Source organism: Salirhabdus euzebyi, from assembly GCF_014207435.1.
GTDB lineage: Bacteria > Bacillota > Bacilli > Bacillales > Alkalibacillaceae > Salirhabdus > Salirhabdus euzebyi.
Map to the genome: position 1 here is coordinate 57,672 of NZ_JACHGH010000001.1, position 461,373 is coordinate 519,044.

476 protein-coding genes, 6 tRNA genes, 1 other RNA gene, 5 pseudogenes, 1 riboswitch and 7 other annotated features (2 of these 496 running past the window's edge) are annotated in these 461,373 nt (G+C 35.8%); of the genes and pseudogenes, 225 read left to right on the forward strand and 263 right to left on the reverse strand.

What is annotated here, in order from left to right:
- The 8 genes and pseudogenes from pglZ to HNQ94_RS00315 all read left to right on the forward strand — a co-directional run.
- Nucleotides 1-1,184, forward strand: partial view of a BREX-3 system phosphatase PglZ gene (pglZ, locus tag HNQ94_RS00280; RefSeq protein ID WP_174496252.1) — the 3' portion only. 763 nt of this gene lie to the left of the window's left edge; the window shows 1,184 of its 1,947 coding nt (coding positions 764-1,947); its start codon lies off the left edge, out of view; it ends in the stop codon at nt 1,182-1,184.
- 17 nt (nt 1,185-1,201) lie between these two features.
- On the forward strand, nt 1,202-1,912 hold the full coding sequence (locus tag HNQ94_RS00285; RefSeq protein ID WP_174496253.1) for a hypothetical protein: 711 nt from the start codon (nt 1,202-1,204) through the stop codon (nt 1,910-1,912).
- 58 nt (nt 1,913-1,970) lie between these two features.
- On the forward strand, nt 1,971-5,183 hold the full coding sequence (locus HNQ94_RS00290) for a DEAD/DEAH box helicase (RefSeq protein WP_174496254.1): 3,213 nt from the start codon (nt 1,971-1,973) through the stop codon (nt 5,181-5,183).
- 146 nt (nt 5,184-5,329) lie between these two features.
- A pseudogene (locus HNQ94_RS00295) lies at nt 5,330-7,259 on the forward strand (DNA/RNA helicase domain-containing protein).
- A gap of 126 nt (nt 7,260-7,385) precedes the next feature.
- Nucleotides 7,386-8,537 (forward strand): DUF885 family protein, encoded by a 1,152-nt coding sequence (locus HNQ94_RS00300; protein ID WP_174496255.1) that lies wholly within the window; start codon nt 7,386-7,388, stop codon nt 8,535-8,537.
- Nucleotides 8,531-9,610 (forward strand): hypothetical protein, encoded by a 1,080-nt coding sequence (locus HNQ94_RS00305; RefSeq protein WP_174496256.1) that lies wholly within the window; start codon nt 8,531-8,533, stop codon nt 9,608-9,610. The genes HNQ94_RS00300 and HNQ94_RS00305 overlap by 7 nt, the downstream gene beginning before the upstream one ends.
- A gap of 838 nt (nt 9,611-10,448) precedes the next feature.
- On the forward strand, nt 10,449-11,345 hold the full coding sequence (locus tag HNQ94_RS00310; RefSeq protein ID WP_174496257.1) for a fructose bisphosphate aldolase: 897 nt from the start codon (nt 10,449-10,451) through the stop codon (nt 11,343-11,345).
- Nucleotides 11,346-11,828: 483 nt separating this feature from the next.
- Complete coding sequence (locus HNQ94_RS00315) at nt 11,829-12,662, forward strand: DNA-methyltransferase (RefSeq protein WP_174496258.1); 834 nt, start codon at nt 11,829-11,831, stop codon at nt 12,660-12,662.
- Here HNQ94_RS00315 and HNQ94_RS00320 read toward each other — a convergent pair.
- Nucleotides 12,659-13,771: a hypothetical protein gene (locus tag HNQ94_RS00320; RefSeq protein ID WP_174496259.1), complete on the reverse strand. Its 1,113-nt coding sequence runs from the start codon at nt 13,769-13,771 to the stop codon at nt 12,659-12,661. The genes HNQ94_RS00315 and HNQ94_RS00320 overlap by 4 nt on opposite strands.
- A gap of 220 nt (nt 13,772-13,991) precedes the next feature.
- Between HNQ94_RS00320 and HNQ94_RS00325 the strand changes: the two genes are divergently transcribed.
- The 3 genes from HNQ94_RS00325 (at nt 13,992) to HNQ94_RS00330 (ending at nt 16,069) form a co-directional block, all read left to right on the forward strand.
- Complete coding sequence (locus HNQ94_RS00325; RefSeq protein ID WP_174496260.1) at nt 13,992-14,714, forward strand: YwaF family protein; 723 nt, start codon at nt 13,992-13,994, stop codon at nt 14,712-14,714.
- Nucleotides 14,715-14,866: 152 nt separating this feature from the next.
- Nucleotides 14,867-15,076 carry a hypothetical protein gene (locus HNQ94_RS19485; protein WP_246199990.1) on the forward strand — a complete coding sequence of 70 codons (210 nt, stop codon included), beginning with the start codon at nt 14,867-14,869 and terminating at the stop codon, nt 15,074-15,076.
- Nucleotides 15,077-15,454: 378 nt separating this feature from the next.
- A complete protein-coding gene (locus tag HNQ94_RS00330) occupies nt 15,455-16,069 on the forward strand; it encodes a hypothetical protein (protein ID WP_174496261.1) in 615 nt (204 codons plus the stop codon).
- A gap of 17 nt (nt 16,070-16,086) precedes the next feature.
- On the opposite strand, the gene HNQ94_RS00335 is transcribed toward HNQ94_RS00330, so the two are convergent.
- The 3 genes from HNQ94_RS00335 to HNQ94_RS00345 form a co-directional block, all read right to left on the reverse strand.
- On the reverse strand, nt 16,087-16,356 hold the full coding sequence (locus HNQ94_RS00335) for a DUF7669 domain-containing protein (RefSeq protein WP_174496262.1): 270 nt from the start codon (nt 16,354-16,356) through the stop codon (nt 16,087-16,089).
- Between the two features lie 161 nt (nt 16,357-16,517).
- Nucleotides 16,518-17,297, reverse strand: coding sequence for a YibE/F family protein (locus HNQ94_RS00340; RefSeq protein ID WP_174496263.1), 780 nt, complete (start codon nt 17,295-17,297; stop codon nt 16,518-16,520).
- Nucleotides 17,294-18,433 carry a YibE/F family protein gene (locus HNQ94_RS00345; protein WP_174496264.1) on the reverse strand — a complete coding sequence of 380 codons (1,140 nt, stop codon included), beginning with the start codon at nt 18,431-18,433 and terminating at the stop codon, nt 17,294-17,296. Before HNQ94_RS00345 ends, HNQ94_RS00340 begins: the two co-directional genes overlap by 4 nt.
- 173 nt (nt 18,434-18,606) lie before the next feature.
- Here HNQ94_RS00345 and HNQ94_RS00350 point away from each other — a divergent pair, with 173 nt between their 5' ends.
- The 4 genes from HNQ94_RS00350 (at nt 18,607) to HNQ94_RS19495 (ending at nt 21,115) form a co-directional block, all read left to right on the forward strand.
- Nucleotides 18,607-19,161 carry a YdhK family protein gene (locus tag HNQ94_RS00350; protein WP_246199991.1) on the forward strand — a complete coding sequence of 185 codons (555 nt, stop codon included), beginning with the start codon at nt 18,607-18,609 and terminating at the stop codon, nt 19,159-19,161.
- A gap of 75 nt (nt 19,162-19,236) precedes the next feature.
- Nucleotides 19,237-19,731, forward strand: a complete 495-nt coding sequence (locus HNQ94_RS00355; RefSeq protein ID WP_174496265.1) for a LysM peptidoglycan-binding domain-containing protein — start codon at nt 19,237-19,239, stop codon at nt 19,729-19,731.
- Nucleotides 19,732-19,953: 222 nt separating this feature from the next.
- The gene (locus HNQ94_RS19490) at nt 19,954-20,334 is read left to right on the forward strand and encodes an MFS transporter (RefSeq protein ID WP_246199992.1); all 381 of its coding nucleotides are present in this window, start codon (nt 19,954-19,956) and stop codon (nt 20,332-20,334) included.
- Between the two features lie 76 nt (nt 20,335-20,410).
- A complete protein-coding gene (locus HNQ94_RS19495; RefSeq protein ID WP_246199993.1) occupies nt 20,411-21,115 on the forward strand; it encodes an MFS transporter in 705 nt (234 codons plus the stop codon).
- Between the two features lie 55 nt (nt 21,116-21,170).
- Here HNQ94_RS19495 and HNQ94_RS00365 read toward each other — a convergent pair whose 3' ends face one another.
- From HNQ94_RS00365 to HNQ94_RS00390, 6 genes are all read right to left on the reverse strand, one after another.
- The gene (locus HNQ94_RS00365) at nt 21,171-21,869 is read right to left on the reverse strand and encodes a GNAT family N-acetyltransferase (RefSeq protein WP_174496266.1); all 699 of its coding nucleotides are present in this window, start codon (nt 21,867-21,869) and stop codon (nt 21,171-21,173) included.
- Between the two features lie 312 nt (nt 21,870-22,181).
- The gene (locus HNQ94_RS00370) at nt 22,182-22,679 is read right to left on the reverse strand and encodes a P-loop nucleotide/nucleoside kinase family protein (protein WP_174496267.1); all 498 of its coding nucleotides are present in this window, start codon (nt 22,677-22,679) and stop codon (nt 22,182-22,184) included.
- Between the two features lie 601 nt (nt 22,680-23,280).
- A complete protein-coding gene (locus tag HNQ94_RS19775) occupies nt 23,281-23,559 on the reverse strand; it encodes a YrhK family protein (protein WP_174496268.1) in 279 nt (92 codons plus the stop codon).
- Nucleotides 23,560-23,769: 210 nt separating this feature from the next.
- On the reverse strand, nt 23,770-24,765 hold the full coding sequence (locus HNQ94_RS00380) for an NAD(P)/FAD-dependent oxidoreductase (RefSeq protein WP_174496269.1): 996 nt from the start codon (nt 24,763-24,765) through the stop codon (nt 23,770-23,772).
- A 33-nt stretch (nt 24,766-24,798) separates the two neighbouring features.
- A complete protein-coding gene (locus tag HNQ94_RS00385) occupies nt 24,799-25,827 on the reverse strand; it encodes a FecCD family ABC transporter permease (protein WP_174496270.1) in 1,029 nt (342 codons plus the stop codon).
- On the reverse strand, nt 25,827-26,876 hold the full coding sequence (locus HNQ94_RS00390) for a FecCD family ABC transporter permease (protein ID WP_174496271.1): 1,050 nt from the start codon (nt 26,874-26,876) through the stop codon (nt 25,827-25,829). The genes HNQ94_RS00385 and HNQ94_RS00390 overlap by 1 nt, the downstream gene beginning before the upstream one ends.
- A 194-nt stretch (nt 26,877-27,070) precedes the next feature.
- Between HNQ94_RS00390 and HNQ94_RS00395 the strand changes: the two genes are divergently transcribed.
- Complete coding sequence (locus HNQ94_RS00395) at nt 27,071-28,045, forward strand: iron-hydroxamate ABC transporter substrate-binding protein (RefSeq protein WP_174496272.1); 975 nt, start codon at nt 27,071-27,073, stop codon at nt 28,043-28,045.
- Nucleotides 28,046-28,150: 105 nt separating this feature from the next.
- Here the strand turns inward: HNQ94_RS00395 and HNQ94_RS00400 are convergent, their stop codons facing one another.
- Together HNQ94_RS00400 and HNQ94_RS00405 are read right to left on the reverse strand one after the other, a co-directional pair.
- Nucleotides 28,151-28,588: a hypothetical protein gene (locus HNQ94_RS00400; protein ID WP_174496273.1), complete on the reverse strand. Its 438-nt coding sequence runs from the start codon at nt 28,586-28,588 to the stop codon at nt 28,151-28,153.
- Between the two features lie 162 nt (nt 28,589-28,750).
- On the reverse strand, nt 28,751-29,320 hold the full coding sequence (locus tag HNQ94_RS00405; protein ID WP_174496274.1) for a TetR/AcrR family transcriptional regulator: 570 nt from the start codon (nt 29,318-29,320) through the stop codon (nt 28,751-28,753).
- Between the two features lie 149 nt (nt 29,321-29,469).
- On the opposite strand from HNQ94_RS00405, the gene HNQ94_RS00410 reads away from it, so the two are divergent.
- The 22 genes from HNQ94_RS00410 (at nt 29,470) to HNQ94_RS00510 (ending at nt 44,045) form a co-directional block, all read left to right on the forward strand.
- Complete coding sequence (locus tag HNQ94_RS00410) at nt 29,470-31,551, forward strand: efflux RND transporter permease subunit (protein WP_174496275.1); 2,082 nt, start codon at nt 29,470-29,472, stop codon at nt 31,549-31,551.
- Between the two features lie 112 nt (nt 31,552-31,663).
- Nucleotides 31,664-33,481: a coiled-coil domain-containing protein gene (locus tag HNQ94_RS00415; protein WP_174496276.1), complete on the forward strand. Its 1,818-nt coding sequence runs from the start codon at nt 31,664-31,666 to the stop codon at nt 33,479-33,481.
- A 234-nt stretch (nt 33,482-33,715) separates the two neighbouring features.
- Nucleotides 33,716-34,258, forward strand: a complete 543-nt coding sequence (locus HNQ94_RS00420; protein ID WP_174496277.1) for a hypothetical protein — start codon at nt 33,716-33,718, stop codon at nt 34,256-34,258.
- 90 nt (nt 34,259-34,348) lie between these two features.
- A complete protein-coding gene (locus HNQ94_RS00425) occupies nt 34,349-34,516 on the forward strand; it encodes a hypothetical protein (protein ID WP_174496278.1) in 168 nt (55 codons plus the stop codon).
- 85 nt (nt 34,517-34,601) lie between these two features.
- On the forward strand, nt 34,602-34,871 hold the full coding sequence (locus tag HNQ94_RS00430; protein ID WP_174496279.1) for a hypothetical protein: 270 nt from the start codon (nt 34,602-34,604) through the stop codon (nt 34,869-34,871).
- Between the two features lie 127 nt (nt 34,872-34,998).
- Complete coding sequence (locus tag HNQ94_RS00435; protein WP_174496280.1) at nt 34,999-35,424, forward strand: hypothetical protein; 426 nt, start codon at nt 34,999-35,001, stop codon at nt 35,422-35,424.
- Nucleotides 35,425-35,539: 115 nt separating this feature from the next.
- Nucleotides 35,540-35,755 carry a hypothetical protein gene (locus HNQ94_RS00440; RefSeq protein WP_174496281.1) on the forward strand — a complete coding sequence of 72 codons (216 nt, stop codon included), beginning with the start codon at nt 35,540-35,542 and terminating at the stop codon, nt 35,753-35,755.
- A gap of 108 nt (nt 35,756-35,863) precedes the next feature.
- Entirely contained in the window at nt 35,864-36,088 is a 225-nt protein-coding gene (locus HNQ94_RS00445) for a hypothetical protein (RefSeq protein ID WP_174496282.1), read from the forward strand.
- A gap of 375 nt (nt 36,089-36,463) precedes the next feature.
- A complete protein-coding gene (locus tag HNQ94_RS00450) occupies nt 36,464-36,991 on the forward strand; it encodes a hypothetical protein (protein ID WP_174496283.1) in 528 nt (175 codons plus the stop codon).
- A 95-nt stretch (nt 36,992-37,086) separates the two neighbouring features.
- The gene (locus tag HNQ94_RS00455; protein ID WP_174496284.1) at nt 37,087-37,671 is read left to right on the forward strand and encodes a hypothetical protein; all 585 of its coding nucleotides are present in this window, start codon (nt 37,087-37,089) and stop codon (nt 37,669-37,671) included.
- A gap of 19 nt (nt 37,672-37,690) precedes the next feature.
- On the forward strand, nt 37,691-37,942 hold the full coding sequence (locus HNQ94_RS00460; protein WP_174496285.1) for a YxzC family protein: 252 nt from the start codon (nt 37,691-37,693) through the stop codon (nt 37,940-37,942).
- 9 nt (nt 37,943-37,951) lie between these two features.
- A complete protein-coding gene (locus tag HNQ94_RS00465) occupies nt 37,952-38,443 on the forward strand; it encodes a hypothetical protein (RefSeq protein ID WP_174496286.1) in 492 nt (163 codons plus the stop codon).
- A gap of 145 nt (nt 38,444-38,588) precedes the next feature.
- Nucleotides 38,589-39,293 carry a hypothetical protein gene (locus tag HNQ94_RS00470; RefSeq protein ID WP_174496287.1) on the forward strand — a complete coding sequence of 235 codons (705 nt, stop codon included), beginning with the start codon at nt 38,589-38,591 and terminating at the stop codon, nt 39,291-39,293.
- A 191-nt stretch (nt 39,294-39,484) separates the two neighbouring features.
- On the forward strand, nt 39,485-39,805 hold the full coding sequence (locus HNQ94_RS00475) for a hypothetical protein (RefSeq protein ID WP_174496288.1): 321 nt from the start codon (nt 39,485-39,487) through the stop codon (nt 39,803-39,805).
- A gap of 141 nt (nt 39,806-39,946) precedes the next feature.
- The gene (locus HNQ94_RS00480; protein ID WP_174496289.1) at nt 39,947-40,129 is read left to right on the forward strand and encodes a hypothetical protein; all 183 of its coding nucleotides are present in this window, start codon (nt 39,947-39,949) and stop codon (nt 40,127-40,129) included.
- A 334-nt stretch (nt 40,130-40,463) separates the two neighbouring features.
- Nucleotides 40,464-40,655, forward strand: a complete 192-nt coding sequence (locus tag HNQ94_RS00485; protein ID WP_174496290.1) for a hypothetical protein — start codon at nt 40,464-40,466, stop codon at nt 40,653-40,655.
- Nucleotides 40,656-40,845: 190 nt separating this feature from the next.
- The gene (locus HNQ94_RS19500; protein WP_260400873.1) at nt 40,846-40,977 is read left to right on the forward strand and encodes a hypothetical protein; all 132 of its coding nucleotides are present in this window, start codon (nt 40,846-40,848) and stop codon (nt 40,975-40,977) included.
- 150 nt (nt 40,978-41,127) lie between these two features.
- Nucleotides 41,128-41,209 (forward strand) — tRNA-Tyr (locus HNQ94_RS00490).
- Nucleotides 41,210-41,216: 7 nt separating this feature from the next.
- Nucleotides 41,217-41,291: transfer RNA gene (locus HNQ94_RS00495), tRNA-Gly, on the forward strand.
- 7 nt (nt 41,292-41,298) lie between these two features.
- Nucleotides 41,299-41,369: transfer RNA gene (locus HNQ94_RS00500), tRNA-Cys, on the forward strand.
- A gap of 422 nt (nt 41,370-41,791) precedes the next feature.
- A complete protein-coding gene (locus tag HNQ94_RS00505) occupies nt 41,792-42,895 on the forward strand; it encodes a hypothetical protein (protein WP_174496291.1) in 1,104 nt (367 codons plus the stop codon).
- A gap of 28 nt (nt 42,896-42,923) precedes the next feature.
- Complete coding sequence (locus HNQ94_RS00510) at nt 42,924-44,045, forward strand: hypothetical protein (RefSeq protein WP_174496292.1); 1,122 nt, start codon at nt 42,924-42,926, stop codon at nt 44,043-44,045.
- 113 nt (nt 44,046-44,158) lie between these two features.
- Here HNQ94_RS00510 and HNQ94_RS00515 read toward each other — a convergent pair whose 3' ends face one another.
- Entirely contained in the window at nt 44,159-45,112 is a 954-nt protein-coding gene (locus tag HNQ94_RS00515; RefSeq protein WP_174496293.1) for an aldolase catalytic domain-containing protein, read from the reverse strand.
- Between the two features lie 204 nt (nt 45,113-45,316).
- On the opposite strand from HNQ94_RS00515, the gene HNQ94_RS00520 reads away from it, so the two are divergent.
- Together HNQ94_RS00520 and HNQ94_RS00525 are read left to right on the forward strand one after the other, a co-directional pair.
- Complete coding sequence (locus HNQ94_RS00520) at nt 45,317-45,718, forward strand: sigma-70 family RNA polymerase sigma factor (protein WP_246199994.1); 402 nt, start codon at nt 45,317-45,319, stop codon at nt 45,716-45,718.
- A 115-nt stretch (nt 45,719-45,833) separates the two neighbouring features.
- Entirely contained in the window at nt 45,834-46,484 is a 651-nt protein-coding gene (locus HNQ94_RS00525; protein ID WP_174496294.1) for an SDR family oxidoreductase, read from the forward strand.
- Between the two features lie 52 nt (nt 46,485-46,536).
- Here HNQ94_RS00525 and vanT read toward each other — a convergent pair whose 3' ends face one another.
- The 5 genes from vanT to vanR all read right to left on the reverse strand — a co-directional run bounded on the left by vanT (nt 46,537) and on the right by vanR (nt 52,432).
- A complete protein-coding gene (gene vanT / locus HNQ94_RS00530; protein WP_174496295.1) occupies nt 46,537-48,672 on the reverse strand; it encodes a serine racemase VanT catalytic subunit in 2,136 nt (711 codons plus the stop codon).
- A 4-nt stretch (nt 48,673-48,676) separates the two neighbouring features.
- Entirely contained in the window at nt 48,677-49,432 is a 756-nt protein-coding gene (locus tag HNQ94_RS00535; RefSeq protein ID WP_174496296.1) for a M15 family metallopeptidase, read from the reverse strand.
- On the reverse strand, nt 49,429-50,484 hold the full coding sequence (gene vanG / locus HNQ94_RS00540; protein WP_174496297.1) for a D-alanine--D-serine ligase VanG: 1,056 nt from the start codon (nt 50,482-50,484) through the stop codon (nt 49,429-49,431). The genes HNQ94_RS00535 and vanG overlap by 4 nt, the downstream gene beginning before the upstream one ends.
- A gap of 147 nt (nt 50,485-50,631) precedes the next feature.
- Complete coding sequence (locus HNQ94_RS19780) at nt 50,632-51,735, reverse strand: sensor histidine kinase (RefSeq protein WP_376697718.1); 1,104 nt, start codon at nt 51,733-51,735, stop codon at nt 50,632-50,634.
- Nucleotides 51,728-52,432 carry a VanR-ABDEGLN family response regulator transcription factor gene (gene vanR, locus HNQ94_RS00550; protein ID WP_174496298.1) on the reverse strand — a complete coding sequence of 235 codons (705 nt, stop codon included), beginning with the start codon at nt 52,430-52,432 and terminating at the stop codon, nt 51,728-51,730. The genes HNQ94_RS19780 and vanR overlap by 8 nt, the downstream gene beginning before the upstream one ends.
- A 367-nt stretch (nt 52,433-52,799) precedes the next feature.
- On the opposite strand from vanR, the gene HNQ94_RS00555 reads away from it, so the two are divergent.
- The 5 genes from HNQ94_RS00555 to HNQ94_RS00575 all read left to right on the forward strand — a co-directional run bounded on the left by HNQ94_RS00555 (nt 52,800) and on the right by HNQ94_RS00575 (nt 57,124).
- The gene (locus tag HNQ94_RS00555) at nt 52,800-54,119 is read left to right on the forward strand and encodes an MDR family MFS transporter (RefSeq protein ID WP_174496299.1); all 1,320 of its coding nucleotides are present in this window, start codon (nt 52,800-52,802) and stop codon (nt 54,117-54,119) included.
- Nucleotides 54,120-54,143: 24 nt separating this feature from the next.
- Nucleotides 54,144-54,776: a class I SAM-dependent methyltransferase gene (locus HNQ94_RS00560; protein ID WP_174496300.1), complete on the forward strand. Its 633-nt coding sequence runs from the start codon at nt 54,144-54,146 to the stop codon at nt 54,774-54,776.
- 30 nt (nt 54,777-54,806) lie between these two features.
- The gene (locus HNQ94_RS00565; protein ID WP_174496301.1) at nt 54,807-55,493 is read left to right on the forward strand and encodes a hypothetical protein; all 687 of its coding nucleotides are present in this window, start codon (nt 54,807-54,809) and stop codon (nt 55,491-55,493) included.
- Nucleotides 55,494-55,641: 148 nt separating this feature from the next.
- Entirely contained in the window at nt 55,642-56,193 is a 552-nt protein-coding gene (locus HNQ94_RS00570; protein WP_174496302.1) for a helix-turn-helix domain-containing protein, read from the forward strand.
- On the forward strand, nt 56,180-57,124 hold the full coding sequence (locus tag HNQ94_RS00575; protein ID WP_174496303.1) for an alpha/beta hydrolase family protein: 945 nt from the start codon (nt 56,180-56,182) through the stop codon (nt 57,122-57,124). The genes HNQ94_RS00570 and HNQ94_RS00575 overlap by 14 nt, the downstream gene beginning before the upstream one ends.
- Before the next feature lie 193 nt (nt 57,125-57,317).
- Here the strand turns inward: HNQ94_RS00575 and HNQ94_RS00580 are convergent, their stop codons facing one another.
- Nucleotides 57,318-59,072 carry an ABC transporter substrate-binding protein gene (locus HNQ94_RS00580; RefSeq protein WP_174496304.1) on the reverse strand — a complete coding sequence of 585 codons (1,755 nt, stop codon included), beginning with the start codon at nt 59,070-59,072 and terminating at the stop codon, nt 57,318-57,320.
- A gap of 103 nt (nt 59,073-59,175) precedes the next feature.
- On the opposite strand from HNQ94_RS00580, the gene HNQ94_RS00585 reads away from it, so the two are divergent.
- Nucleotides 59,176-60,405 carry an MFS transporter gene (locus tag HNQ94_RS00585; RefSeq protein ID WP_174496305.1) on the forward strand — a complete coding sequence of 410 codons (1,230 nt, stop codon included), beginning with the start codon at nt 59,176-59,178 and terminating at the stop codon, nt 60,403-60,405.
- Nucleotides 60,406-60,750: 345 nt separating this feature from the next.
- Here the strand turns inward: HNQ94_RS00585 and HNQ94_RS00590 are convergent, their stop codons facing one another.
- A complete protein-coding gene (locus HNQ94_RS00590) occupies nt 60,751-62,262 on the reverse strand; it encodes a BCCT family transporter (RefSeq protein WP_282960571.1) in 1,512 nt (503 codons plus the stop codon).
- 443 nt (nt 62,263-62,705) lie between these two features.
- On the opposite strand from HNQ94_RS00590, the gene HNQ94_RS00595 reads away from it, so the two are divergent.
- From HNQ94_RS00595 to HNQ94_RS00640, 10 genes are all read left to right on the forward strand, one after another.
- Entirely contained in the window at nt 62,706-63,041 is a 336-nt protein-coding gene (locus HNQ94_RS00595) for a GNAT family N-acetyltransferase (protein ID WP_174496306.1), read from the forward strand.
- Nucleotides 63,042-63,345: 304 nt separating this feature from the next.
- A complete protein-coding gene (locus HNQ94_RS00600; RefSeq protein ID WP_174496307.1) occupies nt 63,346-63,783 on the forward strand; it encodes a hypothetical protein in 438 nt (145 codons plus the stop codon).
- Between the two features lie 372 nt (nt 63,784-64,155).
- Nucleotides 64,156-64,404, forward strand: coding sequence for a hypothetical protein (locus tag HNQ94_RS00605; protein ID WP_174496308.1), 249 nt, complete (start codon nt 64,156-64,158; stop codon nt 64,402-64,404).
- Nucleotides 64,405-64,523: 119 nt separating this feature from the next.
- Complete coding sequence (locus tag HNQ94_RS00610) at nt 64,524-64,739, forward strand: hypothetical protein (RefSeq protein WP_174496309.1); 216 nt, start codon at nt 64,524-64,526, stop codon at nt 64,737-64,739.
- 134 nt (nt 64,740-64,873) lie between these two features.
- A complete protein-coding gene (locus tag HNQ94_RS00615) occupies nt 64,874-65,317 on the forward strand; it encodes a hypothetical protein (RefSeq protein ID WP_174496310.1) in 444 nt (147 codons plus the stop codon).
- A 95-nt stretch (nt 65,318-65,412) separates the two neighbouring features.
- Nucleotides 65,413-65,589, forward strand: coding sequence for a hypothetical protein (locus tag HNQ94_RS00620; protein ID WP_174496311.1), 177 nt, complete (start codon nt 65,413-65,415; stop codon nt 65,587-65,589).
- Between the two features lie 127 nt (nt 65,590-65,716).
- Nucleotides 65,717-65,926 (forward strand): hypothetical protein, encoded by a 210-nt coding sequence (locus HNQ94_RS00625; protein WP_174496312.1) that lies wholly within the window; start codon nt 65,717-65,719, stop codon nt 65,924-65,926.
- 334 nt (nt 65,927-66,260) lie between these two features.
- The gene (locus HNQ94_RS00630; protein WP_174496313.1) at nt 66,261-66,788 is read left to right on the forward strand and encodes an RNA polymerase sigma factor; all 528 of its coding nucleotides are present in this window, start codon (nt 66,261-66,263) and stop codon (nt 66,786-66,788) included.
- A complete protein-coding gene (locus HNQ94_RS00635; RefSeq protein WP_174496314.1) occupies nt 66,775-67,782 on the forward strand; it encodes a hypothetical protein in 1,008 nt (335 codons plus the stop codon). The genes HNQ94_RS00630 and HNQ94_RS00635 overlap by 14 nt, the downstream gene beginning before the upstream one ends.
- Nucleotides 67,783-68,034: 252 nt before the next feature.
- Nucleotides 68,035-68,604 carry a nucleotidyltransferase domain-containing protein gene (locus tag HNQ94_RS00640; protein WP_174496315.1) on the forward strand — a complete coding sequence of 190 codons (570 nt, stop codon included), beginning with the start codon at nt 68,035-68,037 and terminating at the stop codon, nt 68,602-68,604.
- 227 nt (nt 68,605-68,831) lie between these two features.
- Here the strand turns inward: HNQ94_RS00640 and HNQ94_RS00645 are convergent, their stop codons facing one another.
- The gene (locus HNQ94_RS00645) at nt 68,832-69,377 is read right to left on the reverse strand and encodes a hypothetical protein (RefSeq protein ID WP_174496316.1); all 546 of its coding nucleotides are present in this window, start codon (nt 69,375-69,377) and stop codon (nt 68,832-68,834) included.
- Nucleotides 69,378-69,601: 224 nt separating this feature from the next.
- On the opposite strand from HNQ94_RS00645, the gene HNQ94_RS00650 reads away from it, so the two are divergent.
- The 28 genes from HNQ94_RS00650 to HNQ94_RS00785 all read left to right on the forward strand — a co-directional run bounded on the left by HNQ94_RS00650 (nt 69,602) and on the right by HNQ94_RS00785 (nt 96,208).
- Nucleotides 69,602-71,140 (forward strand): flavin-containing monooxygenase, encoded by a 1,539-nt coding sequence (locus tag HNQ94_RS00650; RefSeq protein ID WP_217423882.1) that lies wholly within the window; start codon nt 69,602-69,604, stop codon nt 71,138-71,140.
- A 25-nt stretch (nt 71,141-71,165) separates the two neighbouring features.
- A complete protein-coding gene (locus HNQ94_RS00655; protein WP_174496317.1) occupies nt 71,166-71,972 on the forward strand; it encodes an SDR family NAD(P)-dependent oxidoreductase in 807 nt (268 codons plus the stop codon).
- Between the two features lie 37 nt (nt 71,973-72,009).
- Complete coding sequence (locus HNQ94_RS00660) at nt 72,010-72,972, forward strand: alpha/beta hydrolase (protein ID WP_174496318.1); 963 nt, start codon at nt 72,010-72,012, stop codon at nt 72,970-72,972.
- Nucleotides 72,973-73,242: 270 nt separating this feature from the next.
- On the forward strand, nt 73,243-73,701 hold the full coding sequence (locus HNQ94_RS00665; RefSeq protein ID WP_174496319.1) for a hypothetical protein: 459 nt from the start codon (nt 73,243-73,245) through the stop codon (nt 73,699-73,701).
- A gap of 194 nt (nt 73,702-73,895) precedes the next feature.
- A complete protein-coding gene (locus HNQ94_RS00670; RefSeq protein WP_174496320.1) occupies nt 73,896-76,136 on the forward strand; it encodes an LPxTATN C-terminal sorting signal domain in 2,241 nt (746 codons plus the stop codon).
- Between the two features lie 161 nt (nt 76,137-76,297).
- Nucleotides 76,298-76,813 (forward strand): TetR/AcrR family transcriptional regulator, encoded by a 516-nt coding sequence (locus HNQ94_RS00675; RefSeq protein WP_174496321.1) that lies wholly within the window; start codon nt 76,298-76,300, stop codon nt 76,811-76,813.
- Nucleotides 76,814-76,914: 101 nt separating this feature from the next.
- Nucleotides 76,915-77,595 carry a response regulator transcription factor gene (locus HNQ94_RS00680; protein ID WP_174496322.1) on the forward strand — a complete coding sequence of 227 codons (681 nt, stop codon included), beginning with the start codon at nt 76,915-76,917 and terminating at the stop codon, nt 77,593-77,595.
- A gap of 197 nt (nt 77,596-77,792) precedes the next feature.
- Entirely contained in the window at nt 77,793-78,653 is an 861-nt protein-coding gene (locus HNQ94_RS00685; RefSeq protein ID WP_174496323.1) for an AraC family transcriptional regulator, read from the forward strand.
- A 181-nt stretch (nt 78,654-78,834) separates the two neighbouring features.
- The gene (locus HNQ94_RS00690) at nt 78,835-79,443 is read left to right on the forward strand and encodes a hypothetical protein (RefSeq protein ID WP_174496324.1); all 609 of its coding nucleotides are present in this window, start codon (nt 78,835-78,837) and stop codon (nt 79,441-79,443) included.
- A 22-nt stretch (nt 79,444-79,465) separates the two neighbouring features.
- Nucleotides 79,466-80,272 (forward strand): hypothetical protein, encoded by an 807-nt coding sequence (locus HNQ94_RS00695; RefSeq protein ID WP_174496325.1) that lies wholly within the window; start codon nt 79,466-79,468, stop codon nt 80,270-80,272.
- Nucleotides 80,273-80,675: 403 nt separating this feature from the next.
- Entirely contained in the window at nt 80,676-81,842 is a 1,167-nt protein-coding gene (locus tag HNQ94_RS00700) for an anhydro-N-acetylmuramic acid kinase (protein ID WP_246199996.1), read from the forward strand.
- 105 nt (nt 81,843-81,947) lie between these two features.
- On the forward strand, nt 81,948-82,856 hold the full coding sequence (murQ, locus tag HNQ94_RS00705) for an N-acetylmuramic acid 6-phosphate etherase (RefSeq protein WP_174496326.1): 909 nt from the start codon (nt 81,948-81,950) through the stop codon (nt 82,854-82,856).
- A 156-nt stretch (nt 82,857-83,012) separates the two neighbouring features.
- Nucleotides 83,013-84,077 (forward strand): serine hydrolase domain-containing protein, encoded by a 1,065-nt coding sequence (locus HNQ94_RS00710; protein WP_174496327.1) that lies wholly within the window; start codon nt 83,013-83,015, stop codon nt 84,075-84,077.
- A 35-nt stretch (nt 84,078-84,112) separates the two neighbouring features.
- Nucleotides 84,113-85,675: an ABC transporter substrate-binding protein gene (locus HNQ94_RS00715; RefSeq protein WP_174496328.1), complete on the forward strand. Its 1,563-nt coding sequence runs from the start codon at nt 84,113-84,115 to the stop codon at nt 85,673-85,675.
- 51 nt (nt 85,676-85,726) lie between these two features.
- On the forward strand, nt 85,727-86,671 hold the full coding sequence (locus HNQ94_RS00720) for an ABC transporter permease (RefSeq protein WP_174496329.1): 945 nt from the start codon (nt 85,727-85,729) through the stop codon (nt 86,669-86,671).
- Between the two features lie 28 nt (nt 86,672-86,699).
- Nucleotides 86,700-87,530, forward strand: a complete 831-nt coding sequence (locus HNQ94_RS00725; protein ID WP_174496330.1) for an ABC transporter permease — start codon at nt 86,700-86,702, stop codon at nt 87,528-87,530.
- Between the two features lie 57 nt (nt 87,531-87,587).
- A complete protein-coding gene (locus HNQ94_RS00730) occupies nt 87,588-88,586 on the forward strand; it encodes an ABC transporter ATP-binding protein (protein ID WP_246199997.1) in 999 nt (332 codons plus the stop codon).
- Nucleotides 88,576-89,571, forward strand: coding sequence for an ABC transporter ATP-binding protein (locus HNQ94_RS00735; RefSeq protein WP_174496331.1), 996 nt, complete (start codon nt 88,576-88,578; stop codon nt 89,569-89,571). The genes HNQ94_RS00730 and HNQ94_RS00735 overlap by 11 nt, the downstream gene beginning before the upstream one ends.
- Before the next feature lie 185 nt (nt 89,572-89,756).
- Nucleotides 89,757-90,638 (forward strand): MurR/RpiR family transcriptional regulator, encoded by an 882-nt coding sequence (locus HNQ94_RS00740; protein WP_174496332.1) that lies wholly within the window; start codon nt 89,757-89,759, stop codon nt 90,636-90,638.
- A 305-nt stretch (nt 90,639-90,943) separates the two neighbouring features.
- A complete protein-coding gene (locus HNQ94_RS00745) occupies nt 90,944-91,288 on the forward strand; it encodes a DUF4181 domain-containing protein (protein ID WP_174496333.1) in 345 nt (114 codons plus the stop codon).
- Nucleotides 91,289-91,578: 290 nt separating this feature from the next.
- Nucleotides 91,579-92,094 (forward strand): RNA polymerase sigma factor, encoded by a 516-nt coding sequence (locus HNQ94_RS00750; RefSeq protein WP_174496334.1) that lies wholly within the window; start codon nt 91,579-91,581, stop codon nt 92,092-92,094.
- On the forward strand, nt 92,087-93,100 hold the full coding sequence (locus HNQ94_RS00755) for a YhfM domain-containing protein (protein ID WP_174496335.1): 1,014 nt from the start codon (nt 92,087-92,089) through the stop codon (nt 93,098-93,100). The genes HNQ94_RS00750 and HNQ94_RS00755 overlap by 8 nt, the downstream gene beginning before the upstream one ends.
- Nucleotides 93,101-93,375: 275 nt before the next feature.
- Nucleotides 93,376-93,798, forward strand: coding sequence for a hypothetical protein (locus HNQ94_RS00760; RefSeq protein ID WP_174496336.1), 423 nt, complete (start codon nt 93,376-93,378; stop codon nt 93,796-93,798).
- Between the two features lie 137 nt (nt 93,799-93,935).
- Nucleotides 93,936-94,310 carry an Imm50 family immunity protein gene (locus HNQ94_RS00765; RefSeq protein WP_174496337.1) on the forward strand — a complete coding sequence of 125 codons (375 nt, stop codon included), beginning with the start codon at nt 93,936-93,938 and terminating at the stop codon, nt 94,308-94,310.
- Nucleotides 94,311-94,422: 112 nt separating this feature from the next.
- The gene (locus HNQ94_RS00770; protein ID WP_174496338.1) at nt 94,423-94,893 is read left to right on the forward strand and encodes a hypothetical protein; all 471 of its coding nucleotides are present in this window, start codon (nt 94,423-94,425) and stop codon (nt 94,891-94,893) included.
- A 220-nt stretch (nt 94,894-95,113) separates the two neighbouring features.
- On the forward strand, nt 95,114-95,473 hold the full coding sequence (locus tag HNQ94_RS00775) for a YhfM domain-containing protein (protein ID WP_174496339.1): 360 nt from the start codon (nt 95,114-95,116) through the stop codon (nt 95,471-95,473).
- A gap of 112 nt (nt 95,474-95,585) precedes the next feature.
- Nucleotides 95,586-95,834, forward strand: a complete 249-nt coding sequence (locus HNQ94_RS00780) for a hypothetical protein (RefSeq protein WP_174496340.1) — start codon at nt 95,586-95,588, stop codon at nt 95,832-95,834.
- Nucleotides 95,831-96,208, forward strand: coding sequence for a retropepsin-like aspartic protease (locus HNQ94_RS00785; protein ID WP_174496341.1), 378 nt, complete (start codon nt 95,831-95,833; stop codon nt 96,206-96,208). Before HNQ94_RS00780 ends, HNQ94_RS00785 begins: the two co-directional genes overlap by 4 nt.
- Nucleotides 96,209-96,568: 360 nt before the next feature.
- Here the strand turns inward: HNQ94_RS00785 and HNQ94_RS00790 are convergent, their stop codons facing one another.
- From HNQ94_RS00790 to glcD, 3 genes are read right to left on the reverse strand one after another with little or no spacing between them, the layout of a single operon-like run.
- Nucleotides 96,569-97,240: a class I SAM-dependent methyltransferase gene (locus HNQ94_RS00790; protein ID WP_174496342.1), complete on the reverse strand. Its 672-nt coding sequence runs from the start codon at nt 97,238-97,240 to the stop codon at nt 96,569-96,571.
- 14 nt (nt 97,241-97,254) lie between these two features.
- Nucleotides 97,255-98,565 (reverse strand): (Fe-S)-binding protein, encoded by a 1,311-nt coding sequence (locus tag HNQ94_RS00795; RefSeq protein ID WP_376697723.1) that lies wholly within the window; start codon nt 98,563-98,565, stop codon nt 97,255-97,257.
- Nucleotides 98,562-99,965, reverse strand: a complete 1,404-nt coding sequence (gene glcD / locus HNQ94_RS00800) for a glycolate oxidase subunit GlcD (protein WP_174496343.1) — start codon at nt 99,963-99,965, stop codon at nt 98,562-98,564. The genes HNQ94_RS00795 and glcD overlap by 4 nt, the downstream gene beginning before the upstream one ends.
- A 196-nt stretch (nt 99,966-100,161) precedes the next feature.
- On the opposite strand from glcD, the gene nagA reads away from it, so the two are divergent.
- From nagA to HNQ94_RS00815, 3 genes are read left to right on the forward strand one after another with little or no spacing between them, the layout of a single operon-like run.
- A complete protein-coding gene (gene nagA / locus HNQ94_RS00805) occupies nt 100,162-101,322 on the forward strand; it encodes an N-acetylglucosamine-6-phosphate deacetylase (RefSeq protein WP_174496344.1) in 1,161 nt (386 codons plus the stop codon).
- Nucleotides 101,309-102,043: a glucosamine-6-phosphate deaminase gene (gene nagB, locus HNQ94_RS00810; RefSeq protein ID WP_221452457.1), complete on the forward strand. Its 735-nt coding sequence runs from the start codon at nt 101,309-101,311 to the stop codon at nt 102,041-102,043. Before nagA ends, nagB begins: the two co-directional genes overlap by 14 nt.
- Before the next feature lie 21 nt (nt 102,044-102,064).
- A complete protein-coding gene (locus HNQ94_RS00815; protein ID WP_174496345.1) occupies nt 102,065-102,988 on the forward strand; it encodes a M14 family metallopeptidase in 924 nt (307 codons plus the stop codon).
- Between the two features lie 65 nt (nt 102,989-103,053).
- Here HNQ94_RS00815 and HNQ94_RS00820 read toward each other — a convergent pair whose 3' ends face one another.
- On the reverse strand, nt 103,054-103,536 hold the full coding sequence (locus HNQ94_RS00820) for a hypothetical protein (RefSeq protein WP_174496346.1): 483 nt from the start codon (nt 103,534-103,536) through the stop codon (nt 103,054-103,056).
- 279 nt (nt 103,537-103,815) lie between these two features.
- Between HNQ94_RS00820 and HNQ94_RS00825 the strand changes: the two genes are divergently transcribed.
- The 4 genes from HNQ94_RS00825 to HNQ94_RS00840 all read left to right on the forward strand — a co-directional run bounded on the left by HNQ94_RS00825 (nt 103,816) and on the right by HNQ94_RS00840 (nt 106,590).
- Entirely contained in the window at nt 103,816-104,331 is a 516-nt protein-coding gene (locus HNQ94_RS00825) for a DoxX family protein (RefSeq protein WP_174496347.1), read from the forward strand.
- Between the two features lie 252 nt (nt 104,332-104,583).
- Nucleotides 104,584-105,522, forward strand: coding sequence for an alpha/beta hydrolase (locus HNQ94_RS00830; protein WP_174496348.1), 939 nt, complete (start codon nt 104,584-104,586; stop codon nt 105,520-105,522).
- Nucleotides 105,523-105,548: 26 nt separating this feature from the next.
- Nucleotides 105,549-106,040, forward strand: coding sequence for a DinB family protein (locus HNQ94_RS00835; protein WP_174496349.1), 492 nt, complete (start codon nt 105,549-105,551; stop codon nt 106,038-106,040).
- A 151-nt stretch (nt 106,041-106,191) separates the two neighbouring features.
- The gene (locus HNQ94_RS00840; RefSeq protein WP_246199999.1) at nt 106,192-106,590 is read left to right on the forward strand and encodes a hypothetical protein; all 399 of its coding nucleotides are present in this window, start codon (nt 106,192-106,194) and stop codon (nt 106,588-106,590) included.
- Nucleotides 106,591-106,660: 70 nt separating this feature from the next.
- Here the strand turns inward: HNQ94_RS00840 and HNQ94_RS00845 are convergent, their stop codons facing one another.
- The 4 genes from HNQ94_RS00845 to HNQ94_RS00860 all read right to left on the reverse strand — a co-directional run bounded on the left by HNQ94_RS00845 (nt 106,661) and on the right by HNQ94_RS00860 (nt 110,154).
- Nucleotides 106,661-106,858, reverse strand: coding sequence for a DUF6199 family natural product biosynthesis protein (locus HNQ94_RS00845; protein ID WP_174496351.1), 198 nt, complete (start codon nt 106,856-106,858; stop codon nt 106,661-106,663).
- Nucleotides 106,859-106,926: 68 nt separating this feature from the next.
- Complete coding sequence (locus HNQ94_RS19695) at nt 106,927-107,856, reverse strand: polysaccharide deacetylase family protein (RefSeq protein WP_174496352.1); 930 nt, start codon at nt 107,854-107,856, stop codon at nt 106,927-106,929.
- A gap of 13 nt (nt 107,857-107,869) precedes the next feature.
- Nucleotides 107,870-109,243, reverse strand: a complete 1,374-nt coding sequence (locus tag HNQ94_RS00855; protein ID WP_174496353.1) for a glycosyltransferase family 2 protein — start codon at nt 109,241-109,243, stop codon at nt 107,870-107,872.
- Nucleotides 109,243-110,154 (reverse strand): glycoside hydrolase family 16 protein, encoded by a 912-nt coding sequence (locus tag HNQ94_RS00860; RefSeq protein ID WP_246200000.1) that lies wholly within the window; start codon nt 110,152-110,154, stop codon nt 109,243-109,245. The genes HNQ94_RS00855 and HNQ94_RS00860 overlap by 1 nt, the downstream gene beginning before the upstream one ends.
- Nucleotides 110,155-110,387: 233 nt before the next feature.
- Between HNQ94_RS00860 and HNQ94_RS00865 the strand changes: the two genes are divergently transcribed.
- Entirely contained in the window at nt 110,388-111,203 is an 816-nt protein-coding gene (locus HNQ94_RS00865; protein ID WP_174496354.1) for a histidinol-phosphatase HisJ family protein, read from the forward strand.
- A 470-nt stretch (nt 111,204-111,673) separates the two neighbouring features.
- Here HNQ94_RS00865 and HNQ94_RS00870 read toward each other — a convergent pair whose 3' ends face one another.
- The gene (locus tag HNQ94_RS00870) at nt 111,674-112,879 is read right to left on the reverse strand and encodes an MFS transporter (RefSeq protein ID WP_174496355.1); all 1,206 of its coding nucleotides are present in this window, start codon (nt 112,877-112,879) and stop codon (nt 111,674-111,676) included.
- 172 nt (nt 112,880-113,051) lie between these two features.
- On the opposite strand from HNQ94_RS00870, the gene HNQ94_RS00875 reads away from it, so the two are divergent.
- From HNQ94_RS00875 to HNQ94_RS00885, 3 genes are all read left to right on the forward strand, one after another.
- Nucleotides 113,052-113,495 carry an Lrp/AsnC family transcriptional regulator gene (locus HNQ94_RS00875; protein ID WP_174496356.1) on the forward strand — a complete coding sequence of 148 codons (444 nt, stop codon included), beginning with the start codon at nt 113,052-113,054 and terminating at the stop codon, nt 113,493-113,495.
- A 68-nt stretch (nt 113,496-113,563) separates the two neighbouring features.
- Complete coding sequence (locus HNQ94_RS00880; protein WP_174496357.1) at nt 113,564-114,352, forward strand: alpha/beta fold hydrolase; 789 nt, start codon at nt 113,564-113,566, stop codon at nt 114,350-114,352.
- A 332-nt stretch (nt 114,353-114,684) separates the two neighbouring features.
- Nucleotides 114,685-115,845 carry a PstS family phosphate ABC transporter substrate-binding protein gene (locus HNQ94_RS00885; protein WP_174496358.1) on the forward strand — a complete coding sequence of 387 codons (1,161 nt, stop codon included), beginning with the start codon at nt 114,685-114,687 and terminating at the stop codon, nt 115,843-115,845.
- Nucleotides 115,846-116,116: 271 nt separating this feature from the next.
- Here HNQ94_RS00885 and serA read toward each other — a convergent pair whose 3' ends face one another.
- Nucleotides 116,117-117,703 carry a phosphoglycerate dehydrogenase gene (gene serA, locus HNQ94_RS00890; RefSeq protein ID WP_174496359.1) on the reverse strand — a complete coding sequence of 529 codons (1,587 nt, stop codon included), beginning with the start codon at nt 117,701-117,703 and terminating at the stop codon, nt 116,117-116,119.
- The gene (locus HNQ94_RS00895; protein ID WP_174496360.1) at nt 117,693-118,862 is read right to left on the reverse strand and encodes a pyridoxal-phosphate-dependent aminotransferase family protein; all 1,170 of its coding nucleotides are present in this window, start codon (nt 118,860-118,862) and stop codon (nt 117,693-117,695) included. The genes serA and HNQ94_RS00895 overlap by 11 nt, the downstream gene beginning before the upstream one ends.
- A gap of 53 nt (nt 118,863-118,915) precedes the next feature.
- Nucleotides 118,916-119,145 (reverse strand) — a binding site (T-box leader).
- A 208-nt stretch (nt 119,146-119,353) separates the two neighbouring features.
- Here HNQ94_RS00895 and HNQ94_RS00900 point away from each other — a divergent pair.
- The 3 genes from HNQ94_RS00900 to HNQ94_RS00910 all read left to right on the forward strand — a co-directional run bounded on the left by HNQ94_RS00900 (nt 119,354) and on the right by HNQ94_RS00910 (nt 122,110).
- Nucleotides 119,354-119,836: a sigma-70 family RNA polymerase sigma factor gene (locus tag HNQ94_RS00900; RefSeq protein ID WP_282960574.1), complete on the forward strand. Its 483-nt coding sequence runs from the start codon at nt 119,354-119,356 to the stop codon at nt 119,834-119,836.
- Nucleotides 119,829-120,977 (forward strand): anti-sigma factor, encoded by a 1,149-nt coding sequence (locus HNQ94_RS00905; protein ID WP_174496361.1) that lies wholly within the window; start codon nt 119,829-119,831, stop codon nt 120,975-120,977. The genes HNQ94_RS00900 and HNQ94_RS00905 overlap by 8 nt, the downstream gene beginning before the upstream one ends.
- A gap of 122 nt (nt 120,978-121,099) precedes the next feature.
- Nucleotides 121,100-122,110 carry a DUF3231 family protein gene (locus HNQ94_RS00910; RefSeq protein ID WP_174496362.1) on the forward strand — a complete coding sequence of 337 codons (1,011 nt, stop codon included), beginning with the start codon at nt 121,100-121,102 and terminating at the stop codon, nt 122,108-122,110.
- Between the two features lie 84 nt (nt 122,111-122,194).
- Here the strand turns inward: HNQ94_RS00910 and HNQ94_RS00915 are convergent, their stop codons facing one another.
- The 7 genes from HNQ94_RS00915 to HNQ94_RS00945 all read right to left on the reverse strand — a co-directional run bounded on the left by HNQ94_RS00915 (nt 122,195) and on the right by HNQ94_RS00945 (nt 127,237).
- Nucleotides 122,195-122,869, reverse strand: a complete 675-nt coding sequence (locus HNQ94_RS00915) for a DUF1129 family protein (protein WP_221452458.1) — start codon at nt 122,867-122,869, stop codon at nt 122,195-122,197.
- Nucleotides 122,869-123,198 carry a PadR family transcriptional regulator gene (locus tag HNQ94_RS00920; protein WP_174496474.1) on the reverse strand — a complete coding sequence of 110 codons (330 nt, stop codon included), beginning with the start codon at nt 123,196-123,198 and terminating at the stop codon, nt 122,869-122,871. The genes HNQ94_RS00915 and HNQ94_RS00920 overlap by 1 nt, the downstream gene beginning before the upstream one ends.
- A gap of 176 nt (nt 123,199-123,374) precedes the next feature.
- Nucleotides 123,375-124,250 (reverse strand): metal ABC transporter permease, encoded by an 876-nt coding sequence (locus HNQ94_RS00925; RefSeq protein WP_174496364.1) that lies wholly within the window; start codon nt 124,248-124,250, stop codon nt 123,375-123,377.
- On the reverse strand, nt 124,247-125,113 hold the full coding sequence (locus HNQ94_RS00930) for a metal ABC transporter permease (RefSeq protein ID WP_174496365.1): 867 nt from the start codon (nt 125,111-125,113) through the stop codon (nt 124,247-124,249). Before HNQ94_RS00930 ends, HNQ94_RS00925 begins: the two co-directional genes overlap by 4 nt.
- A 1-nt stretch (nt 125,114) precedes the next feature.
- The gene (locus HNQ94_RS00935; protein ID WP_174496366.1) at nt 125,115-125,867 is read right to left on the reverse strand and encodes a metal ABC transporter ATP-binding protein; all 753 of its coding nucleotides are present in this window, start codon (nt 125,865-125,867) and stop codon (nt 125,115-125,117) included.
- Nucleotides 125,868-125,879: 12 nt separating this feature from the next.
- A complete protein-coding gene (locus HNQ94_RS00940) occupies nt 125,880-126,806 on the reverse strand; it encodes a metal ABC transporter solute-binding protein, Zn/Mn family (RefSeq protein ID WP_174496367.1) in 927 nt (308 codons plus the stop codon).
- A gap of 275 nt (nt 126,807-127,081) precedes the next feature.
- Nucleotides 127,082-127,237, reverse strand: a complete 156-nt coding sequence (locus HNQ94_RS00945; RefSeq protein ID WP_174496368.1) for a DUF1540 domain-containing protein — start codon at nt 127,235-127,237, stop codon at nt 127,082-127,084.
- A gap of 244 nt (nt 127,238-127,481) precedes the next feature.
- On the opposite strand from HNQ94_RS00945, the gene HNQ94_RS00950 reads away from it, so the two are divergent.
- The 7 genes from HNQ94_RS00950 (at nt 127,482) to HNQ94_RS00980 (ending at nt 134,342) form a co-directional block, all read left to right on the forward strand.
- Nucleotides 127,482-127,555 (forward strand) — tRNA-Gly (locus HNQ94_RS00950).
- Between the two features lie 133 nt (nt 127,556-127,688).
- Nucleotides 127,689-129,395 carry an ABC-ATPase domain-containing protein gene (locus HNQ94_RS00955; protein WP_174496369.1) on the forward strand — a complete coding sequence of 569 codons (1,707 nt, stop codon included), beginning with the start codon at nt 127,689-127,691 and terminating at the stop codon, nt 129,393-129,395.
- A 35-nt stretch (nt 129,396-129,430) separates the two neighbouring features.
- Nucleotides 129,431-130,570, forward strand: coding sequence for a tRNA epoxyqueuosine(34) reductase QueG (queG, locus tag HNQ94_RS00960; protein WP_174496370.1), 1,140 nt, complete (start codon nt 129,431-129,433; stop codon nt 130,568-130,570).
- A gap of 171 nt (nt 130,571-130,741) precedes the next feature.
- Entirely contained in the window at nt 130,742-131,272 is a 531-nt protein-coding gene (locus tag HNQ94_RS00965) for a methylated-DNA--[protein]-cysteine S-methyltransferase (protein WP_174496371.1), read from the forward strand.
- A gap of 348 nt (nt 131,273-131,620) precedes the next feature.
- The gene (locus HNQ94_RS00970) at nt 131,621-132,490 is read left to right on the forward strand and encodes an amidase domain-containing protein (RefSeq protein WP_246200002.1); all 870 of its coding nucleotides are present in this window, start codon (nt 131,621-131,623) and stop codon (nt 132,488-132,490) included.
- Nucleotides 132,491-132,541: 51 nt separating this feature from the next.
- Complete coding sequence (gene trmL / locus HNQ94_RS00975) at nt 132,542-133,015, forward strand: tRNA (uridine(34)/cytosine(34)/5-carboxymethylaminomethyluridine(34)-2'-O)-methyltransferase TrmL (RefSeq protein ID WP_174496372.1); 474 nt, start codon at nt 132,542-132,544, stop codon at nt 133,013-133,015.
- A gap of 406 nt (nt 133,016-133,421) precedes the next feature.
- Nucleotides 133,422-134,342, forward strand: a complete 921-nt coding sequence (locus tag HNQ94_RS00980; RefSeq protein WP_174496373.1) for a ketopantoate reductase family protein — start codon at nt 133,422-133,424, stop codon at nt 134,340-134,342.
- Between the two features lie 25 nt (nt 134,343-134,367).
- Here HNQ94_RS00980 and HNQ94_RS00985 read toward each other — a convergent pair whose 3' ends face one another.
- Together HNQ94_RS00985 and HNQ94_RS00990 are read right to left on the reverse strand one after the other, a co-directional pair.
- On the reverse strand, nt 134,368-134,784 hold the full coding sequence (locus HNQ94_RS00985; RefSeq protein WP_174496374.1) for a universal stress protein: 417 nt from the start codon (nt 134,782-134,784) through the stop codon (nt 134,368-134,370).
- A gap of 13 nt (nt 134,785-134,797) precedes the next feature.
- Nucleotides 134,798-136,252, reverse strand: a complete 1,455-nt coding sequence (locus HNQ94_RS00990) for a SulP family inorganic anion transporter (RefSeq protein ID WP_174496375.1) — start codon at nt 136,250-136,252, stop codon at nt 134,798-134,800.
- A gap of 209 nt (nt 136,253-136,461) precedes the next feature.
- On the opposite strand from HNQ94_RS00990, the gene HNQ94_RS00995 reads away from it, so the two are divergent.
- The 5 genes and pseudogenes from HNQ94_RS00995 to HNQ94_RS01015 all read left to right on the forward strand — a co-directional run bounded on the left by HNQ94_RS00995 (nt 136,462) and on the right by HNQ94_RS01015 (nt 140,967).
- Nucleotides 136,462-136,893: a cell wall hydrolase gene (locus HNQ94_RS00995; protein WP_174496376.1), complete on the forward strand. Its 432-nt coding sequence runs from the start codon at nt 136,462-136,464 to the stop codon at nt 136,891-136,893.
- 138 nt (nt 136,894-137,031) lie between these two features.
- Nucleotides 137,032-137,475, forward strand: coding sequence for a MarR family winged helix-turn-helix transcriptional regulator (locus tag HNQ94_RS01000; protein WP_174496377.1), 444 nt, complete (start codon nt 137,032-137,034; stop codon nt 137,473-137,475).
- A gap of 182 nt (nt 137,476-137,657) precedes the next feature.
- A complete protein-coding gene (gene wrbA / locus HNQ94_RS01005) occupies nt 137,658-138,263 on the forward strand; it encodes an NAD(P)H:quinone oxidoreductase (protein WP_174496378.1) in 606 nt (201 codons plus the stop codon).
- A 347-nt stretch (nt 138,264-138,610) separates the two neighbouring features.
- Nucleotides 138,611-139,501: pseudogene (gene prkA, locus HNQ94_RS01010) on the forward strand (ATP-dependent protease PrkA); the annotation flags it as partial.
- A 530-nt stretch (nt 139,502-140,031) separates the two neighbouring features.
- On the forward strand, nt 140,032-140,967 hold the full coding sequence (locus tag HNQ94_RS01015; RefSeq protein WP_174496379.1) for a hypothetical protein: 936 nt from the start codon (nt 140,032-140,034) through the stop codon (nt 140,965-140,967).
- A 218-nt stretch (nt 140,968-141,185) separates the two neighbouring features.
- Here the strand turns inward: HNQ94_RS01015 and HNQ94_RS01020 are convergent, their stop codons facing one another.
- On the reverse strand, nt 141,186-142,769 hold the full coding sequence (locus HNQ94_RS01020; RefSeq protein ID WP_174496380.1) for a recombinase family protein: 1,584 nt from the start codon (nt 142,767-142,769) through the stop codon (nt 141,186-141,188).
- A 448-nt stretch (nt 142,770-143,217) separates the two neighbouring features.
- On the opposite strand from HNQ94_RS01020, the gene HNQ94_RS01025 reads away from it, so the two are divergent.
- Nucleotides 143,218-143,541, forward strand: coding sequence for a MerR family transcriptional regulator (locus tag HNQ94_RS01025; protein ID WP_246200003.1), 324 nt, complete (start codon nt 143,218-143,220; stop codon nt 143,539-143,541).
- A gap of 484 nt (nt 143,542-144,025) precedes the next feature.
- Entirely contained in the window at nt 144,026-144,277 is a 252-nt protein-coding gene (locus tag HNQ94_RS01030; protein ID WP_174496381.1) for a hypothetical protein, read from the forward strand.
- A gap of 386 nt (nt 144,278-144,663) precedes the next feature.
- Here the strand turns inward: HNQ94_RS01030 and HNQ94_RS01035 are convergent, their stop codons facing one another.
- Both HNQ94_RS01035 and HNQ94_RS01040 read right to left on the reverse strand, forming a co-directional pair.
- Entirely contained in the window at nt 144,664-145,617 is a 954-nt protein-coding gene (locus HNQ94_RS01035) for an arsenic resistance protein (RefSeq protein WP_174496382.1), read from the reverse strand.
- A gap of 29 nt (nt 145,618-145,646) precedes the next feature.
- The gene (locus tag HNQ94_RS01040; protein WP_174496383.1) at nt 145,647-146,537 is read right to left on the reverse strand and encodes a LysR family transcriptional regulator; all 891 of its coding nucleotides are present in this window, start codon (nt 146,535-146,537) and stop codon (nt 145,647-145,649) included.
- 129 nt (nt 146,538-146,666) lie between these two features.
- On the opposite strand from HNQ94_RS01040, the pseudogene selD reads away from it, so the two are divergent.
- From selD to HNQ94_RS01060, 4 genes and pseudogenes are all read left to right on the forward strand, one after another.
- Nucleotides 146,667-147,650: pseudogene (selD, locus tag HNQ94_RS01045) on the forward strand (selenide, water dikinase SelD); the annotation flags it as partial.
- 151 nt (nt 147,651-147,801) lie between these two features.
- Nucleotides 147,802-148,122, forward strand: coding sequence for a DsrE/DsrF/TusD sulfur relay family protein (locus tag HNQ94_RS01050; protein WP_174496385.1), 321 nt, complete (start codon nt 147,802-147,804; stop codon nt 148,120-148,122).
- A gap of 35 nt (nt 148,123-148,157) precedes the next feature.
- Nucleotides 148,158-149,420: an MFS transporter gene (locus tag HNQ94_RS01055; protein WP_174496386.1), complete on the forward strand. Its 1,263-nt coding sequence runs from the start codon at nt 148,158-148,160 to the stop codon at nt 149,418-149,420.
- A 210-nt stretch (nt 149,421-149,630) separates the two neighbouring features.
- Nucleotides 149,631-149,795, forward strand: a complete 165-nt coding sequence (locus HNQ94_RS01060) for a hypothetical protein (protein ID WP_174496387.1) — start codon at nt 149,631-149,633, stop codon at nt 149,793-149,795.
- 109 nt (nt 149,796-149,904) lie between these two features.
- Here HNQ94_RS01060 and HNQ94_RS01065 read toward each other — a convergent pair whose 3' ends face one another.
- Complete coding sequence (locus HNQ94_RS01065; RefSeq protein ID WP_174496388.1) at nt 149,905-151,419, reverse strand: restriction endonuclease; 1,515 nt, start codon at nt 151,417-151,419, stop codon at nt 149,905-149,907.
- 156 nt (nt 151,420-151,575) lie between these two features.
- On the opposite strand from HNQ94_RS01065, the gene HNQ94_RS01070 reads away from it, so the two are divergent.
- The 6 genes and pseudogenes from HNQ94_RS01070 to HNQ94_RS01090 all read left to right on the forward strand — a co-directional run bounded on the left by HNQ94_RS01070 (nt 151,576) and on the right by HNQ94_RS01090 (nt 155,963).
- A complete protein-coding gene (locus HNQ94_RS01070) occupies nt 151,576-152,526 on the forward strand; it encodes a DUF3895 domain-containing protein (RefSeq protein WP_174496389.1) in 951 nt (316 codons plus the stop codon).
- Entirely contained in the window at nt 152,527-153,303 is a 777-nt protein-coding gene (locus tag HNQ94_RS01075; protein WP_174496390.1) for a hypothetical protein, read from the forward strand.
- Nucleotides 153,304-153,823: 520 nt separating this feature from the next.
- Nucleotides 153,824-153,955, forward strand: a complete 132-nt coding sequence (locus HNQ94_RS19510) for a hypothetical protein (RefSeq protein WP_260400877.1) — start codon at nt 153,824-153,826, stop codon at nt 153,953-153,955.
- A gap of 50 nt (nt 153,956-154,005) precedes the next feature.
- Nucleotides 154,006-155,049: pseudogene (gene prkA, locus HNQ94_RS01080) on the forward strand (ATP-dependent protease PrkA); the annotation flags it as partial.
- Nucleotides 155,050-155,208: 159 nt separating this feature from the next.
- Complete coding sequence (locus HNQ94_RS01085) at nt 155,209-155,457, forward strand: YppG family protein (protein ID WP_174496391.1); 249 nt, start codon at nt 155,209-155,211, stop codon at nt 155,455-155,457.
- Nucleotides 155,458-155,585: 128 nt separating this feature from the next.
- Entirely contained in the window at nt 155,586-155,963 is a 378-nt protein-coding gene (locus HNQ94_RS01090) for a DUF421 domain-containing protein (protein ID WP_246200004.1), read from the forward strand.
- Nucleotides 155,964-156,066: 103 nt separating this feature from the next.
- Here HNQ94_RS01090 and HNQ94_RS01095 read toward each other — a convergent pair whose 3' ends face one another.
- From HNQ94_RS01095 to HNQ94_RS01105, 3 genes are all read right to left on the reverse strand, one after another.
- Nucleotides 156,067-156,786 carry a LytR/AlgR family response regulator transcription factor gene (locus HNQ94_RS01095; RefSeq protein WP_174496392.1) on the reverse strand — a complete coding sequence of 240 codons (720 nt, stop codon included), beginning with the start codon at nt 156,784-156,786 and terminating at the stop codon, nt 156,067-156,069.
- Between the two features lie 252 nt (nt 156,787-157,038).
- Nucleotides 157,039-157,260, reverse strand: a complete 222-nt coding sequence (gene sda, locus HNQ94_RS01100; RefSeq protein WP_174496393.1) for a sporulation histidine kinase inhibitor Sda — start codon at nt 157,258-157,260, stop codon at nt 157,039-157,041.
- Between the two features lie 228 nt (nt 157,261-157,488).
- Entirely contained in the window at nt 157,489-158,034 is a 546-nt protein-coding gene (locus tag HNQ94_RS01105) for a TVP38/TMEM64 family protein (RefSeq protein WP_174496394.1), read from the reverse strand.
- A gap of 196 nt (nt 158,035-158,230) precedes the next feature.
- Between HNQ94_RS01105 and HNQ94_RS01110 the strand changes: the two genes are divergently transcribed.
- From HNQ94_RS01110 to HNQ94_RS01125, 4 genes are all read left to right on the forward strand, one after another.
- A complete protein-coding gene (locus HNQ94_RS01110) occupies nt 158,231-158,539 on the forward strand; it encodes a PadR family transcriptional regulator (protein WP_174496395.1) in 309 nt (102 codons plus the stop codon).
- A gap of 12 nt (nt 158,540-158,551) precedes the next feature.
- The gene (locus HNQ94_RS01115) at nt 158,552-159,748 is read left to right on the forward strand and encodes a chromate transporter (RefSeq protein ID WP_174496396.1); all 1,197 of its coding nucleotides are present in this window, start codon (nt 158,552-158,554) and stop codon (nt 159,746-159,748) included.
- A 147-nt stretch (nt 159,749-159,895) separates the two neighbouring features.
- A complete protein-coding gene (locus tag HNQ94_RS01120) occupies nt 159,896-161,065 on the forward strand; it encodes a DUF6612 family protein (protein WP_246200007.1) in 1,170 nt (389 codons plus the stop codon).
- Nucleotides 161,066-161,263: 198 nt separating this feature from the next.
- Nucleotides 161,264-162,739 carry a potassium/proton antiporter gene (locus tag HNQ94_RS01125; protein WP_174496398.1) on the forward strand — a complete coding sequence of 492 codons (1,476 nt, stop codon included), beginning with the start codon at nt 161,264-161,266 and terminating at the stop codon, nt 162,737-162,739.
- A 9-nt stretch (nt 162,740-162,748) separates the two neighbouring features.
- Here the strand turns inward: HNQ94_RS01125 and HNQ94_RS01130 are convergent, their stop codons facing one another.
- Nucleotides 162,749-164,764, reverse strand: a complete 2,016-nt coding sequence (locus HNQ94_RS01130) for an ABC transporter permease subunit (protein WP_174496399.1) — start codon at nt 164,762-164,764, stop codon at nt 162,749-162,751.
- Nucleotides 164,765-165,082: 318 nt separating this feature from the next.
- On the opposite strand from HNQ94_RS01130, the gene HNQ94_RS01135 reads away from it, so the two are divergent.
- From HNQ94_RS01135 to arsC, 8 genes are all read left to right on the forward strand, one after another.
- On the forward strand, nt 165,083-165,448 hold the full coding sequence (locus HNQ94_RS01135; protein ID WP_174496400.1) for a Na-translocating system protein MpsC family protein: 366 nt from the start codon (nt 165,083-165,085) through the stop codon (nt 165,446-165,448).
- A gap of 118 nt (nt 165,449-165,566) precedes the next feature.
- Complete coding sequence (locus HNQ94_RS01140) at nt 165,567-166,856, forward strand: methyl-accepting chemotaxis protein (RefSeq protein WP_174496401.1); 1,290 nt, start codon at nt 165,567-165,569, stop codon at nt 166,854-166,856.
- A gap of 50 nt (nt 166,857-166,906) precedes the next feature.
- Entirely contained in the window at nt 166,907-168,724 is a 1,818-nt protein-coding gene (locus HNQ94_RS01145; protein WP_174496402.1) for a sensor domain-containing protein, read from the forward strand.
- A gap of 174 nt (nt 168,725-168,898) precedes the next feature.
- A complete protein-coding gene (locus HNQ94_RS01150; protein ID WP_174496403.1) occupies nt 168,899-169,681 on the forward strand; it encodes a FixH family protein in 783 nt (260 codons plus the stop codon).
- A 136-nt stretch (nt 169,682-169,817) separates the two neighbouring features.
- Nucleotides 169,818-170,432 carry a YfgM family protein gene (locus HNQ94_RS01155; RefSeq protein WP_174496404.1) on the forward strand — a complete coding sequence of 205 codons (615 nt, stop codon included), beginning with the start codon at nt 169,818-169,820 and terminating at the stop codon, nt 170,430-170,432.
- A gap of 166 nt (nt 170,433-170,598) precedes the next feature.
- Entirely contained in the window at nt 170,599-170,943 is a 345-nt protein-coding gene (locus HNQ94_RS01160) for an ArsR/SmtB family transcription factor (RefSeq protein ID WP_174496405.1), read from the forward strand.
- Nucleotides 170,944-171,011: 68 nt separating this feature from the next.
- The gene (locus tag HNQ94_RS01165) at nt 171,012-172,301 is read left to right on the forward strand and encodes an arsenic transporter (RefSeq protein ID WP_260400878.1); all 1,290 of its coding nucleotides are present in this window, start codon (nt 171,012-171,014) and stop codon (nt 172,299-172,301) included.
- Nucleotides 172,302-172,863: 562 nt separating this feature from the next.
- Complete coding sequence (gene arsC, locus HNQ94_RS01170) at nt 172,864-173,283, forward strand: arsenate reductase (thioredoxin) (RefSeq protein WP_174496406.1); 420 nt, start codon at nt 172,864-172,866, stop codon at nt 173,281-173,283.
- Between the two features lie 56 nt (nt 173,284-173,339).
- Here arsC and mgtE read toward each other — a convergent pair whose 3' ends face one another.
- Complete coding sequence (gene mgtE / locus HNQ94_RS01175) at nt 173,340-174,695, reverse strand: magnesium transporter (RefSeq protein WP_174496407.1); 1,356 nt, start codon at nt 174,693-174,695, stop codon at nt 173,340-173,342.
- A 603-nt stretch (nt 174,696-175,298) separates the two neighbouring features.
- On the opposite strand from mgtE, the gene HNQ94_RS01180 reads away from it, so the two are divergent.
- The 4 genes from HNQ94_RS01180 to HNQ94_RS01195 all read left to right on the forward strand — a co-directional run bounded on the left by HNQ94_RS01180 (nt 175,299) and on the right by HNQ94_RS01195 (nt 183,877).
- A complete protein-coding gene (locus HNQ94_RS01180; RefSeq protein WP_376697724.1) occupies nt 175,299-178,160 on the forward strand; it encodes a 2-oxoglutarate dehydrogenase E1 component in 2,862 nt (953 codons plus the stop codon).
- The gene (odhB, locus tag HNQ94_RS01185; protein WP_174496409.1) at nt 178,147-179,421 is read left to right on the forward strand and encodes a 2-oxoglutarate dehydrogenase complex dihydrolipoyllysine-residue succinyltransferase; all 1,275 of its coding nucleotides are present in this window, start codon (nt 178,147-178,149) and stop codon (nt 179,419-179,421) included. Before HNQ94_RS01180 ends, odhB begins: the two co-directional genes overlap by 14 nt.
- A 453-nt stretch (nt 179,422-179,874) precedes the next feature.
- Nucleotides 179,875-181,020, forward strand: coding sequence for a sporulation protein YhbH (yhbH, locus tag HNQ94_RS01190; RefSeq protein ID WP_174496410.1), 1,146 nt, complete (start codon nt 179,875-179,877; stop codon nt 181,018-181,020).
- 259 nt (nt 181,021-181,279) lie between these two features.
- Nucleotides 181,280-183,877, forward strand: a complete 2,598-nt coding sequence (locus HNQ94_RS01195; RefSeq protein ID WP_174496411.1) for a calcium-translocating P-type ATPase, PMCA-type — start codon at nt 181,280-181,282, stop codon at nt 183,875-183,877.
- Between the two features lie 390 nt (nt 183,878-184,267).
- Here the strand turns inward: HNQ94_RS01195 and HNQ94_RS01200 are convergent, their stop codons facing one another.
- Nucleotides 184,268-184,693 carry a universal stress protein gene (locus tag HNQ94_RS01200; RefSeq protein ID WP_174496412.1) on the reverse strand — a complete coding sequence of 142 codons (426 nt, stop codon included), beginning with the start codon at nt 184,691-184,693 and terminating at the stop codon, nt 184,268-184,270.
- Nucleotides 184,694-184,919: 226 nt separating this feature from the next.
- On the opposite strand from HNQ94_RS01200, the gene HNQ94_RS01205 reads away from it, so the two are divergent.
- The 5 genes from HNQ94_RS01205 to asnB all read left to right on the forward strand — a co-directional run bounded on the left by HNQ94_RS01205 (nt 184,920) and on the right by asnB (nt 190,276).
- On the forward strand, nt 184,920-185,456 hold the full coding sequence (locus HNQ94_RS01205; RefSeq protein WP_376697719.1) for a histidine phosphatase family protein: 537 nt from the start codon (nt 184,920-184,922) through the stop codon (nt 185,454-185,456).
- Between the two features lie 32 nt (nt 185,457-185,488).
- A complete protein-coding gene (locus tag HNQ94_RS01210) occupies nt 185,489-186,229 on the forward strand; it encodes a metallophosphoesterase family protein (protein ID WP_174496413.1) in 741 nt (246 codons plus the stop codon).
- Between the two features lie 129 nt (nt 186,230-186,358).
- On the forward strand, nt 186,359-186,979 hold the full coding sequence (gene safA, locus HNQ94_RS01215; protein ID WP_174496414.1) for a SafA/ExsA family spore coat assembly protein: 621 nt from the start codon (nt 186,359-186,361) through the stop codon (nt 186,977-186,979).
- 111 nt (nt 186,980-187,090) lie between these two features.
- Nucleotides 187,091-188,281 carry a NupC/NupG family nucleoside CNT transporter gene (locus HNQ94_RS01220; RefSeq protein WP_174496415.1) on the forward strand — a complete coding sequence of 397 codons (1,191 nt, stop codon included), beginning with the start codon at nt 187,091-187,093 and terminating at the stop codon, nt 188,279-188,281.
- 147 nt (nt 188,282-188,428) lie between these two features.
- Nucleotides 188,429-190,276 (forward strand): asparagine synthase (glutamine-hydrolyzing), encoded by a 1,848-nt coding sequence (asnB, locus tag HNQ94_RS01225; RefSeq protein ID WP_174496416.1) that lies wholly within the window; start codon nt 188,429-188,431, stop codon nt 190,274-190,276.
- 67 nt (nt 190,277-190,343) lie between these two features.
- Here the strand turns inward: asnB and HNQ94_RS01230 are convergent, their stop codons facing one another.
- Together HNQ94_RS01230 and HNQ94_RS01235 are read right to left on the reverse strand one after the other, a co-directional pair.
- Complete coding sequence (locus tag HNQ94_RS01230) at nt 190,344-191,141, reverse strand: formate/nitrite transporter family protein (protein ID WP_174496417.1); 798 nt, start codon at nt 191,139-191,141, stop codon at nt 190,344-190,346.
- 358 nt (nt 191,142-191,499) lie between these two features.
- Entirely contained in the window at nt 191,500-192,864 is a 1,365-nt protein-coding gene (locus HNQ94_RS01235; protein WP_174496418.1) for an MATE family efflux transporter, read from the reverse strand.
- A gap of 125 nt (nt 192,865-192,989) precedes the next feature.
- Here HNQ94_RS01235 and murG point away from each other — a divergent pair, with 125 nt between their 5' ends.
- The 3 genes from murG to HNQ94_RS01250 all read left to right on the forward strand — a co-directional run bounded on the left by murG (nt 192,990) and on the right by HNQ94_RS01250 (nt 195,431).
- Nucleotides 192,990-194,060, forward strand: a complete 1,071-nt coding sequence (gene murG / locus HNQ94_RS01240; protein WP_174496419.1) for an undecaprenyldiphospho-muramoylpentapeptide beta-N-acetylglucosaminyltransferase — start codon at nt 192,990-192,992, stop codon at nt 194,058-194,060.
- Between the two features lie 20 nt (nt 194,061-194,080).
- Nucleotides 194,081-194,443, forward strand: coding sequence for a hypothetical protein (locus tag HNQ94_RS01245; protein WP_174496420.1), 363 nt, complete (start codon nt 194,081-194,083; stop codon nt 194,441-194,443).
- A 157-nt stretch (nt 194,444-194,600) separates the two neighbouring features.
- The gene (locus tag HNQ94_RS01250; protein ID WP_174496421.1) at nt 194,601-195,431 is read left to right on the forward strand and encodes an aldo/keto reductase; all 831 of its coding nucleotides are present in this window, start codon (nt 194,601-194,603) and stop codon (nt 195,429-195,431) included.
- Nucleotides 195,432-195,532: 101 nt separating this feature from the next.
- Here HNQ94_RS01250 and HNQ94_RS01255 read toward each other — a convergent pair whose 3' ends face one another.
- Nucleotides 195,533-196,099 (reverse strand): beta-class carbonic anhydrase, encoded by a 567-nt coding sequence (locus HNQ94_RS01255; protein WP_221452460.1) that lies wholly within the window; start codon nt 196,097-196,099, stop codon nt 195,533-195,535.
- Between the two features lie 355 nt (nt 196,100-196,454).
- Between HNQ94_RS01255 and HNQ94_RS01260 the strand changes: the two genes are divergently transcribed.
- The 13 genes from HNQ94_RS01260 (at nt 196,455) to HNQ94_RS01320 (ending at nt 213,555) form a co-directional block, all read left to right on the forward strand.
- The gene (locus tag HNQ94_RS01260; RefSeq protein WP_174496423.1) at nt 196,455-197,474 is read left to right on the forward strand and encodes a TIGR00341 family protein; all 1,020 of its coding nucleotides are present in this window, start codon (nt 196,455-196,457) and stop codon (nt 197,472-197,474) included.
- Nucleotides 197,475-198,015: 541 nt separating this feature from the next.
- Nucleotides 198,016-199,761 carry an ABC transporter ATP-binding protein gene (locus HNQ94_RS01265; RefSeq protein ID WP_174496424.1) on the forward strand — a complete coding sequence of 582 codons (1,746 nt, stop codon included), beginning with the start codon at nt 198,016-198,018 and terminating at the stop codon, nt 199,759-199,761.
- Nucleotides 199,761-201,794 (forward strand): ABC transporter ATP-binding protein, encoded by a 2,034-nt coding sequence (locus HNQ94_RS01270; protein WP_174496425.1) that lies wholly within the window; start codon nt 199,761-199,763, stop codon nt 201,792-201,794. The genes HNQ94_RS01265 and HNQ94_RS01270 overlap by 1 nt, the downstream gene beginning before the upstream one ends.
- 28 nt (nt 201,795-201,822) lie before the next feature.
- Nucleotides 201,823-202,659 (forward strand): S1C family serine protease, encoded by an 837-nt coding sequence (locus HNQ94_RS01275; RefSeq protein ID WP_174496426.1) that lies wholly within the window; start codon nt 201,823-201,825, stop codon nt 202,657-202,659.
- Between the two features lie 147 nt (nt 202,660-202,806).
- A complete protein-coding gene (gene sigI, locus HNQ94_RS01280) occupies nt 202,807-203,547 on the forward strand; it encodes an RNA polymerase sigma-I factor (protein WP_246200006.1) in 741 nt (246 codons plus the stop codon).
- Nucleotides 203,544-204,692, forward strand: a complete 1,149-nt coding sequence (locus HNQ94_RS01285; RefSeq protein ID WP_174496427.1) for an anti-sigma-I factor RsgI family protein — start codon at nt 203,544-203,546, stop codon at nt 204,690-204,692. Before sigI ends, HNQ94_RS01285 begins: the two co-directional genes overlap by 4 nt.
- Nucleotides 204,693-204,938: 246 nt before the next feature.
- On the forward strand, nt 204,939-206,507 hold the full coding sequence (locus tag HNQ94_RS01290; RefSeq protein ID WP_174496428.1) for a DUF6583 family protein: 1,569 nt from the start codon (nt 204,939-204,941) through the stop codon (nt 206,505-206,507).
- A 32-nt stretch (nt 206,508-206,539) separates the two neighbouring features.
- On the forward strand, nt 206,540-207,760 hold the full coding sequence (locus HNQ94_RS01295; RefSeq protein WP_174496429.1) for an ABC transporter permease: 1,221 nt from the start codon (nt 206,540-206,542) through the stop codon (nt 207,758-207,760).
- Nucleotides 207,732-208,784 carry an ABC transporter permease gene (locus tag HNQ94_RS01300; RefSeq protein WP_174496430.1) on the forward strand — a complete coding sequence of 351 codons (1,053 nt, stop codon included), beginning with the start codon at nt 207,732-207,734 and terminating at the stop codon, nt 208,782-208,784. Before HNQ94_RS01295 ends, HNQ94_RS01300 begins: the two co-directional genes overlap by 29 nt.
- Before the next feature lie 16 nt (nt 208,785-208,800).
- Nucleotides 208,801-209,529: an ABC transporter ATP-binding protein gene (locus HNQ94_RS01305; RefSeq protein WP_174496431.1), complete on the forward strand. Its 729-nt coding sequence runs from the start codon at nt 208,801-208,803 to the stop codon at nt 209,527-209,529.
- Between the two features lie 179 nt (nt 209,530-209,708).
- On the forward strand, nt 209,709-211,259 hold the full coding sequence (locus HNQ94_RS01310) for a bifunctional GNAT family N-acetyltransferase/carbon-nitrogen hydrolase family protein (protein WP_174496432.1): 1,551 nt from the start codon (nt 209,709-209,711) through the stop codon (nt 211,257-211,259).
- 179 nt (nt 211,260-211,438) lie between these two features.
- A complete protein-coding gene (locus tag HNQ94_RS01315; RefSeq protein WP_174496433.1) occupies nt 211,439-212,884 on the forward strand; it encodes a GAF domain-containing sensor histidine kinase in 1,446 nt (481 codons plus the stop codon).
- A gap of 23 nt (nt 212,885-212,907) precedes the next feature.
- Nucleotides 212,908-213,555: a response regulator gene (locus HNQ94_RS01320; RefSeq protein WP_221452461.1), complete on the forward strand. Its 648-nt coding sequence runs from the start codon at nt 212,908-212,910 to the stop codon at nt 213,553-213,555.
- Between the two features lie 35 nt (nt 213,556-213,590).
- Here HNQ94_RS01320 and HNQ94_RS01325 read toward each other — a convergent pair whose 3' ends face one another.
- Together HNQ94_RS01325 and HNQ94_RS01330 are read right to left on the reverse strand one after the other, a co-directional pair.
- On the reverse strand, nt 213,591-213,824 hold the full coding sequence (locus tag HNQ94_RS01325) for a YhdB family protein (protein ID WP_174496434.1): 234 nt from the start codon (nt 213,822-213,824) through the stop codon (nt 213,591-213,593).
- A gap of 98 nt (nt 213,825-213,922) precedes the next feature.
- Complete coding sequence (locus HNQ94_RS01330) at nt 213,923-214,699, reverse strand: 3-hydroxybutyrate dehydrogenase (protein WP_174496435.1); 777 nt, start codon at nt 214,697-214,699, stop codon at nt 213,923-213,925.
- Nucleotides 214,700-214,882: 183 nt separating this feature from the next.
- Between HNQ94_RS01330 and HNQ94_RS01335 the strand changes: the two genes are divergently transcribed.
- From HNQ94_RS01335 to HNQ94_RS01355, 5 genes are all read left to right on the forward strand, one after another.
- Nucleotides 214,883-215,623: a YhcN/YlaJ family sporulation lipoprotein gene (locus tag HNQ94_RS01335; protein WP_174496436.1), complete on the forward strand. Its 741-nt coding sequence runs from the start codon at nt 214,883-214,885 to the stop codon at nt 215,621-215,623.
- Nucleotides 215,624-215,680: 57 nt separating this feature from the next.
- Complete coding sequence (locus tag HNQ94_RS01340) at nt 215,681-216,643, forward strand: L-lactate dehydrogenase (RefSeq protein WP_174496437.1); 963 nt, start codon at nt 215,681-215,683, stop codon at nt 216,641-216,643.
- A 91-nt stretch (nt 216,644-216,734) separates the two neighbouring features.
- On the forward strand, nt 216,735-217,226 hold the full coding sequence (gene mscL / locus HNQ94_RS01345; protein ID WP_174496481.1) for a large conductance mechanosensitive channel protein MscL: 492 nt from the start codon (nt 216,735-216,737) through the stop codon (nt 217,224-217,226).
- A gap of 86 nt (nt 217,227-217,312) precedes the next feature.
- On the forward strand, nt 217,313-217,771 hold the full coding sequence (locus HNQ94_RS01350) for a hypothetical protein (protein WP_174496438.1): 459 nt from the start codon (nt 217,313-217,315) through the stop codon (nt 217,769-217,771).
- Between the two features lie 16 nt (nt 217,772-217,787).
- Entirely contained in the window at nt 217,788-218,309 is a 522-nt protein-coding gene (locus tag HNQ94_RS01355) for a hypothetical protein (RefSeq protein WP_174496439.1), read from the forward strand.
- A 30-nt stretch (nt 218,310-218,339) separates the two neighbouring features.
- On the opposite strand, the gene HNQ94_RS01360 is transcribed toward HNQ94_RS01355, so the two are convergent.
- A complete protein-coding gene (locus HNQ94_RS01360) occupies nt 218,340-218,744 on the reverse strand; it encodes an Hsp20/alpha crystallin family protein (protein WP_174496440.1) in 405 nt (134 codons plus the stop codon).
- A gap of 165 nt (nt 218,745-218,909) precedes the next feature.
- On the opposite strand from HNQ94_RS01360, the gene HNQ94_RS01365 reads away from it, so the two are divergent.
- Entirely contained in the window at nt 218,910-220,307 is a 1,398-nt protein-coding gene (locus tag HNQ94_RS01365) for a SpoVR family protein (protein WP_376697725.1), read from the forward strand.
- A gap of 186 nt (nt 220,308-220,493) precedes the next feature.
- A complete protein-coding gene (locus HNQ94_RS01370; protein ID WP_376697720.1) occupies nt 220,494-222,509 on the forward strand; it encodes a heavy metal translocating P-type ATPase in 2,016 nt (671 codons plus the stop codon).
- Between the two features lie 127 nt (nt 222,510-222,636).
- Here HNQ94_RS01370 and HNQ94_RS19870 read toward each other — a convergent pair whose 3' ends face one another.
- On the reverse strand, nt 222,637-222,876 hold the full coding sequence (locus HNQ94_RS19870; RefSeq protein ID WP_487247691.1) for a four-helix bundle copper-binding protein: 240 nt from the start codon (nt 222,874-222,876) through the stop codon (nt 222,637-222,639).
- Entirely contained in the window at nt 222,866-222,997 is a 132-nt protein-coding gene (locus HNQ94_RS19515) for a hypothetical protein (protein ID WP_260400880.1), read from the reverse strand. Before HNQ94_RS19515 ends, HNQ94_RS19870 begins: the two co-directional genes overlap by 11 nt.
- A gap of 173 nt (nt 222,998-223,170) precedes the next feature.
- Here HNQ94_RS19515 and HNQ94_RS01380 point away from each other — a divergent pair, with 173 nt between their 5' ends.
- The 9 genes from HNQ94_RS01380 to HNQ94_RS01420 all read left to right on the forward strand — a co-directional run bounded on the left by HNQ94_RS01380 (nt 223,171) and on the right by HNQ94_RS01420 (nt 231,362).
- Nucleotides 223,171-223,734 carry a hypothetical protein gene (locus HNQ94_RS01380; RefSeq protein ID WP_174496441.1) on the forward strand — a complete coding sequence of 188 codons (564 nt, stop codon included), beginning with the start codon at nt 223,171-223,173 and terminating at the stop codon, nt 223,732-223,734.
- A gap of 47 nt (nt 223,735-223,781) precedes the next feature.
- On the forward strand, nt 223,782-225,098 hold the full coding sequence (locus HNQ94_RS01385; protein WP_174496442.1) for an MFS transporter: 1,317 nt from the start codon (nt 223,782-223,784) through the stop codon (nt 225,096-225,098).
- A gap of 17 nt (nt 225,099-225,115) precedes the next feature.
- Entirely contained in the window at nt 225,116-225,829 is a 714-nt protein-coding gene (locus HNQ94_RS01390) for a DUF8832 domain-containing protein (protein ID WP_174496443.1), read from the forward strand.
- Nucleotides 225,830-226,159: 330 nt separating this feature from the next.
- A complete protein-coding gene (locus tag HNQ94_RS01395; protein ID WP_174496444.1) occupies nt 226,160-226,747 on the forward strand; it encodes a YitT family protein in 588 nt (195 codons plus the stop codon).
- 211 nt (nt 226,748-226,958) lie between these two features.
- On the forward strand, nt 226,959-227,561 hold the full coding sequence (locus HNQ94_RS01400) for a DUF5317 domain-containing protein (RefSeq protein WP_174496445.1): 603 nt from the start codon (nt 226,959-226,961) through the stop codon (nt 227,559-227,561).
- 175 nt (nt 227,562-227,736) lie between these two features.
- Nucleotides 227,737-229,581, forward strand: a complete 1,845-nt coding sequence (locus tag HNQ94_RS01405) for a diguanylate cyclase (RefSeq protein ID WP_174496446.1) — start codon at nt 227,737-227,739, stop codon at nt 229,579-229,581.
- Between the two features lie 267 nt (nt 229,582-229,848).
- The gene (locus tag HNQ94_RS01410; RefSeq protein WP_174496447.1) at nt 229,849-230,784 is read left to right on the forward strand and encodes a cation diffusion facilitator family transporter; all 936 of its coding nucleotides are present in this window, start codon (nt 229,849-229,851) and stop codon (nt 230,782-230,784) included.
- 22 nt (nt 230,785-230,806) lie between these two features.
- A complete protein-coding gene (locus tag HNQ94_RS01415) occupies nt 230,807-231,139 on the forward strand; it encodes an ArsR/SmtB family transcription factor (protein ID WP_282960572.1) in 333 nt (110 codons plus the stop codon).
- A gap of 64 nt (nt 231,140-231,203) precedes the next feature.
- Nucleotides 231,204-231,362 (forward strand): hypothetical protein, encoded by a 159-nt coding sequence (locus HNQ94_RS01420; RefSeq protein ID WP_174496448.1) that lies wholly within the window; start codon nt 231,204-231,206, stop codon nt 231,360-231,362.
- Between the two features lie 100 nt (nt 231,363-231,462).
- Here the strand turns inward: HNQ94_RS01420 and HNQ94_RS01425 are convergent, their stop codons facing one another.
- Both HNQ94_RS01425 and HNQ94_RS01430 read right to left on the reverse strand, forming a co-directional pair.
- Nucleotides 231,463-232,470 carry a sodium-dependent bicarbonate transport family permease gene (locus tag HNQ94_RS01425; RefSeq protein ID WP_174496449.1) on the reverse strand — a complete coding sequence of 336 codons (1,008 nt, stop codon included), beginning with the start codon at nt 232,468-232,470 and terminating at the stop codon, nt 231,463-231,465.
- A gap of 104 nt (nt 232,471-232,574) precedes the next feature.
- Complete coding sequence (locus HNQ94_RS01430) at nt 232,575-232,946, reverse strand: Na-translocating system protein MpsC family protein (protein WP_174496450.1); 372 nt, start codon at nt 232,944-232,946, stop codon at nt 232,575-232,577.
- A gap of 251 nt (nt 232,947-233,197) precedes the next feature.
- Here HNQ94_RS01430 and HNQ94_RS01435 point away from each other — a divergent pair, with 251 nt between their 5' ends.
- The 13 genes from HNQ94_RS01435 to HNQ94_RS01495 all read left to right on the forward strand — a co-directional run bounded on the left by HNQ94_RS01435 (nt 233,198) and on the right by HNQ94_RS01495 (nt 242,753).
- Complete coding sequence (locus HNQ94_RS01435) at nt 233,198-234,226, forward strand: FUSC family protein (RefSeq protein WP_174496451.1); 1,029 nt, start codon at nt 233,198-233,200, stop codon at nt 234,224-234,226.
- A gap of 122 nt (nt 234,227-234,348) precedes the next feature.
- Nucleotides 234,349-235,173, forward strand: a complete 825-nt coding sequence (locus tag HNQ94_RS01440) for a CAP domain-containing protein (RefSeq protein ID WP_174496452.1) — start codon at nt 234,349-234,351, stop codon at nt 235,171-235,173.
- 145 nt (nt 235,174-235,318) lie between these two features.
- Nucleotides 235,319-236,590, forward strand: a complete 1,272-nt coding sequence (locus tag HNQ94_RS01445; protein WP_174496453.1) for an ATP-binding protein — start codon at nt 235,319-235,321, stop codon at nt 236,588-236,590.
- A gap of 111 nt (nt 236,591-236,701) precedes the next feature.
- Nucleotides 236,702-237,748: an ATP synthase beta subunit C-terminal domain-containing protein gene (locus tag HNQ94_RS01450; RefSeq protein ID WP_174496454.1), complete on the forward strand. Its 1,047-nt coding sequence runs from the start codon at nt 236,702-236,704 to the stop codon at nt 237,746-237,748.
- A 110-nt stretch (nt 237,749-237,858) separates the two neighbouring features.
- Nucleotides 237,859-238,059, forward strand: a complete 201-nt coding sequence (locus HNQ94_RS01455) for a hypothetical protein (RefSeq protein ID WP_174496455.1) — start codon at nt 237,859-237,861, stop codon at nt 238,057-238,059.
- 118 nt (nt 238,060-238,177) lie between these two features.
- Nucleotides 238,178-239,407 (forward strand): hemolysin family protein, encoded by a 1,230-nt coding sequence (locus HNQ94_RS01460; protein WP_174496456.1) that lies wholly within the window; start codon nt 238,178-238,180, stop codon nt 239,405-239,407.
- Between the two features lie 97 nt (nt 239,408-239,504).
- Nucleotides 239,505-239,831: an SCP2 sterol-binding domain-containing protein gene (locus HNQ94_RS01465; RefSeq protein WP_174496457.1), complete on the forward strand. Its 327-nt coding sequence runs from the start codon at nt 239,505-239,507 to the stop codon at nt 239,829-239,831.
- A gap of 362 nt (nt 239,832-240,193) precedes the next feature.
- Nucleotides 240,194-240,433, forward strand: coding sequence for a GIY-YIG nuclease family protein (locus HNQ94_RS01470; protein ID WP_174496458.1), 240 nt, complete (start codon nt 240,194-240,196; stop codon nt 240,431-240,433).
- Nucleotides 240,434-240,453: 20 nt separating this feature from the next.
- Nucleotides 240,454-240,657, forward strand: coding sequence for a YwbE family protein (locus HNQ94_RS01475; RefSeq protein ID WP_174496485.1), 204 nt, complete (start codon nt 240,454-240,456; stop codon nt 240,655-240,657).
- Between the two features lie 35 nt (nt 240,658-240,692).
- Nucleotides 240,693-241,034 carry a DMT family transporter gene (locus HNQ94_RS01480; RefSeq protein WP_174496459.1) on the forward strand — a complete coding sequence of 114 codons (342 nt, stop codon included), beginning with the start codon at nt 240,693-240,695 and terminating at the stop codon, nt 241,032-241,034.
- Entirely contained in the window at nt 241,034-241,348 is a 315-nt protein-coding gene (locus HNQ94_RS01485) for a DMT family transporter (RefSeq protein WP_174496486.1), read from the forward strand. The genes HNQ94_RS01480 and HNQ94_RS01485 overlap by 1 nt, the downstream gene beginning before the upstream one ends.
- 434 nt (nt 241,349-241,782) lie before the next feature.
- The gene (locus HNQ94_RS01490) at nt 241,783-242,295 is read left to right on the forward strand and encodes a DUF3231 family protein (protein WP_174496460.1); all 513 of its coding nucleotides are present in this window, start codon (nt 241,783-241,785) and stop codon (nt 242,293-242,295) included.
- A 146-nt stretch (nt 242,296-242,441) separates the two neighbouring features.
- Entirely contained in the window at nt 242,442-242,753 is a 312-nt protein-coding gene (locus HNQ94_RS01495; RefSeq protein WP_174496461.1) for a hypothetical protein, read from the forward strand.
- A gap of 563 nt (nt 242,754-243,316) precedes the next feature.
- Here the strand turns inward: HNQ94_RS01495 and cymR are convergent.
- Together cymR and HNQ94_RS01505 are read right to left on the reverse strand one after the other, a co-directional pair.
- On the reverse strand, nt 243,317-243,739 hold the full coding sequence (gene cymR, locus HNQ94_RS01500; protein ID WP_174494564.1) for a cysteine metabolism transcriptional regulator CymR: 423 nt from the start codon (nt 243,737-243,739) through the stop codon (nt 243,317-243,319).
- Complete coding sequence (locus HNQ94_RS01505; RefSeq protein ID WP_174494563.1) at nt 243,669-244,385, reverse strand: YczE/YyaS/YitT family protein; 717 nt, start codon at nt 244,383-244,385, stop codon at nt 243,669-243,671. Before HNQ94_RS01505 ends, cymR begins: the two co-directional genes overlap by 71 nt.
- Before the next feature lie 168 nt (nt 244,386-244,553).
- Between HNQ94_RS01505 and HNQ94_RS01510 the strand changes: the two genes are divergently transcribed.
- The 7 genes from HNQ94_RS01510 to argF all read left to right on the forward strand — a co-directional run bounded on the left by HNQ94_RS01510 (nt 244,554) and on the right by argF (nt 254,836).
- Nucleotides 244,554-245,837: a replication-associated recombination protein A gene (locus HNQ94_RS01510; protein WP_174494562.1), complete on the forward strand. Its 1,284-nt coding sequence runs from the start codon at nt 244,554-244,556 to the stop codon at nt 245,835-245,837.
- 84 nt (nt 245,838-245,921) lie between these two features.
- Complete coding sequence (locus HNQ94_RS01515) at nt 245,922-246,587, forward strand: RsfA family transcriptional regulator (RefSeq protein ID WP_174494561.1); 666 nt, start codon at nt 245,922-245,924, stop codon at nt 246,585-246,587.
- Nucleotides 246,588-246,851: 264 nt separating this feature from the next.
- Entirely contained in the window at nt 246,852-248,111 is a 1,260-nt protein-coding gene (locus HNQ94_RS01520; protein ID WP_174494560.1) for an argininosuccinate synthase, read from the forward strand.
- Nucleotides 248,108-249,529, forward strand: coding sequence for an argininosuccinate lyase (gene argH, locus HNQ94_RS01525; RefSeq protein WP_174494559.1), 1,422 nt, complete (start codon nt 248,108-248,110; stop codon nt 249,527-249,529). Before HNQ94_RS01520 ends, argH begins: the two co-directional genes overlap by 4 nt.
- A gap of 27 nt (nt 249,530-249,556) precedes the next feature.
- Nucleotides 249,557-250,654, forward strand: coding sequence for a carbamoyl phosphate synthase small subunit (locus tag HNQ94_RS01530; RefSeq protein WP_174494558.1), 1,098 nt, complete (start codon nt 249,557-249,559; stop codon nt 250,652-250,654).
- A complete protein-coding gene (gene carB, locus HNQ94_RS01535; RefSeq protein ID WP_174494557.1) occupies nt 250,647-253,883 on the forward strand; it encodes a carbamoyl-phosphate synthase (glutamine-hydrolyzing) large subunit in 3,237 nt (1,078 codons plus the stop codon). Before HNQ94_RS01530 ends, carB begins: the two co-directional genes overlap by 8 nt.
- Entirely contained in the window at nt 253,883-254,836 is a 954-nt protein-coding gene (gene argF / locus HNQ94_RS01540; RefSeq protein ID WP_174494556.1) for an ornithine carbamoyltransferase, read from the forward strand. Before carB ends, argF begins: the two co-directional genes overlap by 1 nt.
- A 66-nt stretch (nt 254,837-254,902) precedes the next feature.
- Here argF and ssrS read toward each other — a convergent pair.
- From ssrS to HNQ94_RS01560, 4 genes are all read right to left on the reverse strand, one after another.
- Nucleotides 254,903-255,088, reverse strand: a non-coding RNA gene (ssrS, locus tag HNQ94_RS01545) — 6S RNA.
- Nucleotides 255,089-255,338: 250 nt separating this feature from the next.
- Nucleotides 255,339-257,105, reverse strand: a complete 1,767-nt coding sequence (aspS, locus tag HNQ94_RS01550; RefSeq protein ID WP_174494555.1) for an aspartate--tRNA ligase — start codon at nt 257,103-257,105, stop codon at nt 255,339-255,341.
- Nucleotides 257,098-258,384, reverse strand: coding sequence for a histidine--tRNA ligase (hisS, locus tag HNQ94_RS01555; protein ID WP_221452462.1), 1,287 nt, complete (start codon nt 258,382-258,384; stop codon nt 257,098-257,100). The genes aspS and hisS overlap by 8 nt, the downstream gene beginning before the upstream one ends.
- Before the next feature lie 162 nt (nt 258,385-258,546).
- Nucleotides 258,547-258,774 (reverse strand) — a binding site (T-box leader).
- 117 nt (nt 258,775-258,891) lie between these two features.
- Nucleotides 258,892-259,068: an RNA polymerase subunit sigma-70 gene (locus HNQ94_RS01560; protein ID WP_246199911.1), complete on the reverse strand. Its 177-nt coding sequence runs from the start codon at nt 259,066-259,068 to the stop codon at nt 258,892-258,894.
- A gap of 120 nt (nt 259,069-259,188) precedes the next feature.
- Between HNQ94_RS01560 and HNQ94_RS01565 the strand changes: the two genes are divergently transcribed.
- Nucleotides 259,189-260,439, forward strand: a complete 1,251-nt coding sequence (locus HNQ94_RS01565; RefSeq protein ID WP_174494553.1) for an N-acetylmuramoyl-L-alanine amidase family protein — start codon at nt 259,189-259,191, stop codon at nt 260,437-260,439.
- 81 nt (nt 260,440-260,520) lie between these two features.
- On the opposite strand, the gene dtd is transcribed toward HNQ94_RS01565, so the two are convergent.
- From dtd to HNQ94_RS01600, 7 genes are all read right to left on the reverse strand, one after another.
- Nucleotides 260,521-260,973, reverse strand: coding sequence for a D-aminoacyl-tRNA deacylase (dtd, locus tag HNQ94_RS01570; protein ID WP_174494552.1), 453 nt, complete (start codon nt 260,971-260,973; stop codon nt 260,521-260,523).
- Nucleotides 260,974-260,985: 12 nt separating this feature from the next.
- The gene (locus HNQ94_RS01575; RefSeq protein ID WP_174494551.1) at nt 260,986-263,181 is read right to left on the reverse strand and encodes a RelA/SpoT family protein; all 2,196 of its coding nucleotides are present in this window, start codon (nt 263,179-263,181) and stop codon (nt 260,986-260,988) included.
- Nucleotides 263,182-263,489: 308 nt separating this feature from the next.
- A complete protein-coding gene (locus tag HNQ94_RS01580; RefSeq protein WP_174494550.1) occupies nt 263,490-264,002 on the reverse strand; it encodes an adenine phosphoribosyltransferase in 513 nt (170 codons plus the stop codon).
- A complete protein-coding gene (gene recJ / locus HNQ94_RS01585; protein ID WP_174494549.1) occupies nt 263,992-266,343 on the reverse strand; it encodes a single-stranded-DNA-specific exonuclease RecJ in 2,352 nt (783 codons plus the stop codon). The genes HNQ94_RS01580 and recJ overlap by 11 nt, the downstream gene beginning before the upstream one ends.
- 69 nt (nt 266,344-266,412) lie before the next feature.
- The gene (locus HNQ94_RS01590) at nt 266,413-266,742 is read right to left on the reverse strand and encodes a LapA family protein (RefSeq protein WP_174494548.1); all 330 of its coding nucleotides are present in this window, start codon (nt 266,740-266,742) and stop codon (nt 266,413-266,415) included.
- A 125-nt stretch (nt 266,743-266,867) separates the two neighbouring features.
- Nucleotides 266,868-269,141, reverse strand: a complete 2,274-nt coding sequence (gene secDF / locus HNQ94_RS01595; protein ID WP_174494547.1) for a protein translocase subunit SecDF — start codon at nt 269,139-269,141, stop codon at nt 266,868-266,870.
- A 52-nt stretch (nt 269,142-269,193) separates the two neighbouring features.
- A complete protein-coding gene (locus tag HNQ94_RS01600) occupies nt 269,194-269,493 on the reverse strand; it encodes a post-transcriptional regulator (RefSeq protein WP_174494546.1) in 300 nt (99 codons plus the stop codon).
- A gap of 173 nt (nt 269,494-269,666) precedes the next feature.
- Between HNQ94_RS01600 and spoVB the strand changes: the two genes are divergently transcribed.
- Nucleotides 269,667-271,211 carry a stage V sporulation protein B gene (gene spoVB / locus HNQ94_RS01605; RefSeq protein WP_174494545.1) on the forward strand — a complete coding sequence of 515 codons (1,545 nt, stop codon included), beginning with the start codon at nt 269,667-269,669 and terminating at the stop codon, nt 271,209-271,211.
- A gap of 46 nt (nt 271,212-271,257) precedes the next feature.
- Here spoVB and HNQ94_RS01610 read toward each other — a convergent pair whose 3' ends face one another.
- Together HNQ94_RS01610 and HNQ94_RS01615 are read right to left on the reverse strand one after the other, a co-directional pair.
- The gene (locus HNQ94_RS01610) at nt 271,258-271,917 is read right to left on the reverse strand and encodes a DUF421 domain-containing protein (RefSeq protein ID WP_174494544.1); all 660 of its coding nucleotides are present in this window, start codon (nt 271,915-271,917) and stop codon (nt 271,258-271,260) included.
- A 77-nt stretch (nt 271,918-271,994) separates the two neighbouring features.
- Entirely contained in the window at nt 271,995-273,299 is a 1,305-nt protein-coding gene (locus tag HNQ94_RS01615; protein WP_174494543.1) for an ArsB/NhaD family transporter, read from the reverse strand.
- Nucleotides 273,300-273,426: 127 nt separating this feature from the next.
- On the opposite strand from HNQ94_RS01615, the gene HNQ94_RS01620 reads away from it, so the two are divergent.
- Nucleotides 273,427-273,810 (forward strand): TIGR04086 family membrane protein, encoded by a 384-nt coding sequence (locus tag HNQ94_RS01620; protein ID WP_174494542.1) that lies wholly within the window; start codon nt 273,427-273,429, stop codon nt 273,808-273,810.
- Nucleotides 273,811-274,040: 230 nt separating this feature from the next.
- Here the strand turns inward: HNQ94_RS01620 and yajC are convergent, their stop codons facing one another.
- The 34 genes and pseudogenes from yajC to HNQ94_RS01785 form a co-directional block, all read right to left on the reverse strand.
- The gene (yajC, locus tag HNQ94_RS01625) at nt 274,041-274,304 is read right to left on the reverse strand and encodes a preprotein translocase subunit YajC (RefSeq protein WP_174494541.1); all 264 of its coding nucleotides are present in this window, start codon (nt 274,302-274,304) and stop codon (nt 274,041-274,043) included.
- 24 nt (nt 274,305-274,328) lie between these two features.
- A complete protein-coding gene (gene tgt / locus HNQ94_RS01630; RefSeq protein WP_174494540.1) occupies nt 274,329-275,465 on the reverse strand; it encodes a tRNA guanosine(34) transglycosylase Tgt in 1,137 nt (378 codons plus the stop codon).
- 19 nt (nt 275,466-275,484) lie between these two features.
- On the reverse strand, nt 275,485-276,513 hold the full coding sequence (queA, locus tag HNQ94_RS01635; protein ID WP_174494539.1) for a tRNA preQ1(34) S-adenosylmethionine ribosyltransferase-isomerase QueA: 1,029 nt from the start codon (nt 276,511-276,513) through the stop codon (nt 275,485-275,487).
- Nucleotides 276,514-276,531: 18 nt separating this feature from the next.
- Nucleotides 276,532-276,732 carry a DUF2905 domain-containing protein gene (locus HNQ94_RS01640; RefSeq protein ID WP_174494538.1) on the reverse strand — a complete coding sequence of 67 codons (201 nt, stop codon included), beginning with the start codon at nt 276,730-276,732 and terminating at the stop codon, nt 276,532-276,534.
- Complete coding sequence (ruvB, locus tag HNQ94_RS01645; protein WP_174494537.1) at nt 276,729-277,730, reverse strand: Holliday junction branch migration DNA helicase RuvB; 1,002 nt, start codon at nt 277,728-277,730, stop codon at nt 276,729-276,731. Before ruvB ends, HNQ94_RS01640 begins: the two co-directional genes overlap by 4 nt.
- A gap of 18 nt (nt 277,731-277,748) precedes the next feature.
- On the reverse strand, nt 277,749-278,375 hold the full coding sequence (gene ruvA, locus HNQ94_RS01650; RefSeq protein WP_174494536.1) for a Holliday junction branch migration protein RuvA: 627 nt from the start codon (nt 278,373-278,375) through the stop codon (nt 277,749-277,751).
- A 148-nt stretch (nt 278,376-278,523) separates the two neighbouring features.
- Nucleotides 278,524-279,111, reverse strand: a complete 588-nt coding sequence (locus HNQ94_RS01655) for a BofC C-terminal domain-containing protein (protein WP_174494535.1) — start codon at nt 279,109-279,111, stop codon at nt 278,524-278,526.
- Between the two features lie 108 nt (nt 279,112-279,219).
- Nucleotides 279,220-279,942: a YebC/PmpR family DNA-binding transcriptional regulator gene (locus HNQ94_RS01660; protein ID WP_174494534.1), complete on the reverse strand. Its 723-nt coding sequence runs from the start codon at nt 279,940-279,942 to the stop codon at nt 279,220-279,222.
- 86 nt (nt 279,943-280,028) lie between these two features.
- The gene (locus HNQ94_RS01665) at nt 280,029-280,781 is read right to left on the reverse strand and encodes a (S)-benzoin forming benzil reductase (protein ID WP_174494533.1); all 753 of its coding nucleotides are present in this window, start codon (nt 280,779-280,781) and stop codon (nt 280,029-280,031) included.
- A 62-nt stretch (nt 280,782-280,843) separates the two neighbouring features.
- Nucleotides 280,844-281,368 carry a YhcN/YlaJ family sporulation lipoprotein gene (locus HNQ94_RS01670; protein WP_174494532.1) on the reverse strand — a complete coding sequence of 175 codons (525 nt, stop codon included), beginning with the start codon at nt 281,366-281,368 and terminating at the stop codon, nt 280,844-280,846.
- Between the two features lie 73 nt (nt 281,369-281,441).
- On the reverse strand, nt 281,442-282,182 hold the full coding sequence (gene nadE, locus HNQ94_RS19520; protein WP_246199916.1) for an NAD(+) synthase: 741 nt from the start codon (nt 282,180-282,182) through the stop codon (nt 281,442-281,444).
- A gap of 267 nt (nt 282,183-282,449) precedes the next feature.
- Nucleotides 282,450-283,172 (reverse strand): annotated as a pseudogene (locus tag HNQ94_RS19785) (phosphotransferase); the annotation flags it as partial.
- The gene (gene safA / locus HNQ94_RS19700) at nt 283,169-284,329 is read right to left on the reverse strand and encodes a SafA/ExsA family spore coat assembly protein (protein WP_174494530.1); all 1,161 of its coding nucleotides are present in this window, start codon (nt 284,327-284,329) and stop codon (nt 283,169-283,171) included. The pseudogene HNQ94_RS19785 and the gene safA (HNQ94_RS19700), both read right to left, overlap by 4 nt.
- Before the next feature lie 187 nt (nt 284,330-284,516).
- Nucleotides 284,517-285,395: a prephenate dehydratase gene (pheA, locus tag HNQ94_RS01685; protein WP_174494529.1), complete on the reverse strand. Its 879-nt coding sequence runs from the start codon at nt 285,393-285,395 to the stop codon at nt 284,517-284,519.
- Nucleotides 285,396-285,412: 17 nt separating this feature from the next.
- Nucleotides 285,413-285,853: a transcriptional regulator ThrR gene (thrR, locus tag HNQ94_RS01690; RefSeq protein ID WP_174494745.1), complete on the reverse strand. Its 441-nt coding sequence runs from the start codon at nt 285,851-285,853 to the stop codon at nt 285,413-285,415.
- 35 nt (nt 285,854-285,888) lie between these two features.
- The gene (obgE, locus tag HNQ94_RS01695) at nt 285,889-287,169 is read right to left on the reverse strand and encodes a GTPase ObgE (protein WP_174494528.1); all 1,281 of its coding nucleotides are present in this window, start codon (nt 287,167-287,169) and stop codon (nt 285,889-285,891) included.
- 16 nt (nt 287,170-287,185) lie between these two features.
- On the reverse strand, nt 287,186-287,701 hold the full coding sequence (locus tag HNQ94_RS01700) for a Spo0B domain-containing protein (RefSeq protein WP_174494527.1): 516 nt from the start codon (nt 287,699-287,701) through the stop codon (nt 287,186-287,188).
- Nucleotides 287,702-287,972: 271 nt separating this feature from the next.
- Nucleotides 287,973-288,263 (reverse strand): 50S ribosomal protein L27, encoded by a 291-nt coding sequence (gene rpmA, locus HNQ94_RS01705; protein WP_174494526.1) that lies wholly within the window; start codon nt 288,261-288,263, stop codon nt 287,973-287,975.
- Nucleotides 288,264-288,277: 14 nt separating this feature from the next.
- The gene (locus HNQ94_RS01710; protein WP_174494525.1) at nt 288,278-288,610 is read right to left on the reverse strand and encodes a ribosomal-processing cysteine protease Prp; all 333 of its coding nucleotides are present in this window, start codon (nt 288,608-288,610) and stop codon (nt 288,278-288,280) included.
- Nucleotides 288,611-288,621: 11 nt separating this feature from the next.
- On the reverse strand, nt 288,622-288,930 hold the full coding sequence (gene rplU / locus HNQ94_RS01715; protein ID WP_174494524.1) for a 50S ribosomal protein L21: 309 nt from the start codon (nt 288,928-288,930) through the stop codon (nt 288,622-288,624).
- A gap of 13 nt (nt 288,931-288,943) precedes the next feature.
- Nucleotides 288,944-289,051: a sequence feature (ribosomal protein L21 leader region), on the reverse strand.
- A gap of 31 nt (nt 289,052-289,082) precedes the next feature.
- Entirely contained in the window at nt 289,083-290,540 is a 1,458-nt protein-coding gene (locus tag HNQ94_RS01720) for an Rne/Rng family ribonuclease (protein ID WP_174494523.1), read from the reverse strand.
- Nucleotides 290,541-290,554: 14 nt separating this feature from the next.
- On the reverse strand, nt 290,555-291,424 hold the full coding sequence (locus HNQ94_RS01725; protein ID WP_174494522.1) for a site-2 protease family protein: 870 nt from the start codon (nt 291,422-291,424) through the stop codon (nt 290,555-290,557).
- On the reverse strand, nt 291,411-292,202 hold the full coding sequence (locus HNQ94_RS01730) for a M23 family metallopeptidase (protein ID WP_174494521.1): 792 nt from the start codon (nt 292,200-292,202) through the stop codon (nt 291,411-291,413). The genes HNQ94_RS01725 and HNQ94_RS01730 overlap by 14 nt, the downstream gene beginning before the upstream one ends.
- A gap of 167 nt (nt 292,203-292,369) precedes the next feature.
- Nucleotides 292,370-293,170 carry a septum site-determining protein MinD gene (gene minD, locus HNQ94_RS01735; protein ID WP_174494520.1) on the reverse strand — a complete coding sequence of 267 codons (801 nt, stop codon included), beginning with the start codon at nt 293,168-293,170 and terminating at the stop codon, nt 292,370-292,372.
- Nucleotides 293,163-293,849, reverse strand: a complete 687-nt coding sequence (gene minC / locus HNQ94_RS01740; RefSeq protein WP_174494519.1) for a septum site-determining protein MinC — start codon at nt 293,847-293,849, stop codon at nt 293,163-293,165. The genes minD and minC overlap by 8 nt, the downstream gene beginning before the upstream one ends.
- A 57-nt stretch (nt 293,850-293,906) precedes the next feature.
- Complete coding sequence (gene mreD / locus HNQ94_RS01745; RefSeq protein WP_174494518.1) at nt 293,907-294,440, reverse strand: rod shape-determining protein MreD; 534 nt, start codon at nt 294,438-294,440, stop codon at nt 293,907-293,909.
- Nucleotides 294,440-295,327: a rod shape-determining protein MreC gene (gene mreC / locus HNQ94_RS01750; protein WP_174494517.1), complete on the reverse strand. Its 888-nt coding sequence runs from the start codon at nt 295,325-295,327 to the stop codon at nt 294,440-294,442. Before mreC ends, mreD begins: the two co-directional genes overlap by 1 nt.
- A gap of 19 nt (nt 295,328-295,346) precedes the next feature.
- The gene (locus HNQ94_RS01755; protein WP_174494516.1) at nt 295,347-296,387 is read right to left on the reverse strand and encodes a rod shape-determining protein; all 1,041 of its coding nucleotides are present in this window, start codon (nt 296,385-296,387) and stop codon (nt 295,347-295,349) included.
- 254 nt (nt 296,388-296,641) lie between these two features.
- Entirely contained in the window at nt 296,642-297,331 is a 690-nt protein-coding gene (gene radC, locus HNQ94_RS01760; RefSeq protein ID WP_174494515.1) for a RadC family protein, read from the reverse strand.
- A 31-nt stretch (nt 297,332-297,362) separates the two neighbouring features.
- A complete protein-coding gene (locus tag HNQ94_RS01765; RefSeq protein ID WP_174494514.1) occupies nt 297,363-297,929 on the reverse strand; it encodes a Maf family protein in 567 nt (188 codons plus the stop codon).
- Nucleotides 297,930-298,290: 361 nt separating this feature from the next.
- Nucleotides 298,291-299,268, reverse strand: coding sequence for an SPOR domain-containing protein (locus HNQ94_RS01770; protein WP_174494513.1), 978 nt, complete (start codon nt 299,266-299,268; stop codon nt 298,291-298,293).
- 286 nt (nt 299,269-299,554) lie between these two features.
- Complete coding sequence (locus HNQ94_RS01775) at nt 299,555-301,288, reverse strand: sensor domain-containing diguanylate cyclase (protein ID WP_174494512.1); 1,734 nt, start codon at nt 301,286-301,288, stop codon at nt 299,555-299,557.
- Nucleotides 301,289-301,375: 87 nt separating this feature from the next.
- Nucleotides 301,376-302,686, reverse strand: a complete 1,311-nt coding sequence (locus HNQ94_RS01780; RefSeq protein WP_174494511.1) for a bifunctional folylpolyglutamate synthase/dihydrofolate synthase — start codon at nt 302,684-302,686, stop codon at nt 301,376-301,378.
- Between the two features lie 117 nt (nt 302,687-302,803).
- Nucleotides 302,804-305,446 carry a valine--tRNA ligase gene (locus HNQ94_RS01785; protein WP_174494510.1) on the reverse strand — a complete coding sequence of 881 codons (2,643 nt, stop codon included), beginning with the start codon at nt 305,444-305,446 and terminating at the stop codon, nt 302,804-302,806.
- 105 nt (nt 305,447-305,551) lie between these two features.
- Nucleotides 305,552-305,783: a binding site (T-box leader), on the reverse strand.
- 120 nt (nt 305,784-305,903) lie between these two features.
- On the opposite strand from HNQ94_RS01785, the gene HNQ94_RS01790 reads away from it, so the two are divergent.
- A complete protein-coding gene (locus HNQ94_RS01790) occupies nt 305,904-306,092 on the forward strand; it encodes a YszA family small membrane protein (RefSeq protein ID WP_174494509.1) in 189 nt (62 codons plus the stop codon).
- Here HNQ94_RS01790 and HNQ94_RS01795 read toward each other — a convergent pair.
- The 8 genes from HNQ94_RS01795 to hemA all read right to left on the reverse strand — a co-directional run bounded on the left by HNQ94_RS01795 (nt 306,089) and on the right by hemA (nt 314,766).
- Nucleotides 306,089-307,102, reverse strand: coding sequence for a phosphotransferase (locus tag HNQ94_RS01795; RefSeq protein ID WP_174494508.1), 1,014 nt, complete (start codon nt 307,100-307,102; stop codon nt 306,089-306,091). The two genes, HNQ94_RS01790 and HNQ94_RS01795, sit on opposite strands and share 4 nt — an antisense overlap.
- Nucleotides 307,103-307,213: 111 nt before the next feature.
- Complete coding sequence (gene spoVID, locus HNQ94_RS01800) at nt 307,214-308,305, reverse strand: stage VI sporulation protein D (RefSeq protein WP_174494507.1); 1,092 nt, start codon at nt 308,303-308,305, stop codon at nt 307,214-307,216.
- A 233-nt stretch (nt 308,306-308,538) separates the two neighbouring features.
- Nucleotides 308,539-309,831, reverse strand: a complete 1,293-nt coding sequence (gene hemL, locus HNQ94_RS01805) for a glutamate-1-semialdehyde 2,1-aminomutase (protein WP_174494506.1) — start codon at nt 309,829-309,831, stop codon at nt 308,539-308,541.
- A gap of 16 nt (nt 309,832-309,847) precedes the next feature.
- The gene (hemB, locus tag HNQ94_RS01810) at nt 309,848-310,828 is read right to left on the reverse strand and encodes a porphobilinogen synthase (protein WP_174494505.1); all 981 of its coding nucleotides are present in this window, start codon (nt 310,826-310,828) and stop codon (nt 309,848-309,850) included.
- The gene (locus HNQ94_RS01815; protein WP_174494504.1) at nt 310,821-311,597 is read right to left on the reverse strand and encodes a uroporphyrinogen-III synthase; all 777 of its coding nucleotides are present in this window, start codon (nt 311,595-311,597) and stop codon (nt 310,821-310,823) included. The genes hemB and HNQ94_RS01815 overlap by 8 nt, the downstream gene beginning before the upstream one ends.
- Nucleotides 311,594-312,529 (reverse strand): hydroxymethylbilane synthase, encoded by a 936-nt coding sequence (hemC, locus tag HNQ94_RS01820; protein ID WP_174494503.1) that lies wholly within the window; start codon nt 312,527-312,529, stop codon nt 311,594-311,596. Before hemC ends, HNQ94_RS01815 begins: the two co-directional genes overlap by 4 nt.
- Nucleotides 312,530-312,541: 12 nt before the next feature.
- Nucleotides 312,542-313,369: a cytochrome C assembly family protein gene (locus tag HNQ94_RS01825; protein WP_174494502.1), complete on the reverse strand. Its 828-nt coding sequence runs from the start codon at nt 313,367-313,369 to the stop codon at nt 312,542-312,544.
- 20 nt (nt 313,370-313,389) lie between these two features.
- A complete protein-coding gene (gene hemA / locus HNQ94_RS01830; protein WP_174494501.1) occupies nt 313,390-314,766 on the reverse strand; it encodes a glutamyl-tRNA reductase in 1,377 nt (458 codons plus the stop codon).
- A gap of 295 nt (nt 314,767-315,061) precedes the next feature.
- Here hemA and HNQ94_RS01835 point away from each other — a divergent pair, with 295 nt between their 5' ends.
- Nucleotides 315,062-315,547 (forward strand): LiaI-LiaF-like domain-containing protein, encoded by a 486-nt coding sequence (locus HNQ94_RS01835; protein ID WP_174494500.1) that lies wholly within the window; start codon nt 315,062-315,064, stop codon nt 315,545-315,547.
- 90 nt (nt 315,548-315,637) lie between these two features.
- Here the strand turns inward: HNQ94_RS01835 and yihA are convergent, their stop codons facing one another.
- From yihA to HNQ94_RS01865, 6 genes are all read right to left on the reverse strand, one after another.
- Entirely contained in the window at nt 315,638-316,225 is a 588-nt protein-coding gene (gene yihA / locus HNQ94_RS01840; protein WP_174494499.1) for a ribosome biogenesis GTP-binding protein YihA/YsxC, read from the reverse strand.
- A complete protein-coding gene (gene lon, locus HNQ94_RS01845) occupies nt 316,222-318,552 on the reverse strand; it encodes an endopeptidase La (protein ID WP_174494498.1) in 2,331 nt (776 codons plus the stop codon). The genes yihA and lon overlap by 4 nt, the downstream gene beginning before the upstream one ends.
- Nucleotides 318,553-318,641: 89 nt before the next feature.
- Entirely contained in the window at nt 318,642-320,312 is a 1,671-nt protein-coding gene (gene lonB / locus HNQ94_RS01850; RefSeq protein ID WP_174494497.1) for an ATP-dependent protease LonB, read from the reverse strand.
- Nucleotides 320,313-320,512: 200 nt separating this feature from the next.
- Nucleotides 320,513-321,787, reverse strand: a complete 1,275-nt coding sequence (gene clpX / locus HNQ94_RS01855) for an ATP-dependent protease ATP-binding subunit ClpX (RefSeq protein ID WP_174494496.1) — start codon at nt 321,785-321,787, stop codon at nt 320,513-320,515.
- Nucleotides 321,788-322,197: 410 nt separating this feature from the next.
- Entirely contained in the window at nt 322,198-323,484 is a 1,287-nt protein-coding gene (tig, locus tag HNQ94_RS01860; RefSeq protein ID WP_174494495.1) for a trigger factor, read from the reverse strand.
- Between the two features lie 142 nt (nt 323,485-323,626).
- A complete protein-coding gene (locus HNQ94_RS01865; protein ID WP_174494494.1) occupies nt 323,627-324,616 on the reverse strand; it encodes a DUF3196 family protein in 990 nt (329 codons plus the stop codon).
- A 294-nt stretch (nt 324,617-324,910) separates the two neighbouring features.
- Here HNQ94_RS01865 and HNQ94_RS01870 point away from each other — a divergent pair, with 294 nt between their 5' ends.
- Both HNQ94_RS01870 and sda (HNQ94_RS01875) read left to right on the forward strand, forming a co-directional pair.
- Nucleotides 324,911-325,399 carry a MarR family winged helix-turn-helix transcriptional regulator gene (locus tag HNQ94_RS01870; protein ID WP_174494493.1) on the forward strand — a complete coding sequence of 163 codons (489 nt, stop codon included), beginning with the start codon at nt 324,911-324,913 and terminating at the stop codon, nt 325,397-325,399.
- Nucleotides 325,400-325,516: 117 nt separating this feature from the next.
- Nucleotides 325,517-325,711, forward strand: coding sequence for a sporulation histidine kinase inhibitor Sda (sda, locus tag HNQ94_RS01875; protein ID WP_174494492.1), 195 nt, complete (start codon nt 325,517-325,519; stop codon nt 325,709-325,711).
- A gap of 719 nt (nt 325,712-326,430) precedes the next feature.
- On the opposite strand, the gene HNQ94_RS01880 is transcribed toward sda (HNQ94_RS01875), so the two are convergent.
- On the reverse strand, nt 326,431-327,606 hold the full coding sequence (locus tag HNQ94_RS01880; RefSeq protein ID WP_174494491.1) for a pyridoxal phosphate-dependent aminotransferase: 1,176 nt from the start codon (nt 327,604-327,606) through the stop codon (nt 326,431-326,433).
- A gap of 251 nt (nt 327,607-327,857) precedes the next feature.
- Nucleotides 327,858-327,962: riboswitch (SAM riboswitch) on the forward strand.
- Between the two features lie 77 nt (nt 327,963-328,039).
- On the opposite strand from HNQ94_RS01880, the gene HNQ94_RS01885 reads away from it, so the two are divergent.
- The 7 genes from HNQ94_RS01885 to HNQ94_RS01915 all read left to right on the forward strand — a co-directional run bounded on the left by HNQ94_RS01885 (nt 328,040) and on the right by HNQ94_RS01915 (nt 333,823).
- Nucleotides 328,040-329,152 carry an iron-containing alcohol dehydrogenase family protein gene (locus HNQ94_RS01885; protein WP_174494490.1) on the forward strand — a complete coding sequence of 371 codons (1,113 nt, stop codon included), beginning with the start codon at nt 328,040-328,042 and terminating at the stop codon, nt 329,150-329,152.
- The gene (locus HNQ94_RS01890) at nt 329,149-329,937 is read left to right on the forward strand and encodes a carbon-nitrogen family hydrolase (protein WP_174494489.1); all 789 of its coding nucleotides are present in this window, start codon (nt 329,149-329,151) and stop codon (nt 329,935-329,937) included. The genes HNQ94_RS01885 and HNQ94_RS01890 overlap by 4 nt, the downstream gene beginning before the upstream one ends.
- Before the next feature lie 263 nt (nt 329,938-330,200).
- The gene (locus tag HNQ94_RS01895) at nt 330,201-330,362 is read left to right on the forward strand and encodes a hypothetical protein (RefSeq protein WP_174494488.1); all 162 of its coding nucleotides are present in this window, start codon (nt 330,201-330,203) and stop codon (nt 330,360-330,362) included.
- A 203-nt stretch (nt 330,363-330,565) separates the two neighbouring features.
- Complete coding sequence (locus HNQ94_RS01900) at nt 330,566-331,363, forward strand: nitrilase-related carbon-nitrogen hydrolase (RefSeq protein WP_174494487.1); 798 nt, start codon at nt 330,566-330,568, stop codon at nt 331,361-331,363.
- Nucleotides 331,364-331,558: 195 nt separating this feature from the next.
- The gene (locus tag HNQ94_RS01905) at nt 331,559-332,338 is read left to right on the forward strand and encodes a transporter substrate-binding domain-containing protein (protein WP_174494486.1); all 780 of its coding nucleotides are present in this window, start codon (nt 331,559-331,561) and stop codon (nt 332,336-332,338) included.
- 98 nt (nt 332,339-332,436) lie between these two features.
- Nucleotides 332,437-333,099: an amino acid ABC transporter permease gene (locus HNQ94_RS01910; RefSeq protein ID WP_174494485.1), complete on the forward strand. Its 663-nt coding sequence runs from the start codon at nt 332,437-332,439 to the stop codon at nt 333,097-333,099.
- Nucleotide 333,100: 1 nt separating this feature from the next.
- On the forward strand, nt 333,101-333,823 hold the full coding sequence (locus HNQ94_RS01915; RefSeq protein WP_174494484.1) for an amino acid ABC transporter ATP-binding protein: 723 nt from the start codon (nt 333,101-333,103) through the stop codon (nt 333,821-333,823).
- 86 nt (nt 333,824-333,909) lie between these two features.
- Here the strand turns inward: HNQ94_RS01915 and HNQ94_RS01920 are convergent, their stop codons facing one another.
- Nucleotides 333,910-334,578, reverse strand: coding sequence for an abortive infection system antitoxin AbiGi family protein (locus tag HNQ94_RS01920; RefSeq protein WP_174494483.1), 669 nt, complete (start codon nt 334,576-334,578; stop codon nt 333,910-333,912).
- A 115-nt stretch (nt 334,579-334,693) separates the two neighbouring features.
- Between HNQ94_RS01920 and HNQ94_RS01925 the strand changes: the two genes are divergently transcribed.
- Together HNQ94_RS01925 and HNQ94_RS01930 are read left to right on the forward strand one after the other, a co-directional pair.
- Nucleotides 334,694-334,855 (forward strand): YjzC family protein, encoded by a 162-nt coding sequence (locus HNQ94_RS01925; protein ID WP_174494482.1) that lies wholly within the window; start codon nt 334,694-334,696, stop codon nt 334,853-334,855.
- Between the two features lie 137 nt (nt 334,856-334,992).
- Complete coding sequence (locus HNQ94_RS01930; RefSeq protein ID WP_174494286.1) at nt 334,993-335,187, forward strand: spore coat protein; 195 nt, start codon at nt 334,993-334,995, stop codon at nt 335,185-335,187.
- A gap of 398 nt (nt 335,188-335,585) precedes the next feature.
- Here HNQ94_RS01930 and HNQ94_RS01935 read toward each other — a convergent pair whose 3' ends face one another.
- The 7 genes from HNQ94_RS01935 to HNQ94_RS01965 form a co-directional block, all read right to left on the reverse strand.
- Entirely contained in the window at nt 335,586-335,918 is a 333-nt protein-coding gene (locus HNQ94_RS01935; RefSeq protein ID WP_174494481.1) for a hypothetical protein, read from the reverse strand.
- Between the two features lie 64 nt (nt 335,919-335,982).
- Nucleotides 335,983-338,394 carry a type IV secretory system conjugative DNA transfer family protein gene (locus tag HNQ94_RS01940; RefSeq protein ID WP_174494480.1) on the reverse strand — a complete coding sequence of 804 codons (2,412 nt, stop codon included), beginning with the start codon at nt 338,392-338,394 and terminating at the stop codon, nt 335,983-335,985.
- 219 nt (nt 338,395-338,613) lie between these two features.
- Nucleotides 338,614-338,949 (reverse strand): hypothetical protein, encoded by a 336-nt coding sequence (locus tag HNQ94_RS01945; protein WP_174494479.1) that lies wholly within the window; start codon nt 338,947-338,949, stop codon nt 338,614-338,616.
- Entirely contained in the window at nt 338,949-339,347 is a 399-nt protein-coding gene (locus HNQ94_RS01950) for a hypothetical protein (RefSeq protein ID WP_174494478.1), read from the reverse strand. Before HNQ94_RS01950 ends, HNQ94_RS01945 begins: the two co-directional genes overlap by 1 nt.
- Nucleotides 339,348-339,358: 11 nt before the next feature.
- The gene (locus HNQ94_RS01955; RefSeq protein ID WP_174494477.1) at nt 339,359-339,580 is read right to left on the reverse strand and encodes a hypothetical protein; all 222 of its coding nucleotides are present in this window, start codon (nt 339,578-339,580) and stop codon (nt 339,359-339,361) included.
- A 247-nt stretch (nt 339,581-339,827) separates the two neighbouring features.
- Nucleotides 339,828-340,031, reverse strand: coding sequence for a hypothetical protein (locus tag HNQ94_RS01960; RefSeq protein WP_174494476.1), 204 nt, complete (start codon nt 340,029-340,031; stop codon nt 339,828-339,830).
- On the reverse strand, nt 340,015-340,854 hold the full coding sequence (locus HNQ94_RS01965) for a ParM/StbA family protein (protein WP_174494475.1): 840 nt from the start codon (nt 340,852-340,854) through the stop codon (nt 340,015-340,017). The genes HNQ94_RS01960 and HNQ94_RS01965 overlap by 17 nt, the downstream gene beginning before the upstream one ends.
- Before the next feature lie 171 nt (nt 340,855-341,025).
- Between HNQ94_RS01965 and HNQ94_RS01970 the strand changes: the two genes are divergently transcribed.
- On the forward strand, nt 341,026-341,262 hold the full coding sequence (locus HNQ94_RS01970) for a helix-turn-helix domain-containing protein (protein WP_174494474.1): 237 nt from the start codon (nt 341,026-341,028) through the stop codon (nt 341,260-341,262).
- Between the two features lie 59 nt (nt 341,263-341,321).
- Here HNQ94_RS01970 and HNQ94_RS01975 read toward each other — a convergent pair whose 3' ends face one another.
- The 53 genes from HNQ94_RS01975 to HNQ94_RS02240 form a co-directional block, all read right to left on the reverse strand.
- The gene (locus HNQ94_RS01975) at nt 341,322-342,179 is read right to left on the reverse strand and encodes a peptidoglycan DD-metalloendopeptidase family protein (protein WP_174494473.1); all 858 of its coding nucleotides are present in this window, start codon (nt 342,177-342,179) and stop codon (nt 341,322-341,324) included.
- Entirely contained in the window at nt 342,180-342,407 is a 228-nt protein-coding gene (locus HNQ94_RS01980; protein ID WP_174494472.1) for a hypothetical protein, read from the reverse strand.
- Nucleotides 342,407-342,661: a holin gene (locus HNQ94_RS01985; RefSeq protein WP_174494471.1), complete on the reverse strand. Its 255-nt coding sequence runs from the start codon at nt 342,659-342,661 to the stop codon at nt 342,407-342,409. Before HNQ94_RS01985 ends, HNQ94_RS01980 begins: the two co-directional genes overlap by 1 nt.
- A gap of 2 nt (nt 342,662-342,663) precedes the next feature.
- On the reverse strand, nt 342,664-342,969 hold the full coding sequence (locus tag HNQ94_RS01990) for a hypothetical protein (protein WP_174494470.1): 306 nt from the start codon (nt 342,967-342,969) through the stop codon (nt 342,664-342,666).
- 49 nt (nt 342,970-343,018) lie between these two features.
- A complete protein-coding gene (locus HNQ94_RS01995) occupies nt 343,019-343,171 on the reverse strand; it encodes a hypothetical protein (RefSeq protein WP_174494469.1) in 153 nt (50 codons plus the stop codon).
- Nucleotides 343,158-343,385: a hypothetical protein gene (locus HNQ94_RS02000; protein WP_174494468.1), complete on the reverse strand. Its 228-nt coding sequence runs from the start codon at nt 343,383-343,385 to the stop codon at nt 343,158-343,160. Before HNQ94_RS02000 ends, HNQ94_RS01995 begins: the two co-directional genes overlap by 14 nt.
- Nucleotides 343,327-344,409, reverse strand: coding sequence for an RNA-directed DNA polymerase (locus HNQ94_RS02005; RefSeq protein WP_174494467.1), 1,083 nt, complete (start codon nt 344,407-344,409; stop codon nt 343,327-343,329). The genes HNQ94_RS02000 and HNQ94_RS02005 overlap by 59 nt, the downstream gene beginning before the upstream one ends.
- 284 nt (nt 344,410-344,693) lie before the next feature.
- On the reverse strand, nt 344,694-346,292 hold the full coding sequence (locus tag HNQ94_RS02010; RefSeq protein ID WP_174494466.1) for a hypothetical protein: 1,599 nt from the start codon (nt 346,290-346,292) through the stop codon (nt 344,694-344,696).
- Nucleotides 346,289-346,588: a BppU family phage baseplate upper protein gene (locus tag HNQ94_RS02015; protein ID WP_174494465.1), complete on the reverse strand. Its 300-nt coding sequence runs from the start codon at nt 346,586-346,588 to the stop codon at nt 346,289-346,291. The genes HNQ94_RS02010 and HNQ94_RS02015 overlap by 4 nt, the downstream gene beginning before the upstream one ends.
- The gene (locus HNQ94_RS02020) at nt 346,585-346,761 is read right to left on the reverse strand and encodes a hypothetical protein (protein WP_174494464.1); all 177 of its coding nucleotides are present in this window, start codon (nt 346,759-346,761) and stop codon (nt 346,585-346,587) included. Before HNQ94_RS02020 ends, HNQ94_RS02015 begins: the two co-directional genes overlap by 4 nt.
- Nucleotides 346,758-346,988, reverse strand: coding sequence for a hypothetical protein (locus HNQ94_RS02025; RefSeq protein WP_246199910.1), 231 nt, complete (start codon nt 346,986-346,988; stop codon nt 346,758-346,760). The genes HNQ94_RS02020 and HNQ94_RS02025 overlap by 4 nt, the downstream gene beginning before the upstream one ends.
- Nucleotides 346,985-348,181 carry a hypothetical protein gene (locus HNQ94_RS02030; protein ID WP_174494463.1) on the reverse strand — a complete coding sequence of 399 codons (1,197 nt, stop codon included), beginning with the start codon at nt 348,179-348,181 and terminating at the stop codon, nt 346,985-346,987. Before HNQ94_RS02030 ends, HNQ94_RS02025 begins: the two co-directional genes overlap by 4 nt.
- The gene (locus tag HNQ94_RS02035; RefSeq protein ID WP_174494462.1) at nt 348,181-350,403 is read right to left on the reverse strand and encodes a glycoside hydrolase family 78 protein; all 2,223 of its coding nucleotides are present in this window, start codon (nt 350,401-350,403) and stop codon (nt 348,181-348,183) included. The genes HNQ94_RS02030 and HNQ94_RS02035 overlap by 1 nt, the downstream gene beginning before the upstream one ends.
- Nucleotides 350,404-350,435: 32 nt before the next feature.
- Nucleotides 350,436-350,708: a hypothetical protein gene (locus HNQ94_RS02040; protein ID WP_174494461.1), complete on the reverse strand. Its 273-nt coding sequence runs from the start codon at nt 350,706-350,708 to the stop codon at nt 350,436-350,438.
- 14 nt (nt 350,709-350,722) lie between these two features.
- A complete protein-coding gene (locus HNQ94_RS02045; protein WP_174494460.1) occupies nt 350,723-354,034 on the reverse strand; it encodes a phage tail tape measure protein in 3,312 nt (1,103 codons plus the stop codon).
- Nucleotides 354,035-354,045: 11 nt separating this feature from the next.
- The gene (locus HNQ94_RS02050) at nt 354,046-354,234 is read right to left on the reverse strand and encodes a hypothetical protein (protein WP_174494459.1); all 189 of its coding nucleotides are present in this window, start codon (nt 354,232-354,234) and stop codon (nt 354,046-354,048) included.
- Nucleotides 354,231-354,551 carry a phage tail assembly chaperone G gene (gpG, locus tag HNQ94_RS02055; protein ID WP_174494458.1) on the reverse strand — a complete coding sequence of 107 codons (321 nt, stop codon included), beginning with the start codon at nt 354,549-354,551 and terminating at the stop codon, nt 354,231-354,233. The genes HNQ94_RS02050 and gpG overlap by 4 nt, the downstream gene beginning before the upstream one ends.
- 11 nt (nt 354,552-354,562) lie before the next feature.
- On the reverse strand, nt 354,563-355,138 hold the full coding sequence (locus HNQ94_RS02060; RefSeq protein WP_174494457.1) for a major tail protein: 576 nt from the start codon (nt 355,136-355,138) through the stop codon (nt 354,563-354,565).
- Nucleotides 355,139-355,179: 41 nt separating this feature from the next.
- Nucleotides 355,180-355,509 (reverse strand): hypothetical protein, encoded by a 330-nt coding sequence (locus tag HNQ94_RS02065; protein WP_174494456.1) that lies wholly within the window; start codon nt 355,507-355,509, stop codon nt 355,180-355,182.
- Nucleotides 355,506-355,910, reverse strand: coding sequence for an HK97-gp10 family putative phage morphogenesis protein (locus tag HNQ94_RS02070; protein WP_174494455.1), 405 nt, complete (start codon nt 355,908-355,910; stop codon nt 355,506-355,508). Before HNQ94_RS02070 ends, HNQ94_RS02065 begins: the two co-directional genes overlap by 4 nt.
- Nucleotides 355,900-356,214: a phage head closure protein gene (locus tag HNQ94_RS02075; protein WP_174494454.1), complete on the reverse strand. Its 315-nt coding sequence runs from the start codon at nt 356,212-356,214 to the stop codon at nt 355,900-355,902. Before HNQ94_RS02075 ends, HNQ94_RS02070 begins: the two co-directional genes overlap by 11 nt.
- Complete coding sequence (locus tag HNQ94_RS02080; protein ID WP_217423872.1) at nt 356,201-356,488, reverse strand: hypothetical protein; 288 nt, start codon at nt 356,486-356,488, stop codon at nt 356,201-356,203. Before HNQ94_RS02080 ends, HNQ94_RS02075 begins: the two co-directional genes overlap by 14 nt.
- 3 nt (nt 356,489-356,491) lie before the next feature.
- A complete protein-coding gene (locus HNQ94_RS02085) occupies nt 356,492-356,779 on the reverse strand; it encodes a hypothetical protein (RefSeq protein WP_174494285.1) in 288 nt (95 codons plus the stop codon).
- Nucleotides 356,780-356,796: 17 nt separating this feature from the next.
- Entirely contained in the window at nt 356,797-358,074 is a 1,278-nt protein-coding gene (locus HNQ94_RS02090) for a phage major capsid protein (RefSeq protein ID WP_174494453.1), read from the reverse strand.
- Nucleotides 358,037-358,648, reverse strand: a complete 612-nt coding sequence (locus tag HNQ94_RS02095) for an HK97 family phage prohead protease (protein WP_217423871.1) — start codon at nt 358,646-358,648, stop codon at nt 358,037-358,039. Before HNQ94_RS02095 ends, HNQ94_RS02090 begins: the two co-directional genes overlap by 38 nt.
- On the reverse strand, nt 358,638-359,825 hold the full coding sequence (locus HNQ94_RS02100) for a phage portal protein (protein WP_221452464.1): 1,188 nt from the start codon (nt 359,823-359,825) through the stop codon (nt 358,638-358,640). Before HNQ94_RS02100 ends, HNQ94_RS02095 begins: the two co-directional genes overlap by 11 nt.
- 193 nt (nt 359,826-360,018) lie before the next feature.
- Nucleotides 360,019-361,728, reverse strand: coding sequence for a terminase large subunit (locus HNQ94_RS02105; RefSeq protein ID WP_217423873.1), 1,710 nt, complete (start codon nt 361,726-361,728; stop codon nt 360,019-360,021).
- A gap of 22 nt (nt 361,729-361,750) precedes the next feature.
- The gene (locus tag HNQ94_RS02110) at nt 361,751-362,104 is read right to left on the reverse strand and encodes a P27 family phage terminase small subunit (RefSeq protein ID WP_174494450.1); all 354 of its coding nucleotides are present in this window, start codon (nt 362,102-362,104) and stop codon (nt 361,751-361,753) included.
- A gap of 78 nt (nt 362,105-362,182) precedes the next feature.
- The gene (locus HNQ94_RS02115) at nt 362,183-362,509 is read right to left on the reverse strand and encodes an HNH endonuclease (RefSeq protein ID WP_174494449.1); all 327 of its coding nucleotides are present in this window, start codon (nt 362,507-362,509) and stop codon (nt 362,183-362,185) included.
- Nucleotides 362,510-362,808: 299 nt separating this feature from the next.
- Complete coding sequence (locus HNQ94_RS02120) at nt 362,809-363,060, reverse strand: eL43 family ribosomal protein (protein WP_174494448.1); 252 nt, start codon at nt 363,058-363,060, stop codon at nt 362,809-362,811.
- Nucleotides 363,061-363,178: 118 nt separating this feature from the next.
- Nucleotides 363,179-363,637, reverse strand: coding sequence for a helix-turn-helix domain-containing protein (locus HNQ94_RS02125; RefSeq protein WP_174494447.1), 459 nt, complete (start codon nt 363,635-363,637; stop codon nt 363,179-363,181).
- Nucleotides 363,618-363,785, reverse strand: coding sequence for a hypothetical protein (locus HNQ94_RS02130; protein ID WP_174494446.1), 168 nt, complete (start codon nt 363,783-363,785; stop codon nt 363,618-363,620). The genes HNQ94_RS02125 and HNQ94_RS02130 overlap by 20 nt, the downstream gene beginning before the upstream one ends.
- A 65-nt stretch (nt 363,786-363,850) precedes the next feature.
- Complete coding sequence (locus HNQ94_RS02135; RefSeq protein WP_174494445.1) at nt 363,851-364,090, reverse strand: ImmA/IrrE family metallo-endopeptidase; 240 nt, start codon at nt 364,088-364,090, stop codon at nt 363,851-363,853.
- A 219-nt stretch (nt 364,091-364,309) separates the two neighbouring features.
- Nucleotides 364,310-364,819: a 3D domain-containing protein gene (locus HNQ94_RS19705; protein ID WP_217423870.1), complete on the reverse strand. Its 510-nt coding sequence runs from the start codon at nt 364,817-364,819 to the stop codon at nt 364,310-364,312.
- Nucleotides 364,820-364,874: 55 nt separating this feature from the next.
- Nucleotides 364,875-365,582: a hypothetical protein gene (locus HNQ94_RS02145; protein WP_174494444.1), complete on the reverse strand. Its 708-nt coding sequence runs from the start codon at nt 365,580-365,582 to the stop codon at nt 364,875-364,877.
- Complete coding sequence (locus tag HNQ94_RS02150) at nt 365,575-365,970, reverse strand: replication terminator protein (RefSeq protein WP_246199909.1); 396 nt, start codon at nt 365,968-365,970, stop codon at nt 365,575-365,577. Before HNQ94_RS02150 ends, HNQ94_RS02145 begins: the two co-directional genes overlap by 8 nt.
- 34 nt (nt 365,971-366,004) lie before the next feature.
- Nucleotides 366,005-366,241 (reverse strand): hypothetical protein, encoded by a 237-nt coding sequence (locus tag HNQ94_RS02155; protein WP_174494443.1) that lies wholly within the window; start codon nt 366,239-366,241, stop codon nt 366,005-366,007.
- Nucleotides 366,242-366,763 (reverse strand): Holliday junction resolvase RecU, encoded by a 522-nt coding sequence (locus HNQ94_RS02160; RefSeq protein ID WP_174494442.1) that lies wholly within the window; start codon nt 366,761-366,763, stop codon nt 366,242-366,244.
- Nucleotides 366,760-366,933 carry a hypothetical protein gene (locus tag HNQ94_RS02165; protein WP_174494441.1) on the reverse strand — a complete coding sequence of 58 codons (174 nt, stop codon included), beginning with the start codon at nt 366,931-366,933 and terminating at the stop codon, nt 366,760-366,762. The genes HNQ94_RS02160 and HNQ94_RS02165 overlap by 4 nt, the downstream gene beginning before the upstream one ends.
- Entirely contained in the window at nt 366,933-367,478 is a 546-nt protein-coding gene (locus HNQ94_RS19540) for a helix-turn-helix domain-containing protein (RefSeq protein WP_246199908.1), read from the reverse strand. The genes HNQ94_RS02165 and HNQ94_RS19540 overlap by 1 nt, the downstream gene beginning before the upstream one ends.
- Before the next feature lie 11 nt (nt 367,479-367,489).
- Nucleotides 367,490-367,663, reverse strand: a complete 174-nt coding sequence (locus HNQ94_RS02180) for a hypothetical protein (RefSeq protein ID WP_174494440.1) — start codon at nt 367,661-367,663, stop codon at nt 367,490-367,492.
- An 11-nt stretch (nt 367,664-367,674) separates the two neighbouring features.
- A complete protein-coding gene (locus HNQ94_RS02185; RefSeq protein ID WP_174494439.1) occupies nt 367,675-367,905 on the reverse strand; it encodes a hypothetical protein in 231 nt (76 codons plus the stop codon).
- Nucleotides 367,883-368,080 (reverse strand): hypothetical protein, encoded by a 198-nt coding sequence (locus HNQ94_RS02190; RefSeq protein ID WP_174494438.1) that lies wholly within the window; start codon nt 368,078-368,080, stop codon nt 367,883-367,885. The genes HNQ94_RS02185 and HNQ94_RS02190 overlap by 23 nt, the downstream gene beginning before the upstream one ends.
- A 23-nt stretch (nt 368,081-368,103) precedes the next feature.
- Nucleotides 368,104-368,241 (reverse strand): hypothetical protein, encoded by a 138-nt coding sequence (locus tag HNQ94_RS02195; protein WP_174494437.1) that lies wholly within the window; start codon nt 368,239-368,241, stop codon nt 368,104-368,106.
- A 13-nt stretch (nt 368,242-368,254) separates the two neighbouring features.
- The gene (locus HNQ94_RS02200) at nt 368,255-369,265 is read right to left on the reverse strand and encodes a DnaD domain-containing protein (RefSeq protein ID WP_217423869.1); all 1,011 of its coding nucleotides are present in this window, start codon (nt 369,263-369,265) and stop codon (nt 368,255-368,257) included.
- 155 nt (nt 369,266-369,420) lie between these two features.
- Nucleotides 369,421-369,687, reverse strand: coding sequence for an AbrB/MazE/SpoVT family DNA-binding domain-containing protein (locus HNQ94_RS02205; protein WP_174494436.1), 267 nt, complete (start codon nt 369,685-369,687; stop codon nt 369,421-369,423).
- A 24-nt stretch (nt 369,688-369,711) separates the two neighbouring features.
- Nucleotides 369,712-369,966: a DNA-entry nuclease gene (locus HNQ94_RS02210; RefSeq protein ID WP_174494435.1), complete on the reverse strand. Its 255-nt coding sequence runs from the start codon at nt 369,964-369,966 to the stop codon at nt 369,712-369,714.
- A gap of 76 nt (nt 369,967-370,042) precedes the next feature.
- Nucleotides 370,043-370,330 carry a hypothetical protein gene (locus HNQ94_RS02215; RefSeq protein ID WP_174494434.1) on the reverse strand — a complete coding sequence of 96 codons (288 nt, stop codon included), beginning with the start codon at nt 370,328-370,330 and terminating at the stop codon, nt 370,043-370,045.
- 320 nt (nt 370,331-370,650) lie between these two features.
- Nucleotides 370,651-370,923: a hypothetical protein gene (locus HNQ94_RS02220; RefSeq protein ID WP_174494433.1), complete on the reverse strand. Its 273-nt coding sequence runs from the start codon at nt 370,921-370,923 to the stop codon at nt 370,651-370,653.
- Nucleotides 370,913-371,683 carry an antA/AntB antirepressor family protein gene (locus HNQ94_RS02225; protein ID WP_174494432.1) on the reverse strand — a complete coding sequence of 257 codons (771 nt, stop codon included), beginning with the start codon at nt 371,681-371,683 and terminating at the stop codon, nt 370,913-370,915. The genes HNQ94_RS02220 and HNQ94_RS02225 overlap by 11 nt, the downstream gene beginning before the upstream one ends.
- Before the next feature lie 23 nt (nt 371,684-371,706).
- Nucleotides 371,707-372,072, reverse strand: a complete 366-nt coding sequence (locus HNQ94_RS02230; protein ID WP_174494431.1) for a hypothetical protein — start codon at nt 372,070-372,072, stop codon at nt 371,707-371,709.
- 13 nt (nt 372,073-372,085) lie between these two features.
- Nucleotides 372,086-372,403 carry a DUF771 domain-containing protein gene (locus HNQ94_RS02235; RefSeq protein ID WP_174494430.1) on the reverse strand — a complete coding sequence of 106 codons (318 nt, stop codon included), beginning with the start codon at nt 372,401-372,403 and terminating at the stop codon, nt 372,086-372,088.
- Nucleotides 372,363-372,632: a helix-turn-helix transcriptional regulator gene (locus HNQ94_RS02240; protein ID WP_174494429.1), complete on the reverse strand. Its 270-nt coding sequence runs from the start codon at nt 372,630-372,632 to the stop codon at nt 372,363-372,365. The genes HNQ94_RS02235 and HNQ94_RS02240 overlap by 41 nt, the downstream gene beginning before the upstream one ends.
- Before the next feature lie 161 nt (nt 372,633-372,793).
- On the opposite strand from HNQ94_RS02240, the gene HNQ94_RS02245 reads away from it, so the two are divergent.
- The 3 genes from HNQ94_RS02245 to HNQ94_RS02255 all read left to right on the forward strand — a co-directional run bounded on the left by HNQ94_RS02245 (nt 372,794) and on the right by HNQ94_RS02255 (nt 374,884).
- On the forward strand, nt 372,794-373,195 hold the full coding sequence (locus HNQ94_RS02245) for a helix-turn-helix domain-containing protein (RefSeq protein WP_174494428.1): 402 nt from the start codon (nt 372,794-372,796) through the stop codon (nt 373,193-373,195).
- Nucleotides 373,196-373,376: 181 nt separating this feature from the next.
- Nucleotides 373,377-373,607, forward strand: coding sequence for a helix-turn-helix transcriptional regulator (locus tag HNQ94_RS02250; RefSeq protein ID WP_174494427.1), 231 nt, complete (start codon nt 373,377-373,379; stop codon nt 373,605-373,607).
- A gap of 182 nt (nt 373,608-373,789) precedes the next feature.
- Entirely contained in the window at nt 373,790-374,884 is a 1,095-nt protein-coding gene (locus HNQ94_RS02255) for a site-specific integrase (protein ID WP_174494426.1), read from the forward strand.
- Nucleotides 374,885-375,023: 139 nt separating this feature from the next.
- On the opposite strand, the gene HNQ94_RS02260 is transcribed toward HNQ94_RS02255, so the two are convergent.
- The 13 genes from HNQ94_RS02260 to HNQ94_RS02320 form a co-directional block, all read right to left on the reverse strand.
- Nucleotides 375,024-375,097: transfer RNA gene (locus HNQ94_RS02260), tRNA-Arg, on the reverse strand.
- A 16-nt stretch (nt 375,098-375,113) separates the two neighbouring features.
- Nucleotides 375,114-375,187, reverse strand: a tRNA-Gly gene (locus HNQ94_RS02265).
- A 74-nt stretch (nt 375,188-375,261) separates the two neighbouring features.
- A complete protein-coding gene (locus tag HNQ94_RS02270; RefSeq protein ID WP_174494425.1) occupies nt 375,262-375,786 on the reverse strand; it encodes a metallophosphoesterase in 525 nt (174 codons plus the stop codon).
- A 1-nt stretch (nt 375,787) separates the two neighbouring features.
- Complete coding sequence (locus HNQ94_RS02275) at nt 375,788-376,399, reverse strand: XTP/dITP diphosphatase (RefSeq protein ID WP_174494424.1); 612 nt, start codon at nt 376,397-376,399, stop codon at nt 375,788-375,790.
- Nucleotides 376,368-377,171, reverse strand: coding sequence for a ribonuclease PH (gene rph, locus HNQ94_RS02280; protein WP_174494423.1), 804 nt, complete (start codon nt 377,169-377,171; stop codon nt 376,368-376,370). Before rph ends, HNQ94_RS02275 begins: the two co-directional genes overlap by 32 nt.
- Nucleotides 377,172-377,398: 227 nt before the next feature.
- Complete coding sequence (locus HNQ94_RS02285) at nt 377,399-378,496, reverse strand: GerMN domain-containing protein (protein ID WP_174494422.1); 1,098 nt, start codon at nt 378,494-378,496, stop codon at nt 377,399-377,401.
- A 279-nt stretch (nt 378,497-378,775) separates the two neighbouring features.
- Nucleotides 378,776-379,579 carry a glutamate racemase gene (gene racE, locus HNQ94_RS02290; protein ID WP_174494421.1) on the reverse strand — a complete coding sequence of 268 codons (804 nt, stop codon included), beginning with the start codon at nt 379,577-379,579 and terminating at the stop codon, nt 378,776-378,778.
- An 18-nt stretch (nt 379,580-379,597) separates the two neighbouring features.
- Entirely contained in the window at nt 379,598-380,056 is a 459-nt protein-coding gene (locus HNQ94_RS02295; RefSeq protein ID WP_174494737.1) for a MarR family winged helix-turn-helix transcriptional regulator, read from the reverse strand.
- Between the two features lie 302 nt (nt 380,057-380,358).
- Nucleotides 380,359-380,583: a helix-turn-helix domain-containing protein gene (locus HNQ94_RS02300; RefSeq protein WP_174494420.1), complete on the reverse strand. Its 225-nt coding sequence runs from the start codon at nt 380,581-380,583 to the stop codon at nt 380,359-380,361.
- Between the two features lie 120 nt (nt 380,584-380,703).
- Nucleotides 380,704-381,156 carry an acyl-CoA thioesterase gene (locus HNQ94_RS02305; protein ID WP_174494419.1) on the reverse strand — a complete coding sequence of 151 codons (453 nt, stop codon included), beginning with the start codon at nt 381,154-381,156 and terminating at the stop codon, nt 380,704-380,706.
- A 112-nt stretch (nt 381,157-381,268) separates the two neighbouring features.
- Nucleotides 381,269-382,033 (reverse strand): succinate dehydrogenase iron-sulfur subunit, encoded by a 765-nt coding sequence (gene sdhB, locus HNQ94_RS02310; protein ID WP_174494418.1) that lies wholly within the window; start codon nt 382,031-382,033, stop codon nt 381,269-381,271.
- 2 nt (nt 382,034-382,035) lie between these two features.
- The gene (sdhA, locus tag HNQ94_RS02315) at nt 382,036-383,796 is read right to left on the reverse strand and encodes a succinate dehydrogenase flavoprotein subunit (protein WP_174494417.1); all 1,761 of its coding nucleotides are present in this window, start codon (nt 383,794-383,796) and stop codon (nt 382,036-382,038) included.
- Nucleotides 383,797-383,840: 44 nt separating this feature from the next.
- On the reverse strand, nt 383,841-384,455 hold the full coding sequence (locus HNQ94_RS02320) for a succinate dehydrogenase cytochrome b558 subunit (RefSeq protein WP_174494416.1): 615 nt from the start codon (nt 384,453-384,455) through the stop codon (nt 383,841-383,843).
- A 294-nt stretch (nt 384,456-384,749) separates the two neighbouring features.
- Between HNQ94_RS02320 and HNQ94_RS02325 the strand changes: the two genes are divergently transcribed.
- Nucleotides 384,750-385,187: a DUF2507 domain-containing protein gene (locus HNQ94_RS02325; protein ID WP_174494415.1), complete on the forward strand. Its 438-nt coding sequence runs from the start codon at nt 384,750-384,752 to the stop codon at nt 385,185-385,187.
- A 69-nt stretch (nt 385,188-385,256) separates the two neighbouring features.
- Here HNQ94_RS02325 and uvrC read toward each other — a convergent pair whose 3' ends face one another.
- The 12 genes from uvrC to zapA all read right to left on the reverse strand — a co-directional run bounded on the left by uvrC (nt 385,257) and on the right by zapA (nt 399,099).
- Nucleotides 385,257-387,050, reverse strand: a complete 1,794-nt coding sequence (gene uvrC / locus HNQ94_RS02330; protein ID WP_174494414.1) for an excinuclease ABC subunit UvrC — start codon at nt 387,048-387,050, stop codon at nt 385,257-385,259.
- Between the two features lie 125 nt (nt 387,051-387,175).
- Entirely contained in the window at nt 387,176-387,490 is a 315-nt protein-coding gene (trxA, locus tag HNQ94_RS02335; protein WP_174494413.1) for a thioredoxin, read from the reverse strand.
- Between the two features lie 752 nt (nt 387,491-388,242).
- On the reverse strand, nt 388,243-389,223 hold the full coding sequence (locus HNQ94_RS02340) for an electron transfer flavoprotein subunit alpha/FixB family protein (RefSeq protein ID WP_174494412.1): 981 nt from the start codon (nt 389,221-389,223) through the stop codon (nt 388,243-388,245).
- A gap of 29 nt (nt 389,224-389,252) precedes the next feature.
- Nucleotides 389,253-390,026, reverse strand: coding sequence for an electron transfer flavoprotein subunit beta/FixA family protein (locus HNQ94_RS02345; RefSeq protein WP_174494411.1), 774 nt, complete (start codon nt 390,024-390,026; stop codon nt 389,253-389,255).
- A gap of 18 nt (nt 390,027-390,044) precedes the next feature.
- Nucleotides 390,045-390,818 (reverse strand): enoyl-CoA hydratase, encoded by a 774-nt coding sequence (locus tag HNQ94_RS02350; RefSeq protein WP_174494410.1) that lies wholly within the window; start codon nt 390,816-390,818, stop codon nt 390,045-390,047.
- 39 nt (nt 390,819-390,857) lie between these two features.
- The gene (gene fadR / locus HNQ94_RS02355; protein ID WP_174494409.1) at nt 390,858-391,439 is read right to left on the reverse strand and encodes a fatty acid metabolism transcriptional regulator FadR; all 582 of its coding nucleotides are present in this window, start codon (nt 391,437-391,439) and stop codon (nt 390,858-390,860) included.
- A gap of 232 nt (nt 391,440-391,671) precedes the next feature.
- Entirely contained in the window at nt 391,672-393,372 is a 1,701-nt protein-coding gene (locus HNQ94_RS02360; RefSeq protein ID WP_174494408.1) for a long-chain-fatty-acid--CoA ligase, read from the reverse strand.
- Nucleotides 393,373-393,652: 280 nt separating this feature from the next.
- On the reverse strand, nt 393,653-394,063 hold the full coding sequence (locus HNQ94_RS02365) for a DUF350 domain-containing protein (RefSeq protein WP_174494407.1): 411 nt from the start codon (nt 394,061-394,063) through the stop codon (nt 393,653-393,655).
- A gap of 25 nt (nt 394,064-394,088) precedes the next feature.
- Complete coding sequence (locus tag HNQ94_RS02370) at nt 394,089-396,440, reverse strand: endonuclease MutS2 (protein WP_174494406.1); 2,352 nt, start codon at nt 396,438-396,440, stop codon at nt 394,089-394,091.
- A gap of 23 nt (nt 396,441-396,463) precedes the next feature.
- Nucleotides 396,464-398,179, reverse strand: coding sequence for a DNA polymerase/3'-5' exonuclease PolX (gene polX / locus HNQ94_RS02375; RefSeq protein ID WP_174494405.1), 1,716 nt, complete (start codon nt 398,177-398,179; stop codon nt 396,464-396,466).
- Nucleotides 398,180-398,276: 97 nt separating this feature from the next.
- Nucleotides 398,277-398,834 carry a CvpA family protein gene (locus HNQ94_RS02380; protein ID WP_174494404.1) on the reverse strand — a complete coding sequence of 186 codons (558 nt, stop codon included), beginning with the start codon at nt 398,832-398,834 and terminating at the stop codon, nt 398,277-398,279.
- The gene (gene zapA, locus HNQ94_RS02385; RefSeq protein ID WP_174494403.1) at nt 398,827-399,099 is read right to left on the reverse strand and encodes a cell division protein ZapA; all 273 of its coding nucleotides are present in this window, start codon (nt 399,097-399,099) and stop codon (nt 398,827-398,829) included. The genes HNQ94_RS02380 and zapA overlap by 8 nt, the downstream gene beginning before the upstream one ends.
- Nucleotides 399,100-399,237: 138 nt before the next feature.
- Between zapA and rnhC the strand changes: the two genes are divergently transcribed.
- On the forward strand, nt 399,238-400,164 hold the full coding sequence (gene rnhC / locus HNQ94_RS02390; protein ID WP_174494402.1) for a ribonuclease HIII: 927 nt from the start codon (nt 399,238-399,240) through the stop codon (nt 400,162-400,164).
- A gap of 62 nt (nt 400,165-400,226) precedes the next feature.
- Here rnhC and HNQ94_RS02395 read toward each other — a convergent pair whose 3' ends face one another.
- The 5 genes from HNQ94_RS02395 to HNQ94_RS02415 all read right to left on the reverse strand — a co-directional run bounded on the left by HNQ94_RS02395 (nt 400,227) and on the right by HNQ94_RS02415 (nt 407,795).
- A complete protein-coding gene (locus HNQ94_RS02395) occupies nt 400,227-402,434 on the reverse strand; it encodes a PAS domain-containing protein (RefSeq protein WP_174494401.1) in 2,208 nt (735 codons plus the stop codon).
- Nucleotides 402,407-402,913 (reverse strand): GNAT family N-acetyltransferase, encoded by a 507-nt coding sequence (locus tag HNQ94_RS02400; protein ID WP_174494400.1) that lies wholly within the window; start codon nt 402,911-402,913, stop codon nt 402,407-402,409. Before HNQ94_RS02400 ends, HNQ94_RS02395 begins: the two co-directional genes overlap by 28 nt.
- A gap of 295 nt (nt 402,914-403,208) precedes the next feature.
- Nucleotides 403,209-405,638, reverse strand: a complete 2,430-nt coding sequence (gene pheT / locus HNQ94_RS02405; protein WP_174494399.1) for a phenylalanine--tRNA ligase subunit beta — start codon at nt 405,636-405,638, stop codon at nt 403,209-403,211.
- A gap of 15 nt (nt 405,639-405,653) precedes the next feature.
- A complete protein-coding gene (pheS, locus tag HNQ94_RS02410; protein WP_174494398.1) occupies nt 405,654-406,688 on the reverse strand; it encodes a phenylalanine--tRNA ligase subunit alpha in 1,035 nt (344 codons plus the stop codon).
- Between the two features lie 67 nt (nt 406,689-406,755).
- Nucleotides 406,756-407,002: a binding site (T-box leader), on the reverse strand.
- A 49-nt stretch (nt 407,003-407,051) separates the two neighbouring features.
- Nucleotides 407,052-407,795, reverse strand: coding sequence for a TrmH family RNA methyltransferase (locus tag HNQ94_RS02415; RefSeq protein ID WP_174494397.1), 744 nt, complete (start codon nt 407,793-407,795; stop codon nt 407,052-407,054).
- A gap of 108 nt (nt 407,796-407,903) precedes the next feature.
- Here HNQ94_RS02415 and sspI point away from each other — a divergent pair, with 108 nt between their 5' ends.
- Complete coding sequence (sspI, locus tag HNQ94_RS02420) at nt 407,904-408,113, forward strand: small acid-soluble spore protein SspI (RefSeq protein ID WP_174494396.1); 210 nt, start codon at nt 407,904-407,906, stop codon at nt 408,111-408,113.
- A 48-nt stretch (nt 408,114-408,161) separates the two neighbouring features.
- Here the strand turns inward: sspI and HNQ94_RS02425 are convergent, their stop codons facing one another.
- The 4 genes from HNQ94_RS02425 to HNQ94_RS02440 all read right to left on the reverse strand — a co-directional run bounded on the left by HNQ94_RS02425 (nt 408,162) and on the right by HNQ94_RS02440 (nt 411,589).
- Nucleotides 408,162-408,617: a hypothetical protein gene (locus HNQ94_RS02425; protein ID WP_174494395.1), complete on the reverse strand. Its 456-nt coding sequence runs from the start codon at nt 408,615-408,617 to the stop codon at nt 408,162-408,164.
- Nucleotides 408,618-408,688: 71 nt separating this feature from the next.
- On the reverse strand, nt 408,689-409,747 hold the full coding sequence (locus HNQ94_RS02430) for an alpha/beta fold hydrolase (RefSeq protein ID WP_376697721.1): 1,059 nt from the start codon (nt 409,745-409,747) through the stop codon (nt 408,689-408,691).
- 172 nt (nt 409,748-409,919) lie between these two features.
- Nucleotides 409,920-411,005, reverse strand: a complete 1,086-nt coding sequence (locus HNQ94_RS02435; RefSeq protein ID WP_174494394.1) for a M42 family metallopeptidase — start codon at nt 411,003-411,005, stop codon at nt 409,920-409,922.
- Between the two features lie 92 nt (nt 411,006-411,097).
- Nucleotides 411,098-411,589 carry a dUTP diphosphatase gene (locus tag HNQ94_RS02440; RefSeq protein WP_174494393.1) on the reverse strand — a complete coding sequence of 164 codons (492 nt, stop codon included), beginning with the start codon at nt 411,587-411,589 and terminating at the stop codon, nt 411,098-411,100.
- 116 nt (nt 411,590-411,705) lie between these two features.
- On the opposite strand from HNQ94_RS02440, the gene HNQ94_RS02445 reads away from it, so the two are divergent.
- Nucleotides 411,706-412,083: a sigma-w pathway protein ysdB gene (locus HNQ94_RS02445; protein WP_174494392.1), complete on the forward strand. Its 378-nt coding sequence runs from the start codon at nt 411,706-411,708 to the stop codon at nt 412,081-412,083.
- Nucleotides 412,084-412,150: 67 nt separating this feature from the next.
- Here HNQ94_RS02445 and HNQ94_RS02450 read toward each other — a convergent pair whose 3' ends face one another.
- The 26 genes from HNQ94_RS02450 to HNQ94_RS02575 all read right to left on the reverse strand — a co-directional run bounded on the left by HNQ94_RS02450 (nt 412,151) and on the right by HNQ94_RS02575 (nt 438,810).
- Entirely contained in the window at nt 412,151-412,762 is a 612-nt protein-coding gene (locus tag HNQ94_RS02450) for a TVP38/TMEM64 family protein (RefSeq protein WP_174494391.1), read from the reverse strand.
- 58 nt (nt 412,763-412,820) lie between these two features.
- Nucleotides 412,821-413,090 (reverse strand): DUF1294 domain-containing protein, encoded by a 270-nt coding sequence (locus HNQ94_RS02455; RefSeq protein ID WP_174494390.1) that lies wholly within the window; start codon nt 413,088-413,090, stop codon nt 412,821-412,823.
- A gap of 73 nt (nt 413,091-413,163) precedes the next feature.
- Nucleotides 413,164-414,120: a nuclease-related domain-containing protein gene (locus HNQ94_RS02460; protein WP_174494389.1), complete on the reverse strand. Its 957-nt coding sequence runs from the start codon at nt 414,118-414,120 to the stop codon at nt 413,164-413,166.
- 286 nt (nt 414,121-414,406) lie between these two features.
- Nucleotides 414,407-414,763, reverse strand: coding sequence for a 50S ribosomal protein L20 (gene rplT, locus HNQ94_RS02465; protein WP_174494388.1), 357 nt, complete (start codon nt 414,761-414,763; stop codon nt 414,407-414,409).
- 41 nt (nt 414,764-414,804) lie between these two features.
- Complete coding sequence (gene rpmI / locus HNQ94_RS02470) at nt 414,805-415,002, reverse strand: 50S ribosomal protein L35 (protein ID WP_174494387.1); 198 nt, start codon at nt 415,000-415,002, stop codon at nt 414,805-414,807.
- Nucleotides 415,003-415,050: 48 nt separating this feature from the next.
- Complete coding sequence (gene infC, locus HNQ94_RS02475; protein ID WP_174494386.1) at nt 415,051-415,587, reverse strand: translation initiation factor IF-3; 537 nt, start codon at nt 415,585-415,587, stop codon at nt 415,051-415,053.
- 89 nt (nt 415,588-415,676) lie between these two features.
- Nucleotides 415,677-415,814: a sequence feature (ribosomal protein L20 leader region), on the reverse strand.
- A gap of 218 nt (nt 415,815-416,032) precedes the next feature.
- Nucleotides 416,033-417,976, reverse strand: a complete 1,944-nt coding sequence (thrS, locus tag HNQ94_RS02480) for a threonine--tRNA ligase (protein ID WP_174494385.1) — start codon at nt 417,974-417,976, stop codon at nt 416,033-416,035.
- A 57-nt stretch (nt 417,977-418,033) separates the two neighbouring features.
- Nucleotides 418,034-418,250: a binding site (T-box leader), on the reverse strand.
- A 51-nt stretch (nt 418,251-418,301) separates the two neighbouring features.
- The gene (gene ytxC / locus HNQ94_RS02485; protein WP_174494384.1) at nt 418,302-419,150 is read right to left on the reverse strand and encodes a sporulation protein YtxC; all 849 of its coding nucleotides are present in this window, start codon (nt 419,148-419,150) and stop codon (nt 418,302-418,304) included.
- A 131-nt stretch (nt 419,151-419,281) separates the two neighbouring features.
- The gene (locus tag HNQ94_RS02490) at nt 419,282-420,148 is read right to left on the reverse strand and encodes a DinB family protein (RefSeq protein ID WP_174494383.1); all 867 of its coding nucleotides are present in this window, start codon (nt 420,146-420,148) and stop codon (nt 419,282-419,284) included.
- Between the two features lie 18 nt (nt 420,149-420,166).
- Entirely contained in the window at nt 420,167-421,102 is a 936-nt protein-coding gene (locus HNQ94_RS02495) for a sigma-70 family RNA polymerase sigma factor (RefSeq protein WP_174494382.1), read from the reverse strand.
- A 125-nt stretch (nt 421,103-421,227) separates the two neighbouring features.
- Nucleotides 421,228-422,157, reverse strand: coding sequence for a primosomal protein DnaI (gene dnaI / locus HNQ94_RS02500; RefSeq protein WP_174494381.1), 930 nt, complete (start codon nt 422,155-422,157; stop codon nt 421,228-421,230).
- Nucleotides 422,158-422,168: 11 nt separating this feature from the next.
- Nucleotides 422,169-423,527 carry a replication initiation and membrane attachment family protein gene (locus HNQ94_RS02505; RefSeq protein ID WP_174494380.1) on the reverse strand — a complete coding sequence of 453 codons (1,359 nt, stop codon included), beginning with the start codon at nt 423,525-423,527 and terminating at the stop codon, nt 422,169-422,171.
- Between the two features lie 38 nt (nt 423,528-423,565).
- The gene (nrdR, locus tag HNQ94_RS02510; protein WP_174494379.1) at nt 423,566-424,027 is read right to left on the reverse strand and encodes a transcriptional regulator NrdR; all 462 of its coding nucleotides are present in this window, start codon (nt 424,025-424,027) and stop codon (nt 423,566-423,568) included.
- A 199-nt stretch (nt 424,028-424,226) separates the two neighbouring features.
- The gene (speD, locus tag HNQ94_RS02515) at nt 424,227-424,604 is read right to left on the reverse strand and encodes an adenosylmethionine decarboxylase (protein ID WP_174494378.1); all 378 of its coding nucleotides are present in this window, start codon (nt 424,602-424,604) and stop codon (nt 424,227-424,229) included.
- A 452-nt stretch (nt 424,605-425,056) separates the two neighbouring features.
- Nucleotides 425,057-426,091, reverse strand: a complete 1,035-nt coding sequence (locus HNQ94_RS02520; protein WP_174494377.1) for a glyceraldehyde-3-phosphate dehydrogenase — start codon at nt 426,089-426,091, stop codon at nt 425,057-425,059.
- A 169-nt stretch (nt 426,092-426,260) separates the two neighbouring features.
- Complete coding sequence (gene coaE / locus HNQ94_RS02525; protein ID WP_174494376.1) at nt 426,261-426,860, reverse strand: dephospho-CoA kinase; 600 nt, start codon at nt 426,858-426,860, stop codon at nt 426,261-426,263.
- A gap of 14 nt (nt 426,861-426,874) precedes the next feature.
- On the reverse strand, nt 426,875-427,516 hold the full coding sequence (ytaF, locus tag HNQ94_RS02530; RefSeq protein WP_174494375.1) for a sporulation membrane protein YtaF: 642 nt from the start codon (nt 427,514-427,516) through the stop codon (nt 426,875-426,877).
- A gap of 89 nt (nt 427,517-427,605) precedes the next feature.
- Complete coding sequence (mutM, locus tag HNQ94_RS02535; RefSeq protein ID WP_174494374.1) at nt 427,606-428,433, reverse strand: DNA-formamidopyrimidine glycosylase; 828 nt, start codon at nt 428,431-428,433, stop codon at nt 427,606-427,608.
- Between the two features lie 18 nt (nt 428,434-428,451).
- Nucleotides 428,452-431,088 carry a DNA polymerase I gene (gene polA / locus HNQ94_RS02540; protein ID WP_174494373.1) on the reverse strand — a complete coding sequence of 879 codons (2,637 nt, stop codon included), beginning with the start codon at nt 431,086-431,088 and terminating at the stop codon, nt 428,452-428,454.
- A gap of 309 nt (nt 431,089-431,397) precedes the next feature.
- A complete protein-coding gene (gene pnpS / locus HNQ94_RS02545) occupies nt 431,398-433,146 on the reverse strand; it encodes a two-component system histidine kinase PnpS (protein WP_174494372.1) in 1,749 nt (582 codons plus the stop codon).
- Entirely contained in the window at nt 433,147-433,839 is a 693-nt protein-coding gene (locus HNQ94_RS02550; RefSeq protein WP_174494371.1) for a response regulator transcription factor, read from the reverse strand.
- Nucleotides 433,840-434,011: 172 nt separating this feature from the next.
- Nucleotides 434,012-434,488, reverse strand: coding sequence for a MaoC family dehydratase (locus HNQ94_RS02555; RefSeq protein ID WP_174494370.1), 477 nt, complete (start codon nt 434,486-434,488; stop codon nt 434,012-434,014).
- A gap of 135 nt (nt 434,489-434,623) precedes the next feature.
- Nucleotides 434,624-435,562 carry a malate dehydrogenase gene (mdh, locus tag HNQ94_RS02560; protein WP_174494369.1) on the reverse strand — a complete coding sequence of 313 codons (939 nt, stop codon included), beginning with the start codon at nt 435,560-435,562 and terminating at the stop codon, nt 434,624-434,626.
- Nucleotides 435,563-435,597: 35 nt separating this feature from the next.
- Nucleotides 435,598-436,869: an NADP-dependent isocitrate dehydrogenase gene (gene icd / locus HNQ94_RS02565; RefSeq protein WP_174494368.1), complete on the reverse strand. Its 1,272-nt coding sequence runs from the start codon at nt 436,867-436,869 to the stop codon at nt 435,598-435,600.
- Between the two features lie 128 nt (nt 436,870-436,997).
- On the reverse strand, nt 436,998-438,113 hold the full coding sequence (gene citZ, locus HNQ94_RS02570) for a citrate synthase (RefSeq protein ID WP_174494367.1): 1,116 nt from the start codon (nt 438,111-438,113) through the stop codon (nt 436,998-437,000).
- A gap of 223 nt (nt 438,114-438,336) precedes the next feature.
- A complete protein-coding gene (locus HNQ94_RS02575; RefSeq protein ID WP_174494366.1) occupies nt 438,337-438,810 on the reverse strand; it encodes a DUF441 domain-containing protein in 474 nt (157 codons plus the stop codon).
- A gap of 149 nt (nt 438,811-438,959) precedes the next feature.
- On the opposite strand from HNQ94_RS02575, the gene ytvI reads away from it, so the two are divergent.
- Complete coding sequence (gene ytvI / locus HNQ94_RS02580) at nt 438,960-440,075, forward strand: sporulation integral membrane protein YtvI (protein ID WP_174494365.1); 1,116 nt, start codon at nt 438,960-438,962, stop codon at nt 440,073-440,075.
- A 66-nt stretch (nt 440,076-440,141) separates the two neighbouring features.
- On the opposite strand, the gene HNQ94_RS02585 is transcribed toward ytvI, so the two are convergent.
- From HNQ94_RS02585 to dnaE, 8 genes are all read right to left on the reverse strand, one after another.
- On the reverse strand, nt 440,142-440,540 hold the full coding sequence (locus tag HNQ94_RS02585; RefSeq protein ID WP_174494364.1) for an FxsA family protein: 399 nt from the start codon (nt 440,538-440,540) through the stop codon (nt 440,142-440,144).
- A gap of 220 nt (nt 440,541-440,760) precedes the next feature.
- Nucleotides 440,761-442,521 (reverse strand): pyruvate kinase, encoded by a 1,761-nt coding sequence (gene pyk, locus HNQ94_RS02590; RefSeq protein ID WP_174494363.1) that lies wholly within the window; start codon nt 442,519-442,521, stop codon nt 440,761-440,763.
- Nucleotides 442,522-442,556: 35 nt separating this feature from the next.
- Nucleotides 442,557-443,516 carry a 6-phosphofructokinase gene (gene pfkA / locus HNQ94_RS02595; protein ID WP_174494362.1) on the reverse strand — a complete coding sequence of 320 codons (960 nt, stop codon included), beginning with the start codon at nt 443,514-443,516 and terminating at the stop codon, nt 442,557-442,559.
- A 321-nt stretch (nt 443,517-443,837) separates the two neighbouring features.
- Nucleotides 443,838-444,803, reverse strand: a complete 966-nt coding sequence (gene accA / locus HNQ94_RS02600) for an acetyl-CoA carboxylase carboxyl transferase subunit alpha (RefSeq protein ID WP_174494361.1) — start codon at nt 444,801-444,803, stop codon at nt 443,838-443,840.
- Nucleotides 444,800-445,660 carry an acetyl-CoA carboxylase, carboxyltransferase subunit beta gene (gene accD / locus HNQ94_RS02605; RefSeq protein ID WP_174494360.1) on the reverse strand — a complete coding sequence of 287 codons (861 nt, stop codon included), beginning with the start codon at nt 445,658-445,660 and terminating at the stop codon, nt 444,800-444,802. The genes accA and accD overlap by 4 nt, the downstream gene beginning before the upstream one ends.
- A gap of 107 nt (nt 445,661-445,767) precedes the next feature.
- Nucleotides 445,768-446,406 carry a FadR/GntR family transcriptional regulator gene (locus HNQ94_RS02610; RefSeq protein ID WP_174494359.1) on the reverse strand — a complete coding sequence of 213 codons (639 nt, stop codon included), beginning with the start codon at nt 446,404-446,406 and terminating at the stop codon, nt 445,768-445,770.
- Nucleotides 446,407-446,456: 50 nt separating this feature from the next.
- Entirely contained in the window at nt 446,457-447,671 is a 1,215-nt protein-coding gene (gene ystJ, locus HNQ94_RS02615; RefSeq protein ID WP_174494735.1) for an NADP-dependent malic enzyme, read from the reverse strand.
- 267 nt (nt 447,672-447,938) lie between these two features.
- Nucleotides 447,939-451,322 (reverse strand): DNA polymerase III subunit alpha, encoded by a 3,384-nt coding sequence (dnaE, locus tag HNQ94_RS02620; RefSeq protein ID WP_174494358.1) that lies wholly within the window; start codon nt 451,320-451,322, stop codon nt 447,939-447,941.
- A 149-nt stretch (nt 451,323-451,471) separates the two neighbouring features.
- Here dnaE and ytrH point away from each other — a divergent pair, with 149 nt between their 5' ends.
- The 3 genes from ytrH (at nt 451,472) to HNQ94_RS02635 (ending at nt 452,607) form a co-directional block, all read left to right on the forward strand.
- Nucleotides 451,472-451,804, forward strand: coding sequence for a sporulation membrane protein YtrH (gene ytrH / locus HNQ94_RS02625; RefSeq protein WP_174494357.1), 333 nt, complete (start codon nt 451,472-451,474; stop codon nt 451,802-451,804).
- Entirely contained in the window at nt 451,804-452,310 is a 507-nt protein-coding gene (gene ytrI / locus HNQ94_RS02630) for a sporulation membrane protein YtrI (RefSeq protein ID WP_174494356.1), read from the forward strand. The genes ytrH and ytrI overlap by 1 nt, the downstream gene beginning before the upstream one ends.
- A 114-nt stretch (nt 452,311-452,424) precedes the next feature.
- Nucleotides 452,425-452,607, forward strand: coding sequence for a YtzJ family protein (locus HNQ94_RS02635; RefSeq protein ID WP_174494355.1), 183 nt, complete (start codon nt 452,425-452,427; stop codon nt 452,605-452,607).
- A gap of 40 nt (nt 452,608-452,647) precedes the next feature.
- Here the strand turns inward: HNQ94_RS02635 and HNQ94_RS02640 are convergent, their stop codons facing one another.
- Nucleotides 452,648-453,607, reverse strand: a complete 960-nt coding sequence (locus HNQ94_RS02640) for a DHH family phosphoesterase (protein WP_376697722.1) — start codon at nt 453,605-453,607, stop codon at nt 452,648-452,650.
- Nucleotides 453,608-453,754: 147 nt separating this feature from the next.
- On the opposite strand from HNQ94_RS02640, the gene HNQ94_RS02645 reads away from it, so the two are divergent.
- The gene (locus HNQ94_RS02645; RefSeq protein ID WP_174494354.1) at nt 453,755-454,051 is read left to right on the forward strand and encodes a YtpI family protein; all 297 of its coding nucleotides are present in this window, start codon (nt 453,755-453,757) and stop codon (nt 454,049-454,051) included.
- 102 nt (nt 454,052-454,153) lie between these two features.
- On the opposite strand, the gene HNQ94_RS02650 is transcribed toward HNQ94_RS02645, so the two are convergent.
- The 8 genes from HNQ94_RS02650 to HNQ94_RS02685 all read right to left on the reverse strand — a co-directional run bounded on the left by HNQ94_RS02650 (nt 454,154) and on the right by HNQ94_RS02685 (nt 460,787).
- A complete protein-coding gene (locus tag HNQ94_RS02650; RefSeq protein ID WP_174494353.1) occupies nt 454,154-455,464 on the reverse strand; it encodes a DRTGG domain-containing protein in 1,311 nt (436 codons plus the stop codon).
- Between the two features lie 105 nt (nt 455,465-455,569).
- Nucleotides 455,570-455,815: a hypothetical protein gene (locus HNQ94_RS02655; protein ID WP_174494352.1), complete on the reverse strand. Its 246-nt coding sequence runs from the start codon at nt 455,813-455,815 to the stop codon at nt 455,570-455,572.
- Between the two features lie 189 nt (nt 455,816-456,004).
- On the reverse strand, nt 456,005-456,685 hold the full coding sequence (locus HNQ94_RS02660; RefSeq protein WP_174494351.1) for a metal-dependent hydrolase: 681 nt from the start codon (nt 456,683-456,685) through the stop codon (nt 456,005-456,007).
- 73 nt (nt 456,686-456,758) lie between these two features.
- Nucleotides 456,759-458,309, reverse strand: coding sequence for a polyamine aminopropyltransferase (locus HNQ94_RS02665; protein WP_174494733.1), 1,551 nt, complete (start codon nt 458,307-458,309; stop codon nt 456,759-456,761).
- 153 nt (nt 458,310-458,462) lie between these two features.
- On the reverse strand, nt 458,463-458,858 hold the full coding sequence (locus tag HNQ94_RS02670; RefSeq protein WP_174494350.1) for a DUF350 domain-containing protein: 396 nt from the start codon (nt 458,856-458,858) through the stop codon (nt 458,463-458,465).
- Nucleotides 458,859-458,873: 15 nt separating this feature from the next.
- Nucleotides 458,874-459,512 carry a DUF4247 domain-containing protein gene (locus tag HNQ94_RS02675; RefSeq protein ID WP_174494349.1) on the reverse strand — a complete coding sequence of 213 codons (639 nt, stop codon included), beginning with the start codon at nt 459,510-459,512 and terminating at the stop codon, nt 458,874-458,876.
- A 74-nt stretch (nt 459,513-459,586) separates the two neighbouring features.
- On the reverse strand, nt 459,587-460,258 hold the full coding sequence (locus HNQ94_RS02680) for a PspA/IM30 family protein (protein ID WP_174494348.1): 672 nt from the start codon (nt 460,256-460,258) through the stop codon (nt 459,587-459,589).
- A 13-nt stretch (nt 460,259-460,271) separates the two neighbouring features.
- On the reverse strand, nt 460,272-460,787 hold the full coding sequence (locus HNQ94_RS02685) for a DUF4178 domain-containing protein (protein WP_174494347.1): 516 nt from the start codon (nt 460,785-460,787) through the stop codon (nt 460,272-460,274).
- 170 nt (nt 460,788-460,957) lie between these two features.
- Between HNQ94_RS02685 and HNQ94_RS02690 the strand changes: the two genes are divergently transcribed.
- A protein-coding gene (locus tag HNQ94_RS02690) for a M24 family metallopeptidase (RefSeq protein ID WP_174494346.1) crosses the window boundary here: on the forward strand, nt 460,958-461,373 show its start. 682 nt of this gene lie beyond the right edge of the window; 416 of the gene's 1,098 nt are visible here — the first part of the coding sequence; it begins with the start codon at nt 460,958-460,960; its stop codon lies off the right edge, out of view.

Consider the following 461,373-nt stretch of genomic DNA (forward strand, 5'->3'; position numbering starts at 1 on the left):
ATCTATTCATAGAGAAAGAGCTACAACCGATTGAAGGGTTAGATAAGAATAACCTTCCGACTTGGGTTCATCCTGGTATCATCAACAAAGAGAATGCTGCTGAGATTGAATTGTTTAAAAGCCTACTTGGGAAGATACGTTTGAGAGCAGTCAATGTAGAATCTTATAAGGATTGGGTAAATATTAGTAAATTAATTGGTGAATTATCTTACTTGTCCCATAAGATAGAGTCAAGTACTGATGCAGAGCTGTTTGATGACTATCAAAAATCTTTATCTAACTTAAATACAAACTTCGAGTCGTGGATGCTAGAAGGATACGCTAGCATATACAATTCTCCTATACTACCAAATCCTACAATGGTTCATCAAATCCCTAACTATTTAGAGTTGATGAATCAAGATAAAGTTGCTTTATTAGTTTTGGATGGAATGAGCTTTGTTCAGTGGAGCCAAATAAGACAAGCCCTAAACCAATACGATATTCGGACTGAAGTTAACGGTGTATTCGCGTGGGTGCCTACATTGACATCAATCTCACGCCAAGCTATTTTTTCAGGGAAAATGCCAATGATGTATGCTGATAGTATCTATACAACAAACAAAGAAGAACTGTTGTGGAAGACATTTTGGGAAAATAACGGAGTATTAAAACAAAATGTGTCTTACCAGAGAGCATTAGGAAATGAAGAATACCGTAAAGATAACATTGAAGCCCTTAGAAAGCACAACATCCAAGTTTCAGGGTTAGTTATAGATACGATTGATAAACTGATGCATGGAGCAATTCAAGGACAGTTAGGAATTTATGCTGAATTGGATATATGGTTAAAGAGTGGTTATCTTCAAAATTTAATTAAAGATTTACAAGATACAGGTTATACCATATACATTACATCTGATCATGGGAATACAGAATGTACTGGTGTTGGAAGGATAAACGATGGCGTTCTTGCTCATTCAAAAGGAGAACGTGTTAGAATATATAATAACGAGGACTTATGCAAAGAAAGAGCAAATGAGTACAGTGTAATAACTTGGCCAAATATAGGATTACCAAAAGATTTTAACGTGCTCTTAGCCGACCAGAATAAAGCATTTATTAGCAAAGGGAAGAAAGCTGTAAGTCATGGAGGTATTAGCTTGCAAGAGGTTGTCGTCCCTTTTGTGAAAGTAAAAAATTAATAAAAGAGGAAGATAGAATGACAAAACCAGTAGGATTCGACCAAAAGATACTTTTACATCATTTAGACTATACTGCAACTGAGGCAAATCGAACCGAAAGAAAAGAAATGTATGAAAAATTAGAGGATTATTTATTTACAGAGATTAAAGGAGCAGCCTCTAGAAGATGCGCAAAAGCAATGTTAATGAAAATTTGGTTTTTAGTCGAAGATGAACACAAACATCTACAAGAAGAAGCTTTTAAGCTACTACCTGATCTCTCTAAAGCGGAAAGAATACTACTCCATTATGGGATGACTGTCTTAGCCTATCCGTTTTTTGGCGATCTTGTTAGAGAGATGGGCAAGTTGTTTAAGTTACAAGAAGAGGTCTTGAGTCAACAGATTGGGAGGATAATGAAAAATTTATATGGAGAAAGAAGAAGAGTTGAAGTTGCGACTAGTGCTACTCTAACTAGCTTAAAAGCATGGGGAATTATTACTCCTGGTGAAAAGAGATACAGTTATATTCAATCTAAGAAGTTTTCAATTACTTCAAATGAATTATTACAGTGGCTTGCAGAAGCTATCATTAGGAACTCTGAAGGTGATTCATTGTCTTTAGATATTATTAATTCCCATCCAACGTTTTTTCCATTTTCTTATCAAATTGGTACATCAGATTTAAGAGATAGTGGCTTCCAAGTAAATCGACAAGGATTAGATATGATTATTGTGCAGGTTGTATAGTCCCTTATTCTTTACAGAGTAAGGGTTTTTCTTTAATTTGAAGGGAGTGTGTAGATATATGTTTCCAGTAGGAACTATAGTAAAGGGGCCACAATTTCCCGAAACTGTAGAAATAAAAAAATGTGACAAAATAGATGATACTTTTTACATTATTGAAGCTATTGGACGTGAAACAAATCAGTTTTTTGAACTGATGTTAGAGACACAAGAATTTGAACAGTTAGAGAAAATTAATCAAGAAGAAGAGCCTATAAGCTTGTCGCCATCTGAAATTCAGCATTTCCTGCAATATTATGCAATAAAAAACGAATATCAATATGCTCAATCTCGAGCACTTGGTAGTAAGAATCTAATTCCTCTTCCTCATCAAATACAAGCTGTTTATGGTAGGATGTTGCAATCACCTCGTGTAAAGTTTTTACTTGCAGATGATCCAGGAGCGGGTAAAACCATTATGAGCGGTATGTTAATAAAGGAACTAAAGGCAAGACTCAGTACTGAGAGAATATTAATCCTAGTACCTCCATTAGTCTTAAAACAATGGCAAGAAGAATTAGATGAGAAGTTCGGTGAACACTTCCACATCATAAATAGAGCCACTATAAAAGAATATGGAGGCAAAAACCCTTTCGTATCTAACAACCTTTGTTTAGCTTCTATGTATTGGGCAGCAAGGGATGAAGTAAAAAGCCTTATTAATGAAGCCGATTTCGACTTAATTATTGTTGATGAGGCTCATAAAATGGCAGCTTATACATTTGGCGTACATAAGAAGAAAACAAAAAGAACTAGACTATATCAGCTTGGAGAATTATTGTTACATAAGGCAGAGCATACTATCCTTTTGACAGCAACACCACATAAAGGTGATGTTGAAAACTTTCGTCATTTGATGAGATTACTAGATGATGACATATTTTCATCCATATCAGCTAACGAGAGTTTAAAGGAGAAAAGTAATCCGTTTATAATAAGGCGCTTAAAAGAAAGTATGACAAACTTTGACGGAACTCCATTGTTTCCTAAAAGAACTACAAAAACAATTAAATACAATCTCTCTAGCAAAGAACTTGATTTATATAATAGTGTTACTGAGTACGTTAGAGAACACTTTAATCGAGCTATGAGTTCTGGAAGTAATAGTACAGCTTTTGCCATGATGTTGCTTCAAAGACGTTTGAGTTCATCCATTGAAGCTATTCACTTATCATTAAAACGGCGGAAAAAAAGATTAGAACCCTTATTAGAAAGGACATTAAAAGAAAGAAAAAGTTATTTAAACAAACTGAAAAAATTAGATTTAACATACTATAATGAAGAATCATCAGATGTTCAAGAAGAAATTGAAAAGAGATTGTTGTACTCGATAGACGAAATAGATCCAGATGAGCTAACGAAAGAAATTGAAGAGTTATCTAAGTTGATTGAAAAAACCACACATATAAAACTTAATGTAGTTGAGAGAAAGTATAAGGAATTAGAAGAAACGTTGTTTGGACTTGATGGGTTTCTTAACCAGGGAGAGAAAATTTTAATCTTTACAGAATCTAAAGACACATTAACTTTTTTAGAAAAACAACTCCTAAAAAGAGTACCTGCTATAGCAAAAATCATTGGGGACTTTTCAATGGACGAGCGAAGAAGGCAAGTTGAGCTATTTCGGAATGAAACCCAGATTATGCTCGCAACAGATGCTGGTGGAGAATCAATCAATTTACAATTCTGTAATCAAATGATTAACTATGACATCCCTTGGAATCCTAACAGACTAGAGCAAAGAATGGGAAGAATACATCGAATCGGTCAAAAGAATGAAGTTTTTGTCTTCAACCTTGTTGCCCAAAACACTAGAGAAGGCGACGTTATGATTCGTCTAATAGAAAAGTTAGAGCGAATGAGAGAAGACCTTGGTACAGATTTAGTGTATGACTTTATCGGTGATGTACTAGAGGACAATTACGATAATCTAGCTAGCATTATGCAAGAGGCAATCATAAATCGGGAGAAACTAGATGAAATTATAGCAAATATGGACAAAACGTTATCAGAAGAGCATGAAAAACTAATTAAGATGGTCCGAGAGGAAAGGTTAGATGATGAGTCTATTGATTTACCTGATTTAAAACGCGAGCAAAGTAATATAGCTATTCAGAGTATACCAAATCGCATTTATTCTGACTATGTTGAGCATATATTAACAAAACGAAAAGTCAGAGTATATAAATCTAATGATGGGTTTGTTAAACGGATAGAAAGATTTCCAAAGTTTATTAGAGATTTTGCACTCACACAAAATCTTAACATTGATGTAGGTGATTCCATCCGTTTTACAGGTTTTAATGAATACGAAGGTAATGAAGTCGAACTTTTAAATGTAGATTCATCTATTGTTAAATTAAGTATGGTGTTAACGCAAAAAGAGCTCGATAAAATTTCACTCGAACGATACATGGTATCATACCCTATAAGTGAAACACTGTCTGTTGAAGGTTATATAATGGGGATAACTGATGGAACTGGACAAATGTTAAAGCGAGAGTTAGTCTTTTTTGCTAAAAGAGAAGATGGAACAACCCTTCAATTTGATCCTTATTGGCTCTTTCAGAGTAATTTCAGCGGTGAAGGTATTAAGTTAAACGAAACAAATAATACTACTTTGAAATCTGAAGCACTAAAACGTTCAATAACCACTCGAGATGAAGTTAGAAATAAAAGAGAGTATCAGCTTGATAAAATGAGAAAGTTTTTAGAGAATACATTTAAAGCACAATACGAGGAGACTCTGAAAAAGTTAGAGAAATATCAGAATGAAAATGTTGATAACAAAAACAGTGCTCTTATTAACCAGATGAATGCCAATTTAATTGATATCGAGAACAAGAAGGAAGAACGATTAAACTTAATAGATAGACAAGTTAATATTGGAATGAAACCACCCAAACGCGTTATCCAGCTAGAGTTGACTCCAAATGGAAGAAGTTCAAGATTAATTTCAACTGATTACAATGAAATAGTAGAGAAATATGAGAGAGATAATGGACGAAGGAATGTTAAGATGATGGTCCCGTTAGCTTTGGTAGATTTTTATAGTGAAAGATTTAATGGAGAAGAACGATATATAATCCTTACTAATCAGAGTGATTATTTCCCTACCGAGGAATACCTTGAAGACTTACGCGATATTTTAAGCAAGGTGTACATTTACACAATTAATAATGGGGTCATCGTTGATGAGAGAGCAATGGCTGATGAGGTAATTACTATTAACTAAGAAGTATCTAATACTAAACAACGAAGCCTGAACTTAAGGTTAATTGAAGTTAGCAAGGCTTATGAAGATGGTGGATGAACTAAAGTGGAGAAGTCATGGTATCACAATAGTAAAAGCTAAATGATTAATCAATAGGGGGGTTAATTATGATTGTATACGAAGCAAGTAAACGAGAATTTCTAAACCATGTCGATCAAGATGTCCTTGTAAATCATATACTAAGTAAATTTGAAGTGAAACTGGGTCGTATAGGGAATCAGAAGTCCGTTCATGGGATAACTCTATGCTACATATGTACCGTGTATTAAACGACCAATCAATTCCAGATGATGCAGGGGTCGCCATTGAATATAAAATACCATACACTTCAAAAAGAGTAGACTTTCTTCTCTCAGGTCATGACGGCGATGTGGATTCAGTAGTTATAGTTGAACTAAAACAATGGTCTGAAGTTGAAAAGGTGGAGGGAAAAGAAGCTATTGTAAAGACAGCTTTAAACCGTGGTATACATGAAGTTGCCCACCCTTCTTATCAAGCCTGGTCGTATGCAGCTTTAATTGAAGATTATAATGAAAATGTTCAAGAGCAATTAATTAAACTAAAGCCATGTGCATATTTACATAACTATAGAAAACTGCAAAATTATCCTTTGACAGATAGTTATTATGACTATTACTTGAGCTTGGCACCAGTTTATGCGAAGGGTGATGTTGAAAACCTTCGTACCTTTATAAAGAAATATATTAAATATGGCGATAACAAGGATATTCTCTATCAAATAGAACAAGGCAGAATCAGGCCATCGAAGTCATTACAAGATTCTTTAGGTAGCATGTTAAAAGGAAATCAAGAATTTGTTATGATTGATGAACAAAAGGTAATTTTTGAAACTGCTCTACAACTTGCTAAAAGAGCCATAAAAACTGGAACGGAACAAGTAATGATAGTTGAAGGAGGACCTGGAACTGGTAAGTCCGTATTAGCTATTAATTCACTTGTTGCTCTAACAAATAAATCTATGACATGTCAGTATGTTACTAAAAATTCTGCACCAAGAAATGTTTATTCTACTAAATTAAAAGGTGATTTTAGAAAAACCAGAATAGTAACTCATTTAAGGAATCTGGAAGTTACACAGAATCTGAACTTGATGAACTAGATGTACTTATTGTTGATGAAGCGCATCGCCTAAATGAAAAATCAGGCATGTTTCAAAACTTAGGTGAAAATCAGGTGAAAGAAATAATTCATGCAGCTAGTATGTCTATTTTCTTTATCGGCGAAAATCAACGGGTTACTTTAAAGGATATAGGTAGCGTTGATATGATAAGAAAATATGCAGGTGAATATGGTGCAGAAATAACATCAGGGGTATTAGCTTCCCAATTTAGATGTGATGGATCAGATGGATATATTGCTTGGCTTGATGATGTACTTCAGATTCGTGAAACAGCCAATGCTAACGATATGGGAATTGATTATGACTTCCGAGTGTTTTCTAACCCTCATGAAATGAAAAGAGAGATTGAGGAGAAAAACAAAAAGAATAATAAAGCAAGAATTGTTGCCGGATATTGTTGGGAATGGCCAAAGAAAAACCGTACCAAATCTAACTTTCATGATATTAGAATTGAGGAGCATGATTTTGGAATGAGTTGGAACCTAGATAACACACTAACCTGGGCAATAGATGAAAAATCTTTTCACGAAGCAGGCTGTATCCATACTTGCCAAGGGTTAGAGTTTGATTATGTGGGCGTAATTATTGGTGATGACTTACGATTTGAAGATGGAAAAGTTGTTACTGATCATTCTAAGCGAGCCAAAACAGATCAGTCTTTAAAAGGGATAAAAAAGCTGATGAAGGAAAATCCAACTGAGGGAGAGGAAATTGCAGATAAAATTATTAGAAATACTTATCGTACATTAATGACTAGAGGGCAGAAGGGATGTTATGTGTATTGTACGGATAAGAACTTGGAGTATTATTTAATGTCACGATTAAAACGAGAAAGTTTGTATCGTGAATACAGGAATGGAAATATGAAGGTTGCTGAGAGTAATAAAGTAGATTAAAAGGAGAATGTCTTATCTAATTTTAAGGTAAATAAAACCACTTAAAACCTTCATATCGGAATGTTACTTTGATAAAATATAATTACTAAAAATTAAATAATTATTATAAACAAAAAGGGTGTTTGAATGTCAGCGATTAATTTATGGAATTGGAGATACGAGATTAGTTTATACCCAGAAATGAAAAGGCAAGTTGAAAATGAGGTATATAAGCTACAGCCTGAATATAAAAATCTGTATATAAACTTAATAAATTATTACTATTCTTTTATATCGTTTGATATTATTCTCAATGCATTAGAACCTTCTACAACTAAGAATTTTAATGAACTAGGGTTTGATGAGCTATCTATTTTACGCAAAAAAATTAAATATATTCCAACGCTTATACGCAAAAATCAAAAAAGAAGAATGGAATATGTATGTGAAATTAATCCTCAATTCAGTGAAATCTTAAATGACCTATTTAAACAAGGGTGTAGACAAACAAAGAATTTAGATTATAGTTATCCATTTAAAATAATGTTTGGAAAATACTTTAATGAGATTCTATCATATACGCAACAGCTTGAAAAACTTCAGAAGAATGAAAAACAAGAGAAAATTCATTCAAGTAAGTTAATGGAATTTATTAATAGTACCATAAAAAAGGCCACTAATGATCTAAATTTACACAAACGATTTGGGGAATATTCCAATTTAGAATATAAAATAGAAATTACCGAGAGAAATGGTGGTTATGCCGAATGGTGGGCCCGTGAGCTTTCTGATGAGGATAAGGATAAGCTTGTAATAATAAAGAATCAAAATACGTTAAATAAAGATGATTTGGAATTAACTCTTTATCATGAAGTTTATCCGGGGCACGGACACTTTTATGATGCTGCAAGAAGACAAAGGAAACATCCCTTTTTTGATCACGGTGCTCTTTGCCTTATAGAAGGATGGGCAACATACTGTGAATGGAACACAGTTAACAGTGATTATGCTTCTTACCTTAGGAGTAATGCGGGGGCTTATTTCAAGTTGTTAGATAGAGGGAAAGATATTGATGAATTATTATATGAATTATTCAAAAAGCAACTAAAACATAATACTGAAAAACAAGCATTATATGCAATAACATATTTTTCAGAGTACCCAGGGTTTAACGAATCATATTTTATGGGTGCATACTGGCTCGATTATAAAATTAATATTGGTGACTTCAGTAATCCGGTTGACTTTCTGGAATTTCTAAGTGTAAAACCTTGGGGGGACTTTTTTGCATTATGGTGAAAAATGTAAAGTATTTCCTTGTTAATGCAGTAGGTTTAGGGAGTAAAACTATTGACTTATTTCCAGAGAAGCGGGAGAATCTTGTGGAAATTCCTCGAATTATGCAATATGAAAATATTCATCTAGGTAATGATAATAGCCAAATCTATGTAAATTCTCTTAACTCATATTTAATAATTGATTTTGTTGGTGAGTATAAAAACCAAGAGAAAGCTATTGAAGCATACAACCAGAATTTTAACACTGATTATAAAAAGTCTTTAAATCTATTTAACAAAACGATAGAAGTTATAAGTGATTTTGACACGTCAATGCAACTTTTAGTAATCGAAGATAGTTCAGTTAATGAAGTAAATATTAAAGTAGAGTATGGAAGAGTGAAATTATATACAAATTCAAATATAAAAGGGTTATTACATCTAGATAAGGAACTAAAAATGTACTATAGGACGTTTTTAGATGCTTGTTTAATATATCTAACTTGTGAAAAATTAGATAAGTTTTTAAAAAACTTGACTACTACTAAAAATATTAATAACGAAATACAAAATTTATTAGCAATTTATTCACAAGAATTATTTAAGCTTTCTAAACCACAATTTTATCTTACATACCAGCCAGAAATAAGGATTATGGAGCTTTTTTATAAGTCATGGAAAATCGAGGGATATATTAATAAAGTAAAAAGTAACTTTAATCAGTCGGTATCTAACTATTCTTTTCTCTGGAATTATCGGAACCAGGTGTCCCAAAAAAGAATGAATACATATTTACTTTGTCTCACAGTATTAACTGCTTATACTCCAATAATGGAGATTCTAAAACAATTTGGTTTAACATCACTAACCACAGAGGTAACTATACTTATACTGGTTACAATTATTTTAATAATTTTCAAGCCATTATTTGTTTTTATTACATTAATGATAAAAACTCTCTACTTTAAACTATCATTTTTTTATATAAATAATTTATTTCATTCTGCTAAACATAGAAAAATATATAAGGTCAAACTATGGCGAAAGATTATAAATTCATTAGGCTCTAAAAAGAATAATAAGATTGAAATGTAAAAATATAGTTCGTTAAGGTATTACCGTTTCAGACAGGGGACAGTTTCAAAATCCTTGTCTTCTTTTATAAATCAAAAAATATTTGGAGGGTTACCATTAAATACTTATGCGAGCGAGGATAAAGGTGTGACTACCAACTATGTTAATTGATAAGAACAGCATCAAAGCTTATAGTTAAAATTGGAATAAATGGATATGCTATTATTTAGTTTAAAGATTTTTTCTCAATGGAGAGAGCTGTATGCTTTTGCTGATATAGAAATGGCAACAATTTTTCCATATGGCTACGCTGTTTTTAAATGATTAATCATGATTTGTAGAATAAAAAGGAAACAACGATGATGACATAATCTCAACGAGACCAATAGAAATAAATGTCTGATGTCTTGAAATCAAATCTTCTAAAATATCCCTCACCACATGTTTGTTCATCGTTAAAATCAGCAGCATGAAAGTAAAACCCAAAATGGTACCTACAATAAACAACTCGGAAAGTAGAAAGGTTCAAATAATTTTCGAAAATTTTATTGGCTATTTTATTGGGGTTTCTTGTCTCTGCACATCCTTTTCGTTGCTGTTCCACCAGTGTAAAAGACATTCCTCTCATTTAAAATCTCACATTAAAATTCCAGTTTGGTAATAAGCATATAGGTTTCATAGAAAGAAGTATGTCGTATGTCAAACCGCTTTTTTAGGTGATATAGAAAGTTTTAATAACCAGCAAATAGGTAATGGTGAAAGAAGAATGGCACTTAACTTTCCTAAAATTCTAAAAATGGTCATACATTGTTATGAAGTGATGTATTGAATTCTAACTACTTGTATAGGAGTGAAATGAATGCAGGGAAAATACTTAGACATAATGAGGAACGGAAAAGGTTTTATCGCAGCACTTGACCAAAGTGGTGGGAGTACACCAAAGGCGCTTGCTGCTTATGGGATAGCTGAAAACGAATATTCCACTGACAAAGAAATGTTTGATCTTGTGCATGATATGAGAACTCGAATTATTACTTCTCCAGCATTTGATTCGGAGCATATTCTTGGGGCTATTTTATTTGAACAAACGATGGATCGTGAAATCGAAGGCAAATATACTGGGGATTATTTGAAAGAGGAAAAAGGCATTGTTCCATTTCTTAAAGTGGATAAAGGACTTGCGGAGCTTTCTAATGGTGTTCAGTTGATGAAACCAATCAAAAATCTGGATGAACTACTGGAGAGAGCTAATGACCGTGGTATGTTCGGAACAAAAATGCGTTCGGTGATTAAAGAAGCGAATGAAGATGGAATTAAAGAAGTGGTTAGTCAGCAGTTCGAAATTGGTAAAAAGATTATTAGTTCTGGACTTGTACCAATCATTGAGCCAGAAGTAGATATTCATAGTGCCGATAAAGAACAGTCGGAAAATATATTAAAGCAGGAAATCAAAAAACACCTGGATCAATTAGAAAAGAATGAATTTGTGATGTTGAAGCTTACGATTCCTACGATGGTAAATCACTATAAGGAGCTTGTTGAACATTCTCAAGTTGTTCGTGTAGTAGCTTTATCAGGTGGATATTCTAGAGAGGAAGCAAATGCAAAACTAAAAGATAATGAAGGGTTGATTGCTAGTTTTTCTAGAGCATTGACGGAAGATTTGAGTGTGAAGCAGTCTGATGAAGAATTTAATGCAGCATTAAGGAAGTCAGTTGAATCTATTTATGATGCGTCTGTTAATAAGGATAGATAATAAATAACATTTTGAGCTTTTATAATCCTTCTATCGTTGTAATTTCAAATGTATGGAGTAGGATTGGGATTACCTTATTTTTAATATAAATCTTGGAAATGGTTTTACAAACTTTGTGTGATATAAAGGTCGGAGCCTCTTGTGGACAAATGTCCATAAATGGGTCTGACTTTTTTTGTACTATAGGAAAGTATAAATTTTAACAATGAGATGGGTCTCGACGTAAATCAAAATTTTAAGTCTATAGTATAAGTGTAACTAGGGAATTACGCTTCGGTTGAAGTCTTGGTGATTTTGGCCAATGAAATTTATCCCAATGCTATATAATTTACCACACTGTGACAAAGCTGCTTAGATCAAAATGCAATGTAATTAACAAAATTGAGTTATTGATTTCTTGTCCTGGATTATAATCTCTGAGTAATAGGACAAGCAGAACTCTTCATAAGATAATTTATGATTGTTTTATGGGGGGACAACCAATTGGATATAACTGTTTATAACAAAGATGTCACTAAGGGAATGGAAGAAATTGATACTGGGTCAGTTGACTTAATCATTACAAGCCCGCCTTATTGGAATTTAAAAGATTATAAGCATCCTAAGCAATTAGGTTTGAATTTAACTTATAAACATTATCTGGTAGTGTTAGAGAAAGTTTTATTAGAGTGTATGAGGGTAATTAGGCATGATGCTTTTATATGTATTAATGTAGGAGATGTTAGAGAAAAAGCAAAGGAAAGTATAACTCAAAGACCCAGGCTGTACTCTATTCAAGCATCCATAATAAACTACTTTTTAACCATGGATTTTGACTTATTTCAACACTTCATTTGGGAAAAACATAGTGTGAAAAAAGATAACCTAATTCATGGTTCTACGTGTAATGGTAAATACAAAGATTTTGCTGTTCCACCATTCTTATATTCAGATCTAAATACAGAACATATTTTAGTGTTTAGAAAACCTGGTATAAGGAAGCGTCCTACTTTAGAAGAACGCCAAAGTAGTGAACATAATTTAATAAAGAAAATTACACTACAGGATTGGCTTCATCCTGTCTGGAAGATAAATTCCCCGAGAAAGGGGCAGCATAAGGGGACTTTTCCTAAAGAAATTCCACATAGGCTTATTAAAATATTTAGCTTAAAAGGAGAAACAGTATTAGATCCATTTGCGGGAACTGGTACAACGCTTGTTAGTGCAATCGAGAATCAAAGAAATGCCATTGGATATGAACTGAATAGTGATTTCATTCAACCATTCATTGATGAATATGAACTAACTAAGAGAAGTTATGAGTTTGTTAAAGACTAGTTTGAAATCTGAGGTGGATCATTTTCATTATTATTAATTAAATGGGGCAATGCCACTTCTTCTTCATATGTAGTTAACCATTCTAACAAGCTGATGTATTGAGCATCAGAAATCTCAATAGCATTTTGTTGAATAAAAAGATTAAATAAAATTGGATAAACAAAACTATTCAGGTCCTCATGTGCCTTAGCTAAAAATATGTCTTTCTCTAACACTTTGTTAATTTTGAAGCCAAATACTTGTGGCCAGTACTTCGGTTTTCCATCTGTGATAGCCTTTACTTCATCTAACCATAAAGGGTCTGTAAGTTTTTTGTCGAATCTTTGACAGTATTGTTCACGGCTTACTAAAGGAATAGTTACAGTTCCTATCCATATCTCTTTAATGATCCAATCAGGGTGAATTTGCTTATTTTCTTCCCAATAGCTCCTAACTGCAACTTGAGTACTTTGTGGTCCGGAAAATCTTATAAATATAACTTTATCATTTTCGGCAAGTTCATTAGGGTCAGTTAAATTTTTAGGGCACCATATTCCAGATTTCATTGCAGGGAGTACATTGATTCCATTTAAACGTTGTACTCTTTCACTATAGAAGTTTTTCTTAGTAGCACTAAAAAGCCATGTTTTGTGAGCTATACCGCTTCTCCCCTTGATCTGTTTATGTAAAAATCTATCATGATTTTCCTTTACAAAATTGTCAAAATCATCATAATCAAGCTCATAAATATCAATGGGATATTTTTCGAGCAGTCCCTTTGGAGGGGTGTTGTTTCTTAAAACAATTATACAACCTCTGTTTTTAAGGAAGTTCTTAAAAGCTGTTGAATAATTTGGGTCCTTATGATAATTGAATTCGGAAGTGAGAAATTTAACTTCTGCTGGTCGCCCGTCCTTGTGAAAAGAATCATTTTTAAAAATAATGTTATCAACATCAGGAAAGTTTCCATTATAAATACTAATGTCATTTACAATACTATTCTTGGATTTGTATTGAATATTCCCCTCTTTAACAACCAATTTAAGAACAAGTTTACTGTAGGTTACTCTTTGGTACATATATTCATATAGTACCCTTTCTTGTAAGTATGATCTTCCTCCAATTGTCATGTAAACAAGCACTCCTTTGCAGTATTATTTACATGAAGATAGAAGAAGATACATTCCAAGTATAAATTCAATATGTCTTTTAATCCCCACTGTTTTTGAGGTAGGTAATATGAAATTATGTGATAAGTACAATACTACATTAGAACATTCTCAACATATAAAAAGATATTTCTACTCATCCTATGCTTAAGTATTAGTTTAAGAGCTAAGGAGCATAACGATGAGGGATTTGTTCTTGAAAGAAGGCAGTGAGCCGTTTGTTTTATTTTCTGTCACTCATATATTAACTTTGGTCGTTATCATAGCTATCTGTGTAGGCATGTACCTTTTTAGAAAAAGATTACGATTAGGCTATACAAATAGATTGGTTAGATATGGCCTGGCAGCAACCTTGCTTATTTCTGAAGTGAGCTTACAGTGGTGGCTTTATTATATTGGCGATTGGTCATTCCGATATTCGTTACCACTACATTTAAGTAGCCTCTCGCTGTTCTTATCAAGTATTTTACTAATGACAAGAAGCTATAGACTTTTTGAGTTCACTTATTTTGTTGGGCTAGGAAGTGCGCTTCAAGCGATGATTACACCAGATATTCAAGCCTACACGTTTCCTCATTTTCGATATGTGCACTTCTTTATTTCCCATGGAGGAATTGCCATAGCGAATATGTTTATGGTGCTAGTAGAAGGATTTCGTCCATCTTTTCATTCTGTCTTTAGAGCATTTCTATATGTAAATGCTTATACGTTATTTATTTTTCTCGTGAATGTAATGATAGACGGTAATTACATGTACATTATGAGAAAGCCTGCAAACCCATCCATCTTTGACTACTTAGGACCATGGCCATTTTATATTATTCCTTTGGAAATCATTGCATTAGTCACATTTTTCATATTGTATCTACCTTTTTATATACTAAAAAAATTAAGAGAAGAATAGGTAAGAATAGGTGAAGACACCGTTTTCTTAAAATTATGGTTGTGTAACTTTAGTTCATTTCCGCTATAATATATTGAATAACTTAAAAGCTTACAAGTTGCTCATGGATGCCTACAAGCTTCCGCCGAGTGATAAAATATGGGGGTAAGAAAATGAATAAACGATGGACGATTGATAAAATTAAAGAATTTGTACAGAAAAATTCGGACAGTAAGTTACTGACGACGGAATATCACGGTTTTTCACAGAAGTTACTGTTTAAATGTTCGTGCGGAAATAATTTTGAAAAAACACTTACGAAGTTCAAGAATAACAACCAACGTAAATGTGATGTGTGCCAACCACCAAAAGAATCACGGTAATCCAATAGAAAAGGAAGACAAGGGAACCTGGGGGAAATCCTAATGGGTTCCTTTTTTGTGTAGAACTTACGAGGAATTAATAGTCAGCCGGTCAAAAAGTAAATGTTTTGGTATTTTCTCTTGAGCTCAGAGGGTCGGACCCAACATATGACTTTCATATTCGTGCTTAAATTGGTTGCTTTATTACATTGGTAGTAATTCCGATACTCGCTATCAATTAATTTATTACCCTTTTTGTAGTCTGAAAAAAATGGTAATAAATATCTTATAAATAATATTTTAAACAATAAATAATTAACAAAAAATATTAATTATTTATTGTTTTTATGATTATTTTGTTGTAAAATTAGAACAACAAAAATAATGGGGGCGTTCTTTATGGGAAATAACGTGGACTATATTAAAAGTTTGACGAAACAAAAGAAAAAGTCTGTAACCATTACGATTGATGAAAAGGTATTAGATGATGTGACGATGATTGCTGAGGAACTTAATATCTCGAGAAACCAAATCATTAGTGATACAACAGCTAATTTTGTAGAGGACTATAAAAAATGGCAAAATCCAAAGTATTATATTATTAACTCGAATTACACCTATATGCCTGATGGACATTTGCATATGCTATTGGGGAATCGAGCATCTGCATGGGGTGATACAAAAACTGCTATTGATAACATGGAACCAGGCAGTTATGTATTTATTTATTTAAATGAACATGGTATCGTTGGTGCTGGAACAATAGAGAGTACTTATCAAGTCAACGACTATTGTTTGGTAAAATATCATGATAAGTTTGGAGTTGCGGATGAACATTTTGTGAAAGTAGCATTTGATAAAACCTCATTAAATGCTGACAATACTATTAACGATTCTTCCGTTGTAACGGCAAAAATGTTTAAAGAGCATGTTTCCAATAAAGTTCTTAATCGTACTAAAGTGGAATTGTCAACTCAAGAGGGAGAAAAATTAAAAAAGTTATATGTGGGATAAGAAAAGAAGGACACTAATTAAATAGTGTCCTTTTGTGTTATGTCTGCTAATTTGTATTTGCCATATTCTATCCGTTCGAAGTCATTATATACCGTACCATGGTGGTTTGAGGCGTTTGAACAACATCTAGAGTTGATATGAGTTCTAATTGTACCTTCAGCATAAATAGTGTCCCTTTGTTTCATCAGTTTAATTACTTCACTAATCGTAAATTCATTTTTATTTCTTTCTTTGACAATGGAATGTACAACTTGAAGTATTTCTTCTCTACAGGTTCTCTTTACCATTTCATCGCATCCTTTTTCTCTAGAATAGCAGGTAAAGGCTAATCTGAATAGTAATTGAAGAGTGTGATGTGATGTGTGCCAACCACCAAAAGAATCACGGTAGTCCACTTGGAAGTAGAAAATCCTCACAAATGTTGCCGAACAGCATTTGTGAGGATTTTTTACGTTTTTAAATCTTCCTTTTTTTCTCGATTTCTCACCAAATAAAAGGCTGTGATCCAGGAGGTAATGGGAATGACTAGTGTTACACCGATCCCAGCACATAAAATAGTGATCATTTCTGCACTAAATATTTTTGAATTAACAATTTCTCCTAAAGAATAGGATAATTCTTTAAACCAAATCAATAAGGTTAAATAGCCTCCAAAGAAGGCAAAGAACAACGTATTCGTACTTGTTCCTAAAATATCCCTTCCAATGCTCATTCCAGATGCAAACAAATCTTTCCTACTTATCGTGGGATGATGGGTATATATTTCCCGCATGGGCGATGTAATGGAAATAGCAATATCAATAATAGCTCCTATTGTACTCATAATAATGACGGAAGTAGCGACTTTTACAAAATCGACCCCAATGTAAAGCGTATATAAGGGAACTTCTTCTATTTCTTCTCGCCCAAAACCGTGAATCATGGCATTTTTCACGATTACAAAAATAAAAAGTAGTAGGATACTTGTTGAAATAACGGTTGCAGCTAATGCTGTTTTCGTTTTAATGTTTACTTCATTAACATAAAAAAGGTTAATACAGCTAATGACAGCACATGCTACCAGCGTTAAGATAATTGGATTGACTTGTGGGTCCAACATAAAAAGGATGGTCAGAAAGAGTACACTAAAGTTTAAAAATATGGCAATAAAAGAACGAGCACCCTTTTTTCCTCCAACTAAAATCATCAATATAAATAAAATGACTGCTAAGACAAATAATGCATTCATAAGCGCGCCCTCTTTTTATTAATGAAATAGATTGCAGCGTAAAGTCCTAATGGTATGGTTAACACGATGCCAATACCACCAGCTAGTGCTCGCGCCATTTCTATTGATAAATGGAAGGAAAGGGTAGGGCCCAATGGGGAATTATTTTTAAAATACAAAAGAAGCATAGGGATAGAACCACTTATATAAACAAAAAATAAAATGTTTGTCATTGTCCCCATAATATCTCTGCCGATTGCCAAACCGGATTCCTTAAGGGCTTTGATAGAAATAGCAGGATTCTTCTCATATAAGCTAAAGATAGAGGAAGACATGGTAATAGCTACATCCATTACTGCTCCTAAGGATCCGACTAGTATTCCTGCCAAAAACAACATTTGAGGATGCTCTGTGAGAAAAGGCATTCCTTCATAGCGAAGCCCGTTTTCTGACGTGATCACCATAACAAAGTAGGTAATCAATAATGATAGAAACGTTCCAAGTAAGGTTGCAACTATAGCAGCATATGTTTTTTCATTAAATCCATTAACGAATAATAAGGAAATCACCGTAAATAAAATGGCACTTATACTGCATATCAATAGCAGGCTTATGTTGGAGGTGTGTAGATAAATATCCAATGCATAAGATAACAATACGGCATTAATAACCAAGGTGATGATGGAAGTAAATCCTTGTTTTTTACCAACTATAAGTAAGATAAAAATAAAAACCCATGCTGTAAATACTACGTACATATCTCGCTTGACGTCATCTATTGTTCCGGTTAAATATGTATGTTCTTGCGTGTCTGTATTAATAGAAACAAATAATTTATTTCCAACTTTGTATGCTTGATCATAAGCTCCAGAAGAAGAATATTGATTCTTTAGGTGAATAAGCTGTCCTTTGTCTTCTCCATTTTTTAAGGTAGCTATTATGTGCTGTGTGAATAAGTAATCTTGATTATTATATATATCATTCTTTTCGGTTTGATCCACGATGTTCGTTTCGATAACTTCCGCTATGGGATGATCATAAAAAGAATAATTGTGGTTCACAAAAATAATGGAGGCAGTAAAACATAGTAGTAAACTAGTGTACAATATGTACTGTTTCAAAGATACCTTTTTCCATATGTGTTTTAATCCGTTCAACGACACTACCTCCAAGCACTCGACAATGGACTTAGAATAGCAGGAATGCTTACTACCGTCAACAGAATAAAGGGTATGATTTATGGTGGTAATGGAATGAAATCCCCCTTTTCCCACCTAGAAAAATAGCTCCATCTATAAAAAGGAGAAATTGCTAAAAATAACGCAAAACTTTGCTTTTAACACGAAGGAGATTAGAAAGAAGGATTATTGTAATTACCGTTCTAGTAATTGTTTTATCAGCTTGTACCCCTCATGAGGAACATTCTCATGATCATGACCATCATCATATAGTTATGGAAGGCTCTCCTGAAGTGCCGGAGGATTTAAAGGTAGCAGAGAATCCAACGTATCCGGTTGGGAGTAAAGCTATCAGTAAGGCTGATCATTTGGGTGAAATGATGATGGGAGTGGAAGTGGAGATTGTTGGGGCTTATGTAACAACGGCATACATAACCTCCTATGATCCGTCAGATGACCATCCAAGAGTGGAGAATCATAAATGGGTTGTTCATGAAGAGTTTGTCAATGTTGGAGAGGAAACTTTGGAGCCTGGAGCGGAAGTGGAAACAACCGCGAATCATATGTATGGGATGGAAGGGACTGTTCAGGAGATTGATTCTTCTGTAGAAACGACGGTTTACATGGTTAATTTTACGACAACGGATGGGCATGAAGTTACGAATCACAAATGGGTAACGGAAGAGGAGTTAGAGCCTTTGGAATAGGATTGTATCCTTTTATTCACTATTTCCTAAGTAGGCGAATATCATATATATAAACTGAACTTAGGAGTGAGTGTGTTGCCAATTGTTGATGGTACTTCTTTTGTTTATACCGTTAAACAAGGAGATACATTGTATTCTATTGCATCGAACATAGGAGGAACGGTTCCTCTCCTTGTAGAAGCAAATGCAATCTACCCGCCTGTTACAGATCCGTATCTCATTTTTCCTGGTCAACTATTAGTGGTTTCGAAACCTGGTAAGAGACAGGTGAATCACATCGTTAGCCCGGGAGAAACATTAACCGATATTGCTGAACGGTATGGAACAAGTGTGAATATCCTCCAGGAAATGAATCAAATTGATAACCCTAACTTCATCTTTCAAAATCAAGTTCTTCAAGTCCCTGCACTCATTTACTTGATCGAACAAGGGGACACGTTAAGTGAAATCGCACAACGCTTCGATGTTTCCTTATCCGCTTTACTAAAAGCCAATCGCCAACGTCCTGGTATTTCAACGGATGTTATTTTTCCTGGCTATCAACTTATTATTCCTTCTCAACATACGTAGCTGGGTTGTTTTTGGATAAAATTGGAATCGGAGGCAGGTTTATTAATAATACCTGTCTCTGTTCGTTTCTATAAAAGAAAAGCTATTTTTATACTCCCCTGACTCATTTTTAAGCTTTAGTCCCCAATGAAGAACCCTCAATTGACTCATCAGCAACCCCTATTTTGTAAGCGTAATTTTGCGCGCGGCTTAAAAAAAGTTAAATTTTTGGGAGGCACTCGAATGTTTCAAACAGGTAGAGTACGTTTGGCTATCGGCTGGTTTACATTGCTTATTATGGGAACTGATCTTTTTGTCATTTCTCCATTATTACCATTTATTTCTCAAGAGTATGGGATATCCCCTGCTATGGCGGGATGGATGGTAACAGTTTTTGCATTAACATATGCAATTTCTGCTCCTTTTTTTGGATGGCTATCCGACAAAAAGGGAAAGGGAATCCTTATCACCGCTGGCTTATTTCTTTTTGCTTTTTCAAACCTATTGACTGGTCTAGCTCCTTCCTATTCGTGGTTAATTATCAGTCGTGTTTTAGCTGGATTATCTGTTGCCTCTATTACACCCTTAATTTATGCAATTATTGGAGACATAGCACCTTCCTAACCGACGTGGAATTTGGCTTTCTATTGTCGTTTCCGGACATTTAATGGCTCTATGGGTTGGAGCACCTTTAGGAACATTGTTAGAGTATCTTGTTGGTTGGCGTTCCGTATTTTTTATTATGGCAGCAATCGGTGCAGTTTTAGCGGTTGTCAATTTTAAAACATGGAGATCGATTCACCAAAATCATTTAAGTAGGAATCCCATTCAAAGGAAATTATTTAGAATACTAGGTTCTGTGAGTGTAACAACGATCTGGGCGATTTCGATGTATGCACTTTATGTATATATCGGGGCTGCACTTTATTCCGAAAACAAATTTTCGTCATCTGAAATCGCATTGGCTGTTACCTTTTATGGTGTAGGTGCCGTTTTAGGGAGTCTTATAAGTGGACACTTAACAAGTAAATTTGGAGAAAATATTGTTTCAAAGGTAACACTTATTATTCTAACGGTAACTTTAATTGCGATAGGTATTTTCTTTTCATCAGGCGAGTGGGTCTACTTTTTCCTTTTTATTTGGGCATTGGTTGAATATGCTGGATTCACATCATACCAGGCTCGGCTTGCGGCTGAGTATCCAGAGGAGAGGGGAATTGTGATGGCATGGAACAATACTGCTCTTTATATTGGAATAACACTAGGATCCATGATTGGAGGATATATCATTACAAATTGGGGATATTCCATGCTCCCCTTTGGTTGTGCAGGTTTGGCCGCTTTAAGTTTGATTCTTAGCACTCAAAAGGTAAAAGAGGAAAAGGCTAAGGAGGTATCCGGTTAGTAGCTCAAAAGGCGCTCTTATATGGAATAGAGCGCCTTTTGCTTTCCATTATTACTTATTTAAATGATTCTAGTCGTTGAACTTGAACTCCTTTGTCATCAAAGTTCTCCTCTGCCAACCAGCGTGTTAATGCTTGTTTATGTAGAGGCCATTCTTCTATTAGCATGGAAAACCAGCTAGTGTTTCGTGAGCGGTTTTTATAGATAACCGCATTTCTGAAGGTACCTTCATAGGTAAATCCTAAACGTTTTGCTGTCTGAATGGAGGGAGCATTCAGCGAATCACATTTCCATTCATAGCGGCGGTATTGGAGTTCTTCGAATACATACGTGGCTAATAAATAGTGTGCTTCGGTAGACATTCTTGTTCTTTTTAATGCATCGGAAAAATTAACATTTCCTACTTCGATTACTCCATTTGCCTGATCTATCCTCATTAAACTAAAGTACCCAAGCGGTTTGTTTGTCTCTTTATTTAACACGGCATAATAGATGTATGAACTGCTTTCTATTTTTTCTAGTAATGTCTGTTCAAATGCTTCATAGTTATGAGGTGGTTCGTCCGGTAAGTAGGTCCAATTGCTAGGGTGAGAATTTCTAAAGGCGTTATAGAGGTCATTAGTATGAGCAGGAGATAATCTAGTGACAATGGTATATTTTCCGACATAATACATATCAGAAGGGAATTTTCTTTTCTCCCAATTGTACAACTCCTCACCGATTGGCTGGTTATATTTGTTTACTCTTTGGTCCATTTAATTTTTCTCTCCCTTTTTCTTACGAGTGGGGTCAGACCCTTTTTCTGCTTATATTAGCTTTTGCTATGTAGAGTTAATAGAAGTTTAGAAGGATAATATACCGATGTCAATCGTTTTATGAAGACCGGAAATAGATGTTGGTACAGAATAGGTTACCGAACTCAATCTAGCCAATCAAGCTGCATAATAAAACTCTAACTTTTTGGGGTAACCATCACATCGATTTGAAACTTTTCTTGCTCACCTATCATATAGAGTACCTCTAAGAAACAGAAGGTACTCTATACACATGAATCATTGAACTAATTGTTAGTCTTTTCCGCTAAACTCTAAAATATTTAAACCCTCGGATGCTTCTGGTGCTTCAAAAAATTTCGTAATATGATTAAACACTTCTTCCGTGTCAAAAGCTGCTCTTTCGGGTTGTTCTTTACGCCTTTGTGCAATTTGACGTAAGCATTGCTCGTTATTTAGGTTAAGGAAAATTAGTTGATGGTTTGCATTGACCTCTAACGCCATATCCAAAAACCACTTTCGCAGTTTTTGCGTATTAGCTGGAAAATCCATCACTACATCTGTACCTACACTTAATATGTTTTGAACATGCTTTTTAACCAATGGCTTCAGCTGTGTTGAGAATTTTATATAGTCCTCAAATGATGCAATCTGATTGGGATAAAGAGAGGAAAGCCATTCATCCTCAGACAATAGTACCGCATGTTTATCTATCGCCAATTGTTTTGATTTAGTTGATTTTCCTGCGCCCATTTTTCCACAGAAAAAGTATAGCGTTCCTAATTTTTTCATATTTTTCAACTCCACGCTTATTTTAGTTATTTTAACATAAACCCCCAATAAACCTTTCCGCAACAAGAATATCTCATTAGTAGCATCGAAAATTAATATAAAATAATTTTAACACTCGTATTAGCAACATAATTTCACGCTGTACATAAATCTATGTGCGTTTGTTAAAAAGGTTGCTAATTGGAAAAACAGTATATTTTCAAACATAAAGATGCTTAATTTATGATAATTATGAGAATAGCACCCTTACTAAATTCGCTTTTTTAACCGAATATCTCGATACAAACTGGTTAATCTAATAATGCTATGTAGTAGGGAATTATTTTGATTTAGTTCCCATTAAAGGAATAACCATTTTTCTAAATAAGCAATGCAGGAGGGACTAGCTTGGTTAAAGATTCTTACGCACCAAAAGAAAAAAGAAACGGCGAAGGTAAAAAACCAGATGAGCAAAGAAGAGGAAAAGGGAAATCTGGTGCACGCGGAAATCCGAGGTAAGTATGTGAAAATTAATAGGTAGAATAAAGGTGAGAAAATGGTGATGGATCGTGCATAACCTCATTATTCTCACCTTTTTGTATGTTTTCTTATTTCCATTTTATCAGAACCGTTTTTTTCGAACGTTTTTTAAATGGAACCTTTTGATGAATTGGATCAAAGGTCTTAGTAAAAATAGTGCACTTCCCACGATAAACATCCATATAGCATATATTTCAAGGGAGTCCCAAAGAAAGAGTATACTCCCTATGAGAAAAAAGAGAGCGATAAAAACATCATTGAGGTTATAAATAAATTCATAGCGTTCATCGATAATAATTTCGTGTTGGCCAATTTTGATATCCATGTAATCTGGCTTCTTTTCAATATTGAATTTGTTCATCGTTTTCACCTCACTAAAGTTATTTTTCCCGATATGAGGTACGTAAAAACATTGGTTGGTTGAATAAGAGAGAGAATAAACAATTGGAAACCTTAATAAGAACAATAAGGAAATGAGGATGATCTATCAATCTCTAGTACAAAAAATTTAAAGGTGCGAGAGTACGTAAATGGAAGTCCATCTAACGTCTCTCGCACCTTTAATATGTCACTATTTACGGTAAATCACAGTACTATATACTTGTGCAGGGGCTTTCGGATTGATGTATTTCTTCGCACTGTTTACAGCTGTCAATCCTTCCGTATAACAAGATGCAATAAGCATGGTTTTACCTGGATATGCTGTGGCATCTCCTGCTGCAAAAATACCTTCCACGTTTGTATTCATCTGTTGATCAACAGCTACTCTTCCGCTATCCGTCTTTAATCCCCAGTTTTCGAATGGAGCGGGAACCATTTTTAGTCCGTTGTAAGTAAGTAGGTGATCAGCTTTGATTTGTTCATCGCCATTCTCCGACTTTATCGATACTTGACCTAGCCAACCATTTTCCCCATGAAGTGCTTGAACATCACTGTTTAATTTTACGATAACGGATGATTCCTCCAGACGCTGGAGTTCCTCATCTGCTGCATGCTGAAAGCTAGCTTTATTATTTACTAGGTAAACTTTTGCGGCGATGCTTTCTAAAGTTAGTGCCCAATCCAAGCCAACTCGATTGTTTGATGATATCATCACTTGTTTTCCTGCAAATTGCTGCGGGTTGCTTATCGTATAATGAAGGCTTTTTCCTTCAAAAGTTTCCCTATCGTCTAACGCGGGTTTTGCCGGATCAAATTTGCCGTTCCCAGTTGCTAGTATGACGGTTTTAGCCTGATGCCTTGTACCGTCTGTCGAAGCCAACGTAAACGTTCCATCGTCGTTTTTCGTAATCGTTTCAACCCATTGATTATAAACGATAGTGGGCTCATGCTTAGCTGCTTGATCTTTCATTTGTTTTACTAGATCGTCTCCAGTGATTTGTGGAATTCCTCCGATATCATAAATGAGTTTTTCCGGGAGAAATTGTGTTACTTTACCACCGAGCTCTGAGCCAGATTCAATCAATTTTGTCGTTAACTCACGCATTCCACAATAGAAAGCTGTGAATAACCCTGTCGTTCCGCCGCCGATGATGATCACATCGTATAACTCTATGTTTTCTTCCATAATATTCTCCCTTACACATATTTTCCTTTACACTTAGCTCTTCATTAACAAATATACAAAATACGATCCACCAACCAAGGAGACAATTAAGCCAACTGGTATTTCTGATGGGGATAATATATTTCGCCCAATCGTATCAGAAAGTAACAGTAGTAATGCTCCCATTAAAGCTGTGATTGGGAGAAACAATTCATGCACGGGACCGACTATCTTTTTAGCTAAGTGCGGGGTAACGAGGCCGACAAAGGCAATGCCCCCACCTACTGATACACTTGCACCTGCTAGGGCAACTGCGATAAAAAGTAAGCCTAGTCTATTTCGTTCCACACGTGCACCGAGACTTTTGGCAACGTCATCCCCTAATTGTAAGGTGTTTAACATGTTGGATAAGCTGATGGCTAACGGAACAAGAATCAATACCCACGGTAGAAGGGCGAGCACATACGTCCAGTCTGCTCCTGCAATGTTCCCAGACAGCCAAACAGTTGCTCGTGTAAAGTCATTCGGGTCCATTCTTAGCTGAAACATAATGATTAAGGCAGCGAATGCACTGTTGATCCCAATACCTACTAAAATTAACCGAATTGGTGAGATGCCTTTTTTCCATGAAATCAAATAGATTAAAATGGCAGCAACCATCGCTCCTGTTAAAGCAGTGAGTGGTAAAAGGAATGTCGAGATTGATGACACTTCTGCCATGCTGTTTTGAAATAAATAGATGTATAAAACAACAGCAAAACCTGCACCAGCATTAATCCCGATAATCCCTGGATCCGCTAACTCATTATTCGTAATGCTTTGTAAAATCGCTCCAGATATGGCCATTGCTGCCCCGATTAAAAGGGCTATGACAATCCGAGGAAGTCGGAAATGAAACAGGACCATACTGTTGTATTCGTCTCCGAGACCGAGAAAAGTTTTCACGACCTCTAGAGGTGGAATAGATATGACACCTAAGTTTAAGTTGACTAAAATAGTCCCAATAATCGCAAGGAATAAAATAATACCAACGAGCCATGCCTTTTTCGTATGTTTTGCGCCTAATTCTTTCAATGGTTTCATTACATCTTCCCCCCTTCACGACGTGCCAAGTAGAGGAAGAAAGGAACACCGATTAATGCGGTCACCGTTCCTACTGGTGTTTCAAAAGGTGGATTAATCATTCGGGATGCCGTGTCTGCAATGACTAGTAGTAAGGCACCTAATACGGCGGAACAAGGAATAATCCACCTGTAATCGACCCCGACAAGGAATCGAGTAATATGGGGGATAACTAATCCAATGAAGCCAATTGTGCCAGCAACCGATACAGCTGCACCAGTAAGTAATAAAACAACAATTATACCTAATGCTTTAATCAAAAGTGTCTGTTGTCCTAAGCCTTTTGCTACATCGTCTCCTAGATTTAAAACCGTAATCGATTTGGCTAGGAAAAAGGCCATAATGAGGCCGATTAAGGCAACGGGTGCAAGGAGCTGGACATGGATCCATTGGACACTTGATACGCCGCCTGCATACCAAAAACTAATATCCTTCGCTACATTGAAATGGATAGCAATTGCGGAAGATAAGGAAGTTAGAATGGCAGTTATAGCTGTACCAGCAAGGGCAAGCTTAACGGTGGTCAAGCCTGTTTTGGAAATAGATCCTACACCGAATACGATTCCAACACCGAGACCTGCTCCGGCAAACGCCCAAAGCATCATGACAAAGTTAGAAGCTCCTGGCATGACAACAAGAGCTATAGCCATCATAAAAGTAGCCCCAGCTGTCACACCCATGATGGATGGGGAAGCGAGGGGATTACGGGTCATTCCTTGCATGAGTGCACCGGATATCGCTAGGGCCGCACCAATTAAGGCTGCAGCGAGTGCGCGAGGGATGCGTAGTCCTCTAATAATTTGATGGGATGTAGATGCTGGATCAAAATTGGTGAGGCTTTGCCAAATGGTATGATAACGAATATCGACAGCACCGTATAAAATCGATATGCCAATAGAAAGGATAAGAAGACCTATTCCTCCAAATAATATAAACGTTGCAAAGATTGGTCGCGAACTAGATTTCGAGAACAATTTGGAACGTAATTTTCCTGACGCACTGTTAGCCATAAAATATTTCTCCTAATTTCTTGATAGAGTTTGCGTTTTTGTTGTTGAGAATCATTATCATTATAGTATATACACATTCAAAGAGCAAAGAGATGGAGGCTAAAGGGAAAAATTAGCTGTTGCAATTGATAATGATAATTGTTATCATTTGGGTTATCATAATAGAAAATAACAGAATGAAGGAGATTTGTAAGATGAAAAATAACAAGCTCTACATATTAATGACTTTACTCGTATTTGTACTGCTGCTAGCAGCGTGTGGAAATGACGATGAAAATAATAATGAGCAAACGGAGCAAAATGAGAAAACGGCTGATCAAGCGGAAGAAAAAACAGAGCGCACGTTGACTGACGCAATGGGGAATGAAGTAACGATTCCTGCAGAACCAAAAAGTGTTATTGCTTCTTATTTAGAAGACTACTTAGTAGCATTAGGAATTACTCCAGTAGCACAATGGTCTGTAAGTAACGGTATCCAAGATTATTTACAAGGTTCTTTAGAAGGTGTTCCAACGATTCCTTACGATCTACCTTTAGAATCGGTAGCTAGCTTTAAACCTGATTTAATTATTATGGATTCAGCAGGTATGGTAGAAGGTAATAAATACGATCAGTATAATAAAATCGCACCGACATATGTTATCGGTTCGGAACAAAATAATGACTGGCGCGATGAGTTATTAGAAATCGGTAAAGTATTTGGTGAAGAAGAAAAAGCGGAGCAAGTACTAGCTGATTATGAAGAAAAAGCAGCAGCGGCTAAAGAAGAAATTCAAGCAGCTATCGGTGATGAATCAGCAGCTGCATTATGGTTAGTAAGCAACACGTTTTACATTGTAAGTGAAAATTTATCTAGTGGTGACGTTATGTATGGTGACTTAGGATTAACAGCGCCTAACGTAGTACAAGAAATTTCTGCTAATACAGAAGCGAACTGGTCTGAAATTTCTTTAGAAAAACTAGCAGAATTAGATGCGGATCATATTTTCTTAGTGAACAGTGATAAAGGAACTGGCGCTGAAATGCTACAGGATGATATTTGGCAAAACATCCCTGCAGTGAAGAATGGAAATATTTACGAATATGAATCCACTTCTAGCTGGTTATACACTGGCCCAATTGCTAGCACACAAATGATTGATAATATCCTTAATGATTTAGTGAAATAATGCATTTTTAAAAACCTCCCAAATGTTGTGATTCCAGTATTTGGGAGGTTTTTCTATTATGTCCGATTATTTGGTTGAACATTACCTTTAATTCCGAAAAACCTTTTATGCTGGACTTTCTAATTTAGTTAATGCATTCAATAGCTTATTATTTAGCTCTTCCACACCACCAACATAAAATAACAATACGTTATTTATTCCGAACGCTTTATGTTCCTGCAACTTTGCTGTTGCTGTTGACTCCATAAACTGCTCTATTCCCTTACCTCTGTCAGTAGCCGTTGGAAAAACATAAATGGATAGCGGAGTACCTTCTAATAAATAATCTTCGGGAGAAACACCATTTAATACACTGACAAAAACATTATTGGCCGGTAATTCCGTGTCCATTAGATCTAATCCCTCTTCTTTTATAACATTCTCCACTTCTTCAAAAGTTACAGGCGAATCTTGGCTATAATTTATTTTTGGAGCAACCTCTTGTTGACTACAAGCACCAAGAAGAATGGAAATTAGTAACACAATTAAAGGTCTGACAAACATAAAAAGCCCCCTAAGTATAGGTTTGAACCTAGTCTGAAATTAATCGGTAAAAACATTATTCTCTTTTACTTCCATAAAAAAAGGCTATTCTCCTTCTGGAAGAATAGCCCCCGTTCAACAGCTTGTGAAACAAGATTTTTCGGGGAGTGACAGGCACCTCAATCACTTTACTCCTTCAAGCCCCTTGTTAATGAGCTTGTTTACGATTTCTGCCATTTCCTTCGTTGATTTGTCTATGCCATTGTTTAGCCAGTTTTTCATTACATGAATACTTCCACTAATGATGAAGGTGCTCACATATTCTGTAAGGTCCTCATCAAATTGGGTCATGGTCATCCAATTTTTCTTGAAAAAGTCTTGGGCGAAAGCCATTACTTTTTTCTGGAAGGTAGTGTCTATTTTTTCGTTAAGGAGGGTTTGGCACTCCTCCTGCTTGGACGCAAAGTATTCTAGTAACTTTTCGATTATTTGGAGGGAGTATTCTTCTGTCGGATAAGTGAATTGGTTTAAGTGCTCTGACAAATCCTCAATTATTTCGTCTTCTATGCTATCGAGAAGGTCAAATTGATCGGCATAATGGGAATAAAAGGTAGAGCGGTTGATATCAGCTTCCTGGCATATTTCTTTTACCGTAACGGAAGAAATTTGTTTCTCCCTTAATAGCTTCATCAGACTGTCCTTTAAGACCATTCTTGTATACTTTTTTCGTCTATCTAATTTAGATGTACTCATATAGATCCCCTTACTTTTTCAACGTTTTCCAACACATATTAAGATTATGTTGCCAAAATTACATATGTAATTAAACTGTTTGTTGATTAGCCAACACGGTGTCCAATATAATGATAAAGTGTACCTGGAAAATTGGCAAGAGAGGGTGAATGAAGATCAACATTGCAGCACGGATTATTAAACATAAAAAAGCAATTGCCATTATTTTTATGCTTCTGACGGTCATCAGTGCCTTGGCCTCGTTAACGGTATCGGTGAATTACGATATGAAGGATTACCTCCCAGAAGAGGCGCAATCAACAATCGCAATGGAAGTAATGGAAGAGGAATTTGAGGGCAATGTCCCGACAAACAGAGTCATGATCAATGACGTGACGATTCAGGAAGCTCTGGCATTTAAAGAAAAGCTAGCTGCCATCGACGGTGTGTCAGATGTCACTTGGCTGGACGATGCCATTGATATAAAAGCTCCACTTGAAATGGCGAATGAAGAGGATGTGGAATCCTATTATAAAGATGGGAAAGCATTATTTTCATTCAGTATCCGTGAGGGAGAGGAAGTAGAAATTACGGATGCCATCTATGACCTAATTGGTGAAGAGAATGCCATGGCAGGGGAGTCGCTTAATACGGCTACACAGCAAAAGATGGCTGGAACAGAGTCGATGTATGCAGCCGCTTTATTAGTGCCAATTATCATTTTAATTTTAGTTTTATCGACGAATTCTTGGATAGAGCCAGTGTTTTTCTTAACGGCTATTGGTGTTTCGGTCTTAATTAATATGGGATCTAATGCTTTTCTTGGGGAAGTGTCCTTTGTGACACAATCTGTTGCACCAATCCTGCAGCTTGCCGTTTCCCTCGATTATGCGATCTTCCTTTTGCATAGTTTTGCTTATTATCGAAAACAAGTGGCAGATCCGCATGAAGCGATGGAGCTTGCGATGAAAAAATCATTCTCGGCTATCGCGGCTAGTGCGTCTACGACCTTTTTTGGCTTTATCGCCTTATCGTTTATGAATTTTGAAATTGGTTCTGATTTAGGAATCAATCTAGTAAAAGGGATTTTGTTTAGCTTTATTAGTGTGATGGTCTTTTTACCTGCACTGACGCTTATGTTTTATAAATGGATTGATAAAACACAGCACAAACCATTCGTTCCTGACTTTAAGAAAGTGGGAAGCAGAGTGGTGAAGTTTAGAATACCTAGCTTGCTTCTTGTCTTGCTTCTGATTGTGCCAGCATTTCTTGCGCAAAGTCAGACGGATTTCACTTATGGAATTGGTGACCAGCCGGAGAATACAAGAGCAGGTAGTGACATAATGAAAATTAGAGAACATTTTGGGGAGAGCACCCCAATGGTTGTCCTTGTTCCAAGAGGGGATATTGCTAAAGAAGAGGAGTTAGTACAAGACTTAGCGAGTATCGATCATGTGTCTAGTGTTCTTGCCTATGTGAACACAGTCGGTGCCGCCATTCCTCCAGAATATTTGGATTCTTCCATAACGGAGCAATTTTATTCCGAAAACTATAGCCGAATCATCCTGCAAACTAACACGAAAACAGAGGGTGAAAAGGCGTTTGCATTAATCGAACAGGTCCAACAAACGGCTGGAAACTATTATAGTGACGATGTCTATTACGTTGGGGAAAGCGTGACGTTGTATGATATTAAAAATACCGTTCAAAAGGATAATTCGTTCGTTAATATGTTGACGATTATTACGGTTGCATTCGTACTGTTCGTGACATTTAGATCTATTTCCATACCTCTAGTGCTGCTTCTGACGATTCAGTCAGCTGTATGGATTAATCTATCTGTACCATACTTTACGGATACATCGTTAGTGTATGTTGGCTATTTACTGATTAGCATTATTCAGCTTGCGGCGACGGTAGATTATGCTATTCTGCTGACCGATGCGTATAAAGATTATCGCAAGGAAATGGGTGTATTCCAAGCGGTGAAGAAGACGGTTGATGAGAAGATCTTTGCTATTGCTATTTCTGCATCGATTTTATCAAGTGTAGGGTTCATTTTATGGATTACATCGTCTAATCCAATTGTTTCATCTATCGGGTTATTACTAGGAAGAGGTGCACTACTTTCCTTTATTATGGTCGTTTTCTTCCTACCAGCGCTGTTACTAGTTTTTGATAAATGGATTAGGAAAACAACTTGGAAAGCTAATTTTTATCGAGGGGCTTCAAAATCTAGGGATACCGAGTAATCGAAAATTTGGGTTAGTGTTGCTACCAACTCGATAAGTTTCACTGCCAATCAGGGGTGGATGATGAAAATCCTCCACTGATGGAAGTCTCATTTAATAAGGAGAAATGATAATGAGGAGAATACGAAAGATTCTACTTGTCTTTGCAGCCGTGATCTTAATGATTCCATCCTTTGTTACGGCGACTTCCAATGACAACAAGTCTGGGTCAGAGGAAGATGTGCCCCAAACAGACGGGGAAGTTTCTTCAAAGGATGAAGTTGTCTATGCAAAGCTAAGTGCTACTGGTGAAAGACAGGAAATTTATGTTGTAAACATTTTAGATATAGCTAAAGCGGGGAAGATTACGGATTATGGTCCGTATACTAGTTTGAAAAATTTAACCGACTTAACGGAATTAGAACAACAAGACAATATAGTGGAATTTGCTGCTCCAGAGGGGAAATTTTACTATCAAGGGAATATGAATGAGGAAGCTTTACCATGGGATATTTCCATTTCTTATTTGTTAGATGGAAAAGAAATTGTCCCTGAAGAGTTAGCGGGAAAAGATGGGCATGTTCAGATTAAAATTGCTACGTCAGCTAATGAAAATATAGATTCCGTGTTTTATGAGAACTACTTGTTGCAAATCTCTCTTTCTCTTAATCTAGATAACTATAGCAACATCCAGGCTCCTGACGGGATGCTTGCGAATGCAGGCAAAAACAAACAAGTAACGTTTACAGTGATGCCGGAGAAAGAGGAAGAGCTGGTTGTTGAAGCGGATGTAGTAAATTTTGAGCTGGATGGCATCGATATTTCAGCAGTTCCATCCTCCATGCCGATTGAAGATCCAAATGTAGGCGATATGACAGGGGATATGGAGTCCTTAACTGACGCTATTGAAGAAATCAATAATGGAGTTGGCGACTTAAAAGATGGAGTTACAGAATTAAACAATGGAGTACAGGATCTACGAGGGGGTTCCAAGGAGTATCATGATGGGATTTCCGCAATCAGCGATTCTTCTTCAGAACTGGTTAACGCCTCAATCGATATTGATGAGGCGCTTGAAACAATGAGTAATTCTTTAAGTGCAGAAGAAATAAGCCTCGGAGATGTTGGAAAGCTTGAAGAAGGACTCACTCAAATGGCAGATGGCCTAAGAGGAACGTCCGATGGCTTGTTGACGTTAAAAGGTAATTTTGCCAATGCATACAGTACACTAAACGAAGCAATGGAAGCTATACCTGCATACGAAATTTCCGATGAAGAAATTCAACAGCTACAAGATAGTGATGCAGATCAAGCGGTAATTGGTAAGTTGCTAGAAACCTATACTACTGCCCAAACGGCAAAAGGAACATATGCAGGTGTAAAAGATGGCTTTGATGCAGTAGGGGTAACATTGGAACAATTAAGTGGTTCCATAATAGAAATGGCTGACAGTCTAGATACAATGGCAGAGGAGCTTTCTTCCTCTCTAGAAAATATGGATATTGCTGATTCCATTACGCAATTACAGGAAGGGCTGAGTGCTCTGTCGTCAAATTATGGAGCATTCCATTCTGGTTTAGTGGATTACACAGGCGGAGTAAGCCAATTATCTGGTGCATATGGTGAAATGCACAACGGGATTGTGGATTTAGCAGAAGGAACAGGTGAGTTACAAAATGGAGCAAGTCAACTGCATGACGGTACGACCGAACTCTATGAATCAACTAGTGATTTACCGGAACAAATGAAAGAAGAAGTCGATCAGATGATGGCAGAGTATGATAAATCTGATTTTCAACCGGTATCCTTTGTTTCACCGAAAAATGAAAAAATTAATTCCGTACAATTCGTTTTCAAAACAGAAAGTATTAAAGTAGAAGAGCCAGAAGAGACAGAAGAACCTGTCGTAGAAGAAAAAGGGTTCTGGGCTCGTTTGAAGGCTTTGTTTTAAGAAAATAGTTGTGATTAGGTGCTAGTCTCCAATGTATGGGGCTAGCACCTTTTTGTTTGGAATTTTTAAAAAGTCAATTGGAATTATATGTTAAAATGGAGATGTAAAGTTTTGCTAACGAAAGTGATGATAAGAACATCTAATAGCAAACGGAAAATTAGGGACTAATATCTTGAATTGTAGATGTATAGCAATAAGGTAGCTATCTTATAACAAAATTTAAAGAGGGGTACCATGAAAAATAATCTGAGTAGTGTTATGTGCTTTATCTTATTTATAGTTCTAACTGGATGTGCAAATAAGGAATTTAGTGAAATATTACGAGATGATCAGATAGAAACGATAGTTCATAAAGAAGTAGTGGATAATGGAGTGGTTATTTTTTATGTGCCCAATAGAGAAGGGGAGGACTCCGCAAAAGTAGATTTTGAAGCAAGGTTTATACAAAAGAACCTGTTTGGTTGGAAAGCAACTTACGACAGGGGAGGAACAACTGCAACATTAGATACTAATCTATATAGTCAATATCTAATGAAAAATAGTGATAAATCACCTTTTCCTTTGTTATTTGGAGAAATAACAACCCCTAAAATAACAACAGTCAAGATTGAATATGGAAACGAAACAAAAATCAAAGAAGCCAAAATAGTCGAAAATAAAGGTAAGAAATTTTGGTTTGCTTTTATAGAAGAACCTAAAGAAAAAATTAAATACACCATTAAGGGATATTCAAAATCTGGACAGGTGATAGAGAAAGCTGAGCAGGAAGCAGGTTGAATGATCTAATTGTTACATAAGAACTATTGCAATTTATGTTAACTACACAGAAGAGTTGAAGGGGAAAATAGCAAAGGAGTGTTTGGACCTATGGAAATAATCATTGGTTATATTATTGGTTTTATTGTATTAGTTTTATTTTTTGTTTCAATATTTAAGTCAGTATCTAGCAGGATCAAAAGTGAAAAAAGAGATATGAATCAGCAAATAACAGATTTAAAAAAGCGTTTAGACAATATAGAAGAAAAAAGCCAATAACGATTGCAGCTCCTACTAAATGCGTCGTTATTTATCCTATCGAAGAGTTGAATAAAAGTTTATTTATAATAGGGGGAGAGTTAAAGTGAATAAATTAATCATAGTGATCTTCTTATCCCTTTCATCTGTTTTATTCTCTTGTAGCAGCATTGAATCTGTACTCTCCGAAGAAGAAGCAAAATCAATTGTTGTAGAACACCGTACTGCGGAGTTTGGTGTTGTTGAAATAAAATCAGTCACTACTAAATTTAACAAATATATAATTGAGTGGGAAAACAAAGAGAATTGTGAGCACGGGACAGATATCGTTAATAAAAATGGAGAAGTGAAAACGGAAGAGTATAACATCTGTTAATCTTTACTTTTCAACTAGCGTGGGACCATGAGTTGATCAATAAGCTCTTCGAATTTAAAGTTACTTAAAAGAAACTTGTGCGAACGCGGGCTGATTAATGAATAAGTAAGACGTGGGGGAGTTTTTAGTGAAGATAAAGGTGTTAGTTTTTGCTTGTATATCCTTAGTTTTTATTTTGTGTACGATGCTAGCTTTATCTGGGAACTTTCCTTCAAGTAATTATGGTAGTGTAGGAAATCCAACCGCAAAGGAGATTTTAAAGGGTAATCCTGATGCTGATATTCTCAAACTAGATGGATTAATTTATTATAACGTGTCTGATGCTGAATGGTTTAATGAGGAAGTGTATAAAAAAGGAGAAAAAATCGGTAAAGTTCAGAAAAAAACAACTAACACTTGGTGGTATCTAAACCTTTATTCTTCAAAACTCCCAAAAGGAACAGCAGTCTTTGCATCTAACGGAACTGATTATAACAAAGGTGACGCCCCAACATTTGTTTTGGTAGAGTTTAGAAATGAATTGTTAGTCTATCACGCAGCAAGAGAAGGATAAGTATATTCAACAAGCTGGGGAATACTGGAATGCTTAACAATCGCATGAGCTATTCATTGTTGAAGTTAAGAAGCAGCAACCTTTAATAAGTTATAGTTTATTTGGAGGAGAATTGATGAAAAGGTTAAAAATATTAAATTATATTTGTTGTTTTATCGTCGGCTTAGGGTTTATGTCATTACCACTACTTGGTGATTCAATGGGTTTGGATTATAACAATATGACTGCTATTTTAAATTGGATATTATTTTATGTCGGATATATTTTGGTTATTGTCTTTGGTATAACAGTTATCATTACAGCTATAAAAAATGAAAATGAAAATAATTAAACATTATTCTATTATCGGTGGCTAGATTTAAAGATTTAGGAGTTTCCCTGGGATCTGCTTTCTTAAAGGAACTGTATAAATACTGTAAGTCTAAGTGAGGTGATACAGATGGATAATCGTTACATCAAACTTTTTATTGCATTTATTGTTAGTGCTTTACTCGTTTTTTTCACTCGTGAAATGAATGGTTATTATGTGTTGTTTATAGACAACTTACCCTACATTGGTTACTACTTACCCGAAATATTATTTGATATATTACATTTAATAGCTATCATATTTTTTTTCAAATTCAGTTATATTTGGATAAAAGAATTATGGAAGTTAAAGTAAAAGCTAACAGGTTCAAGAGTGAGACATGAGGATCGTCAAAAATACGATCTTTTTCTTTTGTTTTTTTAAAAAAAGGATAAATGGAATTATATGTTAAAATTATATTATATATAATTAGATAAATATTAAACTAATCATTAGAAAAAGTAGTCTTTTATTTTATTGATAAGAATGAGATTAGTAAAAGATGATATAACTTTTAGCAATAAAGCCATACAAGAGGAGCTTGAAAAATATAAAGATGTAAATTGATTTTTCCTCTTCAATTAATGGGAGGGCAGTTGTTCAACAGGAAATTCTAATATGTATAGGTTTTATTAAAGAGTCGTGGAGGGGAATTATATTAAAAGGATTTTGTTTGGAACTATGTTTCTTATGATATTAGTAAGTTTTTACTTTTTTGAACAAAATCACCAGCAACTACCTGAAGCTAAAGATGTATTAAAAGGTGTTGAAGATTGGTCTAAACCTGTTAATATTTTGACCATTGAAAAGATTGATGGAGAATGGATAACTTTTTTTAGGGATAGTGGACAGTTGTATGTAGGGTTCTTAAAGCAAAACTGGTTAGGTCAATGGAGCCTTAATGAAAGAGGTGAAACAGGAGGAATAATTGGTGAAGTGTCATTTCAACACAATCCCGAAGAAAAAAATGGTATCGTTTGGGGAGTTTCTAGTCTAACAAAAGGAAATGAACCACTCTTTAGTATTTATTACGGGATGATTTCTAACTCGGTAGTAGATAAGATTACTTTATCAGTTGACAACGAAGAACCTAAAAACGTTCCGCTTATCGAATCTAATGGAGAACGTTTCTTCTTTATAAAAAAGTATGGTGGGGTAACAGCTCCATATAAGTTTCAAGCGTTCTCTGAAGGAAAGCTCATTGCTCATGAAAATTAGCTTTTGTTATTTTTATTGCAGCAACGGGGTTGTTGAATAATTATAAAAATAGACAAAATTAGCAATAGAAACACTCTAATCGGAGGACCAACTTTATGACTAATAACTTCTTTCAAAAAATTATTACAAACACTGAAATTGTCAATACACTTTCAGAATACTATGATTTTGAAATAGTCGACCATACTACAAATACGAATGATTACTTTTTTAAAGCTGATCAGGAAATTAATGTAATAGCAAAAGATGCTTCAGGTGGTGTTTTTGCTTTGATTCACTCTGGATATTCTGATATATTCCCTGTTGTATATATTAGTTCCGAAGGCCAAGCTGGGAAAGTTGGGAGAAGCTTAGAGGAATTCCTTACAATAATGATGGTCTGTCCTTATTGGAGAGATTTACTGAAGTTCTCTGATGAAGGGCAATTGTCTGAAATGATAAAGGCTCAACCATTTTTAATAGAAGACACCTTAGAAGATTTCCCAGAAATCATGAGCGTTAAAGAATATGTTTTATCAATACTATCTTTAAATGAGGTGAATAACCCTGTTGAATTGCTACACAAATCAATGGTTTCGGAACCTCATGTTAGCATTTATTCGCTTGAAGATGAAAAATTTGAGTCTCTATTTAATTCTTTTGTTGTCACAGATAATCCATTATGGAAAAGCAAAATGTAATATGCTAGGCGGTGTGTGAATGAATGAACCAAATATGTCCGAAATCATTAAGAGGTTGGAAAAAGTTCTTTCGGGTGAATTAAAAAGAGAAGATATATCAGATTGGGCTTCTCTTTACGTAATGGATGATGAACCGAATGTTGATGACGAAAATGTTTGGGAAATGTTAAAGATAATGAGTGGTATAGATATTTTAGATTCACCTACAACCTATCTTTATAACCAAGAAGATATAAAGCAATGGATAGAAAAAGCAAAGGATTCGTTGTGAAGTTAAAGGGTGGCTGATATTGATTCAGGTAGTTGTCGATCGTTCGTGGTTGGGACTATCATCGTATTTTTGGGGGGATTTGTTGAGAACTTTTTTTTATTATTGACACTAATTTTGCTTACTGTATCTGGGTGTTCAAATGCCAATACAGGTTCTTCTGAATGGAGAATAGTCCATATGCAATCAGGAATGGGGTCTATAAATGATACAGCTTCAAATGATAAGCAGAAATTTAGTTATGACATTACAATAAGTGGTAAAGAGGCTACGGAAATTCAAATGGAAACAATGGAAATTGTTCTTACTGACTGGATCAAGCATAGACAACTGAAAAGCGAAATTACAAATTTAACTTTTGACAGTGAAAGTTTTATGGTTAAAGGTTGTGTCAATTTCGATACCAAAGGGTTGTCCAAAAAGGAAATTGCTGAACAGTTGCCATTCATTAAGGGTGTATACTTAGTAACGGAAACGGGAGATGAAATTTTTATAAGAACCTGAGTGCTACAGTTGAAAAAAGTTTATTAGATTATCAAACTAATGCTCTTTTTTGTTGAAGATTGTACTAAAGAAGCAGGAGTGTGAAAGAAGAAAATAAATAACTGTTCATATTGCAATGTTTGTTCGGTAGAGAGGAGGAAACTACTTGCAACAAAGAATTTCATTATTAGTCATTTTTCTAATTACTTTATTATTTATATCTGCGTGCGGTAAAAACACGGGGGACAATGGAGAATATCCATACGGACACTATAAAGATGATGAAATGATAGGAACTGTATGGGAAGTTAATAAAAACGAAAACAGTATTGTTGTTGACATTTCTGAATGGGAAAAGAGAGATAGAAAGGGTCCTGATATGACAGATGAAGGATACACCTATACTGCTAAATTAACAAAAGAAACCCTTATTGAACGAGAAGATGGAACATTAGCATCTATCGATGAAATAAAAAAGGGGCAAAAAGTGTTGGTCAACCCACCAAGAGGTAATGATTTCAAAGGGATAGCCAATGAAATTATCTTGTTAGAAATGTCTTACGAAGAAAAATATGCTCGCCTTCTTTCGCATATAGATGGGTTTAATATTGTCGTCATGTATAAGGATGGGAAGACATTACCTACGGAGATACAAGAATCGGTCTATGAAAATGTAATGAATATATTGGAGGGTACAGAACATAGAGCCGTAGCTGCATGGGTACCATATGATGAAAATTATGTTTTAGATTACAAAGAAGCATTAGATATCGAACAATTCCCAGTAGTGCTTGTGTTTAATCAGGAAGAACTTCTTTTTAAAGCCTACAATGTTGATGATTTATATGATTTCTTTAAAAACTTTAATTGAAAAATGTCTTCAATTAAAGGGGAATATAGTGATACAAGGGGATCGTCAAAAAGACGGTCTTTTTATTTTGTTTTTTTCACAAGGATAATTGGAATTATATGTTAAAATAGTTACTATCAATTGTAGCTATTATACTATCGAAGCAGGTTTGTTGTTTAAGGAAAAGAGAAAAAAACAAAGGGGTATAATAAATGTTTGATGTCGTTTGGCTTAACATTGGTAGTCTCGCTCTTGGACTGATTGCTTGGATACTTCCTGTTATTAACCTCATAAGTGGTAATAAGCAGGAAAATAAGATATGGATAACTCTTTTATTTATTAGCCTAAGTGCTTGTGCTAGTTCAATATTTTTTCAAATCTTTTATCATTATCATTTAGTAAAGATTGAGGATTGGTCTGCTCTTATGGACACAATTGGTTCGGTCACGTTCGTTTCAGCAGTTCTTCTTATCGTTACAATTATATTAAATGTAATTACTTTAGTAGTATATCATCGGAAAGCGGTAAGATAGGATGTCCGCTAATAGAAGCACTTTCCTCTTATTGCGTTAACGGGAGCCTATTTTGAATAGGGTATTGCATCCCTTGTTCTACTAATGAAGCAAATTAGTTCAACAACGAATGTAGTCAATTTTCCTATTTTAGGGGGGATTTTGTATACATTAAAAATTTTACTAAATTGGATTTTGGGTTTAATAGTTACAGCAATAATAATGGCTTCTTTGTCTGATGAAAAAGTAGATTGGGAACTTGTTGTTACTTTGAGTATAGCAGGTTTTATAGGTGTGTTTATTTCATCAGTTATAAAGAAAGCTTTGAGAAAAGAAGAAGATTAATAATAAACAATAGTAATTGTTTTACATAGGAGTAAGGGAACAAGGTTCTGTATACCGTCAATAAAGGAGGTTTAAAGAAATAATGGGATAAAGCAAATAGTACGCCTTTGGATGTTCATTATGCTGGGTATGGTGTGCTTTGAATTTTTAATGTTTATTTGGCAAGGTGAAGCCATTGCGTGGCTAGATATTTTCAAAAGAAGCATATTTATTTCAATAGCTGTATTGCTTGGTGTGAGTATTAATTATATTCAAAAAAGGAATAACCACTGAATGCTAGAAGAGTTGAAGAAGATTTTTTAATGACAGCATTTATATTTTAGGGGTGAAGAAGGTGTCTAAAGATAAATTGACAGGTTTATATATTTTATGGATTTTAGTCTTAATTATTGAACTAGGATGGCTATTAGCTGTAGCAACAAGCACATATGATACAGGTATCCTAGCTTTTATCATAACTTTAATTGCAGTGACGATTGCAATTGGGGCAGCTGGTCTAATTTTATTAAGTAAATATATCGATTAACTAGAATAGTATTAAGCTAGCGAAAGCATTAGTTTAAGAAGCCGAAAATACTAAAGTGAAATTTCCATAAAATTGTATGCGTTAAATATCAACATTAAACTTTTCAGAGCCAATAAAAGTAAGCACATATTTTCACCTTCCTGCATATATAAGTCTTTGGTGAGAAAAAAATGAGGAAGGAAGATGAACAGTGAATTACATCGAGATGAATACAACAAACAGTAATGAGGACAATGTGGTGAAGGAAAATAAAATTCTTGAAGTAAACTTATCCGCGCAAACAGATCATTTATATGCAGTTGTTACTCCTGTTAAAAAATAACGTAAAACTCCATATAGTTTATAAAACCACCTCTGTAAACTTACATACAAGAGGTGGTTTGTTAATTATAAGAATCCAGGTTAATTAACTTTATTGAAAGATTCACAATCATGTTTTTAGCTGCATAGGGTAAGATTGTAAGGCATTATTGGAGGGATAGCGAAGTGGTCAAACGCGGCGGACTGTAAATCCGTTCCCTTTGGGTTCGAAGGTTCGAATCCTTCTCCCTCCATTTATCTGCGGAAGTAGTTCAGTGGTAGAACACCACCTTGCCAAGGTGGGGGTCGCGGGTTCGAATCCCGTCTTCCGCTCCATACATATGGCGGCATAGCCAAGTGGTAAGGCAGAGGTCTGCAAAACCTTTATCACCGGTTCGAATCCGGTTGCCGCCTTACATATATTTTTTTGTGAGAAATGTTGTACAAGCACGACTAAAGTGGTCGTGAAGAACTATTGGGTTTGTCTCAACTATAAATAATACCAACATAATTTTTTAAGCTAAAAATAATAAAGACTCATAAACGTTAAATATTAATGTTTATGAGTCTTTTATTTTACAGGATATGAAAAAAAGTAATTTTAAACTCAATTTTACTGACAATTTCTTTATGGAAGTTTTAATCTAATGCATTTTGGAATTTCGATGATATTGTTCCACTTTTCTAATGTAAGTTATGTTAGAATAGCATTAATTGTCAAATTAACCCAACGTTTAGCTGGGATATAGGGGGATTGGTTGAAAAGGATATTCCAAATCTATATAAAACATTAAGTGACTCAATTTTAATGAGAATAATATGGTTGGAGGAGAAAGATGCGCAAAAATAAAAAAATACGAAGATCCTTTATTTTAATATGGATGATGGTATCAATAATCTTATCTGGTTGTGCGAATAGTTCAACCCAGGAAGAAGTCGAAAAAAATAATAATGGAAAAGAACCTGAACAGGTTGATGATAATGCACTTGATAATAAGGAAAACAATAGTAATGAAGTTGAACAAACACAAGAAGATACAGAACCTGACCCTACATTAATACATGTTGGTACATATGAACGTATGGGAGATAAACCGATTCCATTTAAAGATTTTTCCATTTCACAAACTAGTAAAGATGTCTATGTTTATGATTTAGAAGATTCCCAGTCATACGCTGTTATCGTTGATAAACAAACTTTTTCAGATCCTATCCAAAATAAAGCGTTAGGTCAGTTAGTAGAAAATAAGTCTATTAAAACGGAAGAAGGCGAGTTAACTTTACTCTCGTTAAGTGCTTCTGGCATAGAAAAGGAAGAGGCCTTTGATATTCCTAATCATGATGACAAAAATATAAAGACTGAAAATACATATTCCTCAGACGGAATCTCTAGATTATATATGAAAGATGAAGGAAAAGAGGGTATTGAAATAGTAAGCTTACTATCTCCTGCTGACAAGATCACAGTACCTGGAAAAGGTTATGAGATAAGTAAATTTAATGGCTTTTATAATACTTATAAAATGAAATATGTTGATTTAGTAAATAAACGTATCGTTTCCTATTGGCAAGAAACCAAATCAGGAAATACGACTGCTTTCATTCAATTGTTTGATTTAGATACTGGAGAGCCAGTGTGGGATGTAGAAGGAAAGCGGTTGACAGTATCTTTAAAAGATCTATACGACCCAGTTTTCCACGTTGACGAAAATGGAACGTTAACGGCAGCTGGCATGGGGCAATATTCAAAAGACACGCTTAGTGTTATCCAGTTAGATAAAGATTTAAATCAAGTATTTTATGATAAAACGTCATTAGATATTAAAGAAGCTGATGAAATTCAATTTAGTAAGGATGGAACCATAAATATTTACTATTCACCACTTTATAAAGAAAAAGAGTATTTGAGTTTAGTTCAAATGAAAATAGGATTACCTTAAGGCTAATCTAACTTACAGGGGGTATTTGGTGAAAAAAATTAATTTACTTTTTTTTCTTATTATGTTTATTCTTCTTGCTGCTTGTAGTGAGAAGGCGGAAGGAACAATTGAAAATCAAGAGAAAAAAGAAGACTATACACAAAGTGAAGAAAATTTAGAAGACGATGCTTCTGCTGAACAAGAAGCTGAAACAAACGATAACGAAGCACCGAAAGAAGAAGAGAATCAAGAAGAGAAGGAAGAAAATAATACTATTTCCTTTGAAGATATAGACTTAAAAAATGGTGTGGAATTAAAGAATGCAATCATAGAAGGTAGTACTTCCATTATACTAGGAGCTAGTGAAAATCATATTTTACTTCAAACAATGGCAGAGGGTTTGTACTTATATAATATAAAAGAAGAGAAAACGATTCCTATTGCTAACGGAGTGAAACATGCAACGATTACTGAAGATGATCAATACGTATTTTATGTGAAAGAAAATGTGGCGGATGACATTGTTCATTATTATGATATCCAACTAAACTTAGATCAAGGACCTTTAACAGAGCCGCACTCTGACGGAGGAATTATTCGAAATGTAACGTATTTAAATGGGGCTTTTTACTATTCTTATCCTTTACTAGAAAACGATACGCATGTAAGTGAGTTAAAAGTTTTGAAAAAATATACATCGACCTTTGTCATTAAACCAGAGGATGAGAAAATTTCAGAAACAAGTAGGGCTTTTGCTGCTAATGATCATGCTTTTTATTATTATTCACCACAGAATAAAAGTATAAATAAAGTTCATTTAAGTGGTGACAATCAAGAATTAGGAAAAGTTGAAGCGGAGTTTGATGATGCAGAGGTATTAGCTGTTAATAATAAAGAGGAGTGGGTGATTTTAGACTTTATTCCTCCTGAATCAAAACTAGTAACCTCTTATGGGGAAATTGAGGATGTTACCTGGGTTCGAGATGTACAATGGATATATGATAATTACTTATTGGTCATATCATCAGGTTTAGATGATAAGCTAATTTTAATAGATCCCGAAACACAAGAGCATAAAATATTAAGCAAAAATTTTTCTAGCTTTGCAGCTATAGGAGATTCCATTTATGTACAAGGTGGATCGAAAGTTTTTAAATATTCATTAAAATAATTAGTAGTGCAAATCTAGTCTAAATCACGCTCCAAAACAATAAAACACGTGGATTCAATAATGAATTCACGTGTTTTTCTTCATGGTAATTAATTCGATATACTATTATGGTTTTACTTAATATCTTCATGCGTTTCAACAGATGATAATTTATCGTAGAATCCTAAAAAGTTGTTTTTGGCATTACTTTTTCGTATTGCAATTGCACTTCTTGGATGTTCATTGAAAAGTCCTGTTATCGCGTAAGCTGTGTTATATCCCCACTCCAATTTTTCTCTTAGTGGCAATAATCGGTTTTCTATTACACGAAGGATGGGTCTAACATCATACTTAGTGGAGTTCAAATATCCTAAAATAAGTTCGGTAGGGCAGTTTCCAGCTCCTCTTCCCATTCCAAAAATAGAAGTATCTAAAAACTCCACACCTTGTTCATAACTAAAAATTGTGTTGGAAAAAGCCATTTGTAAATTATTGTGAGTATGAATACCGAGTTTTTTGTTCGGAGCATACTTTTTAAAGGTTTCAATCAAATATTGAATATCTTTGTTGTACAGACTCCCATATGAATCAACGATATATGCCATATCGACAGGGCTTTCGTTCACTTTCTTTAAAGCCTCATTTAACCCCAATCCTAAAGAATTAGACACAGCCATAATGTTTATACTTGTTTCATATCCTAATTTGTTAAATGCCTCCACTAGATCAATAGCTTTATCGATATCTTTCAAATAGCAAGCAACTCTGATTAAATCAATTGAACTTTCCTCACAAGGTAAAATGTCATCGACTTCCACCCTACCTATATCAACAATTGCTGAGAGTTTGGTGTTTTTCTTCTCGGGGATTACCTCCCTTATAAAATCATCTTCACAAAATCGCCATGGCCCAACACCTTCTGTATCTACTAGTTTAGGTGAATTTTTATAGCCTATTTCCATGTAGTCAACACCTGCAGCATTTAGTGAGTCGTACAGATCTCTTACAAAATCCACATCGAAGTCCCAGTTATTTACTAATCCTCCGTCACGAATGGTACAATCGAGAACTTTTACATTCGTTTTCATATTTTCCTCTCAAATCCTTTCTTGAATTAACGCTTTTATCCGTTAAAGCAGTCTATAAAATGATTGTAACATAAAACGGAGTAAAATGGGTGTTAAAAAGAAAGCTTTAGATAACTATAATTTTGATTCACATAGAAATTGTTGGTTTGAATCCTAGTATCCCGCTTTATCGTCTTATAGATAACTAAAAAAGGAGGGGAAATTTTGAGTGATAAACAAGAAGGTAGAGCAACTCCTCATTCTGACATTGCCTTTTTATCCAATAATAAAGAAGATGTTATCGAAATGTTAATGAAACAGTATGGTGAAGAACTCAAACGTATCATTTTTATGTATGTGAAAAATTGGTCACAGGCAGATGATCTCATTCAAGATGTTTTTGTGACGATTTTCATAAAGCTAGATACATATAAGGGAAAATCTTCTCTTAAAAATTGGATTTATTCCATTGCTATTAATAAATGTAAGGATTACTTAAGAAGCTGGCAATATAAGAAAATGATGTTTGCTGATGTCGCTCCATCGATTAAGGTAGATGATTTTGCGATTAACTACGTGGACAAAAATACTTTGGATTCGGCGGACTTTTTGTCAGTCGTTAAGTAACTATTTTGTTCCTCTTATTTAAAACTAATCGCATATACATATAATCTGATTATTGGACATCGACTCTCCATTCCGTTTAGGATAAATATATAGCTAAAAAGAAAGGGTGGCAGTATTGAAAACTCTCGTTGTTGGAGCAAATGGACAAATCGGAAAACATTTAGTCAAATTTATTCAGAATAGTGGAAGTCATACTGCAAAAGCGATGATTCGTAGTAAAGAGCAAGCAGGCTATTTTGAAGAGTTAGGTGCAGAAACAGCAGTCGTTGATTTAGAGGGCGAAATAGAGGACATTGCAAAAGCGGCTGAAGGAGTCGATGCTATTGTTTTCACTGCCGGCTCTGGACCACACACTGGAAAAGATAAAACGATTATGGTTGATTTGGACGGAGCTGTAAAAACGATTGAAGCTGCTAAGATAGCAAATGTGAAGCGATTTATCATGGTAAGTTCATTCGATACTAGTCGTCAAGCTATTCAGTCCGCACCACCTGGCTTTGCACCTTATGTAGTAGCGAAGCACTATGCGGATGAATGGTTAAGAAGAACGGATTTAGAGTATACAATTGTTCATCCAGGTGCACTAACCAATGATGCAGGAACAGGACAAGTGGAAGCTGCAGTAGAAGTAGAAAGAGGATCGGTTCCTCGGGAGGATGTAGCAAACGTCATTTTTGGTTGTATAGGGAGTGCCACGACCATCGGGAAAGAATTCCAAGTGGTGTCAGGTCCGACTTCTATTAGGGAAGCGTTGCAAAAGATATAAGATAAGTAAATGTATGTGAGGCGCATGAATAATTCATGCGCCTACTTTATTTCTAATGTAAATATACGTAATCTAGACGTGGTCCCAATCCACTAAGAATATCATTCGTAATTGTTCCACATTGGCGTGCAATGTCTTCACAGCGTATTTGTTCGGTTCCATCTACACCTATAATCGTTACAACATCATTGTTTTTCACTTCATGAATATGGGAAACATCAATCATTAATTGGTCCATACATATTCGACCGATTATTGGGGCTGTTTTCGAATGCAATATGACGTAAGCATTGTTTTCGTAAAGGCGTCTTGGAATCCCATCTGCATAGCCAATTGTAACAGTAGCTATTTTCATTTTCGATTTAGCTGTAAATTGTCTCCCATAACTAATGACTTCTCCCGGCTGGATTTCTTTGATTAAGGCAATTCTTGCTTTTAGTGCTAACACGGGTTTTAAATGAACGTTAGCCCGTACTTTGTCATCGGCACTTAATACTCCATATAATGCGATTCCAGCACGTGCATAGTCACAAGCTAAATCAGGATAATTTAATATCCCATAACTGGCTTGGATATGTAATTTTCCTGTATCATATCCTTTTGCTTTAAGTGAATCAATCATTTGATAAAATTGCTGAATTTGTTTTTGGGTGAATTCAACATCTTCCTCTACCAAACTATCTGAAACAGATAAATGAGAGAACATCCCCTCCACTTTTAGGTTTTTACATTCGAATACTTTTTCGATTTCAGCTAGATTTTCTACATTGACGCCAAGTCTATGCATCCCAGTATCAATTTTTATATGAACTCTAACCTTTTTAGGGTATTCATTCAGAGTCCGTGCATAAGGAAAATCTACTACGGTCTGTATGAGGTTGTATTTTTCTAAACTGGCTAGTTCTTTTGGATTTGTATACCCAAGAATAAGAATATCTCCTTTAATTCCATATTGACGTAGACGTACACCTTCTGCTAGCGTAGCAATCGCGAACATTTTCAATCCAGCGCGCATTAATTCCCGTGCAATGGCTACATCCCCATGCCCGTAAGCATTCGCTTTTACAACGGGCATTAATTGACAGTGGTTAGGAAGTATTCGCTGCAGTTCCTTCGCATTATGCCTGAGTGCTGCCAGGTCAATTTCCACCCATGCTCTATTGTCTGGTGATAAATCAATCTTTCTTTTTCTCCCTTTAGGCAAAAAATACGTAACAATCCATGCAGCTAAAAAGGAGAGAAAGCTAACGGTCAAATAATGAATGAAGTTGTTGTTAATGAATAACTGTTCCTGATGAATGACCTTAGCAAAGCCACGAACGAGCACAATCATCCAGGGATGAATCAGATAGATGATTAAGGAAAGGTTGCGTAGTGTCTTGGTATTTTTCCCAGGTAATTGTAGTAAAAACAGGAATAAAAAATACATACAGGGCACAAGTAGGATGTACATACTATCGTGTCTTTGCCAAGAAAGACTATTTAGTAAAAGCCCTTCAATAAGTAGAAATACACTGGACACAACTAAACCAATGACAATGTGCTTGGTGGAAATCCTTTTATTAGATTTCGAAATCACCATTCCTAAAAGGAGATAGATAGGGACAAAAAATAGCCCGTTTCTAGTATAGTCAAACAAAGTAAAGATAACATCGTAAAAGGTAGTTAGGATATGGGTTTGTTGCACAAGTCCATAATAACTGTCCCCGAGTAGTCCCATGCCATACAATAGGATAGCTACAAGGAAAGACATAGTAAAACCAAACCTTTGAATCCCCGAGGTAACAAGTAGAACACCAAGGATCATCGCTGGTAAATACCATAGGTGATAAAACGTACCATCAAAAAGAATGTCCTTGATTAGATTTCCCCACAATAAATTTTCTTCCATATAACCTGAATAGAAATTGATAGGTAAAAAAAGGATCATGGAAATCAAGTAGATGGCACCAATTTTTAGAACAAAGCCTTTTATGTAAGCTTTGTCCCTTCTTGCAATAGATGTATATAGAAAATATCCTGTTACCATAATGAAGAATGGGACGGCAATACGACCAATAATACGAGTGAGAACAAAATCAGCTGTTTCATTCATGGTATACAATGGGGAAGTGTGAATAGCTACGACAAGAAATGCTGCTATTACACGAAATATATCTAGTGCTCCGGTATTTTTTAATTGTCCCATAAAATCACCCCCAAATTGTGAGGATAAAGCCATCAACGTTATTTCCAGATATTTGATAGTAAAGTTCATCAGGTATTTGGAGTATGATTGGATTAGCTTCTGCCTTGATGTAGCAAATTTCTATTTTTTTATTATCCGCCTGGAAACAATAGTGCTTCTCCCCGTATTTATAGTCCTTAATAAATGTGACATATTCTTCTAAACAAAGATGATGATCTTGCATGATTTGTGCATGAGGGTAGCCTACGTACCGGAAATGCCACGGTTCATGGGAGATGCCAGTAAGTGCTTCCTTGTTCTTTTGATAGCGTTCAATAAAACCATATTTTGCAGCTTGCTTTCGGAAATCTTCAGCAATACCCGAATAAGGGAAGTGGGGTCTAATGAAATCTATTTGCTCTACTTGTTCGCCTAAATCAATTGCCAAGCCTGTTTGATGTTCACTGCAATTTGGTAATGCCACATATTTTTCTGTAAATAGCTTTCCGTTTTCTAGTAAAGAAGACTGATAGATTTCTTCTTGCTCTTTTAGACTCCGGTACCCACTAACGAGCGCTATTTTATTTTTAGCAGCAATGGAATCAAGTAGCTGGCCTAAAAGGTTTGCGGTATTTTTTTCTAACAATGTTTCATTGGACCTTAATCCAATCGGTAATAAATGTTTAGTAAAATGAGAATGATTTTTAATAGCGTTGTTCTTGTTAACGAGTATTTGATAGCCTTGATGGATTCCTTCTTTAGACAAAGTTACTACACTCATTTTTCGAGACCTAATTGAATGAGCTTGTCTACAAGTGCTCCAAACTCCAATCCAATGCCTTTCATCATCGTTGGGAATCGGCTATGTTCCGTAAAGCCAGGGAAGGTGTTTACTTCATTAAACACAATTTCATTTTCTGGAGTTAGGAACATATCTACCCGTGCCAGTCCACTGCATCCTAATGCACGGTATATAGTGATTGCTGTCTCCTTCACTTTCCTCGTAAGTTCTTGATTTATTCGAGCTGGGACGTGAATTTTAGAAGTTTCTAACGTGTATTTTTCTTTATAATCGAAAAATTCCGTTGTCAATTCAATCTCATCTATTTCACCGACTGTTAAGGTTTCGTTCCCTAAAATAGCACATCCAACTTCGAAGCCCTCAATATTTTCCTCTACAATCACTTGGTCATCATAGAGAAAAGCTTCATCGACAGCGCCTTGTAGCTCTTCCTTCTGATAAACCTTTGTGATACCGTGGGATGACCCCGCTTTTACCGGCTTTACAAACAAAGGATAGGTAAGATGGTTTGTTCTCTCGACGACTTCTGATGATAGATACTTTCTAGAAAATACAACTGAAGAGGGTATTCGAATGCCAGCTAAAGATACTAATTGATGAGCTTTGTCCTTATCCATACACAATGCGGATGAGAGTGTATGACATCCTACAATCGGTATGCCAGCAAGATTAGCCATACCTTGAACAGTGCCATCCTCGCCGTATTTTCCATGTAAGATTGGAAAAATAACATCGATGATTTCTGTGTGAATGGTTCCATCCTCTTTAAATTCCATCAGTTTATTTGCATATCTGTCTGGAGAAATGACGACAGAACAACAATTTTCATAATCCTCAAACCATGTATTGGAGCGAATTTGATTGACCTCGCCATCATAACGAAGCCATTTCCCATCCTCCGTAATTCCAATCATTATTGGATCATATTTTTTCTTATCTAAGTTGGTAATAATGGCGTGAGCGGATTGTAGCGACACCTCGTATTCACTAGAATAACCACCGAATAAAATAGCAACTTTTATCTTTTCCATTTGATTTTCTCCTTGTTATTCAATTTGTGATACAAATAAAAAACACTTCCTGTTTGATACATCAATCGTACCAAGCAAGAAAGTGTTATTCTTTCGTATTACATGAAGAAAATCTCATTATTTTCTATTTAATTTCTTACAAAATTCTTACGATGGTGTTGGAAGATAAATGTTGAATTCGATATTGTCGTCAGAGCTAGAAACGGAAATGGTTCCCTTATGTATTTCCACAATTTCCTTGGCAATAGCTAGTCCTACTCCTGCTCCACCAGTATTGGTGCTTCGAGAGCTATCTAGACGGTAAAACCGCTCGAAAATACGGGTTAATTTTTCTTCTGGAATGGTGTTTCCCTTATTAGAAAATCGAATGGTTACACCTTGTTTTTCTTCGGTAATTTTAATGCTGATTGTACTGTCAGGAAAACTATAACTGACAGCATTTCGAATAATATTATCAAATACTCGCTCCATTTTGCTTACATCACATTTCATGTCAATATGGATAGGGGAGTCTAACTGGAATGTTAGATTCTTTTCTTCCATCAATGGTTGGAATTCAAATGTTATTTGTTCAAGCATTCGGGTTAAGTTCACTTGACTCGTCTCTAAGGTTAATTGACTTAAATTAAAACGAGTAATTTCAAAAAACTCATTGATTAAGTCTTCCAAACGAACAGCTTTATCTAACGAAATAGAGGTGTACTTTTGACGGAGTTCTTTTGATATGTCCAGTTCATCTCTAAGTAAGGTTAAATAGCCAATTACGGATGTAAGGGGTGTCTTTAGATCATGAGCAAGATAAACGATCAAATCATTCTTTCGTTGTTCGGCTTCCCTTGCTATTCGCTCATTTCGAATCGCTTCCTGCTTGATTTGATTCATTTGATCTTCCACTTGTTTTAACTCTCTCGGTAGTCGAATAAGCTCATCATTTTTAGACACTAAATCATTACTTGCTTCCACAATAGTATCAAAATAACGAATGATTCTTTTCCAACTAATTACTAGAATAACGATAAATCCAAGAAGCCAACATACAGAAAGAAACAAAATGGGGTGATTATTGATTGGTCGAAGCAGTAATTCATAGAAGAAATCACCGGCATACCAGGTGAATCTTGATAAAATCAAAGCAGAGATAAAAAAGGTGAAAATTAATCCAACAGTGAAAATAATGACCATAACAACGCACCTGAAAAATATGGCTCTTGTTAGGTCCTTTCCTAAATAACTTGCCTTACGATTACTCAATGGTATAGCCAACCCCCCATACCGTTTTAATAAACTTCGGATTTCTTGATTTTTCGTTCATCTTTTCCCGTAAACGACCAATATGGGCCATCACTGTGTTGTTGTTATCTATGTATTTTTCACCCCAAACAGCTTCAAAAAGCTCTTCAGATGAAACGACCTTCCCTTTGTTCTCACATAAATACCATAAGATAGAGAATTCCAGCGGTGTAAGAGGTAGTTGTTTGTTATAAAGGATACATTTGTGATTATCTTTATTGATATATAGTCCTGCAAAATCATATGTCTTAGGATCTACGTCGATGTTTTCGGTTGATTCCGTTGGATTATAGCGCTTATAACGTCTTAGTTGGGCCTTTACTCGTGCAACCATTTCTAGGGGGTTAAAAGGCTTGGTAATGTAGTCATCCGCACCAAGCGTAAGTCCGGTAATTTTATCTATATCTTCTATTTTTGCTGTTAACATAATAATAGGATAATGATATTTTTCCCTAATTCGCTGACATAAGGTAAAGCCATCTACATCTGGTAACATAATATCTAGTATGGCTAAATCAAATGTTGTAGATTGAATACAATCTAATGCTTCCTTTCCGTTAGATAATCTATGAACCGTATACCCTTCATTCGTAAGATATACCTCGATTAAACTAGCAATTTCTGTTTCATCTTCAACAATTAAAACTTTCGTACTCATTTCTTCACCTTCATTGTTAAGAGATAATTGCTACATTCTACTAAACTTCAATTGGATTATATCATAGTTTTTCTGACAAGAAATGATATTCATAAGAGACTGGTTAGTAGGCTTCTACCAAGAAGATCTACCGAATTCCTGAGGTGCTTTTTGCTGACTTTCCCGAAAAAGGTAATCGATTGACAAGCTTCATTCATCTCATTCCAAAGACTGAGTCCCAATCCTCCCATTGCACGAAGTAATATCCTGAAAAAAATTATATGATAGTAACCGACATATCAATCGGTAAGGCAACATGTTGAGAAAATTAGAAGTACTAGTTATAGCATTTGCTTTGACCCAGGATAGCGAGATGGGGGGATTTAGTGTGAAATTTAAAGATTTTCACCCAAATATTAAATTAAGAATTATATTTGGATTTTTTAGTGAAATTATTGGAAGTATGATTTTTCCGTTTATGGCGATTTATTTTGCGATACATTTCGGAGCAAAACTAACAGGAATATTATTGATTGTAAATATTATTATCGGTTCCTTAGTTGGGATTTATGGTGGTTATTTATCGGACATTATGGGCCGTAAAAAGTTAATGGTGACAGCGGAAGTAATTAGGGCAGTGTCATTAGTTGTGATGACGTTGGCGAACTCTCCCTGGTTTGAATCACCTACGATAACATTTTTAATGTTCTTGGTTGGTAGTATTTGTTGGGGAATTGAAGGTCCTGCAATGGATGCGATGTTAATTGATGTTAGTAAGCCTGAGCAACGGAAACTGATGTATGCGATCATGTATTGGTCAGCGAATCTTTCTATTGCAATAGGTGGAGCAGTTGGAGCATTCTTATTTAAAGATTACTTATTCGAATTATTTATTGGGATGACAGTGATGTCCATCATTGTTGCCGTTGTACTTATTTTGTTCATTGAAGAAAGCTATGTTCCAAAACAAACGATTAAAGAAAAGAAGATTCCATCAAGATTTCAAGCGTTTAAGGATATTGGGCAAAGCTATAAAACGGTTATGAAGGATAGGGTATTTATCCTGTTCGTTATTGCGGGGCTATTTATCCAATCCCTTGAATTTCAGCTAACAAACTACATTGCAGTTAAACTTCATGAGCACATGCCAGAACAAAATTTGTTCCAGTGGTCGATTGATGGTATCCAAATGACAGGAATTTTGAGGACAGAAAACACAGTCCTTGTTGTTCTTTTTGCAGCCATTGTGATGAAGTTAATCATGAAGTATAAAGATAAGCATGTCTATTTGACTTCTATTGTCTTGTTTACGATTGGTTATACGGCCATCAGTTATTTTGATAACATGTGGATATTACTCGTAGCGATGCTGATTGCAACGATTGGAGAACTAATGCGGGTTCCTGTCCAGCAAAGCTATCTGGCTGCTATTCCACCAGATGACAAAAGAAGTAGTTATATGGCCGTTAACGCCTTTACTTATCAAGGCTCTATGATTCTAGCTTCTCTATTTGTCACATTAGGGGCAATTCTTTCTAAGGAAATGATGAGTACGTTGCTGTTGATTACAGGAGTGATTGGTTTTGTGATCATTAATAAAATTATTCCTAGTTTAGAACAACGGGTACGAAATCAAGAAGGAGTTAAGGAAGCTGTTGAAGAAACGAAAAGTGAAAAAGGCTATGTGTTAAAAGAGCAAGTGGAGTAGATTTGAATCATTGGGGGAGTTAAGGTGGAACTAAAAGAAAGAGTAAACAAAAACAATCAATATTACGATGCCTTCTATGAAAATGTGAAAAGCAGGACCGAGTCTCGCGATTATTCTTACTTGTTTCAACGTTTTACCCATAATCTAGCTGTTGACGGAGTTATTCTAGATATCGGGTGTGGTACAGGCGAGCACATGAAGTACTTTGACTCCGTAGGTTACCAAACACTTGGGATTGAGCCAAGTGAAAAAAGTAGGCAGTATTGTATAGAACAAGGACTACATGTAATCGATGGAACGTTTGAAACATTAAAAGACAGCCTTGCTGCTAATCAATATAAAATTAATGGAATATGGTGTGCGGCTTCTCTTTTACATGTACCAGTGAATGAATTTGAGGATACTATTCAAACAATGCATAGTATTTTAGAGGAAAATGGGAAACTATTTTTCACCCTCCGGTTAGGTGAAGGAAGCAAGTGGGATAAATACGATAATGAAAATGCTGATGCGGAACGGTTTATCCAGCTTTATGAGGAAAGGTTCCTAGAGGATGTTTTAGCTAAGGTTGGATTTAGAACGTCTTTGAAAATTATAGAAGATTCCTATTGGGGAAGACCTACCAAGTGGATTTCGATGATTCTTGAGAAAAAATAAGTATTTATAGTTCAAGAAAAGAGGAAAAAAATGAATCGTACAACGGATGTTTTCTATCGACTCGGCTATTGGGGTGCCGTTCTCTTTACAATTACGGGAATATTATATGGCGTAAGTATGGGAGTACTGTTAAGTAAGTACCCAATTCCAAAGTATATTGATCTTGAACAGTATCTAATGGAAGTAGATAATAAGTTTATCGATTTATATTCCTTCTCTCAAGGGTTTGCTTTTGTTTCTACCTTGTTATTTGTGTTCTTTTTATGTACTGTTCATCTATGTGTCCAACAAACGAAGAAGTTTATAAGTTTATTAAGTATTTGTTTTGGATCAGCCTTTATGATACTAGCTTGTATAAATTATTTTGTGCAGTTCAGTATCGTAAGACAAAGTATACACCTTGGAGTAACTCAAAACTTGGAGAACTTGGTTCAATTTAATCCTAATTCTTTAATGAATGCGATCAATATGCTGGCATGGACACTATTTTTAGGTCTAACGTGTCTTTTACTAGGGTTCCTTTTTAAAGGGGTAGGAATAAAGTTATACACTAACCTATCATTCTTTGTTACTAGCTTGTTCTGTTTGATAGGGTTTTTCGGTTTCGTTTTTAATGAACAATTCTTACTGCTTATCTTTCAATTAGGTATGACTGCAGGACTTACTGTTTCGGCCATATTTGTAGCAATCGTCTTTTACAAAAGAATCCCTATTTAATTTTCATATACATTTTCATGAAGTCGAGATTCCTGAGTTTAATGGGATTTCGACTTTTTTATTGTTAAAAATCAAAAATCAGATTGTCTTTTATTATCAATAATGATAATATTACATTAATTAATAATGAAAGAGAGTCGGTGACAAGTTGAAAAAAATAGAAACCATCCTTCATCCCGTTCGTTTTCGAATCATTCAAAGATTTCTTGATGGTCAGGTCAAAACGGCTAAAGAGTTAGCGAAGGAGGTAAAAGATATCCCCCAAGCAACGCTTTACCGTCAGTTAGACGCACTTGTGAAGGCAGAGGTTTTAGTCATAACGGAAGAAAACCAAATTCGTGGGACAGTGGAAAAAGTCTATGCATTAAACAATTCTTCCGCAACCATGACAAAGGAAGATGTAAAGGACCTCACGAAAGAGGAACATCTCCAATACTTTTTATTTTTTACAGCTCAATTAGCCAAAGATTTTGATGCTTACTTGAGTCAAGATGATATTGATTTTGAAAGAGACGGTGTTGGATACAGACAGGTGGGACTTCATCTAACGGATGATGAGTTTATGGACTTTGTGAAGGATATGGGGAAAGTGGTTGAAAAGTATATACACAATCAACCTAATCCTAATCGAACGAAGAGAATTGTGTCTACTGTTGTTATACCGGAAAATAAGGGAGGAATAGAGAATGATGAAAAGTAAAGAAGTGACAATACCATCTGCATTTCCATTGGGTGGTACATTAACCATTCCTAGCGATGAGAGAAGTTCATATCCAGCAGTACTCATTATCATGGGTTCAGGAAAAGGCGATCGAGATGGAAATCTGAAAAAAATGACGTTTAACATTTATAGAGATTTAGCGGAGTTTCTTTCTTCAAAAGGGTTTATTACGCTTCGATATGATAAAAGGGGAACACACAAAAGTGAAGGAAACTTTCTTGCGACTGGATTGACTGATCTAATCGATGATGCTGTTGCTGGAGTGAATTTTTTAAAGAATCATTCTCAGGTAGATAAGGAGAAAGTACTCATTTTAGGTCATAGTGAGGGTGCCTTAATTGCGCCAGCTGTTCATGAGAAATCTCCTGTTTCCGGCCTGATTTTACTTGCAGGTGCAGCAGATGCTTCCAAAGATATGTTACCTAAACAAAACGAATTGGCCTTTGCTGAAATAAAGGCGACCAAAGGTTTTAAAGGTTGGTTATTCAGAAAGTTAAACGTTGTAGAAAAGTCCAAGAAGCAAAATAAAGCTATTTTTAAGAAGGTAACAGAATCAGATAAGGATGTTTTTAGAATAAAAGGTGTACGAGTGAATGCGAAATGGTTGAGAGAAACGTTAGCATATGATGTCCGTGATTATTTGAAAGAGGTAACTGTTCCTGTGTTAGCTATTACAGGGGAAAAAGATGTGCAAGTGCCACCAGAGGATGTGAAACGGATCGCCGAGTTGGTGAACGGGGAAGCAGAGTGGCATATCATACCTAATATGAACCATTTGTTTAGAAAATATGAGGGTCAGCATACGATGTTAGGTTTGCTGAAAGAGTATAAGACACTAGTTAATAAGGAAATGGATAAGGATATGTTAGAAAAGATGGATTCCTGGTTACGAAAATATTACTTGCTATAAATAAAATGCATTATGAAGATGTTGGATTCAAAAATATGTAAAGCTACTATCCAAAACAAGAAGTAAGAGGAGCCGTCTCCACTTACTTCTTGTTTTATTTTTGAGGACACTATAATTTTTTTTGCTTGTGGAAAAATGAAAATATCAAGTATAGCTACGTCCATTTCCAGCACTTAGCTATTTTGTACATAGGTCAAGATGACTTTAATGGATCAACCCACATATTTTTAAAATCAACCCATCCACTAGAATTTAATTCTATTCCGTCAATAAATTCGTTGTAAGAAATTACATTCTCAACATGATACGTAAATAATATAAATAAGTTTTCTCTTAAATAACCTTCTATCATTTGTAATATTTGTTTTCTTTTTTCCTTGTTCCTAGTAAGATGAAATGCTTCTAGAAAATGATCTATAATCCCTTTTTGTTCATCGTTTAAGCAGGGGCGTAAAAATCCAAACTCTGCTTTGAAATAGGAATAAAGGCTGTATTCCTCATCACTAAAGATAACAGAAAATAATATCATATCTGCTGTTTTCATTAAATGCTGATCATGTATAGCATGAATCGGTATAGTATGAAACATCAGGTTTAGTCCTATTTTTTTACTTTGTTTTTGTATCCAGTTAGCTAGTTCATGTGCCTCTACCATATCAAAATAATATACGTGGAGTTGTTCCCCCTTATAACCACTTTCTTGTAGTAGGATCTTGGCTTTATCCAAAGGCGACTGATTAAATTGATAGCTTTGACTATTCGTATAAAGAAAACTATTAGAAGGTAAAGTTTGGACCGTTTCCATATCATTGACGAGCTGCTTCCTATCTAGTAATAATCTTAAAGCTTCACGGAAACGAATGTGGTGGTGGTATCCACTTTTACGAAAATTAAAACCAACGTATCGACTGCCATATTGAATGTTATGAGCTTTCTTAGGCTTGACCGTTTTAGTAGAAAGCTGGTAGTCTACTAAATCTTTAGAAAAAGGCAAAATCCTCAGTTCAATCTTATCAAGTAAGGCTTTTTCTTTAAAGTAATCAGCAAAAGCCTCTAATTTTACAACGTCCTCTTTTAATTCTTTCACAAAGAAGGGGCCAGTGCCAATTAGATTGTTAGATGAAAAACCTTCAGGAACAATTGCACAGTAGAGAGAGCTTATATGATGAAGAAAATAATAACTCGGTTTTCTAAGGTGAAATGTAACAATCCAGTCGTTATAAACCTCTAATTCTACGATGTCTTCTAATAAAGAGTGTGCAAAAGACTTTAGTGAGGGGTCCATTACCCTCTGAAAGGTATATTTTATATCTTTTGTTGTAAGGATTTGTCCATCATGAAAGTGTACGTGTTTTCGTAAATAAAAAGTCCAACTTGCACCATTATTAGACTCTTTCCAGGTAAAGGCTAGATTCGGTTCAAAAACATCTTTCCTATGGTTATAGATTATTAGTGTATCGAAAATTTGACGTGTTAAATGTCCCTCTGTTTTGTGATTAACCGTAGCTGGATCCAAAGCTTGTAACTTGGTTGTAATGGGTATCTTGATTATACTTTGTGCATTTTCTTGATCATCTTCCATCTTTAATCCGAATTCCAGACGGACAATTTCAAGCATTTTTTCTTTCGTTTTCCATGAAAGGGAGGTGTTTTGAATGAAATCGAGAGTATACGTATAGCGATCCTCTTTTATTAAAGAGTGAATATAACTTTTCGCTACTTCTTCAAGAGGTAGCAAAAATCGTAAAGTAGAAAGCCTTCCTCTTCCTCTACCCGGATTCCAAACAATATATTTTTCTGTATGTAGCTTATTTAAAATAAGGTTTAGATTTCGATTGGTGCACTTGTATAGAGGTAGTAAGTCCTTTTTGCTAATTGGTAGGTCTATGTTTGTTTGAACTGTATGGTAATGGTCCCTTAATAAAATAAAGTGTTCAATGACCTTCATGCCTCACACTCCCCTAAAAGGTGAAAAGTTTTTATGTATTTTACACTTTTTATAGATATACTTCCACTTTTATACTTGAGAAAAGGCGGAGAGGGGCTTCTTGATGTTAAGTTTATTTTTAGATAAAACGTATATGAGGTATTGGTTAGCGGTTGTTATTTCGCATATAGGAGACGGAATTACAAGAACGGTTATTATTTTCTTAATTGCCAAACTAACAAGCGACCCCCTTATGATTAGTATTGCCTTATTTGCTCAGCTTGCTCCAACTGCTATTTTAGCTTTATTCACAGGAGCTTTAGCAGATCGTTTTTCTAGAAGAATGTTAATGATTTATGCTGATCTATTTCGTTTTATCGTTGTTTTATTGATGGTTTTTGTACAAGATAGTATTGTATTTCTTTTATTTCTAGTCGTGTTAATTGGAATTGGAACTGCCGTGTTTGAGCCTGCAAGAATTGCATCGGTTCCAACAATAGTAGGTGGGGATAGAATTCCCCAAGCTATTGCTTTATTTCAAGGAACTTTGTCAGCTGTTTATTTTATCGCACCCTCATTAGCAGGGATTCTTATCGCAATGAACAATATTTCCATAACCTTTATATTAGACGCCATCACTTATTTGTGTTCTGCAATTCTCTTTTATAGTTTATTTATTTTAAAAGAGGAGAAAAATGAAGGGCGGACGCAATCAAATTATTTACAGTCTGTTAAAGAGGGAGTCGTCCAATTTTTTTCCCAGCCGGTTTTAAAAAGGCTACTTTTATTTTTAGTGCCTGTTATGATTGTGCTTGGTATTTTTGTCTCTGGTTACAAAACATTATTGCTTGAACATTTTCAAGTGAGAGCATTACACTTTGGATTATTAGAAGGTGTTTTTGGAGGAGGCGCAATTGTAGGGGCGTTATTTGGGCCGAAAATTATGAAAAGGTTATCACCTATGAGAATGGTTCTTGTGGCATCCATTGTTTTGGGCGTGCTAATGGTGGGCGTTCTCCTTTTAGACATAATTGCAGTTTCTTTTATATTAGTGCCGCTTTACATATGGTGTACATTTGTAGGGATTATGTATGCATTGATTAATTTTCCTTTGGCCAATTTGTTTTTAACTTTAGCACCAAAGCATTTACTAGGTAGGGGGCTGAGCATTTTTCAAGCAACCATTACAACGTGTACGGTAATCGGAACGCTTTTAGGTGGATGGATGGGATCCAAACTTGGTATTCCCTCTAGTTTAATTATAGGCGGGATATTTATTATTTTTGTCTGTCTTATTATTACCGTAAAAAGTGTATACCGAATTAGTAAAGCAAGTGTCAAAAGCGTAACATAAATCGTTTTAGCTAATAATGAAAATAATGAAGGTGTATAGTGATAAGATAAACATGTCTTTTGGTAAGTTAGCTGTTCGTCTTTATAGAAAAATTCACGCAGCTGCTTAACCTTTCTGCATACATTATGCTTTGGTGAGACATATTCAGAAAGGACGAGTGACACGGTTAAAAAATGATAAATCAAAGGAATGAAAGATGAAACCACCTCTCAAGATATACATACATGAGGTGGTTTCATATTTTTTAAACCTAAAGGATTTATGGGACCCACATTCTCTGACTCGGGAACAATTTATCCTTGCTTAATATGATTTTCCATTAAAAAGAGATTAGCATTAAGGCCCTCAAATTTTCTTTTTTCGATCTTTCCTATTAACTTTTGCCACTTCATAATTTGCCGCTTTATAAAACGAGCCTCCCATCAGCAACATAATAACGGAAAACGGTAGAGCTGCAATGATGAGCATATTTTGCAGTCCTTGCGTTCCTCCAAAATAGACAATGATCGCTGCCATTGCTGACATAGTAAGTCCCCAAGTGATTTTAACGGAATTCGCAGGGTTAATGGACCCTGATGTACTTAACATACCAAGGACAAATGTAGCAGAATCCGCTGACGTGATGAAAAAGATGGCGATAACGACAATGGTTATGAGTGACATTATGGTGCCTAAAGGATAATGCTGAAGTACACCAAATGTTGTAGTTTCAATGGAATAGGTGGAAATCGAATCTAGAGCATTTTGCTCAATATTTAATGCAGATACACCAAATACGGCAAAAAAGATAAAGCACACAATGGCGGGTACAAATAAAACGCCCATCATAAACTCTTTAACTGTACGTCCTTTTGAAATTCTTGCGATAAATATTCCGACAAATGGTGCCCAAGAAATCCACCATGCCCAGTAGAAAATGGTCCAATTATTAATCCATGTTTGGCGTACTTCATTTAATGGAGATAAGCGAAAACTCATATCAAAGAAATTTGCGATGTATGCCCCAAATGTTGTGACAAGCATATTTAAAATATATAGTGTTGGACCTACAATAAATAGTAGAAGCAAAAGGAAAATGGCAAGTCCCATGTTGGCATTACTTAAGTATTTAATTCCCTTTCCGATTCCTGACCATGCGGAAAGAATGAATAAAACAGTGGCCACAACGATGATTAATAATTGCATGCTAAAGTTGTTTGGTGTGCCAAAAAGATACGCTAGTCCCCCGTTTATTTGCGAGGAACCAAATCCTAGGGTGGAGGCTACACCAACTATTGTCGCGAAAATAGCTAGGGTATCGACTAAAGTTCCAGGAATACCTTTCATACTTTTTTCACCGAAAATGGGTACGAGTGTTGCGCTAATTAATCCAGGATAACCCTTTCGAAATTTAAAGTAAGCTAAAACTAGTGCTACGACTGCGTACACTGCCCAAGCGTGGATCCCCCAATGGAAAAAAGAATATTGGAGTGATTCTCTAATCGCTTCATTAGATCCCACTTCTGACTCTGGTGGACTAATAAATGCATGGGAGATTGGCTCCGCTGTCGTCCAAAAAACTAGTCCAATACCCATTCCTGCACTAAATAACATCGCAAACCAAGTTGCTAACTTAAAATCAGGTTTATCCTCGTCTTTACCTAATTTAATTTTGCCGAAACGGGAAAAAATCAAATAAATACAGAAAATTAATAACAGCATAACGATTAATAAATAGTACCAGCCGAATGCTTCCGTTATCACACCTGTTACTTCAGCTGTTACGTTTTGTAAATGCTTTGGAGCAAAGCCTCCCCAAACGACAATCACTACACAAATAGCGAGTGCGTACCAAAAAACTGAACTTACATTCTTCACGATTTCACCTCATGTATCATATTTCTTATAGTCCTTAACATTCCTCACAATGTGGATATTTATTAGGTGAATCGGGAGTTAGGCTAAAGTCCTAACTAATGCGTTTTTATATTTTCAATCAAATTAGATTTTTGATAAATGCAAAAGTTGTCAACGTACATTGCTATGTTTAATTGGTATGCTATTTCCTATGCTTACTTTTATAGACCGAGTAGGTACTTGTATTTTTATGTGCTTGCCTTTTATGATATAAATGATTAAATTAATCTACTAATTATAAATAAAAGATTGTCATATAGAATGGGGAGATTAAAATGATTAAGTTAAGTAAAGTTGATGAACTAGAATTTAACAGGTACTTAGAATTTATGATTCCTGATTAAGCTAAAAAAATCACTGAAAATTTCAATTTAACTGAGGAGCAAGCCATAGAAGAATCTGAAATGATGATAAATGATATGTTCAAGGATGGATTAGCTACTAAGGGACAATATCTGCACAATATTATACTTGCCAATTCAAATGTACAAGTGGGAATCCTTTGGTACAGCATAATGCCAGAAATTAATACAGCATACTTGAACCATATCCTAATAGACGAACATCATAGAGGAAAAGGGTTTGGTACTACTACTCTTGAAATGCTTCAGGATATGCTTCAAGATTGTGGTGTCAAATCAATTGGATTAAGTGTTTTTGGGAAAAATGATGGTGCTTATCGCTTATACAAGAAACTTGGATATTTAGAAACGAGAATATCAATGGAGAAAATCTTATAAGTCTTCATCTTTTTCCAGTAACGGGAGCGAAAGTTACAATGAATACAGTTGGGATTTGACTAGGCTGAAATTTGAAATTGAAATCACTACCTAATGGAGGCTCTTGACTTATTCAAATAAACCCTAATAAAAGTTAATTCTTTTTCAGTTAATGGGGGCAAGTGCCGAACAAAGGATCGTCAGTGAGACGGTCTTTTTCTTTTGGCTTTTTACAAGGATAACTGGAATTATATGTTAAAATTAAACGTGAGAACTTAGTAATATGGAAGTAATGCAAGTTTGTGGAAGAAAAGAGGAGAAGGATTTGAGAAAGTTATTAATTAGTATCGCAATCGCACCTATACTTTTCATTGTATTTTTAATATATAACCACAAACAAATCCCGACAAAAGATGATGTATTTAAGATCACAGAAAATTGGTCCCCAGTAACAGAGAAAGTCTATATAGTGAGAAAAGTAGATGGGGAATGGATATCTATTTTTAGAAATACTCATACCATTTTTTTTGCTCGATTAGAACAAAACGTATTGGGATTTTGGGAAATGAAAGATGAGGTAGGAACAGAAAGTCCATTGGTTTCAACTCATTATCCACCTAAGCAAGATGAAGAACTTACTTGGGGTGCGTCAGGTAGAGGGGTGGAAGATTCAGCATACTACTTTGGTCAAATTATCAACCCCAATATAAAAGAAATAAAAGTGGAAACACAGAAAAACAGCTTGGAAGATCTTATTATTTAATTTAGGAGAAGCGCGTTTTTTCTATGTAAGATCAGAGGGAGAGGTAATTTTGCCTGTAAACATTAGAGGATATTCTGAAATTGGAAAATTAATATATTGGTAAAGCCCCTTTAGTTTAATAAGCTCTGAAACTTTTTTAATAAATTGCATTTCAACAAATAAAATGAGGTGAAAATATGCTTAAAAGGTTTTGGTTCGCTTTGAGTTATTTTAATTCTTTTCATAGCAGTAGGATGTTCCAGCGAAACTAGAGAATATCCTCCAGAAGCAGCAATACACATCAATGGAGAAATAATAGATGCCAAGAGAGGTACTTTCGATTGGGAAAAGAATGGGTCATTCTATTACGCAGATGGTTTTGCACCTTATCAAATGCCAGAAGCATTCAATCTAGACACTACAATCATTGAACCTAATTCAGTTGCTGATGTGAAATTTAGTGATAGTTCAAATCCATATATTAGTGGTTATTTATGGGAAAATGAAAAAAGAGGTAAGAAATTAGTCTCTAAAAAACAAAATTTAACGTTACCCTCTGAAAATGGTAAACACATTATAGAAATTGAGGCTGAATGGGAAAATGGTAATTCTTCGTATGTCTTTATTGTAGAAGTACGTTAACAAAATGCGCTATTGAACAAACGGGGGCAAATATTCAATAAGGAGATGTGTGGCAACTCCTTATTGTGTTAAAGAACATTATGGTTCAACAAGAAGTTTTAAAAAAAGGGGGTAACATAATGATAAGGTTTTTATCATTGGTTATTTTAGCTTTATCTACTCAAATTATTGGAATTATTATGTGGGGAGAATACGTCTGGTTATATAAGTTTGCAAGTGGTGGTGTAGGAGGAACTCCGTTAGAACATATTCAACCTATTTTATGGGTGATTATTGTTATTGAGGTTATTACATTTGCCTTATTAACGGTATTTCTAAAAAAGAAAGAAGACTAATTCACTTATTCCATTAACGGGGGCTAGAGTGTAACAAGAGATCATCTAATGATGGTCTTTTATTTTTCTAAAGCATAATTGGGATATTATGTTAAAATTTTATGCATAAGGATCTTGTAATAACGAGCAGAAGAGTGGAAGAAGAATGTAACAAATTCAATTATGTGAGGGAGTGGTTTCATATTTTAAAAAAGATATTTTTTGGAGTCATTATTATAGTTGGGGTCAGTTACTTAATTACCATATTAGGTAAATGTTATTTTGAACTTCAGGGGCTTTACCAAAGAGGAGAATTAGAGTTTGCACCTTCATTAAAGGTTTCATTAGTTGGATTTGCTATTGGAGTATTGTTTGAATTTAATGGCTTATGGAAAGTTATTAATGGTTTTATAAAAATTAACTGGTTGATAGTGCCTGGAATAATATTGCTGATAATAGCTTTTCTACCTTCGTATTACACTATGCAATTTCCTATTATAGAAACAAGGGATATTCGCTTCCTAAGTTATACTGAAATTCACGTTGCTATCGATATATTGGCAGGAATTTTGCTTGTGCGTTCTCTTGCTAAAAACTAAATCTTCAAGTAACGGGTGCGAATATTGAACAAGCATTCGGATTTTTAAGGGTTCGATTGACAGAATATTGGGCGAAATCGAAGGGGGAACAGTCTTTGGGGATATTTCTATTTTGGGGTGCAATTCTTAGTGCATTCTTATTATTTATAGTATCAGGAAAGCTAATTAAAGAACTAATTAACAAAAATTACGATATTGCACATCTATACATAGCTGGAGGAATACTGTCGGGATTTATTATGTACGTAATACTTGTCTTATGTGGAAGATAATTTTTCACTATTGGGGGCTAATGTTGAGTAAGGAATTATCGATATGGTAGCTCCTATTGTGCTATATAAGTAGGAATGTGAGATTAAAAAATTGACAAAGTATGTCTTTGGGGAGGAGGAAGATGAAATGTTCAAATCGTTCTTGTGGTTTCTAATAATTTTTATTCCTACTATTTTAATTCATATATGGATAGAGCCTAAGATTAACCCTTATGAAGGTGAAGATTCTATGTTTAATTTTTTATTTGATTTCGGAATTTTCTTGATGATATCCTCTATAATTGCTGTTTTTATTTATTTAACTATTATAAGAAACAAAAAGCAAAAAACGGAATAAAGTTATTGCACAAACAGGTGACTTTAACACAACAAGAGGAACGCCAATTTTAAGGTGGCGTTCCTCTTCCTTTTAGAAAATACAGGTAAAATATGGAGTTTTATGATAGGGTCATATTAGGGAAGTGCCTTTCTTCGTCTTAAGTAAAAAAGCTGCTAATAAAGTAAGCAAGTAGATCACCTGGAAGGTGATCTTTTTGTATTTCAGAAAATTTAGTAATAAAGTTTTATTTTAAGTGAAACTTTATGGTAATCATTCCGTCTTTAGGATAAGTCAGGAAGAAATAACAAGCACTTAAAATTAAATTATTCAACCGAAAAGCGAGGTGTATGCTTTGGAAGATGAAATTAAAAAACAGAAAATACAATCGTGGTACCAAGATCATAGCAATGGCATTTATCGATATATATTCATGATGATAGGGGACCATGAACAAGCGAAAGATTTAACACAGGATACATTTTTAAAGGCATATAATCATTTGGATTACTTCCAAGAAAAGTCAAGCGATAAGAATTGGTTATATCGTATTGCAAGAAATGTCACTATTGATTTTATGCGTAAAAGAAAACCTATTCGATATATGTTAGATTCGTTCAGTGCTGTTCCATCACGAGACCTTTCCCCAGAAAAAATATTGGAGTTGGGAGAGAAAGAAAAGCAGTTGTACCGTGCTTTAGGTCAATTAAAAAGATCCTATCGAGAAGTCATTATCTTGAGGAAAATCAAAGAACTGTCTATACGAGAAACTGCTGAAGTGTTGGAGTGGAAAGAAAGCAAAGTGAAAACTACCCTTTTAAGGGCTTTGAATGCATTAAGAACGAAGTTGTTAGAGGAGGGATATAAACATGAAACAATATGATGAACGAACGGAATTTGATCAAACATTTCAATCTTTTGAATCTATTCAGTTTGACGAAAGGGATAAAAAGGAGGTGTACACAAATATCATGAACAAGATAGAAAATAAGCCAAGTAAAAACAGATTTTCCAAATGGTCCAAACACATCCTCACAACTGCTGTTGTAGCTATTTTCTTCATTGTCGGTGGATATCTATTAACTGACAAATTCATCATGGATCAAGCAAACCCTACTCCACTGGATGAGAATAAAAAAACCATTCAAACATATTTGGAAAAGGAGTTCACAGGACCCAATGAAGAGTTAAGTAATATTCTTGATAACGGTATAATATCACCTGAATTTAATGCATATCGAGAAGAGACCTATGGCGATTTAGTAGCAAATTTCAAAAATATGGTTAACTTAAACCATATATTAGTATTTTTAATAGATGCACACATGAATGGGTATCAATTAAATCCCAAAACTATTGACATACAAGAAATAGAGGATACTCAAAATAACGTCTATAATTACAAAGTCGAAGTTGAATACAGCAAAGGAAATCAAGTCAATACGGCTACTGTTACTGGAATAATCAATCTTGATGAAAATGGCAAGATTTCGATGATTCGAAAAATGGATGGTCGTGAATTGTTAGAGAAGATAAACCAAAGTATTCATACCACTTTAAAAGAGGTAGAAACAGCGATAACTGAACAAGGATTAGAATTAGAAGAACCAGATTTACCAAGTGGAAATGCTTTTATCCAAGAATTAAACGATGTGTCACCAAAAGCATACTTCATAGATGAAAGGACACTGTCTATTTACGAATTTCCAACAGTTCAGGCACGCGAAAAAGGAATGGAAGATTTTGAAGAAAAAACTGCAACAATGAGGTTAGTACCCCATGAAACTTACACGAATAAAAACATATTGGTGTTCTATGTAGAGGGAAATGAAGAAACGAATAATAAAATAAAAACAGCAATAACTGAATTGGAATAAAACGAAAAAAGGAATGCAGGATGTAATTACTTTACTTGAAGTAACGGGTGCTTATCTGGAACAAGAGGATCGTCACGTAGACGGTCTTTTTATTTTTTGTGGTTTTAAAAGGACAGCTGGAATTATATGTTAAAATATTTATATAAACGTACATATTGTACTAACGAGAAGGTTAGTTAAAGAAGAAAAAGGTAATTCGAATATTGAAAAGGAATAGATATTAGATAAATTTTTCTTGCGGGGGGGAATAATATGTCATTTGAACAATGCCTGAGTATTACTTCACTAATGGCAGGATTTAATAAAACGTGGTTCTTTGCTGGTGGATGGGCGATTGATCTTTTTATTGGTAAAGAAACAAGGGAACATAAAGATATAGAGTTTGCTGTTTTTCGAAAAGACCAACTATATCTAAAAGATTATCTCAAAGAGTGGGAGTTCAAAAAAGTCATTAAAGGTGAATTCCATACTTGGGAAAATGAATTTTTAGAGTTACCAATTCACGAAATACACGCTTCAAATATGTTAAACGGAGACAAAATAGAAATTCTTCTTAATGAAACAAAAGAAAATGACTGGATATTCAGAAGAGATTTAAGGATTTCCTATCCACTCAATTCCGTTTGGAGTATTACTAAAACAGGTATTCCATATCTAAATCCAGAAATTGTACTTTTATATAAGTCGAAAAACACAAGGGAAAAAGACCATCAAGACTTTATTACCATTATGGATTATCTCGATAATGAGAAGAAAAAATGGCTTCGAAAGGCACTAGAATTACACGATCCAGAACATAAGTGGCTTCAATTTTTGTTCTAATGTTTGTTCAACTAACAGGAGCTTTAGTTCAACAAAGAATTGGATATTTAAAATCCAAGCATTTTTAGCGTTATATATGGTGCTAAACATAGTGTGTTTTAATATACTTATTAGTTATTTTTTGAGCTGTTTATCTATTGTGAAAAACAACAGTTTACTAGAAAACAGCCTAAAAAAAGAAAAAGACCGTCTCCTTGACAATCCTCTTGTTCAATTTTGCTTTCGTTTTACTGCATGATATATTCAAAATCTTCATGTGTAGGTTCTTCTTCTGTATATGAAATCCAATACGTATATTGTTTGGAGAAATCCTCTGTTAAATCTTCCACGTATGTGACTGCTTTTGCTGATTCGTCTAATACTTTTATATCTTTAATTTTAGAGCCACTTGGGTTTTCCCCTGGAAGAATTAAGGAAACCGAAGGCCCCTTATCCATTCCAAATATCATAACATCTGCTTCCAAATGCCCCACAGACATGGTTCGCTCATTTGGACCTGCTATCCATTTTAATTCACCATCTTGATTCTCTAATACAACTAAATCAGGGTAATGACCATTGCTATATTCATTTTTTTGCTTAAAAATAACGTAAATAAAATTCTTCTTCATATCGTAATCAATAATTTCTTTATCTTTCAATTCATGTTCAGACATAATATTCGTTATTTGCTCTTCTAATGAGAGAGTTTTTGCACCATTTGTTTCCTTATCTTCATTAGAACAGCCAAACAATATGAAAGTTAGCATTACGAGCAAACATAATTTTTTCAAAAAACCACCTCTCCTTCATTTACATACGATTAACACTTGGAAAAGTTTCAGTACTATTTCCCCTGATAAAATATAAGATCTAGTTGTTTGGAGGTTTCGGGCCTTCACTTGTTTATTTTTCTTCATTAATAAGATTAAATATTGATCAACAGGTAGATATGGTAAAATTATTTTAATATTTTAAAAATGGAAGCCCTTACAATGGGGAAGAAGGGGGATTCGGGATGAATAACATGACATTGGATACTCCTGTTTATAGGAGGACCAACATAATCATTATTGGAAGTGGTTTTGCTGGAATTGCTGCAGCTGTTCGGTTGAAACAAGCAGGGGAAGATGACTTTCTCATCTTGGAGAGGGATAGCGATGTAGGCGGAGTATGGCGTGATAACAGTTATCCGGGCTGTGCGTGTGATGTTGAATCTCATCTTTATTCTCTTTCTTTTGCTCCTAATCCGAACTGGAGTCGTAAATTTTCAAGCCAGCAAGAAATTTATGCTTACTTACGGGATTGCGCAAGAAAGTTTGGGCTCATAGACCATTTACACTTTCAGCATGAAGTAAAGGGAATGGAGTGGCGCGAAGAATCTGGAGAATGGATAGTGGCAACGAGCCAGGGTGATTTTAAGGCGCAAATGGTTATTGGTGCTTTTGGTGCTCTTAGTGATCCAGCTATTCCAAAACTAAAAGGTCTCGATGAATTCCATGGGGAGGCGTTTCATTCTTCTACTTGGCCCAAAGACTTTGACCCCAAGGGGAAGCGTGTTGCAGTTGTGGGGACTGGTGCTTCCGCAATCCAGTTTATCCCGGCTATTCAGCCAGACGTTGATTCTATGACGGTATTTCAGCGTACCCCAGCCTGGGTGGTACCTAGGCTTGATGATGATATTAGTCCTGCCAAACAAAAGTGGTACCGTAGAGTTCCGTTTCTTCAAAAACTTACCCGTTTGGGGATTTATATGAGACGGGAGTTATATGGTATTCCTTTTAGAAACCCTAAGTATATGAAGATTGTTAAAAAGGCAGCAATCGATAATATACATAGAGCAGTAAAGGATCCAGTTCTAAGGGAGAAGCTCACTCCTAGTTATACAATTGGCTGTAAAAGAATCCTACAATCCAATACATATTATCGAGCAATGGCTGCATCCAATGTGAATGTTGTGACCTCGGGTGTCGTTGAGGTGAACGGTGATTCCATTATTGCAGCTGACGGAACTGAGGTAAAGGTTGATGCAATTATTTTTGGCACAGGATTCCAAATAACGAACATTCCATTTGCCGAATATATCCTAGGAAAAGATGGTAGGTCCATGGCGGATGTTTGGGATGGTAGTCCAGAAGCCTATCTTGGAACGACTGTGGCTGGCTTTCCAAATCTATTTATTATACAAGGCCCTAACACGGGACTTGGGCATTCGTCTGTGATATACATGATGGAATCTCAAATGAAACATATTATGAAAGTTTTAAAGTATATGAGAAAGAAAAAGCTTGATGTAATGGAGCCACACTTAAGTGCTCAAAAACGTTTTGTAGCGGAAACAGAAAAGTCCATGAAAGGTACTGTGTGGACTTCTGGAGGATGTCAAAGCTGGTATTTAGACAAAACTGGACGTAACTCAACGCTATGGCCAGGTTCTACCTTTGCATTTCGTAGATTAGTAGCCAAACTAAAAAAGAAAGATTACGAGGTACGACGTGTTGCTGCTATTACTGCTGACAATAGACCAACACTCCATAATGTAAGTAATTTAGACTAAACGTAGATAGAGAAGGAGCAAACTGATGGGAAATAAGAGTAAGAATGGGAAACTGAATGGAAAAAGGATCTTAATAACAGGAGCTGCTGGAGGAATTGCAACAGAGGCTATCCGGTTATTTAAAAAAGAAGGAGCACAGGTTATTGGTATTGATCTAAGTGCTGATGAGGATATCATTCAAGCGGATATCCGAGATGTTGAAGCGGTTAAAAGAGCAGTAGCTGAAGCGGAGAGCAGGATGGGAGGTATTGATGTTTTAATTAACAATGCGGGAATTGGAAGTCCACAGGATAGCGGAGAATTCCCTAGTGAGAAGGCACGCCTCGTAATGGATGTAAATCTTTTTGGTACATGGAACATGACTGCTGCAGCCTTGCCGGCTCTCATCAAAAGTCGTGGTCATGTGATTAATGTGGCGTCAGGCTTAGCTTTGGCCAACGTTGCATACAATGCGGTTTACTCCGCAAGTAAACGGGCCATTACTTCCTACTCAGACGTGCTAAGGCAGGAATATAAAAGTCGAATTCATGTGACCACTCTTTATCCTGCGTTTATGAGAACGAATATAACGAAAAAATCATCAATAGGAGACACGGTAAGAGTCGAAACGGTTCAGCATGCTGCCAATGCTCTCCTTAAAGCAATTATTCAGAAACCACGTGACCTCACAACTAGTCGTAGGTCAGGATTTGAAATGTTTATGGCTCGCCATTTTAGAAGAACGGTTGATAGAATTCTTTTGAATAGATCAAAGAAAATAGAGCTAAAGCGAGGTAAGCCTTCCTTTGTTAAGGACTTCACCGAACAGACAGTTCCAGACGAAATAAACTAATCGTAGAAACGTTAATAGCATAAGGGGAGAGACGTAGATGAAAAAGAAACTCATTATTATTTCAACAATTTTGATAGTCCTTTTAGTAATTGCCTATGGTGGCGTTGGAACCTACTTTTACAACTTTGCTTTGAACGCAAATGATGAAAAAGAGTTTTTAGAGGGAAATCCACATTTAGAAGAAAGTAAAGCGGTAATGGGGCATGTGGCAGAGGCTTTAGAGCAGGCTGATGACAAATTTAAGCAGGAGTATCCACCTTTTGCAATGTCGATTATTTCCAATGATAAGCTAGAGTTGAAGCTTCATGCGGATGTTTATAAAAATGATGAAGGAAATTCGAAATGGGCAATTGTTGCACACGGCTATACAAGTAGTGCAGAAGGAATGACTAGATGGGTGCGCAATTTCCATGAGCAAGGTTATAACGTATTAGCTCCTGATCTACGTGGACATGGGAATAGTGAAGGTGACTATATAGGAATGGGGTGGCATGACCGATTAGATATGCTGCAATGGATTGATGAAATAATTAAGTTAGATCCGGATGCAGAAATTGTATTGTTTGGTATTTCCATGGGTGGTGCCACTGTGATGATGACATCTGGTGAAGAACTACCATCTAATGTAAAGGTGATTGTAGAGGACTGTGGTTACGCTTCTGTTAGCGATGTATTCATCTATCAGTTGGATGATTTATTCGGTTTGCCAGAGTTCCCGGTCATTAACGCTGCCAATACAGTTACGAAAATACGTGCAGGATATGACTTGTATGAAGCATCTGCAGTTAATCAAGTTGCCAAGAGCAAAACACCAATTCTATTTATTCATGGGGATGCAGATACGTTTGTACCATATGAAATGCTAGATGAAGTGTATGAAGAAGCACCTGTTGAGAAGGACAGGCTTGTGATAGAAGGGGCTGGACATGGGGAAGCGGAGAAGGTGAATCCAGCGCTTTACTGGAATACAATATGGAGCTTTATTGGGAAATATATGTAAGAATTAGTATTGCCAGTTTGACTAATTGGTATGATAACTTGAAGTTAGAGGGCTTACTAACGGTTATAGTAAATTTTTAAAACATACACAACAACTAAAACTAAAATAGAGCATTTACCAAAATCGTTGAGAGTTCTATTTTTTGAATTTATACTGTTTAAAAAGCTCACTATACTTTAGTATAATTTTTTCACAATATATTGTAGGACAGGCAAGAAAGTAAATGACTCCGAATAAGTAGTATAGACTATTTATTCGAGGAGGAAATGTGTGAAAAGATTAGTTAGCTTATTAATTGGTTTGGTTGTTCTGGTTGTCATGTCTACGGGTGTTGGGGCTGAAGGTAAATCCGAACTTGCAGAAGCGCGTAAGGGTACAGCTAAATACCACAATGTGCAAAAAGCAATAGATGACGGCTATTTACCTACGGATGAGTTTGTTTCAGTCCCAGGATTAGGAGTGATGGGGTACCATTACGTCAACCCAGGATTAGTTGATGGGGAAGTAGATGCATCTTCTCCTGAAGTTTTATTATACGTACCTATGAAAAATGGTGATGTCCAATTAGTTGGGGTTGAATATTTATCAACTTCAGAAGATTCATCATTGTTTGGTCAACAATTTGATCCGCCTGGCGCCGTTGAAGAGTATTCACTGCACGTATGGATTTGGAAACATAATCCGAATGGCATGTTCGCCCATTTTAATCCTAGTATTAAGGTTTATTAAAGAAAAGTTTAATATGGACTCAAACCAATGCTTGAAGAAAAAAAGTGTTGGTTTTTTTCTTTGCTTGACGGAATCACTATAGGTCACATTTTCCCCCAAAAGGTCACATTCACTGCTACTTATATTTACTATTAAAATCTTTAAACTAAAATTATTTATATTGGAAAATTTTAGTTAAAGGAGTAGTGAATGATTTGAAAAAAGTTTGGAGAAATATTTCGGTGTTTTTCTCCTTCGTCATTCTGGTTTGGGCGGTTTCTTCTTTTACAGTAAATGCATCTGATCATGTTATTTATGTAAATCATGCAGCCGGAGGAACTGGAACAGGAGAGAGTTGGGAGAATGCTTTTACGAACCTTCAGGATGCAATAGATATTGCGGAGGATGGGGATGAAATTTGGGTTGCAGAAGGTACATATTATCCTAGTGCACCTGTTAACCCAGAAGATGATAACGAACTGTTTAAGTCATTTTTATTAAAAAGCAATATTGACATTTATGGTGGATTTGCTGGTAGTGAGATGGACAGGTCAGCGCGCAATATTTCAGCAAATGAAACCATTCTAAATGGTGTGATTAGTGCAGAATCCAATGTATTCCATGTCGTTTATGGAGAAGAAATTTCGAATACAGTTTTAGACGGTTTTTTGATTACGGGCGGAAAAGCACTTACTAATTCAATTTATGAGAGCTATGGTGGTGGAATACATTTAAGTCATAGTGAGGGTGTTACTCTTCAGAATTTAATTATTGTAGACAATGAGGCACATTATGGTGGAGGAGTTTACTTGGAGGAAACGATGGCTGACTTCATTAACGTCACTATTAGAAGTAATAGTGTTACGAATGATGGAGGCGGAATTGCTATTAGAGAAAGTATGGCAAACTTTTTGAATTCAAGAATATTGAGTAACTCTGCTGATAATGGTGGTGGTATATTTTCTTTTTATGCGAGTCTTTCTATGAACAATTCTTTAATTTCGAATAACTATGCTGAATATGAGGGTGCAGGAATTTATGAAATTTACTACTCCATGTTAGCAACATCGGAAGATCAAGCAATGGAAGTAGACAATCAATTTTATCCGGGTATTAACTTAAGTAATGTTACAGTCACTGATAATCAACTTGGTGAAGAAGGAACGGTTGGAGCCGGAATAAGTGTTACTCCAATTATAGGTCAAAGTAAATATAATCTTTTCAATAGTATTGTTTGGGGAAATGGGGATAACTCATTAGATGATAATATTTTTGTACAACTTGAGTTGTATACTGTTACACAAGAGAATCAAATACAATCAACTTTACCACTAGATCAACATGGATTTTCTACTAGTATTGTTGGTGGTATTAGTGGTTCAGATTATTATCCGTATTTTGCTCCATTTGGTATTATCGATGCTGATCCATTGTTTAATGGTAATTACCAACTACTGAACGGCTCACCAGCAATTGACCAAGGAAAGAATGAGTTCGTTATAGGTGGCTACGACTTAGCTGGTAATACTAGAATTCAAAATGGAACGGTTGATATGGGTGCATTTGAATCACAATCTCAACCAGATCCTATAACGATAGAATCTGTACAAGATGCAGTAGTGGAAGTACCATTCAGCACTACCTATGATAATATTACACTTCCAGATAAAGTCTTGGCCACGTTGTCAAACGGGGAAACTGTGGAAATAGCTGTGGATTGGGAAAGCTTTGCTGATGAGTATGATCCAACAGCCCTCAGTCCTTACTATAGTGATGGAATCCTTCAGTTGTCAGAAGGAATTACTAATCCTAATGAAGTCGAGCCCAACCTAGAAGTGATTATTATCGATAATTATATTATTCAGGTGGGTGTCGAAAGAGAGGTAAGTGGTGGCGCGACATATATAATTGAGGGAACGAAAAGTATTATTAAGATGCCAAGCAATTTAAAGAGTGGTACGAGAATACTCGTTGATGCTGTAGATGTTGATTCGTTGAATAAAGGGAAATTAGTTCAAGCTGGTGATGTTTTTAAGATTACAGTGAACGAACCAATTATGGTTGCTGGAACTATGTCCGTTTCGAACGAAGAGGACTTCATTTTGACGTTAGGATATGATGAAGAAGTAGATCCAGATTCCATTCAAATTTACTATTATAACGAGAAGACAAACAGCCTAGAGGGTAAAGGTGGAACAGTTGATAAAACTAATAAAACGATAGCTATACCTGTTACACACTTCTCTATTTATGGTGTTTTTCATGAACCTGTTGAAGAGGAACCAGTAGTGGAAGAACCTAAGGAGGAAGAGCCAAAGGTAGATAAAGGTGAGGATGGTAAGAAATTACCAGACACTGCAACAGGCTTCTTTAATTGGCTCGCTATCGGAATTGGCTTAATTGTGTTGGGAGGTATTACCTTCCTGCTAAATAAAAGACGGGAAGCGAAAGAGTAAGTTGGTAAATCGGTCACTCACTATAGGGTGACCGATTTTTTTGTCAAAATTTATAGAAAATATATCCTTTTCCTTTTTATAACGATTGTTATAATTAAACTATGCCAAAACTTATTAATCATAAAAAATATAGAAAAGAATTGCTGCACGGGTGTTATCTTTTGTTTGCAGAAAAGGGTTACACTTCATTATCGATGCGCAAAATTGCGAAAGAGTTAGGTGTAACAACTGGAACCTTGTACCATTATTTTAACAGTAAGGAGGATATATTTAGACAGTTAACAGAACAAATTAGTCAGGAGAATATAGAGGCTTCTTCCAAAATGACTAGTCCTTCACTTACTTTTGAAGAAAGACTCGATAGCTTTTTGCATTTTATAAAGGGCTATGAAGGTCGTTGGATGCAGACAATGTTAATACTAATGGAAGTTATTCGTAGTGAGTCATTTGAAAATAAAGAGTGTTATACGAGTTACAATCGGGAAGTGGAGCGACATATTGATTGGACAGCTAATTATCTACAAGTAGAGGATAAGGAGTCTGTACGGTATTTATTGCTTCTGCTTCAAGGAATTATTTTTCATCGTTATTTGGGTGGAAGTGCTGTTTCTATTGATAAACAGTTAGAAATCGTAAAGGGAATTTTTACTGGTTACATAAAACAAAAAAGCAGTTAACTTAATGAAAGTCAGCTTGTTTCGAATTTACTACACAATAGTTTATAGAAAAATGGAGTTGTCTAGAAGTAGACAAAAAAGGATTAAGGTGAGGTAATAGGATGGATACAATAAAAGTCGTTATTGTTGATGATCATCCAGGTGTCATAGAGTTGCTTCAAAACTGTATAGATTTTCATGCTGATATCGAAATAATCGGTACAGCTAGTAATGGGTTGGAGGCGACCCTTTTGGCAGAATGTAAGCCAGATATTATGCTAATGGATTGCCAAATGCCATTATTAAATGGAAAGGAAGCAACAAAACAAATTAAAAGAGCAAACCCAGAAATATCTATATTAATGATAACTGCAGAAGCAAATGGAGACGATGTTATGGAAGCAATAGCATATGGTGCAAGTGGATTTCTCCTGAAAGAGTGGGGAAGTGAAAAAATTATTCTTGCAGTAAAAGAGGCTATGCAAAATCGAGTCATTATTCCTTCTCATGCAACTGCAAGTATCTCTAAATTATTTAAGCAATCTCAATTAAATTGGGATAAGCTTTTGAATTCCCCGTCCCTGTTAGAAAAGTTTCCTATCCCGCTCACGGAACGGGAGATGGAGATTGCTTTTCTTTTATTAAAAAAATATTCGAACTCCAAAATAGCTGCAGAGCTTTATTTGTCACTTGGAACAGTAAAAAACTATCTTACTAGCTTATATAAAAAATTAGGGGTGTGCACGAGGAAAGAGGCTGTTCAATTTTTGGAAAGTTTGTTTGAGTTGAAAACGGTGGTATAGGCTTCTTTTAGGAGCTGTACGAGAAGTAAGGAAATGTGAGATAGTCCCATCTCAGAATAGAGGGTGGGATTTTTTTATTTTATAGAAGGTAATGACGATAGTTTTGTTGAATCTAATGCTGTCCATAACAAGCACGGATGAACAGGAAAGACGTAAACGACACTGATAGACTTAAGCTTGAGAGGAGAGGTTTTCACATGGAGGGACTGCAAAGAATGCTGGAGAGCATTGAGTATATAGAGCGTAATTTAGCTGACGATCTTTCTATAGAAGACATTGCAGGGATTGCTTGTATGTCGAAGTTTCATTTTCAACGAATGTTTAACATGCTTACTTCGTATACCGTGAGTGAATATATTCGAAATCGACGAATTACGGTAGCTGCACAAGAACTAGTACATTCCAATTTGAAAGTGATAGATGTGGCAATTAAGTATGGATATGATAGCCCAGAAGCATTTACAAAAGCATTTCGCAGAATTCATGGTATAAGTCCCTCGGCCGCAAAGAAGAATAGTCAATCTTTGAAGGCCTATCCAAAACTCTCTTTTCAAATTCGGATAAAGGGTGATGTAGAAATGGATTACAAGATTGTAGAAAAGGACGGTTTTACTGTAGTTGGGAAGAGTATTCGTACAACTGCTGAAGGTGGATTGAACCATATCGAAATACCTGCCTTTTGGAATGAATCTATTCAAAATGGATTTACGGAGGAGCTTGTAAAAAATGCTGGTTCACTCGGTGTGGTCGGAATTTGCATGAATTTTGATAAGGAACAACAAAATTTCTCTTACCTCATCGGAGCAGAAAAAAGTAACGAATCCTTGCCACCTGATTGGGAAGAAAGCCAAATTCCTAGTGCTACTTGGGCTGTTTTTCCGGTCCACGGAGCAATGCCCCAGGCGATGCACAAAGTATGGGAACGAATCTTTTCCGAATGGTTCCCGTCAACGGGTTATGAGCATGCTGGTGGTCCGGAAATGGAGGTTTACGTTAGTGATACGGATCCATTCTCAGAGAATTATTATAGTGAAGTTTGGATTCCGATTAAAAAGTAGTATTCAGTAAGCAGATGACAACTTAACCTTGTTCATCTGCTTTTTTCTATAATGAATATTTCGTTTATCCACACCTCAGTACAAGATACCAACTATATTAAATAAATTTAGAATAATTATCCATTTTCATACGGAATTATTGTTATCATAAATGTAAGACTATATTTTTGAGGTGTTAGGAATGAAGAAATGGCAAATAACAGCTATTATCATTGTATTTTTTATTTTGTTTGTCCTTATATATTTTGAAGATACGAATAAAAGTTTTTTCAATCAAACACAATTAGATGAAGTAAGTAGCTGGGAGGAAGTAAAGGAGTATCAATATGAAAACACCCCTGGATTAAAGAGGGCAGAAAAGTTAGGGCTGGCCAAAACCTTTGATTATCTTACATATGAAATACCTGGTACTGAGAAAGAAATCTCTATAGATGAGGTTTGGTATAGTGATCAACAAGTTTACTTGTTTTATAGCTATGACATTGATGAAAGTATGATAGAAGATATGGAGTCAAATCAGGAAAGGCAATCCCAAACTGTTCAGTTTGCTCCAACTATTTCAGAAAGTAATGATGTTATAAATCATGGTATTTATACTGGGAATTGGCCTAATGATACGGGTGTTATATATGATGGAAAACTATATCAGCGTCTAATATTTAGTCCTTTTTTTGATAACTCAGTGGAACATCATTTGGTTGAACGAATACCAGAATTCGTATTGAAAAATTTCCGCATACATATAGAAGGTGAAACGCGTGGAATTGGTGATATAACGTATTCCTATTGACTATAGTGTTGAAGATGCAATTGTGAAAGAAATAAAAATTAATGAATCAGTAAATTTTTTAGATGATACCATTGCTTTCGATTATATAGAAGTTGGCACAACAGAGAACCGATTATTTTTTAGATATGAGCCAAAAAAAGATAAATTGGCAGATATGATGAATGTAACGATTAGAACAGATAAGGAAAAAGGCTGGGAAAGGGACTTTGTTATTGAGCAGGCGGAGGAAGGGACATATTTTATTACGACCCCACCTTTTCATGAATGGCCTAGTAAACTAAATATCCAATTAAATAGTGTGAGATTAGTAGGAGAAAATGACTTTTCATTTACAATTGATGCAAGTAAATATGATGAGGTAGTAAATGGCGAGGATGCGGGACATACAGAAAAACCAGAAGAGAAGTTAGCAACTATTAAAAACACAGATGTTTATTTAGACGAGTTAGTATATGACGAATCGGGTATATATTTTATGATTCGTTACGAGCTTCCACAAAACGAGAAAAGACCATACGTTCAGCTAGCTAGTCGAAGCCCAGAAATTTATGAAATCTACAAAGAAATTATAGAAGAAACCGATAGAGATCCACATGAAAAAGGAATGTTAGAGCGGCATTTTGGAAATCTCGTCCAAGCGGTTAATGAAAAAGGAGAAGAGGGGAGTTATGGATCCCGGGGAGGAGGACCAGGTTCTCGGTATGGACTCTTGTTAGAACGCGAATTTGTTGAAGACTCTGAAGAGATTAATGTGACTATACATAAACTATTTTATGAAGTAGTCCTTCATTGGGAGAAGACAATCGACGTTCATGAAAGCGAGCATTAATATTCTCTTTTCGCTACTACCACTGCTGATTGCAGTGGTAGTAGCTTTTTTAAAAGGTTAAATCCTATGATGACAGGCATTCAACATTTTCAATCAAACGTTTGTTTTATAAACTGATAATTCAAACTAATGATGAAAGCTACAAATCTGCGGGTGGAATTAAAAGCTAAGGTGATAAATTTCTTAGTTTGGGTGATAAAAGTCGTCGTTTGGGTGATATTTATTCATGCTAAGGTGATATAGGCTCAATTTAGAGTTCAGCAACTTCATCAACAGCAAGTACTGAAAAAATATTTCAGAAAATACATAAAAATATTGATATATTATTTTGTTTCTAATACAATATAGCTATAGCGCTTACATTTTTTTGAATGGTTGATTTCAGAGGAAAGGTTGTGGAGGTTTGCAGATTCCAAAAATGACGGTTATAGGCTTAATGTCAGGAACCTCACTAGATGGAATGGATGTTGCTATCGTTGATTTGGAGAAAAAGAGAGAAGAAGTAGACTTCGAACTTCGATATTTTACAACGATTCCGTATGAAAAAGGATTGAAGGACCGATTAGAGAAGGTAGTTGTACCTGACACGCAGTCGCCTGAAATTTCATCCATGAATATGCTGCTAGGAGAAGTGTTTGCAGATGGTGTTTTACATGCCATCAAAGAAGCGGGTATGAAGGCTTCCGATATTGATTTGATTAGCTCTCACGGCCAAACAGTTTTCCATGATCCTGTTTTCAAAGAAAATGACCAATACTATAGACCGAACACGCTTCAGTTAGGTGACATTAGTGTTATTGCAGAGCGTACCGGGATTACGACCATTGGTGATTTCAGGACACGGGATATAGCTGTTGGTGGGCAAGGAGCACCATTAGTACCATTTTTAGATTACAGCCTGTTTCAATCAGAAGAAGTTGGAAGGGTTCTTGTGAATATTGGTGGAATTGCCAATATTACAGTGATTCCCAAGGCTGCTCCTAGTGAAAAGGTAATCGCCTATGATACTGGGCCTGGCAACATGATTGTAGATTCGTTTGTCTATTGGTATACAAATGGCGAGCAAAGCTACGACAACAATGGTCATTTTGCTAATAAAGGTAAGGTTCATCAAGAATGGTTAAACGATCTACTTAGTCACAGTTACTACGGGGAAGCTCCTCCAAAAAGTACAGGTAGAGAACTATTTGGAGTAGACTATGCGAAAAAGCTATGGGAACAAGCAGAAAAAATGAATATTTCAGAATTAGACAGAATTGCAACGGTAACGGCATTAACTGCTCATTCCCTTGGTCTAGCGTTAGAAAATCACATACAAGAGGACCAAGTAAGCGAAATATATGTTAGTGGCGGTGGCTGGCATAACGGATTCATGATGAAAGGCCTAAAGGATTATTTACCGAAACACGTTACTTTACAATCATCTCAAGAACTCGGAATAAATAGCGATGCAAAAGAGGCTATATCCTTTGCCTTGTTTGGGTATTTAGGTTTTAACAAGCAACCGAATAACTTACCAGCAGCAACAGGTGCTGGAAAAAGTGTCATGATGGGTAAAATTGCTTGGTGATTTGTAGATAGCGTTTAGTTTTTTAATAGATAAATAGATAAAGAGAATGTTTATTATTGGTATGAGAAATAAAAGCATAGAAAATTATTATAGGATGGTAACGCGATGGATAAACTGACAAAATTAACGACAGAAATGTATAATCCTAAATCTTCCAATCTAGATCAAATGCCAATTCGCGACATATTAGCATTGATGAACGAAGAAGATTTTTCCATACCTAAAGCAATTCAACAAGTACTGCCCCAAATAGAAAAGACAGTGGAAGCCGTTTGTGAATCCTTTCAAAATGGTGGCCGATTGTTTTATGTTGGAGCGGGAACGAGTGGACGAATTGGTTTATTAGATGCAGCGGAATGTCCACCAACATTCAGTACTCCACAACATCTTGTTCAAGCTATTCTTGCTGGAGGAGAAAATGCTTTAATGGTTGCTGTTGAGGGAGCGGAAGATGATCAACAGTTAGGGGAAAATGACCTAAAGGAAAGAGAACTATCCGCAAATGATATTGTTATTGGGATAGCTGCAAGTGGACGCACACCATATGTAAAAGCTGCTCTCCGATACACAAAGTCAATAGGAGCAACTGCCGTTAGTTTAGCAAGTAATAAAGATGCTGAAATAAGTGAACATGCTGATATTGCTATTGAGGTTGTAACAGGACCTGAAATTTTAACAGGATCAACACGTTTAAAAGCTGCTACATCCCATAAAATGATTCTCAATATGATATCGACTGCATCAATGGTAAAAATGGGGAAAGTATATCAAAACCTAATGGTAGATATGAATGCTTCCAACTATAAGTTACGTGAACGTTCAAAGAAAATTGTTTGCGAGGCAACAGGTTTTGATTATGAAGTGGCAACTAAAGTACTAGAAGAAACAGACTATGCGGTGAAGCCAGCAATCGTCATGCTTTTGACTGATGTGTCTTATCAAGAAGCACTGTCATTATTAGATAATTCAAATGGGTTTGTAAGAGACGCTGTTAAACAAAAGGAACGAAGCTAACCTATTTTTTTGTTCCTTTTAAAATATTTTTTTATAAAAATTGTTGTTTTTACGGTATTAAATTTTATATAATAGTTTTAAGAATTGTCAGAAAAAATAGCAATAAAAAGGTAAGCGCTTCCGTAGGCAATGGAAAATGTTAAAAGGAGAATTCGTATGAATTCGATGGAAGAAAAAATCGATTATCTTTTCGACAAATATTTACAAGAGAAATGTTTTGCAGGTGGCGTCTGTTTCATTAAACATAAAGATAAAAATGTTTTCGTGAAAGCGTATGGAAAGAGAAATCGTGTTACAAACGAAGATGTGAACGTAGATACGATTTTTGATTTAGCTAGTGTAACAAAGATATTTACGTCGACAGTTATTTTAAAAATGGTTAGCGACGAAAAGCTCACATTGGAAACAACATTAGGTGAATGTTTACCACGAGTGGCTGGGCATAACGTGTTAGCTCCTATTACGATCAAACAATTGCTGACACATTCTTCCGGCTTGCAGGCGTGGTTTCCATTTTATACCTATTTATCTGATGATCTATTCTCTCTATTGAAGAAGTTAGACTTAGTCCATCAAGAACAAAATGAAGTTGTTTATAGCGATTTAAATTACATTTTGTTGGGTGAAGTCATTAAACATCACTATAATGCTAGTTTGCAAGATGTCTTACAGCAAGAAATGGTTACTCCATTAAAAATGAAGCAGGTAACCTATGGGTCAATATCAAGTCTAAATGTTGCTGCGACAGAGTTTGGTAACCAAATCGAAATGCAAATGTGTCATAGTCGAAATCGTGATTTTCCCGATTGGCGTAATACAAACGAGCCAATCGTTGGGGAAGTAAATGATGGGAACACCTATTACTTTTTCAAGGGACAATCAGGGCATGCTGGTATTTTTGGAACAGCAGAAGACTTAAGTAAATTAGTAGATGTTTATTCGAAGGGGGGAATGTCGGAGAATAAACGATTTATAACTACTAATCTAGTTCAACAATCCATGCAGAATGTTGTAGAGGATAGGGGATTAGGTTGGCATAGCTCGGAACCTTTTCCAGAAGGCTTTGGACATACCGGGTTTACCGGGACAGCTATATGGATCGTTCCTGAGAAAGACTTACAAGTCATTTTGTTAACGAACCGTTTACATGTTGATCAACCGAAGAATATTAATCCATTTAGAAAAGAGCTTTATGAAGAAGTGTTAAACTATTTTTCTTAAATACATTTTTCACAATTAAAGGGAGGAACACGAGGATGAATAAAAAAGGTTTTATATTAGCTTTCCTATTTGCTAGTGTCATGGCATTGTTAATCGCTTGTTCAGACAATAGCAATACGGATGAACCAGGTAACGATAACGATTCAAACAATGATGGAGAACAAGCAGAGCAAGTATTAAAAATTGCGAACGACCAAGAGCCAGCAGGTTTAGATCCACATAAGACACCTGCACATTCTTCTGTTAGAATTTACTCTCAAGTTTATAGTGGCTTAGTACAGTTTGACGCTGACATGAATGTTGTTGGTGACTTAGCAGTTGATTGGGATCAACCAGACGATCAAACGTATGTGTTTAATCTTCGTGAAGGTGTGAAGTTCCACAACGATCGTGAAATGACTGCTGAAGATGTGAAGTACAGCTTTGAACGTATTTTAGATGAAGAAACAGCTTCTCACATTGCTTCTTATTTCAGTAATGTAGATAGCATTGAAGTTTTAGGAGATTATCAAATTCAGTTTAACTTGAAGTCTGCTGATGCTACATTCTTATCTAACTTAACAAATGCTAGTGCTGCAGTAGTTGCAAAAGAAGTAGTAGAAGAAAATGGTGACCTACAACAGGTTGCAGTTGGTACTGGTCCTTTCGTATTTGAAGAGTGGGTTCCAGATAACCGCGTTGTTTTATTGAAAAATGAAAACTACTATGATGAAAACTTACCGAAACTTGATCAAGTAATTTACTATACGATGAAAGATGAAGCAGCAAGAATGTCAGCTATCCGTACTGGAGAAGTTGATTTAACAACAGTAAGTGCACAGTCTGCTGATTTAATAAAAGATCAAGAAGGATTAGAAGTAAAAGACTATCAATCTTTAGAATATAGCTACGTAGGATTTAACAACGAACATGAAATTTTAAGCAATGAAAAAGTACGCCAAGCATTAAGCTTAGCGACTAACCGTGAAAGTGTTGCAGATATTGTTTGGGGTGGAGACGCTGTTGTTTCTGGTCCAGTAGCACCTTCAATGGGAGATTGGGCAATCGATGTAACAGAGCATGAACTATACTCTAACAATCTTGAAAAAGCAAAAGAACTTCTAGCTGAGGCTGGATATGAAAATGGATTCGATATTACGATTACAACTGCATCAACGTATGCTGATATGGTTGACACGGCACAAATCCTTCAACAACAATGGGCTGAAATCGGCGTTAACGCTGAAATCAAGCAAATTGAGTGGGGCGAGTACATTGACACTTGGGTTAACAAAACAGCTGATATTTTAGTTGGACGTAACGGATCTGGTACTGACCCAGATAGAGCATTAAACTATTTCTTCCATACAGAAGGATCTGCTAACGTATGGAACTTCTCAAATGCTGATTATGATGAACTTGTTACAAAAGGTAAGACGACAGTTGATTTAGCAGAACGTAAAGCAATTTATGACCAAGCACAAAATGATTTATTGACTCTATCACCAAACTTATTCCTAGTATCACCAATGAAATATGTTGCAGTAAGAGATTCTGTAGAAGGCTTTACTCCATATCCACATGATGGAGAATACATTCTTGAAGTAACAAAAAAATAACACAGTAAAGGCTGCTTCGGCAGCCTTAAACTCTTATTAAGGGTGAGTTCGATGTATGCATACATTCTAAGAAGATTATTCATGTTGATTCCTGTTTTATTCGGAGTATCGATCGTTATCTTTTTTACATTAAGAATTATACCAGGTGATGTTGCCGCTACTATTTTAGGAACGGATGCTACTCCTCAAGCGCTAGCACAGCTGCGAGAAGATTTTGGTTTAGATCAGCCACTCTATCAGCAATATTTTAGTTGGATGGGTGGAGTGCTTACAGGAGATTTTGGAGAATCTATGCGTACTGGTCAAGAGGTTCTACCAGATATTATGAGCCGTTTCGCTATTACGTTTGAATTAACGATTTTATCGGCTTTCATTTCATGGATTATTGCCATTCCGTTAGGCATCATTGCAGGGATTAAGAGAAATTCAAAAACGGACTTTGGTGTTAGAATTATTTCCTTACTAGGGGTTTCCGTGCCAAACTTTGCTTTAGCAACGGTATTAATTTTAGTTCTTTCATTATCTTTTTCATACAGTCCTCCAGTTGGGTATGTTGGATTTTTTGAGGATCCAATCACGAACCTACAAATCTTACTTCTCCCAGCTATCGTTTTAGGAACATCAATGGCAGGTGCAGTAATGAGAATGACTCGTTCTTCTATTTTAGAAATTTTAAGACAAGATTTTATTCGTACAATTCGTGCAAAAGGTGCGAAGGAACGTGTTGTTATTTTTAATCACGCACTTCGAAATGCGATGATTCCGATCCTTACAATCATCGGAATGCAAATTGGTGTTTTATTAGGTGGGACAGTAATTATCGAGCAAATTTTTTCGCTACCAGGATTAGGACAGCTAGTGTTGACAGGTATTAATCAACGCGATGTCATTGTTGTTCAAGGGGCTGTCTTATTTATCGCATTTGTTTTTGTCATTATTAACTTGATTGTAGATATTTTATATTCTTATTTGGATCCAAGAATAACGTACAAATAAGCTAAGAAAATAAGGAAGTGTGATCTTCATGAGAGAATTCGTACAACGACTGATTGATGACAAAATCGGTTTAATAGGTTTTATTGGAATTCTAGTCGTTATAATAATAGCAATATTTGCTCCTCTTATTGCTCCATATGCACCGGATAAAATGTTTACAGAACATGTCTTAGAAGGACCTAGTGGTGAGTTTTTATTTGGAACGGATCAGTTTGGTCGAGACATTTTTAGTAGAATCGTATATGGCGCGCAAGTATCCTTAAAGGTAGGTTTAATTGCAGTAGGGATAGGGGCAACTGCCGGACTAATATTTGGATTAATTGCTGGTTACTTTCAAGGGAAAGTGGATCAAGTCATTATGCGTGTAATGGATGTCTTCTTTGCATTTCCTGATATTTTATTAGCATTGACGATAGTGGCTGTTTTGGGTCCAAGTTTAACAAATACGATGATTGCAATCGGTGTTGTATTTACCCCTGTTTTTACAAGGCTTGTAAGGTCTGCCGTTATGTCTGTGAAGGAAAATGAGTATTTAACGAGTGCAGTTGCAATTGGTGTACATCCAGTAAAAATCATTGCCAAGCACATTACACCAAATATTATGGCACCTTTTATTGTACAAATTACCCTAGCTTTGTCTGGAGCTATCTTAACAGAAGCAGCGTTAAGCTTCCTTGGACTAGGCGTTCAACCACCAGATCCGTCATGGGGAGTTATGTTAAACGCAAGTAGAACGTACATGGAATTTGCTCCATGGACAATCATTTTTCCAGTAACAGCAATTGTATTTACGATTTTCTGTTTCAATTTACTAGGTGATAGTTTACGAGACATATTAGATCCTAAATTAAAGCGTTAATGGAAGCATTTCATCTTACTGTATAGGCTAATTGTGAATTACAAGGGGAGAGTTAACGTGAATTCTGTATTAGAAATTAAAGACCTATCGATAGACGTAATGACAAAAAAGACTAGATATAATGTTATTAAAGATATTAACTTAAATATTGGAAAGAAAATGAAGTATGGGATTGTTGGGGAATCAGGAAGTGGAAAAAGTTTAACTTCCCTAGCTATTATGAATTTACTTTCTGATGTTCTTCATGTCAGTGAAGGAAGTATTAACCTTCATACGGAAAAGACGAAAGATCTGACAAAACTATCCAAAAAGGAAATGCGTCAAGTAAGAGGAAATGAAATCTCAATGATTTTCCAAGAGCCGATGACTGCATTAGATCCCTTATATACGATTGAACATCAGCTATTGGAAGTATTAAAGTTTCACACGGACTATAGTAAAAAAGAAATGCGTGAAATGGGTATTGATATGTTAACGAAAGTTGGGATATCACGCGCAAAAGAAATTTTTAAAAGCTATCCGCACCAGCTTTCAGGTGGGATGCGCCAACGTGTCATGATTGCAATGGCATTAATTTGTCAACCTAAATTACTGATTGCAGATGAACCAACTACTGCCCTAGATGTTACTATTCAAGCCCAAATACTAGATTTGATGAATGAGCTTTCCGAAGCCCATGACACATCTATCCTAATGATTACCCATGATTTAGGTGTTATTTTGGAAACGTGTGAAAGAGTTGCCGTTATGTATGCTGGCCAAATTGTAGAAGAAACAACCGTGGAGAGACTTTTCAAAAATCCTTCCCATCCATATACGCAAGGACTACTAAAGTCTATTCAATCTCTAGGGGATCGCAAGGAAAAGTTATACTCTATTCCTGGAAATGTACCAACTCCACAACAATATCAACATATGGGATGTAGGTTTGCGACTCGCTGTCCTCATGCGATGGAAATTTGTAAAACAAAAGAGCCTACTATGTTCTCTGTAGAAGATGATCATACGAGCAAGTGTTGGTTGCATGATGAGGAGGTTGAAGCGGATGGAAGGTAATACGTACGTTTTAGAAGTTAACAATTTAAAAAAGTATTTCCCTATAAAAGGGGGATTACTAAAGAAAACAGTCGGCCATGTAAAAGCGGTAGATGACATTAGTTTCCACGTCGAAAAAAACGAAACCCTTTCATTAGTAGGGGAAAGTGGATGTGGGAAATCAACGACTGGTAGAACGATTTTACGTTTATATGAATCGACATCCGGAGAAGTGTTCTTTAACGGAGAAAATATTATGGACATTCCAAAGGGAAAATTCCGTGGAATGCGTAAAGATATTCAAATGATTTTTCAAGATCCTTTTAGTTCCTTAAACCCTAGGATGAATGTAAAGCAATTATTAATGGAACCAATCTTAACGCATAAATTAGTTTCCAGAAAAGAAGCCAATGATTTAGTTGTGGAAATGATTGAAAAAGTGGGACTATCAAAAGAACAATTAAACAGGTATCCCCATGAGTTTAGTGGTGGACAAAGACAACGAATTAGTATTGCTAGAGCATTAATTGTAAAGCCAAAATTAGTTATTTTAGATGAAGCTGTTTCTGCATTGGATGTTTCGATTCAATCACAAATTTTAAATTTATTAATCCAGCTTCAAGATGAGTTTGAATTAACGTACATCTTTATATCCCACGATTTAAATGTGGTGAAACACGTGAGTGATCGTGTGGCAGTCATGTATTTAGGTCAGATGATGGAACTAGCAGAAACGAAGGATTTGTATGAAAATCCCCTACATCCGTATACGAAAGCATTATTGTCTGCAATCCCTTCGCTTGACCCGGATAAAAAGAAAGATAGAATAATATTGCAGGGGGATGTACCAGATCCATCAGATCCGCCTAGTGGATGCCCGTTTCGTTTACGATGCCCAATGGCATTTGATCGTTGCGCGGAAGAAAAACCGGAATTTTTGGAAAGAGAAAAAAATCATTGGGTTGCATGTCATTTATTTGACGAACAAGAGGAAGCCGATGCTTAAATAAATGTTTTTTAGAAATGATAATGTATGGATAAAAAGATATAGAATGTCCTGTGCAGTTGAAAGACCAAACAGCCGGCCTTTGTGAGAATCTTGTTTTAATTAGGTTTAGAGTCACAAGGAAAGCGATTGTTTTTCAACTGTGGGCTTATAATAAGACTATTTTAATTGAAAGTTGGTACCATATGACAAGAACAAATGCGGGCATTTTTATGTTAAAGGAAATGAAGGACAAGCTTCCACCGTCTGAACGTAAAATTGCTGAGTTCATATTAAACCAACCAGAGAAGGCTATTAGCATGACTGCGGCAGAACTTGGTAAGGCAACGACAACTAGTAGTGCGGCGGTTATCCGTATGTGTAAGTCTTTAAATATTAAAGGTATACAGGAACTGAAGCTAAGAATTGCTGGTGATTTGCAGCGAAATACGAAAGAGGTAGACCTACGAGATATTGAGCCAAATGAATCTTGTATTTCTACCATCGAAAAAATGACCTCCCATAGTATTCAAACAATCCAAGAAACAGCGGATTTGTTAGATACAGGTGAATTAGCAAGAGCGGTAGAGGTTCTGTTAAGTAGTGAGAAAATTCATTTCTTCGGTGTAGGTGCTTCTAGTATTACGGCGCTCGATGCCCAGCAAAAGTTTTTGAGGATTAATAAGGCTGCAAGTTCTTTTACTGATTTGCATATGGGTGCCACGGCTGTGGCCAATGCTACAGAGAAGGATGTTGTGATGGGCATATCTTTTTCTGGGGAAACATATGAAGTAGCAAAAATTTTACAACTGGCAAAAGATAGAGGAGCAACGACCATTAGCTTAACAAAGTATGGCAGCTCTATTGTGACGGAATACGCAGATATACGTTTATATACATCAACTTCTAAAGAAGCAACCTTCCGAAGCGGTGCAACATCTTCACGACTAGCCCAGCTTCATGCACTGGATATTTTATTCATGTGCGTTGCTTCCCAAGCTTATGACGAAGCAGTAACCTATTTAGATTCCACACGAGATGCGATATCGTCTTTACATGATGATTCGGTTAAAAAGAAGAAAAAGTAACAAAGGATTTTTAAACGAAGAAAACCCTTCAGGAACCGGATCTTATACCTATAATTAAAAATGACTACTCAATTGTATCCAAATTGGTAGTCATTTTTTTATTGTTATTAAGCTATTTGCTTATTCTTGTGATAAAAAATCGCAAACTCATTAGGTTACAATAGCTAGCGTATGTCTGTTATTTGAGAGTGAATTCGTGTACAAATTAGTATTTATAAATTAATAATAAAATGGATATAGAACTTTTGAAGAGATGTAATGGATAGGTTAAACTAATAAGAATTAGATTTGAGGGGGATTTTATAGTGGGTATTTCAACTCCGATTTTAGCAGTATTTATCGCTATTTCCTACAACCTTTTAAGGAAATTACTTATTGGGGAAGAAAAGAAAAATATATTGGAAACGACTGGTAAGAATATTTACCGATTGGGGATGGGCATATTAGGGCTAGTTGGCATTCTTACCGTTATTTTTGCTTTGGATTTGTCAGATGATAATTCTATGAAATGGTTTTGGTCAATCTTTATAACTCTTACACTTGGTTTTCAGTCTTTTATGGATTGGAAGTTTCAAAAAAACTCAAAGGAATATATCGTTCCACTTATTATACTTGTGCTAGGGATAGTTTATATTTTCATTTTTATATAAGGATTTACTCTTAAATGTGAGGGAGTATACTTATCATATTGGGGGCGAAGAGAAATAAGTAGATCATCTAATGATGGTCTTTTGTTTTGATCAAGATATATTGCAGTATTATGTTCATGCTTAATTATATAATCTTCAGCTAACGAATCAGATAAGTTATTTAAATTGATATAATCAAAGAGCCTAACAGGAAATTGTTAGGCTCTTATAAATTTTTTTAATTAAATAGGTGTCATAAGTAAGAAAGTTAATCGTCTATTAAATGAGTAATATAAATGGAGGCAACTTTCATGTCAAGAGAAAGCACTATTTCAGATTGGTTTAATGAATATGGCAATGATGTATATCGCTTTTTAGTATTCTATACTGGCACCTTAGATGTAGAGGATTTGGTCCAAGAGGTGTTTATAAAAGCCATTAAGAATTTACATACCTTTAAAAATAAATCAAGTCCTAAAACTTGGCTTTTCATTATTGCTAGAAATCTAGCAATTGATGAAATGAGAAGTAATAAAAAAAGTATGTGGAAAAAGTTGATAACAATAGAGGATGCAGGTGATCTGCTATCACCTAGCGAGCAGAATCCTGAGACGATATTTCTGAATAAACAGTATGAAAATGAACTAAATGGTGTAATTCAATTATTAAACAAAAATTACAGGGAAGTAATCATATTAAGAAGTGTTAATCAGCTGTCCGTATCCGAAACTGCTGCTGTATTAAATTGGTCCAATGAAAAGGTGAGAACTAATTATTACAGAGCAATAAAAGCAATACGAAAACAATGGAGGGATAATAGTGAATGAAAAGGACGATTTGAAGGATATAGAGCAAAAAATAGAAAGATATTCTAAAATAAATATGAGTGATAAGGACTTTAAGAACATACATCAAAATCTAATGAATGTTGCTAATAGTTATGATGAAAAAGAAAGAAGAGGAAAGTTTATTGGAAAAATCCCTTTCTTATTTGCTAGTGTTGCATCAGTTTTCATAATAGGGCTACTGTTTTTTTCAATGGATGGTAGTACCGATACTGATGATACAGGTCAGGCAATTAAAGGAAATCTATCCGAAGATCTAACAGAACAACAAAAGGTTTTAAATACTGACGGTACAATTTCTTTCAATGAAGTTGAAACATCTATAAAAGAACAAGAGTTAGAACTTAAAGGGATTGAATTACCAGAGCAGAATTTTTTTATTCAAGAATTAAATGGAATTTCACCTGAAGTATATTCATTGGAAAGTAATACATTATCAATATATGTATTCCCTACGGCTATTGAAAGAGAGAAAGGAATGAAAGCATTTGAAGAATTAACCGCAACGGTAAAATTGGTACCTTTTAAAGCCTATAGTGTGAAAAATGTAATTGTATTCCATTCTGAAGGAGACGTGGAAACAGACAACAAACTGAGTACCGCAATAAACGAGTTACTAGAAAAAAAGAATGATAACAAGAATGAACTTGTTAAATTAGACGGAAAAATGGTTGTAGGTACTAATGTTTCAAGAGTTGGCGAAAACATGAATCATATTAAGGAACCGCATGTATCTTTTACTCAACAAAACTCAACTGAACTTCAAACTTTTGTTGATGCTATTCAAAAAGCAAAAAAAGTAGATGGTGTAGTTGATATGCTAAAGGCTGACTATGTTCTTACATTAATTTTTGAAGACAAAACTAATTCCACTTACTCCTTATGGTTAGGAACTGATGGAGGTTCCATTATGGATGAGAATAATACTCACACAGTGTACATATTGCCAGCAGAATTGGTTGATGATTTAAACGAGTATGTCAGATAAAATAATAAACAACTCCATTACATACGTTTGATTCTTAACGAACTGTGAAGTGTTGAACTTAAAATAACGGGTGTAAGAGTGAAACAAGTAGATCATCTAATGATGATCTTTTCTTTTTTATCAGGAGTTATTGTAATATCATGTTAAAATTTAATCACGGGATCTTGTGCTAACGGGGGGAGTAAAGTGAAAAAATCTTTATAACTGGATTAATAATCATTTCGCTTCTAGTTGGTTGTCAAGAAAAGTCTGATAAAGAGGTTGTCGTTAAAAGCTTGAAAACGGACTTATTTGAACTTACTGTTGAAGTTCCTACTATTGTAAAAAAGGGAGAATCTTATAAAATACGAGAATCATTGAAATATATCGGCTTTAAAAAAGAATTTGGACGCGGAGCACAATTTATATACTCCCGAATATATGATGATGCTGGTGAATATGTTCCCAACATCGGTCCCTCGGAGGATGAAAATGCAATATGGAACTACACAGAAATATTTCCATACGATGAATTTAATGAGGAATATGAACTTACCTTTCAAGAAGAAGGGATTTATACATTAGTAGTTTCCTCAAGTGAATTTCTAGTAAGTGATGATTTTTTTAAAGAAGAGGATGTAACAGGAAAGTTTTTAGAGGAAGGAAAAATAATTATGGAACCCATAGCAATGAACCCTATTATAATCAAAGTAGAGTAACTTAAACTTTATGTACTTAGCTAACAGGAGCTTTTCTACAAGGATCAGTTTTTTTATTGAATTAAAGAGCAGGAATGTTTAAGAAGAAATAATTGAAAATAGCGTTTTAACAACTGTAAGGAAGAGGTTGAAAAGTAATGTGGCATGAACATTTAACAGATAACAAATTTATATCAATGATATACACCAGTGTACCACCTCTAAATGATGTTCGTATTGAAAGGATAGCAATTTCACATGAGGGAGACCATGTACGAATTGGTTTCGATATGCCCTTTTACGCTGATAAACCACCAAGGAAATGGGTTGAAAGAGGTTATACGACTACCTTTATAGAGATAGATTTCTCTGATATTAAGGAAGTTGGTTTGAAATCAAATAATAATACATATAGAGGTAACATTGATATAAAAACTGATAGTAAAGGTGATTTTATCGTCAATATAACAGGTGAAGTTGAAGCCCAAATAAAAGCTGGTGCGGGTTTAATTCAAACAGTAAGTGGTTATTAACCTTATTCAAGTAACGGGGGCGAATGTTTAACTAGAGTATTCGCTTTTCCTTGTTAAAGTAAGAAGCAGCTTTAGTTCAAAGTTCAAATGATGGTAGTGAGGAGGGGAGTAATTGAGAAAGAGGATTTTTTGGATTCTTGTAATCACATTCATTGTTCTTATAGGAAGTCTTTGGATTATTGAAGTAAGGGATAAACATGCCCTTGAATTAGCTCAAACAGAGGCTTTTGCAACAGAAGCATTATTTGAGCAAGCAAATAACACATATGAGTTATTAATGTCTTATAACGGTGACGAAATTCAAGAAAAGGTTAAAATGTTTGGGGTTCGTTCTTTAAAAACAGCTGATACTTTATATTTGACAACTATGGGTGGTGTTAATGCAATAAATGAAAATTACATTGCTAGGGCAGCTTTTGATGGTATAAGAGGAGTTCAAAATACTCTTTCTAAAGAGACCCTAACCTCTGAGGATTATAATATTATGCTTTCATATTTATCCCAGATAGAAGGTGCTGTTGAGATGACGGCTAAGAAACTTAAAACATTGGAAAAGAAAATCAATAACTATTGGTGGAAATAAGTGAATTTAATTATATTAGATGTTTATAGTGTTATTTTGCTATTCAACAAACGGGTAGCTTAAACACAACAATAGAAACAACAATTTTTAAGGCGTTCCTCTTCAAATATCGAACAGCATAGTTAACAAGCCTTAGATTTGGATAAATCAATAATATAAGTAACTAACATAGGAAATTATTTCGTCTAAATTAAAAAGGTAGTTAAGGGAGGTTACATCTATGAAAAAAATAAGTTTTGTCTTATCATTATTTCTATTATCAATTGGTTTATTTGGTTGCCAGCAGAATAGTAAAAGTATAGAAAAGATAACTATTGATTCAATGGAGAGCAATACCGAAACAATAGTTATAGAGGATACAAAAACAATTGAAAAAATTAAAGAAGTATTTGAAAAAGCAGAAAAACAACCAGGAATCGTCAATATGGCAGACCCTGAATATAAAGTTGAAGTTGGAGAGGAAACGTATTTCCTTTGGATTGAGGAAAAGTCTGGAACAATTATGAATACTGAGGATTCACATACGATATACTCTCTATCCTATAATTCAATCAAACAAATGGATGAGTTCTTGAACTAACGGGATGCTTTAGCACAATACGCTCTATTTTAAAAGACAGTCGCTATAACATATGATAGTTGTATAAAACGGTGATATAATAATGGTAAAGAGTAAAAGGGCGGTATATATTATGAAATGGCCAGAGGTTAGAAGAATGTACCCAAATCAATATGTGAAACTTAACATCATTGACTTTTATCTAGAAGGCGATAAAAAGATTGTAACTGATGTTGCGTTAATTAATGTTGTTGAAGATCCTAAATTAGCTACTAAAGAGTTACTTAAGTCTAAGGGCGATACAATTGTTTATCATACAGGTGCTGAAGAAATCGTAATTGAGATGAGAAAAGCAATAGGTTTAAGAAGTATGAGATTATGAAGTTAGAATTTGTAAATCATTTACTAGAAGTTGAAATGACTATTTCCTACAAAGACAAAAAGAAAACAATAGATAAGCTTGTTATTGATACAGGTGCAGCTCATACTCTTATTTCGTCTGATGTTGTTGATGAGATAGGCATATACTTTGAAAATGGAGATCGTCTTGTAAGCTCTTATGGAATTGGCGGTGAGGATTATTCTTTCCGTAAACCAGTTGATTTTATCAAGCTAGGCAATTATGAAATTCCAGATATGAAGTTAGACTTTGGTAATTTAGATGATTGGGGAATCAATGGGTTAATAGGACTAGATATATTAATGAATGGACACTTTATCATTGATTTAGGAAAATTAGAATTAATACAAAATTAATAATGCAGATAAATCTATTGAAACTACGGCTACACAGTGCTAGAAATATTGACGATTAACATCATGGCTTTGGAAAAATGCTATGATGTTATTTTTTATTTTAAACACTGATGTTTGTGAGGTAGTGTACTTAAAGTAAAGGGTAGCTTTAGTGGAAGAAGGATTTAAATATAAATATTAGTTACGACTCAGTTCTTATTGAACTGTGTTATTTTTTCCAAACAAAAGCGCTGCCAAACGCAACGCTTTTTCATATACATCTTCACTATAAAATTTTGAAATAGGATTTTGCGGTAGAAAACGGAACCTATTACCTCCGCAAGCATCTTTTTATTTAAGTGCGCTTGTTCTTGTGGTCTGTTAAGGCTTAGCAATTAAAATAAGAGAAAGCGGATTTCCTTTTTCAGGATGAATAGGCTCCTGAAGATCAACTAACTGTAGCTCAGAATTACGGAGCTCCTGAACCCAAGATGCAAGGGTTCGATAATACCAAGGCATACTTGCTGAATAGCCTTCACCCATTCCATCAAATGATTCTATTTTCCAGCCATTTTCATAACGCTCGTTTTGGATAATTGCTACGGGATGCAATGTTTGAATAATAATGACACCTGTTTTACTTAATACTTTTGCACTGGCACGAATGACGGATTGGATGTTCTCTGATAAAAGAGCAAAATTGAAAACGACGACATCAAAATCAGTTCCAACACTAGCTGGATTTTTAGAAAACTGATCATAATTCAACCAATGATATTCACAGTTCCCTAGCTTTTTCGCTTCTTCAATTAAAGATTCACTTCCATCAATCCCGACTACGTCTATGTTTTCTTTAGCCAGTTCCCTAGCTAGCCAGCCTTCCCCACAACCGACGTCTAAAACTCGAGTCGGCTTGTGGGATAGTATAGCTTGCTTAATGGCCGGATTTGTCACTATATTTCTACTTTCAATTTTTTCCTCGCGAATCGATTGTGTCCATGCTTTGCTGTTTTCTTCCCAACTACTTTTCAACTGCTTTTCAAATGAGTTCAACGGATTTCCTCCTATCATTTTTCCTGTAAAGCCTCGATTAAATAGTCTGCTAGATGAACTGCCCGAATCGTATCCTGAAGACCTTCCTTTTGTATGCCTAATTTCATCTGTAAAAGGCACCCTGGATTGGTTGTGACGATTGTGTGTGCTTTTGTTCCTTTTACGTCTTCCATTTTGTGATCTAGTATTTGGTTGGACATTTCTGGTTGTACAATATTATAAATCCCAGCTGAACCACAGCATTGATCTGCTCTCGGCAACTCTTGATAGGTCACGTTTGAGATGCTTTTAATTAGCTTTCTAGGAGCATCTTTTACTCCCATCACATTTCGCAAATGGCACGAATCCTGATACGTCGCAATTTCTTCTGTTAGTTGTAAGGTATTTTGTTCATGAAACTTCATATCTACTAAAATACTTGTGAAATCGGTAATCTTGCTTGCAAATACTTCAGCCCGTTCTTTCCATTCTGGCTCATCTCGTAATAAATGATCATAATCATGGAGGAAAGCTCCACACCCACCAGCGTTCGTTATAATGTAATCTGCTTCACATTCTTCAAATGCTTCGATATTTTTTTTGGCTAGCTGTCTAGCACCTTCTAATTCTCCACTATGACCATGCAAAGCACCACAACAGTTCTGTGTTTGCGGGATATGGACGTTACATCCGGCAAGCTGAAGTAGTTTAATTGTGGACTGATTAGTCTCAAAAAACATCGTATCCATTAAGCAACCAGTAAAGAAAGCAACCGTTTTTTCGTTCGTTTTATTGACCGGGAAATAATTGCTTTCCCGTTTTATTCCTTTTGGCACTTTTGGTAGTGCCTTTTCCATTTCCGCTAGATGTTTTGGGAAAAGCCTCATAAAACCAATTTTTCTCGTTACTTTTTGCAAACCAGATCGTTGGTAAAAGGACAACAGTCCAGTAGCTTGCTTCATTCTTTTTTGGTTCGGGAATAATTGGTCAAATACCACTTTTCTAGTAGCTTTTTCTTTGAAGGATTTCTTTTTCTGCTCCTGAAAAATAGCACGTGCTTCCTCTAGCATGCTCCCGTAGTTTACTCCGGCAGGACAAGCTGGCTCACATGCTCGGCACCCTAGGCACACATTTAAGGAGTGCTCCACTTCCTCGTACTCGGTAATGAGACCATCGCGGACAGCTTTCATTAAGGCGATGCGTCCACGAGGGGAGTGTACTTCATCCTGTGTTTCCACATAGGTCGGACAGGCAGGAAGACAAAAACCACACCTCATACAATTCAGTAGCTCTTCGTCTGGTATTCTATCTGTAAATTGCTCTTGAATCGTTGTACTCACGGTTATATCACCACACGTTTTCTAGTTTCTTTCGCAAAAATTTTTCCTGGATTCATAATATTATGAGGATCAAAAGCTAGCTTTATCTGCCTCATCAGTTCGACTCCTGGCTCCCCGATCTTCCATGCTAAATATGGGGATTTCATTTCACCGACACCATGTTCTCCTGTAATGGTCCCACCTAGATTAATAGCTTCCGAGAATATATCTTCAAATGCGGCTTCGACTCTTTCCATTTCGTCCTTATTACGTAAATCTGTCGTACAGGTTGGGTGTAAGTTTCCATCACCCGCATGCCCAAATGTAGCAATGTGTACGTTATGTTTTTTGGCGATGTCGTTAATTTTCCGAACCATTTTGGCAATTTCAGAACGAGGAACGGTAGCATCCTCTAAAATAGTAGTCGGACTTAAGCGTGCTAAAGCAGACAGAGCTGTTCGTCTCGCTTGACGCAATCCTTCAGCCTCTTCTTCTGTATTGGCTAAGCTAACATCTATCGCATCATTTTCTAGACAAATATCTTTCATTTTTAACATATCGGCTTCGACAGATTGGTAGTCTCCGTCCTGTTCAATGAGTAATATTGCTTCCACATCTATTGGTAAGCCGACATTCGCATATGCCTCAACGGCTCTAATTGTAGGCTGGTCCATAAATTCTAAAGTAGCTGGAATGATGCGGTTTTCAATAATACTGGAAACAGTTTCCGCAGCATCCTCCATTTTTTTGTATAGGGCTAGCATGGTCTTTTTCGCTTTGGGCTTTGGTAGTAGCTTTAGCGTTGCTTCGGTAATAATAGCTAAGGTACCCTCTGAACCTACGAGCAGCTTTGTTAAATCATAGCCAGCAACATCCTTAGCTAGCTTACCGCCAGTACGAATAATTTCCCCATTAGCTAGAACAGCTTCTAGACCAATAACATAATCCTTTGTTACACCGTATTTTAGCCCGCGAAGACCGCCTGAATTTTCGTTGATGTTCCCACCAATTGTCGATATTTTCATGGAGCTTGGATCGGGAGGATAAAATAAATTCTTCCCTTCAACTGCATCACAAATGTCTTTCGTAATGACACCAGGCTGAACGGTTATCGTTAAATTTTTCTCATCAATTTCTAGGATGTTGTTTAAATAGGTAAATAACAATACGACTCCACCTTGGGTTGGACAAGTTCCTGCTGCTAAGTTTGTGCCAGAGCCACGAGGAACGATTGGAATTTTTTCCTTGTTACATAGTTTCACAATCTTTGCAATTTCCTCTGTTGATCTAGGGGTGATAATGCAATCCGGAAGTGCTTGAAAGTTCGGTGTTGCATCGTAGGAATACGCTAGTTTATCCGCAACGCCTGTTTTCACGTTTTCTTTTCCTATTATTTCAATCAGTTGATCAATGACTGCTTGTTCCATATTGTTCAAACCTCCTTTATGGATTATCTGAATATGTAAAGGTTAGTAAAGTTTATGAAAAGTACCACAATTTAAGATGAAAACACTTTCAACTTACTCCTATTTATTATAATATGAAAGGGAAGTGAATGAAATAATATTACACAAAAAATTATATTTTTTTAAAATATAAATACAAAACAAAGGGGGAGGCGCAATGAATATGATTATTCAAAATGTACACCTTTATTTACCCGACAAAACAATAAAAGGCTCCATTTTAATAGAAAAAGGAAAAATTAAAGCAATTGGGGAGGCTTTACCTACCGACCATACACAAGTAATGGACGGGAAAGGACTACACCTGATCCCTGGTTTTATCGATGCCCATATTCATGGAGCGAACGGGGCCGATATGATGGACGGTACAATGGATGCGTTGGATACGATGTCACGAATTTTACCAGCCGAGGGGACGACTGCTTATTTACCAACAACGATAACGAACCCTCTATCAGCTATCGAACAATCCCTTGAGACAGTTAGTGAATATGTAGAGCAAGGTTTCAACAAGCCAGGGCAAGCAGAAATTGTTGGGGTTCATTTAGAAGGCCCTTTTATTGAAAAAACGAAAGCAGGAGCACAGCCTAAGGAAGACATTGTGCAACCGAATATCGAGACATTTAAACAATTACAGCAAAAGGCTTCTGGCCTTATTAAAACAGTAACGTTGGCACCAGAACTGGATGCAAACGGGAAATTAATGACGTACTTAAAAGAAAATGGTGTTACTGTTTCGGCAGGACATACGAATGCTACTTACGAAGATATACAATTTGCTTATGATAAAGGTCTAACTCAATTAACACATTTATGTAACGCGATGACAGGCCTACATCACCGAGAAGTAGGTGTTGTGGGAGCTGCTATGCTAATCGAAGGATTAAGGAGTGAGTTAATTGTAGATGGTATACATGTGAATAAAAACATGGTACGTATACTATTTCAACAGCTGGGCCCGGAAAGAATAATGCTTATTACGGATGCGATGCGTGCTAAATGTCTCGATAATGGTCACTACACGTTAGGTGGCCAATCTGTTCGGGTCAAAGATCAGATGGCGACATTAGGAGACGGAACATTAGCTGGTAGTGTGTTACGGATGATTGATGGCGCTCAACATATGATGGGATTTGCAGGTGCTACGATCCGTGATGTCATAAAAATGGCATCTGAAAATCCAGCAAATCAAATAGGGATTTATGATCGAAAGGGTAGTATTGAAATCAATAAAGATGCGGATTTATTGCTAGTCGATGAGAATTTGAATTTATTTTCAACTTGGTGTAGAGGTGAACTAAGCTATGTTAAGGAATAGCGTCGAATCGAACATAGATATAGAAAAAGTATCTAGTTATGAAGAGTTGAGTAAAAAAGCAGCAAACATTTTGGTCGAATTGTTGCGAGAAAAACCAGCTGCCAACTTGGGACTTGCTACAGGGAGTACGCCTGTTGGGATGTATGAACAGCTAATTAAGGCCTATCAAGAAGGCAACGTCTCTTTTCAGGATACACACACGTATAATTTAGACGAATACATTGGATTAGAGAGGTCTGATCCAAATAGCTATCACTATTTTATGAAAAAGACACTTTTTGATCATATTGATATTAACCCAGACCATACTCACATTCCTTCAGGGATTGCAGAAGACTTGGAAGAAGAGTGTGTAAGCTATGAGAGATTGATTAAGGCGAATGGTGGGATTGATATTCAGATTTTGGGCTTAGGGTTAAATGGTCATATCGGATTTAATGAGCCTGGAACAGATTTTGCGTCACGTACACATATCGTAAAGCTGGCAGAGTCTACTCGAACGGCGAATGCTAGATTTTTTTCAAAAAAAGAAGATGTGCCTAAACAAGCAATTACGATGGGGATTCAATCCATTATGGAGGCGAAGAAAATTGTTCTACTTGCTTTCGGAAAAAAGAAAATGGATCCTCTTCAGCGTTTAATGAAAGGTGTAGTACATCCAGATTTCCCTGCATCCATTTTACGTTTACATCCTAATATTACGATTATTTATGGTGAATAACTTTTAAAGAGGGGGAGTTTGATGTTCGTTCAAACAGATAAAACGTACACGTATGATGTCATGGAAAAAGATTTGGAGCACCTGCAGCAAGCGTATCCTGATTTAGTTGAAGTGAAATCAATTGGTAAGACAGTATGGGGTAGGCACATATATTTAGTTAAACTAGGCTTCGGAGGGAAGAACGTATTTTTTAGTGGCTCTCACCATGCAAGAGAATGGCTAACGACGATGGTAAACATGAAAATGATCGAAGAATATGCCAATGCCTTTACAACGGGGATGAAAATAGGTGCTTTCGATGTGAAAACGATTTTATCAAATGTAACTATTTATTTCGTGCCGATGGTGAATCCTGATGGGGTAACGTTACAGCAAAAAGGATTACAAGCATTTCCGTCTGACTATCACGAACAGCTTATTGAAATGAATGAAGGCAGTACAGATTTTACTAGCTGGAAGGCAAATGCAGAAGGAATTGACTTAAATCGTCAGTACCCGGCAAAATGGGATGATATTACACAATCCCCCTTGAAGCCTGCTTCTAAAAACTACAAGGGAGAATTCCCGTTACAGGCTGTCGAGGCAAAGGTGTTATACGATTTAACGTATGAGTTAAAACCTTCTCTAGTTGCCGCTTATCATACAGCTGGCAGGGAGTTATTTTGGCATTTTCATAATAAAGAGGAACACTTAGACAGGGATTATGAAATAGCCCGCATGTTCTGTGCCTTAACAGGGTATGAACTCAATGAACCAACACCGAATCCAAGTGGTGGGGGCTATAAGGACTGGTTTGTCCAAGAATTTGCCAAACCTGGATTAACGCCTGAGTTGGCAATCTATCCAGGGGAACGACACGTTGATATTGACCAATTTGACGAGGAATGGAAACGGAATAAAGAAGCGGGACTATACTTGGCAGAAGTCGTAAGGAAGAAATTTTAATTGGCGTATACAAACGAAAAGCCAGAATCCAGATTTGGGGTTCTGGCTTTGATTTTTCGCATCTATCAATAAGACTGATTTCCCCCATTCTGCTGATTACTTTCAGTAGTAAATGAAATTCCCATCGATCGCACAGTATCCTTCGCCTGACTTAAATAAGCTTCCTTTTGGTTTTGCCATTTGATAATAAGGTCAATAAAAGGCTTGTATTCTTGACTTGCATTTTCCAGCATTGTACTTAATCCAACCCGTACCTTTTTGTTTTGATCTTGAGCATTATTTATGCAGGCTACTAATGTATCTATAATGGATTGCCGATCTTCTCCATTTATTAGTCTTTGAGCGGAACCAGTTGCCGTTAAAAGGTGATAGGAAGCAGGTACTAGGTGATCATGCATTTGCCTGTTGCCCTCTAAATCTTTGGTTGCTGGAATGTGGAAAAGCTCACTACTCATTGCGCACACCATTTTTTCAGCGAACAAACTTTGTTGTAACAGATTTAATACATCCCCCCAGTTGCTGACTCGGTAGTAATAATACGGATACATACAATCATCTCCTTTTTAAAATACGTTTTCATTATAGATATGATTATGTAGGCGCCTTAGTGTAACTAAATTATTCAGCTTAATTAATGTCGAAAGTCACAACTCCGCCATAACTTTATTACTAAATTGTGAACTGTTTCACAAACTTATTTCAAATAAAAAAAATCATGATATAGTAAGAGTGTAGTAAGAAACAAACACACAAGAATTCTTGAAAATGCATTTGTGAAATGGTGAGCAAACTAAACTAAAAATAATAAGAAAAAGGGGTTGAATGTCATGTTTGTTGATGTTCTTCGTAATAACAAAATCGTAGCAGGAGTTTTAGCATTCATCCGAATATATATTGGTTATCAATGGTTCACAGCGGGTATTGGAAAAGTAGCAGGTGGATTTGATGCAAGTGGATTTCTACAAGGAGCCATTGGCAAAGCAACGGGAGATCACCCAGCAGTGCAAGGCTGGTGGGCAGCATTCCTTGAAAGTGTAGCACTACCAAATGCAAACTTCTTTAGCTTCTTAGTAGCGTGGGGTGAAGTTCTAGTAGGCTTAGCATTGATCGTAGGTATCTTTACAAATTTTGCAGCTTTAATGGGAATCACCATGAACTTCGCATTCCTATTCAGTGGAACAGTGAGCACGAATCCACAAATGGTATTACTAACAGTATTTTTACTAGTAGCAGGCTTCAACGCAGGTCGCTACGGCCTAGACAGATGGGTTATACCTTTCCTTCGCGAGCATAACCCAACTAACAGAAATCGCAAAATCAAAAATAAGGTTGCAGCTGCTTAATAAATGATATTACAGCGGGAACTCTTGATAATCTAAAGCCAACTATCGACTTTATGCGAGGAACTCTTGATAACGCACTCAGAACATTTAATATTTTAGCAGCAACTCATTAATAAATGTAATGTCACTAATAATAAAGAAGCTGTTCCAAATTTTTGGAACAGCTTTCTTCATTATTGTAGGTAAAAAGGAAAACCTTAACAATATGGAGAATTACATATGAAAGCGTTTTAGAGACAGGGAGTGTGGAAAATGGTTAAAGAAATTACATTTTCGTATACAGTAGACGATGGTGATAAAATTTTTGCGAGGAAGTGGATTGAAGAGGATCTTGAAACTCCGAAGGCCATTGTTCAAATTGCTCATGGTATGGCTGAGCATATAAAAAGATACGATGATTTTGCTGAGGAACTAGTAGCAAATCAGCTGTTTGTATTCGGGAATGATCACCGTGGACACGGAATGACAGGACAAACAAATAACAATTTAGGATTTCTTGCGGAAAAAGATGGTTTTGAAACAGTAGTAACAGATATGTATGCATTAACAAAACAAATCAAGGAGCAGTACCCAAATGTACCTATTATATTATTTGGTCACAGCATGGGATCCTTTTTATCAAGAAGGTACATACAAATGCACGGCGAGGAATTAGATGGGGTTATTTTATCAGGTACAAATGGGGATCCAGGATTTGCAGTGAAATTAGGTAAAATGATAGCCAAAAGAGAAGTCAAGAAAATTGGCGCCATAACGGCAAGCCCAACATTAAACAAATTAACAATTGGGTCCTATAACAAACGTTTCCAACCAGCTCGCACGGACGCAGATTGGCTGACGAGAGATCAAAATGAAGTAGATAAATATATAGACGACCCATTATGTGGTCGCATCATGTCCGCACAATTTTACTATGACTTGCTCGATGGAATAGAAACCATCAATAAAAAGGCTAATGTCGCATCTATTCCAAAGCATTTACCTGTATTTTTTATTGCAGGTGACCAAGATCCTGTTGGACAGTTCGGTAAAGGTGTGACGAAAACATATCAAGCATTCAAAAGTGCGGGAATAAAAGATGTTACCTGTAAACTATATCCTGGTGCTCGTCACGAAATACTAAACGAAACAAATCGAAAAGAAGTTTATGAGGACGTCTTAAACTGGCTTGATGAACATATAAAGAAATAAAAGAAAACGGTGAGGGAGAGGAAACTATGCAAGAAAATGAAAAAATTAGAGCGGAGTTATTGCAGTTAGTTGAAGATTTATCAGATGATGAGTTGAATGAACGGGTAGAAGAAAATAGCTGGACGATTATGCAAGTTTTGCAGCATTTACACTTGCTCGAAAAGGTTGTCGCAAAATCAATTTCTAAGTCTTTATTGACTGATCATGTAAATCCAACATCGGAAAAGCCCATACATTTAACAACTGACCGGAGAAAAAAGATAGATGCCCCTCCGTTTGTATCACCTACTGAGGAATATATTACGTTAGCTGAGATGAAAATTATGCTGGAGGAGTCTAGGAGCCAATTTATTCATGCACTTAGTGGCATTCCAGAAGAGCTATTAGAAAATAAATCGTTTCCTCATCCTGTTTTTAACGACCTTAGCATAAAACAGTGGATTCCGTTTATAGGATTGCATGAAAAAAGACATATGAAACAAATTGAGGAGTTAAAAGGGAAATTATCAAAAGTGTGACCAACATGAATGAAGGCACTGCTATTTAGCGGTGCCTCTTCTATTGTAGCTAACGGCAATCAGGAAAAAATTACACTAACTTTAATAATGTTCTCCCTTTTTACCAACCCTAGATTTGAACTATTTCATTCTGATGAAAGAAGTGATTGAAATGAAATATGTACATAAGGATTTCGATGAAGAGCTAAAGGCTAGGATTCAACAGATCGAATCGGCATTAAAAGAACTTAGTGAAATAATATTAAAAGAAAATAAATCCCGTTTTGCTGAGAAAAATGTAGATATCGATGCAGATTTTGAACAAGAAGGTAATGACCCTTTCCAACCTGGATATAGTTCTTCTATATCAGTAGGAATTGCTGATCGAGATGGAGAGCTTATTGATATACATATAGTTAGAATATGGGAATGCTATCGTTCACTTTTAGGCATACCAATATCCATTAACATTCCTGTAAGTAAAATTGTTGGTGAATTGCTCGATGAAACGCTCGTTGAAGTTAATGAAGAATTAAAGGAATATGTGGAGGAAGCATTAAGAGATTTGTAAATAATAGGAGAAATATTTAAAACAGAAGTAAAAGCTCAGCTCATGGAACGAAGCTTTTACTTCTGTTTCATTAAACCAATACGACAACCATCACACCAATTCCTGAAATGATAAACATAACCCCACCAAAACGCGTTGACCAATTATATAAGTCAGATGGTCCGCTTGCGTCATTTGTTTTCCAACTTTCTGTAATTAACCAAACTATGGAAGGTTTTATAACCATTATTAGCCCTATAACTAGTAAAAATATACTAAGTAAAATCATTACAGATACCCCTCTTAAATTTCCTGTTTTGAATAATACGTTTTAGCCTTTGATAGGTTTCATTTCTTTTACTTCATGTTAATTTTATGCTTAAAATCCTCCACTGTATCTTCAGGAAATACTTCTTTTCGAGGAATTTCATACATATTCATACCAGGCTTGGCGTCTTTATACTCGGTCGTAAAAGCCATCTTAAAACCTAGTTTTTGTAGTGATTGAATCGTTTGTTGATTGTATTCGCCAAATGGATAGGCAAAGGATAGATTGTTTTGATCGAGATTTACTAAACTGATAGATATGTCTTCCTCAATATCTTGTTGAGGTTTATAAACTAAATAAGCTTCTTCTTTTTCATTTTCTTTATGATAATTGTACGTGTGACTTTGGAAGGAAAATACATCACAGCTTTTTTCAATTTCATTAACACTTAAGTATTGATGTTTTTCGGGATTGTAGGACTGTTTCTTTTCTGTAATTGCTTCGGTAATGACAAAATTTAATGCTTTAAAACCGTGCTTCTTCAAAATTGGATATACTTCTACAACGTTATCTTTGTATCCATCATCAAAGGTTAATAGAATACTTTTTTTCGGTATATCTAACTTGCCTTCCATAAACAACAGAAATTCCTTCGGTGTTAATGTTGTATAGTGAGCATCTTTTAATGCTTGCATTTGTTTTTCAAAGGCAGATTTACGTATGATTGTCTTTTTTAATAATCCATTGTTATCGAGATGTTCTTCGGAAATGTGATTATCCTCAATAACACGATGATACATTAGTACTGATATTTGATCTGCTTTATCCTGACCATTTACGTGAAAATCCCGTACGTCCTCTGACCATCTTTGGCATGCAGAAATGTTTAATCTTTTATCTTTCGGAAAAAAATCGGGTGAGAACGCCTCCACAAAATCGTCGGCAAACAAATTGGCAACCGTAAAAAAGAGCAGAAGAAAGGATAGAACAAACATTATATTTATGAAAACTTTTTTCACTCATTTCCCTCCTTTATACTGCTTGATTATGTTCGTAAGTCTTATCATCCACGAAAGAGGAATTTGTCCCAATTCGTTTCGACACATACCAGGAATCTTTATTTTTAAAATAACCGACTGTGCCATTAATGACAAAAAGAATACCAAGTAATCGATAAGTAATGACTTCAAATGGGATGAAAAGGGCAATTTTTATATAGTTGGAAAGAGAGTAGGTAATACCATATCGATTACTTACAATAACTGTTGCGATGCTCTGGTAGCTAGATAAGAGGACAGTAATGGTGAATAAAGCAACAGCAATCATATAGTGATCTTGATTAAATAGGAACATGATCGGAATTAAAATAAGAAAAAACGCATTGATGGTTCCTAACAAAAGCGATTCTAGTAAAAAGAAAGTGGACACTCGAACACCTAGTTTTTTTATAAAAGATTTTTTATAGTAAAGTACACAATCTATGAATGCCTTTTGCCATCTAATTCGTTGGTTATAAAGATCTTTAAATGATTCAGGGCATTCGGTGTAGCATAAAGCATAAGGAACAAATATTAGTTTCATATGCTGATATTTTTTGGTTGTTTTAATGAGTTGGTGGAGTCTAAGCGTAATATCCATGTCCTCCCCGACCGTCTTGCGATAACCGTCTACAGCAAGTAAAGCTTCTTTTCTAAACGCACCAAAAGCGCCTGCTATAACGATAATTGACTTCATTTTTGTCTGTGTGAGCTTATGCAAATAAAAGGATGTCAAATACTGTAGAACCTGATATTTAATGATTCCTGACTTTTTGAAAGTTGGGGTAGGTTTTAAATAGTTTCCTTCGAAGCCTTGTCCGATTTGAACCATGCCCCCAGCAGCTAACACCCTTTCATCCTCAAAAGCACTGTTTAATGCTTGCAATGCTTTCGGATCTAGGACGCTGTCTGCATCTAGCGTAACGATGAACTTTTTGACACTGTATTCTGTTCCAGCATTAAGTGAATCTGCTTTTCCGCCATTGTGTTTATCAATCACGAATATTTTTGGAAATAGTTTAGAACGGTACACTTCATTTACTCGTTGATGAGGTATTTTAATAGCGGGTAATTTTCTTTTTGTAGGCTCAAGTTGGAGGTGAGAAGTAAGAAGTTCAAGTGTCTCATCAGTAGAGCCATCATTTACGAAAATAGCTTCATAGTTTTGATACTGTAAGTTAACCATGCCTTTTATGCAATCCAATATTATTTTCTGCTCATTAAAAGCAGGAATAATAATAGAAAATCCCTTTTCCTCTTCTAACTTTTCAAATCCTTTTCCGGGTTTAGCGAAAAGTAGAGGGAAAAATATATATAGTAACTGAAAAATAATAAAGATTGTAAACAAAACTAAAGTAAAAGCGAGCATTATATTTCCGCCCCATTCTGTTGATAAACTCGTACGTAATCAACTTCAAAATATTGAGGGAATGTTGTTGTTTCATCTGGAGTTCCTGGCCAATTTCCGCCTATCGCAGTATTGAGATATAAGTACATGTCCTCGGTCGGGATATAGGTAGTTGTTTCAAAGCGCTTCACACCATCGATAAACCAACTAACCTTTTCTGGTGTCCATTCGATTCCGAATGTATGGAAGCCGTCCGCAAAGTTTTCACCGATGTAGGATTGGGATACCGTACTTAATTCACCTTTTTCATCTAGCCAATGTAAAACCATCCAGCTTTCATTCGGCTTATGCCCAAGCATTTCCATAATATCTATTTCCGGGAGCCATCTATCATTCACATCTGGCATCATCCAAAATGCTGGGAAAATCCCTTGGCCTTTTGGTAGTTTGGCCCTCATTTCCACCTTTCCGTATAGAAAACTGAATTTTTCCTTTGAATGTATAGCGCCTGAAGTGTATTCTCGATCATCATACATTTCTTTTTTGCTAATTAATTTTAAAAAACCATCATCTACTGTCACATTTTCAGGTCGATAGAATTGTAGCTCGTTATTTTTTTCGGCAGCCCAATTCTCTTTTTGCCATTTACTTCGATGAAGCTGAACGCTATCAAATTCATCTGACCAAATTAGTACCCATTGTTTGTCTTGTTCGTTATAATAAGTAACTTCATTTAGTAGATTGGTAGAAGATAGAGATTTTTTCGTAAGGTTGTCTTCATTTATTGAGAGTGCGGTATCTTTCCTGGGCTCGTCCATTATCGAAACACTTTTACTAGATTTCCATGATCCTTCACTCAGTTGGATAATAAAAAGACCAGCAAAGAAGAGACTGATTATTCCGATCATCATAATAAAGGAAATTTTTTTCATATTTTCACATCCATGTTACTTATTGTTTCTTTATAAAGAACGTTTTATGCAAAAAAATTTGAAAGTTTAAAAGAAATATAGAGTTGTATAAAAGATATGAGGGCTTGGAGGTAATTATGAATGGATGAAAATATAAATTAATTGTGGTAAATAACAAGGAATTGAGCATAGAGTATGGAATAAATTTATATAACAGTTGTATAAAAATTCATAGTGGATACTGAGGTGATTTTTTGCTAACGGATTATCATGTACATATGATTGAGACAGGAGAATTTTCGGTAACGTATTTAAAGGAGTATTTGCGGGCTGCAAAGGAAAAAGGGATTGAAGAATTAGGCATTTCGGAACACGCCTATTTCTTTTGGGAAACGAAAGATATTATTTCAAATCCTTGGATTGATAACAGACGGGGACTACACTTTAAAGATTATTTTGCATTGTTTGAGGAAGCGGAAAAACATGATTTGAAAGTAAAAATGGGAATCGAAATGGACTATACGCCTGGAAAAGAAAAAGAAATGGAAGCCTTTATTAATCGCTATCCATTTGACTATGTTATTGGCTCTGTTCACTGGATTGGGGATTGGGGAATTGATCTTCAAATTTATCGGGATGAGTATGAAAAAAGGGATATTTACGAGGCATATGAACAATATTTTGATCAAATCGTTACGTTAGCAGAATCTAAATTATTTGATTTCGTTGGACATATCGACTTAATTAAAATATTTTCCTACAAACCTGATGACCAAAGCTTTGTGGAAAAGCAATATGATCGAGCGGTAGAAGCTTTGGCCAAATCAGGAACCTCTATTGAGATAAGTACAGCAGGACTACGAAAGCCTGTTGGAGAAATGTATCCAGATCCGGTTTTACTTCAAAAGTGCTATGATGCTGGCGTGGGAATTGTATTATGCTCAGATGCTCATGCACCAAAGCACATTGGTTATGCGTATGATCAATCACTAGCATTTGCGAAATCTGTAGGCTATAAAGAAATTCAAACCTTTACAAAACGGGAAAGAAAAGCACTGCCAATAGGCTAGTAGAAAAAGCATGTGGGTAAAGTTAAACGGACCAAGTTGCATATGACTAAACATAGAAAAATGGCGTGGAAATTGTCCACGCCATTTTTCTATTGTGACAGTTTGTTATTAATTTATCGACAGACTGATTTTCGATGGTTTTAATACCTTAGTAGACCTATATTTTAGATAACTGTGAAAGAATATAGTAAAAGCAAATGAGAAGGTTGCTTAATATATAACTGATTAATTAAAGGTAAGTTTTTATTATGTACTAATATTTCAATGGCTAGTGATAGATAAGGAAATGATAGACTTTCTTCTGAATATGTAGAATCTCTGTTTGTGAATGACCGATGGATAATGCAGAATGGCAAGAAAAAGGTGCAGAATTATTCTCTGCACCTTTTTCAAGAAGAAATGAGTTAATATCTTAAAAATGACATCCACTATAGTTAAGAAAGATGCTCTATTATAGTAAAAAAGGATAATTATGCCAAACTCCCACGTCTAATTTTTATGCGAAGTTGGCTAATGGCAAATATCACTCCACCTAGACCAGTGACTAGACCACATATAATACCGATGAGATGAAATCCGAAAGTATGATAGAAAATACCCATTGTGAACGAACCACACGCAACAGCAAGGTTTGTGGCGAGACTGTATAAAGACATAATTCTACCTCTTAATTCAGAGGATTGGTCAGTTAATAAAGAACTTATGCTCGTCAAGACAATACTTTGTAACGCTCCCCATATCACGAATAGAATGCAAAGAAGCAGCAGTGATAACTTTATAGTTCCAATTACAACAAGTATTAAGCATAAGCTAAACATCGCGGAAGTTAACGAAACTTTTTTACCAAAACGATCAACGATGAGACCAGTTAGTGGGCTTAGGGCAATTCCAAAACCATAAAATAAGATGATGCCTCCAGACTCACTAATATTGACTTCATAGGATTTTTGTATGTAGGTTCCTATAAACGTATAGATTCCATAAAAGCCAAACATATTACAAAAGGTAGTGAAGATTAGAATGCCAACTTGTTTTTCTTTTAGTGCTAGTAATAAATGTTTAAAGAACCCTTCTATCTGTATTATAGCCTGCTGTTCTTTTAATTTTGTTTTTACAGACGAAAACGTAAGGAAAGAAACAGCAACACTTATAATACCTATTAATATAAATATCCACCTCCAATGCAAAACCTCCCCAATAAAGGCTCCGAGTGGAATTCCAACAATTAAGGCGAGTGACCATCCTGACAAAACAATTCCCATAACTCTTCCACGGTATTGATAGGGAACATGATCTCCAACATAGGCATAAGCTGATGGAATATAAATACCAGCAAAAAGACCAGACAAAAACCTCGTAACTAATAGAAACATTATGGTGGGAGAAGAAGCGCATAGAAGAGTAGTAATAGCAAAACCAAGTAAACTAAGCCCCATTAAACGTCCCCGAGGTATTCGATCAATGTAAGGAGCAATAAAGGGTACAACTAAGCCAATAGATAGTCCGTATAAACTAACGGATAGAGAGGCAAGTGAAAAAGTTGTCTTAAAGTCGTGAACTAATTCTGGCAACAAAGGGGACAGGATTAATTCATCAGAGCCCACTAAAAAGATTCCAGAGATTAGTAAGAAGGTAATGTAATAAGGGAATTTTTCTTTTTTGTGTTTTGGACTCAAAATCCAACACCGACTTTCATTTAGTATTTTCTTTATTATAGCTAATGAGATTAACTAATGTTATGATTTTATTGAATGACATTAATATTCCGAATGGTGTTCGGATATTTATTGATTGAAGATATAAAGGTGAGGCATTTCGCTGAATTTTTTTAAGAAGGTAGGAGTAAAAATGGATCAGGTTGATAGAAAATTACTTAGTTTGTTAAAAAATGATGCAAAAATTAAATATGCAGAACTTGGACAAGAGGTTCACTTGTCCGCTCCAGCTGTACATGAAAGAATAAAGAAACTAGAAAAGAATGAAATTGTTCAAGGCTACACGATTGTAACGAATCCAAAGAAATTAGGATTACCACTATGTGCCTTCATTAGTGTTACTTTATCGAACATTACACTTTGTAAAGATGCGGTCCTACATATTGAAAAAATGAAAGAAGTAGAAGAATGCTTTAGCACGGCAGGAGAGGAAAGTCTTTTCTTAAAAATAAGAACAAGAGATACTGATGCATTAGAACAACTATTAGTAAGGTTAAGAAGCATTAAAGGAGTAGAAAAGACGTTAACTCGAATTGTGCTCACTACACATTTTGAAAGAACTGCACTAGGGGAGTGAGTAACATCGTCAATCTTTTTTTATTAAAATAAAAACTCTTTATATTTATCAAAGATGGAGGGGCTCAAATGAAAAGAGGTTATTTTAAATCAAATAATTTATGTTTGTCTTACATTGATTATAGTAAAGGTGAAAGTGAAAAGATTTTACTTGCATTACATGGTCATTTTGGGAATGCTAGAATGTTCTCTAGTCTGGCATCCTCTTTAGATGATTGGAAGGTTTTTGCGTTAGATCAGAGGGGGCATGGCTGGAGTGAGCATCCAGTCAATCGGGATTACTCTCGTGAAACATACATCGAAGATATCAAACACTTTATAACCACTGTATTAAATAATAAATCGGTCGTTTTACTAGGGCATTCGTTAGGTGGAGCAAATGCCTATCAATTTGCATCGAAATATCCGGAACTTGTAAAAGCCATGATTATTGAAGATATTGGGGCGGAGATTGAAGGGGACGCATCCTATGCCACTCTATTTCCTCATAGAGTAGCTTCCTTAAAAGAGCTTAAAGATGTGGTCGAGAGTAGATGGAAAGGAAGCTTTCGATACTTTGGTGAAAGTGCCTTTGAAGATGAGCATGGGTGGGGATTTAGATTTGATTCAAAAGGGATGATGGTTTCACAACAAAATTTGAACGGTAGTTGGTGGAGTGATTGGACAAACACAGATTGTCCAACACTACTAATACATGGTACAAATAGCGATGTGGTTAACCTTAGTCAAGTCAAAAAAATGAAACAAGCAAGAAAAAATACTACAATAAAAGCTTTTGAAGGGTGTGGACATACTATCCATGATGATGATCCCCTTGGTTTCAATAATACTGTAAAAAACTTTCTTGAATCACTTTAATCTATTAAAACTTTTGCTGCACAGTACAACGATATTGTGTATTAAACAACATCTATTTGTACAAATTTTATCAAAATCTACTTATAGTAAAGAGAGCTTGAATTAAAAAGACTTTTTAAATTAAAGGTGTCCTAAACTCAATCAAAAAGGGAAATGGTGTGCAAAATCTGCTGTCAGTTGCACGCCATTTTTTAATACTATTTAATGATATGTACTCGAAACGGTACGATTTAGATAAATGTCCCCACATGCTTTTTCTATTATTTTACAGATTTTCACGGTTCAGTTTGATAAGATAAAGAAAAAGAATGGATTTATCAGGGGGATTAATCATGAATTTTGGAGCGAAACTAGCACTTTTTATTGCAGCTTGTGTACCAATTCTTTTTCTTGGCTTTATCGGTGTTATAATTACAGGTTTTTCCGGTTTGATTAAGTTTTATCTTCCATTAGTTATTGTTATAACAGTAGGTGTACTCTTTTTCGTTTGTAATGGGATATTTAAATTTTTAAAGCCCAAAGCTTTAAAGGTTACCTTTATTGGTTTTTTTTCTTTATGTATAGTGGCGATTATTGTGCATGAATCTATTAATGTATATGTAAATAGTTTAGGTTCGTTAGAGGATGCGGAGGTTGATTTAACAGAATACGAGCCATTTGGTGACGAGTCAAAGGTCGTATCATTAGATGAGGAATCGACTTTAAAGCTTGAAGATAACCTACCGAGGTTAGATGGCGCAACAGCTCTTTACCCGGTTTACTCTGCTTTCGCGCAAGCCACTTATCCGGAAGGCATTTACAATGTGTACAAAGGAAAAGTTATCGCTACGAAAACTCCTCATGCTTATGAGAATTTAATTAACGGCGATGTCGACATGATCTTTGTTGCTGGACCCTCTGAAAGACAATTACGATATGCAGAGCAAAAAGGTGTCGAACTGAAATTAACTCCTATCGGTAGGGAAGCATTTGTGTTTTTTGTGAATGCTAAAAATCCAGTTGATTCGTTAACTGTAGACCAAATCAAAGATATTTATTCTGGGAAAATTACCAATTGGTCAGATGTAGGTGGAAAGAATGATAGAATAAGAGCTTTTCAACGCCCTGAAGATAGTGGAAGCCAAACAGCTCTCCAAAACTTTATGGGAACTACACCAATCATGGATCCTCCTAAGGAAGACGTAGCTTCAGGAATGGGTGGCATTATTGAACAAACGGCCAATTACACAAACTACAAAAATGCTATTGGCTATTCCTTCCGCTACTTTTCAATGGATATGGTGCGAAATGATAAGATTAAACACGTAGCCATAAACGGGATATATCCAACGAAGGAAACGATTCGAAACGGAGAATATCCAATAGCCGATCAGTTTTATGTTGTAACGGCTGGAACGGATAATCCGAATGTGGACAGGTTTATTGAATGGATTTTGTCTGAGCAGGGGCAGTCTTTAGTTGAAAAGACAGGTTATGTGCCTGTTTCGGAGTGAGAAGATTGTGTGGGAGGCTTATTTTGCTGAATAGGCAGTGGAAATCGGAGTGAAGGTGGAGTTTTTCAGGGAGTTTCGGCTTGAATTGTTGACTTTAGCGTCATATTTCTTGACTGAAGGCACAGAATTAAAGGTTCACTTATGATTATTCTTTACTCAATGCAGACTATTCTTAACTTAGCCCAAATAATTGCAGGTTCAGTCCATTTATTTGCAGCTTCGACCATAAAAATGCACACGCAGCGATTTTGCTGGTGTGCATTTTTACATATTATAAATCGATCGTCATTAGATCATGGATATCATGAACTTCTTTAAGCTGCTTCAAAACCTTTTCTTCAATTTGGCGGTCAACGGTCAGCATCATAATCGCATCTCCGCCGATGTCCGATCTTCCTACTTGCATCGTTGCAATGTTGACGTCGAACTGGGCTAATAGGGTACCAACTCGACCGATTGCTCCTGGTTGGTCCTTATGTCGAACGAGGACAAGGTGACCAGTTGGGACAACGTCGACACTGTATGCATCAACCTTTACAATACGAGTGCCAAGTCCGTTTAAAAGTGTACCTGAGACTCTAGAAGAACCTGATTTTGTCTTCACTTCCACGGTTAAAAGGTTAGTGAATCCTTTGCTAGAAGTAGTTTTTTGCTCGTTGATTGTAATGCCTTTTTTATTGGCAAAATACGTTGCGTTTACATCATTTACGTGATCACCTAGATAACGTTTCAGTAATCCTTTTACGGTATTTCGTGTTAGGGGTGAAACGTCTAGTTTTGTTAAATCTCCTGAGTAAAAAATACTCACTTCCTCAATGACCTCTTTCGTCGTATGAGCGATAAATGTACCGAGCTTTTCTGATAAGTTAAAGTATGGCTCGATTCGCTTCATTACTTCTGCTGGTAGGGAAGGTAGGTTTACCGGATTTTTTGCTACTCCACCGTTTAATATATTGATGACATCATGGCTTACATCAATTGCTACATTTTCCTGTGCTTCAACGGTGCTTGCTCCAAGGTGAGGGGTTGCAATTACTTCTGGTAGCTCGATTAGTTTAAAGTTTTTAATTGGTTCCTCTTCAAAAACATCCAGTGCAGCACCTGCTACTTTTTTCTGCACAATCGCGTCATAGAGTGCTTCTTCATCAATGATACCGCCACGAGCACAGTTAATAATCTGTACACCGGTTTTCATTTTAGCGAAGGCTTCTTTATTAATTAAATGCTTCGTTTGTTTTAAAAGAGGAGTATGAACCGTAATAAAGTCGGCTTTTTCCAAAACTTCATCTAATGTTGCGTACTGAATACCCATTTTTTCTGCTTTCTCTTCTGTTAAATAAGGATCAAACGCAATGACGTTTAAACGTTGACCTTTTGCGCGATAAGCAACTTCTGCACCAATTCTACCTAAGCCGATAATGCCGAACGTTTTTCCTTTAAGCTCCACCCCAACATAGGATTTGCGGTCCCAGCGATGCTGTTTTATGGCGTAATGTGCTTGCGGTATATTACGTGCTAGAGACATTAACATGGCAATCGTGTGCTCGGCAGCTGAATTCGTATTCCCATCAGGAGCGTTAACAACGATGACCCCGTGCTCTGTGGCGGCATCTAAATCTATATTGTCGACACCTACACCAGCACGACCGACTACTTTTAAACGGGTTCCTTTTTCCAACACTTCTTTTGTTACTTGCGTTTGGCTGCGGACGAGTAATGCATCATATTGGTCGATACAATCTAGAAGCTCTTCAGGAGTCAGCTTCGTTTCAACTGTAATAGAGACATTTTCTGCATCGCGTAAAGGTTTAATACCTTCTTCGCTTAATGGATCACTGATTAAAATATTAAAGGTCATTTGTTTCCACCTCTCTATCCAAGTAAACTGCTTGAGCTGCAGCTACTCCTTTTCCAAGATCTATTTTCTTGCCAACAAGAATTAATCCTAATTCAATTAAGCTAATATATTGGAAAACATCCGCTGGAGAGCAGTAGCCCATGTGGCCGATTCGAAATATTTTTCCTTTTAAATGCTGTTGTCCACCTGCTAGTGTTAAACCAAACTTCTTTTTTACGACTTTTCGAAATTGCTCTGGATCAAAATCAGTCGGTTGAACAGCCGTTACCGTTGGTGAAGCGGCTTGATCAGATGTTAATAGTGGTAAATCAAGGGCTTTACAAGCAGCTCTCGTCATTTCCATCATGAGTTGATGGCGTTCATACACTTGTTCTAACCCTTCCTCGTTGAACAATTCTAAAACTTGCTCCAACCCGTACAATAAGGAAACAGCTGGTGTATATGGTGTGGAGCTATTATCTAAATTTTTCTTATAGGCTTTTAAATCTAAATAGAAGCGGGGTTGGCTATTAGAATCAATTACGTCCCAAGCACGCTTACTAGCGGAAACAAAGGTTAAGCCAGCCGGTAGCATAAAGGCTTTTTGAGAACCTGTTACGAGTACGTCAATTCCCCATTCGTCCATTTTTGTTTCAACACCTGCTACACAAGATACCCCATCCACAATAAATAGCGCATTAGAGGATTGGTGAACCACCTCTGCTATTTCTTTTACTGGATTAAGGACAGCTGTCGAAGTTTCACAGTACGTTGCAAAAACAGCTTTAATAGATGGGTGCTGTTCCAAGTAATTTTTCACTTCTTTTACATCGACTGCTTCTCCGTAGGTTACTTCTAAACGATGCGTTTTTCGTTCAAACGCATCACATATTTTGGCAAATCGATCACCGAAAGCTCCTGTAACAATAACGAGTACTTCGTCACCGGGCTGGGTTGCGTTCACAACAGCCGTTTCTAATCCGGCTGTTCCACTTCCTGCAATAATAAATACATCTTGTTTCGTTCCAAATACAGCTTGAAGGCCAGGTTGAAGCTTTTGAATAAGATCTTTACATTCTTGCCCTCTGTGACCAATCATCGGTTGAATCATTGCGCGCTCTACACTAGGAGGTATTGGTGTTGGTCCAGGAATTCGTAATAACTGTTGGTCGACTAACATGAAAAATTCTCCTTTCTTTTTTAAGCAAATAAAAAAACTTTCCATCCCTTGGTATAAGGGGCGAAAAGTTTGTATTCACGCGGTACCACCCTTTTTCGCTACTCATCATATGAGCAGCCTTCATTGGTCCCATGCATAACGGGCATGCTTCCGAACAGATCTACTAAAAAATTCAATCTGCCTACTCCGAAGTGCTATCGATTGCGCCGAACACTGGTTTCCACCAACCACCAGCTCTCTGTCGTTCTAAACACAAAAGACTTATCTTCTTCACCGTATTTAAGTGTTAAAGTGTTGTAATTTTTATCTATCATAACAGACTCAAAACAATTGTCAATGTTTTTAGAAAACTTTTTCTGAAATGTGCTAATGTATCCGTTTTCAATAATCTTTTGAAAAAATATTGAAAAAAAACTGTAACAATTCGCAATAGTTGTACGTAGTTAGGGTGAGGGGAAGGGGGAGCGAAAGTCATTAAAAAGATAGATCACATATATGAAGCATATGTAAAAGACGTACATCGTTATTTGCTCTCTCTGAGTCGGGACCCTTATTTAGCAGAGGATTTAGTACAAGAGACTTTTTTTCGGGCTTATTTATATATGGAGCAATTAAATGAGGAAAAGGTGAAGATGTGGCTATTTCGTGTAGCTTATCACGCATTTATTGATCATAAACGAAAACAGAAAAGAAGTGTCATTAAGGATAATGACTTTTTTGCACAGCTAAAAGAGGAACAATCAACAGAGGCTCAAGCCGTGTTAAATGACCAAATAAGGGAGCTAAAGGTCTGGATAGATAAACTTCCAGAAAAACAAAAGAATGCTGTTTTATTAGTTGATTTTCATGATTTATCGTATAGTGATGCCTCAGCCATTATGGAAGTGTCTGTTGCACACGTTAAAATTCTTTTGTTTAGGGGAAGGCAATTTTTACGTCAACAAAAGGTAGAGAGGGTGGAATCCGATGAGTGAAGACTTTAAAGAAAAACTGAAAAAATATGCTGAAGGAACATTATCTGAAGAAGAACAGATAGAAATAGAGAAAGAACTAGAAAAAATGGAATTATATCATTCGTTCATGGATGAGCAACTTGGTGAAGATAAATACGATTCTGATTCTATTGATATGCAGAAAAAAGTAGTTCGAAAAGGGAAATGGAGAGCGAGATTCCATAATGCTTTTACCGTAATTGGCATTCTTTTTCTCCTGGGGTTTATTAGTACGCTTGCTACGAATGTTTATTATTCTTTAGGGGAACCGAGCCGCTCTGAAGTATTTCGGGATGTTATTCAATCCACCATCGCTGTTACGGAACCAAACTTGCAAATAAGAGGTAGTAGTACTTCAATCAATTGGTTAAATATGGATTACACAGGAAATCTGGAAAAGAAAATTGGTGGTAGCTATGAAAAGTTTGGGGATTTTGAAATGGACTTTTTGTTTGGTTTGCCTTCTATTCCCGATGTAGAGCTTGAAAAGGAAGAAACCCCTAACTTTTTCTATCCACCTTATGCTGAACAATTTAATGATGACGCAGAGTGGGCAATACTAGAAAATATACCTGAAGGAACGGTGGCAGAAGCTTTTGTTTCTTTAAATAAGCTTTATCCAACTGCTGAAGCGTTAAAGCTTTTTGAAAATAAAAATGTTGATGCTGTTTGGTTTGCTGTTGATACTGGTGTAGAAGGGGAGCAAGAGCATGGTTTCGGTCCAACTGATCCAATTGGTTTTCCGGAATACCCTATCTGGCATCCACAGGATTTAAAAATCACCTCACGTACAAAAGATAAGGCCGGTCTATTTGAATCCGTTGAAACAAGAAGCGGCTCCTACCCAACAATCGAAGAGTTCGGAAGTGCGGAAATAAGAGATGAAAACTTTCTTGTTACGTTAGAACTAATAGCGCAATATGAATCGATTTCAAATATGGTGTACCGATTTTCTCCACTAAATTTAGAGTCAAGAATAAAATATATACAAGAAAATGGTGTTCACGTTTATGGAATTGTTGTAACAGGCCCATCGAAAGAACTATTACACTTGCAGCAAGAAGAATGGGTAGAAACAATAACCATCGGGGAAGTTAGGCTTTGGAATTGGTATGATAAATAAACTCTAATACATGTACATGGATATATAAATTCACAAGGAAATAAAAGTATTATTTGAGTATATTAAAAAGTGAATAATTAGTCCCGTTTCAACAAATGGTAAGCAAAAAAGAGGAGTTTAATATGGATCATAATCCTGATTTAACTTCAAGTGAATTAGCTGCTATTTGGTCATCATATATGGGGGATAGTCTTAATGTTTGTGTCATGAAACACTTCCTTAAAACAGTAGCAGATGAGGAAATAAAAGAAGTCATTCAATTTTCAAAAAGTCTCTCTGAAAAACATCTAGATACTTTAAGGTCCATTTTTGAAAAGGAAAACATACCTATTCCCCAAGGGTATTCTGACTCTGATGTAAACGAGTTAGCCCCAAAGTTATTTTCAGATATATTTTATTTGCGATATTTACAAATGATGGGTAGAAATGGAGCTCAACTAAATGGAACGGTATTGGGCACAACGTATCGGGATGATATAAGGGAGTTTTATACAGGGACAACGAGTGAAAGTGTGCAGTTATATAACAAAGTTGTTGATTTAATGAAGGCTAAGGGGGTACTTATCCGGTCTCCTTATATTGCCTATAACAGCGAAAGAAAATTCGTTGATGATCCTACGTTTTTTGTTGGTCATTTTATGAAAAAAAAGAGACCTTTACTTGCAGTGGAAATAACACATCTTGCTAATAACATTGAAATGAATTATGTAGGTAGAACACTTGTTGACGGGTTTGCTCAAGTAGTTCATTCTAAAGAAATTAGGGAACACATGCAAGAAGGATATATTCTAGCTAATGAAATAATTAATACATTGGAAAAATTTCTTAAGATGGAACACATTTCAACACCTGTATCTCCTGACTCAAACTTATCCAATAGTACCGTAGCCCCTTTTTCAGAAAAATTGATGTTGGGAGTAAATACTATGTTATCTGCCATATCAATAGGAAGTTTAGGACTAGGGGTTGGAGCAAGTGTGAGAAGTGATTTGATTACGGAATATGCTCAGTTAATTGTTCGGGTCGGTAGATTTAGTGTTGATACCGGTAATATTGCTATTAAACATCGATGGCTAGAAAAACCTCCGCAATTAGTGGATAGAGAGAAACTCCAGAATACAGACAAAAAATAAAGATGACCTAGTTGAGCTAAGCAAAACGTGATGTTAAACCAAAGGGCTGGATAATAAGTAGTTTTATCCTGTTCCTTTGGTTTTTTAATAAACCTTTTTATTTATTCGTTCCATCCATTTGGAAAGCACGATCAATATAATCCCCACAATTAAAAAGATATATCCATTTATTGTAATAGCGTAACCAAATGTAGGGATAAAGCTCATGAGAACAAGACTTCCGGTCATAACTAGTGCAATGAGAAATCCTATAAGGAAATTTTTTGGTTTTGATGTTTTTTTATAAATGGAAGAACGAATCCAAAAGAAAAAGAGTAGTAAAGTAGCAAATAGCATAGTTATGGTAAATGCAGTAATAAGGAGACTAGAACCTAAATAAAACGAATTATCTATTTCCATAAATAAACCGAAAATAATGTCTACAGATCCTCTACCTATAGCCATCCAACCTAAAAGCTGTAAAAAAATAAAGCCAGTAAAAATAATGGCATTTTTCTTGGATTCCTTTGGTAAATGCTTTATCAGCTCATCACAATACCCTTTTGGATCGTTACCAAATACTTCTTTGGCACTTTTCCCTTGCAATTGGGCATAAAAAAGGTGATCTAACAGTTCGATTAATAGTTCTTCAGTTTTTTGTTCAGATAATGTTAGATGGGAACGAATGTATACGACTATGTCCGTATAGTACATTTCATTCTCTTCGGTTAGTTGTTCACGCTTTTCGTTATTCTGCTTTATTAATTCTTGTACATTCATCATTTAGACCTCCTTTGAATTATTTTCTCTACAGGAAATTGAATACTTTGCCATTCCGAATAAAATTCGTTCAAGGCAGTAATACCATTTTGAGTAAGCTTATAATATTTCCGTTTAGGGCCAGAGGGAGAGGGGCGCATTTCCCCTTCAATAAGTTTTTCTTTTTGAAGTCTGAGTAATATAGGATATATAGAACCCTCACTTACATCATTCAAACCAAATTGCTGGAGCTTAATAGATAATTTATAGCCATAAACAGCTTCCTGATCAATGATTGATAATATACAGCCTTCTAAGATTCCTTTAAGTAATTGGCTTCGCAAGGACAGATGGTGTCACCCCAATCTTTATCTTGTTATACAAGGTAATCATTCGAGAAAATGCTACCTTGTTAAACAAGATAGCTAACTTCATTTTAAAGTCATTGGAAAAAATGCAATAAAAATAAAAACTAGCCTGAGGCAATGACGACTCAGACTAGTAAAGTAAAGGGGATACCTTGCTATCAAGTTTTTAACATTTTATTTCTTAACTTTTTTGTAAGAAAACCATACTTAGGACTTAGAAACAAAGCAAAGAAAAACAGAACCCCAGTAGCACAAGCCATTGCTCCGGCTATGGAAACATTGAATAGTACGGCGGAAAAGTACCCTAGTACAGCAGACAATACCCCTATGAATCCACTTAGAAGTAACATGACAATAAATCGGTCCGTTAAGAGATACGCTGTTGCCCCTGGAACGATTAGCATCGCAACAACTAAAATTGCACCAACTGCATCAAAAGAAGCAACAGTTGAAAGGGAAACCATTCCCATTAGCAAGTAGTGAATAAACATGATTGGTATCCCGATTAAAGCAGCATATTGTGGGTCGAATGTTGTGAGTTTAATTTCCTTGTAGAACAACATGATCAAGGCTACATTGATAAATAAAACAGCTCCAAGTAACCATACGGCTTTTGGTCCCATATTCATCCCGTTTAATTCAAATGTTTCCCATGGGATAAAAGCAATTTCTCCCATTAATGCGTGTTGTACATCTAAGTGTACGGAATCACCGACAAAGGATATGAGGACGACACCTAATGCAAATAGCGAAGTGAAAACAACGCCGATTGCTGCATCTGATTGCACGCCTGAGGAATCTAGTAGCTGTACGAATAAAGCAGTTAATAAACCAACAACGGCAGCACCAATTAACATAGGTAAACCGTTTAATGATTGGGTTACAAAGAATGCACCAACAATCCCTAGTAAAACTGTGTGGCTAATTGCGTCGGCTAACATCGCCATCTTACGGAGTACTAATATGGCTCCTGTAATTCCACAGGTTATACCAACCAAACATCCTGTCAATAAAATCCAAGCACCATAGCTCATACAGTTGCCACCACCTTTTTCACCAAGCCTTTCTTACTTCCGAATATAAGAGAAAGTAAGAAAATAACAGAGGCACATAACACAATTACTGGTCCTGTTGGTAACCCCTCACCCAAAGTACTGATAAACGTACCGATTAATCCTGAAATGGCTCCGAAGATACCGGATAACATCGCCATTAAACCAAGTTGTTCTGTCCAGTACCTCGCAGCTAGTGGGGGAGTAATGAGTAATGCAGCAATTAATACTACACCTACCATTTGAATGCCAATAACCACAACGCCTACTACTAGAGCAAGTAAAACAGCATTAAAAAAAGTAACCGGAAGTCCTAGCCCTTTTGCATATAGAGGGTCGAAAATGCTTATCTTAAATTCTTTGAAAAATAGAGTGGAAAGAATAATAATGACTAGGGAACCAACGGCAATCATTTGTAGATCACTAGATACGAGTGCTGCTGCCTGCCCAAATATAAAATCATCTAAACCACTTTGATTTCCAGATAAGTTTTTAGAAATAAATGTTAGGAGCACGATTCCTAATGCAAAAAACACCGATAAAGTAATACCTATTGCTGCATCTGTTTTGATCCGTGAATGTTTGACGATAAATTGAATCGAATAGGTTGCTAGTAATCCTGTGATCGTTGCACCTATTAAAAATAATGGAATTGATTTTACTTGAAAAATCATATACACAAGACAGACACCAGGTAAGGTAGCATGAGCCATTGCATCGCTTATTAGGCTCTGCTTTTTTAATAGAACAAAACTACCAATTACACCACTTGCAAATCCCAACAAAATGGACCCAAATAAAACCCACTGGGCATTAGCTTTCGTGAATAGTTCAAATATCTCCAATTTACCCACGCTCCTGAATGACTTGCGCTGACTTTCCTATAAAGGAAATCGCTCCACCATAGGTTCGTTCCAAATTTTCCATTGTAAAAACTTGCTGGGTTGGCCCGTAAGATACTGGTGTTTTATTTAATAATAAGACGTGGTCAAAATAATCCTCTACCGTTTGTAAATCATGATGGACAACGAGCACGGTTTTGCCTTCGTATTTCCATTGCTGCATGAGGTTCATAATTGCTTTCTCTGTTGCGGCATCTACACCAGCAAATGGTTCATCCATAAAATAAATTTGTGCATCTTGGACGAGGGCACGAGCTAGAAATACGCGTTGCTGTTGCCCCCCAGATAATTGGCTAATTTGACGGTTCGCATAATCTTCCATACCCACTTTTTTAAGTGCTTCCTTTGCTAAAGAAATCTCTTTTTTCTTTGGGCGTCTAAACAACCCAATGTGCCCGTATCTCCCCATTAAAACAATATCTAAAGCGTTTGTTGGAAAATCCCAATCTACCTCACTACGTTGCGGTACATAACCAATTAAATTACGTTGTTCTTTATAAGGTTTTCCGTACACTTTAATATCACCAGTTAATCGTGGGATTAAATGCAAGACGGATTTTAATAAGGTCGATTTTCCGGCACCATTTGGACCAATAATTCCTGTTAGTGATCCCTCGGGAATTTCAAACCCGACTCTTTGCAGAACCGGGCTTTTATCATATGTGACAGAGAGATTATCTACCGTTAAAGCGTTCATGATAACTCCTCCTTATTTTAATGAACTTACAATCGTATCGATGTTGTGTTTAAACATTCCAATATACGTCCCTTCCTCTGTATCTTTTGGACCCATTGCATCGGAAAATAATTCACCACCTATGGAAACTTCATGGTTCTGTTCTTTAGCTCCTTCAATAACAGAATTAATCGAACGTTCGGACACACTGCTTTCCACGAATACAGCTTTAATATTTCGATTAACAAGAACATCTATAATTCGTTGTACATCATTGAGGCTAAACTCTGTTTCCGTACTTAAGCCTTGTAATCCCATAACGTCAAATCCAAATGCCTCTCCAAAATAACCAAATGCGTCGTGGGCTGTAACAAGCACTTTTGATTCGTTTGGAATTTGTTCGAATTGTTCCACAGCATAAGTTTTTAAATCATCCAACTCTTTCATATAATCTTCCGCGTTTTGGGTAAAATCTTTTTCGTTGTCAGGGTCAATTTCAATTAAGCCATCACGGACTGCCTCTACTGTATATTTCCATAGGTCAATATCAAACCACACGTGCGGGTCTGGTATATCTGGGTTTTCAGGGTCTGCAATTAATTCAGAATTTGGGACCGTTTCTGCTACTGCAATGGTAGGCTTAGATTTGCGCATTTCTGAAAACATTTCATTCATATTCCCTTCTAAATGATGACCATTATAAAAAATGATATCCGCCTCTTCCATCGCTTCAACATCACTGTGTGCTGCTTTGTATAAATGGGGATCTGTTCCTGGCCCCATTAAGCTTTTGACATCAACATGGTCACCACCAACATTACTGACAACATCCCCAATTTGGGCAATAGTTGTAACGACCTCCACTTTCCCATCTACATTTGCGTTTGCATCATCAGTAGAACAACCTGTAAAAATAAGTAATAAAACAGCACTCATAAACAAAACAACAAACTTCTTCATGTTCATCCTCTCCTTTACCTTTGTTAAAAATTTTTCCCTAGGTCAACTTTTAGGTTAAAAAAATTTGATTTTATTTCTAAAAGTTAAATTATGATGAAAGTGAAAATGTGTGCAATTAATTAAAAAAGTTTATATAAACTATAAAAGTTTACCTAATGCAAATTATATTCCTTGAGCTAAAAAAGTCAAGAAAAATATTCCATTTTTTATGTAAAGTTTTTTCCTCTATTAAAAAAGCCTGAGCACAGGGCTCAGGCTATCTTACAGCGAGGTCATTAAAATTCTGGCTCGAATGTCTTACAATCCGTTTCGGTGGAAGTAGATGCTTCTTTTCCTTTATGACTTACTACATAAATGGAATCAGCAGCACATTTGTTACCATTTGCCCAAAATTTACAGTTTTTCACTTCACATAAAACGTCTTGAGCCATGCTTTTCACCCCCTGTAGTTATAAGGTTTCCACGACCGAAGGATAAAATTCTCCAAATAAAAGAATATTTGTACACATGTATTTGTAGGTTTTGCATATAGATTAAATGGGACATAATAGTAACCATCGCGAGCACGATTCCTGTTCAAAAGCATAGGGTAATAAAAAAAATCCCTTTTAAGGTTGAACTGTTGTCCAAACGTTGTTATAATATCAACTATCACTTAAATATTCGACAACAAACGCGGGTGTAGTTAAATGGTATAACCTCAGCCTTCCAAGCTGATGTCGTGGGTTCGATTCCCATCACCCGCTCCAATTATGTTACCAACGCAGTGTTTCGTCTGGCTTGCCACGAAGCATTGCGTTTTTTAATGTTTTTTGCGAGACTTGAAAGTTTACACCTTACCATAGTATTCTTGGGAAAGAATATGGAAGAAGAGGTGTTTCGATGGAAAGACTTAAAGCGTCTTTACAGAAAATAGATGGAAAAGGATATAAGGCCTATAAATCAATCCAAGGTACTTATTCTTTCCAACAATTCAACATTTGCATTGATTATGTGCAAGGGGACCCTTTTGCTTCTCCTTCTAAAATCCGTATTATTATTCCAACAAAGGAATTTACTATAAAGTCTGAGTGGTTAGATAGCAAGCAACGAAAAATATATGCACAGGATACCATTACAAGATCTGTAGCAAATGCGATTAACAAGGTTAGTACTTTTGCGAAAGGATCTGGGAAAAGTGGTTTAATAGCGATTGACGCTCCTGGTCAAGAAATTTTAGAAAGAACAGCTGTAACGATAACGGAAGAAAGCACGACTATTTGCTTATCAATAGGCTTGCCTGCAAATGGGAGACGTATTAATGGGAAGGAAGCGGAAACGTTATTTTTCCGGATTATTCCAGACATTTTAACGGCGTCCATTTTTTCTATGAGGCAAGTAGAAATTGACGAATCGACCTATTTAGCTGACCAACATATCGAAATTCGGAAAGTTATGAAAAAGAATGATTGGATTGCTTTTATTGCAGATGGATCATTTTTACCTCGTGAAAGTGGTATTAGTAATAAACCCTTAACGCATGCCGTTCCATTTAAAAGTCCTGAAATGAATCGAGTATCTTTTTCTATTCCTCATCAATCGGAACAACTATCCGGTATGGCAATTAAAAAGGGAATAACCTTAATTGTCGGTGGAGGATATCATGGGAAAAGTACGCTATTAACGGCGATAGAACGTGGGGTTTACCATCATATTAAAGGGGATGGCCGTGAGTATGTGCTAACGGACCCTGCTGCGGTTAAGGTTAGAGCAGAGGATGGAAGAAGGGTTAGTAACGTAAATATTTCCCCTTTCATTAATGATCTGCCACATGGTCAGGCGACGCATCAGTTTAGTACGGAAAATGCTAGTGGAAGTACTTCTCAAGCAACGAATGTGATGGAAGCACTAGAGACTGGTGCTACTTCCATTCTTATTGATGAGGATACGAGTGCGACTAACTTTATGATTCGTGATAAGCGTATGCAAGAGCTGGTCGTAAAGGAAAAAGAACCGATTACACCTTTTATTGATAAAATTGCGCAGCTTCGCGATGATTTGGGCGTATCGACTATTTTAGTAATGGGTGGATCCGGAGACTATTTTGATGTTGCAGACGATGTTATTATGATGGATGAATATGTTCCATTTAACGTAACAGAAGATGCAAAAAGGATTGCAATGAAATACCCTAATCGTCGTGAAGAGGGAAAAAGTGCCTTTGGTAGTATAGCGAAAAGAAGTTTTCTTCCTGACAGCTTAAATAGCAAAAAAGGAAAAAAATCAAAAGTTCAAGAAAAAGGCCTTTCTACTATTCTGATGGGGAGAACTGAAATCGACTTACAGCAGGTTGAGCAGCTTGTGGATCGTTCCCAAACTAGGATGATCGCAGCTATATTATCTCATTTGGAGCATAAAGAATGGCTAAAAGAAAAGATGTCTTTATCCGAATTACTCGATAAAATAGAGCAACAAATGAATCAAGATGGATTAGCTTCCTTTACACCACGACCGAAAGAGCATCCAGGTGAGCTTGCGAGACCAAGACGATTTGAAATTGCTGCAACACTCAATCGATTACGTACGGCAAAAGTTCAAGCTATAAGATAATTGAGGACAGTCCCATTAGAAAGGAGGGGTTAAGGATGAATCAAGCGTTTAAGGATGAAGTAATTCAACATAGTAAACAGATTGGCATTGATAAAATAGGTTTTGCAGCAGTGGATGTGTTTTCTACTTTAAAGGAACGGCTCAAAACGCAACAGGAGCTAAATTTTCAGTCAGGCTTTGAAAAAGGGGACGTGGAAGAAAGAACAAATCCACAAAAGTTAATGCCCGGTGCTCAATCGATCATTTCTATCGCGCTAGCTTATCCGTCCAAAATGAAGGACGCCCCTCGTAGTAAGAAAGATGAGCGAAGAGGGATATTTTGCCGAGCTTCCTGGGGCAAGGATTATCATCACATTTTACGTGATCGCCTGCAAAAGCTGGCTGACTTTCTAAAGGAAAAACATCCTGATGCTCAATTTAAAATAATGGTTGATACAGGTGAATTATCCGACCGTGCCGTTGCGGAAAGAGCGGGTATTGGTTTTAGTGGCAAAAACTGTGCCATCATTACACCGGAATTCGGCTCTTATGTTTACTTAGGAGAAATGATTACAAACATTCCTTTCCCTCCTGATAAGCCAGTGGAAGACGACTGCGGTGACTGTAACCTTTGTGTAGATGTTTGTCCGACCGGAGCCCTCATTCAAGGTGGTCAATTAAATGCTCAAAAATGTATAGCGTTCCTAACACAAACAAAAGGATTTTTACCAGATGAGTTTCGAAGTGAAATAGGGAACAGATTATATGGCTGCGACACGTGTCAAGTTGTCTGTCCGAAAAATAAAGGGAAAGACTTTCATTTGCATGACGAAATGGAACCAGACCCTGAAATCGTCAAGCCACTCCTTCGACCTTTATTGACGATATCCAACCGAGAGTTTAAAGAAAAATTCGGTTTTATTTCTGGTTCATGGAGAGGGAAAAAGCCAATTCAGCGTAATGCGATTATTGCATTAGCAAACTACAAAGATAAATCGGCAGTCGAAGATTTAATTGCGGTGATGAAAAATGATCCTCGCCCAGTAATGAGAGGAACAGCAGCTTGGGCTTTAGGGAAAATAGGCGATGAAAAAGCAATAGAGGCAATTGAAGAAGCGAAGAAAAAAGAACAGGATGAACAAGTGTTAGAGGAAATGGAAAAGGGCCTTGCTTTCTTTACCTCCACAACAATTTAGGCGAACAAAAATTTTTGCTAACGATTATGATAATGTTGAATATACTAAATAAAATTCAGTCGAATGATTTATTGTGATTTCGACTGTTTTTAATGAGAGTTACATTTGCTATTTTAAAGTCATCTACATTCTAGTAAAATAGTAAATAAAACTGGTAGGGAAGGGGTTATTATGAATAAACATTCCCTTTTATATATTTCAGAAATTGAGACGCCTGTAGGAACCATGACATTAATCGGAAATGACATGGGGATTTGCCAAATAGACTTTGGCACGAAGGAAGAACAGGAAACAAAGCTAAAAAATTGGGCAAAAAAGCACTTTTTGTGTGCCAACTTTGAGACGAATTCTGAAAAACTAGTAGAGTTAGAAAAGCAGCTTCAAGAATATTTTGCTGGTGAAAGGAAGGAATTTAATGTTCCGTATCAGTTTTATGGAACACCCTTTCAGAAAAAAGTTTGGAATGCTTTATTAAATATTCCTTACGGAGAAACCCGTTCCTACAAAGATATTGCTCATGAAATCAAAAGCCCAAAAGCCGTCAGAGCAGTTGGGGGAGCAGTGAATAAAAACCCACTGTCCGTTATTGTTCCTTGCCATCGTGTGATAGGTAGTAACGGAGCACTTGTAGGCTATAATGGCGGATTAGATAAAAAAGAATTTTTATTAAAACATGAAAATATACCAATTTCCCAATTATAACAAGCGGATAACCCGCTTGTTTTTATTTTACTTTAAGAAAGTTTAACTTTGTTAAAGGATTAAAGTATAAGAAAAACTTGGCGGCAAGCCAAGTTTTTCTAATGTGCAAATAAAAGCGTAAAGGGTGCAAAAAAATGGTTGAACTCATTAAAAATTCTTTCTCAACCTTTAATTATAGGCTCAAACTGCTCAATTTAAAGTGATCAACTCATTAAAAAAATATTTTTTACGTACATAAGTACCTTTCTTTTAATCAGTTTTCTTATTCCATTTTTATTAAAATTCCTAATTGTTTTCATTTAATCAACCCTCTTCGTCATACACTTTTAGGTGAGAGGAGGTAGCATCATGAGTAAACATATTCTTCAGCAGGAATGGGAAAACATGATCTTCGGAAGATCAGGTCGTTCCCAGTGGTGGAAAAAGAAAAAAGCGGATTATGATAAACGAGGCGTTAAGGTGTTGCAGGTTGCGGGTGATGGGCAGCCATTCCATCGACTAAAAGCAGAAAGATCAGAAGATGAGGTTTTTTATCTCGTTCATTTAACAATGCTACTGAAGCAAGAGGACGAAATGTTTTTGGAAGAATTGATTTTCCCGTTTAAAGTGAAATTGGATGGGGATAAAATCATTTCTCATGAGATGATGAGTTCACCAATTCAAGAAAATGCTGCCGTTGATAATATTGATTATTCGATTGGACCAGAAGAATACTTACGGGAAGGCAAACGTTCTTTCTCCTATGATCGGCGAAAAGCTGTTCAATATGCGGAACGCTGGTGGAACGACTATAATCCGGATTATCATAAATTTGATGTTGATTGTACGAATTATATTTCTCAATGTCTTCATGCCGGGGGAGCAGCAATGTGGGGAGAACCGAATAGATCAAAAGGTTGGTGGTACAATGGTACGAACTGGAGCTATAGTTGGTCAGTGGCAAATGCGATGCGGTGGTATTTAAGTGGGGCACACCAAGGGCTGACAGCAATAGAGAAGGAACATGCAACTGATTTAATGCCGGGCGATGTCATTTGCTATGATTTTGAAGGGGATGGAAAATGGAATCACACGACAATAGTGGTCGCGAAGGATGGGAATGGAGAGCCTCTGGTGAACGCTCATACAGAAAATAGTCGTCATCGTTATTGGAAGTATGAAGATTCCACTGCCTGGACTCCTGACATTCAGTATAAGTTTTTCCATATTGGCGGATAACTTATGTTATAATGTTCAAGTTAAAAAAGAGGCAAAGCTCGAGGTGATGATATGGGAATACATGTCGTTTTATACCAACCAGAAATTCCAGCGAATACAGGTAATATTGCTCGTACATGTTTGGGTACAGATGTGACGCTTCATTTAATTCGCCCATTAGGGTTTTCGACAGACGATAAAATGCTTCGTCGTGCTGGTTTAGATTACTGGCATGAGGTGGATATTCGTTACTATGATTCGATAGAAGATTTGTATCAAACTTTTCCAAACGGATCTTTTTATTATATTGAAAACTTTGGAACGAAGCACTACACAGATTATGATTATAGTGACCAAAACGAGGATATCTTTTTCGTGTTTGGTAGAGAAACAGATGGAATACCAAGAGAATTATTAGTTGGGAAAGAAGATCAATGCTTGCGTGTTCACATGACGGATAAAATTCGTTCTTTGAATTTATCGAACACAGCAGCAATTATTATTTATGAAGCACTTCGTCAACAAGGATTTCCAAACGTTCATTAACTACAATATGTTTATCATAGTGAAAGTAAAAAAACGCCATCATTTGAAATGATGGCGTTTTGTATTTCTTAGTTTTTACCTGGTTTAGAGTCGTAACCAGCTGTGAAGATGGAAATAATAAAAGTGACACTAACTGCTAGAATTAAGAATAACTTCACGAAAATGGCCTCCTTTAGTCCATACTTTCCTCGTATGTAACTGTTGCTTACTTGCTATTATACCAAAAAACTTCATTTTTTGAATACTCCTAGACAAATGTTCAATGTTTCTTCAAACTAATCTCTATTAGCATAAGAAAAAAAGAGATAACTTATACAAAACGATAATAGCTAGTTCATGAAAAATAGCAAACCATCATATATTGATATCAGTATAAGTATGTCCAATTAAGGTTTGGAGGTAATGTATGAATATTGTCGTCTTTGGTGCAGGTGCAGTCGGTGGGTATTTTGGTGGGAAATTAGCGTTAAAAGGGTATCCCGTCAACTTCTTAGTTAGAGAGAAAAGATATGAGCAATTAAAAGCGAGAGGATTAAAGGTGGAGAGCTTCTATGGTGATTTTACCATTGAACCGAGGGTTGTTTTACATACAGAAGAAATTGAAAGCCCTGACCTCGTAATTGTTGCTTTGAAAAATTATCATGTTGATCAGGCAATGCCGCAATTGGAGGAGCTAGTAAACAAAGGGGCAAAGCTTTTGCCTTTACTTAATGGGATGGAGCATTTAGATTTATTTGTTTCAAAATTTGGGAAAGAGAACGTGCTTGGGGGAATTTGTTATGTTGCCTCCACCTTAAATGAACATGGGGATGTCGTTCAAACGAGTCAAATGCAAGATATTTATTTTGGACCTCTATCCAATGCCGTTGATCAAACATTTCTTGCAGAAATAAAAGCTATCATGAAGGAATCCTCTATCCATGTGACATTAACGGACTCTATCATCGCAGAAATGTGGAAGAAATATATTTTCTTAACGTCCTTAAGCGGAATCACCACGGCAACTAGACAGCCAATTGGGATAGCCATACAGGATGAAGTAACGTACAGCTTTTTATATGACTTATTAACTGAAATTTATGAGGTTGCGAAGGCTAAAGATGTACCTTTAGCAGTAAACACGGTGGATACAATAGCTAGCAAACTCCAAAATCTACCGACGGATATGACTTCCTCCATGCACCGCGATTTACAAAAAGGACTACGAATGGAACTAGATAGTCTACATGGATATTTGTTAAAGGAAGCACAAAAACACCAATTGAATACACCATGTCTTCGAGCTATTTATGCATTATTACATCCATATAAAAATGGGAACATTTAAGAAACAGGGGGTTGTCCCCTGTTTTTTATTTAATAATCAAAACAGGACAATTCGCTCTTTTGGCTACTTTATGACTTACACTACCTAAAACCATTTCCTGTAGTGCATTCAAGCCCCTGCTGCCTATAAGCACAATGTCAAAGTCATTTTTGTTCGCATAATCAACAAGTGTTGGGCCAGGATCGCCACTTAAAAACGTAAGCTCATAGGAAATCCCTGCTTCTGTTAGCTTTTGTTCAACTGTAGCAAACTTATCTCGTTGTAAGTCTGTAATACCGACTTTATTCCAATTGTGTAAGGTGTCAGATTTTACTTTCGCACTATCCTTTACATATACGACTTCAACAGTAGAACCAAACGCTTTCGATAAGCTTATGGCGTGCTCTGTTGTGCGATGTGAATGTTCAGAACCATCTGATGCTAGTAAGATTTTTTTATACAATGTTGTTTCCTCCCTAATGTGAACTCAATTTTCTGCTCAATTTCGCTTTTAATTCTGAGCTTGCTTGGTTTAATCCAGTCAAATAAACGTTAATTCCTTCTCGTTCAAAGGTTAATACAATTTTATCGAAGGCAGCAACTGCTGAATCATCCCATAAACGGGCCCCGCTTAAATCAAATATGACCTCTTTTGCTTCTCGGATATTATAGTCAAAATCCTCTAGGAGCTCTGTAACAGAAGCAAAAAAGATTTCCCCTCTAAAGAAGTATACCATTCGACTATGTTTCATTGTTTTCGTAACTTCAACCTTTGATATTTTTGAAACGAAAAATATCGTACTCAATAAAATACCGGCCAAAACCCCAATGGCTAAGTTATGGGTAAATATCACAGTCAACACAGTAACAATCATCACTAAATTATCGGTCAATGGAACAATTCTTAATAGCCGAATAGATCCCCAGTCAAAGGTTCCAATAGCTACCATGATCATGACGCCCACTAACGCTGCGATAGGAATTTGGGATACAATATCCCCCATAAATACAATAAGAAAAATGAGGAAAAGTCCTGCCACTAATGACGAAAGTCTTCCTCTACCACCAGATTTTACGTTAATAACAGATTGTCCAATCATCGCACATCCAGCCATTCCACCAAAAAAACCCGTAATAATATTGGCGATACCTTGTCCATTTGATTCCACGTTTTTATTACTAGGAGTTCCAGTAAATTCATCAATGATACTAGCCGTTAATAGGGATTCGACTAGCCCGACAACTGCAAGGGCAAGGGAATACGGAAAAATGATAGCTAATGTTTCAAAGCTGAATGGAACAGGTGGGATTAGGAATGCTGGAAATGCTTTCGTGATTTGTCCTAATTCACCTACTGTTGTCACATTCATATTTGCAGTAATGGCAATGACAGTGATTGCAACAATTGCGATAAGTGGTGAGGGAATTGCCCTGGTTATATAGGGGAATAAGTAAATAATTGCTAAAGTCCCTATAACCATTGCATACATAATCCAGCCCACATTCTCAAAATGCTCTAATTGAGAAGTGAAGATTAGAATCGCTAAGGCGTTTACAAACCCAACCATCACGGATCTAGGAATAAACTTCATTAACCTTGCTAGTTTACTTACCCCAAATATTATTTGTAGAATACCAGTTAAAACAGTCGCGGCTAATAAATATTCAAGGCCATAGTCGGCAACTAAATCAATCATAACAAGGGCCATGGCACCAGTGGCTGCAGATATCATACCTGGACGACCACCTACAAAGGCAATAACGACTGAAATGATGAACGATGCATAAAGGCCTACCATTGGATCCACCCCAGCTATTATCGAAAATGCTATTGCTTCTGGAATTAAAGCGAGAGCAACAACAATACCAGATAGGATATCACCTTTGATATTACCAAACCACGATTCTTTATAGGATAACGTTTTCTGCATAGGAAAATCTCCTTTATTTCCAAGAATTCAATTGTAATTATTTTTCCCTAAACAGTAAAAGTATGTGAGTTTTTTCACTTCCTGTTTTCAAAGGAGGGGCAGTGCTGAGGCAAATAGTCCATATATAGATATCAACCTAATTTGGACAATTTCATTTTCTCTCTCTTTTGAATATACATAAATGAGTGCTTATTAATGGAGGGATTTTCATGGCTGTTGTAAAGGCTACAGAAGCTGATGTGAAACTTTTAGCGAGGCTAATGCGAGCAGAGGCCGAGGGCGACGGCAAATTAGGAATGCTAATGGTTGGAAATGTCGGCGTCAACCGCACAAGGGCAGGCTGTCTTGATTTTAAAGAAATAACAGATATACGAAGAATGGTTTATCAAAGGCCAGGTGGGTTTGAGGCAACGATAAAAGGTTACTTTTATCAAGGCGCTAGGGACATAGATATCGAGCTAGCGCGTAAAGTAATCAAAGGAGAAAGACATCATCCAGCTAGTAATGCTTTATGGTTTTTCAGGCCGGAAGGAAATTGTCCTGCTCAGTGGTATAACCAGTGGAATACGGGGCGACATAAGTCACATTGCTTTTATTCACCAACAGAATCGGATTGTCCAGAAGTTTATGGTACGTTTTAATCGTTCCGTTTCATTACATTCATACTAAAATCCCTCGAAATTACTTTGGGGGATTTTGGTTTTGATGAAGTTGACAAAGACAAAATCTATCATATATAATTTATTTCGAATTCGAGATAATGAAAAGGGCTGATACTAATGGGAGCAGATAACGAAAAAGAATTGTCTTTAAAATTGTTCGTTGTACTAACAAGAGCGCTGGATTCCATCACTAGTAAAATTAAAGATGATATAAGAGGGTATGGGTTAAATCCTACAGAATTTGCTGTTCTTGAATTACTGTACCATAAAGGGGAACAACCAATTCAAAAGATTGGGGATAAAGTATTATTAGCAAGCAGCAGTATTACGTACGTTGTTGATAAGCTCGAAAAAAAGGGATACATCAAAAGAAAACCATGCCCGACAGATAGACGAGTTACGTATGCGGTAATCACAGAACTAGGACAAACTTTAATGGATGAAATTTTTCCTAAGCATATGGATGCGATCAATGACATTTGCGCTGGACTAAATGTGGATGAGAAAAAGTTACTCATTGAAATGTTAAAAAAGCTTGGGTTATTTGCTAAGAGCATCTAAAGCTTTTTTTACCTATATATCTCTAATTCATAATAAATTAAATGGAAATAATAGGCTGTTGATCATTACACAAAGCAAAATCTTTGTATTATATATCTCGAATTGATAATATATGAAACTGTACTATGTGATGAAGGTTTTCTTCACAACATAAAAATCTACAAAAAAGGAGACGAAAACTTATGTCAAATGTAAATTTAGCAGTCGTTTATTACAGCTCAACAGGTACCAACTATGAACTAGCAAAATGGGCAGAAGCTGCCGGGAAAGAAGCAGGTGCCAATGTAAAAGTAGTAAAGGTTCCTGAGCTTGCACCTGAAGCAGCAATTGAATCAAATCCTGCATGGAAAGCGCATCTAGAAGCAACAAAAGAAGTTCCAGAAGCAACTTCTGATGATATTGAATGGGCTGATGCAATTATTTTTAGTACGCCAACAAGATTTGGTAGTGCAGCAGCACAAATGAAACAATTCCTTGATACACAAGGTGGCCTATGGGCAAATGGTAAAACAATTAATAAAGTAGTCAGTGGAATGTCATCGGCATCTAACCTACACGGTGGTCAAGAAGCTACTATTCTTTCTCTATACACAACGATGATGCACTGGGGTGCAATCATTGCGGCACCTGGTTACTCTGACCCTGTATTATTCGGTGCTGGCGGAAACCCTTACGGAACAAGTGTAACAGTAGGTCAAGACGGAAAAATGGTAGAAGATGTTGAAGGGGCAGTAAAACATCAAGCAAAACGTACTATTGAAATAGCGGAAAAAGTTAAGAACGGATAAGCAAGTTAAGAAGAGTTAGCCTGTTAAAGGTTAACTCTTTTTTTCCTTTAAAAGCTTATTATTCTACTGTAAGTCTGCAAAAAAAGCTCTGAACCTAGCATAAGTCTCAGCCAAACCTTCAATAATAGTTCTTCACGTGCAATTAATTTGGTCTACTCTTTAAAAAAATAATTTTCACGTGCATAAACTACTAGACCGCCTCGAAAACATACTAACAAGTCAATTTTAATGAGCTTAAATAAAATGTATTTCTTCAATATAACTCATCATTAGCTCGTCCTCGACATATATTGTACAAATCGTACAAATTATCGTGAATGAAACAACATATATGGGGAGGGCGATGAATGGATATTTTAGGTAAAATTGAGAGCCATCGAAAAGAGGAGGAAGAACTCCGTTGGGAAGGCACCTTTAGGGAGTATTTAGAGCTACTTAAAGAAAAGCCTCATTTAGCACAATCCGCACATTCACGAATTTATCAAATGATTAAAGAAGCTGGTGTCGAAGAAAAAGACGGCCACAAAGAATATACGTTTTTCAGTCACGAATTATACGGTTTAGAAGAAGCGTTAGAAAGATTAGTGGAAGAATACTTTCATCCAGCAGCCGAAAGATTAGACGTACGAAAACGTATCCTGTTGTTAATGGGACCTGTTAGTGGAGGGAAATCCACTATTGTATCTATGTTAAAACGAGGATTAGAGCAATTTTCTTATACAGACTTTGGTGCCGTTTATGCAATCAAAGGCTGTCCGATGCATGAAGATCCTCTCCACTTAATTCCACAACATTTACGAGATGATTTCTACCAAGAATATGGTATTCGTATTGAAGGGAATTTATCACCTTTAAACATGATGAGGCTTGAACAGGAGTACGATGGAAGAATTGAAGATGTTATAGTTGAACGTGTTTTCCTTTCAGAAAATAAACGGAAAGGTATTGGGACATTTAGTCCATCTGATCCAAAGTCACAAGATATCGCCGACTTAACCGGTTCCATTGACTTTTCCACTATTGCAGAATACGGTTCAGAATCAGATCCAAGAGCTTACCGTTTTGATGGGGAATTGAACGTTGCCAACCGGGGATTAATGGAATTCCAAGAAATTTTAAAATGTGATGAAAAGTTTTTATGGCATTTGCTCTCTTTAACGCAGGAAGGGAATTTTAAGGCTGGTCGCTTTGCGTTGATAAGTGCTGATGAGTTGATGGTGGAGGATAAGACTAAATACATAATAAGGAACCCTGTTTTTCCTTTTAAATTAGATTCGTCACTTACTAAGTATAAATAATAATAGAAAGATCTCTTAGAAATTAAAAAAGAGCCTATATCATAAAGATTTAGGCTAAAATTTAAATTAATCTATAAAATTTCGACAAAACTATTGACAAAACGCAAAATACCCCTTACGCTAAATAAGATGGGGGTTTAGGCATGTATTCTATTAAATCTCTATTTCATTAGGTCTGATGTGAGCGCATCAGATTTGGTATTTCATCTAAAAGTTACTAACTACTAACTACTAACTAATAACAAGTTACGGTTACCATCTTACATCAAAACGAATGTAGAAATCAAGTTATATTTTAAGGAAATAAAAATTTTCACATTTTGTTCTGTGTTTGTTCGGTTATCCTTTTTCTTGTCTTTAGATTGGAATTACCCTCTAATGAACTAGTAACAAGGAGGGTTGGAAACAGCAAAACTTATAGAATACTACCTACTCCGTTCATTAATACACAGGAAAAAGGAGTATGGTTTATGTTAATTAACAAAAAACGAATCAGGAATTGCAAGAACTATTTGTCCCATATCGATGAAGGGGCAACAATTTATATTGGATTACCAATTACCGAAGATGTATCTAATAAGCTGAAGTACATTGGATTCGAAAATTTAACAACTGGAGAATCTCTTGTACCTTCCCCAAAGTTAGGTCCAGTGTCAAAGTTTAATGCTAACGGAAAAGGTATACCACAAAAAGACCAACCTATGGAAACAGCCTATCGCCAACAATATCATGAATGGGAAGACTGGGGTGGCAATAGTCATTCTCGTATTGTTGATATTCCGTATAAGCGTTATCCAAGAAAGTGGATTCCTTCTCCATGGGTGGAATTAGTGATTGTCTCAACTGAAGATCAACATTTTGTTGTGGCGGGATCACCTATTATTAAAGGTGAAACGGAAGAAGAAGTCATAGTCCACCAAATCAACCTTATGCTTGAGATTTTTAAGCGGGCAGAAATTCTGCATGAAAATTTGGAACGATATGAAGTTCCAGAGGTAAGAAGGCTTGGCTGGGATGTCCTTCCGACAGGAGACTTGCCTTGGAGTAAATTTCAAGAACATCTTACTCCCGTATTGGAGAAGAAATCTAGAAATAAAAAAGTCGTTATTTTTGACAGAATTGAAACCATATCTCAATATAAGCCAGACTTCCATGCCATCGGAACTCATGGTTACCGAGGATATATTATTTTCGGTTTTACACAATTAAATCTCTACATCTTTGAAAGTGCAGAATATGGTAATGCTACCTATGTTTTTGAAGGTAACTGGGTGGAGCTTTCAAAAATGTCCAAAGCTGAAATTATTAACGGTAATTTGCATAAGCACCGTTTTATACACTTAGACGGATGGAAAAGACAAATAGCAGAACTCTTCCCAAAATACAAAGGTAAAAAAATATCTTAAACTATCAACACATGGTTGCTTAGGCAGCCATGTTTTTACTTAACTTAAATATGGGTTTCATTAACTATTATACCTTTTAAGCATATAAATGGGGATGTGGCAGTCTTTTAATCATACTGTTATTTTAATCAAGTGGGTAGGAGTAAAAGGTATAAGTTGAAAATGTTCATTCTTATAACTATCTAATCATGACTAGACATATCAACAAAAGCAAAGAATCAAAAGGAAAGTAATGGTTTTACAGTTAATTTAAATTTTGCTGGTCTTCTCCCTCGTCCTTTTTCTATTATCTCAATCTCAGCATACTCAATAACCTCCCTCAGGAGGTTATTTTTTTCTTCATTCGATCGAAGCAGTTGAAACACATCCAACACATTTTGGATCCGTTCCTTTATTACAGTTCCAATGGTGACATCTTCTTCTGCTCTATTTTCCTGTTTGCATTTTACAATTTCCTGCTCCACCTTCTTAAGTTCCTCATTTAACTCTGCCTCTTTCTCCTCATATAAATCAGGGATATGACCCTTCATCGCTACTTTTAGCTTCATATCTATAATCAACTTCAAGCTATCTTCTATATCCTTCTTCCTTGAAAGGAGATGGCTATCTTCCTCTTCATTCGATTCCTCTCTCTTCATCTTTTGTTCAATTAATTTAGCATACTGTTTTTTTATACTGTCCTCATCTAAGTTGACAAGTGTTTTTAAAAATTCTAATATAGCTTCCACCACATGATCATATTTGGCATACACACCACAAGGAATACAAGCAATAAATTCTTTTCTAAAATGGCTTATCGTGCCGTCCTTTTTCTTATATTTCTGGCTGGATGTATTCTTAAGCATCTTCCGCCCACAATGCGGACAAGTAATCAGTCCTGCCAAAATACCAGGAGCGAAATCTGTTCGAACTGGGTGGGTATTTTTCATGTGTGCTAATTTCACTTGTGCTTTCTGAAACAGTTCTTTATCAATAATGGCTGCATGAGCATCTTCCACCACAATATGTTGGTCCTCTGGCTTTTTTACTGCCTTATTATCCACTCTTTTTGTCTTTCCGAACTCAACAGTACCGATATAAACTTTATTACTTAGAATCCGTTTCACTACGACTTGATGCCAATCTTTCTTACCACTTGGACTTGGAATGTTCTTTCTCTTTAACCTAGTACAAATGGTTTGAAGTCCAATTTCCTCTTCACTGACGTACCAATCATAAATCCTTTGCACGACTTTCGATTCTTCAGGGTTAGGAGTTAGCTTCTGGGAAACTTCATCGTATTCATACCCAAATGGTATCCCACCACCACCAGTCATCCATTTACCTTCACGGGCATAATTCTTCCTAGCATTATTTAAACGTTTCTTGATCATTTCAAATTCTTCTCGGTACAGAAACATTTCAAAACGCATTTGTTGAAGGTCGCTATCATTGTGAGGATTGTAGATTTTATTTGGGGTGATAATCAGAATACTGTGTTTCATGATAAGCTCATACAACTCACCTGAATCTTTCATATTCCCACGTCCTAAACGAGAGAAGTCTTTCACAATTAAGGCATCGATCTTTCCTTGACGTATTTCACTTACTATTTTAGAGAAAACAGGACGATTAGCAATGGTGTCCCCTGAGCCAATCTCTTGTCTGATTTCATAATGGAAATCATATTTCTTCAATTCGTTGGTCATGAGTAATCTTTGTTCGTGAAGGGTATCCACACCATGCTTTTTTTCACGCGATTCATCTTGCCTAGAACGCCTTAGATAGCATAGCCCATATTTCACTTTTCTTGGTAGTTCCATCTCATCACCTTCTCCAGTCAACAAGCATCTGCTTACTTCAATATATGGACAAACAATCGATTTCATGAGGAAACAAATTATTGAATTGTCCCATAAAAAAGAAGCCTAACTTTTATAAGTTAGACTTTTGATGTTCATAATTATAAATAAAAATTTCATTATCCCAGCACTACCCCCTTGCCGTACAGAAAATAAATTTTAGGGGCTTGTCCTAGTGGCATCATAGGGTTTGTGAGAATTGGTATGGCGTATTCTTTATTTTGGACAACTTTAGTTCGGTAAAGAGGTAGTACCTTCTTAAAAATTTTCGGTAAATAGGTGATACTCCTGTAACTTTACTTATGTAAAGTTTAATAGAATTAGAGTTTTGTATGATAAAAACTTAAAAAGGTTTGTCCATTTTATTCTTAAATCAGTCACACCTCATATAAATGATATTAAAAAGGTCTTGTATTGGAAGGGAAGTGAAAATGAGAGAATACAATGTTCACCAGGCATTAAAATATTAGGAGAATATTACATTACAGATTCTATTCAAATGGTTACGCGTTGGATAAGACAAGGTAGAATTAAAGCGATTAGATCTGAGAACAGGAAAGAAGGATATTTAATAAATCATGAGGATTTGTTTGACTACATAGATGAAATAAGACCAGGTCTACCAATTATGAAAGCTGTTTATGATTCATACATTGAAAATCTACCTTTAGATGAAGAGATTAATGAATATATGTCAACTAATAATGTTTATAAAATTTCCAAGACACAATAAATGTAATCGATGCAAAGGTAATAGAGCTAAATAAATTATTTGAACAATTGACGGAAGATGTTGATGAGATTAGGAAAAGTGCCAAGACAGAAAAAGATATACAGAAAGAAAAAAGGAACAAAAAGAATCGGAATTTTACTTCGGTTTATAGTTTTACAGCTTTTAAAAAGTTGTCAGAAAGTATTGGGGAAAAATTAAAAATTCCTGAATACCTTGATTTTGATGAAATTGTAAAAGAAGTTTATAACAAATTTTTTGATGAAAATCAGGACTTAAGGGAAATTGTCTACCATGGAAATGGATACATATGCCCAATTACAGAAAAAACCTATACTAGTTTTAGACCCATGATTAAAAAACGCTTACCGAAAGAAAATAGGCGAAATAAAATAATACATCCCCTTTTTAACATGTGAGTAGATTATTTCCAATGTATGTATTTCCATAAACTGGGTATATTCAAAATATACAAGGAGTGATCTACTTGAAAGTTACCTTAAATAAAATCTTTCAAACAGATATAGGTAAAGGAAAAAGCCTATTAAGATTAAAGCGTGATCTTATCAAATTCAAAAATAAAGGTGAAATTTTCATTAGAGAACCTATTGCTGAACTGCAACAAAATCAAACTTTTAAATTGTATTATTTTGCAACACCTAATCCTAAAAGTATGAAAGAGATCCATTTCCTATTCCACCAGATATTTATAGAGAAAATATTGAACAGAAGAAACTGATTTTTCAACAGCAGTATGAAAGATATTATGGAGAAAAAATGCCAATGGATTACTTCTTAAATAATTCATTTAAGTTATTCTTTGCTGATGAGTATATTTGGGTGTATAGATGTTTGTAGTTTCAATTATGGTGACGTAGGATGTTTAAAGGTATCTGACGTAGGGCAGATGCTTTTTTTGTGCTAATAAATGGAAATGTTATGAAAAAATAAAATAAGGAGTAAAACTTTGTGAAGAATTACACTTAAAGTAACACGTGCGTATATACAACAAGAATTACGATTAGTAACAGAGCTGATCTTTTTGTTTTTTTAAAAGAACGAGCAGGGTGATGCAATATGAAAAGACACATCATTAAATAAAATTGATGTGTGCTTTTGAGTTGTTTATGTACTTTTATTTTTTGAAATAAATAATAAAAGTTGTGTAATGATAGCTAGAATAGGTAATTCCAATAATGGTCCAATAACTAATGTTAAAGCTATTAAAGGTTGGTCTGGAAATGCAGTCATAGCAATTGCTAAAGCGATTGGCGAATTTCTTGCTAAAGTCGTTAAGCTTAAACTTGTTCTGTCGGAGTTCGGAAACTTCATAAGCTGTCCAATTTTCTGACCAACGAAGAAATTTACAATAAAGTATAAAAGAATAGGGATAGTAATCTGCCACATTAAATCTAAATTATCTAGTAGTAATTGACCTTGTGAAGCAAACATAGCAACAATTGCAAGACTGAGAAAAATTATCGGCATCACGCTAAGATTAGATATAAGGTTTTCTTTTAACTGCTGCCTGCTTCTTAAGAACACTTTTGTTAGAAGAGCTAAAACCAATGGTATGAATAGTACAATTAAGATACTTTCCACTAGAAAAGAAAGCTCTATAACCCCTGTTGTTCCGCCAAATACAAGAAGATAAATAGGTAGCAAAATGACTTGTAAGATTAAGTTTAAAGGTAAGATTGCCGTTGACAACGCAACATTTCCTTTTGCGATTCCTGTAAAAATTAAGTACCAGTCCGTACATGGTGTAACCATAAGCATGATAAAACCAATATACAACGCTGGAGTATCAACTAAAAACACTATTGCTAGCAGCCATGCTAGGAGAGGTGTCCAGACAAAATTTATCGTGACTGAAGTGTATGTAAACTTGATATTTTTAAACGCTTTTTTTATTTCTTCCATAGGAATTTGTATAAAAGTAATATATAGCATGGCTACTAATAAAGGGATAATAAAGCTTTCTGCGTTTGATCTTATTACTTCTATTTGTCCTATACTTAAGCCAATAATGACTGCTAATAAAATAATAAAAGTATATAACTTTTCGAATAGGGACATTGGTTTCACAACCTTTATGTAATTATCTTCTAAGAGAATTTGCGTATGTTTTTCGTTAAAAAAGAACTAAATATCAGCATAATTGGAGATGTGTATTTCCCTTTTGGCGAAATAACGGAAAATTCTCTTTGACACTTTTCTTGAAGAGGAATCTCATATAATAAATGGTGTTTTAACTCTATATGAACGGTTGTTGAGGAAAGAAACCCTATACCGTTACTATTTAAGATTGCTTGTTTTATTGCTTCATTTGTACTTAACTCAACTATGTTATTTTTCGAGTAATCAATATTATTTAGCTGTTTTTCTACACATTCTCTCGTATGAGATCCGATTTCTCTAAGTAATATAGTCTCCGCATTCAACTCTGTTACAGATGTTAGATTTTTATATTTCTCTTTTTGTTCAACTGAACAATAGGCATTGATTTTATCTTGAAATAGAGGCTGGTAATTGAATTTTGAATCATCAAATCTTTTAGCAATGATGGCAAGATCAATTTTATTATTCTCTAATTTATCAATGATGTTGGAAGTGTTGTCAATGATGAGTTTTACTTTTATGCTGGGATGCTTTTTCTGAAAGTCTATAACTAGGTTAGTAATAACATAAGTACCAATTGTCGTACCACACCCCACAATTAGTTCACCACTTTCTAAATTAGAAAGTGAGGTTAAAGCTTTATCAGCTTGATCTGCCATTGAGATAATTTGAACTGCATATTTTAGAAGTTGTCTTCCTGCATCTGTTAACTCCACTTTCTTTTTAGTACGATAAAATAAGGGGACTTCATAATAATTTTCTAATGCATCTATTTGCCTTGATACAGCAGGTTGACTTAAGGACAGTTCTTCTGCTGCCTTGGTAAAATTAAGATGTGTGGCAACAGAATAAAAAGTTTTTAGCTGATTAAATTCCAATTTATTCACCTCATACAATAAAAATGATAAACTATTTGATAGTCAGAGGATAAAGGAGGGTTATAGATGAAACCCCGTATCTCATTAACTTCATACTCAACAGGTTCAGGCTGAGCAAGTAAAGTTAGGTCACTAGACCTTACGCAAGTTTTGCGTAATATACCCGTATCACAAGATAAGCAATTAATAGCTGGAATTGGAGAAGATTCCATTGGCTACTTATGGCAGAATGAGGTCATGGTACAGTCTGTTGATATAATAACGCCAATTGTAGATGATCCATATCAATTTGGTGCGATAGCATGTGCAAATGCATTAAGTGATATCTATGCAAAGGGCGCAGATCCGTTATTTGCTTTAAATATTATTGGATTCCCTACATCTACCCTTCCATTGTCTTATCTGGAAGAAATGATAAAAGGTAGTGTAGATAAGTTAAAAGAAGCAGGTGCCAATATTGTTGGTGGACATACCATTGATGATACAAGTCCCAAATACGGGCTTGCCGTTACTGGTAAAATTCCTAACGGACAGCGCTTTATAGAGAAAAAAGGTGCCCGTGTTGGTGATGCTGTCATTTTAACAAAGCCGATTGGGATTGGTGTTTATACAACTGCAATAGATCAAAAAATAGCATCTAATGAACAGCAAGATATTGTAATTAGTGAGATGTTAAGCTTAAACAAAGAAGCTTCCTCAGCGATGAGACAGGTTGAAACACACGCATGTACCGATGTGACAGGTTTCGGTTTGATAGGTCATCTTTGTGAAATTGCTGAAAATAGTAATGTATCCATAGAACTTGAATTGAAAAAAATCCCTTATTTGTCTGATGTATTTGCCTTGCTAAATAATGGTGCAACATCAGAAGGTTTATTTAATAATCTTTCTACCTACAAAACAAAAGTTCAGTATACAGAAAACATCACATCGCAGGAAGAATTATTACTCCATGACCCACAAACCTCGGGGGGATTATTAATAGTTGTTCCCCAAATACAAGTAGATGAACTTCAAAAGAAGTTATCAGAAAAGGGCATTGTTGGTCATGTAATTGGTAAAGTAATGGATAAAAGAAAAACTCCTATATTGACGAAACAAACTATCTTATAAAGCAACCAATCTATTTGGTTGCTTTTATTTTTGATTCTAATAATACGCAATTTGCATTATAAATATAAGAATAATGCATTTCACTTATTAAATAAACCCTTATACAATAAACCTATACATTTTAAAAATTATTGTTAAGGGCGTGTTAATAGTGAGGATCGGAATAATTATTGAAACAAAAGAAGCTGAGAAAGCTTGGAATGCCTTTCGATTCGCTAACGCTTGTGTGGAGCGAGGTTTATATGTGAAGGTTTTTTTGATGGGTGAGGCAGTAGAATGCGATCAAGTTAATCATGAGCAATATAATGTTCCGAAGGAAATGGAAAAATTCATTGAGGCGAAAGGTATTTTATTTGCTTGTGGCACCTGCATCCAATCACGAAAACTAGAGAATCAAACAATTTGTCCAATTTCAACGATGAATGATTGTGTAGACATACTTGAATGGGCTGATAAGATGGTCACTTTTTAAAACTTGAGACAACATTTTGGAAGGAGGGTATTATCATGTCTCATGAAATTGACTTGGCACAAAGTTATATAGATTCTCCAGAAAAACAAAAACGATTGTATAAACGTACATTAATAATCGTTAGTATTTCTCAAATTTTTGGAGGCGCAGGGCTTGCAGCGGGAATTACAGTAGGTGCACTACTTGCTCAAGAGATGATGGGAACAGATGCATTTGCTGGTCTCCCAGCTGCATTATTTACTTTAGGGTCGGCTTTAGCGGCATTTTTTGTAGGAAGACTCTCTCAAAGATATGGACGTAGAATAGGACTTACAACAGGTTTCCTAGTTGGAGGACTTGGGGCAATTGGGGTAGTGATTGCAGCTATTATAAGTAATATTTTTCTTTTATTTATTTCTCTTTTTGTATACGGTGCTGGCACAGCAACAAATCTCCAAACTCGCTATGCAGGTACAGACTTAGCACATAAAAACCAGCGTGCTACTGCTGTTAGTATTGCAATGGTTTTTACAACTTTTGGTGCGTTTGCTGGTCCAAACTTAGTGGATGTAATGGGCGATTTTGCTGTCTCAATTAACATTCCTGCACTAGCAGGTGCTTTTATTTTATCGGGAACAGCATTTCTCATAGCAGGACTTATCATTTTTTTATTGCTACGTCCTGACCCATTTTTAATTGTAAAGAGAATGAATGGTTATCATCAGCAGCAAGGTAGATCCATAGAGGAGGAAGAACAGGTCCAAAATAAAAGAGGTATTACAGTGGGTGCAATTATTATGGTTCTTTCTCAGATGGTGATGTTAGCTATTATGACAATGACGCCCGTACACATGGAACACCATGGTCATGGATTAAGTGCAATTGGACTTGTTATTGGTGTCCATATAGGTTCTATGTATCTTCCATCACTTATTACTGGTGTTCTTGTCGATAAATTTGGTCGAACTATTATGGCAATAGCTTCTGGAATTATATTACTCCTCTCTGGAATAATAGCAGCATTCGCTCCTGGTGAATCTATGATTTACCTTGTCATTGCTTTGTCTTTACTTGGAATTGGATGGAATTTTGGTTTGATAAGCGGTACAGCACTTATTGTGGACTCAACAGAATCATCAACTCGCGCAAAAACCCAAGGTACAGTAGATGTTTTTATTGCGTTAGCAGGTGCATCAGGTGGAGCCTTGTCTGGAATGGTTGTTGCTGGTTCAAGTTATACAGTCTTATCATTGGCAGGGGGATTCTTGTCCTTAATACTAATTCCTGTGGTTTTATGGACTGGAATTCGGAAACGATAGAAAATCTTATACTTTTAAGCGTTAATCATATTAGATTAACGCTTTTTTTGATTAAACTGGCTATTATAATGATTAATAGTTGAACAAATACATACTTATTAGTCTGTACAAATATGATTATTCTAGTTGATAAGGTGAGCCAGATAATAGTTATAAAAGCACCCTCGTATTCATAAAGTGTTGTAAAAGCTTGTGGGGGGACGAAATACGGTGGATAAAAGTGAGAAACTCTCTAATGATATTCAGCGGATTGAAGTACCTAATGGATATGTAGAAATTATTCCACCAAATAAAAAGAATAGAGATGAAAGAATAAAATTGTTTCACAAAGAAGTAGCTAATATTTTAGTAAGAGACAGATTAAAAAATGAATAAGAAAAATTGCAATCCCTTTTACGATTTGATGTAAAAGGGATTGTTTTCCGTCTGTTTCATAGAAAGTTGCTTCCATATCTACCCATATCAATAGTTATAATGATTGTTATCAGTTAACCTCTTTTTTTTGTTTTGTTATTTTTTTCTTAATATCGATACGTACGTTATATCCAAATTCATTGAATAGGTGTAATAACCTAGGACCATCAATTAATTCAATGTGAGTGTCTTTTATAAAGTTCCAGGAATCCTTTCCAAAATAACTAGTTGTAACTAAAATGCCTTTAATCGCTTTTTCGTGATTCATAATACCATTTAACTCCCGAACATGTGCAACTGGAACAACTTTGTTATATCGTTTTGCTTGTATGATAATTTTTCCACCTCTAATTGGATCAGGATCGAATCCTATCGCATCTACACCACCCTCTCTAGATGCTCTTGTTACTTTTACTTCGCCCCCAAATCTTTCAAAATATAATCTGAATAATCCCGAAACTAAGTGTTCAAAATCTTCCCAGGGCATTTGTGCTAAGTTAGGTATGGAATTTGCTTCAGTCAACATTTCTTTTGAATCTACAAAACGCTTATCTTCTTTATTGATAGACTGGATCGGTTTCACTGGGGCTATTTGGTGTAAAGGTCCTGCTGATAATCCTTTAAGTTTTTGGAAACAGTCCTTTGGTACGATTCTTTCTAAATTTAACTTCATAAACTCCTCTTTATCTACGTGTAAACTTAAAATACACGAAGTAAATTCATTACCTGTTGAGGTATCTATACCATTAATTAGTCCATTAAAGATAATAGTTTCTATATGATGTACGTAGTCAGCAGAGATACATTCATATATTGTTCGAAGGGTAATTTGATACAGAACATCATCGTAATATTGTTGAAAGTCCTTGTCCTTCATTATTTTTTCATCAACTTCTTTACGGGTCTGAACGTATTTGTATTCAATAACCCGAGGTATTCGTTCAGGATGGGGTAAGAAGTATTCAACAATTAAAGAACGAGAATTACCATCATATTGAAGATCAAAGTCTTTGGTAAAGGCACTTGGATAAGGTGAATTAGATAATACTTTTTTAATGTATTTTTCAATTGTTTCACTTTCGCCTTTATGTAATGAGCTTTTAAAGTTCTCTACTTTTTGATTTTTTTCCTTTTGCATATTGATAAATGAATTTTTCTCATATTGATATTCGGTAAATGCCTTGTAGTAAAGCTTTTTTGCCTCTCTTTCTTTGTCGATACGTTTTTTCTTCAAGGAAGAAAACAGGGTTTCTAAAAATAAATTCTCAGATGGAACCCCTATCTGGTCTATATATGTATCTAGTAATGGTTCACTTTTGGAAAAAGGAGAATAACTCATTAATTTATCCCAATCAATAATATGGTTATAAGAAAGTGATGATGTTAGTAATGAACGGTATTCCTCGACTAAAGATAAAGCTCTACGAGTATTTTCAAAAGCAGCATCTTTCATTTTTTGAATTTCTTCTTTTTTCTTCCACTGATGTTTTTGTATTTTTACCTTTTGTTCTAATTCAAGTTCACTTTTTGCTCTAATCACCTTTGATTCCTTTAAATATCGATTGGAAATTTGTTTCTCCAACATCCAAACACCTCCGATATCCTTCTAATACGAATCTTACCCATAAACAGGTTAAAAATTACATTTTATGACAAAAAAGAAAAGGTGATTTTTAGAGTGCTAGAGAATGTTTATATATAAAATGTCGAGAAAAGGAATTAATTGAACTGGAGGGGAAATATGAAGGATATTTTGAGTGTACAAGAAAGAGGCAGCATATTAAAACAGCTTTCTAATGATCAACGGGAGTTTCTTTTATATAAGGCTAAGAGGGGAAAGAAAACGGTTTTTGCAAATGTTATGGCAAAGGACAAAGGCTTATCATCGTTTAGTGAGCATCTGACAGATGAACAGTTAGAGGGTCTGCTAGAGGACTGGGTTTTAGAAGATGTAATTGACGGAGGCGATAATTGGAGAGTAAAAGAGTTATATTGTGAATGTGGAAAACAATTACGTTACCAATATATTATCCGACATGTGAAGACTAATGAAATAAGAAAGTTTGGAATTGTTCATTTCGAAGAGCATTCAGGTTTGCCTTCTGAAATAGTCAAAGAGGTAATTAAAGGATTCCAAAAGATTGATTATGAATTAGATGAACTTCTAGTTAAAATTTCAAGTGGATGGCATTTACCTTTTATTTTGCCTGAGGATTTACAAATACCTTCTGATATTGAGGAACACCTTAATCTACATTTACCTCTTCTAGACAGACAGATTCAGAGGTTAGGAAATCTGATAAGTGAGCACGAAGAGAAAATACATAGACAAAGAATTTCCACTAAACCTCCCAGTGTCACACCTCAGAAAGAGGCAAATAATCATAAATATGACTATCACATGGAGTTGGAGCTTTTTGAGCGTGAAGATAAACCCTCATGGGAAATATCTGAACTTTCTCATGTGCAAATGGATGCGATTTCAGATTATCTTCGAGAAGGAGTTACAAGTGCAAGGCTAATGTGTGAACTTCTAATTAAAGATAATAAAGCTCCAAATAAACGGTATTCAACTGCTAAGCCCAAAATTTACCCATATGTTTGTTTGTTTTTGAAATCCTTAGCGGATGTTGGAGACATTAGTGTTGAACAAAACAACATCACTGATCTTATCGTAAAAGGAAGAATGTAATTGAAGATATATTTAAATGAATTAAAAAGTTATAAATCATCCTTGCAAAATGGAACTATGACCTATCAGGAAGTAAGTAACATAGTATTTAGCTCAGGTACAAAACCATGGCAACGAAAAGAATGGAGAAATCAACGAAAAGATTTTATTAAGGAACAATGTGAACAATGCGGTAGCAAACAACAACCCTTAGTGTTGCAACATTTTTGGCATCCAAAGAGTTATAAAAAACATATTAGAGAAATTTATCCTATTTATTATCAAAAAGTTGATGGGGTATATAATGAAAATGAAATCTCAGATAAGGAAATTCAAGATGTACTAAAGTTGTTCACTGAAACACGAGATGCTTGTCCTAGTTGCCAAAAGATTAGCATTAATGAACGTAAAACAATGACACCAAAGTATCGTTGTGGAAGGTGCAAGATAGAATTTGATAAACCAATTAAACTGAAGTTTTCCACACAACATGGTGTTGCTCCTCATCCTGATGAATTAAGAAAAAAATTAGTTAGGGAAAAAACACAATTATTAGCTTGGGAAAAGTATGAGGTGGAGATTAAAACAGAAGCTGTTATACGTTCTATTGACGATAGCATTCGTTATTTAACCAATTGGGAAGAAGATACAAAAACATTCTGTAAAAGATGTGCTTTCTTATGGGATAAATATAGAAAAAAACCTTGCAAAGTATGTGGGGAGAAGTTGGTATCCACGCTAATGCACGCATGCTATAAATGTCAACAAGAAGGGCATCCTGGTGTTTTGATAGAGTAATTAAAAAATATTAAGGGGTGCTCTTTCTTGTTAGTTTTATTCTTTGTAGAAGTTGTGGTCATTGGGCTTGCAATTTATTATTTTGATTTTATCAATAGTTGGCTAACTTCTTCGAGTAGGGTAATTCAATGGATAGGATTATCTTTACTTCTAATTTTTTCGTTACACTTCTCCATACAATCGTCTCAAGTTATTGCAGGAGGGTTAGAGAAAACTTTTGAATTATCTAATGAATCATACTCTTCCATTTTTCTAATTTCAACAGTGATAATTTTATTATTGTTATTAATTGTTTCTAATAATCGTATTAATAAATAAGCTCTACCATTAATTGAGTTCATATCCTATGGGTTTTTAAAAAAGATAAGTTTACATGTTATTGTTATTCCAGTACAGGTATGTTCTTTGGGCAATTTTTCTTATGTTGGAGGGAAAACCATCATAATTACAAGGTTTTAGCAATTGTAATTTATAAATGCTAACATTCGTTAATAAGTTAGTGCAAAAGGAGGTTTTTAACATGGTAATTGATTTTAACGAACTGATTAAATCGTATGAATCCCGAACACTATCTGAAGAAGAAGCTAGTTTTTTGATTATGCGATTGGAGTCAATTTTAAATGATTTAAAAGAAGAATATCCACACTTATAAAAAGGAATTATATTTTTTTCCATGGGTTGATTGTTTTAGTCTTATCCTCTACTGCTGATGAGTTAATCATTGCTCATACGAATGAATCGGAATATCGTTCATTTATTGCCAACAAGAAAAACGAAGCACTACATTCCCGGATGATTGTCATGCCTGTTCCTTATAATTTGAAAGTAAGTGAAGAGGAACGGATTTATCAAAAGATGATTCGAGAAAGTAATATGAAGGATGTACACATAGCCCCTCACACATTAAAAATCACCGCCATTTTTACGATCCTCACGAGATTAAAAGAGTCAAAACGTCAAGACATTGATTTATTAAAAAAGCTACGTCTTTATGATGGAGATAATGTGGAAGGCTTCAGTGACGTAGACGTAGAAAAGTTTAAAAATGAATTTCCTGAAGAGGGTATGGATGGAATTGATCCACGCTTTATTATGAATCGAATATCAAGTGCCATTATTAAAAAAGATACAAAATCCATTAATGCATTAGATGTACTCCGGTCCCTAAAGGAAGGCCTCGACCATCACCCATCTATTTCTAAAGATGACCGGGAACGGTATCTCACCTTTATTTCTGTGGCCCGAAAAGAGTATGATGTGGTTGCGAAAAAAGAAGTTCAAAAAGCTTTTGTTTATTCCTATGAGGAGTCAGCTAAAACGTTAATGGATAATTACTTGGATAACGTAGAGGCATATTGTAATAAGTCGAAGTTAAAAGATCCACTTACTGGGGATGAAATGTCTCCAGATGAAAAACTTATGCGTTCCATTGAGGAGCAAATAGGTGTCTCTGAAAACGCGAAAAAGGCTTTCCGTGAAGAAATATTAATTCGTATCTCGGCTTATGCACGAAAAGGGAAAAGATTTGACTATCATTCCCATGAAAGATTAAGAGAAGCAATACAGAAGAAGTTATTTGCTGATTTGAAAGATATCGTGAAAATAACGACAAGCACGAAAACACCTGATGAGCAGCAATTGAAGAAAATGAATGAGGTCATCGCAACATTAATTGATGAATATGGGTATGATACGACCTCTGCGAATGAATTGTTAAGATATGTTGGGAGTTTGTTGAATAGGTAATATATTAAAAAGGTATTCGGTTAACGAATGCCTTTTTTCCTTTTTCTATTCCCTTTTAACCGCTCATTCAAAATCATATAAGATGGTAAAGGGACAAAAACCTTTCCAAAAAGTTTATTACATCATATACATAATAAAAAAAGGAAAGGGGGGTTAATCATGTACCCAATGAGACCTAGACAGCAACCTATGCCTCCAAGAATTCCACCTCATGTTAGGCCCCAACAGAAAACTCCTGGAGGGATATCTAGTTTATTAACTACATTTCGTACTCCAGAAGGCAATCTAGATATAGAAAAAATTCAAGTAACAGCGCAACAAGCAAAAAGTATTTATAGTCAAGTAAGCCCACTTGTTACAAAGTTTATAAAAAATAAACGAGCTCCCTACAAAAACCTGTTTTCTTAAAAGAAAACAGGTTTTTGATTTTAGTTTGAACACAACGAAGTAAAAGGGGAGGTGAAATCAGTGATAAATAAAAAACTACAGGTGACCCAATAGTTGTTATCAAAGAAGGAAAAATTGTTGAAAATGCATTGAAAAAAAGTCGCTTGGATATAGATTCACTAAATGCGATGTTAAGGCAAAAAAATGTATTCTCAATGACTGATGTTGATTATGCTATCTTTGAAACAAACGGTAAAATATCAGTGATGAAAAAGGAACCAAAACAATCAGTCACAAAAAATGATATGAACATTAGCAGTAAAAAGAAACTATTCCCAATTTCAACAGAAGTAATATCAGATGGTAAAGTTCTGAAGAAAAATTTATCAAAATTAAAATTGGATACAGATTGGTTGGAAAAACAACTTAAACAATCTGGAATAAATTCAGTATCCAATGTTTTTTACGCCGAAGTTCAACAAGATGGTACTCTATTTGTAGATAGTAAGCAAAACTTTTCTAAATAATATCTTTCAATCACATGATTTTGTTCTATCAAAACTGATGATATTGCATCATTTCAATACAAAAATGAACCCTAAGGGCCTATTACAGTACCTTAGGGTTTGTTTAGTTTTCGGATATTGCTTTTATTAGTTGGTTTTTTTGAAGCTTAGATAGATGAGCATGGTTTGGATAGTTTCTGAAGTGAACAAAATAGGTTTCCCCTTCTAGAGTGATATGGGAAATTAAAGTTGTATTTGCTATAAAAGAACGGTGTGTTCGGTAAAAACGACTGTCTAATTTTTGAAAGATATAATCTAATGAATCATTCGTTTCATATTGCTGGTCAAATGTGTGAATAATTGTTTTTCGGTCAGCTTTCTCTATAAATATAATGTTAAAAAAGTGAATGAAATAAGAAGTTCTGTCCATTTTAATGGTTAAGATTGGGTTGTTTACTAGTTGATTGGTATTAACTAACAAATTCTTTGCCCTTTCTAAGGCAACATATAATCGTTCTTTCTTGAGGGGTTTTAACATGTAATCAACAGCATTTAGATCAAAAGCCTTAACTGCATGCTCTTTGCTAGCTGAAGTAAAGATAAACTTCAACGTAGGATTTATTTCTAAACATGAACGGATTACATCAATCCCGTTTTGTTGTGACATATTAATGTCGGCAATGATTAAATCAGGTTTTATGTTGGCAGTTAACTCTAGTAATTTTTCCGCATGATTAACCACACCAACAAGTTCAAATCGATCAAGGGGTTCGATAAAGCTCATCAGTATTTCTTGAGCAGCAGTATTGTCTTCAGCTATTACTACTTTAATTTTCTGATTCAAACAAATTACCTCCAATTCTACGTAGATGACTAAAAGCATCAATTTCATGAGGCGAACTGTTTGATAAAAGAAAATGGTTTCAAGAAATGATGGGTTATACATACTCATTGTATCATTATGAAGACTTATATCTAATTGGCAAATATAAGGAGAGTCTATGTTTTTTATAGATAAGAAAATTTTTACATATTAAAAGTCGTTGATTTGTTTGCGGACATTTAGGTGGTTAGTGTTTTTCATGAGGAAAGTTGGCTAAGCAAGTAGGTTTATAAGTCTTGTATGTACCCTTTTTGCATTAATAGGATCATCAGTCGGGACCCCGTTAGTCCATTTTCGTCTTATCTTAAAATTTGTACTTCTTCGCTTCATTTCTTGCTTTAACATGTTTAAGAAATCTTCTTCTAAATTCAATGTTCGTGCAACCTCATAGGATTTGCTGAGTTGTTTAAAACTTAAGTGATGAATAAATAACAACCCCCTTAGAAAAATAAATTAAAAATATTATATGAGTATATTCACTATTTTACATAGTTTTAAACTTTTTCTAATAACTCTCCCTTTTAATAGAATCAAATTGTTAGGTATTTCAATTACTATATTGTCTAATTCGTATCCTAAAATCGACATATTAGGCTTTTTTATAATATTTGTTGGAAAATATTAGCGAAAAAAATCGGAAGTGCATGAGTTCATTTCCGATTTCTATGTTCTTTTTCTAAAAAAATAATAAAAGGTTCCTACTAAAAGGGTTAAAAGGAGGAGGATAGCTTTTTCTTCTACACTAGACTGTAGTACATGGTTTACAGAATATGCTTCGAGCAAAAGAGCAGGTATTTTGCCTAAGGAACTTGCCCAGAAAAACAGCCATGTTTTTATACTGCTAAGGGAAGCAGCAACATTTACTAATCCGGAAGGGACAAAGGGGACAAGTCTTAGTAAAAAAATCAACACGAAAGCATCAAAACCCCTTTTTGATTCTAGTCTTAGTAATAGCCGGTTTTTTATGGAGTACTTTGTCTTTAATAAATTTATCCCTTTTCTATATAGAATAAAGCTAATAAGGGCACCAATACTTTCACCGATAAGTGATAAAAGCATTCCTTCGGTAAAACCGAAAACGGTAATATTTGCAGCAGTAATAAAGAAACTTGGAATAATAGCAAATACACTAACAATAATATTTGCACAAATACTAACTAGATAAGCTAATGGTCCACTTTCCGTTAATAATCCTACGATGAAATCCATTTTATATGATGCTCCTACATGTAAGTTTTTGTAATTATAGCATTTTTTGAAAGTATGAAGCTTTAATTTCTTTAGCATTGTTAAGACTTTGTAAATTTTTCACGTCTAGCTTTGAAAAGAGTAAATGTATGATGTTATAATACCGATATTGAATTTCGATATTGAAAGTCTATATTAGTGAACGGAGATGAATCCTGTGGAAGATAAAGTATTGCGAAAGCTTTTTCTAGGGTTTATTCAAATCCATATTTTACATCATGCCAAGGACCATCCGATTTTTGGGGTATGGATGCTCGAGGAACTAAAGGAGCATGGTTATACGATTAGCTCTGGTACGTTGTATCCGATTTTACATTCAATGGAAGCAGATGGGCTTTTGGATAAAGAGGAAAAGAATGTAGACGGGAAAATAAGAAAGTACTACACAACGACGGAAAAAGGGAATTTAGTTCTACAAGAAGCAAGAAAAAAAGCGTATGAGCTTTTTAAAGAAATTAAAAATTGAGAGGTGATCTATTTGAGCCGAGACAACAAAGATAATAGCTTGAAAACTTTATGGGAGTTATTGCTCATATCGACTAGACTTGGATTCACATCATTTGGTGGTCCTGTCGCCCACTTAGGCTACTTTCACACTGAATATATTCGTAGAAGGAAATGGATGGATGAGAAGAGTTATGCAGATCTAGTTGCATTGTGTCAGTTTTTACCTGGTCCAGCAAGTAGCCAAGTAGGAATAGGCATTGGTGTCATGAGGGCTGGAGCAATTGGTGGCATTGTTTCCTTTATAGGATTTACACTGCCTTCTGTCATTGCACTTATAGCTTTTGCACTTATTCTTCAAGGATTTGATGTGGGTAACGCAGGGTGGATACATGGATTGAAAATAGTTGCCGTAGCTGTTGTTGCTCACGCCATAATAGGAATGGCACAAAAGCTCACTCCTGACTTGAAAAGAAAAACTCTTGCTTTATTTGCTTTAGTTGTCGCTTTGCTTTGGCAAACAGCTTATAGTCAAATTGGTATTATATTGATTGCTGCTATATTAGGGTATTTTCTTTATAAACATCAACAGGAAAGTGGCGAAGAGGCAACTGTTAATTTTCCTATTTCTCGGAAATTTGCTGTCATCTGTTTAACGTTATTTTTTGGTTTGTTAGTACTTTTACCTATTTTGAGAGAAATAACATCGGTTGATTGGATTGCTATGTTCGATAGCTTTTATCGTTCAGGTTCTTTAGTTTTTGGTGGGGGACATGTTGTTTTACCATTATTAGAAAGAGAATTCGTTCCTACAGGTTGGCTAAGTGAAGAGGCCTTTTTGGCGGGTTACGGTGCTGCACAGGCTGTTCCGGGTCCTTTATTCACCTTTGCTGCTTACTTAGGAGCTGTGATGAATGGTTGGCAAGGTGGTTTGTTAGCAACAGCAGCTATATTTTTACCTGCATTTTTATTAATATACGGAACGTTGCCCTTTTGGGACACGTTAAGACGAAATGCAAAAGTAAAAGGTGCATTAATGGGAGTAAATGCTGCGGTCGTTGGGATTTTAATTGCAGCCTTTTATCAACCAATCTGGACGAGTTCCATCTTAGCTCCAGTTGATTTCGCTTTTGCAGCTATCCTTTTTAGCATGCTCGTATATTGGAAGCTACCACCATGGATAATTGTGGTGACAGGTGCAATTGGAGGTACGTTAATAGCTCTCCTATAAATACAGTAAAGGCCGTCTCAATAGAGGCGGTCTTTTTTTACATTTTTTTCTGAAGTTCATCTTTGTCACTTTTGAATGGACAAAGGTTGGCTGGATAAGATAAGGACAAATCCTTTTTACTAATGAAATAAGGAGAGAAAACTTGTGATGAAAAAATATGCTGTATTAGTTTTGCTCTTATTTACTGTGATTTTGTCAGCCTGTGGCGGCGGAGCTGAAAAATTAGATGCAAAGGAAGTTTTAACGCAATCAGCTGAAGCGGTTGATACACTTGATAGTTATTCCATCAATATGGTGATGAACATGGATATGATGGACATGGAAAATACGATGGATATTAGTGGGGACATCACGCATAGTCCTGATACGATGTATTTAATGATGTCCATGGGGATGTTAGGGATGTCCATGGATTTTGAAACATATGTAAACCAGGATGAAGCATATATGAGTATGTTTGGTGAATGGTTCATCATGGATAAGGAAGAATTGGGAATTGAAAGCTTTGATCAATTAAATAAAGAGGAAGCAGAAAAATTAATCCCATTTAGTGATCAATTTGAAATGACGGAAGACGGGAATATGTATGTATTAAGTTTGTCAGGTGAGGGCGAGGAATATAGTGAATTAGTAGAGGAACTCGTTCAATCCTCAATGGGGGAGCTACCAACGGATCCAGCAATGGAACCTATGATTCAGTCCATAAATGTAAACAGCTTAGATCTAGAAGTTCGAATAGATAAAGATACCTTCATTCAAATGTCTCAACAAATAAGTGCTGACTTAGAGATAGTGGAGGAAGAAACAACAACTCCTATGCAGCTAGAGGCGCAGTTTGATATATCCAATGTGAATAGTGTAGAACCAATTGTTATACCAGATGAAGTGAAGGATACGGCTGTAGAAGACTTCATGGGTGATGCTGATTCCTTAGGTTTCCCTGAAGAAATGACAATAGAAGAAATACAAGAAATGGTCGACTACACCATTCCTCAGGTGAGAAATCTTCCAGAAGATTACTCCCTAATTGAAAGCTTATATGATGAAACAATGGACATGGTAATGTTGAGTTATGAAAAGGATTATGAAAATGGGTTTATGTTAAGTACTTATCGATCTGAGGATGAGTACGAACCTTTCGATGAAACGATGGAAGGGGAACCCGTTACCATTCAAGGAACGGAAGGATTACTTTATGATATGGAAGGGTTTTATGTTTTAACCTGGGAGCATAACGGATTGTTTTTAGAGTTAATGGGTGGAGGTCCTGAAATCACGAGGGATCAATTTGTTGAATTTGCTCAAAGTGTAGAATAAGAAGAACACAAAGGCCGGGAAAAGATCCTGGTCTTTTGTGTGGTTCGTTAAAGTTTTCTATTAGTTAAATACTAATATCTTATGATAAAATTATAAAGATTAATATACAATGTCCCATCACCACTTTTACCCCCAATTTCCTCAAAAAATTAAACACTTTAATCTTTTTTTATACTATAAAACATACGGGAGGGTCTTATGCTCCAGCATTTTAATACCGACTATTTTATACTGCTTTTTTCCTTATTATTGCTCCTGGGCGTAATTACAACCAAATTTTCTACAAGAATAGGTGTACCTGCTCTTGTGTTATTTATTGTGCTAGGTATGATCATGGGTAGTGATGTTTTAAATATCATATACTTTGATAATGCGAATCTTGCTCAATTGATAGGTGTACTAGCTTTAGTTATTATTTTATTTGAAGGTGGACTACAAACGAAATGGGGTTCTGTCAAAAAAGTAGCAGGACCATCACTTTCCCTAGCTACAATCGGAGTATTGATAACAGCTACGGTTGTTGCAGTTAGTGCTAAGTTCATCCTAGGTATTGGATGGTTCGAAGCGTTTTTAATTGGATCCATTGTAGGTTCAACCGACGCAGCAGCCGTATTCTCTGTATTATCCGGGCAAAATGTAAAGGAAAAACTTTCTTCTACATTAGAGGCCGAATCAGGTACGAATGATCCAATGGCTGTATTTTTAACATTATCTGTTATTCAGCTAATAACGATAGAATCTGTTAATGTTTTTATTTTGACTCTGTCGTTTTTCTGGCAAATGGGTGTTGGTTTATTGCTCGGGTATCTGTTTGGAATTATTGGCTCCAAATCAATAAACCATATAAATCTAGATTCAAGTGGTCTATACCCAGTACTTGCGATAGCCTTTGCTATTTTAACTTATAGTATTACGGCTATGGTAAATGCAAGTGGTTTATTAGCTGTATATGTTGCTGCTTTAGTTATTGGTAATAGGGACTTAACATACAGGCACTCTATTCTCAGGTTTAACGAAGGCTTTGCTTGGATGATGCAAATAGTGATGTTTATTATTTTAGGGTTACTCGTATTTCCTTCACAATTAATGAATTGGGATTTAATTTGGAAAGGATTACTTCTTTCTTTTATATTAATTTTCATTGCGCGCCCGATAGCGGTCTTTGCATCTATCCCTTATTTCAAATTTAATGTAAGAGAAATGACATTCATTTCTTGGGCAGGTTTGCGAGGAGCTGTCCCTATTGTTTTAGCTACATTTCCATTAATTATGGGAATTGACGATAGTCAACTTATCTTTAATATTGTTTTCTTCGTTGTTTTAACATCTGCACTTATTCAAGGCACTTCTATTCCTTGGATTGCACAATACCTTGGTTTAAACGGTGAAGCGAAGCCGAAAGCTCCTCATACGTTGGAGCTTGTTTCCATTGGTAAAGCTAATGTGGAAATTATAGAGGTTCAAGTTGGTGCTGGTCATAATTTTATAAACCAATCATTAAAGGATGTTTATTTACCGGAAAATGTAGTGATAAATGCGATTATCAGAGCTAATCAGCTTATACCTCCTAGAGGAGATACGAAGGTTTTAGAGAACGATATTATGTACATTTTAGCTGAAAAGGACAGTATAAAAGAAATAAAAAAGATGTTTCATTCGGATAATGAGACATAAAAAAACAGCTTACAATAGCTGTTTTTTTCTTTTATCTGTATTAATAAATGTAAAATCTTGTGTAGAAGGTTCTTTATAAGGAAAACCTATTTCTCTTTTCCTTCTTTTTCTATTATCCGTACCGTAATGAACTCCGATTTTCCGTTGTTGTTCCTCAATGATAGCCCTCACAATAGCCTGAATCGAATAGATGAGTAAAATATATAAAAATAGTGGAGGTAGGATAATCCAAAATTGTCCAGTTACAATTGATTCTCGCAAATAGACAAATAAGGAAGTCCACTCATTAGTAAAGGACCTTGGTGGAAAACTCTCCCGTAATGTTCCGCCTAAAAAGATTTGAAATACACTTAAATGGATAAAAATTTGTAACACTTGCATCATTTGTTGTCCAAATAAGAAAGCCATTTTAGGCAATAAATGTGGTGTGATATGTTTAAAGAAAATACTACTTCGGCTTGATCCGGTCACAATCGCTGCTTGGACATATTCACTATTTATTAATTGGTTCGACTCACTTCCAATCGTATTCAAAAGGACAGGAATGACAACCACAGTCAAAATGATTACTTCCACAACTAAGTTTTGGAAAATAAACGTCTGCCCAACTGTTCTTTCACTAAATCCAATAATGGGAAGTAGTAGAACGTAAGCTAACAAGCTTAATGGTAAAAATTGCATGCCATCAGCAATTTTATTGATAGCTTTTTTGGAACGTTCACCTAGCCAGAACATGTATGGAATCGTTAATACATAACCAAACAAAACCCGTAATAAGGCAATGAGTGCCGAAAGTAGAATTGTATATTTTGCACCGACAATTAACATATCTAAAATCGAATAGCCATAAGAGTCAGAACCTAGTGGTAGCATCTGGGATGGTGAAAAGGATGGCCCGTGTAATTTGCCATCTTCATCTTCTAATATTTTCATCCTTTTAATAGGTTCATCTTTAAATGTACTGTATAAAATACTAAATACGCTTAGGCCAAATATAAATAAAAATCCGAGTAAGAACTTTATGTTCTTACACAATGTTAAAAAGCTCCTAATCCATTTTTTCATGACTCCTAGGGTTTTCTTGAATATAGACGTAGGTGTACTTTTGGAAAATTGAAAGGAAAACAGTCTAATTTGTCTGAATGATTGTGCATTATCGACTATTCGGTCCTGGCTATCTAGTTTAAACAGATAATTTAATAGATGATATAGGATAAAAAAAGGTGTAAAAATTAAGATTAATGTAAAGGCAATAATAAATGGTCTCGTATCAAAAAATACAAATCGAATAATTCCATAAAAGTTATGTAAGTATTCCACTACTAACAAACTAGATAAAGTAGCCCACACAATCGGTTTTGACTGGATATACAACTTCGTTTTTATGTTGCGTAAACAGTGATGAAATAATATATATCCCTTTGAAAATCCTTTGCTTTTTGCTAATGGTACATATTCTTTGCTCCATTCCTCTTCTAAAAGCAATAATATTACTTTGTAGAATAGTACGGTTGGAAGAATGGATAAGGATAGGATCGGTGATAAGTACACTTTCTCGCTTCCCAACGTAACAAACTGGAAAAGCAAGTATCCCCACTGTTTATAAAACCATATGACAAGTAACTGTAGTAAAAAGATAAATAATATGTCGGGCAATGCCTCTAAGGAGTTTAATAGGCGGTGAATAAAACTTTTCCATTTAACCGGAAGTATGGATGTGAAAAAAGCAAGTGCTCCACCTACAAACAACGCAATAAGTAAGGAGGAGAATAATATTGTCATAGAGTATGTGTAATTATCGGCTACATAGGAAATAATTGGTGTATCCACAAGTTGATAGCCTATTAATTTTTGAAAATACCAATCACTTGGGTTAAGGAGGCTCTGAAAGACAGATAATATATTTTTAAAATAGTCACCTATATTAAAGTTCATTCCATTTTCAAAAAATACGATAACGCAGCTAACAAAGACAATGCCGATAATTCCTAATAAGTAGTGTGTTAATAATTTTAATGGTTTCATTGCTTCACTCTCCAAAACACGTGATATAGTGTTTACGCTTTTTTGTTTAAAATGGTTTCGGATTTTCCAATAAGTTAAAATGATCAAGTCAAATTGCTTGCTTAATTAAATGGGAATAATTATAATAATTGAGTTTGTGAAAATATTATGATAATTATTGACAAAAAGTGACTTTTTACCTATTCTTTTAGATGAGCAGACTTATAACATCAATTCATTTGAAGGTTAAAAGGGGCTCATGGGTATATAGTTGTTAGTTGTTCCGTACGTTCATTTTTTCCTTCTGAGGCTAGCAAGTCATAATACAGGGGGGTAAAAATGGAAAAATTAGATATTGAGCAATCCATTACGAACATATTGTCCAAATATCGTAAAGAACTCAGTGGAAGAGGACCTATTGATGTAAACGCAAAAATCTTAGGTCACACCATATATGTGAAAATGAATTTAGCATTTTCGCGCATGGAAAAATCGATGTACAGATTTATTATGGAGAATAATGGGCTTGATAAATTTAATAGGGAACATCTTACAGAAGGAAAAAAATTAATAGATCAAACCTTAGAAGGCAAAGGCCTTAATTCTTATACCGAAAAAATTATATTAAATCCTGATTTGGATAAAGGTTTTTTATATATTATTATTGTACTTAATAATAATATTGAAAAACAGTTAATTAAATAGTAGTTGATTATAACTTAAATAGGTATAGTCAAGGCTATGAAAAAGTATGCTTCTTTTATTTACTTTTCATAGCCTTTTTATTTTGAAAAATTTACTTTAACAATGTGATTATTGGGGGTTGAACATAATAAAAAAGATCTTTCCGTTCAAATTAAATTTACAGGTCAAACTAACAACAACAATTGTCCTATTACTTTTTATCATAATTACACTTCGAACTACTTTTTTAAGTATTGCACAACAATACATACCAAATCTACTACTACTAAACATTACATCAGCAGTAGTAGCGATATTACTAGGGGCTTTAGGTGCATTTGTAATTATTCGTTTTTTTATAAAAAAACCGTTACAGAATTTAACAGATTTAGCTGTTGGATTATCTAATAATGACTTTACAAAACAAGCTAAGATACATACTGGTGATGAATTTGAGCAACTCGGCGATTCTTTTAATCTTATGGCTGATAAAGTAAGGGGATTAATAAAAGAAATACAAGAATCTAGCGAACTTCTCGGAGTAAGTAGTAAGGAGTTAAAAAATGCTTCTCTAGAGGCCCAAATGGTTTCCGAAAATGTAGCTGGTAGTACCCAGCAGATAGCTAGCGGAAATGAGCAAATTGGAAATGATATACATTCAATTGTTGAAACAGCTAGTGAGACCTCGGCTGCTAGTCAGCAAATAGCTACAAGTATAGAAATTGTAGATCAATCAGCAACTAAAGTAAATGAACTAGTAGAGTTTGGTGAAAATGCAGTCACAACATCTATGGAAAAAGTGAACGTAGTTAAAAAAAGGTTAGACAAAACAAAGGATAACATGACTGAATTAACGAAAAAGTCAGATGAAATAGGAACGATTATTGATATTATTAATGGTGTTTCGGAACAAACGAATTTACTTGCACTCAATGCTGCCATTGAAGCAGCAAGGGCTGGAGAAGCGGGAAAAGGGTTTGCGGTTGTTGCTAATGAGGTAAGGAAGTTAGCAGATCAATCAAAAGGATCAACAGAGAAAATTCAGCATCTAGTGTATGACGTCCAAAAGAGTATATTTAAAATTGTGGAAGATATAACGCTCAGTGATGGTGAAATGAATGAAATGGTAAGTTCCGTAAACCAAACGGAAAAATCCATAGTAGAAATTAATCACGCTACGAAGAACATAAAAAATAGAATAGAAGAAGTAAGTGCAGCAATTGAAGAATTAGTAGCTGGGAATGAACAAATTGTTGACTTAACAACTAACACAGCTAGTGTGGTGGAAGAATCAAAAGCAGGATCACAAGAGGTTGCATCCTCCACCCAACAACTTAATGGTACTTCTCACTTATTAGCAGAAATGTGTAATTCCTTGGATGAATTAACAGATACATTAAATGGTTTAATTCGTAAGTTTAAAGTTTAAGAAGTTGTTGTTTATCAGTTCTGTCTATGACATGGATTAGGGGTTTTGCTATGAACTATCTTGGTAGAATACTATGTCCAATGATTGTGTTGTTAATCAATGGTTCAGCCTATTATTACATTGACCATTTATCCATATTTCATCTTTTTGTACTACTGTTTAATTTGTTAATTGGATGGTTAATTGGTTTGGTGATTGATAAATTTAGAAATTCCCAAAAGACAGTGACAAATTATAAGCATCATATAAGCGAATATAGACAAGGTCTCCAATCTACAATGGATGGGATTGGAATTACGAATAGTGAGGGAAAATTTGAATTTATAAATGAAGCTCACAACAAACTTTATGGATACGAAGAAGGGGAATTAAAGCATTGGCATAACTGTTTTGATGAAACAACTTTGTTATGGATGAAAAAACATGTCAATCCTGAAATAAATAAGACTGGTCACTGGCGCGGAGAGGCTAAGGGTCTTAGGAAGAATGGTACTTACTTTCCACACGAATTATCCATATCCAAAATTCAGGGTACTAATAAAGTGATTTGTGTTGTTCGAGATCTCACGGATAAAAAAAGAAATGAAGATTTAATCCAACACATGGCTTTTCATAATGATTTAACGAATTTACCTAACCGCCGAACACTGTTAAATGAGTTAAGAAAAAGTATAGACAACAACCAAAAAATTTTTCTTTTATTTATTAATCTGGACCGTTTTAAATTTATTAATGATTCACTCGGCCATAGCGTTGGTGATTTGTTACTTAAAAATGTTGGTCAAAGGTTATCCACTTTAAAGTCTGATTCCGTTTTTGCCTTTCACATAGGTGGAGATGAGTTTATTCTTATTATGAAAACGGATGATGTCCAATGTGTAAAAGACCTTGCGAGTAAAATTATTAATAAAATTGCAACACCGTTTAAGATTGAAAATTATAGTCTTGTCGTAACATCTAGTATTGGGATTAGCGAATCTCCGAAAGACTCAACTGAGTTAGAAGAACTAATCAAGTATGCTGATTTAACAATGCATGAAGCAAAAAAACATAGGGATAAAAACTATTATCTGTTTTACGATGAAAAAATTAAGTTACTTACGAATAAAAAGATCTTAATGGAAAACGAATTAAAAAAGGCTATTGGTGAAAATGAATTGTCCTTAAATTATCAACCTAAATATGACCTGCATACGAACAAGATTATTGGAATGGAAGCACTACTAAGATGGAATAATAAAAAATTAGGTCAAGTATCACCAGCAGAATTTATACCAATTGCAGAGCAGTCTAATTTAATAATTGATATTGGAAATTGGGTAATAAAAGAAACATTAAGACAATTAAAGCAGTGGGAGGACAAAAGGCACCCACTAGTAAAGGTTTCTATCAATATTTCAAACATTCAACTTCAGCAAGAAGATTTTTTAAAAACCTTAAAAAATTTATTAGATCAATACAATGTTCATCCTAACTATTTGGAATTAGAAATTACGGAAAGTGTAACATCTGTCCCTAAACTAATAATTCCGCTGCTGCATGCAATTAAAGACCTAGGTATTGGTATTTCTATTGATGATTTTGGAACAGGATATTCTTCGTTAAGTGTTTTAAATCATTTACCGATAGATACGCTAAAAGTAGACCGATCTTTTGTTCAAGACTTAGCCTCCAAAACATATGGCAAGCATATGATAAAAAGTATTATTGATATAGGAAGGAACTTAGGGTTGCTTGTAGTAGTTGAAGGAATAGAGACGGAAGAGGAGTTAGACGTTCTTAAAGATTTGGGTTGTCCTGTTGCGCAAGGTTATTACTTTAGTAAACCGGTAGATGCAGATGAAATTGAAAAGAAAATATTAGTATGAATTTAATGAGGAGTGGCAATGACTACTCCTTTTTTCTTTGGTTAATAATGTAATAGTGCCTTTTTTGTCACACATTTATTAGGTTGTGTATTGAGTATTTCATTCATTTGCTTCAATATATACTTGATGAGTAATCAATCGAAAATAAATATTTTAGATATAAGGAGAAATACAATGAAATTACGTCTAATAATGATTTTAAGTTTTTGTTTTATTATTCTTGTCGCCTGTAGCAAAGAGGATAGTACTCAGGATACTTCTGATAAGGAAACACCAGAGTTGCCAGAAATGATTGATGTAGAAATACTGACGGAACCGGGTTTAGATAATCTTCAACCTAACGAAACTATTGCGATACAAGCAAAAGTAACGCAAGGTGATGAGTTGGTAAATGATGCGGATGAAGTACAGTTTGAATTTTGGAAAAAAGATCAAGAGGAAGAGCATGAAATGATAGACGGGGAATTTCAAGGAGAAGGAATATACTCTATAGAAAAAACTGTAGAGGAGCATGGAATCTATTATGTAATTGCCCATGTAACTGCAAGACAAATGCACAATATGCCTAAACTTGAGTTAACTATTGGTGATGCTGATGTATCTTCAACTGAGGAAGAAAAAGATGATGATCATCATGAACATGCTCACGGTGATCACCATGATGCGACTGGAATTGTCATGCATATACAAGTCGATTCTACTGTTCAGAAAGACAGGGAAATTTCTCTAATCTCCCATATAAAACAAAATGGTGAAGCTTTAACGGATGCAGAAGTAGAGTTTGAAGTTTGGCAGGAGGGTCAAGAAAAGCACGAATATGTGGAGGCAACAGAATCTGTAGATGGTGAGTATGTCACTCCATATACATTTTCTAATAGTGGAGAATACCACATCAAACTTCATTTTGTAAAAGGTGATTTGCATGACCATACACAAACAACGATAACAGTTGAATAAAGGATAATGAAACGCCACTCTATTTGGGTGGTGTTTTTTAATGTAGAAAACAGTTTGAAACGAAAGCAAATATAGTAAAATGTTAGTATGATACTTATTCCATTTGAAATGGGTACAAAAAGTAGGAGGAAACGTAGTGAACAACATTGTTTTTTATGTCACATTATTTGCGCAAGGTTTAGTTTTAGCAATGCTAGATGTCGAATTTGTTCCTGCAATGATTATTATCCTGTTAGTAGTAGGTGTATTATCATATTTTCGTATGTTCTATCCATTGTATGGTACAAAGGATATAGAGAAAACAGAGAAGTTTTTATTAATGAACAAAAAGAATCCATTTTTTCATTTTGTTTATGCAGTTGCAAATGATCAAAAGGATGAAGTAGAGCATTCTTTCGAAAAGGTTATGGCAAAGTATAAAGCTCCAGCAAGGCAAGCTTTACATACGATTATATATGCCCTTTATAAGAAAGATGCCGAACAAGCTAGGGAGCAACTTCCTCATATTCAACCAGCAAAATACCAATCTTATTATGAAGCACTTGTTTTGGTAGAAGAAGGGAAGATGGATGAAGCACAAGCTGTTGCGGACAACCAGTTAACGGGATGGATGAAAGAAACAGTTCGAGCGGAGATACTTCTAAAAGCAGGAGATAAGGATGAAGCAAAAGGTATACTAGAACAAGCAATGTTAGAAACAAAAGGGTTACAATGTTATCTCATGTATAAAAATTTACATCAACATGATTAAGCGTAGAGGACATTCCTATGGGAGTGTCCTTTTTTACAGAAATAAAAGTATTAAAAGTGGAATAATTGACTAGAATAAATAAGCGTTTTATTATATAAGCAATTGGTTATATATTTTTTAAAAAATATAAGTTACCCTTATTTGATTATGAGTTGGAGGTGGATACATGCTAAAGCAGACTATAGAAATGGAATCGGCGGCAACTATATTAAAATTATTAGGGGATAAAACACGCCTAACTATGGTGAAAATACTAGAACATAACGACTGTTGTGTTTGTGAGTTTGTTGCGTTATTTCAAATGAGTCAACCCGCTATAAGTCAGCACCTTCGTAAACTGAAGGATGTTGGTTTAGTGAAAGAGGCAAGGAAAGGTCAATGGATAATCTATTCTTTAAATCAAAATAGTGAGGTTTATCCCTTTGTAAAGCACTTATTAGAACAAATTCAAAATCAAAATGATAAACTTTATGACTTAGAAAAAAAAGGGTTAAGAGTTTCTTGTACGTAATCTAAATTCTATTTTTATGGAATTGACGATGAGTCGAGTTTTTCTAATGATTAATTGGAGGGTGAAGATTGGTATTATTAGCATCTATGATATTTCTCGTAACACTAATATTAGTAATTTGGCAACCAAAGGGATTATCTATCGGTTGGTCAGCCTGTGGGGGTGCGATTGTTGCATTGTTAGTTGGCGTCGTTAATTTTGATGACGTTGTGGACGTTACATCCATTGTATGGAATGCTACATTAGCCTTTGTTGCCATCATCATTATTTCTCTTATTTTAGATGAAATCGGTTTCTTTGAATGGGCTGCCTTACATATGGCAAAGGCTGCAAAAGGAAACGGGGTACGCATGTTTGTTTATGTAGCGATTCTTGGGTCGTTAGTAGCTGCATTTTTTGCAAATGATGGAGCAGCATTAATTTTAACGCCTATCGTCTTAGCAATGGTACGTAACTTAAATTTTAGTGAAAAAATGATTTTTCCATTTATTATCGCGAGTGGATTTATAGCAGATACAACATCTTTACCGTTAGTTGTCAGTAATTTAGTAAACATTGTGTCCGCTGATTTTTTTGGAATAGGGTTCATTGAGTATGCTACTCGGATGATCGTTCCAAACTTATTTTCTTTATTGGCTAGTATATTGGTTCTGTATTTGTATTTCAAAAAGAGTATTCCGAAAAACTATCAATTAACTGATTTAAAAAATCCAAACGAAGCAATACGGGATCATGGGATGTTCAAAATGTCTTGGTACGTATTAGCTATTTTACTCGTTGGGTATTTGATTAGTGAATTTTTCCACATACCTGTGTCTATTGTTGCAGGTGTTATTGCCATTTTCTTTTTAATGATGGCGAGAAAAAGTCCAGCAGTTAAGACGAGTGAAGTGCTGAAGGGCGCACCATGGGCTATCGTGTTTTTCTCTATTGGAATGTATGTCGTTGTATACGGTCTTCGAAATGCAGGTTTAACGTCCGTTTTAGCAGATTTAATACAAGCAGCGGCTGATCAAGGTTTGTTTGTGGCAACGGTTGGAATGGGCTTCATTGCAGCTATCCTTTCTTCCGTAATGAACAATATGCCAACAGTTATGATTGATGCGCTTGCTATTGCAGAAACTAATGCAACCGGGATTACAAAAGAAGCCCTTATTTATGCCAACATTATTGGTTCTGACTTAGGACCAAAAATTACGCCAATTGGTTCACTAGCTACATTACTGTGGCTCCATGTACTTGCATTAAAAGGAGTTAAAATCTCGTGGGGTACTTATTTTAAAACCGGGATCATATTAACGATTCCAACTTTGTTTATTACACTAGTTGGACTATATTTATGGTTATTAGTTTTATAAAAATGCTCTTTTCGTAAAGATTGTTGTTGTTATATCGTTGATTACTTAAACTACGACATAACTATAGCTTTGCATTTTGATGAGTGCATACGACCGCTTCGGCAGAATACTTCGCTTTCCACGGGCACGGCCTCAGCCTCCTCGCGGAAGACCACCGCTGCGGGGTCTTCAGACACGTGCTATCCCGTAGGAGTCTGCGTATTCTGCCTACGCTAAGATTGACTTTCTAATTCAAGGATAGTGGTAATATAGGCATGTTAGATAATTCTTCCCTATCTATATGACTATATTTTTAACTTTCTTTTTCCCAATTCATCCGTACATTAAAGATAAGCACATGCTTAGCGAAGGAAATACACGTAGACTCCTGCGGGACAGCGAAGACGTTGAGACCCCACAGCGAGCGATCTTTGCGAGTGAGGAGGCTCAGCGCGAGCCCGTGGAAAGCGTAGTGTATTTCCGTAGCGGTTGGATTTGCACACATAAAGTTACGTAGCAGTTTCTATCTAATGTATCAAACAACAATATATTGGAAAACAACCTATAAAAGGAGAATGACAAGATGGACAAAAAAACAATTTACTTTTTATGTACAGGAAATTCTTGCAGAAGTCAGATGGCAGAGGGATGGGCTAAAAAACATTTAGGTAATGAGTGGATCGTTAAAAGTGCTGGAATCGAAGCACATGGACTAAACCCAAACGCAGTTAATGCCATGCATGAAATTGGGATTGATATTTCAGGACAAACGTCCGATATTATTGACACGGAAATATTAAACAATGCAGATTTCGTGGTGACTTTATGTGGGGATGCTGCCGATAAATGTCCAATGACTCCTTCACACGTAAACCGGGATCATTGGGGATTTGATGATCCAGCAAAAGCGGAAGGTACTGAGGAAGAGAAATGGGCATTCTTCCAACGAGTTCGTGACGAAATTGGTGATAGAATTCAACGGTTTGCTGAGACAGGGAAATAGTGAGCATATAAAATCAAGCCCCCGGCCTTCCTGGTAGGGGGCTTACCTGTTCCGTCTTACATCAACTGATTAATAAATAATGTCGCCATCCCAAAATAAATAAATAAGGAAACAATATCGTTCAACGTTGTAATTAGTGGACCTGATGCAATTGCAGGGTCAACATTAAGTCGATATAGTATTAATGGGATAATCGTGCCAGCTAATGTTCCGATAACTAGTGTCATAATTAAAGAGCTTCCGACGACTAAACCTAGTACAGCACTTCCTTGCCATACGAGTGCGATGAGTGCAATAAGAATCCCACAAATAAAGCCGATTATTAAACCAACTTTTAATTCTCGGAAAATTAATTGGGCAGCAGTTTTTCTATCGACTTCTCGTGTAATTAACCCTCTTACAACAACTGCTAGTGATTGGGTACCTGTATTCCCAGTCATGCCAGCAATCATTGGCATGAAAAATGCTAATGCTACTACTGTTGATAAGGTTTCCTCAAACTGACTTATAATCGTCCCTGATACGATACCTATAAACAGTAATAAAATCAGCCAAGGTAGTCGGCGGTATGCTGCTACATATGCCTTTGTATCAAAATCTATCGCTTTACCAGATGCAGAAAGCTTCTCGATATCCTCTGTTGCCTCACTGATGACGACGTCAATTATGTCATCTACTGTTACAATTCCAACAAGAACACCATTATCTACTACAGGAATAGCTAAAAAATCGTAACGTTCAATTAACCGCGCAACCTCTTCCTGATCGGTATCAGCTGTTACAGAAATAACTCGGCTATACATTATGTCCTGAATTTTTTCATTTTCATTTGCAAGGATGATATCTCGGTAAGATACAACTCCTACTAGATGCTTGTTCTGGTCAATAACATATAAGTAATTGATTGTCTCGGAATATTCTGCGAACGTTTTTAATTTCTCAACCGTTTCTCTTATGGTGTAGTGATCTTTAATCCAGACGAATCGATTCGTCATTAACCTTCCAGCCGTTTCAGGTGGATAATTCATAATATCTTGAACGATTTTCGATTCCTCTTTTTTCATTCCGGAAAGGAGTTCTTCCATTTTATCTTTTGATAAATGTTCCAGTAAAGAGGCTAAATCATCGTTATCCATTAAATCCATTACTTGCCCAGACTTCTCAATGCCAAGCTTTGTGAGCGCTTCAAACTGTAAATCTTTTTCGAGCTCCTGGATGAGATCAGCAATTTGTTCAACATTTATAAAAAGTAAAAAACGTGTCCTGTGTTTTGCAGGAATACTTGAGTAGATCTTAGCAATGTCATACGGTTGAAGCTCGTCTATCGTCTTTTGAAAATGATTCTTTTTTCCCTCTTTCAATTGCTTTATGATGTGGAGGGTTAACTGGCTTTCTGTCATGCCTTCTATCATATGTAAACCTCCTAAAATACGAGAATACAAATTATATTACCTCAATTTATAGGAACAAAACAGTGAAATTCATATTAATAACAGCAAAATGCAGAATATGAAAGGATATGCTTGTAATTTTATCAATGCATTTAACCGTTTCGTTCATTCATTAAAAAGGACTATTAATAATGGGAAATTGAACTTTTTACGTATTGTCAAGTATAAATGAAAAGTCATATAGTAATATTGTTTGTTAGAGGTAAATGTAGTCAAGTAATGCCGTCAACTTTCCATTTAAAGAAAAAGGGATAAGAATTCTTTAATTTTTCTTGCAAAAAGTTGAATTTTCTTTACCTACAGACTTTTCTGTCATGCGTTTTTTTTATATACTTACTTAGTATGGTATAAATGTAGTGAAATTTCTTGTACTTTGTAGTATTTACCAACTTTTTGTACACTATTTGACTTATTTGTCGAGTAGAATGGTAGGATAAAGAATAAGAATATCTTTTCGGTAACAAATTTTATTAAATCGAAGGAAATAATTTGAGACCTTGGTAGTTAAAAACTATAATAAGAATTGGTTTGAATACGTTTACGAAATTCTAATGGGGGTAGTGTATAGTGTCAAACAAAGGGTCAAACGGAAGCGTTTGGGAACAGTTTCACGGCCCAAATATGGGTTATATAGAAGAACAATATGAAAGATTTTTGGAAGACCCTAATTCGGTTGATTCGTCTTTACAGGAAATCTTCCAGGAGTATGGTGCTCCAGAATGGATGACAAAAGGCGGAACAACTCAAAAAGAATCACAAGCAGTATCGGACTTAGATGTTAAAAAAATTACAGCTGCAATGAAGCTTGTAGAAGCTATTCGACGTCATGGTCATCTAGAAGCAGATATATATGCTGTCGGAAATAAAAAAGGCCGTTATTCTGCGTTAGTTGATCCGAAGACTTATGGCTTAAGTGATGCTGATTTAAAGTCAATCCCTTCCCATTGGTTATGGCAAAATGCTCCTAGCCATGTGAAAACTGGATATGATGTTGTCAATAATTTAAAAGCTAAATACTCTGGTAAAATTGCTTTCGAATTCTATCATGTACATGATGATGATGAGCGTGAGTGGTTACAGCATAAAGTGGAATCAGGTGAGTTTGAAGTTGCTCTCACACCTGAAGAGAAGAAGGAATTATTAGGTCGTCTTGCTGAAGTGGAAGGATTTGAACATTTCCTAGCTAAAACTTTTGTTGGGCAAAAAAGATTCTCTATCGAAGGCTTAGATATAATGGTTCCAATGCTGGATCGTGTTGTCAAGGATGCAGCGAATGATTCGATTAAGCACATCATGATGGGAATGGCGCATAGAGGACGTTTAAATGTGTTGGCCAATGTTCTTGGTAAACCTTACGATAAAATTTTCTCTGAATTTCATCATTCTCCTGATAAGGAATTGGTTCCATCAGAAGGTTCAACTGGGATTAACTACGGTTGGACTGGTGATGTTAAATATCATTTTGGTGCTGATAGAGAAGTACTTGGTGAAGGAAAATCTAGCACAAGAGTTACACTAGCTCACAATCCTTCTCATCTTGAGTATGTGAACCCTGTTGTTGGAGGTTACACACGGGCTGCACAAGATGATCGCACTGCTCGCGGCTATTCAAATCATGAATCAGATAAAGCCTTTAGTATTTTAATTCATGGAGATGCTGCGTTCATTGGTGAAGGTGTAGTAGCAGAAAGCTTAAACATGTCCCAATTAAAAGGGTATAAAATTGGCGGAACTATCCATATCATTGCTAACAATATGGTTGGTTTCACAACGAATAATACAGAAAGTCGTTCAACAACGTATGCGAGTGACTTAGCAAAAGGTTTTGAAATTCCTGTTGTTCACGTAAATGCGGATGATCCAGAGGCTTGTATGACAGCGGTTGCTTTCATATATGAATATCGTAAAAAGTTCAATAAAGACGTCTTAATTGACTTAGTTGGTTATCGTCGTTATGGTCATAATGAAATGGATGAACCACGTTCGACACAGCCTCACCTTTATAAAGAGATAGATCAGCATGAAACAGTATTCCATTTATATGGAAAGCAACTACAACAACAGAATATTATTTCTGAGGAAGAATTTACAAACATAAAAGATGAAGTCGCTCAAAGACTGAAATCTATATACGATAGCATGAAAGAAGATAAATACGAACCAAAAATTTCAGTAGAAGTTCCTGAGGCAGTGGCAAACGGACTAGATAAAATTGATACGTCTGTACCATTGGAAACGTTAGAGGCCCTTAATGAAGGTATGCTTAAACGTCCAGAAGGATTTAACGTATTTAAAAAGTTAGAACGTATTCTTCAAAAGAGAGCAAAAGGCTTTGAGGAAGATAAAATAGACTGGTCTTTAGGAGAGGCATTAGCTTTTGCTTCTATTCTAAAGGATGGAACACCAATCCGTCTTACAGGTCAGGACAGTGAGCGTGGAACATTTGCTCATCGTCATATCGTTTTACATGATGTAGAAACAGAAGAATCCTATAGTCCTCTACACGGTTTAGATGGAGTGAATGCTTCATTTGATATTCACAATAGTCCACTTTCTGAGGCTGGCGTGTTAGGATTTGAATATGGTTACAGTGTGCAAGCACCTGAAACGTTAGTAATTTGGGAAGCTCAGTTTGGGGATTTTGCTAACGCAGGCCAAGTAATTATTGATCAATTCATTGCTGCAGGTCGTGCTAAGTGGGGACAAAAATCAAATATGGTTATGTTATTGCCTCACGGATATGAAGGGCAAGGACCAGAGCATTCTAGCGCTCGATTAGAACGTTTCCTACAGTTATCTGCAGAAAATAACTGGACAGTAGCGAACGTAACATCATCCGCGCAAATTTTCCACTTGCTGCGCAGGCAAGCGGCAATTGGTGGAAAAGATTCATCCCGTCCACTTATTGTGATGACACCAAAGAGCTTGCTTCGTAACGCTAGAGTCGCAGCTAAGAGAGAGGAATTCACGGACGGTAAATTTAAACCAGTTGTCGAGCAAGCAGGTTTAGGTAGCAAAAAGACAAAGGTGAAAAGACTAGTGCTTGGAAGCGGAAAAGTAATGGTTGATTTAGAAGAAGCAATTGACAATGCGAAGGACCAAGATTTTGATTGGTTACACATTGCACGTGTGGAACAAATTTATCCATTCCCTAAAAAGCAAGTCCAAGAAATTTTAGATCATTACGGAAATATTGAAGAGGTTGCTTGGATTCAAGAGGAACCTAAAAATGCTGGTGGCTGGGATTTTGTGAAAAGAAAATTAAACACGATGTTAAAAGGAAAACAAAAGTTAAGTTATATTGGTCGTCCACGCCGTTCGTCACCAGCAGTTGGTGAGCCAAATGTACACAAAACAGAGCAAAGCCGTATCGTAAATGAGGCACTGAAGTTGTCTAAAGGAGGAGATTCTCGTGAAAGAAATTAAAGTTCCTGAGCTTGCCGAATCCATTACAGAAGGTACAATAGCTGAATGGCTTGTAAAAGTAGGCGATAAAGTAGAAAAAGGTGACCCAGTTCTTGAACTGGAAACAGATAAAGTAAACGTAGAGGTAAACTCTGATTATTCAGGTGTTATTGCTGAAATCGTTGTTGGCGAAGGGGAAGACGTTGAAGTTGGGGACGTTATCGCTAAGGTCGATGAGAGTGGAAGTGCTCAAGCTGCTCCGAGTGGTGGAGAAGAAGCACCTAAAGAAGAAAAAACAGAAGCTAAAGCAGAAACAAAAGAAGAGTCTACTCCAGAACCACAAGAAGTAGCAAAAGAAGAATCTAATAATCAAGGAACTCCAGTTGCTTCTCCAGCTACTAGAAAGAGAGCGCGTGAGCTTGGGATTAATTTAGGGGATCTCTATCCGAAAGACCCACTTGGTCGAATCAGAATGGAAGATGTAGAGCAAGCGGCTAAAGAAAAAGTAGAGAGCAGTAAAAAAGCGAAAGACACTAGTAGTAAAGGCGAAACAAAAAAATCAGCTAAAACAGAATTTGCTAAACCAGTAGAACGTATTAAAATGTCTCGTCGCCGTCAAACAATTGCGAAGCGTTTAGTAGAAGCACAGCAAACAGCTGCTATGCTTACAACGTTTAATGAAGTTGACATGACTGCTGTGATGAAGCTACGTAACGAACGTAAAGATGAATTCTTTGAAAAATTCGGTGTTAAGCTAGGCTTTATGTCATTCTTTACAAAAGCTGTAGTTGGTGCATTAAAAGATTACCCATTAGTAAATGCTGAAATCCAAGATGACGAAATCGTCATGAAACAATTCTATGATATCGGTATGGCGGTATCTACAGATGACGGACTTGTTGTACCAGTAGTACGCGATGCAGACCGTTTAAGCTTTGCAGGTATCGAGAAGGAAATCGGTAACCTAGCGAAAAAAGCAAGAAATAACGAATTAGGATTAGCTGATCTACAAGGTGGTTCATTCACTATAACAAATGGTGGTATTTTTGGTTCTTTAATTTCAACACCTATCTTAAACACACCTCAGGTTGGTATTTTAGGTATGCATAAGATCCAAAAACGCCCTATTGTTATGCCAGATGATTCTATCGAAGTTCGTCCAATGATGTATCTTGCATTATCTTATGACCACCGCATTATCGACGGAAAAGAAGCTGTTCAATTCTTAGTTCGTGTGAAAGAATTATTGGAAGATCCATACGATTTATTACTACAAGGTTAATTTTTATAAAGTAGAAAAAGGTGTCCCTTTAATGGGACACCTTTTTTGAGTTTCTGGACCAATAATTGCAGTTGTTTGGTGAAAGTTGAAGGTATAACGGGAAAGATTGCGATATTTAGGGCGAGGATTTAAAGAAAAAGTGCTGGAAACTCCTATTTATGGTCAATCTGGATTAAAACTGCACGCATCTAGAACATGAAAAAATACTAAAAGGCAGAGGGATATCCTCTGCCTTTTAGTGATCTAGACAAATCATGATCAATCTACATAAAAATTAGGGGAGCAATAAAGACTGGCTTTATCACTTTATGTTCTGGGTTAGGGCAAACCCTTCATTAATATAGACGTACAAGGTATGTTAAATGTTTCATATTTAAGAAAAATTTTTTATATAGTGAAAAGAAGTCCAAATGCTGCATATGATAGAGTAACTCATGATAAGGAGGGAATGGAATGGATAATCATAAAAGTTTTATTATTTCGGAAGAAGATTGGTCCCTCCACCAAAAAGGCCATGATGACCAAAAACGGCATCAGCAAAAAGTGAAGGAAGCAATGAAACAAAAATTACCTGACCTTATTACAGAAGAAAACATCATTATGTCTAAAGGAAAAGATGTAGTTAAAATTCCTGTACGTTCCTTAAATGAATATAAAATTAAATATAACTACGACAAAAACCAGCATGTTGGTCAAGGGAAGGGAGACAGCAAAGTAGGCGATGTCGTTGCGAAAGATGGTAACGCCCAACAAAAGGGGACTGGAAGTAAACCAGGTGATCAACCAGGAGAAGACTATTACGAAACAGAGGTTTCTTTTGAAGAATTAGAGGAGGAATTTTTTCAACAGCTAGAATTACCGAATCTACAAGAAAAAGAAAAGGATCAAATTATTCATACCGATACGGAATTCAGAGACCTCCGTAAGACAGGGCTAACTGGTAATATTGATAAGAAGAGAACCTTGAAAGAAGCATTGAAGAGAAATGCTCAAGAAGGAAAAGCTTCCTTTCTACCTATTTATCCGGACGATCTTCGTTATAAAACATGGGAGGATATTGAGAAACCAGATTCACGTGCAGTCGTTTTAGCCATCATGGACACTTCAGGGTCTATGGGGATGTGGGAAAAATATATGGCTCGTAGCTTTTTCTTCTGGACTACTCGCTTTTTAAGAAAAAATTACGATACAGTAGAAATTGAATTTATTGCTCACCATACCGAAGCAAAAGTTGTCAATGAGGATGAGTTTTTCTCAAAAGGTGAGAGTGGAGGGACAATTTGCTCCTCTGCTTATCGAAAAGCACTCGAACTAATCGACCAAAAATATGATCCAGCTCGGTATAACATCTATCCAATTCATTTTTCGGATGGGGATAATTTAACTTCTGACAATAAGAATTGTGTAGCATTGGTGAATGAATTAATGAAAAAATCTAGTTTGTTTGGATATGGTGAAGTGAATCAATATAATCGACATTCAACTTTAATGTCTGCTTATCATTCCATTAAGGATGAAAAATTTAAATACTATGTATTAAAGAAAAAATCGGATGTTTTTTACGCTATGAAAGAGTTTTTTAAGAAGCAGGAAGTTTAATGAAAGACACAACTAAAACCAGGACATCTTTAATCAGGCTGTCCTGGTTTTTAGTTGTGTCTTTTTTGTTACCAAAATTATGAAATTATTATGGCTTTTATGAAAGTATATATCTTCCTAACAATTTTATTTTATAAAATAGAATGTAAATAGTGGAGAATGAGAAAAACAAGTATATAAACAATTAGGCAAAACGATAGGGATGGATAAACATACCAATTATGAATGTGGACCCATTCCTGAAGGGGGTAACTTTTCAATGAGTCAATTTTTCATGAAAACATCAAGAGAAGTACTAGACGAACTAGAAGCTACAGATAGAGGATTGGTATCTGAAGACATAGAGAAACGTCGTGAACAATACGGCTATAACGAATTAGCAGAAGGAAAAAGAAAAACAGCATTTGAAGTGTTTTTCGAACAGTTTAAGGACTTTTTGGTCATTATTTTAATTGCAGCTGCAGTCATCTCTGCTTTTTTAGGGAAATTTGAAAGTACGATAGTCATCTTAGTTGTCATTATACTGAATGCCATTCTGGGAACGGTACAACATCTTAAAGCGGAACAAAGTTTAAATAGTTTAAAAGCCCTTTCTTCACCAACTGCAAAGGTTGTAAGAAATGGTCAGAAGGTTGAAATTCCCTCAAGGGAACTTGTAGTTGGTGATATTCTTTATCTTGATGCAGGTGATTTTGTCAGTGCAGATGGACGAATAATTGAAAATCATAGCCTGCAAATAAATGAAAGCTCGTTAACAGGTGAGTCATTAAGTGTTGAAAAAGATATAGAACCAATAGCAGAACAGGACGTACCGATTGGTGATAAAAAGAATATGGTTTTTTCCGGTAGTTTCGTAACATATGGACGTGGTGTAGTTGTGGTGACAAACATCGGTATGAATACCGAAATTGGCAAGATTGCAAACTTATTAGAATCAGCCAAGGAGAAAAAGACACCGCTTCAGGCAAATCTCGACCAATTTGGTAAGAAGCTAGCAGGTATTATTATTGCCATTGCCATTCTAATTTTTGCAGTAGATATTATAAGAGGAAATGAAATTGCAGATTCATTCATGTTTGCCGTAGCACTTGCTGTTGCAGCTATTCCTGAGGCATTAAGCTCCATTGTTACCATTGTATTAGCCTTTGGAACCCAGAAGATGGCAAAGGAGAATGCCATTGTTCGCAAGCTCCATGCTGTAGAAAGTTTAGGAAGTATATCCGTGATTTGTTCTGATAAAACAGGTACATTAACTCAAAACAAGATGACAGTTCAAAAAGTTTATGTCAATCAACAAGTGACGGAACATAATCAGTTAAATTTGGGGGATCCAATTGAAAAAAGAATTCTTCTCATGTCTTTACTGTGTAATGATTCCGTGACAATTGATAAAAAGGAAATTGGGGATCCGACGGAAATAGCACTGGTGGATTTAGGTGAAGACTACAGATTAGATGAACTAGTCATTAGAGAAAAGTACCCGAGGATTGGGGAATTGCCATTTGACTCCGATCGAAAAATGATGAGTACAGTTAACCAATACGAAGGCAAGAATTTGATGCTCACAAAAGGGGCGCTGGACGTCCTTTTATCAAGAGTAGCAAAGATTGAAACGTCTAATGGAATTATAGAATTTACTGATAAACATAGACAAGAAATAGAGAATGTAAATAGGGACTTTTCGATGAGTGGTCTTCGGGTGCTTGGGTTTGCCTATAAAGAAGTGGTTGAAGGTAAAATTGATTTTGAGGATGAGAATGACTTAACCTTTGTTGGGTTAATTTCCATGATGGATCCTCCAAGAGAGGAATCAGCAGGAGCTGTTTCTTCTTGTATTGAGGCAGGTATTAAGCCTGTGATGATTACCGGAGACCATAAGATTACAGCATCTGCAATCGCAAAACAAATCGGTATTCTTAAAGAAGATGCAGAAGCTGTAGAAGGAACAGAAATTGAAAAATGGAGTGACCAGGAACTGAAAGAAAAAGTCGAGAATATTTCCGTTTATGCAAGGGTTTCCCCCGAACATAAGATTAGGATTGTAAAAGCTTGGCAGGAAAAAGGGAATGTTGTTGCGATGACTGGAGACGGTGTTAATGACGGACCTGCTCTCAAACAGGCTGACATTGGAATTGCAATGGGAATTACGGGAACAGAGGTTGCGAAAGAAGCATCGTCTATGGTTCTAACAGATGATAATTTTTCCACTATTGTAAAAGCCATTTCGAACGGGAGAAGCATCTATGCAAACATCCAGAATTCTATTAAGTTTTTATTAGCGGGGAATATGGGTGGAGTTCTGTCTGTTTTATATGCATCCTTGCTAGCTTTACCAGTCCCGTTTGCTGCTGTACATTTACTATTTATCAATCTTCTAACGGACAGTTTACCTGCTATAGCAATTGGTCTTGAACCACATAATAAAAAATTAATGAAAGAAAAGCCGAGAGATATCAATATTCCTCTCTTGAATAAATCCTTTGCGAGAAGAGTATCGGTTGAGGGTGTCATTATCGCTATTTCAACCTTAATGGCATTTCATATTGGCTTATCAACGGGAGACGCGATGGTTGCTAGTACAATGGCCTTTTCTACGCTGTGTTTAGCAAGATTATTTCATGGTTTTAACTCTAGAAGTAGGCATTCATTATTTAAGACAGGTTTCTTTTCCAATAAATATCTGTGGTACGCTGTCATTATCGGAGTTGTACTGTTACATTTAGTATTATTTTTACCACCACTTATGGGTGTATTTGAAATTGCTGTTTTGAATGCTACACAATTTGGAACTATTTATATTTTGTCTTTAGTTCCACTCGTGGTTATTCAGTTGTATAGATTGTTTCTTGGGAAGTAGATTAGTGTGATGATGTAATTGTAGATGGTGGGTATAGCAAGGCAATAAACAATTGGCTCTTTTCTTATAAATTGTTGTTAGTGATAGTTGATGGAAAATGCGACGTAACTTATATATATGAATCACAGCCGCTACGAAAATACACAGACTCCTACGGGATAGCACGTGTCTGAAGACCCCGCAGCAGTGGTTTTCTGCGAGGAGGCTGAGGCCGTGCCCGTGGAAAGCGAAGTATTCTGCCGAAGCGGTCGTATAGCACTGATCAAAATACAAGATATAGTTACTCCGCAGTTTAACGAAAAGCAATTAATAATAAAAAACTAGACCTTATCCGAAAAGGAAAAGGGTCTAGTTTTTGTTTTTGAGGATTCATCGTTGAAGAACTGGAGATTAAGGAACAATTGTTACTGGACACGTCGCATTATGTAGAACGCTGTAGCTTACACTTCCTAAAACCGCTCTTTTAATTGGACCTAGTCCTCTATTACCCATAATAATCAATGTCGCGTTTATTTCTTTTGCTTCCTTGCAAATTTCTGTTCCTGGATCCCCAAGTCTCACTTTCTTACTTAGATGGACATCATCAGCTAGGTTCGCGTCAGAAAGTATGATGTCAAAAGCTTCTTGGCTAAGTTCCTCTTGGTATTCACGAATCTGTTGTAGATTTACAAAACGTTTTACATTTGGTGAATGGTAGGTTGGTTGCACATTGAGAAGAACAAGTTCTACGTTCTGACCCTTGGTCATTGAAAGGGCTAATTGGAATGCCTTTTTGGAATGCTCGGAACCGTCAATAGCTACTAATAGTTTTTTCATGGTATTCACTCCCTAGTTTCTCGTGTTTTTCATTGTATTTATACTTTCATTATAAATTGGTAAGCAGCTTTTTTTATGGTATAAAATGGTATATTTTGTGACACTATTTTCCTCGATAATGTACAGGTATAATGGACTCGTACAAACAAAGTAATTATTTAACCTATTAGCTTGGTAGTTTAGAATTTTTGGAGGAGGGATTTCCCTGTTAACAACTCTTTATTTTGTGCGACATGCGCATTCCACTTATACACCAGATGAATTAGGGAGGCCGTTATCAGAAAGAGGCTTTTTAGATGCTCATGAAGTAACTGGATTACTACAAAACGAAAATATTGACCATATTGTATCTAGTCCATATAAAAGAGCTATTCAAACCGTGGAAGGGCTTGCGAAATACGTAGATAAGAAAATAGAAATAGTAGACGGATATAAGGAAAGAAAGCTAGCTGAAGGGGCTGTTGAAAATTTTGATTTGGCTATAAAAAAGGTATGGAACGATTTTGACTTTGCGTGGGAGGGTGGAGAATCGAACCATACGGCTCAAAAGAGGGGCGTCGATGCAATTGTACAACTCATAGATCAGTTTAATGGACAAAATATAGTTATAAGTACACATGGAAATATTATGGTGTTGATTATGAATTATTTTGATCCTCGTTATGATTTTTCATTTTGGGAACAACTAACAATGCCGGATATTTATAAGCTAACTTTTGATAGCACACAATTGATAGATGTTAGTCGAATATGGTCACCTTAACATTTGAATATTTCGCAAAAGGGGAAAAACAAATGAGAAAAATAGCCATTATGACAGATATTCATGGAAATAGCGCTGCTCTTAAAGCGGTTTTAGCTGAAATTGAGCAGGACCCTGACATTGAACATACATATTGTTTAGGAGATCTAATTGGAATTGGGCATGAAACAAATGAAGTATTAGAAATATTGTTTTCAAAAAAGCATCTATCTTTTGTAAGGGGAAATCATGATGAGGCTATTTTGGCTATCAAAAATGGTCTTGAACCACTAAGTAAAGGGGAAGAAAAGAAGCATCATGAATGGATTGCCTCACACATTAATCCAGATTATTTAACGAAATTATCACATATGCCACTGTCTCTTCGGTCTAATATAAATGGAGTCGAGTTTCTTTTTGTACATTATCATATAAATGAGTCCAAAGAATTTCTTCCTATAGATCAATATCCATCTACGGAAAAACTAGATAAGCTTTATCAACATTCTCGTGCAAGCGTTATTTGTTTTGGACATCATCATGTTATTCATCATTTTAAGTCAAATCACAAGTTATATCTAAATCCAAGCTCACTAGGATGTTCACATAAACCACTCGCGCCATACTGCGTGATTGAAGTGGGAGAAGAAGGGGGCATTCATGTCTCCTTTAAAGAGGTGCCATATGATAACAAAAATTTCTTCCTTTCGTTTTTACAAGCCAATGTGCCTGCCAAGCAATTTATTCTGGAGAATTTCTATGGTAATCAGCATCTGAAGTATATAAACGAATAAACGGGGACAAAGAGTTACTCATAGAAGTGACTCTTTTTTTGTAATAACGGAATGAAAAAAATAGTTATTTTTTGGTTATTTAGTATCTTTTTACACATACTAAGTGTGATTTCAGAAAGGAGAGATAAAATGAAGAAACTGGTTGTTACATTTGGAACGGTTATTTTAATGTTGACACTGTTATTTCAAGTGAAAACTTCCGCGCAGACAGATACATACACGGTTCAGCCTGGAGATTCTTTGTGGAAGATTTCTGTACGTTATCAAATTGGTTTGTCGGAAATTATTAGTGCTAACCCTCAATTTAAGAACCCGAATTTAATTTATCCGGGGGATAAGGTCACGATTCCTCTTACCCAAGGAACACAATCAGTGGAGGAGCAGGTTGCGAAAATAACCAATAATTATCGAGCACAAAATGGGTTGCCTGCTTTAACGTTTGATTGGCAGTTAGCCCGTGTGGCCCGTTATAAATCAGTTGATATGAGGGATCAAGGCTACTTTGCCCATGACTCTCCAACGTACGGTTCACCATTTACAATGATTAAAAACTTTGGCATTTCCTACACACGTGCATCCGAAAATATTGCAGCTGGACAACGAACTCCAGATGAAGTGGTTCGTTCTTGGATGAACAGCCCTGGACATAAGAAAAATATCCTTGATCCGAATGTAACACACATTGGTGTAGGGTATGCAAAAGGTGGAAGCTATGGCCATTATTGGACACAAATGTTTATTAAAAAGTAAGTAAATTATTCGGTCCTTGTTTTAAAAACAAGGGCCATTATTTTGTTTTTTGGATGATTTAGTCAATAAAGTGAAAACTAAAAAACAAAATAATGGTAGGGGTGTGATCGTATGGATATTATTTTAGGGTTACTCGCTATTGGGGTTGTTTTAGGGATTGCTTTTTTTATGTCTAATGATAAAAAAAATATAAACTACATGGGAATCATGATAATGGTAGTTTTGCAACTAATCATTACCGCTTTTATGTTTAACACAGATGTTGGTAGGTTTATTATTAACAAAATTTCAGCAGGATTTAACAAGTTAATTGCATTTGGAGCAGAAGGTGTTTATTTCATTGTTGGGGGAGTTGCGCGTAATGAAGGGGAAGGCATTTTCTTTTTTGACGTACTACTGTTAATCATTTTCTTTTCGACTATTTTGTCTGTATTGACCTACTTGCGAATTTTACCAATTATTATTAAATATGTCGGAGGATGGTTATCTAAAATTACTGGATTACCGAGAGTGGAATCCTTTAATGCAGTTAATAGTATATTTTTTGGTCAATCCGAGGCACTAATAGCAATCAAAACACAGTTTCACTATTTGGATAGAAATCGTTTATATATTGTAAGTGCTTCCGCAATGGGATCTGTATCGGCTTCAATTGTTGGAGCTTATATGCAAATGATTCCTCCACAGTTTGTATTAGTTGCACTTCCATTAAATATGTTTAGTGCCCTTATCATTGCTTCTATTATTGCCCCAGTAAGAGTGAAAAAGGAAGAAGACCGAGTGGATGTAAAAAATGTGGCGAATGCAAGAAGTGTGTTTGAAGCGATGGGAAATGGGGCGTTAGATGGGGGGAAAATTGCTTTAATTGTAGCTACTATGCTAGTTGCTTTTATTGCTTCCTTAGCATTAGTAAACTGGATGATTCAGTTAGTGTTCGCAGGGACAACATTACAGCAAATTCTCGGGTTTATCCTTGCACCAATTGGGATCTTAATGGGAATTGCTCCGAATGAAGTGATGGAAGCGGGAAGTATTATGGGTACCAAAATTGTAACAAACGAATTCGTGGCAATGCTAGATTTTCAAGATCTAATTCCAAATTTAAGTGAGAAAACGGTAGGGATTGTATCCGTATTTTTAACAAGCTTTGCTAATTTTTCATCTATTGGAATTATCGCAGGTACGGTGCAAGCGATTGATAATGAAAAAGGAAAGGCCGTTTCGCAATTTGGCATGAAGCTATTAATAGGTGCAACACTAGCCTCCATTTTATCTGCTACTATAGCGGGATTATTTCTGTAAACTTTTCAGCTTTGGCCTGACATAATATGAAAGCGTTGTACATATATTAATATGTTATTTGTACAGGAATATTTAGGGAAAGCGTGCATAGAATGACCACATAGATTGTTTTTCAACATTGTATTTACAAGGAGAGGATGAAGCTTTTTGTGTGGTATTACTGGTTTAGTTAATTGGAAAAAAGACTTAGAAACAGAGAGAGAATTTCTTCAAAAAATGACAGATACATTAACAAAAAGAGGCCCCGATGATACACAGATTTGGGTTAATAGACATATTGGATTTGGTCATAAAAGATTAGCTGTTGTCGATCTAGAAGGTGGCATTCAGCCGATGAGTCGAGAGAAAAATGGGTATACTTACACAATTGCTTATAATGGTGAACTATACAACACAGATGAAATCCGACAAGAGCTTCTGAAAAGAGGATATCGATTTACAACCACTTCTGATACCGAGGTGTTACTCGTTTCCTACATGGAATGGGGAGAAAACTGTGTAGACCATTTAAATGGGATATATGCTTTTGGGGTGTGGGATGAAAAAAAGGAACAGCTTTTTATGTCCAGGGATCGATTAGGAGTCAAGCCACTTTTTTATATGAGCGACAACGAAAAATTTGTTTTCGGCTCTGAGTTGAAAGCAATATTAGCACATCCAGATAGTAAGGCAGAGGTTGATCGTGACGGTTTATCTGAAATATTTGGATTGGGTCCTTCTAGGACACCAGGTCATGGAATTTTTAAAGGATGTAAAGAGTTAAGAGCAGGGCACTCCCTTACTTTTTCAAGGGATGGATTAAAGGTATGGCGCTACTGGAATGTAGAAAGTAATGTTCATACTGACTCTGTCGATGAAACAGCAGAGAACGTAAGAGAATTGTTTTTAGATGCTGTTCAGCGCCAGCTTGTAGCCGATGTACCTTTATCTACGTTTCTATCTGGAGGTCTTGATTCAAGTGGGATTACAGCAATTGCTGCCAATCATTACAAAGAAACAGGTAAAGGGGCATTAACGACATTCTCCATTGACTATGAAGGTAATGATAAACATTTTGAGGCGAGTAAATTTCAACCATCCAGTGATGGACCTTGGATTGAGAAAATGGCCAATCATTTTTCCACCAATCATCATAATGAAATTATTTCTGGTTTTGAACTGGCTGATACATTAAAAGAAGCGGTCGTTTTAAGGGATCAACCAGGAATGGCTGACATTGATTCTTCCCTGCTTTGGTTTTGCCGACGAATTAAACAACATACTACTGTGAGTTTATCGGGTGAGTGTGCCGACGAAATATTTGGTGGGTACCCTTGGTTCCATCAACCAAATGAATCTTCTAATGTAGGATTTCCTTGGATGAGGTCACTTGATTCTCGTAATGATTTACTTCATCCAGAATGGGAAAAGAAATTAAACCTAAAAGAATACGTCTATAATCGCTATAAAGAAACAATTGAGGAAACGCCAAGATTGGAAGGAGAAAGGGAGGAAGATGCACGGCGTAGGGAATTGTTTTATTTGAATATGCATTGGTTTATGGCCCAATTACTAGACCGAAAAGATCGTATGAGTATGGGTGCTAGTATAGAAGTGAGGGTCCCTTTTGCAGATCATAGATTAGTAGAATATGTGTGGAATATTCCTTGGGAAATGAAAAATTTACAAGGTAGGGAAAAAGGTATTTTAAGAAAAGCTCTAGAGGGTATTTTGCCTGATGATGTACTTTATCGTAAAAAGAATCCGTATCCAAAAACCTTTCAACCTGAGTACACAAAGCAGGTTGTCGATTGGATGAACGAAATAGTAGCTGATTCTAACTCTCCTTTATTTGATTTTATGGATAGGAAAAAAATAAAAGCTATTGTAGATTCAGAGGGTAAAGAATTTAAAGATCCTTGGTATGGTCAGTTAATGAAAGGCCCTCAGTTGATAGCTCACCTTTGTCAAATTGATTATTGGTTGAGGACGTATAACGTTAAAGTCAGTGAATAAGGCAAAGCTTTATAGCCATTCCAATGAGGCGAAGAACGTAAAAATAATACAAAAAGCAGTCAAAATGTTAATGGTTTTGACTGCTTTTTTCCTTTATATAAGACTTATTAGCATAAAAATACATCCAGGCCATAAACCCTCCACCACCAATGAGATTTCCGATTGTAACGGGTATTAAATTGTGTATGATCCCGCTTAATGTTACCGAATCCGGATGATTGATGACAAAAGAAATAGCGAAAGTACACATGTTTGCAATACTGTGTTCGTATCCAGAAATAAAAAAACAAAATACTAAAAAAATCATAATAAATATTTTCGTTCCATCTCCTTGAAGTCCCACAGGAAGAAAAAAAGCAAGACAAACAAGCCAATTACAAAGAATACCTCTAAAAAATAATTCGGTTGTTGATATTTGGGTTTTGTTCTGAGCAATTGTTAATAAAAACCTATTAACAGATTCATCTTGAAATAATCCTGTGAAGTAAATTAATACGGCAAAGAATATGGCACCAATTATATTACCTATGTAACTGTATGCCCACATTTGTCCAACAACAGCCCACTCCATCCTTTTGCGCAAGGCCGCATATGTATAGTAGAATGTATCCCCGGTAAATAAATCTCCACCACCATAAGCTATTAAGATAATAGCTACACCAAAGGTTATTGCTGCAATCGGATAGGTAAAAGGTGAGTGATCCATATAAAAGAAATTCCCGGTGCGAAAAGCAACAATTACGCCAAAACCGATAAACATACTAGCTAATATTGCTCTTAATAAATAAATAATCGAACTACTTTGAAATGTATCACGACGGGACAAAGCTAATTTCTCAATTTTCGAGAGTGATTCAGCTTCCATTGTTCAATCACCACACCTAAGTTAATTGATTCAGAGTACCTCATAGAAACATAAAATCAATAAAATCACTATTGCTAATTTCGTACAAAAATTTCATGAACAGCTTTTCCTCCTCTAACTGTATATTGTGTTCTGACATTCTTAAGTTATTCTTTCGATAAAAGCCATCTTATTTAATATGATTATCAATTGAGTAGATACACTAACGACATTTCACAATATTGTCTTCGAGAAAGTAGTTTAAAGCTTCGTTTATTTAGTGCGGTGAAATAATCATGCAAGTAAAAGTGTGTAGGGACGACAAAAATAGGTGGTTCTTAGAATGCCTAGTATTTTAGCATTCTTGAACCACCTATTTTTAAAGGGTTTGCGCAACTTCTATTCTGTTTTTTCGTTGAATAAATAATAGACGGAACAGTAATGTTGTTGCACCTGCAGCCAATCCTACAATTAATCCAATCCAATATCCGAAAGGACCAAAGGCTGTATAGTTGGCTAAAATGTATCCACTTGGTAATCCAATGACCCAGAAGGAGACAAAAGCCATAATGGTCGTTACATTCACATCTTTATAGCCACGTAATGCTCCTTGTATAGGTGCCCCAAACGCATCAGATAATTGAAAAAATATAGCGTAAATTATAAATTGGGATCCTAAATGAATAACCTGTTCGTTTTCCGTATAAAGTTTGATAATTTCCTGATCAAATATATACATAAAAGTCCCACCGAATACAGCCATCGTTAAAGCAGTAGAAATACCGATAATACTGTACTGCTTTGCGTGATTAAACCTTTTTGCACCGACTTCATACCCAACTGCTATCGTTAGTGCCATCGCTATGCTTAAAGGCCCCATATAGAGTAATGCTTGGAAGTTCATTGCTGCTTGGTGAGCTGCTATAGTTTCTGTGTCGTATTGACTCATAAATAACGTAACTGCTGCAAAGATACTCGTTTCAAAAAAGATAGCAAAACCAATCGGAATTCCAATTTTTAATTGCTCCCACCATGCTGATAAGGATGGTGGGGAATATTTTTGAAAAATAGAATATCCAGAAAATGGCCTAATTTTCAAAATGACGATTAGTGAAATAATCATACATATTAAATACGTTAATGATGATGCGACTCCAGCTCCTATACCACCTAAAGTGGGTGCACCGAATTTACCGAAAATAAACATATAATTAAATAAAATGTTAATTGGTAGGGAAAGGAGAATAATAAACATAGAAACCCTTGTTTGACCAAGAGCATCAATAAAACAACGAATGACATTGAACATAAATAAAGGAATAATACCGAGACCAAGTGCAACTAAATAATATTTTGCTACATGCCGTACTTCTGTTTCTAGACTCATTGTGTTTAATATAGGGTTTAATGTAAAAATCCCGATGACGAAAACAATAATGGCTAGAGCAATCGATAAATAAATTCCTTGTTTTACTGCATCCGCTATCTTTTCCTTTTTTTCAGCCCCAATTAATTGTGCAACGATTGGGGATAAGGCGAGTAAAATGCCATTTATGCCTGTGAAAACAGGTAGCCAAATACTCGATCCGATAGCTACTCCTGCCAAGTCAGCTGCACCAGCTCTACCAGACATAATCGTATCGAAAAAATTCATCGAATATAAACCTATTTGTGTAATGAATATGGGGAAGGAAATGATGAGAAATAATTTGCATTTTTCCATTAATGTGTTTGTAGGATACATAAAAGACTTCCTTTTCTCTTCAATTTCTTTTACGATGATAGAAGGTGTTTGATTACAATCTAAAAGTTTTAGTAAAAGTGTTTATACTTTTTTAATTTTTTGTCTAAAGAAAGGACGACTGTGCAGTGAAAAAGAATAAAACAATCGTTTTTACAGGTGGCGGTACAGCAGGTCATGTCGTCGTCAATTTAGCTTTAATACCAGAATTCATAAAAGATGGATGGGACGTACATTATATCGGCTCCCATGCAGGCATTGAGAAAGATTTAATAACGCCATTAGAAAAAGTAACCTATCATAGTATATCAACCGGAAAATTACGCCGGTATTTTGATAAAGAAAACTTTAAAGATCCTTTCCGCGTTTTAAAAGGAACATGGCAATCACTTCGACTTTTAAGAAAAATAAAACCGAATGTTATTTTTTCCAAAGGGGGATTCGTTGCTGTTCCTGTTGTAACTGCTGCGAAACTAAAAGGTATCCCTGCTTATGTTCATGAGTCCGATTATACTCCTGGGCTTGCTAATAAGCTAGCTTTTCCATTTGCAAAAAAGGTTCTTGCTACTTTTCCTGAAACGATGAAATTTCTTCCGGAAAAAAAAGCAGAATGGATTGGTGCTATTATAAGGGAAGAGCTTTTCCAAGGTAAAAAGGAAAAGGGTCTACAAATTTGTGATTTTGTTAGTGGAAAACCAGTTATTTTAATTATGGGGGGTAGCACGGGCTCCCAAAAGCTAAATGATATTATTAGAGATAATCTCGATCAATTGCTTAAAAATTTCCAAATTATTCATATATGTGGAAAAGGAAAAGTGGACGAAACGATCAAGAAGTTTGGTTACATACAGTTTGAGTATGTAAAGGATGAGCTTAAGGATTTACTTGCAGCAACAGATTTAGTTGTCTCAAGAGCCGGTTCCAATTCAATCTATGAGTTTTTAGCTTTGCATAAGCCAATGCTGCTTATTCCATTATCTAAACAGGCAAGTCGTGGTGATCAAATTTTAAATGCAAATTCATTCAAAAAACAAGGATTTGCCAGTGTGATTGAAGAAGAACAATTAACCGAAGAAAGCTTCCTAAACGAGCTAACTAATTTATGGGATGAAAAAGATACCATTATAGACAAGATGCAAGAATACAAAAGCGATAAAACAAAAGAAAAGGTAATAGAGATGTTAAAACATTTAAACTAGATAGAACAGGAGGGGAAACAATGTCGTCATTTTTTTGCCACTATTGTAAGAAAAATATTCGCGATCAAGATGAACTTATTACAGCTTCTAGATGGTTTAGTATAAAACCTTTTCATTATCAATGCTTTAAGCAGTTAGAGGAGGAAACGACATCCCAGCGTAATTTATATATCCCAGTTAATGGACCATCTGGTATGGTAACTGTTGTCATCATGCTTTTATTATCTGGGTGGATGCTCTTTACAAATACGTTAAACGCTATAGGGGATATGATAGGAATTATTGCTCTTTATCCAGTACTATTAAGGATCATTTCATACTTTACTATCGAATCAAAACTACCTAAATACATCGAAAATAAACCACCTATAGATAGGGAATAATACTTGGGAAAGACTCTTAGCAACTAATCTGCTAAGAGTCTTTTTTGATAATTCTTTTGTTTGTATCAAAATGTGGGTGGAACGTATTGCAAATAATTTGCGATTCTCTTGTGATCAATTTATGATCAAAGTATAAAATACGGAAGGAGCTGTTTTCGTGCATCTATCTAGTACAACAACATTACATAATGGCGTGAAAATTCCTTGGCTTGGTCTAGGTGTTTACAAAGTGGAGGATGGATCAGAAATTGTCAGTACCGTTAAATCCGCTTTAGAATTAGGGTACCGAAGTATAGATACAGCAGCCTTATATGATAATGAAGAGGGTGTAGGGCAAGCAATCCATGAGAGTGGTATTAAACGTGAAGACATTTTTGTTACGACGAAGGTTTGGAATAGTGATCAAGGATACGAAAACACTTTAAAGGCTTTTGATGAAAGTTTAAAAAAGCTTGGTTTAGATTATGTAGACTTATATCTTATTCATTGGCCTGTTCCTGGAAAATATAAAGACACGTGGAAGGCTTTAGAGGAAATTTACACACAAGGAAAAGCAAGAGCAATCGGTGTTAGTAACTTCATGACCCATCACCTAGAGGATGTGTTAAAGGATGCGAAAGTGAAACCAATGGTAAACCAGGTAGAGTTTCATCCTAAGCTGTATCAAAAAGAATTGCTAGATTACTGTCGATCAAATAATATTCAATTAGAAGCTTGGTCACCTTTAGCGAGGGGTCGTTATCTAGATGATCCAATACTAACAGAAATTGCCACAAAGTATAATAAATCCGTTGCTCAAGTTATGATTCGCTGGGATTATCAACATGGTATTGTTACCATTCCAAAGTCGACAAAAAAACATCGACAAAAAGAAAATGCCGATATATTTGATTTTGAATTGACCTTTGAGGATATGGAAAAAATCAATAATCTTAACGAAGATTTTCGAACCGGAAAACATCCAGACGAATTTGACTATGGCGTTTAAGCGATAAATAAATAGGACGGACAGCAAAATAATATGCTGTCCGTCCTATTTACTTTGTAAATATTAGCGATTTGTGTTGAAAGGAATTTCCCAGGAAATAATTATGTGGAATATTCGTAACCGTTGTCGATTAATTGAAGTTTTCCTGTACTTGGATTAATGACAAGACCGTGTATTGGCGTGCTTTTCGGAAAAAGGGGGTGAGTTCTTAATTTATCAACACTTCTCTTTACGCTTTCTTCTACATTATCAAATCCTGTTAACCATTTTTGTAAATTAATATCCTCCTGCTCTACCTGTTTAAAAGCTTCTTCTGTTACCCCATGCTCCTGCATTTTTTGAATGATACTGTTTGGATCAATATTTGCCATACCGCAATTATGATGTCCAACAATCATCACTTCTTCCGCTCTTAATTCGTATAAAGAGATCAGTATACTTCTAACCACACTGCCGTAAGGGCTAGAAATAATCGCTCCTGCATTTTTAATGATTTTCACATCCCCATTTCTTACATTCATTGCTTTTGGCAATAACTCCACTAATCTAGTGTCCATACAGCTAAGAATAACCAGCTTCTTATTAGGATATCGCTCCGTTTGGTATGGTTCATACTCCTTGTTTTCGACAAATGATGTATTAAAAGTTAAAATTTCATCTAATAACAATAGGGGTGCCCCCTTTCTAGTTACAAATTTATGTCGAGAAAACGTCCGTAAGACCCCCACTTCATAGTTGGAGAAGGGATGAAGTTGTCTTCACGGCATAACGAACGTTAGAACCCCGATACGTTTCGCTACCAATTAGCGGGATGAAGAAAACCCCCACTAATGAAATTTTCCTTTACGCATTTTCAATCCGATCTAATTGTTCTATTTTTATGATAGCGAATCTACACATGTGAGTGAAGTGAATTGTACTAAATTATATCATCACCTATAACAAGAAAAAATCTTAGGTTTTACGAAACGGAAGGAAAGGAAAGTATAATGAATAAACAAAAAAAAGGAAGATAAATTAGGTATGCAATTAATTGAAGCGTATATACCAAATAAACACTATGAGAAAACGGCTGAAAAACTGTTTGCTTTCCCGCATAAATCCCATTGGGTATCGGAGGAGTCAGCGGACATTAAATTAGTACGTATGATTGTAGAGCACAAACAAGTGGAAGAAATATTGAATTACTTAGAGGGTGTTGCAAATGTAGTGGATGGGTTTCAAACAATTCTTTTTCCAGTACAAACATATATTTCAAGAGAGACGTTGAATGAAGATATGCAAAAGGAAAAGGAGAAAGAAACTACAGAAAGTGAAAATTCCAAACTACAGAGAGCAAGTCGTCAAGAATTAATCCAAACAATCGAAAAAAATAGTTTTATTACGACAAACTATACGTTACTTATTATTTTATCTGCTGTTGTTGCTACAGTGGGTTTCATAAAAAATAGTGAGGCAGTTGTCATTGGTGCAATGGTTATTGCCCCCATGCTTGGACCTGTCATATCAATAGCATTTTCTGCTATTTTAGGTGATTATAAAAAAATTGTAAAAGCAATGGTTACTTTTTTATTCGGTTTCATCATTGTAATTATCATATCAATCTTTTTTAGTTATATATTTAAGATGGGAACTGATACGGATCAGTTTATTGCGCGAACGGAAGTAACGCTTTCTGATTTTATACTTGCATTAGCTTCTGGTGCAGCAGGTGCGTTAGCCATATTGAATAGAATGTCAGGAAATTTAGTTGGTGTGATGGTCGCAGTTGCATTACTGCCGCCAACAGTAGCATTCGGGCTCTCTATAGGCCAAGGGCTGTGGGATATGGCATATGGTTCTTTCATGCTCATTATTGTTAATACGACTTGTATTTTATTGTCGGCAATTACTATATTTTCGATTAGTGGAATACGTCCCGTTCGCTGGTTAGAAGTGAAAAAAGCAAACGTATCAAGAATTAGAGCTACTATTTTTATCGGATCCATAGTTGGATTGTTAATATTAGTTATACTTATAAGTCAGGGTGTAAAGTTTGAGTAAATAAATGAATGATGTTTGTTATTTTAGTAAATAGGAAAAATTTTCTTAAAAAACCATTGACGTTTAATTTTGGAAAATATATAATTTATGAGCAATTAATAAAAATTCGAAAAGGAGGTCACGAAAATGGAAAACAAAAAAATTGTAACTTTGGTATCTGCTAACTTAACATCTTATCTCGTGATCTCCGAGCGTCGTTTAAAGGCTAGCTTTGGTTTTTAGGTATTGCTATGCTTGTTTTAAGCGTACGTTTAAAACTAAACGTTTTATTTAATTAGTTATGGAGAGGTCACGAATTGTTCGTGACCTTTTTTTAATGCGTATACGTCACGGGCGTATGCGCATTTTTTATATTCAAAATAAGAAATTGTTCACTGAGGGGAGTGACAGGAATGTTTAAATCATTTCATTTTAATGTATTTATTAAAAAAGAAGGAGGGAAATTTATGCTGCAAATATCTTTCAATTGGTTAGGTAAACAAAAACGTAGGATAGATGGCGGATAGATATTCTCAACTTAAAAAAGGAAGGAGAGAATGGAATGTTTACTGTTTTTCGGAAATTAGCTTGGTTTTTTAAAGAACAATGGTTGCGTTATAGTTTAGCAATCTTTGCACTTATAGTAGTAAGTTTTATCGATCTTATTCCACCAAAATTAATCGGGATGGCTATAGATGACATTCAGTACAATCAATTAACACCAGAGAGGCTTTCAGAAATTCTACTCATGTTTGGAGCACTAATAGTCGCTAGTTATAGTATTACCTTTTTCTGGGACTATACTTTATTTGGGCGAGCAATTTTATTAGAAAGAAAAATGCGTACAAAACTAATGGGACATTTTTTCAAAATGACACCGAGATTTTTTGGCCGATATCGAACGGGAGATTTAATGGCCCGTTCTACTAATGATTTGAAAGCGATCATGATGACTTCCGGTTTTGGAATTTTAACCTTAGTTGATTCAACTGTATTTATGACGATGATTATTTTATTAATGGTGTTCACCATTAACTGGCAACTGACGCTAGCAGCTCTCATACCACTACCTATTATGGCTTATCTTATTCATAAATATGGGAAAGCAATCCATGAAAGGTTTATGAAGGCACAATCTTCGTTTAGTGATTTAAATAATTACACATTAGAATCTATCAGAGGTGTACGGGTCATTCGTGCTTTTGTTCAAGAAAGGCAGGATCAAAGTGAGTTTGCTCATTTAACGGAGGATGTTTTCCAAAAGAACGTAGATGTGGCTAGAATGGATGCTTTCTTTGAACCAACGATAAAAGTACTTGTTGGTTTAGCGTATACAATTGGCTTAGGCTACGGTGCCATTATGGTATTTGAAAACAAAATTTCGTTAGGGGAACTTGTAACGTTTAACGTTTATCTTGGTATGTTGATTTGGCCAATGTTTGCTATTGGAGAACTGATAAATGTGATGCAAAGAGGGAATGCCTCGCTGGATCGAGTGGATGAAATATTAAATCAAGAACCAGATGTTTCGGATCCAGACACGGCAAAAACGATTGAAATACCAGAAACAGTTCAATTTTTAGATGTCTCCTTTCGTTACCCGGAAGCAGAGGGATTACAACTATCCAACATAAACTTGTCGATAAAACGTGGTCATACTGTTGGTATTGTTGGAAAAACAGGTGCTGGGAAATCAACACTGTTTAGACAGTTGCTACGGGAATATAAACCACCAGGTGGGAAAGTGTTCATAAATGGTATCCCTATCCAGGAATTTACATTAGATGAGACTCGAGGGTGGATTGGATATGTTCCACAAGATCACGTGTTATTTTCTAAAACAGTCAAAGAAAACCTTTTATTTGGATGTGAGAAACGTTCCGATGAAGATATTAACCGGATATTAAAGTCTGCATCTTTAAAAGAGGATATAGATAATTTGCCTAATGGAATAGAAACAATTGTTGGGGAAAGTGGCGTTACTCTATCTGGTGGTCAAAAGCAGCGTGTTTCTCTAGCAAGGGCTTTACTGATGGATCCAGAAATTTTAATTCTTGATGACTCATTATCTGCTGTAGATGGGAAAACAGAAGCAAAAATTATTGCACATTTAAAACAGGAGAGAAAAGAGCGCACGACCCTTATTTCTGCACATCGATTGTCAGCTGTAAAACATGCGGATGAAATCATTGTGTTAGAGGATGGAAAAATAGTGGAGCGAGGTACTCATAATCAGCTTATGAATAATAATGGCTGGTATAAAACCCAGTATGATATTCAGCAAATGGAAGGGGAGGTGGATAACTAATGAGTAAAAGGACAACAGAAAGACAATTATTCGATTATGCCATGACTAGTAAAAAATCTATTAGTTTAGGACTTTGTTGTTTAATTATTGCGGTAGCTTTGGAATTAACAGGTCCTTTTATAGCAAAGCATGTGATTGATAATCATATTGTCGGCATTCAAGCTCACTGGGCAGAAGTAACGGAAAATGATGATAAATATACCGTTTCGTTTCAAGGCAATTATTTGAAAAGGCAAGACCGCTTAACGAATTCCGATGAAGTTATCCATACTAACACCCTTTTGCAAAGTGGAAGAGATTATTATTTTGTCAATGATAATGTACCTATAAACGGAAATGTGTCGGTTATAAATGAGAACACCTTAAAAATTGAAACACCTGACAACATCGAGGAAGTGGAGGCTACTTCTTTATCCGTTACAGATTTATATGCTTTTTTTAAGCCGGAAATTAGACCGATATTCACGTTACTATTTATTTATATAGGTTTAATTATGATTGCCTCTGTCTTCCAATATTTAAAAACGTACTTATTACAAGTATCATCAAATAAAGTCATTCAAACGATGAGGAATGATGTGTTTGAACACATCCACCGTTTACCTGTTCGGTACTTTGTTAACAGACCAGCAGGAAAAATTGTCGCAAGAGTAACGAATGATACAGAAGCGATTAGAGAGCTATATGTAAAAGTATTAGAAACCTTTGTGAATGGCTTTATTTACATGACTGGTATTTTTATCGCTTTGTTTTTGTTAAACGTAAAGTTAGCTTTTATCTGTCTCCTTTTGTTACCAATTATGGTTGTATGGATGAAATTATATAAAAACTATGCTGGTAATTTTAATCGGATCATTCGTTCGACGATTAGTGAAATTAATGGAAAAATTAATGAATCTATTCAGGGGATGCCAATTATCCAAGCTTTTAGAAGAACAAAAGCAACCCAAGAAGAATTTGAAGAAATGAATTATCGTCACTTTCATTATCAAATGAAATTGAATAAACTAAATGCTTTCACATCTTTTAATCTAGTTAATGTATTAAGGAATTTAGCTTTTGTAGCTTTCATTTGGTATTTTGGGGGAGCTTCTTTGTCTACAGGAGGATTAATTTCTGCAGGTGTTCTTTATGCATTTGTTGACTATTTAACAAGGCTATTCGAGCCAGTTAATCAAATTGTTAATCAATTACCTCATTTAGAACAGGCCCGTGTAGCAGGGGCAAGAGTGTTTGAGTTATTGGATGAGTCTGGTGAAGATGTTGATAATAAACCAATTACGAAATATAAAGGTGACGTCCGTTTTCGAAATGTTTGGTTTGCTTATGAGGAAGACGATTTTATTATAAAAGATATGTCTTTCTGTGTGAAGGCAGGGCAAACTGCTGCTTTTGTCGGGCATACAGGATCTGGTAAAAGCTCTATTATGAATCTTCTTTTTCGCTTTTATGACCCGCAAAAAGGTGTCATTGAAATAGATGGGCTGGATACGAAGCAGCTTTCCAGGCAGCAAGTTCGCAGTCATATCGGAATTGTATTGCAGGATCCCTTTATTTTTACAGGGACCATTTTATCAAATATTACGCTAAATAATCCTGCTATTTCGAGAGAGAAGGCTGTTGCCGCTTTACAGGCAGTAGGGGCAGACCAGTTTATTAAAAAACTACCGAAACAATATGATCAACCAGTTAGAGAAAGTGGTACACAATTTTCGACTGGACAACGTCAGCTACTATCGTTTGCACGGGCTTTGGCATATGACCCAGCTATTCTCATACTTGATGAAGCAACTGCAAATATTGATACGGAAACAGAAGGGTTAATTCAAGATGCAATGGCTGTTTTGAAACGAGGACGTACAACATTAGTAATTGCGCATCGACTTTCAACCATTCAACAAGCAGACCAAATTTTTGTACTAGAACGTGGTAAAATAATAGAAAAAGGTACACATGTAGAATTGCTTCAACAAAATGGAAACTATTTGCAAATGTACGAAATGCAACAAGGGAAATTATCTATTACCACATAAACGTAACTAGTTCAAAGGGGAGTCCGAAATGGATGACGAAAAAAAAATACCAGAGACCATAGATGAAACAGATTTGTACGAGGATATTGAAGAAGAGGAAATGTACGATATTATTCAAGAAGAAAGAAAAAAGATTCGTCATAAAGTTCAGGACGAAGAAAAGCCGAAACGCCCCTTTCCGAAGTGGGTGTTTTGGCTAATTGCGATTTTTATGTTATTAAACGTTGTTTCCATGTTACCAAGCTCCTTTTCGTTGCCTGTTATTGATTTTTTGAAAACATCAGCTAAACTGTCTGCGCTCGAGGAAATTGATGATTATCAGGAATCTGTCGTAGTAGTGGAAACAGGGGACGGCAAAGGAACAGGCTTTTCCATTTCACCTGATGGATATATTTTAACGAATCATCATGTGATCGATAGTGGTACGTATTTGGGTGTAGCTTTTCCAGACCATGGATTATTTGAAGCAGAGAAAATAGCGGAGTATCCAGAGCTTGATCTTGCCTTATTAAAGGTAGAGGGAGAAGATTTGCCGTATTTATCATTGGCACCTTCTACTTCCTTTGAACCGAATGAGCATATTTATTTTATTGGTAATCCATTAAATTTTAATGGTATTGCTAATGAAGGGGAAGTGTTAGGTTACACAAATTCTTCAGGGATTGAAGGAGATGTATTAATGCTTAAGGCTCCTGTTTATAGAGGGAATAGTGGTAGTCCTGTCATCAATAGTGACGGTGAAGTGATTGCTGTAGTCTATGCTACGGGGAGACGAGATGGCGTTGGGAAAGTGGGCCTTGCCATACCAATTTCTTATTTTCATGAGAAGGAAGAATCTATGCTTATTGAAATTAGTAAGGAGTAGGGAAGATTTACTATAGATTGTGTGGACTATGTATTGTATTATTTTTAAAACGTCGCAATCACCATTTTGAGCAAAATTTTTATTTTAATGACCCCCAGTTTTGGATGTGATCATACGAATAATATTATTGTTTGGAGGTGATAAAGGTTGATCGAACGTCTCATGAGAAAAAAGCAAAAACTATCCTTAGAAGATCAAGTTTTATTAGCTCAAAATGGTGACAGCGGAATGAGAAATCAATTATTGAAACAATATCAACCTTTTATTGCCAAAAGCGTTTCGGAGGTTTGCAAAAAATTTATTGACCCGAAACAAGATGATGAATTTAGTATTGGATTAATTGCTTTTAATCGTGCAATTGATTCCTATTCTGATGAAAAAGGTAGCTCGTTTTTGTCCTTTGCTAAATTAGTAGTAAAACGCAAAGTGATTGATTATTTGCGGAGTGAAAATAATAAAGGGATTCACATCTCGATTAATCAAACGAATGAAGATGATGATCAATTAGAGAATCCTCAAGAAGTGAAAATAGCAAAGGAAAAATATGAACAATCAACCGAAGAATGGCTTAGAAAAGAAGAGATTATAGAATACAGTAAGCAATTAATTGATTATAAGATTACGTTTCAAGAATTAACAAAGGTTTCTCCAAAGCATGTTGATGCGAGGGAATCGGCTATTTTAGTTGCTAAAACAATTTATAAAGAGGCGGAACTTCGGGCTTATGTGGAGGAGAAGAAACGTCTTCCGATGAAAGAACTTGTTCAATATGTAGATGTTAGTAGAAAGACATTGGAGCGGAACAGAAAATACATTTTAGCTATTTTTATTATTTTATGCGGAGATTATGTTTTTTTAAAAGAGTATATTAAGGGGGTGGATCTGTGAGAAAAGGGATAGTAATGGAAACAAATGCAAGCAAAGTTATTGTTATGGATAAAGATGGATCATTTCATAACGCTAAACGCGAGAAAAACAAAAGCTATGCGTTAGGACAGGAAATAGAATTTATCCCCGCGCGTTCGGGCAGTTTTTCACAGATCTTTTCTTTTCTAAATATACGTATTGTCGCTCCAGTTTTAGCAATGCTGCTGCTTGTATTTGTTCCTTTCGTGCTTAATCAATCTAATACAGCTTTTGCCTATGTGAATGTTGATATTAATCCAAGCTTGCAATTAGTTGTCAATAAAGACTTAGAGGTAATAAAAATTACTGCACTTAATGATGACGGAGAAAAAGTGAAACAAGATTTAACAGGCTGGAAAAAAGAATCCGTTGATAAAGTAATGAAATTAATTTTGGAAGAAACAGCACAAGCTGGTTATATGAATGATACGGAAGACGTCTTAGTAGGCGTTAGTTATGTAAAAGAATCGGAAAAGAATATGGAAATAACAAATAAAATAGATGCATCATTGAAAAACGAAGAAGAAGAAAAGCTCTCTATTACCACTTTTGAAGTTCCGGAAGAAATAAGAGAAAAAGCCGAACAAGAGAAAGTATCGATGAACTTTTTATATGCACAAGATGTGGTCGAACAAGTGTTAGAAGCACATCCTGATGGAGATAATGAAAACAACGAAACAAATTCTGTTCATGAGGCAATTTTAGAAAAGTTTCTTTTGGATGAGAATAAAAAAGGAAAAGCCCTTCCACCTGGACTTCAAAAGAAATTAGAAGAAAAGCAGAAAAATGAAAATGAAAATGATGTTCCACCTGGACATGAAAATAAAGATAAAGATGAAGGAAAAGGAAATGGTAATAACGGAAATAATGGTAATAGCGATAATAATGCAGATAACGGAAATAAGGGTAATAATGGTAACAAAGGAAACAACGGAAATAATGGGAATGGGAACGAAGATCAAGGAAAAGGGAACAATGATGACTTTGTTCCACCAGGACAACAGAAAGATGGCCCACCAGGATCGGGAAAAGGGAAAAATGATGAAGCTCAAACAGAACATTTCCCAACAGAGACTGTTAACCGTGTTTTGAAAAATTTGTTGCCTACATTAGCATTTTCTAATTAGACAATAACATATAAAGAGCACATCCCTAGTAGAATTACTATGGGGTGTGTTTTTGTTTTACTTTAAGAAAGTTTAACTTTGTTAAAGGATTAAAGTATAAGAAAAACTAAGGCTTTCGCCATAAGGACTTGGCGACAAGCCAAGTTTTTCTAATACATAAATTTTAAGTTTTCTAAAATTACCCTTACCGAAAAGAGTTAACAGATATATAATAGGTAAGTAGTAAAAAGATAAGGGGAGTGCGAGATGGATCAAAATCAAAGAGGAAACAAAAAAGGGTTAATCTGGATAGTCTCGATTATACTCGTATTTGGTATTGGGGCAATTGGCGTTTTTGCATATAACCAATTAGTTACAAAGAATCCAATGGTTCAATATGTTAATGCTGAGAAAAATACATTTGAAGAAGCTTGGGACTATTATGATGAGTATTATGGTGATTCTAAAGTACTAAGTGAAAGACTACTGAAAGAAGCTTATGAGTCATCATCAACATTTACTGCTGACACACAATTACCTGCACAACTAGGGCAATCAGACCCTATGATAGGAATGGTACAAGGTATCGTTTCTTCTATTAGTTTGAACACAGAAACGAAAGTAAAGCCATCGACAAAGGAATTCTATGCTGGGGTGGATTTATCTTTACAAGGAAGTAGTTTGTTAGATGGAAATGTATATCAAAATGAAGAAATTACTAGTTTTCAAGTACCAGCGTTGTATGACAAATATTTTGTCTTAGAAAATAACGGATTAGGAGATTACTTGCGTCAAGCTGGAGCATATGAAGTTCCGTTTGAAGAAATTCCTAATATTATTGAACTTCAACAAGAAACGTTGACTGCTGAGCAATTAAAGGAAATGGTTAGAGAATATTTAACTTTCTTGAAGGACTATGTTTCTGAGGAGAAAGTAAATGTAGAAGACAATGTGAAATATGAAGGAGAAAGTTTTACAAAGCTTTCTGTAAATTTCACAGAAGCTGAAGCACAGCAACTAATTAAAGATTTGTTAACAAAAATTAGAGATGACGAGCGTTTCCAGTCTCAATTTGGGGATACAGAGCTTCAAAAGGAAGAAATTAATTATTTGATTGATAATGTCAATTTACTTAAATTGCCTAATGGGATTACGTATGAAGCGTATATGGATGGTGACTATGTTTCATATAGAACGTTAAGCTTTGACATAACAGATGAAATGGAACAAGATTCCGTGACATTCAGCTTAAATATTAACACGCTTATTCAATCTGGTGATAAGTATACGTTTGATTTAGCGTTACACGTTGTTCCTCAGACAGAAGAAGGAGAACTTTCCATCTCCTATAGTGAAAATGGAGCTCCTAACAGTGGTGCGTATAACGTGAAGCAAAGTCTTGGCTTCTTATATTTTGACGAGTGGAGTGATGTGGACTTTGCTGTCAATGCGGATACGAACTATAAGGATAATACGTTAGAAAGCACATTTGACGTTGTTATTAATTCTCCTTATACACAGGACATACCTGAAATTAGCGGATTTATCAAATCTAACGTCAGCAATGGTAGTAGCAGTGCGGAAAAAGGTTTTGAGTTCGGTATAGATTTAGCGATGATGGATCCAATGATGGGAGACATGAACTTTAATTTCACTATCTATGGTGATACAGCAATAAACTTTGCGGATAACCTAGAATTCCCAGCAGTAGCTGAAAATAATTCTGTATATGTATTTGATTTAACTCCACAGGAATTAGAGCAAATTATGTATGAAATTGAAATGAATGCCATGACTTATTACCAGTCATTCTTTGGCGGCTTTGGTGGTTTTTAAGATTTAAATGATAGGAAAGGGAGTAGGTTGTTATGATCAGAACATTGTTTTTTTACAAATGGAAATCGATCATAAAACAACCTGCTCTCTTTTTTGTTATGCTTTTTTTCCCTATCGTTTTGTTAGGTTCCTTTGCGTATGTTGTATTACAAATGGTGGAGCAAGAGTCTGTAGATAAAATCCAAGTTGCCTATGTAGACTATGACCAAACATTTGAGACAAAGACCCTCGTTAATCAACTTCAAAATGAAGAAGCGCTTCAAAAAGCAATCGCTATTGTTGATATGTCTGAACAAGAAGCAAAGGCACAATTAGAACAAAATAAAGTTGCAGCAATTATTGAAGTTCCTAAGGGGTTTACTGGCGATTTACGAACTGGTACGAACACACCAATAAAGGTCATTACGAATGGTCAACAGCCATACCACTCCAAAATGGTTGAAATACTATTAAGTAGCGGTGCCGCTTATATATCAGCAGCGCAAAGTGGAATAAATACCGTTTATGATCTTTACATAAGAGACTTAGAAACAAACCGTTCTGAATTTTTACAGCAATTAATCGTTCAATATACGTTGTTCGCTTTAGATCGTAATGATTTGTTTTCAACAGAGGAAGTGAAGGCGGGGACAACAATTGGTTGGGTACAGCATGGAATAATTAGCTTTATTTTAACTAGTTGTTTGTTATCAGCCATACTTTTTCAAACGTTTGGGAATAGGCAAGAGGAGCATAGTTTGTTGGATCGACTTCGTGCAATGAATGGTACAAGTTTTTCAATCGTCATAAGTCAATTCTTTACGTATATGTTGTTTTTGTTTATCCAATTGACAGTATTAAGTGCACTTTTATCTTTGGTATTTGACATAGAGTGGCTTCTAACTATACAGACATTAATAACATGGTTAATAGCTAGCATCTTGATAGCATCTATTTTAAGTGTATTAGACAGTATTATTGCTTCTAAGTCCAGTCGTACAGGTCTGTTTACGTTACTAATGATGGTTGGTTTTTTTATAAGTGGTATCTGGCTTCCTTTACTGTATTTACCAAATTGGATTCAGGAGTTGGCTACTTTTATCCCATTTCATCATCTGTATGCAAGCCTCAAATTTTATATATTGTCGGGTGAAGTACCTTTTTCACACTGGTCTATTATCATTTTATTTATTGTTATTGGTCTCGCTGCTATTATCGTTAGGTCATGGATAAAGGAGGGGAAAGATGGGTACTTATCTTTTTCTTCTAAATAAGCTCCTCTTTCAAAATAAGTGGAAACTAGCATTTACTATTTTGTTCCCTTTATTCTTACTGACTGTCGTTTTTCCGTTTGCTACATCAACTGTGGAGGAAAGTAGCATTCCTATTGCTTGGGTTGATCAAGAGAAAGAGGGCTTTGCCGAAACAATCGGATTTAGAATAAATGAAGATCCCCGGATTCAACTTCTACATGTAAATTCAAAAGAGGAAGCTATTGTAGCTGTGAGAACTGGAAAAGTAGAAGCAGCATTCATTTTGGATGAACAATTTAATCAACATATTAAATCTGGTGATATTCGGAAGCAAATGGAATGGATCCGAACGAGTAGGTCATTTTTAGATACATTCGTAAAAGAAAAAGTTGCAGCAGAAGTTATGAGATTTGCTTTAAATAGTAAAGCGGCGAACGACCTACAGCAGTTAAAAAGAAATGAAGAGGATTTTAACTGGGAAGTAGCATTTCAGCATGCTGATCAATACTGGGAGCCAGAACCATTGTTCCAAATGGATTTTGTTCCTTCTAACAGTGGGGATTTGGAACAAGAAGAAGCTATTGATAACCTAACTATAGGGTTATTGGGTTTCTGGATGTGGTATACTTGGATCATTTTTGCTGGTGGACTATTACCTATTTACCAATGGAAGGAAAAGGGATTATTAGACCGTATTCGTCTTAGAAGCGGAAGTATAAGAGCATTTATATCAAGCTTTTATTTAGTACAGACGTTATTTTATAGTTTATTATTTTTCCTTCTTATTACGTTAACGTTGACATCATTAAAAGTGGAAATGAATGCGGTGAATATATATATACCAGCTTTTATCGGTTTCATTTCTATGCTTCTATTAACGATGATAGTAAATCTATTCATTAAAAAGCAAAGTGTATATTTAATGCTTATAATCATATATTCGATGTTGTCATTCGTATTTTCTTTTCTGGCGATTTCTTCTGGATTTGAAAAATGGTGGAGCTATATATTACCTCACTATTGGTTTTATCAACTCATGTTGTAGAGGGGGGGGAAATTCCTTGTTGCAGTTTGAAAATGTTGAGAAAATAATGAAGAAAAAGCGGATCATTAAAAATGTATCTGTTCAAATAAATAAAGGGGAGTCCATTGGCATAGTAGGTCCAAATGGTGCTGGAAAATCTACCTTTTTAAAAATATTGGCATCCGTTTTAAAACCAGATAGCGGAACAGTTTTTTATAATGGTGTACCCTATTCCAAAAATGTCCAAGACTTAAGAAAACAGATTGGGTATATCCCCCAAGAAATTGCCTTGTTTGAGGAGCTTACGGTTAAAGATCAAATTCATTTTTGGAAAAAAGCAGCAAAAAATATGGGTTCCCCTACATATATTTTAGAAATGCTTCACGCCCTTGGCTTGCATCATGTTTACCACCAAAAAGTAAAAGCTTTATCAGGTGGCTGGAAGAGAAAATTAAATGTTTGTGCAGGGATGCTACACAATCCTGACATCATTTTATTGGATGAGCCCACTGCAGGAGTAGATTTAGCAGCCAAAGATGATTTGTTAACATGGCTAAAATCACTACATAAGAGTGGTAAAACCATCATTCTTATTAGTCACGAATGGGACGTCATCAACTATTTAAGCGATTCTATTTTTGTTTTACAAAATGGAGAAATTTTATTTGAAGGCCCTAGTGAACAGCTCGATCAATTCGAAAAGGATCAGTTAGATTTAGAGGAAAATCAGGAGCTCATAAAAATTTTACGACAACGGAAAAGATAACTATTCATTAATAGGTCCGATTCATAGTCATAAACCGGACCTATTAGTTTTTAAGGACTCTTATCGCATAGATTGTTGTTATTGGTTGAACTCTAAATCCATCCAATTGTAACATTTGCTTTTCAAGCTAGAAATTTTGTATGCTATTTTTGTATCCTATTGTAGAAAGGAACATGCACATGTCTAAATTAGATTTGTCTCAGTTTGAGAAAAAAATTGAAGTAAGAAACATAAAACATCAAGACATTGATAATATATTGAAGCTTCAAAAAGCTTGTTTTCCTGGAATGGACCCGTGGAAAAGAGAACATTTAGAAAGCCATCTCACTATATTTCCTGAAGGTCAATTTTGCGTGGAGTTTGAAGGTGAAATTATTGGTAGCTGTTCGAGTTTAATCGTGAATTTTGACGAATATGATGATAAACATACGTGGGACGACATTACAGATAGTGGTTATATTACGAATCATGATCCTGAAGGGTACAATTTATACGGGATAGAAGTAATGGTCCATCCAGAATTTAGAGGGATGAAAATTGGTGGACGATTGTATGAGGCTAGAAAGGAACTAGCAGCAAAATTTAATTTGAAGAGTATTATTATTGGTGGACGAATTCCCAATTATCATAAATATTCGGATGAGCTAACTCCTCGTCAATATGTCGATCAAGTGCGTAACCAAAGCATATTTGATCCAGTGTTAACGTTTCAAATTATGAATGGGTTTAATGTTATGCGTATTAATCCTAATTATTTACCGGATGATAAGGCATCTAACCAATATGCAACATTAATGGAATGGCATAATATTGATTATCGACCGACAAGTAAAAGACACTTCAAAACAGCCTTTCCTGTTAGGATTACTGTTGTCCAGTATATGATGAAAAACATTAATTCATTTGAAGAGTTTGCTCGTCAAGTTGAGTATTATGCGGATGTTGCATATGATTTTGGTTCCGATTTTGTTGTTTTTCCGGAAATTTTTACTACTCAGTTAATGTCCTTTTTAGAGGAGAAGGTCCCTTCAAAAGCGGTACGAAAGCTTGCTGAATTCACAGAGGATTATATTGAGTTATTTACAGATTTAGCGGTTAAATATAATGTGAACATTGTTGGTGGATCTCATTTTGTCGAGGAAGACGATAAAATATTTAACATTGCTTACTTGTTTAGAAGAGATGGGACAATTGAGAAGCAATACAAAATACACGTAACCCCTAATGAAAGAAGATGGTGGGGCGTTCAAGCAGGGGATAAAGTAAGAGTATTTGATACGGATTGTGGAAAAATTGCTATTCAAATTTGCTATGATATTGAATTCCCTGAGTTAGCAAGGTATGCTGTGGACCAAGGTGCTAACATTATCTTTGTTCCATTTTGTACAGATGATCGTGCAGGCTATTTGCGTGTTCGCTATTGTGCGCAAGCAAGAGCTGTTGAAAACCAAGTTTACACGGTTATTGCGGGTACAGTTGGTAATTTAACACAAGTAGAAAATATGGATATTCAATATGCTCAGTCTGGTATTTTTACTCCATCGGATTTTGAATTTGCACCTGATGGAATTGTTGGAGAATGTAATCCAAATATTGAAACAGTCGTTGTAGGAGATGTTGACTTAGAAATTTTAAGAAGACAGCGTAAGACGGGAACTGTTAGACAGCTTGTGGATCGTCGAAAGGATTTATTTGAAGTTACCTATAAGAAGGCAGACGATAAAATATAAGGAAAAAGAGCTAAGGGATCTAATTCTTTTAGCTCTTTTTCTTTTTGCTCCTTATACCTGCCTTAGGCTGAGCAAGGTGCTTGCGCTTTTATTCTTTTCTGAACAAGAAAAACAGTAGGCTCAATTGGATTTTCACTGGTATAATAAGTGTATATATTCAGAAGGTTGTGATGTTCCTTATGCTAGATGAAAAAAGAAAATTGCAAGCTTTGAAGACGATAGCGGAAACACTTAACGAATGCCAAAACAAACAGGAGATGCTTCAATCTGTTTTAAAACAGCTCATTGAAATTACTCATTTTAGAACCGGCTGGATATTTATTGAGCATGGAAATATGCAGTTAGGTGCTGACGAAGGATTACCGGAAGCATTATCTATTCATGAAAAGGCCCCACTATGTGGAGAAGACTGCTACTGTATATCGAAGTATAAAACCGGCAAATTAACGAAAGCAACGAACATCATTGAATGTAAGCGACTTAACCTTGCGATTCAACAGAATAAATACGATACAGAAGGTCTGTCTCATCATGCAACGGTACCATTAAAAACACCGGAAAAAAGCTATGGGTTGCTGAATGTTGCTGCACCTAATCGTAGCGAATACATAGAAGAAGAATTAAATTTATTAGAATCTGTTGCTTATCAAATAGGAACAGCTCTTCGTCGGATTGAACAATATGAGCAGGAAGAGGAAAGGGTCCGTTTATTAGAAAAGTTGAATGACTTTGTCCAACATTTAAGAAAAATACGCAGGATTCAACCGTTTATAACGTTCGTCAGTAAATACGTCAAAGACATGTTTTCTTTTAGTGGTATTCAACTTACGATCCAACAGTATGATACAAAACTTGGGGATATGGAGAATGAAAATTTAGAGTTTATTCCTTTTCCTGAAATAGATGGACAGTTGTTGTACGCCACACCGTATTTGTTATCACCAATTGAAGAAGAAATTCTCCAGTTGATTATTAACCATACAGAATTAACATATCGGGATTTAGTTCTTCAAGAAAAAGAGACCTCCATGGCAAGAGTACAGGAGCGGGCTAGGCTAGCACAAGATCTTCATGATTCTGTAAGTCAACTGTTATTCTCCATTGTGCTTACTTCAAGAGCGGCGAAACACCTTTTTCCAGGAACGAATGAGGATAATCCTATTCAAGATATTTACGATTTATCAACGCAGGCTCTTCAAGAAATGCGGTCCTTGATTGCGGGTCAAAAACCTACTGCATTAGAAAAAGGATTGCTAACTGGTTTGGTTGAATATGCAGAAAAAGTAAAGTTGAAGCCAAATATACATGCTGAAGGTAGTAATACAATCCCGTATTCCATAGAGGAAGCGCTGTACCGTATAGGACAAGAAGCAATTCATAATGTAAAAAAGCACGCAAAAACAGAAGAAATTTTTATCACATTAAAAAGAACTTCGGATAGCTTTACCCTTGTCATTGAAGATAATGGGATTGGTTTTGATCAAGAAAGAATGGCTGAATTTCAGTCATATGGTTTAAAGGGAATGCAGGAGAGAGCATCAGCTTTTGAAGGGAAAGTGACAATAAACAGTACCCGTAAAATAGGGACTACGATACATGTCTACATCCCTAATCCTGCAAAATAGAAAGGTTTACCGGGGGGAAATAAATGGGAATTCGCGTTTTAATTGTCGATGATCATCAAGTAGTTCGTAAAGGTTTGGTTTATTTTTTTAATACGCTCGATGATATTGAAATAGCTGGGGAAGCAGCAAATGGGGAAGAAGCTATTCAATTTTTACAACAAGAAAATGAAGTTGATGTTGTTTTATTAGATGTTCAAATGCCTGTGATGGATGGAGTAGAGGCTGCTCAACAAATTCGTAGCCTGTTTCCGAAAACGAAAATATTAATGTTAACAAGCTTTTCTGATTATAATTCCGTTATTCCAGCAATTAAAGCTGGAGCAAGTGGATATCAATTAAAAGATGCAGACCCAGAAATATTAGCAAATGCCATTCGCAAAGTAGCCGATGGTGAAAAAATGATTGATCATAAAGCAGCATCTCATTTGTTTCAGCACGTTTCTGGGAATGAAGAGGAAGAGAAAAAAGCTAAACTGGCTCAGTTAACTAATCGTGAGTTAGATGTTCTTCAAGAGATGATGAATGGTAAAAGTAATAAGGAAATTGCGAACGATTTATACATTACAGAAAAAACGGTTAAAACACATGTTTCTAATATTTTATCGAAGTTAGAAGTGCATGATAGAACCCAAGCTGCGCTATTTGGGGTGAAATATTTAGCATCTCATTAATAAGGGTATCCCAGATGTTTGGGATACCCTTTAGGTTAAACATAGTAAACAGGTGTGTCCTGTGTGATAGCGTGTTCGATGTAGTGAATTAAGTTATGGTGGGAACTAATGACGGTTTGTTCATCATATCCGTAGTGATAAGCATGTAAAAACGATTCGATTCTTTTGGATAATAAATCGTCCTGCGTTCGAACCATTAATACGAGCAAATCATCCCATTGCCCCCATAAAGTAAAATACATCGCTTTATCATAGTCGACCATATTCATTTCCATTCCCCCTTTATCAGGGTTAGGCTTAGTATGGCTCCATTCAGATTATATGTTACATGGCCATTTTTGGTTTTTAAACCAACAATTTTAGCGTATTACTGGGTAGTATAACCACCATCAATGACCACAGCTTGCCCTGTGATCCCTTTTGCTTGTTCACTCACAAGGAAGGCAGCATAGTTAGAAATTTCCTCAATTTGAAGAAGTCTTTTTTGCGGAACTAGTGGATAAATAACATCTTCCATTACTTTCTCTTTTGTTACACCTCTTGTTTTTGCTAAATCAGTTAACTGATTTCTAACTAGTGGTGTATCAACGTATCCGGGACATAAAGCATTAACTGTAATTCCTGCTTCTGCTCCTTCTAAAGCAGCCACCTTTGTTAGTCCAATTACTCCATGTTTTGCACTGTTATAAGCTGCTTTTCCGGCAAAACCAATCAGACCATTAATGGATGCCATATTTAAAATTCTTCCATACTTTTGTTTTTTCATGTGTGGAAATGTATGTTTAATGGCATAAAAAGGTGCGATTTGCATGATCTTAATCATGAGTTCAAATTTATCGGATGGAAAATCTTCAATGGAAGATACATGTTGAATACCTGCGTTATTTATTAAAATATCAATGGAACCAAATGTCTTCACTGTTTCGGCAACCACTTTTTCTATCTGTTCTTCCTTTGTCACATCGCATTTTATTCCTTTTATATGTGGATAGTCCTTTTGAAGTTCTACCACTTCTTTCGACAGTTTTTCTTCGTTTAAATCCGTTGCAAGCACATTTGCACCATGTTGTAATAACTCCTTCACAATACCAAGTCCAATACCTTGTGCTGCTCCTGTAACTAATGCTGTTTTCCCCATCAACATTCAATCTCCTCCTATCTTCATAACTCAACTGACTTTATCTTGTTTTCACATCTTTAAAAATACATTCGGTTAGCCATTGGAAAAACCCTTTAAACGATATCCATTATTGGAAATGTCTTTTCGAATATTTGTTTCTCATCCAAAACATAATAAAAAGGAACCATCCTAAAAAGGGGGATACCAATGAATAAATTAACTGTAATTGGAGCTACTTTTATCACGGCAATTACTCTTGCAGGTTGTCAGGGTGGAGATGATACAGGTCTTGGTGATCATAACCAAGGTAATCTAGGGGTTGAGCCTACTCGATATAATGAAAATATCGATATTGCTCCTAACCGAGATCGTATAGATATGGATGAGGAGTTTGGTCCAGATTATTATCAAAACGGTACATTACGTAATGATGAAGGGGATTTACGTAATGATAACTATCGATATAACCGAGAAGATAATGGCAATGGTTATGCTGGAACAAACTATAATGCAAGATACAACGATGATGCCAATAATAATGGTATAACTGGTAATAATACTCGTAACAACAATACGGGTAACAATGCCGGCAATACAGGTAACAACCATAACCAATTTGAAGTTGCGGACAGAGCTGCAGATAGAATCACAAGTGAAGTGGAAGAAGTGGAACGTGCATATGTCTTTACGGGACCTGAAAATGCATATGTTGCAGCAGTACTTGATGGAAATCAAAATATTACAGACGATATTGAACAACGCATAAGACAAGCTGTAAAGGCAACCGATGAGGATATTGATGACGTATTCGTTTCAACGAATCCAGACTTCATCAACCAAGCAGGTGACTATACAGATCAAGTGGAAGCAGGAGAACCAATTGAAGGTTTCTTTGATGAAATGGGAGACATGTTTAGACGTGTATTCCCAACAAACGACCGTTCTTAATGAAAACGAGGGCATAGCCCCTCGTTTTCTTAACATTGTGAAAGGGAGTCATACATAGTGGCAAATTCAAATAGACGAATTGTTATAATTGGAACAGGATTTGTAGGGGCGAGTTATGCTTTTTCCTTAGTTAATCAAGGAATAGGAGAAGAAATTGTATTGATTGATGTAAATGAAGACAAAGCAGAGGGTGAAGCAATGGATTTGAGTCATGGTTTAGCTTTTTCCCCTTCTCCTGCTCGTATATGGTATGGAAGTTATCAAGATTGTAAACAAGCAGATATTGTTGTTATTACAGCAGGTGCAAACCAAGCACCAGGTGAATCCAGACTTCATTTAGTGGAAAGAAATACAACCATCTTTAAAGGAATTGTAGAAAACGTGAAGAATGGAGGATTTAATGGTATTTTTATTGTCGCCACTAATCCTGTTGACGTTTTAACATATGCTACGTGGAAATTTTCTGGTCTGCCTTCTGAACGTATAATTGGATCCGGGACAATATTAGATACAGCTAGACTTCGATTTTTGTTAAGTGATTATTTCCAAATAGATACGAGAAATGTTCATGCCTATATTATAGGAGAACATGGTGACTCAGAACTCCCCGTTTGGAGTCATGCTAATATTGGTAGTATTCCTATCCTTAATATGTTTACAGTTAGTGAAGAGGATGAGGATACATTTAAGCAGGATTTAGACGATATATTCGTTCAGGTAAGGGATGCGGCTTACGACATTATTAAACGTAAAAATGCGACTTACTACGGGATTGCAATGGGACTAGCTCGTTTAACAAAGGCAATACTATATAACCAAAATTCTATTTTAACGGTGTCTGCCTATTTGGAAGGGAAATACAATCATAATGATGTGTTTATAGGTGTACCGGCCATTATTGGACGAACAGGAATTAAAAATGTTATGGAAATACAATTAAACGAAAGTGAGAAGAAGAAATTTGCATCTTCTGTGGAACTAATAAAATCCTTTAATCAAACCGTCAACAAATATCTATAGTATTTGTTTGCCTTGACTAATAAGAATAGGAAAAGTTTTCACACATAGGTTTTAAGTAACAGACTTTTTGAGGGAGGACCTATGTGTGAAAATTGTAGAAGAGTTTAAAGAATTTGCAATGCGTGGGAACGTTATTGATATGAGTATTGGGGTTATTATTGGAACTGCCTTCGGAAAAATTGTTGACTCATTAGTAACAGATATTATGATGCCTCCACTTGGGGTACTAATGGGAAATGTTAATATGTCCAATTTATTTATTAATTTATCCAATGAAGAATATAAAACGTTGGCTGAAGCAGAAGCGCATGGTGCTGCCACAATTAATTATGGAGAGTTCCTTGATAGTATTTTCCATTTTGCGATCATTTCCTTTGCGACCTTTGTAACCATTAAACAAATGAACAAACTTCGAAAACTTCCTTCTGACGCAATTTCAAAGAAATCATGTCCCTACTGTACAACGGATATTCCTAACAGAGCAACACGTTGTCCACAATGCACCTCCATTCTAGAGGGTGTAGAAGATATAGATGAATCTTCAAGATTAGCGACACCAAAAATTACAATTAAAGCAGGTTAATCCAATTAAAATAGTATGTTTTTATTAGCTAATTTTAGTTAAAGATAGAGATAGGAATAAAGAAAAATGATTCGAGGAGCTACACTGTGGAATTTTTGATTTATCTTATTCTTAGTTGGATTTCAATAACGATATATGCTTTACTTCCAAAAAAGTTGAAAGTGGTTGAAGTCATTTTTGTGTTTTTCGTAGGTTCTATTTTAGTTATGAACCTTTTTACCATTGTGGAGTACAACTTTGAACTCATTACCTTAACAACAGAAACAGATAAGTATTTTTCTTTGCTTTTATATAGGAGTGTCATTTTACCTGTGGTTCTTTTAACTTTTATCACTATTTTACAAACTGTGGAAAGTAATGTTCATAAATGGGGTAGTAGCCTATTTTTATACGGATTCATTCTACTCGTGGAATATTTAGGTATAAAATTTGCTATATATTTCTATACGAAATGGAGTTTTCTTTTATCTAGTATAGATATACTTTTGGTTTTTGGGCTTTGTTTATTTATATTCCGTTTATATAAAAGGCAAGAAGGAAAATAGGGAGCAGTAGATAGACATGACAATTTACGATAATCACTTTAATTCTAATGAATGGTTTTTAATTTGTTTATTAATTGCAGTTTATGTAATCTTTTTTTTGTTACCAAAGAGATTTCCCCGACAAGTTACCATTGTCTTCTTGCTGTATGGTATTTTTGTTTCATACTTTTTTGATTTAACAATCGGTTTAAAGCCAATAGACTTTTATGACGTTAATGATACATCAAAATACAGTATATTTGATTTTATAACATATGTAATGTTTGCACCTGTAAGCTATTTATTCTTCTACATTTACGATCGAATGAAAATTCATAAAAGATTTACTCCTTTGTATATATTGATGTGGGCATGTGTCGCCATGTTTATGGAATGGGTAAGTAAATATCTTGGTGTTTATCATTATCGACTTGCTTACGAGATTTATTATTCTTTCGGTATCTATTTAGCCGTTTTATCAGTCGGAATAATTTTGTATCATCGCATACAAAATAGCCTAGAAACAGAAAAACATTCTCAGGTATCCTTTAAAGAATAAAATCCACCTCCAAAATAGGGGTGGATTTTTTTATTGATCTATTACCTTTCTCTTGGGGATATGAACAGTTAATATACCGTGTTCATACGTTGCTTCTGCATGATCATCAACAACCTTATGTGGAAGTGGAATACTTTTATGAAAGTGTTGGAAATAACTTTCTTTTCTGTACATGTTATTTTGGTTTATTTCCATTGCTTGTTGGATAGTGGCTCTAACTGTCAATGTATCCTCCTCAATGTCTATAATCACATCCTTTTCCCTTCTAATGCCAGGAATGTTACATTTTACAATTATTTCATTTTCTGTTTCTTTAATTGTATGCCTAAAAGGCACTGAATCCATTTGTAGTTGGTTTGTCAGGTTGGATAACATATTGTTTAAATTATGTTTTATTTTTGATAATTCACGTAATGGATCAAGCATATCATTCATATCTTTTCAAACCTCCTAACCTTTTTTCTTTATTATATTTTAGAAGGGTTGAAAAGAGTGGGCGAGTGCCCTTTATTAGAAACCCTAAAATTTCAGGAAATAGTTCTCCTTTTAAATCATATAATGTATGTAAAACAAATGAAGGGGGAGAAGGATTTGTTGAAAATGGACCAGCAAAAGCTAGAGCGCTCCATTGATGAAATAACTGAAATTGCGAAAAGTTTTGGGCTCGATTTTTATTCTATGCGCTATGAAATTTGTCCATCTGATATTATCTATACGTTTGGAGCATATGGAATGCCCACACGTTTTTCGCACTGGAGCTTTGGTAAACAGTTTCATAAAATGAAGTTACAGGAAGAACTTGGTTTAAGTAAAATTTATGAATTAGTGATTAATTCCGACCCCTGTTATGCATTTTTATTAAACTCTAATAGCTTAATTGAAAATAAATTAATAGTAGCCCATGTTTTAGCCCATAGTGACTTTTTTAAAAATAACATACGTTTTCAAAACACTGGTGGGGATATGGTGGAAAGCATGGCTGCAACAGCTGATCGTATTCAAAGCTATGAAAAGCAATACGGTCAAAAAGAGGTCGAATCATTTATTGACGCTATTCTAGCAATACAAGAGCATATAGATCCCTCCTTATTTAAAACTACCGAGCAAACTTCTGACACATCTCTTACCGTAAATACATCCCGAACGCAAAGTGAGTACGATGATTTATTGCAACTCGATTCTGAATATAAACGCAAGGAAATACAGCCTACAAAGAAAAAAGTTCCCGAAAAGCCAGAGAAGGACCTACTTCTTTTTATTGAGCAACATAGTAGGGAGTTAGAAGATTGGCAACGTGACATATTAACGATGATGCGAGAAGAAATGCTATATTTTTGGCCACAGCTTGAGACGAAAATCATGAACGAAGGCTGGGCTTCGTTCTGGCATTCTAGGATTCTCAGAGAGATGGATTTAACGAGCGATGAGTCTGTTGATTTCGCAAAGCTTCATTCCAGTGTTATTCAGCCATCCAAGACGTCGATAAACCCATATAGATTAGGTATTAAAATATTTGAAGATATTGAGGAACGCTACAATAAGCCAAATGACGAGATGAAACGAAATGGTGTGCAAACAGGATCTGGCCTAGAGAAAATTTTTGAGGTGAGAGAAATAGAATCCGATATTTCTTTTATCCGTAATTATTTAACAAAAGATATTGTGGAAGAAGAAGATTTATATTTATTTCAAAAGCAAGGGCAAGAATATAAAGTTGTAGAAAAGGATTGGAAGCAAGTAAGAGAGCAACTAACGAAAATGCGTGTCAATGGCGGATATCCGTATATGACTGTTCAAGATGGAGATTTTTTACGGAATGGGGAGCTATATTTAAAGCATCATTTTGAGGATTTAGAACTGGATATTAATTATTTAGAAAAGACGCTCCCGTATATTTATCAACTTTGGGGAAGAGTAGTCCATATTGAAACGATTGTAGAAGGTCAACCAGTAGCTTATTACTATAATGGAGAAAAGGTGAAGAAGCGGTTTGTTTAAAACGTAAATTCTACTATGAATTAAAAGGAAGTGAGGTGCGAAAAACCTTACTTCCTTTTTTGTTTAAGAGATAACGATTTGGGAAATGGTTTGGTATAAGAAAAAAAGCATCATTTCTCTAACTTTAAAGGTATAGAGAGTGATAGAAAAAATGATTTGTTTTTATCTTTTATAGAGGTGATTTTTTTGAATAAACATGAGCATCATAAAAACCATCAAGCATCTCATAATAACCATCGAAAACATAACAACCAGCATGAACATCATGGTCATATGTTAGAAGAATTCAAGAGACGGTTTATTGTTTCTTTTCTTGTTACTATACCAATCTTAATTTTGTCACCCATGATCCAATCATTCATAGGAGTGAATTGGCGTTTTACTGGTGACCTGTATGTATTGTTTATTTTATCAACATTTCTTTTCTTTTATGGTGGAATGCCTTTTCTAAAAGGTTCTGTTGCTGAGCTTCAGAACAAAAATCCTGGAATGATGACATTGATTGCATTAGCGATTATCGTGGCATATGGATATAGTTCTTTTACTGTTTTCGGGCTATCAGGGATGAATTTCTTTTGGGAACTTGCCACATTAATTGATGTTATGTTACTCGGTCACTGGATCGAAATGCGTTCGGTGAAGGGAGCGTCTAATTCACTGGAAGAACTGGTGAAAATGATGCCATCAGAAGCTCATCTAGTAAATGAAGAAGGTGAAACAACGAATATACCAATTTCAAATCTGGAACAAGGGGACAGTGTACTAATCAAGCCTGGAGAAAAAGTTCCTGTCGATGGCAAGATTACAAAAGGACAATCTGCAATAGATGAATCAATGTTAACAGGTGAATCTGTACCAGTAGAAAAACAGGTAGATGATCAAGTAATAGGTGGTTCTATCAACGGAGAGGGTTCCTTAACTGTTACAGTGATCAAAACAGGTGAAGAAAGCTACTTATCACAAGTTGTACAGATGGTAAAAGAGGCACAAGAGTCTAAGTCGAGGACACAAGATTTATCAAATCGAGCTGCAAAGTGGTTGTTTTATATTGCTTTACTGGCTGGTATTTCCACTTTATTCATTTGGTTAGTGTTAGGGTATGACTTCAGCTACGCCTTAGAAAGAATGGTTACAGTGATGGTCATTGCATGTCCACACGCACTAGGGTTAGCCGCCCCGCTGGTAGTGGCAAGATCAACCGCGTTAGCTGCTAAAAATGGATTACTTATTCGTAGGAGAGCCAGTTTTGAAGGAGCAAGGAAACTTCAATCAGTTGTTTTTGATAAAACAGGGACCTTAACAGAAGGTAAATTTGGAATTACAGATATTGTATTAGAAAAAGGATTTAAAGAAGAGGACGTATTACGATTAGTAGGTTCGTTAGAGTCGCAATCCGAGCATCCAATTGCAAGAGGCATTGTAGAAAATGCAACAGAAAGAGGAATTAACCTCAAGTCTCCAGATGAATTTGATTCCATCACAGGGAAGGGATTAAAAGGAACAGTCGAAGGAGAAGACATAAAGGTAGTAAGCCCTGGTTACATGCAGGAGCAGGACATATCCTATCAAAGTGAAAAATTCGAAAAACTTTCTAAACAAGGAAAGACAGTAGTATTTGTTTTAATAGATAATAAGCTTTCCGCTATGATTGCACTCGCTGATAAAATTCGAGAAAGTGCAAAACGAGCCATACATGAACTGAAGCAAATGAACGTACAACCCATGATGCTAACGGGAGACAATAAGCAAGTAGCAAACTGGGTCGCAAGCCAATTGATGCTGAAAAATGTGTATGCAGAAGTATTGCCACATGAGAAGGCAGACAAGATAAAAGAGATAAAACAAAATGGATTAAAGGTTGCCATGACAGGAGATGGAGTGAATGATGCTCCTGCTCTAGCAAATGCAGATTTAGGAATTGCGATAGGAGCTGGAACGGACGTTGCGATGGAGTCGGCAGATGTGGTGCTAGTTAAGAGTAACCCGAATGATGTTGTATCTATCATTGCCCTTTCTAAATCTACTTACAGAAAAATGATTCAAAACCTTTGGTGGGCTACTGGGTATAATATTGTTACAATCCCATTAGCAGCAGGTGTTCTCGCACCAATGGGCATTGTACTAAGTCCAGCTGTCGGTGCTGTGTTAATGTCGCTTAGTACAGTTATTGTTGCAATTAATGCAAGGCTACTAAAGGAATAAATGAACAGTAAAAGAGGATTTCTTTTGTATGGGAAGTCCTCTTTTACTTTAACTATTTAAGAAGATAGTTGGTTCCATGTAAGTCTTTAAAGCGGAAAACTTGTTATAAAGGGAGTTTCTACTTGTTTTAGTACCCAACAGCAAACTCCTTACAATCTTTCGCGCATCCTAAACAAATGTGACCACATTTTTGTGATTCCTGATCAGGGAATTGCAAGCAGGTATTCCCACAAGCCTCACAAATATAGGCGCAAACTTGCGCTAATGTTTTAGAAAATTCACTTGATCTTGCTAAATATTTGACCATAAGTGCACATATGTCCGCACAGTCCCTTAGCCTACTTAACTGAACTCCTCTACTTGCTATGTTTCCGCTTTTGTGTCATATGTTCACATGTAGTAGCACAATCTTGCACAGTGTTTAAAAGCCCTAAATGGTGATGTTGAGCCATATGGGTCATGTGATGACCATAACTTACTTGATGCATATTTTTGTTCCTCCCGCTTTATTAATTTTCTTAACATTTATTATAGTATGAATACCTATTTTTTATGGGAGTAGGCTTTTGAATTATTTTGTATGCCTAATCCCTTTTCTAATAAATTTGTTATGGTTGGGCATATTAAACTTAGAGTAAATTTACAAGGAGGATTTCTATAAATGATCAAAACCGTTGACGTAGGATTAATGGCTAACCACTTATCGGCACATAAACCAGTGATAAAGCGTTTAGAATTATATAAAAGTATGACACAAAATCAACAGATTTTAACGATTTTAGATAAACAAATCACCATTATGAAAAACCATGTACAGGCAATGAATCAATTGTTAGACCCTAATCAATCACAAGTAACCCTTCCACCTGTACCAGCAAGTACCTTTGTACAAGCATCCAATCAAGGGTCAGTTCCAAATTCAAATATGAGTGATAAAGATATAGCAATGGACGCTCATTTTACTGCAACCTCCATGGCAAAGGAAAACTTTAATTCTTCTGAAAATATGAAGACCCCACAAGTGAAAAAATCACATCAAGAAATGGCCCTACAACAGTCTTCTATAGCGGGCATGTATGAACAACTAATGAAGGAGATGGGATTGTCCAAACAACCTAATGCAACGATTGAGGAACAGACATCTGTTATTACTCCTTTAGAAGCAATGCCAAATAATCTCATGCAAAATGGTAATCAGCAAATGAATCAAAATCCTATGAATTAAGAAACCTTGGTCTTCCAAGGTTTTCTTTCATAAGAGGAGGTAGTAAGATGCAAAGCCTAAGGTCAATTGAGAAACCAATGATTGTCCTTTTGATCGGTGTATTGTTATCTCATTTGGGCACCTATATGGTTATTCCTATTTTACCCATTATGCTAAATGAAACTATTGGGCTTAGTTTTGCAACTGTTGGCTTAGTTTTAGCAACTTACGCCATTGCCTTTCAATTTGGGAGTTTATTTGGTGGTTTTCTCGCTGATCGAATAGGTCGTCGCCAAATTATCGGGCTAGGAGCTTTAGTAGGTGCAGTCGGCTTTTTTGGTCTTGGTATGTTTTCTATATATATGCCTGTTTTAATCGCTACTGTTATTGCGGGTTTAGGAAACGGGCTAAATGCCCCATCTACAAAAGCAGCAATAGCTGCTCTTGCATCAAAAGGCAATGAGACCACTGCATTTTCCCTGCGAGGAATTTCTGCAAACATTGGAACAGCGATTGCTGGTTTAGTTGTTTTTTTCCTTGTCAGTGGATCACCAACGGCTATTTTTTGGATTGCAGGTGGAATCTATGTTGTCATCGCGATTAAAAGTTGGTTGCTTTTACCCAAAAAGTGTGGGGATGCACCTTGCCCAGTGATTCCGGCAGGTGCTTATAAAGACGTATTTAAAAATAAACCCTTTGTTGTCTTTGGGTTACTGAGCATTTTTATATGGGCACTATATGCCCAACTTGGGATAGCATTGCCACTTGTTGCAACGGAGGTTTTAGCAGAGCCGAGTAATGTTGCTCTCATTTGGACTATTAAAAGTGTAACGGTTATTTTATTGCAAACTTGGATTACAAAAAAAATAATTAGTCGCATGCACCCTTTACTATCACTTTCAATTGGTTTACTGTTGATAGGATTCGGAGTTGGGTCACTTTTTTGGGCCAATTCATTCTTTTTTTTAATCATTAGTGGAACAATTTTTGTGTTCGGAGAAATGTTAATTTTACCAACTATGGATAGTACAATATCACAGTTGTCCCAAGCTGGTTTAATTGGGCTGTTTTTTGGTTTGGCTAATATTTTGTCTGGTTTAGGTGAAGCTGCTGGAAACTTTATAGGTGGACGGTTACTAGAAATTGGTACTGAAATAAATTATCTACCTTGGCTTGTTTTTGCAATTGCAGGAATTGTCCTTAGTGCAATAGTTGTTGGTTTAATCAAGTGGAATCCATTGCAAACCTCACTTGAAAAGGCAGCGGAACAAGAGGATAAACCCCAAAATGCACCACACGTCAATCCTGGTCCCACAACTAATTTGACCCAACCGTTTCATGGCTGGGAAGAGGATGTATTTTTCCGTAAGAAAACGACCACTTAGATATAAGGAGGAGTGTTATGGAACAACACCATCATCAACATGCTCATATGGATCATCAAAATCATGTATCTAAAAATGAAGTAGATGTTTCTGTATCAAATGTTAAGAATAACTTATCGATTTATATAGAAGATAAAGACAAAAGAGCAGTAAAACTCGTTAAAAATCATGAGAAATTGATGCATCTCATTATTGTAAGTAGTGATTTGCAGGAGTTCTATCATCTTCATCCAACCCAGGTAGATGAAAAAACTTTTCATGCACAAATACAACTAAAAGATAATAAAGCTTATCAAGCCTTTGTAGATGTCATGGTAGAAGGCAAAAGTTATCTTATCAGACCAATTCGCATCGCTAATTCAAAAGAAAATCATGAGGATTACAAATCTTCATTGGAGTTAGATTCCAGCAATAGCAAAGACATTCAGGGAGTTAATATTGAACTTGAAAGTAGCCCTTTTGTAGTGGGTAAGAAAGTGGAGTTGAACTTTAAAATTGCAGATCGAATACCTGATCCTTACTTAGGTGCCTTAGGGCACGTTGTCATAACCAATGAAGACGTGGACAAGTTTATCCATGTTCACCCTAAGTCCAATTCCGAAACAAAATTTGAAGCACATTTTGAAGAAGGTGGAAAGTATAAACTGTGGGCTGAATTTAAGTTTGGCAATGATGTCATTGCCTTTCCATATGTTTTTAAAGTAGAAGAGGAGGCAAATCACCTCCATTAAAGTTTAGATTTTAGATGAACAATGTAAAAGTATAAGTGTACTCCATGAAACGTAAAAGGGAGTACACTTTTATGTTGTTTGTAAAGACTTGACTGTTCAAGAGGGTTACTTTTTATGGAGAGTTATTTTTAAAATTTGAAAGCTATAGGGAAAGAAGAGCTTTTGTTTAATCCAAAAGTATTCTCACAGAAACTTTAGCTTCAGTTCAAAGTTTTTTTTATGCTTACTTTATACCAATTTTGCTGTTTAACATATACCAAAAGTACAATTGTTTAAAATCCATACATATAGTAAAACATGTCCAAATAATTACTGAGGATGATTAAGGATATGTTTATTATCAAAAAAATAACTACTATTCTTTTTGGTAGTTTATTATTATCTATCGGCGTCAATTTTTTCTTAATTCCATTTCAATTACTTGATGGTGGTATGATTGGCATGGGTTTAATTATTAAATATTTAACAGGTTTTCAAACAGGCTTAGCAATTATCCTATTAAGTGTTCCAATCTTTACATTGGCTTGGATTTATAATCGAAGTTATTTTTATAATAGTCTACATGGTATGTTGTTTTCTTCCCTTGCTATCGATTACTTATCTCCACTTCATTATCCTTTTATTGCAAAATTTCAACTTCCGGCAATTATAAGCTCTATTGTTGGAGGTGTTTTTATAGGACTAGGAATTGGCATGATGCTTCGTTATAAGACAAGTACAGGTGGAACGGACTTATTAGCTCAACTTTTATCTAAAGTTATTAAAGTAAATCTAGGGATTATCATTTTTGTTATTGATGCCATCGTAATTGTAATAGGTGGAATCCTTATATCAACAGAAACATTGATTCTATCCATAATAACTATAATATTCGTCGGTTTATTTACGACAATCTGTACTTGGAATCTTCAGTATTAAACAAGTAACATAACCCAAAAATCCTACAAATGAAGGATGAAGTCGAAAAAACTTCATCCTTTATGCTTGTTTTCCTTACATATTTTGATAATTCTTCATACGAAATTACCATTTTTACACAATCTATGTACAAAATTAGTAGTATATAGTACTATAGTTATAGACTTAATTTTCTAAATTTTTACAATAAAATAAGAGTAGTAGGTGCGATATGGTATTTGATGGCATTGTTTTTTCACTACTTGTTGGGTTTATTAGACGAGGGACGTTAAAGGGAATTGTTGATTTGCATCTGAAATTTGGTTGGATATTTCCTATTCTACTTCTCGTTCAGTTTATCATCTATGCTTATCAAGAAAAATCTCCGTTTCTGGGTGCTATAAGTGGATATTTATTTATCCTCATTTACATATTAGGATTAGTTTTTTTGTATTTAAATCGTAGTCAAAAAGGATTATGGCTAATTTTTATCGGTGTCTTTTTAAATTTCATTGTTATGGCTTTAAACGGTGGAAGGATGCCAGTTTCTCTAGAAGCATCAGCTATTTTGGATCCTATGTATGCCGAGGCACTTGTTAATGGTTTGTATGCGAAACATGCAGCACTAACAGAGTCTACTATATTTGGTTTTCTTGGTGATGTTATTCCAATAACCGATCCCTATCCGAGAGACCAAGTGATAAGCATCGGGGATATTATTATGAATGTAGGCATCTTCATTTTTATTCAACAACTAATGTTAAAACATAGACGAGCATTCTTTGTCTCAAGGAAACTATTTAAAGGAGGTGAAGGAAATGAAAAAATTAGCTGAAAATAAATATGGGATTAAGGTAACGAAAGCACTAATCAATATTGCTATCATTAGTTCCCTTCTTGTTGGATTAACATCCGGTTTCAAAGTTCATTAATAGTGTACATAGAGAAGTGGGTATTCCACTTCTCTTTCCATTTTTTCCCTAAAATTTACAATAACGAGAGTGATTGAATTGAATTTATCTTTAAACAACAAATTTAAAATTTACTTACTAGTAACTGCTTTGGTAGGGTGTGGATTGTTTTTTGTACAAGGAGATTTTCTATTTCATTTATCTAGAAATGAATGGATTGTTCTTTTTGTTTTAGTTTGTGCTGTTGTTTTATTAAATGAATATATGATTAAGCTACCTCCAAAAGGAAATTCTTTATCGATGGACTCCGCTATATATGTTGCTGTCATTTTTGTATTTGGCTTAGAAACGTCGCTTTATGTGTTAGCTGCAAGTAGTGTGGTGTTCTCTTTATACCATCGAAAAATAGTATGGTGGAAGCATCTCTTTAACTTTTCTATTTATTCCTTAATGATTACAGGCGCATACTACACCTTTATTTACCTTGGTGGTGAGGTAGGTTCATTCAATGTAAACAATATTTCACCTTATTTATTAACGATGGGATCCTATTTTTTAATTAATATCGTTTTAATTGGCTTATATTTTATGTTATATACAACAGAGAATCTTTTCAAAGGCATAATTAAAGATGCGCTTTCTAGCTATTTTATTACACTTTCATTAGCATTTATTTTAGCTGTTCTATTAGATACTTATCCGCTATTCGGATTAGTTATTTTTTCAACCGTAACAATATTACTGTCCTTAGTATTTAGGCATTATTTTAATTTATATGAGGATGTATCCAATAAGGCTAATATTGATGATCTAACTGGATTATCTAATCATGGTTATTTTAAAGAGGTCTTGAGTAGCTATTTTAAAGATGAGACGAAACAGCCTCTTAGCCTGTGTATGTTAGATATTGATGATTTTAAAAAGTATAATGACTATCATGGCCACCTTAAAGGTGATGAATTACTGAAATATATTGGCCAACTTTTAAAGGATGGTTGTGAAGAAAAAAATTACCTTGTAGCAAGATATGGTGGAGAAGAATTTGTTATCTTAATGCCTAACACAAAAAAAGAAGATGCATTTCTATTTATCAATAACCTAAGAAAGACAATGAATGATTCTTATTTTGATGGTGTTGATATTCTACCGCAGGGGTGCCTCTCGTTTTCAGGAGGAGTTATAGAGCATGAGAAACCAATCTATACCACTTCTGAACTTTTAGGTAAGGCTGACCAAGCGATGTATTATGCAAAAGCACAAGGTAAAAATATGATTTACTTATTTAATGAAAATGATGAAATTCAACATATGCTAGATGTAAAAAAGGAAACCGAACTGTTAGAGCAAAAATTAAGTATCTTTTTATACAAGGATATTTATACGTATAAACATAGTAAACGGGTATATCAATATGCGATTAGTTTTGCTGATAGATTGGATTTAACCGAAAGAGAGAAAAAACTCCTTATTATGGGAGCTTTAATTCATGATATTGGGAAATTAGAAATCCCCAGAGATATTATTAATAAAAAAGGAAAATTGGATCCACATGAATGGGAAATAATTAAAAAACACGTAACATGGGGTAAAGAAATTATTTCTATTAATAAGGAATGGGAGGATTTAATCCCTCTCGTGGAACTACATCATGAAAGATACGATGGTAAAGGTTATCCATATGGATTAGCTGGGAAAAGCATTCCGAAATTAGCTCGTATCCTGTGTATTATTGATTCATTTGATGCGATGACTACTGAAAGACCTTATCAAAAAACAAAATCATTTGATGAAGGGATAGAGGAGTTATTGCTTTGTGCGGATAAACAGTTTGATGGCCAATTTATTCAACCTTTTATTCGAATGATTAAAGAAGAATATCCATTACGAGTTAATCAACAACCTAAAGGAACATTAGTAAATCTGGAAGTACGTAAAGGCAGCTAAACATGTTTAGCTGTCTTTTTTTGTACTTTAAAGAAAGTGTAACTTTGTTAAAGGATTAAAGTATAAGATAAACGAAGGCTTTTGCCCATAAGGATTTGGCGACAAGCCAAATTTTTCTAATAACCATAAGTTACCTACATTAGCATAAGATGAATTCACATTTGCACTTATAAGTGGGTAAGCTACTAACAAGAAATTTTTATTGTTTTTTATTCCACTAATTGCTAATATATGAATATATAATCATATATATAAAGGAGGTCCGTAATGGGACATTCACATTCTCATGATCACGGTCATGGCCATGCCCATGGACATAGTCATAACGCGAATAAAAAGGCATTAATGGTAAGTTTTATTTTCATTTTTACTTTTATGATTGTTGAAGTAATCGGAGGCATTATGACAAATAGCTTAGCATTACTGTCTGACGCAGGACATATGTTAAGTGATGCTGCTGCTTTAGGTTTAAGTTTATTTGCTTTTAAAATTGGAGAAAAAACTGCAAATCATAGTAAAACTTATGGTTATAAACGATTTGAAATATTAGCTGCTTTTATTAATGGTATTACTTTACTTGCGATATCCCTTTATATTTTTTGGGAGGCGTATCATCGCTTTTTTGAGCCACCAAATGTTAGCGGATCTATGATAATCATTGCATTTGTTGGTTTAATCGTAAATATTGTTGTTGCATGGATTTTAATGCGGGGCGATACTAGTGATAATTTAAATATGCGAAGTGCTTTCTTACATGTATTAGGTGATTTGTTAGGGTCTGTTGGAGCGATTGTAGCAGGATTGCTTATTATTTTCTTTGGCTGGAACATTGCGGATCCGATTGCAAGTGTATTCGTAGCGTTTTTAATATTAATTAGTGGATGGCGGGTAACAAAGGATTCCATTCACGTGTTGATGGAGGGAAAACCAGCACACATTGATATAAAGAAAATCGAAAATAATCTTTTAGCTATAGCTGGAGTAAAGGGTATTCATGATTTACACGTTTGGGCAATTACTTCTAATTTTCCTACCTTAACATGCCATGTTACAGTTGAAGAAAACGTTGATCGGGATCAAATATTAAAGCAGGCATCAAAAATATTACACGACAATTTTGAACTGACTCACACAACGATCCAAGTGGAAGGTGAAAAATCTGCTCTGCATGATAAACACAATGACTGTAATCCTTGTAATTAAAGGAGCATTAGGAGGAATAAAAATGGAAAAAAAAGAAGAAGGAATGAATGAAGAACAAGTGTGGAAAGAGCTGGACGAGGAAACGCTTTTTATCGTGTCCCAAACGTTCAAGGCCTTATCTGATCCAACCCGGATTCGTATACTTCATTTGCTTTTTGACAAGGAGTATTCCGTAAATCAAATAGCTGACCAATTGGAGCTACGTCAATCAACAGTATCGCATCAGCTTCGTTTTTTGAAAAACTTAAGGCTTGTGAAGTTTCGTCGAGATGGTACGACTATTTATTATTCCCAGGATGATGAACACGTGATGACCATGTTAAATCAAACGATAAAGCATGCTCTGCATCATTAAGAAAATGTGTAAAATATGTTTCATCTGGGCAATCTAAATGTACGCTTTTTAGGAGGTTTTTTACATGGTAAACCAAAATTTCAAACGTTTCGTAAAAGCCCAGGAAAAAGAAGAAAGCATTTATTTGCGTGGTGCTAAAAGAGCAAAAAACTTAGATCCGAAAGCAAATAGTCGTGGAAACACGGACAAAAGTGTTGGGGCTAGCGGACGGGATATTGATTAGCAAATAGATGAAGGAGTCCCCATAGTTTTCATACTTGAGGGACTCCTTCTTTGAAATTGAAATTCAGTAAAGCATAGGGAATCCAAGAAACAAGTAAGTGCTAGTGGATCCAAGCTGCAATATTATAGTAAAGGGATATTCCAAGTAAAAGGTTAAACGGAAAGGTAATGCCTAAAGCTAGGCCTAAATAGATAGATGGGTTAGCATCCGGAATAGAAGTTCTAAGAGCGGCTGGAGCTGCAATATAAGATGCACTTCCTGCTAGAACCCCCATTAAAGTCATACCACCAATAGAGAGGCCAACTATTTCTCCAACGAAAACACCTATGGTACCACAAATAATAGGCATAACAATCCCGAAGATGATTAATTTATATCCATGTTTCGACACTTCAGGGAGGCGTTGTCCAGCCATGATTCCCATATTTAATAAAAATAAGATAAGGGCACTATGATATAAATCGAAAAATAATGGTTTAACAGTAGGAATGGCACGCTCACCGACTAATAGTCCTATCAATAAACTCCCGACAAGGAGTAAGATGCTTTTTCCGAATAAACTTTCCTTGATCACCGAGGTATCGATTAATTGTAAGGAACTTGGGATAATACCAGTTCGAGCAGAAGATGTTTGTAAAACATCTTTGTTTTTCTCCATTATATGAAATAGTAGTATGGATACAATGATTGCGGGACTCTCCAGTAAAACAACTAATGCATTCATGTATGGTTCATAGGATGTGTTTATTTTTTCAAGAAAGGTAATAGCAGCTGCATACGTGACAATACTAACGGAACCATATGTGGCAGCAAGTCCAATTGAGTTTTTGAAATCAAGACCCATGAATTTTAAAAATACTAACGCTAATATCGGAATAATGATTCCTAGAAATAATGTTCCCATCATTGGATATAAAACATCTTGTAAAGAGTAATGGGAGAGTTCGATACCTCCCTTAAGACCAATTGCAATTAGTAAATAGATGCTAAGCCCCTCACTCAAACCTTTTGGGAAAATTAAATCTGACTTCACAAGGGCTGCGATAATACCTAATATAAAAAACAAGACGACTGGTGATAACAAGTTTTGTATCATAATCTCACTCATATATGTTCCTCCTTCAAAGAAATAAAAAAACCGACAGCTCTTCTCGAAAGAAAGCTGTCGGTTTTTCTTCAACGACCAAATGGTATTTAAAGAACTCCCGAAAATTATTTAATGATTAAACGTTCTTCTAAGTTGTCTTCCATTTTGAAAATCATGACTCTTTCCCCCGTACGGGTACTCAAGTCGGTATGAAAACTAATGATAGCTATTTCTGTAATAGTAAAAATTAGTTGCTTGAGCTCATCAATTCCTGATTCTACTAAGTCTGATCTAGTTCGTTTAACGGTTAAAAATTGATCTTGTTTATTGCAAAGAACATATTCTGCAGGTGTTAATATTCCTTGTAGAGTAACGATTACCATATTTCTTAAAATGTCTGTCTTAACAGAAACAGATCCACGTCCTAAGTAATCTTTCTCCCATTGTGTAATGGCTTTGCTTATTTCGGCTTCTATAGAACCTTTTGTTTTACTCAAGAAGGTTACCTCCTCAATCAAGACAATGGGCTCATCATATTTTCTTTTTTCAGATAACCAATTAGCGATTGGAAAATCTGCTCAAAGATCCACATGATGTTTAAAAGATTTTACTGTATGAAATTTTAGCTCTTTGTCTAGAAAGTGTCAAGATATATTGTATAAATGACTAGGTTATAGTTCCATACTAAGTATTTAACGTGGTATTATGTGGGATATATGGTAGTTAGTATAAGTTTGGGGGTTATATATTGGTTACCCTTGGTCCTAGAGTATTAAAAACAGGTATCGCGGTAACAGTGGCATTATATATTTGTTCCTTTTTAAATCTAGAACAAGCTATATTTGCTGGGGTTGCTGCTATTTTTACACTTCAACCATCTATTTATCAGACGTGGAAACAGTTGTTAGATCAGGTCGTAACAAATACATTAGGTGCATTAATCGCATTGTTTTGTTTGTATTATTTTGGTAACTCGCCAATTGTTATTGGTTCCGTCTTGATATTTGTTATCTCCATTACCCTAAAACTGAAAATGGAAGCCAATGTTATTTCTCTTACGTTAGTAACTGTAATAGCCATCATGAGTGCTCCAGGTGATGTAGATTGGATATTTGCCTTTAATCGTTTCCTGACAATTTTAATTGGTATTGTCTCTGCGTTACTCGTAAATATTATTTTATTTCCACCGAAGTTTAAAGGGAATTACTATGGAAAGGTTAAGGAATCCTTTAACAAGTTATCCCTACTTTTAAGAACGGCTATATCAAATGAATTAAAAGAGAAGACCTTTAAAGAAGATTGGGAAAGTCTTCAAAGTGATATTAAGAAATTAGAGGAATTATATAAAATTTTAAATGAAGAACGAAAAAAAATGTCTCGCGTAAATCCTTTAGATGTAAAAGAAATAGTTGTGTTTAGGCAAATGTTAAAAGCATTACAGCATGGGGAAAAAGTTATCTCCCTAATAGAGGAACACTTCTTTCAAGGGGATGCTGATCAAGAAGATAGTCACATGTTTGATGAGCATTTAGAACATTTAATAAAATACCATGAATATTATTTATTAAAATATGAAGGCAAAGTAAAGGACGAAGATGATATTTATCACATTGAGGAAGAAACGAGTGTTTTTTTAAAAACGTTGTTAAATGAATATGATGATGATGTCGATAAAAAATTTCGAATTTTAGCTGTTGGCTTTTCCATATTTGAATATGCTTTCCAACTACAAAGGCTAGATGAATTAGTTAGTAAATATAAAAGAGTGAAGGCGTAATTTCCAACTTTATACAAAATGCTGCTTGAGAGTTCACATCCACTTTTTCTGAATTTTTCCATAGATATTTTCGCAGTTAGAAGAAAAACTAAGGAAGAATATAAAAGAAAGGAGGATGAAGAATGACTAGAAGAAGTTTACTATTACTTTTTTCTGTTGCTCTTTTGTTCTTACTAGCAGCTTGTAATGGTGCAGCCAACAACGATACGAATACGAATAATGAGGAAGATACAATTTCAAGCCTAAGTACGAATGCAGATAGTCAGAAATATCCTCATACAAAGCCGGTAAAAATACAGGAAGCAAAATATAAATTTGTTCGCATAGATCAAGCACAAGGAAACCAGCACTTTACTCACCAACAAAATATTACTAATCAAACACAACAACAAAACCAACAAAAGCAGACACATCAAAGGAAACAGCAGCAAACTCAGCAGAATCAGCAACAGCAAAACGGTGCCACACCTGATCAAGGACAAGCGCAGGCACAGCAACAAGCACCAAATGAACAACAGCAAAATCAACAACAAACAGAGCAAAAAAATCAGGCTCAAGCTACTGAAGGAATTAGTGAGATAGAAAGAAGAGTAATTGAACTGACGAACGAACAAAGAAGAGAAAATGGGCTACCCGATTTACAAGCGGATACGTCCTTAAGTAATGTGGCGAGAGAAAAGTCCAAGGACATGAGAGTTAACAATTATTTTTCACATACTAGTCCAACATATGGTTCACCATTCGATATGATGAGGGATTTTGGAATTACTTATCAATCAGCAGGTGAAAACATTGCACAAGGACAACGTACAGCAGATGAAGTAGTTCAAGCTTGGATGAATAGTGAAGGTCACAGGAAAAATATCCTAAGTGATAAATTTACGCATATTGGCGTTGGATATGATGAAAATGGCCATCACTGGACTCAGATGTTTATTCAAAAATAAAAACAAGAGGTATAACGGCGATAGAACGTTATACCTCTTGTTTTTTTAAGCTAAATACTAGGGATTTCCTCCTATTTAGAGTAAAATAAGTAATAACAAAACGGACTGTTGCGTAACAACAAACATTAATAGAGAGGAGGATAATATGTCCTTAAAAGATGTATCCATTCCTTTTAGTCATCACAACCTGTCAAATGGTGGTCATATTATTTATACATACAGTGATGAGAAAAAATATCTAGATAATGTAACGAACTTCATTATGGAAGGAGTTACAAAAAGAGAAGGAATCGTTATTGTTGAAAAGAACCATTACATCATTCAGATTAAAAACAGGTTAATAAACAATGGGATTTCACAAGATGATATTAATCAGATTGTATTTGTCGATACAGGTATTTTTTATCAAGAGAAGGTAGAAGAGGTCATAGATCATCTTGCTTCTATCGTAGATCCATTTATTCAAAAGGCCCAACCTCTACGCACATGGGGAAATGTAAAAATAAAAAGTTTGTTATCTAATCTATATATATATGAGTGTAGCTGTGACCAATTTGTGTGCAATCATCAAACTATTTCAGTTTGTGCCTATGATGGTCGAGAGCTTTCAGCTTCAAATTTGGCGGATTTATTAAAGGTTCATCAATATTACATGACAGATGAAAGTATCATTCCTTCTGGGTTATATAAAAGGGATTCCCATCCTATTCCTTCCATTACCGAGCAAATCAAATTGGAAAGGGAGTTTGATGAATCCTTAATTCGATCGGAGCAATTAACCACAGCTGGTCAATTAGCAGCTGGAATTTGCCATGAAATTAGAAATCCTCTAACAACGATCAAGGGATTCTTTCAATTGTTAAAGTATGAAACAAGTCGGTCAAATTATATACAAGTAATTGAAGGTGAGTTAGACAGAATTGAAAAAATCACCTCAGAGCTACTATTACTTGCTAAACCACATGCGGAATTGTTGGAAGGTCATAATTTAATTGAGTTAGTAGAGGATGTCGCTTTACTGCTTCGAAGTCAAGCTACGATAAAGAATATTTTAATCCAGACAAATTATGAAGCAACTGAAATTATGGTTTTTTGTGAACATAGTAAAATTAAGCAAGTTTTAATAAACATATTAAAAAATGCAATGGAAGTAATGGAAAACGGAAAAATTGAAATTGAAGTATCGATTAAGCAAAGACAAGCAGTTTTAACGATTAAAGATGAGGGCCCAGGGATTAGCGAGGAAAATCTGAGAAGAATCGGTGAACCTTTTTTTACAACAAAAGAAGGTGGGACAGGTTTAGGACTTTTAATTTGCTTTAATATTATTAAAAATCATAACGGCACCATTAAAGTCGAAAGTGAAGAGGGGAAAGGAACAACTTTTATGATACAAATGCCAATCTTAACAGATTAAACATTAAAAGGAGTCCCCTTTTTAATGTTTTTTTATTAGAAAACAGCAGAAATTCATTATTGTTTTTAAGGGTAAACTAAGTTACTATTGAAAGTAATAGGAGGTGCTCGTTTGGAAAATTTAAGATTAAATGTTGCGTTACTTAGAAGAAAGGTTCCTAATTTAACAAGTGCTGCACGATCGGTCGGTTTACGCCCAGCAACTGTTTCAAATCTATGCACAGGAAAGATTCCTGTTGGTAGAGCAGAGGTGAAAACACTAGTAGCACTCGCCTCTTTAGCGGAGTGTAGTTTGGATGAGTTAATTATTCGAGGAGAAGTTAATGAAATGGTGGAGACAGGCATTAAAACGGTTGATTTATTTGCACCTTTAGCTAAAGGTGGAACTATTGGCTTAATAGCACGTCCAGGAATGGGACAATTAGTTTTATTAGCGGAAACGTTCCACCGATTGAGAAAGCAAGGTTTTGTTACTATGCTTTTAATGCCGGAGGGAGAACCTTCTGAAATCCAAGACTTGCTAGATCAATATGACATTATCGCTTACACCATTAAGGAAGCTTACGAACAAATAGAAAAAATAGGCAAGAAAGAAAGCATAGCCTTTGCTGCTGATCGTTCTCACGTTGTAACCGGTGAAATCATTCATCTACAGGAGAAACTACTAGTGAAAGATCTTAAGCCAGTAACAACATTTTTAGTCGACTTAAAGGGTGAAGCAGTAGATGAAGACTTACCGTATGGTCCACTAGAAACAGTATGGCAATTTGATGCAGATTTAACAGCGAGACACTTATTTCCTGCTGTTAATCCTTTATATTCGACGTCCACTGTCTTAGAGGGTGCACACCTAGATCAAAATCATCTTTCTATACAGCAAAGGGCTAAAAAATTACTAAGGCGATATCGGGAACTCCGATCTCTTGTGGCCATAAGGGGTTTAGAAAATCTACCTTCTACTGAACAACATACATTTAAAAGAGGGGAACGATTAGAAGCTTACTTAACACAACCTTTTTATGTAGCGGAAGAATACACTGGGAAAAAAGGCGAAAACGTCAACCTTCAGGAAACCATATTTGATGTAAGAAAAATTCTAGATGGAACTACTGACTCTTTAGATAAGGAACAATTAACCTATATTGGGAACCTAACGTAATTATCTAAAAAAAGTTAACAAAATAGTCAAAAAATTATTAGAAAATTCACACTTTTACTGGTAAAATAATATAATAAGGTAAACTTTTTCGAGAGGAGTAAGCCTAGTTTATGGATGTTGAGGATAAAAAGGTTTCCAAGATGTACCGTAAAATCTTAACCTCTAATGAAGTAATTGGGTTAATGGCCTATCAAAACATGGATGGGGCCATGCAAGAAAAGGTTAGACAGAAAATGTTACAAAACGGTTCTGTGTCTGCCAGAACAATACTTAACAAAATAAATCAATGGAATCAAGCTCAAGGAGACTGACTATACGTCATTCTCCTTTTTGTTTTGATTCCATTTTCTAAATAGGGTTTTTTATTAATGGAATAGGGGAAATTGTCCAATACTAAAAAATACAAATCACTATTTCGGAGGATTTCATATGCTTATCGCTATTTTGATTTTTATGATTTTATCTTTCTTTTTATCCGGAAGTGAGACTGCTTTAACTGCAGTAAATAAAATGAAAATAAAAACTAGAGCAGAAAATAATGATCGGAAGTCCGAAAAATTACTTAAACTTATTTCTAAACCAGATGAATTACTAACAGCAATCCTAATTGGGAACAACATTTCCAATATAATGCTGCCTACTCTAGTTACAATAGTGGCAATTCAATACGATTATAATGTCGGTATGGCAACTGGAATTTTGACAGTTGTCTTAATCATTTTCGCAGAAGTTTTACCGAAGTCAATAGCAGCTACCTTTGCTGATAAAATAGCTTATTTTGTAGCACCTTTTATTCGGATATTGGTCATGATTTTAAAACCATTTACTTTTTTTCTTTCTAGATTTACACGATTTATTATCCGAATTCTTTCAAAAGGAGCTGAAAAAGAGGCTTCTTTTTCAAAAGAAGAGCTGATGACTATGATGGACATTGCCTCAAATGAAGGAACATTTGAAAATGAAGAATCAACGAGAATTAAAGGTGTCATCGATTTTTACAGTAAAGATGTACGGGATGCCTTAAAAACTCCAAGAATAGATATCGTCGGTATTCCTTCTGATTATGATTTCGAACAAACGCAGGACATTGTCTTAAATAATAACTACACAAGATATCCCGTTTATAAAGAAAATATGGATAATATCGTAGGGGTTTTTCATTCCAAGCTTTTGTTGAAGTGGTCATTTTCCAAAAAGAAACCATTAAGTGAATACACGGATAACAATCCATTATTTGTAGTGGAGTCAACCTCTATTGAAAAAGTGTTTAAAATGATGTTAAAGGAAAAGAAACACTTAGCTATTGTCATTGATGAGTATGGTGGAACAACAGGTATCATTAGTCATGAGGATATAATTGAGGCTATGATTGGGCAAGAAATAGAAGATGAAACAGATGATAGTGGAGATGTACTAATAGATGAATTAACCGAATCCCATATAATTTGCCATGGCAAACTAGCTATAAGACGCATTAATGAAGTTTTCAAAACGCGAATTCCGGAAGAGGAAGACATTTTAGCCGGATTTTTATTTAAAGAATTTGGAGATATTCCGAACGAAGGAGAAACAATTGAGTATCAACACTTACACTTTACGGTAACGGAAATGGAAGATAATAAGATACAAAAGGTTAAAATAACAAAAAGTGCACATTGAATTCCGCATAGGAAATGTAGGGAAGAAAAATAATTACTTAATTAAACTCCACATTATGGTAAAATTTTTTTAGTAATAAAAAATGGGGAGTGCTTATATGACTGTCAAAGCTGAGTTGAATGAATTAGTAATGAAAATGAATGCCAATCCAGACCACATTAAAAATGAAAAAGATCGAGTATTTCAGGTTAATCTTGAAGAAAGTGGATCATTACAGATTGTACTTCAAGATGGCAAGGTGGAAGTAAAGGAAGGTAACCCTTTAGAGCCCGAGGTAACTTTAATACTATCTGAAAAAAACTTTTCAAAGTTACTAAAGGATGATTTAAATACGACGATGGCATTTATGACTGGTGGATTAAAAGTAGAAGGCAAATTAGGACTAGCCTTAAAACTTCAAGAAATTTTAAAACTATATCAATAATATTAAAAAACCACCAAACTATTTAGTATTTGGTGGTTTTTTAATAAGGAATTCTTAGTAAATTAAATATAAAAAACCTTGAGTATTCGGAATCCCCGTCTACACGGGGACTTGATTTTATGGCTATACTCCCATGAAGAACCTAAACAGCTAAGGACCTTTGATATTATCTAATAAAGCTCAATTAATGAATGAAACGAGCAATTATTTCTGCTGAATCTGCACTAGATGGACGAAACGAGCAAATATATTTGAACTGTATTCTCCATAACACCAATCTTTAAGAAAAAGTGCCTTTAATTAATTTAAACAATCATTTCTGCTATGATAAAGAATGAATTCATAATTTGGAGTGATGGAACGTGTATTACACGTATGTACTTCGTTGTAAAGATAACTCTTTATATACAGGCTATACGAACAGATTAGAGCATCGCATAAAAATGCATCAGGAGGGGAAAGGTGCAAAGTATACAAGAGGAAGAGGACCAATAGAGTTAGTGTATCATGAGGCATTTGATACAAAAACGGAAGCGATGAAGCGGGAGAATGAAATAAAGAAACTTTCAAAAGATGAAAAGGAAGCTTTAATACGACTATAGTAGGTGGAGTTGACATGAATATGGATGGGCGTTATCGAAGTAACATTACCTCAGGACTAGAGGTAGATATTATATTGAAAAAAGACCAAAGAACTGGGGTAAGTACCCGGGGATTTGTAAAGGATATTCTTACTAACTCTAACTTTCATCCACATGGTATAAAAGTTAGATTAATGGATGGTCGTGTAGGCAGAGTAAAGGAGATTTTTTCAAACAACAAGTAGAGACATAGGTGTTTCAACAAGTGGGAGGTACATATATGTCTGTTAGCTGGATAAAAGTGTTTATTGCAGGGATGTTTGAAATATTATGGGTAATTGGTCTAAAACATGCACATGATTTTTGGACTTGGACAGGGACAGTAATTGCAATAGCTATTTGTTTTTATTTGTTAGTGATGGCAGGGGAAGATCTTCCTGTTGGGACTGTTTATGCGGTTTTTGTAGGAATTGGTACGACAGGGACAGTACTATCTGAAATTATATTCTTTAATGAACCTTTTAAGGTAATAAAAATCTTCCTAATATTTGTTTTACTTATTGGAATAATGGGGCTTAAGTTAGTGACGGAAGATAAGGAACATGAAGGAGCAAACTCATGATGGCTTGGACATATTTAGTTTTTGCAGGCTTTTTTGAAATGATTGGTGTCACGATGATTAACGTGTTACATAAAAAACGTAATGTCTTTTCATTGATTGGGCTTTTGTTGGGTTTTGGGATGAGTTTTTTATTCCTTTCCCTTGCTATGAAGACACTCGCTATGGGAACTGCTTACGCCGTGTGGACTGGAATTGGAGCAACAGGAGCGACTATATTGGGGATGGTCTTTTACGGAGAACCTGTAGAAAAGAAGAGGGTTTTTTTCATATTTCTCATTATTGCAGCAACTGTTGGACTTAAAATTTATGAATAAAAAAGAATAGTAAAAAGGGGTCCCTATAATCTGGGACACCCTCTAAGTGGATGAATCAATATATGAATGTTCTGCTATAAAAACAACATTTAAATGTTTTACCATATTGCCGCGGTAAATATCTGCGCTTCTCCTTAAATAATGAAAGCCCTACCTCTCTTTCATCCTTACGATTCCGAGATCGCGCCAGTACAAATAAGAAATTCTTTTATATCACAGACGCCAGACGTCTATATATTTTCAATCAGTAAAATGGAACATAGGTATTGATTCACTACACAATTAATATATTATACATAACTAAACAAAAAAAGTCAAATTCATATTCGTATTTCCTTCTAGAAAGTTCGAATAATTGTGAAACATAAGAGTCATTCTATAGTTGTGCAATAAAGAAAGGGGCACAAAAAATGAATGTCTTTAGGAGGATTAGTATGGGTATATTAAGTGGTAATCCAACGGAAGAGCCAATGCATTATGGTGAAGTATTTGCTATTTGGTCATTTGATTTGGCAGCTAAACAAATGGTTGCCGGCTATGAGACAATGCATAATCACGCTGGAGATGAAGACTTAAAGAAAATTATTTTGGAAGCAAAAGAACTGTGCAAACAAAATTTGAAGCAAGTGGAACAGTTATTAAAGGAAAATGGAGTAGGACTTCCTCCAGCACCACCTGAAAGACCTAATGCTTGCTTGGATGATATTCCTGTTGGGGCTCGTTTTCAAGACCCTGAAATTGCTGCTGCCATTTCAGCTGATATAGCAGCAGGTTTAGTGGCATGTAGTCAAGTTATGGGACAAGCAATAAGAGAAGATATAGCGATGTTATTCGGTCAAATCCATACGCAGAAGGCTACTCTAGGGGCTAAGGTTCTTCGACTTAATAAAGAAAAAGGTTGGTTAATCCCACCACCACTTCATAAAAATAAAGCAGAGAACTGTTAATTGGATAGGGATCTTACCACTTAAATGGGTAGGATCTTTTTTTTTGTGAAAAAAACAGATAATACTTAACAAAAGACAAAACAAAGCAAACATATGCATAGTATTTATGAGGGGGTTTCAATGTTTTCGTAAAGGAGTTGTTTCTCATGAAGAGAAACTTTTTTGTTAGTATACTTCAATTTGCATTAGGAGCTATTCAAGCTATTTTATGTTTGCGATTTATGTTTAAAATATTTAGTCCAGTAGCAGAATCATTTTTGGCTCAATGGCTTTACTTACTTAGTGATCCATTAATCTATCCATTTGATGCTGCTTTTCCAAGTTCCTATATAAGTGGCATGTTTTTCATAGAGAAGGCAACCTTTATTGCACTAATTATTTATACGTTAGTTGGGATTTTAGTGATTAATTTTGTTAACAATCTCATTTATGAATCACAGAGAAAAAGAAGTAAATAATTTTTGACTATTTAATCTCTTCCGCCTATCATTAAAAGGATGTTGAACATTTAGAGAAGGTTATTGATGTAAAGATTGTTGTTATTTTTCGCATTTGATAGAAAATACGACGTAACCATTGAACTTTAATTCCAGCTGCTACGGAAATACACAACGCTTTCCACGGGCTCGCGCTGAGCCTCCTCACTCGCACAGAACGCTCGCTGTGGGGTCTCAACGTCTTCGCTGTCCCGTAGGAGTCTACGTGTATTTCCTTCGCTAAGCATGTGCTTATCTTTAATGTACGGATGAGCTGGGAAAAGGAAAGTTAATAATATAGTCGTATTGATAAAGAATCTAACATGCCTATATGGTTTACCACTATCCTTGAATTAGAAAATCAATCTTAGCGTAGGCAGAATACGCAGACTCCTACGGGATAGCACGTGTCTGAAGACCCCGCAGCGGTGGTTTTCCGCGAGGAGGCTGAGGCCGTGCCCGTGGAAAGCGAAGTATTCTGCCGAAGCGGTCGTATAGCACTGACCAAATTACAAAGTTACTTCGCAGTTTAAATAAAAACAGCTTTAAATATAAAACATATACCCGTCTTGACGATCGTTTTCTTCAAATTTTGCTAAATCATCTAGCGTGGTAGTGTCTAAAACTTCTTTTACGGCATCTCGAATACGCATCCAGAGCTCTTTCTTTGCTGGTTCTTCATCTTCAATACCTTCTACCGGACTAATCGGACCCTCTAACACCCGAATGATGTCACCAGCAGTGATTTCTTCCGGCATTTTCGTTAATAAATAACCACCATGTGCTCCTCTAACACTTTTGACGAGCCTGGCATTTCGTAGTGGCGGAATTAATTGCTCCAAATAATGTTCTGATAAATCGTGTTCTCTTGCAATTGCTTTTAAAGACAATGGTGTATTATCTCCGTAACTTTTCGCTAGCGCAATCATGATGGTTAATCCGTATCTGCCCTTTGTAGAAATCTTCACCTTTTTTCCCCCTTTTAATCATAAAGTCCATCAATTTTTTTGAATGTGGAAAGGTATACCCTAAAATAGTTCCTAATGTTAACGATGCAATGACTGTTCCTACTCCTACAGGACCACCTAGTAACCAGCCAATGAGCAACACAATTACATCTAAACAATTTCTTACCCACTGCACTTTCCATCCCGTTTTTTCGGTTATATACAACATTAAACTATCTCGAGGTCCAGCACCTAAATTCGCTGCAACATAAAGGCCAATTCCATATGCAAATATAATAACTCCACTTATTAAAACAATGATATCCATCCAAATTGGTCCTGGATCAGGTAAGATCAGTAAAAATAAATCAATAAAGATGCCAATTAAAACCATATTTAAAATGGTTCCTATTTTTGGCCACTGCCTTAATGCGATACAAGAAAAAGCTACAATTATAACCCCGACAATAATGCTCCAGCTTCCAATCGTTAATCCAAACTGTTTATATAAACCATAATGTAGTACATCCCACGGACTAATTCCTAAATCCTTTGCAGTTATTGTCAACGAAATACCAAATGCAAGGATAATGATACCTATTATGTAAAATCCCCATCGTAAAAGCAGATGCCTACTCTTCGTGATGTCTTTTTGCTTTTCTGTCATTTTTAATAATCCTCTCTAGGTTCCCGCATTCAGCTTCTGGAAATATTAATTCCCTTTCCAGTTTTCAATGTAAACAATAGCTATTATAGCAGAACATCATGGCTCTTGCATTTTATATAAATCAGGATTACCCTAAATAAAGATACTGGTTTTAAAGGAGTAATGGAAATGAATACAAAACCATTGGCATACCGAATGAGGCCACAAAATATAGACGAAATTATTGGACAAACCCACTTAGTAGGTGAAGGGAAAATGATTAGAAGAATGGTCGAAGCAGAACGGTTATCTTCTATGATTTTGTTTGGACCTCCTGGTACAGGAAAGACGAGTATGGCGATGGCTATTGCCAAAAATTTAAAAATGCCGTTCAAACTGCTCAACGCAGTAATAGATAAAAAGAAAGAGATGGAAATTGCTGTTGAAGAGGCTAAGTTTTCAGGCCACCTTATTTTAATACTGGATGAAGTACATCGGTTGGATAAAGGAAAACAAGATTTTCTCCTTCCCCATCTTGAAAACAATCTTATTACTTTAATAGGCTGCACCACAAGTAACCCCTATCATTCCATTAATCCTGCAATTAGAAGTCGCTGTCATCTTTTTGAACTACAAAAACTCGATGAAAAAGATATAAAACAAGGACTTTTACACACGTTAACGGATAACAAGCTTGGTATTGGAAATATTAAAGTAGATATTACGGAGGAAGCTTTAAGCCATTTTGCTTTTGCTGCTAATGGGGACTTACGCTCGGCTTTAAATGGGTTAGAGCTAGCCGTTACTTCTACTAAACCGAATAGTGATGATTCCATATATATAGATATAACTGTTGCGGAAGAGTGTATGCAGAAAAAAAGTTTCTCCCATGATAAAGACGGGGATGGTCACTATGATGTTCTATCAGCCTTTCAAAAATCTATTCGAGGTAGTGATGTAAACGCCGCCTTACATTATTTGGGTCGTTTAATAGAAGCTGGGGACCTAGATAGTATTGCTAGAAGAATGCTTATTTGTGCCTATGAGGATATTGGTTTAGCAAGTCCACAGGCAGGCCCACGCACTTTAGCTGCTATTGAGGCCGCAGAAAGAGTAGGTTTTCCTGAAGCTCGCATTCCTTTGTCTGTTGCCATTGTGGAGCTTTGTCTATCCCCTAAGTCTAATTCCGCCTATAAAGCTTTAGACGCTGCCTTGGCTGATATTCGAGCTGGAAAGAGTGGCGACATTCCTGCTCATTTAAAAGATGCCCATTATCAAGGAGCAAAGAAATTAGGTAGAGGAATAGATTATAAGTATCCTCACAACTATGAGCAAGGCTGGGTCGAACAACAATATCTACCAAATTCTATTAAAAACAAAATATATTATGAGCCAAAAACAACGGGAAAATTTGAAACATCTATTAAGCAAGTTTACGATAAAATACAAAGTCAAAATAAAAATAGAAAATAGAGTATAAACTCCTCTTTTATTGAACAGAATAGTTATAAACATTAACAAACTATTAAAAAACTTCATGTAAGAGGAGTGAAATAAATGGCAAAAGTAAGACAGGATGCTTGGTCTCACGAAGATGATCTTCTACTAGCAGAGACTGTATTAAGACATATTCGTGAAGGAAGCACACAATTAAGAGCTTTTGAAGAAGTAGGTGACAAATTAAATAGAACGGCTGCAGCTTGTGGTTTTCGTTGGAATGCAGAAGTTAGAAGAAGATATGATAAGGCTATTGAAATAGCAAAAAGACAACGAAAAGAGAAGAAACGAGCTATAGCCCAGCAACAAAAATTAAACAACACACCTACTGTTCCAACCTATAATCTCGTTAATAGGGAAAAGAAAACGATACCTACTGAAACAAGACATCAACAACCGGTAAGCTCTCGTAATGTTTCTTCCATTGATGATATTATTGCATCTTTAAAACAATTTAAATCAGAATACGAAACTACTTATAAGTCCCATTCTATGATGAATCAGATAGAACAAGAAAATGAATCATTAAAAGAAGAAAACGAAAGACTCGAAAAGAAACTAGCAAGAGTAGAAAAACAGTACGAAACAATGCAAGAAGACTACCACGTATTGATGAATATTATGGATCGAGCAAGAAAAATGGTTGTTTTGGATGATGAAGAGCAAATGTCTGCAAAAGCCTTTCGAATGGAGAAAAACGGCAATTTACAGCAAGTCGCAAGATAAAAACTATTTAAATTAAAATAAGGAAGTGCCCAAAAACTTTTACAGTTGACGGGCACTTTTTTTCGTTAAAAACATAAGGTTTACATAACGGTAAATTTCACCATTAACATGCAATTATGTATAAAAGAAACATTACTACTTTTTAATAAGCCAATAAAATAAACAAAAAAATAAAAAAATATTAAAATTTATTGAATTAATATTCTAAATATTGCATAATAATTCATACATGTTCATTTAAATGTAAGGAAGGGAGTAATTTTTATGGGGAAAGAAAAGATTGTTTTAGCGTACTCTGGGGGATTAGACACTTCTGTTGCCGTAAAATGGCTTCAGGACAAATATAATTTTGATGTAATTGCAGTCGCTCTGGATGTAGGGGAAGGAAAGGATCTAGAATTTGTTAAGAATAAAGCTTTAGATGTAGGAGCTATTAAATCCTATGTCGTCGATGCAAAAGAACTTTTTGCTAATGAATACGTGTTACCTGCATTAAAAGCCAATCTACTTTATGAAGGGAAATATCCACTCGTCTCCGCACTATCAAGACCTCTTATTGCAAAGGTTTTAGTTGATATCGCTAAGGAAGAAGGTGCGGTTGCCGTTGCCCATGGATGTACGGGGAAAGGGAACGACCAAGTTCGTTTTGACGTTGCCTTCACCGCATTAGATCCAAACTTAAAAATTGTGGCACCCGTACGTGAGTGGGCGATGTCCCGTGATGAGGAAATTGCTTATGCAAAGGAACATGGTATACCTATTCCAGTTGATTTAGATAATCCATATAGTGTTGATCAAAACTTATGGGGGCGTAGTAACGAGTGCGGTATTTTAGAAGATCCTTGGGTAGAGGCACCAAAGGATGCTTATGAATTAACAACTGACCCAGTTGACGCACCAGATGAACCAGAAGTTATAGAAATCACATTTGAACAAGGAAAGCCTGTTGCATTAAACAAGGAATATGATCAGTTAGATCAACTTGTTTTGAAATTAAATAAAATAGCAGGAAAACATGGTGTAGGGCGTATTGACCATGTTGAAAATAGGCTTGTTGGTATAAAATCTCGAGAAATTTATGAGTGTCCTGCTGCATTAACTTTAATTGCTGCTCATCAAGAGCTAGAAGCATTAACACTACCAAGAGAAGTCTCTCAATTTAAACCAACTATCGAACACAAACTTGCCCAAACAATTTATGATGGCCTTTGGTATTCTCCAATAACAAATGCCCTCCATGCATTTATAGAAGAAACGCAGCAGTTCGTCTCTGGAAATGTCAAGGTGAAGCTATTTAAAGGTAGCGCACAGGTTATTGGACGTGAATCTGCACACTCCTTATATGACTTTGATCTTGCTACGTATAAATCAGAGGATTCATTTGATCATGAATCAGCACTTGGTTTTATTAAGCTTTGGGGGCTACCGACTAAAGTGTACTCTTCTGTCACGAAGTCCATCACAACTAAACACAACTATAGTAAACAAATCGTAGTGGATGTGAAAGAGGCGATAAAGCAATGAAATTATGGGGTGGGAGATTTACCAAATCAACAAATGAACTAGTAGATGAATATACCGCTTCTATTACCTTTGATCAAAAACTTGCTCTTTATGATATTCAAGGTAGCTTAGCACATGTAGAGATGCTCCGTGTCTGTCAAATTATTAACAATCAAGACGCCCATGCTATTCAGGAAGGTTTACTAAAAGTTTTGGAAAAGATTAAATCTGGGGAAGCACATTTGAGTGAAGAACATGAAGATATTCACATGAATGTAGAAAAACTCCTTATCGATGAAATTGGCTCTGTCGGTGGTAAATTGCACACCGGCAGAAGCCGTAATGACCAAGTTGCATTAGATATGCGCTTATATTTAAGGGATGCATTAATAAGAATAAGTACCCTCTTAGTAAATGTAGAAAAAGCTTTATTAAATCAAGCAAAGCAAAACATAGATACTATTCTACCGGGTTATACCCATTTACAACGTGCACAGCCAGTTCGATTAGCTCATCATTTATTAGCCTATACATTTATGTTTCAAAGAGACATTGAACGAGTTTGTGATAGTTGGAAACGTGTGAATCTTTCTCCATTAGGAGCTGGAGCACTAGCTGGTACAACATTTCCAATTGATCGAAATTATGTTGCACAGAAACTAAACTTTGATGGTATTTGTCCTAATAGTTTGGATGCAGTAAGTGATCGTGATTTTGTAGTGGAGTTTTTGTCAAACGCCTCCCTCATTTCCATGCATTTGTCGCGTCTATGTGAAGAGCTAATTCAATGGTCAAGTGCTGAATTTAACTTCATCGAACTAGACGATGCCTTTTGCACAGGAAGTAGTATGATGCCGCAAAAGAAAAACCCTGATGTTGCAGAGTTAGTTAGAGGAAAAACAGGTCGAGTATATGGTAATCTTATGAGTTTATTAACAACCTTAAAAGGCCTGCCACTAGCCTACAACAAAGATATGCAAGAGGACAAAGAAGGAATGTTCGATACAGTCGAAACTTTAGAGGGTGCCCTTGCTTTGTTTGCACCAATGATCGATACGATGGAAGTGAAAAAAGAAAACATGTATGAGGCTGTCGTCAAGGATTACTCGAATGCTACTGATTTAGCTGATTATTTAGTAGGAAAAGATATTCCATTTCGTGAGGCCCATGCTATTGTTGGTCAAATTGTCTTATCATGTATCCAACAAAAGAAGTACTTACTTGATTTAACGTTAGAACAATACCAAGAGTACTGTCCACATATAGAAAAAGATATATATCAAGTTTTGGACCCGAAAGCCGTAGTTGATGCTCGTGACGTTGATGGAGGACCTGCGAAAAATCGTGTGCTTGACCAAATGGACATCGCAGAAGATTTGATTCAAACAAATCTAGGATGGATAAAGGAAAAGAAAAAACAAGTAGAGGTCCTTTTTTAGCTAAATTGTTAGGAAGGAAGTGATGAAATGGAGGAGAATATTTGCTATCTCCATTTAAGCACAGGGGATAGACTACAAGGAAAATGGCTTCATCAAGTAGAAGGAACAGAAGGAGAAATGGTATTTAATACAGCAATGACTGGTTACCAAGAAGTGATGACTGATCCTTCCTATGCAGGACAAATCGTTACAATGACTTATCCGCTTATTGGTAATTATGGTTTTAATGACATAGATCAAGAAAGCATTAGACCTTTTCTTTCTGGTTTGATTATCGCGCATCCATGTAAAGCGCCTGATCCCAGTCATTCTCAATATACCCTGTACGAAATGGCTACAAAGTACAATATTCCTGTGATGTATGATATCGATACACGTGCCTTAACAACAATTATTCGAAAGCATGGAGAAGTCTATGGGAAAATGACTACTAACAAGGATGAGACAACCTGTATACAAGTTAAAGATAAAAATCTAGTAGAAAAAGTATCGGTAACAAAGCGTATATTTTATTCAACCGATGCTAATTTTAATCATCTTATACCCAATGAAAAACACATAGTTGTCCTTGATTTTGGTTATAAGCATTCCATTGTAAAAACATTATTAGAATTAGGTTGTCATGTTACGGTACTCCCCTATCAATCTTCCATTCAAACAGTCAAAAGTTTAAAGCCTGATGGTGTCGTATTATCAAACGGACCTGGGGACCCTAAAGACCTTGATTATTTACTTGAAAATATAAATCAAATAACTAATTATTATCCGAGTTTAGGTATTTGCTTAGGTCATCAACTAATCGCTTTGGCTCACGGGGGAAAAACAGACCGTTTACCTTTCGGACATCGGGGCAGTAATCACCCTGTAAAGGATTTAAAAACGGGGAAAGTTTGGATTACTTCCCAAAATCATGGCTATGTCATTGAATCAATTGATGAGAAAAATTGGGAAATTACACATAAAAATGTCAATGATCAATCTATAGAAGGCATTGCTCATCGCAGTAAACCAATTTTGTCTGTACAATTTCACCCAGAAGCACATCCAGGCCCAGCAGATGCCTCTTCTATTTTTTTAAACTTTATAAACTTGTTAACGAACAAGGGAGAGAAGCAGCATGCCTAAGTTAGAACATATCACTAAAGTGCTTGTAATTGGATCTGGACCAATCATAATCGGGCAAGCAGCCGAGTTTGACTATGCTGGAACACAGGCCTGTTTAGCTCTTAAGGAAGAAGGATTACATGTTGTTTTGGTAAATAACAATCCGGCAACCATTATGACAGATCGTAATATTGCAGATACTGTGTATTTAGAACCATTAACAGTTGAATCTTTATCAAAAATTATAGAGAAAGAAAAACCAGATGGATTATTACCCACACTTGGTGGTCAGACAGGATTAAATTTAGCCGTTTCCTTATCGGAAGCAGGTGTGTTAGAAAAATATAACGTTGAGTTATTAGGAACTCCTCTTGATACGATTCAAAAAGGCGAAGACCGAAATATATTTAAATCCATGATGAAATCCATTAATGAACCTGTGCCTAAGAGTGTGTCCATCAATACAGTAGAGCAAGCTATTCAATTCGCAACTACTGTCGGTTATCCGATCATTGTTAGGCCTGCCTTTACTTTAGGCGGTTCAGGTGGAGGAATTGCTTATAACGAATTAGAGCTCAAAACTATTGTCAAAAACGGCATATATGCTAGTCCGATTTCTCAGGTGTTAGTTGAACAAAGTGTAAAAGGCTGGAAAGAAATCGAATATGAAGTTATGCGCGATGAAAATGACACATGTATCATTGTTTGTAATATGGAAAATATTGATCCCGTAGGTGTACACACAGGAGATAGTATCGTTGTAGCCCCATCTCAAACATTGAGCGATCGCCAATATCAAATGCTTCGCAGTACGTCAATAAAAGTAATTCGGGCACTAGGGGTTATAGGAGGGTGTAATATTCAATTTGCCCTTCATCCAGATAAAGATGAATATGTCATCATTGAAGTCAATCCTCGTGTTAGCCGTTCTAGTGCCCTTGCCTCCAAAGCGACAGGTTATCCCATTGCCAGAATAGCAGCAAAGCTTGCATTAGGCTATCATCTGGATGAAGTCATCAATCCTATTACGGGTCATACTTTTGCTAGCTTTGAGCCTGCAATCGATTATGTTGCAGTCAAAATCCCTCGATGGCCTTTCGATAAATTTTCTCATGCTAATCGATCTTTAGGGACCCAAATGAAGGCCACTGGGGAAGTGATGGCTTTAGGTAGAAATTTCCCCTCTGCTCTTCAAAAGGCTATTCGCTCTCTTGAAATTAGCGAACAATACAACTACACTACCTTTTCCCATCTCGGGCAAAGCGATTTGGAACAAGCATTAAAAGATCCAACTGACCAGCGTCTATTTGTTTTATTTGAAGCATTACGTAGAGGATATTCATTAGAAAAAATGAATGCATTAACTGAAATCAATTTTTACTTCTTACATGAGTTTAATCATTTAGTCGAACTAGAAAAAAACCTTATTGAAAAAGGCTGGCATGCTCTTGACATTAATGATTTAAAGAAAGCGAAAGCTCTTGGGTTTTCCAATCACCACCTAGCCTTTTTGCTAGGAGTTGAGGAAAATATCATCGAAGCAAAGTTAGTCCAGTCAGCTCTTTCTCCATCCTACAAAATGGTAGACACATGTGCCGGTGAATTTTCTGCTGAAACACCTTATTTTTATAGTTCCTGGAACGAAATCGATGAAGTAGAAACACTAAATGGGCCTAAAAAAATAGTGGTGTTAGGCTCGGGGCCTATTCGAATTGGGCAAGGGGTAGAATTTGACTATTGCTCTGTTCATGCTGCCATGTCCTTAAGGGAGCAAAACATCAAAGCAATTGTCATTAATAACAATCCCGAAACAGTAAGTACAGACTATAGTACTGCCGATCATCTCTATTTCGAGCCTTTAACAAAAGAAGATGTTTTACATGTTGTTCAAAAAGAAAAAGCGCAAGGTGTATGTATCCAGTTTGGAGGGCAAACGGCTATCAATTTAGGTGAAGGCCTTGAAAGATCTGGTGTGAAAATTATGGGAACAAGTATAAAAGCAATCGATATTACAGAGGACCGTAAACAGTTTTATCAATTGCTGAAGCAATTAAACATTCCCCACATACCAGGAGAAACCGTTGACAGCATTGATCAAATAAGGCAAGTAGTAACAGAAATAGGCTATCCCGTTCTTATCAGACCCTCTTATGTTATTGGGGGCCAAGGGATGCATATCATTTCAAGCAACTCCGAATTAGAACAGTATGTGACATGGTTACAATCACAATCTTCCCTTACTAACGTTTTTCCGTTACTAATAGATCAATTTATTAAGGGAACGGAAGTAGAAATAGATGTAGTGTGTGACGGTAAAGATGTGATTATTCCAGGGATTTTTGAGCACATTGAAAAGGCGGGTGTCCATTCCGGCGATAGTATGGCTGTCTTTCCGGCCCCTACTTTATCCGAAAAACAAAAACAGACAATAGCATATTTTGCCAAACAGATTTCAGAACAGCTTCATATGAAGGGCATCATGAACATTCAGTTCGTCATTGATGATCAGACTGCTGAAATATATTGTTTAGAAGTAAATCCCCGCGCTTCACGAACTGTACCTATAGTAAGTAAAGTGACAGGGGTGCCTATGATCGATTTAGCAACAAGGGTTCAAATGGGAGAAAAATTAACAAATAAAGAATGGAAACTTGGGCTACATCACGCCCCACCATTCTTTGTCGTAAAAATCCCAGTCTTTTCGAACAACAAGCTTCCTAACGTAGATCCTGCTATAGGTCCTGATATGAAATCAACAGGTGAAGCGATTGGCATAGGTAAAACCGTTCAATCTGCTTTAACCAAAGCTTTTGGTTGGAAAAATAAAGTGCTCCCTTTTACACCAACAGATAAGTTATTTATAGCTTTATCAGAAGATGAAATAGATGAGCCGTTCCTTACGAATCTAAAAAAAATAAATGTAGTCAAGTACGCTTCTCCATCAACCGCTAAACTACTAAAAGATAAAGGGGTAGAATCCATCCAAGATATTTCTTTACATGACGCTTATGTGATGTGCTTAGATCAACAATTTCAGCTTATTTTTAGCAGCAATCAAGACAAAAGTATGGAACAAATTACATTAAGAGAACACGTGCTAAAAACAGATACTCCCTTTTTCACATCAAAAGAAACCCTTCTAGCATACTTAAAAACAGTAAATTGCCCGATAGAAGAACCATTTACGATGGAAGAGCTTTGGGAATCGAATAGAAAGGTCAATAAAAAGAAAGAAGGTGTGCTAGAGTGATGGAAAATGCAAAAACAGTAAATCAAGAACATAGTTTAAGCAGGCGGAATCTACTAACATTAGAAGATTTTTCAAAAGAGGAAATTTATTCTTTATTGGAGCTTGCTGATTATTTAAAACAACAACGAAAATTAGGGAAACAAATACAGCCACTTAAAGGAAAGGTTTTAGGGTTAATCTTTGAAAAAGCTTCTACTAGAACGAGAGTCTCCTTTGAATCAGGAATGTACCAACTAGGCGGTACTGCTTTATTTTTATCAAAAAATGATTTGCAAATGGGAAGAGGCGAACCAATTTCTGACACAGCAAAGGTACTATCTGGTTATCTAGATGGTATCATGATTAGGACTTTCTCCCACTCTACCGTAGAAGAACTCGCGAAACATGCAACAATACCGATAATAAACGGTTTAACCGACTTATATCATCCTTGTCAAGTGCTTGCAGACTTACAAACAATCCGAGAAAAGAAAGGTACTCTTCAAAACTTGAAAGTTGCTTATATCGGTGACGGTAACAACATGGCCCACTCCCTTTTAATAGGTTGTGCAAAAATGGGTATGAACATTTCAATTGCGACTCCTGTTGGATATGAACCAAATCAAATGATTACTGACAAAGCAAAAGAAATCGGAAAACAACAAGAAATTATCTTAACGAATAACCCATATGAAGCGGTTAAGGATGCAGACATTATTTATACAGACGTATGGGCAAGTATGGGGCAAGAAGAAGAGCAATGGAAAAGAGAAAAAGATTTTCAACTGTTCCAAGTAGATGAAAAACTTTTAAAATCAGGAAAAAGTACTACTCTCTTCATGCATTGTCTGCCAGCTCATAGAGGTGAGGAAGTAGCTGCGAATGTAATAGATGGCCCACACTCTATCGTATATCAACAAGCAGAAAATAGACTACATGTACAAAAGGCATTGTTAACAGCTATTTTAGGGTAAAAGTGAATGAATGAATGAGAAAAACCTTAAGGAATTTACTCCTTAAGGTTTTTAATGTTATGTATGACCAATCCCAATCGTGCCGTCACCTTGAACGTTTTGAACCCGCTCCCAGCAGGTGGGTGCCCTGTTCTATGTTTTGTACTTCCACTCTATAATTGGAGGCTTGCACGCCACACAGAAACGCTAGGCTCCCGTTTACGTTGTTGTTCGGTCAAAACTGAATGGTTATGACGAACACATCAGGATTGGTATCAACTTTTTACTGTAATTGAATGATATCATATAAAACATGTGAGTATCAAGGTCTAATTCAATGGTTAATTTACATCTTTTTTACAATTTTACATGCCCATTAAAATAGAATGTCAATTATCCTTTTCATGCATAATTTTATTGTACTCCTAATATATAGTAGCTTCCATAGATTATAGTCGATCAACAAACTAATGCACCTGAGGTAATAAAAAGCTTGGCAGTCAGCCAAGCTTTTCTCTATTCCTTATTTTTTTAAGTGGAGTTTTAAACTTAACTCCTCTAGTTGAGCATCACTAACTGTCGAAGGTGCTTCCGTTAATAAACAAGAAGCAGATGCTGTTTTCGGAAATAAAATGGTGTCTCTTAAATTCTTTCTTCCCGCTAACAACATAATGAAGCGGTCAAACCCTAATGCAATACCACCATGTGGTGGCGCTCCAAATTCAAGTGCTTCCATTAAGAAGCCAAATTGTTCATTAGCTTCTTCCTGTGAAAAACCTAAAGCCTTAAACATTTTTTCCTGCATTTCTTTTTGATAAATACGTAAAGACCCTCCACCTAACTCATATCCATTTAGCACTAAATCATATGCTTCTGCCTTCGCTTCACCAGGAGCAGTATCTAATTTATCAAGATCACCATCAGCAGGCATTGTAAATGGATGATGTGCAGCAAAATAACGGTCTGATTCTTCGTCATACTCTAATAGAGGCCAATCTGTAACCCATAGGAAATTAAATTTAGATTCATCGATCATATTTAATTCTTTACCTAGTTTTAATCGAAGGGCACCTAAGCTTTCGTATACGACTGTTGTTTTGTCGGCAACGAATAATAGTAAGTCGCCATCTTCAACTGACATGGAAGTTTTAAGCTGCTGAACCTCTTCTTCATTAAAGAATTTTGCGATAGGGCCAGATAACTCGTTGTTCTCCGCTTTCAACCAGGCTAACCCTTTTGCACCATAAATTTTCACATAATCTGTTAACTTATCAATATCTTTACGAGAAAAATGACTAGCACTACCTTTTACATTTAAACCACTGACTTTACCTCCTGATTCAACAGCACTACTAAACACTTTAAAACCAGAGTCCTTTACTACTTCTGATACATTCACTATTTCTAATTCGAAACGTGTATCCGGTTTATCCGACCCATAACGTTCCATCGCTTCATCATAACTTATTTGTGGAAATGGAGTTTGAATATCAAGGTTTTTTACTTCTTTCATTACCTTTTTCATCATACGTTCCATCATTTCCATAATGTCTTCTTTTGTCATAAAGGAAGTTTCGATATCAATTTGTGTAAACTCTGGTTGACGGTCCGCTCGTAAATCCTCATCACGAAAACATCTTGCTATTTGATAATACTTTTCAAAACCAGAAACCATTAGTAGTTGTTTAAACAGCTGTGGTGATTGTGGTAAAGCGTAAAATTCTCCAGGGTGTACTCGGCTTGGAACTAAATAGTCTCTCGCCCCTTCTGGTGTACTCTTCGTTAACATTGGCGTTTCCATTTCTAAGAACTCTTCTTCGTTTAAAAAGTTTCGAATGACTTGTGTTGTTTTGTGACGTAATTTAAACGTTTCTTGTAAAGGTGTTCTTCTTAAATCCAAATAACGATACTTTAATCTCGTTTCCTCTGCAGTGTCTAAATCATCTTGAATCGCAAAAGGCGGCGTTTCTGATTTATTTAAGATGATTATATTGCTTACTTCTACCTCTAAATGCCCTGTGGCTAAGTTATTATTAATCGTACTTTCATCTCTAGCTACAACTTTTCCGCTAATTTCTAAAACATATTCACTTCTAACATTTTCTGCTTGTTTTAACGCCTCTTCATTTAGAGCTGGATTAAAAACAATTTGAACGATTCCAGAACGGTCCCGTAAGTCAATAAATATTAAACCACCTAAATCACGTCGTTTTTGTACCCAACCTTTTAACGTAACTTCTTGCCCAATGTGTTCAGATGTTAGTTTCCCACAGTAAAACCTTTTACTCATCTGCATTTCCTCCTCGCAAAGATTCCTTCACATATGGGATTGCTTCTTCTAATGATTTTTCAATTTGTGTTCCCGTTTCCATATGCTTAATACTAATTTGGTTGTTTTTCAATTCATCTTCACCTAAAACGAAAACAATTTTTGCTTGTAGTCGATCGGCTGTTTTGAATTGGGCCTTCATCTTTTTATCCATGTAATCTAAATCTACTTTTACTCCTGACTTACGTAAGTCAAATGCCAATTTAACTGCTTCTCTTTTCGCTTCTGTTCCAAGTGCAACAATATAAACATCCAAGGAATCCTCTACCGGTAATAAAATGTTTTCTGCTTCTAAAGCAAGTAATAAACGTTCAATACTTAAAGCGAAACCAATACCAGGTGTTTCAGGTCCTCCAAGCTCTTGGACAAGTCCGTTGTATCTCCCACCACCTGATAAAGTGGTAATAGCACCAAAACCTTCTGCATCGCTCATTATTTCAAATGCTGTATGATTGTAATAGTCTAGGCCACGAACAAGATTAGGATCTTCTTCGTATGGAATATCCATTTTTTCTAAGTATGTTTTTACCTCTTCAAAATACGTACGTGAATAGTCATTTAAATAATCAAAAATAGAAGGAGCCGTTTTCATAGCTGGATGTTCCCTATCCTTCTTACAATCCAATACGCGTAACGGATTTTTCTCTAATCTATTTTGACAATCTCCACAAAGCTCATTCTTATGTGGTGAAAAGTGATCTACTAAAGCATTGCGGTGATTCGTTCTACTTTCCGCATCCCCTAAGCTATTAACAACAAGTCTAAGAGACTTTAACCCTAACGTTTTATAACACTCTAACGCAAAAGCCATTACCTCAGCATCTATTGCCGGATCTGCACTTCCGAGAACTTCAATCCCAAATTGGACAAATTGTCTTGTACGACCTTTCTGAGGGCGTTCATAGCGGAACATTGGGCCAAAGTAAAATAGCTTTGTCGGTTGTTGTGGTAAACCAAACATTTTATGTTGAACATAAGCCCGGACTACAGATGCTGTCCCCTCAGGCCGCAATGTTAAACTTCTTCCACCACGATCTTCAAACGTATACATTTCCTTTTGTACAATATCTGTTGTGTCTCCTACTCCACGTTGGAATAATTCCGTACTTTCAAAAAGTGGAGTACGAATTTCTTCATAATTAAATCTTTTAGAAAGGTCATTTAACCTTTTCTCAACATATTGCCATTTTTTAGACTGACTAGGTAAAATATCTTCCGTACCTCTTGGAACATTAATCATGATAGCTCCCCCTTAACTAAAATTAAATATTGGTTACAGCTTTTTATAATAAAAATTCTTGCTACATCTTAACGATTAGGATTCACACAAACGTAGTTACGTCGTAGCTTGGACAATCATTAGAAAAGCAGCCTAAATATAAAAAAATCCCGTCCCCTATAAAAAAGGGACGAGATTTTACCCGCGTTGCCACCCTAAGTTGAAGCCAATTTAATGAACTTCCACTCTATACAATAACGCTTGCTTGCGTCCAACATCTACTAAGTATCCCGTTCGATGAGGAACCTCCAGAACGTCTTTCATTAAGATCGTGTGAAGAAATGTTTTCAGCCTAGACATTTCCTCTCTGTTCACCGTATGCTTAACTACTTTTTCCTTCATAGGCTTTCCTATATGTTTTAATGATAAATTGATCGGGACAACTATGCCCTTTCATTATTAGAAAACTTACCAGTCAACGACTTTTCTTTAGATTGATTCTTATCATAAAGATGTAAAATCAAAATGTCAAGAACGATCCAGCTTTTCTTTTAATTTTTTTACTTCTCCTAGCGATAATCCAAACTCTTGTGCAGTTTCAAGAGCAGTTTGCTCTTTTGCTGATTCAAGGAAATGATGAAAATCAATATTGAATATATCTTGCTCACTTGGTACTAAGGCATGTCTTTTTCCACTTATTCTCACAGCGAACCCTCCCATTTTAAATTATTTTGTTCAAAAAAGAAGGTTTTCTTACATAAAAAAATGAATTTTTGATAAAATTGTTGAATGTAGATGTAAAACAACATTGAGGGAGGAATCATTTTGGACAAGAAAAAGTTCTTCTTGTCATTAGCACTGTCTTTCTTTTATCTCCTATTGGTCACCTATGAAGTAAGTGCAAAGCAAGGAACAATAGCTGTTGATAACCTAAACATAAGAAGTGGTCCTGGTTTAGATCACAATGTTATTGGACAAGCCAATCAAGATACACAGGTAGAAATACTAGAAGAATCGGGTGAATGGACCAAAATCAAAACAAATCAACTGGAAGGTTGGGTTGCATCCGAATATCTCCATCAGTCTAATGGTGAAATAAATAGTACTGGGTTTGTATCCATAGATCCAGGGGTATCAGCTATCAGTGTTAGAGACCAACCAACTTATAGTGGAAATATTATTGATCAAATTAAAGATGGACAAACGTATCCAGTTTTAAATCAAGAAAAAGGATGGATTCAAATTGAACTTCCTTCCGGACAATCAGGTTGGGTAGCAAAATGGTTGGTGAAATATAATAAGGCAAGTACCGATTCAGATACAATTACCGTTCTTTTCGACCAAACCCACTTTCGTAGTGGACCCTCGGTTGATCATGAAATTGTTGGAAAAAGTGATAGTGGAAAAAGTTATCAGGTCATAAGTAAACAAGGTAATTGGTACGAATTCCAACACGAGAATCAAAGTATGTATGTGGCTGAATGGTTAGTCGATGCCACACAACAAGGAAATACTTATCCAAATGGACTAAGTGTGTTGAAAAATAAAGTTATTGTGATTGATGCGGGGCATGGTGGATACGATACTGGTACAATCGGTGTAAGTGGTAAATATGAAAAAGACTTAACGGAAAGAACAGGTAATTTACTTGCAAAGAAATTAGCAGCTTTGGGGGCAAAGCCATTATTAACACGCTCTAATGACATTTATTTGCCCTTAAACACGAGAGTAGCTTATTCAAACGCAAATAATGCAGACGCTTTTATAAGCATCCATTATAACAGCTCTATGGAATTCCCAGAGGTTCATGGTATAGGTAGCTTTTATTATGATGAGCAACATCTACCTTTAGCGACTGAAATACAAAAAGAACTCGTTCAAGCGACAGGGTTTAGAGACAGGAATGTGAAATTTGGGAACTTTCTTGTCATACGTGAGAACACGCAGCCATCTGTATTATTAGAACTGGGATTTCTATCCAATAATCAAGAAGAGAGAACAATAAATACAGAACACTTTCAACAACAAGCTACTAATGCGATTGTTCGAGGGTTAATCAATCACTATCAAAAATAAATAAGAAATAGAGAAAAAGGACATTCTAAAAAAATTAGAATGTCCTTTTACATTTATTTCTATTTTATATAGGAGCAAAGATTATTTCTTCCTATCAGCACTATCTAGCATTAATGTTACAGGACCATTATTGGTCAAAGATACGCTCATCATTTCCCCAAAAATGCCTGTTTCCAAAGGAATCCCTTTATTGGCGATGAGTTTATTAAAGGTTTTATACAATTCGTTTGCCGGTTCAGGTTTTGCTGCATTCATAAAGTTTGGCCGTCTTCCTTTTCGACAATCACCGTACAGTGTAAATTGTGAAATGGACAATATAGACCCTTTAACATCTTTCAAAGATAAGTTCATCTTCCCTTGTTCATCTTCAAAAATACGCAAATTTACTATTTTGTCCACCAAATATTCTGCATCTTCTACATCATCATCATGAGTTACCCCAAGAAGTACAACTATACCTTCTTGAATTTTACCCACTTCGCTATGATTGACGACAACACTAGCCTGACTAACTTTTTGAATAACTGCTCTCATTACTTAAACCCCTTACTGAACCTTTCTTTTTACTGTATATACATCAGAAATTTGTTTAATACGGTCAACTATTTTCCGTAAATGACTAATATTTTGGATTAATATAGTAACGTGAATAGTTGCCATATGGCTTTTATCTGACTTACCAGTAACAGCCGTAATACTTGTTTTTGTTTCATTAATTGCTTGTAATACTTCATTTAAAAGGCCATGACGATCATAACCAGATATCTCTAAATCAACATTGAATTGTTTTCCTTCTCCATCGCTTTCCCATTCAACTTCCAGTAATCTACCTGATACTTCATCTGTTTGTACATTTGAACAGTCAGCACGGTGAACAGAAACCCCTCTACCCTTCGTAATATAGCCGATGATTTCATCACCAGGTACTGGGTTACAGCATTTTGATAAGCGAATGAGTAGATTATCTGCACCACTTACTTTAACACCTGACTCGGTCTTCTTTTTATGTCTAGATATCACATCTTGCTTGACTTCTTCAAGTGATTTCTCAAAATCTAATTCCTTCGTTTTTTTCCTTACCTTATCAGCAAGGCGGTTTGCAATTTGTGCAGCAGTAATACCTTGGTATCCAACCGCTGCAAACATATCTTCTTCATTATGAAAATTGAATTTTTCTCCAACTTTTCGTAAGTTATCAGCTGTTAAAACTTCTTTTATGTTTATATTTAAATTAACAAGCTCTTTTTCAACTAATTCTCTACCTTTAGTAATGTTTTCATCTCTTCTTTGCTTTTTGAAGAATTGTTTAATTTTGTTCTTCGCTTGAGATGTCTGGGTTATTTTTAACCAGTCTTGAGAAGGTCCATAAGAATGTTTAGACGTCATTATTTCTAAAATGTCACCCGTTTTTAGCTTATAATCAAGCGGCTCCATTTTACCATTAATTTTGGCACCAATTGTTTGATTGCCAATTTCCGTATGAATTCGATAAGCAAAATCAATTGGCACAGAACCCGATGGTAGCTCTACAACGTCTCCTTTTGGTGTAAAAACATAAACCATATCGGAGAACAGGTCTACTTTAAGGGATTCCATAAATTCTTCCGCATCATGGGTGTCATTTTGCCATTCTAAAATTTCTCTAAACCAAGTAAGTTTATCTTGAACAGATTTCTTACTTTTAACAGATTTACCTTCTTCTTTATAGGCCCAGTGAGCAGCAATTCCGTATTCAGCAATTTCATGCATTTCTTGTGTTCTTATTTGGACTTCTAAAGGGTCACCCTTAGGACCAATAACTGTTGTGTGAAGCGATTGGTATAGATTTGGTTTTGGCATTGCTATATAGTCTTTAAACCTACCTGGCATAGGTTTCCAGCAAGTATGAATAATACCTAAGACTGCATAACAATCCTTAATACTATTAACAACAACACGAACTGCTAATAAATCATATATTTCATTAAACTGTTTATTTTGCATAACCATTTTGTGATAAATACTATAAAGGTGCTTAGGTCTACCAGAAATATGCGCTTCTATTTGCACGTCATCCAGCTGTCTATTTATTTCGTCAATAACATCGTGAACATAATGCTCTCGTTCAGCACGTTTTTGCTTCATTAAGTTAACGATTCGATAATATTGTTGTGGGTTTAAATAACGAAGAGCTGTATCTTCTAGCTCCCATTTAATTGTAGAAATACCTAATCGGTGTGCTAAGGGTGCAAATATTTCCAAGGTTTCATTTGCAATTCTACGTTGTTTTTCTATCGGTAAATGCTTAAGAGTACGCATGTTGTGGAGACGATCAGCAAGCTTGATTAAAATAACTCGTATGTCCTTGGCCATCGCAACAAACATTTTTCGGTGATTTTCAGCCTGTTGCTCCTCTTTAGACTTATATTTAATTTTCCCTAGCTTCGTTACTCCATCTACAAGCATAGCGACTTCTTCACTAAACTGTTTTTTTAAGTCCTCTAGTGTTACTTCTGTGTCCTCGACAACATCGTGTAAAAAACCACAAGCAACAGTTGCAGGGTCCATTTCTAACTCCGCTAAAATTCCTGCTACTTGTATTGGGTGTAAGATGTAAGGTTCCCCTGATTTACGGTACTGATCCCTATGTGCATGCTGTGCATATTCATATGCACGCTTAATAAAATCAGTATCTTTCTCAGAAAGATACTTACCCGCTACTTCAAATACGTCTTCAGCTGTTACTATTTTTTCTCTAGACATGAAATCACCTTAAATCTATCCATTCTATATATATAGTGAGACTACAATCTGTGTGTTTTACCAACTAATTGTAGCAAAACTTATTAAATGCTAGCGTCCTTTATCCCCATTTAGACTTCCAATGATCATTCTAAGTCTTAAAGTGGGAGCAATTGCTCCGGCATAAAGGTTGGATGTTTTTTTCATTATTATAAAAATGTAACATAAATGCAAAGAAAATAGTATATTTAATGACAATTTATATCAAGAAAACAGAATTCTATATAATGGAAATAAAGAGTACTCCATAGCGAGAGTACTCTTTTTCTTTAATATTGCATTAATGTTAAGACATCATAACCGTTTAGCTTATCTCTACCGTTTAAGTAAGTTAGTTCGATAAGGAATGCACACCCTGCAACAACACCACCCAGCTCTTCTACAAGCTTAATGGTTGCTTCGATTGTCCCTCCTGTTGCAAGTAAATCGTCGGTAATTAGAACACGTTGACCGGGCCTAATAGCGTCCTTATGAATGGTCAACACATCTTTCCCGTATTCTAAACCATAATCAACTTTTATTACTTCACGTGGAAGTTTTCCTTCTTTACGAACCGGTGCAAAGCCGATTTCAAGTGCATAAGAAACCGGACATCCAATAATAAAGCCGCGAGCTTCAGGTCCTACAACAATATCTATTTCTAATTTTTTTGCATACTCAACAATATCATTAATTGCTGACTTGTAAGCTGTCCCGTTATCCATTAAAGTCGTTATATCTTTAAATCGAATTCCTTCTTTAGGCCAATCCTCAACAACAGTAATATATTTTTTATAGTCCATGAACGACTTCCTCCTTCAAATTGCTTATACCTAACTGTTTAGAAAACCAATTTTTTAATTCTGTGTAAGAAGAATAATATAGCGTTTTTTCTACTTCCACTTGATTCAGTTTTAGTTGATACGTAGCCGAGTCCGTTAAATCCTTTTTTGTTGGTTTCGGGTTATAGTATAAAACTCCATTTTCTATTTTAACAAATTGAAGCTCTAAAAACACTTTAATTATAAAGTCCAAAAATTCGTTAGACCAACCATTTTTGTTAGCATATGCCGTTCTTTCCTTTTTCAAGTCAAGCAAACCCCGTTTCATTATCATTCCATAAAATGTTTTAAAATGATCCCTAGTAGGAGTTTGGCTAAAGTAGTTTTGTTCATCGGTTTTAAAATAAACATGAATAAATTTGGGCTTTACGGATTTCAAAATAACCGTTAAATCTTCTAATTTCGGTGGTAGGTCATAAAGTAATAATTCCTCTACGTTGCCATTAGAGGTTTTCTGTTGACTGCTCCACTCCTCAGCCTGAATACAAAGAAACTTTTCTTTTAACCATAAGTCATTCGTAGAAATGTCGCTATAATGCAAACAAACTTTAGATTTTCCCGAGTCTAAATGACTCATTTGTTTCGAAAGGTGTCTCGTACCTCTATAGTCAAACATCTGCCATTCTTGGACTTTTAAATCCTTTAACATCATTTGCATTTTCTTTCTTCCGTTCCACTCATTGATGCCCAACTCTCCAACAATAGCTATTTTTGAGTGTGGAGATATTTTTGGGTATAAGTCTCCCATACTAAAGCCAATAACATCTAAGTTTGTTTGCTCATACTGAAAACTCATTTTCAAATGGTTTAGTTTAGACCCAATTTGCCTAATCTCAGAAGGAAGCTGCGATTTAATTTCAAAAAGTGGTTTAGGATTACCCATACCAAAAGGAGATAATTGACCTATTTCGTGAATTGTATCTAATGAAAGCTCTGATAAATGAACAGCAAAATCAACAGATAAAATAGGTGAAAAATCTTTCTCGGTAAGTTTTTCTTGAGCTAAAGCATTTAATTCTTTCCGAAGTTTGTCCACATTCTCTAGTGTCAACGTCATACCAGCAGCTTGTGAGTGGCCCCCAAAACTAATAAATAAACTTTTTAACTCCATACAATTTTCAAACAAATTAAAAGCCTCAATACTTCTTGCTGAGCCTTTCGCTTCTCCTCTTTCCTCGTCTATGGCTAATACAATAGCTGGTTTATTATATTCATTTACTAGACGGGAAGCGACTATTCCTAGAACTCCTGGATTCCATCCTTCTTTTGCAACAACAAAAACGGAATCCTCCTTATCATTACTTTCTTGGATTATTGTCATCGCTTCTTGGGTGATTTCTGCAACAATTTGCTGACGTTGTTGATTTAAAGATTGAATTTCATCTGCTATGTGTTTGGCTTGATCGATGTCTTCCTCTAAAAGTAACTCTACTGCTAATGAAGCGTCTTGCAGCCTGCCGACAGCATTAAGACGAGGGCCTATAGCAAAACCAATATGCTCCTCTGTTACATCGCCTTCAATACTTGCTATTTCTTTTAGCATTTTTATACCAGGTCTATTCGTACTGGTTAATGCTTGCAATCCATAATATACAATAACTCTATTTTCGTCCTGTAAAGTAACAAGGTCAGCCACAGTTCCAATTGCTGCTAGTTCAATTAAGTGAAGTGGAACAGAACCAAGAATTGCTTGAGCCAATTTAAAAGAAACCCCAACCCCTGCTAGTTCACCAAAAGGATAGCCTTCAGGAATTTTCGGATGAATAATAGCTAGAGCTTCCGGTAGCTCTTCTTGTGGTTCATGGTGGTCCGTGATAATTAAATCCATTCCAAGTTCTTTGGCTATTCGCGCTTCTTCTACAGCAGCTATCCCAGTATCTACAGTAATAATGAGAGAGACCCCAGCCTCATATGCCTGTCTAAAAGCATTTTCATTAGGCCCATAGCCTTCTGTAAACCTGTTTGGTATGTAGAAGTCCACCATAGCATCTTTTTCCCGTAACGCTTCTACTAACAAAGCCGTAGACGTTACCCCATCTGCATCATAATCCCCAAATACTAATATCATTTCACCATTTACAATTGCCTCTTCTATTCTACTAACCGCTTTTTTCATATCTGGAAATAAAAAGGGATCATAAAGATCCTCTAAATTTGGTGATAGAAACTTTTTCGCTTTTTCTGTATTTCGAATACCTCTTTTAACTAAAAGTTTTTTAGTCAAATTAGATATTGGAAGTTGAATATCATCATTTAACTCTTCATCTATTTGCATGCGCCATATCGCTTTACCTTCTAACATAATTTCACCCCTGACGGAACCATTATACTAGAGGTTTTCAGGGGTGGCAAACAGGTAATGTATATTATTCTAGGGTTGCTTCAGATCTTCTTCTTTGTTTATGGATGAAGTTTCCTGATCATCAAAATTTTCCGATTCGTTTCTGTTCTCTTTTTGTAGCTGTTCTTTTTCTAATCGAAGTCTTTTCACTTCCTTTTGTAAAGTAAATATCTTTACTAATCCAAAAGAACCTGTAATGATACTTCCCATAAATACAGAAAATAAAATCACTAGAATCAATGGTGCTTCACTAGTAGTAAATAAGAAATTAACTGGAACAGCATCAACATTAATGACTGCAAAGACAGCAACAATGATTGCAAAAATGATGGCCAAAATAATAGACGTTTGTCCCCTCACAGCTTTCACTCCTTTTCTATTTGTACATATGTATTCGTTATTTTATTTGTCAGTTCCTTTCTATGTTTTTCCCTTGATAGAAAAAAATAAACCCTTGTCACTTTTGAAAGCGACAAGGGTTTTTATTAGACTTGTGGACCACCTGTAGATTTTCTTTCGCCAAATTCTAATGGCTTCTCTTTTAACATTTTCCCTCTCCATACAAGCCATAACTGGGCTGCGATAAATAAGGAAGAATACATACCTGCTACTAGACCTACAAGTAAAGCAAAAGAGAAATTCGTAATGGGAGCCGCACCGAATATTAGTAACATTAATGCTGCGAAAACTACTGTAATTACTGTGTTAATACTTCGACCTAATGTTTGCATTAAACTCTTGTTTATGATGATCGCAAGCTCAGCAAAAGATTTAACACGTTTCTTTACTTTTAGATTTTCTCTTATCCGGTCAAAGGTTACTATTGTATCGTTTATGGAGTAACCGACAATTGTAAGGATTGCAGCAATAATGGTTATGTCAAACTCTAATTGCGTAATACTGAATAGCGCTATAATGAAAAACGCATCATGTAATAACGCAATAATTGCCGTAAGGGCAAAGAAAAATTCAAATCGGAATGTTACGTAAATGATAATCCCGATTGATGCATAAATTACGGCTAAAGCCGCATTTTTAGCTAGTTCTTTTCCTACTTCAGGAGAAACAGTACTTACACTAGGTTCGTTTCCAAACTTCTCCGTAAAGTGGGCTTTCAAGGTTGAAATCGTATCCTCGGATAATACTCGATCAAATCGAATCATCGCAATTTCATTGAGGTCCCCTGCTCTTGTTATTTCAACTGGATTTAAATCTATCTCCTCAAGATCTTGTTCTATTTCTTCCATCGAGATTGTTTCATTTGCTAGTACCTGCACACGAGATCCGCTAGTAAAATCAATCCCAAGGTTTAAGCGGAGGACAAGAACCGATACAATCCCTATCAATACTAAAGCGATGGATGCAATAAAGAATTTTTTGCGATGGGCTACGAAATCAAATGTTTTTCCAAATACTTTTGGTTCAACTTCTTCCCCTTTTGCTATATCTAGAACTTCACTTTTCTTTACGCCAAACCAACTAATTCTCTTATTTAAAAATTTACTCTTTACCCAAAAGCCAAGTAGTAATCTAGATCCATAAACAGCAGTTATAAAGCTAACTAATATACTTACAATTAACATCGTTGCAAAGCCTTTTACAGAGCTTGTCCCAAACATAAATAATACGGCTGCTGCAATTAACGTGGTGACATTTGCATCCATAATAGTACTTATGGATTGCGTGTTCCCAGCACGAAAAGCAGATAATGTCGTTTTGCCAGCCTTCAGCTCTTCTCGTATTCTTTCATACGTGATAATGTTAGCATCAACCGCCATCCCAACCCCTAATACGAGGGCCGCAATACCTGGGAGGGTGAGAACACCATTCATTAAGTTAAACACTAACAAAATTAAGTAAATATATACACTTAAGGTTATAACAGCAATAAGACCTGGGAAACGATAGTACGCAATCATAAAGATAAAGATTAACGCAACACCAATCATACTAGCAAAAACTGTCTTATTTAATGCCTGTTCCCCAAACTGTGCACCAACGGAAACAGAGTAAAGTTCTTCTAAATTAACTGGTAATGATCCAGCATTTAAAATATCAGCAAGGCGCTGAGCTTCTTCTACTGTAAACGTTCCCTCAATAATTACGTCTCTTCCATTTATTGGTTCGCTAACAGCAGGTGCCGAAACATATTTAGGATCTTCTTTTTGTGACTCTGCTGCAAACGAATCGCCTTCATTATAGTCCATCCAAATTACTAACAGATTATTATCCGGACCATCTATTGTTGGGTCATTCATTGCTGCAATATCACTCGTTACTTCATAAAATCTTTCAGCACTTTTCAATTTCAAGGAAACAATTGGTCGATTATTATCTGGATGGAAATCCTGTGTAGCACTTCCTTCCACAATATCATTACCATTTAAATATTCTTTGTCATTAATATCCCTAAAGGATAATCGTGCCTCTGTAGATAAAAGTTCACGTGCTTCTGTTTGATCTTGAACACCAGCAAGCTGAACTCTTATCCGATTGTCACCTTCAATATCAATGTTTGTTTCACTAATACCTAATACATCTACACGTTCTCTTAAACTTTGAACCGTTGCATCTAACAACCGCTTATTTACTTCTTGCGTTTCATCTATTGGTTCAACCTCATATAAAATTTCAAATCCACCTTGTAAATCTAAACCAAGTGTTATGTCTTTCGTTATACCAGATGTCGTTGAACCTATTACTCCTGCAAATAAAACAACAAGCAGAAAAAAAGCAACGATTCGGCCTCTTTTTACCATGATGTCTAGTTCCTCCTTTATTCACTTACCTACCCAAAATGTTTTGTTACTTTTATGCTTCTTCTTTGCTAAACCCACGCAACGCTTCAATTTGGGACATTAAATCATCATTCCGATAGATTTCCATCGTTAAAAAGTTCATATATGTACCCGCATCTAAATGTAATATATCTTGTACAACCTGATGTAGTCTTATTTCATGGTCCTTTTTCCAAACCTTCTTCATTAAACAATTCCATACGTCCTCAATCGTTGCCTTATCATACCCAAAAATATGTAGCTCTTCTACTTTACTCGTTAAAGCAGGTAATACAAAAGGCTTCCAGACAGAAATTAGCCTCATCTCTACCATAACATGCCCCCCCTTTTTATAAAGTTGCTACCAAAATGAAGAATGTTACATGTATTTCCTTATCAGTCTAAAATTTCTAAAAGTAAAAAAGGGCTTGTCATGCTTGCCCAACCTTCTTGCATATACATTCATTGTATATGATTTTTAATATTTTGAGAAGGCAGGGCGGATTCATGGCAAAACAAACTTTTATACAAGGCACATTAATTTTGATCATTGCCGGACTAATTACTCGATTTCTCGGTTTCATTAACCGAATTGTAGTAGCGCGCATCATGGGGGAAGAAGGTGTTGGTCTATACATGATGGCTTTGCCTACGCTATTTTTGGTCATTACACTCACCCATTTTGGACTTCCAGTTGCCATTTCCAAAAGAGTTGCCGAAGCTGACGCAAATGGAGATCGTTTAAAAATAAAAAGAATTCTAGTTATTTCTTTTACGATAACTTTAGTGCTTAGCACCATATTCACTATAGCCTTTATTTTTATTTCTCCTTATGTAGCCAACTACTTGCTAACAGATAGTCGGACGTTATATCCATTATTAGCAATAAGTCCTATTATACCAATAGTTGCAATATCTGCAGTTTTAAGAGGATATTTTCAAGGGTTACAAAACATGAAGCCTCAAGCTGTATCTCAAGTAATTGAACAAATTGTACGTATCACTCTAGTTGCCTTACTAACGAAAATGCTACTTCCATATGGAATTGAGTATGCTGCTAGTGGAGCAATGATTTCTGTTGTCATTGGTGAGTTCTGTTCGTTAATGTATATCATTCACCAATTTAAAAACAAGAAAATAATTAAAGTAAGATCAAAAATTAAAAAATCCTTTCAAAAAGGAAGAGAAACGCTTTCCAACCTTTTATCTATCGCTCTTCCAACAACAGGTAGCCGCCTAGTTGGGAACGTGACACATTTTCTAGAGCCCATACTTGTTTCCCAAGCATTGGCAATTGCCGGCTTCACGGTAACACAAAGTACAAAACTATATGGAGAACTGACAGGATTTGTTTTACCACTATTATTTCTACCTACTTTTATTACAAGTTCACTATCAACAGCTCTTGTTCCATCTATAAGTGAAGCAGAAGCAAAAAAACAAAAGAAACTCATCCATTTTCGAATACATCAATCCATTCGTCTATCTTTTGCATCTGGAGCATTGGCGACAATTGTACTATTTATTTTTGCAAAGCCAATTTTGCTGTTTGTGTATAACGATGCAGACGCAAGTTATTTTCTTAGTTTAATGGCACCGTTTTTTATCTTACTATACTTTCAAGCACCATTACAGGCAGCTCTTCAAGCATTAGACTTGGCGAAACAAGCAATGTACAACAGCGTAATAGGATCAATTGTGAAGCTTGCAACCCTATTAATTTTAGCATCCCAACCGCAATTCGGGATAACAGGGGTTGTTTTATCTATTATCATCGGAATCATTTTAGTAACCCTACTACACTTTGCAGTACTTGCTAAACATATAGGCTTTCGTTTACCATTCATTGATATTATCAAAATGGGTAGTCTGTTGATTATTACGTATTTTATTGGGCAGTTTTTGTATCGAATCTTCCCTCAAGCAGATCACCAATTACTATCATTATTAATAATTTTCGTACTATTAACCGGTGTTTACATCATTTTGTTATTTGTGTTTCGCTTTATTACGAAAGATGAATTATCTCAGCTCCCATTCTTCAAAAAGTAATCGAAAAAAACTACGGTCTCCCAAAAGGGCCGTAGTTTTTTTGTGCTTATTTCTCCTTATTGGTTTCGTCCACATGTAAACTCCCGTCTTTATTCATGGAGCAATAGGAAATTTGTTCATTATCCTCATATCCTAATTTCCCTAATTCCTTTTTCAACCATTTTTCATCTTTATTCATTATTTCAAGTACTTTATGTTGGATTTTGCCATCTAAAATTAACGGCTCATAAAATTTTACTGGATTATCTTTTTTCTCAAAAACAGATAACCTACCATTCGGCTCTAAAATAGCAAGTTCTACTTCTTGTATTAGTTGAATTCCCTTATCGTGCAATTGAATGAGTAAATCATCAATATTATAGCGTTGTTCACTCATTTCCTTTTCATCTAATTTTCCTTCTCGTATAATAACAGCAGGTCTACCGTCCATCCACCGTCTAGCTTTTTGACTGTTTAAAGAAACACGAGCAGTTATTCTTTGAATAATCAAGAGAATAACCATAGGTGTAATGGAAAACAAAAAACTCTTATCTACGCTTTCTATCGATATAACAGCCATCTCGGCTAACATAATGAAAATAACGAGGTCTAGGATACCTATCTCTCCTATCTCTCTTTTTCCCATGATTCTCAGTATCCCAAATACAACTATATAGGCGCCAAAAGTTCTTAAAACAATGATAAAAAGATCAAATGCTAGTTCCATGTCTACTCTTCTACTTTCTATTAAGTTATTCCCACTATTTATTAACCTAATAGAAAGTATTTATACATGGCGCTACACTACTGTACAGAAGCTTGCATAAACGGAATTAAGTATCTAAAGAAAATATAAACGGTACATATGATAAGTGAGAAAATAACGATTGGAAAACCATACTTCATAAATCGCAAAAAGGAAATCCCTTTACCATATGTAGCTGCGATACCCGCTACGACCACATTTGCAGAAGCACCGACTAATGTTCCATTTCCGCCTAAACATGCTCCTAATGCAAGTGCCCACCACAATGGATCTAAGTTCATCATGCCATAGTCTTTAAATTCTTGAATGATTGGTATCATAGCCGCAACAAACGGAATGTTGTCAACGATTCCAGAAAAGATTCCAGAAATCCATAAAATGATCAATGCCGTTTTAGGCAAGTCCCCTTCCGTTGCAAAAATAATGCCTTTCGCTACTTCGTCAATTACACCAGTTGCTTGTAAACCACCTACTAAAATGAATAGTCCGATAAAGAAAAATAAAGTAAGCCATTCCACTTCTTGAAATATTTTTTCAGCCTGTACATCTTTTTCTGATAAGAGAAGTAAAAGTAATGCACCACAAACAGCTACAGTTGTTAGTTCCACATGTAAAATTGGATGAAGTAAAAATCCTACGATTGTTAGACCTAACACACCTAGTGATTTATATAATAACGGTGTTTTTTTTAAATAATCTTCAGGTTTTAATTGTTTTATCTTTTCTGGATCCAATTTAACTTTTTTTAACGATTTTCTAAAGAGGAAATACAATAAAAACATCGTACAAATAAAAATAATGAATACAACAGGTGCCATATTCTTCAAAAATGAAGTGAACGTTAAATGTTCTACTGCTTGGCCAATCATAATGTTTGGTGGGTCACCTATTAATGTCGCAGCTCCACCTATATTAGAACTGAAAATAATAGAAATTAAATAAGGAAATGCGGGTAACTGCAATATAGATGTTAAATTTAATAAAACAGGAACAAACAATAAAACAGTCGTTACATTGTCTAAGAGAGCTGATCCTAAAGCAGTTAAACAAGAAATAACAATTAATAAGCGAACTGGCTCTCCTTTTACTTTTTGGGCCAATAACAATGCTATGTATTCAAAAAATCCGGTTTTCTGTGTGATGGAAACTAAAACCATCATCGAGAACAGAAGGGTTATCGTGTGCCAATCTATATAAGAATAAAAGGCATCATTCCAATCATAAATACCAATACATAACATTAATACGCCACCTGTTAATGCTACTAACGCCCTATTCACTTTTTCCATAATGATAAAAATATAACTTACTAAAAATATCGCAATTGAAAACGCTGCCTCCATAAAAGTTCTCCTTTTTTTCTTTATTTTTACTATGTATATTCATGTCCCCCTCGAAAATATTTGCTTCTATTTTTTTTATTTGTGAATAGAATGATTTTAAACATGGACAAACAAGGGGGATAGTTTTATGGCGACAAAGCGATTAACTGCCTTACTTTATGGATGGGTAACGATATTTTTATTTATGCTAATTAGTAGTTTTATCTTGGCACTTTTCATTCGCTACACGGAATTATCGAGTAGTACACTGGCATGGTTAACATTAGGTTTAGGGTTGTTATATTTATTTGCTGGAGGGTTCTTAGCAGGTGTCAAAGGAAAGGATAAAGGATGGCTTCTTGGGGGTATAACAGGTATTGGATATAGTTTATTTATTTTCTTATATCAGTATCTAGCGCATGATCAAATCTTTCAAGGAGATCAATGGTTATACCATGGGCTATTCTTAGTTGCGGCTATTTTTGGTGGAATTATTGGAGTGAACATGAGTAATTCGGAGGCTAATAAATAGTTATAGGAACAAAAGCGCAAGGATCTTGCTCAGCCTAAGGCAGGCATAAGACAAGACCTGCCGTGGAGGTATTGTCACAGAAGGGATTGACTTATGTCCCGATGGGGTAGGTGCTGGAGCTAGACGTGGCTCCCCCGTGCAACTAACTTATCCACAAGTCCGAAATTTTATAATTTCCTAAGCAGCAAGAAAAAAGCGTTTTCTCTTATGAGAAAACGCTTTTTTTAGCATTAGTCATTACTTACTACTTCACGAACAGCAGAACGATCGTATGTAAGCTTTGTGCCATCTTCAACACGGATTACAATTGTCCCTTCATCTAAAGCATGAACGGTACCATGTAGGCCTCCAATTGTAACAATCTTGTCATCCTTCTTTAATTCGCTTTGCATGTTTTGTACAGCTTTTTGACGCTTTTGCTGAGGACGAATTAAAATGAAATAGAAAATAACAAAAAACAATAAAATTGGTGCTAATTGAATCAATACATCCATTATATTTTCCCCTCCTTTCACTAATTAGAAGTTTTTCGCATTTGGTTTATTAAAACCATATTGTTCAAAAAATTCTTCTCGAAAGTCCCCTAAGCAATCGTTTTTAATCGCTTCACGAACTTGTCCCATCAATTTTACCAAAAAATATAGATTATGATAAGTCGTAAGTCTAAATCCGAAAGTTTCATTTGCTTTAACTAGGTGTCGAATATATGCACGCGTATAATTTTTACACGTGTAACAGTCACAATGTTCATCAATTGGTCTGTAATCACGAGCATATTTGGCGTTTCGAACGACTAATCTACCTATAGATGTCATACACGTTCCGTTCCGAGCGATACGTGTAGGAAGTACACAGTCAAACATATCGATACCTCGAATAGCACCATCTATTAAGGAGTCCGGAGAGCCAACACCCATTAAGTATCTCGGTTTATTTTTAGGTAATAACGGAGCTGTAAAATCTAATACTCTGTTCATCACATCTTTAGGTTCACCAACTGATAGTCCACCAATTGCATAACCAGGGAAATCAAGGGAAATTAAATCTTTCGCACTTTGCTTTCGTAAATCTTCAAATTCCCCACCTTGAACGATACCAAATAAACCTTGATCATTTGGACGTGTATGTGCCTGTAAACATCTTTCCGCCCATCGACTTGTTCTTTCAACTGATTTTTTCATATATTCATGTTCAGCTGGATATGGTGGACATTCATCAAAAGCCATCATGATATCAGAACCTAAAGAATTTTGGATATTCGTCGCTTTTTCTGGTGATAAAAATAACTTTTCTCCACTTAAATGATGACGGAAATGGACACCCTCTTCTGTGATTTCTCGCATATCACTTAAGCTAAAAACTTGAAAACCACCAGAATCAGTTAAAATGGATCCATCCCAATTCATGAATTTATGTAATCCACCCGCTTCCTCAATAATATCTTCCCCTGGTCTCAACCAGAGATGATACGTATTGGAAAGAATTATATTTGCTCCTAATTCCTTTATTTCTTCCGGACTCATTGTTTTGACTGTTGCTAGCGTCCCTACTGGCATAAAAACAGGTGTATCGAAAGAACCATGAGGAGTATGTACTTTTCCTAATCTAGCTCCTGTTTGTTTACATTCTTTAATAAATTCATATGTTATCGCCATATACTAACACTCTCCTGAACTACTTGATTAACATTGCATCTCCAAAGCTAAAAAAACGATATTCCTTTTCCACTGCTTCCTTATAGGCTTTCAGAATAAAGTCTTTTCCTGCTAATGCACTTACTAACATAATTAAGGTTGATTTTGGCAAATGAAAGTTTGTAATTAGCCCATCAATTGCTTTGAAATGATATGGAGGATAGATAAAAATATCTGTCCATCCACTAGCCTCTACAAACCGACCCTCATTATCCCTTGCGATTGTCTCAAGTGTTCGTGTAGAGGTAGTCCCAACTGTAATGATTTTTCCACCTTGATTTTTAACATCATTTAGCAATTGTGCAGTTTCCTTGTCCATCCGGTAAAATTCTGCATGCATTTCATGAGTTTCAATATCGTCTACATTCACAGGTCGGAAAGTACCTAATCCAACATGTAACGTAATATAGGCAATATGAACCCCCATATGTTCTATTTCTTCCAGTAATTCCTTTGTGAAATGTAAACCTGCTGTTGGAGCTGCTGCGGATCCTTCTTCCTTCGCATAAACTGTTTGGTAGCGATCCTTGTCTTCCAACTGTTCCTTTATATATGGCGGAAGAGGCATTTCACCTAGTTGATCTAAGATTTCGTAAAAGATACCTTCATAGTCAAACCGTAATATCCTTCCACCATGTTCTTTTTCATGTGTACACTCAGCAGATAGTATTCCACTACCAAATTCAATTACAGCACCCTTTTTCACTTTTTTTGCAGGCTTAATAAGCACTTCCCATTCATCTTGATCCATTTGATGAAGAAGGAGAACTTCTATTTTAGCTCCCGTATCTTTTTTAACTCCAAATAAACGGGCAGGTAAAACCTTTGTATTGTTTAAAACTAAACAATCTCCTGCTTTTACATATTCTTTAATGGAACTAAACGTTGTGTGAGCAATCGTTTTCTCTTCTTTATCCAATACCATTAATCTAGAAGCAGTACGATCCACTAATGGCGTTTGGGCAATTAATTTATCTGGTAAATTAAAATCGAAGTCTTCTACTTTCATGTTTATCTCCTGACTCTTTTATCGTATTTTTCCGAAGATGTAAAATAAAAGGGATAGAATAATGCTTACAACTATAGATGTCATTATTGGAAAAAAGACCGTAACATTACCTTTCTTAAAGGAAAAATCACCTGGTAATTTTCCAATTACACTCCATATAATGCCAATGATAATAAAAATAATACCTATAACAACAAAGATCTTCCCAAAATCAGTCAATCCTTTGGTACCTCCCGATTAAAATGTTCATAAGCAAGCGGTGTTACTATTCTTCCCCTAGGTGTACGTTGAATAAAACCAATTTGAAGTAAAAACGGTTCATAAACGTCCTCAATCGTTTGTGATTCTTCTCCTATCGTTGCGGAAATAGTATCTAAACCAACTGGACCACCTCTAAACCTATCCATCATACCAATCAAGTATTTATGATCAATGTGATCTAAGCCTTGGGCGTCAACCTGCAACATTTTTAACGCTTTTTGTGTTGTGTGGATTGAAATAACGTTCTCTCCATCAACTTGCGCAATGTCTCTTACCCTTTTTAATAATCTATTTGCAATTCGAGGAGTTCCTCTAGATCTCCTTGCCACTTCTAAAGCAGCGTCCTCTTTAATTCCAACGTGGAAAATATCTGCTGTTCGACTAACAATATCACACAGATCTTTCGTTTCATAATATTCTAACCTACATAAAACACCAAATCTATCTCGTAAAGGAGCCGATAGAAGTCCCGCCCTCGTCGTTGCACCAACTAAAGTGAAAGGAGGTAAGTCTAACCGAACGGACCGTGCACTAGAACCTGTACCTATAACAATATCTAAACAGAAATCCTCCATCGCAGGATAAAGTACTTCTTCAACCGAACGTGGAAGACGGTGTATTTCGTCAATAAAAAGGACATCACCTGGTTCAAGAGAGGATAAAATGGCTGCTAAATCACCAGCTCTTTCTATTGCAGGTCCAGAAGTAGTTCGAAATTGGACACCCATTTCGTTAGCTATGATCGATGCTAATGTAGTTTTACCTAATCCAGGAGGTCCATATAATAATACGTGATCTAATGGTTCATTTCTCATTTTTGCTGCTTCGATAAAAATACGTAAATTTTCTTTCGTTTTTGTTTGACCGATATACTGATTTAATGATTCCGGTCTAAGACTATATTCTACGGATGTGTCTTCTTCATGTAGCTCACCAGATACCATTCTTTCATCCATTCCTAATGTCCCCTCCTACTATCTTTGTTCCATCATTAGTGAAAGACCTTTTCTAATATAATCATCCACTGATTCGAAATTTTCTTTCTTTAACATAGGAATGATACGTTGTACTTCGCGCTCGGAATAGCCTAAAGATTTCAATGCTTCCATCGCTTCATTTAATTGTTCTAAGCGTTCCTTTAGACCACCTTGATTTTGAGGATTATCCGTATCACTATTACTGCCTTTATCTATTCCTATCCAATCGGACACTTTACCTTTCAAATCCAAAATCATTTGTCTAGCTGTTTTTTTTCCTACTCCCGGAAATTGGGTTAGATACTTTTCGTCTTCTTGCTCTATCGCATTTGCTATTTCTGTTACACCAGAAGTAGCAACAATGCTCAGGGCGCTTTTCGGACCTATGCCAGATACGTTTAGCAGTTTAGCGAATAAATGCTTTTCTTCCTTCTTTTTAAAACCGTATAATAACTGTTGATCTTCTCTTACATAGTGATATGTATAAACTCTAATTTTTTCATCTATATTATGTTGAAACTGATATGGATTGGCACAAACAATTTCATAACCAATTCCATTTACAACAATTACGACATTATTTATATCAACTGAATCCACTTGTCCTTCTATAAATGCAAACATGAAATTTAGGTCCTTTCTACATTAGCCTTTCATCCTTTCTATTTTAACATATTTTCGTAATAAATCTCGTTCCTACACGTTTATATCTCATGAAGGAACAAAAAGGAGAAGTAATTTTCGAAAAAATTACTTCTCCTCAGCTTAGGCTTTAGCTTTCATCCAAAACAGGTTCACTACTTGCATAATCTCTATAGGTCTTCATTACATCTTCAAATGTAGACCTTTTTTCAATCTTAATGCCTGCCTTCAATTGATCCATTCGATGACTTTCAAGCTTACCTACATCAATTTCATAGAAAGCCTTAATTACTTTATTCTGTTGCGGCTTCCCATTAAAAATAGATAGTACATTATCTTCATCTAGACCAAAATAACCATTTTGTTTCACAGATGGCGACAAATCATCTACTTTTTTCTGAAAAACGACCTTACCTTCTGATTGCTCTACTAAATTCCAGGATTCATATCCAGCCCAAAAATCTTGTAATGACCAAACAGTCTCCTGTCTTACTTCCTCTTCTACACTTCCATCTAGGTATTTAGTTTGTAGAACGACCTCTAACTCTAAAGGTTCACGTTCCCACGCTTTTTTCTCTTCCTCTTTTTCTACTTTTTGCTCTCTTTCTTTTACAACTGCTTTATTAGGTTCATTCGTTCCTTCCGCGAATACTTGGAAGGAAGTGATAATAAGCAAAAGTAGCGCAACCATAGGGAATATGGAAGTCTTTTTGTTCATTTCCATCACCCTTCATTTTTATAGAATTTAATGAAAAAAAAGTTCTATTTCCAGTTTTCCCAGAAATAGAACTTTTACTCAAAAATACTATAGAAAGTGATAAATTTTTTATGCCATGTTGTGATGGATATCTTGAACATCATCACTATCTTCTAACATATCCATTAACTTTAACATTTTCTCTTCTAACTCAGGTGATAGTTGTGTTGTTGTTTGTGGAATCATTGTTAGTTCTGCCGTTTCAAATTGGTAACCTTTTTCTAGTAATGCATCTCTTACTCCGGTAAAAGATTCAGGATCTGTGTAAATTTCAAAGACTTCCTCAGAAGTTTCTATTTCATCTGCCCCAGCATCAATAACATCCATCATTAGCTCATCTTCATCTATGTTATGTTCTCTTCTATCGATGACAAAATATCCTTTTCGATCAAACATAAATGCCACACAGCCATTTTCCCCTAAATTACCACCATTTTTAGAAAATGCATGGCGTACTTCAGAAGCAGTTCGGTTACGATTATCAGTTAGTACATTTACCATAACAGCAACACCACCAGGACCATACCCTTCGTAAGTCGTCTCCTCATAATTGACTCCATCCAGACCACCAGTGGCTTTTTTTATGGCTCTTTCTATATTATCATTCGGCATGTTATTAGATTTTGCCTTGTCTACTGCTAAACGAAGTGCAGAGTTTGTATCGGTGTCTGGCCCACCTTCTTTTGCAGCAATATAAATCTCTTTAGCAAGCTTCATAAATATTTTACCTTTTTTTGCATCTTGAGCATTTTTTCGATGTTGTATATTTTTCCACTTGGAATGACCAGCCATAGCTAATCTCACCTCTCCATTTTATTCCCTTTTACTATATCATACCTTAGGAAATGGACAACGCTTTTACCTACTATTCTTATTACTTAATCTAAAAGTTCTGAAACGTGATAAATTTTCCCGTTTTCTAGCTCTTCTTTAACGAGCATATTCACAAAAGCTGTCGCAACTACATTCGGATCACGTAACAGTCCTTTTTCTTTATAGTCTTTAAATTTGTCAATGTCATCAAAAGCTTCTTTGGAAGCAGAACGAATTTCGCCTTGCATATCCGTGTCCATTATACTTGGACTATATGCAATAACTTTGTGAATGGATTTAACATTATTCAATTCTAATGCTGTTGTTTCCGTAAACATGTTTAAAGCAGCTTTTGAACTACAGTATGTACTCCATCCGTGTACAGCTTTACTCCCAGCGCCAGATGAAATATTAATAATTACAGTTGGAATTAGATTATCTTTTCTTACAAACAGATTTGTAATAAAAATAGGTGCTAGAACATTAAGTGAAAAATGCTTTTTAACTATATCCTGTTGTAATTTTCCAACCGTTTCAATTGGGTCAACAATTCCAGCATTGTTCACAACAAATAGTTGGTCTACTGTTTTATTTTTAAGATAAGCTGAAATCTGCTCAAAAGTTTCTTGCCTATCATCCTCAGATGATAAATCACAATTATAGTGCAAATAGCCGACATTACAGACTTCTGCCAGCTCCTTTAATTCAGTATTCTCTGTTCTTGAGACACTAACAACACTAATTTCCTTATTCAAAAACTGTTTAGCTAAACCAAAGCCTAAACCTTTTGATGCACCCGTAATAACAGCATACTTCATCAAAATCCCTCACTTTATGTTTTTAAAACAGGTGTAGAGTGTCAACCCCTACACCTGTTTCCTTAATAATTTAAAGGCCTGGCGTTTAAATTTTTTATTCGATCAAAATAAGCAGCATCTGTATAAATAGCCACATCATTTCGATTTGTTAAACGCTCCACCGCTTCTCTAACTTTATTTTGAACCTCTGGATCCATTCTTTCGTGCTCATTGACCTTGAGTGCTACTAGAACTCTAAAAGGGGTAACAACTGTCTGGACTTCTACTACTCCACTTATTCCTTCTACTTCTTCTGTAATTTTATCGGCAATTCCTGCCAATTCTTCGTCAGCATAAGAGGTCTGTCCTTCTTTTTGATTTGGTGATCTTCTGTTCAATTCTTGTTGATACGCCTTTGATTTATTTGCAGAATGTTCAGGTGTATAATTGTTGTTATTTTGTTGTTCATCCATCCTATATTCTATAGGCTGAGTCAAATAGTCATTATTCGTCTCTGTTTGATTATTATTTAACTGATTTGCTTCATTACCACAGCCTGCAAGTGTTATCCCTAAAACAGTTGTCACAATGATAAGATTTTTTTTCAACAAAAAACACCTCCCTTTCACTTTTATTTTGTAAAAAGGAGGTAATAATTAACCCCGTTACATTTAGGAAATATTAAAATGCAGGTGGTGATTTAGGCATTTCACGCTTATGTGCCGTTACTTTATGCATCCGATCAATAATTTCCTTGTCTTTAGCTGGAATTTCTTCGCCTTTTAAGTATTTATCGATCATATCGTATGTTGTACCCATTTCATTTTCATCCGTTTGACCCTCCCAAAGACCTGCACTAGGAGGTTTTTCAATAATTTCATTAGGTACGCCCAACTCTTTAGCTAGTTCACGCACCTCACCTTTCGTAAAATGAATTAGCGGAACAAGGTCTACACCACCATCCCCAAATTTGGTAAAGTAACCCGTATACCACTCATCTGCATTATCTGTTCCAACAACTAAATAACGATAATTGGTTGCAATTGTATAAAGTGTACTCATTCTCAACCTAGCTCTTAAATTCCCATCAGCAAGCTTTTCTTTATCTTCTTGCCAATCCTTCAGTGCTGAAACTTCATTTTTTACAGCATGAAATAATGAATCGTGGCTTGCTGATAAATCAACCTTTATATTTTGTAGATCGGCACTTTCTACTACCATCCTTGCATATTTTTCATCATCAGGATTACTCTTACAAGGCATAATAACACCTAAAGAGTTATCTGGAAACGCTCTTTTAATTAAGTGGGCAACAACTGCTGAGTCAATTCCACCGCTCACACCAACAACTAAACCATCAAGACCAGCGTCATTTACTTGTTGCTGCAACCAACTCGTTAATTGTTCGATTTGTTTCTTCATGGATTGCTTCCCCTTTTCTGTATTATGATATTTCATGTTACCATAATCTACAGATTTTCCACAAATATTCCGGCGCCTTTTCCACTGTTTTTCAAATTTATCCAAAAAGGTTATTAGTTCTTGTCGGGAAGGGTTTTTCTTTAAAAAATGGAGCCACTCCCTAAGAAGGTCACTTGGAAACATCACCCCATAGTGAAAGAATTTATTTTTTTCGTATTCCTTAAAAATATCATATTGAAATAAATCATTAAATTCTTCGACGCTTTCATATAAAAACCGTTGAGCCAACTGTATCCATTCGTATTCGTAAGGTGCATTTTGAACGAGATCAAAATCAATTACTGAAGTTTGTTTACCCTGCTTAATAAAATTATGGGAGGCACAATCACCGTGAATAAAGCAACCTTTCTGATATGCTCTCCACTCAAGTTTTTCCCAGTCAAGCTTTTCCAACTTTCGAAGCATCTTATCTAAATCAGAAATCATATTTTTATAAATGATTAAACGTCCTAATTGTACAAAAATATCTTTTGTTTGTTTAAAGCGTTTATACCGATCCTTCAATTTTTGAAGGTATGTTTTTGTTTTTTTTATTTTTACTGGTAGCCCTTCTGTCTGTTGATGAAAATTAATTAATTGGTCAATAGCCGCTATTCGATCTTCCTGTTTGACATAAGATAACTTATCACCTTCCACAAATGGCATTAAAACCCACTTTTGCTTATGAGAGTCTTCAATCCACTTCCGTTCATTTGGAAAGGGAACAAATGTAACAAAATTTGAAGAAGTAGGTAATTGGGAAAATAATGACCACAGCTTTCCGATGTTTCCGTAATAACATTTCACAACCCACCATTTATGTTGAGCAAAAACTTTGTAGACATTCTTCTTAATTGGGATGATCTGTTCCGTATGAAAATCACCTTTTTGCTTTAGAAAATAGTGGAGACGATTCAAAAATGAATCGTCTCGCCATCGTCTTTCACTCACTCTTCATCCTGATCCCTTGTAGGATATGGGGGTTGCTGATATTGCGGAACATTTTGCTGATACCCATACTGTTGGGCCATCCCTAATTGCGGGTGAAAACCGTATTGCGGATGATACATTGGGACTCCTGCTTGAGGATAGCCCATGTACCCTTGCTGCTGCTGATACTGTGGAACCCCTTGCTGTGGGTATCCCGCATAAGCTTGTTGTTGTGGATAGCCTTGAGTACCTGTTTGAGGATATCCAACCCATGGTTGAACTGGTACTTGGTTAGTTGTTTGAGTTAAAGGTTGTTGATTAGTCATTCCTTGCATATTTGTAGGCCAGTTGTTTTGCCCATCATGGACATTCATGTGATCAGGCATTTCTGGAATTTCTAAAGAAGAAGACTCTTCATCCAATTCCATTTCTGGATAATGACCAGTGTGATGAGTATTTACAGCTGGTGTTGGCATTTGGTGATACCCAGGATAAGCTTGATGCTGCGCACCTGCAACATGACCATGGTGATGAGTAGCAGGATAAACAGGCATATGATAAGTTGGCGTTCCTCCACATCCACAAGGATTGTAAGATGGTACTTGGTAATAATGAACTGGAGCATGATAAGGTACATGATATTGAGGCATAGCTGCGTGATGCTGTACCTGATGATGCATATGGTGCATCTCATCGGAACTACTGGACTCCTCTTCGTTCACATGTACATGAATATCCTGTTCATACTCCATTTTTGGAATCTTCGGCATGGATGGGATATCCATTTTCTTCGTTTGTTGAGGCATTTTTGCCTTACCACTAAATGGTAGCATCGCCTTATCCACATCCAAGCTAAAGTCATTATCATCTTCTTTTACTACTGGATACATTTCAGGGGATTTATCTTTATAAGGGTGCTCTGCTTGTGGTGCGGTTTCTTTAGGTTGCTCTTTTTGCACCTCTTTCTTTTTTTCTTTCTTTGTCCCTTGTTGTACTCCTTGTTGCTGCTCTTTCTTAACAGGCTTTGATTGAGTAGGTACTTTGATTTTCATGCCCGGCATGATGTTTTCTGGATTTGAGAGGTGTGTATTCATTTCTTTTAACTTGTTGAAATCGACATTGTATTTCTGAGCAATCTTCCACAGCGTCTCTCCTTTTTGCACGATATGAATTTTCACTGACATTGCTCCTTTCTTCATTTGCGATTACATATCAATACCAACATATGCTCAGATTCCAAAATGTTGAGACATTCGTCTAATTTTTCTTTAAAAATCTTATTTGAACATAAAAAAAGATAAGTACCCTCTCTTCATACAGGCACTTATCTTTCATTAGTAAAAATTCTTTTTAAAATACGGTTCTTTACTTATTTTCTACAGTATTAATATCTTCACTTAGCAAATAGGTTGGGTAGGACCCAAGTATGTTCATCTGACAGCCTAGTGCTTCTAGTTCTGCCTGAACGCCAGGAAATAGAACATGGTCATATTCTTGTTCAACATCGATAATAAAAAAGTAATTTCCTAGCCCTGTTTTCATCGGTCTAGATTCAATTCTTGATAAGTTCATCCTTCTCCATGAGAATGCTGATAACACCTGATGCAAAGCACCTGCATAATCCCGTGGTAACGTTACTAATACTGTTGTTTTATATCCTTGATTTTCAACATTTTTTATTTGAATCGGGGTTTCCTCTCGCTGTAAAACAGCAAAACGAGTATGGTTGTTCTCGTAATCATGAATTTCCCTTTTCCATATTTTCAGTCCATACTCTTTAGCTGCAAGTTCGTTTCCAATTGCAGCTATCGTTCCGCCATCTAGTTCAACCTGTTGAGCAGCTTGGCCGGTCGAGGAAGTATAATGTATTTCAGCACCGAAAAGATTCTTGTGAATGAATTGATGACATTGAGCGATAGCGTGACTATGTGAATGCACTGATGTAATGTCTTTGAGTTCCCCATCAAAAGAAGGATGAACGAGTAGATGCTGTTTAATTGGGACAATTGCTTCCGCCACAATTGGCAAACGAACTTGATGAATCAAATAATCTAACGTTAAATGCACTGATCCTTCAATTGCATTTTCTAACGGAACAACTCCTAAGTCAATTTTTCCATCGTTTACGGCATCAATACATGCAGGTATAGTCGCAAAGCCTTCTGCATTCACATTATCAAATAGACCATCAACCGCCATTTTTGTAAAAGTCCCTTTTGGTCCTAAATATCCAACTGTATACAATTTTTCTTCCCCCTGATTTATGCACCTGAACTTAGTATTTCGACTCTAATTACAAATTCAAGCCGTTTTAATTGTTGTAGCAACTCCTCAATATCTATATTCATTAACGCTGTGTTGATTGAAAGAGTAACGTTGGCCTTACCTTGTAACGGGATTGTTTGGTGAATAGTTAATACGTTACAACCAGCTGTTGCTACAACGGTTAGTAAATTTGATAAAGTTCCAGTTCGATCTTCTAAGTGGAAAAATAACGTGATCATTTTTTCTTTAACCATCGCTTGAAATGGAAAGACAGCGTCCCTGTATTTATAAAAAGCACTTCGACTCAAGTCAACCTTCTTCACTGCCTCGTTAATAGAAGACACTTTGCCTCTTTCCAAAAGCTCTTTGACTTCTAACGTCTTTTGCATGGATTCAGGTAAAACATCACTACGAACTAAATAAAACTTTTCATCGATTTCTCCCACACTATTTCCCCTCTTTACAACGTTAATTACTCCACAAACTCAAATTCATAATCTAACAAACGAACGGTGTCTCCATCCTTCGCTCCTCTTTCTCGTAACGCTTCATCCACACCGAAACCTCTCATCTGTCTAGCAAAACGTCTAACTGATTCATCTCGAGTAAAATCCGTCATTTTAAACAGTCGTTCGATTTTGTCACCAGATATTACATAAGCGCCATCTGGGTCCCGGGTAACTTTGAATGGTTCCTCTTGTTGAGTATGACGATAAACAACCCGTTCTTCCACTTCTTCTTCAACAAATTGGTTTTTAGGTATTTTATCCAGTAAATCTGCAATAGCGAATAACAAGTCTTTTAGACCTTCTCTTGTGAATGCTGAAATTGGATAGATAGGGACATCTTCGTCCATCTGTTCTTTGAATTTTTCAAGGTTTTCTTTCGATTCAGGCATGTCCATTTTATTTGCAACGACAATTTGAGGGCGATCTTCTAGCTTATGATCATATTGCCTTAATTCTTCATTGATGGCTACATAATCTGAATAAGGATCACGACCCTCCATTGCAGACATATCAACAACATGGACAATAACCCTCGTTCTTTCAACATGGCGTAAAAACTGGTGTCCAAGCCCAATACCTTGGTGAGCACCCTCGATTAATCCTGGAAGATCCGCCATTACAAAACTTCGTTGATCGGCTGTTTCAACCATTCCTAAGTTCGGGGCTAAGGTTGTAAAGTGATAATCCGCTATCTTTGGTTTAGCTGCTGTTACAACAGATAACAGAGTAGACTTTCCTACACTAGGAAAACCAACTAAACCTACATCTGCAATTACTTTTAATTCAATTTGAACATCAAGCTCTTGTCCTGGTTCCCCATTTTCTGCAATTTCTGGAGCACGGTTTCGGGCAGAAGCAAATTTAATATTCCCTCTTCCTCCTCGTCCGCCATGAGCAATTACGGCTTGTTGCTTATGTTCAACCAAATCAGCGATTAATTCACCTGTTTCTGCATTTTTCACAGTTGTTCCTGGTGGTACAGATATTACTAATGGTTCAGCATTTTTTCCATGCTGACCTTTACCCATTCCATTTTGTCCTCTGTCGGCTTTAAAATGACGTTGGTATCTAAAATCCATTAATGTGTTAAGTCCTTCATCTACTTCAAAAACAACATTACCACCGTTTCCGCCGTCACCACCTGCAGGTCCACCTTTTGGTTCGTAAATTTCACGACGAAAAGCAACGGAACCATTTCCGCCATCTCCCGCTTTTATATACACCTTGACTTGATCGACAAACATGCTTTCACCTCTTCATTTATAAAGCAATTGTTATTTTACAGGATTCCTCATTTAGATCTACTTCTTTAATAAATGATATTTTCAATAAATGTGCCTTTAAGTCCATGATCTTATAAATAGGTCCTTGAAAAGTATACGTCAAAAATGGCATACCTTCCTCTTCTCCAATAAGAAGCTCTCCATTATATATTCGGTCTTTCGAAATATGTTTATGTAACAAATCCATCATTTCTTCACTTGTCGTATAAATAGACAAATCACTGGAAGTAAGGCTGCTCATACCCATTTCTACCTGATACGTCAATTTAAATTGGTTGTATTTTGTATGAAAAGTTAACACCCATATCATAAAATGAGGACAATTTAAGTTGGTTAACAATCTTTCTTGATTAAAATGGTCAATAACATTTTTGACTTTTTCCTTTATTTTATCTAAGTTCCCCATGGAGGCATAACCATGAATTAATTGAATGTCATTTAGTAAATCATGACGATAATGACTCAATAAATGCATTACTTCCTCTTCTTTCATCTTTCCCGCTCCCTTATGAATACACAAAACCTGCGTAACGTCCTTATATTTTATATGTAGTAAGGCAAATTATAGCAAACTTTAGGTGGAAAAGAAAATGGAGGTCACATCTGATTAGCTTTATCAGCTAATAATTACATTTATCAGCCAAAATAGGATTATTTCAGCCAAAAATGAAATTTATCAACCAAAATAAAACTTTATCAACCAATCATGCAAAGTCAATTAAAAAAAGCGCTCACCCGCAAGAGGTGAACGCTTTTTATCCGTCTTATGCTTCTTGAGCTACCGGGTAAACACTTACCTTTTTACGGTCACGACCGTAACGCTCAAATTTAACTACACCGTCAATTTTAGCGAAAAGCGTATCATCGCCACCGCGACCTACGTTTTCACCTGGATAGATTTTTGTTCCACGTTGACGATATAGGATAGAACCACCAGAAACGAATTGACCATCAGCACGCTTTGCACCAAGACGTTTTGATTCAGAGTCACGTCCGTTTTTTGTACTACCTACACCTTTTTTCGTTGCGAAAAATTGAATATCTAAACGTAGCATTTTCTTGCACCTCCTTATTTTTTAGAGATGGTAATATATTGACTATAGTCACGTTCGATTGTCTCGAGGGAGACGACCATACCTTCAAGTATGTGTTGGGCTTTTTGAAAAACTTCCTGATCCATGTTCAGCGGAAGTTCCATCCGTAAGTAGCCACCTTCACTTCCTTGATCGATTAGTGGATCGATTTGGCATAGTTTTATCACTGCATTCACCGCTCCAAAGGATACAGCTGATGCAGCTGCGCAGACTAAATCGTGGCCTTTAGGACCACTCTCCGCATGACCTTCGAGCTCAAACGATAAAATTTCTCTTTTTTTATTTCGAGAAATACGTACTTGGATCATATAAACAATCCTTACGCGTTAATTTTTTCAATCGTCACTTTAGTATAAGGTTGACGATGACCTTGTTTACGCTTGTAGTTCTTCTTTGGCTTATATTTGAAAACCGTAATTTTTTTCGCACGGCCTTCTTTCTCGACTTTTGCAGTAACCGTTGCACCATCAACATATGGAGCACCGATTTTCGTGTCGTCGCCACCAACAACAAGAACTTTATCAAATGTTACTGTTTCACCAGCTTCAACACCTAATTTTTCGATGAATACTTCTTGTCCTTCTTCTACTCTTAGTTGTTTTCCGCCTGTTTCGATAATTGCGTACATTCCTGCACCTCCTCTTTGCACTCAGACTCGCCATACAGGTAACTCGAAAAGCTAACACTTTGAATCCAAGCGTATGCTATTCTCCGTTTTCAAAACCTGTTCTGCGCGGTTGTAGCACGTGGTGCTACGACAAATACAACATATGAATATTATCAGAGTTGGATTCGTTTGTCAATAGCTCCAGACGTACCATCGTTGCTGTGTAACCATTTAAGGTCACCAATAAACTTTATCACAAATCCTCTTTGTCCGACAGTCTTTTTTTCCATATAGATAGGTGTTTTCATATTTTCCTTAAGTGCGGCTATATCGATGGTTTTTACAAATACATCAAATACACGTTCATCAACTTCCACTAAAAATGCTTCATAATCTTTCTTTCGATTTAATAACAGCTCTCTTTCTAGCTCATAAGCGTAATATAAAGGGGATAATTGATATCCAATAGGTTCGCAAAAAAGAGAGAAACTATCTACACCTTCTCTTTTTCTAGTGAGCTCCAATATTCCTAAGCTTGTAAAACCGTGTACTTCACAATAAGTTGGATCATCACTACAAAGCTTTTTCATTTCTTTGATGACGTGATTTTTATTTTTTTCGTCTTTCATATCAATAAAATCAATTAATATAATACCTGCAAGATTTCGAAGTCTTAGTTGTTTAGCTATTTCTTTGGCCGCTTCTACATTAGCATGTAAAATAGTCTGTTCCTTATTTAATTTCCCAACATAGCTACTAGTATTAATATCGATAGTAGTAAAAGCTTCCGTTTTTTCAATAATTAACTCAACCCCTGAAGATAGTTTAACTACCCTAGAAGTTATTTTCTCGATTAAATGTGAAAAATTAATTGGTAGCTCTTTTGAAAAGCGGTCTGTCCACCTGATTTTGTTAGCTAAATGAGGGAATTCGTCTTTCATTCTCTCAGAAACTTTGACTTCATCAAAAATAATTTTATCCATTGAGGAAAGAGCATATTTTCTTAAAAAACGATCTGGTACTTCCTGATCTTCGAAAAGACAGCTCGGAATTTTAAGCTGCCTGGAGGACTGCTCTATTTGTTCCCATTTTTGTTGAAGCCTTTTCCATTCCTCCATTAATAAGGATTCCTCTACATGAATCGCAGAGGTTCGTATAATTGCACCCTCATTATGTTGTTTCCAAGTATTTACTAGGTTCAGAAGATGGTTTCTTTTGTCGCCATCCATTTTTTTAGAGGCAGCAATATAGTTACCGTATGGCATAAAAATAAAATAGTGGCCTGGTATTGTCACATTTGCAGTAACTTTTGGACCTTTATTATCATAAGCATCCTTAACAACTTGGACTAACATAGCCATTCCTTCATGGATTATCTTTTCAATAGGTTCTTTCGGATTTTTTCGAGACATCGGAATTTCCTTTTTCGATAAAAATGCTAGTTTTTTATCGCCAATATCCACAAATGCAGATTGCAATCCATGATCAATTCTTCTTATCCTACCTATATACAAGTTGCCAACCTGTGATTTTTGAGAGGTCCGGTTAACCGCAAACTGTTTTACTTCATTATTTTCCATTAGTAATGCTACTTTTTCACTCGTCATTGTTTGGATAAAAATAGATTTCAATTTAATCGCTCCATTTATGTGTGCACCATTTCTGCTAATTTACCCATCTTTACGTATGGTTTTTTTAAATCAAAAAAGGCATGTAAGCATTGACTTTCATCAATGATGACAGATTTGCCTCCGTCCAAAGGGACATTAATATGATAATACGGCCCCTTTTGAAACTTCTGCATGATTGCATACACGGATGTAGAGGGTGTAGCATTGATTTTTTTAATTACTGATAAAGGCTGTCCTTTATGTTGATAACGTGCCATCAAATGCCGCAAGAAAAAAAACTGTCTTCTCTTCCATTCTAGACGATTTTCTAGAAGAAGAAAACAAGCTAACGACAATGTATGAAACGTATTCCATTCCATTGCATACGTAAACGAAAAACAAACAACAATAAATACGGTTGAAAGAAGAATTGTATAGGTTATTACATGCTTAAACGGTAATTTGTAGGACAATAATAAAAGCAAAATTTTCCCACCATCTAGTGGGTATATCGGCAATAAATTAAATAAAAATAATTTTATATTATAGCTTAAAGCATATTGAATCAAATATTCTGGTAAAACATCTATTTGAAAAAGTAATAGAAGAACACCGTGTATCCATACATGTTGCAATGGCCCTGCTAATACAACAAGAAACTCCTCTTTATAAGGCCGATTAAAATATTCATCCGTTTCCATTACACCACCAAATGGCCAAAACATTATTTTTCTAATACGCCAGCGAAAAAAAAGAGCCATACCAATATGGCCCATTTCATGTATAAAAATCAAAATAAAAATAATGGTTATTTCCACAAAGGAACCGGTTAATACCCCTAAAAACAGAAGTAACCAAAGTAGTGGATGAATATGTAAGGATAATAGTACTCTAAGTTTGTTCATCAACTCGCATCACCTTTACTGGATCTATATATTTTTTCTTTTCTTGAACAGCAAAATAAAGACTAGCTTCTACCTCCCCAGAATTCGGTTTGAGGTTGCCTATAATTTGATTTTTAGAAACAAATTGATATTGAAATACCTCAATATCGCTTAAATTTCCATAAATAGAGTTCGTCCCATCTTCATGCTGAATGATAATGGTTTTACCTAAATTCTTTTTATTGCCTGCAAAAACAATGGTTCCAGCTTTCATAGCTGTTACGTTCATATTTTCAGGAGAGCTTACTTCAATTAAGACGCCTTCCCCATTTTGTTGAAAGGATTGGGATATTACGCCATTCACTGGTAATACCATACCATTTTGACTGTCAACTTTTTCTACTTCATTATTATTATTTAAAAATTCAAATGGCGTCCCTAAATTAGCGCGATACCACCCTTGTACCTTTGCGAAAGGAAATTCTTCTGTCATGACAGTTAACACAAGTTCTTTTGGCTTTTGAAAGGTTTCCCCCTCCACTCGTATCAACAAAGCCGTGGCAAAGAAAATAATGCCAGATAGCAAAGCTTTAAATAAGAAAGCCTGTACCCCTTTATTGTTTCCGTCATCGGAAGAACGATCACCAGACGCAAATGGAAAATAACCATGTTTTTCCTCTTCCTCTAAACCTTGAAAAGTAGATTTACGAGTCTTTAGCGAGGTGGAGACTTTTTCTCTTTTATTCTCTTTTCTTCTAGCAATACTTTTACGAATTTCATTAATGTTTTTGTTTCCCAAGGTTCCTCATCCCTTAATAAAAGTGTTTGTACAAGTCTATTCAGCCCCTCTTAAAATATGTCAGTAATTATAGAAAACTCGTTTTCTTAACTAACAATAAAAAAAGTCGATCATCATTATAATCATGAGATCGACTTTTTATTGTATTCCATATACATATATAGAAGTTAGGATTTTATACCAAAAAACTTTTTAACCTTTGACATCATACCTTTTTCATCCTCTAAAGACATAAGTGGTACGGACTCTCCTAATATTCTTCTTGCAATATTACGATAAGATATAGAGGCTTTCGTATCAGGTTGGAATGCCACAGGCTCTCCGTGATGTGAAGCTTTTATTACTTCGTCATCATCTGCTATAATTCCCAACAAATCTACGGCCAAAACAGTAACAATATCATTGATATCTAGCATATCCCCTGTTTTAACCATATGGTTTCGGATTCGATTAACAATTAAATGCGGAGAACCTATGCTTTCCTCTTTTTCTAGCAATCCGATTATTCTGTCTGCATCTCGAACACTAGATTTTTCAGGGGTTGTAACAACAATTGCTTTATCAGCACCAGCAATCGCATTTTTGTACCCTTGCTCTATTCCTGCAGGACAATCAATTAATATGTAATCATAATCTTGCTTCAATTCTAATATAACTTTTTTCATTCCCTCAGGCGTTACGTCGTCTTTATCACTTGTTTGTGAAGCGGGTAAAAGATGTAAACAATCAAAACGTTTATCCTTTACAAGCGCTTGTTTTGGTTTACAACGGTTTTGTACCACATCAACTATGTCATACACGATTCGATTTTCTAATCCCATCACAACATCTAAATTACGGAGTCCGATGTCTGTATCAATCAAACATACTCTTTTACCTAATAAAGCAAGTGCTGTTCCAATATTTGCAGTAGTTGTTGTTTTACCTACCCCGCCTTTTCCAGAAGTAATAACTATTGCCTCACCCATTGCTCATTCTCCTCTCAATAGAATTCATATTAGGTCGAATGTTAGATAACCTTTGAAGGCGATCGATAATAATCTTCTCTTCTTTGTTATCTATATAAGCACATTCCATAAATAAACCTTCTGTTTCAAAATCAGGAGCTCTACTCATGAAGTCTGCTATTCGTAACTGTGTAGGATTCATGTAAGCTGCTGCTATAACGGCTTGTCTATTCCCTTCAACACCGGCATGGGCAATTCCGGTCAGTTTCCCTAAAACGTAGATGTTTCCGGTAGCTGTAATTCTGCCTCCTGGATTGACGTCACCAATTAACAATAAATCGCCTTTTACATGAATGACCTGCCCTGAGCGTATCATTCTCGTAATAGTAGTAACATCTAAATCCTGTTGTATCTTACGTGCTTCTTTTTTTGTCATAACATCAGAAATCACATCGTTAATAATTAAGTTCTTTTTACTTCGAACTATGTTAATGATTTGATCCTTCATTTCTTGTGAAACATATCGATTACCAACATAAACATTAACTTTTATCATCGGATGTTCCTTTTCAACTAGAGAAGAGGAAAGTTTCTGTTCTAATTCTATAAGGACATGATCGAATGAACAGGATTCATCTATAATAAACGTTAATCCTTCTTTTGTGCCTTTTATTGTAACTGCTTGTTTTTTGTTGTTCACAGAGGTTCACCTCAATAATACATTTTCGATAGGTAGTATGAAAAATCCTCTTTCCAATTACTTCTTCTCCGAGAGCTGTTCCTCCGACCAAATTTGTAGTCGCTTTTGAAAGATTGGATAGATGATCAAGAAGAATAGTATGTTGCCTAATAGAGTTGGAATGAGTCGATCTGATGTGTAGTCGATCCATGTTAAATCAGTTTTTCCAATCATAAAATACATTACATAAATAATATGATCTGCTAAAGCAAGTCCAAGAAAAACAAGTAATAAACCAACAACAAAATTTGGATGTAGCATTTGTTTTAAACCATGAATAATATAGACAACTAGTCCATACGTAAACATATAAACCCCAAGTATATTTGTGTAAGTCAAATCAATTAAGAAACCGAAAATAACAGCATAGATTACACAATAAAAAGTATGATCACGATCATAAAATACTGCTATCATAATAGTTAAAACTAACGTCCAGTGAGGTATAGGAAAGACCCCTGCGGCTATCCACTCCTTAGGGAGAAGGTCAGCGGCTGTACTTTCTAATACTAATAAAATTAATAAAAAAAGAGGAAGAAATAATCGTTTCATTACTCCTCCCCCTCTATACCAAGATCTTCTTCAGGGGTTGGCATAACTCGGTCTACCACTAAAACATGATCAATTTCATAAAGATCTGCTGCGGGATTGACATATGCAATCTTCGTTAAACCATAGGCATCCATTTCTACTGCTTCAATTTCTCCAATTGATAGTCCTGCTGGAAATACACCACCCATACCAGAACTAAATACTCGTTCACCTTCAACAATATCTACATCTGTAGATTTAACTGTTAACAATAATGCTTTTCTTTTATCGTCATATCCTTCAATCAAGCCGAACACTGGCTCTTTTTCCTCTTCACCTTGAATTAGAACAGAAATTCGGTTATTTAAATCAAAACCACTTAGAAGCTGAACAGTAGATGTGAATTGATAAGCCGTTTTAATTTTGCCAATCATGCCTTCTGAAGTAATAACAGCCATATTCGGTCCAACTCCGTGTTGTTTCCCTTTATTAATCGTAAGCTGTTGAAACCATAATTCGGGACTTCGGCCATTTACAGTTGCTTGAATAGGATTGAATTTACGGATATTATCCGTTTCCTTCAGATCCAACATAGCGCGTAATTCTTGATTGTCTTTCTCAAGGGCTTGTACCTCATAAAGTAAATCTTTATATTCAGATAACCTTGCTTTTAAAACTCTATTTTGCTCATACGTTTCTTTTAAATCATCTACATCCGTAAAAAAGTTTGTCACAATATTTATTGGAACTTGAAAAACTCCTTGTACCCAACCAATTGTGTCCTTTAAAAATTCCTCAGGTAAGGATACTTGATCTCTGTCTCTAATTGTAAAACCTATTAAAGTTACTAAAAGAATAATGCTTACTAAAATGATGATTAATATTCGTCTCCTAAAAAAGGACCACATGAACCACACCTACTTCTACTTATTCAATGGTTGAACGGCCCGCAACGTTAGGATTGGAACGGAAGTGATGAATATATTCCAATGCTTTACCAGTTCCGATTGCTACACAATCTAATGGATCTTCAGCAACGAAGACAGGCATCTTTGTTTCCTCACTAATTAATTGATCTAGATTTTTTAATAAAGCTCCTCCACCAGTTAAAACAATACCTTTTTCCATAATATCTGCTGCAAGTTCAGGAGGAGTTTTCTCCAACGTACTCTTCACAGCGTCTATCATCGAATAAACCGTATCTTTTAAGGCCTTTTCCACTTCTTCATTGTTAATTGTAATGGTTTTAGGAAGACCTGATACTAAATCACGACCTCTAATATCCATCTCCTCCACACCATCTATAATTTTAGCAGTACCAATTTCCATTTTCACTATTTCTGCTGTATGTTCCCCAATCATGAGGTTATATTTTTTACGAATATATTGAATGATAGCATCGTCCATTTCATCTCCGGCAATTCTAACTGATTGGCTCGTCACAATTCCACCTAAAGAAATAACGGCTACTTCCGTTGTACCTCCACCAATATCTACAACCATGCTTCCCGTTGGTTCCCAAACAGGCAATCCAGCTCCAATAGCAGCTGCAAATGGTTCCGCAATTGGGTAGGCGTCCTTTGCCCCTGCTTGCTTTGTCGCATCCACAACAGCTCGTTCTTCTACCATTGTAATACCAGAAGGAACACAAACCATCACATTTGGCTTCCTAGCGAAAACAGAACGCTTTTTTTGTGCTTTATTAATATAGTATTTCATCATCATTGCTGTTGTATCATAATCAGCAATAACCCCGTCCTTCATTGGTCTAATAACAGAAATATTTCCTGGAGTACGACCAATCATCATCTTAGCACTACTTCCCACAGCCTCTACTTCACCTGTTGTTAAATTTTTTGCGACAACAGAAGGTTCTCTTAAAACGACACCTTTCCCTTTCACAAAAACTAACGTATTTGCTGTACCTAAATCTATTCCAAGGTCTTGTGAAAAACCAAATCCTGCCATTATGTATCTTCCTTTCCCTAGTCTCTTTATAATGTTTTTATTTTTTCACAAACCAAAATATACATGATAAGAAAAAGTTGTCATCTATATAAGCCGAAGCTAAATGAATAGTTTACTGTCACCTTATCTCTATATTTCATTGTATTACAAAAAAAGAAAGATAATAAGCGCCAATTCAGGAAATAACCTGAAAAATGGCGCCTTTTTTTACTGTCTTATCATATTATACGAGAAAATAAATGAAATAGATAGTCCTATAAATACCCTTTTTCCTTCATCGAAACGTATTTACGATCTCCTATAACGATATGATCTAAAAGCTCAATTCCTATCATTTTTCCACATTCAGCAAGTCTTCTCGTTACGTGAATATCTTCTTGTGAGGGGGAAGGATCACCTGAGGGGTGATTGTGTGCACAAATAAAGGAGGCAGCTGACCTTTTGACAGCTTCGCGGAATATTTCTCGTGGATGAACGATTGACGCGTTCAAACTTCCAATAAAAACAGTTTGTTGATGCATCACTTGGTTCTTTGTATTAAGGAACAAGCATACGAAATGTTCTTGTTTAAGGTGTCTTAATTCTTCCATTAAAAAATCAGCGCCATCTTCTGGGCTTCGAATAACAAACCTTTCCGTCGGTCGAAAAGCATGGATTCTTTTACCGAGTTCAAAGGCGGCAATGAGTAAAACCGCTTTTGCATTACCAATACCCTTAATTGCCGTTAATTCTTCGACAGTAGCATCCTTCAGTAACGGTAACCCTTCAAAGTGTATAAGTAATCGTTGTGCAATCGAAGTAACGGATTCATTCTTTGATCCACTTCCTAAAACAATTGCCAATAGCTCCTGATTGGAAAGATGATTAGCTCCTAGATGTATGAGTCTTTCTCGAGGTCTGTCATCCTTTGGAACATCTTTAATAAGAATTGATTGATTTCCCAAAAAAATTCTCCTCTCCCTGCCTTTGTTATGTTCATTTCGGATATATTGAATATTTTTTCAGTTCTCTTACTAGTCTCCCTATAGGTAAGCCAACAACATTAAAATAATCCCCTATAATTCTTTTAACTAACAAAGCCCCTCGGCTCTGAATACCATAACTTCCTGCTTTATCAAAAGGATCACGAGTGGAAATGTAGTCCATTATTTCTTGCTCGTTTAGATCCCAAAATTCCACCTCTGTTTTTTCTATAAATACCGTTTTATTATTTTCGCTTCTAATCATTACCCCTGTATAAACCTCATGTATATTCCCACTCAGTTTTGTTAACATGTCAAACGCATCATCTTTATTTTGTGGTTTTCCGAAGATACTTCCTTGAAAAGACACCACTGTGTCTGCTGTCAGTATCACTTCATTGTCATGCAAAGAAACGCTTTCCCCTTTTAACACAGCTAACTGTTTTACAGCCTCTGTTGGATTTTGCGTTGTGATAATAGATTCGTCTACATCTTGTTTTCTTAATATAAAGGGAATATTTACTTGTTTTAATAAAGACTGTCTTCTTGGTGATGATGATGCCAATACTAATTGTCCCATGATTTTCCTCCTGAAAAGCTTTTATGTTATATCTATCTTATATAAGACTTAGATGTATTCGCAAATATACAATTTTATATATTTTAGGTATATTGTGTGACTATTTTTGAAATCTATCTAAACAAAATTAATATTTACATTAACATTATATTTATAGTTTGACAGGTCAAAGAAGGTTAGAGGAAATAAAAAAATGCTAGACCTTCCGGGAGGTGTAACCAAATACAGTTGTCGCCGTTTTGCCACGGATAAACTTGACTTACTAGCAGTTCTAGTATGACTTCTTTGAATTCATACTTTCTTATCTTTGATCAAAAAAACCCTTTGTCTTTTATGTGAAGACAAAGGGTTTTGATAAAATCTATTCGGATAGGAAGTTCTCAAAAGTATATAGAATGCTAATTAAGCTATTTTGTTTAGACCATTTGTTACTATTCGAAGTAAGCGTTTCTAAATACTGATCCATATTATTTGCCAATTCCTGACCTTCTGAAGATAAGGAAGCTGGTTTAGCATCATACCAGGCTGTTAATTTTTCTATAGCTTGAGCTTCATTTGTTGAAAAGCTAGGCACAACTTCCTTCCATGTATCCAAGCCGTTTTTCACCCAAGTTCCTTCTTCGTCAACTAAGTTTTTTTCTTTACCTAGTATTGGCCATTCCTTCACAAATGCATCCTCTGGCGTAAATCCAGCATTTTCAATATCTAATTCTAGCTGTTTGGCAGCATCTTTTGATAAACCAATACCTGCAAATAAAATGAATTCTCCATTACTTTCCCATATAAACGGATCAATACCTTTATCTAAAAACTTACCTTCCCATTCCTCAGCTTTTTCTTTGGTTGTAAATCTTCCTACTTGAACGATATATGGAGTAAATCCATCCACGGTAATAGGGACTAAATCAACATTATCTTCACTCGGATTTCCGGTAGTTTCATCATCTTCATTAGACCCAACATTTGCAGTCCCTTCTCCACCGTTATTATTTGCTGGTTGAACTGTTTCTTCTGTCCCAACACCTGATAATAGTTTTAACATAACAAATCCCATAATAATACCAACAAAAGTTGCTGAAAGACCTGCAATCAGCAAGTGTTTTATACTAGGAATTTTGGAAAATAGTGATTTTTTATTTTTGTAAGGCCGTTGGAGGATTTTCACCTCTGGAATATCATCAAGGTTTTTATCATTTTCCTTTTCCTTGTCAGAAAAAGATTCACTTCTTCTATCTAACGCTGCTGCGACTTCTTCTCTTGCACTCTCTTTTTCTCTTTCATGATGATTATATTTTTCTCCATTAACACGTATCGAAAGCTGCTGCTGTTTCTTGTCCACTTTTTCTACCTCACTTTAGCTGCTTTTAATATGACGATATCACGTATAAGAGAAAAAAGTAGGCGAGTTTTGTCAACAGATACCCTTTATTCTTCTCAAACTTTCGTGGTGTTTCGTCTTAACAAGTAAAGAAAGGAGCTTTATTTCGTTAAAATAGTATTTTATTGTCGTAATAAACCTTTTTTCAAATGAGAAAAACTTGGCTTGTCGCCAAGTCCTTATGGAGAAAGCCTTCGTTTTTCTTATACTAAAGTACAAAAAAAGAGAATGGAAAATTCCAATTCTCTTATGCTTCACTAACTTTTTCATAGGTTGCCACTCTATTTCTACCTCTCCGTTTTGCTCCAACATACATAGCTCGGTCGGCATGTCTAATTAATTCCGAAGGCTCCTCGCAATCATCTGGGAAGCTTGCAACACCAATACTAGCAGTAATTTTAACTTCAATCGGATCAGAAGTTTGCATAATATGTTGTGTTAACGTAAATGGTTTATCACTAATTACTCTTCGAAGTTTTTCGGCTTCAAATTGCGCTTCGCCCTTTGATTTATCTTTTAGGAAAATAACAAATTCTTCTCCACCATATCTAGCAACCACGTTTCCGTCTCCAACAAACTCCTCTAAACGTCTAGCAAGTTCTCGTAGAACCTCATTTCCGCTCTCATGGCCATATGAATCATTTACTTTTTTGAAATGATCTAAATCAAGTAAAATCATGGAATGGTTTTCTTGTACACCTTTTGCTTTCATATCTTCAAATACAGTCGCTAAATATGTTTCTAAGTAACGCAAATTATATAGTTTTGTTAATGGACAACGTTCACTTTTCCTTTTTGTGGAATCATAGTGTCGTGCATTTTCTATAGCAACAGCTAAATAGTTGGCTAAAATTTCTACTAGCATATAATGATATTTTTCATATGTTCGTTTGTTTTTAGAAACAATTGTAATGATACCAACAATTTTCTCGTTTCTACGTATAGGTACGGAAATAACACTTTCCGCATCATCTGTTAATGTACTGTCTTGTACTTTCTTCTCCCACTTTATTCTGTTTGAATAATAGACCCCTTCACCTTCACCATAAACCGTACCACTAATTCCATCGAATTTTTTTAGCGTAACACTCTCTAAAGGAGTTTCATTATCGGCATCTACAAACCGAATTAATGTTAATGTTTCCGTACTATTCGTCACATCAAATATGTACGTATAATCTACTTCTAGTAATTCACTGATTTCATTGACGAATATATCTAATACTTCTTTTACGTTTAACTGTCCTGTTAATTTATGCCCAATTTCACTAGTCTTTTGCAAATAATGATTGATTTTATTAGTAGCATAATAGTTCATAATAACAACGGAAATAATAATAAAAGGTATACCTACAAAGTAGATTGCTTTTGCACCTAACTCAATATATAAGAGGTATAAAACAAAACCAACTGGTAGGGTAACGATAGATGTAATGACATCCCATAATAAGCTACGCGAGAAAAAGTTCTCTGTCTTTCCAGTCATAAACATTCTTAGCAAATGCAATAAAATTTGATTCGCAACAATTATTGCTAATGCATAAGAAATAATGGGAAGTACTTGCTCAAAGGAGAAAGTTTCAATTTCTCCATTTGTTCCGCCTAGCAAATAAAATATAGCTGCACCCATAATAGATATGAGTAGAAACATCGTTAAGTTTACTGGTACTCTATGTAAATCTTCTTTTCCGGTTCGTAGCTTTAACATAAGGACGATGACCGCTATTTGTGTTAAAACAATTTCAACAAATAAGCCAAAGTATAAGAATACAGCAAAACTTATTCCTTGTATGAAGAAAATAGGTGTTTCCCCAACAATTATCGGGAAAAAGGCAACGATACACATCAAAATGGCAAACGAAATAACATCAAACCACTTTCCATCGATTGATGGCTCTAAGACGTTATATAGGTAAAACAGAAGTGTTGGCCAAACGATTAACCACACTAACCATATCGTTAATTTCTTTTGTTGGGTCATTTTTAGCATCTCCCGCAAAATACTTGCATGATTATGTTATTTTCAAAATGAGATTTTAGTAATTTCTAAGTTTTCCGACATTTATTTCTATTTTATCATATCCTTGTTCATTTCATCAAAATAATATCTAATTGTAGAAATAAAATATAAGGATCCAGAAAATATAATTATCTCTTTATTAAAGTCAATTGTTGATTTCACTTGATTGAAAGCGTCTAACCAATCAGGTATTACTTGTTTATTCGGGTGTGAACTAAGCTGATTTATATCGTTAGGATTTGCTACTCTTTCAAAATCAAAGCTAGTAAATACAACGTGGTCTACCACTTTATCAAGTATATCAACCATTTCTTGTAACGGTTTATCCTTCATTGCAGAGAAAATGAGATGTTTCCTTTTATTTGGGTAAAAACGCTCTAACGTATTGGTAAGTGTTTTTAGTCCAGGTACGTTGTGGGCACCATCTAGTATGACAAGAGGGTTTTTATTTATAATTTCAAATCTTCCTGGCCATGATGTTTTTTGTAAACCTTCTCTAACAAACTGTTCTATCACATCAAATTCTTCCATAGACGCCAACATTATAAATGCTTGAAGAGCTAACGACGCATTCGATATTTGATGGATTCCTTTCATTTGAATGTCTACAGATAAAATGTTAAAAAGAACTGAATAAAACGAAAATACTTCCTTACCTTCTACGAAATCATTTATTTCACTTTTAAAATCCACTCCGTACTCTAACATAGGAGCATTCATTTCCATTGCCTTATTCTTTATTACCATTAATGCCTCTGGACGATCAACAGCCGTTATGACAGGGATGTTTGCTTTTATGATTCCTGCTTTTTCGAAAGCAATTTGCTCGTACGTGTCCCCCAAAATATTCATATGGTCAAACCCAATATTCGTAATAATCGTCAAAAGAGGTTTTGCGATGTTTGTAGAATCTAATCTACCACCTAATCCAGTTTCAAAAAGAACATAGTCGACCTTCACATTTGCAAAGTACTCAAAAGCCATCGCTGTAATAATTTCGAACTCAGTAGGCGCACCTAATTCTGTTTGCTCTAGTTCCTCAGCAAGAGGCTTTATTTTTTCAACTAAGGACACTATTTCACTGTCATGAATTGGCTCACCATTCATACTAATTCTTTCATTGAATCGCACAATATAAGGTGATGTAAAAGTACCAACTGTTTTCCCATGGGCTTGTAATAAATGTCTTAGGAACGATAACGTTGACCCCTTACCATTCGTTCCAGCTATATGTATGGCCTTAATTTTTCTTTCTGGATGGTCGAGCTTGTCCATAAACCATTCCATTCTTTTAATTCCAGGCTTGATCCCAAATGTTAAACGACTGTGTATCCAGTTAACTGCTTCTTGGTAGTTCATCTTAGACCCTCGCTTTTTTACATATATTCTCTTTTCAACATTGTTTTCTTCACATTACAATGGAAAAGACTGATTCGTAGTAAAGATAAACACCTACGGATCAGCCATCTCCAATTTTTAAGCTTTCATTTCTTTTATTCTTGCTTCAACTTTTGCCCGTTTATCTAAATAGTCTTTTTCTTTTTCCTTTTCTTGTTCAACTATTTTAGCAGGAGCATTATTAACAAATTTCTCATTGGAAAGTTTCTTCTGAACTAATTCAACTTCAGCGTTCCATTTTTGCCATTCTTTTTCAAGTCGCTTTAGCTCCTCTTCTACGTTAATAAGCCCTTCTAACGGAAGATATATTTCAACTCCTGTAATAACTGCACTCATCGCTTTTTCTGGTGCGGTAAGTTCTGTATCTATTGTTAAATCACTCGGGTTACAAAAACGATCTAAATAATGACGATTCTTTTCTAATGCTGCCTTTAGCTTATCATTACCCGCTTTTACAAGCATCTTTATTGGTTTAGACATCGGTGTTTCTACTTCTGCTCTAATATTTCGAACAGCCCGAATAATTTCTACCAATGTTTTCATTTCAGTGGCGGCTTCCGTATTGGTAAACTCAGCTTGAATTTCGGGCCACTTAGCAATCGTTATCGACTCACCATCATGAGGTAGATGCTGCCAAATTTCTTCTGTAATAAACGGCATAAACGGATGAAGCATACGCATTGTGTGATCTAGTACATACACAAGGACTGATCTAGTTGTATTTTTCGCTTGCTCATCTTCACCATATAGCGGCAATTTTGCCATTTCAATATACCAATCACACAAATCATCCCAAATGAAGTTGTACAAGTGGCGGCCAGCTTCACCGAATTCATATTTTTCTATATTTCTTGTTACGCTATCAATGGTTTCATTTAATCGAGTCAAAATCCATTGATCTGCTACTGACTTTTCACCCGAAAGATTAATGTCTTTGTGTTCCATACCGTTTACATTCATTAATACGAAACGAGAAGCATTCCATATCTTATTAGCAAAATTCCAAGTAGATTCAATTTTCTCCCATTGGAAACGCAAGTCCTGTCCGGGAGCTGATCCAGTAGATAAGAAATAACGAAGAGAATCTGCCCCGTATTTCTCAACAACATCCATTGGATCCACACCATTTCCTAATGACTTACTCATTTTTCTACCGTCTGCATCTCGAACCAATCCATGAATTAATACATCCTTGAAAGGTCTTTGATCCGTGAATTCAAGGGATTGAAAAATCATTCTAGAAACCCAGAAGAAAATGATGTCATAGCCAGTAACTAGAACATTAGTCGGGAAATAGCGTTGGAAATCTTTACTTGATTCATCCGGCCATCCCATCGTAGAAAACGGCCATAAAGCAGAAGAGAACCATGTATCTAATACATCTGTGTCCTGTTCCCAATTTTCTTCATCATCTGGTGCATCAAGTCCAACATAAGTTTCACCTGTTTCTTTATGGTACCAAGCAGGTATACGATGTCCCCACCAAAGTTGTCTAGAAATACACCAATCTCGAATGTTTTCCATCCAGTTTAAATACGTTTTTTCAAAACGATCCGGAATAAACGTTACTTTATCTTTTGTATTTTGTAGATCAACAGCAGCCTTTGCAAGTGGTTGCATGTCAACAAACCATTGAGTAGATAAATAAGGTTCAACAACCGCATCGCTTCTCTCTGAGTGCCCAACGGAATGAACATGTTCTTCTATGTTAAATAGAATGCCTCCCTCTTGTAAATCTTTCACTAGCTGCTTTCGACATTCAAATCTATCTAGCCCGTTGTACTTTTCAGCATTTTCATTCATTGTACCGTCTTCATTCATCACTAGAATGCGCTCCAAGTTATGACGGTTTCCTAATTCAAAATCATTTGGATCATGTGCTGGTGTAATTTTAACTGCACCGGAACCAAACTCCATATCAACATAGTCATCCGCTACAATAGGGATTTCTCTTCCTGTAATCGGTAAAATAACTGTTTTACCAATTAAGTGCTTATACCGATCATCTTCTGGATGAACGGCAACAGCAGTATCCCCTAGCATGGTTTCTGGTCGAGTTGTAGCAACTTCAATATGACCTGAACCATCTTTTAATGGGTACTTCATATGGTAAAAAGCACCCTTCACTTCTTTATAAATTACTTCTATATCAGACAATGCCGTTTTCGTAGCTGGATCCCAGTTTATAATATATTCACCACGGTAGATTAAACCTTTTTCATACAGGTTTATAAAGACTTTTTTTACAGCATCAGATAAACCTTCATCAAGCGTAAAACGTTCTCTGGAGTAATCTAATCCGAGTCCGATTTTTTCCCATTGCTTTCGAATAAAAGAAGCATATTCTTCTTTCCATTCCCAAGCCTTCTCTATAAACTTTTCTCTCCCAAGGTCATATCGACTTTGGCCTTGCTCTTTTAACTTTGCTTCAACTTTCGCTTGTGTCGCAATACCAGCATGATCCATACCAGGTAACCACAACACATCATAACCTTGCATTCTTCTAAAACGGGTCATAATATCTTGCAGCGTTGTATCCCAAGCATGCCCTAAGTGTAATTTACCTGTTACGTTTGGGGGTGGAATAACAATTGTAAACGGCTCTTTCGATTCATCGTTTTTAGCTTCAAAAAACTTACCCTTAAGCCAAAAATTATAACGACCTTCTTCCACTTGATTAGGATCGTATTTTGGCGGCATAGAAACTTCTTTATTTCCCATGATAACCCTCCTCATTTTTAACTGTTACTTGTTCGCATTTAAATACAGTGGAGTATTTAAAATACGCTAACTTCTTCGCGAGCAAAATAAAAAACCTTTCCATCCAAAAAGGACGAAAAGGTTTATTTCGCGGTACCACCTTCATTCACAAACGAGAATAGACTCGTTTGTGCACTCATGTCGTTAACGGTTTTTATCCGGCTTCTTCTACTCATATTTTTTCAAAGAAGCTGCATCCAGGGCGACCTTCCAAGACTAACTTTCCTAGGAAGCTTTCAGCAATTACTTCCCTCTCTGTAGGACTTGATCTTGTACTCTTCCCTATCACTGCATTTTGCTATTTCTATTGTATTCATTATTTTATCCATTTCCACATAGAAAAGTCAATGTTCTTTATACACTTTTTCCAAAAATTCTTCATAATATACTATCACAATAATGAATAAGGAGGGGTATTATGGGAAAATTTTATCGTTTCAAACTTCCGCCATGGCTTAGACATTGGATTTTTGTCATTGAAAGATGTACATTACCCATTATGATATACCAATGTGCACGAACACTTTTTATACCTACAACACTTGATGTATTCCTATTAGGATTGCTTGTTGGGTTATTCTTCGCCTTTTATTTAGGCTGGATTTAATACTCCGATTCCATTTCTTCATCATCCACTAAATAGCTTCGAAGCTGTTGTTGGATGTAAAGAGCATGCTTATAATAAAAATGGAATTGTTGGAATTGACGTACCCATTCCGTTTCAGCATACGCATTTTTATTTTTTATATATTGAGCGATTTTTTTCATTAACCGATCCGTATTAAGTAAATGCAAGGCAAAAAGAGCATAGTCACTTTTATAGAAAGGGTATATAGAGTGATAATGATCTAGGGCTTCCATCATTTCGTTGATAGGTGCATCATGAAAACGACAAACATGATAAAAAAATCGAGATATATCCTTTGCTGGGTGACCATAAAACGCATTTTCCCAATTGATGAACACCATTCCGTTTTCTGTATGAATGAAATGGGATGGTGCTAAATTGCCATGGCATAAAACAATACGCATTTTCTCTTCTTTGCTAATATGGTCACGCCATTCCCCAAACCAATACTCAAGGTTATAGCATAGCTCTCTCATATCACGATAAAGGTGGCATAAGAGTAATTCGGTAGGTGACATAAAATGTTTCGCTTCGAATAAGGCGATCCACTTTTCGAAGCGATAAAATGTATTTTTCACTTTACTTTTTTGTGCATCCGTCCAATTATTTATGTTATCTAAATCCACACTTTTCTCTGCGATGGTTTTTTGATGAATATAACCTAACTCCTTAAAAAATAGGTGATAAGAAGAGGTCATTGATTCGTTCATTTTTGCTTTAAACCAAGGCATCACATAATAATTATGGTTTTTCCCCTTAATAATAGGGGTGTTATCCTTCGAAATATATAGTGGAGCTACTGTCGCTAACTGCTTTTCATTTGCTGTTTGATAAACCATACGGAATGTGTCTTCTAATCCACTATTTTTCGATTGTTTGATAACCACATATTGATTACCGGTATATACTTTTAATGCATTAGGTGAAAGCTTTTCTCCTTGATAAGATTGCATACCGTACTGTTTTAATATATTTTGTAATTTACTCAATTCTCTCATCCTTATCCATTTGAAAAACTTGGCTTTTCGCCAGTTTAAATTGGCGAAAGCCTTCGTTTTTAAACTTCAATCCAGAAAGAGTTAACACCCCGAATAGCACAATTAGGACGGATCTTTTTGAGGTTTTTGTTGAGGAATGTATAAAATTTCCCCCGCATTTAAAACTTCACTTTCTAAATTGTTGTATCGAACAAGAGACATTTTTGGTATCGAATACCTCTTTGCAATTGTATCAAGCGTATCAGAATCTTGAACGATACACATACGAATACGCGAATACGTATCTTCTTCTCGATCAAACATATTGACTAAATATACCGCATTTTCACGACTATCTGGGCTAGGTGATTCATCATTCCCCTCCATGTGATACTCCACTTCTAAAGTTGGACTTTCCACATTAGAGCTTTCATAGGAACTATCAAATGGACTTTCAAATGGGCTATCCTCTAGTTCTTCTTCTACTTCTTCTTTATTTCCAAAAAACTCTCCAAAGCTTTGGGACTTTTTCTTAAACCATAAATCTCTTCCCTTTTCCTTCTCTTTTTGTTCCACAGGTTCTTCCTCGTCCCTACTTTCTTCGACTAGAAGCTCCTCTATTGGACTATCCTCTTCCAAAATACTAGATGACTCCTCATCCTCTTCGAACTTCATGTCAAATGAAAAAGGTTGACTTACCTCATCCCAGGTATTATCTGTAGCTTCTTCTTGTACTTCCTCTTCTGTCCTAGGTGAATAGGCCTGATCTTGTTCAATACCGGAGATTACTACTTGTGCCTGAAGCTTTAGGTGTGAAGTATCAGGAATTTCATAGTCAAAATAGTCTATTTCTACTAGTACGTCGTCTAATGAAGATACACGATACTTTGGAATCGTAATTTCTACTGGAATATTATAATGAAATTCATTTAAACCATCGTCAAAGCTTCTTATATCTCGAATAAAATTTTTCGTACTGTGGTCTTGAAAAGAAACTACTTGATCTTCATACTTTTCTCCCTGCTCTGAAATAGTAGGCATGTACTCACCGGTAAGCTCAATAACCCCCCTAACAGAAACGTAATCTTCATTTTCATTAATCGTTATATCGGGCTCCAGTGCAATGCCGATAAGTTCCTGTACTTCCTGTCCTTTTTCAAACCATAAAAGCTCATTTAAATCAAACGTAAACACATTTCGGTGATCTTGAGTCAAACGAACTCCTCCTCCCCATATGATTGTTGCTATTTACCAATCTCTACACTTATATGTGAGGGGAAGGGAAATTATTACGGACATTGGAAATGGAACAGTTTTTTTATAAAAACGTCTATTCTTTTATGTTTTCATCAACCAAAGTTTGGCTATATCAACCATTCTTTGTTTATCCTTTCAGTTAATTAAACACAAAAACCTTGTCATCAACTAATGACAAGGTTTTAATATTTTTATTTTTTTGTAATGTTAGCAAATGTCTTTCTAGCCGCTTCAATCGTTTTTTCAATATCTTCATCCGTATGGGCAGTAGATAAAAATAAGCCCTCAAATTGGGATGGTGGAAGAAAGATTCCTTCTTCTGCCATAGAACGATAATATTGAGCAAAAATATCAAGGTCAGCTGATTTTGCTGATTCAAAGTTCACAACATCCTCATTTGTGAAGAAGATGCCAACCATGGATCCAGCACGATTAATCGTATGTGGAATATTGTGCTCTGTCGCTGCAGCTCCTAGTCCTTCTACTAGACGATCAACCTTCTTGTTTAATTCAACATACGTAGTTTCAGTCAATGCATTCAACGTTTCAAAACCAGCTGTCATCGCTAATGGGTTACCTGATAAAGTCCCAGCTTGATAGATAGGACCAGCTGGAGCAATATTTTCCATTATTTCTCGTTTTCCGCCGTACGCACCTACTGGAAGACCTCCACCAATAACTTTACCTAAACACGTTAAATCAGGCGTTACATCGAAGTGACCTTGCGCACTGTGATAGCCTACTCTAAAACCAGTCATTACTTCATCAAAAATAAGAAGTGTTCCATTCTTTTCGGTAATATCTCTTAATTTTTGCAGGAAGCTATTAACTGGAGGAACAACTCCCATGTTTCCAGATACAGGTTCTACAATAACAGCTGCAATGTCGTCACCAAACTCCTGGAATGCATATTCGACACTCTCCATGTCATTATAAGGTACCGTAATCGTATTTTTCGCGATTGATTCAGGAACGCCAGGGCTATCTGGTAAACCTAGTGTTGCTACACCAGACCCCGCTTTAATTAAAAGAGAGTCACCATGTCCGTGATAATTTCCCTCGAACTTTAAAATTTTGTCCCGACCAGTGTAACCTCTTGCAAGGCGCAAAGCACTCATCGTCGCTTCTGTTCCAGAGTTAACCATACGTACCATTTCGATAGAAGGGACCCTTTCGATAACAAGTTTAGCTAATTTATTTTCTATTTCTGTTGGGGCACCGAAGCTTGTTCCACCTTCCACAACCTTCTTCAATGCTTCTACAACTGTTTCATGGGCATGTCCTAAAATAAGTGGACCCCAGCTTAAAACATAATCAATATACTCGTTGCCATCAACATCGTAAATTTTTGATCCTTTTCCTCTTTCCATGAAAATAGGGTCCATTTTTACTGATTTAAATGCACGAACAGGGGAGTTAACACCACCAGGTAATAAATCAACCGCCTCTTTAAAAGCTTCAATAGATTTGCTATAACTTCTCACTCTATTCACCCTTTCCTTATTCACTTAACCATTTCGCAACGTCTTTGGAGAAATACGTAATAATTAAATCCGCGCCCGCACGTTTCATGGACGTAAGCTTTTCTAAAACGATTTCTTTTTCATTTACCCAACCATTTTGAGCTGCTGCTTTAACAAGGGAATACTCTCCGCTTACATTGTAAGCAACAACAGGAACAGGATGACGATTTTTAATTTCTCTCATAATATCTAAGTAGGAGAGTGCTGGTTTCACAATTAAGAAATCTGCACCTTCCTCAATATCCGAATCAGCCTCACGAATTGCTTCTAAGCGATTGGCTGGATCCATTTGATATGCTTTTCGATCCCCAAACTGTGGACTACTATGTGCTGCATCACGAAACGGTCCATAAAAGGACGAAGCATATTTTACGGCATAGGACATAATTGGTGTATTTACAAAGCCTGCTACATCTAATCCTTGTCGAATTGCTGCAACAAAGCCATCCATCATATTAGAAGGAGCGATAATATCTGCACCTGCCTTCGCTTGACTCACAGCTGTTTCGGCAAGCAACTTTAATGACTCGTCATTAAGCACTTCTCCATCCTTAATAACTCCACAGTGTCCATGTGAAGTGTATTGACATAAACAAGTATCCGCAATAATGGTCAAAGAAGGAACATCTTTTTTAATTTGTCTAATTGCTTTTTGTACAATCCCGGTTTCACAATACGCTTGGGTTCCTACTTCATCCTTTTCCTTTGGAACACCAAAGACAATAACCGACTTAATCCCTAACGATTCTACCTCTTTCATTTCTTCTGTTAAATAATCAAGAGAAAGATGGAAAACTCCAGGCATTGATTTTACTTCATTTCTTACGCCTTCACCTTCAACAACAAATATAGGGTAGATTAAGTCCTCTTTATGTAGGTGTGTCTCTCTAACTAATGCTCTCAAATTATCAGATGCACGAAGACGACGGTGTCGCTTAAAGCTTAGTTCCTTACTCATTTTCATCCAGCTCCTTTTGGCAATATTGAACTAATGTATGTATCATATCCGGAATAGTAAAATTACTAGGGGTTAATACATGTGTAAACCCCTTTTTTTGAGCTTCTTTTTCGGTTGTAGTTCCTATGCATATTGATACTGTTTCCTTGTACTTATTTGCAGAATCTCCACCAAGTGCAAAAAATGCATCCACACACGATGGACTAGTAAATGTAAGAACGTCTAGGTGCTGGTCTGTTAAAACTTTCTGAAGTAGCTCTTTTGCACTATCATTGTATTTAGTTGTATAAACAGTGACAGTGGAGAAAGGGATACAATGCTCGATAAGGGCATTCTCTAAGACATTTCTTGATAAACTTCCTTGTACGAGTAGAACATTTTTGGCATGGAAATTTTCTGTGAATACCCGGCCCATTTCTGCTGCTGAATATTCATCAGGTATAAAAGTAGCTGTTAGTCCATATTGTGAAAGGATCTCATCAGACTTCTTGCCGACAACTCCAATTTTTGCAGAAGGAATAGCAAGGTCATATCGTTTCAAACTCTCATAGAAATAGTGAATGCCATTTGCACTCGTAAAAAAAATCCAATCAAATTTCTCAAGATCAGCCATGATTCGTTTGGTATTCTCACTTAACACTAAATCAAAAGTGATTAAAGGCACCTCTATTGGTTCTCCACCATACTTTTTTATTAAACGTGACATCGAATTTGATTGTTTTTTCCCTCTTGTAACTAAAATCCTTTTTCCCTGTAAAGGGAGTGTCATGACTGATCAAGCTCTCTTTTTGCTTCGTCTATCATGTCTTTTCCACCTTGTGCAAAAACTCGCTCTGCAGCTTCTTTACCAACTTCAACTGGATCTTTCCCTCTTACGATCTCATGGACAACCTTTGAACCATCAGATTTTGAAACCAATGCACTTAATACGACTTCCTCGCCATCAAGGTAGGCATAACCCGCTATTGGTACTTGGCATCCACCTTCTAATAAATGTAGAAAAGTTCTTTCTGCTGTAACAGTACGAGTCGTTTCAGCATCGTTAATTTTTGCCAATAGTTCTCTCACTTCTTTATCTTCTTCTCTACATTCAATAGCTAAAGCACCTTGTCCAACCGCAGGAACACAAACATCTGGTGCAAGAAATTCCGTTACGATTTCAGATGACCAACCCATACGTTGTAAACCTGCTGCAGCTAAAATAATTGCATCATAGTCTTCTTCTTTTAATTTACGTAACCTTGTCTCGATATTTCCTCTTACAGACTTAATTTTCAAGTCAGGACGTTGTACTAATACTTGAGCACCTCTTCTTAAACTACTAGTTCCAACGATTGCACCTTCAGGTAAATCCATTAATCCTGTTTTACCATCCTTAGAAATAAACGCATCACGATGATCCTCACGTTCAGGAATAGAGGCAATGATTAGACCCTCTGGAAGCTCTGAAGGCATGTCTTTCATACTATGGACAGCAAAGTCAATTTCTTTGTCAAACATTGCTTGTTCAATTTCCTTCACAAATAAGCCTTTTCCACCAACTTTAGATAAAGTAACATCTAGTATTTTGTCACCCTTCGTCATAATTTTCTTCACTTCAAACGTATAAGGTAGGTTTAATTTTTCTAATTGCTTAATGACCCAATTCGTTTGTGTTAAGGCAAGATTACTTTTTCTAGAACCGATAACAATTTTACGCATATTTATTTCCTCCTAAAAATGAAAGTTAGATAATGTACTAAATAAAAAATAATTTACAAGTAAAAACAAAAACGCATATACGTTATATGAAGCTAGTTTTCGCCCTTGAAAGCCCCGTGCAACACGTAAAAACAATAATATCATATATACAATAATGACAATTAAAGAACCTACTGTTTTCGCATCATACCAATAAAAAGCTTCTCCAGAAGTATACCCCCAAATGACGCCTAAAATAAGAGCGATTAAAAGGGTAGGAACACCTAACAAAATAGTAATAAAAGTGAAAAAATCCAACTGACCTAGATCGCCTAATCTTTTCAATCTACGAGTCCACTTTTTTTGTTTGAGTAATCTGTACTGAAGTAAATACATTAACGAGAAAATAAAAGAAAAGGTAAAGAATCCATACGATATTAGTGCTAGTGTAATATGTGTTACGAGCATTTCACCAACAAAGTCTATACTCCTCGTATCCGTTGTATTTTGTGCTCTCGTAAAAATATGCATGACCATTAGGAAGAATCCGACTACATTTGTAAAAAAAACAAAAAAATCTACACGAAATAGGCGGTTTATAATGAGCGAAAAGGTAACTAATATCCAAGCATAAAAATAAAGACCATCATAGATGGTTAAGAACGGAAAGGCTTCCTTATTTAATATTTTACTAAATAAAAAAAAGGTTTGCAGGAGCCAAACCAATGAAAGTAACCAGAAGGCAAAACGATTGACCTTCCGGTTATGTTGTATAAAGTCTATAAAATACCCAACAATGGTAAGTGCATAAATAAATATAATAAGTTCATAAACCAACTTCAAATCAAAATCTACCGTCATAAGATCGTTATCCCTTCTTTTTACGAATGAATAGACGACTTTCTAATAGTCGGAAAAGATAATTTCCCTTTCGCATCAGAAGGTAAAGTATGCTGACTTTTTTCGGATTGCTTATCAAGCTCCTGCTTCACTTCTTCTTCAATCCCAAATATTTTCATAAATAAATCTAGTGTTTCATCAGCGTTTTTCTGACCAGCCAGTTCTTTTGCTTGTAATATAGGCTCTTTCAGTAATTGATTAATGATACTTTTCGTATGCTTACTTAATACTTTTCTTTCTCTATCTGACAAATCAGGCATCTTTCTTTCAATTGACTCCATTGTATCTTGCTGAATCAAAAGTGCTTTTTGTCGTAAAGCTGAAATGACAGGAACAACCCCTAGGGTACGCACCCATTCAGCAAAATCAGCCATTTCTATTGCAATCATACTTTCAATCTCTTGCGCAATTTCTTTTCTAGATTCTAGATTTGCATCGACAATTCCTTGTAAATCATCAATATCATATAAGAATACACTATCAAGATCGTTTATAGACGGATCCAAATCCCTTGGAACCGCAATATCCATTAAAAACAAAGGACGACCTTTTCTAGCTTTTAATGTTTTTTCAATAGATGACTTCGATAATACATAGCCCTCCGCTCCAGTAGAACTAATTAAAATATCAACGGTACTTAACACATGTTCAAGTTCATCCATGGAATAAGCTTGCCCGTGTATTTTGCTCGCAACCTCTTCAGCTTTTGATCGTGTACGATTAATAACCGAAATATTTTGTACCCCAGAACCATGCAAGTTTTTGACGGCTAACTCACCCATCTTACCTGCACCTAAAATTGCTACACGTTTATTCGACAAATCACCAAATATCTTTTTAGATAACTCAACAGCAGCATAGCTTACAGAAACTGCATTTTCCCCAATTTCTGTTTCCTTATGGGAACGCTTTGCAACTGTAATAGCTTGTTTAAACAATTGATTAAATATAGTGCCAGAAACCTGTTGTTCCTGAGCTACTAAAAACGCCTGCTTAACCTGTCCTAAAATTTGGGTTTCTCCTAAGACCATAGACTCTAATCCACAAGTAACTCGGAATAGGTGCATGATAGCCTTTTCCTCTTCATGAATCGAAACATAAGATGCTACTTCTTCTAAGTCCATAGAGAACCAGTTTGCTAAAAAACTTTTTATATAATAACGGCCTGTGTGTAACTGATCCACAACAGCATAAATCTCAGTTCGGTTACATGTGGAAACAATTACATTTTCCAGTACACTTTTCTGCTGATTTAACATCTTCATAGCATCAGCTAACTTTTCTTCAGAAAATGCAAGCTTTTCACGAATTTCCACAGGGGCTGTCTGATAATTTACACTGACTACTATTACTCGCATAATTTTCACCCCTTCTACATGTTTCACAATCATTAGTATTGTTTCATATGGATAGTCAATCAACAAATATTATAACATCTTCCCCTTCCTAATTAAGAAGGAAAAAGTGAACATATTTTGAATTATTATGATACGATTAGAAAAGCTTGGCTTATCGCAAAGGTTAACTAATCAAAAGGAAAAATACGAATGATACCCTTTAGTAACTTAACATACTTGGATTACACAAGCAAGAAAATCGTTTATTGCTTGGTTAAAACAGTAAAAATATCTCGTACAACTAGGAGGCTTCGCTATGAAAAAACAATATTTATTTACAAGTTCCTTCATGATTGGTGTTGGGTTATATTTTTTTATCACGCAATATAATATTACTTTTTTGCATTCCTACCAAACTTGGCCAACACTTCTTATTATTATAGGTGTTGCCTTTCTCATTCAAGGATTTTTTGGAAAAGTTCATGAAAGTTTATTTCCAGGAATTATTATTTTAGGTTTTGGCATTCATTTTCACGGTCTTCTCCATTACTCCTTTTGGATTGATCATTGGGGAGTTTATTTATTAGTAATTAGTATTGCCTTTTTTATCCAATATCAAAAGACAAAAAATGGATTAATTATTGGAGTTATATTATTAGTCATTTCCTTGTTCGCTATTCTTTCATCTAAAAAACCAGGTTGGTTAGAAACATTACATTTAATACCTAGTAATAGTGATGGGTCATTTTTGCCTTTTATTTTAGTTGGTGTTGGCATTTACTTAATTGTTACAAAAAGATAAAAGTAAAGTTTCAAGGCTGTACATAATATTTCCGTGGAAATAGATAACTGGAAAGGTCCGTACTCTGTTATAGTAGTACGGACCTTTTCCTTACTTGTTTATAATCGATCGGATGGCTCCCCATGCATCGTCTTTTCCTTCACCAGTCTCAGATGAAAATAGGACAATTTGGTCTTCTGGATCGATATTTAATTGATTTTTTATTACTTTCAAATGCTGAGGTCTTTTTGTTTTTGGCACTTTATCCATCTTGGTTGCGATGACAAGTACAGGTTTTTCGTAATGCTTTAAAAAGTTATACATTAAAACATCATCTTGTGTTGGTTTATGTCTTAAATCAACAATTAAAACAGCAAGCTTTAATTCTTCACGGTTCGTAAAATACTCTTCCATCATACGACCCCAAGCTTCTCGTTCCTTCTTAGAAACTCTTGCGTAACCGTATCCCGGAACATCCACAAAATAAAGCTGCTCATTAATGAGGTAAAAATTTAAAGTTTGTGTTTTCCCTGGTTTTGATGATGTTCTAGCCATACTTTTTCTCTGTATCATCCTGTTAATAAAGGATGACTTACCTACATTTGAACGACCCGCCAAAGCTATTTCAGGCATTGGATCATTCGGATACTGGTCACGTTTTACTGCACTGATAACCAGTTCTACACTATTTACTTTCATTTTCCCGGCTCCTCCAGTAATGCATGCTTCAATACCTCATCTAAATGAGATACTTGTAAAAATGTTAAATCATTTCGAATACTTTCAGGTATATCTTCTAAATCTTTTTCATTTTCTTTCGGTATAATAATTTTCTTTAGTCCTGCACGGTGAGCACTTAATGATTTTTCCTTCAATCCACCGATAGGAAGTACTCGACCTCTTAACGTAATTTCCCCAGTCATTCCGACTTCTTTACGAACAGCGCGTTTTGTTAATGCAGAAACTAAAGCTGTTGCTATAGTTATACCAGCTGATGGACCATCTTTAGGTGTTGCTCCCTCTGGCACATGTATATGAATATCGTTTTTCTCATGGAAGTTAGGATCAATGTTTAATTCTTCTGCTCTTGAACGAATATAACTAAAGGCAGCTTGCGCTGACTCTTGCATAACATCTCCTAATTTACCTGTTAAGGTAAGCTTTCCTTTACCTGGGTATAAGGACACTTCAATGGACAAAGTGTCACCACCTGCAGCTGTATAAGCTAAGCCAGTTGCTGCACCTATTTGATCTTTCTCCTCTGCTTGTCCATAACGAAACCTAGGCTTACCTAACATTTCCTCAAGCATTTTTTCCGTAACAACAACCTTTTTCTTTTCGTTTGCTACAATCATTTTTGCACCTTTTCGACAAATAGAAGCTAATTGTCTTTCTAAATTACGCACACCAGCTTCTCTCGTATACATACGGATCAGCTTAAGTAATGCTTCTTCTTTAACTTGGAAGGTTCCTTTAGAAAGCCCATTTTCTTTAATTTGCTTTTGTAAAAGGTGTTCCTTTGCAATGTGTAGTTTTTCAACCTCTGTATATCCAGCTATTGTAATAACTTCCATACGATCCAATAATGGACCTGGGATAGTACCTAGGTTATTGGCTGTTGCTATAAACATAACGTTAGATAAATCATAGCTTTCTTCAATAAAATGATCACTAAATGTACTATTTTGCTCAGGATCTAACACTTCTAGCATTGCAGAAGAAGGGTCCCCCCTGAAATCACTTGCCATCTTATCAATTTCATCCAACAAAAATACCGGATTAATGGTGCCTGCCTTTTTCATTCCTTGAATAATACGCCCAGGCATCGCACCGACATATGTTCTTCTATGTCCGCGAATTTCAGCTTCATCCCTTACGCCACCAAGTGAAGCTCTTATAAAATGACGATTAATGGACTTTGCAATAGACTTTGCAAGAGAGGTTTTCCCAACCCCTGGCGGACCAACTAAACAGAGAATAGGCCCTTTTATAGAATTAGTTAGTTTTTGAACAGCTAAATATTCTAAGATTCTCTCCTTTACCTTTTCCAACCCGTAATGATCTTCATTTAACGTTTTTTCCGCACGGTTTATATCCAAAACGTCTTCTGTTTCTTTCGTCCAAGGTAATGAAATTAACCATTCTATATAATTGCGAATGACAGAGCTCTCCGCTGAATTGTTCGGTACTCTTTCATAGCGATCCAACTCTTTAAAAGCCACTTTTTCAATTCTTTCTGGCATCTTTGCTTCTTCAATTTTCTCTCTTAATTGAGCAACTTCACTTGTTTTACCGTCTTTATCACCGAGCTCCTTTTGAATAGCTTTCATTTGCTCGCGTAAATAATATTCTTTTTGTGTACGCTCCATAGACTTTTTCACACGTTGCCCAATTTGTTTTTCCAAATGTAAAACTTCTTTTTCATTGTGAATCAGTTCAATCAGATGATTTAATCGCTCTTTCACATTTGTAATTTCTAAAACCTTTTGTTTATCTTTCATTTTCAAGGAAAGATGGGAAGCGATTATATCAGCAAGTCGACCTGGATCATCAATATCAGCAACTGTAGCTAATGTTTCTTGACTGATTTTTTTAGAGGCTTTTATGTACTGTTCGAAATATTCCAACAGTGTACGCATAAGGGCTTCTTCTTCCAATTTATCCCCATGATCCTCACTTATTTCTTCCACTTCTACTAAAAAGAATTCTTCTTCATCCTCTTTATACTGTATAAGCTCAGCTCGATCTAAACCTTCAACTAATACACGTATTGTACCATTTGGGAGCTTTAACATTTGCTTTACCGTAGCAATTGTACCCATTCGGTATATATCTTCTTTTCGAGGTTCATCAATATTTACTTCCTTTTGTGATGCTAAAAATATTTTATTGTCTTCCACCATTGATTTCTCCAGCGCCTTGACTGATTTATCACGACCTACATCTAAGTGTAGAACCATAGAAGGGTATACAATTAAACCGCGTAAAGGCAGGAGGGGAAGTTGTTTAATAATATCATCCGCCATATTCTAGACACCTCCGTTACTTCCGTTTCGTAATATCATCATAAAGAAAACCACTAAGTTTGTAAACAAATTAGGTTTTTTCTAAAGCCTTATATCGATTTTCTTTGTTTGATGGAATAGCTATCTGTTTTAATAATAGTTTGGTATTCCGATGTTAGGATATAATCTAAAACCTCTTCAAAACGTTTCACTGGTATGACTTCAATTAAATCAATTTGATTTATACCTGATTGACGATTATCGTAAGGAATCAGTACTTTAGTAGCACCCGCTTTTTTCGCTGATTTTATTTTTGGTATAATACCGCCTACAGGCTTAACCAATCCATGTAAACTTACTTCACCGGTAAGCGCAACATCATTTCGGACTGGAATTTTATGAATAGCGGAAAAAATTCCAGCAGCCATAGCTATTCCTGCAGATGGTCCATCAACAGGAATTCCACCCGGATAATTAATGTGTAAATCGTATTGGTGAACAGGTACTCCCATCGATTTTAACATCGTCAACACATTCGTAACCGAATGGTTTGCCATACTTTTACGACGAATTGTTTTTGCACCTTGGTTTATTTCTTCTTCATCAACAATCCCAGAAATTTTTACAGTTCCTTCATACGCATGGGAAGTTGGCAATGCAGATACTTCAATTTCTAACAGAGAACCGGAGTTCGGCCCAAAAACTGCTAACCCATTCACAACACCAACTTGGGGCTTATCGGGAACTTTAGGGGTAAGTTTTGGAACTAACTGACTAGATTCTGCTACCCATTCTATATCTTTTATCTCAATTTCATTTTTATTTTGTTTTTTGATAATTCCTACACAAATTTGTACTACATTCACTGCTTCACGGCCGTTCCTTGTATAAGAAGCAATTCTTTCTAACGCCTCTTCCTTTATTTCTACTTTTACTTTTTCAGCCGCTCTTTTTGCTACTTCCTTTAGGTGGTCAGTTTCTAAATCCTTAAAGAAAATTTCCAAACATCTTGAACGAATTGCTGGAGGGATTTCCTCGGGTTTTCTAGTAGTTGCACCAATCAAACGAAAATCGGCAGGTAAACCTTGTTGAAAGATTTCGTGAATGTGAAGGGGAATCTTCTCATTTTCTTCACTATAATAAGCACTTTCAAAAAACACTTTACGATCCTCTAATACTTTAAGGAGCTTATTCATCTGTAATGGGTGAAGTTCTCCTATTTCATCTAAAAATAAAACCCCACCATGTGCGTTTGACACAGCACCCCTTTTGGGCTGAGGGATTCCAGCTTGTCCCATTGCTCCTGCACCTTGGTAAATAGGATCATGGACAGATCCTATTAACGGATCGGCTATACTTCTTTCATCAAAACGAGCAGTAGTAGCATCCATTTCAACAAATACTGCATTTTGTTTAAATGGTGTTTCAAACATTTTCTTCGCTTCTTCAAGTACAAGACGTGCAGCTGCTGTTTTACCTACCCCGGGAGGGCCATATATAATAACATGCTGTGGATTTGCACTACACAAAGCTGCTCTTAACGACTCCACTCCATCCTCTTGTCCAATAACATCTTCCATCTTTTTTGGACGAACCATTTCAGAGAGTGGTTCAGACAGTGCTATTGATCTCATTTTTCTTAACTCTTCTAGTTCTTTTTTGGATTCCTTTTCAATGGTCACTTTATTATTTCTGTTGTTTTTAAGCATATTCCAAAAATAGAGACCAACAATTATTCCTACTAGTAATTGAATAAATATAGCGACACCAACAAAACTCATCTTTTTTCCTCCCATTTGTTGTACATTATTTGCTAGTATCCCCCGATTAAAATGTGAATAAACGCTATTAAAAATGAAAAAAGGAGTTTTTCCCTTTTTGGAAAAACTCCCTGTTTCATTTTGTTTATGACTAGGAAAACTTATTCAGTCAACGATTTATTGTAAAAAAATAACCCCCATTATTGGGGGTTATTTCTCATTTATGCACTTTCTTTCGGCTCTTCATTTTCATCCAAAACAGTACCATCTTTAAGTACTAGCTTTGGTCTGCCATCCTCAATTACTACAGTATCTTTTGTAATAATACATTTTTCAATGTCTTCACGTGAAGGTAATTCAAACATTACATCTAACATGATACCTTCAATAATTGATCTAAGTCCACGAGCCCCTGTCTTTCTTTCAATAGCCTTCTTCGCTATCTCCATAAGAGCTTCCTCTTCAATCTCTAGTTCGACACCATCAATTTCAAATAACTTCTGATATTGTTTTACTAAAGCATTTTTAGGTTCTGTTAAGATTTGAATTAACGCATCTTCATCTAATGGCTCTAAGCTACCAATAACAGGTAAACGACCAATAAATTCTGGAATTAGACCGAAACGTAGAAGATCTTCAGGTAATACTTTTGAAAGTAATTCCCCTTTATCTAATTCTTCCCCTAAATTATCTGCTCCGAATCCGATTACTCTTTTACCGAGTCGTCGTTTAATAATCTGTTCAATACCATCAAAAGCCCCACCAACAATGAATAGAACATTTGTCGTATCAATTTGAATAAATTCTTGATGTGGGTGCTTACGGCCACCTTGAGGTGGAACGCTCGCAACTGTTCCTTCTAGAATTTTTAATAAAGCTTGCTGAACACCTTCACCAGAAACATCTCGTGTAATGGATGGATTTTCTGATTTCCTAGCAACTTTATCAATTTCATCGATGTATATAATTCCTTTTTCCGCTTTTTCTACATCATAATCCGCTGCTTGAATAAGCTTTAAAAGAATGTTCTCCACATCTTCCCCAACATAACCAGCTTCTGTTAAAGAAGTCGCGTCTGCGATAGCGAAAGGCACATTTAAAATACGTGCCAACGTCTGAGCTAAAAGTGTTTTACCACTACCAGTAGGACCCATTAACACAATATTACTCTTCGATAGTTCAATGTCATCTGAGTTCTGATTAGAATTAATACGTTTATAATGATTATATACTGCTACAGATAAAGAACGCTTTGCTTTATCCTGACCTATAACATAGTCGCTTAATATATCACAAATTTCCTTCGGTTTAGGTACGTCTTTAAATTCTACTTCTTCTTCATTACCTAATTCTTCTTCCACAATTTCCGTACATAGCTCTATACATTCGTCGCATATATAAACCCCTGGGCCCGCAACTAATTTACGAACCTGCTCTTGCGTTTTTCCACAAAAAGAGCATTTGAGTCGTCCCTTTTCATCGTTAAACTTAAGCATTTAATCACCTCACCAATATATATCTGTATCTGATCTTTTCTTTAAATGTTTCTTAGTTGTAGTCTTTAGCACATCATATCAAATATGTGCCTGTGGAAGAAAGTAATACCCTTAAACCATTGAATTTTTTTTACGAAGGCGGGATATGTAATCATTATGTACGTCACTTTTTAATAAGTCAACGAGAACACTTTAACTTATATGTATGCAAAGAAAAGCAAAGATGTGTACTTCTTCTATTCTTTCTTTAAATACAACATCTATACTTAGAACACCTGCGAAAACTTTGTCGTATATAGTCATACGAATAAAATTATGTTCTTATAAGGTAAAACAAGGCACGAAATTTCGCACCTTGTTTCTAATTTTATTCCAGTTGATCCTTAGAAGATCACTTGTAAGGAAGTTACTTATACAGTTTTGCTTTGCTCTGCTAAGAAATCAATTGCTTTTCTAACCTTTAGGTCACCTTTTAAAGCATCAGCATTTCCACCTAGCATCTGCTTGATTTGAGCAGCTTCCATTTGGTACATGTCAGCCATTGTTTGAACCTCTTTATCAACATCTTCATCTGTCACTTCAATATTTTCTGCTTCTGCTATTGCTTCCAGTGTTAAATTTGTTTTAACACGCTTTTCTGCATCATTTTTCATTTGTTCTCTTAGTGCATCTTTATCTTGGCCAGAGAACTGTTGATACATGTCTAACGTCATCCCTTGCATTTGCAAACGTTGCTCAAACTCTTGTAGCATACGGTCTAATTCTGTCTCAACCATTGCCTCAGGAATTTCAACTTCTGCATTTTCAGAAGCTTTTTCGATTAGCGTTTCACGTTTACTGTTTTCAGCATCTTGATTCTTTTGATCCTGAAGACGTTTTTTCGTTTTCTCTTTTAATTCTGCTAGAGTTTCCACTTCATCATCAACGTCTTTTGCAAGTTCATCGTCGAGTTCAGGAACTTCTTTTGTTTTAATGTCGTGGATCTTCACTTTAAATGTAGCTGGTTTTCCAGCTAGTTCTTCTGCATGGTATTCTTCAGGAAAATTCACTTCGATTTCTAATTCTGCTCCTGCTTCTTTTCCTATTAATTGCTCTTCAAATCCTGGAATAAATTGACCAGATCCAATTTCTAAAGAATGATTTTCAGCTTTTCCGCCTTCGAAGGCTTCTCCGTCCATAAATCCTTCAAAGTCGAGTACTACTGTATCTCCCTCTTCAATTGTTCCTGCTTCTTTTACAACCAGCTCCGCTTGACGCTCCTGTAATTGCTTTAACTCGTTATCAACATCTTCATCTGTAACTTCTGTATCTTGTGCTTCTACTTCAAGACCTTTATACTCACCAAGCTTCACTTCAGGTTTAACCGTTACTTTCGCTGTAAAAATAAGGTTTTTACCTTTCTCGATTTGTTCCACATCCACTTCTGGACGATCAACAGGGTCAATTCCTGCTTCCTCAACAGCGCTCATGTATGCCTCAGGAAGAATAATATCTAATGCATCTTGATACAAAGATTCTACACCAAAACGTTTTTCGAACATTCCACGTGGCATTTTACCTTTACGGAATCCTGGAACCTGTACTGTTTTTACAACCTTTTTAAACGCTTGATCTAATGCAGCATTAAATTGCTCTGCATCAACCTCAACCGTTAAAACACCTTCATTTCCTTCTAACTTTTCCCATTTTGCTGACATAAATTTCCCTCCAACATCTATTATTCAATTAATTCCCTATTTTTCTAGTCATTATGTCAAATTCTATCGTCTGAACGCATAATGCAACCACTATATTATACACATAGTATTTCAACACTTCAACAATCACCTATTACAAGCATTATTGTTCAATTTGGGAGAAATATTTCATTTCCATATGTTTAATCTCTTCCATCCACTTTCCTCTCGCTTCATTATCATACTCAAGCATGGATGTTTCTTGGTCAAGTTGCAAGTATTCTAATGCTAAAGCTAATACCGCTTCAGCTATAGATTGTATCGCTTCTTCAGATGGAGTAAATGGATAATAGACATATAAATAGCGAAACAAAATTTGTCGAGTAAATTCAAATAACGTTGGATCATTTTGTTCAATTTCTTCTAATAATAGTAGGATTTTTTTTGCTTCAGGAGTTTCCATGACATCATCTAGATGAATAGGATTTATCATACTCGTCTGATTAAACTTTTCTACTTCCATTTCCTGATCTACTTTTTGCTCATACATCCATTGTAAAATTCCTGTTTTAATAACCGGATTTAATTCCGCATCACTTAGATGTGGGATAATTTCATCTATATAGTGACTTACTGACTTTTTTCTCAATATAGATAGTAACCTCCATTGTTCCTGAAAACTACCACCCTCTAAATTATGTATAAATTGCTTCCACTCTTTATCATCCTGTGTTAATTCTTGATCCTGATAAAACTTTTGACTTAAATCATAAATTTGCCAAAATTGCTCGCGATATGTATGTGGAATTTTTTCACTTTGAAAAATTTCATCTAATAAGCTAAGTATTTCCCCATATTGGCTTGTTTGAAATAAAATAGTTACGTATATATGTAAGTATTTATAATAATTCGGGTCATCTTCCTTCATTAATTTTCTGCATAAACCAATTGCCTCATCATACCTCCCTAATTCAATAAAGCAAATAACCTTTCCTGTTAAAATCTCGTAGCTAGCAGCCTCGTACTGTTCTAATTGTAATATGTGTGTCAATGCATCTTCATAACGTTTCTCCTTTAAAGCTTCTAACCCTTCTTTTTCTAATTGTTTTCTCCAGCCAGGAAAAATGACAATATCTGGATGCTCTTTTTTCATATACACCTTCCTGTTCTAATAAAGTATTCCTGCTTTTTCCAGGCAAAAAAAGAAAGGAATACCAATCCATTTGTATAACTTTATTCATACCCTATTTTGCGGATTTAAAAACTAATAATGGAAACCTTCCTTATATAATCTATTCTATAATACTTTTACCTATCACATTCTCTCTATAAAAAAGAAAAGGAAGATTGTGTTTCCTTTTGAATTTATTCTATTGTAAAATATAAAGAGAGACGCATATACAATTTATTCCATTTTACTATGAATCGAAATAAAGGGGAATTTTATATGAAAATAAATGAAGTACACGAGCTAATAAACTATTACCGAGGTATGTATAAAGTGCTTGAGCAAGATTGGCAAAAATCAGCACAAGATCAAGGAATTACAAGTGCAGAACAACACATTCTATGGATTTTGCATTTTGAAAAGGAAGCTACAATGTCTAGAATTGCACAACTGGGTTTATGGGAAATAAGTACAGTCATGCAAGTAATTAAAAGATTAACGAAAAAAGGATTAGTAGATGTGCAAAAAAATAAAAAAGATCTCCGGATTTCCTATGTTACTTTAACAGACGAAGGAAAAAAAGTAAGAGAAGAAACTCAAAACTATACTTATAAAATAACCGAGTATTTACATGATTTCGCAGGTAGAAATGAAGAAAATCGAAAACTAATCGATCAAATGAAGGAATTTTTACTAGATTTTAATAAGCATTTTCATGGGGAAGAATTTAGCAAATGGGTCAAACATACTTCTAAGAGCTCAGACTAATTACAAGAAGGGTACTGAAAAGAATACGTTTAATACAAGCTATAACGGGTATGGTTAACTAACAACAAAAAGAAAAAACACTATCACGGAATGAAAATATATAACTGGAGTGATTAAATGAGGTTCCCTTCTTTAACAGATTATCAGTTAATAGAAGCTTACCAAAATGCTTTAGACCTTCAACTAGAAAAAAAGTTTATTTCTATTCTAAAAAAAGAAATGAAAAAGCGAAAAATCACAGAAGATATTTTCAACCTTAACAGGAATCCATACCAAGTAAATGTATTAAACCAAAAACAAGTTATCTCTTAAAAAGCTTTTTTCTAATAGATTGTTGTTTCTCTAAGTAGATGGATACTGCGACGTAACTTTAATTTAATTTACTCTTTGCAGCTGCAGGGTGTTATCAGACCGCTTCGGCAGAATACTTCGCTTTCCACGGGTTCCCACTGAGCCTCCTCGACTTCGTCTCCGGGGTCCAACGACGGTCACAGATCCCGTAGGAGTCTACGTATTCTGCTACGCTAATAAAGATTTTCTGATTAATGACATGTGATAGCCAAAGAACTCATCTTTTAGCGGCTGACTTATCACATGAACAAAGAGCTATGTTGAGCAGCGGAAACATGCGAGACTCCTCGAAAATAAAACGCAATTTTCTTCGTGCGATGTAAAGCTGCCGAAGCGTTCCTTGTCCTATGGGAGAGCAAGAGTCTGAAGACCCCCGAGACGAGCGCTCTTTGCTCGCGAGGAGGCTGAGGCCTTGCCCATGGAAAGCGAGTATTTTTCCGCGGCGACGGACTACCACTCATCTTGTACAGAATGGGCTTTGCACACGTAAAGTTACTTCGCAGTTTAAGGAAACAGCGAAAACACAACAATTTTTTATGAAAAAAGTATTCCTAAAAAATAATCCAGTATCACAACAAACTAGTGATACTGGATTTACTTCTGTTCTAGCAGCAATTAATGTATTTTGGAGCCTTTACAATCAATTCAATAATGCTATGATAGGAATTTTCCTAATTTCATTAAAAAAGATTCAATCTTTCAATTCGCTTAACTGCTTCCGCTAAGCGTTCCTCACTATCCAATAGTCCTACCCGAAGATACCCTTCACCACTTTCTCCAAACCCATTCCCTGGAGCTGTCACCACATGGGCTTCTTCCATTAAAATAGCAGCAAATTCTTCTGACGTATAGCCTTTTGGAACTGGTAGCCAGGCGAAAAAGCTTCCTCTTGGAGCTTCTACTTCCCACCCTATCTTTTGAAGACCATTAATAAAGATATCTCTTCTTTTTTCGTATGTATTCACTAGTTCACGAACAGCTTCTTGGCTCCCTCTTAAAGCTTGTGCTGCCGCATACTGAATACCACCAAATAAGCTTACGTACAAATGATCTTGAATCAGATTAATGCTATCAATAACTGACTGATTACCTACTGCAAAGCCTATTCTCCAACCAGCCATATTATACGTTTTTGATAAAGTGTACATTTCTACACCAACATCTTTGGCACCTTTAGACTGCAAAAAACTTTGAGGTTTTTTTCCATCAAATCCTATTGCTCCATAAGCAAAATCATGAACAATGCAAATATGGTGTTTTTTTGCCAATTCTATCGTTTCATCAAAGAATGATTTAGATGCTATAGCAGCTGTAGGATTATTAGGGTAATTTAAGAACATTAGCTTTGCATCCTGTAAAGATTTTTCCGATATTTCATTGTAGTCTGGTAAGAAATTATTTTTTTGCAACAAAGGCATCATTTCCACTTTGGCATTAGCTAATGCGATTCCAGACATGTAATCAGGATAGCCAGGATCAGGAACCAAAGCAAGATCACCTGGATTTAATAAACACTGACTGATTTCTACTAGACCTGTTTTTGCCCCAAACAATATCGCTACTTCTTTATTAGGATCAACATCGACATTGTATTCTCGTTTGTAAAATTCAGCTATCGCTTCCTTTAAAAAAGGATAGCCTTGAAAGGGTGAATACTTATGATACTGTGGATTCTCAGCTGCTAATTGTAGTTCTTTCACAATATGTGATAGTGTAGGTAAGTCTGGATTTCCTTGTCCTAAATTAATCAAGTCAAACCCTTGGCTTTTTAACTTATCTACCTTCTGGACGAGACTTGCAAAAAATTGCTCTGGCAATCTTTTTAATCTATTTGCATGTTCAAATGTTTTTTCCATAGGGTTCACGCTCCCAAACCTTAAATTAGAAAATCTTCGTCTATTTAAAAGTAATATATAGTGAAAACCTTTATTTTCTTATCCCTTTTTAGTGGGAAAATTCTAATTTATAACTATAGCTATTTTCAAACTATTTGTAAAGGTAAAAAAATATGTCTTCTATATTGACAGACCAATGAGGGAATGGCATAATGTTCATCAAAATTCATATATTTAGGACTACGTTGACATTATAATAGAATTAAATTTAACTCTTATCAAGAGAAGGTGGAGGGACTGGCCCAATGAAACCCGGCAACCGGTGCATCTTGCATACGGTGCTAAATCCTACAAACATGGTGTTTGTAAGATAAGAGGAAGAGCCATGAATTTACCTCTTCCTTCTTGGAAGAGGTTTTTTGTTTTTACTTATAATTTTTGAGGTGAATTGACTATGTTAAACATTCAAGTTCAAGGTGCACCAAACTTTTATCAGTGTTATGAAGGTGTTTTAAATATACTACAAGAAAAGATTGATGAACAAAATTGGCAAAAAGGAATCCTATTACATGGAAATAAATCGTGGCAAGCTGCCAATGATTTTTTCCCTAACTTATCTACCCCCCTCACTTTACTTCCCTACCAAGGAGAATGTTCAACGGAAGAGGTTAATCGTATTAGTGAAATTACAGTTGCTGAACACGCAGACTTTATTATAGGCGTTGGTGGTGGGAAAGTAATGGATCTTGCTAAAGCTGTTGGGAATGAAAATGATCTTTCTGTCATCCTAATACCCACACTTGCCGCTAACTGTGCTCCTTGGACACCTTTAAGTGTTTTTTATGATGGAGAAGGTAATTTTTTACATTACACCATTTTTCCTAAAAGTACATATATGGTTTTAATCGAACCTCGTATTCTGTTGGATGCACCTGTTGATTATTTAAGGGCTGGAATAGGAGATACCTTAGCAAAATGGTACGAAGCAGATGTACTTTCTAAGGATATTTCGCCAAAACCCCTCCCACTTGAAATCGCATTACATGCAGCGAAAATGTGTAAAGAGGTGTTATTAAAGGAGGGAGAAGAAGCCATTTCTGCTGTGTATAAAGGTCATTTAACCTCATCCTTTGTTCGCGTTATTGAAACAATCATTTTAGCGGGTGGTATGGTTGGTGGATATGGTGATCACTATGGCAGAATTGCTGGTGCACATTCTATTCATAATGGCTTAACCTATATAAAAGAAACCCATTCCTACTTACACGGGGAAAAAGTAGCGTATGGTATTCTCGTTCAACTCGCCCTAGAAAATAGATTAGATGAAGTAGAAAAGCTTCTTCCTTTTTATCAAAAACTTAATTTACCTATATCGATTAAAGATTTTGGCATTTTTAATCAAATGAAGGAAAAGATTGCTATCATTGCAGAAGAGGCAACGAAACCAAGTGAATCGATTCACTATATGCACGTTAGTAATCAAAAGGAAGTTATCAATGGGATTTATTCGCTAGAGCAGTTCATTTCATCTACACTGGAAGAAAAGAACAAGGAGGGAACTGTATGACTTTAAAAGTTGCTTTAATACAAATGAACATTTCTTTCGGGAATCCTGAAGCCAATTATGAAAAGGTTAGAACTAAATGCAAAGAGGCTAGTGAAAAAAACGTAGATGTTATTGTCTTACCTGAACTGTGGACAACTGGGTATGATTTAACGCGACTAGATGAAATAGCTGATGTAAATGGAGAAAAATCATACTCTTTTATTGCGGAGTTAGCCAAAGATTATAACGTTAGTATTGTAGGAGGTTCCATTCCGAAAGAAACGGATAAGGGTATTACCAACACATTGTTTGTCGTTAATCGTAAAGGGGAATTTGTATCGGAATATAGTAAAGCTCACCTATTTCGGTTGATGGACGAAGAGAAATACCTAACCGAAGGAAATGATGAAGGATCTTTTATTTTAGAAAACATTAAAAGTGCTGGAGTAATTTGTTATGACATTAGATTTCCCGAATGGATTCGTACCCACATGTTAGATCAAACGAAAGTATTGTATGTTGTAGCTGAATGGCCAAAGCCACGAATAGATCATTGGAGGGCCTTATTAATAAGTAGAGCAATTGAAAATCAATGTTTCGTCGTTGCTTGTAACCGAGTTGGAACAGACCCGAAAAATGAATTTGGTGGGCACTCCTTAATTGTTGGACCTTGGGGAGAAGTAATAGTTGAAGCTGAGGATAAAGAAACGATTTTATACGGTGAATTTAATCCTGAGGAAGTCGATAAGGTGCGAGAGACTATACCGATTTTTACGGATAGAAGACCTGATTTATACAAACTATAGAGAAAGCCATTTAATATTGTGTTTCATTATGCCCAATCGGCAAGTGAAGCACTTTTTTTATGGAAAAAAATTATTGTAAAGCATCACAAATAGAACCTCATCTGAATATTTTATTTTTGGATAAAACATGAGTATTGAAGAATAATCAAAAGAATTTAAAAGAATTTATAAATTTATATTTATTTTTTCGTTAAATTTGGTATTATATAGTTGGATTTAATAATAAATACCGAAAAATACTCTAGGAAAGGGGATGGGTAACGATGGTTACATCTCTTTACTTTTTAACAGTTACTGTATTCATTACATTCCTAGTACTGTCTACTGTAGAAAATTTAATTGCTTACAAGAACAAAAAGGTGAAAAACAAACGAAGACCTTTTACATTCATGAAGTTACCACGTCTTAGAAAATCAATGCGTTAATTCATTCACTAATTCCAAAGCTCTTTGAGAACAATTTCTCAAAGGGCTTTTTATTATTGTTCACATTTTCTCCTCTCACCTAAAACACTCATTTCTCCTCCGTTCATTTCATATATTATGCCCAACAATGATTAGTTAAAAGGGATTCCCTATAGCAAAAGAAAATAGTAGGTAAGTAGAACAGTAAATAGGGGGGAATAAATATGTACCTTGCTTCAGCAATACAAATGGAATCAGAAATAAATAATGAAGAAAAAAATATAACGAAAGGGCTTAGTATGATTGACAGTGCTGCAAAAAAAGGAGCAAAAGTTATCTGTCTACCTGAACTGTGGAGCTGTGGTTACTATTTAAGTAAAGAATATATTCGTTGTCATGCCAAACACGTTAAAGGCTCCTTTATAAAAATGCTTCAAAGGATAGCATTTGAGAAGAACGTTATTTTGATTGTACCTTTCCCTGAAATAGAAAATGACAATATATACGTATCCACTATTGTCATAGATGATGATGGGAATATTTCTGGTAAGGCGCAAAAGTCATTTCTTTGGGGTGATGAAAAGGACATCTTTACACCAGGCCAACTGCAATTCCCTATTTTCAAAACATCAGTTGGAAATGTAGGCGTACTTATTTGCTATGAGCTAGAATTCCCAGAACCATCTAGAATACAAGCACTTTTGGGTGCTGATATTATTTTCGCTCCTTCCGTATGGAGTAAAGGTGCGGAAGAAAGATGGGATATACAGTTACCTGCAAGGGCCCTAGATAATCAAATCTATGTAATGGGGATAAATGCAGTCGGTGGTAATGCTTGCGGAAAAAGTAAGTTAATAGATTGCTATGGACAAATAAAAGAGGAATGTCCAAAAGACTCAGAACATATATTATTGGCAGTAGTAGAAACAGAAAAAATAAAGGAGGCAAGAGAAACCATTCCTTATTTACATGATCTTCCACCTTCGTTAAAACCACTTCCATTTGTAAAAAATGGAAAATGATTTTCTGAATTTTTACTATTTGGGAGTAAATAGGAAGATATAGGCGTTATATTTCACGAAAGCTGATTATCCTTACCTCAACGCTAATTTCAAAAGAAAATCCAACCATAGCGAATTTTATGAAAATTCAACTTTTTGTGTTTATTTGGGATAATTAATATGTACAAAAAAAGACTTAGGGGGTTCATTTAGTTTATGAAAAAGCATTTACTTGGAATTTTTGTTTTATTACTATCTGTTGCGATGTTAGCAGCATGTGGTACAAGCGACGACTCAAGCGGTGATGGTGGTAATGATGGAGAAACATACACAGTAGCAACTGACTCTAACTTCCAACCATTTGAATACTTAAACCCAGAAACAAATGAATTAGAAGGTTTCGACATTGACCTTATGAAAGAAATTGCTAAAGAAGCAGGATTTAATGTTGAGTTTGAAACAATGGAGTTTGATGGTTTACTAGGTTCCATGAGAACTGGTAAGCACGATATCGGTATTGCTGGTATTTCCATCACAGACGAACGTAAAGAGGAGATGTCTTTCTCTGATAAGTACTATGATTCAGGTCTTATTTTAGCAGTACCAGTTGATTCTGATATCGAATCTATTGATGATATTGATGGACATAAAGTAGGTGCTCGTCAAGGTTCAACTAGTGAATCATACTTACAAGATAACACTAATGCGGAAGTATCTGCATTTCCTGAAATTGTAACAGCTTATATGGATTTACAAGCTGGTCGTTTAGATGCTGTTTTATATGACTTACCAAACGTGCAGTTCTACATTAAAGAAAAAGGTGAAGGCGAACTGAAAACAGTTGGTGATATTTTAGAAGGTCAACCATATGGTATCGCATTCCCGAAAGATTCTGAGTTAGTAGAACCTGTTAACGAAGCATTAGCTACATTGAAAGAAAATGGTAAGTATGCTGAAATTTACGAAAAATGGTTTGGTACTCAACCACCACAATAAAAATTACTTTACTCAAAATACACATCTAAGACTATTCAAAAATCAAGCGTAACAAGTTTCGTGCTTGTTACGCTATTTTATCAAGGAGAGATATTTGAATGATAGAAGCTTTAATGGAATCAGCCTATATTAAATCCTTGCCATTTTTGTGGGAAGGTCTACAAGTTACAATCGCCATAACTGCATTAGGACTTCTCTTCGGTACCATTATAGGAGCAATGGCAGGTCTTGGTAAATTATCAAAAAGTAAAATCATCAGGGGAATTTGGACCGTTTATGTAGAAATAATTAGAGGAACACCTATCCTTGCACAAGCACTATTTATTTACTTTGGTATTTCCGAGGACTTAATTGGCATTAATTTAGATGCTTTTACAACAGGTGTTATTGCTATCGCTATTAATGCTGGTGCTTATATTGCAGAAATTGTTCGTGGTGCCGTTTATTCTATTGACAAAGGACAACACGAGGCAGGACGTTCATTAGGTTTATCGAAACGCCAAACAATGCGTTATATTATCTGGCCCCAGGCTTTTAAACGAATGATACCACCTTTAGGTAACCAATTTGTTATAAGTTTAAAGGATACTTCTATACTCTCTGTAATTGCCGTTCATGACTTAGTTTATAAAGGTAAACAATATTATAATGCAACAGTTGAGGTATTTGAGACACTTGTGATGGTTTGTTTACTATATCTATGCATTACTATTCCATTAGCAATTATCCTGAGAAGATTAGAAAGGAAGCTGGATGTATAATATGATTTCCGTAAAAGACTTGCATAAATATTTTGGTGATTTAGAAGTTTTAAAAGGCATTGACGCCGAAATTAAAGAACAAGAAGTTGTGTGTGTAATCGGGCCTTCAGGTTCCGGTAAAAGTACATTTTTACGTTGTTTAAACCTTTTAGAAGAGGTTACGTATGGTAGTGTAACGATAGATGGTGAAGAGTTAACAGATCGAAACACGAATATTAATGAATTACGAACAAAAGTTGGAATGGTTTTTCAACATTTTAACTTATTCCCTCATAAATCAGTATTAGAAAATATCACATTAGCTCCCCAGAAAGTAAAAGGCTTATCTGCTCAGGAAGCAAGAGATGTTGCTTTGCCTTTACTAGATAAGGTTGGCCTTTCGGATAAAGCTGATGCTTACCCGCAAAGCTTATCTGGTGGTCAAAAACAACGTGTCGCTATTGCAAGAGCTTTAGCTATGAGCCCGAAAGTCATGTTATTTGACGAACCTACCTCTGCACTAGACCCAGAGTTAGTCGGTGACGTTTTGCAGGTTATGAAGGATCTTGCTCAAGAGGGAATGACAATGGTTGTTGTTACCCACGAGATGGGATTTGCTAAAGAGGTTGGTGATCGAGTTATCTTCATGGATGAGGGTATTATTCAAGAAGAAGGCGACCCAGAACAAATTTTCGATAATCCTCAAAACCCAAGAACACAAAGCTTCTTAAGTAAAATTTTATAAAGATGGGTAAACATTTATTTATCCTTCTTAGGTGAAGACAAAAGAAATGATTTCATTCCTTTTGTCTTTTTTCATGTCTTCAGTGACTAAATGTTTTCTATTAGATCCCAACTTAAAACACTTATGTTGTTGTATCCCATATGATTTAAATAATTATTAATAATGTTCACTTCATTTTTTGGAACAATAACTGCTTCTACGTCTTCCTTATCAAAATAAAAGTGGTTTAGGCATCTCCACTCTCTTTCTCCGTAAAATGTATCATCATAATCCACATCAAAGTGAGTTATTTTAAGGAAATTTATTAAAGGGTTATGATTATTAATCCCGAGCATATCAAGTACTTCCGTTTCTTTCGAGTGTAATAGTTTGTTTGACTTAATAATTTTTGTAGGGAGAGGTTCAAAGTATAATACCGGATGAAAGTTTTTATGAATCTTTATCGAGTTGAACCCAACTGCATAATCCCCATAATACTGTCGATGAAACGTTAAGTCCTTTAAAGGAATATCACAAACACAACAAAACTTTTCCGTTTCTACTTTGTCTAAAATTTTTTCTGTCGTAGTAGCTTTCAAAACCCTCGTGTTAATTATATTCTTTAAATTCTCCATCGCCTCTTTTGGGTCCCTAAGCACTGAGTTTTTTTTCACTTCCCTTAAACAACGGTAATGGTGCCACACAATACTTCCATCCTTAGAAACAGGTCCCCCAGTAAAATGCCAATAAACATTGGAATAGAAACGAGGTTTCAATATACTCTCTCCTTTCCTCCAATATTAGTGTGTTGAGTTTCGCCGATTTTGATTCAATTTTAACAGGTGTGAAATATTTTTTACGGGATACATTAAAGATAGGAGGTGCATGGAAATGTCTGATGAAAAACGTCAATATCGAACAGGGCAAGGTGTTCCGATTAAAGGAGAATATCGATGTCAATCTGGGGAAAAGGTTCATTTGCAGCCAGGTGAAAATTTTCCGATGTGCCCAGTTTCTGAAAAAGAAACGTATTGGACACATGAAGGACAATAATATTTTACCGACCAATTCTCGTTAGAATTGGTCTTTTTTAATTTATGTCAAAAACCCATTTTAATGTTAACTGTATCCTATCACAGCCATATAACATACTCTTTACTATAGTTGATGAACAGTGAGGAGGTATTACGATGCAGCAAAAATTTAGACAACTTGATCCAATTGGAGGATTGGATCAAGTTGGGCAGTACGGTTCCTATCACAGACCTAGACCTAGATTTCCTTTTCCGTATTGGTTATTTTTCCCACCTTATTACGCACCATACCCACCATATTATCCGCCGTATTATCCACCGTATCCAAGGCCACCGTATTGGGGGTATTAAGTGACAAAACAAGCGTCATGAAGGCGCTTGTTTTATTTTATACATCGTAAATACTAAATTCGAAGTCTATAATGCAATAATTTCTCTATGCTAAAAGTGGATGAACCTGTAATATTCTGGAGTGAACCTTCAATTCTAGCTGGTGAACCTTCATATATTTCCACGAACCTTCAATTAAAGGTCATGAGCCAATATTTCCTTACTAAAGTAAACAAAAAATGCCCACAAATGTTATTTCATTAACATTTATGAGCATTATTCATTATGTAATGGCGTCCCAGGAGGACGTAAATATAATGTATATAAGCTTTGATATTACAGTGCAAAATTAAAGTTATGTGTAATTTTTGTGTAAAAAAATAATAAATGTGAAAAATGTCTTACACAATTAAATTTCCTTACCCTACTTGCTCCTTGTTTCTTTCTAAACGATCTAACCGTTTTACAATTCTTTCCGTCTCTTTCCCGCTAATCATAAGTTGCTCTAGAATATATCCTAAAGCTAAGAAGAAAACACCACCAATAATTCCGCTGCCAATAAATAAGGAAGTATTCATTATATTATCTGATTGCATTTGTTTAGCAAAAGCCAATTCTTCATCTGATGTACTTAATGAGTATTTTTTAGCGTCTTCATAAACCTCTGCTATATCAGAATCATAAACCACAAACCCACCAATCAAACCTACAACGATTAAAATACCTCCAAATACTTTTAAAAATTCTTGCAAACCAATTCCCCCTCTAGATTATTTTCCAATAATACATATTCTACAACGTACATAAATTACCTTCCTATGCTGTTTTGTCTTTTCCTTTAATACTTACAGGTTTAGGTAATTTTGTGATAAACCTTGAATAACCCTCTTTGTCTTTTATCAAATTCAATGAGTGATACCGCTTCATGCTCAATAGATCTCCTTCAGTGAATGGATAAAGCTCGCTTTCTAATTCTTTGAAGTTCTTTTTATCACATCCAGCAATCAGCATATAAGAAGCGTTCGCACTTCTTAGTTCCTCTCGTATATGTTTTATTTGATTTAAATAGTGGCAGCTGATTATTGGTTTAATATTAAACTTAGGTAATCTGCTTAGTTTAGATGTAATAAATTTTTCAGTATTTTCGACCTGATACAACTCATCGATAAATAAATTAACCTTTTTCATTTTATCTCGATTTCCTTTAAATTTTGCTTTCCTTACTTGAAGAGCAAGCCAAATCTTAGAAATCCAGTATGTTGCATAAACATCTTTTTCGTTATCAGTAGAAAACATTGTCTCTGGCATTCGAATGTTGATAAGTTGATTTTTTTGCATTTCTTCAACCAGATCAATGTTATTTGATGTATCCTTTTTTAGCATCATCTCCATATACGGATTTGCTTTTAATTTATTGAGACGATCCATAATTCCAGATATCAGATGATACTTTGTTCCAACTAGCTTTTGTTTTGTAACAGTGGTTGTGGTATTGCCATTTTTAACCTTTTCTTTTTCATCCTTGTATTCATTCAATTCCTCTAGGCTTTCCATGTACTCCCCGATGTTTTCATACTGTTCAACTGGAACACGATCTAAAAAGTCTTTTCTTATTTTGTGATCAGTAAGAACCTTAAAGACGTCATTAATACTTCCTCCATTAATAAATACAATATTAGCTGCAGATTGTAAGTAGCGTTCCATGCGCGAAGATAAGTGAGTGTCATCTGTATTGATGGAGTTTATTAAAGTGGTTAACTGAGTGGTTTGTTTTTTTGCATTTGCATATTGTTCAAACGGATCACTGCTTACAGGGATTTCGTTATAACCTAAACCTTGAATGGTGTTAAAATCATTGCATTCGATATCTAATGTTTTTTCAGTTGAAAATAATTCAGACATTTCATCACTTAATTCGCAATTTCCAATATAGTCAAAGTTAATCACAACCTCATCATGATTTATTGCATCTTTGCCCAAATTGCCAATTAAAGTGGATTTACCTGCTCTATTTGGTCCAATTAATATTAAAGACAAATATTGAAATTCCTTATCCGCCGATAAATAGGCAGGTGTATCTTTCCCTCTAAAGGTGCTAGAACCGATGTACATATTTCCTGTTTGAAGTTCTTGCGGTACTTTTTGCTCCTGCGTTTCCACCTTTTCTATAAAACTGAATCTCTCTAAAATATCCCTGCCGGCTAATTGAATAAAATTTTGCGCTTCCACATCACTAACTTTATTTGTTTCCGCTCCCGGAATAATACGTGCATGAAAATCTTGAAAGCCTCTATGATTTTTCGAAATAAGTTTATTGTCTTCTGAAACAACTTCAAAACTTTGCGCTAAGCTAGTAGCATTATTTCTGCGACGAATGGTATCTTCACTTTCTGACATAACTAATATTTGCGTATTTAAGATAGATTGACTAATTTTTTTATCGGTAGCTGTACTTGTTTTTTTGCCACCGTTTAATCGTTCTAAAAAACTATCTAGAATAGATTCATCTTCTTTCTTTTTATTTTTACCCGCGAATGTTTCTGTTAAATCCTTTATCACACTATCTAACATTGCCATACCTGCTTTAAAAATATAAGTGACGCCCATCTTTTTACGGTCAACTGGATAACCTTTTTTTATTTTTTCTAATGTATTTCTGTAGCTATGTTGAAAACTTCCTTGGGATCCCGGAATAAAATTATACAATACAGCTGCTTTGTCTCCCTCTTCCATTACATCAATAACATTCAGATTACTTTTTAATAAATCGCTATCTCGGCGATCTACTCGTAAACTTAATGCATCTTCTTTTTGATACACCATTTGTCTTGTAATAGCTTTTTCGCCAAACTTCGGTATTTCTTTTACTTCATCAATCGTTACATTATCCCACGAATCACCTAATCGTTCTTTGATAATCGTTACATGCTGTTTTGGTATGATAAAATAGAACTCAACTTTTTGTTTCTCCATGTACAGGTAATATGCAATTTTCCCCTGGCGTTCTAAACTATACTTTGTTCCGATTCCAAATTCTTTTCCTAATAGCTTTACAACTTTTTCTTCTTCCTTTTTGATGCTTTCAAAAAGATGTTTGTATAGTGTGGAAATCGTCCCAGCAATTAAATGCGTATTTGTGTTACGGATAGAGTTATTCGGTTTAATTTTCAAATATACATATTCAGGCTTTATTACCTTCAACACATCAGAGAAGGGTAAAGATTTCATTATTTACCCACCTTCCTAACCGTTCTAATTGCATCCTCACTTTCTGCAGCTACCCCCATAATGATTGAACCAATACAAGCGCAAAATACATACCACATATTATTCACCTACCTTTCTTACTGAAATAACAGCACTATCCAAATCGCTAACTACCGTCGCTAAACAAACACCAACAAAAAAACAAGTAAACATTCCGTGAAAAATCACCTTAATCACTCCTTATTTAAACAGTAATGTTAAAAATATGTGCGTGAGTTGGGTATATACAAACCACCGACCCACTCTTTGTGATTTTGCAATAATACTTGTGAATAAAAGAATCGTTCCACCTATTAATGCAATGGCAAAAGATAAATCAACTAATACGTTTGCAATTCCTTCCAGTACCCACATAATCACATTTTCTACACCTTCTATAACCGTATCACGAGTGAACTCTGCGCCTTTTTCCACCCCTTCCCCTATTAGATCAAACGGATTGGGAATCCAAACATTATCAGGCTCAAAATCTTTACCTGTTTCGGCTAGTAATACACCATTCATTTTAATAAGCATTAAGAACCACTCCCGAATAATCCCTCAACTTGCGACAATCCCCAGGGTAATACTAAGATAGCTGCATACCCAGCTCCATAAGCAATAAAAGTCTTTTTAATACCTTCAAAATCTTCTCTTAAAGCTTTCATGAATATATCCCATCCACCCTTAAGGATGATTCCCCATTTTGCTATTGGAAGTAACTTACCATAAAAAATTTCTTTTGCCTTACCATCAATTCCTGTACTCGCATACACATAATCAAATCCTGAACCGAAAACAAATACACATGTTAACCCAGCGACCGTATAAGGTGTTTTGTTTTGTTCCATATGCTTTAAGATGGTTTCTTTTTTGGTCGACCTTACATAATCCCCACGAACAAAGGAACGAAAATCAATTACTTCTGTTTTCATTCTTTAACCTCCTAAATGTTTTTAACTTTCAACAAAGCCCTTAACGCTTGAATTTCATGTGGTAATTTACTTTTGTCACTCGTAACAAATACTTGGTTTGCTCGGTATTCATTTTTTATCGCAATATAAACAGGTCTTAAACTTACGCTGTGAGAAGAATAATATCTGTTCATTACAAGTTCCGTTACATCGGTAAACAAATCAAGTCCATCGTAATACAGATAAAATTTCATAGAAATCCTCCTAGCTATTTTTTGAATCCCTTTCCGAACCCATATTTTTTAATTCTATTTGTCTCTTCCTCAATACATTTCTTACAATAACTAACCAATTTTTTGTTTTTCCGTCCGCAATTCATACATTTCAAAAAAACACTCCTTTTTTAAAGAAAATTATGCTAGACATGCATATTTCCAATTACGCTTGCATAAGTTTTTTACATAAAGCGTGAAAAACTACCTGGGCCATTCTATGCGGTTCTTACATGTAGTCTTCTAATGCCTCCGAAAAATCTTCTTCTGATTGTATTTGACCCCTGTTAAAGGTCGGAAAACTATTTTCTTTATCCCTCTGAATTAAACGCTTAACGTAAACTGAAAATTTATATTTACTGGCATGATCATTTAATTCCTTTTCAAAGGGATCTTCTAAGTCAAAACTAACAGGTCTAATTTTTCTCGCCATACATTTTCACCCCGAATTTGTACATAGCGTAAGCATTAACGAAAGAAGGATGAAGTAAATGAATAGTGTTAGAAGTTCTAAATTGAGGTTCTATTACTTCTGCATTTATAAAATGTTGTTTTAAATAAGGCAGCATTTCTTTTGCTATTCCTCCAGCTACCTCCACCTCGTCAAATTTATCCCACTTTTTTGATGTTTGGCGGATTATCCCTTCTGCCATTCGTTCATAATCATTACTTATATTGGTATTGGCACCAAAGCTAATCGTAAAGCTATCTTTATCGATGTATCTCATGTCGTGTATAGTGGCGCAATTAATAGTTCCCGAACCAATATCAATTACTCTTCTACGTCCTTTTCTTGGTCTGTGCCACGCAATTATTGCCCCCTCAGGAGCTACCTTAACATCATCAACATGAATGGTCTTGGATGAGTTATTAATAGTAAGTTGGTGTGTTCCTTGCAACATCCCTACAATTTTCATCTTTTCTTCATCATCATGCATTTCAATTGGTTGACCTGTGATAAGTTTTACTTGGGAACCGTCTAAACAGTAACGGTGTAGAGCAATAAGGGTACGAATTTTTGCGTCATTATGAGCTTTCGTTTTCCCCATTAACAAGCCACCAAATTCACTTTCAAACTTAGCTAAGGTACCAGCAAAATACTTTTTCCCCTCATACTCAACTACCATATCCTCCTCGCCATGTTTTTGTTTAAGCTTTATCTCTCTGTATTCTCCAATATCACTATAAAAATCCAACACACCTTCTTTCCCCACTACTTTTACTTTGTAATTACCGGCATCAACAGCCAATAACATAAAAATTTCCCCTCCTTTGTATTACGCACGAAATACCAAACTATTAAACTTACAATCTGGTGTTACCTTCGTAATACAATAATTACTATTCAAATCGTAAAAATATGCGTGTCCAATCGTAAAAAGAGGGATATTTTTTTATTTGTTGAAATATAGGACGAGGTGATTTCGTTGACATTAAAGGGTTTGTGGCAATCAAATTTTAAAAATTATTTGGATTCAAACGGTATAAGACAATCGTGGATTGTTGAGAAGACAGGTTATAACAAATCAACTATAAGTAATCTCTATAAAAAAGGGACTATACCCACATATCAAGTCGGTTACAACATTGCTAAAATTTTGGGTGTGAGGATGTCAAAATTATGGTATTTGAAAGAGGATATAGATGAAGAAATGCGTCCTTAAATTTAGAGGAAATATACGAAATTAAAAAAGCCCCCACCAATCAAGGTGAGGGCTTTGTTTTATTTAATCACAGCTCCAGTAGAAGCAGCTACATATATATTTACTTTTCCGAAGTCTCTCGTTTGGATTGTGACGACATCTTTTTGTGGTATGTCTAATACTTCATATTGCAATCCACCAAACTTAGCAGGTTTCAGGAATGCCTTTTCGTTTCCTTTGACTGGTGCGACATTTAACGCATACACTCTCCATGTTTGTGCTGTTTTTGGCAGATAGAGTGTTTTCTTTTTCTTTGCGTTATCAAGTTTGGATTGTGTCACTGGACCAACTATCCCGTCAACTTTAATACTTTGGTCCTTTTGAAAAGCTTTTACAGCTGCTTCTGTTTCATCTCCGAAGTGACCATCCGTTCCGTATTTTGGAAGCTTATAGCCTAAAGCAACCAGTTTTTCTTGGAGTGATTTTACTTCTTTACCTTTGTCGCCATGACGTAAAACGTTAGCTTCCTTCTTATCTTCAACACCAATGACTTTTAACGGATCGATTGCATTGGTTTTCCCCATGTTCCATCGTCCCTCATGCCATTCAAAATGAAGATGTTGCCCATAAGAACGTCCAGTATTACCCATAACTCCAATTACTTGTCCTTGCTTTACCTTTTCCCCAACGCTAACAGCACGGCTCTTTAAATGTGCATAAACAGATTCATAGACTTGTCCAGCAATCTTATGAACGATGAAAATCACATGTCCATAGCTTGTAGAAAAATAGGACTTAGATACTTCACCATCTGCTACCGCATAGATAGGATGATAGCCCGGATCTGCAATATCTACTCCATGATGGTCAGGACGTTCTTTAGTTCGAAACTTACTTGTTATTCGCTTTGTATCAGTTGGCCAAATAAATGTTGCCATTTACTCATCACCTCCTGCTTCAGTAAAATCAACATAATATTCTTTACCAACCTCAAATTTTTCTAGAGCATTTACATTGTCAATATACATATTGATGCTTCCAGCAGGTGTGTATTTCCAAAACTCCTCATTTTCTGCTGAACCCCCAGTGACAGGGTTTAGTTCAACATTTCCCCCACCGCCTGCACGTTCTGTTTTTGACTCAACTTTAAACTTAGCTCTTACCATTACTTACCCTCTCCTTTTGTATTTTTACTTATCTCGAATAAACCTACGGAAGCCAATCCGCTAATTCCACCAGCCCATAAACGTTCCCCTAAGCTGACATCAACAAAAAAAGCAGCTGCACCTAATCCGATGCCGACTGCTACTGCTGTAACTGGTATAAAACGTTTATTAAGGTTGGATGCACTTTTGACAGCTTGCACCACTCCGTTAGTGACTGGTGCTATTACTGAAGCAATAGCTAAGATTTCAACCATCCTTAAACACCTCCTTCCTTATCAAGATTATCAAGCCTTTTATGGGCTTGTTTTGCACTTTCTTCAACCCTGGTTACACGTTCCCCTAACGATGCCATTTGCCTTTCATTTGCACGTAAATCAATTCGTATGTTCTCAACACCGCTGCTAATGTTATCTAACTTCGTTTCAATAATCGCTTCTCTTGTTGCGTCATTTTTCACTGTCTTTTGGTACTCGGTTTGCTGCCTTTGTCTGTTTACTTGATAGCCTAAATACGCAATAACCAGGCCGAGTATGGATACTAGAATCGTTAGTTCAATTGTCATTTTAACCCCCTGTTTTATGACATAAAAATAACCCACTAAAATAGTGAGCTTAGTAAGGTAACTTCATTACCTCGTTAACCGTGTTTGTTAATTCAGCATTTTCGTTAACTAACTTCGTAATCATTTCGTTTTGTTTTACAATGATTTGTTCAAGATTGTTTATAAATTCTAATAGTTCCATGCATGTATTAGTTAAACTCATAGTCCATTTCTCCGTCGTTTTGGTCTTCTGGTAATGTTTTTACTGCTACATCGATAAAGATGTGATCATTATGTTCAACCGGAGCTTCCTGTTCTACATAATGTGTGGTTTGGTCAAATTCAGGGATAGCAGCATATTCTATTCGTTTGTACCCATCAAGTTGCTTGGAGCTTAGCAACAAATCTCCGTCCTTGATGATTCCGTATTTTGGCATTCATACTCACCACCTTTCTGGCTAATTCAATGTTTACAATTTGTTTCATGATGGTGTGATAAAAAGAAAAGCTGTTACTCCTCTTGATCCATCCCCAGTAGGATATAATCGCAGAAGCGTCTTTATCAGTTAAAAATCCTTTTCTTTCTATTTTTCGAATCCGTCTTTTGATTCTTAAAGCATTTCGTTTACGTAAAATTGTTTTATCGCGAAAAAAGCGTAGGCCAAGAAAATCTATGGCTCGATTTTCAATTTTAAACACTTGCCAATTTTCCTTCGCTTTAAGTTTTATGCTTTCTAAATAGGTTTGAATTGCTGATCTAACTTTATGAAGTTTTTTCTTATTAGGTCCTAGTAAGACTAAATCATCAACGTATCGAACATAATAATGAACACCGAGTTTTTCTTTTATAAAATGATCTAATCCTTCCAAAAAGAAGTTCGCAAACCATTGACTCGTAAAAAATCCGATAGGTTGCCCGATATTGCTATCAATGATCGTATCAATTAACCATAAACAATTCGTGTCTTTTATTTTTCTTCTAAACATGCTTTTCAGGACCTCGTTATCGATAGATGGATAGAATTTCTTCACGTCCATTTTTAAACAGTATTTTGTATTTTTTCGGTCTGTATCTAGCCACTTTCTTATTGCCTTTTGTCCGTAACTGGTTCCTCTGTTCGGAACGCTGCCACAATTGTATTCATACATCCCCTTCATGATAATCGGTTCCACTTGCAGCATTAAAGACCAGTGAATGATTTGATCAGGGTAAAAATTCGGCTTGCAGATGGTTCGTGTCTTTTTGTTTGCTCCATCTTCTATGATTTTTATTTGTGGTTTTGTTGGTGTATATGTTTGGTTTTTTAACATCTTTTGAATCTGAAAAGCGTAATAATCTATATTTTCGAGTATTGCTTTTACTCTTGTTTGCTTTCGCTTTCCTAAAGACGCTTTCATCATTGCGTGTCTTATGTTATCTAAATCGCATATTTTATCGTATATATAGCCATGTCTTTTCAAAAAGTATTTCCTTCTTTCTTATTAGCCTCAAGGTCTTTCGGTAAGACACTACTAAACCCTGCTCTTTGCGGCGAATTTTTACCAAGGGGTATGGATGATAGAGTGCAATAATACAGTGTAATTCTAATAAGAGTCTGCCCGCCGATATTCACGTTCGCATTCCCAGAAGAATTGTTCAAGTTCCAGTTGGACAAACCAGCGTTAGAACCGTTGTTCCAGTTCCCACCAACGTGGGCGAGCTCGCACCCTATCACCCTATGGAGGGATACTCCCTCCAAACCTCCCTAAAGAGGTTTCTTAAGAAGCCGCCCGCCGAGAATCACGTACGCATTCCCAGAAGAAGCGTACAAGGCCCAGTAGGACAAACCAGCGCTAGAACCGTAGGACCAGTACCCACCAACGAGGGCGATTCTCTGCCCGGTACTTTGGTAGTAGTAATCGGAATAATAGGTTGTGCTACCTCCACTTACGTTGACAGGGAGTTCTACGAATGGATTGTTAGTGTCATATCCCATTTCCGAAACATAACCATTTGTATTACTGTTTACATATCCGACTTGTTCATATGGGGAAGCAAACACATTACTTGTATAATCATCCGCGTTTTTCGCTACCCAAGTTTGGTGATCATTAATATTTATACCGTCAACAAATTGATAAATATCTCCCCAAGGTGACTCTATACCACGATATACACATGGGTGTTTACCGTCCGAGTTACTCACAATACTACCGCTCGAAGCTAATATATTTCTGCTGAATCCATTGACCCATCCTCGGTTAGATATGAATTCTCCTACCACTGTATCTATAGGGTCTCCGTCGAATGTGATTGCAGTATTGTCAACATCGTAAGGTTGAATATCTGTTATGATTCTAGGTTCTGTATTGCTCCAAATGGAGTTGTTTATCGTAATGCTTTGTCCTACTCGGAAATAACTAGCAGTCGCATTTGAAACTATGGCTCTATTCGTTGCTAATTCAGCCACCGTAATGGTGTCTGATTCAGATACACGTCCACTTGTAAAACCATTCATGACTGATTGTGAATTTAAAGTGGCGAACTCAACGTAAAAAAGAGTTTGGAGAACATCCATAACATGAATATCAAGTTGTTGATACCCCGCTCCATTGTTTCTTGCGTAATCCCTAAATTGAACGATATTACGACTAACTAATGGATGTTTGTCGACTTTGGATTCTAACTTATCCGTATCACTCAATGAAGCCTTATATTTCCCAACATCGATATAGTCTAATTCCTTATTATTTTCAAAGTCCCAAAAGCACCATGGAAGGTAGAATCCTGTATATTTCATTTTGGATATTTGCCATAACTTAAATCCTTGTCCGTCTTTTTTGCGGATGTAGAACTTCGGAATTCGAATAAACACATTCCCGTTATCATCCGTTACTTCTCCTATATCCCGGTAAATAGGTAAGCTGTCAAAATCGTTTTGCACTAATTGACCGTCAACACCAGCATTTGCAACTTTCCCTTCTGCTGCATCCGTGCGAGTTAATGTTGGATTTGAACTTTTGTCCCAATAGGCACCAAACACTAAAGCACTATCCGATAAGACATTAATTATTTCGCGTTGATTGTACAGAAGATCTTCTATGTTGGTTAAATTCGTATCTAGTGTGACGGTACTACCTGTTACTTTAGTGTCGGATTGAATCTTAGTTGTACCGTTCACAATCCCCTCCACTTTGCTGTCTAGTTCGGTTAATTTTGTTAGAACATTATCGTCCTTTACTTGTTGTAAGTCTTTTTGATTATCACTTGTTATTGGCTTAAAAACATTTGCAGAAACATCAAAATATTGAGGAATGGGGTTCCCGTTTTTATCTGTGAGTAATTCGGCATCTTTGTAGCTCATGTTATCACCTTCTTCATAATATTAACGGTTAAATAATCGTTATTAGGAAAGGTCTCTATCCTTTCGTCCGAAAAGATCACTTCAAATTCAGCTTTAAAAAATCCAGTTTCTGAAGTGTGAACATTCGTAAATGGAACTAGCACCAATCCATTGGCAGCATCTTCAATCCTGGCTGTGATTTTATGTTTTCCCATACAAAAAAGAACGGTTGCTCCGTCTAGGTTCACATTACCGTTCTCGTTTGATAAGGTTGCTTTTACTCCTATACCTGTATCATTTTGTTTTAAATGAATCATGCTTCACGCTCCTTCGGCATATCTGCCACATGAGTAGAAGTCAAAAATACTTTTTGTGACTGAATCCGAATCGTTTCATACAATACATTCCTAACGTAAGGAATGAAGGATGCACCTCTTAGATTTGCATCAAAACCAACCTTGGATACGTTGTTTACTTCTACTTCACTCACGTAATCACACCTACAATCACATTCTTAATTAACATGACTCGATCGTTTGCTTGTGGTGTATAAGAAGCTAAATAAGGATACCTTTTAATGGTTACAGCTGTTTCTCCGTCGAAAATTAAGGAAGGTCTACCACTGGTATAGTTAGGATCCACCTTTGCAAAACGGACCACATTCTCTTGTTTTGGCGTTTTGAACATTTTCACAAACTCATTAGCGGTAGGTATCATACACTTACCACCCTTCTTAATTCGTGTTCCATTGTCCCTCCTGCTACTAAAGGAAAGGACCAGGCTGTTTCTGAATATTTAGCACTTACCCCTAATTTAGAATAAGTAATCTGCAAAACATCATCCACATCATGAAAAGGCATGATGCCTGTTTGAAAACGAATATTACCAAACACTTGACTGGCACTATTCGCAATACGTTCTGCATACCCATCTAAAGCTTCTTGATCTGCTATGTCGTCTATTTCTCGGTAGTCCGTAATCGCTCGCCCTCGACTGACTGTACTAATAGGGCTATCAGGATTGTCGTTAGTATAAACGCTGCGCAACGGTTCCTGTTCAGCATTGGTGCGGACTACGACAAACTGGTTTGGTACTTGGGATAAATCAAACTCTTCTGTCATACCTGGCAATGTAACCGATTCATCATCGTCGATATACGTGTACTCTGCAGATCGTTTCGCTGGGCTTCGATAAGATGAGGACGTGTAATATCCATTTACATCTACTTTAATACCGTCATAGTTAATTTGTCGAAGCAATTCGTTGACGGCAAATAGTTTCTCTTTACCTGGTTCAAACTCTATATCTTTATCTAAAGACTTGTCTGTAGATTCGATATTCCAACGCTGAATACCTGCGCTTTGCAAAATAGTAATCACCGCTTCTACATAGTTAGTACCAGTTGTAACGGTATAACGACCTGTAAACTTATCTTCTTTTAACACGATCAACCCATCATAGGCCTCCACATCACGTATGACCATATTATTTTGATCCGTTTTTGTTGGACTGGAGAGCAAAAATACACCAAGAGGGAAGGAAACCCAACCGTTTTTCTTCACCGTAATTAGTTGTCTAAATTTCGATGGAAAGTTCGGCTGTATGAAATACGTGCTTTCTTTCACATCATATCGATTACTACGCACATACACCTCTACAAAAGGTTGGATTCTATCACTCAAGTAATCTATTTTCCCATCATCCTCTAATGTAAATCTAGCGGTTCGTTTGATGTTATTCCCTGAATTACAAGAAACATCACCACTAATCACATTAGTCAACGTACGAATGTAATTATTGTTTTTATCTAACAAGTCATAACGAAAACGCATGTGAATAGGAGCGTATTTACCATGAAGCGCATCTTTTACTTCTTGTTGTGTAAAACCATCACGCGCAAGGTTTAACATCATACCACCTCGCTATAAGACGTTCTTGTAACTTTAATAGTGGTTTCATTCCCATACCGTGTATCATTTATTGGCAACTCAGTAATCGTTCCGAATATTTTTCTACCTCTTCCGTCCCGGTAACACACGATATTTTTGGCTTTGATGATTTGATTTAATCTTTCATAATCTTCCCAATCTCTTAACATTTCTAGGGTTACAGTTAAGACATCCTCTTCTTGATCACCAAAGTAAGTGACCGGGGACTTTCTGCCCGCAAAATAGATGTTTGCTGATTGAGCTGCCCATTGCGTGTCTCTCCCGCTTCCATCTGCCATAAAGTGGTGTAAGGTGTCTGTATCTGTGACATCATGTAGCCAAACGCCTTTAAATGTAACGGAATTACTACCTACATTACTTTCTGAATAAGTGCCATTATCCCCCCAAGATCTGACTCTGTATTCATAAACCTTTCCGCTCGCTACTGCATAGTCTTCAAAAACAACGTTTGGCGGTAAATCATTAGCAATTCGAATAAAGCTTCCGTTTTCTTCTCGTCTATACAAAGCATTTCGCGTGACGGTTGGTTGAGTTCCGGAAGGTGTTGGGTTAGAAATTTGCACAATTATATGAGAATGACCCGTAGTTAGTGACATATTTGGTTTTGCTGGTTGTGTATAGCTAACATTTATGTTTAATGACGCGTATGTGGACCAAAGACCGGTACCGTCCATCACTCGGACTCGGATAGTGTACTGAGCTCCGTTTAATAAATCGATTCCAACTGTACGCGCCCTATTAATACTATTTACTATCCCTGTATCCCAAACTACTGTATTTACACTATCTTCTATAATTATCTGATACGCAGTTTGCTCCGAGCTAGTCCACTGAACAGTTGGATTGGCAATATTAACAGGGTTGGTTGGGGCAGTAATAATTGGTGCATCCGTTGGTTCTGCTGCTTGAAAAATAGCAATAGAGGAATAAGGACCTGCCAACCCCGATGTATCATATGTTCTAACGCGCCATTCAATTAATGCATTAGGAAAAACATTAGCAGAAACATCTGTATACTCTTTATTAGATGTTTTGGTTATCGTATTCCACGTAGATGCACCTTGCTCTCGCCACTGCAAATCAAATTTTGTTTGGGGATCATTGGTGTTCGGATCATTATGTTGCCAAGATAAACGAGAAACTTCGGTACGATCAACTACCCCACTACTCGGACTTAAATTACTCGGCTCATTCGGCGCAACGTTGTGTTGAATCGTGAATACACCATTTGATTCATCCCAATCACTATATACCTCACCATCAAAAGCCCTTACTCTAATTTTGGCTAAACTTGTTTGTGGTTCGTCGATGAAGTTGTACTCATAACTCGTGGCATTTTCGGCGGTATTAGCAACGATAGTTCTCCAATTATTACCGTTATCTGTCGTTAATTGAATTTGGTAAGATACACCCGGACCAATACCATCCCACGTGATCGTATGCGCTTCATTCCATGTTTCTCCACCATTCGGAGAGGTTAAAGTGGGAGTATCAGCTATGTTTCTTTTTGTATAGTAGTAATCTCCTACTCTACCATCATCAGGATAGGTACCTTCTTCAGCTGTAACTGTTTCGACATAGGAGCCTTTACTGTAATTAGTATAAGCTTCTCCTTTCTCGTACCAATATCCATCTGAGTTACGTTGTCCATCTGTAAAAGCTGAGCTTGAGCCAGTAATGGTATTAATAAACGACCCACGATTATAAGACGAAAGAAAAGATGTTCTCTTATATCGATTCCACTCTCTCGCGATTGTATCTAGGGTTCCGCTTCCACTTATACTTACATCACCCGGACCCCATCCGCCAGAAGGTAATGAGAAAGAACTGCTCATGTTTACAGTTTTGGTTCCGTTCGTGTTGTGAGTGACCCACACTTCTCTTTCATCAATAATCTCAGCTTGTCTTCCTGTTGGAGAATTACTTGCGCTATAACTAAAACCGCTGTTACTATTTGAATTAAAGCTTCCTCTTGTATATTTCGTTCCGTTAATCGTTACTTCAAAGCCAGATACTGTACCATTCCAATCATAATTTGAAGAATCTGAATCGACTAGTACCTGCACATTGATTTTCGTTCTATTATTCGCAATATCTTGACTTACTTCTCGCCAATATATCCATGATCTATAGTCCGCTGTTCGTTGGGTAACCCCACCTTGTATTAAACCTGAATTTGCCAAAAGATTTCACCACCCTCTGCTTCCACATCATTTTAAGGATATCTGTATCTATTCACTGTGTTACCAGATGAGGTATAAACCATCCCAGGTGATTCAGGTTTAATTGTTTTGGATGAACCCGAATTTGAATAATTTCCACTCGCCGAACTAAACGAGTAGCTACTATAACCCGAAAAAGAATTGCCATAACCACTACTCACAAATTGCCATGATCCTTCCGCATATACAGGAACAGCATTGTATCTATCCCAGTAGTAGCCGGATGATACATTTGCATTGTATTTATCGTAATGATATCTAACCACGGTTTATCCCCTCCTTAGTGAGCATTTTGTGCTTGTTTAAGACCTGTGAATAATTCTATTATTCGTTGAAGCTCCATTATGTTGCCAGCATCCACAGAAATGTTAATAGTGCGATAATCATTAGTCGAGGGTTGATTTAATCGGCTCAAAATCTTATCAGCTTCTCCGATAGGTCTAGCTCCCGAAGCATATCCAGGTAAACGATTGATTGAATTTAAAATCTTCTTAGATTCATCATGAGTAAATACTTGATAACCTGTAGGTCTGTCATACATCCCATAATTCAACAGTTCCCACTTATTGCCCAATCTACCTAATTCATAACCTTCCTCACCAGCTATAAATTTACCACCTGGATGATGATCTGTTCCTTCTGCATACCACCCTAAATCTTCTGCTAACCCCTTTGCGGTCATTATTCTTACACGCTTCGTAACCTCTTTACCAAGTTCACGATTAAGCGTTTCCCAAAAATTAGACGGATGTTCTTGTATATTTACGTCTTTATAAACGGTTTGGCCCGCAAGCTCGTTAATCACTTCAAGCTCACCTTGAGCAGTGCGCAAGCGACCTAATTGTTCATCTATTGCAGCAACTTGATCTTCATATTCAGCTGTGTTTAATTCACCATTTTCGCGAGCTTCATTCAGTTGAGCCTTTAAAACTTCTAATCTAGATATTTCCTCGTTTACTTTAGTTAAACCTCGGCCTTTTTCCGCAGTAACGTCAGCCTGTGATAAAATAAGTTGTTCGTAATCGTATTTCAAGGCTTCTATCTTTGCAAGTTCTTCTTTGGTGACGTCCAAATCATCATTTTTTGTATTTAGCTTATCCACTAATTTTTCATACGTATTCTCAAGTAAAGACTTTTCCGTTTCAAGTTCTGCTACTAATCTTGATTGTGAATCTACTTGACTTCGCAAGGATAACCACTTTGCGTTGCTTTCAACAGTTCCATCTTGCTCGAATCCTAATAATTCTTCTTGTAAGTCTCTTAATTTTTGTTCTTCATTTCTTAGCTGATCTGTAATGTCTAATCTAGAGGAACGATTTTCTGCTATGTCTTTCTCTGCTTGTTTTATTTCTTTAATAAGTTCTTTTTGGTCCTTCAGATGTTCGTTTTCGTTTTCAACAGCATTTAAAAGTTCACGTTCAGCATTGATTAACAACTCTTCACGTTTTTCTCGATTTAAGTCCTTTAATGCGGACGTGTTTTCTGCATAAGCATTACCTTGGTCAGATATTGCTTTTGTGGTGTCTGGGGATTTTTCAATTACTTTATCGTTTAATCCGAGAAACTCTTCCATTTCAGCATTTGTGAATCCTGATTTTTCTAATAGGTCTGCTTGCTCATCTTTTAGTTTTTTTATTGCTTCTTCACCTTTGGCGCTCTCGAGCTCTGACAATATATCCATGTACCGAAGCATTTCAGCATTTGATAATTTATTATACGATTGTAGTTCATCAAAACGATTAATTAATTGATCAGTTGCTTCAATTTCTGTTGACATATTTTCAATGATGTCATAATTAATGTCATGAAGTTTTTCTTTTTCCTTAGTTAGGTTATAAATTCCGATACCGAGTGCTCCCACTCCGGCAACGGCTAATCCAACCGGACCCCCTAAACCCAACATACCTAAACGTCCAAGCAATCCTGACCCCTTAGATTTACCAAGTAGATTAGCTACACCGCCAATTCCTTTCGATAACCCACCTATTGTTGTTATCAATCCACCTAGACCCACACTAACAGGTCCGATTGCTGCAGCCATAGCAATCATTTTTAAGATAGTTCTTTGCTCTTCTTCGCTCATCTCAGAAAATGCTTGAGCTCCATCTTCAATTTTTTGAATGAGAGGTTCTGCAGCATCTAATGCATCCATTACTGCAGGTGCTAAAGATTCTCCTAATGAAATCGCAACGTCTTTTACTCGGTTCCACATAATTCTTAATTCAGATGCAGTGGTTCCATATCGTTTTTCGGCTTCTTCCGTTAAGGCTGTGTTTTCTTCCCATGCTTTGGAACCAATATTAATTGCATTTGTAAATACATCTGAAGCGCCAGCTGCACGCAGTAGTGCATCTCGCATACGAATCTCTGTAATTCCCATTTCGTCTAGAATACCAATTGCTGATAGTCCTCGTTCCTCTGCTGAAGAAAGTCCCTCTATAAACATCATAATTGCTTTTGTTGCATCCTGTTCAAACGCTTTTTTAAAGTCGCCAGAAGATACACCAGCAACTTTTGCAAATGCTTCAAGGGAGTCTCCGCCACGTTCTGCAGCTAACTGCATTTCAACCATGACTTTACTGAACGAACTACCTCCAGCTTCTGCCTCTATACCAACCGAAGATAATGCGGCTGCAAAGGACAATGTTTCGGCTTCTGTTAAACCAATTTGTGCACCAGCACCAGCCAAACGTAAAGCCATACTGGATATTTCACTTTCCGTAGTGGCTAAATTATTTCCTAAACCAACAATGGTTGATCCTAATCTGTCAAAGTCATCTTGTGACATTCCGACGATATTTGCAAATCTTGCAAACTCTGTAGCAGCTTGGTTAGCTGATAAATTTGTGGACTCACCCAAATCAATCATGGTACGAGTGAAATCTTCTATGTTTTCAACCTCAATACCCAATTGACCAGCCGCTTCTGCTACACCTGCAATCTCAGTTGTGGAAGCAGGGATCTCTTTGGCCATATCTCGAATGTTTTCCCTTAATGATTTCATTTGTTCGGATGTAGCATCGACGGTTTTTTCTACTCCTGTAAAAGCAGTTTCAAAATCCATGGCGGCCTTAAAAACTGCACCACTACCTGCAATAATAGGAGCTGTAACCTTTAAAGAATAATCACGGCCGAAGTCGGTCATTGATTGTCCGATTGTCTGCATTTTTGTTCCGGCATCATCAAGATTACGACTTAACTTTTTCCATGGATTTGTTTGAGCTTCAATAGCCTCTGTAACCTTATTTAATTGTTGTTCCGTTCGATTCATCTGAGCGACTGTGTTGCGGTATTGATCTGCTAAATTTCTAGTTTGTTTAGCATCTTCACCCTTCGTTTGCCTCGATTCTTCATAACGTTTACGCAATTCTTTTACTTGTTCTTGTTGGGTTTTAAATCTTCTTGTGAGGATGTCAGACTGTTCACGCAATCCTTTTAAACTTTGGGAATATTCCTTACTGCCAGATTTAGCTAGGTTCATTTCTGAACGTAAACTCTTTAAGTCTTGTCGAAAACCTGTTAATGACCGAGTAGCACCTTCATCCTCCCAGGATAGCCTAGTTCGTAAATTACCAACGTCTTTTGTAGCCAAAGTCTCACCCCCTACCAAACTTCACTTAAATACTGATCTTTCTCTTGAACATGACCTTCCGCATCTAATAATTCAGAAAAAAAGTGGACATCCAGCTGATCAATTTCAGCCAGTGTCCACTTTGGTGTATGAGGATTTGGAGGGAACATCATTTGTTTATATAAACTTTTAAGGGAAGTGTACGCTTCTTCATACGTCACTCCCCCTTCTCGTTTCCCTCTTCATCTTCCTTTTGTTTTGGTTTAATACCAAAAATCGCTTCTCTTAATTTTTCTTCAGCGTACTGCTGAGTTGCACCCTCGAATAATTGTTCAAAGGTAAATTGGTTTTTGAATACCACATCAACTAAAATAGAATACATTTCGTCATCTTCACGCATTTGCTCTTCATAGGTTATTTGTCCTTCCCTATTTTCAGCCTTTGCCATGATTTCGTAGTATTTTCGTTTAGCTAACATTGGTACGATTGGAGCAGTAAATGTTTTCTTTTGTCCGTCTATTAACAGTTCAATAATCATTTAAACCACCCTTATACAGCTGGTGCCCAAGTTTTATCAATAACTTCGTTAAACCAATTGTCAATTAATCCTGCTGCTAAGCCTTCTTTTTCACTCCATACTTTATACTTTTCTAGTCCATCATGAATCCGAGGTAATCCTTCCCCAGATAGGTTAGGAGTTTGGTAAGAAGGTGTTTCTTGTTGAGTTTCTTTGTTCTCTTCTGCCGGCGCAAGCTTTACACGATAAATCCAAAAATACTCATAACCGCCTCGAGCACTTTTTGCACGTCCTCCAATAGCAATGTATGGAGGGTTATCGTTTGCAGAATCAGTTATACCTCCGTTTGCATCAATGCTTTTCCCTAAAATATCCGCTTCTACCACATCATCCAAATAAGCTGTATTAACAGTGACAGCAATTGGACCTTTAGAAGAATCAGAGAACAACACCTTGTCATCTGCTCGTAAGTTCCCTCGGTTTATTGCAGGTTGTAAATTTAATGACATTGCTGGACCAAATGGTTTAACCTCGCCATATGTTATAGAATCTTTGTCTTCAGCAGTAATCACAGCATAGTGAAGCATATCTAAACCTTTAATAGCCATTCAAAATTCCTCCTCAATTTAACAAAAATAAAAAATGCAACCTACTCTATGTCGGTTGCATAACTAAATCTGATTATCTTTCTAAACTTTTTCATTTCTACTTCGTACGTTTCTGATTCAAACATTCTCCCAAATCCCGCTTCTTTCATTAACCTCTTAACATCTATAACTAACTGCTCGTAATTACCTTTTGAAAATACGTCAACTTGTAGAAAAACCTTAGTGGCCTTTTCTTCATCATCAGCATTTAACATAGAAGCTCGATTATATTCGGTGTAAACAATATAAGTATCCGCAATAGAGTTTTCAATCTTATCTACAGGAATTCCTAGGGGTTCCAATGTATCTTTGATCAATTTATTAATACTCATTTCATCCCCATCTCCTTCCTGAGTTCCTCTACATAGATTTCAAGAATTTGTCCTTTGCTTAATTCATATGAAATACTTGCGAAAGGCTTTGGTGGAATAAATCGTCCAGCAGCTACGTTATAATATCCAAATTCATGCATGTACAGATAATATCCTGGCTGTTGTACTCCACCTTGCGTACCTACATAGACGACACCACCTTTGGGATCCGTTCGTATGATTGATTCCCACGCTTCCCATGAATAAGGATTAAGACCATGCCTATAAACTTCATCTTTCATTCTATCTCTGAGTAAATCACCGGCTCGCTTCAAGGCCCGATTTCTTACACGAGTTGGAACTGTTTCTAAAAACTCAACCTCTTTAATAAGTTCATCAATTCCCTCGAATTTAAGCTCCATGATCAACATCTCTTCTAGAGCAATACATTTCTGTCAAATCACCTTTGTTGTAAGTTCTTTCGATTTTGTATTCTTTCCCTTCAAAGAGAAGCTTTTCTTCACCGAAGTATTCAAATGAATGTACTTCAAATACTAAATCTAGTTTTACGCCACTTTGTTTTGCTTGCCAAAATTCACTTGAACGGACACTTATCTGATTTGCAAAAATAGGCTCTTTAGCTTGTTCTTCTTCAGTCGGAAAACCGGATTCATCAGTATCTTCAATTAATCCGATTAATTGCACCTGATGGTCAAACGTTTTCACTGGAACCACCACCATGAATAATCAAATTGTGCAATCTGAATTGAAGATGTCTCGGCATCCCATCGGCACTATCTCTATTCAGATAACGCCAAGAGGATAGATCAACTACAAACATTAAATGATAAGAGTTGGCGCTATCCAACACCAACCCTTTTTCCTCTTTCAATTCAGTTGTAATACCTTTAATGATTCCTTCTAAATACTCATCACGAACACTTGAGCTAATTCCTAATCTCGCTTTAAGTAATCCTATTGCTTTTTCAACCATTATCATCGCCTACTTTTCTAATGCTTTTTCGGCTGCCTCAGCTTCATCTTTCCCTTTAATTTTTTCACCGTTGGACAGTTCATACCACCCACCGCCAGTATGTTTAGGGAAATTTTCATTTTCGCCATTTTCACCATTGTCACCATCAGTTGATTCAGATACATCCTCAACTAATTCACCATAATCAGCACCATTAATTTCTTTAAATCGTTCCTCTGTTACCTCGAAGACCTCATTTTCAACACGACGTTTATTTTCTTTAAGATCCGTAAAATTTCTTAATGCTTTCACTTTCATTTGTCATTTCCCCTTTCTTATACCGCTGGCTCTTCGGATTGTAATGTTACTTTAACAAATGCTTCAGGCATTACAGGTTTACCGTCATAACGACCAACTCCGCGAACCGCAGTTTGATCTTCACGGAATTTATAGTGGCCTGACATATCTACACGAGTGCTCTCTCGTTCAACAAGCGTGTATTTTTCAAGAACACCAAATATGATTGTGTCTTGTGGTACGTAGTTATTAAACACAACTTTTAGACCTAAGAAATTAGGTTGTGCTAGGTTAGGTAACTGGACCACATCTTTCCCTTCTGAGTTAACATGCAAAGTCAAATTTGCGATTTTTGCATAATATGTTTGTCGATGCATAACAGCTACAATCTCACCAGAAGCGTCCTCACCAGTATCTATTTTCCCAAGATGCGGAATGATTTCTGCATAAGTTGGATTAGAAGGAACCGTAACTTGGTTTCCAGCAGGAATAGCAGGAATAATACCTGCAGGTTGCTTATCAACAGCACCTGTTCCAACAGCGATTGCTTTATCCACGGATTTAGCAATTGAACGAGCAATTCGCTTTGTTAAATAGTCATCTAGATTAATGATGCTATCTTCAAGTAGTGAGTTATCAATATAAACAACTCGACCAACCTTGAATCCATCAAATTCAACCGCAGTTAGTGCAGAATCATCACTTTCAGGAAGCGCTCCGCGTTGATCTAACCAAGTTGCTTCAGCAGCATCAACATCAAGGATCAACTTCACTCGGCCGCCTGCGGTAATTTTATCAACCAATGGATATAGAGTAGTAAAATCGCCAATACGTTCACGGATACGATTTACAACAATGTCAGGAATGACAAGTTCTGCACCCGATTCACCCGGAGGTAATACTTGTCCATTTGCTCGTGCTTCTAGACGGCTTCGTAATTCATCATAGAACTCCTCAACCTCTCGCGTAAAATATTCCCGGCTAGTAATACGTTGTTCTTTTTGTTTTGGCATGTTTTTCTTTCCCCTTTCGTTGTTAGCTGGAGCATTACTGTTCAGCTGCTCTAACTCTTTTTCTAAATCAGAAATTTCACCCTCTAATTTACTTTTTTGATCATCGAAACCTTTCTTTTCTTCCTCAAGCTTGTTGATTTCTTCTTCTACGGTGGATACTTCTTCTTCACTTTCTGCTTCGCTAATAGATGCTTCCAACTCACTTGAACGCGTTGCAAAGTCAGCTTCCTTTTTAAGAAGTTCCTCCAATGTAGACTTTCTTTGATTAATTTTCTTCTGAATCATTAGTTGCTTTAATGGCATTCTTTAATCTCTCCTTTAATTGATTTTTTCTTTGTTCCATCATTCTCTTTTCATGCTGCTCGACTTCCTTTTTCCTTGCCTGAACACCAGTAGATTCGTAGGCTGGAAACGTGACAACCGACACCTCGTGTAGATCTATTTCTTTCAATATCCATTTAACTGTTCCATCATCACGCCAGTCAGTTTCCTCTTTTTCGATATTGAATCCAAACGAACATTGGTCAACATCACCGCGTTTTACCCGTTCGTATAGATTCATAGCATCTGTATCGTTCTCATTAATTTTGATGCTGCCCCATAGACCTCTACTATCGATTTTCAAATCTAAGGTGCCTGACTTATTTCTACCAAGTACCAATCCTGTATCGTGATTGATTAATGCACGAATGTCATTACTCATTGTGTTGTCAAACGCACCTGGTGCAATCTCTTCAAAAGCCCCTCGCCATAATTCTGTTTCGGAATTAAAAACAGCAAAATAGCCTTCAATAACTTTTTCACCATCTTCTTCGGAACGGGTTTTCAAATCAGTTGAGAGACTCCTCGTTTGTCTTTTCTCCCTGTCACTCATCATCCTCACCACCTTTCAATTTTTTCTGATCGCCTACTTTATTGGCTGGAATATAGTTTTCTAAAATCACCAATTCATTTAATCCTTCTTTAGGTGACATGCCTAGCCAATTCCTTACTTCATTGCCCCATGCTAAGCCGTTGGCATATAAATGTGTGCCTACATCTGCTAACTCTTTAAGATCATAAGCATATAGGCTTCTAGGATTGAATTTAAAATATAAGTCTGGGCTGTATAAAAGCTTCCTGGTTAATTCTTGTTCTAATCCCTGGGCAAAGGGTAGAATCCTAGAGTTTATCCAGTTGTTATATTCGTCCTTATCATACTTACCAACTCCAACAAAAAAAGCAGGGACACCGATGATGCCTGCTACTGTTTTCTTATCCAATTCAACCGCTTCATTAATCGCTAAATCTTTCAAAGATAAAGGAGTAACTTTCTCAACTTCTAATAGATCAGCAGGTATAATCCATGGTTGCCCAGCATTACTGGACTCGAGGTATTTTTGATAAACAGCATTTCTACCTTCCTCGCTCGAAAGTTCTGCAGTGTTAGCATCAACTTTTACGATTAATGATGGCATATATTTACCACCCATGAACCCTTTTTTTGTTGCGGTAGCTTGTTTTAAGTTGTGTACAATTTCCTTTAACGCAACCCTATACCCCGTTCCCAAATATGGCTTTTCGGGATCAGGGTTAATAGTGAAATGGACTATCTCATCGTGATTATAAAAATTCCCACCATAACGAATTTTATAACCATCTTGTGTATCGAAGAATGTTATCTTGGATGGTTGCAGAGGAATTAGATCAGAAATATAACCGTCATTCGTTTTCGGATAAACTACACTGTTTCCTTCCCCATCCAGAAGTAAAGTATAGACAATGTTATAAACCCATGCTTTACGAGTCATTAAACTATAAGGATTTATATCTATCTTTCGTGACAATTCATCCTTTACACGGATATCCCCATCCTCTGTATTTCTCATTAGATGAATGGTCATGGATGAGACCAAGTCAGCTATTTTGTGAACGGCCATCTTAACTTCTGGATTATCTGATAGTCTCCTATAACCTGGTATAGCTAACGTGTCATATGCCTCTTGCGTTAAAAACCAGTTTGTTGCATCTGATGTATCAGATCTTATTTTTCTTTCCCTTAATAGGAACCCCAATTTTATACACCTCCTCTATAAAGAAAAATGGCTAAACATATCAGTACCACCCCCGTAACAATAAAGCCTATTATGGAAGACCATAAAAAACAGCCTATCGAAATAAAAACAATTCCAATAGACAGTATCAGATCAACCGTATTCGACTGAATAAAGTGAATAACAACTTCAATTACTCTACTCAAATTCTCTTTTATTGATTTGATTTTGAAGCACCTCCATTTAACCACTTTGTAGCAGATGTGGATTTCTCCATATTTTCTATTTTACGAACCGCTCCGAATACAGCAGCATCAAATATATCGATTCTGCTTTTTTCTTCCACCTTTTCGTACTGAATCATATCATCAGTCTTTTCAACACCTCGTACATTTTGCACACAATATTCAAATGCCTCAGAATGAAGGTAGTAGAAGTTTCCGTCTTTTGCCTTCTTTTCAATTCTTCTAAAACCTTGTGACTTTTTGTGAAAATATTGCGGTTCATCTACTATAGAAAATCCTTTTCTTTTCATACCAAGATAAAATTCTTGTCCGAACTTCCTATCAAATCCCACTTGTTTAATTCGGAATCCCTTTTGTTTCATAGATACAAACCACTTTATGACATCCGTATAATTAACCGTCGGGGTATTGGTCATGGTTAGCCATCCATCATCTTTCCAACCAAATAAAGGGATGTTGTCTTCATCTGCCTTAATATGAGCTGTAACAATTGGGAAAAAAGCGTGAGTGATAACAATATCGACATCCTCAAATGAACCGTAAAGTGCAGCTGCAGTTAAATCGTGCATTTTGGATAAGTCAGCCCCACCATACCAATCAATATTCATTTTTGCCAACTGATCAATGGTCCAATTGTATTTTTTATCACTGTTTTTAAACTCATCTATGCTAAAGTAAGCTTTCATTGCAGAAGTGTATATATTAAGCGATTTAGCTAAGAATGATTTTCTTTGCTGCGGATCATTTTGTGCTTGTATCGCATCATTCATCAATTCTTGTGCTGAAACAGATACATTATAGTTTGGATTGGCTTTTTCATGTTCAATAGGATTAGTGTAATCAACATCTCCGTTTTCATCTTCATCAGCCTTGGTGATCATTACAAACATTTGTTCATCTTCCACACTACCGTTTAAGATTTTCTGACAATACTTCATCCGTTTATAACAAAAACTATTCGGATTATCACCAGCTGTAGTGATACCAATGCACAAACTATTACGATAAGCTTTACCAGATTCTTTAATCGTATTGTAATGACTAGCACTTTTATATAAATGAAGCTCATCCAAAATTTGAATGAGCGTGTTTAAACTATCCATCTTGTCACTGTTACCAGCAATTGTTTCAATTCTCATATAACCATCTGCTAAGTCACCGCTAATACTATGTTCTTGGTTGTTGTCTAGAATCCGAAAACTCTCCTCTTCTCCCATATTACGAATATTGTAAAGAAGAAAGTTAAAGCTTTGTAATGCTTGTTTAAGTTTTTCACCAACTATTACAATTTCTGCACCTGATTTTCTTTCAAGTAAACCAAGTCCCCATGCTAATGCACTAGTAAATGGTGATTTACCCTGTTTTCTAGTCAACATAATAAATGCTTCTTTATATTTTCTAAGTCTAGTTCCTTTGTGGTGAAAAGAAAGCAAGTTATAAACGACAAATTTTTGCCATGGTTGCAACAAAAAAGGCTTACCCCTCAAAGGGTAGCCCTCCATATTTTCACCTTTTTGGTGAACGAATGTACTTTCTATGATCTGAATAACAAATTCAGCATCCTTAGAATTAAAGTCATAAGCCGGATTTTTTAGATCACGTAAAAACCTTTCACACATTTGAATCGTTTCAGTACAAGCCACTTTTCTTTTTTCAATAATGCTTTTAGCATACTCCATTACTACATCATAATTTTTGTGCTTAGCCAAGTTTACTCAACACGCCTGCCAACTTTGATTCTTTTCCTTTATTACCTTTTCCTGGCTGCATAGTTGATTTCGGATTAAGGCAAAGACGATCGGAGTATGCTAAAATATCTTTTCTTAAACTTTCTAGGGTTGCAACTATAGGTGACTTTTTTGCACCGCCTGCAGCAGTATAAGATTCATATTGGTAACCACCACTTTCGAACTCATCATTCAATTTCAAATATTGATAAACTAGTTCTGAATAAATGTCAATCATGCGATTATACTGAGTTTTATGGACTCCCAACTTTTTCATATCTTGAATCGTTCGTCGTTTTATCGTTTCTTTAGTTGGTACCTTTGCCACCGTCTTCACCTCCCGAAAAAAAATTTCTCACAACCCGCTCTATTGGAAAGCCTTCTAAACCTTCGCCTAGTAAAGTTGCTACTTCCCACCGTTAGGGGTGGGGGGTTCGTGCAGTTGATCCTTGATTCGATTTATCCAGTTAATCCCTTTTGCAGTAAGTTCATTAGTAAATCTATTGTGCATCTTCTCATGGCATTCGTTGCAAAGACTTAACAAGTTGATTTCAGATAATTTGAACTCTGGATAAAACTCCAAAGGAAAGATGTGATGAACAGTAGTTGCTTGTGTTGTCTTACCGTAACGCCTACATTCTCGACACTCGTATTGATCCCGTCTTAAGATATTATTTCTTTTCCGTATCCATTTTTTACTACTATAGAACTTGTCGTTTGTTCTGGACCTCACAAATCAGCACGCCCAAAATTTATGAGGTTGTATTTTAATAAGTTCATGCGCTCATTTATCTCTTGTTGTAGTTTCATCCTGCCATTATGTCTACCACCGAATGATCTAAGTTTCTGTTGCATTTCTCTTACTCTTTCATCAGTTAAAAAACAGATGTATCGAGTCTTACAATGCTCACAATTGAAGTAGGTCTCTTTGATTCCTTGTTGATGACGCACTTCTTTAAACTTTATCTTTGTCACTTGGGAACAGTTGTCACACTTAGCCATCACTTAGAATCACCTCTTATCTCAACAAGTTCAATCACCAATAACTACATTCGACCACCCACAATAAACGCACACTCTACTTTGCACTACTTCATTTGCTAATAAGGTTTTCAAACTCATTTTTCCACACTCTGGACACGTATGTTTCTGAATTTCGTCCACTTCTTTTAAAGCAGCTATCGTTTTTCTTACTTCGCGTTGTACTGCTTTTAAACCTTTTACCGCTTCTGACACATCAACATTTATATGTACGTTACCTACGCACGACGTTTTGTCTGCCATGATCAACACTCCTCTGTTATTAAAATAAAAAAGCCATTAAAGACTGGGAATCTTCAATGGCAAGTAAAAACACTATTGAAAACATAATAACTCAAATCCGCTTCCGCTTAATTCCATTTTATACAGTAGTCTTTTTCAAAATCAAATCGTGCACAAAGTGGCATTTTTGGCATATTTGGTTTAACATATCGTCCTTCAACTCTCTCAGTTTTGAACGACTGTAGCCTAAATGAGCTGCAATAGCACGATAACTCATACCTTCCATCATGCAATCTATAATAATCAGATGGTATTCATCATCTAATTTATCTACCACTAATTCAATCGCAAATACTTTCTCTCTATATTCAACCCATCTTTCATACAATCTTTCTTCTCTTTTATCCATTGCTTCTAATTCTGCTTTACTCTTTAATGAAGTGCCTCGAGGTAAAGTAGCTTCTATGCCATACTTTGAAACTCCTACACTGCCTCTTATCGGAATGGTGGAACCAAACAAAATATTTTCTAGACGATCCATTTCTTTTTTTCGCCAATGATATTCATAGATAAGGTTCTCAATCTTCTTTTTGTTCATTCCACCCAGCTCCTTCATCAAAGAGTAATTGAGCATATTTACTTCTCGGAATTGGTGATATAGGTCCTGTTCGTCTATCTGTCCGGTGCTCGCTTATTTTCCATGCAATTTTGAAAATCATTTTTTTGATTGAATCTTCTTTAACCATTGGACAGACCCCCATGATATAATGGTTTTGACCAACATTAGTCGAGAGCCTGCCTCTTGGCTTTTTTATTTGTATTTCTTTTTGTAAATGGATTCAAAGTATCCCAATTGACTTAATCTTATAAGCATCAGTTGCTCGCTTACTTGAAATAAATCGGCTAACTTCTTAATGTTCTCGTCATTTTCTTGATCAATTCCATGCTCATCATTAATATACTTAGCAACCTGCTTTCTTACTAAACCTTCAGGCATTAGTAGAGCCATTGCAAAAGCATTTGCCTCTTTTTCCTCTATTTGTAATGACATTTAATACTCTCCTCGATATGACGTATAAGTGTCGTTATACGCAATAACTTAACTATACGACTTTCATTACTATAATTTTATCTCCGTGCTTACAAATTCTCGGATGCGTCCCTTCTCCCGTTGAGTTAGGATAACCGTTACTCCACTCGGTTTTTTTGCAAACTGGACAAACATACTTTGTCATAACATTCATCCTTTCTATTGCATATAAGGTGTCTACTACTCATTAAATCCACTAAGTATCCAAACATTCCGCTTCCCTTTTCCAATTTGTTGGTACACTTGATCAACTGACTCTAAATAAACGTCCACGTGATAACCATTAACTTTCCCACCCGTATCTTCAGCTCTACACAATCCATATCCATCTACATAAAGGATAGTTCCTAGTGGGATATAATTAGGATCTACTGCACAAGTACCTGGTTCATTATCACTGGGCATTCTTACTTTCGTTCCAGTAGCGGTAATACCATAACTAGGATCACCGGGGTACTTACCTGTTGATTCCGGTCCAGCTGTATAGCCAGTCACTAACATTTTTGTCGGTTCATTATTGGTTACTGTATGAGTTAATCGCTTCACTTTTGGAATAAACACATATTCAGTAATGTATTCTTTCGTTTCTATAATTCTTATTTCTTCTTGTACTGCCGCTTCTTTAATCTGAGCTAGTGATAAAAGGACTACTATGATGACTGCAGCTAGTAATGATAATCTAATCTTCACTTAGTCACCTTCTCATTTTTAAAAAGGGCCCGCCAAAACGAGCCCTATTAATCTGTTAAGCTATGATTGTGATTCGACCAGCACCAATTTCTGTTTGCAATGAATCTGTTAAGTAATTTCTAATGTTTTCTATAGCTTTATGTTTCCAAGCCCCACCATCCGCTTCAAACAGAGCGCATTTAGGACCCGATTGCATGCGGAATATAAAATTACTTTCTGGCTGAACTACTTCTACAAATGTTCTGTACGGAGCTAACGCAACAGGGTTAGGTACTTCTACATTCCCCACTGCAGCAACCCCTACCTTAGCAACTACTGCTTGAGAAACCCCGTCATCACTCACTGTTTTTACCTGGTCTTCCGTAATATTTCCCACCACTTTCAACATGACATCACGATCATCATTTTTCACAAAACAAGATTGAAGTTTAATGTTGAAATTCTCAGTGTCGTACCAGTTATCAAAGCGAAAACTTGGTAACATAGCCTGTGCTGTTATCCATTTATTACGGTTGTAATCTTGATTAACACTTGAATAAGCTGTTACTTCAGTAGGACTCTTGATATGAATCATAATGGGGTCATCCCCATCAAAATGAGAATCAAGATAATCTACCAAACCCGACAAACTATGAACCTCTAATACATCAGGAGTTGGTGCCTCTATAAGATGTAATTTATCCGTTGCATAGGTTTGCAAATTAACGTCCACCACGTCTTTATTTCCAAGACCAACAATGTACTGAATTGCTTCTTTAATCATTCTTTTCTCCTCCTGCTTTTTGGTTTCTAAAACTCAATACTTTTTCTCCTACATCATTAGAAACATCACCATCATGGTCCATAAACAATTGACCCTTTGCGCCTGAACGTAATTCTTGACCAAAAATGTTACCTTGTTTATCAGCACCCATAATTAATTTGGTTTCTACATCCTTAGCTGGTACCAATTTAGACTTAGCTTGAATATTGGACTGTAAGACATCCCGCTTCTCGTCCCCATGAATCTTAATCGTTATAGTTAAGGTACGATTCTTTTTAGGATCTGTATTTGGATCCGCAATGTTTTCGAAAATTCTTTGCAGCTCCTCATTTACTCGCCAGGCTAAAGCGCCATCTGCAAATTCATTTAAGTCAATCATGTACTCCATAAATTCACTCTCCCATTTGATGATTAATTAATTATTATTTTTTAAACCACGCTGAAACCTTGTCTTGGTTTAGAATTTGAACAACAATTTTGTTGTTATCGATTGCTTTCCAGTTTCGTAGACTTAACTTTTTACCAAGAGCACGAGCCATATTTGTTAATTCTTTCAATCCTTTTTTATCCTGTACATTTCGGCGAGCTACTATTTTTCCGTCACGTAGAAGGAAAACTGAGTCTCTTACCTTTTTGAAAACAATATTTTTATAAATCATTTAGGCAACTCCCTCTTTAATTAATTTATCTACTACTGATAAGTAATCTAATGGCACTCCATTTTGTGTTGTAACTAAGTGTGCATATATTTCTAAATCTTGAAGCGGGATAGATTTTCTTGCTCCTTTGTTTGCTGCCTTTAAATATTTTTGGAGCATGTTATTAGGTATCAGGAACACATCATTCACTATCCTCATTTCAATTAGAACGAAGCTAACCGCTCCATGTTTTTCTGCTTGCTGCAGATATTCCACTTGGCTATCAGTAATCATGTCTAAAGGAAACCTTTTTAATTTCGTTGTTTTTGCTTCAAACACTACTGGCTTGCCTAAGTAAATTCCGTCATAGTCCACTGTGCTTTTCTCAGAAAAAATACATAGGTGCTGATTTCCTCTTGTTTTCCCAATAATCTTCATAGGAGTAGGACGTTTATTAATAATGGCCTTCCCTTTGTGGTTATAAAGATTGTTGGTATAATTCACCGTATTTTCAAACGACATCCCTCTTCTTCCGTGGTTCATACAAATAATCCCCAAATGGCAAAAAGGATGGTTAGCATTAAAGTTAAAACGTAACCTAGGCAAATTTTTCTATGGATTTTCTCACGTTTTTCATACTGATCAACTAACTCAGTTAATCTAGAATTTTCTATTTTCAGGTTCTTCATTTGTAGATCCTTTTGTATAGACATTATTGCTCCTCCTCTTTTATTTGTTCTGCCATTGAAGCGGCAACAGCTGACAATTGAATTAATTCGTTATATAAATTAACTGCATCTGTTGGTTTGGCATCTGAAGGAAAATAGATTCTGTTTATTGCCTGGCAAACTTCACCGTACTCTTCCCCTAAAATTCCTAACCATTTGCCCCAGTCGTGACGTTGAATACCCCATTTTTGATTTTGTCTAATACGTTCTCTGTGAATGTCGTTAAGGATCTTCGTTAAGTGATTAATACTATTCGCTTGATAAACTGGTATTTGTTCTGTCATTTCTCCCGTGTTCTGCATTGGTAATTCTTTAGGGATACCAAATAATAAAGCATTAACAGTGATGCCACCAAGTTCAGAAATGATTTTTAATCTTTTATTACTTGGTAATGCTAAACCTCGTTCCCATCTCGATACATTGCTCTTTCCTGCGCCATCAGCTATTTTTCCGAACTCTTCCAAAGTTAGGCCTTTTTCTTTCCTAATCATTTTTATTCTGGTAGCAACACATCTTTTGTCATACTCCATTAGTAACCCCCCTAAAACCACTTATTAGCATCTGTACCTACATCTATTTCCATTGCTCTAAGAATGGCTAACTTCCGCTTCAACTCCTCATACGATTTACCATCCGTGTCGAAGTATTTTAACTTGTGCAGCTGTTCAACGATGTGATTTCTTTTATGCGTTTCCAACACATCTGCAGCTTTCACTGTCACCCCTCCTATTGGGCTTCAGCCATTATGGCAAATCCCATTAATCCACCAAATCTAGGCTTAATTTTCCCCTTATGGGCTTGGTCTAAGATAATCAAACCAATTTCGATTTCAGGTCTTTTGAGCTTTTTTGCTATGTCTTGAATCGAAAATCCTTCGTTCCATAGATTTCTAAATTTTTGTAGTTCTTTCGGCTTCCAGTCTAGGTTGGAATTTTCATGTGCTATGTAAACCGACATGAGGACTTTCCTCCTCTTTTTCCCTAGCAAACTTTACATTTTCATAAACCTGTTCCAATTCTGTTAGATTCAAAGAATCAACTGGTGTCCCATCACTAGTTTCAAAGTAGTTTAATCGTTGGAGTTGTTGGATAAAATAATGTCTTTGTTGCTCTACAGCTTTTCCTAATAACATTCGTTTTCCCTCCCACTACTTGTTTATTTGACCTGCAGGTAGTTAACTGTTTCTCTAAGTCCAAAAGATTGATTGATATGCTCGATTAACTCTTCGTGAGTAAAAGGATTTTTACCAGTCGTATAGGCTTCGTACATCACTTTTCCCATTACATAAATCATTTAAGTTCCCCCTTTAGACAGCTGGACTGCTTCTGTTTTTTAGTAAATCAATTGCAGAAATCTCTTTATCTACAACTCTTTGAATATCAGCTGATGTAATCCCATATTTGTGTTCTAAACTTGGCACCGTACTCATTGGATCTTTGTTAAAAGAAATAGCTAATTCGATAGCCTGTGCATCGTTTTCTAGTAAGGTTTTCTTTTTGGGTTGTTTTTTTGTTTCGTCTGCATCCTGCTTCTTAAACCAATCAGGTAATACCTCTGGTCGTTTAGATCCGTAACCACGACTAGATTTATTTTTAGTTTTAAATTTTGTTTCAAATCTACGAGCATCGTCTAAACTCTTTACACCCGCTTCTTTCCAGTTCTTTAAAATGCCCTCGATCATACTAATTCCTTTTGCTTCTTTTTTAGCTGCAATTTGCATAGCGCCCAATAATAATTCGTCTCCCCATTCCTCATACCATTGAATTAGGAGCTCCAAATTAAAAGGGGATTCGCTGATTCCTTTTTGTAAATTGTCCCGGTAAAAATTCATGAGTTCAGCAAATTTTTCATCGCCGCTACTACTACTAATTAACTTCTTATCATTCTTATCATTCTTTACATTCTTGTTAGTTGTTAGTTGCTTGTTAGTTGCTTGTTGACTGCTTGTTAGTTGCTTGTTAGTTTGCTTGTTAGGTTCTTCTTCCTGCTCTTGATAAATGCACCAATTAACAATGGTTATAAGTCTGTTTTTGTTTGTTGATTTGTTTGTTAGAAAATCATATTTTTCAAATCGCTTTATTGCTGTTCTTACGTTCTGTACGGAAATCCCTCTACCGCTCTTTTGGGCAATTTTTTCTAAGCTGGTAACAAATTGACCAGGCTCCGCTTTAAACCTTTCCCCCTTCCATTCCCACTCTTTTTCTTTGTGGTTTGCCATCATGAGAAGGGTGATCAATATTGTTTTTTGTTCAGGGGTAGACTCCAGCCAAATCGCCTTTTCCATGAGCTCTCTATGTAGTTTCACCCATCCATGCACTGATAGCTCCCCTCCAATCTTTTTTTCTATTTATCCGACCTATTTTTAATCATTTAATGGAATATACTAACTGACACTGCATATACTCTTAGTACAAGTTGTTTTAGCTAACCCGCTCCATCGCCTAAAACAGGAGCGGGACCTTCTATGAGTAATTAATTGGCTTCCACATAAGAAATAACTTGTTCTAATACATTTTTAGTAGCTCTACCATTCACAACTGGTAATAATGATTTAAGTGCATTTAAAGTTTGTTCTTTTTCGTGATTGCTTTTATATTTGCGAACAACTATGCCCTCATCACTAGCTAACATTTCCAGAGGTGTTCCACTTTCCCATCCATGAGCCCTTCTAACTTCGATAGGTATTACAACTCGTCCTAAGTCATCCATACGTCTTACAATTCCAATAGCGTTTGGCATATATTAACCCTCTCCTTTGTGGTTTCACCAATATTTATTTAGATTTTTGTAATAATCAAATAAGCCTTGTTTCTTCAATCTACAAACAGTGGAAGCTAGACTTGATTCAGTTCTATCTAGCGCAAATGCCATTGTACGCATATCATCTACTTCCCAGTACTTACACAAATACTCTTTCTCGGATAATGTAAGTACTTGTTGGTGCTTCGTATGAAAGTCAGGATGAAATGCCATTCTGCCGCATTTATCATACTTATACTGTTCCTCTACAGCTTGCATATCCTTCCCTCCTTGGTAGAAGCGGATATTTCATGGTAAAATAGAATTGAAATATTTTTTCTTTAGTTGCTCACTCTTAGTGAGCTTTTTTTATGTCTTTCTGTAAAACAATTTCTTCGATTAGCTTGTAACCATCTTGATCCACAATCGTGAAATATTTAAATTCTTCATGTTCAAAGCTAATCTGAGCGAAATAAGGATCTTCTCGAATAATGTGGACCGTTAAAGTTGGGTTAAAGTTAAATAAGATGTTCACAAACAAGCGAGGTTTTAGCATGATTTCGTTTCTCCACATTACTGAAATACCATATTCATTAGCTAATTGTGCTGCTAAAGCATGCTTTTTTAATTCAGTTAAATTCATAGATACTTCCTCCTCTCATATGTATTAGTAATGGTGCTCGGCTGCACCGGCACACCTAGGAATAGATGGATGAGAGGGACATTCACTTAAACAGGGGTAGTGTTAGAAAGCGAACATATTCCTAGGTATGACGGCAAAGCCAAGATTGACTTGCCACTATTGATATAAGGTGATACCATTTAATTGTCTAGTTATTATGAAACAGTAAGTTCCCGTCATGAACTTGCTGTTTTTTTATGAGCTTCGAGCAATAGCAATGTATAGAAAAACCAAGACCAGGATTCCGAAAAAGTACATCCACCTATCTATTGTTTTTCCACTCATTTTCGAACATCCAATTTCACTGGAAATGTATTTAAATCCTGTTTATAGGAATCTTTAATTCTTTGAATCTTATTTCTATCAACAACTTCTTTCTTCTGCCTTAACCTTTCAAGCTCTCCTGCCACTTCAAACAGACTATCTGTTGCCTTTTTCACTTCATCAAACTGACTATGTTCAAATGCAATTTTGATTCTTGCTAAGATATATATCCCTGTAGCTCTTAACTTTTCAGCCTTCTCTTGATCAACAAGCAAGAATTCATTGTTCATAAACGTATCCCCCGCTTCTGGATTGATTAAGAAGCTTGTCCGCTACTCTTATTCCATCTTCTAATTGACCAACTAATGACAAATATTGCGGTCTAGTTAGGCTCTTTAAACAATGCTTTTCTGCGTAATTATTTCTTTTAGCAGTAATATTTGTTCTAAAAGCAGTATTAAAAGCTTGGTCAAATTGCTTCCAGGCAGTACCTATATTTACTCCGTTATCCCAGGCATAACGTTTGATTATTTTGTTTAAACGTTGTTGAAGGTCCCCAATTGTATCTATGCGATCAAAGTTATCCATTCGTTGCTTTAATGATTTATTTTCCTGTGCCAATTGCTGATTATGTAGTGCGATTTGATTAATGCGACTTTCTTGCTCAATCATCTGGTTAATGGTCCCTTGCAAAACTTCAAGTTGAGTCTTAGGTTGTTGCTGCCTAAATTGTTTTTCTACTTGAATGAAATATTTCCTAATTACACGCCCCGCTTCATTGTTTTGAACCATAGCAATCTCTTTAGCAGTATCTAAGGTAAGTAAATAGTCATGTCGGGTAACATTTTGACGTTCCCCAATTTTGGTGAGCGTTAATTTATAATCCTCGTTTTCTGTAAACCCATACTTTTCAATACGATCTTTAATCCAACTAGAAAAATCCTTACCAACAAATAGTTGTTCATGCAGCTCACGAGCATCTACAAACTTCAATCCTGAATTGTTTTCATAGACTGGTAGAATGTCATTAGCAATTGTTTTTAAATTCATTAATTCACGTCCCCCTTCAATAGTTAGAGCTTATATTCTTCAATAGATCCGCCCTTCAGGTAATAAACAGTAATTCCATATTCATGAATATCATGCGTATTATTTCCGTTTCTGTTTTCAGAAGGTGCATATTTCTTATTGCCCTTTCTGTAGTAGAAGTGTTTAAAGCCCAAATCAGTATCTATACAAATTTGTAAAAACTTTTCCCAATTCCAATTATCTTTATGGATTACCATTGAACTTATTTTTTGGAAATGATGAGACGAAAGAATAAATAAAGTAGCTTGATCAAGGAATTTTTTATTTCCTTTGAAAAACTCCCTTATTTCGCTTATAGCTTCTCCCTTAGACATAACCTCCACTTCATCAAACTCTTTTTTCTTATCCAATTAATTCACTCCTTTATTGAAATATCTCCCTAAAATGTTTATCTAGAAATTCAGCCATCTTATTAGCTTGAAAACTCCAAGTTTGACCTTTGGATCTAGGGTAAAAAACAAAGCCACCTATATCTGAATCTAAAATTTTTCGGAAGCGGGTTGGGTATAAGATGTTATCTTTAATCCATCGATCACTTTTGTTAATCCGCTTCTCTAAGTCCTTCATGTTCCAGTAGACACCTGTTAATTCTTTTTGTTTTAGTTCCTCAAACTCCACTTTAGAAATTAATATTTGGTCTTCAGGAATTTGTATTGAAAGATTTACTTTCAGTTGTTGCATTTCCCTCACCCTTTATTTCATGTGACATGAAGTTAGTTGGTAAAAAAATTTCCTCAATAGGTTTACCAATCTTGTTGCTAATGAGGAACATTTCATCCATTTTAAATTGTGTTGCACCATTCTCTTTGTTGATGTAACTACGCAATGTTATACCAATCAATCGAGCCATTTCTTCCTGTGAAATATTATAAAATCTACGCCAAGCTGCTAATTTAGATTGCCCTGTCATAAAGGTTAATCACTCCTCTTCCGTTTCATTAACTTCATGTTACATGAAATAAAGAAGCGGTGTCAATCATAATTTCATAATTTATGAAAAATATTTATGTTATTTCATGAAATGTGCTATAATTGTACTGGCTTAGGGATTAATAGGAAAGGGGCGTAGTAATGAATAAGAAAGAGCTTTATCAATTTGTTGGCAATCGAATAAGAGAAGAAAGAAAGAAGCGGAAACTAACCCAGAAACAACTAGGTGAAAAAATAGGAGTTAAACATAATACTATTTCATCTTGGGAAAGTGGTGTAAACGCTCCTGAACAAAACGCAATTTTCCAAATAGCAGAAGCATTGAATATAAAAGTGGATGATCTGTTTCCAAACAAGAAAACAGAAGAAAATTATCTCGACCGAATAAATGCTTTAACTGATTCTGATCTAGACGTTAAAGACATGTATTTCCTTCAACAACTCATAGAAAAGACCCTTTCTCTAGACGAAGAAGAAAGGGAAAAGTTTATTGAGAGCATAAAGTTTACTGTTGAATTTTACGAAAAACAAAGGAACAATTAGTTCTAAACATTTGTTTTAATTGTTTTTCCTTCACCTTTTAATATTTTTACTAATCTTACAAATAACAATAAGTTTTCATCTGTCAAAACATCGCCGCCTTTTCGTTTTTCTCTTTATCCTCGATTGTTAACAGATTTTATATATGTAAGACTGCTACTTTATTTATAGAGAGGGTGTCTGTTTGGCTTATATAGTCGGTAGATGCCTGCTTCGAGAACTACTCAGGAATAAAGATATGACTCAAGTTGATTTAGCAGCTCGTTTAGGTGTTACTTTCCAACAAGTAAACAAATATGCGAACAATAGGCAATTAATGTCTATCAAAGTAGCAAAAAATATTGCTGCTATTCTCAACTGTCATATTGACGACTTATATGAATGGATTGAAGCGGGTGAGAAACAAGTGGACTAAATGTCTACTTGCCGACACAATACAGCCGAACAGCTTTATCTGATTATGATTATACGTTATGTAAGCGTATTTTTCGACGTATTTTTACAAATTTTCGTAAAACATTGTATATTTCTAGAAATTATAATACCATAAACAGAACAAATGTTCTATACTTTATTATAAAAAATGGAGTGATTATGATGGCAAGTTTTCAAAAACGCGGGAAAACATGGCAATATACAATAAGCGCGAAACCTAAACCCATTAGAAAAAGTGGTTTTAGCACAAAAAAAGAAGCACAAATTGCCGCTTCTGAAGTTGAAGCGGAATTAAGAAAAGGTGTGGCGCCAAATTTAAAACCTGTGCCTTTCGATGAATACTTTGAGTCCTGGTTAAAAGTTTATAAACCTAACATTGCTAAGAACACTATGGAAAGATATTTAAATACGTTGGAAACTATAAGGATTCACTTTGGAGGAACAGCTTTACAGAATATTAACAAACGGAAATATCAGTCTTTTTTAAATGATTATGGGAAGGATCATGCTAAGGCGACTTCTAGAAAGTTAAATAGTCATATTAGGTCCTGTGTAAGGGAAGCAATTGATGAAGGTATTATAAGAGTAGATTTCACCAGGGGAGTAACTTTAACTGGTAAAGATGGCAAACGTGCTGAAGAAAAGCACTTAAATTATGCGGAAAGCAAGCTACTTCTCAATGAATTATACAAACGTCTGGATAAGTCCTTAACCCATTATTTATTATTACTAGGACTAACTTCCGGAATGCGTTTTGCGGAAATGGTGGGGTTAACAAGAAAAGATTTTGATTTTCAGGAAAGAACAATTAATATAACAAAAACATGGGGATACACAAAGAAAATGCATGAAGGATTTGGCCCGACCAAGAACGAGCGATCTATACGTAAAATAAGAATGGATTCAATAGTAATGAACGCCTTCAAAAAACTTTTTGAATCCACTCCCGATAACATTTTACGCTTAGTTTTTTTCAGCCCTGAATCTAAGTATAAAGTTATTAGTAATGGAAATGCAAATAAAGTATTAGAACGGATTTTAAAGGAATTAAAAATAGAGCCTATTACAGTCCATGGTTTAAGACATACTCATGCAAGTGTCTCCTTATATGAACAAGTGTCAATTTACTATGTGGCAGAAAGGCTAGGTCACGCAGATACAGAAACAACTAATAAACATTATGCACACATAATTAAAGAGCTTAGAGAAAGAGACGAAGAGAAGACCGTTTCGATATTCCAAAACATGATTGTGTAAAAAATGTGTAAAACGGTTTGGATTTATGTTCAATTCTTTTCCGTTGTAAAAAAAAACAAAAAACACTATCAAACGCTAATATCACAACGTTTAATAGTGTTTTTATTTTTGTCGTTTCCGACACTTTCCGACTAACTGACGTCCCAGGAGCGATTCGAACGCCCGACCGACAGCTTAGAAGGCTGTTGCTCTATCCAGCTGAGCTACTGGGACAGAAATATAAGAAATATGGAGCGGGTGATGGGAATCGAACCCACGACATCAGCTTGGAAGGCTGAGGTTATACCATTTAACTACACCCGCAATCTCCTAACAGACAAAAGTTATTGTATAATGAAATCAACTAAATGTCAAGGGAGTTTCAAATGTTTTTTCTTTTAAGCTAAATTTTCGGTTACATCCTTTAAAACAGTGGCATCTTTTACATCCAAAAATTCAATTTTTAAAGCTTCAATGCTATGCCAAGATAGTTTAACATAAGTAGGAGCAGTTCCGCCAGCCCCTCCTCTTGGTGAACGAATGCTTCCAGGGTTTATAAAAAGCTTTCCTCCGACCTTTTCTGCTCCAGACATATGAGAATGTCCAAAACAAGCTATTTGAGCTCCTGTCTCTTCTGAGCGATAAGAAAGTGGCATTAACGTACTCTTTACATTAAACAGGTGTCCATGAGTAACATAGAATGACAAACCATCTACTTGAAAGTCTATTTCCTCTGGGTACGTTCGATCAAAATCACAATTGCCCCTTACTTTTTTAAAACCTTCCATTTCAGCTGAATGGAAGTCCAACTCAGAGTCTCCACAATGGATAAATACATCTGCTTCATTTTTATGACGGTTTTTGATTTGTAATAGCTCTTGTTCTAAACCATGACTATCACTTACGATAATAACTGTCGGCAATTTAGTTTCCCTCCGTCAATACTTCTTCTTTAATCCACTTAACCATTTGGTCAATCGCATCACGACGATGGCTAATTTGATTTTTTTCTTCTGGTTCGTATTGTGCTAGTGACCGCTCACTATTTTTAGGATAAAAAATAGGGTCATAACCAAACCCATGACTACCAACAGGTTTAAATCCGATAGAGCCTTCGCATGTACCTCTTTTTATGACCGTATCACCACCAGGGCGTGCAAGGGCTAATGCACATACAAATCGCGCAGTTCGTTCCGTTAGATCCATATTTTCTAACTCATTTAACACTTTTTCTAAATTTTTTTGATCGTTTTTCTCCAATCCAGCGTATCGAGCAGAGTAAATACCAGGTCTTCCTTCTAAAGCATCTACTTCAAGGCCTGAATCATCCCCTAATACGGGCATATTAAAAAGGTTGGCTACTTCTTCAGCTTTTATTGCTGCATTCTCTTCAAATGTAGAACCTGTTTCTTCTATTTCAGGGATTTCCTGCTCAATGTCTAATAAAGTTATAACGTCAATTCCAATTTCCCCAAAAATTTCTTTAAACTCTTTTGCTTTTCCTTTATTTTTTGTTGCTAACAACACTTTTTTCATCCGTTTCAACTCCAGTTTTTGCAGCATCTATATTGTTCATAATAGCCTCATGCCAAGGACCAATAGCCTTTTGTTGTAGCTCCATTAGTTGTTTCAATCCGACTTCTGCTAAAGCTAACATACTTGTTAATTCATCATAAGAAAAAGTATCCTCTTCACCAGTACCTTGTAACTCTACAAATTCATTATCCCCATTCATGACAACGTTAAGATCGACCTTAGCTTCTGCGTCCTCTTTGTAGCATAAATCCAGAACGGCTTTTCCGTCAGGTAATACACCAACAGATGTTGCAGCTAAATAATTATTTATTGGTAACTCCGCTAACACTTTGTTATCCACTAACTTACCAAAAGCAATTACCATTGCAACAAAAGCACCTGTTATCGATGCAGTTCTCGTTCCACCATCTGCTTGAATAACGTCACAATCAATCCAAACAGTTCTTTCCCCTATTTTGTTTAGGTTAACAACTGCTCTTAAAGCTCGTCCAATTAATCGTTGGATTTCCATTGTTCGTCCTGTAATTTTACCTTTGGACGATTCACGAATATTTCTTTGTTCTGTAGCTCTTGGTAGCATGGAATATTCAGCGGTAATCCATCCTTTTCCTTGTCCTCTTAAAAATGGTGGCACTCTATCCTCAATGCTGGCATTACAAATCACCTTTGTGTCCCCAACACTTATTAAAACGGAGCCTTCAGGATGCTTTGTAAAGTTGGTTTCTATATGTACGGGACGTAATTCTGTAACTTCTCTTCCATCCACTCGCATAATGTATCCTCCTTTTTTATTCGAATGTCATCATAACATATATTGTAACTAAATCTACGTTCCAATACAAAAAATTAATTGATGCGTTTCCTGCTATTACAAAAGTGCATTCGTCTTGTCGAGGCCTAATATAGTTAAGATGATCTCTGCAAAATAAGTGGCTTTAGAAAGCTTATCATTTTCTTGACAATAAAAAAGGAGCTGATTAGTCAGCCCCTTATACGATATTAAATTCCACTTGCATTTATAACATCATCTCTGCTTACTGGTTTAGAGAATGTTTCTCCATTCTCATTAAAAACTTGATCTGTACCGTCTACCGTTACTTGTACAGCCTCCACACCAGGTTGTTCCGTTAATGATAATACTAGACTACTTAATACTTCATTTGAAATTGTTTGGTTTTCTATACTATTAAAGATTGCGTCATTAAAGGTTAAGGATAAAACACCATCTTTATAGACAGGTTCTGCTGTTAGTTCGACGCCTTCCTGGAATACGTTTAATAATCCGGCCATTTCATAGCCAGGTCCGTTTATAATGTTCTTGACAACACTTTCATACATATCTGCTTCTTCCGATTCGATTGGAACAGTAACTGGTACAAAATAATACTGACCATCGTGTTGTGCAGGATAATATAAAGTTGTTGCTGTACTATTGGTTAAATCAGTAACATCCCCAACATGAAGATTAATACCGTTAGCTCTCGATAATCCATTAGAAATTGGTGTTCCATTAACAGGCATAACATCTTGTTCTTGCCCTTCAATTCTTAACTTCACTCGCTCAACTGTATCAAACTGCGTTAAGGTAAACGTCATTGCTTGCAAAATTTGAAGCTCTTCTTTTTCTGTATAGTTTGTAAACTCTTCAGATAGGTCAACAATAAGTGTTCCATCTTCCTCTAAATTCATGCTGTTCACTTCCGTACCAACTGGTAATACAGCTTGGAATCCATTTGGTAGCATATTGGTGACAGGTCCATCTTTTACTAAATATTCTAACGTTTGCTTTGCAACTGCTTTTGACTCATCAGTTGGTATAGTTAACGTTTGTGGTACTACCATACCATTCTTATCTAGTAAATAAAGCTCCCTTTTTACTTCCTTTGGTTCACTGGAATCTGAGTCTTCTTCTCCCTCTACAGACCCTTCACCTTCTACAACATCTTCCCCCACGTTATCTAGATTATTAACGGTTTCCACACTTTCTGGCGGGGTATCCATTTCTTCTAAGGACTGTTCCCCTTCAAATAAGCAACCCGTTAGTAGTACAATACTGGAAATAAATGCTATTGATAACACTAGTATCTTCTTGTGCATGCATATTCCCTCCTATGATGGTTTGTACTATTATTTATACGAGCTATTTTTGTAAATAGACCAACAAATCACAAAAACTTGTCTATCTTTTTATAGAGAGAAGGTTTTGTTAAAAATATTTATGATTATTAGGGGAATGGTTCTAGCGAAAGTGCAGGTACCCGGGTTATAGAGCTTTTGAGACACTTGATGTGTTGAAGCAACGAACACTTTTCATACTCCAGCGAATCATTTTCATTGTATTAATACAACGAAAAAAAGATGCCACAACGGGCATCTTTACTTTTCATTTAGACGAATATTTTTTACATATCTTAATGGATAGCCAAACCAAGAATTCGCAATATGTTGAAAAATGGCTAAGTTTCCAGTAGTGAAAAATTTATGGTTTGGAGACTGTTCACCTTGGTATAATAAGTTATGATACGAAAGAATGGCACTTACATCACGTGCCGTTTCATCACCTGAAGAAATAACTTGTACTTTTTCCCCCATAGTTTTTTGAATCACTGGTTTTAACAGTGGATAATGGGTACACCCAAGAATTAGTGTATCAATGTTTGTTTCCACAAAAGGTTTCAAGCACTCTTCTACTATTTGCTCTGCCTGATCCCCTTCTAGTATACCTCTTTCAACCATTGGTACGAGAGGAGGACAAGCTAAGCTATATACTTGAATGTTTGAGTGAATAGTCTTTAGCACTTTTGGGTAAGCTTCACTCTCAATTGTGCCCTTCGTACCTATGACACCAACATGTAAGTTTCTTGTGGATTTTATAGCTGTTCTAGCCCCAGGTTGAATAACTCCAATAACAGGAACAGGTAATTGCTTTTTTAATTCCTCTAAAACAAAGGCTGTTGCAGTATTACAGGCAACAACGAGCATTTTTATATCATAGTTCATTAAATAATTAACCATGTCCCATGTATACTGCTTTACTTCTTCTTGAGGTCTAGGACCATAAGGACATCTTAATGTATCACCTAAATAAATAAATTCTTCTTTTGGTAATTGACGAATTAACTCTTTTGCTACAGTTAACCCACCAACACCAGAGTCAATAACACCAATTGGACGTTTCAATTGAGGATCGCCTTTCTACTATTTTTTAGGATTATTCAATTGTTGATGGGATTCCATTTCTAAGAAGAGTTGATTCAATACGACTTTTAAAGACTGCACTTGTTCATTACTAAAGCGTTCTAAAACATCTAGCAAGTATTCCTGACGCTTTTCAATTACTTCATCTATAATTTCTTTTCCTTTTTTTTGAAGGTGAATTCGTACGACACGACGATCATCAGGATCACGTACTCGCTTTACTAATTCATTTTTTTCTAATCTGTCGACTAAGTCGGTAGTTGTACTGAAAGCTAAATATAACTTTTTAGACAATTCACCAATCGTTAAATCCCCTTCTTCTAATAACCATTGTAATGCAATGAACTGTGGAGTTGTGATTGGATAATTATTTAAAATTTCTCTACCTTTTTGCTTGATAATATGAGAAATATATCTTAAATCTTTTTCCAGTTCTGCAATCAATCCGTTGTCTAGCATTTTTTGCACTAGAGTACCTCCTAGTAATTATTATCTTTCACGTTTGATTTAGGGTGTTTGATAGCACTTACAAAAATCCATTCACTCTTTGTCAAAAATAATATATTACTGTATATTTTTTGCTGCAAAATTACATAAAAACAAAGTTAATGTAAGTATATGGGACGTTATGTCTGAAAGCAACTCATTTGAGAAAAATTAAGTCTCGAAATACATATTTACTTATATATTTAGTTGTTCTACTGTCTAAATGAAAAAAATCAAGGGCTGAAATCCAAGAATACTTGGATCAGCCCTTTCATTTAAAGCTTTAGCTCCCCCATGCGAAGGAGCTCTACCACTGCTTGTGAACGCCCCTTAACGCCCAGCTTTTGCATTGCGTTTGAAATATGATTCCTAACGGTTTTTTCAGAAATAAACAATTCCTCTGCTATTTCTTTTGTCGTTCGATCTTGAACAAGCAATTCAAAAACTTCTTTTTCCCGTTTTGTTAATAGCTGCTTTGGTTTATAGTCTTTTTCATTCAATCGGGAACCCCTCCTTGCTTTTCTTGAGCTACAAGGACTAAGGGGGATTTATTTAGTCACTCTATAGTATGTAGAATGAGAGATGACCGTTCCCTTATTTCAGAAAAAGACGCTTAATTTTTATCCTTTATATTGATTTATTTTTTCGAGCTGTTTTTCAGCAAATTGGACAGGCTTACCAGTATGTGGATTTATTTGTACAATACGTCCCCTACCTGTGATACAGACTTCTTCCCTTTGATTAATCGCTAAATAGTGTAAGTCTATAGAAGTGTTTCCTACATGATTTGCTTTAACGTACAGTTTTAATGTATCTCCAAAATATATTTGTTTATGATAATCACATTGCTGATCTGCTACTACAGGAACTTTTTCACTTTTTTCACTTAAATCTTGAAATATACCCACTTTTGCCATGAAGGCAATTCTTGCTTCTTCAAAGTAAATAAATGGCGACACATTATTAACATGCCCAAACATATCGGTTTCTGAGAATCTAATTTTTATAGGTATATAAAATTCGAAATTTTTCATCCATATCTGGAAATCTTCTATATAGTTTATACTCTTCATGAATTTTCGCTCCTAGTATGTTGTTAGTATATATAGTTTAATGATTTTATGTAAAATAACCTTATAAACAACTGTAAGGAAAAAAGCCCCTTCGTTTGAAGAGGCTTTATTATTAATTGTTATAATCGCTACCAAAAAAGCTCTTAAAGGATTGAACAGTAGCTTCTCTATTCAATGCTGCAATGGAAGTAGTCAATGGAATTCCTTTTGGACATGACTGTACACAGTTCTGTGAGTTACCACAGTTTGCAAGTCCACCATCTCCCATAATTGTTTCCATTCTTTCACTCTTATGAAACTCTCCAGTAGGATGTGAGTTAAAGAGACGAACTTGAGATAATGGTGCAGGTCCAATGAAATTAGAGTTGCTGTTTACGTTTGGACATGCCTCTAAACATACACCACAAGTCATACATTTAGATAATTCATAAGCCCATTGTCTCTTGCTCTCTGCCATACGTGGTCCAGGCCCTAAATCATATGTTCCATCAATTGGAATCCAAGCTTTAACTTTCTTCAATGAATCAAACATTCTACTTCTATCAACTGCTAAATCTCGCATAACAGGGAATGTTTTCATAGGAGCTAAGCGAACTGGTTGCTCCAATTGATCAATAAGAGCTGTACATGATTGACGAGGTTTACCATTAATAACCATCGAACATGCACCACAAACTTCTTCTAGACAGCCCATTTCCCAAAATACAGGAGTAGTAGCCTCCCCTTTTGCGTTAACAGGATTTCTTCTAATTTCCATTAAAGCGGAAATAACGTTCATATTTTTACGATAAGGAACTGTAAATTCCTCATTGTAAGGTTTAGAATCGGGGCCATCTTGACGTGTAATAACTAACGTTATCGTTTTAGATTCGCTCATCATTATTTACCCCCTTTTTTCTTTGTATAGTCCCTCTTACGTGGTTCAATCAATGAAACATCGACTTCTTCGTAATAAATTTCTGGTTTATTATTTTCTGCATCAAATTTTGCCATTGTTGTTTTTAACCACTCTTCATCGTTACGATCTGGGAATTCAGGCTTATAGTGTGCTCCACGACTTTCATTACGGTTATAAGCACCCATTGTAACAACACGAGATAAGTGTAACATGTTTTCTAATTGGCGTGTAAACATAGCACTTTGGTTACTCCAACGAGATGTATCATGAATATTAATATCTTTAAATCGCTCTTGTAGTTCTTGGATTTTTTCATCCGTTTTCAAAAGCTTGCTATTTTCACGTACAACTGTTACATTGTCCGTCATCCACTCGCCAAGCTCTTTATGGATTTGGTAAGCATTTTCCTTACCGTCCATTTTCATAATATCTTCAAATTTAGATTGTTCTTCTTTCAGCTTTTGATCAAATAGCTCTGAAGAAAGGTCATCTGCTGTTTTTTCCAAGCCGTTAATATATTTAACTGCATTTGGTCCAGCTACCATACCTCCGAAAATAGAAGACAATAACGAGTTTGCTCCTAACCGGTTCGCACCATGCTGAGAATAATCACATTCACCAGCAGCGAAAATACCAGGAATGTTCGTCATTTGATCATAATCTACCCATAGTCCACCCATAGAATAGTGAACAGCAGGGAATATTTTCATCGGTACCTTACGAGGGTCTTCCCCAACAAACTTTTCATAAATTTCAATGATACCTCCAAGCTTAACATCAAGCTCTTTTGGATCTTTATGAGAAAGGTCTAAGTAAACCATGTTTTCTCCATTAATACCAAGCTTTTGGTTAACACACACGTCAAAAATTTCACGAGTTGCAATATCACGAGGTACTAAGTTACCATATGCCGGATACTTTTCTTCTAAGAAGTAGAACGGCTTTCCATCTTTATAAGTCCAAACACGTCCACCTTCCCCACGTGCAGATTCACTCATAAGACGAAGTTTATCGTCCCCAGGAATTGCAGTTGGATGAATTTGAATGAACTCACCATTTGAATAAATAGCACCTTGTTGGTACAAAGCAGCTGCTGCGGACCCAGTATTAATTACTGAGTTAGTAGATTTACCAAAGATAATTCCTGGACCACCTGTTGCAATAATAACTGCATCAGCTTTAAACGCTTTTATTTCGTGAGAATTTAAGTTTTGACCTACTACCCCACGTCCGATTCCTTCATCATCAACAATTGCAGATAAAAATTCCCAGCCTTCATATTTCGTAACAAGACCATTTACCTCATGACGACGCACTTGTTCATCAAGTGCATAAAGAAGCTGCTGACCAGTTGTTGCACCTGCATAAGCTGTTCTGTGATGCTGTGTACCACCGAAACGACGGAAATCTAGTAAACCTTCAGGAGTACGGTTAAACATAACTCCCATACGGTCAAGCATATGGATAATTCCTGGCGCTGCTTCACACATTGCTTTTACAGGAGGTTGGTTCGCTAAAAAGTCCCCACCATAAACTGTGTCATCAAAGTGTTCCCAAGGGGAATCTCCTTCACCCTTCGTATTTACCGCACCGTTAATACCACCTTGAGCACATACAGAGTGGGAGCGTTTCACTGGTACTAGTGAAAGCAAGTCAACATGCACTCCTGCTTCCGCTGCTTTTATAGTTGCCATTAAGCCTGCTAGTCCACCACCAATGACAACGATGTTCCGTTTACTCATACTATTCACTCCCTTGTTTTTAACTACTACCTTTTATTCGTTCATTAACTTGCAAATGCAATAATTGTAGAAATACTTACGTATGATAATGCCAAGAAGATTAATAACGTTGCATAAGTCATAATTAGTTGAGATCTTGGCGTAATTGTAATTCCCCAGCTAACGAAGAAAGACCATAATCCGTTAGAAAAGTGGAAAACTGTAGCGATAACCCCAACAATATAGAACCAGAACATGAATGGATCTGCTAAAATATTTGCCATCATATTAAAGTTAACTTCTGTCCCATGAATTGCGTGTGCTAATCTTGTTTCCCAAACGTGCCATACGATAAAAATTAAGGCTATTATTCCAGTAATACGTTGTAAATAAAACATCCAGTTACGGAAAAAACCATACCTTGATACGTTGTTTCTCGCAGTAAATGCAATATAAACACCATAAATTGCATGGAAGAGTAATGGAAGTGCAATTACAAAAATCTCCAAAAAGTAACGGAAAGGAAGATTTTCCATAAATTGTGCTGCCTTATTAAAGGCCTCAGGACTCTTTGTGGCAAATTGGTTTACTACCAAATGTTGAATTAAAAATACCCCAACAGGGATAACCCCTAATAAAGAATGTAACCTACGATTGAAAAATTCACGATTCGATGCCATCTTAACCCCCCTCAGTAGATGATATTTCCTATACTACAATCATTTTTTAAATAAAGCGCTTTAATTTCCAAAAACAAGAATTAACGTAATAAATCTCTTTTTCTCGCCTTAGATATTACGCTTTTTCATGACAAGTAATATTGTACTTCTAACCATACTTACCGTCAAGAAATGATGTTCAGAAAATGTTCAAAAAAGCGTTTACAAATATAGGTTTATTTTTTAAATAATGTAAGTATTGCAATCCTTTTCATTCAACATGATAATAGAAGAAGAAAGGAATGAATGTGAGTTATGCGAAAAAACGATTCCCTCTTTACAAATGACTATATAAGACAATTACATATTCCTGCACTTGGCTCGGAATTAATCCGACACATCTCTTTACCTGAATTATTGGGCGAAGATGCTGGTTTTGTGCAGTATTACATTGGGAAAAATTTGGCTCGACAGTACCCGCTAGACTCTATAGATGAAATAATTCAGTTTTTTCAGGAAGCTGGTTTTGGACGATTAGAACTGACGAAGGAAAAAAATAAGGAATTCATATTTAGTCTATCTAGTTCCTTAATAAGTGAGCGTTTTCAGTACAAAGAAAATGTCTATTACAGACTTGAAGCTGGTTTTATTGCAGAGCAATTATCACATATACTACAGGAAGCTGTGGAATGCATGGATGAAGCGATTAAACGGAAAAAAATTATTCAATTTCAGGCTGTACCATCAGAATAATTACTATTTATAAAAGATAACTAAAACGAGCTGGAAGACTTTGTCATCCAACTCGTTTTTCCTTGTTTATTATTCTTGCTCCTCATCATCCTGCATTTGTAGAGCATCTAATATTGATTGTGCAACTGGTTGTGGAATACCTAACTTTTTGAAATCATCAACCTGAGCATCTCTAATATCATCAATGGACTTAAAATGACGGAGAAGTAGGCGTTTTCGTTTTTGCCCTACTCCCTCAATGTCATCTAAAACGGACTGGAACGTACTTTTCCCTCTTAGTTGTCTATGAAAAGAAATGGCAAAACGGTGCACTTCATCCTGGATTCGTTGTATTAAATAAAATTGCTGTGATTTCCTATTCATTTGAACTACTTCAGGCGGATTTCCATAAAGTAATTCACTTGTCCTATGCTTATCATCTTTTGCTAACCCACATAATGGTATATCGAGCCCAAGTTCATTCTCGAGTACATCTAGTGCTGCACTCATTTGTCCTTTCCCACCATCTACAAGAATGAGGTCTGGTAAAGGCAAGCCCTCTTTTATGACTCTTTTATACCTTCGTCTTATTACTTCACGCATTGTCTCATAATCATCGGGACCTTTTACGTCTCTTATTTTATATTTTCGATAATCCTTCTTACTTGGACGACCATCAACAAAAACAACCATGGCTGATACCGGATCTGTTCCCTGAATATTGGAATTATCAAAAGCTTCGATACGATGGGGTATCTCGATGTTTAACACTTCTCCTAATCCCTCTACTGCTTTTACCGTTCTTTCCTCATCTTGCTCAATCATAGAAAACTTCTCTTGCAATGCTATTTTTGCATTTTTCATCGCTAACTCAACAAGTTCCTTTTTTCTTCCACGCATTGGGATTTTCACTTCTGTTTCTAATAGCTCCGTTAACACCTGCTTATCCGTTCCTAGAGGCACAAAAATTTCTTTTGGTTTTGGGTGATTTTGATGGATGTAAAATCGGCCTACGTAACTAAGAAAGGTTTCTTCAGCATCATCAAAAAACGGAAAAATAGCTACATCCCTTTCAATTAACTTTCCTTGGCGTATAAAAAAGACTTGTACACACATCCAACCTTTATCATAGGAAAAACCAAAAATATCTCGATTAACTTCATCATTCAGCGTCATTTTTTGTTGTTCCATGACTGATTCAATGTGTTGAATTAAATCTCTATACTCTTTTGCTCGTTCAAAATCAAGCGTTTCTGCAGATTGCTGCATTTTATGCTGTAAACCCTTCTTTATTTCTTTATGACCTCCACTTAGAAACCTTGTGATACTTTGCACAATATCCTGATTTGTTTGATCAGACACATGATATTCACAAGGGCCTAAGCACTGATGAATATGGTAGTAAAGACAAACACGATCGGGCATGGTATTACACTTTCTCAGGGGATATAAACGGTCTAATAACTTTTTTGTTTCTCTTGCAGCATAGACGTTTGGATAAGGACCAAAGTATTTACCTTTATCCTTTTTCACCTTACGGGTAATGATGAGGCGTGGCTGCTTTTCTGCTGTTATTTTAATGTATGGATAACTTTTGTCATCACGAAGTAAAACATTATATTTAGGATCATATTTCTTTATTAAATTCATTTCCAAAATTAATGCCTCTACTTCTGATGAGGTCACAATATATTCAAAAAAGTCTATTTCTTGGACAAGTCTTTGGGTTTTCGCATCATGTGCTCCTTTAAAATAGGAACGCACACGATTTTTAAGCATTTTTGATTTCCCAACATAGATTACTTCATTGTGTTTATTTTTCATCAAATAGCAGCCTGGTTGGTCTGGTAGGACAGCTAATTTCTCTTGGATTCGTTTATTCATTTTCCATTCACGCTCCTAAAGGCATCATCATGGAAAAGATGTGCGTTCTTTACGTGCAAAAAATTCCCTTGTCATAATGATAGACAAGGGAATCTTTTCATGCAATATACTTTTGGTATTTTAAATTAAGAATGTTTGTTAACTAGCTCAGCTAGGGCATCTTTCGGTTGAAAACCTACTACTTGATCAACTACTTCCCCATCTTTAAATAGTAGTAAGGTTGGGATACTCATTACGCCAAATTTTTGAGCTGTTTCTTGGTTTTCATCAACGTCTAGCTTAATGATTTTCACTTTATCTGACATTTCACTATCAAGCTCTTCTAATACTGGTGCAATCATTTTACAAGGTCCACACCAAGGTGCCCAAAAGTCTGCAAGAACAAGTCCTTCTGAAGTTTCTTGGTTAAAGTTTTGATCACTAGCCTTTACAATTGCCATTATAAAATTCCTCCTAAGCCATGCTTATTCAATTCTAAATTAAGTATAACATCTTGGAATGATCTGTTTCCAATAGTTTGTTTTGCTTATTATTTCTCATAAGAATAATATAATTCATTATAGTCATTTCGAAAAGAAATCTGCTTATGTAAAAAAGCGCTTCTTCGTAAAAATCATTGTCATTTGTGTCATAGTTGATAGAAAATACGACGTAACCATTGAACTTTAATTCCAGCTGCTACGGAAATACACTACGCTTTCCACGGGCTCGCGCTGAGCCTCCTCACTCGCACAGAACGCTCGCTGTCGGGGCTCAACGTCTTCGCTGTCCCGCAGGAGTCTACGTGTATTTCCTTCCTTAGCATGTGCTTATCTTTAATGTACGGATGAATTGGGAAAAAGAAAGTTAAAAATCAAGTCATAGTGATAAGCAAGAATTATCTAACATGCCTATATGGTTTACCAATATCCTTGGAATTAGAAAGTCAATCTTAGCGTAGGCAGAATACGCAGACTCCTACGGGATAGCACGTGTCTGAAGACCCCGCAGCGATGGTTTTCCGCGGGGAGGCTGAGGCCGTGCCCGTGAAAGCGGAGTATTCTGACGAAGCGTTCGTATTCACTCATCAAAATGCAAAGCTATAGTTATGTCGTAGTTTAAGGATATTGTATCAAAAGCAGTATTTATTGAGAAAACAACCTTTAAAAAGTAAAATGCCCAGTAAACCTAAAAAGGTACTGGGCACTGATGATTATGCGTTAACTTTTAATTTTTTAATTTCTTCTGTTAATTTAGGAACTACATCAAATAGATCTCCAACAATTCCATAATCAGCAACATTAAAGATGTTAGCTTCTGGATCTTTGTTAATCGCAACGATTACTTTTGAATTAGACATTCCTGCTAAATGCTGAATAGCTCCGGAAATACCACATGCAATATATAAGTCAGGTGTTACTACCTTACCCGTTTGCCCAATTTGAAGGGAGTAATCACAGTAGTCTGCATCACACGCACCACGTGAAGCTCCAACTGCACCACCTAGTGCATCTGCAAGCTCTTGAAGTGGTTCAAAACCTTCTTTACTTTTTACCCCACGACCACCTGCGATTACTACTTTTGCCTCAGATAGATCTACACCTTCTGTAGATTTTCTAAGCACTTCTTTAATTACTGTACGAATATCTTTAATTTCAACCTCTTTAGCAGTGATTTCACCTGTTCTGCTTTCATCACGCTCTAAAGGAGCAATGTTATTCGGACGAACTGTCGCAAAAATCAATCCATCTGTAACAATTTTCTTCTCAAAAGCTTTACCAGAGTATATTGGTCTTGTAAAAACAACATTTCCACCAGCAACTTCAATGCTTGTTACGTCTGATATTAAACCACTATCTAGTTTACTAGCTAGCTTTGGTGTTAAATCTTTACCTGCAGCTGTGTGTCCCATTACAATTCCTTCTGGATCTTCATCTTCTATTACAGCTAATGCAGCTTGTGCATAACCCTCAGATGTATACGTTTTTAAAGTTTCGTTTTGAACAGTAACAACTCGATCCGCTCCATAATAAATTAGCTCTTGAGCAGCTTTTTCTAAACTTCCATCTCCAAAAACTGCTGCTACAATTTCTCCGCCCTCACTAACCAATTTTGCAGCGGCAACGGCTTCAAAAGATACGTTACGAAGTTCTCCGTCACGCACTTCACCAAAAACAACGATTTTTTTACTCATGACAATTCCCCTTTCCTTAGCTGTGTGTTTTATATTACCTTCGATTCATTTCTAAGTAATGACACTAACTCTTTAACTTGATCGTCAATTTCACCTTCTAAAACTTTTCCAGCCTCTTTTGCAGGTGGTAAGAACACTTCAATTGTTTTTGTCTTCGGTTCTACATCATCTTCATCTAAATCTAAATCATCTAATTCCAACTCTTCAAGTGGCTTCTTTTTCGCTTTCATAATACCAGGTAGAGATGGATATCTAGGTTCATTTAACCCTTGTTGACATGTAACAAGTAAAGGTAAGGAAGCATCTAATTTTTCGACGTCGCCTTCTACGTCTCTCTCGATATGAGCAGTATCACCATCGATTTTAAGATTTGTAATAGTTGTTACATATGGAATGTTCAGTTTTTCTGCTAAGCGAGGTCCAATTTGACCACTTGCTTGGTCGATTGCCACGTTACCAGCTAATATGAGATCATATTCTTTGTCATCAAAGAAAGCCTCTAAAATTTTAACCGTTGTAAATTGGTCACTTTCTTCCACATCGTCTTCTGTATTAATTAATACAGCTTTATCTGCACCCATTGCCAATGCAGTACGTAATTGTTTTTCAGCATCTTCACTGCCAATTGTCACAACCGTTACTTCTCCACCATGTTCATCTCTTAATTGAATAGCTTCTTCAATTGCATACTCATCGTATGGATTAATGATAAACTCTGCGCCTTCCTCTTCAATTCGGCCATTTGAGATAACAATTTTCTCCTCTGTATCAAACGTTCTTTTCATTAGTACGTAAATATTCATATAAAAACCTCCTTAAGTCTATTTATCTTTGAAATTAGGTTTACGCTTTTCAATAAATGCTTGTACGCCTTCCTTAGCATCTTCTGTGCCAAAGATATTTCCAAAGCTTTTTGCTTCTTCATATACACCTGTTTGAAATTGGGATGTATATGTAAAGGGAATTAATCCCATTATGGCATTGATAGATGGTGCACTTTTATCAACTATTTTACTTACTAGTTTACTAGTAAATTCTTTTAATTCATCCTCAGTAACCGCATGATTTGCTAGGCCAAGTTGGACTGCTTCATCACCTGTGATTGGTCTTCCTGTCAAAATCATTTCATACGCCTTAGGAATACCAACATAACGAGGGAGTCGCTGTGTTCCTGCGAATCCAGGAATTATTCCTAGGGTTAATTCTGGTAAGCCTAGCTTTGCCTCATGTGTCACAATACGGATATGGCAAGACATGGCAAGTTCTAAACCACCACCTAAAGCAGCTCCATGAATGGATGCAATAATAGGAATATGGAATTTTTCCATGCGATCAAATATTTGTTGTCCTTGTTGAGCAAGGCTCGTATAGTCGTCAGCATTTTGTAAAGATGTGAACTCTTTTATATCCGCTCCTGCAGAAAAGAATTTCCCTTCCCCTTGAATAACAATCGCCTTTACTGTGCGATTATGTTCAATTTGATCCAACACTTCTGAAAGCTCTTTCAAAAGTCCTGAAGAAAGGGCATTAGCAGGTGGGCTGTGAAAAAGTATATTCGCTACATTACCATCAACATGTAGTGATAATTTTTCCACCTGTATTCCTCCTCCCTATACCTTTAACAATTTTTAACGTTATTTTATTAAACCATTTGTTATAAAATGGTGAACGTCCTTTGTTTGAGATACTAAATTGTATCGTTGTTCCTTCATGACCCAGTTCGTAACAACTTCATCTAATGTACCAAAAATCATTTGGCGAACTAGTTTTATATTGATTTCAGGGTGATATAACCCTTCTTCAATACCTTCTTTTAAGATTTCATCAACAATCCCCAAATATCCTTTAAGTACGTCATTAATTTTTAATCGCAAATCTTTATTGGACTGACGTAACTCTAGTTGTGTTACAATGGCCAAATTGTGGTTCTCAGCAAGCTGTCTAAAGTGCATTTGAATTAAGGAATAAAGTTTATCACTAGCATTATCCTTTTTCTCAATGTCTTCTTTAATTCTCTCAACAAACTGACCCATCTTTTCTTGAAATAAAGAAACTAAAATATCTTCTTTATTTTTAAAATACAAGTAGATTGTTCCATCGGCTACACCAGCTTTTTTTGCAATTTTGGATACTTGAGAAGCGTGATAACCATTCTCTGCAATCACTTCTACTGCAGCATCAATAATTTGTTTGTATTTCGGTTTATTTTTTTTCATAATGTTCTCCTTATTAGAAAAACTCGGCTTATCGCCAAGTCTTTAAGTAGAAGGCGATTGCAATGTTTTTAACGCTTATACTTTAATGTGTTGACTCCGTCAATCAATAAAACTGAATGAATGGTCATTCACTCAGTTTTATTTTATAAGGAAATTATTCTAGTGTCAACTACATGGACACATTTTTTGCTTGTACATTACAATGTTAAAAAAAGCAAGAGAAAGGAAACAACTAGACACTTTGTTGTTTGTTTTGTTTTTCTTTCTCCTCATCAACCAATTTTCTTCTTAAAATTTTACCAACTGCTGTTTTAGGTAATTCATCTCTAAATTCATATATTCTTGGAGCTTTATATGCTGCTAAACTTTTTCTGCAAAATTCATTTAGTTCTTCTTCCGTCAATTCATGGCCATCTTTTAGTACAACGTATGCCTTTACTGTTTCTCCTCTATATGGATCAGGGATTCCTGCTACAACAGCCTCTTGAACACTTTCATGTTCATAAAGTACTTCTTCTACTTCACGAGGATAAATGTTGTATCCACCAGCGATAATCATATCCTTTTTACGGTCAACAACATAGAAAAACCCTTCTTCATCCATATAACCCATGTCACCAGTAAAGAGCCAACCATCTTTTAGTACTTTATCTGTTTCTTCTTGATTATTCCAATATCCTTTCATGACTTGAGGACCTTTTACAGCTATCTCCCCAACCTCATTTAACTCCGCTTCCTCTAAAGGTTCAGTAGATTTAAAAATTTTAGCATCTGTATCTGGCCATGGTACACCAATACTACCACTAACTCGTTTATCCCACAAAAAGTTTGAATGGGTTACTGGAGAGCTTTCTGTTAGACCGTAACCTTCTACTAGCTTTCCACCTGTTTCTTTCTCAAACTTTTCTTGAACCTCTATTGGCAATGGAGCAGAACCACTAATACATGCCTCTACTGAAGATAGGTCATAATTTTTTAAGTTTGGATGATTTAGTAAACCAACATAAATTGTTGGGGCACCTGGGAATAGAGTCGGCTTCTGCTTATCTATCGTTTTTAATACATCTTCCGGATCGAATTTTGGCATCAAAATCATTTTTGTTGCCATCATTATTGATAAATTCATAACAGCAGTCATACCATATACATGAAAAAATGGTAGAACACCCATTGTTACATCTTGGCCTTTTTTCGCTTTGTACATCCAATGTTGAGACATCTGCGTATTGGCAACTAAATTATAATGGGTAAGCATGACACCTTTAGGAAAACCAGTTGTACCTCCTGTATACTGTAGTAACGCTAAATCTTCTTTTGGATTCACCTCAACTGATTTGACCGATTCTGTTGCCTCTTTTAAGATGTTAACCCATTGATGAACAGTTCCACCATGTTTTGGTTTTTCGAATTCCCCATATTCCTTTTTTTGCACAAAAGGATATAGTAAGTTTTTGGGGAATGGTAAATAATCTTTAATACCGGTAACAAAGACGTGCTTTAAATCTGTATTGTCTCTAACTTTTTTCACTCTTGGATAGAGTAAGTCAAGACAAACAATAAAGTGTGCACCTGAGTCTTTAAGTTGATATTCTAGCTCTCGTTCCGTATAAAGAGGATTAGTTGGAACGACAATAGCTCCAGCCATTAATGCACCGTAGTAGGCAATTACAGATTGAGGTGAGTTCGGTAACATAATAGCTACGCGGTCACCTTTTTCTAAACCCAAACTTTGAAAATAGCTTGCAATCTTCTTAGTTTGTGAAAACACCTCTTCAAAGGATAATTCTTTACCCAAGAAGTGAAGCGCTTTCATATCTGGGTATTCTTCTGCCGATTCTTGAAGAAATTGCTGAAGTGGCTTCTCGTCATACTGAATAGAAGTAGGAATTTCAGCTGGATAATGCTTAAACCACACTTTTACATCTTCCCCCATTTTTAAGCCTCCTTAAAATGTATTACTCTCATTATAATCATTCATACGTCTAATTTGAAATATTATTTATAATTATCAGATTATTTTTTTAGAAAAAAGTCATCTTCATTACCTATACCACAGTAGTTAGACTGAATAATAAATGAAATTAGAGAAGCCTCGCTTTTTGATAAGCGAGGCTTCTCTATTATGCTGTCATTATATAATATATTCCGATGATCAAAAATAAAGCGGAAACTACCATTAATATTATTGCTAGCCTTTTCATTTAATGTTCTCCTTATATAATATTCGCTCCAATAACAAAGGATAACCCAATCGAAATTACCATCGCTATTAAACCAACTGCTCTGTTATCATTTGCGATTTCATCATCAATGCGAAAAGTTGGTGTTAGAAATTCAAAAATAAAATAACCGATTAATAACAGGATAAACCCTATCATTCCCCATCCTACACTCTGTAACAAGGAATCGTTATGTTCAATAGAATAGCGAAAAATATTGGCTATACCAAATATTTTTCCTCCGGTCGCCATTGCTACAGAAAAATTACCCTTTTTAATTTCTTCCCAATTGTTATACTTCGTTACCAGTTCAAATATCGCTAAAAAAAGGATAGAACACAAAACGACTACACTAAACCGCGCGGCTGTGTCTACAATTGGATTTTCCCAAAATTCACTCCACATCCTCACTCTCCCCTTTCGTTCTCACCTAACCTAATTCCATTACAGTAATACCACTTCCACCTTCATTCATATTCCCCATTCGGTGAGACTTAATAGAAGGATGGCGTTCAGCAAATTTTTGAACTCCTTTTCGTAAAGCACCAGTACCTTTACCATGAATAATAGAAACACTGTTATACCCAGCTAAAACAGCATCATCGATATACTTTTCTAGTTGTAGGAGAGCATCTTCATATCTTTCTCCTCTTAAATCAAGCTCTGTCTTTACATGATAAGTATTTCCTTTTACGGTTGCTAACGGTTTTTCTTTTACTGGTTCTGGGCGTTTCATAAATTGCAAGTTTTTTCGTTTTACCTTTACTTTCATAATTCCTAATTGAACCTGATATTCCTGCTTACTTATTTGTTCAACGATATAACCTTGTTGGTTAAGGGTTAATACCTTTACTTCATCCCCAGGTTGTAGTTCACCTTTCGTTGATTTTGCGTTTTCCGTTATTTCTTTATCATCATCGGTTAGATTAACACCCGCTTCAGATAGCTGTTTTTTCGCATTTATAATTTCATGTTCTTTTACGGATGCTTGATCCTTCATGTTGCGTAGCTGTTCAATAATTTCTTCTGCCTCACGCTTTGCCTTTTCTATTTCTTTCGCTGCTTTTTCTTCTGCTTTTTTAAATAGCCTTTCTTTTTGTTGCTCAAACTGCTTCCATCTTTGTTCTAGCTCTTCTCTCATGTCTTTTGCTTCTTGTAAAACTTGCTCCGCATTTTCATAATCTTCATCCGCTTTACGCCTTGATTCTTCTAAAGAGGCAATCATATTTTCTACACTTTGCGAATCGTGTCCTGTTAACGATTTCGCTTTGTCTATAATATTTTCCTCTAGGCCTAAGCGACGAGAAATTTCAAAAGCATTACTTCTCCCCGGAACCCCAATAAGCAAACGATACGTTGGTCTTAACGTTTTAATATCAAATTCAACAGAAGCATTCACTACTCCTTCTCTGTTGTACCCATAAGCTTTTAATTCTGGATAGTGTGTTGTAGCAATAACTCTAGCTTTCCGTGCCACCACTTCATCTAAAATCGCCATGGCTAATGCAGCGCCCTCTTGAGGATCTGTCCCTGCACCAAGTTCATCAAAAAGGACTAACGTTTTTTCATCTACGTCTTTCAAGATGTCTACAATATTTGTCATATGTGAGGAAAAAGTACTCAAGCTTTGTTCAATTGATTGTTCATCACCTATATCCGCAAAAACTTCATCAAAAATAGCTAACTCGCAACCATCTAAAGCAGGAATCTGTAACCCAGCTTGGGCCATCAATGTACACAGACCCACCATTTTAAGTGTAACGGTCTTACCACCGGTATTAGGTCCTGTTATCACGATTGATGTATAGTCGGAACCTATTTCAATATCATTGGCTACTACCTCTTCATCAGTGATTAAAGGATGACGAGCTGCTTTCATTTTAATGATGCCATTTTCATTCATCGTTGGCATCGAGGCGTTTAAATCTTTAGCAAATTTAGCTTTTGCTACCATAAAATCAATTTCGGTTAATATTTGTACATTTTGCAATAAAGAATGTTGATCATTTGCTACTAATACAGAGAGTTCCTGTAAAATACGATTAATCTCTTGCTTCTCTTCTACTTTTGCTGCCTGTAGTTTATTGTTCAAATCGACCACTGATTGTGGCTCTATAAACAGAGTAGCCCCTGAAGATGATTGATCATGCACAATCCCGCCAAAGGAAGCCCGATATTCCTGTTTAACTGGTATCACATATCTGTCATTACGAATAGTTACGATTGCGTCTGATAGCATTTTTGTCTTCGTTCTTGTATAGTTCTCCAGTTTGTCTCGTACGCTACTTTCATGAGAGCGGATCCTACTTCTTATTGTTCTTAGTTTGTCTGAAGCTCCGTCCATTACATGACCATGATCATCAATACAATGCTTAATACTTCTTTCCAAATCAGTTAAAAAAACAATTTCTGTAACAAGCTCTCGGAGAATCGGAATTGTCACTTCATCTATATCAATATCTTCAACAAATTGCTTAATTATTTTTCCGGCTCTAATAGTACTTGCTATATCCAAACATTCCCCAGGACTTAAAATTCCACCAATGGATGCTCGCTTGACATGAGGACGTATATCAAATATTCCACCTAATGGAATATTACCTTTTATTCGTAACACCTGGCTTGCCTCATCCGTCTCGTGTTGCCACTTTACAACCTCTTGAAAATTTGTGGAGGGGTGAAGCAAGCTTACTTTTTCTTTTCCGAGTGACGAGCCTGCATGACCAATAAGCTTTTCTTTAATCTTATTAAATTCTAGTACCCGTAAAATTCTTTCATTCATGTTGCCTAAACCCCTTTTTACACTTATTCCCTGCTTAAAAATTCTTTTACCTCTTGTAACGACCATGTATTAATAACTGTTTCTTTCTTTAACCAAGCTTTTCTACTAAAGTTTACACCTAACTCCATGTCATCTAACATGGAATAGCTGTGCGCATCAGTGTTAATAGCAATTTTTACTCCTGCTTCTTGCGCCTCCCTCAACCATTTCCAAGTTAAATCCAAGCGGTTAGGGTTTGCGTTTAATTCTAATGCAGTATTTGTTTCCCTCGCCCACTTAATCAGTTGCTCATAGTCTACTTCATAACCATCACGTTTACCAATAACTCTACCGGTGGGATGAGCAATTAAGTGTACATAAGGACATTCCATCGCTGTTTTGAAGCGATTCATTATTTGCTCTTTTGATTGAGAAAAGCTTGAGTGAATGGAAGCAATGACAAAGTCCATCTCTTTTAAAAATTCGTCTGAAAAATCCAATGAACCGTCAGGAAGTATGTCCATTTCAATTCCAGCTAAAATGTGTATATCGTTATACTTTTGATTAAGTCGATTAATTTCTTCTCTTTGTTTACGTATCCTTTCTTCATTTAACCCGTTAGCAACACGTAAAAATTTAGAGTGATCGGTAATAGCAATGTACTCATAGTTCAATTCTCTAGCTCTTAAGACCATTTCTTCTAATGACTGCGCACCATCACTCCAGGTCGTATGCATATGAAGATCACCACGCACATCACCAAAGTTAATATAGTCTAGCTCACCTTTAGCTTGTTCAATTTCTCCATTGTTTTCTCTCATCTCTGGTGGAATATAGCTGAGACCAAAATGAGCAAAAAATTGTGTTTCCGTTTCGAATGTTAAGATTTCACCGGTATTTACATTTTCTACACCATATTCACTAATCTTTTCATTTCTTTGCTTTGCAAGCTGTCTCATCGCTACGTTATGATCTTTTGAACCAGTAAAATGATGTAGTGTTGTTGCAAATTCTTCAAGCTTAACGATACGGAAATCTACAGACACATCATATACTTCCCCGTAAATGACTGTAACTTTTGTTGTTCCAGCAGCAACTACACTTGAAATTCCCTCTAGAGCAATTAGAGCTTCCTTCACTTTTTCTGGTTGATCAGTTGCCACAATAAAGTCTAAATCCTTAATCGTTTCCCTTGTTCTTCTTATGCTACCTGCTCTTGAAAATTTTAAAATATCATCTATCTTCTTAAGTTGTTCTTCTATTGTTTCAACAATTGGGAGCATGAAAGCTATTGGAAGTCTCTCCGGTCTTTTGGAAGCATCTTCTATAGACTTCAGAATCTTCTCAGCTGTTTTTTTTCCAAACCCAGCTAGCTGCTCCACTTTCCCACTTTCACAAGCTTCTCTTAGCGACACAGCATCTATTACGCCCAATTCTTGATAAAGCTTTGAAAGTTTTTTCCCGCCTAATCCTTGTAAATCTAGAAGAGGAATTAAACCTGAAGGGACTGTTTTCTCCAACTCTTTCAACGTATCGGAATATCCAAGCTCTATAAACTCATTTATGACAGCAGCTGTTCCTTTCCCAATCCCTTTCATTTTGGTAAAATCCTCGATTTCGGTTAGAGATCGATCATCACTCTCAAGAGCTTGTGCGGCTTTACGATAAGCTGAAATTTTAAAAGGATTTTCTCCTTTTAACTCTAAATAAATCGCTATCTTTTCTAATAGTTGAATAACTTGTTTTTTATTTATAGTCATATGTATCACCCACTTTATTATAGTTCATCATAGTAAATATCGCATGTTAAAGCAAAAGGCCTACCTATATCACGGCGGAAAAAAGAAAAACTTCTCGTTAGGAGAAGTTTTCAAGAGCTTCTGATATGTGTTTAAACCATAAATCCTTAATTTGTTCGGATAATAAAGGTGTATGCTCAACCATAAATTGAGCAATAGACGAGTCACTTACATACCCTTGGACAAAATCTATTGGCATCAAAGCTAAAAAGTACAAAATAATAAACAAAATGAAATAAGTTTCAATAAAACCTAAAATGGCACCTAACAAGCCATTAAAACTATGTAGTATCGGAAGCTCCGTCACAAAATCGAGCATATTAGCAACAATTTGCAACATAATTTTCACGACAAAAAACAAGACGACAAAAGAAATTCCATTGTAAAAGGCTGTTTCCAATGGCAATGAATCAAACATTGCCCATAAGCCTTCGTCAGATATATCTGGATAAGGTATCCACATGGTTAATTTAGGGGCTAAATTATCATAATAAATAATGGCAAATAAAAAGGCAATAATAAATCCAGTGAGGTGTAGCACCTGCATAATAAATCCTCTTTTTAGACCTATTAGAGTACCAATGATTAATAGAATAACTAGAATAAAGTCAACCATTTTTTCTCCTTTCCTCACTACGTAATTGCTCTGTCATAGATCGATATTCTTCCTTAAGTTTAATATAGTCATTCATTGCATTAACAGCTGTTAAAACAGCTAACTTTGCTGTATCAAGACGAGGATTGGCCTCCTGAATTTCTTTCATCTTTTGATCTACCATACTGGCGATCATTTGAATATGGTGTGAAGGTTCCTCACCAACAACAGTATATTTTTGATTGTGTATTTCAACAGTTGTTCTCGTTTTGTCTGAATGTGACATTTGAAAGGCCTCCTCACTATACATCCTAAAAATTATATTAACATGATTAAGTACAATATGGAAATTAAACTTGTGAAAGAATCCATGAATTTAATAGTTTTTGTTATACTAGTTACAGAAAAGGAAGGAGCTATAAAGATGTCACAAACTGTATTACAACTACCCACCTCTGAATTAAATAAGATGAAAGATTACTATAAAAATGATTTAAAGCCTAATTCACCAAGTAGTGCACTATTTGCAGCCAAATTAAGTGGGTGCACCATTACTGCTTATCAATCAGGAAAAGTCCTTTTTCAAGGAGCAAATCATTCCAATGAAGCACAAAAATGGGGACATCCACTTAAAATGACTAAGCAGGTAGAAAAAGAAAAGATAGTCCCTGACTGTGTTACCCATAGTCATATGGGAACAGATGAGGCAGGATCGGGTGACTTTTTTGGTCCAATGACTGCAGCTGCAGCTTATGTGGAGGAAAGTAAAATTCCTTTATTAAAAGAGCTCGGCGTGAGAGACTCCAAATCGATGTCAGATGAATCTGTCCTTCATGTTGCTGATCAAATTATTGCAGCTAAAATTCCTTATAGTCTTCTCGTATTACATAATCCAAAATACAACGAATTACAAAAAAAAGGATGGACCCAAGGGAAAATGAAAGTTATGCTCCATTTTCATGCGATCCAAAATGTATTGAAAAAAATAAACATCGAAGAGCTTGATGGAATAGTTGTTGATCAGTTTGCTGAACGTCGTGTATTTCAACGTCACCTTACCTCAGAAAAAAAGAAGCTACCCGAAAAGATGTATTTCTTAACGAAAGCAGAAAGCTATTCGATTGCAGTTGCTGCAGCTTCTATTTTATCTCGAGCCAAATTTTTAAAAGAAATGGACCGTCTTTCAAAAGACATTGGTTTCAAGCTCCCAAAAGGAGCAAGTAAGCTAGTAGATGAGCAAGCTGCAAAAATAATAGCTGCCAAAGGAAAGACAGTACTATACGATTATGTTAAAATACATTTTGCCAATTTACAAAAAGCAGAAACACTTCTTCAAAACAAGAGAAAATGAGCAAAGAACACAAAGACTATTCGTTTTTGTGTTCTTTTTGTAATAAAGTTTGTATGGGGGAGCTACTGTGTTAAAGGTAAGGATACGGAGAAGGTGGTCCCTTCATTCGGTTCACTTGCAACAGAAATAACACCGTGGTGTCTTTCCACAATCGACTGACTTACAGTAAGTCCTAAACCAGTTCCAGAATCTTTTGTCGTATAAAATGGAAGAAATAGATTTTTCAATTCATTTTTAGGAATTCCTTTTCCTTGATCAGTAACTCTTAATGAAACTTCATTGTCCATCTTATTAGCTTTAATATGAATTTCTCCACCATTTTCCATTGACTCGAGCCCATTTTTCAGCAAATTAATCATCACTTGCTTTAACTCATCTTTATTACAATGAATATATATTGGGTTTGTTTCAAACGTGATGACGAATGTAATTCCTTTTTTATTTGCTTGTAATTCAAACAAAGTAACAGCACTTTTGACAATTGAATACAAATTTTCCTTTTTAAACTTCTTTTCCATAGGTTTTGCTAGTAATAATAATTCACTTAGTATATTTTCTATTCTTGTCATTTCAGCTTTTATTACACCGATATATTCTTCATTCCATTCATTTTCATTATCCATAATTTGAAAGAAGCCTTTTATAGCGGTTAATGGAGTCTTTAATTCATGAGCAATTCCAGCAGCGAGCTGTCCTGTCATAATTAACTTTTCATTGTTCAGCCTATCCTCTTGTGCTTGAACTCTTTCCGTTATATCTCGACCAATTGCTATAATATTTATGATGTTTCCATTTTCATCTTTAATATTTTTAAAGGATCGCTCTACCCATACATAATGGCCATTTTTATGACGATAACGGGCCATAAAGACACCCCTGTCTCCAGAGGCTTTTCTTCTAACCCATTTGAAATCTTCTGGGTGAAGAAGGTTTACACCAGATTGTCCAATTAATTCATCTGGTTCATAGCCTAGTAGCTTTCGTATAGAAGGGGAAATATAGATCAAAACTCCCTTACCATCACTGTATGAAATAACATCATGTACGTTTTGGGAAATTAATTTATATAAATCTTCACTTTTCTGTAATTTTTGTTGTGCAAATTTTTGATCTGTAATGTCCCGGCTTATCCCAATTATTTTCTCAATATTTCCATCTTGGTCATAAAAAGCCTCTAATTCTGATTGAATATAGCGTATTTGTCCATCCGGGCGAACAATCCTATAATTGTGATTTTCGGGTTTACCTTGCATAATATCAAAAATAACCCTTCTTACTTTCACCTTGTCTTCTGGATGAACATATTGCAAAAACTTTTGAAGATTCATTTTATTCGATGTGTCTATACCAACAATTCGGTACATTTCGTCTGACCAAAAAATGGCCTGACTATTTACCTTCCATTCCCACGCTCCCAATTTTGCTATTTTCATCGCAAGCCTTGATGTCGACTCACTTTTAATAATTGTCTGTTCTGCTTCCTTCTGTTTTGTAATATCTTTGGCAATCCCATATACACCTACTACTCTATTTTGAACGATGATAGGTACGTTCGTAACATTTACTTCCACATGATTGCCTTCTTTAGTTAAACAAGTAATTTCATAATTTTGCGGGATACCTTGAACAGCTTGCTGAAAATGATAGTTAGTTCTTTCTATATCCTCGGGCACAACGAATGTAGCGTAGTGCATTTTTGTTGTTTCTTCAACAGAGTAACCAAATAATTGTGCATGGCTTTTATTTATCGATAAAAAATTACCATGTAAATCAAAGGAAAAAACAGCATCAGGGTGATGATAAAATAGTGATTTATAATATTCTTGACTTTCATCAAGCCTTTTTTTACTCTCGGTTACATCACGAAAGTGAACAAACAATCCATTTTTCGAAGGATAAGCTGTGACATCAAACCATGTATTTAATGGGGGATAGAACTCTTGGAATTCAACAGTCACTTGCTCATTCATTGCTTTATTATATTCTTGGTAAAAGATTAGATAAGCTGCTTCGCCAAATTCCTCCCAAAGATTTTTACCAATTAGCTCATCCTTACTCCTTAAGAGTAATTTTTCACCGGCACTGTTGATGTATATGAATTTCCAATTTGAATCCACTTCAAAAAAAGCATCTTTTAAATTATCCATTTGCTCATCAATGTTATGTATTTTTTTGTTCACTTTTGTGAATAAGTTTTGTATTACTTTTTTCAGTCGTGTCATTTTATCTTTACCTCTATCATTTATATCCTCTTTATCAATTCGTCCCATTCACCTTGCTGTTCAATAAACCCTATTTTTCTATACATATGCTGAGCAGAGGCGTTTCCTTCTGTAACCATCAAAAATAACTCTTTGTACCCTTGTTCCACTAAACTATTTATGGACTTTTTGATTAAAAATGTGGAAAAGCCTTTATTATGATGTTCAGGGTGGGTGACATTATAGGTTACAAACGGAGCCCCTTTAAATAGGGAAATGATTGTTGTTGCAACAGGTAAATTTTTCAATTCTATCATGTAAGAACAATCAGATAATAATTTACCGTATTTACCATTTAACGTAGCTTGTATTTCTTTTATAAATTGTTCTACTGTTTCACCTTCATAATCGATTGTATCTTTATAAGCTGAATACATCAAATTTCCTAGCATACTAGTATTAACACTAGTCAAATTAGTACTAAGTATATCTTTTTTTATTACCTGATGATCTAACAACAACTTCATTTTAATACGTTTAGCTTGCAAAAAATATGACCTACTTTCATTATTAGAAAAACTTGGCTTGTCGCCAAGTCCTTATGGCGAAAGCCTTATTTTTACTTATACTTTTATCCTTTAACAAAGTTAAACTTTCTTAAGTACAAATAAGCATTACTATTAGTAATGCTCTCCATCTATACTTCACATGTTTTATAGAGGGATTTTGTCAGTATGTTGTCAATAGCATTATAATTATATTTCTCTATTGGGATGCATTTTCCTTGTTTATGTTGAGTAAAAATTGCATAAAAAAACCAAGCCATGTGGCTTGGTTTTTTCTTTACCCTCTTAATTCAGCACGGAAAGTTTCCTTAACAGCAGTAACAATCTTTTCACGCGCTTCTTCTATTTGTTTATCTTTCAATGTACCTTCTGGATCCTGGAATCTAAGCGTAAATGCAATTGACTTTTTCCCTGGTTCCATATGCTCTCCTTGATAAATATCAAACACTTGCACATCCTTTAAGAATGGTTGACCAGCCTTTTTAATAGCATTCATCATATGCTGTGAAGCAATAGACTCATCCACTACAAAAGCTAAATCCTGTGTAACAGATGGGTATCTTGGAATCAACTCATAGCTCTCTTCTAGGTTAGCTAATGAAACGATTGCATCCAAATCTAAATCAAATACATATGTGTCTGTTACATCATGTTGACCTTGTAAGGACGGGTGGATTTGTCCAGTAAACCCGACTTTTTGGTTCCCTACTGTAATAATAGCTGTTCTTCCTGGATGCATATCCTTTATTTGGGCTGGCTCATATGAAACGTTATTAATTCTCAGTACTTGGAATAACCCTTCTACTAGCCCTTTCACAACATAGAAATCAACAGCTTTGACTTCTTTTTGCCATTGATTATTTACCCATAAACCAGTTACTGCTCCTGATAATCGCAGTTTTTCTTCCGGCTGCTTTGTAACGACTTCGTTTTCATTGATATAGATAGATCCTAATTCGTATAAAGCAACATTTTCCTGTCTACGTGCCACATTATATTGAATGCTAGACAACATTTCAGGTAAAAGACTTAGTCTCAAATGGCTATGTGCCTCACTCATAGGCATCGCTAGTTTAACAGGGACAGGATTTCTTTCTTGAATGCTTGGGTCAACAAGTAAAGAGGCGTATTCTTCTGTCGTTAAAGAGTAAGTAATTGCTTCATTTAGGCCTGCACCTTGTAAATAGTTGTGAATTTTTCTTTTTAACTTTTGTTTAACTGTTAAGCCACCTGCACTTGAAGAACCAGCTGGTAGGGTAAATGGTAAATTATCATAGCCATAAATACGAGCCACTTCTTCCACCATATCTTCTACAATCGTAATATCTCCTCTTCTAGTTGGGGCTGTTACCTCAAAAGAATGGTCATTTTGCTTGTACGGAAAGCGTAACTTTTCTAAAATAGTTGCTATTTCTGGTGTAGAGATCGATGTACCTAAAACGTTATTTATTTTGTCAGTATCAAAGGAAATAACATGTTCTTGTACATCTAAGTCATTAAACTCTGCTACCCCTTCTAATACTTCTCCGTTAGCATATTGCTCAAGTAATTGGCAAGCGCGAAGTCCAGCTTCTTTTACACGTTTTGGATCTACACCCTTTTCAAATCGTGTACTTGCTTCACTACGTAACCCATGATCTTTAGATGCTTTTCGTACAGATTGAGGATGGAAGTATGCCGCTTCTAACAGAACAGTGGTAGTTCCATCGTGTACCTCTGAATCAGCTCCACCCATCACACCAGCAATGGCAACTGCTTCTTTGCCGTTAGTGATGACAAGATGATCCGGTTCTAAAGTACGAACTTCATCATCTAGTGTTTTAATTGTTTCGCCTTCGTTTGCTGTACGAACAACTACTTCCTTCGATCCAAAAAGATCATAATCGAAAGCGTGGAGTGGTTGACCATATTCCAGTAATACATAGTTCGTAATATCTACCACGTTATTAATTGGACGGATTCCGCCAGCAATTAAACGATTTCTAATCCATAATGGGGATGGTCCTACTTTGACATTTTTAATGAGAAAGGCTCCGTAGTATGGGTTTAATGTAGCATCTTCTACCTTTACCTTTATATAATCTTCAACCTGTTGATCCGTTCCATCCACAGTTACTTCTGGTAGGCGAATATCCTCACCTAGTATTGCAGCCACTTCATATGCAACACCAAGCATGCTTAGGCAATCCGATCGATTTGGTGTAAGTTCAAATTCTAAAATAGCATCATCAAGGTTTAGCAGTTCAATTGCATTTGCTCCAATTTCTACATCCTCTTGAAAAACATAAATACCATCTTCAAATTCTTTTGGAACAAATTTCGGGTCTATCCCTAACTCCTCTAAAGAGCAAATCATACCATTGGAAACCTCACCGCGAAGTTTCGCCTTTTTAATTTTTAACCCACCCGGTAGTCTCGCACCAGGTTTTGCAACGGCTACTTTTTGCCCAGCAGCTACATTTTTTGCTCCACAAATAATTTGTAGTTGTTCATCTCCAACATCAACCTGACAAACATTTAATTTATCAGCATCCGGATGTTGCTCACAAGATAAAACGTGTCCCACCACTACATTGCTAATTTGATCAGCAATTGATTCAATACTTTCTACTTCAATCCCGCTTTTTGTCACTTTCTCTGCTAATTCTTCCGGGGATACTTTATCTACATTTACATATTGTTTTAACCAATTTAAGGATACTAGCATTTAATCTCTCCTCCTTTATGCATGATGAAATTGTTTTAGGAATCGTACATCATTCGTATAAAAATGACGAATATCATCAATTCCGTATTTTAACATCGCAATTCTTTCTGGTCCCATCCCAAAGGCAAAACCGGTGTATTGATCTGGATCAAATCCTGCCATTTTTAACACGTTAGGATGAACCATACCAGCGCCTAAAATTTCAATCCATCCTGTTTGTTTACAGACTGAACACCCTTCGCCGTGACACATTTTACAAGAAATATCCATTTCAACAGACGGTTCTGTAAAAGGGAAAAAGCTTGGGCGCAAACGAATTTCTCTAGTTTGACCGAACATTTTTTTGGCAAAGGCGTTTAAAACACCTTTTAAGTCACTCATTCGTACATTTTTATCCACATACAGTCCTTCAATTTGTGTAAATTGATGAGAGTGGGTTGCATCATCTGTATCTCGACGATAAACCTTACCTGGACAAATGATTTTTACTGGGCCTCTTCCTTCATGTTTTTCCATTGTTCTAGCTTGAACAGGAGACGTATGCGTACGCAATAATAACTCTTCTGTAATATAGAACGAATCTTGCATATCTCTTGCTGGATGGCCCTTCGGTAAGTTTAAGGCTTCAAAGTTATAATAATCCTGTTCTACCTCTGGTCCTTCCGCTACTTGAAAGCCCATACCAATAAATAAGTCTTCAATTTCTTCAATTAGCTTCGTTAACAGATGTGGGCCTCCAGTTGGGATTGGTCGACCAGGTAACGTGACATCAATGGATTCCTCTGACAGCTTTTTTTCAAGTGCCACTTTTTCTAACTGATCTTGCTTTTGATTTAATTCATTAGCAATTGCTTCTCGAACATCATTCGCAAGTTGACCAACAACAGGGCGCTCTTCTGCAGATAATTTTCCCATACCTCGTAATACCTCTGTAATTGGTCCTTTTTTACCTAGATAGGAAACTCGAACTTCTTGAAGTTCTTTTATATCAGAAGCTGCTGTAACTTTATTTAAAGCCTCTTGTTTCAGTTCCTCTAAACGTTCCTTCATGTGTATTTCCTCCTTTGTTTGACAAGTTAAAATGATTTTTATAGAAATAAAAAAGCCCCATCCCCATAAAAGGGACGAGACTTATCATTCCGTGTTACCACCCTAATTGACATACTATTGACACGGTATGCCCACTTCATTCTTATAACGGATTTTAATATCCGGTCATCCTTTACTTGCTATTTAGCAAGGTCCCGGTGACAGCTCCAGAGTGAAATTTCAATCATAACCACGATAGAAATGCTTCCAGTCAGCGGCATTTCCTCCCTAAATCGATTCCATTATGATTTACTCGGCTCTTTCGACACTTTTAATCTTCAGTTATACGGAATATTATAGAAAAACATTTTACATATTGCAACCCTACTGCTGTAAATAGTACATAATAATGCCTGACGCAATACTAACATTTAGCGATTCTGCTTGTCCTTTGATCGGAATATAGACACGATGGTCGGCTAATTGAAGCAGTTCTTGTTGTACTCCACTTCCCTCATTACCAAATAGTACTGCAACCTTTTCTGGTGGTTTATTTTCTTCTAATCGCTGTGCATTCTCTAGGGCAGTGGCCCAGACAATAAATCCATCTTTTTTCAATGTATAAACCCAATCTTCTAAATCCCCAGTTATTACTGGAATATGAAACAATGAGCCCTGTGTAGCTCTAATCACTTTTTCGTTATACAGATCTACTGTCCCCTTACCAAATAGAACTGCATCAAACCCAAGGGCATCTGCTGTTCTTACAATCGTTCCTGCGTTCCCAGGATCTTGAATAGCATCTAACATGATGACCTTTTGAAAATGAGGTTGGATTTTCTCTTCCCTCATTTCAATTTCAGCCATAATTCCTTGTGGGTTTTCCGTGTTTGCCAAGGTAGCAAAAATTTTATCCGAAACAACTGTCGTCACAACTTTTTCTTGTTGTAACCAATCTGTATTGTAATTTTCGAGGACAATTAGTTCTTTTACAATCCAGTTACTTTTTAAGGCCTCTTCAATTAAATGTTCCCCTTCAATTAAAAAGGTATTAGATTTCATACGATCTTTTCGACGTTTGAGTTTACTCCAATGTTTTACCTTTCCATTTTGTTGCGATTCAATCATTCATGTCACCTGCAATTCTTGGCTTGATATTCTTTTTCTATCATACATATTTTTAATGATAAGGGTCAAACTAATGCAAACAAAAGTTTAAAAAGATGAGGTGACAACATGAATTTAGATCTACGTAAAGCTGTACTTCATAACGTATCCGGTAATACTTCCGATCAATTAGAAGCAACCATTGTAGATGCTATTCAAGGTGGAGAAGAAAAAACTTTACCGGGTCTTGGCGTTCTATTTGAAGTGTACTGGAACAATGCAGACGAATCTGAAAAAGAAGAAGTGCTTGAAGTCATTGAAGACGCACTAAAAAAATAGTTTATTACGCGTATAACAGGAGTTTGAAGTAAATCAAACTCCTTTTTTTTACTGTCCTAATATCATAAAAATAGAAATGATAGAGATAATTGGAATTGCACTTACTAAAGCCATGCCTATAAACAAAAGAGTATAAATAAAACCTCTTGTATCTTTCGGTATTTCATGCATGGCAATTACAGCTCCCCTTGTAGAAAAGATGCTAATAAGCCCGAATACTAAAATACCTAATACTAATATGAGCGGTATATATACTTGAAATAGGTTTGTTAGTTCAAAATAATTCATTTCAATAAAACCTAAAAATATTAAAATAATAGGAATACTTTCAATAATCATTATTTTAATAAACAATCGTGATAGGTCCTTTTGAAAAGTTTTTTGATTTACTTCTTCGCTGTCCCTTAATTTATCCTCTAATCTTGTTATCAATTGCCTAAAGGAAATAGTGATACCTACAACAGCAATTAAGGAAGCGAGTACAAACAACCAACCTGGATTCATCTTTAGTCCCTCCCTTTCTAGAAGTGGATATTGTATAGGATTACTCACTATTTTCCTATCCATACATCTAGCTAAGAGACAGATATTTCGTCGTAACCTGAACTCATGTATTTCTTTTCCTTTATTAAGACTTGTTCAATTAACTTCGTATCATCTGGATGAAATAGATGTGCTGACTTTTCCATCCAAATTAATTTCTTTCCTCGCTTCGAATCTAACCTTTGAAAAAAATCTTCAACCAGCCTACCGTGAACATGTACATCTTTTCTACCATGAATAAACGTAACAGGTACTGAAATATCTTCTACCGTTTCCTTAAAATTTATTGCGGGTAACTTTTCAATGAAGTGTTGGGTATAAATTAGCTTAAAGCCTTTATAAAAGGTATTAAAAATATCCTTAAGTCGATAATCCTTTGACTGTAGCATAGGTTTCGATACGTTTAATAGGCCAGGGTGCTTAATTTCATCATCACTGTATACCATCGTATTAAAACGGGTTTGCCATTTTCGAAGAACGCTCCACTGTTTGTAGCTTTCGATATAAGGTGGTTCACCAACTGCTTGTAATTCTTGAAGTGCTTTTGCATTCCCTCTTTCCTTTGCCTCTTCTAACATCCATTGATAACACAGCTTATCGTTCTCCGTCCAGCTGATAATTTGTGATAGTCCTACGTAAGAAATGATTTTTTCTGGATACTTTTTCACTAGATTTAAACCGATAATTGTACCAGCAGAGTGAGCAGCAAGAAATATTTTTTCTTGATCGAAACGCTTTATCAGTTGGTCAATCAATTCATTTGCATCTGAAGTTAATTGGTCAAAATTCATACTTTCCTTCGGGATATCTTTATGGAATGATTTACCTGTTCCTCTTTGATCCCAAAATACAACGTTAAAATGCTTTACTAATTCTGCAATGTTTGTAGCCACAGTATAATCAGTTCCTCTGTTTGCCACTCCTGGAAGGGGCATAGATGGCCCACCGTGTAAGAACAATAATATTGGATTTTCTTTCTTTTCCCCTTGAATAAGGATTGTTTGTTTAAAACCACCAATTACTAATTCATCCACTAAGTCCATTCCATCTTCAGGTATATGAAAGTCTCGTTTCTGTTTCAATAAGCCCACCTAGCCCACTTCCTCTACTTTTCTTTTTTTCATCATATCATACCAAATTCCAACATTTACATTTAAAAATTCATCATCAACAGGTTATCGTTCGTTCTTAAAGAAAAAAACTTTCTTATAGAATTAAAAAAGCATGTTACCTAAAGAATAGGTAACATGCTTTTTCTATCACTTATCCAAAAGTAATTTCTTTCACTTTATCTGCGTCTAAGTTTTTAATTACTTCCACAATAAGCTTAACCGCATTTTCAAAATCATCACGATGCAACATTGCTGCATGAGAATGAATGTAACGTGTTGCAACTAAAATAGAAAGGGCTGGAACACCATTCGCTGTTATATGGATTGAACCGGAATCAGTTCCTCCACCAGGAAGTGCATCATACTGATATGGGATTTCATTTTTTTCTGCTGTTTCTACAACAAAATCACGTAAACCCTTATGAGAGATCATGGATGCATCATATAAAATGATTTGTGGACCATCACCCATTTTTCCTACTGCTTCTTTGTCTGAAACGCCAGGAGTATCTCCCGCAATTCCAACATCAACTCCAAAACCAATATCTGGTTGAATAGCAAATGTTGATGTTTTAGCACCGCGTAGTCCTACTTCTTCTTGCACGGTACCTACACCGTATACAACGTTAGGGTGTTTTTCACCTTTAAGCTGCTTTAACACCTCAATTGCAATTGCGCAACCAATACGGTTATCCCAAGCTTTTGCAAGTAACATTTTTTCGTTTTTCATCACAGTAAACTCAAAGTAAGGAACTACAGAATCCCCTGGTGTTACACCAAACTCTTCTGCCTCTTCTTTACTTGAAGCACCGATATCAATAAACATATCTTTAATATCTACTGGCTTTTTACGCGCTTCAGGAGGCAAGATATGCGGTGGTTTAGAACCGATGATACCTGTTACATCACCTTTGCGTGTTTGAATGGTCACACGTTGAGCAAGCATTACTTGGCTCCACCAACCACCAACAGTTTGGAAGTAAACAAAACCTTTATCATCAATACGTGTAACCATGAAACCTACTTCATCCAAGTGACCCGCAACCATAATTTTCGGACCATTTTCATCACCTGTTTTTTTCGCAATCAAGCTACCTAAGTTATCCGTAAATACTTCATCAGCATAAGGAGCAATGTATTTATGCATCACTTCTCTTGCTTCTTTTTCATTACCAGGAATTGCTTTAGCGTCTGTTAAATCCTTTAGCATTGTCAATGTTTCATCAAGCTTTGCCATATGTATTGTCCTCCTTTTTACTACAAATCCATTTAATATTATACCTTCTTTTCATACAATTAACAAAAGTAAGACTCTTTGTTATCCATCGGTTAATATCCTTTGTCCTGTCTCGCATGATTCACTTCATTTTTCTTCATGTAAGCTTGTTGTATCATCTTTTCTTCAAAACCTAATAATTCACCAAGATAAATATAGGCGGAAAAAACAAGGAAATAATTTTCTTCCGTTTTATTTTGTTGAAAAGCGATAATCCTTTCATACACATGAATAAACACATTTGTTACATTTATTTTATGTAGTTTTTGATTTAACGGTAAATGTTCTGTAGTATACCCAAGCTCCAGTCCTAACGACAAAATAAAATGTAAGCCATCTACATACTCCTCTAGAATAACAGCGTTCTCACTTGGACCTTTTTTACTCCAGAATTTAAAGCAGCGTGTTTCATTTGCTAATTCTCCAAGTTCAACAAGCAATGCTAGAATTTTATCTTGAACAACGTCTTGAGAAGTTAGTTGATGCTCCTGCTTTATTCTTGCATCTAATTCATCTTGTAAACGATACAAAAGACCCCACTCCATGTTACCTTCCCCCTTTTTGTCTAGTATAACATTTGAAATAGGCCAAAAAATAATGAAACTCTTCGTATGTTTATTTCGTAATACTAATATTCACTAAAGTGTAGGAGTCGATCTTTATGATCATTGAATTATTTCGAATTTTGATTGTCTTAGTCATTATCTTTTTCATTTATTCAATATATAAATATGCTGTAAATCCAAAAAGAAAGCTAGAAAAAGCACATCATCAGAAAAACTTTTACATTTTAGACGATGAGGAAAATGTAAAGAAGAACTTTTTACTAACCTATAAAGGCGTCCTTTTTGAGGGAGAAAAATATTTAGGTACAACAGAAAATTCCTTTGATGTTATCTCGATAACGATTGGGGTGGTGTTTCCTCATTCCTTAAAAGGTTTATCTCGGGATGATATTTTTTTTATGGAGAAGGAGATTTTAATTCGATATCCATATGCCTCTATAGAATGGCGCTATCCGATAAAGTCTATTTTATAAACATGTAAAAACCCCTGTTTTTGAAACAGGGGTTTTCTTTTCTTATTTTATTCTAAACGAACATTTCTTACCCTCGTTGGTGGTATGGAATGACAGGTCCTGGTTGACTATCTTCTTTTTTGAAAAACTCTTCCCACTTAATAACTATTTCTTTTCTTCTCACCAAATAGATCATTGGAAGAAATGCTAACGCCATACCTACCATTAGTACTGGTGATAAAGTAGAAATCCATTGCCCAAAAGATGTATATAGAACAGCTAGTGGTACATTAGAGAGGACGGATAATTTCACATATTCTTTGTAGCTTTTAGACATCTCAATGATACATACAGATAGCAAATGAAAATGAATAAACGGCATAAGGCGTAAAAGCACGATCTGGCTTTGAGACATTTGCGTATGCTTTCCAATGATTTTACTCTTCATACGAACAAGTCGCTTAAAAGTTTTAGGCATAAACACGACAAATCGGTAAAAAAAGATACTAGATAACGTAATGCCAATTACAGAATAAATGGTGCCAGAAACCATTCCAAATAAAATCCCACCAGATACACAAATAAAAGCAACAGGCATAAAAAATATGGGTCTCAAAAGATGGAAACCAATAAATAACATAGGTGCAAACATGCCACTAGACTCTACGATGCTGAGGACCCATGTTGCGAGTTGTTCCATTACAGAGAGCCCCCTTACTTTAGTTGTTATAACTAAATGTATGACAGGAGACGAGCCTTTATGACAGGTTCCGAATAAAAAAGTATAACGCTAGTTGTAAAATGAATAAAAACGGAATCCCCAAATTGAATTTCGTTTTGTTTGTTTTATGGTGAAACAAATACATACCTGCCAATGAACCAACTGATCCCCCAAGAAGCGCATATAACATAAGCGTTCCTTCTGAAATCCTCCATCGTTTTCGTTTTGCTTTCTGTTTATCAATCCCCATGCTAAGAAAACCAACTATGTTTATAGCAATCAGATATGAGAGTAGCCACTCGGACATTATGTATATCATCCTTTTTAACAGTCTTTCCTTCATTTTACCTTATTAAGAGAAAGAGGGAATCCATAAAACACTAAGGAAGTTTATATTTTCTACCCTTTGTGGAACCGGTATAGCTTAAATCCATTTTATTCAACAGGGATCTCGCAATAAAACGGGAAGGAAGCTTAAGAAAATCACACAGTTCACTATTAGAAATTGTGTTTTTAATCAATAGGGAGTAGTCCATTAACGAGGGAAGATGAGCATTTTTCGAGAGTTGGTTACAATTCGGACATAACCAACCACCATGGTTTTTTAATATGGGAATGAACAAACAATTTGGACATTGCGTCCCTTTCCTTATTTCTTTTTTGGTGAGCTGGAATTCTTCCAAGATATTGACCTTTTTATCTGTATGATTTTTTAATAGGAGGGATGAAAGTTTTTTGGTTTGTTCTATCGACAAACACTCTTTTTCATAGGAACTTTCCAATTCCGATATTTTAAAAGGAAAGTAGTCAACGGGAATTACATACGAGGAATAAGATTGAGGTTGGGAAGATTTAATAATACTGTTCCGATTACTAATGATGACTAAGTTTTCAATTGGAACGGAACTAAAATCATACGTTTGTAAAAACTTAGCTAATTGAAAGTGTTGCCTCTTCACTTGTAGTAGAGGATCAGAAAATACCTGCTCTTCACCATTTTGCTTTCTAATTAATTGGTGAAAGTCACCGTCAAAATATAGGGTTCCTGCTATGTTCTTCACTTCACAAATAATGATAAGGTACGGGGAAACCAATACCACATCTAACTGAAAAAAACTATCTTCATAAGGAAGTCTAATGTCATGAAAAATAAAATACCTATCTTTTGTTAAAAATCGAAAAAAGTAGTCTAATGACTTCTCGCCATGATATCCAGCTATACTCTTTGCTAACTCTTTTTGCACAAGATGCAATTTCTCATGATTTTGAGGAAGCCTTCTTTCAAGTGCTTTTAGTTTTCTTATTCTACTTGATTCTTTCAGTTCTTTCTTAATCAAATGATCAGCTCCTACAGTGTTCATGTACAATTTATTTCTATATTTTCAGCAAGAACCCTTCTTCTTCTTCCAATCTATATCGAAAGGGAAAAATATAAAAATAATAGTGTGATAAACTTATCTTATTGGTGAGCTTTTTTGAATAATTGTGACAAAGTTAGTCCGTAATTGTGCAAAAAACGCTTATATATGAGGATTTGGTGTAAAATTACACTAAATCCCCAATCTACAATTAAAAAACCGCTCTCCTCTAAAGAAGAGAGCGGTTTTTGATCTATAATTATGCTTATTTAAGTGCGTCTTTCGCTTTTGCTACTAAGTTAGCAAAACCTTTTTCGTCGTTGATTGCGATGTCAGCTAGCATTTTACGGTTCACTTCGATACCAGCTTGCTTAAGTCCATGCATTAAACGGCTGTAAGAAATATCGTTTAAACGAGCTGCAGCGTTAATACGTGCGATCCATAGTTGACGGAAATCACGCTTTCTTTGTTTACGGTCACGATAAGCATACTGACCTGATTTCATTACTTGTTGTTTTGCTACTTTAAATAGAGCATGTTTAGAACCATAATAACCTTTAGCTAATTTTAGAATACGTTTGCGACGTTTACGTGTTACTGTACCGCCTTTTACACGTGGCATAACATTTCCCTCCTATATTCGTCTATCATTATTGTAGTATCTTATTTTTTAGGAAGCATTGCACTAATACGTTTCAAATCACCTTTTGAAACTAGTGTAGCTTTACGAAGTTTACGTTTTTGCTTTGTAGATTTATTAGCAAACAAGTGACTAGTGAAAGCGTGAGAACGTTTTACTTTCCCTTTACCTGTTCTTTTAAAACGTTTTGCTGAACCTTTATGAGTTTTCATTTTAGGCATTGTGTGTATCCTCCTTGTAAAATTGTTGCTAGCGTTAGTACTCTACCTCTATTTCTCAGCTAGAGGTGCAAGCATCATGAACATATTTCGACCTTCCATTTTCGGTTTGGATTCAACAGTGGAAAGATCTTTACATTCTTCTGCCATACGATCAAGAACCTTCTGACCAAGTTCTTTATGAGTAATTGCACGACCACGGAAGCGAACAGTTGCCTTCACTTTATCTCCTTTTTCAAGGAACTTGCGAGCATTACGTAATTTTGTGTTAAAGTCATGTTCTTCAATAGCTGGGCTAAGACGAACTTCTTTAACATTAATGATCTTTTGCTTTTTACGATTTTCTTTATCTTTCTTTTGTTGTTCAAAGCGAAATTTACCGTAGTCCATAATACGGCAAACTGGTGGTTTCGCATTTGGAGCCACCATTACAAGATCAAGGTTTACCCGCTCTGCAATTTCTAAAGCTTCTTGACGTGTTTTTACACCAATTTGTTCTCCGTCTGCTCCGATAAGACGAACTTCACGTGCGCGAATTTGCTCATTGACAAAAGTATTATCCTTGCTAATAGTAAGCCACCTCCACATTTATTTCTGAAAAGTTCAGGTCCGTCCCGACAAGTCTAAATTTATTCAATTAAAACCTTAGCTTCCTTTTTTCTATCAATTGTTTTGATAGCACAAAAAAAGTGTCGGTACACATACTGCACCCACACACATCTGTATCTTCATTTTTAAAATGAAGAATCTAGATTGAACCTGTTAACTGCATATTGCGTCAATCAGGTGAGAAGCGGGTGCTTCTACTTGTCATAGACCTTATTCAATTTCACTTTTACTATTATATGCGTGAAGCATATAGTTTGTCAACTTTTTTAAAGAAAACTTGGCTACAGGCAAGCCTATAAGCAAAGGTGATTGCCTTGTTGTTCTTCTCTATCTTCCTTCTGGTTGACTACGAATTACTAACACGATATGCGATAATACGGTGAAAATTGAAAAGAGGATCAGTTAGCTGATCCTCTATATCCTACTACCTTTGGCTCTTTCTTTCAATATCTAATTTTATATCTTCCACAAATTTGTCATAGTCAATTGTATTGGAATCTTTTTCTCCATATTTACGCACATTAACTGCTTGTTTTTCAATCTCTTGATCACCAACAACGAGTGCGTAAGGAATTTTTTGCGTTTGAGCTTCACGGATTTTATAGCCTATTTTTTCATCTCGTTCATCTAACTCTACTCGAATGCCTTCCATGCGCAGTTTCTCTTCTACTTCTTTCGCGTAATCAAAATGTGCCTCTAATGACACAGGTATGATACGTGCTTGGACAGGTGATAGCCAAGTAGGGAACGCCCCTTTATACTCTTCAATTAAAAAGGCTACGAAACGTTCCATTGTGGAAACAACTCCACGGTGGATAACGACTGGACGATGTTCCTTTCCATCTTCTCCGATGTACGTTAAGTCAAAACGGTTTGGTAAATGGAAGTCCAATTGAACAGTAGATAATGTTTCATCTTTGCCAAGAGCTGTTTTCACTTGCACATCAAGCTTTGGACCATAGAATGCCGCTTCCCCTTCAGCCTCTACATACTCTAGGTTTAATTCATCCATCGTTTCTTTCAACAGTGCTTGTGCTTTTTCCCACATTTCATCGTTGTCTACATACTTTTCCTTATCTTCTGGATCACGATAAGAAAGACGGAAGTAATAATCATCAATTCCAAAATCCTTATAAACAGCTTGTACTAAATTCACAACACGAATAAATTCATCCTTCATTTGATCCGGGCGACAGAAAATATGCGCATCATTAAGCGTCATTGCACGCACACGTTGCAATCCCGCAAGTGCTCCAGACATCTCATGACGGTGCATTGTACCTAACTCAGCTATACGAAGTGGTAGGCTTCGATAGCTATGTAATTGGTTTTTATATACCATCATGTGATGCGGACAGTTCATCGGACGTAAAACCAAGTCTTCATTGTCCATTTCCATCGGTGGGAACATATCCTCTTGATAATGGTCCCAGTGGCCGCTTGTCTTATAAAGCTCTACACTACCTAAAACAGGAGTATAGACGTGGTCATAGCCCAGGCGTTGCTCTAGGTCAACGATATAACGTTCGATTGTACGACGAATGGTAGCCCCTTTAGGTAACCATAAAGGCAAACCTTGTCCTACTTTTTGATTAACTGTGAAAATTTCCAGCTCTTTCCCTAGTTTACGATGGTCTCTTTCTTTTGCTTCTTCTAACATTGTTAGGTAATCATCTAATTGGCCTTTCTTTTCAAATGCTGTGCCATAAATACGTTGTAGCATTTTATTTTTACTATCTCCACGCCAATAAGCACCTGAAATATTTAAAAGTTTAAATACTTTAATTTTTCCTGTGTGTGGCACATGAGGTCCACGGCAAAGGTCAAAAAACTCTCCTTGCTTGTAAATAGTAATAGAATCCCCCTCAGGGATGTCCTCGATTAACTCAAGCTTCAGCTCGTCTCCGATTTCTTTGTACATTTCCTTCGCTTCTTCACGAGAAACTTCCACTCGTTCTATTTCCAACGCTTCATCTACAATCTTTTTCATTTCTTTTTCAATTTTCTCCAAAACTTCAGGTGTAATTTTCTCATCCATGTCGATGTCATAATAAAAACCATTTTCAATAACAGGACCTACACCAAGCTTTACGTCTTTATATAGACGTTTAATCGCTTGTGCCATTAAATGAGCAGTAGAGTGGCGCATAACTTCTACACCTTCTGCATCGCGCAATGTTACGATAGCAATTTCACAATCCTCGGGAATTGGTCTTCTTAAGTCGAAAAGTTCTCCATTCACCTTTACAGCTAAGGCTTGTTTCTTAAGTCCTGGACTGATGGATTGAGCAACATCTTCGCCTGTTGTTCCGTTTGGGAATTCCTTTACTGCTCCATCTGGAAAAGTAATTTTTAGATTTTCAGCCATGTCTTTCGCTCCTTTATTACTAGTAATGTAAAAGAAAATAAAAAAAGCCCATCCCTAAAAAGGGACGAGCTGTATATACCCGTGGTTCCACCCTAGTTCCGCATATAAACGGCACTTGGAATCCGTAACGTGGATCGGACGCAAATCACTACTAAAGTTCGCAATTCGGGTTCAAAGGCGGTAAACAATATCCAGCACTTAGGAAGCTCACAGCCAAAGGCTCCCCTCTCTGTTAAGTCGATAATATTGCTCGTGTCCTCATCATAACCTGTTGATTAAATGATCATGAAATTGGTTTTTATTATAAATTTAAAATTTTGGATAGTCAAGCTTTCTTGCCAATGAACGGAAATTTTCTCAAAGATCGAATAGTCGCATTCTCTTGATATACGTTTTGCAACAATATCATCTTTGGATCAGATGGATTGTTTGTGTAGATGAAAATCTCTTTTGGTGCAATCGTAATTAGTGAAGATAATGGAAAATCTGACGATAACAATTCAATAAAGTGCAATGTTTCTTCATATTGCAATGTCTTTAATTCTTGAATAGTATATCTTCTTCCATCTGGTTTAAAAAACTGAAAATCCCCATCATATGTGATGAGAAGAGTAGGAATTCTTGGCCTCTTCTCTTTTAAATATGTCCTTAAATCATGAATAAATTCTTGATATTCCTCTTCTCTCTTCCATTCATCTATCGCATATCCAGTTACATCGATCAAATAGTCTTTATATTCTTTTTCACACTTTTCTACAAGCTCAATAAACGTGATTTGTTTGTTTAATTTCACTTCATTCACAAACAAGTAATAAAACTGAAATGCAGATTTGATTTCTGATTGAGAGCCGTACTTTTTAGGGTTTTGCATGATAGACTGTAAAATAGGTATGATGTGGGCAATTTCATGTTTGTTAGAGAAATAATAATCTTTCTTTAAAATACTTTTTGCCAATTCTGGAAGTTGAAATAATATAAATACATGAATAAGTCCAAGAACAACACGCTTCCAATAAAATTGAAGATGCTCTTGTTGTATTTCAACTCTTATGAAATATGTATTTCCCTCCTCTAACTGTATACGGATTCTTTTTACTTTTTCTCGATGAAAAATCTTATGGTAAAAAGCTTCCGCTTGGTCTTTTTGATGAAATACAAACACCTGACGTATCAACCTCATCCCTCTTTCCCTTACAAACTGTTACATTATATGGGAAGAAGAATTATAAAATGAACAAAAAGTTGAGAAAACTTTCAATGATGGTTGTCATATGATTTCTGTATTTACGTTTAACCCCTATATTATCAAGATATTTGATGAACCTTTCGGGTCTCCCAAATTTGAATAATATGACCTCTTGCATGGCCAGCAATCATCTTTATCATCTTTCGCACCTCTTCTTTTTTACCATTAACTAGGACAAATCGGTCCAACGCATCTGGTAAAGATGTGCACATTTCCAATACGTGTTCCCTTTGCAGCATAAAAAGCTGAACAGCAATAGTAATAGATCTAGAAGAGTATTTCGTGCCACTTTCCCAATTATTCGGATCATACGCATTTCGGATATATTCACGACCTGACTCAGCTAAAGCAAATTTAATTTTATGCAAAGAGGTTATATCCGAATCAATAAAATGCAGAACAGTTTGCCGAATTGACCATTTACCTGGAGCACGAACTAAATCTAAGTCAGCGTCCGATAGTCCATGTAGTGCTTTTTCAAGCATAACTGGCCCTTGTTTATATAACTCTACAATTTGATTATCAGGTAAATATAACTCCTCCCAAAAAGCTAAAATATATCCATCTGGATCTTCCAGTAAAAGAGTTTGGCCAAATCCTTCTTCTACAAGAAGATTTGTCTCCACTATCCCTTCTTTTAGTAGTGATTGATGAAAATCCTTTAATGCCTCTCGGGTAAAATAGAATCTTTGACCAGGGATGGGATCAAGATAGGCTGTATCCAAAAATTCTCTCACATCTAGCTCTTTTGAAGAGGTTAGTATTGCTGTTGATTCACCAAATTGATCCTTAAGTTGAACAATTTGGTCATTGTTATTTTTCCAATCAATCACCCAACCAACTGTATCTATATAAAAATCTAATGAACGATTTAGGTCGTTTACTCTTAAAACCAGATTGGGTTTTTTCGTAATCACTGTAGTCATTTGAATAACCACCCCTTATTAAAATTGATACTCTCTAGGATATACCTTAAGATTTAATTCTTGAGCAGCTGCTTGTAAAATATCTGGACAGAAATAATAATCTTTTTTTCGGGCAATTTTTCCATCCTCTATGTCAAATAGATTCAAATCATAAACAGCTTTTTTCCCATCCATGTATGTCACTTGTACAATCGTCGGCTTATCCCATAACATATAAAGTTCTGCAGTCATTTCAACAGGGTCTTTAGCCCAATCAGCAAGAGAATTTTTCCTTAACGTATCCTTCCCATACTCCTGTGCAATATGGACGATATCGTTACTTACATTTTCAACTAACAATCCTGCCATTCCGTCTGTATCTCTGTTGTTAAAAAAATGAATGTATGTTTCGATTAATTTTCTATCCTCAACCGGTATAACCTTTTTGGTTGATGAAGACTGTTTTTCACTCGAATTTTTCATTTTCCATCTCGCTCTATTTAAAGCCGCTTTAACAGCACCTTCAGTTGTCCCTATCATTTCTGCAACCTCCTTGGCTTTAAATTGAAAAGCCTCGATTAATAAAAATACAACCCGTTGACGAGGTGGAAGAAGGCTAACAATCATTTCCATTGCATCATTAATTTCTAAGCCTATGTCACTATCATCAGAGGAAAGAGTATCTAAATCCTCTATTGTATCTAATTTCATTTTTTGTTTACGGCAGTAGTCAATCCATGTATTAGAGGCAATTCGGAATAAATAAGCTTTTGTGTTTAAAGGTTGCCATAATTGGGATAATGAGGAAAAAGCCTTTAATAATGTCTCTTGAACTAAATCTTCTGCATCCCAAGGTGAGCCTGTGATCGAACGGCAGTAAGACCACAAAGCCGGTCGATATGGTATAACCAATTGATCAAACTCTTTCTTTACATCTCTTAACGGATTTCCTAATACTGATAAATCGTTTCCCATTTTAATCCTCCTAAAGGTTGTCTTCTATATGTATAAACGTAAAAAAAGCCTGAAAAGATACGGACAATATTTATTTATGAAAATATATAAAAAGAAGCCATGGCTGCCATGGCTTCTATTCATTGCTACATTCTACGATTTTCTCCAAGCACTCCAACAGGTTCACTAACTTGTTTGATTCGCTCCACAATTCTTCTTGCTTTTAAGGTTTCTGATTCACCTTTATTGGAAGAGGCTAAAACAATTTCTAGTTCCTTTAAATTATAGTTTGAAGTGAAAAATACAGGTAGTCTTTCCATCATTCGATATTGTAATATTGCACCTAAAACCTCATCACGGAACCACGCTGATTGGTGTTCGGAACCAATATCATCAAGAATTAATATTGGGACCTTTTTAAAACGATCAACTTTTTGATTGATTGATGAATCAGCTATCGAAGATTTTATTTCTCTTACGAATTCTGGCATATAAATAAATAAGGATTGGATTTCCTTTTCAGCTAGTGCATTAGCTAAAGCACCAAGCAAATATGTTTTACCTACTCCAAAAGGTCCATACAAATATAATCCTCTCGATAAACCCTTTTCCGTATCATGCAAATAACGCTCCACTTTTCGAATAGCTTCAAAGCGTTCCGGATCATCAAGTGATATTTGACTGAAACTAGCTTCAACTAACTCTCTAGGCATGTATAAACTCTGCACAAAAGAGTTTTTTCTCTTTTGTTCATCAGCTCTTGCTTTTCTAGGGCACTTGTCATAAGTTAACGTAATTTGTTGATTTTCTGCTGAAATTTTTGGCACATAACCTTGAACGACGTTACAGCATTTTTCCAAAGATTCACATTTTTCACATCGTTTTGACTGATATTCATATTCATATAGCTTAATTAATTGACGTTCTATATTAACAGGCGTAAGTTCATTATTTTCCTCTAAAAACTTTTTCACTTCGGGCGCCTGTAAAATTTCACTTTTCATTTTTGTATATGATTCTTGGAAGCTTTTACTTTCTTTTAGCCACTTTTTTAATGCCGCTTGAATTGGTTCCATGCCTATCACCCTTAATGATTAAATGTTTTCGACCCAAAATTTTTAAGTGCTTTTTCTAATTCTTGTTTTTCTAATGATATATCTCGACTTTGTTGTTTTGTACTTGTACCAGCATCTGACTTAGCTTCAGCCTCTTTTTGCTTTTTAAACCAATCTGGTAAAACTTCTTTTTTCTTACTAGGCGCTCTTTTTGTACCCCAAGTTTGATACAGACCAGATTCTGCTTTCGCTAATTCCATTGCTTGTTGGACAGTTTGTACATTTTTTCTAGCCCAATGTGTTGCAATTTTTTCTATATAATTTCGCGTTAATTTCAAGTCTGTTTTTTGTAAAACATAATGCACTAAAACATTCATAACACTTTGAGATAATCCATGCTGAAACATTACATTCGTTAGCATTTTTATTTCTTGTTCGGAAGCATGTCCTGTTTTAGAGTAGTCCTCTAATATTTCCCGGTGTGTAATACTCTCAAAATGTTCCATGAGCTTTCCTTGCTTAGTCGTAGGTGTTTTTTTATTTTCTTGTTTTTCCTGGATTTCCTGTTTCGGAAGCAGTTTAGGAGCTTTGGAATCATATTGCTTTGCGTAATAGTCCTTACAAGCTTCGTGTAATTCTTCCCTTAAAAGCTCCATGTTTTCATTAATGGACCACAAAATTGCCTTTTCTAAATGAACGTTATCCACTTTATATATTCTCGTCAAATTAATAATAAAATCTCTATTATCTTTCGTTAACACTTTTTCGCTTCTAATTTCGTTATTTTGCAGGGCCTGCTCAATCCAATGAAAATCGACAGAATGTTCCATTTTACTAATTTGTTCGTTACTGTCCTTTTTTTCACTAGTTTTTAATAGAACGGGCTTCTGTGGTCTAATAGAGGTCGTAAAAACATCTTCAAAGGATTTCGTCTTGTCTATTATAGAAGCAGGTACGTTAACTTCCGGAAAAACTTTTTTTCTCATACGATCTAAAAGTTGTTCCCCTATATGATGCTCCAATAAAATAGAAAGCATCGAATCCTGGAAAAACTCCTTGGCCGAAAAAGGAGGTTGAAGAACATAATAGTACGTACGGATATCTTCCTCATTCACATACGTCTTTAACAAGCCAATAGCTTCTAACTTTAGTCGTGCTTGATAAATTTGGTCCAAATCCATACCTGTAATATTCATTAATGTATGGTGGGTAGATGGTCCTTCTAAGAACTCTATTTCATTCGTTAAAGTAAAATAGAGAGTAATAGAGTTCATCCCAATTAGAGGTTGATATAGGTGAGTTAAAGCCATCACATAATCCTCACAAAAAGGCTTATGTAGCTGAATGATATATCTGTCATTTGGTAGTAAGTTTTTCATTCTCTCATTCATTTAGCAAAGACTCCCTTCCTCATCCTATTTTCAACAATTTACGCTTGTGTCTTTTTAATTAAGTCTTCTAGCTCTTTTAAAAATACATTGATATCTTTAAATTGTCGGTAGACAGATGCAAAGCGGACATAAGCAACCTCGTCCACAACTGCTAGACGTTCCATAATCATCTCACCAATGTCATCACTTTTAATTTCTGAATTACCTTGATTCCTTAAATCTTTTTCTATATCTGAAACAATCATTTCAATTTGTTCTAGTTTCACTGGTCTTTTCTCACATGCTTTAATTAATCCTCTTAGCAGCTTTTCCCTGCTAAACTCTTCTCTCGTACCTTCCTTCTTAACAACAATTAAAGGAATTTCTTCAATACGTTCAAACGTCGTGAATCGAAAGAAGCACTCTTCACATTCTCTTCTTCTACGAATAGACCTGCCATCTTCAATTGGGCGGGAATCTAAAACTTTTGTACTTCTATAATTGCAATTAGGACATCTCATCTATATCAACTCCGCATTTTTAACGTGAAAAATATGTAGAATATTCTTGTATGCATTATAACATAATTGAGGTTTGATGAGTCGTTGAATGTTGCCTTTAATATCCTATTTATCGTTTCTTTTAATTTTGCCTAGATAGATGGAAAACGCCTGGTGATTGAACACCAAGCGTTTTCTCTTATTAGGAAGAATAATATTCTTACATTTTGTTAAATGCTTTCACTTCAACAGGTCCTTTTCCTCTTGGAACCTCGACCTTTTCTACTACATTTGCTTCTAAAGATTCAGCAATATGCTTTGCTGCAATATTTGGATCTATACGATTCCCGCACGTATAAACATCAATACTTGCATATCCATGCTCAGGGAAACTATGAATAGTTAAGTGGGATTCAGAAATAATGACAACACCGCTTACACCATGTGGTGCAAATTTATGAAAAGCTACTTCCCTTACTTCTGCACCTGATTTTAAAGCAGCATCGACAAAAATTTTCTCAATAAGATTGATGTCATTTAGTTTATCCTCGTTGCAATTCCAAAGTTCAGCGATAACGTGCCGACCCATTGTTTCCATGCAATGGCCCCCTTTACTACTAAAAATTAAAAACTTCTTATTGTGCTAAATGGGAAACCATGGGGGAAAGTTAGCCCAAAGAGGTCCTAACCCTTTATACAGCCATTACAAAAATCAACTGTTCAAGAAGTCAAAAAAAGTATATATGCTTAAAACCCATTTTGCAACCATTTATTTCTTGTCATTTGTTGCACACTTTTTATTGTTTCGTTATAACATGATTTCATCCCTGTTACCCTATATAAATTGGGCAAGAACAAAAGCGCAAGCCTAAGGCAGGCATAAGACAAGACCTGCCGTGGAGGTTTTTGCCACAGAAGGGATTGACTTATGTCCCGAGGGGGTAGGTGCTGGAGCTAGACGTGGCTCCCCCGTGCAACTAACTTATCCACAAGTCCGAAATTTTATAATTTCCTAAGCAATAAAAAAGTGGGGAACAATCCCCACTTTTCTTAATAAAACATGGAAGCTTCTTTTTTTACTAATTTGGCTCCGACCATTTTTGCTAAATCAAGTACGCGGCAAGAGTATCCCCATTCATTATCATACCAAGCAAGCACTTTCAGCTTGTTATCTTCAATTACCATTGTTGATAAGCCATCAATAATAGTTGAATATGCAGAAGTCGTATAATCAATGGAGACTAACGGTTCTTCATTATAATCTAAAATGCCTTTTAAGTTGGTAGCTGATTCTTTTTTAAACACTTTATTTACTTCTTCAGCTGTTACACTTTTCTTTAAATCTACAACCAAATCGACTAAAGAGACATTAGGGGTTGGAACTCGTAATGCTACACCGTGTAATTTCCCTTTCATGTGTGGCAAAACCTCAGCTATTGCTTTAGCTGCTCCTGTAGAAGTCGGGATAATCGATTGTGTACAGCTTCGAGCACGTCGTAGGTCTTTATGCGGATTGTCTAAATTATTTTGATCGTTCGTAAAAGCATGCACAGTCGTCATCATACCGTTTATAATACCAAAATGATCGTCCAAAACTTTCACTACTGGTGCTAAACAGTTTGTCGTACAGGAAGCATTTGATATGATGTGGTGTTCATCTGCATTATAATTCGCATCGTTAACACCCATCACAAATGTGCCATCAATTTCCTTACCTGGAGCAGTAATGATTACTTTTTTAGCCCCAGCATCTATATGAGCAGAAGCTGTTTTATTCGTCTTAAATTTGCCGGTTGCCTCAATCACAATATCAACGTTTAGTTCTGACCAAGGTAATTGCTGTGGATCACGATTAGAAACTACTTGAACAAACTTTCCGTTTACCTCAATCCCATCGTGAAGCGCTTTCACATTACCGTTAAATTTACCATGTACACTGTCATATTTTATTAAATGAGCTAAAGTTTCCGGCTCATAACTTGCATTAATGGCAACAACTTGAACATCATTATCTTCCATTGCTTTTCTAAAGACCATTCTACCAATTCTTCCGAAACCATTAATCGCAATACGAACTTTACTCATTTTAATTCCTCCCAGTTACATATATGATATACTTTTTGCGTTTAGTATAACATATATAAAGTGATTATTGGAGACATTATTAAAAAGTCTTAATATTTCAACTCTTTTACTACTAAAACAGGATAAATTATATCGAAAGAAAAAACATACCAATATTAAAGGTATGTTTTTAAAGTATGTCCCATTTGTGTAATAGTGTGTGCAATTGTTCCCTCGTCTCTTCTAATGTACCGTTGTTGTTAATAACAGCATCAGCCATTTCGGCTTTTTTAGAGACAGGAATTTGCGCCTTCATTCTTTGTAACGCTTCCTCTCTTACACTACGATCACGTTTCATCAGCCTTTTTAATTGTACATCCTCATCCACATAGACAACTAATGTCTTCTCAACAAAGTGAGTTAATTTACTTTCAAATAGTAGTGGGATATCTAGTACTACGGCTTTGGAGTTATTTTGTATACATTCATCTCTTTGTTGTAACATCATCCTACGAACTTCTGGGTGGACAATATTATTTAGTTTTTCTCTCATTTCTTTATTAGAAAAGACAATTGTTCCTAACTTCTTCCGATCAATTGCTCCATCAGTCTGCAATATTTCTTCTCCAAATGCTTCTACAATTTGTTTGTATGCATTTTCCCCCGGGTTAACTACGGCCCGGGCGATTTTATCCGCGTCAACGATAGGAATATTTAGTTCTCGAATCATGTTAGAAACAGTACTTTTTCCAGTAGCTATACTTCCTGTTAGACCTATAACAACCGTCACTTGTTCCACCCTTTCTACGTAAGTTTCATAAAGCCTAGAACAATGAGAATGATTCCTGGCATAAAAGCAATTTTATCTACCCAGCTCCACTTCGCTAAAAAGTGACCACTTTTTGTACCAATCCATAAAAATAAACTAGCCATGGAGGCTGTAAAGAGGGCTGTTAATACGGGTGTATATCCGAAAATAGCTGCTCCTACACCTGCACCAAAAGCATCTAACGATAATGCTGTACCTAATATAATTGCCTCCATACCACCAATGTGGCCTGATCTGTCCATATCAGCTTGATTAGCATCCTTTAATATTTGAATCACGATACCGAGTGATTTTATTTCCCATTTAAATACAAACGGTTTTTCTTCTGTTTTATTATTTTTTGTTTTATGATCCCGAAAAAATTGAAATATGACCCATATACCTATCACAATAAAAAGTACGCCACCAATAATGTCTGCGATTCCAGGAGAAAAAATCGCAGCTAATCTTTCACCAACTAACATAGCTGTTAAAAAGACAAGTGCCGTAACAACACCAATATATACGATGGACCTTAAAGGTATTTTTATTTGTCTCAAACCAAACGTAAAACCTGCGGTAAAACTATCTAAACTAACTGCAAAACTAAGCAGAAGTAACATTAACCATTCTGGCATAGAAAACTGGCTCCCTCCTGTAAACAATCTAGGGTATTATATGGAGAGAGCCCAGTTAGTGTGCTATTTACTTACGTTAACATAAACTTTCAAATTCTTTGGCAATTGGTACAAATATGTGTCCCTCTTCCACCGACTTTTATCTTTTCAATTACAGAAGAACATCTTTTACAAGCTTTCCCAGTTTGGCCGTAAACGTATAGTTGAAGCTGAAAAAGACCAATTTCCCCAAGGCTATTTAAATAACTTCGAATGGTTGTCCCACCTGCCTCAATGGCATTTGTGATTGTATTAAAAATTTCTTTTTTTAATGTTTTACATTCTTTTAGTGATAAACTACTTGCCACTCTAAGTGGATGGATCCCACTACGAAACAAGGCTTCGTCTACATAAATATTACCTAAACCAGTAATCACGGTTTGATCTAACAATACGTTTTTTATCACCCTTGAAGTTTTTTGACACTTATTAAATAAATATTCTGCTGTAAAAGTTTCATCAAAGGGCTCAGGACCTAATTTATTTAGCGGAGGTAACTGCAATTCTTCTCCAATTTTGTATAAATGCATTGTGCCAAATTTCCGAACATCTTTGTAACGTAAATCCTTACCACTTTCCATTTGAAAGATTACATGCGTGTGCTTATCATAAGGTTCATCCCTAGATACAATCGCATATTTTCCTTCCATTCTCAAATGGGAAATAAGAACATGACTATCTAGATAAAAAAGGAGGAACTTCCCCCTTCTATCTATTCTATTTATCTTTTGTTGTTTCATTTCTTCTTTAAACAACTCAACTTCTTTCGGATATTGAATAATATTTTCCCATCTAATGATTACATCCTTAATGGTTTCCCCTAGAACAACTTGACTCAAGGTCTTCCTTACGGTTTCAACTTCTGGAAGTTCTGGCATCGTCATACAACTCCTTAGTTATTTCGCGTCAAACCATGTAGGCCCATAAGAAAAATCAACTTTTAGGGGAACAGCTAGTTCTACAGCGTTCTCCATCACATCAAGAACAACATCCTTCAACTTATCGATTTCATTTTTTGGAGCCTCTAATATTAGTTCATCGTGTACTTGTAATAATAGTTCTGCTTCCATGCCCTCATCATCGAGCCTTTTAGCAAGATCTATCATGGCTTTTTTAATAATATCTGCCGCACTACCTTGAATCGGCGTGTTCATCGCAGTACGTTCGGCAAAACTTCGTAAATTAAAATTACGACTTGTGATGTCTGGTAAATATCTTCTTCTATTCATAAGGGTTGTAACGTAGCCCTTTTGCTTTGCTTCTTGTACGATATCTTCCATATAAGCCCTCACACCTGGGAAACTATCCAAATATCTTTCAATGAACATTTTTGCTTCTTTTCGTGTAATTCCCAAGCTTTGGCTTAATCCGTAGTCACTTATTCCATAAACAATTCCAAAATTGACTGCTTTTGCTTGTCGTCTCATATTAGAAGTAACTTCTTCAGCTTCCACTTTAAACACATCCATAGCAGTTTTCGTGTGAATGTCCATGTCTTCATTAAATGCTTCTATTAGCTTTTCATCACCAGCAATATGAGCCAATACGCGAAGTTCAATTTGAGAATAATCACCAGCAAAAATAACCCAATCCTCTTTTGAAGGAACAAAAGCTTGTCTTATTTTTCTACCTTCTTCGAGACGAATAGGAATATTTTGCAAATTAGGATCTGTTGAACTAAGTCTGCCTGTTTGTGTTAAGGCCTGATTAAACCGTGTGTGGATTCGATTATTTTTCTCATCTACTACCTTTAATAAACCTTCTATATAGGTAGATTGAAGCTTACCTAACTGACGATATAGTAATATTTTCGGCATTATTTCATGCTTGTCTTGCAGTTGTTCTAACACTTCAGCAGAGGTAGAATAACCCGTTTTTGTTTTCTTTATAACAGGGAGATTCATTTTCTCGAATAATATTTGTCCTAATTGTTTTGGTGAATTTAAATTAAATTCCTCACCTGCTAAAGCAAACACTTCATTTTCAAGGGTCTTGAGACGGTCTTTTAACTCTTCCCCCATATGAAGTAGTCGATCTTTATCCACTTTCACTCCATAGTATTCCATTTCCCCTAGAATTTCAGATAAAGGAAGTTCTAATTTTTCAAACAGTTCATATTGGTCATTTTCTTTTAATTGTTCCGTTACTTTATCCTTTAACTGGTATATAATATCAGCCTTACGAACAACATGATCTGCTAAAACATCTAACTCGGGTATTTTTTGTTTGGCGCCTTTTCCGTATATTTCCTCATCGTATGGCATCGATTTTTCGTTTAATCTTCTACTGATGGAAGGAATGTCCAAATTGTTTTCTGCAGGATTTAAAATATAAGTAGTTAAAAATAAATCAAATACGACGCCTTTTAAGTGCACACCTTGTCTCTTTAAGGCAACAATCGTTTTTTTAGCATCATATAAATATTTTTCCTGCTGCTCATCTTCAGCCCATTTTTTAAAAATTTCTGAACCCAATGCAATGTTTGTCTCAATGAAAAATTTACCTTTTTCATTAACAATTGCTATACCTAAAATATTCCCATAGAAATAATGGTCATCCAGCATTTCTAACATGATGGCATCTTTACCAGTAAATAAGTCAGCAGTAACATTGTCGACTATCGTTAACTTAATGTCCTCAAAGATTTCTTGTTGTTCTTCCGTACCAGATTCGCCCTCAATGCGATTGAGTAAGGAATGAAACCCTAACTCTTTAAACAACTCTAATACTTTACGACTTTCATAGCCTGTATATGTAATGTCTTTAAATGAAATGTCAACAGGTGTCGCTGTTTGAATGGTAACTAACTCTTTACTCATAAAAGCGTCTTCTTTATGTTGTTCTAGCTTTTCCTTTAATTTTTTCCCACTAACTTGCTCTAGGTTTTCATATATTCCTTCTAACGTCTCGTACTGTTGAAGAAGTTTCACTGCTGTTTTTTCTCCAACTCCAGGTACGCCAGGAATGTTATCGGAAGGATCACCCATTAACGCTTTCATATCTATAACTTGATCGGGACGAATACCTAGTTTTTCTTCAAGAAAAGAAGGGGTATACGTTTCTACATTTGATATGCCTTTTTTCGTTAATGCCACTTCTACATCCTTTTGTACTAATTGTAATAAATCGCGGTCACCGGAAATGACTTTCACCTTCATATCCTCACTTTTTGCATGTTTAGACAAAGTCCCGATTATATCATCCGCTTCATATTGATCCAATTCATAATGCTTAATTTGAAAGGCGCTTAGTAACTCCTTAACAAGTGGAAACTGCTCCGATAATTCAGAAGGTGTTTTTTGACGTCCACCTTTATATTCTGTGTACGTCTTATGACGGAATGTTGTTTTTCCTGCATCAAAAGCAACAAGCATATGTGAAGGCTTTTCCTCTTCTAAAATTTTTAATAACATCGTCGTAAAACCATATACTGCATTTGTATATACGCCTTTATCATTGTTTAACAATGGTAAGGCAAAGAAGGCTCTATATAAGATACTATTTCCATCTATCAAAACCACTTTATCTGTCATACTACATACACACTCCCTTTATTTCGTTAGGCTGCATTAATAGAATGTTGCTAAACGCTAGTAACTTAAGGCGCTTGAATCCTACCGCTATGGAAATACACTACGCTGTTCTTCGACATTCTCCTCTTTATTTTACCATTTTAATAACTAGAAGGAAAAATATCGCCTTTCCATTATTTCATAACTATTTTCTAAACAACAAAAAAAAGCAGAGACTTTGTATGCCTCTGCAACTTGTGAAGAAACCTTGGATGAAAGGGTTCTAATTTTATTATAACAATAGAAAACTAGATGTTCGTTAAGTGCATGTTAAGGATTGGTAAATTTTTTATGAAGGTCAATTGAAAAAGTTGTACCTTTATGGAGTTCACTCTCCACGTTTATTTTACCATGATGTGCTTCAACTATATGCTTGACAATCGCTAAGCCTAGACCTGTTCCACCAGACTCTCTACTTCTCGCTTTATCAACACGATAAAAGCGTTCAAAAATTCTTGGGATTTCTTCCTTAGGTATACCTATGCCTGTATCCTTCACAAAGAGCTTAATATCCTCTCCTAAATCATTTGCACCAACAAACACTTCACCACTATTTGGAGTATAATGAACCGCATTCGAAACTAAATTTAACAATAATTGCGTCAATCTAGACCCGTCACCTTCAAGGACAATTCGTTCATTAACATCTGCACGTATTGTAATATTTTTCTCCTCGGCAATGTGTGCTACAAGGGATAATACATCATCCACTAATTTTTTAATGGACACCTTTTCAAGATTCAATTGAAAATTATTATTTTCTAATTTAGATAACTCCAACAAATCATGTATTAAATATTGCATCCTGACACTTTCTTTGTGAATAATATGTAAGAATTTATCTAAAACCACAGCATCCTCTTTCGCTCCATCTAGTAACGTCTCAGCAAATCCTTTAATAGAAGTGATAGGTGTCTTTAGTTCATGCGAAACATTTGCAACGAAATCCTTTCTCATCTCTTCCAAATGCTTCATATCAGTGATGTCATGAAATACAAGTACAACACCCTTCCAGTCCTTATGATGATTAAATATTGGTGCTCCGGAAACAGCAAAAAATTTGCGTTCAATTCCGATAGATAGGATCAATGTTTTTTGTACATTGTCTTCCAACATGAATACATCTTTCACTACATCATGTATGTCTTCAAAAGGAATAGCTTCATAATATAAATAGCCAATATAATCAGATGTCAATCCTTCTTCAAAGTTATCTAAAAATGCTCTGTTCACTAGTTGGATATAGCCCTTTTCATTAATAAGCATTAAACCACTATCCATATTATCTACTACAGCCTGAAGCCGGTCATTTTGAACCTCCGATTGTAGACTCATTTCTTGTAGGTTCCGGGCTAATGTATTTATGGAGTAAGTTAATTGGGCAGCTTCACCGAAATAGGTTTCATAAGTTCTTGCGTTATAATTTCCTTCTGCTAGTTTTTCAGCAACGTTTGATGCTGATCGAATAGGTTTGACGTATTTCTCAAAAATATTAAAACCTGCTATAAATATACCAACAATAACTAAACATAGAGCTAAACCGTATATAAACCACAAGTTTTTCATCATTACACTTATTGAGTGAGAAGGAAGTGTTAATATAAGGATACTGCTTTCATTATCCCTTTTGATTTCAATAGCATAGTAATACAAGGCATCACTTTTGTTAAGTTCATGAATAACAAGGTCTTCGTGGATATCTTGAGGTATATGATCATCTGAAATGCGTAACACATGACTGATTGTGTTCAGTACAACACCCTTCTCTTTTTCCCCATAAATAAATCCTAAAGACAGCCTATTACTCATATCCTCTATTTGCTGATAGTATTCATTCCCTGTTAGCTTACTAGCTTCCAAAACTGCTTCAATATAATTTCCCTCCGCCTTAAGTCTATCCTCAATCGTATTTACCATATAGCTTTTGGTAACTTGGGTAGTTAAAAAAGCTAGAACGATCACAAAAATAGTAATAAGGGTAGAATATATTAAAATTGTACGCAAAGAAGACTTGCCCATTTACTTTGGATCCTCCAATTTGTATCCTAAACCACGAATTGTTTTTATATAAATTGGCTTCTTTGTATCCGGTTCTATTTTTTCACGCAAATGACTAACATGAACATCAACAATTCTTGTATCCCCAACAAAATCATAGTTCCAAACAGCACTTAACAGTTGATCTCTTGATAGTACTTTACCTTTATGAGTGGCTAAGTATACGAGTAACTCAAACTCTTTTGGAGTAAACTCTAGTGCCTTGTCCTTCATATATGCCTCATACCGATCTTGATATATAACTAAATCACGTATTTGTAATTTATCTTCCTTAGTATCTGTATTTTTGGTAGATCTTCTTAATATAGCTTTAATTCGAGCAACAACTTCTCTAGGACTAAATGGTTTCGTTAAATAATCATCTGCACCAATTTCCAGTCCGAAAACTCGATCAAATTCATCATCTTTTGCTGTTAACATTAAAATAGGTGTTTCGATGTTTCTTTGACGTAGTTTTTTGCATACTTCTAGTCCGTCCATTTTCGGTAACATAACATCGAGTACGATAAGTTCATATTGCTTACTCTCTGCAATCGCTAATGCAGATTCACCATCGAATGCTGTATCAGTACTAAAGCCAGCTTGTTCAATATTGTATTGTAATAACGTTACAATCGATTCTTCATCGTCTACGATTAATATTCTTTGACCCACTTCGACCACCCCACCCATTTACTTTCTAATCTCATCTTACAATGAACAGTATGGAATAAAAAGAAGTAATACAAAAAATTTACAAGGCCTTTACAAAACAGGCGTGTTTTAAACATAGCTTAAGTAAAAAGGAAAATCCTTTGTTTAAATAAACAAAGGATTTTTTATCGCTTTAATAAAAGTTTTCTAACGACTTCGCATTCATTGATTCCATTTCATGTGGAGGACAAACCTCCAGCTTTCCATCAATGACAATGTCATTTTCTTCATCGTAACCCTTCACTTCTATCGTAATACAATGTCCCTTTTCATCAATTGCTATGACTTCCATTTTTAATGTGATTTCAGCATAATGATATAACGGCTTTGGAAATGCCATTTCTTGCTTCACAACATGGCTACCTGGACCAGGTAAATGCATAGAAACCATAGAAGAAACAATCCCATACAACATAACAGAAGGAGCCAAAGGACGTTTAAATGGTGTCTGAGATGCATAATCATGTTGGATATACAATGGATTTGAATCTGCTGTTAACCCCAAATATAGCAACAGATCTTTATCTTCAATTTTTGTTTTTGCTTCATGAGTATCCCCAATTTTTATTTCAGAAATCTTTCTCCCAAGCTTTCTCTTTTTACCTATCATACAAAACACCCCTTATGTTATGAAAGCGTTTTCTTTCTATTTGGAAAAAAATCCGGGAGAAAACTCCCGAATCTTTTTCTATCTGTTAGCTCCAACACCAAGACCCTTAGTAACTCAAGGTGCATCACTTTTTTATTATGGTAATACCTTCATTACATTTTGAACAGACTCAACTGATTTATCTAATGCCGCTTTTTCCTCTGCTTCTAGTTCTAGTTCCACTATCTTTTCGATACCATTACCGCCTAAGATAGTAGGTACTCCAAGATAAATATTTTCATAACCATATTCACCTTCAAGGTAAGCAATAGCTGGAAGAACACGACGTTGATCCTTTAAGATTGCTTCCGTCATTTCCGTAAGTGCTGCTGCAGGTGCATAGTAGGCACTACCATTACCAAGTAGATTGACTATTTCTCCGCCACCTTTACGCGTGCGTTCCACAATGGCATCTATTCGATCTTGTGGAATCAGCGCTTGTAATGGAATACCACCTGCATAAGAATAGCGAATTAATGGGACCATGTCATCACCATGACCACCTAACACAAAGCCAGTAATATCTTTTACAGATAAGTTTAGCTCCTGCGCTACGAAGGTACGGAAGCGAGCAGTATCAAGTACACCGGATTGACCAATAACTCGGTTCTTAGGAAATCCAGATTCTTTAAATACAGTGTAAGTCATTGCATCAACTGGGTTAGTTAAAACGACAATAAAAGTTTCTGGAGAATACTTAACAATTTGTTGTGTGACGCTTTTCATTATTTTGGCGTTTGTTGCTACTAAATCATCTCTGCTCATGCCAGGCTTACGTGCAATACCTGCTGTAATGATGACAATATCAGAGTCTTTCGTATCTTCATAGTTTGATGTTCCAATAATGTTAGCATCAAATCCTTGAACTGGACTAGCCTCTAGCATATCTAAAGCTTTACCTTTTGTTGGGTTTTCCATGTTAGGAATATCAACTAAAACTACATCTGCAAGTTCTTTTTGAGCTACCATTAAAGCAGTAGTAGCACCTGTAAAACCTGCCCCAATAACAGATACTTTTTTTCTTTTAATAGCCATGAAAAGTCCTCCTTTTATGTCTAAGCTCTAACTAATTAACCCATGTTTTTAATTAAAGCATCACCGAACTCAGAACATTTTACTTCTGTAGCTCCATCCATTAGACGAGCAAAGTCATACGTTACTACTTTACTTGCAATCGTTTTTTCCACTGCTTTAATTACTAATTCTGCTGCTTCTCTCCAACCAAGGTGTTCAAGCATAAGTACCCCAGAAAGGATAACAGAGGAAGGGTTTACTTTATCAAGACCAGCATATTTAGGTGCCGTTCCATGAGTAGCTTCAAAAATAGCATGGCCAGACTCAAAGTTAATGTTAGCTCCAGGAGCAATACCAATACCACCTACTTGAGCAGCAAGTGCATCGGAAATATAGTCACCATTTAAGTTCATTGTTGCTACAACATCAAATTCTTTTGGTCTAGTTAAAATCTGTTGTAGGAAAATATCAGCGATAGCGTCTTTTACAATAATTTTCCCAGCTTTTTCAGCTTGATCTTGTGCCTCATTAGCTGCGTCTCTTCCTTTTTCTTCTACGATTTTATCGTATTGAGCCCAAGTAAATACTTTTTCACCAAACTCTTCTTCAGCTAACTCATAGCCCCAGTTCTTAAAGGAACCTTCTGTATACTTCATAATGTTTCCTTTGTGAACTAACGTTACACTTTTACGGCCTTCTCTAAGTGCATATTCAATAGCAGCACGAACAAGACGCTTTGTACCCTCAGCTGAAACAGGTTTAATACCAATACCAGAAGTTTCAGGGAAGCGAATTTTATGTACTCCCATTTCATTTTGTAGGAATTCAATTACTTTTTTCACTTCAGCAGAACCTTGTTGCCATTCAATTCCTGCATAAATATCTTCTGTGTTTTCACGGAAAATAACCATGTCCGTATCTTCAGGACGTTTTACCGGAGAAGGTACACCTTCAAAATAACGTACTGGACGTAGGCAAGTGAATAAGTCTAATTCTTGTCTTAATGCAACATTTAGAGAACGAATTCCCCCACCAATTGGTGTTGTAAGAGGTCCTTTAATTGCAATTTTATAATCACGAATAACATCTAATGTTTCTGCTGGAAGCCATTCACCAGTTTTGTTATAAGCTTTTTCCCCAGCCAATACTTCTTTCCACTCAATTTTCTTCTCGCCGTTGTAAGCTTTATCTACTGCCGCTTCGATTACTCGTGAAGCTGCTGCCCAAATATCAGGACCAATTCCATCTCCTTCAATAAATGGAATTACAGGGTTATTTGGAACATTCATCTGACCGTTTTCAACAGTAATTTTTTGTGCTTCTGACATAAGAAAACCTCCCTAATTCATATATCTTATTATATAAAAACATGAAGAGAGCCGGTATAACCGGCCTCTATTAAACAATGACTGTATAGAAACAAATACGCCACTTACACGTTACTTATGAGCGTAAATTAACGATTTTCAATAGAAACATAGCTTTGTGTATTCGGTCCAACATATTCAGCACGCGGACGAATTAAACGATTATTCTCATATTGTTCTAAAATATGAGCTAACCAACCAGATACACGACTTACTGCAAAAATTGGTGTAAATAAATCGTGGTCAATTCCTAAGCTATGATAAACAGAAGCAGAATAGAAATCTACATTTGCAGGTAGACCTTTTTCCTTCTTCATGTATTCTTCAATTTGAACAGACATATCATACCATTTTGATTGTCCTGTTAAGTCTGTTAAATGCTCAGACATTTTTTTCAAATGCTTTGCACGAGGATCGCCGTGTCGATAAACACGATGCCCCATTCCCATAATCTTTTCTTTATTAGCTAACTTTTCTTTTAAGTAATCAAGTGCCTTATCAGGATCACCAATTTCCGTAAGCATTTTCATAACGCGTTCGTTAGCTCCACCATGAAGTGGTCCTTTTAAAGCTCCGATCGCAGCTGTAATCCCTGAATATATATCTGATAAAGTCGCTACACAAACACGTGCAGTGAATGTTGAAGCATTTAGTTCGTGGTCAGCATGAAGTACTAAAGCTTTATTTATAGCTTCTTCTTCAATAGACTCGGGAGCTTTATCATTTAGCATAAATAAGAAGTTAGCCGCAAAGCTTAAATCGCCACGAGGTGCTACTGGCTCTAAACCTTGACGAATACGTGCAAAAGCAGCAACAATTGCTGGCATTTTTGCTTGTAATCGAACTGCTTTACGTTGATTAGCTGCTTCTTCCATATCGTCCGCTTCCTCATCATATAGACCAAGCATGGATACAGCTGTACGAAGAGCTGCCATTGGATGAACTGTTTTCAAGTCATACGATTTAAGGTGATCAATAACTTCTTTCGGTAACTCCATGTTATCTGCTAGTTCTTTCTTTAGAGCGTTTAACTCATCTTCCTTAGGTAGTCTTTTGTTCCATAGTAAAAAAATAACTTCCTCGAAGCTTGAGTTTTCAGCAAGGTCATCAATCGTATAACCTACGTATGTAAGTTGATCATCAATTATAGAACTGATTGATGATTCTGTAGCAACTATTCCTTCAAGTCCCTTTGTTCCTGCCATGAATCTCTCTCCTTCTCTATAAAATTTCCCCATTTTTGTGATTTACTTAAAAGAAAACGCTTTTATGAAATAAACTGTTTTCTAAAATAATGTTCCACAAAGACAATTATAAACAAAATTCAATTGAATGTGAAATCTTTTATATATTCAACTAATTTAAATTTGCTTATATTCCTTCTCATTACTTATATAAAGGTCTCCATAATTGTATCAAGCTATTCACTCAAGCAAATAGATGCAAAACAAAATCTACCATCTTCATTAGAATAACAGCTATCCCTGCACCAATGAGAGGCCCAACAGCTATTCCGTTAAAAATAACAATTCCTAAAATAGTACCAATAATCAACGCAGCAGTGAGGTGTGGGTCATTTGCTAAAAGATCTAGTCCTCCCCGCGCAACATAAGCCACGAACATCCCAGCTGCCAGACAAATCCAAGCATAGTAAGACTTAACGCTATCGAGTAAGTCTTTGAAGCCAATATCTCCAGAAGCAATAGGAGCAAATACGGCTATCGTAATAATAATTATTCCCCAAGTTAATCCTTTTGCCTCAAAATAGGGTAGTATTTTATCTTCTACATTAAACAGTTTAACACCGAGCAGGATATAAACAGCTACCATAATTGCTTGATTTTTAGCAATATATCCTAATGCTAATAATATAAATAAAAATAGCGTTGGCTGCGAAAACATGTCACACAGTCCCTTCCAAATTCATTCATGATTAGGTGAATCGTATCATAACATATTAGAAAACTTGCGGATTGGCAAGCCTTAGTAAAGAAATATCTAACACATTTATGGATAAAATTATACTAATAACTAGTAAAGGAGGTAAACACTTGCAAACAGTCCATTTTTATCGATTAATAAGATTTATCGTCGTTATTGCTGTTATATTTAGTGTCGGCTTTCTAGCTATATACTTATCAAGATATACATACCCATTTATTTTTGCTTTTTTACTAGCTTTTCTCATGAATCCTTTAGTGAATTTTTTGCAGCATAATGCTAAAATGCCTCGGCCCCTTGCTGTTTTTATAACAATCTTATTAATACTTGCCTTTATTATAGGCATTATTACGATACTAGTAGTGGAAATTATTAATGGCACCACTCACTTAGCCAAGGAAGTCCCAAAATATTTTGAAGAACTAGTGAATTATTTCCAAGAAATTATTGCTGCACAGGTCATTCCTATTTATGAACGTCTGAGCTCCATCATTAGTAGTTTAGATCCCTCTCAACAGACACAGGTTATGGAACAAATCAGGAATATTGGTGCTAGTATCACCGCAACAGGACAAGAGGTATTAAAGAACATTTTAACGTGGATTCCTGAACAAATAGCTGGCATTCCCAATTTTGCTACTGTCATTATTTTTTCCTTATTAGGCACTTTTTTTATTAGTAAAGATTGGTACAAACTAGTAGATGCATATAAAAAAATAACTCCAAATAAAGTGGCAAGCTCCAGTAGTACTGTTATTAAAGGTTTACAATCTGCCCTGCTAGGATTTGTAAAAGCACAGCTAACGTTAATCTCCATCACAGCTGTTATCGTATTAATTGGCTTGCTCATTTTACGCGTGGATTACGCTATTACCTTAGCACTCATAATCGGTGCAGTCGATCTACTCCCTTATTTAGGTACCGGTTTAGTGTTCGTTCCCTGGATATTATACATGTTTTTTACTGGTAATTATTTTTTGACCATTGGTTTATCTATTTTGTATATAATCGTTATCGTCCAAAGACAATTAATGGAGCCCAAAGTACTGTCAACTAATATTGGTCTAGATCCACTAGCCACATTAATTGCTTTGTTTGCTGGCTATAAGTTGTTTGGCTTTCTCGGATTAATTATTGGTCCTGTTATCTTAGTTGTGTTAAACACGCTATATCGTACAGGGGTGATAAAGGAAATTTGGGACTATATTAAGGGAAAAAGTGACTAGTTATTTGAATGATAACCACTCTTATCATCAAAAAAGGATGAAGCCCTATAGGCTTCATCCTTTTTGTTATTTCCACCCTTTAAAAATGGTGATAGAACCTTTACGAATCATCGTACGTACAACATCTTTCATCCAACGCTTAATTGGATATCTTGTAAAAGGAAATAATAAAATAAATCCAATTGTATCGGTTATAAATCCTGGAGTAAATAATAAAATAGCCCCTACAAAAATGGAAAGTCCATCAAAAATTTCTTCTCTCGGAAAATTCCCGTAATTCATTTGCTCTCTTGCTCTGTTCAAAGCTTCAACGCCTTGTTTCTTGGCTAGATAGGCCCCTAATAATCCCGTGAAAATAATACCGAATATAACGAACCACACACTAAACAAGTTCCCAAGCCAAACAAAAACACCAATCTCTAAAGCAGAGAGTACAACAATCAACACAAAAAGAACTCGAAACATTTTCATGGCTCCTTTTGGAAAACTTAGCTTTTCCTTTAGGTTTTTACTGTCACTTTATTCTTACCTAGTCTTTCGTAAAAAAATAAGCCTTGTCCATTTATATTACTTATATTACCTAATCATGTTCCTTATGTCAGCCAAAACCGCTCCCGTTAATACTAATAGATTTGCATGTACAAAAAGGAGAAGGTATAACCTTCTCCTTTTTTACTATAGGATCTTAAAGAACACTTGCATGACCTTTATAAATGTCACCACGGCCAGCGTCTATCGTAATTTCGCTTCCATCTTCTATTACAGATAGAGCATTTTGGATTCCAACAATAACTGGAATACCTAGGCTCAATCCAACAACCGCTGCATGAGAAGTCAATCCGCCCTCTTCTGTTACAATTCCACCGGCTTTCTCGATTGCAGCAATCATATCTTTGTCTGTTGCTTGTGTAATTAGAATATCTCCTTGGGATACTTTTTCTAATGCTTCACTTGCGTTATGTGCTAGAACAGCTTTACCGAATGCGCTCTTTTGTCCAATACCTTGTCCTTTTGCCAGCACATCTCCTACCACATGTACCTTCATTAAGTTCGTTGTTCCACTTTCGCCTACCGGTACACCTGCTGTAATAATTACTTTATCGCCACGTTTGAATAGATCTGTAGAAAGACCTCTGTCTATAGCTAAATCTAACATTTCATCTGTCGTATTAACCGTAGTTCCCTTAACTGCATAAACCCCACAAACTAAAGATAACTGACGGAAAACTCTGTCACGAGCTGTAACTGCAATAATTGGTGCTTTCGGGCGATATTTTGAAATCATTCTTGCAGTATGTCCACTTTCTGTTGGTGTTAAGATAGCACTAACCTTCAAGTTTTCTGCAGCATAAGAAACTGATTGACTTATAATATTTGTGATCGTTACATCTACATCTTTTGCTCTTTTATCAAAAATTGCTTTATGATCTAATGCACTTTCCGCATGAACAGCAATATTATACATTGTTTGCACCGCTTCCACAGGATATAATCCTGCAGCTGTTTCACCTGAAAGCATAATGGCATCGGTTCCGTCAAAGATAGCATTAGCAACATCACTCGCTTCTGCTCTTGTTGGACGAGGGTTGCGTTGCATAGAATCTAACATTTGCGTAGCAGTTATAACGGGCTTCCCAGCTGTATTACACTTGTTGATCAACCTTTTTTGTACAAGTGGTACCTCTTCAGGAGGAATTTCTACCCCTAGGTCACCTCGCGCTACCATTAAACCATCACTAACTTCTAAAATATCATCTATGTTTTCTACACCTTCACGATTTTCAATTTTAGGAATGATGTGAATATCTTCTGCTTTGTGTTTTTCTAATAATTCTCGGATTTCTAATACATCAGAAGGTCTGCGGACGAAAGAAGCAGCAATGAAATCCACACCTTGTTCAATACCAAATAAAATATCGTTTGCGTCTTTTTCTGTAATCCCAGGTAAATTAACACTTACATTTGGAACATTTACCCCTTTTTTATTTTTAAGGACACCAGAATTTAGTATTTTCGTTCTTATTTCACCTTGAACTTTGTTTACCTCAAGAACTTCTAATTCAATTAGACCATCATCTAATAAAATTTTTGATCCTTCGTGCACATCTTCTACTAACCCTGGATATGTAACAGAAAAACGCTCGTTATCACCTTCTACTTCTTGCATAGAAATATTAATCTCTTGATTTCTCTCTAACGAAACCTCACCGTTTTTCATGTTACCTGTACGAATTTCTGGTCCTTTTGTGTCTAACAATATGGCAATAGTCTTATTAGAAACTTTTGCAGCCTCTCGAATATTCACAATACGCTGCTTATGTTCTTCATGATCTCCGTGGGAAAAATTTAAACGAGCTACATTCATCCCAGCTTCCATAAGCTTTACAAGTGTTTCTACTGACTCTGATGCAGGTCCAATGGTACATACGATTTTTGTTTTTTTCACAATGATCCTCCTCTATATTCACAAAACTTTCCCTACTAAATAGATAGTTCTAAAGAAAGTTGATACATTGACATTTCTGGTTCACGTTTAAGGTTTAAGGCTTCTAAAATATCATGATCAACAACTTGATTACTTTGAATTCCTACCATTCTTCCGCCTTTACCCTCCATGAGTAAATCAACAGCTTTCGCCCCTAGGCGACTTGCTAAAACACGGTCAAACGCAGTCGGTGATCCGCCTCTTTGGGTATGACCTAATACGGTTACCCTTGTTTCCAAATTCAATTCTGTTTGTATTTTTTTTGCATAGTCAACACCACTACCAACACCTTCAGCTACGATTATAATACTATGGCGTTTCCCTCTATCATGACCTCTTTTAACTCGATCCACAATATCATGGAAATCTTCTTTTTTCTCAGGTATTAGTACCGATTCAGCTCCTGCAGACAAACCAGCCCATAATGCTAAATCTCCAGCATCTCTACCCATTACCTCTATCACATATGTACGTTCATGGGATGTTGCCGTATCTCGAATTTTATCTACGGCATCTATAATGGTGTTTAATGCTGTATCAAAACCGATTGTAAAATCTGTCCCTGGGATATCATTATCTATTGTTCCTGGAACTCCAATGCATGGAAATCCTTTTTCTGTTAATTTTTTAGCACCTCTAAAGGAACCGTCTCCTCCAATTACGACAAGCCCCTCAATACCTAGCTTTTTCATTTGTTCGATACCTTTCATTTGCCCTTCATCTGTTTTGAATTCTGGGCAACGTGAAGTAAATAGTTTAGTACCTCCACGGTGAATAATATCCCCTACAGATCCCAGCTCCATTTTCTCTATATCACCATTAATTAAACCTTGATAACCATAGTATATACCATACACTTCTATACCATGGTAGATTCCTTTTCTTACTACCGAACGTACAGCTGCATTCATTCCTGGTGCATCACCACCACTAGTTAGAACACCAATTTTTTTCATGTTTATCACCTCTATTTTTCTTTTCGCAAGCTGATTTACTAACTATACCGAAAACGTTTACGCTCTCCTACCGTAACTATATACAATTTTAAGAAACAATTGAAGGAAAGTGAAGAAATTTATCTTTTTTTAACATTTTCATTATATTATAAAATTACTAAACCCTCTATTTTTCCTCTACCTATAGAATGTACAATAATATTAAAAATAAAAGTAGGAAACAATTGAACCTTTCTTAACATTTTTCCCTTAACACGATTCAACTAAAACTCCCATAAGTAAAAATAAAGTGCAATCAACAGATTGCACTTTACACATTCATTATGAAGATAAAGTAGTATACTTTCCAATATTTTTATATTTTTCCCATCTTTTTTCTAATAATTCCTCACTCGATAAAGAAATCAACTCTTGAAGGGAAGCATGTAAAACTTTATCTATATTTTTGGCTTGCTCCTTAATGTTACGGTGAGCTCCACCCTTTAATTCAGGAATAATTTCATCTATAATATTTAATTCCTTTAGATCATATGAAGTGATTTTCATTGTTTCTGCAGCCTTTTGAGCAAGGTTTGAATCCTTCCACAATAATGCTGCTGCACCCTCAGGAGAAATAACAGAATAAGTGGAGTTTTCTAGCATATGAATTCGGTCACCTACACCTAGAGCTAATGCACCACCACTTCCACCTTCTCCTATTACAATACAGATGATCGGTACTTTCAAACCAGCCATTTCCTTTAAGTTTCTAGCTATGGCCTCACTTTGCCCCCGTTCTTCTGCAGCCTTTCCTGGGTATGCTCCTTTAGTATCAATAAAACAAATAATTGGACGTTTAAATTTATCGGCTTGCTTCATGAGCCGTAATGCTTTTCGGTATCCTTCTGGATGAGGCATACCAAAGTTTCTCCGAATGTTTTCTTTCGTATCTTTACCACGTTGGTGACCAATTACTGTGATAGGAGTCCCTTTATACTTAGCTACACCAGCAACAATTGCCTCATCATCACCATAAAGTCTGTCACCATGTAATTCAATAAAATCTTCAAAGATTTCTTGAATATAATCTAAAGTAGTCGGTCGTTGAGGATGACGGGCCATTTGAACTCGGTCCCACGGCTGCATGTTTCCATAGACTTCTTCTACTAGCTTTTCAAGACGGTCTTCTAACTTTTGGATTTCAGAGCTCAGATCTATATCGCTATCACTTGTAAACTTTTTAAGTTCTGCAATTTTTTGTTTTAGTTCCACTACTGGTTTCTCAAATGGTAAAACTTGATCTTTCACTCCGAAACACCTCCTGGCTGGTGTATATCAAGTAATGTTGTCAACATTTCTTTCATTTCCTGCCTATGAATAACCCTATCTAACTGGCCATGCTTTAATAAAAATTCAGCCGTCTGGAAATCTTCTGGCAATTTTTCTCTAATTGTTTGTTCAATTATTCTCCGACCTGCAAAGCCAATAAGAGCACCCGGTTCAGCAAAATTAAAATCTCCTAACGAAGCAAAACTAGCCGAAACACCACCGGTTGTTGGGTGTGTCATAATGGAGATCATTAAACCACCAGCTTCGCTAAAACGTTCAATAGCAATGGACGTTTTTGTCATTTGCATTAGGCTTAAAACACCCTCCTGCATACGTGCTCCTCCAGAAGCTGTGAAAATGATAAAAGGTAGATTTTCCTCTTTCGCGTTTTCTATTGCTCTTGCAATTTTCTCTCCAACTACAGAACCCATACTACCCATTCTATATCTTGAATCCATTATAGCTACAGCTGATGGAAAACCATTAATTTTACCTTTACCAGTTACAACTGCTTCATTTAATCCAGACTTTTTTCTATCCTTTTCCAACTTCTCCGCATAATCTGGAAAATCTAAAGGATTTTCAGAAATCATATTTTTATCCCATTCAACAAATGTATTTTCGTCAAATAAGGAGTCTATTCTTTCCCAAGCCGTTAATGGATGATGGTAACCACAATTTGGACAAACTTTTAAATGTTTATGTACTTCTTTACGATAAAAGATTTTTTTGCATTGTGGACATTTTTGCATCAACCCTTCAGGTACATCTTGCTTGGCTTCTTCGCGGGGTATTGTTGCATACTTTTTCTTCTTGCTAAAAAAATCTTTAAGCAAGCCAATTCCTCCTTTTAACAATAACAACTCAGCTAATTACTTTATAACTAGACCTAAACTTAACTAAGTATAAAGCAAAAGATATGTAAAGATTGTAAAAGCTTGTCTTATACTTTTCGACAAATATTTTCATATAATTGCTCAATAATTTCTTCTACTTTTTCTTTCTGTTTTGCATAAATAGCATCTAATAGCTGAATATATAAACTTTTTGCATACTCAATTGCATGAACTGTTCGGGAAAATTCTTCAATCAACTGCCATACCTTCAATAACAGATTATTGTTTGACATCGTAAACAGTTTAAAAAAGAAGTGAAAGTGTTTTTCATTACCTGACTCCTGCTCCTCTAAGTTCTGTTTAAGCTCGATTAAATGTTTTTCAGTTATATGCTGCATAGCAATTTGAGCGGCTTGTTGCTCTAGCAATTTCTTCACTTCCAGTAGCTCTTCTCTTGTACGGGACTCGTGCAAGATGAATGTCGATAAAATTTCCACAGTATGATATGGGCGGTACGTTTTTAAAAACGTACCCTCCCCTTGCTTTGTTTCAATTAATCCCAATAGCTCAAGTGCTCTTAAGGCCTCACGAACGGACGACCGGCCTGCATTTAATGTTTCGGCTAAATATCGTTCAGAAGGAAGACGATCCCCAGGTGATAGATCGTTTTGTTCAATAAACTTCCTTATTTGCTCTAAAACTTCTTGGTATACTTTTGCCTTGGAGTTTTCAGTCACTGCTTTCATTTCCTCCTCATTTGAAGGGAACAAGTAATCAAAAGATATATCAGGTTCTTTTACAAGCCTGTTTCATCTATTAAAGCTAACCTTCTCGTTTTCTCCGCAATTTCTTCTGGATCCTTTTGATGTCTTGCAACCCCTGATTCCATTGCTGCCCTTGCAACACTTGCCGCTACTGCAGGCGCTACGCGAGGATCAAATGGGGCAGGTATAACATAGTCTGGATTCAAATCCTTCTCATCGACTAAAGCAGCAATTGCTTCAGCCGCTGCAATTTTCATTTTCTCGTTGATTCTAGTTGCTCTTATATCTAAAGCTCCTCTAAAAATTCCAGGGAAAGCTAAAACATTATTTACTTGGTTTGGAAAATCTGAACGTCCTGTACCAATTACTTTTGCACCAGCCTCTTTTGCATCTTCTGGCATAATTTCAGGATCAGGGTTTGCCATTGCAAAAATAATAGAATCGTCATTCATACTTCTAACCATTTCTTTCGATAAAAGTCCACCAACAGAAACACCAATAAATACATCTGCTCCTTTAATTACCTCTTCAAGTGAGCCATGCAATTTATCTTTATTCGTAATAGCAGCAATTTCATCTTTCACTTCGTTCATGCCTTCATTACGACCTTCGTATATAGCACCCTTTGAATCACACATGATAATATCTCTAACACCAAAATGATATAACAGTTTTATAATTGCAATACCTGCAGCTCCTGCTCCGTTAGCTACAACCTTTATATTGGAAAAGGTTTTATTTACTACTTTAAGTGCATTAATTAATCCAGCCACTGTAACGATTGCCGTTCCATGTTGGTCGTCATGAAAAATAGGAATGTTCGTTTCTTTTTTCAAACGCTCTTCAATAATAAAACAGCTAGGCGCAGCAATGTCTTCTAAGTTAACTCCGCCGAAAGTAGGCTCCATAAGCTTAACTGTTTGAACGATTTGATCAATATCGCGCGTATTTAAACAGATTGGAAAGGCATCTACACCTGCAAAACTTTTAAATAATGCGGCTTTTCCTTCCATAACAGGTAAGGCTGCTTCTGGACCAATATTTCCTAAACCTAATACAGCAGAACCATCACTTACTACTGCAACCATGTTACCTTTCATTGTATATTCATAAACGTCTTCTTTCTTATCATAGATAGCTTTACATGGTTCAGCTACACCTGGGGAATAAGCAAGACTGAGATCCCTTGTGTTTTTAACAGGTACCTTTGAGTGTGTAGCTAATTTACCTTGATTTACTCTATGCATATGTAGTGCTTCTTCTTTTAAATTGGTCACAAACAATCGCTCCTTTATTTACAATACAGATTAACTTTTATATGAAACCTAAATTGGTCAGACCACTAAACTAGACTACTACATTATAACAAATGGTACATATGTGTAAAGTAAAGAAATTGTTTTATTCACAACAGAAACAGGAGTAGTAATTTTAACTAACTAGTAGAAATACTTATCCTTCTACTCTTTACTAGGTAAAGTGTAAAAAGAAAGACGCTACAACTGTAACGTCTACTATAAACGTTGTAATACAACAAATTCTTCACCAAAATATTCTTTCAACTTTTTCATGCATGGTTGACTAGGAGATATATTGTACGTTGAAGCCAACTGAAACGTTTCATTTCTTATCGTCGAGTGTACAACAACCGGAGTCGAACCAGGGAATAGATGAGATACATCTTTTAAATAACTTAGTTGCGCCCGCTCATCTTCATGTGAAAATTTTACATACATACGATTATGATTTGTTTCCTTTTTTAATTCATCAGATTTAAAAGGTTTTACCTCATTAATTAGCCACTGCGGGCGATTTTGGCGAATTTCTACTTTTCCCGATATAAAGATGATCATTTCTTCCTTTAACCATCTGTTTATTTCCCTATATAGATTTGGAAATATAACACCTTCCATTTCATCTGTTTCATCCGCAATTGTAACAAAAGCCATTGAGTCACCACGTTTTGTACGAATAACCTTAATATCTTGAACGGCTACTACACTTTTAGCATTATTCCCTATATGAAACTCTTTTATTGTTGCTAATGGATGATATCCATTAGCTTGTAGCTTGTTTCGAAAAGAAGATAGCGGGTGGCTAGACAAATACATGCCCAATACTTCTTTTTCAAAAGCCAGTTGTTTCAAAGGTGGAAAATTCTCTGTCTCTGTATAGGATGGTTCCAAGAGAAGGTCATCCCCAAATAAAGAATCTTGGTTATTTAACCCACCAAATAACTCTCCTTGTTCAATTGCTTGGTCTAAGGATGCAAGTAAAGTTGCACGGTTTATATTTGTTTCATCGAAGGCTCCCGCTAGAACCAACGACTCCATAATGGATCGATTAATTGTTTTTAAGGATACTCTTTGACAAAAATCAAATATTGATTGGAAAGGCTTATCCTTTCTCACACGTAAAATTTCTTCTATCGCTTGTTTTCCAACACCTTTAACTACTGGCAGTGCCATTCTAATAGAACCAGTATTCTCTACTGTAAAAATCCCTAAACTATGATTTATAGATGGTGGTAACACTTTAATACCAAATTGATTTGCTTCTCTTATATATTGCCGTACTTTTTCTTGATCAAATGATACAGAACTTAATAGTGCTGCAAAAAAGAAAGATGGATAATGTGCTTTTAAATAAGCGAGTTGATAGGCAATTTTGCTATAGGCTACAGCGTGACTACGATTAAATCCATAATTGGCAAAACGCTCTATCCAATCGTATACTTCATCTGCAACTTGACTAGAGTAGCCATTTTGTATACATCCAGTTCTAAACTTAGCCTTCTCTCTTTGAATAACCTCTTTATTCTTTTTGCTTATCGCCCTTCTTAAAGAATCTGCTTCTCCCAACGATAACCCAGCAAAACGGTTAGCAATTTGCATAATTTGTTCTTGATATATGAGAACACCAAACGTTTTTTCTAAAATAGGTTTTAAATCCGCATGAGGATATATCACTTTTTCCTCACCATGTTTACGCTTAATATAATTCGGAATAAACTCCATTGGACCTGGTCGATACAATGCATTTACAGCAACAACATCCTCAAATTGTGTTGGTTTTAAATCTTGCAAAACCTTTCTCATACCTGCAGATTCTAATTGGAATACTCCTGTTGTTTTTCCTTCTTGAAGTAGTTTAAATGTTTTGGCATCTTGTAATGGAATTTGGTCAAGGTTAAAGTTCTTATCCTTTTTTCGTTGTATTCGTTTCACAATTTGTTCCATCAAGGAAAGATTTCTTAAACCAAGAAAGTCCATCTTTAATAAACCTATTTCCTCTAGATCTCCCATTGGAAACTGTGTTAAAGCAATTTCTTGATGCCCTTTCATAAGCGGAACAAGATTTGTTAATTTTTCTTTACTAATAATAACACCTGCAGCATGAGTAGAGTGATGTCTTGGGAGTCCTTCTAATTTAAAGGCAATTTTAAACATTAACTTTAGTTTTTCAGATTGCTTTACATAGTCTTTTAATTCCTGGGATTCCCTAACGATGCTTTCAAGAGATGCCGATTGCTGCGGAATAGATTTTAATAAGAAAGCAGCCTCCTGTGTATCAATACTCATTGTTTTTATTAACTCTCTTAATAGTGACCTTGTACCAAATGTACCGAATGTAACAATCTGAGCGACTCTTTCCTGCCCATACTTCTGTTGAACATATTTGATTACTTCATCTCTTCTATGATCTGAAAAGTCAATATCAATATCTGGCATACTTATTCTCTCAGGGTTTAAAAATCGTTCAAACAATAATTCGTTTTCTATCGGATCTACATCTGTAATTTTGAGTAAATAAGAGACTAGCGATCCGGCAGCTGATCCCCTTCCTGGACCAGTCAATATATCATTATTTCTAGCAAAATTCATAAAGTCCCACACAATCAAAAAGTAATCATTGAAATCCATCTTGTTAATAACTTCTAACTCATAGTTTAATCTATCGACTACTTTTGGTTCGACTGCTGTAAACCTTTCGTTCATACTTTCTAGGCATAGCTTTTGTAAATATTGCCTAGAAGTCATTTCATTAGGTGTTGGATACGAAGGCAGAATTTGTTGGTTAAACGTTAACGTTACATTACACTTCTCTGCAATTTTCACGCTATTCTCAATTGCATTTGGCCAAAAATCAAGATAATCTCCTTCTATTTCCGATGCCGAAACTAAATGGCGATATTTTGATTCGGGCATTGGTTTGTCATGAGACCACTTTTTTTGTTCTCTTATGTGCTGCAAACAGTCATAAGCAAGATAATCCTCCGCTTGTAAATACCTCACATCTTGTAAGACTACACCTTCTTGCCCCTTAGCTTCACAATATTCTTTAACAACTGTATTTACTATTCTCTTTTCTTCATTATGATGTTCTTGAATACCAACGTAAAAATGATTATTAGGCACACTGTCTCTTAATTGATTTACTGTACGATCAAAAAAATCCATTTTTCTATCCATCAGAGGAAGAGAAAAAGGTTTTTGCTGTACCGGTAAAACGACAAATAAATCACTAGTAAGTTCTACTATTTCTTCTATAAACAAGGCATCTGTTTCTTGTAATCCAACCTGTGTAGACAATTCTAATAGCTGTTGATAACCTTTGTTCGATTTTGCGAGAAGAATGATAAAGAAAGTAGAGTCAGGTTCTGTGCTTGTTGTTGTTTCATTTCCCACTTTAACCCTCAATTTCAAACCAATAATAGGTTTTAACCCTTCCTCCATACACTTCTTATAAAACTGAACGGCACCATGTAAAACATGCTCATCGGTTAGTGCGATTGAGGTAAACCCTTTTTGTTTAGCACCCACAACAAGCTTGTCTACCGTTAATGTACTTTTCATAAAACTATATCCACTATGTACTTGTAGATGTACAAACCCCAATCGAGATCACACCTTTATCGTTCTTATTCATTACTTCTTTATTATAGCCTAATCTATCGAACCATTAAATCGATATCATACATGTCCAACGTCTCCCATAAAATATAATGATATACGAAGAAAAAGAAAAGTAGGGGATGAGGAGCTGTATGGAAGAAAAGTTTATCCCATCACTAATACAATGCTATTTTATTGCTTTTGGTGTTTTAGCAGGTGGTTCCTTTATCGGAAGCATTGGGGCATTTATTGTAGGAGAACCTCCACTAACTGTAATTACACGTTTGGCTAAAAGTCTACGAATGTGGGCAATTGTTGCCGCTATTGGTGGTACATTTGATGCCTTTGCGAATCTAGAAAGGGGTATTTTTGACGGAGAGACAATCAATTTCGTAAAGCAATTTGCCTTTATTATATCGGCAATGGCAGGGGTTCAAACAGCACTGTTAATGATTGAATGGTTTGTTCAGGAGGAAATTACGTAATGCATATTCCACCCTATTACAAAAGAAGAGGATTTCAATATTTCTTCGTCGGTATTATTGTTGGCTTCATCATCTCATACCTTGTATTTATCTATATAAATGGTGAGTTAACAGAAAAGTGGATTGAAGAAAACATTCAATTGCATTCAAAAGTGGAATCATTGGAAAATACCAATAGAATATTATCGGAGGACAAAGAGGAGCTAAATGAAAAAAACAAACAAAAGTTAACAATACAGGACATCCAAGTTCAGCTGACAAATGCCAAACAACTTCGACTAGATCGGTTTATTGAGCATGAATTAATATCTAAAATAAAGGAAGAACTTTCAAGTTTGACCGGGAATAGTATAGAAAGTGTTATGGAGAATAAATCCCTCATATATACATCAGTCGAAAATAAAACGTTCAAGATTGACGATTTTGCTTATGAAGCCGAAATAAGGGAACTAATTATTAGCACCAAAATGTCTATATCAGTAAAAATTACCATGTCCAGCACTTAAATACAATATAATTTTTGAAATTTTTTTGAAAATTTATTAGATTTCATTTATTAAAGATGGAAATACGGGTAAAATAAAGATAAGAAAATAATAACAAAAGAGAGGGTGAGTAGTATGTTTGTCTTAAGTCAAAGTAAACTAGTAGAAGAAAAAATGCAGCAATTAATGAATGGTTACTCCGCTTATGCAGAAACCGAAGAACTCATCCGTCTTATAGAGAGAAATGTTTCAAAGTATGATTTAGATATTATTTTAGACCAAACAGATGTTGGCTGTTGGTTTATACCTAACAAGTAGGAAAAGTTGAAAAGTCTGGCTAAGAACCAGACTTTTATTGTTATATTTCTTGAAATATTTTACATACCTCTTCTAAATCTTTTATAACCTCGTCAGCTTCTTCCCATGTGTATACAGAGGCGCCAGACGCCATAGGATGCCCTCCACCATTATACCTTGCTGCAATATCATTAATAATTGGACCTTTCGAACGTAATCGTACCCGAATAACGTCCGTCTCTTCAATAAAGAATACCCAAGCTATAACACCTTCAATATCTCCTAAAATCCCTACAAGCTGTGAAGTCTCTGATGGGCTAATCCCGTATTCTTCCAGTATCTCTTTCGTAATTTTTATCGTGCTAAAACCATTTTCGGATACCGAAAAATGCTGTAACACGTATCCTTTTAATCTTGCAATCCGGTGTTTCGTATTGTACAAATTGTTATATAAAAGTGTTCGATCAAAATCATATTTCACTAGTTCAGAAGCATATTGAAACGTTTTAGTCGTAGCACTAGGAAATAAAAACCTTCCTGTGTCCCCAACTATCCCAGCATAAATCAATCTAGCTGCCTCATCGGTTAAACGCCATTTTTCGTTGGCATTTCCAGCTAAGTATAATTCATAAATCATTTCACTAGTAGATGACGCCCCTGTATCAACCCAGTTTATATCCCCATATGGATCATGGTTCGGATGGTGATCAATTTTAATTACCATTTTCCCTTTTGTATACCTCTGGTCACAAACTCTTTCCTGGTTTGCTGTATCACATACAATGACTAGTGCATCTTCATAAGTAGAATCTTCAATTTGATCTAAAGTTGCTAAAAAACGCAGGGATCGCTCTTCTTCTCCTGTAACAAGAACTTTTTTATCAGGATAATTTTCCTTAATTAAGTGTGCTAAACCTATTTGCGAACCATATGCATCAGGGTCTGGTCGAACATGTCTATGTATGATGATGGTATCAAACTGTTTAATAGTAGATATAATTTCTTTTTCGGTCATCTTCATGTACGCCTCACTTTTTCATTTCTTTTTTTCTTCTCTTAAAAATATCACAAAACATCGAGGTAGCAAAATATCTTTCAAACCGTTACAATGTAATGGCAGTCTCTAATATATCTATTACATAGGCAAAGTTATGAAGGAGTTGTGAATATGATCATTTTCCCTATTATTATAGTTCTAGCCATAGTTATGTATATATACTTCAAAGTAAAGATCTTAACGCTTAAAGAACCAATTTTGATGCAACTAACAAATGCTAAAGCAAGAATAGCTCTAGGTATATTTATATTCTTTTTTGGCATTAACCAATATTTGTTTTATGAAACGAGTCTTGCCTTATTTATCGGTATTGTTTTCTTACTTATTGGCGTTATGCAAGCGCAATATGGTTTTAAACTATATAAGTTTTTCCGTAAAGAAGTACAAAATAGTGTAGTAACAGAGTAAAAAAAATCCCTTGTTGATCCAACAAGGGATTTTTTGCAGTCCTAGTTTGATTGAACGACATATTCTTGCCGCTAACTAAATCCTTGTGGTGACTCCTCATTGTTATCGGTCAATAAACTGTGCCATTAACAGAGCTTTGCCTACAAGCGCATCATCTGAATACACTTCAACATCTAGCTTTGTGAACTTCCTTCCAACTTCAAGTGGATTTGGTTTAATTTTTAACATGCTACCTAGTTGAACTGGTTTCATGAAATAGATAGATAAGTTTTCTACAACCAAATCTCCTTTTTTATATTGTCTTAGTAATCTCTTTGCCGATTCCGTGACAAAGGAAGTAAAAACTCCATATGATAGGGTTCCAAGATGATTGGTCATTTGTGGTGTTACTTCCGAGTAATAAGTAGTTTCTGTTTCTTCTTCATCCCATTCCATTTGATTGGAAACAATATCCTCAATTGTTTCACCTACTTGTGGTTGACGTTGTAGCTGTTGCAGACCTTTAATAACATCCTGTCTTGTTATCACCCCTTGGAAGCGATACTGGGCATCGACAACAGGTAATAGTTCAATCCCTTCCCAAACCATCGTATGCGCAGCATTGGCAAGAGACGTATTTGTTTGGACGGTCATTGGGTTTCGTGTCATCACCTTGTTTATAGGTAATAACTGATCTTTGCCAATAACGTCTTTGGAGGTCACCATTCCTACTACCTTTTCATATTCATCTACTACTGGATAGCGACTATGGTTTGTCTTTTCATTTAATTCATACCATTTGCTAACGAGATCCGTCGATTTCAAGAAAAATGTACGTTCTAAAGGTGTAAAAATGTCATCAACAATGATAATTTCTTTTTTTATCAATTGATCATAAATGGCACGATTAATCATGGCAGCTACTGTAAAGGTATCGTATGTAGTTGAGATGATCGGTAGTTTATTTTCGTTCGCAATCCTCTTTACTTCTTCATCCGTATCAAAGCCCCCGGTAATTAAAACAGCTGCTCCAGCTAGTAATGCAAGCTTTTGCGCTTTCACCCTATTCCCAACAATTAATAAGGAATCGGCCTCTGTATATCGCATCATCGCTTCTAGCTGCATAGCACCAATGACAAATTTATTTAATGTTTTATGTAGTCCTTCTCGTCCACCTAATACTTGTCCATCTACAATATTTAAAATTTCTGCAAAGGTTAATTGTTCAATATTTTCCTTCTTTTTTTTCTCAATACGTATAGTACCCACACGTTCAATCGTACTGACAAAGCCAATATTTTCTGCTTCCTTTATCGCTCTATATGCAGTTCCTTCACTTACATTTAGAGTTTTTGCTACTTGTCGTACGGAGATTTTACTACCAATAGGCAGAGATTCTATGTGTGCTAAAATTTGTTCGTGTTTTGTAGCCACAATCGCTCACCAATCTTTCATCATATACATTCTAGCTTTATTATAACGATGTATAGGAGACCAAATCAATGATGAAATAGGTATGTAACACGAAGGCTGCTTATCTTATATACCAGAAGAAGGTGTTTTACCTATAGTTGAATTCGTTCTTTTCTTTACTTTCTCTACTGAACTATTTGTTTTTATATTTAATAAGTTTCCGACATTAGCACCAATTACAAGAACAAAAAAGGCAAGCCAGCATACCCAAAATAACGAACTCATTGGTGATTGTGCACCTCCTATTGCCGGTAAAGCTAAATAAAGTAAGAAAAATGCAAATAGTATTTTAAACAAAGCATTTGTGTTCATCCTATCCCCTCCGATTGTTTTACTTCATATTTATGCATTGGACAGGGAAACCATGTCCTACGAAGGAAATTACATGAGGAGAAACTCTAAAAAAATCCCCTTGTCCAATAGACAAGAGGATACATTTACTTCTATAAGATTGTTAAGTCTACCTTTTGTTGATGTTACGACTTTGTTTATAGTAGGTTACTAAAGAGTTAGTTCATCACCTGGATTCATCACTTTCCCTAAACCAGGCTTTAATTTACTTACAAATTCATTTGGATCCTGTTTGATGACAGGGAACGTATTATAGTGTACGGGTACAACTTGTTTTGCACGAACCCATTCCGCTGCAATTGATGCATCTTCTGGCCCCATCGTAAAGTTATCGCCAATTGGAAGAAATGCTAGATCAATTTCATTCATTTCTCCGATAAGTTTTAAATCAGAAAATAAACCGGTGTCCCCTGCATGATAAATGGTTTTACCTGCTGATTTCAAAAGAATTCCAGCTGGCATTCCAGTATAAATAATTTGATTATTTTCATCTGTATAGCTAGAACTATGAAAGGCTTTCGTTAATTTCACCTCTCCAAAATCAAAACGATAGCTTCCACCTAAATTTATTGGGTGTGTTTCTACTCCTTTAGATCCTAAATAATTTGCTAGCTCAACTGGTGCTACAACTAGTGCATTGTTTCTTTTTGCTATTTCAACTGTATCCCCAACATGATCATTATGTCCGTGAGTTAATAAGATAACATCAGTTGATACTTCGTCCGCTTTTAAATCACATAGTTCGTTACCTGTAATAAAAGGATCAATTAAGATTGTTTTCCCTTCTGTTTTCACCATAACAATGGAATGACCGTGATAAGAAACCTTCATTTTTTCATCTCTCCTTTTTCACATTTTACTAACTTTATAATTCAATAAAATCGTTATACATCCCTTTACCCGATTAATAGTTATTCCATGCATCTTCATACTTTTGGATTAAATGAGGATCAATAAGCGTATTCGGTTTAAGTACGAGTAAGTTTCCTTTTTCTTCTATATAGCTATCTTCATCTTTGCCAAACTTCGTTAAACCTATAATCATTTCAGAAGTTAAAAACTTTGTCTCTACTTCCACTACCAGTTCTTCTGTTCGAACTGGATTCCTTCCAGCCATTACAAATCCCCAATTACCAAAGCTCGGAATGTCCACATGGAAATTTTCTACTTTCATTCCAGTAGATTCTATTGTTTTAGAAATGGTCCAATAAACCTTTGGGGCAAACACTGGGCTAGTAGCTTGTACCATGGTAGCACCTGTAGGCTCTAAGCGATTACGAATGAGCGAGTAAAATTCCCATGTATATAGCTTATTTAGCCCCTCATTATTCGGATCCGGTAAGTCTACAATAATGACATCGTATTGTCTTGTGGTACTTTCTAAAAATTGAAAAGCATCCTGGTGAATAATATGAACTTTGTCGTGACTTAAAGCATTTTCATTTAAATTTAACAAATGATGATTATTTTTTGCAAGATTTACAACTGCCGGATCTAAATCGACCAATGTTATGTTTTGGATGTCATTATATTTAAGTAGCTCACGAACAACTAATCCGTCCCCACCACCAAGAACTAAAATCTGATCGTGGCTATCCACTTGAGACATGACAGGGTGCACCAATACTTCGTGATACCTATATTCATCGGTTGAACTAAATTGTAATCCCCCATTTAAAAATAGTCTTGTATCTCCTTGGTCCTTTGTTAGAACAATTTTTTGATATTTTGATTCATCCATATAAATGATAGGGTCCCGGTACATTTTTTGTTCAAAGGAAAATGCTAGCTCTTCTCCAAAAAATAACCCACCAATTAAAACAACTCCAATACTTATCCCAGCAAACCCGTGTTTTTTCCAGCCTTTAATTTCTTCTCGAAACATCCATAGTATAAAGAGAGCAACAGATAAATTAATCAGGCCTACAAAAAAAGCAGTTTTAACCATTCCAAATTCAGGTCTTAATAGGAAAACAAACAATAGCCCACCTATTAAACCACCTGCATAATCTGAAAATAAAACTCTTGCTGTACTTTTATTTAAGGCGACTCCTAAATCATTTGCTTTACGGATTAGAACAGGTAACTCCACACCAGTTAATGCCCCTATAATAAACGTCACCATATATAAAAATAATGCATCCGATCCACCTGGTAAAAATGCGGTAATACCAAACATAGTAAAGCTAGAGAAACCACCAATAATCGCTACTAAAAATTCAATCCAGACAAAAGATAAAATTAAATTTTTCGTAATTCTTTCACTGAAACTAGCACCAATTCCCATGCCCGTCAAAAATATTGATATCGTTAATGTATACTGCTTTACACCGTCACCTAGTATGTAGGAACCTAATGCACCAAACAAAACTTCAAAAATAATTCCACAAATGGAGACAATTCCTGAGGCCCAGTAAATCATTTTACTTTTATTTTCTGCCGTCATCTGCAACATCATCACTCCGTATTTAGCATCAATCATTACGAAAACCCTTGCCATACCAGTGGTACAACAAGGGTGTCTTTTTACTTGTATTCCAACACTATTTAGAAAGAACTATGCTTTCGCAGCCTTACACCTTGATTTCATCCCTTGAAAACTCCCTAATTATGTAATAGATGCCCCAATGACAAAAGCAAGACCGATAGATACGGCCATGGATACAATACCAACAGCCACATTACCCTCTTTTAGTTGCTTTTCAACGGAAAACTTTCTTGTAATCCCTTCAAATATGAAATAGGCTACTAGCTGGAGAAGTACTCCATATGCTCCCCAAATCAGTGTTTCCACTAATTCAATACTATGATATATGGCAAAGGATAAAATAATACATATTCCAATTACCTTTCCTGCTATTGATAGAGCTACCGCTGTATTACCTTGATTAATTTCATGCCAATCCTTGTATTTCGTTGTAACAACCTCAAAAATCACAAGTCCAATAACAACCACTACAATTGCTACTATAAAATATAAAAACGTATAAAGAAACGGTTCCATTCATTTTACCTCCTTTTATTTTCCTGTTCCTGGTCCACCACCACGTGTTGTGGAACCACGTAAGGACCCGATATCACCAGAACGGTATTTATCAGTATTATAATAACCGCCATAGCAATTCCCTTGTTTACAAGCTTGCGTTCTTTTCTTACCCCAGTCATCCACATCTAACACATCGTCAAGTAACCATAAAGCAAAAAATCCACTGAAATAGTTTGGTGTGTAATGATTACGAACAAACTCCGTTGATGCTAATTCCAATAACAATAGTTCTGGATCTTCTTGGTCTTCTTGTAACGTCAATATGTAATTCGAATAAATAAATATTTGTTTGTTTTCTTGTATGTCGCTCACTTGTTCAGCTTTCATTCCTCTTTCTATTAATGGAGAAAGTTCTTCTAATCCGAATTGTCTCGTTGCATAAATGTATGATTGTTCATTATTGCCCTCTGAAACAACATCTACTAAAGAAAAATTATCATCAAGTAAAGTTTTTATGGAGGAATAATTGCCTGTTTCTATTGCTGACTTTACTTCCTCTTTTGAAATTTCATCAATGGCTACACTTGCTGTCATTCCTCTATCCCCAATGGAACCACAGCCTGAAAGGAGTAATAAAAAAGATACTAACATAAAAACCGACCGTAATTTCAATACTCACCCTCCTTCCTCACCTAGTAGAAGGGACAGCTATTCTGACTCTGTCCCTCACTATTGGTATTCTTTTTTTACTCTTTCCCTAACTTTTTCTTTAAAGCAGCTAATTCATCATCTACACCACTGCTTTTTTCTAGTTTATCAAACTCATCATCTAGAGAGCGTGTTTGATAAGATAAATCCTCGCTCGTTTCAGCCTCAGCTTCATATCTGAACACCTTTTCTTCCATTCTCTCAAATCCTTGTTTTGCTTCATCATTTCCAATAGATGACATCGTTCTATTCATTTTTGTTCTCGTTTTAGCTGATTCTGCTCGGGCCTTTAATGTATCCTTCTTAATTTTCATATCTTGATATTCTGCTTTCATTTCATCAAGTTTCGTACGTAATGATGTGGAATCCTTTACAGCTACATCCCAAGATTCTTTAAGTAAAGTAGCTTGCTGCTCATAATTTTTCTTATCTTCTAGTGCTCTTCTAGCTAGGTCCTCATCACCGGCTTCAATCGCTCGTTCTGCCTGAGTTTGTCTCTTATCTACAATAGCTTGTGCATCATCATACTTTCTTTTGAGCATCTTTTCGTTAGCAATTTGTTTTGCCACTGCACTTTCCGCTTCACGAATGTCTCTTTCCATATCCCGCATAAATTGGTCCAACATTTTTACTGGATCTTCAGCCTTGTCTAACATCGCATTTAATTCTGAACCTACTACCGTTTTTACACGCTTAAAAAACTTAAACATTTCATTTCCTCCTTTATTTTGAACCCGCGATTATTTTAATTTCAAATTCTTCTATTGAATAACCAATACTTACTTCTACTTCATTTCCCCATGCCTCTACACTTAAAAACTGTTCTTCTCCATCATCACTGTAATCAGCATAATGGACTGTTCTTCCATTTATTTGCTGACTTCTTCCTTGTCCAAATACTTGTGCGTTTCCTTCTTCTTCTAAGTAGTATGTTGTACCTTCATAATCCACTTTTTTAGGAAAGGGCTCTGCTAAAGGAATAGAGATAGATCTATAGATTCCTAATTCTAACTCATCATCCATTTCTGCAGATAACCAAACTGTTTTTTTTCCTTCAAGCAATTGATAAGCAGACCATTCGTACCCATGATCTTTATACATTATTTTTCCAACAACTTCATAATCGATTAGGTCGTACGTAATAATATCCCCGACTTCTATGGATAGTACGGTGCGCTCTTTAATTTCTTCCTCTACTTCTGATTTCTTATTACCAAAAAGTTTAGAAAACAAACCCAACTATTCTCACCTCTTTTTACAATCGTCCTGTTAATATGTACGTATTGAAATTTGTAAAAGTTTCACCTAATAATAATCTTTCTATAACTTCTATATTATTCCTTTTATTCTTTACCTGCTTTCTTTTTCAAATAATAATTGGTAAAGTCATCTATAAGGAGTGATTTAGAATGACGAATAGATTAAATCTGCTAATCGATAAAATGAAGGAACTAAATGTGGAAAGTATTTTTATGACATCTAAAGCGAACATCTATTATTATTCTGGATATCTTACAGAACCTCACGAAAGACTTGTGGCCATTTTTGTCGATCAGCTTGGTGCGCCACTCCTCATTTTACCCGAAATGGAGAAGGAAGATGCGAAGGCAACTGGATGGGCTGGAGAAATGTTAACTTATGATGACCAAACAAACCCATGGTCCCTCTTCCAAGATTATTTACATAAAACAAAACGGAACATTTTTTCTATCGGCGTTGAAAAAGGACATTTTACGTTAGAAAGGTACGACCAGTTATCTTCTGTTATCCCGGGTAGTAAGGTGTTAGACGTCAGTAATTTGATGAATGATATGCGGGTAGTCAA

Bases quoted from the DNA above. Each gene is read 5' to 3' on its own strand.
- HNQ94_RS00285 (WP_174496253.1), top strand. From the start codon at position 1,202: ATGACAAAACCAGTAGGATTCGACCAAAAGATACTTTTACATCATTTA.
- HNQ94_RS00290 (WP_174496254.1), top strand. From the start codon at position 1,971: ATGTTTCCAGTAGGAACTATAGTAAAGGGGCCACAATTTCCCGAAACT.
- HNQ94_RS00300 (WP_174496255.1), top strand. From the start codon at position 7,386: ATGTCAGCGATTAATTTATGGAATTGGAGATACGAGATTAGTTTATAC.
- HNQ94_RS00305 (WP_174496256.1), top strand. From the start codon at position 8,531: ATGGTGAAAAATGTAAAGTATTTCCTTGTTAATGCAGTAGGTTTAGGG.
- HNQ94_RS00310 (WP_174496257.1), top strand. From the start codon at position 10,449: ATGCAGGGAAAATACTTAGACATAATGAGGAACGGAAAAGGTTTTATC.
- HNQ94_RS00320 (WP_174496259.1), bottom strand. From the start codon at position 13,771: ATGACAATTGGAGGAAGATCATACTTACAAGAAAGGGTACTATATGAA.
- HNQ94_RS00325 (WP_174496260.1), top strand. From the start codon at position 13,992: ATGAGGGATTTGTTCTTGAAAGAAGGCAGTGAGCCGTTTGTTTTATTT.
- HNQ94_RS19485 (WP_246199990.1), top strand. From the start codon at position 14,867: ATGAATAAACGATGGACGATTGATAAAATTAAAGAATTTGTACAGAAA.
- HNQ94_RS00330 (WP_174496261.1), top strand. From the start codon at position 15,455: ATGGGAAATAACGTGGACTATATTAAAAGTTTGACGAAACAAAAGAAA.
- HNQ94_RS00335 (WP_174496262.1), bottom strand. From the start codon at position 16,356: ATGGTAAAGAGAACCTGTAGAGAAGAAATACTTCAAGTTGTACATTCC.
- HNQ94_RS00340 (WP_174496263.1), bottom strand. From the start codon at position 17,297: ATGAATGCATTATTTGTCTTAGCAGTCATTTTATTTATATTGATGATT.
- HNQ94_RS19490 (WP_246199992.1), top strand. From the start codon at position 19,954: ATGTTTCAAACAGGTAGAGTACGTTTGGCTATCGGCTGGTTTACATTG.
- HNQ94_RS00365 (WP_174496266.1), bottom strand. From the start codon at position 21,869: ATGGACCAAAGAGTAAACAAATATAACCAGCCAATCGGTGAGGAGTTG.
- HNQ94_RS00370 (WP_174496267.1), bottom strand. From the start codon at position 22,679: ATGAAAAAATTAGGAACGCTATACTTTTTCTGTGGAAAAATGGGCGCA.
- HNQ94_RS19775 (WP_174496268.1), bottom strand. From the start codon at position 23,559: ATGAACAAATTCAATATTGAAAAGAAGCCAGATTACATGGATATCAAA.
- HNQ94_RS00380 (WP_174496269.1), bottom strand. From the start codon at position 24,765: ATGGAAGAAAACATAGAGTTATACGATGTGATCATCATCGGCGGCGGA.
- HNQ94_RS00385 (WP_174496270.1), bottom strand. From the start codon at position 25,827: ATGAAACCATTGAAAGAATTAGGCGCAAAACATACGAAAAAGGCATGG.
- HNQ94_RS00390 (WP_174496271.1), bottom strand. From the start codon at position 26,876: ATGGCTAACAGTGCGTCAGGAAAATTACGTTCCAAATTGTTCTCGAAA.
- HNQ94_RS00395 (WP_174496272.1), top strand. From the start codon at position 27,071: ATGAAAAATAACAAGCTCTACATATTAATGACTTTACTCGTATTTGTA.
- HNQ94_RS00400 (WP_174496273.1), bottom strand. From the start codon at position 28,588: ATGTTTGTCAGACCTTTAATTGTGTTACTAATTTCCATTCTTCTTGGT.
- HNQ94_RS00405 (WP_174496274.1), bottom strand. From the start codon at position 29,320: ATGAGTACATCTAAATTAGATAGACGAAAAAAGTATACAAGAATGGTC.
- HNQ94_RS00410 (WP_174496275.1), top strand. From the start codon at position 29,470: ATGAAGATCAACATTGCAGCACGGATTATTAAACATAAAAAAGCAATT.
- HNQ94_RS00415 (WP_174496276.1), top strand. From the start codon at position 31,664: ATGAGGAGAATACGAAAGATTCTACTTGTCTTTGCAGCCGTGATCTTA.
- HNQ94_RS00420 (WP_174496277.1), top strand. From the start codon at position 33,716: ATGAAAAATAATCTGAGTAGTGTTATGTGCTTTATCTTATTTATAGTT.
- HNQ94_RS00425 (WP_174496278.1), top strand. From the start codon at position 34,349: ATGGAAATAATCATTGGTTATATTATTGGTTTTATTGTATTAGTTTTA.
- HNQ94_RS00440 (WP_174496281.1), top strand. From the start codon at position 35,540: ATGAAAAGGTTAAAAATATTAAATTATATTTGTTGTTTTATCGTCGGC.
- HNQ94_RS00445 (WP_174496282.1), top strand. From the start codon at position 35,864: ATGGATAATCGTTACATCAAACTTTTTATTGCATTTATTGTTAGTGCT.
- HNQ94_RS00450 (WP_174496283.1), top strand. From the start codon at position 36,464: ATGATATTAGTAAGTTTTTACTTTTTTGAACAAAATCACCAGCAACTA.
- HNQ94_RS00455 (WP_174496284.1), top strand. From the start codon at position 37,087: ATGACTAATAACTTCTTTCAAAAAATTATTACAAACACTGAAATTGTC.
- HNQ94_RS00460 (WP_174496285.1), top strand. From the start codon at position 37,691: ATGAATGAACCAAATATGTCCGAAATCATTAAGAGGTTGGAAAAAGTT.
- HNQ94_RS00475 (WP_174496288.1), top strand. From the start codon at position 39,485: ATGTTTGATGTCGTTTGGCTTAACATTGGTAGTCTCGCTCTTGGACTG.
- HNQ94_RS00505 (WP_174496291.1), top strand. From the start codon at position 41,792: ATGCGCAAAAATAAAAAAATACGAAGATCCTTTATTTTAATATGGATG.
- HNQ94_RS00515 (WP_174496293.1), bottom strand. From the start codon at position 45,112: ATGAAAACGAATGTAAAAGTTCTCGATTGTACCATTCGTGACGGAGGA.
- vanT (WP_174496295.1), bottom strand. From the start codon at position 48,672: ATGGGACAATTAAAAAATACCGGAGCACTAGATATATTTCGTGTAATA.
- HNQ94_RS00535 (WP_174496296.1), bottom strand. From the start codon at position 49,432: ATGAGTGTAGTAACTTTGTCTAAAGAAGGAATCCATCAAGGCTATCAA.
- vanG (WP_174496297.1), bottom strand. From the start codon at position 50,484: ATGGAAAAGATAAAAGTTGCTATTTTATTCGGTGGTTATTCTAGTGAA.
- vanR (WP_174496298.1), bottom strand. From the start codon at position 52,432: ATGAGTACGAAAGTTTTAATTGTTGAAGATGAAACAGAAATTGCTAGT.
- HNQ94_RS00565 (WP_174496301.1), top strand. From the start codon at position 54,807: ATGAATCGTACAACGGATGTTTTCTATCGACTCGGCTATTGGGGTGCC.
- HNQ94_RS00575 (WP_174496303.1), top strand. From the start codon at position 56,180: ATGATGAAAAGTAAAGAAGTGACAATACCATCTGCATTTCCATTGGGT.
- HNQ94_RS00580 (WP_174496304.1), bottom strand. From the start codon at position 59,072: ATGAAGGTCATTGAACACTTTATTTTATTAAGGGACCATTACCATACA.
- HNQ94_RS00585 (WP_174496305.1), top strand. From the start codon at position 59,176: ATGTTAAGTTTATTTTTAGATAAAACGTATATGAGGTATTGGTTAGCG.
- HNQ94_RS00595 (WP_174496306.1), top strand. From the start codon at position 62,706: ATGATGATAAATGATATGTTCAAGGATGGATTAGCTACTAAGGGACAA.
- HNQ94_RS00605 (WP_174496308.1), top strand. From the start codon at position 64,156: ATGCCAGAAGCATTCAATCTAGACACTACAATCATTGAACCTAATTCA.
- HNQ94_RS00610 (WP_174496309.1), top strand. From the start codon at position 64,524: ATGATAAGGTTTTTATCATTGGTTATTTTAGCTTTATCTACTCAAATT.
- HNQ94_RS00625 (WP_174496312.1), top strand. From the start codon at position 65,717: ATGTTCAAATCGTTCTTGTGGTTTCTAATAATTTTTATTCCTACTATT.
- HNQ94_RS00635 (WP_174496314.1), top strand. From the start codon at position 66,775: ATGAAACAATATGATGAACGAACGGAATTTGATCAAACATTTCAATCT.
- HNQ94_RS00640 (WP_174496315.1), top strand. From the start codon at position 68,035: ATGTCATTTGAACAATGCCTGAGTATTACTTCACTAATGGCAGGATTT.
- HNQ94_RS00650 (WP_217423882.1), top strand. From the start codon at position 69,602: ATGAATAACATGACATTGGATACTCCTGTTTATAGGAGGACCAACATA.
- HNQ94_RS00655 (WP_174496317.1), top strand. From the start codon at position 71,166: ATGGGAAATAAGAGTAAGAATGGGAAACTGAATGGAAAAAGGATCTTA.
- HNQ94_RS00660 (WP_174496318.1), top strand. From the start codon at position 72,010: ATGAAAAAGAAACTCATTATTATTTCAACAATTTTGATAGTCCTTTTA.
- HNQ94_RS00680 (WP_174496322.1), top strand. From the start codon at position 76,915: ATGGATACAATAAAAGTCGTTATTGTTGATGATCATCCAGGTGTCATA.
- HNQ94_RS00685 (WP_174496323.1), top strand. From the start codon at position 77,793: ATGGAGGGACTGCAAAGAATGCTGGAGAGCATTGAGTATATAGAGCGT.
- HNQ94_RS00690 (WP_174496324.1), top strand. From the start codon at position 78,835: ATGAAGAAATGGCAAATAACAGCTATTATCATTGTATTTTTTATTTTG.
- murQ (WP_174496326.1), top strand. From the start codon at position 81,948: ATGGATAAACTGACAAAATTAACGACAGAAATGTATAATCCTAAATCT.
- HNQ94_RS00710 (WP_174496327.1), top strand. From the start codon at position 83,013: ATGAATTCGATGGAAGAAAAAATCGATTATCTTTTCGACAAATATTTA.
- HNQ94_RS00715 (WP_174496328.1), top strand. From the start codon at position 84,113: ATGAATAAAAAAGGTTTTATATTAGCTTTCCTATTTGCTAGTGTCATG.
- HNQ94_RS00720 (WP_174496329.1), top strand. From the start codon at position 85,727: ATGTATGCATACATTCTAAGAAGATTATTCATGTTGATTCCTGTTTTA.
- HNQ94_RS00725 (WP_174496330.1), top strand. From the start codon at position 86,700: ATGAGAGAATTCGTACAACGACTGATTGATGACAAAATCGGTTTAATA.
- HNQ94_RS00735 (WP_174496331.1), top strand. From the start codon at position 88,576: ATGGAAGGTAATACGTACGTTTTAGAAGTTAACAATTTAAAAAAGTAT.
- HNQ94_RS00740 (WP_174496332.1), top strand. From the start codon at position 89,757: ATGACAAGAACAAATGCGGGCATTTTTATGTTAAAGGAAATGAAGGAC.
- HNQ94_RS00750 (WP_174496334.1), top strand. From the start codon at position 91,579: ATGTCAAGAGAAAGCACTATTTCAGATTGGTTTAATGAATATGGCAAT.
- HNQ94_RS00765 (WP_174496337.1), top strand. From the start codon at position 93,936: ATGTGGCATGAACATTTAACAGATAACAAATTTATATCAATGATATAC.
- HNQ94_RS00775 (WP_174496339.1), top strand. From the start codon at position 95,114: ATGAAAAAAATAAGTTTTGTCTTATCATTATTTCTATTATCAATTGGT.
- HNQ94_RS00780 (WP_174496340.1), top strand. From the start codon at position 95,586: ATGAAATGGCCAGAGGTTAGAAGAATGTACCCAAATCAATATGTGAAA.
- HNQ94_RS00785 (WP_174496341.1), top strand. From the start codon at position 95,831: ATGAAGTTAGAATTTGTAAATCATTTACTAGAAGTTGAAATGACTATT.
- glcD (WP_174496343.1), bottom strand. From the start codon at position 99,965: ATGGAACAAGCAGTCATTGATCAACTGATTGAAATAATAGGAAAAGAA.
- nagA (WP_174496344.1), top strand. From the start codon at position 100,162: ATGAATATGATTATTCAAAATGTACACCTTTATTTACCCGACAAAACA.
- nagB (WP_221452457.1), top strand. From the start codon at position 101,309: ATGTTAAGGAATAGCGTCGAATCGAACATAGATATAGAAAAAGTATCT.
- HNQ94_RS00815 (WP_174496345.1), top strand. From the start codon at position 102,065: ATGTTCGTTCAAACAGATAAAACGTACACGTATGATGTCATGGAAAAA.
- HNQ94_RS00820 (WP_174496346.1), bottom strand. From the start codon at position 103,536: ATGTATCCGTATTATTACTACCGAGTCAGCAACTGGGGGGATGTATTA.
- HNQ94_RS00825 (WP_174496347.1), top strand. From the start codon at position 103,816: ATGTTTGTTGATGTTCTTCGTAATAACAAAATCGTAGCAGGAGTTTTA.
- HNQ94_RS00830 (WP_174496348.1), top strand. From the start codon at position 104,584: ATGGTTAAAGAAATTACATTTTCGTATACAGTAGACGATGGTGATAAA.
- HNQ94_RS00835 (WP_174496349.1), top strand. From the start codon at position 105,549: ATGCAAGAAAATGAAAAAATTAGAGCGGAGTTATTGCAGTTAGTTGAA.
- HNQ94_RS00840 (WP_246199999.1), top strand. From the start codon at position 106,192: ATGAAATATGTACATAAGGATTTCGATGAAGAGCTAAAGGCTAGGATT.
- HNQ94_RS00845 (WP_174496351.1), bottom strand. From the start codon at position 106,858: ATGATTTTACTTAGTATATTTTTACTAGTTATAGGGCTAATAATGGTT.
- HNQ94_RS00855 (WP_174496353.1), bottom strand. From the start codon at position 109,243: ATGCTCGCTTTTACTTTAGTTTTGTTTACAATCTTTATTATTTTTCAG.
- HNQ94_RS00860 (WP_246200000.1), bottom strand. From the start codon at position 110,154: ATGAAAAAAATTTCCTTTATTATGATGATCGGAATAATCAGTCTCTTC.
- HNQ94_RS00875 (WP_174496356.1), top strand. From the start codon at position 113,052: ATGGATCAGGTTGATAGAAAATTACTTAGTTTGTTAAAAAATGATGCA.
- HNQ94_RS00880 (WP_174496357.1), top strand. From the start codon at position 113,564: ATGAAAAGAGGTTATTTTAAATCAAATAATTTATGTTTGTCTTACATT.
- HNQ94_RS00885 (WP_174496358.1), top strand. From the start codon at position 114,685: ATGAATTTTGGAGCGAAACTAGCACTTTTTATTGCAGCTTGTGTACCA.
- serA (WP_174496359.1), bottom strand. From the start codon at position 117,703: ATGACCTTTAATATTTTAATCAGTGATCCATTAAGCGAAGAAGGTATT.
- HNQ94_RS00895 (WP_174496360.1), bottom strand. From the start codon at position 118,862: ATGTTAGTCGACCAACAGTTATTACGAATTCCTGGACCAACACCAATA.
- HNQ94_RS00905 (WP_174496361.1), top strand. From the start codon at position 119,829: ATGAGTGAAGACTTTAAAGAAAAACTGAAAAAATATGCTGAAGGAACA.
- HNQ94_RS00910 (WP_174496362.1), top strand. From the start codon at position 121,100: ATGGATCATAATCCTGATTTAACTTCAAGTGAATTAGCTGCTATTTGG.
- HNQ94_RS00915 (WP_221452458.1), bottom strand. From the start codon at position 122,869: ATGAATGTACAAGAATTAATAAAGCAGAATAACGAAAAGCGTGAACAA.
- HNQ94_RS00925 (WP_174496364.1), bottom strand. From the start codon at position 124,250: ATGAGCTATGGTGCTTGGATTTTATTGACAGGATGTTTGGTTGGTATA.
- HNQ94_RS00935 (WP_174496366.1), bottom strand. From the start codon at position 125,867: ATGAACGCTTTAACGGTAGATAATCTCTCTGTCACATATGATAAAAGC.
- HNQ94_RS00940 (WP_174496367.1), bottom strand. From the start codon at position 126,806: ATGAAGAAGTTTGTTGTTTTGTTTATGAGTGCTGTTTTATTACTTATT.
- HNQ94_RS00945 (WP_174496368.1), bottom strand. From the start codon at position 127,237: ATGGCTCAAGACGTTTTATGTGAAGTGAAAAACTGTAAATTTTGGGCA.
- HNQ94_RS00955 (WP_174496369.1), top strand. From the start codon at position 127,689: ATGGAAAGACTTAAAGCGTCTTTACAGAAAATAGATGGAAAAGGATAT.
- queG (WP_174496370.1), top strand. From the start codon at position 129,431: ATGAATCAAGCGTTTAAGGATGAAGTAATTCAACATAGTAAACAGATT.
- HNQ94_RS00965 (WP_174496371.1), top strand. From the start codon at position 130,742: ATGAATAAACATTCCCTTTTATATATTTCAGAAATTGAGACGCCTGTA.
- HNQ94_RS00970 (WP_246200002.1), top strand. From the start codon at position 131,621: ATGAGTAAACATATTCTTCAGCAGGAATGGGAAAACATGATCTTCGGA.
- trmL (WP_174496372.1), top strand. From the start codon at position 132,542: ATGGGAATACATGTCGTTTTATACCAACCAGAAATTCCAGCGAATACA.
- HNQ94_RS00980 (WP_174496373.1), top strand. From the start codon at position 133,422: ATGAATATTGTCGTCTTTGGTGCAGGTGCAGTCGGTGGGTATTTTGGT.
- HNQ94_RS00990 (WP_174496375.1), bottom strand. From the start codon at position 136,252: ATGCAGAAAACGTTATCCTATAAAGAATCGTGGTTTGGTAATATCAAA.
- HNQ94_RS00995 (WP_174496376.1), top strand. From the start codon at position 136,462: ATGGCTGTTGTAAAGGCTACAGAAGCTGATGTGAAACTTTTAGCGAGG.
- HNQ94_RS01000 (WP_174496377.1), top strand. From the start codon at position 137,032: ATGGGAGCAGATAACGAAAAAGAATTGTCTTTAAAATTGTTCGTTGTA.
- wrbA (WP_174496378.1), top strand. From the start codon at position 137,658: ATGTCAAATGTAAATTTAGCAGTCGTTTATTACAGCTCAACAGGTACC.
- HNQ94_RS01015 (WP_174496379.1), top strand. From the start codon at position 140,032: ATGTTAATTAACAAAAAACGAATCAGGAATTGCAAGAACTATTTGTCC.
- HNQ94_RS01020 (WP_174496380.1), bottom strand. From the start codon at position 142,769: ATGGAACTACCAAGAAAAGTGAAATATGGGCTATGCTATCTAAGGCGT.
- HNQ94_RS01035 (WP_174496382.1), bottom strand. From the start codon at position 145,617: ATGTCCCTATTCGAAAAGTTATATACTTTTATTATTTTATTAGCAGTC.
- HNQ94_RS01055 (WP_174496386.1), top strand. From the start codon at position 148,158: ATGTCTCATGAAATTGACTTGGCACAAAGTTATATAGATTCTCCAGAA.
- HNQ94_RS01065 (WP_174496388.1), bottom strand. From the start codon at position 151,419: ATGTTGGAGAAACAAATTTCCAATCGATATTTAAAGGAATCAAAGGTG.
- HNQ94_RS01070 (WP_174496389.1), top strand. From the start codon at position 151,576: ATGAAGGATATTTTGAGTGTACAAGAAAGAGGCAGCATATTAAAACAG.
- HNQ94_RS19510 (WP_260400877.1), top strand. From the start codon at position 153,824: ATGGTAATTGATTTTAACGAACTGATTAAATCGTATGAATCCCGAACA.
- HNQ94_RS01085 (WP_174496391.1), top strand. From the start codon at position 155,209: ATGTACCCAATGAGACCTAGACAGCAACCTATGCCTCCAAGAATTCCA.
- HNQ94_RS01105 (WP_174496394.1), bottom strand. From the start codon at position 158,034: ATGGATTTCATCGTAGGATTATTAACGGAAAGTGGACCATTAGCTTAT.
- HNQ94_RS01120 (WP_246200007.1), top strand. From the start codon at position 159,896: ATGAAAAAATATGCTGTATTAGTTTTGCTCTTATTTACTGTGATTTTG.
- HNQ94_RS01125 (WP_174496398.1), top strand. From the start codon at position 161,264: ATGCTCCAGCATTTTAATACCGACTATTTTATACTGCTTTTTTCCTTA.
- HNQ94_RS01130 (WP_174496399.1), bottom strand. From the start codon at position 164,764: ATGAAACCATTAAAATTATTAACACACTACTTATTAGGAATTATCGGC.
- HNQ94_RS01135 (WP_174496400.1), top strand. From the start codon at position 165,083: ATGGAAAAATTAGATATTGAGCAATCCATTACGAACATATTGTCCAAA.
- HNQ94_RS01145 (WP_174496402.1), top strand. From the start codon at position 166,907: ATGAACTATCTTGGTAGAATACTATGTCCAATGATTGTGTTGTTAATC.
- HNQ94_RS01150 (WP_174496403.1), top strand. From the start codon at position 168,899: ATGAAATTACGTCTAATAATGATTTTAAGTTTTTGTTTTATTATTCTT.
- HNQ94_RS01160 (WP_174496405.1), top strand. From the start codon at position 170,599: ATGCTAAAGCAGACTATAGAAATGGAATCGGCGGCAACTATATTAAAA.
- arsC (WP_174496406.1), top strand. From the start codon at position 172,864: ATGGACAAAAAAACAATTTACTTTTTATGTACAGGAAATTCTTGCAGA.
- mgtE (WP_174496407.1), bottom strand. From the start codon at position 174,695: ATGATAGAAGGCATGACAGAAAGCCAGTTAACCCTCCACATCATAAAG.
- yhbH (WP_174496410.1), top strand. From the start codon at position 179,875: ATGGATAATCATAAAAGTTTTATTATTTCGGAAGAAGATTGGTCCCTC.
- HNQ94_RS01195 (WP_174496411.1), top strand. From the start codon at position 181,280: ATGAGTCAATTTTTCATGAAAACATCAAGAGAAGTACTAGACGAACTA.
- HNQ94_RS01200 (WP_174496412.1), bottom strand. From the start codon at position 184,693: ATGAAAAAACTATTAGTAGCTATTGACGGTTCCGAGCATTCCAAAAAG.
- HNQ94_RS01210 (WP_174496413.1), top strand. From the start codon at position 185,489: ATGAGAAAAATAGCCATTATGACAGATATTCATGGAAATAGCGCTGCT.
- safA (WP_174496414.1), top strand. From the start codon at position 186,359: ATGAAGAAACTGGTTGTTACATTTGGAACGGTTATTTTAATGTTGACA.
- HNQ94_RS01220 (WP_174496415.1), top strand. From the start codon at position 187,091: ATGGATATTATTTTAGGGTTACTCGCTATTGGGGTTGTTTTAGGGATT.
- HNQ94_RS01230 (WP_174496417.1), bottom strand. From the start codon at position 191,141: ATGGAAGCTGAATCACTCTCGAAAATTGAGAAATTAGCTTTGTCCCGT.
- HNQ94_RS01235 (WP_174496418.1), bottom strand. From the start codon at position 192,864: ATGTATCCTACAAACACATTAATGGAAAAATGCAAATTATTTCTCATC.
- HNQ94_RS01245 (WP_174496420.1), top strand. From the start codon at position 194,081: ATGTCGTCATTTTTTTGCCACTATTGTAAGAAAAATATTCGCGATCAA.
- HNQ94_RS01260 (WP_174496423.1), top strand. From the start codon at position 196,455: ATGCAATTAATTGAAGCGTATATACCAAATAAACACTATGAGAAAACG.
- HNQ94_RS01265 (WP_174496424.1), top strand. From the start codon at position 198,016: ATGTTTACTGTTTTTCGGAAATTAGCTTGGTTTTTTAAAGAACAATGG.
- HNQ94_RS01270 (WP_174496425.1), top strand. From the start codon at position 199,761: ATGAGTAAAAGGACAACAGAAAGACAATTATTCGATTATGCCATGACT.
- HNQ94_RS01275 (WP_174496426.1), top strand. From the start codon at position 201,823: ATGGATGACGAAAAAAAAATACCAGAGACCATAGATGAAACAGATTTG.
- HNQ94_RS01290 (WP_174496428.1), top strand. From the start codon at position 204,939: ATGGATCAAAATCAAAGAGGAAACAAAAAAGGGTTAATCTGGATAGTC.
- HNQ94_RS01295 (WP_174496429.1), top strand. From the start codon at position 206,540: ATGATCAGAACATTGTTTTTTTACAAATGGAAATCGATCATAAAACAA.
- HNQ94_RS01300 (WP_174496430.1), top strand. From the start codon at position 207,732: ATGGGTACTTATCTTTTTCTTCTAAATAAGCTCCTCTTTCAAAATAAG.
- HNQ94_RS01310 (WP_174496432.1), top strand. From the start codon at position 209,709: ATGTCTAAATTAGATTTGTCTCAGTTTGAGAAAAAAATTGAAGTAAGA.
- HNQ94_RS01315 (WP_174496433.1), top strand. From the start codon at position 211,439: ATGCTAGATGAAAAAAGAAAATTGCAAGCTTTGAAGACGATAGCGGAA.
- HNQ94_RS01320 (WP_221452461.1), top strand. From the start codon at position 212,908: ATGGGAATTCGCGTTTTAATTGTCGATGATCATCAAGTAGTTCGTAAA.
- HNQ94_RS01325 (WP_174496434.1), bottom strand. From the start codon at position 213,824: ATGAATATGGTCGACTATGATAAAGCGATGTATTTTACTTTATGGGGG.
- HNQ94_RS01330 (WP_174496435.1), bottom strand. From the start codon at position 214,699: ATGTTGATGGGGAAAACAGCATTAGTTACAGGAGCAGCACAAGGTATT.
- HNQ94_RS01335 (WP_174496436.1), top strand. From the start codon at position 214,883: ATGAATAAATTAACTGTAATTGGAGCTACTTTTATCACGGCAATTACT.
- HNQ94_RS01355 (WP_174496439.1), top strand. From the start codon at position 217,788: ATGACAATTTACGATAATCACTTTAATTCTAATGAATGGTTTTTAATT.
- HNQ94_RS01360 (WP_174496440.1), bottom strand. From the start codon at position 218,744: ATGAATGATATGCTTGATCCATTACGTGAATTATCAAAAATAAAACAT.
- HNQ94_RS01365 (WP_376697725.1), top strand. From the start codon at position 218,910: ATGGACCAGCAAAAGCTAGAGCGCTCCATTGATGAAATAACTGAAATT.
- HNQ94_RS19515 (WP_260400880.1), bottom strand. From the start codon at position 222,997: ATGCATCAAGTAAGTTATGGTCATCACATGACCCATATGGCTCAACAT.
- HNQ94_RS01380 (WP_174496441.1), top strand. From the start codon at position 223,171: ATGATCAAAACCGTTGACGTAGGATTAATGGCTAACCACTTATCGGCA.
- HNQ94_RS01385 (WP_174496442.1), top strand. From the start codon at position 223,782: ATGCAAAGCCTAAGGTCAATTGAGAAACCAATGATTGTCCTTTTGATC.
- HNQ94_RS01390 (WP_174496443.1), top strand. From the start codon at position 225,116: ATGGAACAACACCATCATCAACATGCTCATATGGATCATCAAAATCAT.
- HNQ94_RS01395 (WP_174496444.1), top strand. From the start codon at position 226,160: ATGTTTATTATCAAAAAAATAACTACTATTCTTTTTGGTAGTTTATTA.
- HNQ94_RS01400 (WP_174496445.1), top strand. From the start codon at position 226,959: ATGGTATTTGATGGCATTGTTTTTTCACTACTTGTTGGGTTTATTAGA.
- HNQ94_RS01410 (WP_174496447.1), top strand. From the start codon at position 229,849: ATGGGACATTCACATTCTCATGATCACGGTCATGGCCATGCCCATGGA.
- HNQ94_RS01415 (WP_282960572.1), top strand. From the start codon at position 230,807: ATGGAAAAAAAAGAAGAAGGAATGAATGAAGAACAAGTGTGGAAAGAG.
- HNQ94_RS01420 (WP_174496448.1), top strand. From the start codon at position 231,204: ATGGTAAACCAAAATTTCAAACGTTTCGTAAAAGCCCAGGAAAAAGAA.
- HNQ94_RS01425 (WP_174496449.1), bottom strand. From the start codon at position 232,470: ATGAGTGAGATTATGATACAAAACTTGTTATCACCAGTCGTCTTGTTT.
- HNQ94_RS01440 (WP_174496452.1), top strand. From the start codon at position 234,349: ATGACTAGAAGAAGTTTACTATTACTTTTTTCTGTTGCTCTTTTGTTC.
- HNQ94_RS01445 (WP_174496453.1), top strand. From the start codon at position 235,319: ATGTCCTTAAAAGATGTATCCATTCCTTTTAGTCATCACAACCTGTCA.
- HNQ94_RS01455 (WP_174496455.1), top strand. From the start codon at position 237,859: ATGGATGTTGAGGATAAAAAGGTTTCCAAGATGTACCGTAAAATCTTA.
- HNQ94_RS01460 (WP_174496456.1), top strand. From the start codon at position 238,178: ATGCTTATCGCTATTTTGATTTTTATGATTTTATCTTTCTTTTTATCC.
- HNQ94_RS01465 (WP_174496457.1), top strand. From the start codon at position 239,505: ATGACTGTCAAAGCTGAGTTGAATGAATTAGTAATGAAAATGAATGCC.
- HNQ94_RS01475 (WP_174496485.1), top strand. From the start codon at position 240,454: ATGGATGGGCGTTATCGAAGTAACATTACCTCAGGACTAGAGGTAGAT.
- HNQ94_RS01480 (WP_174496459.1), top strand. From the start codon at position 240,693: ATGTCTGTTAGCTGGATAAAAGTGTTTATTGCAGGGATGTTTGAAATA.
- HNQ94_RS01485 (WP_174496486.1), top strand. From the start codon at position 241,034: ATGGCTTGGACATATTTAGTTTTTGCAGGCTTTTTTGAAATGATTGGT.
- HNQ94_RS01490 (WP_174496460.1), top strand. From the start codon at position 241,783: ATGGGTATATTAAGTGGTAATCCAACGGAAGAGCCAATGCATTATGGT.
- HNQ94_RS01495 (WP_174496461.1), top strand. From the start codon at position 242,442: ATGAAGAGAAACTTTTTTGTTAGTATACTTCAATTTGCATTAGGAGCT.
- HNQ94_RS01505 (WP_174494563.1), bottom strand. From the start codon at position 244,385: ATGACAGAAAAGCAAAAAGACATCACGAAGAGTAGGCATCTGCTTTTA.
- HNQ94_RS01510 (WP_174494562.1), top strand. From the start codon at position 244,554: ATGAATACAAAACCATTGGCATACCGAATGAGGCCACAAAATATAGAC.
- HNQ94_RS01515 (WP_174494561.1), top strand. From the start codon at position 245,922: ATGGCAAAAGTAAGACAGGATGCTTGGTCTCACGAAGATGATCTTCTA.
- HNQ94_RS01520 (WP_174494560.1), top strand. From the start codon at position 246,852: ATGGGGAAAGAAAAGATTGTTTTAGCGTACTCTGGGGGATTAGACACT.
- argH (WP_174494559.1), top strand. From the start codon at position 248,108: ATGAAATTATGGGGTGGGAGATTTACCAAATCAACAAATGAACTAGTA.
- HNQ94_RS01530 (WP_174494558.1), top strand. From the start codon at position 249,557: ATGGAGGAGAATATTTGCTATCTCCATTTAAGCACAGGGGATAGACTA.
- carB (WP_174494557.1), top strand. From the start codon at position 250,647: ATGCCTAAGTTAGAACATATCACTAAAGTGCTTGTAATTGGATCTGGA.
- argF (WP_174494556.1), top strand. From the start codon at position 253,883: ATGGAAAATGCAAAAACAGTAAATCAAGAACATAGTTTAAGCAGGCGG.
- aspS (WP_174494555.1), bottom strand. From the start codon at position 257,105: ATGAGTAAAAGGTTTTACTGTGGGAAACTAACATCTGAACACATTGGG.
- hisS (WP_221452462.1), bottom strand. From the start codon at position 258,384: ATGATTAATGTTCCAAGAGGTACGGAAGATATTTTACCTAGTCAGTCT.
- dtd (WP_174494552.1), bottom strand. From the start codon at position 260,973: ATGAGAGCAGTTATTCAAAAAGTTAGTCAGGCTAGTGTTGTCGTCAAT.
- HNQ94_RS01575 (WP_174494551.1), bottom strand. From the start codon at position 263,181: ATGTCTAGAGAAAAAATAGTAACAGCTGAAGACGTATTTGAAGTAGCG.
- HNQ94_RS01580 (WP_174494550.1), bottom strand. From the start codon at position 264,002: ATGGACTATAAAAAATATATTACTGTTGTTGAGGATTGGCCTAAAGAA.
- recJ (WP_174494549.1), bottom strand. From the start codon at position 266,343: ATGTTAGAAGGTAAAGCGATATGGCGCATGCAAATAGATGAAGAGTTA.
- secDF (WP_174494547.1), bottom strand. From the start codon at position 269,141: ATGGTAAAAAGAGGCCGAATCGTTGCTTTTTTTCTGCTTGTTGTTTTA.
- HNQ94_RS01600 (WP_174494546.1), bottom strand. From the start codon at position 269,493: ATGGTAGAGATGAGGCTAATTTCTGTCTGGAAGCCTTTTGTATTACCT.
- spoVB (WP_174494545.1), top strand. From the start codon at position 269,667: ATGGCAAAACAAACTTTTATACAAGGCACATTAATTTTGATCATTGCC.
- HNQ94_RS01610 (WP_174494544.1), bottom strand. From the start codon at position 271,917: ATGGAACTAGCATTTGATCTTTTTATCATTGTTTTAAGAACTTTTGGC.
- HNQ94_RS01615 (WP_174494543.1), bottom strand. From the start codon at position 273,299: ATGGAGGCAGCGTTTTCAATTGCGATATTTTTAGTAAGTTATATTTTT.
- HNQ94_RS01620 (WP_174494542.1), top strand. From the start codon at position 273,427: ATGGCGACAAAGCGATTAACTGCCTTACTTTATGGATGGGTAACGATA.
- yajC (WP_174494541.1), bottom strand. From the start codon at position 274,304: ATGGATGTATTGATTCAATTAGCACCAATTTTATTGTTTTTTGTTATT.
- tgt (WP_174494540.1), bottom strand. From the start codon at position 275,465: ATGGCGATAACATATGAATTTATTAAAGAATGTAAACAAACAGGAGCT.
- queA (WP_174494539.1), bottom strand. From the start codon at position 276,513: ATGAAAGTAGAAGACTTCGATTTTAATTTACCAGATAAATTAATTGCC.
- ruvB (WP_174494537.1), bottom strand. From the start codon at position 277,730: ATGGATGAAAGAATGGTATCTGGTGAGCTACATGAAGAAGACACATCC.
- ruvA (WP_174494536.1), bottom strand. From the start codon at position 278,375: ATGTTTGCATTTATAGAAGGACAAGTGGATTCAGTTGATATAAATAAT.
- HNQ94_RS01655 (WP_174494535.1), bottom strand. From the start codon at position 279,111: ATGAACAAAAAGACTTCCATATTCCCTATGGTTGCGCTACTTTTGCTT.
- HNQ94_RS01660 (WP_174494534.1), bottom strand. From the start codon at position 279,942: ATGGCTGGTCATTCCAAGTGGAAAAATATACAACATCGAAAAAATGCT.
- HNQ94_RS01665 (WP_174494533.1), bottom strand. From the start codon at position 280,781: ATGAAGTATGCTGTTATTACGGGTGCATCAAAAGGTTTAGGCTTTGGT.
- nadE (WP_246199916.1), bottom strand. From the start codon at position 282,182: ATGAAGAAACAAATCGAACAATTAACGAGTTGGTTGCAGCAACAAGTA.
- obgE (WP_174494528.1), bottom strand. From the start codon at position 287,169: ATGTTTGTCGATCAAGTCAAGGTGTATATAAAAGCGGGAGATGGCGGA.
- HNQ94_RS01700 (WP_174494527.1), bottom strand. From the start codon at position 287,701: ATGAAAGAAGAGGAAGTAATGCATTTATTGAGTCATTATCGTCATGAT.
- rpmA (WP_174494526.1), bottom strand. From the start codon at position 288,263: ATGCTACGTTTAGATATTCAATTTTTCGCAACGAAAAAAGGTGTAGGT.
- HNQ94_RS01710 (WP_174494525.1), bottom strand. From the start codon at position 288,610: ATGATCCAAGTACGTATTTCTCGAAATAAAAAAAGAGAAATTTTATCG.
- rplU (WP_174494524.1), bottom strand. From the start codon at position 288,930: ATGTACGCAATTATCGAAACAGGCGGAAAACAACTAAGAGTAGAAGAA.
- HNQ94_RS01725 (WP_174494522.1), bottom strand. From the start codon at position 291,424: ATGAACAAACTTAGAGTACTATTATCCTTACATATTCATCCACTACTT.
- minD (WP_174494520.1), bottom strand. From the start codon at position 293,170: ATGGGTGAGGCAATAGTTATTACTTCTGGAAAAGGCGGGGTAGGTAAA.
- mreD (WP_174494518.1), bottom strand. From the start codon at position 294,440: ATGAAACGATTATTTCTTCCTCTTTTTTTATTAATTTTATTAGTATTA.
- mreC (WP_174494517.1), bottom strand. From the start codon at position 295,327: ATGTGGTCCTTTTTTAGGAGACGAATATTAATCATCATTTTAGTAAGC.
- HNQ94_RS01755 (WP_174494516.1), bottom strand. From the start codon at position 296,387: ATGGCAGGATTTGGTTTTTCACAAGACCTTGGAATAGATTTAGGTACA.
- HNQ94_RS01765 (WP_174494514.1), bottom strand. From the start codon at position 297,929: ATGGGACAATTAGTATTGGCATCATCATCACCAAGAAGACAGTCTTTA.
- HNQ94_RS01775 (WP_174494512.1), bottom strand. From the start codon at position 301,288: ATGACCCAACAAAAGAAATTAACGATATGGTTAGTGTGGTTAATCGTT.
- HNQ94_RS01780 (WP_174494511.1), bottom strand. From the start codon at position 302,686: ATGAACTACCAAGAAGCAGTTAACTGGATACACAGTCGTTTAACATTT.
- HNQ94_RS01785 (WP_174494510.1), bottom strand. From the start codon at position 305,446: ATGGGAAATAAAGAAGTTTCTATGCCGCCAAAATACGATCCTAATCAA.
- HNQ94_RS01790 (WP_174494509.1), top strand. From the start codon at position 305,904: ATGGGAAAATTTTATCGTTTCAAACTTCCGCCATGGCTTAGACATTGG.
- hemB (WP_174494505.1), bottom strand. From the start codon at position 310,828: ATGAGTAAGGAACTAAGCTTTAAGCGACACCGTCGTCTTCGTGCATCT.
- HNQ94_RS01815 (WP_174494504.1), bottom strand. From the start codon at position 311,597: ATGACACTCCCTTTACAGGGAAAAAGGATTTTAGTTACAAGAGGGAAA.
- hemC (WP_174494503.1), bottom strand. From the start codon at position 312,529: ATGCGTAAAATTGTTATCGGTTCTAGAAAAAGTAATCTTGCCTTAACA.
- HNQ94_RS01825 (WP_174494502.1), bottom strand. From the start codon at position 313,369: ATGACGGTAGATTTTGATTTGAAGTTGGTTTATGAACTTATTATATTT.
- hemA (WP_174494501.1), bottom strand. From the start codon at position 314,766: ATGCGAGTAATAGTAGTCAGTGTAAATTATCAGACAGCCCCTGTGGAA.
- HNQ94_RS01835 (WP_174494500.1), top strand. From the start codon at position 315,062: ATGAAAAAACAATATTTATTTACAAGTTCCTTCATGATTGGTGTTGGG.
- yihA (WP_174494499.1), bottom strand. From the start codon at position 316,225: ATGAAAGTAAATAGTGTAGAACTGGTTATCAGTGCAGTAAAACGTGAC.
- lon (WP_174494498.1), bottom strand. From the start codon at position 318,552: ATGGCGGATGATATTATTAAACAACTTCCCCTCCTGCCTTTACGCGGT.
- lonB (WP_174494497.1), bottom strand. From the start codon at position 320,312: ATGAGTTTTGTTGGTGTCGCTATATTTATTCAATTACTAGTAGGAATA.
- clpX (WP_174494496.1), bottom strand. From the start codon at position 321,787: ATGCTTAAGTTTAACGATGAAAAGGGACGACTCAAATGCTCTTTTTGT.
- tig (WP_174494495.1), bottom strand. From the start codon at position 323,484: ATGTCAGCAAAATGGGAAAAGTTAGAAGGAAATGAAGGTGTTTTAACG.
- HNQ94_RS01865 (WP_174494494.1), bottom strand. From the start codon at position 324,616: ATGAAAAAAGAGCATCCAGATATTGTCATTTTTCCTGGCTGGAGAAAA.
- HNQ94_RS01870 (WP_174494493.1), top strand. From the start codon at position 324,911: ATGAAAATAAATGAAGTACACGAGCTAATAAACTATTACCGAGGTATG.
- sda (WP_174494492.1), top strand. From the start codon at position 325,517: ATGAGGTTCCCTTCTTTAACAGATTATCAGTTAATAGAAGCTTACCAA.
- HNQ94_RS01880 (WP_174494491.1), bottom strand. From the start codon at position 327,606: ATGGAAAAAACATTTGAACATGCAAATAGATTAAAAAGATTGCCAGAG.
- HNQ94_RS01885 (WP_174494490.1), top strand. From the start codon at position 328,040: ATGTTAAACATTCAAGTTCAAGGTGCACCAAACTTTTATCAGTGTTAT.
- HNQ94_RS01890 (WP_174494489.1), top strand. From the start codon at position 329,149: ATGACTTTAAAAGTTGCTTTAATACAAATGAACATTTCTTTCGGGAAT.
- HNQ94_RS01895 (WP_174494488.1), top strand. From the start codon at position 330,201: ATGGTTACATCTCTTTACTTTTTAACAGTTACTGTATTCATTACATTC.
- HNQ94_RS01900 (WP_174494487.1), top strand. From the start codon at position 330,566: ATGTACCTTGCTTCAGCAATACAAATGGAATCAGAAATAAATAATGAA.
- HNQ94_RS01905 (WP_174494486.1), top strand. From the start codon at position 331,559: ATGAAAAAGCATTTACTTGGAATTTTTGTTTTATTACTATCTGTTGCG.
- HNQ94_RS01910 (WP_174494485.1), top strand. From the start codon at position 332,437: ATGATAGAAGCTTTAATGGAATCAGCCTATATTAAATCCTTGCCATTT.
- HNQ94_RS01915 (WP_174494484.1), top strand. From the start codon at position 333,101: ATGATTTCCGTAAAAGACTTGCATAAATATTTTGGTGATTTAGAAGTT.
- HNQ94_RS01925 (WP_174494482.1), top strand. From the start codon at position 334,694: ATGTCTGATGAAAAACGTCAATATCGAACAGGGCAAGGTGTTCCGATT.
- HNQ94_RS01930 (WP_174494286.1), top strand. From the start codon at position 334,993: ATGCAGCAAAAATTTAGACAACTTGATCCAATTGGAGGATTGGATCAA.
- HNQ94_RS01940 (WP_174494480.1), bottom strand. From the start codon at position 338,394: ATGAAATCTTTACCCTTCTCTGATGTGTTGAAGGTAATAAAGCCTGAA.
- HNQ94_RS01945 (WP_174494479.1), bottom strand. From the start codon at position 338,949: ATGCTTATTAAAATGAATGGTGTATTACTAGCCGAAACAGGTAAAGAT.
- HNQ94_RS01950 (WP_174494478.1), bottom strand. From the start codon at position 339,347: ATGAAAACAGAAGTAATTGATTTTCGTTCCTTTGTTCGTGGGGATTAT.
- HNQ94_RS01955 (WP_174494477.1), bottom strand. From the start codon at position 339,580: ATGAAATTTTATCTGTATTACGATGGACTTGATTTGTTTACCGATGTA.
- HNQ94_RS01960 (WP_174494476.1), bottom strand. From the start codon at position 340,031: ATGGCGAGAAAAATTAGACCTGTTAGTTTTGACTTAGAAGATCCCTTT.
- HNQ94_RS01965 (WP_174494475.1), bottom strand. From the start codon at position 340,854: ATGTTATTGGCTGTTGATGCCGGTAATTACAAAGTAAAAGTAGTGGGG.
- HNQ94_RS01975 (WP_174494473.1), bottom strand. From the start codon at position 342,179: ATGGCAACATTTATTTGGCCAACTGATACAAAGCGAATAACAAGTAAG.
- HNQ94_RS01980 (WP_174494472.1), bottom strand. From the start codon at position 342,407: ATGGTAAGAGCTAAGTTTAAAGTTGAGTCAAAAACAGAACGTGCAGGC.
- HNQ94_RS01985 (WP_174494471.1), bottom strand. From the start codon at position 342,661: ATGGTTGAAATCTTAGCTATTGCTTCAGTAATAGCACCAGTCACTAAC.
- HNQ94_RS01990 (WP_174494470.1), bottom strand. From the start codon at position 342,969: ATGACAATTGAACTAACGATTCTAGTATCCATACTCGGCCTGGTTATT.
- HNQ94_RS01995 (WP_174494469.1), bottom strand. From the start codon at position 343,171: ATGAGTTTAACTAATACATGCATGGAACTATTAGAATTTATAAACAAT.
- HNQ94_RS02000 (WP_174494468.1), bottom strand. From the start codon at position 343,385: ATGCCAAAATACGGAATCATCAAGGACGGAGATTTGTTGCTAAGCTCC.
- HNQ94_RS02010 (WP_174494466.1), bottom strand. From the start codon at position 346,292: ATGAGCTACAAAGATGCCGAATTACTCACAGATAAAAACGGGAACCCC.
- HNQ94_RS02015 (WP_174494465.1), bottom strand. From the start codon at position 346,588: ATGATTCATTTAAAACAAAATGATACAGGTATAGGAGTAAAAGCAACC.
- HNQ94_RS02025 (WP_246199910.1), bottom strand. From the start codon at position 346,988: ATGATACCTACCGCTAATGAGTTTGTGAAAATGTTCAAAACGCCAAAA.
- HNQ94_RS02030 (WP_174494463.1), bottom strand. From the start codon at position 348,181: ATGTTAAACCTTGCGCGTGATGGTTTTACACAACAAGAAGTAAAAGAT.
- gpG (WP_174494458.1), bottom strand. From the start codon at position 354,551: ATGATTATTGAACTGTTAATAGACGGACAAAAGAAAACATTTACTGCT.
- HNQ94_RS02060 (WP_174494457.1), bottom strand. From the start codon at position 355,138: ATGGCTATTAAAGGTTTAGATATGCTTCACTATGCTGTGATTACTGCT.
- HNQ94_RS02065 (WP_174494456.1), bottom strand. From the start codon at position 355,509: ATGAGTATTAATAAATTGATCAAAGATACATTGGAACCCCTAGGAATT.
- HNQ94_RS02070 (WP_174494455.1), bottom strand. From the start codon at position 355,910: ATGGAGCTTAAATTCGAGGGAATTGATGAACTTATTAAAGAGGTTGAG.
- HNQ94_RS02080 (WP_217423872.1), bottom strand. From the start codon at position 356,488: ATGATAATGGTTGAAAAAGCAATAGGATTACTTAAAGCGAGATTAGGA.
- HNQ94_RS02085 (WP_174494285.1), bottom strand. From the start codon at position 356,779: ATGAAAGTGAAAGCATTAAGAAATTTTACGGATCTTAAAGAAAATAAA.
- HNQ94_RS02090 (WP_174494453.1), bottom strand. From the start codon at position 358,074: ATGCCATTAAAGCAACTAATGATTCAGAAGAAAATTAATCAAAGAAAG.
- HNQ94_RS02095 (WP_217423871.1), bottom strand. From the start codon at position 358,648: ATGATGAGTGACAGGGAGAAAAGACAAACGAGGAGTCTCTCAACTGAT.
- HNQ94_RS02105 (WP_217423873.1), bottom strand. From the start codon at position 361,728: ATGGAGTATGCTAAAAGCATTATTGAAAAAAGAAAAGTGGCTTGTACT.
- HNQ94_RS02120 (WP_174494448.1), bottom strand. From the start codon at position 363,060: ATGGCAGACAAAACGTCGTGCGTAGGTAACGTACATATAAATGTTGAT.
- HNQ94_RS02125 (WP_174494447.1), bottom strand. From the start codon at position 363,637: ATGAACAAAAAGAAGATTGAGAACCTTATCTATGAATATCATTGGCGA.
- HNQ94_RS02130 (WP_174494446.1), bottom strand. From the start codon at position 363,785: ATGGTTAAAGAAGATTCAATCAAAAAAATGATTTTCAAAATTGCATGG.
- HNQ94_RS02135 (WP_174494445.1), bottom strand. From the start codon at position 364,090: ATGTCATTACAAATAGAGGAAAAAGAGGCAAATGCTTTTGCAATGGCT.
- HNQ94_RS02145 (WP_174494444.1), bottom strand. From the start codon at position 365,582: ATGATTAAAGAAGCAATTCAGTACATTGTTGGTCTTGGAAATAAAGAC.
- HNQ94_RS02150 (WP_246199909.1), bottom strand. From the start codon at position 365,970: ATGGAGTACATGATTGACTTAAATGAATTTGCAGATGGCGCTTTAGCC.
- HNQ94_RS02155 (WP_174494443.1), bottom strand. From the start codon at position 366,241: ATGATTTATAAAAATATTGTTTTCAAAAAGGTAAGAGACTCAGTTTTC.
- HNQ94_RS02160 (WP_174494442.1), bottom strand. From the start codon at position 366,763: ATGAACCACGGAAGAAGAGGGATGTCGTTTGAAAATACGGTGAATTAT.
- HNQ94_RS02165 (WP_174494441.1), bottom strand. From the start codon at position 366,933: ATGTCTATACAAAAGGATCTACAAATGAAGAACCTGAAAATAGAAAAT.
- HNQ94_RS19540 (WP_246199908.1), bottom strand. From the start codon at position 367,478: ATGGAGTATGACAAAAGATGTGTTGCTACCAGAATAAAAATGATTAGG.
- HNQ94_RS02185 (WP_174494439.1), bottom strand. From the start codon at position 367,905: ATGTCGGTTTACATAGCACATGAAAATTCCAACCTAGACTGGAAGCCG.
- HNQ94_RS02190 (WP_174494438.1), bottom strand. From the start codon at position 368,080: ATGTTATTAGGAAAAGCTGTAGAGCAACAAAGACATTATTTTATCCAA.
- HNQ94_RS02195 (WP_174494437.1), bottom strand. From the start codon at position 368,241: ATGATTTATGTAATGGGAAAAGTGATGTACGAAGCCTATACGACTGGT.
- HNQ94_RS02205 (WP_174494436.1), bottom strand. From the start codon at position 369,687: ATGCCAAACGCTATTGGAATTGTAAGACGTATGGATGACTTAGGACGA.
- HNQ94_RS02210 (WP_174494435.1), bottom strand. From the start codon at position 369,966: ATGCAAGCTGTAGAGGAACAGTATAAGTATGATAAATGCGGCAGAATG.
- HNQ94_RS02215 (WP_174494434.1), bottom strand. From the start codon at position 370,330: ATGAATTTAACTGAATTAAAAAAGCATGCTTTAGCAGCACAATTAGCT.
- HNQ94_RS02220 (WP_174494433.1), bottom strand. From the start codon at position 370,923: ATGAACAATGAATTCTTGCTTGTTGATCAAGAGAAGGCTGAAAAGTTA.
- HNQ94_RS02225 (WP_174494432.1), bottom strand. From the start codon at position 371,683: ATGAATTTAAAAACAATTGCTAATGACATTCTACCAGTCTATGAAAAC.
- HNQ94_RS02235 (WP_174494430.1), bottom strand. From the start codon at position 372,403: ATGCAACAACTGAAAGTAAATCTTTCAATACAAATTCCTGAAGACCAA.
- HNQ94_RS02240 (WP_174494429.1), bottom strand. From the start codon at position 372,632: ATGACAGGGCAATCTAAATTAGCAGCTTGGCGTAGATTTTATAATATT.
- HNQ94_RS02245 (WP_174494428.1), top strand. From the start codon at position 372,794: ATGAATAAGAAAGAGCTTTATCAATTTGTTGGCAATCGAATAAGAGAA.
- HNQ94_RS02255 (WP_174494426.1), top strand. From the start codon at position 373,790: ATGGCAAGTTTTCAAAAACGCGGGAAAACATGGCAATATACAATAAGC.
- HNQ94_RS02275 (WP_174494424.1), bottom strand. From the start codon at position 376,399: ATGAAAAAAGTGTTGTTAGCAACAAAAAATAAAGGAAAAGCAAAAGAG.
- rph (WP_174494423.1), bottom strand. From the start codon at position 377,171: ATGCGAGTGGATGGAAGAGAAGTTACAGAATTACGTCCCGTACATATA.
- HNQ94_RS02285 (WP_174494422.1), bottom strand. From the start codon at position 378,496: ATGCACAAGAAGATACTAGTGTTATCAATAGCATTTATTTCCAGTATT.
- HNQ94_RS02295 (WP_174494737.1), bottom strand. From the start codon at position 380,056: ATGCTAGACAACGGATTGATTGCAGAACTGGAAAAAGATTTAAGATAT.
- HNQ94_RS02305 (WP_174494419.1), bottom strand. From the start codon at position 381,156: ATGAAGAGTATAAACTATATAGAAGATTTCCAGATATGGATGAAAAAT.
- sdhB (WP_174494418.1), bottom strand. From the start codon at position 382,033: ATGAGCGAATCTAAAACGATAACGTTAGTTATTACACGTCAAGATGGC.
- sdhA (WP_174494417.1), bottom strand. From the start codon at position 383,796: ATGAGTAAACGGAACATCGTTGTCATTGGTGGTGGACTAGCAGGCTTA.
- HNQ94_RS02320 (WP_174494416.1), bottom strand. From the start codon at position 384,455: ATGGCATCGAATCGTGAATTTTTCAATCGTAGGTTACATTCTTTATTA.
- HNQ94_RS02325 (WP_174494415.1), top strand. From the start codon at position 384,750: ATGCGAAAAAACGATTCCCTCTTTACAAATGACTATATAAGACAATTA.
- uvrC (WP_174494414.1), bottom strand. From the start codon at position 387,050: ATGAATAAACGAATCCAAGAGAAATTAGCTGTCCTACCAGACCAACCA.
- trxA (WP_174494413.1), bottom strand. From the start codon at position 387,490: ATGGCAATTGTAAAGGCTAGTGATCAAAACTTTAACCAAGAAACTTCA.
- HNQ94_RS02340 (WP_174494412.1), bottom strand. From the start codon at position 389,223: ATGAGTAAAAAAATCGTTGTTTTTGGTGAAGTGCGTGACGGAGAACTT.
- HNQ94_RS02345 (WP_174494411.1), bottom strand. From the start codon at position 390,026: ATGAATATTTACGTACTAATGAAAAGAACGTTTGATACAGAGGAGAAA.
- fadR (WP_174494409.1), bottom strand. From the start codon at position 391,439: ATGAAAAAAAATAAACCGAAATACAAACAAATTATTGATGCTGCAGTA.
- HNQ94_RS02360 (WP_174494408.1), bottom strand. From the start codon at position 393,372: ATGGGGGAAGATGTAAAAGTGTGGTTTAAGCATTATCCAGCTGAAATT.
- HNQ94_RS02365 (WP_174494407.1), bottom strand. From the start codon at position 394,063: ATGTGGAGTGAATTTTGGGAAAATCCAATTGTAGACACAGCCGCGCGG.
- HNQ94_RS02370 (WP_174494406.1), bottom strand. From the start codon at position 396,440: ATGAATGAAAGAATTTTACGGGTACTAGAATTTAATAAGATTAAAGAA.
- polX (WP_174494405.1), bottom strand. From the start codon at position 398,179: ATGACTATAAATAAAAAACAAGTTATTCAACTATTAGAAAAGATAGCG.
- HNQ94_RS02380 (WP_174494404.1), bottom strand. From the start codon at position 398,834: ATGGTTGACTTTATTCTAGTTATTCTATTAATCATTGGTACTCTAATA.
- zapA (WP_174494403.1), bottom strand. From the start codon at position 399,099: ATGTCACATTCAGACAAAACGAGAACAACTGTTGAAATACACAATCAA.
- rnhC (WP_174494402.1), top strand. From the start codon at position 399,238: ATGTCACAAACTGTATTACAACTACCCACCTCTGAATTAAATAAGATG.
- HNQ94_RS02395 (WP_174494401.1), bottom strand. From the start codon at position 402,434: ATGGGACGAATTGATAAAGAGGATATAAATGATAGAGGTAAAGATAAA.
- pheT (WP_174494399.1), bottom strand. From the start codon at position 405,638: ATGCTAGTATCCTTAAATTGGTTAAAACAATATGTAAATGTAGATAAA.
- pheS (WP_174494398.1), bottom strand. From the start codon at position 406,688: ATGAAGGAACGTTTAGAGGAACTGAAACAAGAGGCTTTAAATAAAGTT.
- HNQ94_RS02415 (WP_174494397.1), bottom strand. From the start codon at position 407,795: ATGATTGAATCGCAACAAAATGGAAAGGTAAAACATTGGAGTAAACTC.
- sspI (WP_174494396.1), top strand. From the start codon at position 407,904: ATGAATTTAGATCTACGTAAAGCTGTACTTCATAACGTATCCGGTAAT.
- HNQ94_RS02425 (WP_174494395.1), bottom strand. From the start codon at position 408,617: ATGAATCCAGGTTGGTTGTTTGTACTCGCTTCCTTAATTGCTGTTGTA.
- HNQ94_RS02435 (WP_174494394.1), bottom strand. From the start codon at position 411,005: ATGGCAAAGCTTGATGAAACATTGACAATGCTAAAGGATTTAACAGAC.
- HNQ94_RS02440 (WP_174494393.1), bottom strand. From the start codon at position 411,589: ATGGAGTGGGGTCTTTTGTATCGTTTACAAGATGAATTAGATGCAAGA.
- HNQ94_RS02445 (WP_174494392.1), top strand. From the start codon at position 411,706: ATGATCATTGAATTATTTCGAATTTTGATTGTCTTAGTCATTATCTTT.
- HNQ94_RS02450 (WP_174494391.1), bottom strand. From the start codon at position 412,762: ATGGAACAACTCGCAACATGGGTCCTCAGCATCGTAGAGTCTAGTGGC.
- HNQ94_RS02455 (WP_174494390.1), bottom strand. From the start codon at position 413,090: ATGTCCGAGTGGCTACTCTCATATCTGATTGCTATAAACATAGTTGGT.
- rplT (WP_174494388.1), bottom strand. From the start codon at position 414,763: ATGCCACGTGTAAAAGGCGGTACAGTAACACGTAAACGTCGCAAACGT.
- rpmI (WP_174494387.1), bottom strand. From the start codon at position 415,002: ATGCCTAAAATGAAAACTCATAAAGGTTCAGCAAAACGTTTTAAAAGA.
- infC (WP_174494386.1), bottom strand. From the start codon at position 415,587: ATGTGGAGGTGGCTTACTATTAGCAAGGATAATACTTTTGTCAATGAG.
- thrS (WP_174494385.1), bottom strand. From the start codon at position 417,976: ATGGCTGAAAATCTAAAAATTACTTTTCCAGATGGAGCAGTAAAGGAA.
- HNQ94_RS02490 (WP_174494383.1), bottom strand. From the start codon at position 420,148: ATGACTACAGTGATTACGAAAAAACCCAATCTGGTTTTAAGAGTAAAC.
- HNQ94_RS02495 (WP_174494382.1), bottom strand. From the start codon at position 421,102: ATGGGAAACGATTTATCAGTATTAGGAAATCCGTTAAGAGATGTAAAG.
- dnaI (WP_174494381.1), bottom strand. From the start codon at position 422,157: ATGGAACCAATTCAAGCGGCATTAAAAAAGTGGCTAAAAGAAAGTAAA.
- HNQ94_RS02505 (WP_174494380.1), bottom strand. From the start codon at position 423,527: ATGAATGAGAGAATGAAAAACTTACTACCAAATGACAGATATATCATT.
- nrdR (WP_174494379.1), bottom strand. From the start codon at position 424,027: ATGAGATGTCCTAATTGCAATTATAGAAGTACAAAAGTTTTAGATTCC.
- speD (WP_174494378.1), bottom strand. From the start codon at position 424,604: ATGGAAACAATGGGTCGGCACGTTATCGCTGAACTTTGGAATTGCAAC.
- HNQ94_RS02520 (WP_174494377.1), bottom strand. From the start codon at position 426,091: ATGAGTAAAGTTCGTATTGCGATTAATGGTTTCGGAAGAATTGGTAGA.
- ytaF (WP_174494375.1), bottom strand. From the start codon at position 427,516: ATGCCAGAATGGTTAATGTTACTTCTGCTTAGTTTTGCAGTTAGTTTA.
- mutM (WP_174494374.1), bottom strand. From the start codon at position 428,433: ATGCCAGAACTTCCAGAAGTTGAAACCGTAAGGAAGACCTTGAGTCAA.
- polA (WP_174494373.1), bottom strand. From the start codon at position 431,088: ATGACAGATAAAGTGGTTTTGATAGATGGAAATAGTATCTTATATAGA.
- pnpS (WP_174494372.1), bottom strand. From the start codon at position 433,146: ATGGGCAAGTCTTCTTTGCGTACAATTTTAATATATTCTACCCTTATT.
- HNQ94_RS02555 (WP_174494370.1), bottom strand. From the start codon at position 434,488: ATGATAGGTAAAAAGAGAAAGCTTGGGAGAAAGATTTCTGAAATAAAA.
- mdh (WP_174494369.1), bottom strand. From the start codon at position 435,562: ATGGCTATTAAAAGAAAAAAAGTATCTGTTATTGGGGCAGGTTTTACA.
- icd (WP_174494368.1), bottom strand. From the start codon at position 436,869: ATGTCAGAAGCACAAAAAATTACTGTTGAAAACGGTCAGATGAATGTT.
- citZ (WP_174494367.1), bottom strand. From the start codon at position 438,113: ATGGCAGGAACAAAGGGACTTGAAGGAATAGTTGCTACAGAATCATCA.
- HNQ94_RS02575 (WP_174494366.1), bottom strand. From the start codon at position 438,810: ATGTTTTCGCAGCCAACGCTATTTTTATTTATATTATTAGCATTAGGA.
- HNQ94_RS02585 (WP_174494364.1), bottom strand. From the start codon at position 440,540: ATGTTTCGAGTTCTTTTTGTGTTGATTGTTGTACTCTCTGCTTTAGAG.
- pfkA (WP_174494362.1), bottom strand. From the start codon at position 443,516: ATGAAAAAAATTGGTGTTCTAACTAGTGGTGGTGATGCACCAGGAATG.
- HNQ94_RS02610 (WP_174494359.1), bottom strand. From the start codon at position 446,406: ATGAAAGCAGTGACTGAAAACTCCAAGGCAAAAGTATACCAAGAAGTT.
- ystJ (WP_174494735.1), bottom strand. From the start codon at position 447,671: ATGCATAGAGTAAATCAAGGTAAATTAGCTACACACTCAAAGGTACCT.
- ytrH (WP_174494357.1), top strand. From the start codon at position 451,472: ATGGAAGAAAAGTTTATCCCATCACTAATACAATGCTATTTTATTGCT.
- ytrI (WP_174494356.1), top strand. From the start codon at position 451,804: ATGCATATTCCACCCTATTACAAAAGAAGAGGATTTCAATATTTCTTC.
- HNQ94_RS02635 (WP_174494355.1), top strand. From the start codon at position 452,425: ATGTTTGTCTTAAGTCAAAGTAAACTAGTAGAAGAAAAAATGCAGCAA.
- HNQ94_RS02640 (WP_376697722.1), bottom strand. From the start codon at position 453,607: ATGAAGATGACCGAAAAAGAAATTATATCTACTATTAAACAGTTTGAT.
- HNQ94_RS02645 (WP_174494354.1), top strand. From the start codon at position 453,755: ATGATCATTTTCCCTATTATTATAGTTCTAGCCATAGTTATGTATATA.
- HNQ94_RS02655 (WP_174494352.1), bottom strand. From the start codon at position 455,815: ATGAACACAAATGCTTTGTTTAAAATACTATTTGCATTTTTCTTACTT.
- HNQ94_RS02660 (WP_174494351.1), bottom strand. From the start codon at position 456,685: ATGAAGGTTTCTTATCACGGTCATTCCATTGTTATGGTGAAAACAGAA.
- HNQ94_RS02665 (WP_174494733.1), bottom strand. From the start codon at position 458,309: ATGTTGCAGATGACGGCAGAAAATAAAAGTAAAATGATTTACTGGGCC.
- HNQ94_RS02670 (WP_174494350.1), bottom strand. From the start codon at position 458,858: ATGGAACCGTTTCTTTATACGTTTTTATATTTTATAGTAGCAATTGTA.
- HNQ94_RS02680 (WP_174494348.1), bottom strand. From the start codon at position 460,258: ATGTTTAAGTTTTTTAAGCGTGTAAAAACGGTAGTAGGTTCAGAATTA.